This window comes from Niveibacterium umoris (genome assembly GCF_014197015.1).
Lineage (GTDB): Bacteria > Pseudomonadota > Gammaproteobacteria > Burkholderiales > Rhodocyclaceae > Niveibacterium > Niveibacterium umoris.
Genome location: NZ_JACIET010000001.1, coordinates 1,890,274 through 2,351,646 on the forward strand (window position 1 = coordinate 1,890,274; position 461,373 = coordinate 2,351,646).

The 461,373-nt window shown below is 64.6% G+C and carries 424 protein-coding genes, 3 tRNA genes, 1 other RNA gene and 1 pseudogene (2 of these 429 cut by a window edge); 164 read left to right on the plus strand and 265 right to left on the minus strand.

The window, feature by feature from the left end; genetic code table 11:
- From GGR36_RS08510 to GGR36_RS08520, 3 genes are all read right to left on the minus strand, one after another.
- A protein-coding gene (locus GGR36_RS08510; protein WP_183634178.1) for an ATP-binding cassette domain-containing protein crosses the window boundary here: on the minus strand, positions 1-858 show its 5' portion. 1,044 nt of this gene lie to the left of the window's left edge; 858 of the gene's 1,902 nt are visible here — the first part of the coding sequence; it begins with the start codon at positions 856-858; its stop codon lies beyond the left edge, outside the window.
- 190 nt (positions 859-1,048) lie between these two features.
- Positions 1,049-1,846, minus strand: coding sequence for an SEL1-like repeat protein (locus GGR36_RS08515; RefSeq protein ID WP_207064267.1), 798 nt, complete (start codon positions 1,844-1,846; stop codon positions 1,049-1,051).
- Entirely contained in the window at positions 1,843-3,882 is a 2,040-nt protein-coding gene (locus GGR36_RS08520; RefSeq protein WP_183634179.1) for a bifunctional 2',3'-cyclic-nucleotide 2'-phosphodiesterase/3'-nucleotidase, read from the minus strand. The genes GGR36_RS08515 and GGR36_RS08520 overlap by 4 nt, the downstream gene beginning before the upstream one ends.
- A gap of 169 nt (positions 3,883-4,051) precedes the next feature.
- On the opposite strand from GGR36_RS08520, the gene GGR36_RS08525 reads away from it, so the two are divergent.
- On the plus strand, positions 4,052-4,690 hold the full coding sequence (locus GGR36_RS08525; protein ID WP_183634180.1) for a hypothetical protein: 639 nt from the start codon (positions 4,052-4,054) through the stop codon (positions 4,688-4,690).
- Between the two features lie 42 nt (positions 4,691-4,732).
- Here the strand turns inward: GGR36_RS08525 and GGR36_RS08530 are convergent, their stop codons facing one another.
- Entirely contained in the window at positions 4,733-5,860 is a 1,128-nt protein-coding gene (locus tag GGR36_RS08530; protein WP_183634181.1) for a methyltransferase, read from the minus strand.
- 126 nt (positions 5,861-5,986) lie between these two features.
- Positions 5,987-6,427: a VOC family protein gene (locus tag GGR36_RS08535; protein WP_183634182.1), complete on the minus strand. Its 441-nt coding sequence runs from the start codon at positions 6,425-6,427 to the stop codon at positions 5,987-5,989.
- Between the two features lie 273 nt (positions 6,428-6,700).
- Here GGR36_RS08535 and GGR36_RS08540 point away from each other — a divergent pair, with 273 nt between their 5' ends.
- Both GGR36_RS08540 and GGR36_RS08545 read left to right on the plus strand, forming a co-directional pair.
- Entirely contained in the window at positions 6,701-8,362 is a 1,662-nt protein-coding gene (locus GGR36_RS08540; RefSeq protein WP_207064266.1) for a methyl-accepting chemotaxis protein, read from the plus strand.
- Positions 8,363-8,568: 206 nt separating this feature from the next.
- Positions 8,569-10,539 carry a DUF4253 domain-containing protein gene (locus tag GGR36_RS08545; RefSeq protein ID WP_183634184.1) on the plus strand — a complete coding sequence of 657 codons (1,971 nt, stop codon included), beginning with the start codon at positions 8,569-8,571 and terminating at the stop codon, positions 10,537-10,539.
- A gap of 227 nt (positions 10,540-10,766) precedes the next feature.
- Here the strand turns inward: GGR36_RS08545 and GGR36_RS21885 are convergent.
- The 6 genes and pseudogenes from GGR36_RS21885 to GGR36_RS08580 all read right to left on the minus strand — a co-directional run.
- Positions 10,767-11,183 (minus strand): annotated as a pseudogene (locus tag GGR36_RS21885) (IS66 family transposase); the annotation flags it as partial.
- A gap of 316 nt (positions 11,184-11,499) precedes the next feature.
- Positions 11,500-12,699: a maltose/maltodextrin ABC transporter substrate-binding protein MalE gene (malE, locus tag GGR36_RS08560; RefSeq protein ID WP_183634186.1), complete on the minus strand. Its 1,200-nt coding sequence runs from the start codon at positions 12,697-12,699 to the stop codon at positions 11,500-11,502.
- Between the two features lie 91 nt (positions 12,700-12,790).
- Positions 12,791-13,990, minus strand: coding sequence for a formate-dependent phosphoribosylglycinamide formyltransferase (gene purT, locus GGR36_RS08565; RefSeq protein ID WP_183634187.1), 1,200 nt, complete (start codon positions 13,988-13,990; stop codon positions 12,791-12,793).
- Between the two features lie 150 nt (positions 13,991-14,140).
- The gene (malE, locus tag GGR36_RS08570; protein ID WP_183634188.1) at positions 14,141-15,346 is read right to left on the minus strand and encodes a maltose/maltodextrin ABC transporter substrate-binding protein MalE; all 1,206 of its coding nucleotides are present in this window, start codon (positions 15,344-15,346) and stop codon (positions 14,141-14,143) included.
- A gap of 178 nt (positions 15,347-15,524) precedes the next feature.
- The gene (locus tag GGR36_RS08575) at positions 15,525-17,489 is read right to left on the minus strand and encodes an acetoacetate--CoA ligase (protein WP_183634189.1); all 1,965 of its coding nucleotides are present in this window, start codon (positions 17,487-17,489) and stop codon (positions 15,525-15,527) included.
- A 166-nt stretch (positions 17,490-17,655) separates the two neighbouring features.
- Positions 17,656-21,816, minus strand: coding sequence for an alpha-1,6-glucosidase domain-containing protein (locus GGR36_RS08580; protein WP_183634190.1), 4,161 nt, complete (start codon positions 21,814-21,816; stop codon positions 17,656-17,658).
- 294 nt (positions 21,817-22,110) lie between these two features.
- Between GGR36_RS08580 and GGR36_RS08585 the strand changes: the two genes are divergently transcribed.
- Both GGR36_RS08585 and GGR36_RS08590 read left to right on the plus strand, forming a co-directional pair.
- Positions 22,111-22,998, plus strand: a complete 888-nt coding sequence (locus tag GGR36_RS08585) for an AraC family transcriptional regulator (RefSeq protein WP_183634191.1) — start codon at positions 22,111-22,113, stop codon at positions 22,996-22,998.
- 661 nt (positions 22,999-23,659) lie between these two features.
- Positions 23,660-24,232 (plus strand): type II secretion system protein N, encoded by a 573-nt coding sequence (locus GGR36_RS08590; RefSeq protein ID WP_242533160.1) that lies wholly within the window; start codon positions 23,660-23,662, stop codon positions 24,230-24,232.
- Positions 24,233-24,237: 5 nt separating this feature from the next.
- Here GGR36_RS08590 and GGR36_RS22260 read toward each other — a convergent pair whose 3' ends face one another.
- Positions 24,238-24,450: a hypothetical protein gene (locus tag GGR36_RS22260; protein WP_338086680.1), complete on the minus strand. Its 213-nt coding sequence runs from the start codon at positions 24,448-24,450 to the stop codon at positions 24,238-24,240.
- On the opposite strand from GGR36_RS22260, the gene gspD reads away from it, so the two are divergent.
- Genes gspD through gspN form a run of 11 tightly spaced genes read left to right on the plus strand, consistent with a single transcriptional unit; the run spans position 24,358 to position 34,257 of the window.
- The gene (gene gspD / locus GGR36_RS08595; RefSeq protein WP_338086673.1) at positions 24,358-26,289 is read left to right on the plus strand and encodes a type II secretion system secretin GspD; all 1,932 of its coding nucleotides are present in this window, start codon (positions 24,358-24,360) and stop codon (positions 26,287-26,289) included. The genes GGR36_RS22260 and gspD overlap by 93 nt on opposite strands.
- Complete coding sequence (gene gspE, locus GGR36_RS08600; protein ID WP_183634193.1) at positions 26,286-27,758, plus strand: type II secretion system ATPase GspE; 1,473 nt, start codon at positions 26,286-26,288, stop codon at positions 27,756-27,758. Before gspD ends, gspE begins: the two co-directional genes overlap by 4 nt.
- Before the next feature lie 10 nt (positions 27,759-27,768).
- Positions 27,769-28,971 carry a type II secretion system inner membrane protein GspF gene (gene gspF / locus GGR36_RS08605; protein WP_183634194.1) on the plus strand — a complete coding sequence of 401 codons (1,203 nt, stop codon included), beginning with the start codon at positions 27,769-27,771 and terminating at the stop codon, positions 28,969-28,971.
- A 50-nt stretch (positions 28,972-29,021) separates the two neighbouring features.
- A complete protein-coding gene (gene gspG, locus GGR36_RS08610) occupies positions 29,022-29,456 on the plus strand; it encodes a type II secretion system major pseudopilin GspG (protein WP_183634195.1) in 435 nt (144 codons plus the stop codon).
- 8 nt (positions 29,457-29,464) lie between these two features.
- Positions 29,465-29,968, plus strand: coding sequence for a prepilin-type N-terminal cleavage/methylation domain-containing protein (locus GGR36_RS08615; protein WP_183634196.1), 504 nt, complete (start codon positions 29,465-29,467; stop codon positions 29,966-29,968).
- A complete protein-coding gene (gspI, locus tag GGR36_RS08620; RefSeq protein ID WP_183634197.1) occupies positions 29,965-30,336 on the plus strand; it encodes a type II secretion system minor pseudopilin GspI in 372 nt (123 codons plus the stop codon). Before GGR36_RS08615 ends, gspI begins: the two co-directional genes overlap by 4 nt.
- On the plus strand, positions 30,333-30,908 hold the full coding sequence (gene gspJ, locus GGR36_RS08625) for a type II secretion system minor pseudopilin GspJ (protein ID WP_183634198.1): 576 nt from the start codon (positions 30,333-30,335) through the stop codon (positions 30,906-30,908). Before gspI ends, gspJ begins: the two co-directional genes overlap by 4 nt.
- The gene (gspK, locus tag GGR36_RS08630; RefSeq protein WP_183634199.1) at positions 30,871-31,833 is read left to right on the plus strand and encodes a type II secretion system minor pseudopilin GspK; all 963 of its coding nucleotides are present in this window, start codon (positions 30,871-30,873) and stop codon (positions 31,831-31,833) included. Before gspJ ends, gspK begins: the two co-directional genes overlap by 38 nt.
- Positions 31,830-33,023, plus strand: coding sequence for a type II secretion system protein GspL (gspL, locus tag GGR36_RS08635; protein ID WP_183634200.1), 1,194 nt, complete (start codon positions 31,830-31,832; stop codon positions 33,021-33,023). The genes gspK and gspL overlap by 4 nt, the downstream gene beginning before the upstream one ends.
- Positions 33,020-33,514: a type II secretion system protein GspM gene (gene gspM / locus GGR36_RS08640; RefSeq protein ID WP_183634201.1), complete on the plus strand. Its 495-nt coding sequence runs from the start codon at positions 33,020-33,022 to the stop codon at positions 33,512-33,514. The genes gspL and gspM (GGR36_RS08640) overlap by 4 nt, the downstream gene beginning before the upstream one ends.
- Positions 33,511-34,257, plus strand: coding sequence for a type II secretion system protein N (gspN, locus tag GGR36_RS08645; RefSeq protein WP_183634202.1), 747 nt, complete (start codon positions 33,511-33,513; stop codon positions 34,255-34,257). The genes gspM (GGR36_RS08640) and gspN overlap by 4 nt, the downstream gene beginning before the upstream one ends.
- Before the next feature lie 39 nt (positions 34,258-34,296).
- On the opposite strand, the gene GGR36_RS08650 is transcribed toward gspN, so the two are convergent.
- The 3 genes from GGR36_RS08650 to GGR36_RS08660 all read right to left on the minus strand — a co-directional run bounded on the left by GGR36_RS08650 (position 34,297) and on the right by GGR36_RS08660 (position 35,661).
- A complete protein-coding gene (locus tag GGR36_RS08650) occupies positions 34,297-34,683 on the minus strand; it encodes a DUF192 domain-containing protein (protein WP_183634203.1) in 387 nt (128 codons plus the stop codon).
- A 123-nt stretch (positions 34,684-34,806) separates the two neighbouring features.
- Positions 34,807-35,385 carry a pseudouridine synthase gene (locus GGR36_RS08655; RefSeq protein WP_183634949.1) on the minus strand — a complete coding sequence of 193 codons (579 nt, stop codon included), beginning with the start codon at positions 35,383-35,385 and terminating at the stop codon, positions 34,807-34,809.
- Between the two features lie 72 nt (positions 35,386-35,457).
- Complete coding sequence (locus GGR36_RS08660; RefSeq protein WP_183634204.1) at positions 35,458-35,661, minus strand: cold-shock protein; 204 nt, start codon at positions 35,659-35,661, stop codon at positions 35,458-35,460.
- Positions 35,662-36,043: 382 nt separating this feature from the next.
- Here GGR36_RS08660 and clpS point away from each other — a divergent pair, with 382 nt between their 5' ends.
- The 4 genes from clpS to aceA all read left to right on the plus strand — a co-directional run bounded on the left by clpS (position 36,044) and on the right by aceA (position 40,853).
- On the plus strand, positions 36,044-36,352 hold the full coding sequence (gene clpS, locus GGR36_RS08665) for an ATP-dependent Clp protease adapter ClpS (protein WP_183634205.1): 309 nt from the start codon (positions 36,044-36,046) through the stop codon (positions 36,350-36,352).
- A gap of 1 nt (position 36,353) precedes the next feature.
- Positions 36,354-38,633, plus strand: coding sequence for an ATP-dependent Clp protease ATP-binding subunit ClpA (gene clpA, locus GGR36_RS08670; protein WP_183634206.1), 2,280 nt, complete (start codon positions 36,354-36,356; stop codon positions 38,631-38,633).
- A 108-nt stretch (positions 38,634-38,741) separates the two neighbouring features.
- Positions 38,742-39,236: a ribonuclease E activity regulator RraA gene (gene rraA, locus GGR36_RS08675; protein ID WP_183634207.1), complete on the plus strand. Its 495-nt coding sequence runs from the start codon at positions 38,742-38,744 to the stop codon at positions 39,234-39,236.
- Between the two features lie 312 nt (positions 39,237-39,548).
- Positions 39,549-40,853 carry an isocitrate lyase gene (gene aceA, locus GGR36_RS08680; RefSeq protein WP_183634208.1) on the plus strand — a complete coding sequence of 435 codons (1,305 nt, stop codon included), beginning with the start codon at positions 39,549-39,551 and terminating at the stop codon, positions 40,851-40,853.
- Between the two features lie 196 nt (positions 40,854-41,049).
- Here aceA and erpA read toward each other — a convergent pair whose 3' ends face one another.
- From erpA to rpsP, 6 genes are all read right to left on the minus strand, one after another.
- Positions 41,050-41,400: an iron-sulfur cluster insertion protein ErpA gene (gene erpA, locus GGR36_RS08685; RefSeq protein WP_183634209.1), complete on the minus strand. Its 351-nt coding sequence runs from the start codon at positions 41,398-41,400 to the stop codon at positions 41,050-41,052.
- A gap of 119 nt (positions 41,401-41,519) precedes the next feature.
- Positions 41,520-42,548 carry an N-acetyl-gamma-glutamyl-phosphate reductase gene (gene argC / locus GGR36_RS08690; RefSeq protein ID WP_183634210.1) on the minus strand — a complete coding sequence of 343 codons (1,029 nt, stop codon included), beginning with the start codon at positions 42,546-42,548 and terminating at the stop codon, positions 41,520-41,522.
- Between the two features lie 104 nt (positions 42,549-42,652).
- Positions 42,653-43,030 (minus strand): 50S ribosomal protein L19, encoded by a 378-nt coding sequence (rplS, locus tag GGR36_RS08695; protein ID WP_183634211.1) that lies wholly within the window; start codon positions 43,028-43,030, stop codon positions 42,653-42,655.
- Positions 43,031-43,119: 89 nt separating this feature from the next.
- Positions 43,120-43,914, minus strand: coding sequence for a tRNA (guanosine(37)-N1)-methyltransferase TrmD (gene trmD, locus GGR36_RS08700; protein ID WP_183634950.1), 795 nt, complete (start codon positions 43,912-43,914; stop codon positions 43,120-43,122).
- Positions 43,914-44,420 carry a ribosome maturation factor RimM gene (gene rimM, locus GGR36_RS08705; RefSeq protein ID WP_183634212.1) on the minus strand — a complete coding sequence of 169 codons (507 nt, stop codon included), beginning with the start codon at positions 44,418-44,420 and terminating at the stop codon, positions 43,914-43,916. The genes trmD and rimM overlap by 1 nt, the downstream gene beginning before the upstream one ends.
- Before the next feature lie 25 nt (positions 44,421-44,445).
- Complete coding sequence (rpsP, locus tag GGR36_RS08710; protein ID WP_183634213.1) at positions 44,446-44,694, minus strand: 30S ribosomal protein S16; 249 nt, start codon at positions 44,692-44,694, stop codon at positions 44,446-44,448.
- A gap of 185 nt (positions 44,695-44,879) precedes the next feature.
- On the opposite strand from rpsP, the gene GGR36_RS08715 reads away from it, so the two are divergent.
- Positions 44,880-46,361 (plus strand): hypothetical protein, encoded by a 1,482-nt coding sequence (locus GGR36_RS08715; RefSeq protein ID WP_183634214.1) that lies wholly within the window; start codon positions 44,880-44,882, stop codon positions 46,359-46,361.
- Here the strand turns inward: GGR36_RS08715 and GGR36_RS08720 are convergent.
- On the minus strand, positions 46,349-47,542 hold the full coding sequence (locus GGR36_RS08720) for a YihY family inner membrane protein (RefSeq protein ID WP_183634215.1): 1,194 nt from the start codon (positions 47,540-47,542) through the stop codon (positions 46,349-46,351). The two genes, GGR36_RS08715 and GGR36_RS08720, sit on opposite strands and share 13 nt — an antisense overlap.
- Positions 47,543-47,601: 59 nt before the next feature.
- Between GGR36_RS08720 and wrbA the strand changes: the two genes are divergently transcribed.
- Positions 47,602-48,204 carry an NAD(P)H:quinone oxidoreductase gene (gene wrbA, locus GGR36_RS08725; RefSeq protein WP_183634216.1) on the plus strand — a complete coding sequence of 201 codons (603 nt, stop codon included), beginning with the start codon at positions 47,602-47,604 and terminating at the stop codon, positions 48,202-48,204.
- Complete coding sequence (locus tag GGR36_RS08730; protein ID WP_183634217.1) at positions 48,201-48,557, plus strand: DUF2069 domain-containing protein; 357 nt, start codon at positions 48,201-48,203, stop codon at positions 48,555-48,557. The genes wrbA and GGR36_RS08730 overlap by 4 nt, the downstream gene beginning before the upstream one ends.
- Positions 48,558-48,590: 33 nt before the next feature.
- Here GGR36_RS08730 and GGR36_RS08735 read toward each other — a convergent pair whose 3' ends face one another.
- The 5 genes from GGR36_RS08735 to GGR36_RS08755 form a co-directional block, all read right to left on the minus strand.
- Positions 48,591-50,135 (minus strand): 2-isopropylmalate synthase, encoded by a 1,545-nt coding sequence (locus tag GGR36_RS08735; RefSeq protein ID WP_183634218.1) that lies wholly within the window; start codon positions 50,133-50,135, stop codon positions 48,591-48,593.
- Positions 50,136-50,157: 22 nt separating this feature from the next.
- Positions 50,158-50,910, minus strand: coding sequence for a CDP-diacylglycerol--serine O-phosphatidyltransferase (gene pssA, locus GGR36_RS08740; RefSeq protein WP_183634219.1), 753 nt, complete (start codon positions 50,908-50,910; stop codon positions 50,158-50,160).
- Between the two features lie 289 nt (positions 50,911-51,199).
- On the minus strand, positions 51,200-52,216 hold the full coding sequence (gene ilvC / locus GGR36_RS08745; RefSeq protein ID WP_183634220.1) for a ketol-acid reductoisomerase: 1,017 nt from the start codon (positions 52,214-52,216) through the stop codon (positions 51,200-51,202).
- 34 nt (positions 52,217-52,250) lie between these two features.
- Positions 52,251-52,742 (minus strand): acetolactate synthase small subunit, encoded by a 492-nt coding sequence (ilvN, locus tag GGR36_RS08750; RefSeq protein WP_183634221.1) that lies wholly within the window; start codon positions 52,740-52,742, stop codon positions 52,251-52,253.
- Between the two features lie 141 nt (positions 52,743-52,883).
- Complete coding sequence (locus GGR36_RS08755; protein ID WP_183634222.1) at positions 52,884-54,593, minus strand: acetolactate synthase 3 catalytic subunit; 1,710 nt, start codon at positions 54,591-54,593, stop codon at positions 52,884-52,886.
- Positions 54,594-54,737: 144 nt separating this feature from the next.
- Here GGR36_RS08755 and GGR36_RS08760 point away from each other — a divergent pair, with 144 nt between their 5' ends.
- Genes GGR36_RS08760 through GGR36_RS08775 form a run of 4 tightly spaced genes read left to right on the plus strand, consistent with a single transcriptional unit; the run spans position 54,738 to position 56,721 of the window.
- Positions 54,738-55,292 carry an RNA polymerase sigma factor gene (locus tag GGR36_RS08760; RefSeq protein WP_338086675.1) on the plus strand — a complete coding sequence of 185 codons (555 nt, stop codon included), beginning with the start codon at positions 54,738-54,740 and terminating at the stop codon, positions 55,290-55,292.
- A complete protein-coding gene (locus tag GGR36_RS08765) occupies positions 55,289-55,669 on the plus strand; it encodes a DUF3619 family protein (RefSeq protein WP_183634223.1) in 381 nt (126 codons plus the stop codon). Before GGR36_RS08760 ends, GGR36_RS08765 begins: the two co-directional genes overlap by 4 nt.
- On the plus strand, positions 55,639-56,220 hold the full coding sequence (locus tag GGR36_RS08770; RefSeq protein ID WP_183634224.1) for a DUF3106 domain-containing protein: 582 nt from the start codon (positions 55,639-55,641) through the stop codon (positions 56,218-56,220). The genes GGR36_RS08765 and GGR36_RS08770 overlap by 31 nt, the downstream gene beginning before the upstream one ends.
- A 45-nt stretch (positions 56,221-56,265) precedes the next feature.
- The gene (locus tag GGR36_RS08775) at positions 56,266-56,721 is read left to right on the plus strand and encodes an RDD family protein (RefSeq protein ID WP_338086646.1); all 456 of its coding nucleotides are present in this window, start codon (positions 56,266-56,268) and stop codon (positions 56,719-56,721) included.
- Position 56,722: 1 nt separating this feature from the next.
- Here GGR36_RS08775 and lptG read toward each other — a convergent pair whose 3' ends face one another.
- On the minus strand, positions 56,723-57,796 hold the full coding sequence (gene lptG, locus GGR36_RS08780) for an LPS export ABC transporter permease LptG (protein ID WP_183634952.1): 1,074 nt from the start codon (positions 57,794-57,796) through the stop codon (positions 56,723-56,725).
- Complete coding sequence (lptF, locus tag GGR36_RS08785; RefSeq protein ID WP_183634226.1) at positions 57,793-58,869, minus strand: LPS export ABC transporter permease LptF; 1,077 nt, start codon at positions 58,867-58,869, stop codon at positions 57,793-57,795. Before lptF ends, lptG begins: the two co-directional genes overlap by 4 nt.
- Positions 58,870-58,961: 92 nt before the next feature.
- Between lptF and GGR36_RS08790 the strand changes: the two genes are divergently transcribed.
- The 4 genes from GGR36_RS08790 to GGR36_RS08805 all read left to right on the plus strand — a co-directional run bounded on the left by GGR36_RS08790 (position 58,962) and on the right by GGR36_RS08805 (position 64,450).
- Complete coding sequence (locus GGR36_RS08790; RefSeq protein WP_183634227.1) at positions 58,962-60,455, plus strand: leucyl aminopeptidase; 1,494 nt, start codon at positions 58,962-58,964, stop codon at positions 60,453-60,455.
- A gap of 16 nt (positions 60,456-60,471) precedes the next feature.
- Complete coding sequence (locus tag GGR36_RS08795) at positions 60,472-60,906, plus strand: DNA polymerase III subunit chi (protein ID WP_183634228.1); 435 nt, start codon at positions 60,472-60,474, stop codon at positions 60,904-60,906.
- Positions 60,903-61,496: a hypothetical protein gene (locus GGR36_RS08800; RefSeq protein WP_183634229.1), complete on the plus strand. Its 594-nt coding sequence runs from the start codon at positions 60,903-60,905 to the stop codon at positions 61,494-61,496. Before GGR36_RS08795 ends, GGR36_RS08800 begins: the two co-directional genes overlap by 4 nt.
- 98 nt (positions 61,497-61,594) lie before the next feature.
- Positions 61,595-64,450, plus strand: a complete 2,856-nt coding sequence (locus GGR36_RS08805; protein WP_183634230.1) for a valine--tRNA ligase — start codon at positions 61,595-61,597, stop codon at positions 64,448-64,450.
- Positions 64,451-64,514: 64 nt separating this feature from the next.
- Here the strand turns inward: GGR36_RS08805 and GGR36_RS08810 are convergent, their stop codons facing one another.
- The 4 genes from GGR36_RS08810 to GGR36_RS08825 form a co-directional block, all read right to left on the minus strand.
- Positions 64,515-64,838 (minus strand): hypothetical protein, encoded by a 324-nt coding sequence (locus GGR36_RS08810; RefSeq protein ID WP_183634231.1) that lies wholly within the window; start codon positions 64,836-64,838, stop codon positions 64,515-64,517.
- A gap of 80 nt (positions 64,839-64,918) precedes the next feature.
- Positions 64,919-67,717: a M16 family metallopeptidase gene (locus GGR36_RS08815; RefSeq protein WP_242533064.1), complete on the minus strand. Its 2,799-nt coding sequence runs from the start codon at positions 67,715-67,717 to the stop codon at positions 64,919-64,921.
- A gap of 82 nt (positions 67,718-67,799) precedes the next feature.
- Entirely contained in the window at positions 67,800-68,030 is a 231-nt protein-coding gene (locus GGR36_RS08820) for a sulfurtransferase TusA family protein (protein WP_183634232.1), read from the minus strand.
- A gap of 61 nt (positions 68,031-68,091) precedes the next feature.
- Positions 68,092-69,525: a M48 family metalloprotease gene (locus GGR36_RS08825; protein WP_183634233.1), complete on the minus strand. Its 1,434-nt coding sequence runs from the start codon at positions 69,523-69,525 to the stop codon at positions 68,092-68,094.
- A 97-nt stretch (positions 69,526-69,622) separates the two neighbouring features.
- Here GGR36_RS08825 and moaC point away from each other — a divergent pair, with 97 nt between their 5' ends.
- Genes moaC through GGR36_RS08840 form a run of 3 tightly spaced genes read left to right on the plus strand, consistent with a single transcriptional unit; the run spans position 69,623 to position 72,148 of the window.
- Positions 69,623-70,114 carry a cyclic pyranopterin monophosphate synthase MoaC gene (gene moaC, locus GGR36_RS08830; protein WP_183634234.1) on the plus strand — a complete coding sequence of 164 codons (492 nt, stop codon included), beginning with the start codon at positions 69,623-69,625 and terminating at the stop codon, positions 70,112-70,114.
- A 55-nt stretch (positions 70,115-70,169) separates the two neighbouring features.
- Positions 70,170-71,681 carry a CYTH and CHAD domain-containing protein gene (locus GGR36_RS08835; protein WP_183634235.1) on the plus strand — a complete coding sequence of 504 codons (1,512 nt, stop codon included), beginning with the start codon at positions 70,170-70,172 and terminating at the stop codon, positions 71,679-71,681.
- 14 nt (positions 71,682-71,695) lie between these two features.
- The gene (locus tag GGR36_RS08840; RefSeq protein ID WP_183634954.1) at positions 71,696-72,148 is read left to right on the plus strand and encodes a SixA phosphatase family protein; all 453 of its coding nucleotides are present in this window, start codon (positions 71,696-71,698) and stop codon (positions 72,146-72,148) included.
- 67 nt (positions 72,149-72,215) lie between these two features.
- On the opposite strand, the gene aroG is transcribed toward GGR36_RS08840, so the two are convergent.
- Positions 72,216-73,298, minus strand: coding sequence for a 3-deoxy-7-phosphoheptulonate synthase AroG (gene aroG, locus GGR36_RS08845; protein WP_183634955.1), 1,083 nt, complete (start codon positions 73,296-73,298; stop codon positions 72,216-72,218).
- 111 nt (positions 73,299-73,409) lie between these two features.
- Here aroG and GGR36_RS08850 point away from each other — a divergent pair, with 111 nt between their 5' ends.
- Positions 73,410-74,507 carry a PA0069 family radical SAM protein gene (locus GGR36_RS08850; protein ID WP_183634236.1) on the plus strand — a complete coding sequence of 366 codons (1,098 nt, stop codon included), beginning with the start codon at positions 73,410-73,412 and terminating at the stop codon, positions 74,505-74,507.
- On the opposite strand, the gene GGR36_RS08855 is transcribed toward GGR36_RS08850, so the two are convergent.
- The 9 genes from GGR36_RS08855 to GGR36_RS08895 all read right to left on the minus strand — a co-directional run bounded on the left by GGR36_RS08855 (position 74,486) and on the right by GGR36_RS08895 (position 86,965).
- Positions 74,486-75,529, minus strand: a complete 1,044-nt coding sequence (locus GGR36_RS08855) for an SGNH/GDSL hydrolase family protein (protein ID WP_183634237.1) — start codon at positions 75,527-75,529, stop codon at positions 74,486-74,488. The two genes, GGR36_RS08850 and GGR36_RS08855, sit on opposite strands and share 22 nt — an antisense overlap.
- 434 nt (positions 75,530-75,963) lie before the next feature.
- Entirely contained in the window at positions 75,964-77,025 is a 1,062-nt protein-coding gene (locus GGR36_RS08860; RefSeq protein WP_183634238.1) for a sulfate/molybdate ABC transporter ATP-binding protein, read from the minus strand.
- Between the two features lie 31 nt (positions 77,026-77,056).
- Positions 77,057-77,929 carry a sulfate ABC transporter permease subunit CysW gene (gene cysW / locus GGR36_RS08865; RefSeq protein ID WP_183634239.1) on the minus strand — a complete coding sequence of 291 codons (873 nt, stop codon included), beginning with the start codon at positions 77,927-77,929 and terminating at the stop codon, positions 77,057-77,059.
- Positions 77,926-78,810, minus strand: a complete 885-nt coding sequence (cysT, locus tag GGR36_RS08870) for a sulfate ABC transporter permease subunit CysT (RefSeq protein WP_183634240.1) — start codon at positions 78,808-78,810, stop codon at positions 77,926-77,928. The genes cysW and cysT overlap by 4 nt, the downstream gene beginning before the upstream one ends.
- A 43-nt stretch (positions 78,811-78,853) precedes the next feature.
- Positions 78,854-79,843 (minus strand): sulfate ABC transporter substrate-binding protein, encoded by a 990-nt coding sequence (locus GGR36_RS08875; protein WP_183634241.1) that lies wholly within the window; start codon positions 79,841-79,843, stop codon positions 78,854-78,856.
- A 197-nt stretch (positions 79,844-80,040) separates the two neighbouring features.
- Positions 80,041-80,808: a hypothetical protein gene (locus tag GGR36_RS08880; protein WP_183634242.1), complete on the minus strand. Its 768-nt coding sequence runs from the start codon at positions 80,806-80,808 to the stop codon at positions 80,041-80,043.
- A gap of 1 nt (position 80,809) precedes the next feature.
- Positions 80,810-82,261 (minus strand): metalloprotease TldD, encoded by a 1,452-nt coding sequence (gene tldD, locus GGR36_RS08885; RefSeq protein WP_183634243.1) that lies wholly within the window; start codon positions 82,259-82,261, stop codon positions 80,810-80,812.
- A 10-nt stretch (positions 82,262-82,271) separates the two neighbouring features.
- Complete coding sequence (locus GGR36_RS08890) at positions 82,272-83,078, minus strand: carbon-nitrogen hydrolase family protein (RefSeq protein WP_338086647.1); 807 nt, start codon at positions 83,076-83,078, stop codon at positions 82,272-82,274.
- Positions 83,075-86,965: a YhdP family protein gene (locus GGR36_RS08895; protein WP_183634244.1), complete on the minus strand. Its 3,891-nt coding sequence runs from the start codon at positions 86,963-86,965 to the stop codon at positions 83,075-83,077. The genes GGR36_RS08890 and GGR36_RS08895 overlap by 4 nt, the downstream gene beginning before the upstream one ends.
- 55 nt (positions 86,966-87,020) lie before the next feature.
- On the opposite strand from GGR36_RS08895, the gene glnE reads away from it, so the two are divergent.
- Positions 87,021-89,705, plus strand: coding sequence for a bifunctional [glutamate--ammonia ligase]-adenylyl-L-tyrosine phosphorylase/[glutamate--ammonia-ligase] adenylyltransferase (gene glnE / locus GGR36_RS08900; RefSeq protein WP_183634245.1), 2,685 nt, complete (start codon positions 87,021-87,023; stop codon positions 89,703-89,705).
- 57 nt (positions 89,706-89,762) lie between these two features.
- Here glnE and GGR36_RS08905 read toward each other — a convergent pair.
- Together GGR36_RS08905 and GGR36_RS08910 are read right to left on the minus strand one after the other, a co-directional pair.
- Positions 89,763-89,839: transfer RNA gene (locus tag GGR36_RS08905), tRNA-Pro, on the minus strand.
- Between the two features lie 19 nt (positions 89,840-89,858).
- Positions 89,859-90,827 carry a polyprenyl synthetase family protein gene (locus tag GGR36_RS08910; protein ID WP_183634246.1) on the minus strand — a complete coding sequence of 323 codons (969 nt, stop codon included), beginning with the start codon at positions 90,825-90,827 and terminating at the stop codon, positions 89,859-89,861.
- A gap of 171 nt (positions 90,828-90,998) precedes the next feature.
- Here GGR36_RS08910 and rplU point away from each other — a divergent pair, with 171 nt between their 5' ends.
- From rplU to GGR36_RS08935, 5 genes are all read left to right on the plus strand, one after another.
- The gene (gene rplU / locus GGR36_RS08915) at positions 90,999-91,310 is read left to right on the plus strand and encodes a 50S ribosomal protein L21 (protein WP_183634247.1); all 312 of its coding nucleotides are present in this window, start codon (positions 90,999-91,001) and stop codon (positions 91,308-91,310) included.
- Positions 91,311-91,328: 18 nt separating this feature from the next.
- Positions 91,329-91,592, plus strand: a complete 264-nt coding sequence (gene rpmA / locus GGR36_RS08920; RefSeq protein WP_172197560.1) for a 50S ribosomal protein L27 — start codon at positions 91,329-91,331, stop codon at positions 91,590-91,592.
- A gap of 134 nt (positions 91,593-91,726) precedes the next feature.
- Positions 91,727-92,884, plus strand: a complete 1,158-nt coding sequence (gene cgtA, locus GGR36_RS08925; protein WP_183634248.1) for an Obg family GTPase CgtA — start codon at positions 91,727-91,729, stop codon at positions 92,882-92,884.
- A gap of 3 nt (positions 92,885-92,887) precedes the next feature.
- The gene (gene proB / locus GGR36_RS08930; protein WP_183634249.1) at positions 92,888-94,003 is read left to right on the plus strand and encodes a glutamate 5-kinase; all 1,116 of its coding nucleotides are present in this window, start codon (positions 92,888-92,890) and stop codon (positions 94,001-94,003) included.
- 129 nt (positions 94,004-94,132) lie between these two features.
- Positions 94,133-95,464: an FAD-dependent oxidoreductase gene (locus tag GGR36_RS08935; RefSeq protein ID WP_183634250.1), complete on the plus strand. Its 1,332-nt coding sequence runs from the start codon at positions 94,133-94,135 to the stop codon at positions 95,462-95,464.
- 88 nt (positions 95,465-95,552) lie between these two features.
- Here GGR36_RS08935 and rplI read toward each other — a convergent pair whose 3' ends face one another.
- From rplI to rpsF, 4 genes are read right to left on the minus strand one after another with little or no spacing between them, the layout of a single operon-like run.
- A complete protein-coding gene (gene rplI, locus GGR36_RS08940; RefSeq protein ID WP_183634251.1) occupies positions 95,553-96,002 on the minus strand; it encodes a 50S ribosomal protein L9 in 450 nt (149 codons plus the stop codon).
- Positions 96,003-96,023: 21 nt separating this feature from the next.
- The gene (gene rpsR / locus GGR36_RS08945; RefSeq protein ID WP_183634252.1) at positions 96,024-96,299 is read right to left on the minus strand and encodes a 30S ribosomal protein S18; all 276 of its coding nucleotides are present in this window, start codon (positions 96,297-96,299) and stop codon (positions 96,024-96,026) included.
- A gap of 2 nt (positions 96,300-96,301) precedes the next feature.
- A complete protein-coding gene (gene priB, locus GGR36_RS08950) occupies positions 96,302-96,604 on the minus strand; it encodes a primosomal replication protein N (RefSeq protein ID WP_183634253.1) in 303 nt (100 codons plus the stop codon).
- 28 nt (positions 96,605-96,632) lie between these two features.
- On the minus strand, positions 96,633-97,010 hold the full coding sequence (gene rpsF / locus GGR36_RS08955; protein ID WP_183634254.1) for a 30S ribosomal protein S6: 378 nt from the start codon (positions 97,008-97,010) through the stop codon (positions 96,633-96,635).
- A 222-nt stretch (positions 97,011-97,232) separates the two neighbouring features.
- Here rpsF and GGR36_RS08960 point away from each other — a divergent pair, with 222 nt between their 5' ends.
- The gene (locus tag GGR36_RS08960) at positions 97,233-98,504 is read left to right on the plus strand and encodes an O-acetylhomoserine aminocarboxypropyltransferase/cysteine synthase family protein (RefSeq protein WP_183634255.1); all 1,272 of its coding nucleotides are present in this window, start codon (positions 97,233-97,235) and stop codon (positions 98,502-98,504) included.
- 65 nt (positions 98,505-98,569) lie between these two features.
- Here the strand turns inward: GGR36_RS08960 and GGR36_RS08965 are convergent, their stop codons facing one another.
- From GGR36_RS08965 to dnaX, 8 genes are all read right to left on the minus strand, one after another.
- The gene (locus tag GGR36_RS08965; RefSeq protein ID WP_183634256.1) at positions 98,570-98,857 is read right to left on the minus strand and encodes a 4a-hydroxytetrahydrobiopterin dehydratase; all 288 of its coding nucleotides are present in this window, start codon (positions 98,855-98,857) and stop codon (positions 98,570-98,572) included.
- A 9-nt stretch (positions 98,858-98,866) separates the two neighbouring features.
- The gene (locus GGR36_RS08970) at positions 98,867-99,457 is read right to left on the minus strand and encodes a malonic semialdehyde reductase (protein ID WP_183634257.1); all 591 of its coding nucleotides are present in this window, start codon (positions 99,455-99,457) and stop codon (positions 98,867-98,869) included.
- Between the two features lie 47 nt (positions 99,458-99,504).
- Positions 99,505-103,185 carry a DUF748 domain-containing protein gene (locus tag GGR36_RS08975; RefSeq protein ID WP_183634258.1) on the minus strand — a complete coding sequence of 1,227 codons (3,681 nt, stop codon included), beginning with the start codon at positions 103,183-103,185 and terminating at the stop codon, positions 99,505-99,507.
- Between the two features lie 71 nt (positions 103,186-103,256).
- A complete protein-coding gene (locus GGR36_RS08980) occupies positions 103,257-104,222 on the minus strand; it encodes a Gfo/Idh/MocA family protein (protein WP_183634259.1) in 966 nt (321 codons plus the stop codon).
- Positions 104,223-104,244: 22 nt separating this feature from the next.
- Complete coding sequence (locus tag GGR36_RS08985; RefSeq protein ID WP_183634260.1) at positions 104,245-105,360, minus strand: rhomboid family intramembrane serine protease; 1,116 nt, start codon at positions 105,358-105,360, stop codon at positions 104,245-104,247.
- Between the two features lie 9 nt (positions 105,361-105,369).
- Complete coding sequence (gene recR, locus GGR36_RS08990) at positions 105,370-105,960, minus strand: recombination mediator RecR (RefSeq protein WP_183634261.1); 591 nt, start codon at positions 105,958-105,960, stop codon at positions 105,370-105,372.
- A 96-nt stretch (positions 105,961-106,056) separates the two neighbouring features.
- Positions 106,057-106,392: a YbaB/EbfC family nucleoid-associated protein gene (locus tag GGR36_RS08995; RefSeq protein WP_183634957.1), complete on the minus strand. Its 336-nt coding sequence runs from the start codon at positions 106,390-106,392 to the stop codon at positions 106,057-106,059.
- Between the two features lie 91 nt (positions 106,393-106,483).
- Positions 106,484-108,346: a DNA polymerase III subunit gamma/tau gene (gene dnaX / locus GGR36_RS09000; protein WP_183634262.1), complete on the minus strand. Its 1,863-nt coding sequence runs from the start codon at positions 108,344-108,346 to the stop codon at positions 106,484-106,486.
- 157 nt (positions 108,347-108,503) lie between these two features.
- Between dnaX and GGR36_RS09005 the strand changes: the two genes are divergently transcribed.
- A complete protein-coding gene (locus GGR36_RS09005; protein ID WP_183634263.1) occupies positions 108,504-108,704 on the plus strand; it encodes a hypothetical protein in 201 nt (66 codons plus the stop codon).
- 84 nt (positions 108,705-108,788) lie between these two features.
- Here the strand turns inward: GGR36_RS09005 and ffs are convergent.
- The 4 genes from ffs to rnr form a co-directional block, all read right to left on the minus strand.
- An RNA gene (gene ffs / locus GGR36_RS09010) (signal recognition particle sRNA small type) lies at positions 108,789-108,886 on the minus strand.
- A 40-nt stretch (positions 108,887-108,926) separates the two neighbouring features.
- The gene (locus GGR36_RS09015; protein WP_242533156.1) at positions 108,927-109,307 is read right to left on the minus strand and encodes a GNAT family N-acetyltransferase; all 381 of its coding nucleotides are present in this window, start codon (positions 109,305-109,307) and stop codon (positions 108,927-108,929) included.
- Positions 109,308-109,413: 106 nt separating this feature from the next.
- Positions 109,414-110,157 carry a 23S rRNA (guanosine(2251)-2'-O)-methyltransferase RlmB gene (gene rlmB, locus GGR36_RS09020; RefSeq protein WP_183634265.1) on the minus strand — a complete coding sequence of 248 codons (744 nt, stop codon included), beginning with the start codon at positions 110,155-110,157 and terminating at the stop codon, positions 109,414-109,416.
- Positions 110,150-112,882, minus strand: coding sequence for a ribonuclease R (gene rnr / locus GGR36_RS09025; protein WP_221229512.1), 2,733 nt, complete (start codon positions 112,880-112,882; stop codon positions 110,150-110,152). Before rnr ends, rlmB begins: the two co-directional genes overlap by 8 nt.
- Positions 112,883-112,929: 47 nt before the next feature.
- Here rnr and GGR36_RS09030 point away from each other — a divergent pair.
- Positions 112,930-113,014: transfer RNA gene (locus tag GGR36_RS09030), tRNA-Leu, on the plus strand.
- Between the two features lie 158 nt (positions 113,015-113,172).
- Here GGR36_RS09030 and GGR36_RS09035 read toward each other — a convergent pair.
- From GGR36_RS09035 to GGR36_RS09125, 19 genes are all read right to left on the minus strand, one after another.
- The gene (locus GGR36_RS09035) at positions 113,173-114,480 is read right to left on the minus strand and encodes an adenylosuccinate synthase (protein WP_183634266.1); all 1,308 of its coding nucleotides are present in this window, start codon (positions 114,478-114,480) and stop codon (positions 113,173-113,175) included.
- A 2-nt stretch (positions 114,481-114,482) separates the two neighbouring features.
- The gene (locus GGR36_RS09040; protein WP_183634267.1) at positions 114,483-115,646 is read right to left on the minus strand and encodes an ATP phosphoribosyltransferase regulatory subunit; all 1,164 of its coding nucleotides are present in this window, start codon (positions 115,644-115,646) and stop codon (positions 114,483-114,485) included.
- 6 nt (positions 115,647-115,652) lie between these two features.
- Positions 115,653-115,838 (minus strand): DUF2065 domain-containing protein, encoded by a 186-nt coding sequence (locus tag GGR36_RS09045; protein WP_183634268.1) that lies wholly within the window; start codon positions 115,836-115,838, stop codon positions 115,653-115,655.
- A gap of 3 nt (positions 115,839-115,841) precedes the next feature.
- Positions 115,842-116,732 (minus strand): protease modulator HflC, encoded by an 891-nt coding sequence (gene hflC, locus GGR36_RS09050; protein WP_183634269.1) that lies wholly within the window; start codon positions 116,730-116,732, stop codon positions 115,842-115,844.
- A complete protein-coding gene (hflK, locus tag GGR36_RS09055; RefSeq protein ID WP_183634270.1) occupies positions 116,732-117,985 on the minus strand; it encodes an FtsH protease activity modulator HflK in 1,254 nt (417 codons plus the stop codon). The genes hflC and hflK overlap by 1 nt, the downstream gene beginning before the upstream one ends.
- Positions 117,986-118,025: 40 nt before the next feature.
- Positions 118,026-119,135 (minus strand): GTPase HflX, encoded by a 1,110-nt coding sequence (gene hflX, locus GGR36_RS09060; RefSeq protein ID WP_183634271.1) that lies wholly within the window; start codon positions 119,133-119,135, stop codon positions 118,026-118,028.
- Positions 119,136-119,179: 44 nt separating this feature from the next.
- A complete protein-coding gene (gene hfq / locus GGR36_RS09065) occupies positions 119,180-119,422 on the minus strand; it encodes an RNA chaperone Hfq (RefSeq protein ID WP_183634959.1) in 243 nt (80 codons plus the stop codon).
- A 95-nt stretch (positions 119,423-119,517) separates the two neighbouring features.
- Positions 119,518-120,846, minus strand: coding sequence for a ribosome biogenesis GTPase Der (gene der / locus GGR36_RS09070; protein ID WP_183634272.1), 1,329 nt, complete (start codon positions 120,844-120,846; stop codon positions 119,518-119,520).
- A 10-nt stretch (positions 120,847-120,856) separates the two neighbouring features.
- Positions 120,857-121,999, minus strand: coding sequence for an outer membrane protein assembly factor BamB (gene bamB, locus GGR36_RS09075; RefSeq protein WP_183634273.1), 1,143 nt, complete (start codon positions 121,997-121,999; stop codon positions 120,857-120,859).
- On the minus strand, positions 121,996-122,643 hold the full coding sequence (locus GGR36_RS09080) for a YfgM family protein (protein WP_183634274.1): 648 nt from the start codon (positions 122,641-122,643) through the stop codon (positions 121,996-121,998). The genes bamB and GGR36_RS09080 overlap by 4 nt, the downstream gene beginning before the upstream one ends.
- Positions 122,630-123,934, minus strand: a complete 1,305-nt coding sequence (hisS, locus tag GGR36_RS09085) for a histidine--tRNA ligase (RefSeq protein WP_183634275.1) — start codon at positions 123,932-123,934, stop codon at positions 122,630-122,632. Before hisS ends, GGR36_RS09080 begins: the two co-directional genes overlap by 14 nt.
- A 34-nt stretch (positions 123,935-123,968) precedes the next feature.
- Positions 123,969-125,192, minus strand: coding sequence for a flavodoxin-dependent (E)-4-hydroxy-3-methylbut-2-enyl-diphosphate synthase (gene ispG / locus GGR36_RS09090; RefSeq protein WP_420847490.1), 1,224 nt, complete (start codon positions 125,190-125,192; stop codon positions 123,969-123,971).
- 32 nt (positions 125,193-125,224) lie between these two features.
- Positions 125,225-126,205, minus strand: coding sequence for a helix-turn-helix domain-containing protein (locus GGR36_RS09095; protein ID WP_183634277.1), 981 nt, complete (start codon positions 126,203-126,205; stop codon positions 125,225-125,227).
- A gap of 11 nt (positions 126,206-126,216) precedes the next feature.
- Positions 126,217-127,011, minus strand: a complete 795-nt coding sequence (pilW, locus tag GGR36_RS09100; RefSeq protein WP_338086678.1) for a type IV pilus biogenesis/stability protein PilW — start codon at positions 127,009-127,011, stop codon at positions 126,217-126,219.
- A 2-nt stretch (positions 127,012-127,013) separates the two neighbouring features.
- Complete coding sequence (gene rlmN / locus GGR36_RS09105; RefSeq protein ID WP_183634278.1) at positions 127,014-128,126, minus strand: dual-specificity RNA methyltransferase RlmN; 1,113 nt, start codon at positions 128,124-128,126, stop codon at positions 127,014-127,016.
- An 86-nt stretch (positions 128,127-128,212) separates the two neighbouring features.
- The gene (ndk, locus tag GGR36_RS09110; protein WP_172197459.1) at positions 128,213-128,638 is read right to left on the minus strand and encodes a nucleoside-diphosphate kinase; all 426 of its coding nucleotides are present in this window, start codon (positions 128,636-128,638) and stop codon (positions 128,213-128,215) included.
- Positions 128,639-128,844: 206 nt separating this feature from the next.
- Complete coding sequence (locus GGR36_RS09115; protein WP_183634279.1) at positions 128,845-130,131, minus strand: TRAP transporter large permease; 1,287 nt, start codon at positions 130,129-130,131, stop codon at positions 128,845-128,847.
- Positions 130,128-130,826 carry a TRAP transporter small permease gene (locus GGR36_RS09120; protein ID WP_183634280.1) on the minus strand — a complete coding sequence of 233 codons (699 nt, stop codon included), beginning with the start codon at positions 130,824-130,826 and terminating at the stop codon, positions 130,128-130,130. Before GGR36_RS09120 ends, GGR36_RS09115 begins: the two co-directional genes overlap by 4 nt.
- A gap of 103 nt (positions 130,827-130,929) precedes the next feature.
- On the minus strand, positions 130,930-131,946 hold the full coding sequence (locus GGR36_RS09125; protein ID WP_183634281.1) for a TRAP transporter substrate-binding protein: 1,017 nt from the start codon (positions 131,944-131,946) through the stop codon (positions 130,930-130,932).
- A gap of 147 nt (positions 131,947-132,093) precedes the next feature.
- Here GGR36_RS09125 and GGR36_RS09130 point away from each other — a divergent pair, with 147 nt between their 5' ends.
- The 3 genes from GGR36_RS09130 (at position 132,094) to GGR36_RS09140 (ending at position 135,335) form a co-directional block, all read left to right on the plus strand.
- Positions 132,094-134,043 (plus strand): sensor histidine kinase, encoded by a 1,950-nt coding sequence (locus GGR36_RS09130; protein WP_183634282.1) that lies wholly within the window; start codon positions 132,094-132,096, stop codon positions 134,041-134,043.
- Positions 134,044-134,106: 63 nt separating this feature from the next.
- Positions 134,107-134,715 (plus strand): response regulator transcription factor, encoded by a 609-nt coding sequence (locus GGR36_RS09135; RefSeq protein WP_183634283.1) that lies wholly within the window; start codon positions 134,107-134,109, stop codon positions 134,713-134,715.
- A 35-nt stretch (positions 134,716-134,750) separates the two neighbouring features.
- A complete protein-coding gene (locus tag GGR36_RS09140; RefSeq protein ID WP_183634284.1) occupies positions 134,751-135,335 on the plus strand; it encodes a hypothetical protein in 585 nt (194 codons plus the stop codon).
- A 45-nt stretch (positions 135,336-135,380) separates the two neighbouring features.
- On the opposite strand, the gene GGR36_RS09145 is transcribed toward GGR36_RS09140, so the two are convergent.
- The 16 genes from GGR36_RS09145 to GGR36_RS09220 form a co-directional block, all read right to left on the minus strand.
- Positions 135,381-136,022 carry a glutathione S-transferase family protein gene (locus GGR36_RS09145; protein ID WP_183634285.1) on the minus strand — a complete coding sequence of 214 codons (642 nt, stop codon included), beginning with the start codon at positions 136,020-136,022 and terminating at the stop codon, positions 135,381-135,383.
- A 73-nt stretch (positions 136,023-136,095) separates the two neighbouring features.
- Positions 136,096-137,817: a pilus (MSHA type) biogenesis protein MshL gene (gene mshL, locus GGR36_RS09150; protein ID WP_183634286.1), complete on the minus strand. Its 1,722-nt coding sequence runs from the start codon at positions 137,815-137,817 to the stop codon at positions 136,096-136,098.
- A 10-nt stretch (positions 137,818-137,827) separates the two neighbouring features.
- Positions 137,828-138,199 carry an MSHA biogenesis protein MshK gene (locus GGR36_RS09155; RefSeq protein ID WP_183634287.1) on the minus strand — a complete coding sequence of 124 codons (372 nt, stop codon included), beginning with the start codon at positions 138,197-138,199 and terminating at the stop codon, positions 137,828-137,830.
- Complete coding sequence (gene gspM / locus GGR36_RS09160; RefSeq protein ID WP_183634288.1) at positions 138,184-138,873, minus strand: type II secretion system protein GspM; 690 nt, start codon at positions 138,871-138,873, stop codon at positions 138,184-138,186. The genes GGR36_RS09155 and gspM (GGR36_RS09160) overlap by 16 nt, the downstream gene beginning before the upstream one ends.
- Positions 138,870-139,505, minus strand: a complete 636-nt coding sequence (locus tag GGR36_RS09165; protein WP_183634289.1) for a PilN domain-containing protein — start codon at positions 139,503-139,505, stop codon at positions 138,870-138,872. The genes gspM (GGR36_RS09160) and GGR36_RS09165 overlap by 4 nt, the downstream gene beginning before the upstream one ends.
- Positions 139,502-140,440 (minus strand): agglutinin biogenesis protein MshI, encoded by a 939-nt coding sequence (locus GGR36_RS09170; protein ID WP_183634290.1) that lies wholly within the window; start codon positions 140,438-140,440, stop codon positions 139,502-139,504. The genes GGR36_RS09165 and GGR36_RS09170 overlap by 4 nt, the downstream gene beginning before the upstream one ends.
- 22 nt (positions 140,441-140,462) lie before the next feature.
- Entirely contained in the window at positions 140,463-144,035 is a 3,573-nt protein-coding gene (locus GGR36_RS09175) for a DUF6701 domain-containing protein (RefSeq protein ID WP_183634291.1), read from the minus strand.
- A gap of 17 nt (positions 144,036-144,052) precedes the next feature.
- A complete protein-coding gene (locus GGR36_RS09180) occupies positions 144,053-144,445 on the minus strand; it encodes a hypothetical protein (RefSeq protein ID WP_183634292.1) in 393 nt (130 codons plus the stop codon).
- The gene (locus GGR36_RS09185) at positions 144,435-145,313 is read right to left on the minus strand and encodes a type II secretion system protein (RefSeq protein WP_183634293.1); all 879 of its coding nucleotides are present in this window, start codon (positions 145,311-145,313) and stop codon (positions 144,435-144,437) included. The genes GGR36_RS09180 and GGR36_RS09185 overlap by 11 nt, the downstream gene beginning before the upstream one ends.
- Positions 145,300-145,875, minus strand: a complete 576-nt coding sequence (locus tag GGR36_RS09190; RefSeq protein WP_183634294.1) for a type IV pilus modification PilV family protein — start codon at positions 145,873-145,875, stop codon at positions 145,300-145,302. Before GGR36_RS09190 ends, GGR36_RS09185 begins: the two co-directional genes overlap by 14 nt.
- The gene (locus tag GGR36_RS09195) at positions 145,865-146,317 is read right to left on the minus strand and encodes a pilus assembly FimT family protein (protein ID WP_183634295.1); all 453 of its coding nucleotides are present in this window, start codon (positions 146,315-146,317) and stop codon (positions 145,865-145,867) included. Before GGR36_RS09195 ends, GGR36_RS09190 begins: the two co-directional genes overlap by 11 nt.
- Positions 146,318-146,352: 35 nt before the next feature.
- Entirely contained in the window at positions 146,353-146,805 is a 453-nt protein-coding gene (locus tag GGR36_RS09200; RefSeq protein WP_183634296.1) for a type II secretion system protein, read from the minus strand.
- 59 nt (positions 146,806-146,864) lie between these two features.
- Positions 146,865-147,287, minus strand: a complete 423-nt coding sequence (locus tag GGR36_RS09205) for a hypothetical protein (RefSeq protein WP_183634297.1) — start codon at positions 147,285-147,287, stop codon at positions 146,865-146,867.
- A gap of 32 nt (positions 147,288-147,319) precedes the next feature.
- On the minus strand, positions 147,320-148,543 hold the full coding sequence (locus GGR36_RS09210) for a type II secretion system F family protein (protein WP_183634298.1): 1,224 nt from the start codon (positions 148,541-148,543) through the stop codon (positions 147,320-147,322).
- Between the two features lie 2 nt (positions 148,544-148,545).
- On the minus strand, positions 148,546-150,249 hold the full coding sequence (locus GGR36_RS09215) for a GspE/PulE family protein (RefSeq protein WP_183634299.1): 1,704 nt from the start codon (positions 150,247-150,249) through the stop codon (positions 148,546-148,548).
- 262 nt (positions 150,250-150,511) lie between these two features.
- Entirely contained in the window at positions 150,512-151,540 is a 1,029-nt protein-coding gene (locus tag GGR36_RS09220) for an ethylbenzene dehydrogenase-related protein (protein ID WP_183634300.1), read from the minus strand.
- A gap of 326 nt (positions 151,541-151,866) precedes the next feature.
- On the opposite strand from GGR36_RS09220, the gene dcd reads away from it, so the two are divergent.
- The 4 genes from dcd (at position 151,867) to GGR36_RS09240 (ending at position 156,274) form a co-directional block, all read left to right on the plus strand.
- Entirely contained in the window at positions 151,867-152,433 is a 567-nt protein-coding gene (dcd, locus tag GGR36_RS09225) for a dCTP deaminase (RefSeq protein WP_183634301.1), read from the plus strand.
- A gap of 9 nt (positions 152,434-152,442) precedes the next feature.
- A complete protein-coding gene (locus GGR36_RS09230; RefSeq protein WP_183634302.1) occupies positions 152,443-152,988 on the plus strand; it encodes a DUF2799 domain-containing protein in 546 nt (181 codons plus the stop codon).
- 239 nt (positions 152,989-153,227) lie between these two features.
- Positions 153,228-155,471, plus strand: a complete 2,244-nt coding sequence (locus GGR36_RS09235; protein WP_183634303.1) for an arginine/lysine/ornithine decarboxylase — start codon at positions 153,228-153,230, stop codon at positions 155,469-155,471.
- Between the two features lie 125 nt (positions 155,472-155,596).
- Entirely contained in the window at positions 155,597-156,274 is a 678-nt protein-coding gene (locus GGR36_RS09240; RefSeq protein WP_183634304.1) for a MarC family protein, read from the plus strand.
- A 61-nt stretch (positions 156,275-156,335) separates the two neighbouring features.
- Here GGR36_RS09240 and GGR36_RS09245 read toward each other — a convergent pair whose 3' ends face one another.
- Genes GGR36_RS09245 through GGR36_RS09255 form a run of 3 tightly spaced genes read right to left on the minus strand, consistent with a single transcriptional unit; the run spans position 156,336 to position 158,218 of the window.
- On the minus strand, positions 156,336-156,908 hold the full coding sequence (locus GGR36_RS09245; RefSeq protein ID WP_183634305.1) for a DUF4337 domain-containing protein: 573 nt from the start codon (positions 156,906-156,908) through the stop codon (positions 156,336-156,338).
- Between the two features lie 27 nt (positions 156,909-156,935).
- Entirely contained in the window at positions 156,936-157,424 is a 489-nt protein-coding gene (locus GGR36_RS09250) for a dihydrofolate reductase (protein WP_183634306.1), read from the minus strand.
- On the minus strand, positions 157,424-158,218 hold the full coding sequence (locus GGR36_RS09255) for a thymidylate synthase (RefSeq protein ID WP_183634307.1): 795 nt from the start codon (positions 158,216-158,218) through the stop codon (positions 157,424-157,426). Before GGR36_RS09255 ends, GGR36_RS09250 begins: the two co-directional genes overlap by 1 nt.
- Before the next feature lie 126 nt (positions 158,219-158,344).
- Here GGR36_RS09255 and GGR36_RS09260 point away from each other — a divergent pair, with 126 nt between their 5' ends.
- From GGR36_RS09260 to GGR36_RS09275, 4 genes are all read left to right on the plus strand, one after another.
- Complete coding sequence (locus GGR36_RS09260; RefSeq protein ID WP_183634308.1) at positions 158,345-159,817, plus strand: hypothetical protein; 1,473 nt, start codon at positions 158,345-158,347, stop codon at positions 159,815-159,817.
- A gap of 100 nt (positions 159,818-159,917) precedes the next feature.
- Positions 159,918-160,886: an acetyl-CoA carboxylase carboxyltransferase subunit alpha gene (locus GGR36_RS09265; protein ID WP_183634309.1), complete on the plus strand. Its 969-nt coding sequence runs from the start codon at positions 159,918-159,920 to the stop codon at positions 160,884-160,886.
- Positions 160,879-162,213, plus strand: coding sequence for a tRNA lysidine(34) synthetase TilS (gene tilS, locus GGR36_RS09270; protein ID WP_183634310.1), 1,335 nt, complete (start codon positions 160,879-160,881; stop codon positions 162,211-162,213). Before GGR36_RS09265 ends, tilS begins: the two co-directional genes overlap by 8 nt.
- 107 nt (positions 162,214-162,320) lie before the next feature.
- Positions 162,321-163,391, plus strand: a complete 1,071-nt coding sequence (locus GGR36_RS09275; RefSeq protein ID WP_183634311.1) for a SurA N-terminal domain-containing protein — start codon at positions 162,321-162,323, stop codon at positions 163,389-163,391.
- A 49-nt stretch (positions 163,392-163,440) separates the two neighbouring features.
- Here GGR36_RS09275 and apbC read toward each other — a convergent pair whose 3' ends face one another.
- From apbC to GGR36_RS09295, 4 genes are all read right to left on the minus strand, one after another.
- Complete coding sequence (gene apbC, locus GGR36_RS09280) at positions 163,441-164,532, minus strand: iron-sulfur cluster carrier protein ApbC (RefSeq protein WP_183634312.1); 1,092 nt, start codon at positions 164,530-164,532, stop codon at positions 163,441-163,443.
- A gap of 69 nt (positions 164,533-164,601) precedes the next feature.
- Complete coding sequence (locus GGR36_RS09285; protein WP_183634313.1) at positions 164,602-166,968, minus strand: putative bifunctional diguanylate cyclase/phosphodiesterase; 2,367 nt, start codon at positions 166,966-166,968, stop codon at positions 164,602-164,604.
- A 25-nt stretch (positions 166,969-166,993) separates the two neighbouring features.
- A complete protein-coding gene (locus GGR36_RS09290) occupies positions 166,994-167,620 on the minus strand; it encodes a methylamine utilization protein (protein ID WP_183634314.1) in 627 nt (208 codons plus the stop codon).
- An 8-nt stretch (positions 167,621-167,628) separates the two neighbouring features.
- Positions 167,629-168,027, minus strand: coding sequence for a group I truncated hemoglobin (locus GGR36_RS09295; RefSeq protein ID WP_183634315.1), 399 nt, complete (start codon positions 168,025-168,027; stop codon positions 167,629-167,631).
- 71 nt (positions 168,028-168,098) lie between these two features.
- Between GGR36_RS09295 and GGR36_RS09300 the strand changes: the two genes are divergently transcribed.
- The 9 genes from GGR36_RS09300 (at position 168,099) to GGR36_RS09340 (ending at position 178,549) form a co-directional block, all read left to right on the plus strand.
- Positions 168,099-169,031: a DUF3034 family protein gene (locus GGR36_RS09300; RefSeq protein WP_183634316.1), complete on the plus strand. Its 933-nt coding sequence runs from the start codon at positions 168,099-168,101 to the stop codon at positions 169,029-169,031.
- Positions 169,032-169,098: 67 nt separating this feature from the next.
- Entirely contained in the window at positions 169,099-171,189 is a 2,091-nt protein-coding gene (gene metG, locus GGR36_RS09305) for a methionine--tRNA ligase (RefSeq protein WP_183634317.1), read from the plus strand.
- A 14-nt stretch (positions 171,190-171,203) separates the two neighbouring features.
- Positions 171,204-171,467 carry a hypothetical protein gene (locus GGR36_RS09310; RefSeq protein ID WP_183634318.1) on the plus strand — a complete coding sequence of 88 codons (264 nt, stop codon included), beginning with the start codon at positions 171,204-171,206 and terminating at the stop codon, positions 171,465-171,467.
- Positions 171,468-171,475: 8 nt separating this feature from the next.
- Positions 171,476-171,829 (plus strand): CidA/LrgA family protein, encoded by a 354-nt coding sequence (locus tag GGR36_RS09315; RefSeq protein ID WP_183634319.1) that lies wholly within the window; start codon positions 171,476-171,478, stop codon positions 171,827-171,829.
- Positions 171,826-172,557 carry an LrgB family protein gene (locus GGR36_RS09320; protein WP_183634320.1) on the plus strand — a complete coding sequence of 244 codons (732 nt, stop codon included), beginning with the start codon at positions 171,826-171,828 and terminating at the stop codon, positions 172,555-172,557. Before GGR36_RS09315 ends, GGR36_RS09320 begins: the two co-directional genes overlap by 4 nt.
- Before the next feature lie 71 nt (positions 172,558-172,628).
- Positions 172,629-174,317: a SulP family inorganic anion transporter gene (locus GGR36_RS09325; RefSeq protein WP_183634321.1), complete on the plus strand. Its 1,689-nt coding sequence runs from the start codon at positions 172,629-172,631 to the stop codon at positions 174,315-174,317.
- Positions 174,314-174,604: an acylphosphatase gene (locus GGR36_RS09330; protein ID WP_183634322.1), complete on the plus strand. Its 291-nt coding sequence runs from the start codon at positions 174,314-174,316 to the stop codon at positions 174,602-174,604. Before GGR36_RS09325 ends, GGR36_RS09330 begins: the two co-directional genes overlap by 4 nt.
- A 98-nt stretch (positions 174,605-174,702) precedes the next feature.
- Entirely contained in the window at positions 174,703-175,305 is a 603-nt protein-coding gene (locus GGR36_RS09335) for a peroxiredoxin (protein WP_183634323.1), read from the plus strand.
- Between the two features lie 145 nt (positions 175,306-175,450).
- Positions 175,451-178,549 (plus strand): EAL domain-containing protein, encoded by a 3,099-nt coding sequence (locus GGR36_RS09340; RefSeq protein WP_183634324.1) that lies wholly within the window; start codon positions 175,451-175,453, stop codon positions 178,547-178,549.
- A gap of 7 nt (positions 178,550-178,556) precedes the next feature.
- On the opposite strand, the gene GGR36_RS09345 is transcribed toward GGR36_RS09340, so the two are convergent.
- A complete protein-coding gene (locus GGR36_RS09345) occupies positions 178,557-179,279 on the minus strand; it encodes a ComF family protein (protein WP_338086649.1) in 723 nt (240 codons plus the stop codon).
- A gap of 58 nt (positions 179,280-179,337) precedes the next feature.
- Here GGR36_RS09345 and bioB point away from each other — a divergent pair, with 58 nt between their 5' ends.
- Positions 179,338-180,336 (plus strand): biotin synthase BioB, encoded by a 999-nt coding sequence (gene bioB, locus GGR36_RS09350; protein ID WP_183634325.1) that lies wholly within the window; start codon positions 179,338-179,340, stop codon positions 180,334-180,336.
- A gap of 15 nt (positions 180,337-180,351) precedes the next feature.
- Here the strand turns inward: bioB and GGR36_RS09355 are convergent, their stop codons facing one another.
- Together GGR36_RS09355 and GGR36_RS09360 are read right to left on the minus strand one after the other, a co-directional pair.
- Complete coding sequence (locus tag GGR36_RS09355) at positions 180,352-180,906, minus strand: BRO-N domain-containing protein (protein WP_183634326.1); 555 nt, start codon at positions 180,904-180,906, stop codon at positions 180,352-180,354.
- A 26-nt stretch (positions 180,907-180,932) separates the two neighbouring features.
- Complete coding sequence (locus GGR36_RS09360) at positions 180,933-183,146, minus strand: GGDEF domain-containing protein (RefSeq protein WP_183634327.1); 2,214 nt, start codon at positions 183,144-183,146, stop codon at positions 180,933-180,935.
- Between the two features lie 145 nt (positions 183,147-183,291).
- On the opposite strand from GGR36_RS09360, the gene GGR36_RS09365 reads away from it, so the two are divergent.
- The 7 genes from GGR36_RS09365 to GGR36_RS09395 all read left to right on the plus strand — a co-directional run bounded on the left by GGR36_RS09365 (position 183,292) and on the right by GGR36_RS09395 (position 190,836).
- Positions 183,292-184,521 carry a hypothetical protein gene (locus GGR36_RS09365; RefSeq protein WP_183634328.1) on the plus strand — a complete coding sequence of 410 codons (1,230 nt, stop codon included), beginning with the start codon at positions 183,292-183,294 and terminating at the stop codon, positions 184,519-184,521.
- Between the two features lie 10 nt (positions 184,522-184,531).
- Positions 184,532-185,440: a hypothetical protein gene (locus tag GGR36_RS09370; RefSeq protein ID WP_183634329.1), complete on the plus strand. Its 909-nt coding sequence runs from the start codon at positions 184,532-184,534 to the stop codon at positions 185,438-185,440.
- The gene (locus GGR36_RS09375; RefSeq protein WP_183634330.1) at positions 185,437-187,059 is read left to right on the plus strand and encodes a sensor histidine kinase; all 1,623 of its coding nucleotides are present in this window, start codon (positions 185,437-185,439) and stop codon (positions 187,057-187,059) included. Before GGR36_RS09370 ends, GGR36_RS09375 begins: the two co-directional genes overlap by 4 nt.
- Before the next feature lie 69 nt (positions 187,060-187,128).
- Complete coding sequence (locus GGR36_RS09380; RefSeq protein ID WP_183634331.1) at positions 187,129-188,025, plus strand: methyltransferase domain-containing protein; 897 nt, start codon at positions 187,129-187,131, stop codon at positions 188,023-188,025.
- A 2-nt stretch (positions 188,026-188,027) separates the two neighbouring features.
- Entirely contained in the window at positions 188,028-188,693 is a 666-nt protein-coding gene (locus GGR36_RS09385) for a pyrimidine 5'-nucleotidase (RefSeq protein ID WP_183634962.1), read from the plus strand.
- Between the two features lie 83 nt (positions 188,694-188,776).
- Positions 188,777-189,886, plus strand: coding sequence for a DUF2235 domain-containing protein (locus tag GGR36_RS09390; protein WP_183634332.1), 1,110 nt, complete (start codon positions 188,777-188,779; stop codon positions 189,884-189,886).
- Entirely contained in the window at positions 189,883-190,836 is a 954-nt protein-coding gene (locus GGR36_RS09395) for a hypothetical protein (protein ID WP_183634333.1), read from the plus strand. Before GGR36_RS09390 ends, GGR36_RS09395 begins: the two co-directional genes overlap by 4 nt.
- Positions 190,837-190,841: 5 nt before the next feature.
- Here GGR36_RS09395 and GGR36_RS09400 read toward each other — a convergent pair whose 3' ends face one another.
- From GGR36_RS09400 to yihA, 3 genes are all read right to left on the minus strand, one after another.
- On the minus strand, positions 190,842-191,327 hold the full coding sequence (locus GGR36_RS09400) for a GNAT family N-acetyltransferase (protein WP_183634334.1): 486 nt from the start codon (positions 191,325-191,327) through the stop codon (positions 190,842-190,844).
- A gap of 31 nt (positions 191,328-191,358) precedes the next feature.
- Positions 191,359-192,384 (minus strand): porphobilinogen synthase, encoded by a 1,026-nt coding sequence (gene hemB, locus GGR36_RS09405; protein ID WP_207064260.1) that lies wholly within the window; start codon positions 192,382-192,384, stop codon positions 191,359-191,361.
- Positions 192,385-192,515: 131 nt separating this feature from the next.
- Positions 192,516-193,166, minus strand: a complete 651-nt coding sequence (gene yihA / locus GGR36_RS09410; RefSeq protein WP_183634335.1) for a ribosome biogenesis GTP-binding protein YihA/YsxC — start codon at positions 193,164-193,166, stop codon at positions 192,516-192,518.
- A 136-nt stretch (positions 193,167-193,302) separates the two neighbouring features.
- Here yihA and GGR36_RS09415 point away from each other — a divergent pair, with 136 nt between their 5' ends.
- Positions 193,303-193,944, plus strand: coding sequence for a c-type cytochrome (locus tag GGR36_RS09415; RefSeq protein WP_183634336.1), 642 nt, complete (start codon positions 193,303-193,305; stop codon positions 193,942-193,944).
- A 250-nt stretch (positions 193,945-194,194) separates the two neighbouring features.
- Positions 194,195-194,728 (plus strand): DUF4124 domain-containing protein, encoded by a 534-nt coding sequence (locus tag GGR36_RS09420; protein WP_183634337.1) that lies wholly within the window; start codon positions 194,195-194,197, stop codon positions 194,726-194,728.
- Position 194,729: 1 nt separating this feature from the next.
- On the opposite strand, the gene GGR36_RS09425 is transcribed toward GGR36_RS09420, so the two are convergent.
- The 6 genes from GGR36_RS09425 to GGR36_RS09450 are packed head-to-tail and all read right to left on the minus strand — an operon-like array spanning position 194,730 to position 202,754.
- On the minus strand, positions 194,730-195,524 hold the full coding sequence (locus GGR36_RS09425) for an OmpA family protein (RefSeq protein ID WP_338086650.1): 795 nt from the start codon (positions 195,522-195,524) through the stop codon (positions 194,730-194,732).
- Entirely contained in the window at positions 195,502-196,476 is a 975-nt protein-coding gene (tagF, locus tag GGR36_RS09430) for a type VI secretion system-associated protein TagF (protein WP_183634338.1), read from the minus strand. Before tagF ends, GGR36_RS09425 begins: the two co-directional genes overlap by 23 nt.
- Positions 196,477-196,497: 21 nt before the next feature.
- Positions 196,498-200,238: a type VI secretion system membrane subunit TssM gene (tssM, locus tag GGR36_RS09435; RefSeq protein ID WP_183634339.1), complete on the minus strand. Its 3,741-nt coding sequence runs from the start codon at positions 200,236-200,238 to the stop codon at positions 196,498-196,500.
- A gap of 28 nt (positions 200,239-200,266) precedes the next feature.
- Positions 200,267-201,637, minus strand: coding sequence for a hypothetical protein (locus GGR36_RS09440; RefSeq protein WP_183634340.1), 1,371 nt, complete (start codon positions 201,635-201,637; stop codon positions 200,267-200,269).
- A gap of 6 nt (positions 201,638-201,643) precedes the next feature.
- On the minus strand, positions 201,644-201,910 hold the full coding sequence (locus GGR36_RS09445) for a PAAR domain-containing protein (RefSeq protein ID WP_183634341.1): 267 nt from the start codon (positions 201,908-201,910) through the stop codon (positions 201,644-201,646).
- A gap of 13 nt (positions 201,911-201,923) precedes the next feature.
- A complete protein-coding gene (locus GGR36_RS09450) occupies positions 201,924-202,754 on the minus strand; it encodes a M15 family metallopeptidase (RefSeq protein WP_242533062.1) in 831 nt (276 codons plus the stop codon).
- 130 nt (positions 202,755-202,884) lie between these two features.
- Here GGR36_RS09450 and GGR36_RS09455 point away from each other — a divergent pair, with 130 nt between their 5' ends.
- Positions 202,885-203,730, plus strand: a complete 846-nt coding sequence (locus tag GGR36_RS09455; RefSeq protein WP_183634342.1) for a hypothetical protein — start codon at positions 202,885-202,887, stop codon at positions 203,728-203,730.
- A gap of 133 nt (positions 203,731-203,863) precedes the next feature.
- Complete coding sequence (locus tag GGR36_RS09460) at positions 203,864-205,033, plus strand: GGDEF domain-containing protein (protein WP_183634343.1); 1,170 nt, start codon at positions 203,864-203,866, stop codon at positions 205,031-205,033.
- Between the two features lie 3 nt (positions 205,034-205,036).
- On the opposite strand, the gene dinB is transcribed toward GGR36_RS09460, so the two are convergent.
- Complete coding sequence (gene dinB / locus GGR36_RS09465; protein WP_183634344.1) at positions 205,037-206,152, minus strand: DNA polymerase IV; 1,116 nt, start codon at positions 206,150-206,152, stop codon at positions 205,037-205,039.
- A 307-nt stretch (positions 206,153-206,459) separates the two neighbouring features.
- Between dinB and htpX the strand changes: the two genes are divergently transcribed.
- Both htpX and GGR36_RS09475 read left to right on the plus strand, forming a co-directional pair.
- The gene (gene htpX, locus GGR36_RS09470; RefSeq protein WP_183634345.1) at positions 206,460-207,335 is read left to right on the plus strand and encodes a protease HtpX; all 876 of its coding nucleotides are present in this window, start codon (positions 206,460-206,462) and stop codon (positions 207,333-207,335) included.
- A gap of 10 nt (positions 207,336-207,345) precedes the next feature.
- Positions 207,346-207,777, plus strand: coding sequence for a tellurite resistance TerB family protein (locus GGR36_RS09475; protein WP_183634346.1), 432 nt, complete (start codon positions 207,346-207,348; stop codon positions 207,775-207,777).
- A 21-nt stretch (positions 207,778-207,798) separates the two neighbouring features.
- Here the strand turns inward: GGR36_RS09475 and GGR36_RS09480 are convergent, their stop codons facing one another.
- Entirely contained in the window at positions 207,799-208,437 is a 639-nt protein-coding gene (locus tag GGR36_RS09480; RefSeq protein WP_183634347.1) for a LysE family translocator, read from the minus strand.
- Between the two features lie 62 nt (positions 208,438-208,499).
- Here GGR36_RS09480 and GGR36_RS09485 point away from each other — a divergent pair, with 62 nt between their 5' ends.
- Positions 208,500-209,276 carry a substrate-binding periplasmic protein gene (locus GGR36_RS09485; protein ID WP_183634348.1) on the plus strand — a complete coding sequence of 259 codons (777 nt, stop codon included), beginning with the start codon at positions 208,500-208,502 and terminating at the stop codon, positions 209,274-209,276.
- On the opposite strand, the gene GGR36_RS09490 is transcribed toward GGR36_RS09485, so the two are convergent.
- Positions 209,273-209,620, minus strand: coding sequence for a cupin domain-containing protein (locus tag GGR36_RS09490; protein ID WP_183634349.1), 348 nt, complete (start codon positions 209,618-209,620; stop codon positions 209,273-209,275). The genes GGR36_RS09485 and GGR36_RS09490 overlap by 4 nt on opposite strands.
- On the minus strand, positions 209,617-210,447 hold the full coding sequence (locus GGR36_RS09495) for a carbon-nitrogen hydrolase family protein (protein ID WP_183634350.1): 831 nt from the start codon (positions 210,445-210,447) through the stop codon (positions 209,617-209,619). The genes GGR36_RS09490 and GGR36_RS09495 overlap by 4 nt, the downstream gene beginning before the upstream one ends.
- A gap of 143 nt (positions 210,448-210,590) precedes the next feature.
- Between GGR36_RS09495 and ycaO the strand changes: the two genes are divergently transcribed.
- Positions 210,591-212,324, plus strand: coding sequence for a 30S ribosomal protein S12 methylthiotransferase accessory factor YcaO (gene ycaO, locus GGR36_RS09500; RefSeq protein ID WP_183634351.1), 1,734 nt, complete (start codon positions 210,591-210,593; stop codon positions 212,322-212,324).
- A 157-nt stretch (positions 212,325-212,481) separates the two neighbouring features.
- On the opposite strand, the gene GGR36_RS09505 is transcribed toward ycaO, so the two are convergent.
- On the minus strand, positions 212,482-212,706 hold the full coding sequence (locus tag GGR36_RS09505; protein WP_183634352.1) for a DUF1161 domain-containing protein: 225 nt from the start codon (positions 212,704-212,706) through the stop codon (positions 212,482-212,484).
- Between the two features lie 329 nt (positions 212,707-213,035).
- Between GGR36_RS09505 and GGR36_RS09510 the strand changes: the two genes are divergently transcribed.
- Entirely contained in the window at positions 213,036-213,278 is a 243-nt protein-coding gene (locus GGR36_RS09510; RefSeq protein ID WP_183634353.1) for a hypothetical protein, read from the plus strand.
- A gap of 14 nt (positions 213,279-213,292) precedes the next feature.
- Here GGR36_RS09510 and GGR36_RS09515 read toward each other — a convergent pair whose 3' ends face one another.
- Positions 213,293-214,663 carry a TrpB-like pyridoxal phosphate-dependent enzyme gene (locus GGR36_RS09515; RefSeq protein WP_183634354.1) on the minus strand — a complete coding sequence of 457 codons (1,371 nt, stop codon included), beginning with the start codon at positions 214,661-214,663 and terminating at the stop codon, positions 213,293-213,295.
- Positions 214,664-214,880: 217 nt separating this feature from the next.
- Between GGR36_RS09515 and GGR36_RS09520 the strand changes: the two genes are divergently transcribed.
- From GGR36_RS09520 to GGR36_RS09530, 3 genes are read left to right on the plus strand one after another with little or no spacing between them, the layout of a single operon-like run.
- Entirely contained in the window at positions 214,881-215,060 is a 180-nt protein-coding gene (locus GGR36_RS09520) for a hypothetical protein (RefSeq protein ID WP_183634355.1), read from the plus strand.
- A gap of 31 nt (positions 215,061-215,091) precedes the next feature.
- Positions 215,092-215,505 carry a YccF domain-containing protein gene (locus tag GGR36_RS09525; RefSeq protein ID WP_183634356.1) on the plus strand — a complete coding sequence of 138 codons (414 nt, stop codon included), beginning with the start codon at positions 215,092-215,094 and terminating at the stop codon, positions 215,503-215,505.
- Positions 215,506-215,521: 16 nt separating this feature from the next.
- Positions 215,522-216,736 (plus strand): lanthionine synthetase C family protein, encoded by a 1,215-nt coding sequence (locus GGR36_RS09530; protein ID WP_183634357.1) that lies wholly within the window; start codon positions 215,522-215,524, stop codon positions 216,734-216,736.
- A gap of 51 nt (positions 216,737-216,787) precedes the next feature.
- Here GGR36_RS09530 and GGR36_RS09535 read toward each other — a convergent pair whose 3' ends face one another.
- The 5 genes from GGR36_RS09535 to GGR36_RS09555 form a co-directional block, all read right to left on the minus strand.
- On the minus strand, positions 216,788-218,122 hold the full coding sequence (locus GGR36_RS09535) for an MFS transporter (protein WP_183634358.1): 1,335 nt from the start codon (positions 218,120-218,122) through the stop codon (positions 216,788-216,790).
- Positions 218,119-218,895, minus strand: coding sequence for a MerR family transcriptional regulator (locus tag GGR36_RS09540; RefSeq protein WP_183634359.1), 777 nt, complete (start codon positions 218,893-218,895; stop codon positions 218,119-218,121). The genes GGR36_RS09535 and GGR36_RS09540 overlap by 4 nt, the downstream gene beginning before the upstream one ends.
- Positions 218,896-218,964: 69 nt before the next feature.
- Complete coding sequence (locus GGR36_RS09545) at positions 218,965-220,134, minus strand: GGDEF domain-containing protein (RefSeq protein ID WP_183634360.1); 1,170 nt, start codon at positions 220,132-220,134, stop codon at positions 218,965-218,967.
- A 301-nt stretch (positions 220,135-220,435) separates the two neighbouring features.
- Positions 220,436-220,981 carry a DUF1993 domain-containing protein gene (locus GGR36_RS09550; protein WP_183634361.1) on the minus strand — a complete coding sequence of 182 codons (546 nt, stop codon included), beginning with the start codon at positions 220,979-220,981 and terminating at the stop codon, positions 220,436-220,438.
- Between the two features lie 11 nt (positions 220,982-220,992).
- Positions 220,993-223,398, minus strand: a complete 2,406-nt coding sequence (locus GGR36_RS09555; RefSeq protein WP_183634362.1) for a heavy metal translocating P-type ATPase — start codon at positions 223,396-223,398, stop codon at positions 220,993-220,995.
- Positions 223,399-223,571: 173 nt separating this feature from the next.
- Between GGR36_RS09555 and rffA the strand changes: the two genes are divergently transcribed.
- On the plus strand, positions 223,572-224,702 hold the full coding sequence (gene rffA, locus GGR36_RS09560) for a dTDP-4-amino-4,6-dideoxygalactose transaminase (RefSeq protein ID WP_183634363.1): 1,131 nt from the start codon (positions 223,572-223,574) through the stop codon (positions 224,700-224,702).
- A 46-nt stretch (positions 224,703-224,748) separates the two neighbouring features.
- Entirely contained in the window at positions 224,749-226,299 is a 1,551-nt protein-coding gene (locus GGR36_RS09565) for a glycosyltransferase (RefSeq protein WP_183634364.1), read from the plus strand.
- Positions 226,300-226,314: 15 nt separating this feature from the next.
- Here the strand turns inward: GGR36_RS09565 and GGR36_RS09570 are convergent, their stop codons facing one another.
- Positions 226,315-226,983: an acetyltransferase gene (locus GGR36_RS09570; RefSeq protein WP_183634365.1), complete on the minus strand. Its 669-nt coding sequence runs from the start codon at positions 226,981-226,983 to the stop codon at positions 226,315-226,317.
- Complete coding sequence (locus GGR36_RS09575; RefSeq protein ID WP_183634366.1) at positions 226,983-227,822, minus strand: beta-keto acid cleavage family enzyme; 840 nt, start codon at positions 227,820-227,822, stop codon at positions 226,983-226,985. Before GGR36_RS09575 ends, GGR36_RS09570 begins: the two co-directional genes overlap by 1 nt.
- A gap of 148 nt (positions 227,823-227,970) precedes the next feature.
- Between GGR36_RS09575 and GGR36_RS09580 the strand changes: the two genes are divergently transcribed.
- Positions 227,971-228,435 carry a DUF4442 domain-containing protein gene (locus GGR36_RS09580; RefSeq protein WP_183634367.1) on the plus strand — a complete coding sequence of 155 codons (465 nt, stop codon included), beginning with the start codon at positions 227,971-227,973 and terminating at the stop codon, positions 228,433-228,435.
- Between the two features lie 82 nt (positions 228,436-228,517).
- A complete protein-coding gene (locus tag GGR36_RS09585) occupies positions 228,518-230,182 on the plus strand; it encodes a SulP family inorganic anion transporter (RefSeq protein WP_183634368.1) in 1,665 nt (554 codons plus the stop codon).
- Positions 230,183-230,238: 56 nt separating this feature from the next.
- Here the strand turns inward: GGR36_RS09585 and ppk2 are convergent, their stop codons facing one another.
- The 9 genes from ppk2 to GGR36_RS09630 form a co-directional block, all read right to left on the minus strand.
- Positions 230,239-231,072 (minus strand): polyphosphate kinase 2, encoded by an 834-nt coding sequence (gene ppk2, locus GGR36_RS09590; protein WP_183634369.1) that lies wholly within the window; start codon positions 231,070-231,072, stop codon positions 230,239-230,241.
- 116 nt (positions 231,073-231,188) lie between these two features.
- On the minus strand, positions 231,189-232,601 hold the full coding sequence (locus tag GGR36_RS09595; protein WP_183634370.1) for a TolC family protein: 1,413 nt from the start codon (positions 232,599-232,601) through the stop codon (positions 231,189-231,191).
- A 10-nt stretch (positions 232,602-232,611) separates the two neighbouring features.
- A complete protein-coding gene (locus tag GGR36_RS09600; protein WP_183634371.1) occupies positions 232,612-233,748 on the minus strand; it encodes an HlyD family secretion protein in 1,137 nt (378 codons plus the stop codon).
- The gene (locus GGR36_RS09605; protein WP_207064259.1) at positions 233,748-234,284 is read right to left on the minus strand and encodes a DUF3302 domain-containing protein; all 537 of its coding nucleotides are present in this window, start codon (positions 234,282-234,284) and stop codon (positions 233,748-233,750) included. Before GGR36_RS09605 ends, GGR36_RS09600 begins: the two co-directional genes overlap by 1 nt.
- A 214-nt stretch (positions 234,285-234,498) precedes the next feature.
- Positions 234,499-235,476, minus strand: coding sequence for a CapA family protein (locus GGR36_RS09610; RefSeq protein ID WP_183634372.1), 978 nt, complete (start codon positions 235,474-235,476; stop codon positions 234,499-234,501).
- Positions 235,473-235,931 (minus strand): hypothetical protein, encoded by a 459-nt coding sequence (locus tag GGR36_RS09615; protein WP_244971040.1) that lies wholly within the window; start codon positions 235,929-235,931, stop codon positions 235,473-235,475. Before GGR36_RS09615 ends, GGR36_RS09610 begins: the two co-directional genes overlap by 4 nt.
- Complete coding sequence (locus GGR36_RS09620; protein WP_183634374.1) at positions 235,928-236,794, minus strand: SPFH domain-containing protein; 867 nt, start codon at positions 236,792-236,794, stop codon at positions 235,928-235,930. The genes GGR36_RS09615 and GGR36_RS09620 overlap by 4 nt, the downstream gene beginning before the upstream one ends.
- Before the next feature lie 102 nt (positions 236,795-236,896).
- On the minus strand, positions 236,897-237,400 hold the full coding sequence (locus tag GGR36_RS09625; protein WP_183634375.1) for a DUF4442 domain-containing protein: 504 nt from the start codon (positions 237,398-237,400) through the stop codon (positions 236,897-236,899).
- 11 nt (positions 237,401-237,411) lie between these two features.
- The gene (locus tag GGR36_RS09630; RefSeq protein ID WP_183634376.1) at positions 237,412-239,442 is read right to left on the minus strand and encodes an NADPH-dependent 2,4-dienoyl-CoA reductase; all 2,031 of its coding nucleotides are present in this window, start codon (positions 239,440-239,442) and stop codon (positions 237,412-237,414) included.
- 452 nt (positions 239,443-239,894) lie between these two features.
- On the opposite strand from GGR36_RS09630, the gene glgC reads away from it, so the two are divergent.
- The 3 genes from glgC to GGR36_RS09645 all read left to right on the plus strand — a co-directional run bounded on the left by glgC (position 239,895) and on the right by GGR36_RS09645 (position 243,153).
- Positions 239,895-241,199, plus strand: a complete 1,305-nt coding sequence (gene glgC, locus GGR36_RS09635; RefSeq protein WP_183634377.1) for a glucose-1-phosphate adenylyltransferase — start codon at positions 239,895-239,897, stop codon at positions 241,197-241,199.
- Positions 241,196-242,671 (plus strand): glycogen synthase GlgA, encoded by a 1,476-nt coding sequence (gene glgA / locus GGR36_RS09640; protein ID WP_183634378.1) that lies wholly within the window; start codon positions 241,196-241,198, stop codon positions 242,669-242,671. Before glgC ends, glgA begins: the two co-directional genes overlap by 4 nt.
- Before the next feature lie 95 nt (positions 242,672-242,766).
- A complete protein-coding gene (locus tag GGR36_RS09645) occupies positions 242,767-243,153 on the plus strand; it encodes a DUF4124 domain-containing protein (protein WP_183634379.1) in 387 nt (128 codons plus the stop codon).
- Positions 243,154-243,228: 75 nt separating this feature from the next.
- On the opposite strand, the gene GGR36_RS09650 is transcribed toward GGR36_RS09645, so the two are convergent.
- A complete protein-coding gene (locus GGR36_RS09650; protein ID WP_183634380.1) occupies positions 243,229-244,188 on the minus strand; it encodes an NmrA family NAD(P)-binding protein in 960 nt (319 codons plus the stop codon).
- 95 nt (positions 244,189-244,283) lie between these two features.
- Here GGR36_RS09650 and GGR36_RS09655 point away from each other — a divergent pair, with 95 nt between their 5' ends.
- Positions 244,284-245,177 carry a LysR family transcriptional regulator gene (locus GGR36_RS09655; protein ID WP_183634381.1) on the plus strand — a complete coding sequence of 298 codons (894 nt, stop codon included), beginning with the start codon at positions 244,284-244,286 and terminating at the stop codon, positions 245,175-245,177.
- Between the two features lie 115 nt (positions 245,178-245,292).
- Positions 245,293-245,565, plus strand: a complete 273-nt coding sequence (locus tag GGR36_RS09660) for a Nif11-like leader peptide family natural product precursor (protein ID WP_183634382.1) — start codon at positions 245,293-245,295, stop codon at positions 245,563-245,565.
- A gap of 27 nt (positions 245,566-245,592) precedes the next feature.
- Here GGR36_RS09660 and GGR36_RS09665 read toward each other — a convergent pair whose 3' ends face one another.
- The 3 genes from GGR36_RS09665 to hrpA all read right to left on the minus strand — a co-directional run bounded on the left by GGR36_RS09665 (position 245,593) and on the right by hrpA (position 251,197).
- A complete protein-coding gene (locus tag GGR36_RS09665) occupies positions 245,593-246,546 on the minus strand; it encodes an alpha/beta hydrolase family protein (RefSeq protein ID WP_183634383.1) in 954 nt (317 codons plus the stop codon).
- Positions 246,547-246,567: 21 nt separating this feature from the next.
- Entirely contained in the window at positions 246,568-246,963 is a 396-nt protein-coding gene (gene gloA2 / locus GGR36_RS09670) for an SMU1112c/YaeR family gloxylase I-like metalloprotein (RefSeq protein WP_183634384.1), read from the minus strand.
- Positions 246,964-247,078: 115 nt separating this feature from the next.
- Positions 247,079-251,197 carry an ATP-dependent RNA helicase HrpA gene (hrpA, locus tag GGR36_RS09675; protein WP_183634967.1) on the minus strand — a complete coding sequence of 1,373 codons (4,119 nt, stop codon included), beginning with the start codon at positions 251,195-251,197 and terminating at the stop codon, positions 247,079-247,081.
- 271 nt (positions 251,198-251,468) lie between these two features.
- On the opposite strand from hrpA, the gene GGR36_RS09680 reads away from it, so the two are divergent.
- The 10 genes from GGR36_RS09680 (at position 251,469) to GGR36_RS09720 (ending at position 262,293) form a co-directional block, all read left to right on the plus strand.
- A complete protein-coding gene (locus GGR36_RS09680; RefSeq protein ID WP_183634385.1) occupies positions 251,469-252,668 on the plus strand; it encodes a hypothetical protein in 1,200 nt (399 codons plus the stop codon).
- A 534-nt stretch (positions 252,669-253,202) separates the two neighbouring features.
- Positions 253,203-254,027, plus strand: coding sequence for a hypothetical protein (locus tag GGR36_RS09685; RefSeq protein WP_183634386.1), 825 nt, complete (start codon positions 253,203-253,205; stop codon positions 254,025-254,027).
- A 151-nt stretch (positions 254,028-254,178) separates the two neighbouring features.
- Complete coding sequence (locus GGR36_RS09690) at positions 254,179-254,610, plus strand: hypothetical protein (protein WP_183634387.1); 432 nt, start codon at positions 254,179-254,181, stop codon at positions 254,608-254,610.
- A 61-nt stretch (positions 254,611-254,671) separates the two neighbouring features.
- Positions 254,672-255,061: a GFA family protein gene (locus GGR36_RS09695; RefSeq protein ID WP_183634388.1), complete on the plus strand. Its 390-nt coding sequence runs from the start codon at positions 254,672-254,674 to the stop codon at positions 255,059-255,061.
- Positions 255,062-255,444: 383 nt separating this feature from the next.
- Positions 255,445-255,690, plus strand: coding sequence for a hypothetical protein (locus GGR36_RS09700; RefSeq protein WP_183634389.1), 246 nt, complete (start codon positions 255,445-255,447; stop codon positions 255,688-255,690).
- Between the two features lie 13 nt (positions 255,691-255,703).
- Positions 255,704-255,835 carry a hypothetical protein gene (locus tag GGR36_RS22100; RefSeq protein ID WP_276509969.1) on the plus strand — a complete coding sequence of 44 codons (132 nt, stop codon included), beginning with the start codon at positions 255,704-255,706 and terminating at the stop codon, positions 255,833-255,835.
- Positions 255,836-256,566: 731 nt separating this feature from the next.
- The gene (locus tag GGR36_RS09705; RefSeq protein ID WP_183634390.1) at positions 256,567-258,528 is read left to right on the plus strand and encodes an Lcl C-terminal domain-containing protein; all 1,962 of its coding nucleotides are present in this window, start codon (positions 256,567-256,569) and stop codon (positions 258,526-258,528) included.
- 171 nt (positions 258,529-258,699) lie between these two features.
- On the plus strand, positions 258,700-258,936 hold the full coding sequence (locus GGR36_RS09710; protein ID WP_183634391.1) for a hypothetical protein: 237 nt from the start codon (positions 258,700-258,702) through the stop codon (positions 258,934-258,936).
- A gap of 755 nt (positions 258,937-259,691) precedes the next feature.
- Positions 259,692-261,896, plus strand: coding sequence for an SLC26A/SulP transporter family protein (locus GGR36_RS09715; protein ID WP_183634392.1), 2,205 nt, complete (start codon positions 259,692-259,694; stop codon positions 261,894-261,896).
- Between the two features lie 196 nt (positions 261,897-262,092).
- Entirely contained in the window at positions 262,093-262,293 is a 201-nt protein-coding gene (locus tag GGR36_RS09720) for a hypothetical protein (RefSeq protein ID WP_207064257.1), read from the plus strand.
- A 36-nt stretch (positions 262,294-262,329) separates the two neighbouring features.
- Here GGR36_RS09720 and GGR36_RS09725 read toward each other — a convergent pair whose 3' ends face one another.
- Complete coding sequence (locus GGR36_RS09725) at positions 262,330-262,935, minus strand: phosphoribosyltransferase family protein (protein ID WP_183634394.1); 606 nt, start codon at positions 262,933-262,935, stop codon at positions 262,330-262,332.
- Between the two features lie 219 nt (positions 262,936-263,154).
- Here GGR36_RS09725 and GGR36_RS09730 point away from each other — a divergent pair, with 219 nt between their 5' ends.
- The 10 genes from GGR36_RS09730 to GGR36_RS09775 all read left to right on the plus strand — a co-directional run bounded on the left by GGR36_RS09730 (position 263,155) and on the right by GGR36_RS09775 (position 277,112).
- Positions 263,155-264,312: a hypothetical protein gene (locus tag GGR36_RS09730; protein WP_207064256.1), complete on the plus strand. Its 1,158-nt coding sequence runs from the start codon at positions 263,155-263,157 to the stop codon at positions 264,310-264,312.
- 101 nt (positions 264,313-264,413) lie between these two features.
- Positions 264,414-265,190: a phytochelatin synthase family protein gene (locus GGR36_RS09735; protein WP_183634395.1), complete on the plus strand. Its 777-nt coding sequence runs from the start codon at positions 264,414-264,416 to the stop codon at positions 265,188-265,190.
- An 85-nt stretch (positions 265,191-265,275) separates the two neighbouring features.
- Positions 265,276-267,891, plus strand: a complete 2,616-nt coding sequence (locus GGR36_RS09740; protein ID WP_207064255.1) for a pentapeptide repeat-containing protein — start codon at positions 265,276-265,278, stop codon at positions 267,889-267,891.
- Positions 267,892-268,045: 154 nt separating this feature from the next.
- Positions 268,046-269,236 (plus strand): sugar ABC transporter substrate-binding protein, encoded by a 1,191-nt coding sequence (locus tag GGR36_RS09745; protein ID WP_183634397.1) that lies wholly within the window; start codon positions 268,046-268,048, stop codon positions 269,234-269,236.
- Between the two features lie 5 nt (positions 269,237-269,241).
- On the plus strand, positions 269,242-272,628 hold the full coding sequence (locus tag GGR36_RS09750; protein WP_183634398.1) for a diguanylate cyclase: 3,387 nt from the start codon (positions 269,242-269,244) through the stop codon (positions 272,626-272,628).
- A 195-nt stretch (positions 272,629-272,823) separates the two neighbouring features.
- Positions 272,824-273,192: a VOC family protein gene (locus tag GGR36_RS09755; RefSeq protein WP_183634399.1), complete on the plus strand. Its 369-nt coding sequence runs from the start codon at positions 272,824-272,826 to the stop codon at positions 273,190-273,192.
- Between the two features lie 16 nt (positions 273,193-273,208).
- Positions 273,209-273,685 (plus strand): SRPBCC family protein, encoded by a 477-nt coding sequence (locus GGR36_RS09760; RefSeq protein ID WP_183634400.1) that lies wholly within the window; start codon positions 273,209-273,211, stop codon positions 273,683-273,685.
- Between the two features lie 86 nt (positions 273,686-273,771).
- Positions 273,772-274,584 (plus strand): hypothetical protein, encoded by an 813-nt coding sequence (locus GGR36_RS09765; protein ID WP_183634401.1) that lies wholly within the window; start codon positions 273,772-273,774, stop codon positions 274,582-274,584.
- A gap of 55 nt (positions 274,585-274,639) precedes the next feature.
- Positions 274,640-276,283: an NAD(P)/FAD-dependent oxidoreductase gene (locus tag GGR36_RS09770; RefSeq protein WP_183634402.1), complete on the plus strand. Its 1,644-nt coding sequence runs from the start codon at positions 274,640-274,642 to the stop codon at positions 276,281-276,283.
- A 49-nt stretch (positions 276,284-276,332) separates the two neighbouring features.
- Positions 276,333-277,112 carry a hypothetical protein gene (locus GGR36_RS09775; protein ID WP_183634403.1) on the plus strand — a complete coding sequence of 260 codons (780 nt, stop codon included), beginning with the start codon at positions 276,333-276,335 and terminating at the stop codon, positions 277,110-277,112.
- Positions 277,113-277,347: 235 nt separating this feature from the next.
- Here GGR36_RS09775 and GGR36_RS09780 read toward each other — a convergent pair whose 3' ends face one another.
- The 3 genes from GGR36_RS09780 to GGR36_RS09790 form a co-directional block, all read right to left on the minus strand.
- Positions 277,348-278,580: a phosphoglycerate kinase gene (locus tag GGR36_RS09780; protein ID WP_183634404.1), complete on the minus strand. Its 1,233-nt coding sequence runs from the start codon at positions 278,578-278,580 to the stop codon at positions 277,348-277,350.
- Between the two features lie 1,157 nt (positions 278,581-279,737).
- Entirely contained in the window at positions 279,738-280,250 is a 513-nt protein-coding gene (locus GGR36_RS09785) for a GNAT family N-acetyltransferase (protein ID WP_183634405.1), read from the minus strand.
- 28 nt (positions 280,251-280,278) lie between these two features.
- The gene (locus tag GGR36_RS09790; protein ID WP_338086652.1) at positions 280,279-282,069 is read right to left on the minus strand and encodes a glutamine--tRNA ligase/YqeY domain fusion protein; all 1,791 of its coding nucleotides are present in this window, start codon (positions 282,067-282,069) and stop codon (positions 280,279-280,281) included.
- Positions 282,070-282,316: 247 nt separating this feature from the next.
- Here GGR36_RS09790 and GGR36_RS09795 point away from each other — a divergent pair, with 247 nt between their 5' ends.
- Positions 282,317-284,443, plus strand: a complete 2,127-nt coding sequence (locus tag GGR36_RS09795) for a putative bifunctional diguanylate cyclase/phosphodiesterase (protein ID WP_183634407.1) — start codon at positions 282,317-282,319, stop codon at positions 284,441-284,443.
- Positions 284,444-284,496: 53 nt separating this feature from the next.
- On the opposite strand, the gene GGR36_RS09800 is transcribed toward GGR36_RS09795, so the two are convergent.
- Positions 284,497-285,201 carry a DUF3379 family protein gene (locus GGR36_RS09800; RefSeq protein WP_183634408.1) on the minus strand — a complete coding sequence of 235 codons (705 nt, stop codon included), beginning with the start codon at positions 285,199-285,201 and terminating at the stop codon, positions 284,497-284,499.
- On the minus strand, positions 285,198-285,710 hold the full coding sequence (locus GGR36_RS09805) for a sigma-70 family RNA polymerase sigma factor (protein ID WP_183634409.1): 513 nt from the start codon (positions 285,708-285,710) through the stop codon (positions 285,198-285,200). Before GGR36_RS09805 ends, GGR36_RS09800 begins: the two co-directional genes overlap by 4 nt.
- 109 nt (positions 285,711-285,819) lie before the next feature.
- Between GGR36_RS09805 and GGR36_RS09810 the strand changes: the two genes are divergently transcribed.
- A complete protein-coding gene (locus GGR36_RS09810) occupies positions 285,820-286,113 on the plus strand; it encodes a TfoX/Sxy family protein (protein ID WP_183634410.1) in 294 nt (97 codons plus the stop codon).
- A gap of 3 nt (positions 286,114-286,116) precedes the next feature.
- On the opposite strand, the gene GGR36_RS22265 is transcribed toward GGR36_RS09810, so the two are convergent.
- Positions 286,117-286,668, minus strand: coding sequence for a DUF2087 domain-containing protein (locus tag GGR36_RS22265; RefSeq protein ID WP_183634411.1), 552 nt, complete (start codon positions 286,666-286,668; stop codon positions 286,117-286,119).
- A gap of 223 nt (positions 286,669-286,891) precedes the next feature.
- On the opposite strand from GGR36_RS22265, the gene crcB reads away from it, so the two are divergent.
- The gene (gene crcB, locus GGR36_RS09820; RefSeq protein WP_183634412.1) at positions 286,892-287,272 is read left to right on the plus strand and encodes a fluoride efflux transporter CrcB; all 381 of its coding nucleotides are present in this window, start codon (positions 286,892-286,894) and stop codon (positions 287,270-287,272) included.
- A 30-nt stretch (positions 287,273-287,302) separates the two neighbouring features.
- On the opposite strand, the gene GGR36_RS09825 is transcribed toward crcB, so the two are convergent.
- The gene (locus GGR36_RS09825) at positions 287,303-287,905 is read right to left on the minus strand and encodes a LysE/ArgO family amino acid transporter (RefSeq protein WP_183634413.1); all 603 of its coding nucleotides are present in this window, start codon (positions 287,903-287,905) and stop codon (positions 287,303-287,305) included.
- Between the two features lie 233 nt (positions 287,906-288,138).
- On the opposite strand from GGR36_RS09825, the gene GGR36_RS09830 reads away from it, so the two are divergent.
- Positions 288,139-289,083 (plus strand): LysR family transcriptional regulator ArgP, encoded by a 945-nt coding sequence (locus tag GGR36_RS09830; protein WP_183634414.1) that lies wholly within the window; start codon positions 288,139-288,141, stop codon positions 289,081-289,083.
- A 110-nt stretch (positions 289,084-289,193) separates the two neighbouring features.
- The gene (locus GGR36_RS09835; protein WP_207064254.1) at positions 289,194-289,964 is read left to right on the plus strand and encodes a class I SAM-dependent methyltransferase; all 771 of its coding nucleotides are present in this window, start codon (positions 289,194-289,196) and stop codon (positions 289,962-289,964) included.
- Positions 289,965-290,019: 55 nt separating this feature from the next.
- Here the strand turns inward: GGR36_RS09835 and GGR36_RS09840 are convergent, their stop codons facing one another.
- The 3 genes from GGR36_RS09840 to GGR36_RS09850 form a co-directional block, all read right to left on the minus strand.
- Positions 290,020-290,412, minus strand: a complete 393-nt coding sequence (locus tag GGR36_RS09840) for a DUF4124 domain-containing protein (protein ID WP_183634416.1) — start codon at positions 290,410-290,412, stop codon at positions 290,020-290,022.
- 86 nt (positions 290,413-290,498) lie between these two features.
- Complete coding sequence (locus GGR36_RS09845) at positions 290,499-292,565, minus strand: M13 family metallopeptidase (RefSeq protein WP_183634417.1); 2,067 nt, start codon at positions 292,563-292,565, stop codon at positions 290,499-290,501.
- 146 nt (positions 292,566-292,711) lie between these two features.
- The gene (locus tag GGR36_RS09850; protein ID WP_183634418.1) at positions 292,712-293,713 is read right to left on the minus strand and encodes a DUF2268 domain-containing putative Zn-dependent protease; all 1,002 of its coding nucleotides are present in this window, start codon (positions 293,711-293,713) and stop codon (positions 292,712-292,714) included.
- Between the two features lie 166 nt (positions 293,714-293,879).
- Here GGR36_RS09850 and GGR36_RS09855 point away from each other — a divergent pair, with 166 nt between their 5' ends.
- Complete coding sequence (locus GGR36_RS09855) at positions 293,880-296,624, plus strand: PAS domain-containing sensor histidine kinase (protein WP_183634419.1); 2,745 nt, start codon at positions 293,880-293,882, stop codon at positions 296,622-296,624.
- Here the strand turns inward: GGR36_RS09855 and GGR36_RS09860 are convergent.
- From GGR36_RS09860 to GGR36_RS09870, 3 genes are read right to left on the minus strand one after another with little or no spacing between them, the layout of a single operon-like run.
- Positions 296,614-297,288 carry a GntR family transcriptional regulator gene (locus GGR36_RS09860; protein ID WP_183634420.1) on the minus strand — a complete coding sequence of 225 codons (675 nt, stop codon included), beginning with the start codon at positions 297,286-297,288 and terminating at the stop codon, positions 296,614-296,616. The genes GGR36_RS09855 and GGR36_RS09860 overlap by 11 nt on opposite strands.
- 23 nt (positions 297,289-297,311) lie before the next feature.
- Positions 297,312-298,670, minus strand: coding sequence for an aspartate aminotransferase family protein (locus tag GGR36_RS09865; protein WP_183634421.1), 1,359 nt, complete (start codon positions 298,668-298,670; stop codon positions 297,312-297,314).
- Positions 298,671-298,681: 11 nt separating this feature from the next.
- Complete coding sequence (locus GGR36_RS09870) at positions 298,682-300,019, minus strand: glutamine synthetase family protein (RefSeq protein WP_183634422.1); 1,338 nt, start codon at positions 300,017-300,019, stop codon at positions 298,682-298,684.
- A 318-nt stretch (positions 300,020-300,337) separates the two neighbouring features.
- Between GGR36_RS09870 and GGR36_RS09875 the strand changes: the two genes are divergently transcribed.
- Positions 300,338-301,573 (plus strand): cation:proton antiporter, encoded by a 1,236-nt coding sequence (locus GGR36_RS09875; protein WP_338086653.1) that lies wholly within the window; start codon positions 300,338-300,340, stop codon positions 301,571-301,573.
- A 16-nt stretch (positions 301,574-301,589) separates the two neighbouring features.
- Positions 301,590-301,958: a hypothetical protein gene (locus GGR36_RS09880; RefSeq protein WP_183634424.1), complete on the plus strand. Its 369-nt coding sequence runs from the start codon at positions 301,590-301,592 to the stop codon at positions 301,956-301,958.
- 38 nt (positions 301,959-301,996) lie between these two features.
- On the opposite strand, the gene GGR36_RS09885 is transcribed toward GGR36_RS09880, so the two are convergent.
- Positions 301,997-304,033 (minus strand): GumC family protein, encoded by a 2,037-nt coding sequence (locus GGR36_RS09885; protein ID WP_183634425.1) that lies wholly within the window; start codon positions 304,031-304,033, stop codon positions 301,997-301,999.
- A gap of 220 nt (positions 304,034-304,253) precedes the next feature.
- Between GGR36_RS09885 and GGR36_RS09890 the strand changes: the two genes are divergently transcribed.
- Positions 304,254-304,811, plus strand: a complete 558-nt coding sequence (locus GGR36_RS09890) for a hypothetical protein (protein WP_183634426.1) — start codon at positions 304,254-304,256, stop codon at positions 304,809-304,811.
- 52 nt (positions 304,812-304,863) lie between these two features.
- Here GGR36_RS09890 and GGR36_RS09895 read toward each other — a convergent pair whose 3' ends face one another.
- Together GGR36_RS09895 and GGR36_RS09900 are read right to left on the minus strand one after the other, a co-directional pair.
- Complete coding sequence (locus tag GGR36_RS09895; protein ID WP_183634427.1) at positions 304,864-305,403, minus strand: peroxiredoxin; 540 nt, start codon at positions 305,401-305,403, stop codon at positions 304,864-304,866.
- A complete protein-coding gene (locus GGR36_RS09900) occupies positions 305,403-306,557 on the minus strand; it encodes an MFS transporter (protein ID WP_183634428.1) in 1,155 nt (384 codons plus the stop codon). The genes GGR36_RS09895 and GGR36_RS09900 overlap by 1 nt, the downstream gene beginning before the upstream one ends.
- A gap of 224 nt (positions 306,558-306,781) precedes the next feature.
- Between GGR36_RS09900 and GGR36_RS09905 the strand changes: the two genes are divergently transcribed.
- Complete coding sequence (locus GGR36_RS09905) at positions 306,782-308,443, plus strand: methyl-accepting chemotaxis protein (protein WP_183634429.1); 1,662 nt, start codon at positions 306,782-306,784, stop codon at positions 308,441-308,443.
- Positions 308,444-308,486: 43 nt separating this feature from the next.
- On the opposite strand, the gene GGR36_RS09910 is transcribed toward GGR36_RS09905, so the two are convergent.
- The gene (locus GGR36_RS09910; RefSeq protein WP_183634430.1) at positions 308,487-309,698 is read right to left on the minus strand and encodes an RtcB family protein; all 1,212 of its coding nucleotides are present in this window, start codon (positions 309,696-309,698) and stop codon (positions 308,487-308,489) included.
- 93 nt (positions 309,699-309,791) lie between these two features.
- Between GGR36_RS09910 and GGR36_RS09915 the strand changes: the two genes are divergently transcribed.
- The 3 genes from GGR36_RS09915 to GGR36_RS09925 all read left to right on the plus strand — a co-directional run bounded on the left by GGR36_RS09915 (position 309,792) and on the right by GGR36_RS09925 (position 312,622).
- A tRNA-Arg gene (locus GGR36_RS09915) sits at positions 309,792-309,866 on the plus strand.
- A 158-nt stretch (positions 309,867-310,024) separates the two neighbouring features.
- Positions 310,025-310,810: a substrate-binding periplasmic protein gene (locus GGR36_RS09920; RefSeq protein ID WP_183634431.1), complete on the plus strand. Its 786-nt coding sequence runs from the start codon at positions 310,025-310,027 to the stop codon at positions 310,808-310,810.
- A 174-nt stretch (positions 310,811-310,984) separates the two neighbouring features.
- Positions 310,985-312,622 (plus strand): methyl-accepting chemotaxis protein, encoded by a 1,638-nt coding sequence (locus GGR36_RS09925; RefSeq protein ID WP_183634432.1) that lies wholly within the window; start codon positions 310,985-310,987, stop codon positions 312,620-312,622.
- Positions 312,623-312,657: 35 nt separating this feature from the next.
- Here the strand turns inward: GGR36_RS09925 and GGR36_RS09930 are convergent, their stop codons facing one another.
- The 6 genes from GGR36_RS09930 to GGR36_RS09955 form a co-directional block, all read right to left on the minus strand.
- Positions 312,658-313,104, minus strand: coding sequence for a ClpXP protease specificity-enhancing factor (locus GGR36_RS09930; RefSeq protein WP_183634433.1), 447 nt, complete (start codon positions 313,102-313,104; stop codon positions 312,658-312,660).
- A 133-nt stretch (positions 313,105-313,237) separates the two neighbouring features.
- Positions 313,238-313,834, minus strand: a complete 597-nt coding sequence (locus GGR36_RS09935) for a glutathione S-transferase N-terminal domain-containing protein (protein WP_183634434.1) — start codon at positions 313,832-313,834, stop codon at positions 313,238-313,240.
- Between the two features lie 112 nt (positions 313,835-313,946).
- Positions 313,947-314,702, minus strand: coding sequence for a cytochrome c1 (locus GGR36_RS09940; RefSeq protein WP_183634435.1), 756 nt, complete (start codon positions 314,700-314,702; stop codon positions 313,947-313,949).
- Between the two features lie 8 nt (positions 314,703-314,710).
- Positions 314,711-316,093, minus strand: a complete 1,383-nt coding sequence (locus tag GGR36_RS09945) for a cytochrome b (protein ID WP_183634436.1) — start codon at positions 316,091-316,093, stop codon at positions 314,711-314,713.
- 3 nt (positions 316,094-316,096) lie between these two features.
- On the minus strand, positions 316,097-316,693 hold the full coding sequence (petA, locus tag GGR36_RS09950) for a ubiquinol-cytochrome c reductase iron-sulfur subunit (RefSeq protein ID WP_183634437.1): 597 nt from the start codon (positions 316,691-316,693) through the stop codon (positions 316,097-316,099).
- A gap of 132 nt (positions 316,694-316,825) precedes the next feature.
- Positions 316,826-318,022: a CaiB/BaiF CoA transferase family protein gene (locus GGR36_RS09955; protein ID WP_183634438.1), complete on the minus strand. Its 1,197-nt coding sequence runs from the start codon at positions 318,020-318,022 to the stop codon at positions 316,826-316,828.
- A gap of 286 nt (positions 318,023-318,308) precedes the next feature.
- Between GGR36_RS09955 and GGR36_RS09960 the strand changes: the two genes are divergently transcribed.
- The gene (locus GGR36_RS09960; protein WP_183634439.1) at positions 318,309-319,220 is read left to right on the plus strand and encodes a LysR substrate-binding domain-containing protein; all 912 of its coding nucleotides are present in this window, start codon (positions 318,309-318,311) and stop codon (positions 319,218-319,220) included.
- Here the strand turns inward: GGR36_RS09960 and GGR36_RS09965 are convergent, their stop codons facing one another.
- Genes GGR36_RS09965 through GGR36_RS09975 form a run of 3 tightly spaced genes read right to left on the minus strand, consistent with a single transcriptional unit; the run spans position 319,221 to position 322,927 of the window.
- Positions 319,221-319,592 carry a hypothetical protein gene (locus GGR36_RS09965; RefSeq protein WP_183634440.1) on the minus strand — a complete coding sequence of 124 codons (372 nt, stop codon included), beginning with the start codon at positions 319,590-319,592 and terminating at the stop codon, positions 319,221-319,223.
- A gap of 12 nt (positions 319,593-319,604) precedes the next feature.
- Positions 319,605-320,579, minus strand: a complete 975-nt coding sequence (locus GGR36_RS09970) for a quinone oxidoreductase family protein (RefSeq protein ID WP_183634441.1) — start codon at positions 320,577-320,579, stop codon at positions 319,605-319,607.
- A gap of 53 nt (positions 320,580-320,632) precedes the next feature.
- Complete coding sequence (locus tag GGR36_RS09975; RefSeq protein WP_183634442.1) at positions 320,633-322,927, minus strand: NADP-dependent malic enzyme; 2,295 nt, start codon at positions 322,925-322,927, stop codon at positions 320,633-320,635.
- Positions 322,928-323,234: 307 nt separating this feature from the next.
- Between GGR36_RS09975 and GGR36_RS09980 the strand changes: the two genes are divergently transcribed.
- Complete coding sequence (locus GGR36_RS09980) at positions 323,235-323,684, plus strand: cache domain-containing protein (protein WP_183634443.1); 450 nt, start codon at positions 323,235-323,237, stop codon at positions 323,682-323,684.
- A 74-nt stretch (positions 323,685-323,758) separates the two neighbouring features.
- Here the strand turns inward: GGR36_RS09980 and GGR36_RS09985 are convergent, their stop codons facing one another.
- The gene (locus tag GGR36_RS09985; RefSeq protein WP_183634444.1) at positions 323,759-324,877 is read right to left on the minus strand and encodes an ABC transporter substrate-binding protein; all 1,119 of its coding nucleotides are present in this window, start codon (positions 324,875-324,877) and stop codon (positions 323,759-323,761) included.
- Positions 324,878-325,110: 233 nt separating this feature from the next.
- Between GGR36_RS09985 and GGR36_RS09990 the strand changes: the two genes are divergently transcribed.
- Complete coding sequence (locus tag GGR36_RS09990; RefSeq protein ID WP_183634445.1) at positions 325,111-325,893, plus strand: AAA family ATPase; 783 nt, start codon at positions 325,111-325,113, stop codon at positions 325,891-325,893.
- A gap of 31 nt (positions 325,894-325,924) precedes the next feature.
- Here GGR36_RS09990 and pcaD read toward each other — a convergent pair whose 3' ends face one another.
- Positions 325,925-326,641 (minus strand): 3-oxoadipate enol-lactonase, encoded by a 717-nt coding sequence (gene pcaD / locus GGR36_RS09995; RefSeq protein ID WP_183634446.1) that lies wholly within the window; start codon positions 326,639-326,641, stop codon positions 325,925-325,927.
- Positions 326,642-326,952: 311 nt separating this feature from the next.
- Between pcaD and adhE the strand changes: the two genes are divergently transcribed.
- The 4 genes from adhE (at position 326,953) to fdhD (ending at position 333,671) form a co-directional block, all read left to right on the plus strand.
- Entirely contained in the window at positions 326,953-329,619 is a 2,667-nt protein-coding gene (gene adhE, locus GGR36_RS10000; protein WP_183634447.1) for a bifunctional acetaldehyde-CoA/alcohol dehydrogenase, read from the plus strand.
- Positions 329,620-330,038: 419 nt separating this feature from the next.
- Positions 330,039-330,584 (plus strand): 4Fe-4S dicluster domain-containing protein, encoded by a 546-nt coding sequence (locus GGR36_RS10005; RefSeq protein WP_183634448.1) that lies wholly within the window; start codon positions 330,039-330,041, stop codon positions 330,582-330,584.
- Between the two features lie 34 nt (positions 330,585-330,618).
- Complete coding sequence (gene fdhF / locus GGR36_RS10010; RefSeq protein ID WP_183634449.1) at positions 330,619-332,763, plus strand: formate dehydrogenase subunit alpha; 2,145 nt, start codon at positions 330,619-330,621, stop codon at positions 332,761-332,763.
- Between the two features lie 65 nt (positions 332,764-332,828).
- Positions 332,829-333,671 carry a formate dehydrogenase accessory sulfurtransferase FdhD gene (gene fdhD / locus GGR36_RS10015; protein WP_183634450.1) on the plus strand — a complete coding sequence of 281 codons (843 nt, stop codon included), beginning with the start codon at positions 332,829-332,831 and terminating at the stop codon, positions 333,669-333,671.
- Here fdhD and hycI read toward each other — a convergent pair.
- The 11 genes from hycI to GGR36_RS10070 are packed head-to-tail and all read right to left on the minus strand — an operon-like array spanning position 333,668 to position 344,935.
- Positions 333,668-334,132: a hydrogenase maturation peptidase HycI gene (hycI, locus tag GGR36_RS10020; RefSeq protein ID WP_183634451.1), complete on the minus strand. Its 465-nt coding sequence runs from the start codon at positions 334,130-334,132 to the stop codon at positions 333,668-333,670. The two genes, fdhD and hycI, sit on opposite strands and share 4 nt — an antisense overlap.
- Entirely contained in the window at positions 334,129-334,548 is a 420-nt protein-coding gene (locus GGR36_RS10025) for a formate hydrogenlyase maturation HycH family protein (RefSeq protein ID WP_183634452.1), read from the minus strand. The genes hycI and GGR36_RS10025 overlap by 4 nt, the downstream gene beginning before the upstream one ends.
- On the minus strand, positions 334,545-335,345 hold the full coding sequence (locus GGR36_RS10030) for an NADH-quinone oxidoreductase subunit B family protein (protein WP_183634453.1): 801 nt from the start codon (positions 335,343-335,345) through the stop codon (positions 334,545-334,547). The genes GGR36_RS10025 and GGR36_RS10030 overlap by 4 nt, the downstream gene beginning before the upstream one ends.
- Position 335,346: 1 nt before the next feature.
- A complete protein-coding gene (locus tag GGR36_RS10035) occupies positions 335,347-335,889 on the minus strand; it encodes a formate hydrogenlyase complex iron-sulfur subunit (protein WP_183634454.1) in 543 nt (180 codons plus the stop codon).
- Positions 335,890-335,899: 10 nt separating this feature from the next.
- Positions 335,900-337,615: a hydrogenase large subunit gene (locus GGR36_RS10040; protein ID WP_183634455.1), complete on the minus strand. Its 1,716-nt coding sequence runs from the start codon at positions 337,613-337,615 to the stop codon at positions 335,900-335,902.
- Between the two features lie 3 nt (positions 337,616-337,618).
- Positions 337,619-339,217 carry a hydrogenase 4 subunit F gene (locus GGR36_RS10045; protein ID WP_183634456.1) on the minus strand — a complete coding sequence of 533 codons (1,599 nt, stop codon included), beginning with the start codon at positions 339,215-339,217 and terminating at the stop codon, positions 337,619-337,621.
- Positions 339,218-339,221: 4 nt separating this feature from the next.
- Positions 339,222-339,872 (minus strand): hydrogenase 4 membrane subunit, encoded by a 651-nt coding sequence (gene hyfE / locus GGR36_RS10050; protein WP_183634457.1) that lies wholly within the window; start codon positions 339,870-339,872, stop codon positions 339,222-339,224.
- Between the two features lie 11 nt (positions 339,873-339,883).
- Entirely contained in the window at positions 339,884-341,323 is a 1,440-nt protein-coding gene (locus GGR36_RS10055) for a hydrogenase 4 subunit D (RefSeq protein ID WP_183634458.1), read from the minus strand.
- 16 nt (positions 341,324-341,339) lie between these two features.
- Positions 341,340-342,278 (minus strand): respiratory chain complex I subunit 1 family protein, encoded by a 939-nt coding sequence (locus GGR36_RS10060; RefSeq protein ID WP_276509971.1) that lies wholly within the window; start codon positions 342,276-342,278, stop codon positions 341,340-341,342.
- A 9-nt stretch (positions 342,279-342,287) separates the two neighbouring features.
- On the minus strand, positions 342,288-344,306 hold the full coding sequence (hyfB, locus tag GGR36_RS10065; protein WP_242533061.1) for a hydrogenase 4 subunit B: 2,019 nt from the start codon (positions 344,304-344,306) through the stop codon (positions 342,288-342,290).
- The gene (locus GGR36_RS10070) at positions 344,303-344,935 is read right to left on the minus strand and encodes a 4Fe-4S dicluster domain-containing protein (RefSeq protein ID WP_183634459.1); all 633 of its coding nucleotides are present in this window, start codon (positions 344,933-344,935) and stop codon (positions 344,303-344,305) included. The genes hyfB and GGR36_RS10070 overlap by 4 nt, the downstream gene beginning before the upstream one ends.
- 339 nt (positions 344,936-345,274) lie before the next feature.
- Here GGR36_RS10070 and GGR36_RS10075 point away from each other — a divergent pair, with 339 nt between their 5' ends.
- Positions 345,275-346,051 carry a formate/nitrite transporter family protein gene (locus tag GGR36_RS10075; protein WP_183634460.1) on the plus strand — a complete coding sequence of 259 codons (777 nt, stop codon included), beginning with the start codon at positions 345,275-345,277 and terminating at the stop codon, positions 346,049-346,051.
- A gap of 64 nt (positions 346,052-346,115) precedes the next feature.
- On the opposite strand, the gene hypE is transcribed toward GGR36_RS10075, so the two are convergent.
- The 13 genes from hypE to GGR36_RS10140 form a co-directional block, all read right to left on the minus strand.
- A complete protein-coding gene (gene hypE / locus GGR36_RS10080) occupies positions 346,116-347,159 on the minus strand; it encodes a hydrogenase expression/formation protein HypE (protein WP_183634461.1) in 1,044 nt (347 codons plus the stop codon).
- On the minus strand, positions 347,156-348,295 hold the full coding sequence (gene hypD, locus GGR36_RS10085) for a hydrogenase formation protein HypD (RefSeq protein WP_183634462.1): 1,140 nt from the start codon (positions 348,293-348,295) through the stop codon (positions 347,156-347,158). Before hypD ends, hypE begins: the two co-directional genes overlap by 4 nt.
- An 11-nt stretch (positions 348,296-348,306) precedes the next feature.
- On the minus strand, positions 348,307-348,561 hold the full coding sequence (locus GGR36_RS10090) for a HypC/HybG/HupF family hydrogenase formation chaperone (protein WP_183634463.1): 255 nt from the start codon (positions 348,559-348,561) through the stop codon (positions 348,307-348,309).
- A 150-nt stretch (positions 348,562-348,711) separates the two neighbouring features.
- The gene (locus GGR36_RS10095; RefSeq protein ID WP_183634464.1) at positions 348,712-349,155 is read right to left on the minus strand and encodes a nuclear transport factor 2 family protein; all 444 of its coding nucleotides are present in this window, start codon (positions 349,153-349,155) and stop codon (positions 348,712-348,714) included.
- Positions 349,152-349,937, minus strand: coding sequence for an SDR family NAD(P)-dependent oxidoreductase (locus GGR36_RS10100; RefSeq protein WP_244971041.1), 786 nt, complete (start codon positions 349,935-349,937; stop codon positions 349,152-349,154). The genes GGR36_RS10095 and GGR36_RS10100 overlap by 4 nt, the downstream gene beginning before the upstream one ends.
- Entirely contained in the window at positions 349,934-350,458 is a 525-nt protein-coding gene (locus GGR36_RS10105) for a DUF3833 domain-containing protein (protein WP_183634465.1), read from the minus strand. The genes GGR36_RS10100 and GGR36_RS10105 overlap by 4 nt, the downstream gene beginning before the upstream one ends.
- Positions 350,458-351,726, minus strand: coding sequence for an MFS transporter (locus GGR36_RS10110; RefSeq protein ID WP_183634466.1), 1,269 nt, complete (start codon positions 351,724-351,726; stop codon positions 350,458-350,460). Before GGR36_RS10110 ends, GGR36_RS10105 begins: the two co-directional genes overlap by 1 nt.
- Before the next feature lie 25 nt (positions 351,727-351,751).
- Positions 351,752-352,291, minus strand: a complete 540-nt coding sequence (locus GGR36_RS10115) for a chalcone isomerase family protein (RefSeq protein WP_183634467.1) — start codon at positions 352,289-352,291, stop codon at positions 351,752-351,754.
- Between the two features lie 3 nt (positions 352,292-352,294).
- On the minus strand, positions 352,295-353,509 hold the full coding sequence (locus GGR36_RS10120) for an SAM-dependent methyltransferase (RefSeq protein ID WP_183634468.1): 1,215 nt from the start codon (positions 353,507-353,509) through the stop codon (positions 352,295-352,297).
- Positions 353,506-354,279: a DUF1365 domain-containing protein gene (locus GGR36_RS10125; RefSeq protein WP_242533060.1), complete on the minus strand. Its 774-nt coding sequence runs from the start codon at positions 354,277-354,279 to the stop codon at positions 353,506-353,508. The genes GGR36_RS10120 and GGR36_RS10125 overlap by 4 nt, the downstream gene beginning before the upstream one ends.
- Positions 354,276-355,613 carry an NAD(P)/FAD-dependent oxidoreductase gene (locus GGR36_RS10130; protein WP_183634469.1) on the minus strand — a complete coding sequence of 446 codons (1,338 nt, stop codon included), beginning with the start codon at positions 355,611-355,613 and terminating at the stop codon, positions 354,276-354,278. Before GGR36_RS10130 ends, GGR36_RS10125 begins: the two co-directional genes overlap by 4 nt.
- Positions 355,614-355,642: 29 nt before the next feature.
- A complete protein-coding gene (locus GGR36_RS10135; protein WP_244971042.1) occupies positions 355,643-356,224 on the minus strand; it encodes a glutathione peroxidase in 582 nt (193 codons plus the stop codon).
- 10 nt (positions 356,225-356,234) lie between these two features.
- Positions 356,235-356,450: a hypothetical protein gene (locus GGR36_RS10140; RefSeq protein WP_183634471.1), complete on the minus strand. Its 216-nt coding sequence runs from the start codon at positions 356,448-356,450 to the stop codon at positions 356,235-356,237.
- A gap of 95 nt (positions 356,451-356,545) precedes the next feature.
- Between GGR36_RS10140 and GGR36_RS10145 the strand changes: the two genes are divergently transcribed.
- The 4 genes from GGR36_RS10145 to rfaE2 all read left to right on the plus strand — a co-directional run bounded on the left by GGR36_RS10145 (position 356,546) and on the right by rfaE2 (position 361,426).
- The gene (locus GGR36_RS10145) at positions 356,546-357,457 is read left to right on the plus strand and encodes a MerR family transcriptional regulator (RefSeq protein ID WP_183634472.1); all 912 of its coding nucleotides are present in this window, start codon (positions 356,546-356,548) and stop codon (positions 357,455-357,457) included.
- Between the two features lie 116 nt (positions 357,458-357,573).
- Positions 357,574-358,407 carry a ferritin family protein gene (locus GGR36_RS10150; protein WP_183634473.1) on the plus strand — a complete coding sequence of 278 codons (834 nt, stop codon included), beginning with the start codon at positions 357,574-357,576 and terminating at the stop codon, positions 358,405-358,407.
- Positions 358,408-358,494: 87 nt separating this feature from the next.
- Positions 358,495-360,864 (plus strand): ABC transporter substrate binding protein, encoded by a 2,370-nt coding sequence (locus GGR36_RS10155; RefSeq protein ID WP_183634474.1) that lies wholly within the window; start codon positions 358,495-358,497, stop codon positions 360,862-360,864.
- Between the two features lie 64 nt (positions 360,865-360,928).
- Entirely contained in the window at positions 360,929-361,426 is a 498-nt protein-coding gene (gene rfaE2 / locus GGR36_RS10160; RefSeq protein WP_183634475.1) for a D-glycero-beta-D-manno-heptose 1-phosphate adenylyltransferase, read from the plus strand.
- A gap of 70 nt (positions 361,427-361,496) precedes the next feature.
- On the opposite strand, the gene GGR36_RS10165 is transcribed toward rfaE2, so the two are convergent.
- The 31 genes from GGR36_RS10165 to pflB all read right to left on the minus strand — a co-directional run bounded on the left by GGR36_RS10165 (position 361,497) and on the right by pflB (position 398,916).
- On the minus strand, positions 361,497-362,120 hold the full coding sequence (locus GGR36_RS10165; RefSeq protein ID WP_183634476.1) for an excisionase family DNA-binding protein: 624 nt from the start codon (positions 362,118-362,120) through the stop codon (positions 361,497-361,499).
- A 73-nt stretch (positions 362,121-362,193) separates the two neighbouring features.
- Positions 362,194-363,126 carry a DMT family transporter gene (locus GGR36_RS10170; protein ID WP_183634477.1) on the minus strand — a complete coding sequence of 311 codons (933 nt, stop codon included), beginning with the start codon at positions 363,124-363,126 and terminating at the stop codon, positions 362,194-362,196.
- A gap of 277 nt (positions 363,127-363,403) precedes the next feature.
- Entirely contained in the window at positions 363,404-363,772 is a 369-nt protein-coding gene (locus tag GGR36_RS10175; protein WP_183634478.1) for a DUF2237 family protein, read from the minus strand.
- 40 nt (positions 363,773-363,812) lie between these two features.
- Positions 363,813-364,133 (minus strand): DUF2322 family protein, encoded by a 321-nt coding sequence (locus GGR36_RS10180; RefSeq protein ID WP_183634973.1) that lies wholly within the window; start codon positions 364,131-364,133, stop codon positions 363,813-363,815.
- 76 nt (positions 364,134-364,209) lie between these two features.
- Positions 364,210-365,577, minus strand: coding sequence for an adenylosuccinate lyase (gene purB, locus GGR36_RS10185; RefSeq protein WP_183634479.1), 1,368 nt, complete (start codon positions 365,575-365,577; stop codon positions 364,210-364,212).
- 79 nt (positions 365,578-365,656) lie between these two features.
- On the minus strand, positions 365,657-366,817 hold the full coding sequence (locus GGR36_RS10190; protein WP_183634480.1) for a glycosyltransferase: 1,161 nt from the start codon (positions 366,815-366,817) through the stop codon (positions 365,657-365,659).
- Positions 366,798-367,865, minus strand: a complete 1,068-nt coding sequence (locus tag GGR36_RS10195; RefSeq protein WP_183634481.1) for an MraY family glycosyltransferase — start codon at positions 367,863-367,865, stop codon at positions 366,798-366,800. Before GGR36_RS10195 ends, GGR36_RS10190 begins: the two co-directional genes overlap by 20 nt.
- The gene (locus GGR36_RS10200) at positions 367,862-368,998 is read right to left on the minus strand and encodes a glycosyltransferase family 4 protein (protein ID WP_183634482.1); all 1,137 of its coding nucleotides are present in this window, start codon (positions 368,996-368,998) and stop codon (positions 367,862-367,864) included. Before GGR36_RS10200 ends, GGR36_RS10195 begins: the two co-directional genes overlap by 4 nt.
- A gap of 4 nt (positions 368,999-369,002) precedes the next feature.
- Positions 369,003-370,967: an asparagine synthase (glutamine-hydrolyzing) gene (asnB, locus tag GGR36_RS10205; protein WP_183634483.1), complete on the minus strand. Its 1,965-nt coding sequence runs from the start codon at positions 370,965-370,967 to the stop codon at positions 369,003-369,005.
- Between the two features lie 55 nt (positions 370,968-371,022).
- Positions 371,023-372,033, minus strand: a complete 1,011-nt coding sequence (locus GGR36_RS10210; RefSeq protein ID WP_183634484.1) for a glycosyltransferase — start codon at positions 372,031-372,033, stop codon at positions 371,023-371,025.
- Complete coding sequence (locus GGR36_RS10215; protein WP_183634485.1) at positions 372,030-373,451, minus strand: lipopolysaccharide biosynthesis protein; 1,422 nt, start codon at positions 373,449-373,451, stop codon at positions 372,030-372,032. The genes GGR36_RS10210 and GGR36_RS10215 overlap by 4 nt, the downstream gene beginning before the upstream one ends.
- Before the next feature lie 7 nt (positions 373,452-373,458).
- On the minus strand, positions 373,459-374,064 hold the full coding sequence (locus GGR36_RS10220; RefSeq protein WP_183634486.1) for a methyltransferase domain-containing protein: 606 nt from the start codon (positions 374,062-374,064) through the stop codon (positions 373,459-373,461).
- Positions 374,065-374,132: 68 nt separating this feature from the next.
- A complete protein-coding gene (locus GGR36_RS10225) occupies positions 374,133-375,773 on the minus strand; it encodes a PglL family O-oligosaccharyltransferase (protein ID WP_183634487.1) in 1,641 nt (546 codons plus the stop codon).
- Positions 375,774-375,911: 138 nt separating this feature from the next.
- On the minus strand, positions 375,912-377,501 hold the full coding sequence (locus GGR36_RS10230; RefSeq protein ID WP_183634488.1) for a hypothetical protein: 1,590 nt from the start codon (positions 377,499-377,501) through the stop codon (positions 375,912-375,914).
- 56 nt (positions 377,502-377,557) lie between these two features.
- A complete protein-coding gene (locus tag GGR36_RS10235) occupies positions 377,558-379,462 on the minus strand; it encodes a tetratricopeptide repeat protein (protein WP_183634489.1) in 1,905 nt (634 codons plus the stop codon).
- A 180-nt stretch (positions 379,463-379,642) separates the two neighbouring features.
- Entirely contained in the window at positions 379,643-381,499 is a 1,857-nt protein-coding gene (locus GGR36_RS10240; protein WP_221229519.1) for a tetratricopeptide repeat protein, read from the minus strand.
- A gap of 273 nt (positions 381,500-381,772) precedes the next feature.
- Positions 381,773-382,546 carry a TfpX/TfpZ family type IV pilin accessory protein gene (tfpZ, locus tag GGR36_RS10245; RefSeq protein ID WP_338086656.1) on the minus strand — a complete coding sequence of 258 codons (774 nt, stop codon included), beginning with the start codon at positions 382,544-382,546 and terminating at the stop codon, positions 381,773-381,775.
- A gap of 62 nt (positions 382,547-382,608) precedes the next feature.
- Positions 382,609-383,109: a pilin gene (locus GGR36_RS10250; RefSeq protein ID WP_183634492.1), complete on the minus strand. Its 501-nt coding sequence runs from the start codon at positions 383,107-383,109 to the stop codon at positions 382,609-382,611.
- Between the two features lie 363 nt (positions 383,110-383,472).
- Positions 383,473-383,973, minus strand: a complete 501-nt coding sequence (locus GGR36_RS10255) for a pilin (RefSeq protein ID WP_183634493.1) — start codon at positions 383,971-383,973, stop codon at positions 383,473-383,475.
- A 209-nt stretch (positions 383,974-384,182) separates the two neighbouring features.
- Positions 384,183-386,534 (minus strand): GspE/PulE family protein, encoded by a 2,352-nt coding sequence (locus tag GGR36_RS10260; RefSeq protein WP_183634494.1) that lies wholly within the window; start codon positions 386,532-386,534, stop codon positions 384,183-384,185.
- A 70-nt stretch (positions 386,535-386,604) separates the two neighbouring features.
- Positions 386,605-387,375 carry an MBL fold metallo-hydrolase gene (locus GGR36_RS10265; protein ID WP_183634495.1) on the minus strand — a complete coding sequence of 257 codons (771 nt, stop codon included), beginning with the start codon at positions 387,373-387,375 and terminating at the stop codon, positions 386,605-386,607.
- Between the two features lie 20 nt (positions 387,376-387,395).
- Positions 387,396-388,154, minus strand: a complete 759-nt coding sequence (locus GGR36_RS10270; protein WP_183634496.1) for an FHA domain-containing protein — start codon at positions 388,152-388,154, stop codon at positions 387,396-387,398.
- Positions 388,155-388,254: 100 nt separating this feature from the next.
- A complete protein-coding gene (locus tag GGR36_RS10275) occupies positions 388,255-389,214 on the minus strand; it encodes an ornithine cyclodeaminase family protein (protein WP_183634497.1) in 960 nt (319 codons plus the stop codon).
- A 1-nt stretch (position 389,215) separates the two neighbouring features.
- Positions 389,216-389,917, minus strand: a complete 702-nt coding sequence (locus tag GGR36_RS10280; protein ID WP_183634498.1) for a TerC family protein — start codon at positions 389,915-389,917, stop codon at positions 389,216-389,218.
- Positions 389,918-390,045: 128 nt separating this feature from the next.
- Positions 390,046-390,939, minus strand: a complete 894-nt coding sequence (sucD, locus tag GGR36_RS10285) for a succinate--CoA ligase subunit alpha (protein ID WP_183634499.1) — start codon at positions 390,937-390,939, stop codon at positions 390,046-390,048.
- 18 nt (positions 390,940-390,957) lie between these two features.
- Positions 390,958-392,118, minus strand: coding sequence for an ADP-forming succinate--CoA ligase subunit beta (gene sucC, locus GGR36_RS10290; RefSeq protein ID WP_183634500.1), 1,161 nt, complete (start codon positions 392,116-392,118; stop codon positions 390,958-390,960).
- Positions 392,119-392,347: 229 nt separating this feature from the next.
- Positions 392,348-392,914, minus strand: coding sequence for a DUF2889 domain-containing protein (locus GGR36_RS10295; protein ID WP_183634501.1), 567 nt, complete (start codon positions 392,912-392,914; stop codon positions 392,348-392,350).
- A gap of 184 nt (positions 392,915-393,098) precedes the next feature.
- Positions 393,099-394,283, minus strand: coding sequence for an acetate/propionate family kinase (locus GGR36_RS10300; protein WP_183634502.1), 1,185 nt, complete (start codon positions 394,281-394,283; stop codon positions 393,099-393,101).
- Positions 394,284-394,302: 19 nt separating this feature from the next.
- Positions 394,303-395,697, minus strand: coding sequence for a bifunctional enoyl-CoA hydratase/phosphate acetyltransferase (locus GGR36_RS10305; protein ID WP_183634503.1), 1,395 nt, complete (start codon positions 395,695-395,697; stop codon positions 394,303-394,305).
- 89 nt (positions 395,698-395,786) lie between these two features.
- Entirely contained in the window at positions 395,787-396,644 is an 858-nt protein-coding gene (gene pflA / locus GGR36_RS10310) for a pyruvate formate-lyase-activating protein (protein WP_183634504.1), read from the minus strand.
- 16 nt (positions 396,645-396,660) lie between these two features.
- On the minus strand, positions 396,661-398,916 hold the full coding sequence (pflB, locus tag GGR36_RS10315) for a formate C-acetyltransferase (protein WP_183634505.1): 2,256 nt from the start codon (positions 398,914-398,916) through the stop codon (positions 396,661-396,663).
- Positions 398,917-399,413: 497 nt separating this feature from the next.
- On the opposite strand from pflB, the gene GGR36_RS10320 reads away from it, so the two are divergent.
- A complete protein-coding gene (locus GGR36_RS10320) occupies positions 399,414-401,564 on the plus strand; it encodes a type IV pilus assembly protein FimV (RefSeq protein WP_183634506.1) in 2,151 nt (716 codons plus the stop codon).
- Between the two features lie 35 nt (positions 401,565-401,599).
- On the opposite strand, the gene GGR36_RS10325 is transcribed toward GGR36_RS10320, so the two are convergent.
- Entirely contained in the window at positions 401,600-402,346 is a 747-nt protein-coding gene (locus GGR36_RS10325; RefSeq protein ID WP_183634974.1) for a Nif3-like dinuclear metal center hexameric protein, read from the minus strand.
- A gap of 91 nt (positions 402,347-402,437) precedes the next feature.
- On the opposite strand from GGR36_RS10325, the gene GGR36_RS10330 reads away from it, so the two are divergent.
- A complete protein-coding gene (locus tag GGR36_RS10330; RefSeq protein WP_183634507.1) occupies positions 402,438-403,613 on the plus strand; it encodes a trypsin-like peptidase domain-containing protein in 1,176 nt (391 codons plus the stop codon).
- A gap of 3 nt (positions 403,614-403,616) precedes the next feature.
- Here GGR36_RS10330 and tatC read toward each other — a convergent pair whose 3' ends face one another.
- From tatC to hisB, 10 genes are all read right to left on the minus strand, one after another.
- Positions 403,617-404,366 carry a twin-arginine translocase subunit TatC gene (gene tatC, locus GGR36_RS10335; RefSeq protein WP_183634508.1) on the minus strand — a complete coding sequence of 250 codons (750 nt, stop codon included), beginning with the start codon at positions 404,364-404,366 and terminating at the stop codon, positions 403,617-403,619.
- A 5-nt stretch (positions 404,367-404,371) separates the two neighbouring features.
- Positions 404,372-404,851: a Sec-independent protein translocase protein TatB gene (gene tatB / locus GGR36_RS10340; protein ID WP_183634509.1), complete on the minus strand. Its 480-nt coding sequence runs from the start codon at positions 404,849-404,851 to the stop codon at positions 404,372-404,374.
- Between the two features lie 69 nt (positions 404,852-404,920).
- A complete protein-coding gene (tatA, locus tag GGR36_RS10345; RefSeq protein ID WP_183634510.1) occupies positions 404,921-405,145 on the minus strand; it encodes a Sec-independent protein translocase subunit TatA in 225 nt (74 codons plus the stop codon).
- 10 nt (positions 405,146-405,155) lie between these two features.
- Entirely contained in the window at positions 405,156-405,503 is a 348-nt protein-coding gene (locus GGR36_RS10350) for a histidine triad nucleotide-binding protein (RefSeq protein ID WP_183634511.1), read from the minus strand.
- Positions 405,500-405,826, minus strand: coding sequence for a phosphoribosyl-ATP diphosphatase (locus tag GGR36_RS10355; protein ID WP_183634512.1), 327 nt, complete (start codon positions 405,824-405,826; stop codon positions 405,500-405,502). The genes GGR36_RS10350 and GGR36_RS10355 overlap by 4 nt, the downstream gene beginning before the upstream one ends.
- Positions 405,823-406,215, minus strand: a complete 393-nt coding sequence (gene hisI / locus GGR36_RS10360; RefSeq protein WP_183634513.1) for a phosphoribosyl-AMP cyclohydrolase — start codon at positions 406,213-406,215, stop codon at positions 405,823-405,825. The genes GGR36_RS10355 and hisI overlap by 4 nt, the downstream gene beginning before the upstream one ends.
- 8 nt (positions 406,216-406,223) lie before the next feature.
- The gene (hisF, locus tag GGR36_RS10365) at positions 406,224-406,982 is read right to left on the minus strand and encodes an imidazole glycerol phosphate synthase subunit HisF (RefSeq protein ID WP_183634514.1); all 759 of its coding nucleotides are present in this window, start codon (positions 406,980-406,982) and stop codon (positions 406,224-406,226) included.
- Positions 406,983-406,987: 5 nt separating this feature from the next.
- The gene (hisA, locus tag GGR36_RS10370) at positions 406,988-407,740 is read right to left on the minus strand and encodes a 1-(5-phosphoribosyl)-5-[(5-phosphoribosylamino)methylideneamino]imidazole-4-carboxamide isomerase (RefSeq protein WP_183634515.1); all 753 of its coding nucleotides are present in this window, start codon (positions 407,738-407,740) and stop codon (positions 406,988-406,990) included.
- A gap of 87 nt (positions 407,741-407,827) precedes the next feature.
- The gene (gene hisH, locus GGR36_RS10375) at positions 407,828-408,460 is read right to left on the minus strand and encodes an imidazole glycerol phosphate synthase subunit HisH (RefSeq protein ID WP_183634516.1); all 633 of its coding nucleotides are present in this window, start codon (positions 408,458-408,460) and stop codon (positions 407,828-407,830) included.
- Positions 408,461-408,470: 10 nt separating this feature from the next.
- Complete coding sequence (gene hisB / locus GGR36_RS10380; protein ID WP_183634517.1) at positions 408,471-409,058, minus strand: imidazoleglycerol-phosphate dehydratase HisB; 588 nt, start codon at positions 409,056-409,058, stop codon at positions 408,471-408,473.
- A 129-nt stretch (positions 409,059-409,187) separates the two neighbouring features.
- Here hisB and hisC point away from each other — a divergent pair, with 129 nt between their 5' ends.
- A complete protein-coding gene (hisC, locus tag GGR36_RS10385) occupies positions 409,188-410,252 on the plus strand; it encodes a histidinol-phosphate transaminase (RefSeq protein WP_183634518.1) in 1,065 nt (354 codons plus the stop codon).
- 112 nt (positions 410,253-410,364) lie between these two features.
- Here the strand turns inward: hisC and hisD are convergent, their stop codons facing one another.
- From hisD to GGR36_RS10445, 12 genes are read right to left on the minus strand one after another with little or no spacing between them, the layout of a single operon-like run.
- Entirely contained in the window at positions 410,365-411,669 is a 1,305-nt protein-coding gene (gene hisD / locus GGR36_RS10390; RefSeq protein ID WP_183634519.1) for a histidinol dehydrogenase, read from the minus strand.
- Positions 411,666-412,313, minus strand: coding sequence for an ATP phosphoribosyltransferase (gene hisG / locus GGR36_RS10395; protein ID WP_183634520.1), 648 nt, complete (start codon positions 412,311-412,313; stop codon positions 411,666-411,668). The genes hisD and hisG overlap by 4 nt, the downstream gene beginning before the upstream one ends.
- 1 nt (position 412,314) lies before the next feature.
- The gene (murA, locus tag GGR36_RS10400) at positions 412,315-413,565 is read right to left on the minus strand and encodes a UDP-N-acetylglucosamine 1-carboxyvinyltransferase (protein WP_183634521.1); all 1,251 of its coding nucleotides are present in this window, start codon (positions 413,563-413,565) and stop codon (positions 412,315-412,317) included.
- Between the two features lies 1 nt (position 413,566).
- Positions 413,567-413,824 carry a BolA family protein gene (locus GGR36_RS10405; RefSeq protein WP_183634522.1) on the minus strand — a complete coding sequence of 86 codons (258 nt, stop codon included), beginning with the start codon at positions 413,822-413,824 and terminating at the stop codon, positions 413,567-413,569.
- Positions 413,825-413,865: 41 nt separating this feature from the next.
- Positions 413,866-414,636 carry an ABC transporter permease gene (locus GGR36_RS10410; protein WP_183634523.1) on the minus strand — a complete coding sequence of 257 codons (771 nt, stop codon included), beginning with the start codon at positions 414,634-414,636 and terminating at the stop codon, positions 413,866-413,868.
- Positions 414,633-415,532, minus strand: coding sequence for an ABC transporter ATP-binding protein (locus tag GGR36_RS10415; protein ID WP_183634524.1), 900 nt, complete (start codon positions 415,530-415,532; stop codon positions 414,633-414,635). The genes GGR36_RS10410 and GGR36_RS10415 overlap by 4 nt, the downstream gene beginning before the upstream one ends.
- Complete coding sequence (locus GGR36_RS10420; protein ID WP_183634525.1) at positions 415,529-415,834, minus strand: STAS domain-containing protein; 306 nt, start codon at positions 415,832-415,834, stop codon at positions 415,529-415,531. The genes GGR36_RS10415 and GGR36_RS10420 overlap by 4 nt, the downstream gene beginning before the upstream one ends.
- Complete coding sequence (locus GGR36_RS10425) at positions 415,831-416,484, minus strand: MlaC/ttg2D family ABC transporter substrate-binding protein (RefSeq protein ID WP_242533059.1); 654 nt, start codon at positions 416,482-416,484, stop codon at positions 415,831-415,833. Before GGR36_RS10425 ends, GGR36_RS10420 begins: the two co-directional genes overlap by 4 nt.
- A complete protein-coding gene (locus GGR36_RS10430; protein ID WP_183634526.1) occupies positions 416,481-417,233 on the minus strand; it encodes an MlaA family lipoprotein in 753 nt (250 codons plus the stop codon). The genes GGR36_RS10425 and GGR36_RS10430 overlap by 4 nt, the downstream gene beginning before the upstream one ends.
- A complete protein-coding gene (gene mlaD / locus GGR36_RS10435; RefSeq protein WP_183634527.1) occupies positions 417,233-417,706 on the minus strand; it encodes an outer membrane lipid asymmetry maintenance protein MlaD in 474 nt (157 codons plus the stop codon). The genes GGR36_RS10430 and mlaD overlap by 1 nt, the downstream gene beginning before the upstream one ends.
- A complete protein-coding gene (mlaE, locus tag GGR36_RS10440; protein WP_183634528.1) occupies positions 417,703-418,500 on the minus strand; it encodes a lipid asymmetry maintenance ABC transporter permease subunit MlaE in 798 nt (265 codons plus the stop codon). Before mlaE ends, mlaD begins: the two co-directional genes overlap by 4 nt.
- Positions 418,497-419,312 carry an ABC transporter ATP-binding protein gene (locus tag GGR36_RS10445; protein WP_183634529.1) on the minus strand — a complete coding sequence of 272 codons (816 nt, stop codon included), beginning with the start codon at positions 419,310-419,312 and terminating at the stop codon, positions 418,497-418,499. Before GGR36_RS10445 ends, mlaE begins: the two co-directional genes overlap by 4 nt.
- 153 nt (positions 419,313-419,465) lie before the next feature.
- Here GGR36_RS10445 and GGR36_RS10450 point away from each other — a divergent pair, with 153 nt between their 5' ends.
- The 12 genes from GGR36_RS10450 to GGR36_RS10505 all read left to right on the plus strand — a co-directional run bounded on the left by GGR36_RS10450 (position 419,466) and on the right by GGR36_RS10505 (position 434,270).
- Positions 419,466-420,881, plus strand: coding sequence for a sigma-54-dependent transcriptional regulator (locus GGR36_RS10450; RefSeq protein WP_183634530.1), 1,416 nt, complete (start codon positions 419,466-419,468; stop codon positions 420,879-420,881).
- Positions 420,882-420,884: 3 nt separating this feature from the next.
- Positions 420,885-422,357 carry an ExeA family protein gene (locus tag GGR36_RS10455; RefSeq protein WP_183634531.1) on the plus strand — a complete coding sequence of 491 codons (1,473 nt, stop codon included), beginning with the start codon at positions 420,885-420,887 and terminating at the stop codon, positions 422,355-422,357.
- Complete coding sequence (locus GGR36_RS10460) at positions 422,354-424,258, plus strand: pilus (MSHA type) biogenesis protein MshL (RefSeq protein WP_183634532.1); 1,905 nt, start codon at positions 422,354-422,356, stop codon at positions 424,256-424,258. The genes GGR36_RS10455 and GGR36_RS10460 overlap by 4 nt, the downstream gene beginning before the upstream one ends.
- Positions 424,255-425,439, plus strand: coding sequence for a tetratricopeptide repeat protein (locus GGR36_RS10465; protein WP_183634533.1), 1,185 nt, complete (start codon positions 424,255-424,257; stop codon positions 425,437-425,439). Before GGR36_RS10460 ends, GGR36_RS10465 begins: the two co-directional genes overlap by 4 nt.
- 4 nt (positions 425,440-425,443) lie before the next feature.
- Entirely contained in the window at positions 425,444-427,156 is a 1,713-nt protein-coding gene (locus GGR36_RS10470; RefSeq protein WP_183634534.1) for a GspE/PulE family protein, read from the plus strand.
- Between the two features lie 10 nt (positions 427,157-427,166).
- Positions 427,167-428,369 carry a type II secretion system F family protein gene (locus tag GGR36_RS10475; protein WP_183634535.1) on the plus strand — a complete coding sequence of 401 codons (1,203 nt, stop codon included), beginning with the start codon at positions 427,167-427,169 and terminating at the stop codon, positions 428,367-428,369.
- Between the two features lie 83 nt (positions 428,370-428,452).
- The gene (locus GGR36_RS10480) at positions 428,453-430,018 is read left to right on the plus strand and encodes a hypothetical protein (protein ID WP_183634536.1); all 1,566 of its coding nucleotides are present in this window, start codon (positions 428,453-428,455) and stop codon (positions 430,016-430,018) included.
- On the plus strand, positions 430,015-430,605 hold the full coding sequence (locus tag GGR36_RS10485; protein ID WP_183634537.1) for a hypothetical protein: 591 nt from the start codon (positions 430,015-430,017) through the stop codon (positions 430,603-430,605). The genes GGR36_RS10480 and GGR36_RS10485 overlap by 4 nt, the downstream gene beginning before the upstream one ends.
- Positions 430,602-430,973, plus strand: a complete 372-nt coding sequence (locus tag GGR36_RS10490) for a hypothetical protein (protein ID WP_183634538.1) — start codon at positions 430,602-430,604, stop codon at positions 430,971-430,973. Before GGR36_RS10485 ends, GGR36_RS10490 begins: the two co-directional genes overlap by 4 nt.
- Entirely contained in the window at positions 430,970-432,136 is a 1,167-nt protein-coding gene (locus tag GGR36_RS10495) for a hypothetical protein (RefSeq protein WP_183634539.1), read from the plus strand. Before GGR36_RS10490 ends, GGR36_RS10495 begins: the two co-directional genes overlap by 4 nt.
- Positions 432,133-432,882, plus strand: coding sequence for a type II secretion system protein (locus tag GGR36_RS10500; RefSeq protein WP_183634540.1), 750 nt, complete (start codon positions 432,133-432,135; stop codon positions 432,880-432,882). The genes GGR36_RS10495 and GGR36_RS10500 overlap by 4 nt, the downstream gene beginning before the upstream one ends.
- Positions 432,883-432,953: 71 nt before the next feature.
- On the plus strand, positions 432,954-434,270 hold the full coding sequence (locus GGR36_RS10505; protein WP_183634541.1) for an adenylate/guanylate cyclase domain-containing protein: 1,317 nt from the start codon (positions 432,954-432,956) through the stop codon (positions 434,268-434,270).
- Here the strand turns inward: GGR36_RS10505 and GGR36_RS10510 are convergent.
- Entirely contained in the window at positions 434,240-435,949 is a 1,710-nt protein-coding gene (locus GGR36_RS10510; RefSeq protein WP_183634542.1) for an ATP-binding protein, read from the minus strand. The two genes, GGR36_RS10505 and GGR36_RS10510, sit on opposite strands and share 31 nt — an antisense overlap.
- 162 nt (positions 435,950-436,111) lie before the next feature.
- Between GGR36_RS10510 and GGR36_RS10515 the strand changes: the two genes are divergently transcribed.
- Positions 436,112-436,726: a prepilin-type N-terminal cleavage/methylation domain-containing protein gene (locus GGR36_RS10515; protein ID WP_242533058.1), complete on the plus strand. Its 615-nt coding sequence runs from the start codon at positions 436,112-436,114 to the stop codon at positions 436,724-436,726.
- A gap of 51 nt (positions 436,727-436,777) precedes the next feature.
- Here the strand turns inward: GGR36_RS10515 and GGR36_RS10520 are convergent, their stop codons facing one another.
- A complete protein-coding gene (locus GGR36_RS10520) occupies positions 436,778-438,748 on the minus strand; it encodes a monovalent cation:proton antiporter family protein (RefSeq protein WP_207064363.1) in 1,971 nt (656 codons plus the stop codon).
- A 97-nt stretch (positions 438,749-438,845) separates the two neighbouring features.
- Between GGR36_RS10520 and GGR36_RS10525 the strand changes: the two genes are divergently transcribed.
- The 6 genes from GGR36_RS10525 (at position 438,846) to GGR36_RS10550 (ending at position 443,186) form a co-directional block, all read left to right on the plus strand.
- On the plus strand, positions 438,846-439,850 hold the full coding sequence (locus tag GGR36_RS10525) for a KpsF/GutQ family sugar-phosphate isomerase (protein ID WP_183634544.1): 1,005 nt from the start codon (positions 438,846-438,848) through the stop codon (positions 439,848-439,850).
- Complete coding sequence (locus GGR36_RS10530; protein WP_183634545.1) at positions 439,850-440,377, plus strand: KdsC family phosphatase; 528 nt, start codon at positions 439,850-439,852, stop codon at positions 440,375-440,377. Before GGR36_RS10525 ends, GGR36_RS10530 begins: the two co-directional genes overlap by 1 nt.
- Entirely contained in the window at positions 440,377-440,958 is a 582-nt protein-coding gene (gene lptC / locus GGR36_RS10535) for an LPS export ABC transporter periplasmic protein LptC (RefSeq protein ID WP_183634546.1), read from the plus strand. The genes GGR36_RS10530 and lptC overlap by 1 nt, the downstream gene beginning before the upstream one ends.
- Positions 440,955-441,530: a lipopolysaccharide transport periplasmic protein LptA gene (lptA, locus tag GGR36_RS10540; RefSeq protein ID WP_183634547.1), complete on the plus strand. Its 576-nt coding sequence runs from the start codon at positions 440,955-440,957 to the stop codon at positions 441,528-441,530. Before lptC ends, lptA begins: the two co-directional genes overlap by 4 nt.
- Before the next feature lie 56 nt (positions 441,531-441,586).
- The gene (locus tag GGR36_RS10545; RefSeq protein WP_183634548.1) at positions 441,587-442,363 is read left to right on the plus strand and encodes an enoyl-CoA hydratase; all 777 of its coding nucleotides are present in this window, start codon (positions 441,587-441,589) and stop codon (positions 442,361-442,363) included.
- Positions 442,364-442,622: 259 nt separating this feature from the next.
- Entirely contained in the window at positions 442,623-443,186 is a 564-nt protein-coding gene (locus tag GGR36_RS10550) for a phasin family protein (protein ID WP_183634549.1), read from the plus strand.
- A 135-nt stretch (positions 443,187-443,321) separates the two neighbouring features.
- Here GGR36_RS10550 and GGR36_RS10555 read toward each other — a convergent pair whose 3' ends face one another.
- From GGR36_RS10555 to GGR36_RS10600, 10 genes are all read right to left on the minus strand, one after another.
- Positions 443,322-444,071 carry a competence/damage-inducible protein A gene (locus tag GGR36_RS10555; protein ID WP_183634977.1) on the minus strand — a complete coding sequence of 250 codons (750 nt, stop codon included), beginning with the start codon at positions 444,069-444,071 and terminating at the stop codon, positions 443,322-443,324.
- A gap of 62 nt (positions 444,072-444,133) precedes the next feature.
- Positions 444,134-444,676 (minus strand): hypothetical protein, encoded by a 543-nt coding sequence (locus GGR36_RS10560; protein ID WP_183634550.1) that lies wholly within the window; start codon positions 444,674-444,676, stop codon positions 444,134-444,136.
- 9 nt (positions 444,677-444,685) lie between these two features.
- Complete coding sequence (tssH, locus tag GGR36_RS10565) at positions 444,686-447,331, minus strand: type VI secretion system ATPase TssH (protein ID WP_183634551.1); 2,646 nt, start codon at positions 447,329-447,331, stop codon at positions 444,686-444,688.
- A complete protein-coding gene (gene tssG / locus GGR36_RS10570; RefSeq protein ID WP_221229521.1) occupies positions 447,328-448,362 on the minus strand; it encodes a type VI secretion system baseplate subunit TssG in 1,035 nt (344 codons plus the stop codon). The genes tssH and tssG overlap by 4 nt, the downstream gene beginning before the upstream one ends.
- A 32-nt stretch (positions 448,363-448,394) precedes the next feature.
- On the minus strand, positions 448,395-450,236 hold the full coding sequence (gene tssF / locus GGR36_RS10575) for a type VI secretion system baseplate subunit TssF (RefSeq protein ID WP_183634553.1): 1,842 nt from the start codon (positions 450,234-450,236) through the stop codon (positions 448,395-448,397).
- A complete protein-coding gene (gene tssE, locus GGR36_RS10580) occupies positions 450,233-450,727 on the minus strand; it encodes a type VI secretion system baseplate subunit TssE (RefSeq protein ID WP_183634554.1) in 495 nt (164 codons plus the stop codon). The genes tssF and tssE overlap by 4 nt, the downstream gene beginning before the upstream one ends.
- Positions 450,728-450,793: 66 nt before the next feature.
- Entirely contained in the window at positions 450,794-451,297 is a 504-nt protein-coding gene (locus GGR36_RS10585) for a type VI secretion system tube protein TssD (protein ID WP_183634555.1), read from the minus strand.
- Between the two features lie 32 nt (positions 451,298-451,329).
- A complete protein-coding gene (gene tssC / locus GGR36_RS10590) occupies positions 451,330-452,814 on the minus strand; it encodes a type VI secretion system contractile sheath large subunit (RefSeq protein WP_183634556.1) in 1,485 nt (494 codons plus the stop codon).
- Between the two features lie 3 nt (positions 452,815-452,817).
- Positions 452,818-453,324, minus strand: coding sequence for a type VI secretion system contractile sheath small subunit (gene tssB, locus GGR36_RS10595; RefSeq protein WP_183634557.1), 507 nt, complete (start codon positions 453,322-453,324; stop codon positions 452,818-452,820).
- Positions 453,325-453,361: 37 nt separating this feature from the next.
- On the minus strand, positions 453,362-454,081 hold the full coding sequence (locus GGR36_RS10600) for a tetratricopeptide repeat protein (RefSeq protein ID WP_183634558.1): 720 nt from the start codon (positions 454,079-454,081) through the stop codon (positions 453,362-453,364).
- Between the two features lie 133 nt (positions 454,082-454,214).
- Between GGR36_RS10600 and tssJ the strand changes: the two genes are divergently transcribed.
- From tssJ to icmH, 3 genes are read left to right on the plus strand one after another with little or no spacing between them, the layout of a single operon-like run.
- Positions 454,215-454,874, plus strand: coding sequence for a type VI secretion system lipoprotein TssJ (gene tssJ / locus GGR36_RS10605; RefSeq protein WP_183634559.1), 660 nt, complete (start codon positions 454,215-454,217; stop codon positions 454,872-454,874).
- Between the two features lie 19 nt (positions 454,875-454,893).
- Complete coding sequence (tssK, locus tag GGR36_RS10610; RefSeq protein ID WP_183634561.1) at positions 454,894-456,240, plus strand: type VI secretion system baseplate subunit TssK; 1,347 nt, start codon at positions 454,894-454,896, stop codon at positions 456,238-456,240.
- Entirely contained in the window at positions 456,240-457,019 is a 780-nt protein-coding gene (gene icmH / locus GGR36_RS10615) for a type IVB secretion system protein IcmH/DotU (RefSeq protein ID WP_183634562.1), read from the plus strand. Before tssK ends, icmH begins: the two co-directional genes overlap by 1 nt.
- A gap of 172 nt (positions 457,020-457,191) precedes the next feature.
- Here the strand turns inward: icmH and GGR36_RS10620 are convergent, their stop codons facing one another.
- Positions 457,192-457,485, minus strand: coding sequence for a hypothetical protein (locus tag GGR36_RS10620; RefSeq protein ID WP_183634563.1), 294 nt, complete (start codon positions 457,483-457,485; stop codon positions 457,192-457,194).
- Between the two features lie 156 nt (positions 457,486-457,641).
- Here GGR36_RS10620 and GGR36_RS10625 point away from each other — a divergent pair, with 156 nt between their 5' ends.
- Positions 457,642-457,926 carry a sll1863 family stress response protein gene (locus tag GGR36_RS10625; protein ID WP_183634564.1) on the plus strand — a complete coding sequence of 95 codons (285 nt, stop codon included), beginning with the start codon at positions 457,642-457,644 and terminating at the stop codon, positions 457,924-457,926.
- A 104-nt stretch (positions 457,927-458,030) separates the two neighbouring features.
- Here the strand turns inward: GGR36_RS10625 and GGR36_RS10630 are convergent, their stop codons facing one another.
- The 4 genes from GGR36_RS10630 to ahpC all read right to left on the minus strand — a co-directional run.
- Positions 458,031-458,669, minus strand: coding sequence for an alternative oxidase (locus tag GGR36_RS10630; protein ID WP_183634565.1), 639 nt, complete (start codon positions 458,667-458,669; stop codon positions 458,031-458,033).
- Between the two features lie 236 nt (positions 458,670-458,905).
- Complete coding sequence (locus GGR36_RS10635; protein ID WP_183634566.1) at positions 458,906-459,397, minus strand: RNA methyltransferase; 492 nt, start codon at positions 459,395-459,397, stop codon at positions 458,906-458,908.
- Between the two features lie 100 nt (positions 459,398-459,497).
- Positions 459,498-461,063, minus strand: coding sequence for an alkyl hydroperoxide reductase subunit F (gene ahpF, locus GGR36_RS10640; RefSeq protein WP_172196988.1), 1,566 nt, complete (start codon positions 461,061-461,063; stop codon positions 459,498-459,500).
- Between the two features lie 247 nt (positions 461,064-461,310).
- Positions 461,311-461,373 carry the end of an alkyl hydroperoxide reductase subunit C gene (ahpC, locus tag GGR36_RS10645; RefSeq protein WP_183634567.1) on the minus strand. Its footprint extends 507 nt past the window's final position, so 63 of the gene's 570 nt are visible here — the last part of the coding sequence; the start codon falls outside the window, past its right edge; it ends in the stop codon at positions 461,311-461,313.

The window sequence follows — 461,373 nt, forward strand, 5'->3', positions numbered from 1 at the left end:
CCGCTTCACGCGGCCTTCGTTGCGGGTACGCCGCGCTTCAACGCCCTTGCGGATCCACACCTCTTCCTGCGCGAGGAACTTGTCGAAATCCGCCGCCGCCTTGGCTTCGATCACCAGCAGGTCGGCCTTGCGCTGCTGGTATTGCGAGAAGGAGCCGGGGAAGCTGCCGAGGCGACCGCGATCCAGTTCCACGATGCGGGTCGAAACCGCGTCCATGAAGGCGCGGTCGTGCGTGATCACCACCACGCCGCCGCGGAAAGAGCGGATCAGCTCTTCGAGCCAGCCGATCGCGTCGATGTCGAGATGGTTGGTCGGTTCGTCGAGCAGCAGCAGATCCGGCTCACCGGCCAGCGCACGCGCCAGGGCGACACGCTTGATGCCGCCGCCGGACAGGTCGCTGACCTTGAGCGTGCCGTCGAGTTTGAGGCGATCGATCACCTGCTCGACCTTGTGGTGCAGCGTCCAGCCGTTGCTGGCTTCGAGCTGGTGCTGCAGGTCTTCGAGCTGCGCCAATGCCGCGGTATCGCCCTGACCGACCAGCGCGGCGCAGGCATGGTATTCGGCAATCAGCCGTGCGGCGTCGCCCACGCCATCCGCAACGGTGGCGAAGACGTCTCGATCGAGATCGAAATCCGGCTCCTGCGATACGTAGGCGGTCTTCAGGCCAGGCTGGCGCCAGACCGTGCCATCGTCCAGTTTCGCAAGGCCGGCGAGCGCACGCATCAGGCTCGACTTGCCGGCACCGTTGCGCCCGATCAGCGCGACCCGCTCGCCCGGTTCCAGCACCAGCTCGGCATGGTCCAGCAGAGCCACGTCGCCAAAGGCGAGACAGGCGGAATCAAGGGTCAGCAGCGGCATGGCAAGACTCGGGCGATACAGGAAGGGCGTGATTCTACCGGCTCACTGGCCGAACCCGCCGGCCGGGTCGATCAAGCCTGGCCGCGCTTCATTGGAAGCCACCACCGGCTGCTGCCCTGATGGCGAGCACCTGCACGAACGATGTGCAACCCCGCCGCGCGGCACACGCCCCGGCGCTTGCCGCGGCGGCCTATGGCACCACGGCGGGGTGCTTGAGCGCGTGGGCAGTTTCCAGCGTGAAATGGCGTGCCTGCATTTCGTCTTGCGGCAGGCCAAGTTCGCCGTTGCGATAGGCCATGGCGAGGGTCTGGATCGCCTCGGGCAGTTCCAGTTCGGCCGCCGCTTCGTAGAGTGCCCTTGCGCGCGCTTCGTCTTGCGGCACGCCATCGCCTTCACGGTAGGCGTTGGCGAGCATGAACATCGCGGCGGGGGAATTCTTCTCTGCGGCGAGCGCGAACCAGCGTGCGGCAGCGGCGCGGTTCTCGCGCACGCCATAACCGCTGCGCAGCATCAGCCCAAGGTAGTAGGCGGCGCCGGCATGGCCCTGCGCGCCAGCGGCGGCGAAGTGCCGGTAGGCGCTCGGGTAGTCTTGCGCGAGAAACGGCGTGCCGAGAAAACGCAGCTTGCCGAGCGCCATGCTGGCGTCGGCGTCGTCTTGCGCTGCCGCCTTTTCGAGCCATTCGATGCCGTCGGCGACATCGCGTGGCGTGTTGCGCGCAAGCAGCGCTTCGCCCAGTTCGCGTTGCACCGCTGCGCGTTTCGACGACTCGGCCAACTGGCGCAAGCGTTGTTCGGCTTCGGCATCGCGCCCTGCCCCCGCCTGCTGGGCAAGCACGGCGATGGCGGCGGCGTCCGGCATGCGGGCGGCATGGTTGATCCATGCCGCACCGCCCACCCCGGCAAGCGCGGCAAAAAGCGCCACGCCTGCAAGGGCCTTGCGGGTGCCGGGCCGCGTGCGGGGATTCCGCGTCACGGCCAGCGCGATCACTTCGACAGATCCAGTGCGTAGACCGACAGGTTCTTGCCGCTGCCTTCGTCGGCACGCAGCAGCGAGACGTTGTTCAGCCCCGCGGCGCTGGCGAGCGACAGCTTGCCAGCCGAAGAGTTGAAGGTCACCGGGCCTGCCGTTGTCACCTTGGTGAACTTCCAGCTGCGGTCCGAACCGTTGGCGGCGCGGGTCACCGTCTTGATAGCCTTGATGTAGGCAATCAGCACGTCGCGGTTGGCGTCCGGCGCGGCGAGGATGGTCTTGCTGCCGTCCAGGCCGGGGAAGCTGCCGCCGCCGCTGGCGCGGTAGTTGTTCGTCGCGACGATGAATTCCTGCGTGCCGACGATGGCTGCGCCCTTGTACATCAGGTTCTTGATGCGGCTGCCGACCGGCTGGGTGACGTCGATTTCGTAGGTGATATCCGGCGTCGTAAACATGTCGAAGTTGTAGCCAGGGAAGCTGCTGATCAGCGCCTGTTCGGTGGTCTTGGTGGGGTCGATCTGGTTGAAGCGCTTGGCCGCGGTTTCAAGCCAGGCCTTGATGTTGTCGCCGCTCACCTTCACCGCGTAGATCGTGTTCGGGTAGAGGTAGAGGTCGGCCGCGTTGTTGATCGCGACGTTGCCTTGCGCCACATCGGTGTAGTCGTTGCCACCACCGAAACCGCTCTTGAACGGCGCGCTGACCGACAGCACCGGCAGCGTTGCATAGGCTGGCAGGTTGGCCTTCACATACTTCGCCACGTAGTCCGCCTGAGCCTGGTTCACCAGTTCGATCGCGCCGACTTCGCCGACATCGGCAAAGTAGCTGGTCATCTCGAAATCGGTCGCGCCGATCGGCGTCTTCACGTAGCTGATCGTTGCCTGATGTTCGGCCGCGACTGCGGTTGCAACGCTCGGCTCCACTGCGACATAGGTCTTGTCCGCGTTCTGGATCGAGCGCGCTTCGACCTTGGTCTTGGTCTTGTCGATCACCCAGGCCTTGCCGTCGTAAGCCAGCTCGAACTTGATCACGCCCAGGTGCTTGCCCCAGAAGTTCGCCATCACGGTCGGCACACCATTGACCGTGCCGTTGACCTTGTCGACGCCCGGCAGGTTGAACTGCGGCACCGTGCTGGTTGCGTTCGGGAAGATCTGGTGCGAGTGGCCGATCAGCATCGCGTCGACGCCGGCGACCTGCGACACGTAGTAGTTGGCGTTCTCCATCGTCGGCGAGTAGGCGGAGTTATCCAGCCCGCCGTGCGAGATCACGACCACCAGATCGGCACCCTTGGCGCGCATCTCCGGGATGTACTTCTCGGCCTGTTCCTTGATGCCGGCGGTGTAGACCTTGCCGTCCAGCCAGCGCTTGTCCCACGACAGGATGGTGGGCGGCGTGAAGCCGATGATGCCGACCTTGATCGGCGCTGTGACTTCCTTGCCGTCAGCGGTCTTGGCCTTCAGCTCGCGGGTCAGGATCGTGTAGGGCTGGAACAGCGGCGCCTTGCTCTTCACGCTCAGCACGTTGGCGAGCACCTGCGGGAAGGCGGGGCCGGCGCAGGCGGTTTGCTTGGCCGGGTCGGGCAGCCCGTCGATGTTGAACTTGTTGCCGGTGACCTGGTTCAGGTAGGGCAGGCCGTAATTGAATTCATGGTTGCCGATACCGCCACCGTCGTAGCCGATGGCGTTCATCACCTTGTACATCGCCAGCGTGGTGCCGCAGGCGATCGGCGCCACCTGCGCCTGGTAGTCGGCCAGCGCGGTGCCCTGGATGGTGTCGCCGTTGTCCAGCAACAGCGTGTTCGGGAACTCGGCCCGCGCGTTCTTGATCAGTGTCGCGACGCGTTCAAAACCGAAGGACTTGTCCTCGGCAAGCTTGAAGTAGTCGTAGCTGAGCACATTGGTGTGGAGGTCGGTCGTCTCCAGCAGCGCCAGCGTCGCAGCGGTGCCCTTTTCGATCTTGGGCGCCTCCGGCGGCGGTGTGTAGTGGTCTGTGCCGCAGGCAGCCAGCAGCAGCGAGGAGATGAGGCCTGCGGTCAGCAGGCTGGAACGGTTTTGCATCGGCGTCACCTTGTGAGTGAAAAAGCGCCGAATGGTGCTCAGACAGCATTTCAGGGGAATTAAGGCTTTGTGGCACTCAGATAACCGCGACACGGAACAGAGACTTGCGCGGCTCGGCGGAAGCGTTCCGCTGCGCTAAGCTGAGGTCTCATCACCGGAGGGATTCGCCATGCTCGCGTTTGCTGCAGGTCTTTCGCGTCGCGCCACGGTATTGGCCGGCCTCGCGAGCGCACTCGCGGGCTGCGCCAGCACCCAGATCAGTTCGCAATGGTCGGACCCGGCCCTTGCCGGCGCACCCCTGCGCGGCAATACGGTGATGGTGGTGTGCCAGGCGGCGGAGCTGTCGACCCAGCGCATCTGCCAGGACCAACTGGCGGCGCAACTGCGGGCGATGGGTGCCACCCCTGTTGCCGGGCAGCCCGCCGCCGACAACGGTGACCGCAACGCCGCGGCGAAGGCGCAGTTGCCCGCCGCACGAGCCGCCGGTGCCAAGGCGCTGTGGTTCGCCACCGTCGCGCCGGACGCGGCCTATGTTTCGCCTGGTCCGCAGATCAGTTTCGGCATCGGCGGTTTCAGCATGGGCGGGGGCGGCAGCCACTCCGGTGGCGGCGTGGGGGTCTCGATGCCGGTGGGCGGCGGCCGGGTGGATACCGCTTACGGGGCCGAGAACACGGTCTTCGACGCGGCGGACGGCCGCGTGCTGTGGTCGGCCAAGGCGGTCGCACCGCCTTCCGACCGTGTCGACGCGCAACTGGCCGATCTCGCCAAGGTCGCCGCGGAGGCCGCGCGCAAGGCCGGCCTGTTCTGAGCCGCGCGGCGGGCTGGCACCGCCGCGGGCACACTCACGACATCAAACCGGCGCCAGACGCCACAGGCAGGTCACTTCCTGCGCGCGGGCGGCGTGCAGCGGGTCGTCGGCGTCGCTCGCCTTGCCGTGACGCGGACGGATGATCTCGCGGCCGATCACTTTCAAACCGGCTTTCTCGATCCACTCGGTCAATTGCTCGCGCGTGCGCAGGCCCAGGTGCTCGGCGAGGTCTGACAGGATCAGCCAGCCTTCGCCCTTGGGTTCAAGGTGCGCGGTGAGCCCGGCGAGAAAGCCCTTCAGCATGCGGCTGTCGGGGTCGTACACCGCATGTTCGATCGGCGAACTGGGTTTGGCCGGCACCCAGGGCGGGTTGCAGACGATCAGCGGCGCGCGGCCTTGCGGGAACAGATCGGCCTTCACCACCTCGACACGGTTGGCGAAACCCAGGCGCTGCATGTTCTCGTTGGCGCAGGCGATGGCGCGTGGATCAGTCTCGGTCGCGACAATGCGCTTGACGCCGCGCTTGGCCAGCATCGCGGCGATCACGCCGGTGCCGGTGCCGATATCGAAGGCCAGCGCCTCTGCGCCGGTCGGCAAATCGATGCGCGCCACCAGATCGACGTACTCGCCTCGCACCGGCGAAAACACGCCGTAATACGGGTGGATGCGCGAGCCGAGCGCGGGGATCTCGACGCCCTTCTTGCGCCACTCATGCGCGCCGATCAGCCCCAGCAGTTCGCGCAGCGAAGTGACATAGCCTTCGTCCGCCGCACCGTAGGCTTCGAGGCAGGCATCGTGCACTTCGGGTGCGCGGCGCAGCGGAATCAGGTGCCCGGCGTCGAAGGGGATCAGCAGCATGCCCAGCGTGCGGGCGCGCTGGGCCTGGGCCATGCGGTGCAGGTTGAAGGCCTCGGTCGGCGATTGGGCCTGCTTGGCTTTCTTGCGGTCGGCGCGCCGCGCCATCGCCTGCAGCAGCATGCGGGCGTTCTGGAAATCGCCGCGATAGAGCAGCGCGGTGCCTTCACAGGCCAGCTTGTAGGCGTTATCCGCGGTGGTGGTGTCGTCAGCAATCACCACCCGCTTGGGCGGCGCGACACCGGCTTCCGAACGCCAGCGCGCGCTGTGCGCGGTGTCAGCTTCGGACCATTGAATCAGGGGAAAGTCGCTCACGTGGCGTCCTTTTCGTTATTGGGCAAAGTCCGCGCGGCGCGGACGAAGGGCAGAAGGATAGACCCTTGCGGCGCGCTGCGGGTCGCTCGCCAGAGCAAATACGGCGCGGTGTGATCCGCCGCGGGCTCAGGCGTCGGGCCAGTGGTCGTGGCGCGCGCGGCGTTCGGTGCGGTAGTTGGTGATCTCCAGCCGGATGCCGTCGGGGTCGCTAAAGTAGGTGGCCCAGTAGTCCGGCGCATAGCCCGGATGCAGGGCAGCCTCGCTGGCATCAATGCCTGCTGCGCGTAATTGGCGGCTGGCGGTGATCACGTCGTCCACCGTTTCCACCCGCAGGCACACATGGTGCAGCCCCGGCGCATAGGCGTCGTGCGCCGAGGCGCTGCGTGCCGGACGGATCACCACCCCGAAGTGGCGGTTGTAGTACTGCACATGCGACTCGCCATGCAGCGTAAAGGTGTTCTTGCGAAAGCCGAGCACGCCGATCATTGCCCGGTCGTAAAACGCCTCGGCGCGCGGCAAGTCCGACACGCTGAGGTAGAGGTGGTCGAATCCGATGACTTCAGGCACGGGCTGCGCTCCACTTGCGAGACTGCGGCAGTCTGATCTGAGCTCGCCTGGAGGGCAATGCCGCGCACATCAGCGTTTGCACCGTCCCTGGCGAGCTCGAACAACGGCCGCGCTTCTTTGCATCGAGCCAACGCGCCACGACTCACGCGCGCCATCGCGCGCGCATGGGTCATATTCCCGTGCGAAGTTGGCTTCAGATCGCGCGTGAAATCTCGTTAAATGCTTGTGTGACGTTCAGACCCTGCAGCAGTACCTCAGACGAGAGATACACGTATGACGAACATGCTTTCGAACACGTGGCGGAAGGTCGGCCTTGAGCTGAAGCTGCAAATCCTGATCCAGGGCTTCCTGTTCGTCGTACTGATCGGAGCGCAGCTCTGGATTACGGCGCGCTTCGAGCAGCAGACACTGAACGCCGCGGCGGTCAGGGCAGCAACGCTTGCCGACGGTGCCATCGATGGTCTGAACACCATGATGGTTGCCAAAGGCAAGGACGATGACGTGATACGCGACGAGAAGATCCGCAGCCTCTACATCCAGGAAATCGGTGCGGGGCCCAACATCCGCGAGGTGCGCATCGTTCGCGCCCCCAGCATCGACAAGGAGTTCGGCGACGGGCTTGCGCAGGAGCGCCCGCGCGACGACATGGATCGCGGCGTGCTGGCCACCGGCAAGACGGCCACCCGCGTCAGTCTGGGCGCGGATGGCGCGGCCGAATTGCGGGCTGTCGTGCCCTTCATCGCGGAAAAGACCACGCGCTCCACCAACTGCGTGAAATGCCACGACGCCCAGGTCGGTTCGGCCATCGGGGCCGCAAGCGTCACCCTCGACATCAAGGACGATCTGGCCCGAATCAGCAGCCTGAATACCTGGATCTGGATCGGCCAGGCAGTACTCCAAGTCGTGCTGTTCTTCGTCATCGGGTGGATCGTTCGCCGCTTGCTCAGCCAACTGGGTGGGGAGCCGGCCTACGTCATCGACATCGCGACGCGGATTTCCCGCGGTGACCTGTCGGGTGAGGTGCGCACCCGCCCCGGCGACAACAACAGCTTGCTGGCTGCGATGAGCCGGATGCAGACCGCGCTGCAGGGCATGATCAGCGGCGCACTGCAGACCGCCATGCAGCTGAACGACGCCGCGCGCGGCCTGGTGGTGTCGTCGCACCAGGTCTTGAGCGCCGCCGAACGCGAGAGCGATGCCTCGGCCTCGGTGGCGGCAGCGGTGGAAGAGATGACGGTGTGTATCGGACAGATCTCCGAAAACGCGGGCAGCGCGCAGCACCATGCGGCCGCAACCGGGGCACTGGCCAAGGACGGCTCCACCGCCATGCAGGACGTGATCGTCGAGATGGACAAGATCTCCGAATCCGTGGCGACCTCGTCCGGCGTGATCTCCACGCTGGGCGAACGTTCGCGCCAGATTTCGGCCATCGTCAATGTCATCAAGGAAATCGCCGACCAGACCAACCTGCTCGCGCTGAATGCCGCAATCGAGGCGGCGCGCGCCGGCGAACAGGGGCGTGGCTTTGCCGTCGTGGCCGATGAAGTCCGCAAACTGGCTGAGCGCACAAGCCATTCGACGACGGAAATCGCCGCCATGGTCCAGGCCATCCAGGACGGCACCGCGGATGCGGTTGCAGGCATGGCCAACGGCAGCGCGTGTGTCACCAACGGCGTGCAGCGGGTGGAAACTGCAGATGGCGCAATGACCAGGATTCAGGAAGGCGTTCAGCAGGTGCTGGCCTCGGTCGACGACATCTCGGCATCGCTGCGCGAGCAGAGCGCGACCAGCAACCTGATCGCGAGAAACGTCGAAGAGTTCGCGCGCATGAGCGACGAAACCACCCGCGTCATGCGAGAAGTCAATAACTCGGCCGACAGGCTCGAACAACTCGCCGCTGCGCTGAAGGCCTCGGTTGGGCAGTTCAAGGTGTAGCCCGCCCTGATCGCTGCAGCAGTATCCGACCTGCGCGCCGCCGCCCGTTGGCGTATCGGGCTCCGTTCGTCGGGATGGGCGCTGCCCCGGCGCTCGCCGCCCTGCTCTGCGCTACATCCGCAAGCGGCGTACAGCGAAAACATGCAATGCGGGCACTGCTACCATGCGCCGGCGCTTCAACGGATCCGGCACAGGAGGCCACACTGATGGGCACTTGGAGTACCGACGCGTTTGGCAACGACGAGGCGTGCGACTGGGTCTATGACCTGGTCGTTACCGAAGACCTGTCGGCCATCGAGGCCGCCATCGACGCGGTGGAACGGGGCCCGGATGCATCCGCCGCGGTCGAAGCGCTGGCGGCTATCGAAACGATCGCCCGCTTGCGGGGCCACCCCGGCGCGCGCAGCGCCTACACCGAACGGCTCGACGACTGGGTACTCCGCACTCGCCTCATGCCGCCAGAGGCCCTGATGCAGCGCGCCCTGGCAGCGATCGCGCACATCCTCGGCGAGGATTCCGAACTCAAGGAGCTGTGGGACGAAACGCCTGACGCGCAGGCCTGGATCGAATCGGTACGGGCATTGCAGTCCCGCCTGCTCGCACCGCCGGCGCCGCTCGAAGCAGCCCCGGAGGCACACGGCGATCACATCGCCGCGCTGATCCGGCGTGCGGGCACGATCCGCTTCGCGGTGCCCGACGTCGCCCCCGAGTCCCCAGTAGGTGCGTTGTACAACGCCGTGATGGCTGCCGACGCGCTGAGCGACGCGGCCCGCGTTCGCGAAATCATTGGCTGGATCTGGCAGCCGGTGGCACAGCTGGGCAAGCCGGGCATCGCGTGGGATCTGGCCGTGCGCGAAGCCAAGACCTGGGCGAACGAGGGGCTGCTGGACGAAGCGCTGGCTGGCCTCGAAGCATGGCGCGGCGCAGCGGTCGTGGCCGGGCCGGGGCAGTTCGAGATCCGCGCAGCCGGGCTCTGCGTGAACGGGCGCGACCTCGACCGCGCCCGCGCGCTGCGTGCAGTGGCCTGCGCCGCAGCGCCCGACCCCAGCCTGTGGCATCTCGACGCAGCCCTGCTCGAAGCGCGACTCGGTTCGGTCGCCCTGGCGCGCGAGATCCTGGCGACGCATGCCGACGCCTTCGACAACGAAAAGCTCAAGCCGGTGGTCGACTTCATCCAGGGCATCCTCGCCTGCCGCGACCACGACCCGCTTGCGCTCGACCTGCTGACCCGCGCGAGCGAGGAATACCTCGAAAAGAGCGAGACCGGCAGCCCCGCATCGTGGTCGCTGTTCTCAATCTGCGCCGGCTGGTGGGCGCTTGCGCTCCACCAGGCAGGCCGCAGCGACGACGCCCGTGCGCTGGTCAGTGCATTGCGGACGATCCTGCTGCAGCCCTACAACCTGGAGTTGCTGGCCGAACTGAAACAGGCCGGGCTCTTGCCCCCCGGCGCCGAGGCGCCGCCCTGGCCGCTCCCTGCGCAAGCGCATTCCGTGTTTCAGGCAGGCAGTCGCGACACGACCGACCACGGCGTGTTCAAGACCGTGCAGACGCGCGGGGTGAATGCCCTGACGCAGGTCGAAGCCTATCGCCGCGACTTCGCCGGCGGCAGCAAACGCTACCCCTTCCTGATCGGCGATGCGGACGACCTTGCGCGTCTGCTCGACGCGATCGAGCCGGCGGCCGACGGCGGCCGCGCGACCCTGGAACAAGCCCGCGCGCTCGACGCCACCGCCTGGCTTGAACAACACAGCCGCAAGGCCAAACCGCGCTGGCCGAAAGACGGCCCCGAGCCGGTCAAGATGGTGCTCAGCCAGTTCAAGGGCCTGCCCCAGATCCTCAAACCGGTGATGTTCATCGGTCTCATTGAACTGGACGACCCCTGCGAGTTGTTCGCGCGCATGGGCTACGGCGACTGGAATGCCTGCCCGCCGCCGCATGTGCATGCCGCGCTGCATCGCCACTGGCGCGCACAATTCGGCGCCGAGCCGATCGCGATCAGCAACGACGTCGTCGAATACATCGTCGCCAGCCCACCACAATCACGCAGCGAAGCGCTCGACCTCGCACGCGCCCACGAAGCCTATTGCCCCGACGTGGTCGAGCAAGGCGTGGGCAGCACCGGCAAGCTCGCCTCGTCGCTGCTCGGTGCGCCCTACTGGTACTTCTGGTGGGATTGACGCTGCGCGCCCGCGCAAAGCCATTACTAACATAACGCCCCGAGAACGAGGCAAGTCTTCGAGAAACCGGTCTTGACGCGGTCGGAATGGGCCCGATCAGCACTCAGACTGTCGGCGATGTTCCAGCTTTCGTTGATGCGGCTGACTGGTTTCGTCCGCAGTCAGCACATCCTTGAGGTAGGAGCAAGGATCGTAGCCGTTGAGGCGGGCCGATTGCACCGGGCTCATCACGGCAGTAGCGCGTAGTCCGCAGAACAGGCTACCCGGAAAAGCCAGCTCTTGCACCCGAGCGCAATCGACTGGATCGCTTTCTCGACCCCGTTGCTGTCGATCGGCAGCGCCCCATCCGCGAGATAGCGCGTGAGCGCGCCCCGGCGTTTGAGGCTGTACTCGAAGGCCTTGGCCGTCGCCGAACCCTCACCGACTTTATGTCGATGGACGACCGGCCTGCGGTGCTGCGCGTCGGAGGCGGGCCGCGCACGCTACTGGCGCACGCGCGTCCATCCCCGCGTGTCGAGTACGGTGAACTCGACCTCGATCACACAGAGTACGCCGAAGTGGCGCAGCGCCTCTTCGGCAATCAGACTCTTGCGGGCGGCGAACAACTCATGGAACTTGCGCCTTGCATGCGCCATGCAGCCGCCCTCGGCGCAAAGCGCCTCCGCCGTACTCGTCGGTCACCAAGGCGCCACGCCAGTGGCCGAGGAAGTCCCGCGCTGCCGCCCAGCATGGCTCTCGGTGAAGCCGTAGATCACCGCTGGTAGCGGCGCGAAGGCGGTACTGGTGCAGCCTCACTGACAAGCCCGGTGCGTCTTGCCGGCACCGGGTTTAAGTATCGCCTCCGCCGTCTCAGCCGCGTGTGGCACCGGATACCTGACGAGTTCGGCCTTGAGCGCAGCAATCAAGGGCATCAACTGCACTCCATACACGCATTCGCGGGGCACCTTCCAACCAGCAAATTTACTGGCCAGCAACGATCGCCTTCGCAGCGGCGTCAAGCGCTTCCTTCGGCTTCTTGCTGCCGGTGGTGATGTCCTTCAGCGCAGTGCTGAGGTTCTTCCAGAAGTACTGCATCTCGGGGTTGTTGGGCATCGGCCGCCCCGCGAACACGCCTTCCATCGCCTGCCGGATCTGTGTGTCCTGGAAGAAGTCCCAGAACACCGCCTTGCTCGCAGGCACGCCGATCGGCTTGTCGTCGTTGACCAGCTTGATCCCCTCGGGCGTCAGCAGAAAATTCTCGATCAGGTTGACCGCCGCCGCACGGTTAGGGGACCCCTTGGGCAGCATCGCACCAAGCACGCCGACGAAGGGCCGTGCAGCCTGGCCCGCCACCGTCGGCAATGGGGCGATGCCGAACTTGATGCCGGCCTTGTTGAGGCCTTCCCACGCCCAGGGGCCGTTGATCCACATGGCCTGCTTGCCGCTCTTCATCGCCGCTTCGGCATCGGCATACGACAGCGCCGGCTGCACCGCGCCCTGCTTGATCAGCTTGACCAGGACCTCGGCCCCTTTGACGGCGCCAGCGTGATTGATGCCGGTGTCCTTGCCCAGGTAGTTGCCCAGTAGATCGCGCTGGAACGGGTATCCCCCGTTGGCCGCCAGCATCGGCCAGGTGAAATACGGGCTCTGGGTTTCCCAACCGACCGCCCGGATACCCTTGGACTTGAGATCCGCCTCGATCTCGGCGAATTCTTCGTACGAGCGCGGTGGCTTGTCGATGAGCGCCTTGTTGTAGATCAGCGAGATCGCCTCGACCGCGATCGGGTAGCCCCACTGCTTGCCCTGCGCGGTGAAACCGTCCCACGCGATCTGCACGATGCCGGTCTTCATCGCGGGCGTCGGCTCGACCGGCGTCAGCCAGCCATTCTTGACCCAGTCGCCGATGCGGTCGTGCGGCCAGATCCAGATGTCCGGGCCGTTGCCCTTGGCCATCGCAGCCGCGAATGCCTCCGTCGGGTTCTCGGGCGTCTCGACCTTGACCTTGATGCCGGTCTTTTTGGTGAACTCGTCACCGACCTTCTGCAGGCCCTTGGAACCCTTGTCGTTGTTGATCCAGATGAGGAGCTTGCCGTTTTCCCAGGCAAAGGCGGGTTGTGCGGCAAGGGCACTGGCGAGGAAGACCCCGGCCAGCAAACTTCTCGTGAGTCGAAAGTGCTTCATGGCCAGGCGTCTCCTTTGTTGTGAATCGAACTTCGGCGGGTGGCGTGCGTAGCGCCACCGGCTTGTTCTCAGAGTGCGGGTACAGCGATGCTCAGGCGGTGTGCGGCTTGACGCGGCGGGCGGCTTCCTTGGCACGTACCCGCGCCGTGTCGGTGTCATCGGCGGTGGCGACTGCAACGCCCATGCGCCGTTTGACGAAGGATTCGGGTTTGCCAAACAGCCGCAGGTCACTTTCCGGAACGCGCAGCGCGTCGGCTACGCCGTCGAAGACGATGCCTTTGGCATCCACCCCGCCGTAGATTACCGCACTGGCGCCCGGCCGGCGCAGGGATACATCGACCGGCAAGCCGAGAATCGCACGCGCATGGAGCTCGAATTCGGAGAAACGCTGCGAGGCCAGCGTGACGAGCCCGGTGTCATGCGGTCGCGGGCTGACTTCCGAGAACCACACCACGTCGCCCTTGACGAAGAGCTCGACACCGAAGAGGCCGCGGCCACCCAGCGCCGCCGTCACTTTGCCGGCGATCTCGCGGGATCGTTCCAGCGCCACCGTCGACATCGCCATCGGTTGCCAGCTCTCGACATAGTCGCCCGACACCTGAACATGGCCGATCGGGTCGCAGAAAAAGGTTTGCACTTCGCCGTCGGCGCCGTTCGCACGCACGGTGAGTTGGGTGATCTCGTAGTCAAAGTCGATGAAACCCTCGACGATCACCCGCCCCTGGTTCACCCGGCCGCCCTTGGCCGCATAGTCCCAGGCTGCAGCCAGATCTTCCGCCCGCTTGACCAGCGACTGCCCCTTGCCTGACGATGACATCACTGGCTTGATCACGCACGGATAGCCGATGCCGCCATCGATCGCCGCGCGCAGCTCGTCCAGCGAATCGGCAAAGGCGTAGGGCGAAGTCGGCAGCCCGAGCTCTTCGGCCGCGAGGCGACGAATCCCCTCGCGGTGCATCGTGAGTTGTGCCGCGCGCGCGGTCGGGATCACTTCGGCAAGGCCATCGGATTCAATTCGCGCGAGTTCGTCGGTCGCAATGGCTTCGATCTCCGGCACGATCAGCGCCGGGCGTTCCTGTTCAACCATGGCGCGCACCACGGCCGCATCGGTCATGTCGATAGCGTGCCAGCGATGGGCCACCTGGTGACCGGGGGCGTGCGGGTAACGATCAACAGCGATGACTTCACAGCCGAGCCGCTGCAACGCAATGATGACTTCCTTGCCGAGTTCGCCGGCGCCAAGCAGCATCACGCGGGTAGCCGATGCGGTCAGCGGGGTTCCGAGGGTCATGGATCTCTCCGGAGGATGAAAGCTGCGGATCATGCCCCCGCGCTGGAAACTCGGCCACCCCGGCGGTCAAACCATGTCGCTGAAGCATCGCGGTCGACGAAAAACGCCCGCCGTGCGGCGGGCGTTTCATGGCCAGTCAGGCCTTTGCGATCACACGCCGTTTGCGATGTTCTTCGCAGCAGTGTCGAGCGCGTCTTTCGGCTTCTTGCCGTTGGAATTGATCTCCTGCAACGCGGCGCCAAGGTGCTTCCAGAAGTACTGCATCTCGGGGTTGTTCGGCATCGGTTTGCCGGCAAACACGCTTTCCATTGCCTGGCGGATCTGCGGGTCGGAGTAGAAATCCCAGAAGATTTCCTTCGATGCGGGGATGCCGAGCGGGCGCTCCTTGTTGAAGGAAAGCAGCCCCTCGGCCGGCAGCAGGTGTTGCTCGAGCAGTTGCACTGCCGCCGCGTTGTTCGGCGACTTGGCAGGAATCATCGCACCCAGCACGCCGACGAAGGGGCTGGCCGGTTGACCGTTCAGCGATGGGATCGGCGCAATGCCGAACTTGATGCCAGCCTTGGTCAATCCATCCCACGCCCACGGCCCGGTAATCATCATCGCCAGCTTGCCGTTCTTCATGGCGGCTTCAACATCACCCGTCGGCATGCCAGCGTTCAGCACGCCCGACTTCACCAGCTTCTGCAGCACTTCGGCGCCCTGCACCGCGCCGGGGTGGTTCACGCCAGTGTTCTTCGGCTCATAGTTGCCGAGCAGATCGCGGCGGAACACATAGCCACCGTTGGCGGCGAGCATCGGCCACGAGAAATAGGGGTTGTTCACTTCCCAGCCGATCGCCCCCACGCCCTTCGCTTTGAGCGTTGCATGAACGGCAGGAATATCTTCAAAGGCCTTGGGCGGCACCGGCACCAGGCTCTTGTTGTACACCAGGCTGAGCGCCTCGACCGCCACCGGATACGCCCAGATCTTGCCCTTCGAGGTTACGCCATCCCAGGCGACCTGAACGATGTTGTTCTTGAGCGTCTGGGAGACCGCCATCGATGACAGCCAGCCCTTGGCCGCCCAGTCACCGATGCGATCGTGCGGCCACATGAAGATGTCCGGGCCACTGCTGCCCGACATCGCCGATTCGAATGCGCCAGTCGGATTCTCGGGCACCTCGACGACCACCTTGATACCGGTCTTCTGCGTGTAGGCGGCGGCGATCTTGCGCATGCCCTTGGCGGCGCGGTCGTCGCCCACCCAGATCAACAGCTTGCCCTTCTCCCACGCAAATGCCGGGGCAGCAAGCCCCAGCGCAAGGCCGATTGCACATACTCGGGCGCAACGGATGATCAGACGGCGGGTGACGTTCATGCGGAATCCTTGTAGGTTGTCCAACGGCCACCGCACCTGAGGGTATCTCGGCGCCCGGCCTGCAGAAAAAGACAAAGCGCTGCACGAAGGCAGCGCTTTGATATGGGCAAGATATTGATTCAGAAGGCAAACAGCGTCTTGATGCAGTTTGCTGCACACGCCCCGCGGGGCGCCGCCCTCAGTCCGTCAGTTCGGTACGTCCGCGAAACTGTTCGAGCGCTTCGGGATTCGCCAACGCCTCGATGTTCTTCACTGCTTCACCGTGCACGACATTGCGTACCGCCAGTTCCACCAGCTTGCCGCTCTTCGTGCGCGGGATGTCCGCAACCTGCAGCACCTTCGCAGGCACATGTCGCGGGCTGGCGTTGTCGCGGATAGTACGTTTGATCCGCTCAATCAGAGACTCATCGAGGATCATGCCGTCTCGCAACTTGACGAACAACACTACACGCACGTCACCGTAACTGCCCGGCGGCCAGTTCTGGCCGATCACCAGTGATTCGACGATCTCCGGCAATCGCTCGACCTGACGATAGATTTCCGCAGTGCCGATCCGCACACCGCCGGGGTTGAGCGTCGCATCAGATCGCCCGTAGATCACTATGCCGCCGTGCTCGGTCTCTTCGCAGAAATCGCCGTGGCACCACACGCCCGGGAAGCGTTCGAAATAGGCGGCACGGTACTTCGCGCCGTCGGGATCGTTCCAGAAACGGATCGGCATGCTCGGAAAAGCGCGGGTGCACACCAGCTCACCCTTCTCGCCAACGACCGGTTTGCCGTTCTCGTCACACACCTCGACCGCCATGCCCAGGCCCTTGCACTGAATCTCGCCACGCCATACCGGCAGCGTCGGATTGCCCAGCACGAAGCAGGACACGATGTCGGTTCCGCCAGAGATCGACGCAAGGCAGATATCCGGCTTGATTGCGTCGTAGACGTAGTCAAAGCCTTCATCGACGAGCGGACTGCCGGTCGACATCAGCACACGCAGCGACGAGAGGTCGTGCGTATCCCTGGGCCGCAGACCGAACTTGGCCGCTGCCTCCAGGTACTTCGCCGAGGTACCAAAATGCGTGCAGCGCTCGGCCTGCGCGAAATCCCACAGCACATTGTTGCGACACGCGAACGGCGATCCGTCGTAGAGCAGCAGGGTCGCACCGGACGCCAGCCCCGAGACGAGCCAGTTCCACATCATCCAGCCCAGCGTTGTGAAGTAGAACAGGCGATCGCCAGGTCGTACGTCGGTATGCAGCTGGTGTTCCTTGAGGTGCTGGAGCAACGTACCGCCGGCCGAATGCACGATGCACTTCGGTACGCCGGTCGTACCGGAGGAGAACAGGATGTATAGCGGATGCGCGAAGGGCAGTTCCGCAAACGCAATCTCGGTTTCCGCCACATGGGGTGCAACAAATGCAGCCCAGGACTGAGCCCGCGGCACGTCCGCCAGCCCGGCGTCGACGCCGAGGTAGGGGACCACGATCACCGTCTGCACTGACGGCAGCTTGCCAGCGATCTCGGCCAGCTTGCCCAGCCCGTCCAGGCGTTTGCCGTTGTAGTGATAACCATCGGCGGCAACCAGGATCTTCGGCTCGATTTGCCCGAAGCGATCGAGTACGCCCTGCACACCGAAATCCGGCGACGCAGACGACCAAACCGCCCCGATACTGGCCGCGGCAAGCATCGCGACCACCGCCTCCGGCATGTTGGGCAGATAGCCCGCCACCCGATCGCCCGCCACCACACCGGCACCTCGCAAGGCCGCCGCAAACTGCGCGACCGCCTGGTACAACTCGGCGCGCGACAGTCGGCGCCGCACGACGTCCTCCCCCCAGAACACGATCGCATCCGAGTCATCGCGTCGGCGGAGCAGGTTACGGGCGAAGTTGAGCCGGGCGTCGGGAAACCAGGTGACTCCAGGCATGCCAGATCCAGTCGCAGCTAAGTCACCGGGCCTGCCCATGACGTCCGCAAACTGCCAGATTGCTGACCAGAAGGCTTCCGGGGAAGTGATCGACCAGCGATGTAGCGATGTGTAGTTGCCCTCCGCGACGCCAAACTGCATGCGCACAAACCGCGCGAACTCGGTCAGGTTCGCGCTCTCGATACATCCGTCCTCCGGACGCCACAATGGGTTCAAGTCCATTCCAGTGATCACCTTGCTAACTGGTTTTTGCAGTCTGTTGCCACATCGTGCCCAAGAAGGACTTTACGCGCGACTCACCGAACGACAATCACCGACTCCAGGGGCAACAAACAAAAAAAACCGCCACCCGAAGGTGGCGGTCTCGAACAGCGCGGTTGACGTCTGCTTACGGCTTGGTAGCCGTAACCGTGCAGGCAACAACCCAAGCTTGCTGACCTTTCGTCGCGATGTCTGCTGCAAATGTAATCGCCTGATCAGTGCCACACGCCTTGGTGCCAGCACCATCAATGACGAGAAAGTCCATCTTGCCCTTCGTCGCATCGACAGGGATATCGACGTAACCGCCAAAGCTATCCGTGTTCACAAACTTCATGCGGCCACCCGGCCAAGCGGTATCAACGGTAACCGGGCCGCTCCAGGAGTAGACACCCCAATCAGCGTAGGTTGCACCCGTTTGCTGGAAATGCACGCGAAGTGAGCCCGCAGCAATCGGGGGGCCATCGGTCACAGAACAACCGACAACCCAAGCCTCCTGCCCCTTGGTCGCAACGTCGGCGGCAAAGGTGATTGCCTGATCGGTACCGCAGGCTTTCGTGCCGGTGCCGTCGATTACAAGGAAGTCCATCTTGCCCTTGGATGCATCGACCGGAATGTCGACGTAACCCCCGAAGCTATCGGTGTTGACGAACTTCTTGCGGCCACCCGGCCACGCTGTATCAACAGTGACCGGACCACTCCACGAATACACCCCCCAGTCAGCATAGGTTGCCCCGGTCTGCTGGAAGTGCACTCGAACGGAACCTGCCGCCACCGGCACCGGGCCAACGGGTTTCGGTGCGCTAGCGCTCACGAACACAACTGCAGTACGGGCCGGGATCGAGAACTTCCCGCTCGCGTTGTCGTAGGTGGCGGTCGCAGCACGCTTGTCTGCCGCGCTTGCAGCCTTGTGGACCGGATGCAGCTCATAAGACGCGCCAGATTCCGCCGCGATCGTGATGTCGTGAGCAACCTTGTCGACGTTGATGAAGTACATCACCTGCTTGAAGTTGGCGTTCTCGGTGCAAACCGAGCCATCGAGGTGACCCACGAGGACGGTCGGCTCCTGAGCGGCGCCAGTGTTGTAGAACTTCAAGCACTTCTTGACGTCGTCAGCTGTGCGCAGGCGGAAGAGCTGCGAGCTCTTACGGATCGCCAGCAAGTCCTTGAACATGTCGCGCGACGCGGTGATCTGCGTCGTCGTCGGCGTGTAGTTGGCCAGAGTGGCGGCAGCCAGGAAAGCCTTCGCCAGGTTCTGATCGCCACTCACCGGCAGGCCGACACCGAAATTGTTCGTGGAGTAATCCCAGAACAAGCGGTTGAACCAGTCACCGGAGTTGTAGCTGTTGTTGTCCATCGACTTCGAACGGAGGATGTCCGAACCCGCATGGAAGTACGCAATACCCTGGCTGAAACTGTTGATGGCTGCGGCCAGCGTCTGAACGCGCACACGGTCATCCAGACTGGTGCCCTTCGGCAGCTTGGCGACCGTGGCGTCCCAGAACGTGCGGTTGTCGTGGTTCTCGTAGTAGTTGACCACTTCTTGCGGGTCGGTCACATAGCCCGCCGGGTCATTGCCGTACTTGATGTCAGCGCCGGTCTTGGTCGAACCGTCACGGGCTTCAAACGAGAACGAGCGCAGCGAACCCGACAAACCAACGCGGATCACGTCAGCATGATCCATCAGCGACTCTTTCTGGCTCGCAGTCTGCGCACCGGTGTAGTCGCTGTTGTCGTACCACAAACCGGTCACATAACCTTGAGCACGGAACGAGTCGCCGTCATCACAGCAACCACCACCACGGATACGGTCACGAGCGCGATCGCTAAAGGTTGCAATGCCGGAGCCATTCAGCGAAAGCTGCGACGCTTGCTCGAATCGCGCACCGCTGGCGACTTCGCCAAAGTTCCAACCCTCACCGATCAGGAACACGTCACGGCCCGCCGCCGCATTCACGGTAGTCTTGAGCTGCTCCATCGTCGCGCGCGGCTGATGACCCATCAGGTCAAAGCGGAACGAGTCGATCTTGTATTGGGTCGCCCAAGTCTTGACCGAGTCAATCATGAGCTTGCCCATCATCAGGTTTTCGGTCGCCGTGTTCGAACAGCAGGTCGAATTCTCGACACCACCGGTCGCATTCAAGCGCTGGTAATACCCGGGAACGATGCGATCGAGAACAGCCTTCCCGTCGCGACCGGCAGCGCTAGTGTGGTTGTACACCACATCCATACCCACACGGAGGCCCGCGGCATGCAACGCAGCAACCATCTGACGGAATTCGACGATACGTTTGGCTCCGTCATTCGCATCCGACGAATAGCTGCCTTCGGCCGACGTGTAATGGAACGGATCGTAACCCCAGTTGAAGCAGTCTTTGTCCTTGACGGCATTGATCGCATCGCGCGCCGCCGTGGAATCGGCGGTCGAGCTACCGATATTGGGCGCCACACAACCGACTTCGGGGATGGTTGCAAGATCAAAAACCGGCAACAGATGCACGTCCGTCAGACCCGCCTGCTGAAGCGCCTTCAGGTGCTTCATGCCATTGGAGTCTTCCGTGAATGCCAGGTACTTACCGCGGTTCGCAGCGGAGACCGAGCTGTCGTTCGCCGAGAAGTCACGAACCGACAGTTCATAGATCGACATGTCTTCCTGCGCCGTCAAAGCAGGGGCGCTCGCGCTATCCCAGCCGGTCGGCTTCAGGTTTGCTGCCGAGAGGTCGGCAATGTAGCTGCGCTTTGAATCAGCATTAAGGCTGATCGAATACGGGTCCGTTACGCGATTGCGAATGACACCAGCGCCACGCACAAAGACATCAGCAACATAGACGTAGTACTTGCCGCTCAAGTCACCCGACTTGGTCAGGCTCCAGATGCCGGTGCTTGCATCGAAAGTCATCGCTTCGAGCGATGCGCCCTTGCTGGTTGCCGTGTCGTACAGGCCAAGCTTTACTTGCTGTGCCGTCGGCGCCCACACCTTGAAGGTCGTGTTGCCACCGGCAATTGTCACGCCGAGATCCTTGGCGTCTTTGGCTGCGGCGTACAGGTCATCCAGCGCGCCTGCAATTTGCGCGGTCGTAGCGTTCTGCACCTTGCCGGATGCGTCTTCCTGAACAACCACCAATTGATTGGTCAGCAACCCGGGAAGCTTGTCTGCATCGGAAGTCTTTACCGACAGGACCACGCCCGCCGCAACATACTTGAAGCGCGTCGCCACATCGGCCGGGACGGTGCCACCAACGTCAAGCGTCAGGGCGCCATCAGCACCTTTGACCGCAGCATCTTTCGCAGCAACGATCTGGCCGTTCTTCGAGTAGTAAAGCTTGAACACGCCCGTACCGTCGACTCGCGGCCACTTGATCAGGGACTTGGTGAGCCAGTACGCCTTGGCATCTTTCGTCGAAGCGGAACGAGTATCAGGAACCGTGGTATAGACCGTCGCGTCGTCCTGCACCAGCCAGATCTCTGCGACCTTGGCCTTCGGTGTGAGGTTCGCGTAATTCACAACGATATTGTCGTTGCGACCGTCCTTGTTGTCGGCGCCACCATTAGGATTGGCAGCAGTTCCGTGAATGATGAATTCAAGTGACTTCTTGGTGTTGTCGGTCGTCGGGTTGATCACCGGAATGTCAAAGACAACCTCGGCTGGCGATACGACGGCATAGCCCGGCATCTTGTCGAGCGTAATGGCAGTACCCCAAGTTGGCGCCGCATAGCCCGCCGGCATCTTGGTCACATCCATCCCGTTCGAATCCCAGAGATGCAGGCCCCAAACGTCAAATTTCGAATCAAAGCGCTTGTAGTGGACGCGAATGGTGCTGACATCAACCGGACCGGCGGTGTCAGGGTTCTTCGTGTAGGTCACGCCATCGCCTTCGATGCGCCAGATTTCATTGGCGCCCGCCTGCAGGGAGTACTTCTGGTCGGCGCCGCCGTGATCCTTTGTGTCGCCGTTATGAAATAGATAGCCCACGTCGCCTGACGACGACGCCAACGTCGGCGTGTAGATCGCGCCGAACGCGTCGGTACCAGTAGCGTTATACCCCTTGTTCCAGCCCGGATCGGCAGCCGCGCCCCAAGTGTGCAACTGCCACCCGGTATAGACGCCATCCTTGCGCTTGTAGTGCACGGTCAGCGTGGTTGTGCTGGCCGGCATGGCCACCGACGCGGCCTCAGCCGGCACCGCCGAAAGCACCTTTTCGAAGTTTGTCGAATCGAGGAACGAGAGTTCCGTCTCTGGCGCGGGGGGGGTGTCGTCCCCACCACCGCCGCATGCGGCCAAAAGAGCCAAGCAAGAAAGAGCTACCAGTGAGCGCGCACGCTTCCAGATCGCCCCAGCGCTTTGCCTTGTCATTTGTCACCTCCAAGGAAAGTGTGGTTATGCCATCGCCCCGTGTTGTAGTTTTGTTACGTATATGTGCGCGAAGCCGGGGGGCGATCGAGCCGCAAATGTGCTCGTCCGGGGCACATATGTCAAGAATTCTTATGGCCTCATAATGTAGTTTGACTACGGTCAAATATCGTTTGGCTCATATTTCTCGCCAGCGGATATCGGCAAAAACCACCTGTGCGGTAAAGTTTCGACATGGAACGACTCCCAGCAAGCATCGTCCGCATCCAAGCGACGATCGACTACATCGACGACCACCTGGACGATGCGCTCGACATCCAGGAACTCGCGGCTCAGACAGAAATGTCGTTCTGGCACTTTCTGCGAGTTTTCCGGGCGACCGTTGGCGAAACCGTCAAGGACTACATCCGCCGTCGTCGCTTGACCCGCGCGGCTTACGAACTGCTTGAAACGCAGCAGAACATCATCGATATCGCCCTCGGCGCCGGTTTCGAGACGCATGAAGCGTTTACCCGCGCTTTCCGTTCGCAGTTCGGCGCGAGCCCCCGTGAGTTCAGGGCTGCGGGAAAACAACCCCAGTTGCCCCGCGGCATCCCGCACATAACAACGGAGTACTTGGCGCACATGCACTCCGGGCTTACGACGACACCGGAGTTCGTTGACAGCCCGGCACGCCGTCTGGTCGGGGTCAAGACGGAGTTTTCCGTTGCCCCCGAAGCCTTTGACTTGATAGAACTAGGCACCGAGGCGTGGAGAACCTTCGAGCCCCTGATCACGCGCATTCCTGTAAGGGCGAATTCGCTGGCGGGGCTGTGCAGTGACATCGTCGCTGCGGACGAGCGCAGCATCCAAGGCTACGTAATGGCCTGCGTCGAGGTGACCGAGTTTTCCGGCCTGCCGGAGGGTGTAGTCGCGCTGATGCGCCCGCCATGCAGGGAAGCACGCTTCCGTCACCGTGGCGCGGGGCAGACGTGGGAATACACGCTCCAGTACATCTTTGGCGCATGGCTGCCGGACAGCCACTTTGCCGTCGACGATCAGCCAGCGTACTTCACCTTCGACGCGACACACTCGCCGTTTTCCGAAGCGCCCGAAATCGACTACTGGCTCGCCTTGCGCTAACAATAGCCACGACAGCGTCCGTCGATACGAGTCCCCCAAGATGGGCACGATGGGCTGACCGCAATTTCTGCACGGGTCGGTTTCTGAAACATATCCAGGACGGTCTGATCGCAACTGCGCGACAGGCGCACCATTGTTGGCGTTACGGCCGGACTGATGCTGCAGCGCAAGAACAAATAACAGCAATCGCGATCAAGACTTGCTGCGCCGACACGCCGAACATCTGCCCCGAACGCGCAACTTGATGCACGGTCACGAAGGATCCAACAGATGTTTCGAGCTTGCTCCCCCGGGCGACCGAAACATGCGACGACAAACAGGCGTCCCCCCGCCGCTGACGTTGCAAGCCTCTGTCTCCTCCCCTTCGGATCCGGGTGCACCGACATCAAGGCTGTTGCGGCGTATCGGTAACGGTACGCAACCTTTTCATTACGCGCAGCCGTTGGACCGGACGACCCTTGGGTCGATCCGGTCAATTTTTTTGTAGCAAGCGGTAAGCGAATGACTACGGAACACGATGTCACTTCAAACTAGGCCCTCGCTCGCGTAGGATTCGACAGTTTTCGTGCCAGAGCAGACATAGGGACCCAGTCAATTGCCCGCGATTCCCATTCGTCGCCTTCAATCATTCGCACCCGCTGCCGGTACCGGGCTGCTCTGGTTGGCCGCAATCGCGCTCTGGGCGTGGTTCGCTGCCGGATGGTATTGGCGGCTGTCAGCGCCATCACTTGCATCTGCCCCCAACAACATCGCAACAGATCCGTCGGTAGCGGCTCGCGAAACAGCGACACGTCACCTCTTCGGTGAACTGGTAGCGCCAACGCAAGCTGTGGTCGTCAGCCGTTTCACCCTGCTCGGCGTCGCGGCGCACTCGAAGAAGAGTCCCGGCTGGGCCGTGATTGCAGAAGAGGGCAAGCCCGGGCAGGGCTTCGTCGTGGGCGAGGAGATCGCGCCTGGCGTCAAGCTCGTCAGCGTTATGGCAGATGGCGCAGAACTCGATCGTGGCGGCGTCAGGGAACACCTGAATGTCGCCGAGACGCCGCGTCAGCCGGCGGCTGGCTCACCGCAGCCGCAACAGCCCCCGCAAGCTGGCACCCCACCCCAATTGCAGTACCAGGTCAATCAACCCGGCGTGCAAGCGCCGGGCTTCCAACCGCAACGCGGCGGGCCAGCGATGGCAGGCGACATGCCGCCCGCTCCTTCGGGCGCCCCAGAGAACCAACCGACACAATGATCCGATCAAACCTTGTCCGGCGCGGCATGGCCGGGCTGATGATTGCTGCGCTTGTCGCAACCCAGCCAGCCTTTTCGGCACCCAATGATGGTGAAACCGTCACGCTGAATTTCGTGAACGCTGAGATCGATGCGGTCATTCGCGCGATCAGCAAGATCACCGGAAAGAATTTCCTGGTCGATCCAAGAGTGCGCGGCACGCTGAACATCACGACCCAACAACCGGTACCAAAGGAACTGACGTACCAGATCCTGCTGTCCGCCCTGCGGATGCAGGGATACACGGCAGTTGAATCCAACGGTGTCGTCAAGATCCTGCCGGAAGTCGATGCGAAACTGCACGCAGTGCCGTCCGGACGCAAGACCGCGGCAACCGGTGACCGGATCGTCACGCAAGTCTTCCAGGTGCGCCACGAGTCCGCAGCGCAGCTGGTCCCCGTGATTCGTCCGCTCGTCTCCCCCAACAACACCGTCACCGCGTATCCCGGTAACAACACACTGGTGGTAACGGACTATGCGGAAAACGTCGTGCGCATCGGACAGGTTCTGGCCTCGATCGATGTACCACAGGGGGACATCCGGGTAATCCCGGTACAAAACGCCTCGGCGATCGATCTCGCAACGACTATCAACAGACTCGTCGGAGATTCAGCAGGCGCTGGCGCAGGGCAGGATGCAAGCCAGCGAATCAGCGTGCAGGCAGACAGCCGGACCAACAGTTTGCTTGTACGCAGCGATAACCCATCCAAACTCGCCACCGTCCGGCAGTTGGTGAATACGCTTGACCAGCCCGGAGCCGCCGGCAACATCCGCGTCGTATTCCTGAAAAACGCCGAAGCGACGAAGGTTGCGCAAACCTTGCGGGCCATCGTCTCCGGCGATACCTCGTCGTCGAACGCCGGCGCATCGCCCAATGCCGGTGGCGGCGCCAACAACGCGCCAGCAGGGAACACCGGAGGTTCGGTCACCGCAAGCGGCGGCGGCATGATCCAAGCCGATGCGACAACAAACACGCTGATCATCACTGCGCCGGAACCCGTCTACAACAACTTGCGCAAGGTCATCGACCAGCTCGACCGGCGCCGTGCTCAGGTGTATGTCGAAGCGTTGATCGCCGAGATGAGTTCGGAAAACGCCGCGGAGTTCGGCGTGCAATGGTTCGCCGGGGAGAAGCCGAACGGCAGCAGCACCTATGTCGGCGGTGGCACCAACTTCACCGGCGCCACGCCGTCTTTGATCGGCGCTGCGTCCGGCAAAGAAACGCTGCTGGGCGCGGGGCTTAACGTGCTCGTCGGTTCCGGGTCCGTCAATATTCCTGGCATTGGCGACATCCTCAACCTTCAGGTGCTGGCACGATTCCTCGAATCGCAGAGCAAGGCCAACATCCTGTCGACGCCGACGCTGCTCACGCTCGACAACGAAGAAGCCAAGATCGTCGTCGCCGAGAACCTGCCCTTCCTGACGGGCCAATACACCAACACCGGTGGTGGCACGACACCAAGCAACCCGTTCCAGACGATCGAACGAAAGGACGTCGGCCTGACCCTCAAGATCAAGCCGCAGATCTCCGAAGGCGGCGCGATCCGCCTTCTGATCTCGGAAGAGAACTCCACCGTCAAGTCCAACACGGCTGCCGGTCCGACGACCAAGAAGCGTTCGATCGATACCAACGTCATTGTCGATGACGGATCCATCATCGCGCTGGGCGGCTTGATCCAGGATGAATCGCAGGACGGTGCCGACAAGGTCCCGTTCCTGGGCAACATTCCGTTTGTGGGCAGCCTGTTCCGCTACGACACGCGTTCGCGCAAAAAGACCAATCTGGTCGTGTTTCTGCGGCCAAAAATCGTGCGGGGCGACGCCGACACGAAAGGCTTCACCAACGAGCGCTACGACGACATCCTCGGCCTGCAACGCCAGCCGGGTACCACGCGCAACTACCTGATGCCTGACAACGGCGCCGAGCCTCAACTGCCTAATCGCGACACACCGGCAGCAACGCCGGCGCCCCCGAAGGCAGCGCAGCCAGCGGCTACCGAATCCGCCGCTAAGCCATGAGCACCCTCCCCGGCCGCCTTCCCTACGCGTTCGCGCGGGCGCACGGCGTTCTGCTCGGCGAGGTCGCGGATGCGTTCGCCGAAGTCGTCGCCCGCGAAGACGCCAACCCGGCTGCCCTCGCGGAAGTGCGTCGCTTGGCGGGCCGCCCGCTGCGCATCAGCTCGATCGGCCGTGGCGCGTTCGAAGCACGGCTATCCGAAACTTACAGCCAGGGCGAGAGCAATGCAGCGGAAGTTGCCGCCGACGTCGGACAGGACATCGACGTCTCGCAGCTGATGCAGGAATTGCCTCCGGTCGAGGATCTGCTCGAAGCGGAAGACGACGCGCCGATCATCCGCATGATCAACGCGCTGCTGACTCAAGCGGTGCGCGAGCGCGCTTCGGACATCCACATCGAGCCTTACGAAACCTACTCGGTGGTGCGCTTGCGGCGCGACGGCGTGCTGGTCGAGATCGCACGCCCGCATCGCGCGCTGCATGCAGCCATGTCGTCCCGCATCAAGATCATGGCCAACCTCGACATCGCCGAAAAACGGCTGCCGCAGGATGGCCGCATCGGCGTGCGGCTGGCCGGCCGTCAGATTGACGTGCGTGTCTCGACGCTGCCAACCTCGCACGGCGAGCGCATCGTGCTGCGACTGCTCGACAAGGATGCGACGCAGTTCGGCCTCAACGCGCTGGGCATGTCGGATGGCACCCGCAAGACCTTCGACGGCATCCTGACCCAACCGCACGGCATCCTGCTCGTTACAGGCCCTACCGGCTCGGGCAAGACCACCACACTGTATGCCGCGTTGCGTACACTCGATGGTCGCACACTCAATATCGTCACCGTCGAGGACCCGGTCGAATACGACCTCGCGGGCGTTGGCCAGATCCAGGTCAATGCGCGCATCGACCTGACCTTCGCGCGCGCGCTCCGGTCGATCCTGCGACAGGATCCGGATGTCATCATGATTGGTGAGATCCGCGACCTCGAAACCGCGCAGATCGCGGTGCAGGCCTCGCTCACCGGCCATATGGTGCTGGCGACCTTGCACACCAACGACGCGCCCTCCGCCGTCACGCGATTGATCGACATGGGCGTCGAGCCCTTTTTGCTCGCCTCCACGCTGCGCGGCGTGCTGGCGCAACGCCTTGTGCGGCGCCTGTGCCCGCAATGTCGCGACGCCCGCCCGGCGGACGAGAATGATCGTCTTGCGGTAGGCGAAGGCTGCCCGGCCACGCTGTGGCATGCGAAGGGTTGCACTGCCTGCGGACATACCGGCTACGCCGGCCGCACCGGCGTCTACGAGATGCTGACCTTGGACGACGCTGTGCAGCGCCTGGTGCATGATCGTGCCTCCGAAAACGAATTGCGTGACGCTGCCCGCGGCAACGGCCTCCGCACGCTGCGAGAGGACGGCATGCGCCTGCTCGCGGAAGGTGTGACGTCGGCGGAAGAACTGCTCCGCGTGACACGCGACTGAGGCTGACGCGATGGCAGCTTTCCAGTACCGCGCGGTCGATCCGGATGGCCGTACCCTGAACGGCGTTATTGAGGCGGACAGCGCACGTTCTGCGCGATCGCAGCTGCGCGAGCGGGGATTTTTTCCCCTTGAGGTCGCGGCGAGCGGCAGCAAGAAGTCAGGCCTTGGTTCGACACGCAAGCTGCGCGAATCCGAACTGGTGCTGCTGACACGCCAGTGGGCCGCGCTGCTGACCTCCGGCCTGACGGTCGAACAGGCCCTCTCTGCGCTCGGCGACCAGGCGGAGCGCGAAGCGGTGCGGCAAGTGCTGGCCGGCGTGCGCAGCGAGATTCTCGCCGGCTATTCGCTGCGCGCGGCGCTCGATCGCCATGCCCTCTCATTCCCGACGATTTACCGCGCCTCGATCGCCGCGGGGGAAAAGTCCGGAGAGTTGGCCAAGGTGATGAACCAGCTCGCCGACTACCTGGAACGGCGCGACGAGTTGCGGCGCAAAACCTTGCAGGCACTGATCTATCCGGCCATCGTCGCGGCAGTGGCGCTGATGGTGGTGATCGGCTTGCTGACCTATGTGGTGCCGCAAGTCGTCGGCGTGTTCCAGAGCAGCAAACAGACGCTGCCATGGCTGACCCGTGCCCTCATCGTGGTATCGGACTTCCTGCGCGGCTGGGGCTGGCTGTTGGCCTTGGCGATCGCGGGCGGCATTTTCGGCTTGCGACAGGCGCTGCGTGAAGACGCCGTGCGGCGTCGCTGGGACGTCTGGTTGCTCGGGCTGCCGCTGATCGGCCGACACCTGCGCGCACTCGACACCACCCGCTTCGCCAGCACGCTCGCGATCCTGGTCGGCAGCGGCGTGCCCTTGCTCGCGGCGCTCGATGCCGGTCGTCAGGTGGTCGTGCGGCTGCCCTTGCGCGACGCCATCGGGCAAGCAGCGGACAGGGTGCGCGAAGGCATGAGCCTGTCCCGCGCGCTGGGTGCGACGCGACGCTTCCCGCCCCTGCTGACGCACATGATCGCCAGCGGCGAAGCGACCGGCCAGCTTGATGCGATGCTAGACCGCGCCGCGCGCCTGCAACAGGGCGAACTCGAGACCCGCACGGCCGTCATGACCAGCCTGCTCGAACCCCTGCTGCTGCTGCTCATGGGTGGCATGGTGCTGATCATCGTGCTCGCCGTGATGCAGCCGATCATTGAAATCAACACGCTGCTCAAATAATCGACGCAGCGTCGAACAATCTCCGAACCAACCCGCCACAGAGGTCACGCATGACAAACCGGCGCACACCGAAATCCACCCGCGGCTTCACCCTGATCGAGGTGATGGTCGTCATCGTCATTCTCGGCGTCCTTGCCGCGCTGATCGTCCCCAAGGTCATGGGCCGCCCGGACGAAGCCCGCGTCGTCGCCGCCCGGCAGGATATCGCCGCGATCAGCCAGGCACTCAAGCTCTACAAGCTCGACAACCGCCGCTACCCGACGACCGAGCAGGGCCTTCAGGCCCTCGTGCAGAAACCGAGTGTGGCGCCGGTTCCGGACAACTGGAAGAGCTACCTCGACAAGCTTCCGAAAGATCCGTGGAACAACCCCTACCAGTACCTGGCGCCCGGCGTGCATGGTGAGTTCGACGTCTTCAGTTTCGGTGCCGACGGCCAGTCCGGCGGCGAAGGCAACGACGCCGACATCGGCAACTGGCAGAACTGAACACAGCAATGGCGCGTCGCGGCGGCACCTCAGGCCAATACGGCTTCACCTTGATCGAGGTGATGGTGGTGCTCGTCGTGCTCGCCATTACCGCATCGGCGGTAACCTTCAGCCTTGAGGGCATGTCACGTCGCGACGATGAACGCGAGGCTGACCGCCTGCGACTCGTGCTGGAAGCGGCCGGCGAGCGCGCAGCCGTGCGCGGTACACCCATCGCCGCGGAATTCCTGCCCGGCCGGTATCGCTTCAGCACCCTCGACACCGAAGGTAACTGGCGCCCGGTCACCGAGGGCGACTCACTCGCCGAACGGATGCTGCCTGAAGGTTTTTCCTGGCTGGGCGTGAAGCTGCGAGGACGTCCCACGACCGTCGAGCCGCCCTTGGTGTTCGGCGCGGAAATGCCCGACTTTGAAGTGCGCTTGCAGACGCCGGAAGGCGAGCTCGCCTATCGCTCCCGCCCCGGCGGCGAAGTGGTCCTCGAACGCATCGTAGCCGTCGAGGCCCCGAAATGAAGCGGCACCGCGGTTTCACGCTCCTCGAAGTGCTCGTCGCACTGGCGATTCTCGCCGTGGTGCTTGCTGCCGGCTTTCGCGCCGTCGGCCTGGCAACCGGCAGCGCCAACGATCTGCGGGAACGCCTGATTGCAGACTGGATCGCGCAGGACCGGCTCGCCGAACATCGCGCGCTCGGGCACTTTCTTGAGCCCGGCCGCTACGAAGGCACCGTGACGCAGGCGGGTCGGGAGTTCCGCTGGCGCGAAGAAGTCAAACCGACACCGAATGCGTTGTTCCGCCGCGTGGACGTGAGCGTGTCGCTGGTCGGTGATGGCGATCATGCGCTATCGCGTCTCACCGGCTTCATGGTCAAGCCACTGACATGACGCGCACGCTGCGACGCCCCCACGGCCTGACCCTGATCGAAGTGATGGTCGCGATTGCCATTTTCGCGGTGCTTGGCGTGCTGTCCTATCGCGCCGTCAGCAGCATGATCGCGACGCGCGACCGCATGGAAGCAGAGTACGCGCGCTGGCGGCAGATCGCGCGGGTCATGCAGTTGATCGAGAACGATCTCACCCAGCTCGCGCCGCGCCCGCAGAGCGGCACCACCCAGGGCGCCGCGACGCTCTCGCTGATGCGTGGCGGCCAGCTCGAACAGTTGACCCTCTTGCGCCACGACGGCAGCAACGGTGGAGTCGAACAACACATCTGGCATATCGAGGACCAGACACTGCTGCTGACACGCCAGCGCATCAGCAGCGACACACCCGGCAGTGACGACGCGATGCTGCAACAGGTCAAGTCACTGAACTGGCGCTTCGTCACCCGCAACGGTCAGGAAGTCGATGCCTGGCCTCAGAACGCCAACATGGCGAACGAATTGCCCGCCGCAATCCGCATGCAACTGGAGCTCGCCGATGTCGGCAAGATCTCGCGCGTATTCGCTGTGCACTGAACGCCAGCGCGGTGTCGCGGTGATCATGGCGATGCTCACGGTCGCCCTGGTCGCCGCCATCGCCGCGTCGGTCGTTGCAGCCTTCGGCTTCGCGGTCGAAAGCCTTTCCGGGCGGCACGACCTGGCGCAAGCGCGCTGGCTGGCACGCGGCGCGGTGGACTGGGCGCGCAACGTACTCGCCGACGACGCCCGCACCAATGGCAACGTCGATCACTTCGGCGAGGCATGGGCGGTGAAGGTGCCGCCGACGCCGGTCGATGAAGGCGAAGTGAGCGGCGAGATCGAAGACCTTTCCGGCCGCTTCAACCTCAACAACCTCGCGCCCAATGGGGTGACCGACAAGGATGCCGTCAAGGAATTCGCGTTGCTGCTGGAAAATGTCGGCCTCAACGCAACCCAGGCCGCCCTGCTCTCGGTCGTCCTCGCGCAATGGATCGACAACGCCGTCGAAGACCCGAGCGCATACCCGCCGGGCCCGGACGGTTCAAGCACGGTGAAGCCGCTCAACGCGCCGTTGGTCAGCGTTGACGAGTTGAGCAACGTGCCGGGCTTTGACGCCACGACGATCGAGCGGCTGCGCCCTTTCGTCACAGCATTGCCGGCGAGCCCCTCGCGCACCATGATCAATGTGAACACCGCCAGTGCCGAGGTGCTTTCCGCAACGATCGCCAGACTCAGCCTGAGTGCGGCGCGTGCTCTCGTCACCGGCCGGAACACAGCCTGGTTCAAGGACATCGCGGACTTCGAATCGCGCAGCTACCTGACGGTCGACCATCAGCGCTTCGGCTGCAAGAGCTACTACTTCCTGGCGTCGGGCCGCGCCCACTTCGGCGGCGCCACCACACGCATGCAAGTTCTCCTCGCCCGTGGCGTGAACGCCGCCACCGGCAACTGGCCTGAAATCATCTGGCAGAAGATTCTATGACCCTGCTTCGCCTCTACATCACCGAATCCTGGCCCCAGGAACCCGTTTGCGAATGGGAACTGGTCGGCCCCGACGGACGCACGGCTTCCGCCGGCGAGTCGGAACCACGTCACTGGCCAGCCGCCGAACAAACCGAGTTCGTGCTCGCCGGCACCCAGACCGTCTGGCTGACGACCCGCCTGCCGCGTGCGCCCAAACGCGAGCAGGACCGCCTGATCCGGTTCGCACTCGAAGACCAACTGGTGCAGGAGCCTGACAGCCAGCACTACACGATCACCGACCGCGACGGCGAATCCGCACGGGTACTGGTGTGCGCGCGCGACCGCCTGCGCCAGATCGTCTCGCAGCTCGAAGCGCTGGGCCGCCCACCGCGCCGCGCCGTGGCCGAAGTACAAACCACCGCCCTCGGCGTCGAGGGCGACTGGACCCTGCATTGTGGTCTCACGCAGGCAGTTGTCGTGGGCGTCGCGCCAACGCCCTTCGCCTTCGATCTGGACGGCGTTTCACCCCCGCCCTTGTTGCTCACCGCCGCACAACAGGCGCGCGATGCAAACCGCCTGCCTGCCCGCTGCGTGCTCCACTGCGCACCCGGCGCTCCGCAGTTCGATATCGCCGCCTGGCAGGAGACGCTCTCGATTCCGGTCGAGGAAGGCGCGCCCTACCAGTGGTCTGCCGCGACGGGCGGCACCAACCTGCTTCACGGCGAGTTCATGTCGGACAAGGAGCGCATGGCCTGGTTGCGCCGCGCGCGCCCGGTGCTGTGGGTTATGGCGGCCGCGATCGCGGCGGAGCTGGTGCTATCGGCGGGGCAGGTGCTGTGGCAGCGCGGCCAGCTCAAGGAAGCGCGAGATCGCATGCAAACGGTATTCCGCACTGCATTCCCGAATCAGCCGATCGTCGATCCGGCGGCGCAGATGCGAAGCCAGCTCAATCAGCTCAAGCGCGCCCACGGCCAACTCGGCGATGACGACGCGATCGCGCTGCTGGCGCTGGTCGGCGAGGTGCTCGGCGGTGACGCCCGCGATGCGCTCGACGGCATGAAGTACGAGAACGGCCGCCTGGAACTCACCTTGTCGCCGCGTGTCGGGGCACAGATCAGTTCGATCACGCAGCGCCTCAACGCCCGCGGCCTCACTGTCGCACAACAAGGCGATAACCGGCTCGCGATTCGCAAGGAGGTCTCGCAATGAGCGCGATTCAGGAACGTCTGCAAACCGCACGTGCATGGTGGGCCGGGCTAGCGCCGCGCGAGCGCACCATGTTCGCCGCGATGGTGGCGGTGGTTGGCATCGCCGCGCTATGGTCCCTCGCCGACTGGAGCATCGCCGAACGCAAACGCCTCGCCAAAGCCCTGCCGATCGCGCAGGCGCGCCTGGCAGCGATGCGCGACGATGCCGCCGAGGTGCAGCGCTTGCAGCGCCAGCAGGCGCGGCCCGCCGAGACCGCCGCCGGCCTCGCCGAGCCCATGCAGGCAAGCGCGCGGGGCCGGGGGTTGACGATGGATGTTCGGGTTGATGGCGGGGGCCTGCACGCCACCGGGTCGGGCAGTTTCGATGTGTTGATCGACTGGCTCGCCGAAGCGCAGCGCGACCATGGCTTTCGTGCAACGCGGCTGAGTGCGACACGTGGACCAAGCGGCGTCGCGTTTGAAGCCGACCTGACGCCACCGGGCGCCCAGTGATCCGCCGCGCCCTGCTATTCCTCGTATTGCTGGCGCTGTCGATCGCGCTGCGCGCGCCGTCATGGCTGATGGATACGGCTGTCAAAAGCGCGACCTCGGGCGAGGTGCGACTCGCACTGATTGAAGGCACGCTATGGAACGGCAAAGGCACACTCACGGTAGTCGACCCGGTGAGCTTGCGCGCGCAGCCCTGGGTTTCGCTCCAATGGCGCTGGCTGCCTGCGCAACTGCTGCGCGGGGACGCCGCGTGGCAACTCACGGCGGATGAAAAACCTGCGGGCGAAATCGCTGCGGGGATTCGCGGCTGGCGCGCCGATGGGCTCTCGCTGGCGGCGCCGGCACGTTTCGCCATGGAACGCATTCCGCACGCATTCGGACGCCTTGGCTGGCGCGGCGACGTGCAGGCCGAGACGACGCAGTGGCGCTGCACCTGGGCACGACGCTGCGACGGACGCCTGTCACTACGCTGGTCAGGCGCCGCGGTCGATGTGCTGCGGGGTCGCCCGCTCGGCGATTATCAACTCGACACACGCGGTGAGGGCGAACGCCTTACCGTGGCGTGGACCACCTTGCGAGGTGAGACGCGCATCGAAGCACAGGGCTTTGTCGATGCCGGGCACTGGCAATTTGGCGGCACCGTGAAGGGCGACCCGAGCTTCCTTCAACGTCTGCCGGCAGTCGCGGGCAAGTTCGTCCAACCCACCGGAAGCGCCGGCGAGTATCGCTTCAACCTCGGGAATTAGGGCTGTTCCCGCGCCAGGAGACAGACTGGCTCTCTCTTGTCAGTGCGGACGCGGCAAGCCCGAGAGTCGAGCCCCCTTCTTCAGCCCGCGCGCCTGAAACCAACCACGGTTCATTTCAAGGGCAAAGCGCACTGGTGCTGCTGCGCAATGGCTTTCCTCGGTCTCGGCGGCCATCTCTTCGATGTTGACGATCCGCCCGCCATCGTCGATGAAGGCCACCGACAGCGGAATCAGCGTGTTCTTCATCCACATGCAGTGGCTTGCCGGCACGTCAAACACGAACAGCATGCCGCGCGTTTCGGGCATGGATTTCCGGTACATCAGGCCAACCATGCGCGACTCTTCGGTGGCTGCGACTTCGGCGTCGATACGGTGCATACCCACACTCAGTTCGGCATGCGGCAGCACATCGGCGCACGCTTGCATCGCAGGCCCTGCCAGGGCACATGCAAGCAGAAGCTTTCTCAACACTTGAAACCTCTTGGGTGATTGGATCGGTTGCGTTGGCTACGCGGGCAAAATGTTATCAGGCGTCGCCATGACGACCGTTCAGCCACGACGTGAGCGCGTGGCGGATGGCGACTTGTCGAGGCCGACCTCTCGCCACTCGCCGGGCGCGAGGCCCTCGACGCGCCATTCGCCAATCGCGACGCGAATCAGCCGCAGCGTGGGGAAGCCCACCTTGGCGGTCATCCGCCTTACCTGACGGTTCTTTCCCTCGGTCAGCCGGATTTCGATCCACGACGTCGGTACGGACTTGCGGAACCGCACCGGGGGATCGCGCGGCCACAGCCAGTCGGGCTCGTCGATGCGCAGTGCTTCGCAGGGGCGCGTGACGAAATCCCCCAGATCCAGACCACGCCGCAGCTGCGCCAGCGCAGCCTCATCCGGTTCCCGTTCCACCTGAACGCAGTAGGTCTTCGCTTGCTTGTGGCGCGGGTTCGCCAATTGCTGCTGCAACTGACCGTCGTCGGTAAGCAGCAGCAAGCCCTCGCTGTCCGCATCCAGCCGCCCTGCAGCATAAACGTCGGCCGGCAGCCCGCATTCGGCCAGGGTGCGTTGTGTGGCATCGCCGGTGAACTGGCTGAGCACGCCAAACGGCTTGTTGAGCAGGACGATTCGCGTCATGGCTTCCAAAAAACGACAAAGCCCGCCGGGAGCGGCGGGCTTGTTGGTCACGCCGACGTGCGGCGGACGCGGTCAGGCGCGCTGGATGTTCGAAGCCTGCTTGCCTTTTGGGCCTTGCACGGCTTCAAACGAAACCTTCTCACCTTCTTTGAGCGACTTGAAGCCGTTCATGTTGATGGCGGAGAAGTGCGCGAACAGGTCTTCGCTGCCGTCGTCCGGCGTGATGAATCCGAATCCCTTGGCGTCGTTGAACCACTTGACGGTGCCAGTTGCCATATTGCTTCCTCTAGTCCTTCGGTGTGTTGCTGTCGATGCTCCCGTTTCCGGGCGGTCCGACACGCGCATCCCGAAGCCACTCTTCGGTCGGTCATCGCTGCAATTCGGCCGGGGCCGTGGATCGCAGCGCGCCAGCACTCCGGAAACGCGTGTTCCCGCGGCTTTTACGCCTTGCAGGAAGTCGGCGTCAACACTTTTTTGCAACACCAACAATCATGACAAATAGTTAATCGGAAAAATCAACTGCAATTTGCCGAAGGCCGATAGTTTACGACGCAATGCAGCACGCCGCCACAAAGCGCTCAAGAGTGTTGAAAATCCGCCGAAAACCCCGATATCCCGTGTTGTTGAAGTATCGGGCGGAGTGTTTAGAATGGGCCGCATGGCGACGAAAAAGCAGTCTGAATTCGTACTCGAAGCGGAAAAATCGAAGACTCGGCCGCCCCGGCTCTTCAAGGTCGTTCTCCTGAACGACGATTTCACGCCGATGGATTTTGTGGTGATCGTGCTGCAGAAGTTTTTTTCGCTTGATCGCGAACAAGCAACGCGCGTCATGCTCCAAGTGCACAGGGAGGGTCGTGGAGTTTGCGGTGTCTTTCCCAAGGACATCGCCGCGACCAAAGTCGAACAGGTGAGCGCATTCGCGCGGCAGCACCAGCATCCGCTGGCCTGCGTGATGGAGGAGAACTGAAATGATCGCCCAGGAACTTGAAGTCAGCCTGCATATGGCGTTCGTGGAAGCGCGGCAAAAGCGCCACGAGTTCATCACCGTCGAACATCTTTTGCTAGCGCTGCTGGACAACCCCTCGGCCGCAGAAGTGCTGCGCGCGTGTGCAGCCAACACGGACGAGTTACGGCGCGAACTCACGCAATTCATCACCGAACACACACCCACCGTGGGCGGCGAGGAAGACATCGATACGCAGCCTACGCTGGGATTCCAGCGCGTGATCCAGCGCGCGATCCTGCATGTGCAATCCTCGGGCAAGAAGGAAGTGACAGGTGCAAACGTTCTGGTCGCCATCTTCGGCGAGAAGGAATCGCACGCCGTCTACTTCCTCAATCGCCAGGGCATTACGCGACTGGATGTGGTGAATTTCATTTCGCACGGCATTACCAAATCGCCGCAGCCGACGCCGAAACCCAGCGCGGAAAAATCTGAGAGCGAACAGGGCGAAGCCGAACAGGAAACGGCGAGCACCAATGGCGCACTTGAGAACTTCACGCAGAACCTGAACCAGGCCGCGCTGGTCGGAAAGATCGACCCCTTGATCGGGCGCGACAAGGAAGTCGAGCGCGTCATCCAGACGCTGTGCCGGCGGCGCAAGAACAACCCCTTGCTGGTAGGCGAGGCTGGCGTTGGCAAGACGGCGATTGCCGAGGGCCTCGCACGCCGCATCATCGAAGGTCGTGTTCCGGAGATTCTCGAGAATGCGCAGGTTTTCGCGCTGGATATGGGATCGCTGCTGGCCGGCACGAAATATCGTGGCGATTTTGAACAGCGCCTCAAGGCCGTCCTCAAGGCTTTGGTCGAAACTGACAATGCAATCCTGTTCATCGACGAGATCCATACGCTGATCGGCGCCGGTGCGGCGTCGGGCGGCACGCTGGACGCTTCGAACCTGCTCAAGCCCGCGCTTTCGAGCGGGCAGCTCAAGTGCATCGGCGCGACCACCTACAACGAATTCCGCCAGATCTTCGAGAAGGATCACGCGCTATCCCGCCGCTTCCAGAAGGTGGATGTGAACGAGCCGTCGATCCCCGAAACGATCGAGATCCTCAAAGGCCTCAAGTCTCGGTTTGAGCAGCACCATGGGGTCAAGTACTCGCAGGCCGCACTGACCAGTGCGGCAGAACTGTCGGCGCGTTACATCAATGACCGTCACCTGCCGGACAAGGCGATCGATGTCATCGACGAAGCGGGTGCAGCACAACGCATCCTGCCCAAGTCGCGGCAGAAGAAGACCATCGGGAAAGGCGAGATCGAGGAAATCGTCGCCAAGATCGCTCGCATCCCGCCCCGTAGCGTCTCGTCGGACGACAAGACCGCACTGCGCAATCTGGACCGCGATCTGAAGAACGTCGTCTTTGGCCAGAACGCGGCGATCGATGCGCTCGCCAAGGCCATCAAGATGTCGCGCTCGGGCCTTGGCAATCCGCAGAAGCCGATTGGCGGTTTCCTGTTCAGCGGCCCCACTGGCGTCGGAAAGACCGAGGTCGCACGGCAACTCGCGTACACCATGGGTATTGAGCTTGTCCGCTTTGACATGTCGGAATACATGGAACGCCACGCCGTCAGCCGCCTCATCGGCGCGCCACCGGGATACGTCGGCTTCGACCAAGGCGGCCTGCTGACCGAAGCGATCACCAAGAAGCCGCATTGCGTGCTGCTGCTCGACGAAATCGAGAAAGCGCATCCGGATATCTACAACATCCTGTTGCAGGTGCTTGACCACGGCACGCTCACCGACAACAACGGGCGCCAGGCCGATTTCCGCAACGTCATCATCATCATGACCACCAATGCGGGCCAGGAAACGATTCAACGCAATACGATGGGCTTTACGCAGACGCGCGAGCTCGGCGACGAGATGGTGGAGATCAAGCGTCTGTTCACGCCGGAATTCCGCAATCGTCTCGACGCAATCATTTCCTTCCGGCCGCTCGACCGCGAAATCATCCTGCAGGTCGTCGACAAGTTCCTCATGCAGTTGGAGGGACAACTGGCCGAGAAGAAGGTCGAAGCCAGCTTTACGGATGCACTGCGCGAGTGGCTGGCGAACAAGGGCTTCGACCCCTTGATGGGTGCGCGGCCGATGGCTCGCCTCATCCAGGACACGATCCGCGCCGCGCTCGCCGACGAGTTGCTGTTTGGGCGTCTTGTCGACGGAGGGAAGGTCACGATTGGCATTGGCGACGAAGGCAAGGTCGTGCTGTCGTTCGAAGAAGAGATTGAGCCCGCACACGCCTGACACCGCGGATCCAGGCGAAGACAAAGGCCACCTTCGGGTGGCCTTTCCTCTTTCGGGCTTCGGCCGCTATGCTGAGGGCTCCTGACCGACCCGACACCGGAGACTGCCATGACTTTCCAGACGACAGATCTGTGCGACGCAAACGAAGGGTTGCTGGCGGAGGGCCGTCTGCGCGTGCTGGAACCACATTTCCGTCACTTCGGCGGGCGTCAGCGCTTCTCAGGCCCGATCAGCACCTTGAAGCTCTTTGAAGACAACAGCTTTGTACGCAAGCAGCTTGAGCAGCCCGGCTACGGTCGTGTTCTGGTCGTAGACGGCGGTGGATCTTTGCGCTGCGCCTTGCTGGGCGACCAGCTTGCCGAGATGGCCGTGCGCAACGCGTGGGGTGGCGTTCTCGTATACGGATGTGTTCGCGATACGGCCGCGATCGGCACGCTGGATCTTGGCGTCATGGCACTGGCGCCGCATCCTCAGAAGTCGCTAAAGCGAAATGTCGGCGAGATCGACGTCACGATCGCCTTCGGAGGCGTACGCCTGCACCCCGGCGAATGGCTCTACGCCGACGAGGATGGCGTCTTGGTGAGCGAGACCCCGCTCACCTGAACGCAGCCCGTTCCGGGCGCAACGCGCCAGATGGCGTTGGCGGTGGTTCGGCCCTCACACGGACCGCCACTTCCAGCCTGCGACCATGCATCGCATTCAAACGTACGTTTCAAATCACGTTCCTCCATCTCGTATTGTGATACGCCATTTGTATCCCATTGTTTTTACGTGGTTAACTTTTTTCTTCTATCTTATATAAGACATATTGCTACAGACCAATTCCCCGCCTATACTGCATTCCAACGGGAGCAGCCTTTCGCTGGCATTCGGTGGGGCTGAAATTGGACGACGTTTGTTTGCTGGGGGAACACCATGAATCGCGACATGCAAATCGAGATGCTGAAGAAGGACTGGGCGGAGAACCCGCGCTGGAAGGGAATCAAGCGCGGCTACACGGCAGAGGACGTCGTCCGGCTGCGTGGCTCGATTCAGGTGGAACACACGCTCGCCCGCCGCGGGGCTGAAAAGCTCTGGACGCTGATCAACAACGAGCCTTTCGTGAATGCGCTGGGCGCCCTGACCGGCAACCAGGCCATGCAGCAGGTCAAGGCCGGCCTCAAGGCGATCTACCTCTCTGGCTGGCAGGTCGCGGGTGACGCAAACCTCGCGGGCGAGATGTATCCCGACCAGTCGCTCTACCCCGCCAACTCTGTGCCGATGGTGGTCAAACGCATCAACAACACCTTTACCCGCGCAGACCAGATCCAGTGGTCGGAAGGCAAGAACGTGGGTGACGAAGGCTATGTCGATTTCTTCGCTCCGATCGTGGCCGATGCGGAAGCCGGTTTCGGCGGCGTGCTGAACGCCTTCGAACTGATGAAGTCGATGATCGAGGCGGGCGCCGCCGGTGTGCACTTCGAAGACCAACTCGCCTCCGTGAAGAAGTGCGGCCACATGGGTGGCAAGGTCCTCGTCCCGACGCGTGAAGCGGTCGCAAAGCTCGTCGCAGCCCGCCTCGCCGCCGACGTAATGGGCGTGCCGACGGTGCTGGTCGCGCGTACCGATGCCGAAGCCGCCGACCTGATCACCAGCGATGTCGATGACACCGACAAGCCCTTCTGCACCGGCGAGCGCACCATCGAAGGCTTCTACCGTACCAAGCCGGGTCTGGAGCAGGCGATCTCGCGCGGACTCGCCTACGCACCTTACGCCGACCTGATCTGGTGTGAAACCGGCAAGCCCGATCTGGCCTACGCCAAGGCTTTCGCCGAAGCGATCCACGCGAAATTCCCGGGCAAGATGCTGTCCTACAACTGCTCGCCGTCCTTCAACTGGAAGAAGAACCTCGACGACGCAACGATTGCAAAGTTCCAGAAGGAACTCGGCGCGATGGGCTACAAGTTCCAGTTCATCACGCTGGCCGGCTTCCACAGCCTGAACTACTCGATGTTCAACCTCGCCTACGGCTATGCCCGCGAGCAGATGAAGGCCTTCGTCGAACTGCAGGAAAACGAGTTCGCCGCAGCCGAGCGCGGCTTCACCGCGGTCAAGCATCAGCGCGAAGTCGGCACCGGCTACTTCGACGCCGTTACGACGACGATCGAACGTGATGCCTCGACCGCAGCGCTGAAGGGCTCGACCGAGGATGAGCAGTTCTTTGATAAGAAGGACCACTGAACCCCTGGGAGCCACCCGGTCACAGAAGCCAACTGTGTAGAAGGTCCAAGAAGCCACTTCCCGGGTCTCTGACCCGGGGGCTAGCGCCGCATCGCGTGGGGGGACGCAGCGGCGCTCTTTTTTTGCCCGGCCGCAGCCCACGCCCCCAAAGAAAAACCCCGCCGAAGCGGGGTTTCATCTGCTGTGTGGCTGTAAATCAGACCGAAAACGACGATCCGCAGCCGCAGGTGCTGGTCGCGTTCGGATTCTTGATCACGAACTGCGCACCTTCGAGCCCTTCGGTGTAGTCGATCTCGGCGCCCGTCAGGTACTGGTAGCTCATCGGATCGATCAGCAACGTCACGCCTTCCTTGGTCACGACGGTATCGTCATCGTTCGTGATTTCATCGAAGGTGAATCCGTACTGGAACCCCGAGCAGCCGCCACCGCTTACAAAAACACGCAGCTTGAGGTCCGGATTGCCTTCTTCGAGGATGAGTTCCTTAACCTTGCTGGCCGCACTGTCTGTAAAGACCAGGAAGTCGGGGGTGTCAGTCACAGCGTTCATTGCAAACTCCTGATTCATAAGACATTGATTATGAGTTTCGGTGCGGCACCGGTCAAATCGATTCGACACTTGGCAGTCCGACCGGTTCCCGATAAGCGAGCTGGTGCTGTGCCGCTTTTTCAGGGCAATACTGGGATATGGGTCAATCCGGTGGTTTCTTCAAGTCCGAATATCAGATTCATGTTCTGTACCGCCTGCCCTGCCGCGCCCTTCACCAGATTATCTTCGGCAACCAACACCACGACCGTGTCACCGCCCTGGGGTCGATGCACCGCAATTCGGACAGTGTTCGAAGCGCGCACCGAGCGGGTGTCGGGCGTGCTTCCCGGGGGCATGACATCGACAAAGGGCTCGCCGGCAAAACGCTCCTCGAAAAGCGCCTGAACATCGACGTCCACAGGTACACGCGCGTACAGCGTGGCAAGAATGCCGCGGATCTGCGGCAGCAGGTGCGGCACAAATGTCAGCGAGACCTTGCGCCCGGCAGCCTGTTCAAGGCCTTGGCATATTTCGGGCAGGTGACGATGACCCGGGACGCCGTAGGCCTTGAAATTGTCGCTGGCTTCCGCGAACAAAGACCCCACCTCTGCCTTGCGGCCGGCCCCCGAAACGCCCGATGCCGCATTCGCAATCAGGCAGTCCAGATCCGCCACGCCAGCCTCGACAAGCGGCAAGAACCCGAGCTGGACAGCTGTCGCGTAGCAGCCCGGGTTCGCGATCACGCGCGCCGATTTGATCGCAGCCCGGTTCATTTCAGGCAGCCCGTATACCGCCTCTTCCAGCAAATCAGGCGCTGTATGCGGAATCTTGTACCACTTGCTGAATTCGTCCAGGCTCTTGAGGCGGAAGTCGGCCGCCAGATCGATGACCTTTGTTCCGCCCGCCACCAACTCAGGCGACTGGGCCATCGCCACACCATGCGGCGTCGCAAAAAACACTGCGTCGCAATCACGGAGACCGGCCGACTGAGGATCCTCGAACTTCAGTGCGACGCGCCCCCGCAGGCTCGGGAACATGTCCGCAACCGGCATTCCTGCTTCAGAGCGCGACGTGATCGTCGCCAGTTCGACACCTGGGTGCTGCGCGAGCAGCCGCAGGAGTTCGACGCCGGTGTAACCGGTACCGCCAACAATCCCAACCTTGATCATGATTTCGACTCCCTGAAACGAGCGGGCATTCTAGAACCCCGGATGTGACAACGCCCCGACGAGCGGGGCGTTGTCCGGCACGAAACCTTGGTAAGGCTACCGGTTTATTCGGCGGCCTTGGCCGCGCGCGTCGGCAGCTTTTCCTTGATACGTGCGGACTTGCCCGAACGATCGCGGAGGTAGTACAGCTTGGCACGGCGCACATCACCGCGACGCTTGACTTCAATCGCAGCCACCAGCGGCGAGTACGTCTGGAACGTACGCTCGACACCCTCACCCGACGAGATCTTGCGAACGATGAAGCTGGAGTTCAGCCCGCGGTTACGCTTGGCGATCACGACGCCTTCGTAAGCCTGCAGACGCTCACGGTTACCTTCCTTGACCTTGACCTGGACCACAACCGTGTCACCGGGCGCAAAGTCGGGGATCGTCTTACCGAGGCGAGCGATTTCTTCTTGCTCAAGTTGTTGAATCAGATTCATGCGTATCTCCTAACTTCGATCAATGGCACTTGGCCTTCCATGCAGAGCAGGTCGCCACCTGGTACATGACTTTCTTCGTTCCGGAAGTGCTAGCACTTCCCCGCTTGCGGCTCTGCCGCGTTATCCCGCCGGATTTCGTCCAGCAGGATCAATTCTTCCTTGCTCAGGCGCCGCGCCGCAATCAGATCCGGCCGCCTCGCCAACGTGCGCGCCAACGCCTGCTTCAAACGCCAGCGCCGTATCCGGGCATGATCGCCCGACAGCAGCACGTCGGGAACCGCCTTGCCACACCACACTTCAGGCCGGGTGTAGTGCGGACAGTCAAGCAGCCCATCAACAAACGAATCTTCGATTGCCGATGCGGAATCGTTAAGCGCGCCAGGCAAATGCCTGATCAGCGCATCCAGCAACAACATCGCCGGCAACTCACCGCCGGACACCACAAAGTCGCCGATCGAGAGCTCCAGATCAATCTCGCGATCGATCAGACGCTGATCCACCCCTTCATAACGCCCACACAGCAAGACCAATGCGTCTTCCTGCACCAACTCACTCACCAGGGCCTGATCCAGCCTGCGTCCCTGCGGCGAGAGATACACGACCTTACCGGCCCTGCCAGTCACAGCAGCCTGCGCCGATCGCGCGGCAGCCAGTGCAGCCGCCAACGGATCTCCCAGCATGACCATTCCTGGACCACCACCGTAAGGACGATCGTCGACCGTACGATGATTGTCGGTGGCAAAGTCACGCGGATTCCAGCAACTCAGTTGCCAGAGCCGGCGTTCGATCGCACGCCGCGTAATCCCACTGTCAGTGAGCGCCGAAAACATCTCTGGAAACAGCGTCACGACATCATATCGACGCGTGGCAGCGCCGTCGGCAATCACCAGTCGACTTCCCAATCCACGCGAATCCGCTTCTCAGCGAGGTCGACGTCCAACACATAGGCCCCCACGAACGGGATCAGTCGCTCGTGGTCACCTTCTACAACCTGAAGCACGTCGTGAGCACCGGTGCTCAGCAAGCCGCTCACTGTGCCTAGCGGCGTACCCGCGACGTTTTCAACTTTCAAACCAACGAGGTCGGCCCAGTAATACTCGTCAAGCCCGGTCTCTGGCAGGGCCTCTCGTGGCGCCCCGATATAGAGCCCCACCAGACCTTCCGACGCCGTCCGGTCCGCGACGCCGACAAAGGCAGCGACTATCCCTTTGCCGTGCGCCTTGCAACCACGCAACTTGTATGGCTGCCAAGCACTATCGGGTGCATCGGGATCGGCGCAGAGCCACCATTGCGGCATGCTGCGCCAAGAGATCGGATCATCGCCGAAGGCGTGAACCTTTACCCATCCCTGAATGCTGTACGGATCCGCGATGCGGCCGAGGACAATCATCGACGACCGCCCCCGAAATCAGGAATCAAGCCGAAACCTTGCCGCCCTTGACCAGACGCTCAACGGTCTCGGACAACTGCGCACCGTTCGACTGCCAGTAAGCAAGACGCTCGGCATTGATCACGAGCCCCTTTTCGGACTCGCTGGCCATCGGGTTGTAGAAACCGACGCGCTCGATGAAACGGCCGTCGCGGCGGCTACGAGAATCGGTGGCAACAATATTGAAGAACGGGCGCTTCTTGGCGCCGCCCCGTGCAAGGCGAATCACGACCATGGTGAAATCCTGTCTATGCGGTCTGCAGAAAAGCTCGCCAAAATACCAGATACAGCGAACAACCGCAACATCCCCGTAACTAAACGCGAGCGCCGAACTGCGGCAAGCTTAGATACACGCAATCGGTCGACGAACGAGCACCAATCGCTAATAGAATACGGCCCATTCAACGTTCACGCCGCGCGATGACCACAACCACAGCCGACCCCGGTAGCACTGCAGCGATCCTGGACTGGCTTGCTGCGCCGCCATCGTCGGATCTGGCGGATGAAACGATCCAGATTCGCCGGCAACTCGATTCGCTCGCCACGCCTGGCGTAGCTCCGACGCAATTCCATCGATGTATTGAACTGTTTTACTCGCGCGCTTTGCGCGCCGGCTCCGAGCTCAAACCGCGCCTGATGGAAGCCGGCCTGCCGTTAGACCGGAACCTGCACACCACGGCGCGTCAGGTCGTTGAAGCGATGTGTTCCATCGCGAGCGGCTTCCTCCAGGTTACCGGTCATGTGCGCAGTGGCGCCATCAGACCCCAGGCCCGCCTGATTGAGACCCTCGCCTCGCGCGGTTTGAGGATGCTCAGCGAAGCCTGGGAGCTTGCAGGCCTCTCCGGAGGCATGCATGTCTCGGAACTGTGGCCGCTGTCGGTATCCCTGATTTCGGCAGCCGGCGACGAAGCGGCAAACCCCGAAGCGGGCGGCGAAAGCGCTCAATTCGCCTTCAAAAGGCTCGTGGCGCTGGGCACACTGCAGCTTGAGCGCTTTTCGCAGCCAGAAATCAACTGGATCTGCGAATACCTCAACCGGATCGCATCTCTGCTACAGCTTGACTTGAAGGCGCCGAGCGCACCAGACCACGGCTGGTACTGGATTGCCGCAGTCAGCGAAGACGGCCCGCAGTCAGCGTCACGCCGCGTACCGCCGAGTGGGCAACAACTGGTGTTTGCATCTCCGGCAGCCCTTGCCAAGCGGGTCGGCGAACATCTCGCCCGCCTCGAAGCCGGTCAACAGCCGTTCGAGTTGAACCTTCCCCGCGTGGCGGTCGGCGTGCAGCCGCTGTCGCTATTGCAGCGCCTTCGCAACGAATGGACGCTGCCAGTAAAGCGGGAGCAGCCACGACGCAAAACGCAATACACGGTTCAGGCCTGCTCCGGCATCAATGCCATCTGGACGATCATGCGCGGCAGCGCGCCACAGGCGGGCGACGTTCAGGAATGGCAGGTGATCAATGAAAGCCCCGGCGGGTTTGCCATCATGCATGTGGCCGGCGTTGCCGCGGGACTGGCCGCCGGAACCGCGGTTGCGCTGCGCAGGGACGATGAGCAGCCATGGAACGTCTGCGTCGTGCGCTGGATTCGCAGCGAGAACCCGTCGCAAATCGAGCTCGGCCTGCAGATCGTATCCACCGGCGCGACGCCGGTAACCGTTGGTTTCCGCGGTGCGCGCGAGCGCCCGAGCAAGATGGTGAAAGCCTTGGTGCTGCCGGCCATGCCCGCGCTGCGGCACCACCCGGCGATTCTGGCCCCGACCGGCACCTACACGTCGCGCCGCTTCGCACTGGTATCGGATCTGGATCGTATCTACATCGCCCAAGGGCGCTTGCTCAGCCTGGACATGCAGACCGCCAACATCGAACTCTTCCAGTTCGAGATCGACCCCTACCCGATCTGATCTTTGCCTTGGCCCAGCACGCCAGCAATCGCCGCCGCCAGTTCGCTGGCTGACATTTGCGAGGCTTCGTCGTCCGCGGCCCCCAACTTCGCGATGTCTTCCGACGACAACACAAATCGCGAAAACAGCTCTTTCGCGCCTACTGCGCCTGCAGACCCGATCAGCAACCACCCTCCCGCATCGGTCTCGCACACCCACCCAGCCTCGCGCATGGATTCGAGCATTGCTTCTGTCTCTTCGATCCGCTGCCGTGATGCGGTAGCGAGCCAGGCAAGACTGGTCAGCCGCCCCGCCTTCTGCGACGTTTCGAGCGCAGAGAGCAAACGGACGCTTGCGTAGAAACGCCCCGCGACCGACTGCGGCAAGAGCCGGCGTCGCGCCAGAAAATCAGGAATGACTGCGGTCACCATCGCGCCGACCAGAATCACCAGCCAGGTCGAATAGAGCCAGACGAGAAAGATCGGCACGGCTGAAAAGGTGCCGTACAACAGCGTGTAGGTCGGGAACCGCGCAAAGTAGACGCCCAGCAGGCGTTGCAGCACAACTATCCCGATCCCGGCAAAGATGCCGCCGGCCGCTGCGTGCCAAGGCTCAATTCGGCGATTGGGTACCGCGAAGAAGATGTACGTGAAGAGCGCCGAGAACAAGACGACGGGCAGCATCCGGAGTACTGCAGTACGCAGCCAGGCAGGATCCGCGACCACGTCGAGCGATGCTGTAATCGCATAGGTGCTTGCCGCGACACTTGCCGCCAATACGATCGGACCGATTGTCAGCGCGAGCCAGTAAAGCGCGAAGCGGTTCCAGATCGGCCTAGGGCGCTTGACCTGCCAGATCGCGTTGAACGAACGATCCACGGTCATCAACAGCAACACCGCTGTCGCGATCAAAGCGATGCCGCCAAACAAGGTGAGGTTTTCCGCCTTCTGGGAAAACTGCACGGCGTAGGTCGCGATGACCTTGCCCGCCTTGTCCGGCAACAGATTGGTCAACAGGAAGATCTTCAGCGTCGTTCCGAGTTCGGAGAACATCGGCAACTGCCCCATCACTGTGAAGCTGACGGCGATCAGCGGCACCAGCGACAGCAGCGTCGTAAATGTGAGACTGCTCGCAACGAGCGATCCGCGTACTTCGACAAAACGCTCGATCAGCAGATCGACAAATCGACGTATTTCATACATCCGGCGCCCGGCTCCCTGCCCTGCGTATAATCCGCCCCCATTCTATCGGTCCGCCGAACATGCAAGAAATCCTTGTCCTCTATTACAGCCACCGCGGTTCGGTTCGCGCACTGGCCGATCAGATTGCACTCGGCATCGAATCGAGCGGTTGCGTTTCAGCCCGCCTGCGCACCGTACCGAAAGTTAGCAGCGTGGTTGAGACCGCGCAGCCGTCAATTCCGTCCGATGGCCCGCCGTTTGCAGAGCTAAGCGACCTCGAAGAGTGCATCGGACTCGCATTGGGTAGTCCGACCCGGTTTGGCAACATGGCGGCACCGATGAAGTACTTTCTGGATGGCACTTCGCCCCAGTGGCTCAGCGGTGCGCTGGCGGGCAAACCCGCTTGCGTCTTCACGTCCACCGCCACGCTGCACGGCGGGCAGGAGACCACCCTGCTCTCGATGATGTTGCCGCTGCTGCACCACGGCGCACTGATCGTCGGCGTACCGTACACAGAATCGGAATTGCACGCGACGCAGACTGGCGGCACACCCTACGGCGTGACACACATCGCCGGCGGACAAGGCGACTCACGCCTCTCGGAATCGGAACGCAAGCTCGCGTTTGCCCAAGGCCGGCGATTGGCCGACATCGCAGCGAGACTTGCGGGAGCACGGCAATGAACGAATCCACCTTGCGCCGCGCAAGCCTTGCTTTCTTGCTGGCGCTGATCGCGCTTTGTGTTTGCTGGGAGCTATGGCTCGCGCCGGTCCGGCCGGGAGGGTCATGGCTCGTGCTGAAGGTCTTGCCTCTGCTTGCTCCGTTGAGAGGCATGCTGCACGCGCGGCGATATACCTTTCAATGGACCACGCTGATGATCTGGCTGTACTTCACTGAAGGTGTGGTCCGCGCAAGCAGCGACACGGGCCTGTCGGCCCAGCTTGCCGCAGTAGAGACCTTGTTTGCGCTTGCGTTGTTTGCCTCTTGCGCAGCGTATTCGAGGGTCACCGCGCCTTCGCGCCAGGCAACGAAGTAAATACGGGCGCCCAAGGCGCCCGTTTCTTCCCGGTCAAACCGTTTCGGCTTGGGGGTTCAGCTTCTCCGCGCCGGCCTGCAGCTTGTTCAAAGCATTCAAGTAGGCCTTGGCCGAGGCGACGATAATGTCAGTGTCCGCCCCCTGCCCATTGACGACCCTGGCCCCGTGCGACAGGCGAACCGTAACCTCGCCCTGAGCATCGGTCCCCGTTGTGATTGCGTTGACCGAATAGAGCAGCAGCGCAGCGCCGCTCTTGGCGACCGACTCGATGGCGCGGAACGCCGCATCCACCGGACCGCTGCCATCCGACTCGGTTTTGACTTCGTGACCATCCACCGACAGCGTCAGCGCAGCGGTAGGCGTCTCGCCCGTCTCGGAATGGAATCGTGCCGAAACCAGCTTGAAGCGCTCGGATTCCGCTTCCTGCGCTTCGTCCGACATCAGCGCCTGAAGATCCTCGTCAAAGATCTCGCTCTTCTTGTCGGCCAGTTCCTTGAAGCGCCCAAACGCGTGGTTCAGTTGCTCTTCCGATTCGACAACGATGCCCAGCTCTTCGAGCCGCTTGCGGAAGGCATTCCGCCCCGAAAGCTTGCCCAAGGTAAGGCGATTGGTGCTCCAGCCCACATCTTCCGGGCGCATGATTTCGTAGGTTTCGCGGTGCTTGAGCACACCATCCTGATGGATGCCGGATTCGTGGGAAAAAGCATTCGCCCCGACGATGGCCTTGTTCGGCTGAACCGGATAACCGGTGATCGTCGATACCAGCTTCGAGCTTGCCACGATCTGCGATGCGTCGATGCCGGTTTCAACTGCGAACACGTCCGGGCGAGTGCGCACTGCCATCACAACTTCTTCAAGAGAAGCGTTGCCCGCACGCTCCCCCAGACCATTGATCGTGCATTCCACCTGGCGCGCCCCCGCCTGAACCGCAGCAAGCGAATTTGCGACCGCCATGCCCAGGTCGTTGTGACAGTGCGTCGACCAGATCACCTTGTCGGCACCCGGCACGCGCTCGATCAGCGTGCGGAATCGCTCGCCCCACAGCGCCGGGACCGCATAGCCAACGGTATCCGGAACATTGATGGTCTTGGCGCCCGCCTGGATAACCGCGTCGAAAATCCGGACGAGGAAATCCATCTCGGATCGAACTGCATCTTCGGCCGAGAACTCAACGTCGTCGGTGTATTGCAGCGCGAGCTTTACCGCGGCAACCGCGGCTTCCACCACCTGGTCAGGCTGCATGCGCAGCTTCTTCTCCATGTGGATCGGGCTGGTCGCGATGAACGTGTGGATGCGCCCCCGCGCGGCAGGACGGATCGCTTCACCCGCCGCCCGCACATCGCGTTCGTTGGCTCGCGCCAATGAACATACGGTCGAATCCTTGATCACTTCGGCGATTGCGCGAATCGCCTCGGCATCGCCCGGACTCGCGGCGGCGAAACCTGCCTCGATCACGTCGACCTTGAGCCGTTCTAGCTGGCGCGCGATGCGCAGCTTTTCGTCCCGGGTCATCGCAGCGCCGGGACTTTGCTCACCATCTCGCAGCGTGGTATCGAAAATAACCAAACGGTCCTTCATTGCGATCTCTCCAGTGCGGCCATCAGGGCTGGCGGCGAATTGCGCGCCACACCCACATCACGTATCCCGAAAGCGCGTAACTGACAAACAGCCCGAATAACACGCCTTCGGGGTAACTCGAAACGGCGAGAAATGCCCCTACCATCGCCAACACGACAGCAAATGGCACCGAGCGGCGCAGGTTGATGTCCTTGCCGCTCCAGAACTTCACGTTGGTCACCATCGTCACGCCGGCAAAAACCGTCGTCACCCATGCGAGCCAGCGAACCTGAGAAGGATCCACCGATTGTCCGATCATGATCCACACGAATCCTGCGACGAGCGCGGCGGCCGCCGGCGATGGCAGCCCCTGAAAGTAACGTTTGTCGACGACGTCGATGTTGGTATTGAAGCGTGCAAGACGCAGGGCGGCGCTAGCGCAGTAGGTGAAGGCGGCAACCCAACCGAATTTTCCGAGATCCTTCAGGGCCCATTCGTACATCACCAGCGACGGCGCCACGCCAAACGACACCATGTCGGAGAGCGAATCATATTCGGCACCGAACTCGCTCTGGGTGTGCGTGAGTCGCGCCACACGGCCATCAAGACCGTCCAGCACCATCGCGACGAATATCGCAACCGCCGCGGTTTCGAAGCGACCATTCATTGACTGCACGATGGCGTAGAAGCCCGCGAACAGCGCACCTGTAGTGAACAGGTTGGGGAGAATGTAGATGCCCCTGCGGCGGATCGAAATGCTACGGGGCGGGAGTTTGCTGGGTCGCAGCTCTGTCATGAGGACCTGCCAAAGGGGTCGGACGATTCCGGCCAGCGCAGCGCCGTTAGCGCTACAGCTGCCTGAGGATGCTTGCACACGGAGCGGTCACCCACCCGCAAACAGCGGCTCACAAAACGTACGCAGGCAACAGATGAGACGGCAATTTTAGCAGAACCGATTCCGCGCAATCTGCAGGTTGGCGCGACCAGGCCTAGTGCGCCTGACGACTCAGTGCGCCATGAAAAACGGCCACCTAAGTGGCCGTCTTCCGTTTTGCTTGGGCGTACGCAGACGCGGCAAGAGATGCTCAGTTCTTGGACTGATCGACCAGCTTGTTGGCCTTGATCCACGGCATCATGTCGCGCAGCTGACCACCAACCGTCTCGATCGGATGTGCGGCGTTGAGACGGCGACGCGCAGTCATCGACGGGTAGTTGGTCTTGCCTTCGAGGATGAACATCTTCGCGTACTCGCCGGTCTGGATGCGCTTGAGCGCATTGCGCATGGCTTCACGCGACTGGGCGTTGATGACTTCGGGCCCGGTCACGTACTCGCCGTACTCGGCGTTGTTCGAGATCGAGTAGTTCATGTTGGCGATGCCGCCTTCGTACATCAGGTCGACGATCAGCTTGAGTTCGTGCAGGCACTCAAAGTAGGCCATTTCCGGGGCATAGCCGGCTTCGGTCAGGGTCTCGAAACCCATCTTGACCAGTTCGACAGCGCCGCCGCACAGCACGGCCTGTTCGCCGAAGAGGTCGGTTTCGGTCTCTTCGCGGAAGTTGGTCTCGATCACGCCGCCCTTGGTGCCGCCGTTGGCTGCCGCGTAAGACAGCGCGATGTCACGTGCCTTGCCGGATTTGTCCTGATGCACCGCGATCAGCGACGGCACGCCGCCACCCTTGAGGTACTCGGAGCGCACTGTGTGGCCTGGGCCCTTCGGGGCGACCATGATCACATCGAGGTCAGCGCGCGGCACAACCTGGTTGTAGTGCACGTTGAAGCCATGGGCAAAAGCCAGCGTGGCGCCCTGCTTGATGTTCGGCTCGACGTCGTTGTAATACACGGCCGGGATGTTCTCGTCCGGCAGCAGGATCATGACCAGATCCGCAACCTTTACGGCTTCCGCCACTTCTGCGACCTTCAGGCCTGCGCCCTCGGCCTTCGACCACGACGCACCACCCTTGCGCAAGCCGACGGTCACATTCACGCCCGAATCGCGCAAGTTCTGTGCATGGGCATGACCTTGCGAGCCATAACCAACGATGGTGACCTGCTTGCCCTTGATCAGCGAGAGGTCGGCGTCCTTGTCGTAGTAAACCTTCATGGTATTTCCTCAAATATTCTGTGGGTGGGGCAAATCAGATCTTCAGCACGCGATCGCCGCGGCCTACACCGCAGACGCCGGAGCGAACTGTTTCCAGGATCAGATCCTTGTCAATCGCGCCAACGAAGGAATTGAGCTTGTCCTGTGTGCCGGTAAGCTCGATCACGTAGCTTGATTCGGTGACGTCGACGATGCGACCGCGGAAGATATCGGCCATACGCTTCATCTCCTCGCGGTCCTTGCCAGTGGCGCGAACCTTGACGAGCATGAGTTCGCGCTCGATGTGCGCGGCTTCCGAAATATCGACCACCTTGACCACGTCGATCAGCTTGTTCAGCTGCTTGGTGATCTGCTCGATGATGTCGTCGGAGCCGGAGGTCACGATCGTCATGCGCGACAACGACGAATCTTCCGTCGGCGCTACGGTCAGCGACTCGATGTTGTAGCCGCGCGCCGAAAACAGGCCGGATACACGCGACAGCGCGCCTGACTCGTTTTCGAGCAGCAAAGAAATGACATGTCTCATAGGCTTGCCTGCTTGTGAGCACACAGCAGAACGGCCACGCCAGGCCCACGGGTGACCTGCCGCCGCCACACCGGGCTGGTAAGCCCGCTGGGCGGATGCCGCCGCGGTTCGGCGGCATCCCGTTCTTGCAGTACGCGAGTGTTACAGATCCTCGGACGACAGGATCATCTCGGTGAGACCCTTGCCGCCCTGGACCATCGGGAACACGTTTTCGGTCGGGTCCACCTGGAAATCCAGGAAGACCAGATCGTTTTTCCGACTGAAAGCTTCGCGGATCGCGCCTTCGACATCGCCTGGCTTCTCGACGCGCAGGCCAACATGGCCATAGGCTTCGGCGAGCTTCGCAAAGTCAGGCAGCGAATCCATGTACGACTCGGAATAGCGGTTGCCGTGGAAGAACTGCTGCCACTGGCGCACCATGCCAAGATACCGGTTGTTGAGACTCAGGACCTTGATCGGCAAGCGATATTGCTTGCAGGTCGACAACTCCTGAATGCACATCTGGATCGAGCCCTCACCGGTAATCACCGCAACCGGCGAACCCGGGTGAGCCAGCTGGACGCCCATCGCCGCCGGCAGACCAAAGCCCATCGTGCCCAGACCGCCAGAATTGACCCAGCGCCGCGGCTTGTCGAACTTGTAGTACTGCGCGGCCCACATCTGGTGCTGACCGACGTCAGACGTCACGAAGGCATCGCCCTTGGTGATTTTCCAGAGCGTCTCCACGACGAACTGCGGCTTGATCACCTCTGTGCTGTTCTTGTAGTTCAGGCACTCGCGACGACGCCATTCCTCGATCTGCTTCCACCAAGGTTCGATCTGCACGGGGTTCGGCTTGTCGCCTGCCGACTCCAGCATCTTGATCATGTCATCGAGCACGTCGGACAGGTTTCCGACGATGGGCACGTCCACCTTGACCCGTTTGGAGATCGAGGACGGATCGATGTCGATGTGGATGATCTTGCGCGGTTCGGATTGGAAGTGCGCGGGGTTGCCGATCACACGGTCATCGAAACGCGCACCGATCGCCAGCAGGACATCGCAATAATGCATTGCCATGTTGGCTTCGATGGTGCCGTGCATGCCCAGCATGCCAAGGTTCTGACGATCCGTCGCCGGATAGCCACCCAGACCCATCAAGGTATTGGTGACCGGGAACCCCAACAGACGCGTCAGCTTGGTAAGCTTTTCGGCCGCATCTGCGAGGACGACCCCGCCACCCGCATAGATCATCGGACGCTTGGCTTCGAGCAACAGCCCCAACGCCTTACGGATCTGACCCTGATGTCCCTTTACGATCGGGTTGTAGGAACGCAACGCAACCGTCTTCGGATATTCGTACTCGCATTTGTGGGCCGAGACATCCTTGGGAATGTCGACCAGCACCGGGCCGGGACGCCCCGTCTTGGCGAGGAAGAACGCCTTCTTGATGGTTGTGGCAATGTCGCGCACATCCTTGACCAGGAAGTTATGTTTCACACACGGACGCGTGATGCCGACCGTGTCCACTTCCTGAAATGCATCCTGCCCGATGGCAGCAGTCGGCACCTGGCCGCTGATGATCACCATCGGAATCGAATCACAATAAGCGGTCGCGATACCGGTCACGGCGTTGGTGACGCCCGGACCCGAAGTAACGAGCGCCACGCCCACCTTGTCGGTGGAACGTGCGTAGCCATCCGCAGCGTGTACGGCGGCCTGCTCATGGCGAACCAGCACGTGACGAACCGTGTCCTGTTTGGACAATTCGTCATAGAGGAAAAGCACGGCGCCGCCGGGATAGCCGAATACATATTCGACCTTTTCCTCTTGCAGACACCTGATTACAATCTCCGCACCAGTCAAAACCATTGCAGCACCCAATAAAGACACAAGCCCCTCCGGAGGGAGGGGGAGGTACATTGTCAACGGTGTGCGATGGATTGGTCAAGGCATCCTCGCTGCGCCACACCATAGGGCGGCGACGGCCACACGAGGTTTCTCCTGGCTTCCCGGATCGAACTTTCAGACTTTCTCGCCAGCATCGAGCGACGCGCCTTCAAGCAGGCGTTTTTTGCGCTGCGGGACGAAGACGCCGCCCTCGACGTGGTTCAGGACGCCATGATGAAACTGGCGGAACGCTATGGCGATCGCCCGGCGGAAGAGTTCGGCGCGCTCTTCCAGCGCATCCTGCAGAACAGCATCAACGACCATTTTCGCCGCAGCAAGGTGCGAAACTTATGGACGACCTTGCTGTCCGCATTCTCGCCAGACAGCGACGACGAAGGCGGCGACCCGCTCGAGACGCTTGAGGCAGAGTCCGATGCGGCGGTATTCAAGGCGCCGCACCTCCAGGAAGAGCAGCGCCAGACCTTGGGGATCATTGAGCAGGAGATTGCGAAACTGCCACCACGTCAACGAGAAGCCTTTCTCATGCGTTATTGGGAGGAAATGGATATTGCTGAAACGGCTGCCGCGATGGGCTGCTCCGAGGGAAGTGTCAAGACACACTGCTCGCGAGCCACTCACACGCTTGCGGCCGCGTTGCGTGCCCGGGGGATTGAGCCATGAATGAAGAACTTGCGATTGCACGCAAAATCGTTGCGAATCTGGATCGCGGACTGAACAACCTGACACCGGATGTCGAGACCAGGCTGCACGCTGCACGGCGAGCCGCGCTGGCGCACCAGCGCGTCGCAGCGCGCGGTCTCACTTTGGCCGGGATCGGCCGCACTGTCAGCGATTTGTGGGGCCAGTACAACCGCCTGACCTTGGTGACGCTGACTGCGGCTTTCGTGCTTGTCGCCGCCGACGCGGTGCGAGAGAACGTCCTCAGCTCGGAACTTGAAGAGGTCGATAGCGCCTTGCTGTCAGATGACCTTCCAATCGATGCATACCTCGACCACGGATTTGACCGATGGCTCAAGCCGGACGACTCGGCAAGCTGAAGTGCTGGCTGTTCATTCTGACGCTTGTCATTGCGCCGCTCGCTGGCGCGGCGACGCAAGCGCCGGAATGGAGCAGCCTCACGGTCGAACAGCGAGCGATTCTGGCGCCGCTCGAATCTGAATGGGCCGACATGGGCCCCGCCCGTCGCAACAAGTGGATCGGCATCGCAAGCCGATTCCCGCAGATGACACCAAGCGAGCAGGAGCGGATCACCCGTCGCATGGAATCCTGGGCTCAGCTGACGCCGGAAGAGCGCAAGAAGGCGCGGGAACAGTACAAAAGGCTGCAGAAACTGCCGAGCGACCAGCGGCCCGCCTTGCGGCAACAGTGGGACGTCTACAAAGAGCTTCCCAACGACGAGAAAGACAAGCTGCGCTCTCGCGCCAAGTCTGCCGACCGTGGCGGGCATCGGGAGATCCCGGCGGAATGGCTGGTGCCGCCGTATTTGCGCCCGTACCGCAGCGTGTTGCGCCCACCACCGCCACCGCCTCCGGAGCCAGATCCGCCTCCCAAACCGGTTCTCCCTGAAGCGCTATATCCCCGCTATTGAACGGCCGGACTCTGAACAAACCCTCCGCCGAGAAAACGGATTCACGTGACCGATTTGCGACCGACGGCTGAACTGGCCGGCCTGCGCCGCCGTCTTGCCTGCATGCTTTACGAAGCCTTGCTCCTGCTTGGCGTGTGTGCGCTCGGGTGGCTACTGCCGCAAGTCATTCTCGGAATGGCTGCAGGTATGCAGCTACCCGGTTGGCTGAGCTGGTTGCAGCTCATGGTGGTGCTCGGCATCTACTTCTTGGTGCTATGGCGTCGCAACGGGCAAACCCTGGCAATGCAGACTTGGCAGTTGCAGATCGTCGACGCCCGTACCGGACGGCTGCCCAACACCGCACAGTGCTTGGCCCGGTACCTGCTGGGCTGGCCGTCGATCCTGTTCTGTGGCGCAGGGATAATCTGGAGCCTGTTCGATCGCGACCATCAGTTCCTGCACGACCGCTTTGCCGGAACCTGCGTGGTGCTGTTGCCCGGACGCCCAGGCCAGTCCCGGTAACTCAGCGGCGCTCCACCCACCAGAGCATCGCAGCCGTGGCGACCATGAAGAGCGCGCTCGGCGCGACCGCGCTCACGGCGGCCGGCCAAGCGTTGATGATGCCCAGATTGGTGAACAAGCCGTTGAGGAGATGGAAGGTCATGCCTATAGCGACGCCAAGCAAGACCTTGGCTCCTACCGCGCCACTGCGGTGATGGATGAACGCAAACGGCAACGCCAGACACATCATCACAATCGACGCAAAGGGAAAGACCAGCTTCTTCCACAGCGCCACCTCGTGGCGCCCAGTTTTCTGATTATTGTCTTTCAGGTGCTGTACATAAGGCACCAGCGTCCTCAGCGCCATGCGCTCTGGCGTCACCATCACCACACTCACCAATTCGGGCGTCAGTTCAGACTTCCATTGCAGTTGAGGCAGTCGCTCCAGCTGCGTGCGATCTGGCAGGAAGCTGGTTCGCGTTACATCGCTGAGCAACCAGCCCTGCCCGGCTTTGTATTCACCGCGCACGGCATCCGAGAGCGACACCAATTTTGAGTGTTCGTCGAACTCGTAGATGCGAACGCCCTCAAGACCTTTGTCCGGCTGCACCCGTTCCGCATTGACGAAGAGACGACCATCCCTGACCCAGAAGCCTGATCGCAGCTCCTGTGGCAGTGTCGAATTCGTACTGCGCAAGCGCCACTTCTGAGCCACGCGTTCAAGCGGGGGCGCAATGAACTCTCCGAGCACAAACGTCGTCGCGGCGAACATCAGCCCGATCTGGGCGATCAGGATGACCGCCTTGCGTGTCGACAGCCCGGCGGTGCGCATGGCGGTGATTTCTGAGTTACGCGCCAGGCTGGTCAGAGCGAACAAGGTGCCGATCAAGGTGGTGATCGGAAAAATCTCATAGGCACGGCTCGGCAGCGAGAGCACCACGAAGATCAGCGCATGCTTGAGGCGGTACCCGGCCTTGCCAACCTTGTCGAGTTCTTCCACCAGATCGAAAAAGCCAAAGAGCGCGAGGAACGCCAGCATCACCAGCCCGGTCGCCGCGATGATTTCGTAACTGAGATAGCGTCGGATCGTCTTCATCGGCGGAACAGGCGAGACAGCAGCTGCATGCGGTGAACGTACATGCCGATCATCAACGCGAACATTGGCAGATGCAGCGCGGCAAGCCCAGCGAGAAAGCCGATCTTGCCCTGCCCGATCCATGCCTGCATGACTTGCAGAAGGCTGATGTAGGTAGAGAACACGAACACCGCGAACAGCAGATTGAGCGCGCGGCCGGCACGTGGATTGACGAAGGAAAGGGGCACCGCAACCAATGAGAGAACCAGCGAAGCAAGCGGCAGACCGATCCGCCATGACAATTCGCCGAGATTAGGCGGCGTGGGCAACGCGATCAGTTTCGGGGTAGGCGTGATGCGCGGCGTCAGTTCCAGCACGCCAACCTCTTTCGCCTCGATACGTATTGCGTAGCTGTCGAAACGCGTAACGCTGAACTCGGGCGATCCCGGATGCCCCTCATAACGCCGTCCATTTCGCAGGACGGCAAATCGATCGCCGTTTGGCTTCTGCTCCACCGTGCCGTGGGCGGCAACGATGATGCGCAAACGATCGGCGAGCGGCATCGACACGAAGACGTTCTTCACCTCGGCCTCGTTTTCCGTGACCGACTCGACGAAGAACACGCGACGACCGCCCGAGTCCTCGCGGAAGATACCCGGCGACACGTTCGATACTTCGTCACGCGCCTCCAGCTGTTTGCGGTACTCCTGCGCCTTTCCCTGCGCCCAAGGCGAGAGGAATCCTGACAGCAAGCCGATCACCGTGGCAATCGGCAGCGCGAACTTGAGCACCGGCGCGACCCATGCGGAAAGCGGCAGGCCGCTAGCGAACCACACCACCATCTCGGAGTCGCGATACACCCGTGTCAACGCCATCAGCACCGACATCGCCAGCGTCAGCGCAAGCAGGGTGCCAAGGTGGTTAAGCGCCGTGAATCCAATCAGCGACAGCACCGCATCGGGCGGCAAGCCGCCACCTGCAGCCTGACTCAGAAGCCGAATCAGGATGATGGTGATCAGAATGAAGAAGAGTGCGACGAAGATCGCCATCGCATTGGCGGCGAACTCGCGCATGGCTGCGCGCTGAAAGACCATTCGGGTAAGCGCCGGTGCGGTTTTGACGGCGCTGGAGGGACACGGGATAATCGTCCGTTCAGCGCGCAAGCGTCCATTGCCAGGAGCAATTGATGGAATTTAGCACGAAATCCGTAACCCCGGAAAAGCAGAAAAGCGCGTGCCTGGTGGTAGGTGTATTCGCCGGAAAATCTCTCGGCAGCATCGCCACCCGTCTCGACGAAGCCAGCGCAGGTGCGCTCGGCAAACTGATCGCCCGTGGCGACCTCGACGAAAAGGCCGGCGCAACCGTGATGCTTCACCACCTGCCGGGTGTCGCTGCCGACCGCGTGTTGCTGGTGAGCTACGGCAAGCCTGATGAGTTCAACGAGAAGGCATACCGTAGTGCCATCACATCCGCTGCAAAGGTGCTCGCCAGCCTCAAGGCGTCCGATGCGGTGGTCACCCTCGCCGACGTCGAACTGCCGGGCCGCGACGCCCGCTGGCTCAGCGCACAAGCCGCACAGATCCTGCGTGATACCGCCTACAAGTACGACGTACCGCGCGCCAAGAAGGACGACGAAAAGCGCGGCGCCGACAAGATCACGCTGGCCTTCGCCGCAAAACCGAGCACCGAGGCCTCCCGCGGAGCGAAGCAGGGCAGCGCGATAGCTGCCGGCATGGCGCTGGCGCGCGACCTTGGCAACCTGCCCGGCAACGTGTGCACACCCGCGCATCTCGCCGACACTGCGAAGAAGCTGGCCAAGGAGTTCAAGTCCATCAAGGTCGAAACCTTCGACAATGCCGGCATCGAGAAGCTGGGCATGGGATCGTTCCTGTCCGTCACCAAGGGCTCGCACGAACCCGCGCGCTTCATCGTGATGCAGTACAACGGCGCCAAATCGAAGAAAGCCAAGCCGATCGTGCTGGTCGGCAAGGGCCTCACCTTTGACTCCGGCGGCATTTCCCTCAAGCCGGGCGAAGGCATGGACGAGATGAAGTACGACATGTGCGGCGGCGCATCGGTGCTGGGCACTTTCCGCGCGCTGGCCGAACTCGAACTTCCGCTCAACGTGGTCGGGCTGATCCCGAGCACCGAGAACATGCCGGGCGGTTCAGCAGTGAAGCCGGGCGATGTGGTCACCTCGATGTCAGGCCAGACCATCGAGATTCTCAATACCGACGCCGAAGGTCGCCTGATCCTGTGCGACGCACTGACCTACGCCGAGCGTTTCGAACCGGAATGCGTGATCGACATTGCGACGCTGACGGGCGCCTGCGTCATCGCCCTCGGCAACCACACCAGCGGCCTGCTCGCCAACAACGACGAACTCGCGCGCGAATTGCTGGATGTTGGCGTCGAGGTGGGTGATCGCGCGTGGCAGTTGCCGCTGTTCGACGAGTATCAGGAGCAGCTCAAGAGCAACTTCGCCGACATGGCCAACATCGGCGGCCGGGCCGGCGGCACCATCACGGCGGCGTGCTTCCTGTCGCGCTTCACCAAGGCGTACAAGTGGGCCCACCTTGATATCGCGGGCACCGCCTGGAAGTCTGGCGCCGACAAAGGCTCCACCGGCCGGCCAGTCCCGCTGCTGACGCAGTTCCTGATCAAGCGCGCAGGCGCCTGATGACATCGCCCGCACAGTGACCGAAGTCCGCTTCTTCCACAACGCGCCGGACAAACTCTCGGCGGCCTGTCGTCTGACGGCCGCCGCCTACCGGCACGGACGCAAGGTCACCGTGTTTGCACCTGAAGCGGGCCAGGCGGCCCGCTTCGACGCGCTGCTCTGGACCTTCCAGCCACTTGCATTCGTGCCGCACGTTGCGGCGACCTCGCCGCTGGCAGAGCAAACGCCCGTCGTGATCGATCAGCATCTGGACGCCCCAAGGCACCTTGATGTTCTGATCAACCTCGGCGCCGAGGCGCCCCCCGCGTTCGAGCGCTTTGCGCAGGTTGTGGAGATCGTCACCGCCGACGCCGCTGATCGCGCGCCAGCGCGCGCGCGCTGGGCCTACTACCGCGGGCACGGCCTTGAACCCCAAGCCAACGACCTCACGTCGTCACGCGAGCAAGCATGACCCCACTCGACCCAAGCAACGATCTGGAGGTCTCCGACACCTTGATGGTGAAGGCCGACGCCCTGATCCACCGACATCGCTCAAGCATCGCGCCGTCGGCTGACGACCTGCCGGTTCTTACTGACGTGCTGGGCGAAGACCTCCCGGTACTCGAGGACATCGCCGAAGAAATCGTCCTCGACGACGAAATCGCATTGCCGGAAACGCCATGTCCGGAAGAGGTGACGGAACAGGAAGCCTTCGCGCCGGCTTCCCCCGCGCCGATCGCCGTAGAACCAGACCCCGCAATCATCGCAGCTGCGGTCGAAGCAGCCACCCAGGCCGCGCGCCAGGACGCTGCCGTACAGGCGCAAGCCGCCCGGATGCGCATGGCGGAGCAGCTGATCGAATTCGATGCGCATATCGCGCAGACACTCGAAGCCTGGATCAGCAACGAGTTGCCACAGATCGTCGCCGCGGAAGTGGATGGCATGGTCGAACGCCTGCGCGTGAAGACGCTTGCGCACATGCGCGCAACGCTCGTTCCCGACCTCTCGCACAAGCTTTCCGAACTGCTCGACGCCACGCTCAACGAATCCGGCGGCGACTGAGCTGCCCTCCCCCTCAGCCTTCCCCTTCAGGCAAAACGCCAAGGGGGTCAGTGGGCGTTTCGCTATAATCCAAGGTTTTGATTTTCCAGACGAAAATAATGGAACTCGCAAAGAGCTTCGAGCCCGCCGAGATCGAACGGCGCTGGTACGCAAACTGGGAACAGTCGGGCTACTTCAAGGCCGGTCTGGACAAGTCCAACCCCGACGCCTTCTGCATCCTGCTGCCGCCGCCCAATGTCACAGGCACGCTGCACATGGGCCACGGCTTCAACCAGACGGTGATGGATGCGCTTACCCGCTACCACCGCATGCTGGGCCACAACACGCTGTGGCAGCCGGGCACCGACCACGCCGGCATCGCCACGCAGATCGTCGTCGAGCGCCAGCTCGATGCACAGGGCGTGTCGCGCCACGATCTGGGCCGCGAGAAGTTCCTCGATAAGGTGTGGGAGTGGAAGGAATACTCCGGCAACACCATCACCCAGCAGATGCGCCGCCTCGGCACCTCGCCGGACTGGGGCCGCGAGCGCTTCACGATGGACGCCGGGCTCTCGAAGATCGTCACCGAGACCTTCGTGCGCCTCTACCGCGAGGGCCTGATCTACCGCGGCAAGCGCCTCGTGAACTGGGACCCGAAGCTGCACACCGCGGTGTCGGATCTGGAAGTGGTGTCCGAAGAGGAAGACGGCTTCCTGTGGCACCTGCAGTACCCGCTCACCGACGGCAGCGGTTCGCTCACCGTGGCCACCACGCGCCCGGAAACCATGCTCGGCGACACCGCCGTGATGGTGCACCCGGAAGATGAGCGCTACGCCCACCTGATCGGCAAGACGGTCACGCTGCCGCTGGTTGGCCGCGAAGTGCCGATCATTGCCGACGAGTATGTGGACCGCGAATTCGGCACTGGCGTCGTCAAGGTCACGCCCGCGCACGACCAGAACGACTACCAGGTTGGCCTGCGCCACAAGCTGCCGATGATCATCGTGCTGACCCTCGAAGGGAAGATTCCCTCCGACGGCACCGTGGTCATCAACGGCCAGATCAGCGCTGCCACGCAGCTGCCCGGCGAACTCGCCGGCCTCGACCGCTTCGAGGCACGCAAGCAGGTCGTCGCCGGCTTCGAAGCGCTGGGCCTGCTGGGCGAAGTGAAGCCGCACAAGCTGATGGTGCCGCGCGGCGACCGGACCGGCGTCGTCATCGAGCCGATGCTCACCGACCAGTGGTTCGTCGCAATGAGCAAGGCAGGCCCGGACGGCAAGAGCATCGCTGGCAAGGCGCTCGAATGCGTGGCCTCGGGAGAAATCAAGTTCGCGCCCGAGAACTGGGTGAACACCTACAACCAGTGGCTCAACAACATCCAGGACTGGTGCATCTCTCGCCAACTGTGGTGGGGCCACCAGATCCCGGCGTGGTACGGCGACGACGGCCAGCTCTACGTCGCCCATGACGAAGCGGAAGCGAGAGCGCTCGCCGCGGCCGACGGTTACAAAGGCCTGCTGCGTCGTGACGACGACGTGCTCGACACCTGGTACTCGTCCGCCCTGTGGCCCTTCAGCACCCTGGACTGGACGCCCGAGTGGCCGGCCCAGTCCAACGACGCGCTCGACCTCTACCTGCCCTCGTCGGTGCTGGTCACCGGCTTCGACATCATCTTCTTCTGGGTGGCGCGCATGGTCATGATGACCAAGCACATCACCGGCAAGATCCCGTTCAAGACCGTGTACGTGCACGGTCTGGTACGCGACGCCGAAGGCCAGAAGATGAGCAAGTCCAAAGGCAACGTGCTCGATCCGATCGACCTGATCGACGGCATCAAGCTCGACGACCTCGTCGCCAAGCGCACCACCGGGCTGATGAACCCGAAGCAGGCCGCGCAGATCGAGAAGAAGACGCGCAAGGAATACCCGGACGGCATTCCCGCCTTCGGTACCGACGCGCTGCGCTTCACCTTCGCCAGCCTCGCCACGCTGGGCCGCGACATCAAGTTCGACATGCAGCGCTGCGAGGGCTACCGCAACTTCTGCAACAAGCTGTGGAACGCCACGCGCTTCGTGCTGATGAACACCGAGGGCAAGGACTGCGGCCTGAACGAGCACGCGCCGAGCGAGTGCGACGGCAGCTACCTCGCATTTTCGGATGCCGACCGCTGGATCGTCTCGCGCCTGCAGCGTGCCGAAGCCGCCGTCGCGCAGCACTTTGCCGACTTCCGCCTCGACCTGCTCTCGAGCGAGATCTACACGCTGGTGTGGGACGAGTACTGCGACTGGTACCTCGAACTCGCCAAGGTACAGATCAACACCGGCAACGAAGCGCAGCAGCGCGCCACGCGCCGCACCCTGCTGCGGGTGCTGGAGACCATCCTGCGTCTGGCGCACCCGGTGATCCCCTTCATCACCGAGGAGCTGTGGCAGACCGTGGCCCCGCTCGCCAGCAAGAAGGACGCCGAGAGCCTGTGCCTGGTCGCCTACCCGTGCGCCAATCTCGAGCGCATCGACGCCAAGGCCGAGGCCCGCATCGAGCAGCTCAAGGCGCTGGTCAGCGCAGTGCGCAGCCTGCGTGGCGAGATGAGCCTGTCGCCCGCGCAGAAGGTGCCGCTGATCGTCGCCGGCCCGGTGGCCGACGTCGAAGCCTTCGCACCCTACCTGACCGCGCTCGGCAAACTGGAGAGTGTGGCGGCTGCGGGCGATGCCCTGCCACCCTCGCCCGCCCCGGTGCAGATCGTCGGCGACTTCCGCCTGATGCTGAAGATCGAGATCGACATCGCCGCCGAACGCGAGCGCATTACGAAGGAAATCACGCGCATCGAGGGCGAAGTGGTAAAGGCGAACGCCAAGCTGTCGAACGAGAGTTTCGTCGCCCGCGCGCCCGCTGCAGTCGTTGAGCAGGAGCGCAAGCGCCTGAGCGACTTCGATGCGACGCTGGTCAAGCTCCGCGAACAGCTCGGGCGCCTCTGACCACCATCTGCGAGAACGAAAAACGGCGCCTCACCGCGCCGTTTTTTTTGCGAGCCTCAGGCGCTTACTTGGCCCAGCGCCCGGTATCCGAACAGGAATACTCGTCACCGGTCCAGCGCTTGAAGCGATAGACCCGACGGTTGTCGTTTGCGTCGTAGTAGGTGAGTGAATCCGGTCGCGCAGCCTTCTTGGAGTCGAGAATCCAGCGCCCGTCAGCGCGGGTGAGCGACTGCTTGCCGGCGTCCAGCGAGATTGTCGCCGGGAGCTTCGCACAGTCATCCGTCGCTTTCTTCTTCTGCTCCTCAGCCGCAGCAGCCGGGGCCGCAACAACGCCGACCAGGATCAATCCCGCCAAGCTTACGCGCAGCTTCGTCGAGGTATCACGCATTTCCTTGCTCCTCCAATCTGGTTGCTGAACGAGCGGCAGTCCCGGCGCTCCTTGCAGAACGCGGACCTGCGCGCCACACCTCACTTCGCCGTAGTCGAAGGCGGCGCAAAGTCCCCCGCGACTACCTTCACGAGACGACCCGCATCGAAGTAATGACGAATCACCCGGTTGATCTGCTCGAGCGTCACCGATTCGAGCTGCGCCTCGCGCAAGCGTTCGAAATCCATTGTGCGTCCGAGATCCAGCTGCAGCGCGAGCAGCCCGGCAAGCCCCGCATCCCGCGTACGCGCGAGGCGTCGCTCCTGCATCAATCCGGCACGGGCCTCCTGCAATTCCGCTTCGCTCACCCCTTCGCGGACGAATAGCGCGAACTCTTCGTCCATCGCCGAACGCACACGGTCCAGATATTGTGGCGCGTAGATTGCGTACATCACAAGGCCTGCATTGGCCTCATGGGGGCTGGACTGCAGCATCGCACCGACGCCGTAGCTGAGCCCCTCCTTCTGGCGCAAGCGATCCGCCAGCCGGCTCTTCAATCCGCTTCCACCGCCAAGAATCTGTGTGGCCAGCACCGCCGCGGGGAAGTCTTCCGCGTCATCCCGCAGCGGTATCGACGCGCCCGACATCAGGAAGGCGTTGGCCTTTTCCGGCGCATTGAGCCTGATTTCGGTGGGCGTGCGCTCGCGATAGGGATGCGGCACGCGGGCGAAGGCCTGTGCGCTGCTCCAGTGTCCAAAGAGGCGCGACAATTGCTCGGCAGCGGCAGGCGCATCGAAGTCGCCAACCAGCGCGATGCGGGCATGGTTGGCGCCGTAGAAGCGCGCATGAAATTGCTTCAGCGCAGCGGGCGTAACCGCGCGCGTATCCGCAATCTCCTCGTCCAGCGTGCCGATATAGCGCACATCGCCCTTCGGCCAGGGATTCTCGTAGCGCCCCATTGCGCGCGTCGCCATGGCTTGTGGCTCACGCCGCCCCGCTTCGAGGGCTGCGATTGTCTCGGTCTGCAATTGGCGCAGCTCGTTCGCGGAAAACACGGGCCGCCGCAGGATGCCCTCGAGCAGACCAAGGAAACTCGCGAGCTTGTCGCGTCGCGTCTCGAAGTCGATCACCACCGCGTTACCGTCCTGCGCCGAGATGGCCAGCTGCGCCTTGAGGCCCTCGAGCGCGTCGGCGATCTGCTGGCGCGAGCGGCCGACAGACCCACGGCTGAGCATTTCGGCAGTGAAGTCCGCCACGGTTTCGAGTCCCTTCAAGGACTCCGCGGTGCCCATGCCCAGCACGATCCGGCCATTCACGGTCTGGCCGCGATTACGCTTGGGCAGCAGCGCGAGCTTTGCGCCGTTGGGCAACACGCTGCGTGAAACGCGGGCCTCGATCGCGTCGGGTGCAGGGTCAAAAGCCTCGCCGCTTTGCTGCGCAGCCTTGCCGACGTAGCCTGTGAGCGTGACACCCAGATCCGGCGTGGCCGGCACTTCAACGCGCACGGGCTTGTCGGTCGGCACAAACAACCCGAAGGTGCGGTTGGAGGCCTTGAAATAGGTCTGTGCCACACGCTGCACATCGGCCAGGCTGACTTGCTCGATCCGGTCCCGCCCCAGAAAGAACAGGCGCCAGTCACCCAGCGCGATGGCTTCCGACAAGGCGACACCGAAGTGCTCCGGATCGTTCATCGTCTTCTCGAATCCGTTCAGCAGCGCGGTACGCGCCCGCTCGACTTCGGCCGCTGTCACCGGTTTGCGCGCGAGCCCTTCGACGACATCCAGCAAAACCTTGCGCGCCTCGTCGCGCGACTGCTGTTTTGTCAGCTGCGCAAAGAAGGTCATGTAACCGGGCTCGGCAAGTTCGAAGTTCCAGGCGCTGACGCTCGCCGCCTTGTGGCCTTCCACCAGCGCCTTGTGCAGGCGGCCGCTTGGCGCGTCGCCAAGAATGAAGGACAGCACGGACAGCGCCGCCGTGTCGGGGTGCGCGCCGGCCGGCACGTGATACAGCGCGCCGATCATCTGGATATCGCCCACCCGGCTCAGCGTGACTTCACGCGCGCCGTCCTGCGCGGGCTCCCGCGTCCATGTCGGCACGAGCGCGCGCTGCGGGCGCGCAATGCGGCCGAAGGTATCCACCACCGTCTGCAAGGTCCGGGCGGCGTCGAACTTGCCGGCAATGGTCAGCACCGCGTTATCCGGCTGGTAATAGCGGCGGTAGAAGGCTTGCAGGTTTTCGATGCGCACGCCCTCGACGTCGCTGCGCGCGCCAATGGTCGATTTGCCGTAGCTGTGCCACTGGTAGGCCGCCGCAGCCATCTTCTCCCACAGGATCTGGCTCGGGTCGTTTTCGCCGGATTCCATTTCATTGCGCACGACCGTCATCTCTGAATCGAGGTCCTCCTTCGCAATGAAGGAATTGACCATGCGATCGGCTTCCATGCGGAGCGCCCAATCGAGGTTGTCGTCGGAAGCCGAGAAGGTTTCGTAGTAGTTGGTGCGGTCGAACCAGGTCGTTCCGTTCATCTGCATGCCACGGCGCTTGAACTCGGCATCGATGGTGTTGCCGGGAAAGCCCTTGGAGCCCTTGAACATCAGGTGTTCGAGCAGGTGCGCCATGCCGGTTTCGCCATAGTGCTCGTAGCGAGAGCCGACCAGATAGGTGATGTTGACGGTTGTCGTCGGCTTGCTCTCGTCCGGCGCCAGCAGAACGCGCAAGCCGTTCGCAAGGCGGTACTCGGTGATGCCTTCGACTGCGGCAACCCGTGCAAGGGATTCGCTTGCCGCGACCGTGATCGCTTGCGTCGATGCCGTATCGGCAGGCGCAGCCGCCCACAGCGAACCGACCATCAACCCGGCGCATAGCGCGAATGCAAGGCTGCGCATGAGATTCAAAGGCATGAGATGTCCAGGAAACGATCGGAAACGCGCAGTCAGCAGTGGCAAGCCATGCTGTTCCTGCGCGAGATGGCGCTGAAATCAGCTACTTGCTGCGAATGATGAACTCGAATTCCCTGGCGGCGTTTTCACCGCTGGATACCAGCTCGTGCCCCGTCTGCCTGCAGAAGGCCTGGAAATCGCGCACTGACCCCGGATCGGTTGCCACCACCCGCAGCACCTCACCACTGTGCATCTCGGCCAAAGCCTTCTTGGCGCGCAGAATCGGCAACGGACAGTTAAGACCCCGTACATCCAGATCGCGATTGAAATTCATCCACGACTCCACAGAGTTGCCATTCAGGCGCCCATTCTAGCGCCCAACATCATCGCCGGTTTCAGCGCCGCCTGTCCCGCTCCAGCTCGCGCCGGCGATCCTGGAACTCCGCCAGGCGGGCTTCTGCCGCTGCCTTTTCGTACTGGTCACCGTCACGTGCGCGTAGCCCGAGCGACAGTTGCTCGATCGCCGAATCGATCGCGCCATGCAGGTAATAAACCTCTGCCTGCGCGCGGTGCTGCGCAAGCCGTTTGCCCAGCGCAGCGTTGGCCTTTGCCAATCGGCTGTATATGCGGTCGTCCGCAAGATCAAAGCGCAACTGATCCATGGCGGATGCAGCCGCCTCCTTGGGGTGCCCGCCAGCAAGCAGTGCATCGATTTCGCCATAGACGAGCGCCCGGCTTTGCGGGAAGCGCACCCGCGCGGCGCGCAAGGTCTTGACGGCGGCGTCATTGGCACTGGCCGCCCGTGCCACATCGGCATCGAGGAGTTCAATCATCGGACTCTCGAGCCCGATCCGGCGAAGGGCCGCAAGGTCTGCCTGCGCATCCGCTACCTGGTTCAGTTTCAGGTGCGCACGGGCGCGCGAGTACCAATGGATCGCGGCCGCGTTGGTGCGTTGCGGCGGCTCGCCGGAATAGCGCAACAGCGTGTCTTGCGGGACTTGCTCAAGGCTTTCGATCTTTGCCTTGACGAGCGAAAAATCGATCGAGTCGACAACCTGCCGGTAAGGCGTTTGTTGCACCCGGTTCGCGATGTCGCTGATACGTTCGGTGGTCAGCGGGTGCGAACGCAGGTATGCAAAGGCACCGCTGTCGAACAGCCGGGTCGCGCGATCAAGACGTTCGAAAAAGCTCACCATCTCGCGCGTGTCAAAACCAGCCGCGTCGAGTGCTTGCAGCCCGATACGGTCAGCCTCGCGTTCAAAATCGCGCGAGTAGGCCAACTGCGCGCTGGCCATCGCCGCCTGCCCGGCCATTACGGTGGCGCCGGCCGCGTTGCCGCTCGAACGCGACGCAAGAATTGCCAGCACCAGCGAGGCCATCATCATGTAGCCCAGATTCTGTTGCTGCGACAGCATGCGCGCCATGTGCCGCTGCTGCACGTGGGAAATTTCATGCGCCATCACCGAGGCCAGTTCCGATTCGCTCTGCGCCGCGACGAACAGCCCGGTGTGGAAGTACAGTACGCCACCCAGGGTTGCGGCGGCGTTGATCGATTTGTCCTGCAGCACGTAGTAGTGGTACGGCTGGCTCGGCGTCGCACTTACTGCCACCAACCGCGAGCCGATCCGGTCGAGGTAATCCTCGATCTCGGGGTCATCGACATAGCGCGCATCACTGCGGATCTCACGAATGATCGCGGCGCCGATCTGGCGCTCCATCTGCGGCGAGAGGTCCGCCTGCGCCGAGTCACCCAGGTCCGGCAGCCCTTCGGCGAAGGCGCGCAGCGTGAAGAGAAAGGCCACAAGGCCCGCCAGCAGTCGTCTTTTCATGGGGGTATGATAGCGGGCCGGCAAAAGCGCCTTCGTTCGAACCTACAGAAGATAACAAATCTTCCCGTTTCGGTTGTCCTTCCCATACGGCCCGACCATGCATGACGCGAGCGATTCGCCACTGACCCACTTCAACGCGCAGGGCGAAGCGCATATGGTCGATATCGGCGCCAAGGCCGAAACGACCCGCGTTGCGCGAGTCCGCGGGCGCATCACGATGCAAGCAGCGACACTCGCACTGATCCTGCGCGGCGACGCGGCCAAGGGCGACGTGCTGGGCATCGCCCGCATCGCCGGCATTCAGGCGTCCAAGCGCACCTCCGACCTGATTCCGCTGTGTCACCCGATCGCGCTGACGCGGGTCGCCGTCGAATTTCATCCGGACGAATCAGCCTCGGCAGTCGACGTCGAAGTCCGAGCGGAAACCGTTGGCCGTACCGGCGTCGAGATGGAAGCGCTGACGGCCGCGTCGGTCGCGCTGCTCACCATCTACGACATGTGCAAAGCGGTGGATCGGGGCATGCAGATCGAGAACATCCGTTTGGTCGAAAAACTTGGCGGCAAGTCGGGCCATTGGCAGCAGGACTGAATTTCCACATCCCGACGTCGCATTCCGGTTCGAACCCAAGTACTCCACGCAGAGCATGAGCCAGGAAATCGAACTCAAACTCGCGCTACCCCGCGAAGCACTACCCGAACTGCTTGCCCACCCGCTGATCGCAAATGCGCCCGGCGTTGGCGGCGACCATGTGCTGCTGAACACCTATTTCGACACGCCCGGCCTCGAATTGCGCTCACGCAGGATTGCCGTACGCCTGCGCAAGGAAGGCGAGCGCTGGTTGCAGACGGTGAAGTGCGCGGCCGCCTCGCTCGGCGGCCTGGCGAGTCGGCCGGAATGGGAGCAGCCCTATCCGGGCGACCGCTTCGACTTCTCCCAGATAGACGTGCCGCAGGTTCGGGACGAGCTCGAGGGTTTCCGTAGTCGGCTTGCGCCCGTCTTTACCACCACCTTCCAGCGTGTCACGCGCCGTCTCGAACCGGCGCCCGGCATCGTGATCCTTGCGATGATCGATGACGGCACGATCGAAGCTGGCGGCCGTACGATGCCGCTGTGCGAACTCGAGCTGGAACTGGTTTCCGGAGATCCGGGCGAACTCTATGCGCTGGCTACGCAACTCGCTGCCGATGTGCCTCTGTGCCCGGAAGATGCCAGCAAGGCCCAGCGCGGCTACGAGCTCTACCAGAACCTGAAACCCGCGCCGCGCCGCGCGCGCGCGCTGGTGCTCGACGCCGAGCTGGACGCAGTCGACGCGTTCCGCCAGATTGCCTATGAAACCCTGGCAATGTGGCAAGCCAACGAGGCGCTCGCCGCACGCCTCGACGACCCGGAATTCATCCACCAGGCACGCGTCGCCTTGCGACGCATGCGCACCCTGTTCGCCCTGTTCCGGCGCGCATTGCCGAAGTCCATGGTCAAGGAATGGCGGCCTCGGCTCGCCGAACTGGCATCCGGACTCGGAGGTGCGCGCAACGCGGACGTCGTGCTGCAGGATCTGCTCTTGCCGATCACCCGCGACGGGCGCGCCGGCGAAGACATCCACCGCCTGATTGCCGCAGTCGAGGCGCGGCGGAATGCCGAACGTGAAAGCCTGCGCAGTGGCAAGGCCTGGGCGGGGCGAGGCCGCGCACAGCTCGATCTCGCCGCCGCCCTGCATGCGCTCGACACAACGAGCGGAGTGCCGCTGCACACGCTTGCGCATGACGCGATGCAACGTGTGCGGCGCGACGCACGGGATTGCCTGAGCGCGGCGGAGGCTGGCGATGTCGCCCAGTTGCACCGCCTGCGCATCGTGCTCAAGCGCCTGCGCTATGGCCTCGATTTCTTCTCGTCACTGTGGCTGCAGGATCGGGTGTATGCCTACAGTCGCGCACTTGCCGACCTGCAGGAATGCCTTGGCGCCATCAACGATGCCGCGATGGCAAACGTGCTGCTGGCAGACGTCGCTGCCGGCGACCCGGGGCTTGCAGCGGCACGCGCCTTTGCCGCTGGCTGGCACGCACCGCGCATCGCCCTGCTCCGCGCGCGCGCGCTGGTCGATGCGGAGGCCCTGCTGAGCAGTCGTGCCCCATGGAAGCAGAAAGGAAAGCGCGAATGAGCGAAGAACGCGGACTGGATCTTCTGCTGTGGCGCCATGCCGAAGCGGTGGATGGATTTCCCGACGCAGCGCGAACACTCAGCCCGCGTGGCGAACGCCAGGCCGAGCGCATGGCGGCCTGGCTTGATCAGCACGCACCGAAGGACCTGCGGGTGGTGGTCAGCCCGGCCACGCGGACGCGCCAGACCGTCGCCCCCCTCCAGCGCGAGCATGAGATCAGCGCACAGGTCGGCACCGACGCCTCGGCCGAAGACGTCCTCAGTGCGGCGGGTTGGCCGGACGCCAATGGCGCCGTGCTGATTGTCGGACACCAGCCAACCCTTGGGCAGGTCGCGGCAACCCTGCTCGGCCAACCCGGGGCGGATATCTCCTTCAAGAAGGGCGCACTGTGGTGGTTCCGCGTGCGCGAGCGATTCGGCGTGCGTGAGACAGTACTGCGTGCGGTGATCCCCGCCGAACTGGTTTGAATCGGCCGATCGCAAACAAAAATGGCGCACCTTGGTGCGCCATTCGTTTTACTGCGTGCTGCGTGACTCAGTCGGAAGTCGCCCGCGCCACACGGCGCTGGCGCACCGCAGAGGCCAGCGTCTCCAGCACGCCAAGGCTGTCTTCCCAGCCGATGCAGGCGTCGGTGATGCTCTTGCCGTACTCGAGCGCCTTGCCCGGCACCAGATCCTGACGGCCATCCTTGAGGTGCGACTCGACCATCACGCCGATGATGCGCTCCTCGCCTGCGGCCATCTGCGCGCCGACGTCCTGCGCCACAACGATCTGGCGCTCGTACTTCTTGCTGCTGTTGGCGTGCGAGAAGTCGACCATCACCTTGGCCGCAACGCTGGAAGCAGCCAGTTCCTTGCATGCGGCATCCACGCTCGCAGCGTCGTAGTTGGTGGTCTTCCCGCCACGCAGGATCACGTGGCAATCCTCGTTGCCGCCGGTCGACACGATCGCCGAGTGGCCGGCCTTGGTGACCGACAGGAAATGGTGCGGGCTCGCCGCCGCCTTGATCGCGTCCACCGCGATCTTGACGTTGCCATCGGTGCCGTTCTTGAAACCCACCGGGCACGACAAACCCGAAGCCAGTTCGCGATGCACCTGCGATTCCGTGGTGCGTGCGCCGATCGCGCCCCAGGAGATCAGGTCCGCGATGTACTGCGGGGTGATCATGTCGAGGAACTCGGTCGCGCAGGGCAGACCCATCTCGTTGATCTCCCACAGCAGCTCGCGGGCGATGCGGATACCTTCGTTGATCTTGAAGCTGCCGTCGAGCATCGGGTCGTTGATCAGCCCCTTCCAGCCCACGGTGGTGCGCGGCTTCTCGAAATACACGCGCATCACGATCAGCAGATCGTCGCGCAGGCGGTCGGCTTCGGCCTTAAGCTTGCGGGCGTAGTCTTTGGCGGCCTCGACGTCGTGGATCGAACACGGCCCGATCACAACCAGCAGTCGATCGTCCTGACCGTGCAGAATGCGGTGGATGCCGCTGCGAGCATCATAGGCAGTCTGGGCGGCCTGCGGCGTGGCCGGAAACTCACGCAGCACATGGGCGGGCGGCACCAGTTCCTTGATTTCACGGATGCGGACGTCGTCGATGTGCAGGCGGGTTGAAGCGTTCATGATTTCCGGTTCCAGGTGGGGCATCAGTAAAGCGTGCGCAATTTTTTGCGCCACATCTCAAGACAAGCGCACGATTATAGCTGAACTCATCGCGACACTCCGCGGTGCACCATGACAGATCGCAAGCTCGACCCGTTCGTCCAGCCCCTTTCCGGTTTTCGCGGCCGCGGCGCCGCCACGCGCCCGGACGGCCGTTTCGAGTCGATGACGCGCGAAGCCTTCGACGATGGCTGGACGCAGCCGGAGCGCGATGCCGCACCACCCACCGAGCTGATTGTCGATACGGCCAAGAGCGTGATCGTCGAGTCAAAGTCCCCCGACATCCCGTTCGAACGCTCGATCAACCCTTATCGCGGCTGCGAGCACGGCTGCAGCTACTGCTTCGCTCGCCCCACGCACAGTTACCTGGGCTTCTCGCCGGGCATCGATTTCGAAACGCGCATCCTCTGGAAGCCCGACGCGCCGGCGGTGCTCAAACGCGAACTCGCGCGACACAGCTATCGCTGCAGACCGATCGCGCTCGGCATCAACACGGACGGTTGGCAGCCGGTCGAACGCAAGCTCGGCCTCACCCGCAAGCTGCTCGAAGTCCTGTGTGAATGCCGCCACCCGGTCAGCATCGTCACCAAGAGCGCGCTGATCGAAAGGGATCTGGATCTGCTTGCCGACATGGCGCGTGACGATCTGGTGCAGGTGATGTTCTCGGTCACGACGCTCGACCGCACGCTCGCCCGCGCGATGGAGCCGCGCGCAGCAGCGCCGGAGCGTCGCCTCGCCGCGATGCGCGCCCTGCATCAAGCTGGCGTGCCGGTCGGCGTTCTGTTCGCGCCGCTCATTCCGGCCCTCAACGACCACGAACTCGAAGCGGTGCTGCACGCTTCACAAGAATCCGGCGCCGACACCGCAGGCTATGTTCTGCTACGGCTGCCGCATGAGCTCAAGGATCTGTTTCCCGACTGGCTCGAACGGCATGTGCCGGGTCGTGCAAAACATGTGCTGAGTGTGTTGCGGCAGATGCACGACGGCGCGCTCTACGACTCGCGCTTCGGGCAGCGCATGCGCGGCAATGGCGTATTCGCCGATCTGTATGCCGCCCGCTTCCTGCGTGCAAGCGAGCGGCTGGGGCTCAACCGTCAGCGCAAACCTCTGAACACGCTGGCGTTCAAACCCCCTCGAGACAATCCGGCTCAGCAGGACCTGTTCGACTGACCAGCCGACCACACACGCCGGCGTTGCAGCCATAGCGCGACGAAGCCCAGCGCGGCAAGGCCAATCACGCCAGGCTCGGGCACTGCGGCGGTATACAGCCCGTCGGCGAGCATCTCGTGCACCCGGGTGGTCGGGTGCTCCCAATCCCAGAAGAGGTACTTCGACCAGTCGGACGGCGTGACCGCACAGGCAGTCGCAAGGCAACCCTCGCTGATGTTCGCGAGGCCGAGCGAATCGGCGTCGGCAATCACACCTTCAAGGAACCCGAAAGTGTCAAAGCGGTCGACTCGCCCCGGCGCCAGAGCGTCGATACTGTCGAGTGCGCCGCTGAGCGCAGCATTGAAACCAAGGCTCAAACCAGTGGCCGCACCAACGGCGGCCGGGCCGGCAGCCACCGCGCCAGGGGTGCGCCCAAGGTTGGGCATGTTGGCCACCAGCACGTGTTGTGCGCCAGACATCACCAGCGTCTGCGTGATCACCGCGATGTTGGTGACCGCCTCGATCACCGCCGCGGTGTAAGCGGCCGGCGGGCTCGACGGGTCGCGCATCAGCGCCGCAAAGTCGTTCGGCCCTCCCCACACCACATAGAGCGCGCTGGCGTCGACCAGGTTTGTCGCCATGTAACGATCGAGCTGGGTGCGCATCCCCGGCAGGTCGGCACCTGCGATCGGCGGAAGATCCTTGTACAGCGGATCATGGAAAACGGCGTTGTCGGTTCCTGTGTATGCGCCGGACACCGCGTAGTTATGCACCTGGCTGCCACTGAGCCCGAGGCGTGCAGCGAGGTAGTCCGCAGATACCGGACCATTGCTGTAGCGACCGTCGTAGTAATACGGCGCACTCGGCATGAATCCGCCGGTGGCGGCATACATGTTGCCCGTATCGGAAAGCGAATCGCCGATGAGGACGAGCTGACTGAAGACCGGCGATGCGAAGACCGGCGCGGACGCACCGACGACCGACACAACAAGCGCGAGCAACGCGCGCGCCACGCGCAATGACAAACGACTATCCTGAATCATGACGAGCCTCCCATGAACGATGGCTGATGCGACCCGGCCGAGCCCCGGATCAGGCATGCCGTTCAGGTAACTCTAGCTTCGGTACCGGATGCGTCCAGATGGGCTCGCCCGATTTCTGGGCGCAGCCGTGATGTGCTTATCGGTAGGGGACAAATGGGTGTCATGGCAGGAAGCGCACGACGCGGAGCCTGCCTGAAAGGGAAAATTACCCACACCGTTCGCGCCGGCTGCAAGCAGTGCCGTCAGACATTCGTGCGACCGATGGGATGCCGTTTGGACGCTGTATCGCGCGTCGAAAAAGGGGGCTCCGGAAAAGGCTCTCAACGCTGATCGCCATCGGTCGGCCGGCGCAACGCCCTTGTGTCCCATCGAACGCGATGCGCGGCTCGTGCATCGCTACCCTGCCCTTGCCATCCGGGTAGCGATGCGGTCCGTCAGATGACCCAGTCGGGCACCCACATCCGCGGTTCCGCGTTGGCCCCCTCGAACACCGCGACCTGCTTCGGCAACAGCCATACGCGATCGCCCGCGGCGAGCATGAGTTGCTGCTGCCGCTCGCGCGAGAGTTCCACTTCGATCACTTCACTCTCGTGCATCAGTTCGACGCGCACGACCGGCCCGATCGCCTGCACATGCGTCACCGATGCCACCAGCGCGTTGGGCGCGACTTCGCGCAGGATCTCGATGTCGTGCGGCCGTACGAAGGCGGTCGCCTTTTCGGCCGACGCGCGCGCCACCTCCGCCCAAGGCCCGTGCAGCCGGCTATGGAAGACGTTGACGTTGCCAAGGAACTGGTAGACGAAGGGCGTGGCCGGGCTGGAGTACACCTCGTCGGGCGAGCCCACCTGTTCGATGCGCCCCTGGTTCATGACGACGACGCGGTCGGCCACTTCGAGCGCCTCTTCCTGGTCGTGCGTGACGAACACGCTCGAGATGTGCATCTCGTCGTGCAAGCGTCGCAACCAACGACGCAGCTCCTTGCGCACCTGGGTGTCGAGGGCACCGAAGGGTTCGTCGAGCAGCAGCACGCGCGGCTCCACCGCCAGCGCGCGCGCGAGTGCGATGCGCTGGCGCTGCCCGCCGGAGAGCTGACTCGGATAGCGCTCGGCGAGCCAGTCGAGTTGCACCAGCTTGAGCAGGTCCGTCACCTTCTCGCGAATCTTTGCTTCCGAGGGGCGCTCGCTGCGCGGCTTCACGCGCAGCCCGAAGGCAACGTTCTCGAACACCGTCATGTGGCGGAACAGCGCGTAGTGCTGGAACACGAAGCCAACCTGGCGGTCGCGCGTGTGCAGGTGGGTCGCCTCTTCACCCGAGAAGGTGATCTGCCCCGAATCGGCGACTTCCATGCCGGCGATGATGCGCAAGAGCGTCGTCTTGCCGCAGCCCGAGGGCCCCAGCAGCGCCACCAGTTCGCCGGTGGGGATCTCGAGCGAAATGTTGTCGAGCGCGACAAAGCTGCCGAAGCGTTTGCCGATATTGCGAATGCCGATACTCATTGCTTGTTCTCGCTGTTTCGTTCCCGGTCGATCAAAGCGTACCCGTCCGCTCCGGCGGCAGCGCCGCCGACAACACCTCTGTTTCACGTCGCATACGCCACTCGACAAAAGTCTTGGCCACAAGGGTGACGAGCGCCAGCAAGGCAAGGATGCTCGCGGCGGCGAACGCCCCGATCGCGTTGTACTCGTTGTAGAGAATCTCGACATGCAATGGCAGCGTGTTGGTCTCGCCGCGGATGTGGCCGGACACCACGCTCACCGCACCGAACTCGCCCATCGCCCGCGCGTTGGCGAGGATCACGCCGTACAGCAGACCCCACTTGATGTTGGGCAGCGTCACGCGCCAGAACATCTGCCAGCCGGAGGCGCCAAGCGACACGGCTGCCTCTTCCTCGTCACGCCCCTGCGCCTGCATCAGCGGGATCAGCTCGCGGGCGATGTAAGGCACGGTGATGAACAGGGTCGCGATGACCATGCCCGGCACAGCAAAGATGATCTTGATGTCATGCGCGGCGAGCCACGGCCCGAACCAGCCCTGCGCACCGAAGATCAGGATGAACAGCAGGCCGGCCACCACTGGACTGACCGCGAATGGCAGATCGATCAAGGTCGTCAGCAGGCTCTTGCCGCGGAAGTCGAACTTGGCGATGGCCCAGGCGGCAGCGACGCCAAAAGCCACGTTGAGCGGCAAGACCAGCAGCGCGATCGCGAGCGTGAGCGATGCGGCCTTCAGGGTGTCTGGCTCCTTCAAGGCTTCGACGTACAACGCCCACCCTTTGGCGAGCGCCTCGCTGAACACCGCCGCAAGCGGCAACGCAAGAAACAGGAACAGGAAGGCGAACGCAAGGCCACACAGCAGCCAGCGCACCCGGCGTGATTCGGTGGTGGCGATGCGGCGACTCATGCCGAGGCCCCTTCAAGTCGTGCGCCCGGCGCGGCCGCCTCGACCGGCGTGCGACCGGTGTGCCGGTTTGCCGCCCACCACTGCAACACGTTGATCGACAGCAAGAGCACGAAGGAGATCACCAGCATCACAACCGCCAGCACCGTGGCCCCGACCAGATCGTACTGCTCCAGTTTCGAGATGATCAGCAGCGGCGTGATCTCGGACACCATCGGCATGTTCCCCGCGATGAAGATCACCGACCCGTACTCGCCGATCGCGCGCGAGAACGCCAGCGCGAAGCCGGTCAGCCAGGCGGGAAAGAGTTGCGGCAGGATCACCCGCCACAGCGTCTGCGCGCGACTTGCGCCGAGCGTGGCCGCCGCCTCTTCCACTTCCGGCTCGATGTCTTCGATCACCGGCTGCAGCGTGCGCACCACAAAGGGCAGCGTCACAAACGTCAGTGCGACCATGATGCCAAGCGGGGTAAAGGCAATCTTCACACCGAGGGGCTCGATCAGGCGACCGAGCCAGCCGTTGCTCGCGTAGAGCGTGGTGAGCGTGATGCCGGCAACCGCGGTCGGCAGCGCGAATGGCAGATCCACCAGCGCATCGACGACACGCTTGCCGGGGAAGGGATAACGCACCAACACCCAGGCCACGATGAGGCCGAACACCGCATTGACCAGTGCCGCCACCAGCGAGGTGCCGAAGGTCACCCGGTACGCGGCCAGCGCGCGGTCTGCGGTCGCCACCGCCCAGAAGTCGGGCAGGGACAGCGCGCTGCTCTTGGCGACCAGCGCGCCGAGCGGGATCAGCACCAGCAGCGAGAGATAGGTGATCGCATAGCCGAGCGACAGGCGAAAGCCCGGCAGTACGTTGTGAGCGGGTGTGCGCGTCATGAGAAGCTCAAGGGTCACGCGTTCGCCACGCGACCCGATGCGGTTACTTGTTCACGTACAGCTGATCGAAGCTGCCGCCGTCCTTGAAATGGGTGGCCGAGGCCTTGCTCCACCCGCCGAAGACCTCATCCACGGTAAAGGTCTTGATGGCCGGAAACTGTGCGGCGTATTTCTTCAGCACGGCGGCATCGCGCGGGCGCAGGTAGTTCTGGGCGGCGTTCTCCTGCCCGGCGGGTGACCACAGGTATTCGAGATAGGCCTGCGCCTGCTTGCGCGTGTTGCGCTTGTCCACCGTTTTCTCGATCACAGCGACCGGGAATTCGGCGAGGATCGACTCGCTCGGGTACACCACTTCGAATTCGCCACGTCCGAATTCACGCGCGATGAGTTCGGCTTCCGATTCAAAGGTGATCAGCACGTCGCCCATCTTGCGCTGCATGAATGTCGTCGTCGCATCACGACCGCCAGATGCGAATAGCGGTGCGTTGCGTAGCATCGCTGCCACAAAGCCCTTGGCGCTCGCTTCGGTCGCCCCCGGCTGGCGCTGCGCCCAGCCCCATGCGGCGAGGTAGCTGTAGCGACCGTTTCCGGTGTTCTTCGGGTGCGGCAGGATCACGCTGATGCCGCTCTTTGCCAGATCCGGCCAGTTGCGGATCTGTTTCGGATTGCCCTTGCGGACGATGAACACCATCGTCGAGGTATAGGGCGACGCATTGTTCGGAAACTTCTTGGCCCAATCCGCAGAGACCAGCCCCTTGTCGGCCAGGAACTGGATGTCGGTCGCCTGGTTCATCGTCACCACATCGGCTTCGAGGCCGTCGGCCACCGCTCGCACCTGCTTGGTCGATCCGGCGTGCGACTGTTTCAGGTCCAGCGTCTCGCCCGTTTTCGTCTTCCACGCGGCGGCAAACAGCGGGTTGTAGTCCTTGTAGAAATCACGCGCCACGTCGTACGAAACGTTCAGCAGCGAGACTTGCGCCTGCGCGGCGAGCGATACGAGTGCAAGGGCGGTGGCGAACAGAATCCGTTTCATGAGTCTGGATCTCGTGCAAAGCAAAGCCGAGATTCTCGCCGAGACGCTTAGAACCGAAAATCAATAAATTCGTATTTCAAAAGAGGTTTTTTGCATAAGACAGACGGGTCGAGCGCGTTGCGCGCCCACGCCACCTCTCGCGCCGACCGCGCTCACGCGCGTTCTGGCGACGCCGGATCGCGCAGCCGGGCGCCGGCCTAGACAAGATGCAGGCAAAGGCTGTCGAGCAGTTCGCGCTCGCGCTCGGCGAGGTTTGCCGCCTGCGTCGCCGCCTTCAGGTCTTCCTTGGTCGCCAGCGCCTGGTCCACAAATACCCACTGCTGCCGCGCCAACTGCAGATCCGCGCGGGCGTTCTCGGGCAGGCCTGCGTCCGAATTGAGCGCTTCAAGCCGCGCAGCAAATGCCTTGCGCTGTTGCTCGATGACCAGTGACACGTCGGGCGCGGCCATGCCCCACTGCCGCGTCAGCGCCAGCCGCGCCATGCGCTGCGTCAGCATGCGGGCCTCGTTGGCGTCCGACAGGCGCCGCGTGCCCTCGACCGGTTGCGACTGCGCCAGCTGCGCGAACAACTTCATCCCCAGATCTGCCAGATCCTGCCCCAGCGAGCTGATGCGGCGCACGCCCTCGGGCGCGGGTTTCACCGCCCAGGCCATGCGAAACACGCGCGCCCGCTGCTCGATCAGCAGCATCTGTTCGCCGCGCACACTGCGCACGAGCAGCGCGACAAGCCGCTCGAAGGCCTGGATCGAATCCTGCATGTGGAGACGGGCGCGATCGACGTCGATCCCGACCCCGATCTGGATCCAGTACTTGCCGATGCGTTCGGTGTGCATCGCGAACTGACCGGCCTGATTCAGCACCGACAAGGACGGCGCAGGGGGCTTCTTGTTTGCGGCCCACAGCGGCGCGCAGCAAAGCGCCGAGGCGCCAAGCAGCATGAAGTCACGTCGCAGGATCGGCTTCATCTCAAGCGGTTCCGCCGACAGTGAGCCCGTCAAGCCGCAAGGTCGGCTGGCCGACGCCAACCGGCACGCTCTGCCCTTCCTTGCCGCAGGTGCCGACACCGGGGTCGAGCGTGAGGTCATTGCCAATCATCGACACGCGCGTCAGCGCATCTGGACCGTTGCCGATCAGGGTCGCGCCCTTGACCGGATACGCGAGTTTGCCGTTCTCGATCATCCAGGCCTCGGCGGCCGAAAAGACGAACTTGCCGGACGTGATGTCGACCTGGCCGCCGCCGAAATTCACCGCGTACAGGCCGCGATCGACCGAGGCGATGATCTCCTGCGGGTCGCGCTCGCCGGCCAGCATGATGGTGTTGGTCATGCGCGGCAGCGGCAGGTGCGAGAAAGATTCGCGACGGCCGTTTCCGGTCGGCGCCACCCCCATCAGGCGTGCATTGGTCATATCCTGCATGTAGCCGGTGAGGATGCCGTCTTCGATCAGCACGGTGCGCTGGGTCGGGTTGCCTTCATCATCGATGGTCAGCGAACCGCGGCGCCCCGGCAGGGTGCCGTCATCCACCACGGTGACGCCCTTCGCTGCGACACGCTCGCCGATGCGGCCGGCAAAAGCCGAACTGCCCTTGCGATTGAAATCGCCCTCGAGCCCGTGGCCGATCGCCTCGTGCAGCAGGATGCCCGGCCAGCCATTGCCGAGCACCACTGTCATCATGCCGGCCGGTGCAGGCCGCGCACCCAGATTGGTACTGGCCTGATGCACCGCCTTCTGCGCGAAATCACGCAGCACGTCGTCGGTGAACGCGCCATAGTCGTGGCGCCCGCCGCCGCCCGCAGATCCCTGCTCGCGGCGTCCGCTCTCTTCCATGATCACGACGATCGACAAGCGCGTCAGCGGCCGCACGTCCGCCGCCATGTGGCCATCGGATCGCGCCACCAGCACCACTTCCCAGGTGGCGGCGAGCGAGGCCATCACCTGCGACACGCGGGTATCGAGGCCGCGCGCGATCTGTTCGATGCGTTCAAGCAAGCGCACCTTGTCGGCGTCCGGCAGCGAACCGATCGGATCGGCCGCCGGGTACAGCGCCTGCATCGCCTTGCCCGTACGCAAGGGCACCACGGCGCTGGCGCCCGCTGCCGCGATCGCGCGGGTGGTGGTCGCAGCCGCGTCGAGGGCCGCAACGCTGATGTCGTCCGAATACGCAAAGGCGGTCTTCTCGCCGCTCACCGCGCGCACGCCGACGCCCTGCTCGATGCTGAAACTGCCCGATTTGACGATGCCCTCTTCCAGACTCCAGCCTTCCGAACGCTGGTACTGGAAGTAAAGGTCGGCGTAGTCGAGGCGATGCGCCCGCAGTGTCCCGAAGCAGCGTTCGAGCGAAGCGAGGTTCAGGCGCCCCGGCGCCAGCAGCAGGCGTTCGGCGGTATCGATCGGGCGTTCGTGTGTGCTCGTTGTCATGTCTATCCAGTCAAAGTCGGCGGTGCTGCAGCGCGGGCAGGCTCTCGCGCAATTGGCGCTGGTGCGCGGTATCGATGTCACCCGCGACGACCCCTGCGCCGCGCGGCAATCGGTCGATCACCTCGCCCCACGGGTCGATCAACATGCTGTCGCCCCAGGTACGACGACCACCAGGGTGCTCACCGCCCTGCGCACTGGCCAGTACATAGCACAGGTTCTCGACCGCGCGGGCGCGCAGCAGCACTTCCCAGTGCGCGCGGCCGGTGGTTTCGGTAAACGCCGCCGGCAAGACGATCAGCGCGAGATCGCCCATCGCGCGGAAGAGCTCCGGGAAGCGCAGGTCGTAGCACACCGCGAGGCCGACACGGCCAAACGGGGCGTCGAAGGTGACGATCTCCGCGCCAGCTTCGATCGTGCGCGACTCCTCGTAGACCTCGTCGCCCTTGCGAAAGCCGAAGAGGTGCAGCTTGTCGTAGCGCGCAATGCGATGACCGCCATCGTCATACACCAGCACCGCATTGCGCACCTTGTCGTCGGCATCGCCCGTCAGCGGAATCGTGCCGCCGACCAGCCATACTTTGTGGCGCCTCGCCGCATCGGCGAGAAAGTCCTGCAAGGGCCCCTTGCCCTCGGCTTCGCGCAACGCGAGCTTGGCCTGCTCATCCGGCGAGATCAGCGCGAAGTACTCGGGCAGCACGACCAGACCGGCGCCCCCCGCGGCGGCCTCGCCGATCAGACGATCGGCCTCGCGCAGGTTCGCGGCGACGTCCGGCCCCGAAATCATCTGCACGGCTGCGACACGGAATCGTTCGCTCACGGTTCACTCCGATTCGGTTGAGCGCGCGCGGGCGCGCCAGAGAGCTTGCGGACACGCGGTTCGGCCCAACTGCCGTCGACCGCGTACTCGTAGGAAAACATGTGCTCGATCGGATCGCTGAGCACCTTCTGCGCAAGAAACGCGACCAAGCCCACCGCCGGGTTGAGCGTACCGATCGCCGGGCCCAGCGCAGCCCCCAACGCCACGGTTTCCGACAGTGTAGGCTGCACCTGCACCGTAAGTTGCTGCGTTTCCGCGGCAAGATCGACGCTCCCCTGCATGCGCACCCGTGCCGCCGGGCCCCGGATCGCCAGATCATCGGTCCGAAGCACGCCGGCGCTGATTTTCATGCTACCGGAAACGGTGTCGAAGGCGAATCCTTCGGAAAAGATGTCGCGGAAATCGAGGGTCGCACGGCGTGGCAGCGACTGCAGGCTGAACACGCCGAGCAGCCGACCCATGCCGGGTTCGAACTTGCTGAACTGGCCGGCTTCGACTTTCAGCTCGAATTGCCCTGACAGCGACGCAAGATCCGGCGCTTCGGGTGGGCCTTTCCAGTCAAGCGATCCTTTCGCATTGACTTCTCCGCGGCGCAGCAGGCCGGCATGCCCGAGCCGGCCGAGCAGCGCGCCTGCGTCGCGGGCGTCGAGTTCAAAGCGCAATCGAGTGCGCCCGAACAGGTAGGCACCGCTCATCGAAATCTTGCCGTCGTCGTTGCTGAGCGTCAGTTGATCGAGCAGCCAGTCATCGCCATCGGGCGCCCCGTGCAGGGAAAGCGCCCCCAGTTCGCGCGCGGAATGGGCGAACGAAGCGACCCTGACGTCGATCTGCGGCATGCGCACGACCCCCTGCGCATTGCGTTCGGCCAACACGCGCTCGCGAACCCGTGTCACCGGCAGCAGCGCCAGACGCGACAGGCGCGCGTTGATGCGGCCGGCGCCGCGCGTGTCGATTGAAAGCTCGCCGGCCGCGGCCGGCCCTTTCAGCTGACCATTCCAGAGCGACCCGTCGCGTTGCGCCACCAGGCCCTGATCATGGAAGCGCAGCCCCTTGAGAACGAGATCGCCCGCCTGCACGTCGAGACTGTCGAAGGGCGGCGCCCCCTCATCTGTCCCCGCATGCCCCAAGGCCGACGCCCAGGCATCCAGATCCAGGCGACCCAGGCGCGCGCGCAGCGCAAGCCCGCGCGCCGGCAATGCGGTGTCGGCATCCCCCAATGCGAGCACACCTTGCGTCACATGAGCACCGTCGGCCGCCTCGTTCAAGTCCAGGCGCACCCGGGCGCGGCCGGGCAGACTGCCTTCCACGCTCTGCCGCGTGAGCGGGCCACCGTTGAACCAGCGCCAGTCAAGCTTCATCGGCTGCGCTTGCCCCGCCGATTTATTGAAGGGATCGGGCAGACTCGACGCCACGCCCAGCAGGCTCGATTCAAGCCCGAGCGAGACGTCGTGCTCGCGCGCCACGACATGCGCGGTGACCGGCGTTTCGCCAGCGAGGTGGTCCCACAGCGGCGAGGGAAACTGCAGCGCCAGTTGCCGCATCGCCACGCTGCCGCGCGCTTCGATGTCGACCGCGCCGTCGCGACGCGTATCGCCGCGCACCCGCACCGGCGTCCCCATGAAGATTCCGCTGGCGTCCGGAATCGCAAAGCGCGACTCGGTGAAGGCGAAGCGCCCGTTCGCCGATTCGAGCAGCGGGAAACGCGGCAGGAGTCTCAAGCGGTTATTGGTGAACTGGAACTCGCCGCTTGTCGTGGTCTTCGCCGCATCGGCCAGCGGCACCGCGAGGTGCAGCTTGAGTGCGCCATCGCCCACCGCCTCGACGCCACGGGTGAAGTAGCCGAACTTGTTGCCGATCGGGCTGGCATTGACGAAGCGCAGGAACTCCCGCGTCGGCCCGGCCGCCCGACCCTCCAGCGCGAGCATGCCGTGGTCGAGGTCGGGGATCACTGCGTGCACCTGCGAAACCTTGGCATCGAACACGGCGCCGCGGTCGGCGTGGATCTCCATGCGCGCACGATCGAACTTCAGCGTGCCTTCGATAGCATCGATCGCTGGCCAGTCCGGTGCGTACATCAGTCGCACACCCTTGACCCGAGCATCCACCGTAAAGGCGCCCGAGGGGTCGCCGACGAAGGGGAAGCGCGCGAGGTCGCCCTTGAGTACGAGTTTGGCGTCGTCGGCGACACCTTCGGAGATGGCATCGCGCAACCAGTGCCGCACGTCCGCCGCCACCACCAAAGGCATGTAACGCCACACTGCACGCCCCTGCGCGTGACCCAGGCGCGCCTCCAGATCGATAACGCCGGGTCCGTCGCCGCGCGAATGCCACACGCCGCTTGCGCTGCCCGCAGCGTCCGCGTTGCTGAAGCGCCCCTGTTTCAGACGCACGCTGGCTTCGCCGCCGCGCAACTCCCAGTCCCCCGCGAACTCGGCCTGGTCGATCGGAATCTCGCCGTCCTCGAATACCGCGGGCAAGGCAATCGACCCCTTGTTCACCCGCAGATCGAAACGGCCGCCACGCTCATCAAGATCGACCGTGCCCGCCCAACCCTGCCCACCCGGCAGTAAACCCTGTGGCGCGGCACCCAGCCCGCTGAAACGGGCGGCAGCGTGGTAGGTCGCAGGCACGCCATCCTCGCCGCGCCAGGAGAGGTCCATTTGTTCGAACACCCCTTGCGGCGCAAACGCCGCAAGGCGCTGCGCCCAGCCTTGCGGCAGCGGAAGATGCCGCGCCAGGGCGGCAAGCGCGGGCACGTCGAGCTGGCGCCCGGTGAACTTGCCCTGGGCCTCGCGCTTGTCGCGACCCGCGATGTGCTCGATGCTGAAGCTCACCGGCCTGACGGCGCGCCCTTCGCCGGTCTGCACCGCCAGTTGCCGGGCGAGGAGTTTCAGCGTGCCGCCCCGCTGCGAACCTTCTACATGCCCGGCAAGGCGTTTGAGTTCGAGCGGCAATACATCGCGCGCGAGCGTCACCGACACATCGCGGAAGGCAAGGTCGGCGGCGGCCGCGACGGGCTGCCCGTCCGCCACACTGACCCACAGGCGCAGGCCACCCACCGCAGCCGCGACATGCACCGGCCAGTCCACCCACTGCGCGCTGCGGGCAAGGTCAGCGCGATCCACACTCGCAAAAATTTCGCCGGACCAGCGCGTCGGCGTGAGCGACGCATCCCCATCGAGGCGTCCGCGCAAGTCGATGGGCGAGGCGAGCGTGCGCGGCGGCACGGCAGTGATGCCGAAGCGATGGCTGTTGTCGCTGTTTTCAAGGCGCAGGTTGAGCTGTTCGAGCACCAGCGGATCGGCGCCTCGTTGCGAATCGATCCAGGTGAGCCGCGCATTGCGGATGACGATCGCGGGCTGCTCGAAGACCCACTTCAAGTCGGCAGCATCGCCACTTCCGGCCGGAAAGCCTGAGAGTTCCACGCGACCATCCGGCCTGCGAAGCAGCGTCAGTTCCGGTCGATCAATGGTGAGGCGCCGCAGGCGAATCGCACCCGCAACGATGCTGCGCCACGACAGCGACGCATCGACCGCCGCCAGTCGCAGCGCCGGGTGACCACTGGCATCGTGGAGCGTCACGCCGCGCAGGCGCAAGCGCGGTCGCAGGCCATCCCAATCCGCATCGAGATGCGCGATCGCGACCGGCAGGCCGATGACACGCGACACCTGCCGCTCCACCTCGGGGCGCCACTCTCCCGCGTGCGGCAACACCAGGTAGCGCGCGGCCAGCAGCCCCAGCCCGGCAACAAAGTAGGCCGCCACCGCGAGGCGAAAGACGAGGCGCACCCACTGGGTACGCGGGCCGGCGGGTGCCAGGCGGGAAAGCTGGAAGCGGAAATACGAGGGCAGCATCGGAACCGGCGAATACAATCGGTGCACACGCACCGTATCGTGTTTCGATGCGAATCCGAATTCTATTGGAAAGCTGATCCGAGGCCCCATGGAAACCGTCGGCGAACTGACTGAACGGCTTGCCCCTGCCCTGGCAGCAAGTCGATATCTGGCGCGCGAACTGGCCGCGCGTGACTGGCTGGCGCCATTGCTGTGCACATCGCTCGACGCGCCGTTGAGCGCAGACGCCATGCGCCGCTTCCTGGAACGCGAGGCGCCCGACGAAGCCACGCTCAAACCGGCCTTGCGGCGCCTGCGGACCTGGGTGATGTGCCACACCGCCGCGCGCGACCTGCTCGGGCTCGCGCCCTTGTCCGAAGTCACGGAAACGATGACGCGACTGGCGGAAGTCGCCATCAACCACGCCCACGAGATCCTGCATGAAGCGCTGTGGGCCCGGCACGGTGAGCCGCGCGACGCCGACGGAAACGCGATGCGCCTGACCGTGGTCGGCATGGGCAAGCTCGGTGGGCGCGAACTCAACGTCTCGTCCGACATCGACCTGATCTTCGTGTATCCGGAAGACGGCGACACGGTCAGCCCGCGCCCGCTCTCCCACTACGAATTCTTCACCCGCCTCGGGCGCCAGATCATCGCTGCGATCGGCGAAGTGACCGAAGACGGCTTCGTGTTCCGGGTGGACATGCGCCTGCGGCCCAATGGCGATTCCGGCCCGCTGGTATCAAGCTTTGAAGCACTGGAGCACTACTTCATCACGCAGGGCCGGGAATGGGAGCGTTTTGCGTGGATCAAGGCGCGGCCCCTGTGCGGCTCGGGCCATGACGCGCTGGCCGCGATCGCGCGCCCCTTCGTGTTCCGCAAATACCTCGACTTCGGCGCGATCAACGCCTTGCGGGCGCTGCACGCGCAGATACGCGCGCAGGTCGCGCGGCGCGAGATGGCGACCAACATCAAGCTTGGCCCCGGCGGCATCCGCGAGATCGAGTTCACCGCGCAGGTCTTCCAGATCATCCGCGGGGGTCGCGATATCGGCCTGCAGATCAAGCCAACCTTGCCGGTACTCGAAGCGCTCGCCGATCGCGGGGTGCTTGATTTCGACGCGGTGGCGCTGCTGGAAGAAGCCTACGTCTTCCTGCGCCGGATGGAGCACCGCCTGCAGTACCTCGACGATGCGCAGACGCACGATCTGCCGGCGACGCCGGACGACCGCGCACGCATCGCGACGGCGATGGGCTATGCCAGCGAGGCCGAGATGCTGGCGCAACTGGAGATCCACCGCCGGTTCGTCAGCCATTGTTTCCAGGCCGCCTGCGGCGACCCGAATCAGGACGATCACGCACTCGACGAACTGTGGGATGCGACGATCACGCCGGAACATGCAGTTGCGCGGTTCGAGAGCCTGCAGTTCCGCAATGCCACCGCCGCCGCGGACCGCCTGCTGCAATTGCGCGAAGGCACGCGCTACCGGCAATTGCCGGAAACCATCCGCGCGCGCTTCGATGGGCTGATCCCGCGCATCATCGAAGCCTGCGCCGCGCGCCCCAATCCGGACGAGACCCTCTCCCGCCTGTTCACGCTGCTCGAAACGATCAGCCGGCGCGGCGCCTACCTCGCATTGCTGCTGCAATATCCGCAGACCCTGCTGCGCCTGGCGGAGCTCGCCTCGGCCTCGCAGTGGGCCGCGGAGTACCTGACGACGCACCCGATCCTGCTCGACGAACTGCTGGACGCCCGCGAACTCGACGCGGCGCCCGACTGGCCAGCATTCGCACAACATTTGCGCAGCGAACTCGACGCCGTCGAACCCGACATCGAGCGGCAGATGGACCTGATGCGCGAGCAGCACCATGCCCAGGTCTTCCGCATCCTGCATCAGGATCTGGCGGGCAAGTGGGAAGTGGAAGCGATCGGCGACCACCTCTCGGCGCTGGCCGATGTGGTGCTCGAAGAAACGCTGCGCCAGTGCTGGCGCAAGCTGCGCCAGCGCCACATCGAAACGCCCCGCTTCGCGGTGATCGGCTACGGCAAACTCGGCGGCAAGGAACTGGGCTACGCGTCGGACCTGGACATCATCTTCCTCTACGATGACGAAGATCAGTCTGCTTCTGAAAACTACGCCCGACTCGCGCAGCGCATGCTGACCTGGCTGTCGAGCCGCACATCTGCCGGCATCCTGTTCGAAACGGATACCCGCCTGCGCCCGAACGGCGAATCCGGCCTCCTGGTCACCTCGCTCGAAGCCTTCCGCCAGTACCAGGAGGGCGCGGCCTGGCTATGGGAACACCAGGCCCTGACGCGCGCCCGCTTCGTCGCCGGCGACGCCGCGGTCGGGCGCGCATTCGAGGCCGAGCGCGAGGAGATCCTGCGGCGCCCGCGCGATCTGGACAAGCTTGCCGAAGACGTCATCGCGATGCGTCGCAAGATGCTCGACAACCATGCCAGCCGCGACGGCTACTTCAACATCAAGGACGACCCCGGTGGCCTGATCGACTTCGAGTTCATCATCCAGTATCTGGTGCTGGGCCATGCGCACGCGCACCCGCGCCTTGTCGCAAACCTGGGGAACATAGCGCTGGCCCGCATTGCGGGCGAACTGGGACTGCTGGACGAGGCACGCGCGAAGGCGGCGGCCGATGCCTACCGAAGCCTGCGACGCCAGCAGCATCGCTTCCGCCTCAACGGTCACACGGCACGCGTGCCGGAAGGCAGCGCACAAGCCGAACGTGATGCGATCACGACACTCTGGATCGAAGTTTTCAAGCGGAACGCGTGAAAGACAGTGCGCAGAACGCAAAAACGCCGGCGATTAAGCCGGCGTTTTTTTGAAACCTGGTCGGGGTGAGAGGATTCGAACCTCCGGCCTCTACGTCCCGAACGTAGCGCTCTACCAGGCTAAGCTACACCCCGAGTTGCTGAGTCGCGCAGATCAGTGATCTCTTGCAACTGCAAAGTCCGACAATTGTAGCAGTGCTTGCTTGAAAAGTGAAGGGGGGAGTACCGAAAGGGCGGACTTTGCGGCGTCCGCCTCCGCGCGCGCTGCAGCGCGCGTGCGCTCAAGGGCATCGGTTGCGCGGATCGCGGCAATGACCTGCGGAAACGAATCGCGCCCGCCATGTTCGATGGCGGCACGAACCGCGGCCGCGTGCTCGGGTGCACCGTGCTGGATCACATGGATCAGCGGCAACGTCGGCTTGCCCTCGGCGAGGTCATCACCCAGATGCTTGCCGGTGCTGGCCTCGTCGCCCGAATAGTCGAGCACGTCATCGACCAACTGGAATGCCGTTCCAAGGTGACGACCGAACGCAGCCAACTGCTCCTGCCCCGCCTCGTCAAGCCCGCCCAGGATGCCGCCAAGACGCGCTGCAGCCTCGAACAGCATGGCCGTTTTGTAGCGGATGACGCGCAGATAGTCTTCGACGCTCGCGTCCGCGTTGCGAACGTTGAGCAGTTGCAGCACTTCGCCTTCGGCGATGACATTGGTCGCATCGGCCAGGACACGCATCACGCGCATGTCGTTGACGCCGACCATCATCTGGAAGGAGCGCGAATACAGGAAGTCTCCGACCAGCACTGCCGCCGCATTGCCGAACATCGCGTTGGCGGTGCTGTTGCCGCGTCTCAACGAAGATTCGTCGACCACATCGTCGTGCAGCAATGTCGCGGTATGAATGAACTCCACGACGGCCGCAAGTTCATGGTGATGCGTGCCGCGGTAGCCGAGCGCATTTGCCACGAAAAGCAGCAATGCAGGACGAAGTCGCTTGCCGCCGGCAGCGATGATGTACTCGGCAACCTGCCGGATGAGCACGACTTCGGAGTGGAGACGCTCGCGGATCACGCCATCGACAGCGGCCATGTCGGCAGCGATCGGCGCGTAGAGTTCTTGGGTCGACAAGGTGCGGCCGTGCGTGGCAAAAGACGCAATGCTAGAAAGCGAAAGCGGGCGAGTCAAGGAGCACGGGCTTCGGCCAAGGCAAAAACCCGATAGAAAACCTTGACTTACGTTCGCCGCCGAGTTAGAGTCGCGGGCTTTTCCACGTAGTTGTTCGTAAAGAACGGAGTCAACATGTACGCGGTCGTAAAAACCGGGGGCAAGCAGTATCGCGTGTCCGCCGGCCAAAAGATCAAGGTAGAACAGATACCTGCGGACGTTGGCGCTGAGATCACCCTGGACCAGGTTCTGGCCGTGGGTGAAGGCGAGTCGGTGAAGATCGGCACGCCTGTGGTTGCTGGTGCTGCCGTCAAGGCCACCGTGATCGCTCAAGGTCGTCACGACAAGGTCACGATTTTCAAGATGCGCCGTCGCAAGCACTATCAGAAGCATCAGGGGCATCGCCAGAACTACACCGAGCTTCGCATCGAAGCGATCTCGGCCTGATAACGGGGAGTCACGCACATGGCACACAAAAAAGCCGGCGGTAGTTCGCGTAACGGCCGCGACTCGGAATCGAAACGCCTTGGCGTCAAGCGCTACGGCGGTCAGTTCGTGCTGGCAGGCAACATCCTTGTTCGTCAGCGCGGCACCGAATACCACCCGGGTGACAATGTCGGTATCGGCAAGGATCACACCCTGTTCGCGAAGATCGACGGTGTCGTTCAGTTCGTGATCAAGGGCGCGAGCCGCCGCCGCACCATCACCGTGGTGCCCGCCCAGCAGTAATCATTGCTGTCGGACGCAAAAGCCCTATCCGCGTGATAGGGCTTTTTTGTTTCTGATGGCGGCAGATCACACTGCAGAGAGGCGATCGTATCCACGCGGGTACGATTACCTGTCTGCGGTGCAAGGAGAAACGCATGAAATTTTTCGACGAAGCCCGCATTGATGTCCTCGCCGGTGATGGCGGCAACGGCATGGCCTCGTTCAGGCGCGAGAAGTACATCCCGAAAGGCGGACCTGACGGCGGCGACGGCGGCCACGGCGGCCATGTCATTGCTGTTGCCGACCGCAACATCAACACCCTGATCGACTTCCGCTTTACCCGCACGTTCCGCGCCGAGCGTGGCGAGAACGGTGGCAGCAAGGACTGCTTCGGCAAAGGCGGCAAGGACATCATCCTGCGCATGCCGGTCGGCACCATCATCTGCGATGCGGAAACCGGCGAGCGCGTAGCCGACATGAACCGCGACGGCAAGCGTGTGGTCATCGCGCGCGGCGGCCGCGGCGGCCTGGGCAACCTGCACTTCAAGACGGCCACCAACCGTGCGCCGCGCAAGAAGACGATGGGCATACCCGGCGAACGCCGCAGCCTGCATCTTGAGTTGAAGGTGCTCGCGGACGTTGGCCTGCTCGGGATGCCGAATGCCGGGAAGTCGACCTTTATCCGGGCCGTATCCGCGGCAAAACCAAAGGTCGCCGACTATCCGTTCACGACGCTGCACCCCAACCTCGGCGTCGTACGCACCGACGAAGGCCGCAGTTTCGTGATCGCCGACGTCCCGGGCCTGATCGAAGGTGCGGCCGACGGCGCGGGCCTGGGGCACCGCTTCCTGCGCCACCTGGCGCGCACCAACGTGTTGCTGCATCTGGTGGACATCGCCCCTTTCGATCCGGATACCGACCCGGTGCGCGAAGCCAAAGCGATCGTGGGCGAACTCGAAAAGTATGACCCGGAACTCGCCGCCAAGCCGCGCTGGCTGATCATCAACAAGATCGATCTGCTGGAAGAGGACGAGCGTGATGCGCGCATCAAGGCCTTTCTCGACGCGTACGGCGAAGTCGAGCGCACTTTTTCGATTGCCGCGATCAACGGCGAGAACTGCCGGTCGCTGATCCTGGCGATCCAGGACTTCCTCGACGCCCAGCCCAAGCCCGATTACGCGGACGAGGATGAAGAAGGCCTGCCGGCCGAACCCGTCGGCCCGACCGCGGAAGAAATCCTGGCTGCCGCGGCGGGCGAGGACGACGGCGATGAGACGCTGGACGACGACACGGACGAAGACGAGGACAAGTAAGCGATGCGCGAGCAGATCCGCGAAGCCCGCCGGCTGGTAGTCAAGGTCGGCAGCGCACTGGTGACAGACAACGGGCGCGGACTCGCGCTGGCAGCCCTCGAAGACTGGGCGCGGCAGATCGCGGCGCTGCGCCGCGAAGGGCGCCAGATCGTGCTGGTATCGTCCGGCGCGATCGCCGCCGGCATGCAACGGCTCGGCTGGACGACCCGCCCGCACGAAACTCACGCCCTTCAGGCTGCTGCCGCGGTCGGCCAGATGGGCCTCGCACAGGCCTACGAGGGCGTCTTCTCGGCGCACGGCCTGAAAACCGCACAAGTCCTGCTGACCCATGAAGACCTGTCGGATCGCACACGCTATCTCAACGCGCGCTCGACGATCGCCACCTTGCTCGATCTGGGCGTCGTGCCGATCATCAACGAGAACGACACGGTGGTCACTGACGAGATCAAGTTCGGCGACAACGACACCCTCGGCGCACTCGTCGCAAACCTGATCGAAGCCGACACGCTGATCATACTGACCGACCAGCAAGGCCTCTACACCGCCGACCCGCGGAAAGATCCGGACGCGACCCTGGTGTCCGAGGCGCGCGCCGAAGACACCACGCTGGAAGCAATGGCCGGCGGCGCCGGCACCGGCATCTCGCGCGGCGGCATGATCACCAAGGTGCGCGCGGCGCAGCGCGGCGCCCGCAGCGGCACCCACACCTGCATCGCCAGCGGTCGTGAGCCCGATGCGCTGCTGCGACTGGCCAAAGGCGAAGCCCTCGGCACCCTGCTCTTCGCATCCAGCTCACCGCTGGCGGCACGCAAACAGTGGCTTGCAGACCACCTGCAGCTTGCCGGCACGCTCACGCTCGATGCCGGCGCAGTGCGCGCGCTTGAGGCCGGCCGCAGCCTGCTTCCGGTCGGCGTCGTGTCGGTCGAGGGTGAATTCGGCCGCGGCTCGGCCGTCGCTTGTGTCGGCCCGGATGGGCGCGCCATTGCGCGCGGCCTGTGCAACTACGCGAGCCGTGAAGTGGCCCGCATCGCGCGCCATGCCAGCCACGAGATCGAAAGCATCCTCGGTTACGTGGACGAGCCGGAACTGATCCACCGCGACAACCTCGTTCTGCTCTGAGCGCCAATCCCGGCGCAGCTTGCGGCGGGATTCAGGGGAGCGATGCGTCGATCATCAAATTCGATTGTCGTCGCGCGTACATTGCCGATAGAGTCTCCGGCCCCGCCCAGCTGAACCGGAGACCCGATCGTGACACAGGCACAGACGCAGAGCCGCCATCGCATCATCATCGTTGGCGGAGGCGCCGGCGGGCTGGAACTCGCAGTCAAACTCGGCGACAAGCTCGGCAAGCCCGGACAGGCCGAGATCACCTTGGTCGACAGGGGCCGCACCCACGTCTGGAAACCGCTGTTGCACCAGGTCGCAGCGGGCACGCTGGACAGCCACGCCGACGAGATCGAATACCTTGCGCTCGGGCGTCGCCATCACTTTCGCTTCCGCCAGGGCGAGTTCACCGGACTTGACCGTGCCGCCAAGGAAATCCGCCTCGCGCCGGTTCGTTCGCTCGAAGGCGAGGTCCTGCTCCCCGAATCGACCCTTCCGTACGACACGCTGGTGTTCGCGTTAGGCAGCCAGACAAACGACTTCGGTACCCCTGGCGCGCGCGAGCACAGCATCATGCTGGACTCACCGACCGCCGCCCTGCACTTCCACCGCAAGCTGATCGATGCATCGATCCGGGCACAGGCGGGCGCACAGGGCTTCGGTCAAGGGCGCTTCACCGTCGCGATCATCGGCGGCGGCGCAACCGGGGTTGAGCTGGCGGCAGAGCTCCACATGACTGCCCGAATCATGGCCAGCTTCGGCCTGGAGAACGTGCACCCGGAACGCGATCTGAAGATCACGATCGTCGACGCCGCACCCAGAATCCTGCCCCTGTTGCCCGAGCGTGTTTCATCGGCGGTATCGCTCGAACTGCGCAAGCTCGACATTGATCTGCATACCAACGAGAAGGTGGTCGAGGTCAGCGCCGAGGGCGTCAAAATGGGCAGCGGCAAGTTCATACCCAGCGGGCTGACGGTGTGGGCGGCCGGTATCAAGGCGCCAGATTTCTTGCGTGAAATCGATGGGCTGGAAACCAATCGCATCAACCAGTTGGTCGTCGACCGAACCCTGCGCAGCACGCGCGACCCTGCGATCTACGCGATGGGCGACTGCGCGGCCTGCCCGATGGACGACAGCGGCAAGACGATGGTGCCGCCGCGCGCACAAGCCGCGCATCAACAAGCCCTGTTGCTCGCCAAAACGATTCCGCGTGCGCTGGCGGGCAAGCCTGGACTCCCCTTCCGCTATCACGACCACGGCTCGCTGGTGTCGCTGGGCGAATACAGCACCGTCGGCAGCCTGATGGGTCGCATCGCCAGTGGCGGCGTCTTCATCGAGGGGTTGTTCGCGAAGTGGATGTACTGGTCGCTCTACAAGAAGCACCAGGTCGCGATCAACGGCATGTTCCGCACCTGGCTCGCGACCTGGGTAGAGGCGATCGATCGCATGCGCAATCCGCGCATCAAACTGCATTGATTGCAGGCGGCCTGCTACACGGCCGGGTCCCCGCAAAAGAAAACGGCCCGCAAAAGCGGGCCGTTTCACATGCAGCAACGGGTTCGGCTTAGTTCTCGCCGAGCACCGACACCGTCACGTTGACCAGCACGTCGGTGTGCAGCGCGACTTGCAGTGCGTTGTCACCGATGGCCTTGATCGGGCCCAGCGGCATGCGAACCGCGGCCTTTTCGACCGAGAAGCCTTGCGCGTTGAGCGCTTCGGCGACATCGGCGTTGGTCACAGAGCCGAACAGACGACCATCGACACCGGCCTTGCGGACGATCTGCACCGTGGTGCCATCCAGCTTGCCAGCCAGCTCCTGGGCGGCGGCCAGCTTCTCAGCGGCAACGCGCTCGAGCTCGACGCGGCGCGCTTCGAAGGCAGCGAGGTTCTCGGCGGTGGCGCGCTTGGCCTTGCCGTTCGGGATCAGGAAGTTACGGGCATAACCGTCCTTGACCTTGACGACATCGCCGAGGTTGCCGAGGTTGATGACCTTTTCGAGCAGAATGATTTGCATGGTGATTCCTCTCCGACCCGATTAATCGTGCAGGTCGCAGAACGGCAGCAGGGCCAGGAAGCGGGCGCGCTTGATCGCAGCCTGCAGCTGACGCTGGTAGCCAGACTTGGTACCGGTGATGCGAGCCGGCATGATTTTGCCGGTTTCGGTCACGAATTCTTTCAGGACATCGACGTCCTTGTAGTCGATCATCTCGACCTTTTCTGCCGTGAAGCGGCAGAACTTACGACGCTTGAAGAGCCCGCCGCGGCGGTTGCCGCCCTTCTTGTCATCTTTCTTTTTCGGTCTGAAAGCCATTTTCAGTTCCCTTCCAATTTTTCGATCGTATTCACATGCATCACCAGCCCCTTGTGCCGCGCACTGCGCGCTGCGAGAAAGCCGGTGAGCGTCACACTGTCACCCGGTCGGTACGCCTGCCCTGCAAGGGCTGCATCACCGAGCGCCAGAGCTGAAACTTCGCATCGCACTTCCCGTTCGATTCCGGCTTCGACCTGTCGCGAGACATGTTCAAGACTGAATTCGAGCGCCGGCATTCCTGCCGGGGTCCTGCGGAGCACGCCACATTCGGCGATCACTCCATCGAGAACCAGTACGTTGCGCATCACCTCCAGGCGTTGGGGTTCAGGTGACTCAGGCTTCGGCCGGCTTGGCCTCTTCGGCCACAGGCGCCGAGGTCAAGGACTTGGACTTTTCGTCCTTCATCATCGGCGACGGTGCAGTCACGGCCTTCTTCATCTTGATGGTGAGGTGGCGCAGGACGGCGTCGTTGAACTTGAACGCGTGCTCGAGTTCATTGAGCGCTTCCTGATCCGTCTCGATGTTCATCAGGACGTAGTGAGCCTTGTGAACCTTCTGGATCGGGTAAGCCAGCTGACGACGGCCCCAGTCTTCAAGACGATGGATCTGGCCGCCACGCTGGGTGACGAGCGCCTTGTAGCGCTCGATCATCGCCGGGACCTGTTCGGACTGGTCCGGGTGGACGATGAACACAACTTCATAATGTCGCATGGATACTCCTTGCGGTTGCGTGAATCACAGCCCCCCGGCATGCGAAACCGGTGGAGCAAGGGAACCCACGATTTTATACAACCCCCTGATTTTTTTCAAGTTCACAGCAACGCGGCTGAAATTGCGGCATGCGTGCAAATGCTTTGCGAGAAATCGCAATAGCCGCACAGTCCGCGCCACCTATACTCCGCCGCTTGTTCCTGCCACCTGGAGACGATTCGGATGAAGCTCGAAACCCTTGCAGTGCACGCCGGCTATTCCCCGGACCCGACGACCCGTGCGGTCGCCGTGCCGATCTATCAGACCGTTGCGTATGCCTTCGATGACACCCAGCACGGCGCCGACCTGTTCGACCTGAAGGTGGCGGGCAACATCTACACCCGCATCATGAACCCGACGCAGGACGTGCTGGAGAAGCGCATCGCAGCGCTCGAAGGCGGTATCGCCGCGCTGGCACTGGCGTCCGGTCAGGCGGCGATTACCTATGCGATCCAGACGATCGCCGAAGCGGGTGACAACATCGTCTCCGCCGCCACGCTGTATGGTGGGACGTACAACCTCTTCGCCCACACGCTGCCGCAGTACGGCATCAACGTGCGCTTTGCCGACTACCGCGACCCTGCCTCGTTTGAAGCGCTGATCGACGAGAAGACCAAGGCGGTCTACGTCGAATCGATCGGCAACCCGCTCGGCAACATCACCGACATCGAAGCGATCGCGGAAATCGCGCACCGCCACGGCGTCCCGCTGATCGTCGACAACACCGTGCCCTCGCCCTACCTGCTGCGTCCGATCGAATTCGGCGCCGACATCGTGGTGCATTCGCTGACAAAGTACCTCGGCGGCCACGGCAACTCGATTGGCGGGGCGATTGTCGACTCCGGCAAATTCCCATGGGCCGATCACAAGGCGCGCTTCCGCCGCCTCAATGAACCCGATGTCTCGTACCACGGCGTGGTCTACACCGAGGCGCTCGGCCCGGCCGCCTATATCGGTCGTGCACGCGTGGTGCCGCTGCGCAACATGGGCGCTGCGATCTCGCCCTTCAACGCCTTCATGATCCTGCAGGGCATCGAGACCCTCGCGCTGCGGATGGACCGCATCACCGCGAACACCCGCAAGATTGCCGAATACCTGAAGGGCCACGCCAAGGTGAAGTGGGTGAATTACGCGGGCCTCGCCGATCACAGTGACCATGCGCTGGCACAGAAGTACATGGGTGGCCGCCCGTCGGGCATCCTCACCTTTGGCGTCGAAGGGGGCCGCGACGGCGGCGCACGCTTCCAGGACGCGCTGCAACTCTTCACGCGGCTGGTGAATATCGGCGACGCCAAGTCGCTCGCCTGTCACCCGGCCTCGACCACGCACCGCCAACTGTCTCCTGCCGAACTGGCCAAAGCCGGTGTCACCGAAGACACGGTGCGCCTGTCGGTCGGCATCGAGCACATCGACGACCTGATCGCCGATCTGGACCAGGCGCTCGCAGCGGCCTGATCGGAATCCGCCTCAAAACGAACGGGCACCCGAAGGTGCCCGTTTTCATTTCAGTCTGAGGCCGCCTAAAGCGCGTCAATAGCGCGCGCCATCGCGATATCGCGGGCCGAGAGACCTCCGGCATCATGCGTGGTCAGCAAAATCTCTACCCGGTTGTATACGTTGTGCCATTCCGGGTGGTGGTCGTGCTTTTCGGCAAGCAGGGCAACGCGATTCATGAAACCCCAGGCTTCGCTGAAATCGCGGAACTTGAAATGCTTGACCAGCGCATCACGCGCCGGCTCATGCGTCCAGCCGGCCAAAGACGGCAGCGCTGCTGCGCGTTCGGTATCGGTCAGTCGTGGAATGGCCATGCTCGTCCCTCACACGATCTTGCAGGCCTGGTCGAACGCCAGGCGCGGGCTGCGCGGGTGAAGCTTGCTCACGTCGCCATAGCCCAGATTCACCAGGAAATTGCTCTTGCAGGCGGTGCCAGCGAAGAACAGCTCATCCACCATATCGTTGTTGAAGCCGGACATCGGACCGCAGTCGAGCCCCAGTGCCCGCGCCGCCGCGATCAAATAGGCGCCTTGCAGGGTACCGTTGCGGAAGGCAGTGGTGCCGATCTTCTCTTCGTTTCCCTCGAACCATGCCTTTGCGTCGGCATGCGGGTAAAGGTAACCGAGCTGGTCGTAGAAGCGCAGATCGTGCGCCACGATCGCGGTCACCGGCGCCGCCATCGTCTTGGCACGGTTGCCTTCGTCCAGAGCCGGTTTCAGGCGTTCTTTCGCCTCGCGCGACTGCACGAACACGATGCGCGCCGGTGAGCAGTTCGCCGAGGTCGGTGCCATCTTCAACAGGTCATAGAGCGTGTGCAGTAACTGCGGCGCGACCGGTTTGTCGAGCCAGGCGCTATGGGTGCGCGCGTGGTTGAACAACTGGTCCAGCGCAAGCGTATCGAGCGGTTCGGTCATGCGGATGCTTCCTCTCTCCTCGTGGGCTGCCGCGCAGAACGCGTTGTTCAACGCAGCGTGAAATCGACACGACTGGTGCTTGTGGCGCCCTTCGTGTCTGCTTTGTCCTTGTCTTCTCCGAACTTCGGCGCGAGCAGGAACACGCGGTCGGCAGGCACCTTGCCGACTTCGACCAGCCAGTTCTGCACCTGGTTCGATCGCGTGATCGCCAGGGTGCGCACGTCCTCCTCGCCGACCTTCGCGTTGGCCGCGAGCATGCGTTCCATGTCGGCCACCGGCAGTTCCTTCTGCATGCCGACGAGGTTGCGCGGCTTGTTAGGCATCTTTTCGTCCTCATAGACCTTGCGCAGCAGGCGCGGATACTCCGCCGGGTCGATGCGCACCTCGTCCATGCTGCCGCCGGATTCGCCGGCCTTGACCATCTCCTGCAGCTTCAGGGCCCGCACCTTGCGCTGGAAGCTCTCGCGCTTGAGCCCCTCGGCATCCACCAGCGGGTCGGCGCGGCCGGTCAGGTCCAGATCCAGCGCGGGGCGTTCCTTGAGCGCCTTGGCCACGCCTTCGAGCCGCTTGATCGCCTCGGCGTCGAGTTTCGCCGAGCCCGGCGTGAATGCGAGGTAAGACAGATCGCCGGCGGCGCCGCCCCCTCCGGCGAGGAACGAAAACGGCGAAGAAATCACCTTGCCGAAGAAGTTGAGGATCATGTTCCAGATGATGCCGCCGACCGAGAACTGCGGGTCGTCCAGCGTGCCGCCCACCGGCAGGTTGATGTCGATCTCGCCGCGACTGTTCTTCAGCAGATTCACTGCGAAACGCACCGGCAAGCTGGTCGCGTCCGGGCTCTCCACCTTGTCGCCAAAGGTCAGCTGGTCGAGGAACACATGATTCTCGGCGCTCAAGGTGCGGTTCTCGATCTTGTAGCGCAGATCCATCGACAGCTTGCCGCGCTCGATTCCGTAACCGACATACTTGGCCGCGTAGGACGACAGCGCCGACAACTCATAGCCCTTGACGGCCACTTTCATGTCGAGAAATCGATCATTGCGCAGCGGCGCGAGTTGCCCGCTGATTTCCAGCGGCGCGAGCCCATCCACCGCTCCCTTGAGTTCGATCGTCGCCACCTTGCTCGGGTCGGTCGCAAGGTTCTCCATGCGCCCGGTCACGCCCGACAGGCGCGCATCGAAATTGGGCCTGACGAACCGGTCGCTGTAGGCAATCGCCGCCCCGCTCAAGACGATCCGGTCGATGCGGATCGGCGGCAGCGGCGCAGCGGGCTCGGCCGTTGCCGGTTTGGCTTGCGCTTGCTTGGTCGCGGCGGGTGCGACCGGCGCAGCGGGCGGCTCGTTGCCGCCATCGAGATGGCGCTTCTGCGTGACCTCCCGCAGGTTCAGGGCGCCGTCCTTGTTCAGGATCAGGCGCGTCTGCAAGTCACGCAGCGCGATCTCGCCAATGGATACCGACAGCGGAGACAGCCGCAGGTCAGCCCGATTGACCGCGAACATGCCCCAGCGCACAAAGTCTTCGTCGTTGATCAGGTCGATCGAGGTGAAATCCGCCACCGAGACATTGCCCTTGAAACCGCCGGCAGGGGCGTCCGGTTTGCTCAGGTCCAACGACAACTGACCCTTCGCAGAGACTTTGGCGCGCGTCACCGACATCTCATAATCACGCGTGACACGGGCGACGAGTGGCACCACGTCGAGCGCGGTAGCGTCAATCTTCAGATCCGCGCGCAGCGGCTGCGGCGAGAATTTGCCCGACACCGCGAGGCGGCCCTTGTCGTTCCAGCCGGCGCCGAGATCGATCTGGGCGAAGCGGCCGGGCTGGCTATCGACCCCCGTCACCTTGAGCGACAGTGGCTTCAACGCAAGCTTGAGCGGGTTCGCCTGTGAGGCATCTTCAAAGCGCAGCGCGCCGTCATCGATTGCCAGCTCGCCAACCGCGTAGTTCCACTCCGAAGGTGCGCTGGCCTCCGGCGCCGCCCGCCCCGCGTCGGCCTTCCCAGTCTTTTTGACGCCGCCAAGACGTGCAATGTCCAACTCGCCGTTCTTGCCGCGACGAAGGTAAACATCGGGCTGCGCCAAGCGGGCGGATGCCAGCTTTGCACTTCGATTCGGCAGGTCAAGCGTCAGTTGGTCCAGCGATATCTCTGCTGCCTTAAAGAAAGGCGTCTTGTCGCCCTGCACACGCAGCGAAACGTCCTTGGCCGAGAGTTGGGCCTCTTCGAGTGTTACGCCGACACCCTGCTCCCCCACCTTGACCGTCAGGGGCACGCGCCCCTGCAACGCCGCCGAGTCGACAACCAGGCCTGGAATTGTCGCGAACACGTACGGCGCGCCCCGCGCAACCTGGATGCCAGAGAAATCCGCGAGTCCCTTGAACAGGGTCGGCTTGGGCGTCAGTGCGCCTTCGATGGCGAGCTTCTCCCCCGCATCGCCGAGCATCGACAACTTGAGCGCCGTTGCTTTGTCGAGCGCGGAAGAGAGCCCCTTGAGCTCGAAATCGATTGTCTCGGCGGCCATGTGAACCGGCGGCGTCATCGTTACGTTGGTCAAGTCAGCCCGCCCCGCGCTGATCGCGATGCGATCCACCTGCCACTGCCAGGCGCCCGACGGCGCCTTCGCCGCGCTTGCGGGCGCCACCGGTTTGGCAGGGTCTTCGGCCGGTGCGTACGACGCAATTTCCCGCTGGATCGCCTTGATCGCGCGGATCCGGTTGGCACTGTCAAACTCGATCGAGAATCTGGGTTTCACCCATTCGACCTGCTTCACGTGCGCCTTGTGCGCGAGGGGTTCCACGTCAGCGAGGTCCACGTTCAAAGCGTCGAAGTGCAACAACTCCGCACCGTCGCTGTCATGGACATTCCAGCCGGTCGCGCTGATCCGGCCCGACAAGGCCACGCGCGGGAGTTTGCCGGCCGGTTGCGCGAACTTCAGGTTGATGTCGGCGCCGAACCGGGCGGCTTCGAGTTTCACGCCCGGTGCCTTGGGCAGATAGGCGATGAACTGCGTGATGTCGATCGGGTCGAGCTTGAGTGCCACGTCGGCGTCCCGATTCCCGCGCAGGAAGGGGCGCGCCTTGCCCCCAACTTCGAGCGGCGTGCCGTCCAGCATGGCCGACAGGTGCGGCTGCGCGAACACCTCAACGTCCGCCGGAATGCTGGAGAGGAAAGGCAGGGACAGTGCGAGTCGTTCGATACGGTGCTCGCGCGCAACCGGTTTGTCGTTGAAGCGCAGGCTGCCTTCCGTCAGTTCGAGGTTGTACAGCGCGAATCGCGCCGTCCCTTCGTCGTCCTTGGTTTTCGGCTGCGCGGCAAGACGGTCAAGGATGTCGCTGATCGAATAGCGATTGGCGGCCTCGCGCGCGATGTACAGCCTTGGCCGTTCGATGCGCAGCGACTGGATCACCGCTGCGCGATGGAAGAGCGCGCTCGGGCCGGCAAGATTGGCTTCGACCCTGGCAACTTCGAGCAGCGGCGGCTCGCCCTTGCGCCCGTCGATCTTGAGATCGTCGATCGATGCCGAAAGGCGCAACAGGTTGATGTGCACCGCGCCGACCGTCACCGGGCGCTGCAGGAAGTCACCCGCCGCTTTCTGCAATCCGTTCTTTACAAGCGGCGGCGCAATCAGCGCCACGGCGCCGGCGAACAGCAGGTAAGCCGCGACGACGATGCCGAGCCGGCGCGCCCAGACACGCACCTTCGGCCGCTCAAGCCATGTCCGCAGGTCCATCGTGTACTCCCGTTGATTGCTTTAGGGTCAGGAATCTGATCGGGCGCGCAGTGCCCGCGTGGCCAGCTTGCCTAGATCCCGCCCGACGGTTGTGGCTCCAGCGCAAGAAATACGCGATCAATGGCCTCGGCTTGCGCGCGTGAATCGTCGAGCGGATAGCGCTGCGGCTCTTCGAGCCTGATAACCCGCTGAAAGTGCGCCACCATCAGCAGGTACGCGTCGGTCGGAGGGAAACGCTCGACGTCATTGCCCACCGTCAGGGCGGTCTCGACATGCGTGTTGAGGAAGGGGTGATCGATACGCAGCGCGCCATGGCTGCCGATCACCTCGAACGACTGATGAAACGGGAGCGTAAAGCCGCAGTCCATGTGGGCGTGCACATCGCCGAAGTTCATCAAAGCGCTGACCGCATGGTCGACGCCACGATCGGTATAGCTCGCCTGCGCAGCCAGCACGTCGGGCAACTCGCCGGTGAGATGACGCATCAGATCGATCGGGTAGCAGCCCACGTCGTACAACGCACCACCGCCCAGTGCCGGATCCCAGCGCGGGTCGTCGGGCTTGTCGAGGATGAACGCGAACGCCCCGCGCATCAACCGCACCGGGCCGATTGCACCGTCGCGCACCAGCGTATGCAGCCGCTCGATAACCGGATGGAAGCGATACATGAAGGCCTCCATCGCAACGCGACCGTGAATCCGTTGCGCGGCCTGCAGTTGCGCCACTTGGTTCGCGTTGAGCGTCAGCGGCTTCTCGCACAACACATGCTTGCCCGCGGCGAGCGCCGCCAGCGCCCAGGGCAAGTGAGCCGAGTTGGGCAGGCCGATATAGACCGCGTCGATCTCCGGGTCCTGCACCAGTTCCAGATAGGTTTGCACGCGCGCGATGTCGTGATGCTGTGCGAAAGCCTTGCCGCGCGCTTCGTCGCGGCACCCCAGCGCAACAATGCGCCCGCCAGCGGCCCGGATGGCCGGAATCAGCGCACGTTCGGCAATCCGCGCCGCACCCAGAAGCCCCCACTTCACAGTCGCGCCCATACGTTTTCCCCCGAAACCGCGATTACTGCCTGCCGCGTGTGCCCTGTTGTGTCTGCGCGAGGCGAATCCGCAACATCACGTTGTCGGCCAGTAACGACTGGTTGGCGGCCACCTCGATCCAATGTGATTCACCGGTGGCGCAGGCCTTCCCCAAGGCCATCACCGCATTGCGCCGCGCCTGCTGATAGGCGACCAGCATCTCGCGCTGCGGCACCGTCTTCGGCAGCGCGGTCACCATCTGCAGCTGCAGTTCGCGCCCCGGCAAAAGTTCGTTCTCGATCTGTTCCAATGCCGCCTCGCGGGTGATCTTACCCTGCTGAAGACCCGCGACCAGCGCCGCCACCCGTTGCGACAATTCCAGATCGGTCTCGGCGAACAACGCGGCCTGACGCTGCTCGAGCGCCATGCGCCGAAAGCCTTCGCCCGCCGGTTGCGCGCCCTGCCAGAGCATCAGCGCAAGGCAGAGCACTGCCGAGATGCCCGACAGGCTGCGTAGCCAGACTCCAAGGCCCGGCCTTTGGTCGAGCGGGTGCGCGAAACCGGCGCCGAGTACGAAACCAGCGACGAGTCCGCCGACGTGCGCAGCGTTGTCGATACCGGGCAACGCGACGCCGGCAAACAGCGAGAAACCGATGAAGGCCACCGTACTGGTACGCAATTCCCGCAGGATTGCATGCGGCACTGCGCGCCGTTCGAAGATCAGGTAAGCGAGCAGCGCGCCGTAAAGGCCGAAAATCGCGCCGGAGGCACCAACGCTGAGCACCCCCGGCTTCCACCACAGGCTCAGGAATGAGCCAAGCAGTCCCGCACCCGCGTAGGTCAGCAGGAAGTTGCGGTGGCCGAACAGGCGTTCACCAACGGCGCCGACCTGCCACAGGGCAAACATGTTGAGGGCGATATGCATCAGCCCGCCGTGCAGGAAGATCGCGGTGATCACTCGCCAGCCCTGCCCGGTCAACGCAGCCGGGCCATACAGCGCCCCGTAGTTGATCAGCACCTGACTGTTGATCTGCATGATCGAACCGCTGCGCAGCACGAGCCAGGCAAATACGAGCAGGTTGGCAGCCACCAGCAGGTAGGTGACCCAGGGCCGCGAAATGCGGCCGAACAGCAAATCCAGGAAGCGTTCCTCGTTCAAGGCGCCCCCTCAGACCACGCGACGCTCGACCAGCGCCTGCGTGATCGTGCCGATATCGGTGTGCTCGAGTTCGCCGCCCACCGGCAGGCCGCGCGCGATGCGGCTGACCTTGAGCCCGCGCGCGCGCAGCATCTCGCCGACGTAGTGTGCGGTGGCTTCACCCTCGTTGGTGAAATTGGTCGCGAGGATTACTTCCTGCACCGAGCCATCGGTGGCGCGGGCGAGCAGGCGATCGAGCTTGAGTTCGCGCGGCCCGATGCCATCGAGCGGCGAGACACGCCCCATCAGCACGTAGTACATGCCGCGGTAGGCGTGGGTCTGCTCCATCATCGCCAGATCCGCCGGCATTTCGACCACGCATAAAAGATGCGGATCGCGCGCCGGGCTGGCGCAGCGCTCGCAGATCTCCGCCTCGGTGAAGGTGTTGCAGCGGCTGCAGTGCCGGATGTGCGCCAGCGCCGCATCGAGCGCCTTGCCCAGCCGCCCGGCACCGTTGCGGTCGCGCTGCAGCAGGTGGTAAGCCATGCGCTGCGCAGACTTGGGCCCCACGCCGGGAAGGACGCGGAGCGCTTCGATCAGTTCTTCAAGTGCTGCAGGCATCGGCGGACCAGTCTCTGGCGGGCAAACAGGTCAACACGCAACGCTGCGGCCGCAGGAACCCGCGACCGCACATCTCGCCCCGATGCCCGCAATGGTTCAGAACGGCAGTTTCATGCCCGGCGGCAAATTCAGGCCCGCGGTGAAACCGGCCATCTTCTCCTGCGTGGTCGCCTCGACCTTGCGCACGGCGTCGTTCAGGGCCGCGGCGACGAGGTCCTCAAGCATTTCCTTGTCGTCCATCACCGAGGGGTCGATCGTCACGCGACGCACGTCGTACTTGCAGGTCATCTGCACCTTGACCATGCCGGCGCCGGACGCACCTTCGACCTCGATCAGCGCGAGGGCATCCTGCGCCTTCTTCATGTTTTCCTGCATCTGCTGGGCTTGCTTCATCAGCCCGGCGAGATTGCCCATGCCACCACCCTTGAACATCGTCATTACTCCTGGTCAAAACACGACAGCGGCGCCAGATCTGGCTTTCCGCGGTTCTTTGCTGCGCCTGATTGCGGGCCGAGCCCTTCGCTCAGGCGAGCGGTTTCACTGATGAGGCAACGAGTGTCGCATCAAATCTTTCAATCACTTCACGCACAAAGGGGTCGGCTTCAAGCGCGGCGACCGCCTCGGCGTGGCGTCTCTGTTTCTCGACCTGATTGCGCTGGGCAGGTGTTTCTGAGGCCACAGCGCCGATCTCGATACCCGCCTTGACGTTACGGCCCAACAAGGCCGACAGCGCTTCCTGCAGCTTGTCGCGCGTGCTCTGCATGCTCGCCAGGTGCTTGTGCGTCTCAGGCAAGCGCAGCCGAACCAGTGCGGGATCGATGCCGATCAACTCGCATTGCTGCGCGAGTTCGCGCACCAGACCACCGAGCCGCATCGCATCGACCATTGCATGCCAGTCTGCGCGGGCCTCATCGATCGCCACGGCACTGCGATCAGGCACAGAAGCGGGCGGGTGGGGCGACGCCTGCGGCGCACTGCTATACGGTGGCGCGAAAGGCGGCGGGGCCGGCGGCGCAAAATCGGGCTCGAATACCTGCTCGTAACCCTGATCGAAAGCAGGCTCAAAGGCGCCCTGCTCACTCTCATCCGTGACCGCAGGCTCGGGCTCCGGATCGGACGCGGGTTCGCGCGGTGTCGCCGCCGGCGCCGACGTCGCCGCACGCGGCGCCGCAGGGTCGGCGGGATGCGCACGAGGCGCTGCAGCAGCCTGCGTTGGTCGAACCTGCGGTGTCGTCGGCAAGGGGCGGGCCCGCGGGGCACCACCGGCGGGAGCAGCAGCGCCGCCCGCACGTGCCTCGCCCGGCATCTCTGGCCGGAAGGCATGCAGGCGCAGCAGCGTCATCGTGAAACCGGCATACGGGTCCGGCGCAAGCGGCAGGTCGTCGCGACCGTGGATCGCAATCTGGTAGGCCAGTTGCAGGAATTCGGGCTCGAAACGCGCGGCCAGCGCTTCCAACTGCGCTCGCTCAAGTGTGTCGGTGATGGCTTGCGGAGCGAACTGCGTCAGCGCCAAACGGTGCAGCAAGCTTGCAAAGGCCTGCAGTGCGGCCTCGAAACTCAGGCTGCGCGCCTGCATCTCATCGGCCACAGCCAGCATCGCGGGCAAATCCTGATCCGCCAGACCTTCCACCAGGGCGTAGAGCTGATCCTCGCCGACCGACCCAAGCATGTCGCGCACGCCCTGCTCTTCGACCCGCCCCGCGCCATGCGCGATCGCCTGATCGAGCAGCGACAGCGCATCGCGCATCGACCCGTTGGCGCCGCGCGCGAGGTGGCGCAAGGCGCCCGCCTCGAAGGGCACGCCCTCTTGCTCAAGAATGCGCGAGAGGTGATCGACGATATGCCCCGGCGGCATCTGCTTGAGGTTGAACTGCAAGCAGCGCGACAACACCGTCACCGGAATCTTTTGCGGATCGGTGGTGGCGAGGATGAATTTCATGTGCGCCGGAGGTTCTTCCAGCGTCTTCAACATCGCGTTGAAGGCGTGCCCGGTGAGCTGGTGCACTTCGTCGATCATGTAGACCTTGTAGCGGCCACGAGTCGGGGCGTAGGCCGCCTTGTCGAGCAGCGACGCCATATCGTCCACGCCGCGGTTGCTCGCCGCATCCATCTCGACGTAATCGACGAAACGCCCGGCATCGATCTCCTGACACGACGAGCAGACCCCGCATGGGGTGGCGGTCACGCCAGTTTCGCAATTCAGGGCCTTGGCAAGGATGCGCGAGATCGTGGTCTTGCCGACGCCGCGCGTGCCGGTGAACAGCCATGCGTGGTGCAGCCGGCCAGTGGCCAGCGCATGCGACAGCGCGCGCACCACATGCTCCTGCCCGACCAGGGTGTCGAAGCTTTTCGGGCGCCATTTGCGCGCCAGCACCAAGTAGCTCATGCCGAGGATTCTAGCAGAGGGCCTTGCGCCCCCCGGGTGGGCGAGGCTCGCCTGCGTCGATAGCTTCAAACAATCCGACCGGTTGCTGCAATCAATTGGATGTGTCGGGCCGCTGCGACCAGACTTCGCTTAACGGCATGCAGAACAGGAGCACGAAATGAGCACAATCACGAGTCACCAAGGCCAGCTGGGGCCCCGGCGCATCCTCGGTATCGGGGTGGTGATCGCCGGTGCGGCAGTACTGCTCGCCGAGGCCCTCGCGTCGCCAGGCCTCTACGCCACCGAAACGGATCCGAAGACGCGCGTTCATGCGACACCCGCACCCGTGATCGGCAAACACCGGGGCACGTTCACATGAGGCGATTCGCGCGAGCTGTGCGCGAGGATGTCCGGGAAATGCAAAGGGCGTCGAAGTCACCTTCGACGCCCTTCTTGTATTCAGGGTGGCGAGCCTGACCCCCGGCACTTGCAGGGAGCGGTTATGGCTGCTTCCTTCCGGACCTGACCAGGTTCCCACGCTGCAATGCGGGGAGACCCGCCACGGTGAATCATACCACGGACCTTTGTGGCGACCGCCACCTCAGACCGCGCTTTCGTAACGCGCCACATGCCACGCACCGCACACGCGTTCGTCGCGCAGCAGGAACCCTTCGCGTTCGTAGGCGCGGCGCAAACCCGTGCGGTCGCTGGCACAGTCCAGTCGCAGCCAGCCGCGGCGCGCAGCGCGGGCTTCGCGTTTCGCCTGCGCAACGATCGCCGCCAGAATGCCCTTGCCGGCATGGGCACGCGCGATCGCGATCCGGTGCAGAAACAGCGCATCTGCGTCGGCCGGATCAGGCCAGAAGACTTCGTCTTCAGGCTGCAGCCGGTAGGTCGCTACCGGCTCGCCGGCAAGGCAAACCAGGTGCACCGAACCGCGCTTCACCCAAGGCAGGACCTGCGCGGCGCCGACCTCATCCATGCGCCACATCGGCCGCCCGCTGGCATCAAGCCAACGGACGGCCTCGGCGAGAAGCGCGCAGACCGCCGGCAGCGTTTGCTCGCCGGCCACCGCAAAGCTTAGCGCCTCATGCTCCCGCCGCGCGCTGACGGCGCACCTCGAACAGGCAGATGCCGCTCGCCACAGAGACGTTGAGACTCTCGACCGAACCGTACATCGGGATCCGCGCCAGCTCGTCGCAGGTCTCACGGGTCAAGCGACGCAGGCCGTCGCCTTCGGCGCCAAGCACCCATGCGACCGGCCCACGCTGATCGATGGCGTAAAGGTCCTTCTCGGCCTCGCCGGCGGCACCAACGCACCAGATACCCGCCTCCTGCAACTCGCGCAAGGTGCGCGCGAGATTGGTAACGGTGATGTACGGCACGGTATCCGCGGCGCCGCTGGCAACCTTCATCGCGGTAGCGTTCAGGCCTACCGAGCGGTCTTTCGGTGCGATCACCGCATGCGCGCCGGCGCCGTCGGCCACGCGTAAGGCAGCGCCGAGGTTGTGCGGATCGGTCACGCCGTCGAGCACCAGCAGCAGCGCCGGCTCAGTCAGCCCTTCGAGTACGTCATCCACCTTCAGCGCACGCTGCTGGGCGTTCACCTTGGCGACCACGCCCTGGTGCCGGTGCGTGCCGGCCATGCCGTCGAGCCGCTGAGCATCGACCGGATGCAGCCGCACACCAGCAAGCTCCGCCCGAGCGATGAGGTCCTTGGCGCGTGCGTCGGCGCGCTTGGCATCGAGGTAGATTTCCAGCACGGCCTCGGGGTCGTGCCGCAGTTTTGCGCTGATCGCATGAAAGCCGTGGATATAGCGGGACTCAGCCACGACGGCCTCCCTTCTTGCGCGGGCCGCCCTTTGGCGCGGCCTTCTTCGCGCCAGGTGCAGCCTTCTTGCGCGCAGGTGCGCCTTGCGATGTCGCGGCCTTGCGCGGCGCACGGCCGCCGCCCTTCGCAGGCGCGCCATCCGCCCTGCGGCCACCCGAAGCGGCAGGGGCATTCCCTGATTTCGGTACGCCGCCAGCGCGACGGCGACGCGATCCGTCGTCCGCCGCAAGCGGGTCGTGAACGCCAGCCTTCACGCCCTGCAATTCTCGCCAGCTAAGCAACTCGACGTCATCGTCTTCCGGCGGCACTACGGCCTGCGCCTTGCGCTGATCGCGCGAAGCATCACGCGCAGTCTTGCCGCGGCGCGCGGTGGGCGCGGGCGTGGCTTCAACCAAGCGGAAGTCAATCTTGCGGCTTTCCAGATCGACACGCATCAGTTGTACCCGCACGCGGTCGGCCAGACGGAAACGCTGACCCGTACGTTCGCCCACCAGTTCGTGGCGCGCATCGTCGAAGTGGAAGTAATCGGCACCCAGGTCCGAGATGTGGACCAAGCCTTCGATGAACACATCGTCGAGCGCAACAAAGATGCCGAAGGGCACGGCAGCCGACACACTGCCCTCGAACTCTTCGCCGATCCGATCCTGCATGAAGAAACACTTGAGCCAGGCTTCGACGTCGCGTGTCGCTTCGTCCGCACGGCGCTCGGTCGCCGAACAGTGCGCGCCGATTTCATCAAGATCGAGCTCGGCGAGCGCTTCTGCGGCCTTGTTCTTTTTGCGCGACTGCTGACGGGCGAGCACCGCCTTGATCGCACGATGCACGAGCAGGTCCGGATAGCGCCGGATCGGCGAGGTGAAGTGGGTATAGGCGTCGTAGGCAAGACCGAAGTGGCCAACGTTGTCCGGGCTGTACATCGCTTGGCGCAGCGAGCGCAGCATCACCGTCTGCAGCAACTGGCGGTCCGGCCGCGTGCGTATCCGGTCGATCAGCCGCGCGAAGTCGGAGGTTGCCGGGTCGTCGCCGCCGCCCAGATCCAGCCCGAATTCGGACAGGAAGGTGCGCAGCTTTTCCAGCTTTTCAGCGCTGGGCCCGGCGTGGATGCGGTACAGCGCCGGCTGCTCATTGAATTCGAGGAATTCGGACGCGCAGACGTTGGCCGCGAGCATGCACTCCTCAATCAACCGGTGCGCGTCATTACGGCTTTCCGGCACGATCTTCTCGATCTTGCCCTGGTCGTTGAAGACCATCTTCGTTTCGTTGGTCTCGAAGTCGATCGCGCCGCGTCGCGCACGCGCCTTGAGCAGGATCTGGAAAACCGCGTCGAGCGCTTCGAGCTGAGGCAGCAGTGGCGCGAGTTCGGCGCGCATCGCCTCGTCCTTCTCGTACAGCGCGGCAGCCACCTTGGTGTAGGTGAGGCGCGCCTTCGAGTGCATCACCGCAGGGTAGAAACGGTAGCGCTGGATCTTGCCGGTGAGCGAGATCGCCATGTCGCAGACCATGCACAGGCGGTCGACATGCGGGTTCAGTGAACAAAGGCCGTTCGACAGCTTTTCCGGCAGCATCGGGATCACGCGCCGCGGGAAGTAGACCGAGTTGCCGCGTTCGTAGGCATCCTTATCGAGCGGACTACCGTCGGTGACATAGTGGCTGACATCGGCAATCGCGACGATCAGGCGCCAGCCCTTGCCCTGCGGTTCGGCAAAGACGGCGTCGTCGAAGTCGCGCGCGGTCTCGCCATCGATCGTGACCAGGGGCAACGCACGGATGTCTTCGCGGGTACCGCCGAGGTCGCTCTCGCGAACCTCGTCCGGAATGCGCGCGGCCTGCGCAATGGCAGCCTTGGAAAACTCGAACGGCAGGTCGTGCTTGCGCAGCGCGATCTCGATCTCCATGCCGGGGTCGGCATAGGCACCGAGCACTTCGACCACCTTGCCGATCGGCTGGCTGTTCTTGGTCGGCTGCTGCACCAGCGCGACCGTGACGATCTGCCCGGCGACCGGCAGCTTGATGCGGCCTTCGCGGGCCAGCAGGATTTCCTGGTTGATGCGACGGTTCTCGGCCACCACGTAATGCACGCCGTGCTCGACCACCACACGGCCGACGACACGTTCGTTCGCACGTTCGAGCACTTCCACGATCTTGGCCTCACGGCGGCCCTTCCAATCGGCGCCGGTCACGCGAACCAGCGCACGATCGCCGTGCAGCACTTCTTTCATTTCACGCGGACCGAGGAAGAGGTCGTCGCCGCCGTCTTCGGGCCTCAGGAAGCCGTAGCCGTCCGGATGACCCTCGACTCGGCCACGAATCAGATCCGCCTTGTCCGGCAGGATGTAGGCGCCGCGCCGGTTACGCATCAACTGCCCGTCGCGCTCCATCGCGCCGAGGCGACGCGCGAACACATCTTCCTCTTCGAGCTTGATGTCGAGCGCCGTTGCAAGTTCTTCGCCGGTAGTCGGTACGCCCTGCTCGGTGAGCGTCTGAAGGATGTACTCGCGGCTCGGGAGCGGCGTTTCGTAGTTTTGCAGTTCGCGATCGAGAAAAGGATCGGCACGGCGGATTTTGCTTAAGCCCGCCCCCGTCCCGACGGCCTTTTCCTTGGCGCGACGCGCCGGTTTCGTTGATGCAGGCGGGGTTTCCGGCTGCGTTGTCTCATTGACGCTCGGCGCGACCGGTTCGGCGATCGGCTCGCGCGTCCGAGTTCTCTTTCTTGGAGTTGTTGACAAGTGAATTCCTTAAGCTATACTTATTAACTCGCTGCAGCGCAGCGAATGCCCAGGTGGCGAAATTGGTAGACGCGCTAGTTTCAGGTACTAGTGCCGCAAGGTGTGGAGGTTCGAGTCCTCTCCTGGGCACCAAGAATTTCGCAGAGAATGCCAGCTCCTAGAGCTGGCATTCTTCTTTTCTGCGCCCGATTGGCGCACCACCGCATTCGTCGGCAATCTGGATTCGGTAATGTTCGGTGGGTTCAGCGCCAGGCGCCGCAACCCACCGGTTCTTGTTTTCGTGACGGCGCTCAGCCCTTGAAGGGGTGGCGCAGCACGATGGTTTCCTCGCGATCTGGACCGGTCGAAATCATATCGACCGGCACGCCGCAAAGCGCTTCGATCCGGCGCAGGTACGCACGGGCGTTGGCCGGCAGTGCATCGTACGACTTCAAACCAACGGTCGGCTCGGACCAGCCGGGCATCGTCTCATAGATCGGTTCGCAACGCGCCACCCGGTCCGCGCCGATCGGTAGCAGATCGACGATCTTGCCGTCCAGCCGGTATCCGGCACAGAGCTGCAGTTCATCGATGCCATCGAGCACATCGAGTTTGGTGATGCAGAGGCCCGACACACCGTTGATCTGGATCGAACGCTTCAGCAGCGCCGCGTCGAACCAGCCACAACGGCGCACACGGCCGGTGACCGTGCCGCGCTCATGCCCCACCGTTGAAAGATGGTGACCCACGCAGCCCTCTTCCTCGATCGGCAACTCGCTCGGGAACGGGCCTGCGCCGACGCGCGTGGTATAGGCCTTGGTGATGCCCAGAATGTAATGCAGCATGTTCGGACCCACGCCGGCGCCCGGCGATGCCGCGCCGGCCACGCAGTTGCTCGAGGTCACGTACGGATAGGTGCCGTGGTCCACATCCAGCAAGGTGCCTTGCGCGCCTTCGAACAGCAGGTTCTCGCCGCGGCGGTTCACCGCATGCAGCGCAGCCGACACGTCGCCCACCAACGGCAACACCTTGTCGGCGAGCGCCATCGACGCGTCGTAGGTCTGCTGAAAGTCGACCGCTTCGCCTCCAAAATACTTGGTCAGAACGAAGTTGTGGTAGTCGAGGTTCTCGCGCAGTTTGTCGGCGAAGAGTTGCGGGTAAAACAGGTCGAGCACGCGCAGCGCGCGTCGCGCCACCTTGTCTTCGTAGGTCGGTCCGATGCCCTTGCCGGTCGTGCCGATCTTCGCATCCCCGCGTCGAGCTTCGCGCGCGAGATCGAGCTTCTGGTGGTACGGCAGAATGAGCGGGCAGCCTTCGCTGACCATCAGGCGCGAACGCACCTCGACCCCGCCAGCTTCCAGCTTGTCGATTTCGTACAGCAGGTGCTCCGCATTCAACACGACACCGTTGCCGATGTAGCAACGCACGCCTTCACGCATGACCCCGGACGGGATCAGGTTGAGCGCGTACTTCTGGCCCTTGATGACGAGCGTGTGACCAGCGTTGTGGCCGCCCTGAAAACGCACAACACCTTGCGCGTGGTCTGTGAGCCAGTCGACGACCTTGCCCTTGCCTTCGTCACCCCACTGGGTGCCGACGACGACAACATTTCTTGCCATGCTCAATCTCCCTGAAGCGGAACGACCACCCAACGGCCGTCCTGCAGAATCAATTCTCGGTCGCACCCGGCTTCACGCCAGGTGCCAGCATGTCCCGGCAATTCACGCGTAACGACTTCCCCTGATGCACGCAGGGTTTGGACCTCGGCTTCGAGGGCCGCATCCCGCACTGCCGGCGCGAGAATCGCACCCGGCAACTCGGTTGGCCCACCGAAAGCGATCAAGTCGCGCAAATCATTGACGCTGAAACCGGTTGCCGGGCGCGCGCGTCCGAAGGCCAACCCGACCTCGTCATAGCGTCCGCCCAGCGCAACTGCCGCCGGAGACCCATCCACAAAGGCCGCAAAAACCAGACCGCTGTGGTAATCGTAGCCTCGCAGGTCAGCAAGATCGAATGAAAGCGGCAACTCGGGGACCGCCGCTGCAATCGCCGCGAGCTCTGCGAGCGCCGTCCGAACCCCCGGTTCGTCCGGCAAGACCTCGGCCGCGCGCGCGAGGATCGACTGATCGCCATACAGCGTTGGCAAATGCCGCAAGGCCTCCGCCGATGCGCCAATCCGCGCGACCATGTCATCCAGCGCTGGCACATCCTTCGCCTGAAGGATCGAGAACAACTCGCGCTCCTGCACGTCAGAGAGCCCGGCGCGGCGAGCCAGTGCGCGGAACAATCCGACGTGGCCCAGATCGATTCTCGACGCGGAGACGCCCGCCACTTCGAGCGTCCGCGCCAACAGGCGAATCACTTCGATATCGGCGTCGATCCCCGCGTGGCCATAGATTTCAACGCCAAGCTGCATCGGCTGACGGCTCGCAAGCAGGGATCGCGGCGTCGTGCGCACCACGCTCGCGGCGTAACAGAGCCGCGTCACGCCTTGGCGATTCAACAGGTGGGCATCAATGCGCGTGACCTGCGGCGTGATATCGGCACGCAAACCCAGCATCCGCCCATTGAAGGGGTCGGCCATGCGAAAGGTGTGCTCGCCCATTTCCTTGCCGGTGCCCGACAAGAGCGACTCGACGTATTCGATCAGTGGCGGCATCACCAACTGGTAGCCGTGGCGTCGGAATTCGTCCAGCAGCCGCCGACGCATCGCCTCAAGCCGGGCGGCTTCGAACGGCAATGCGTCTTCGATGTGGTCGGGCAACGCCCAGCGGGGAGATGGCATGGCAGCTCAGTGCGAAAGAATCAGGAAGATCAGGCCAACCAGCATCGAGGTCAGCCCGATGAAGCGAATCTGCCCGTCGGCGAGGCGAGCGACCTGGAGAAAGACCTTGCGCCAGACGCCGGGCGCGATAAAGGGCAGCAGGCCTTCAAGCACGAGCATCAGTGCGAAGGCCATCAGCAGGGTGTCGAACATGGCTTACTTGCCGCCAGCGCCCTTGGTGCTGCCCGCGGCCCGGTAGTACTTGAAGAACTCGGAAGCCGGATCGACCACCAGCACGTCCGAGCGGCTCTTGAAGCTCTGGCGGTAGGCTTCGAGACTGCGGTAGAAGGCGTAGAACTCGGGGTTGCGGTTGAACGCCTCGGCATAGATTGCCGCAGCCCTTGCATCGCCTTCGCCCTTGACCTTCTGCGCATCACGGTAGGCCTCCGCGATGATCACTTCGCGCTGACGATCCGCATCGGCACGGATCTTTTCCGCTTCGGCGGACCCTTGCGAGCGCAGTTCATTGGCGACACGCTTGCGTTCTGCTTCCATGCGGCGATACACCGCCTCACTGACTTCGGCGGGGAGTTCGACGCGCTTGAGACGAACGTCAACCACCTGTACGCCGATCTTGCGCGCATCCTGGTCAGCCTTGGTGCGCATCTCGTCCATGATGCGTTCGCGCTCGCCAGACACCACTTCGTGCACGGTGCGCTTGCCGAATTCTTCGCGCAGACCCGCATTGACCGTCTGTTCGAGTCGGGTGCGAGCGCGTGCTTCGTCGCCCCCAACCGCGGTGTAGTACACCTTCGGATCGACGATACGCCACTTGACGAACAGATCGACCAGCACGTTCTTCTTCTCGCTGGTGATGAATCGCTCGGGCTCATTCGTCTCGAAGGTCAGAATCCGCTTCTCGAAGTAGCGTACGTTCTGCACCAGCGGAACCTTGAAGAACAGACCGGGCTCACTCGTGACGCGACGGATTTCGCCAAGCTGGAAGACGATCGCGTACTGGCGCTGATCGACAGTGAAGATCGCCAAGGAAAAGAATGCGATCAGCGCGAGCAGCAGGCCCGCGAGCAAAGGCAAGCGTTCGCGCATCAGCGCTCTCCCCTTTCGCGCGAACGCATGGCTTCGCGACTACGATAATCGATGGGTGTCGGCACATCCGCCTTGGGCGGCGCGACCGGGTCGACCGTCGGCGAGGTCGGGCGCACCGGGCTTGGCGCCTCGGCGGCCGGCTGCGCCTGCTGTCCAGCCTGTGTGGACTGGATCAGCTTGTCGAGCGGCAGGTAAAGCAGGTTGCCATTACCCTTTGCATCGACCATGACTTTGGTGGTGTTGGCGAAGATCTGCTGCATGGTGTCCAGATACATCCGCTGCCGCGTGACCTCTGGCGCCTTCGCATACTCGGTGACAATGCTCTTGAAGCGGGCAGCATCCCCCTCTGCGTTCGCAACCACACGAGACTGATAGCCGGACGCTTCTTCGAACAGCCGCGACGCCGTGCCCTTGGCCTTCGGCACCACGTCGTTGAAGTAGGCTTGGCCTTCGTTCTTCTGGCGTTCGCGGTCCTGTCCGGCCTTCACGGCGTCGTCGAACGCCGCCTGCACCTGTTCGGGCGGCTGCGCGTTCTGCATCGTCACCTTCGAGATCAGGATGCCGGCCTGATAGCGGTCGAGGATTTCCTGCATCAGTTTTGCCGCGGCGGTCGCAATTTGTTCGCGCCCCTCGTACAGCACGTAATCCATCTTGCTCTTGCCGACGATTTCGCGGATCGCCGACTCGGCCGCGCCGACGACGTTGACCTCGGGATCCTTGTTGTTGAACAGGTACTCCTGCGGATCCTTGAGCACGTACTGCACCGCAAACTGGATATTCACGATGTTCTCGTCATCGGTCAGCATCAGCGACTCGTTGAGCACCTTGTTGCGCTCGCTACCGCGGTAGCCAATCTCGACCGTGCGGACGCCGGTCAGATTGACGAGTTCGTGCGTCTCGATCGGGTAAGGCATCCGCCAACGCAAACCGGGTTCGGTGCTCTGGATGAATTTGCCGAAGCGCAGAACAATGCCGCGTTGGCTTGCATCAACAATGTAGAAACCGCTCGCCAGCCACAGCACGGCAACAACGCCAGCGATCAGTCCGATGCCGCCGCCAAGCTGCCGTCCGCCTTGCGGGCCGCCTGCGTCACCACCGCCGCCATCACCACCCGACCCCTTGCGGCCGAACAGCCCAGACAAGCGACGATTCACGTCACGCCACACCTCTTCGAGGTCCGGCGGACCCTGGTTGCCACCGCGGTCGCCGCCACCCTGATTGTTGTTGCCCCAGCGCGGATCATTAAGAGACATGAGAATTCCGGTGATGACCATCTGATATGGCCCTTTGAGATCAGCCCGACTCCGCGGGCGAGACCTCGCCGAGGAGCATCTCGGCGAGCGCTTCGCGCAGACCGTCAAGGCCGGCGCCAGTTTGCGCGCTGACAAAAACGCGGGCGATGTTACCACAGGCATCCCGTTCGACCTTCGGCTCGGCCTGGGTCGCATCGATCTTGTTGAACACCACCACCTGCCTCACATCACCCGCGCCAATTTCCTGCAGCACTTTGTTGACCACTTCGATCTGCGCTTCTCGATCATCGCTCGCGCTATCGACCACATGCAGGAGCAGATCAGCGCTGGCCGTTTCCTCCAGCGTTGCATGAAACGCGGCAACAAGCGCATGCGGCAGATCGCGGATGAACCCCACCGTATCCGACAGAACCACCGTTCCCGTGCCGAGAAAGACCCGTCGCGAAGTGGTGTCGAGCGTTGCGAAGAGCTGGTCGGCAGCATACGCGCCGGCCTTCGTCATCGCATTGAACAAGGTGGACTTGCCCGCATTCGTGTAGCCCACGAGTGAGACCGTCGGGACATCACTGCGTTCCCTGGCACGTCGACGCGTCTTGCGCTGTTTTTCCACCTGCGCAAGACGTTCCTTCAGCGTCTTCACCCGCACGCCGAGCAACCGTCGGTCGGTCTCGAGTTGCTTCTCGCCGGGACCACGCAGCCCGATGCCACCCTTCTGGCGCTCAAGGTGCGTCCATCCGCGGACAAGGCGCGTCGCCAGGTGTTCAAGCTGGGCAAGTTCAACTTGCAGCTTGCCTTCATGGCTCTTGGCGCGCAGCGCGAAGATGTCGAGGATCAGCGCATTGCGATCAACCACGCGACATTGCAATTCGCGCTCGAGGTTGCGCTGTTGCACCGGAGATAGCTGGTGGTTGAACAGGACGAGGTCGGCTTCGTGCTCACGGCATACGGCGCCAATCTCTTCGACCTTGCCGCGCCCCGCGAAGAGCGCCGGATCAGGGGCTCGCCGCTTGCCCCGAACGACCGCCAGCACTTCGGCGCCCGCACTCTTTGCCAGCAGCGTGATTTCGTTCAAGAGCTCAGCCTGCCCGAGCGCACCCAAGTCAAGCTGAACGATCACGGCCCGATTACCGCTCGCGGGCCGTTCAAACATTCACAGAACGGCCGCGTGGGCGGCCGCCATCTGAGGTTGGGGGCTCAATCCTGCTTGTCCCCTTGATCCTGCTGGATCGACACCGGACGCGCCGGCACCACGGTCGAAATGGCGTGCTTGTAAACCATCTGGGTCACGGTGTTCTTAAGCAGCACGACGTACTGGTCAAACGACTCGATCTGGCCCTGCAGCTTGATGCCATTGACCAGATAAATCGAGACCGGAACATGTTCCCGGCGCAGCGTATTCAGAAACGGGTCTTGTAGCAATTGCCCTTTGTTGCTCATTTCGGGTGTCCTCTTCTTTGCTTTTGCTTGTGATTCTGGGCGCATGCCCTGGGGTAGATCGGTTGCGCAGTCGGCTGCAGAACCCGCGGCGTCCATTACTTCGAATCCTGAAACGGGTTGTGAGCCGTCTTGAATTGTATCCGCAACGGTGTGCCCTGGAGTTTGAAGACTTCCATGAAGTTGTGCTCCAGAAAACGTCGGTACGAATCCGGAATGTGCTCAAGCGCGTTGCCGTGAACCACCACCACCGGCGGATTGGAACCACCCTGGTGCGCATAACGCATCTTCGGCCGGAAGATCCCGTGACGCGGAGGCGCCAGCTTCGTGATCGCCGCCTGCAAGGCCCGTGTGAGTTTTGGCGTTGCCAGCTTGATCATCGCGGCCGCATACGCGCCGTCGACCGATCGCATCAGCGCGCCAATGCCATCACCCTCAAGCGCCGAGATGTAATGGAACTTCGCCCAAGACAGAAAATTGAGCTTGCGCGCAAGATCGTTCTTGAGCAGTTCGCGCCGGTAGCTGTCCACGGCGTCCCACTTGTTCACAGCAACCACCATCGCGCGCCCGGACTCCAGCGCGAACCCCGCAATATGCGCGTCCTGCTCGGAGATGTCCTGACTCGCATCAAGCACCAGCACTACGACGTTGGCTTGCTCGATCGCCTGAAGCGTCTTGATCACCGAAAACTTCTCGATGGCCTCGAAGACCTTGCCCTTGCGGCGCAGCCCGGCGGTGTCGATCAGCGTGTACGACTTGCCGTTGCGTTCGAAGGGAATCGAGATCGCATCGCGGGTCGTGCCCGGCATGTCGAACGCGATGACGCGCTCTTCGCCGAGCAGGGTGTTGATCAGGGTGGACTTTCCGACGTTCGGGCGCCCGATGATCGCCACCTTGGGACCACCGGAACCATCGTCGGCGTCTTCCGCCTCTTCCGGGAAGGCCGACAGCACCTCGTCGATCAGGCCTCGAACGCCGTCTCCATGCGAGGCGGAAACGACCCAGGGCTCACCAAAACCGAGTTCATGGAACTCGGCCGCAACGACTGCGCGGTTGGCCCCTTCGGCCTTGTTCACGACCAAGTGCACCGGACGCCCGGTGCGCCGGAGTTCCACCGCAATCTGTTTGTCCTGCGGCGTCAGGCCGGCGCGGCCGTCGACCAGAAACAGCAAGGCATCAGCCTCCGCGATCGCCTGATCGGCCTGGCGCGCCATTTCGGCGAGGATGCCATCCTTCGCGGCCGGCTCCAGTCCCCCGGTATCGACAACAAAGTAGGGTCGGGAGCCGAGCCGACCAATGCCGTAATGCCGGTCGCGCGTGAGCCCCGGCATGTCGGCGACTAACGCATCGCGCGAGCGCGTGAGCCGGTTGAACAACGTCGATTTGCCGACATTTGGACGCCCGACGAGAACCAGGGTTGGTTTCAATTCAATTCCCTCAGCGCACCTTCATGAACGTCACGACGCCGTCGCGCGACAGCGCCACGATGCCGCCGTCGTGTTCGATCATCGGCGCATCGATCGGCGAGTTGTCCGCACGCAACCGTGCCGCGAAATGCCCATCCGACTTGTTGAGCAGATGGACCCAGCCTTCGACATCGCTGACCGCAACATATCCGTCAATGTCCAGCGGCCGCCCGACCTTGCGCAACTTCAGATCGTCCTGCTTCCACACGGTCGCACCCGTTCCGCGATCCAGCGCATGCACCGCGCCACGTTCATCGGTCACGAACACCTTGTCGGAGTCCATCGCGATCCCGACCGAAGTCGAGATGTCGCGCCCCCATACCGCAACGCCACGCGTCATGTCGAAGCACGTGACTCGCCCCTGGTAGGAGCCGGCACACAAGGAGCCCGCGCCCAGCAGCGGCGCACCGACCACGTCCGAGAGCCGTTCGAGTTCGGTGGTGCCGCGCGGCTGGGTCACAGCCCCTTCCCAAGCGAGTTGCCCACTCACGCTATTGATCGCCGAAATGCGCCCGCCAGAGAACCCTGCGAACACATAGGCGTCGGCGCGGCGCAGTTCGGAATAGGCGCGCAAGGACAAGGGCGGCGTCGTGCGGTTATATGACCAGCGCCGGCGGCCGTTCGTAACATCCAGCGCAACGACATTGGAGTCGCCGATCCGGACCACGACGAGATCACCATCCACCAGCGGTATTGCAGCGAGGTCACCGCTCAGCTCGGAGGTCCATTTGGTCGCTCCGGTGTCCGCGTCGAAAGCCACTACAGCGCCACGACGGGTGCCGACCACCACGATCCCGTTCCCTGCGCCTACGCCCGCAACGATGTCTTCCTTGGTCTTCGCGCGCCAGACCTGGCGGCCCGCCGCGATGCGATAGACCTCACCGCCCGCGTTCGCGGCAAAAACCGCGTCGCCCAGCGATGCCGGTTCGATCAGGGCATTCTCTACCCCCCCGACGCGGTACTTCCAGACCTGCTCAAGGCGCGCCGTCGCGGTGATTGGTTTGAGTTCCGCCATCGGCTCGACCTTGGTCTTGCTGAACATCGAGCCAATAGTGGAACAGCCGCCGATCAACATGGCAGCAAGAATGACCGACAGCGGCGCGCGGATCCTCACTTGCCGCCTCCGAGCGCGTCGATCTTCAGTTCGAGCACCGAACGCATCGCCTGAGAACCCTGCTCGCTACCCATGCCGTCGAGGGCCTCTTTGTAAGCAGTCAGCGCGTCAGCCGGTTTGCCTTGGGCGGTCAGCACGTCGCCACGCAGATCGGCGTAACGCACGGCAAACGCCTTGTTCGGCTTCACGCTGAGTTGCTTGAGCGCGGCATCGTAGGCCTTTTCATCCAGCAGGAGCCCAGCAAGGCGCAGGCGCGCCAGATCGCGCGTCAACGCATCATTGCCCTTCTCGGCCGCCCACTCGAGTTTGGACTTGGCGCTCTGGCGATCGCCGGAAGCGGCCTGGGCTTCGGCGGCCAGCAGGGCAGAAAGATCGGCGTATGCCGTCGAGCCGAAGCGTTCGGCGATCACGCCCGAAGCCTCGCGGATCTTTTGTGCATCCTTGGCTTCGACCGCCTGCATCAGGCTCGCGTAAACGACGCTGGCATCTGCAGCCTGCGTGGACTGGCGCCATTCCCAACCGCGCCAACCCAACACCGCCACCGCCAGAACCACGGCGCTGATCGTGAGGATGCCGCCCCACTTGTCCCACCACGCCTTCAGGGTTGCAATCTGTTCCTGTTCTTCGAGGTCAAACGCTGCCATCTTCTTCTTCCACGTTGTAGAGCAGAGCGGCGAGTGTTTCGCCGAGTTGTGCCGCAGGCAGCCGGCGTTGCTCGCCGCCTTCCCGCAAAAGTTTGAAACTTGCTTCTTCGGCGGCCGCTTCGTCGTCGCCGATGATCACCGCGACCGCGGCGCCAGACGCATCGGCCTTCTTCATCTGGTTCTTGAAGTTGCCACCACCACAATGCAGCACGACGGCAAAACCGTCTTCGCGCAACTGCTCGGCCAGCCGGAACGCGAAACGCGCCGCGGGTTCGCCCTGATGCACCAGATACACATCCGGCACACTGCGCGCCATATCCGGGTCAAGCTCGGACCACAGCATCATCAGGCGTTCGACACCCAAGCCGAAACCACACGCCGGTGTCGGCTTTCCGCCCAGCTGCTCGACCAGTCCGTCATAGCGCCCGCCACCGCACACCGTCGCCTGGGCGCCGAGTTTGTCGGTCACCCATTCGAACACGGTGCGGTTGTAGTAGTCCAGCCCGCGAACCAGACGCGGATTGATGCGGAACGGGATTGCCGCCTCACGCAGCAAGGCCTGCACCCCTTCGAAGTGCGCCAGCGAATCGACGCCGAGGAACTCGACCAGCTTCGGCGCCGCCTCGACCAGGGCCTGCATGGCCGGGTTCTTGGTATCGAGGATGCGCAGCGGATTCGAGTGCAGGCGGCGCTGCGCGTCGGCGTCGAGTTGCTCGGCGTGGGCTTCGAAATAGGCGATCAGCGCAACACGGTGCGCCGCGCGCTCGTCACTCGAGCCAAGCGTATTGAGTTCGAGCGTGATGTCCTCTTCGAGACCGAGATCACGCCACAAACGCGCCAGCATCACAATGTGCTCTGCATCGATGTCCGGCCCGGAATAGCCAAAAGCCTCGACGCCGAACTGATGGAACTGGCGTTGACGGCCTTTCTGCGGACGCTCGTGACGGAACATCGGGCCGTTGTAGTACAGCCGTTGCGGCCCCGATGCGTTGATCAGATTGTGCTCAAGCACAGCACGGACGCACGGCGCGGTGCCCTCCGGACGCAGCACCAGCGAATCACCGTTGAGGCGGTCTTCGAAGGCGTACATCTCCCTTTCTACGATGTCGGTGTGCTCACCGACACTGCGCACGAAAAGCGGTGTGAACTCGAGAATGGGCGTGCGGATTGGTCGATAGCCGTAGCTGCGCAGCCAGTTCCGGATGATTTCCTCGAGCAGCTCCCAGCGTTCGGCCTCGTCCGGCAGGATGTCGTGCATGCCACGCACACCCTGAATCAGTTTTTGTGCCATCAATTACCTGTCAATTGCGTTCGAACGCGCCGGCTCAAACGATCTTCTTCGAATATGTACGTGCCACGTAGGCGTCAATCAGGCCGATGAACTCTGCGGCAATGTTGTCGCCACGCAGCGTCACGGTCTTCTGCCCGTCCTCGAACACCGGAGCGGCCGGCGTTTCCCCCGTGCCGGGAAGCGATATACCGATGTTCGCGTGCTTGCTCTCGCCGGGGCCGTTAACCACGCAGCCCATCACCGCGAGCGTCAGGTTCTCGACACCGTCGTACTGCGTCTTCCAGGTCGGCATCTGATCGCGCACGTAGGTCTGCACCGACTGCGCCAATTCCTGGAAGAAGGTGCTGGTCGTGCGTCCGCAACCCGGGCACGCCGTGACCATGGGCGTAAAGGCGCGCAGCCCCATGCTTTGCAGGATCTCTTGCGCAACGATCACCTCCTGCGTGCGTGCGCCGCCGGGCTCGGGTGTCAGCGAGACGCGAATCGTGTCTCCGATGCCCTCCTGCAGCAGCACACCCAGCGCGGCGGTGGAGGCAACGATGCCCTTGCTGCCCATGCCTGCCTCGGTCAGCCCGAGGTGCAGCGGATAGTCACAGCGTGCAGCCAGCATGCGATAGACGGCGATCAAATCCTGCACGCTCGACACTTTCGCCGAGAGGATGATGCGGTCGCCCGCCATGCCGAATTCCTCGGCCTTCGCGGCGGATTCGAGCGCCGAGGTCACCAGCGCTTCGCGCATCACCGCCTGCGCATCCATCGGCTCGGGGCGGCTGGCGTTCTCGTCCATGATGCGCGCCAGCACCGACTGATCAAGGCTGCCCCAGTTCACGCCGATGCGCACCGGCTTGTCGTACTTGCAGGCCAGTTCGATGATCGCCGCGAACTGCGGGTCGCGCTTCTGCCCTGCCCCGACGTTGCCGGGATTGATGCGGTACTTGTCCAGCACCTCGGCACACTCGGGGTAGGCCGTCAGCAAGCGGTGCCCGTTGTAGTGGAAGTCGCCGACCAGCGGCACATCCACGTTCATCTTCAAGAGTTGCTCGCGGATTTTCGGCACGGCCGCCGCAGACTCTTCGTTGTTCACCGTGATGCGCACGATTTCCGACCCGGCGCGCGCCAACTGAGCGATCTGGATCGCGGTCGCGATGTGATCCGCCGTATCGGTGTTGGTCATGGATTGCACGACGATGGGTGCATCCGAGCCGATACGCACGCGGCCGATCCTCACTTGTCGGGTGCGGTGCCGCGCGGAGGGCATACCGCCAAACCGATCGAATTCGCTCATTGATTTCATTTCAGCGACAGCCTGGCCACACTGGTCTTCGTGTAGGGCACGAGATCGACCGGGCGGCCGTTGTATTCAAGCTTTACGTTCGGCGCATTACCAATTACCAGCGCGAAAGGCGGCGTGCCTTGCACCGACTGCGTCGAACCGGCCTTGCTCAGACGCGAAAAGACAACGCTGCCAGAACCGTCCCGCACCTCGACCCACGCATCTTGCGCAAAGGCCAACGCGATACCACGCTGCGCGGACGGCGCCACGGGCGCGGGCGCCGAGACAGCAGCAGCGGGCGCGGCCTTGGCGACCTCCGCGACCGGAGCTGACGAAGCCGGAGCCAGCGAAGGCTGGGCAGATGGCGCCGGGGCCGACACTGCGGCAAGCACTTGCGGCGCGGGCTTGGTCGCAGGTGAGGACTGCACCGCTACCGGTTCTGACGCGACCGCGACAGGTTCAACCTGGGCGGTCACCACCGCTGTTTCCTCGGTGTGCGGGGGAAACGCCGGCTCGGACGCATTGGCGATCACCGGGGACTGTGCAACGGCTTGCTCCGATGCCGGCATCCGGATCCGGTCGAACCAGCCGAAGGCAAAGCCCACGATGCCCAGCGCCACAATCAAACCCACAAAGGCAACGGCCGGCAGCGGCGAGGGCGGGCGATATCCGGACGGTGTCGTCGGCACCGACCCCTCGGCGTTCGACTCGGGCGAAAGCCGCACATCCTCGACTTTCGCCGGTTGTTCCATGCGTTCCAGCAAAGGGGCCGGATCAAGCCCCAGGTAGCGCGCATAGTTGCGGACAAAACCACGCGCAAAGGCGCTGCCCGGCAGCACTTCGAATTGCTCGCTCTCGATTGCTTCGATCTGGCGGGCGGTCAGCTTCAGTGTGCTGGCGACCTCGGCAACACCCAGCCCACGCGCCTCACGCGCGTGCCGCAGCGCCACCCCCGAGGCAGCCACCCCCGGCGCGCTGGCATAACTATGAGATTCCATCGGGCTCGCGCTCAATCAAAGCGCTCCTGCAAATAGTCCTGATATTCCTGGCTCGCCGAAAACCGGCGCTTCAGCTGCGACACGTAGGCGGCCTCGGCGTCACGATTGCCGAGCTTGCGTTCGACACGCAAACCCAGCCAGACCGATGCGGCGGTCGGGTCACCGATGCGGTTGAGCTGCGTCACCAGTTCGCGCGCCTTTGTGAACTCGCCCTTGCGATACGCAATCTCGGCGAGGTTGAAGAGCGCAACGGCATTGTTTCCGTCGAGGGCAAGCGCACGGTTGAACTGGCCGCGCGCCGCGTCGTCGTCCTTGAGCTTCAGATAGCACAGCCCGGAGTTCGTGTAGGGCCGCGTGGGGTTCTCGTAATAGGGGTTCTGAGCCGCCTTGGCGAGCAGTTCGAGGCCCCGCTTTTCCTGACCATTGGTGCACAGGAACCAGCCGAAACTGTTGGCAATTTCAGGATCTCCCGGCGCCAACGAGAGCGCACGTTCAAACTCGGACTGTGCCGCTTTCTGCTCTTCCAGGTAGGCATGAACCTGCGCCTGCAGGTGGTGCGCCGCCGCGTAGGACGGATCCTCACGCACGGCGATACGAGCCTCCTCCATCGCCACGCCGAGGCGCCCTGCCTTGACGTACTCGTTGCCAAGTTCCACATGCGCGCGCGCACGTTTGCGGGCCTCGGTGGTGACCGGTTGCTCTGACGACGGGCGATCGGAAACGCCCGATCCGCCCTGCGACGAACCGCCCGTTCCGCACGCAGACAGCGCAGCTGCCGCGACCACCACGAGAAGCACCCGAGTCACGATCAAGATCTCACCTCCGTAAGCGAAATGGTGCGGCGCGTAGTGCGGCGCGTTTTATCAATGACCTGTCCGGCGAGCTGACCGCAGGCGGCATCCACATCATCGCCGCGGGTCTTGCGGGTGGTCGTCACGATGCCGGCATCGATCAGGATCTGCGCGAAACGCTTGATCCGGGGTGCTGGCGAGCGCTCGTAGCCCGAGTTCGGGAACGGGTTGAACGGAATCAGGTTGAATTTGCACGGCACATCGCGCGTGAGTGCGATGAGCTGCCGGGCATGCTCGTCCTGGTCATTGACCCCGTCGAGCATGACGTATTCGAAGGTGATGAAGTCACGCGGCGCGCGCTCGAGATAGCGCCGGCAGGCCGCCATGAGTTCCACCAGGGGGTACTTCTTGTTGATCGGCACGAGCACGTCGCGCAGCGCGTCGTTGGGCGCGTGCAGCGACACGGCCAGGGCCACCGGGCAGGCGTCGCGGAGGCGATCCATCGCCGGCACGATGCCCGAAGTCGACACCGTCACGCGACGGCGCGAGAGGCCGTAGGCGTGATCGTCAAGCATCAGGTTCAGTGCCGACACGACGTTGTCGAAGTTCGCCAGCGGCTCGCCCATGCCCATCATCACAACGTTGCTGATGATGCGTTCGCCGTCCGGGTCTGCACCCAGCAAGCGGTTGGCCATCCACAACTGGCCGATGATCTCGGCAGCCGTCAGGTTGCGATTGAAGCCCTGCTTGCCGGTCGAGCAGAAGGAGCAGTCCAGCGCGCAGCCGGCCTGCGAGGAAATGCACAGCGTACCCCGCGTGGTTTCGGGAATGAACACGCTCTCGACCGCATTGGCATTGCCCACATCGAACAGCCACTTGCGCGTGCCGTCAGTGGAAATGCTGTCGCGGATCGGGTTGGGCGGCACGATGCAGGCCGAGCCCTGCAGCTTGGCGCGCAGGCTCTTGGCGACATCGGTCATCGCCTCGAAATCGGTCTCCCCGAAGCGGTGAATCCAGCGCAGCACCTGGCGCGCGCGAAACGGCTTCTCGCCCTGCGCGGCGAACCAGTCTGTCATCGCCTGCGCATCGAAATCGAGCAGGTTGACGCGGTTATCTTGTGCTGTCGTCATGGTTGTCTCCGGGGGCAGAGACCGTTCAGACCGCCAGCGGGGGTTCAAATTCCCGCCGGCGTATCCGTTGGATCGCTACGCCTCGCTTAGCGGGAGTAGACGTTCATGCCCGGGAAGAAGAACGCCACTTCAACGGCGGCGGTTTCCGGGGCATCCGAGCCGTGAACGGCGTTGGCATCGATCGACTCGGCGAAGTCGGCGCGGATCGTGCCCGGCGCAGCCTTCTTCGGGTCGGTGGCACCCATCAGCTCGCGGTTCTTCGCGATCGCGTTCTCGCCTTCCAGCGCCTGGATCATCACCGGGCCGGAAGTCATGAACTTGACCAGATCCTTGAAGAAGGGGCGCTCTTTGTGCACCGCGTAGAACTGACCGGCTTCCTGCTCGGACAGATGCACCAGCTTGGCGGCAACGATCTTCAGGCCAGCGTCTTCAAAACGCTGATAGATTTTGCCGATCACGTTCTTCGCGACAGCGTCGGGCTTGATGATCGATAGGGTGCGTTCGATAGCCATGTTCAAACTCCACGATTGTTGGGTACAAAAAAGCTAACTTTTGATTGTATCAGGGAAATCTGTCACACCGACAGGCCACCGGCAGGCACCAATCCAGCCCGAGCAGGCGGCAAATCAGCCAAATGCCGCAGACCGAAGGGGGCTTGCTGCGCTCGAAACACGCGGGGCGCCCGAAGGCGCCCCAGCGGCTTGATCCCTGCAGCCCCTCAACTCACCACACCCAGCAAGCGCGGCAGCCAAAGCGACAGGGTCGGTACGTAGGTGACGAGCCCGAGGAACACCAGCATCGTCAGCAACCACGGCCAGACCGCAACCGTGAGCTCGGTAATGCCCATCTTGGTGATGCCGGACGCGACATACATGTTCAAGCCCACCGGCGGGTGGCACATGCCGACTTCCATATTCACCGTGATCAGGATGCCGAAGTGCACCGGGTGGATACCCAGCTTCGTCGCCACCGGGAACAGGATCGGCGCCATGATCAGCACAATCGACGAAGGCTCCATTACGTTGCCGGCAAGCAGCATCAGCAGGTTGACCGCCAGCAGGAAGGCGACCGGCCCCAGCCCCTGCGCCAGCAGCCAGTCTGCGAGCGTTTGCGGAATGTTCTCGTTGGTCATGATGAACGAGAACAGGACCGCGTTCGTGATGATGTAGAGCAGCATCGCACTCATATTGGCGGAGTCCAGCAAGACCTTGCCCACCCCCTTGAGCGGCATGTCCCGATAGACGAACACCGCAACGATGAAGGCGTACACCGCGCTCATGGCGGCGGCCTCGGTCGGCGTGAAGATGCCGGTGTAGATCCCGCCCATCACGACCACGATCAGGAACAGCCCCCACATCGATTCCCGGAAGGCGCGCAAGCGCTCGCCCCAGCTTGCCGCCTTCTGCCGCGGGTAGCCAAATTTGCGCGCACGGAACCAGGTGGTGAAGCCGAGCAGGCTGGCAAGCAGCAAGCCGGGCACCACGCCGGCCATGAACAGGGCGCCGACCGAGGTATTGGTCGCCACCGAGTACATCACCATGACGATGGAAGGCGGGATCAGGATGCCCAGCGCGCCGGAAGTGGTGATGACGCCGGCACCAAAACGCTTCGGGAACCCCGCCTTGACCATCGCCGGCAGCAGGATCGAGCCGATCGCGACCACCGTCGCGGGCGACGAACCCGACACCGCGGCGAATAGCGCACAGGCCATCACGCCGGCAAGACCCAGGCCACCGTGCCAGTGACCAACCATCGAGGTCGCAAAGTTGATCATCCGCCGCGCCACCCCGCCATGCGTCAGGAAATTGCCAGCGAGGATGAAGAACGGGATCGCCATGATCTCGAACTTCTCGATGCCGGTGAACAGCTTCAGCGCCACCGACTCGATCGGCACCTGAGTCATCGTGAACAGGAAGGTCAGCACCGTCAGGCCGAGCGAGATCGAGATCGGCATGCCAGTAAGCATCAGGGCGATCAGCAGCCCGAAGATGATCAGCGCGCTCATGGCTCGCCCTCCCCACTCCGGCCATGCGAGGGCTTGGCACGATCGCGCCTGACATCGCCTTGCGCGGGCTGCGTGCCGGGCTCGATCGCCACCGTCAGTGGTTGCGTTGCCCCCTCGTCCAGTCCGTCCACATGGCCATGGTCGTGGTGCGGCAGCGCCCCGGTACGAGCAAACTGCCATGCCACCTGCAGGAAGCGGAAGCACATCAGCCCGGAACCCAGCGGAATCGCGGAATACACCGCCCAGGTCGGCCACTCGAGATCAGGCGTCGTCGGCCCCTCATAGGTGTCGCCCGCAATCCTCAGGGCGCTGAACAATGCATGGTGAAACCCGTTCTCCCACACGAAGCGCGCCCCCAGCGCGGACACGATGCCGGTAAAGAGCGCACCGGCGCATAGCCCGAAGAGGACGAAAGCCGCTCGCTTGCGTGCGTCGAGCTGGTTGATCAACACATCCACGCCGACATGGATGCCGGTGCGCACGCCATAGGCCGCGCCGAACTTCGCCATCCACACGAACATGATGATGCAGAGTTCCTGCGCCCAGCTCAGGTTGATCGAGAGCAGCCAGTCTTGCAGGCCGGGAATGGCAAAGCCGGAGAGATACCGGTGCAGCACGGCGACGAAAATGATCACCGTGGCCGCGCCCATCAGGGTCGCGATCAGCCATTCCTCGAGGTGATCGAGGATCTTCATGCGCATCTCCGGAAAATGGGCCGGGGCGCGAGGGCCCCGCCCGGTGGTCGGGCGACGGCGCAATTCCCCCCGGACTGCACCGCCACCGCCCCAAAACGGCCGATCAGGGTTTCGCCGGGTTGAACCCGGTTTCCTTGTAGATCGCCTTGATCAGCTCGGCGCCAACGCGCGACTCCTGCTCCTTGTGCACCTTGAGCAGCACTGCCTTCAGCTCGCCGCGCTCCTGCGGGGTCAGGGCAAGCACTTGCGTCTTGCCGGACTTCTTCACCGCATCCAGCGCGTCCAGGTTTTCCTTCTGCGCGATCGCGTTGGCGTAGCGAGTGGCTTCGATCATCGCCGCATCGAGCTGGGTGCGGATGTCGGCCGGTAACCCTTCCCAGAACTTCCTGTTCACGATGACCGCATAGCCGAGGTAACCGTGATCTGACTGCACGAGATACTTCTGCACTTCGTGCATCTTCTGTGTGTAGAAGTTGGAAGGCGGATTCTCGGTGCCATCCACCACCCCAGTCTGCAGCGCCTGATACACCTCGGAGAAGGCCATCACCTGCGGATTCGCCCCCAGCACCCGCATCTGCGAATCGAGTACCTTCGAAGACTGGATGCGCATCTTGAGCCCCTTGAAGTCTGCCGGCACCTTGGTCGGCTTGTTCGCAGAGAACGCCTTGAATCCGTTGTCCCAGTAGGCCAGCCCTATGATGCCCTTGGGCTCGAGATGCTTGAGCAGCTCCTTGCCGATCGGCCCGTTGGTCACACGGTGCAGCGCGTCGTAGCCGTCAAAGATGTAGGGCAGGTCGAAGACTTCGAACTCCTTGACGCCGAGTGGCCCGAACTTGGCCAATGATGGCGCGAGCATCTGCACCGCCCCCAGTTGCAGCGCTTCCATCTCCTCCTTGTCCTTGTACAGCTGGCTGTTCGGATACACCTCGACTTTCACACGGCCGTTCGTCTTCACCGAAGCAAGCCGCGCGAACTCGTCTGCAGCCTTGCCCTTGGGCGTGTCTTTCGCGACCACGTGGCTGAACTTGATCACGATCGGCGCGTCCGCGCGCGCCCCCCCCGACCAGCACTGCAGCGCCAGCACCCAAAAGACCGACATCACAACAAAACGTCTTTGCATGACTGCGTCCCCCCCGGACCCGCCCGGCATGTCGTTCGATGGGCACATCGCCCTGTTTCGAGTTTTAGATCCACGACGGCAGCAGGGCCATTGTGGACATCCACAATCGGCGCGCCGCCGGCGGGCTGCGCAGTTAAGATCCGGCGCATGGACAGCGGACCCCGCGCACCCTCCCTGCACGCAAGCGAGTGGTACTGGCGACTGCCGGCACTGGCGCTGCTCGCGCTCGCCGCCGGCATCGTCGGGTTCGTTGTGCTGACGCTGCAGCAGGATCGTGAAGACCAGCGCGCCACGCTGGTGTCAGATGTTCTGTGGCTGGAACAGAACCTGCGATTTCAGTTCGAACGCAACGAGGGGCTGCTCAACCAACTGGCGCCGGATCTCTTTGCCTCGGCCGAACCCGACGCGGCCACGGTCGCACGGCTGCGCCAGCTCACCCAGGGCGATGCCGGCTTTCAGCGCGTGGTGTGGGTCGACGCGCGCCTGTCGGTAAAAGGCGCCTGGCCGCCGGAGCTTCGCCCCGAAGACCCGGAAATGATCGCGCAGGCCGCCGACATGGCGCGCGCCTTCGGACGCCCCGGCTACGGCTACGCCGAAACGCCGCCCAATGAAGGCAGCTTCGCGGTCGCGACCGCCTGGCATGACGGCCACAGTCTGGTCGGCTATGTCATCGCTGTTTACGCGCTGCGCCACGTACTCTCCGCGCAGGTGCCATGGTGGTTCTCGGAACGCTACCGCCTCTCGGTACTCAATCAGCGTGGCGTGGAAGTGGCCGCCAAATCGCAGGTTGCGGCGCTGCTGCCGGAACTGAGCTACGAGTTGCCCTTCGACCCGCCTGGTCACGGCCTCACGCTGAAGGTAGAGGCCTATCGCAACGGCGTGCGCCTCGTGCCGCTAGCCTTCGCCGGCGCGGTGATCGTGTTCGCCGCAGCGACGGTGTGGAGCCTGCTGATGCTGCGCCGGCACATGCGCCGGCGCCAGCACGCCGAGCAAGCGCTGCGTCACGAGATGGCCGTACGCAAGGCAATGGAGGACTCGCTTCTGACCGGGCTGCGCGCGCGCGACCTGCAAGGCCGCATCACCTACGTCAACCCGGCCTTTTGCCGCATGTTCGGCTGGAGCGCCGAAGAAATGGTCGGCATGTCGCCGCCGATGCCGTACTGGCTGCCGGACGATCTCGAACACACCCGCGCAGTGCACGACCGCATCCTCGCCGGCAACGCGCCCTCGCAGGGCATCGAGCTGCGCTTCCGCCGCAAGAATGGCGAGAAATTCGATGCCCTGCTCTACGAGGCACCCTTGATCGATGCCGATGGTCGGCAGACCGGCTGGATGGGGTCGGTGCTCGACATTACCGAGCGCCGCCGTGCCGAGGAACTCGCGCGCCAGCAGCAGGAAAAACTGCAGACCAATGCGCGGCTGGTCACCATGGGCGAGATGGCGTCCTCACTCGCGCACGAACTGAACCAGCCGCTCGCCGCGATCACCAGTTACGCTACCGGCGCGCTCAATGCACTGCGCACCGGCAGCCTGCCTCCGAGCGAAATCGAAACAGCGATCGAGAAACTGGCGCAGCAGGCGACGCGCGCCGGGCAGATCATCCGGCGGGTGCACGACTTTGTGCGCAAGCGCGAATCGAACTTCCGGCCGACCGTCATCAACGCGGCGGTCAAAGAGTCGTTCGAGTTGGTGCAATCCGAAGCGCGCCGCCGTGGCATACGCCTTGAGGCCGAACTGTCGCCGGACCTGCCTCCGGTGCATGCCGACTCCGTCATGCTCGAGCAGGTGCTGGTGAATCTGATCCGCAACGGGTTCGACGCGATGCGTGATACGCCCGCAGCGAGACGGGTGCTGTCCGTCCGCACTGCGTTGGTGGAAGGCTGGGTGCGCGTCTCGGTCACCGACCACGGCGCCGGCATCGCCGCCGAAGTGGGCGAACGCCTGTTCGACGCGCTGTTCACCACCAAGGCCGAAGGCATGGGCATGGGCCTCAACATCTGCCGCTCGATCGTCGAACTGCACCACGGCCGCCTCTGGTTTGAGCCCAACCCCGGCGGCGGTACGGTGTTCCAACTGACCCTGCCGATCAAGGTTTAGGATGCGACGCATGCCGCACCGGCGACCTTCACGCTCGCACCGGACGGCCCGCCGGAGACTCACATGGAACCGCTGATCCACATCGTCGACGATGACGAAGCAATTCGCGATGCGCTGGCCTGGCTGTTGAAAAGCCGCCAGCTCGCCGGCCGCACCTGGGCCAGCGGCGAGGCCTTCCTTGCCGAACTCGACCCGGCCATGCGCGGCTGCGTGGTACTCGACGTGCGGCTCGGCGGCATGAGCGGGCCGGAATGCTTCGAACAGATGCTTGCGCGCGGCGCCACGCTGCCTGTGCTTTTTCTCACCGGCCACGCCGATGTGCCAATGGCCGTGCAACTGCTGCGCCGCGGCGCTTGGCACTTCATGGAAAAACCCTGCAACGACAACGAGCTGGTGGATCTCGTGCAGGAGGCATTGGCCTTTGATGCGCGCAACCGCGCTGACCAGGGCACCCGCGCCAACCTTGAAGCGCGCCTCGCGGCATTGACGCCGCGCGAGCAGGAGGTAATGGCGCGCATTCTCGAAGGCAAGCTCAACAAGCAGATCGCCGACACGCTCGACATCTCGATGCGCACGGTGGAAGTGCACCGCGCGCGCATCTTCGACAAGATGGGGGTACGCTCCGCGGTCGAACTCTCGCAATTACTCAGCGCTGTGCGCAAACCCGCATGACCCGGACCGCCCTCTGCCCCAACTGTACCTGCGGCATGACGCAACTCACCCTTGCCGCGCATTACGGCATGACCGTCGAAATCGACCATTGCGCGCAGTGCCGCCTGCTGTGGTTCGACCAGATGGAAACCGCCAACCTGGCGCGCGATGGCCTGCTCGCCCTGTTCCGGCTGATTGCGGCCGCCGAGCCGACTGCCGAAAAACCGCTCAACGACGTGCTGCGCTGCCCGCGCTGCACCGGCCTGCTCGACCGCATCCACAACATGAGCCGCTACGGCCGCATGATCCACCACCGCTGCCGCAGCGCCCATGGCCACGCGGTGACGCACGCGCAGTTCCTGGCCGAAAAAGGCTTGTTGCGCAACGTCACCGAAGCCGACCTGGCGCAGCCGGCCCAGCGCCTGCTGGCGCTGTCGTGCCGGCAATGCGGCGCGCCGCTGAACGCGTTGAAGGACTGCAACTGCCCGTATTGCAGCGCGCCGGTGGTGATGCTCGATCTGGAGCGTGCGGTTGCCGTCCTGGCCGATCACGACCGTCGGCGGCACGACCTCGAAGCGCGCGAAGCCGCCGACCGTGATGCGGCTTTCGAGCACCTGATGGCGGCGCTCAACGGGCAGTGAGCTCGGCCCGAAGCACGCCGCAATCACGCGGAGCCAGACGATCAGCTACGCCCAGGGTTGCGGCAGCGCTTCCTGTTCAAAGGCGCGCACGACAGCCGGCCGCGCGAGCATTCGTGCGAGGTAGGGGCCAAGATGCGGCAGGCTGCGCGCCGGCCGCGCAAAGCCACGCGTCCAGCGGCACAGCATCAGCGCAAAGAAGTCGACGGCCGAAAGGCGATCGCCAAGCAGCCAATCGCCACCATGCCGCGCGAACTCCGCATCGAGCAAGTCGAGCATGGCGCCGATGCGCTGCTCGGCATGTGCCTTTACTTGCGCCACGGCATCGTCTGATTCAGCCCAGCGTTGCGGGTAGAAATAGGCGATCAGCGCCGGTTGCAGGGTGTTGGTGAGCCAGCACAGCCACTTGTAGAAATGCGCCCGCTCGGCACTCCCGACCGGCGGCACCAGAGCGGATGCTGGATGCGTGTCGGCCAGATGCAGACAGATCGCCGCGGACTCGAACAGCACCAGGTCACCGTCGACCAGCACCGGGATCAGGCCGTTCGGGTTGAGTTTCAGGTACTCGGGCGACTTGTGCGCATCGTGCGCCCGGTCGACAAGTCGCAGTGCGTATTCCGCGCCGATTTCCTCGAGCAGCATGTGCGGCGCAAGGCTCGCATTGCTCGGGTAGTAGTGCAGCTCGATCATCGAGAGTGAATGCCCAATCAGGGAAGGGGCCACGCGGCAGCGTGGCTGCGGCGCCGCGCAGCACGACCGCCAATCAGCGGCCGAAACTGAGGTTGTCGAGTTCCAGCAGACGGTTCATGCGCCCATCGGCGCCACGCACATCCTCGCTGGAGGTCGCGGCATCCACGATGGTCGGGCGGATCAGGATCACCAGTTCGCGCTTGACCACCGTCTTGTTGGTGCTGCGGAACAGCGGGCCGATCAGCGGGACGCTGCCGAGCACCGGCACCTGATCGACGTCGTCGCTGAGCGCCTCGCGGATCAGGCCACCCAGCGCAATGATCTGCCCATCCTGCCCGCGCACCACGCTGTCGGTCTCGCTGACGTTGCTCGATGCCAGTGGCAGCGTCAGCGTCCCCATCGTCCCGAGATTGATCTGGCGCTGGATCTCCTTGACCTGGCTGACCGACGGATGCACATGCAGCGTAACGTTGCGGTTCTCGTCGATCGACGGCGTCACATCGAGTGATATGCCGGAGAAGAAGGGCTGCAAGGTCACCGAAGGCGTGGTCGAAGACACCGTGCTGGTCGTCGTCGTCGAACTGATGTTGGTGACGAAGAAATCATCGGTGCCCACCTTGAGCACAGCCGCCTGGTTGTTCATCGCTGCGATGCGCGGGCTGGACAGCACGTGCACCTTGCCCTGTGTTTCGAGCAGGCTGATCACGGCGGCGAAGTTGTTGCTCTGGAAGACGAGACCGAACAAGGTGTTTGCCGAAGTCGCAGCGTTCGCCAGCGTCTGCCCGGCGATCCCGCTGATCGTATTTGCGACGGCCGCGCTGTCGGTCGACAGCGTGGTGCCGGGCGAGACGGGGCCGACCGAATAGCGGCCGCTGCCATCGCTACGCATGTGCCCGAATGCCGCCCAGTTCACGCCCGCCTGGAACTGGTTGTTGAGCTGCACTTCCATGATCTTCGCTTCGAGGATCACCTGGCGTTCGAGCGCGATCTTTGCCGCGCGCAGGTAGGTTTCGACCTGCGCGATTTCCTGTGGCATCGCACGCACCACAATCACGCCGGTCTGCGGGCTGACCACCACCTTGCGGCCCTCGCCCTCGCCGATGATCATCGCGAGCACCGTGGACACTTCGTTCCAGAAGTCGCTCTTGGTCTGGCTGGTAATGCGGTTGGCAACAAAGCTCGAGCTGCTGCCGCCGGAGCTCTGCGTCGTGGACGTCCCGCTATTGGTGCTATTGCCGGAAGAATTGCTGGGGTTTCCGTCGCTCACCGACCCGGAAATCACGCGCACGTCGCTCACCGACTTGCGCTGCAGATCGAGGTGGCTAGCCTGAAACACCCGCGTCTGCAGGGTCTGCGGCTGCACCACGATGCGCTGCCCCTCGACGCGGAAGTCGTAGCCATAGACCTGGCGGATGGCGGCAAGCGCTTCGGCCACCGTCACGTCGCGCAGGTTCATCGTGATCTTGCCGTTGAAATCAGGCGGCAAGATCATCGAGTAAGGCGTGCCGCTGACGATGCTGAGCAGCACCTGGGCGGCGGGCGCGTTGTTCACGACCAGATCGAATCGCGGTTGCGGCTCGACCTGGCGGCGCGCAGCCGGAAGTTCGTCGATACGCATCGACGGCATCAGTTTCGGTTCGACCGGCGCAGATGCCGCGGCCGCCGGCGCGGTACTGGCCGCCTGAGCCAGCTCGGCCTTGATCGATTCACGCGGCGCCTCGTACGCAGGCGGTCGCGTCGCGCAGGCGGACAGCAGCGCGAGCACCAGCGCAGCGCAGCAGTATCGGCGGATCATGCTCCCCCTCTCATCGCTTCTTCTCCGGCCGGATCTTTGCGCCGGCTTCGTGTGTGATACCCGGCAGCAGCGTCAGCACGCGCTTCTCACCGTTTTCCTGCAGTACCGCCGTATTGGCATCGAGCGCCACCAGCTTCGCGTTGCCGACGTAACCGCCGACTCGCACCGGCTGTCCGCTGATTACCGCGACCCTGCGGTCAGGCGCCAGGAGCACCGATTGCAGCACCAGCGGCTCACCCGCCTGCGCGCTCACCGAAGCAGGCTGCAACAGCCCCTCTGGCGGGCGCGTCGGATCGCCGGCCCGCAACGCGTCCGCCGCGTGGCACAGCAGCGGCAGCGTCAGCAGCAGGCAGGGCGTCCAGCGTCTCACAGGCGTAACCATGCCGGGTCCAGGCTCAGGGTGTAGATCGTGACGGTCGCGACCGACACCGGGTACTTTTCAACCTGCAGATCCATCTGCCCCCAGAACACCTGCCAGCCGAACTGCTCGACCGCCGTCAGCCAACGCGCGATCGCAGCATACTCCCCGCGCACCGCGATCTCTAAACCGTGGCGATAGATCGCCGTGCCGGGCGGGGACGCCTGACCTGAGGCCGGCGTCGGCGCCGCGTTGGCCTTGTCGTCGCGCGCGGTGAGGTTCTCGACCGGCAAGGTCCGCAGACTGACGAGTTCCAGACCCGGCTGCCGGGCGAGCAGGTCGCGCAGGCGCGTCGGCATCTGTTTCGGATCGGCGAGCAGCGCCCGCTTGCCCGACAGCGCCGCCTTCAACGCCAGGTTCTGTTGGGTAAGCGACTCGATCTGGGCACGTTTCTGCACCACCGGATCATTGCGGCGCGCCTCTTCGAGCAGGCGCGCCTGCTCGGCCAGGCCATCAAGCTGGCCGTGCAGACTGCGCATCTGCGCCAGGTCAGCAGCCTGCCGGTTCATCGCGGGCGCAATCAGGATCAGCCAGAACAGCGCCAGCAGCACCCCCACGCTCATCGCAGACAGCAGCATGCGCTCGCGGTCTGCGAGCGCATTGAATCGGTCGCTCAGGTGGATCCAGCGAGCCTTCATCGTTTGCCTGCTTCCTCTTGTCCAATCCGGAACGTCAGCGGCGCGTACTTCGCAACCGGCGCGCTGGCACTGCTATCTACGGCAGCAGGCTGGGTTTCCTTGATCTCCACGGCAGCGAAACTGCGATCGTGCAAGGCATCGATGCGCGCCAGCGCGCCGATGAACTGCGGCAGGCGCTCCGCGCTCAGCGTCTTGCCGGAAAATTCGGCGCGCTCGGGCGTCAGGTGCAGGCTGGTCAGCCAGACCCCTTCGACCCGGTTGCCGGCAAGCCCCCCCAGCGTCGCGGAGAACCCGCTTGTCGACCCGACGCCCCCGCCCTCGAGCATCTTCATCACCCGCCGCAGTTCCTCGCCTTCCTGGCTGAGCGCTGCGAGACGTTCGGCGAACTGCGCTTCATCGCCCTTCGGCGCAAGTTGCGCGGTCAGCGCAGCGATCTCGCGCTGCATGCGGTCGAGCTGCACCTGCATGGCCGCACGTTCTGCCGCGCGCTGGCCGGCGACATGCATCGACCAGGCTGCGACCAGCACCAAGGCCACCGCGACCAGACCGAGTGCCGCGACGAGGCTGGCCAGCGTGAAATGCGGCTCGCGCGGCAGCAATGCGTGGTCGGCAAGATTGATGTTCGGTTTCATCGCGCGCCCCGATCCCGCAGGCAGAGCCCGAGCGGCAGGAACAAGGCCGCGGCGTGCAGTTCATCGACCGGCTTGCCAACCGGGGTGAAGTCGAACAGCACGTCAAGCTCGATGGCCTTGACCGGCAAGTACAGCGCGTCGATCAGCAGGCTCAACAACTCATCGCGATGCGGGAACGGCGCCAGCCACAGCGCCGACACCGAGAGGTGCGAGAACTGGTGTTCGAGCACATCGGCCGAGCGTTGCAGTTCCAGCACCAGGCGATCGAACACGCTGCGCCGCGCCTCGTCGCTGCGGCGTATCGCATCGAGCGAGGCTTCGAAGCTGCGGGTGAAATAGACGTAGCCGCCGCGACTGGCAGTGAGCATCGCCCCGCCCTCGCTGATCGACATGATCGCGGTGGCGCGGCCCGGCTCCTCCAGCAGATCGGCGATATTGCGTTGCGCCAGTTCCGGCACGTCGATCACCGAGACCGACGAGTTGCTGGCGCGGAAGCGCTGCATGCAGTCGACCAGCAATTCGTTGGATGCGGCCACCACATAGCCCTGCGGACGTCGCACGCCGCCGGCATCTTCGAGCGCCGGCACAAGGTCGATCGTGGTCGCATCGATAGCACCGCGCAGTTGATCCTTCACCTGCCAGCGCACCGCCGTCTTCAACTCCTCGGCCGGCACCTGCGGCATCTCAAACTGGAAGAACTGGTATTCCCCCGCGCTCAGCAAGAGGCGGATCGTGTCGCGCCGCAGCCCGAGTGCCGCTTCGAGCGCCTCGCAACGCGCACGGGGGGCGCCCGGACCGAAGTCAACTTTCGCCAGTTGCACGAGCGGGCGATCAGCGTCGGCCGCGGCAATGCGCGTTGCGACAATGCTGTCGGCGCCACAGGCGATGTTCAGCGGCGCACCGCCACCGGCCGCCCGGCGTTTGATCCCGCCCAATGCAAAGGTCCTGCCCGCGAAGCTAATAGCTCTCTCCCATGAAGATGATCGACGGGTTGCGATACGCCCCGAAGCGGATCCGCGCCCGCGGGTTGTCGTCATTCAGGTCGGCGCCCGCAACGGTACAGCCCGCCGCGTTCTTCACGCCGTCCCAATTGAACTTAAGCCAGTTTGGCACGGAAAAAGCAAGATCAACGTAACCCGACGCCCCCGGTTTGCTCAGTTTCACCGTTGCGCTGCCCGCAACAACCGGTGAGCCGACGCTCAGCGTGGTACTCCCCACCGAGAGTTGGTTACGCGGCGGCACAACCGGGTAGAAGCCCAGTCCGCCGGCGCAGTACAGCGTCGTGCTGGTCGGCGTGCCGGCACTACCGACCAGTACGCTCGCCGGCGCCGCGAGGGTGGTGCAGTTGTCGGCGGTGTTCTTCACGAAGGTGCTGCCGTTGTAGTACTCCATGCTCGCCGGCACGCTCAGGCCCAGCAGGCCGGTGCCATAGGCATTGGTGAGCCGCATGCGGCCGTAGCGCAGCTCGGTGGTGCCAAGCTGGCCACCGTCACTGCTCCCGCCAGGCACCGAACTGAAGTTCAGCGGCAACATGCGCACGCCATCGCTATCGACCGGGCTCAGGCCGAACAATGCGCTGGCGTAAGGGCCGTCGACCGTGATGTTGCGTGCCACCGTGAGGTCCGCATTGATGGCGGCACCGTTCAGCGTCCAGGTTCCGCAGCTACCGCCACTGCCGCTGCAAGCGGCGGACAAGCGGCTGTTGAACGACGTCGTCCCCTGTTGCGCGGCGAAGGCCAGGGGCGCCGGGCTGGCCAGGCTCAGCAGCGCGAAACTGCCGAAGTAGTTGAAGACAGCCGGATTGCCCGTCGCCGCGGACACCGCGCGTAGCGCGAACGACGCATTCAGCGGCTCGCCAAGGTAGGTGAAGCTCGACGCCGGCGCACAGCTCAGGTCGCTGCGGTTGTTCAGCACAATAGAAGAAGCCGCGAAACCGGCCGGGTAGAAGCGCCCGGTGGTGCCGCTACCGCCCGGCACGGTAACGCCGAAGTACGCACCGGCACCCGGCGTGGCCGTGATGCGGAAGACGCCCACATCCGATTCGGTCTGGTTACTGATCGTGCGCGAACCCGCATCGCCTGCAGCGAGGTCCACACTCGTGACGCCCAGCGCACCGGAAACGCCGCCCGCCGGCGCAAGTACCGTGGATGTCAGCGGGATCCCCAGCTGCTGATAGTTCGGCGTGACCGGGTTGCTGCAAAGGTCAGTACTTCCCGACACCCAGCGCCGCCCGCTGACCCGCAGGTTGAAGGTCTGCCCGGCCTGCTTGAACTTGGTGCAGGCCGGACTGAGCGCCGCGCAATTCCAGTTCGCGTCCGGGCTGTCGACGCACAGCCCCGCCGGCGACACGACAAAGGTCGAGTTGCCGGTGAGCGCGAGGCCGGCATCGCTGGTCGCAGCACTGCCGGTGTACTTCGCGTTGAGCGTCATCTGGCCGGCATCCGGGTAGCTGACGTTGATGCTGGCCTGCCCGCTGGCGTTGAAGCTCAAAGGCAAGGTGGTGGCCGACGCCGCCGCGGTGCCGACGTTGGTGCCGCTCACCGCCAGGTTCATCGTGCCGGTCGCCGGGCTGGTGTAGGTGGACCAGAAGCCGACGTTACGGGTGACGTTGGCAAACGCCGGTACGCACGCAGTCCCCGGACTCGTTTTCTGCATCGCCGAGACGGTCACCGTCGGCGTCGTCTGACCCGACGTGAAGTTGGGCACCGAAAAGACCAGCCCCGCGTCGTTGAAGACAATGCTGCAGTCGGTTTGTACGCCGCCCTGCCAGCACTGCGGAGCACTGTATGGCTTGAGCGGTACGGAAGTCCCGGCCACGTCCAGTGTGTAGGTACCCGCAGTAGGCTTGAACAGCTGCAGCACGGAGCCCGCACCGTTGATTGTCTGGGCATCGCCACCGACCCAGCCGGTAGGGCTCAGCGTCACGTCGAGGTTGCCGCTGTAGGTCGCCGTGCAAGCGGCATCCATGCACGCCTTGACGGTGATCGTCGAGGGCTGGCAGGTCAGCGCCTGCTGGGTGTACAGGAAGCGGATATGGTCGATCTGCGTCGTGATCGGGTTGATCGCGTTAGCGCACACCTTCAGGGCGCCTATCTCATGGAAGGCCATTTTGCCGCCTGTGGAGCCGGCAAAAGAGAGCATCAGGTTCGCCGGCGCTGCGACCTGGCCGGCTGAGGTCATGATGTCCACCGGCCCGAGCAAGGTCGAATAGCTGCTTCCGGTCGAGGTGGTATCACGTTCGATCGTGACCAGGCTCTTCCCGCTCGTCCGCGAGTCGACGGTCACCCGGTACAGATAGCCCGGCGAAGGGGTCGTGCTGGTCGTGTTCGTAGACAAGGTCGGCGAAAGCGAGCCCGTGCCAGCGATCCAGCGATAGGCAGTCGTCGCCGCTCCTGGGCCCGAGCCGGAACCACGAATCGAAACCGACTGGGGGGTCCGACCCGGGCCGCCAAGGTGACCGCCCGCAGTACTGGAAAAGTTTCCGTACTCATCAAGCCCCGCGCCGAGCCAGCCTCCCGCGAATCCCACATACCCGAGCGACCCCCCGAATCCGCCCGCCTGCGGGGTGACTGCCGCGTCGGACAGAATGACGGCGACACCATCGGCAGGATTGGTCTGGCCGTAGGCATAGAACTTCAGCGTGACCTCCACCACACCATTGGCCGCGGGGATCAAGCGTTGCAAAGTCATCGCGGTGGACTCGTTGCCAAGGTTGTCGGTCAGCCGCACCCGTGCAGGCGAGGGGGATGTCACCGTGCCGGGCGTGAAAGCGCCGCTCACGGTGGTCGTCACCCAGTCGGGTCCGAGCGACGCGCGATTGAAACTGTCGGAGAAACAGACCGGCGCCCCGGGCTGCAACACGATGCTGACGCCGCCCCAGGCACCTGCCTGGGGATTGCTCGCGCTCGCCGCGTTACTGTCACCGGTGTTCGCGAGCGTCCTCCAGGAGGCGGCCATCGCCGTGCCATTGGGCCCGCCGCCGGTGTTGTACTGAAGCCCGGCAGTGCCGGAGGCCGGCGTCAGCGCGCTGTTGCCGTTAACCGCGCCGAAGAGGTTGAGTTGCAGGCTTCCGGCGGGGCAGCTGTAGCCAACCGCCGGCGCGGTGATGGTCGTGCCACTCGCTCCGGTCAGCTGCTTGTTGGCACACAGCGGCGCCGAGGTGCTGGCCCCGCGGGCATAGACAATGCCGCCGGTGGTCTTGATATTGTTGCCGCCGTAGTTCAACGAGAACGCGTAGCTCGCCGCCGGAGTAGTGGTCAGCACCAGATAGTAGGTCGCCATGTCCAGCCCGTTGGCCGACACATACTCGACCCCCGTCCAGCCGGGCGGCGGCGCGATGACCATGCCGGTCTGGGTGACCACCGTCGCGACCAGCACGTCGCCCGTAGTCGCACCTGCTGGCGGAACGAGCACCAGCGCCCCCGTGCCGCTGATCGTTGCCGGCGTGCCGGCAACGCCGGTCACCGACGCGGTATAGGCCAGTGCCCCGGTCGAGCCAGTCGTCATCACCAGCAACAAGATCCAACGCACGAAGCGAAAAAGGCTCCTCATCGCTCGGTACTCGCCACGATCTGACGCTCAACGAAGTCGCTGCTGCCGGCGCTGCCATAGCTGGCGGTAGCGCTCAGCTGGTAGAGCGTGCGGCCGCTGCCGGCCTCCTGGAAACTCGTACCGCTGCATTGCAGGTTCACGCTGAAACCATTGAAGCCGGCGGGCAGCGTCACGCTCGTCGAAGCCGCGCAGACTCCGCTGCGCTGTACCTGATACAGGCCGTACTCGATGCCGGCCCGCGCCGCCTGGTAGGCGCGTACCCCCTGCAGATCCAGCGCGACGGTCTGCTGCGTCGACGCGCTGACCCGCAGCAGGAAGGCCGCCATACCGGCCAGCACGACCAGCAGGAAGACGGCGGCGGGGAGCAGGAATCCGCGCTCACGGCACATTGTTGACCAGCACCTCATGCGTCAGGGTCACCGATTCGCCATTCTGGCGCAGCGTCAGCGACAGGCTCACCAGACCGTTCTGGTCGATCGCCGCCTGTCCATAGTCGATCGAGCAGGCCGCCACCCGTCCGGCGAGCGGCGCAGCGCTCGCCCCCGGGAAGGTGGTCGGTTGGGTTGCCGACAGCGCGTAACCCCAGTAGCGCGTCAGCGTCCCGCTGCCGGAGTTGCCGCTGCTCTGGGGCGCGCACTCGTAGGTCACCGGCGCGGCCACCAGGTGAAAGCGGTTGCCCGGCGAAGCAAACGGAAACTGCTTGGGCGCCGCCAGCGTGATGGTCTTGGCCGTACCACCGCTGATCGCAGAGAAGCTCGCCAGCGTATCCCCGGCCCAGGCGTCGGCGCCGGGAATGCCGAGGTTGTAGACCGACACATACTGGATCGTGCCGGATACGGGCTGCAGGATCGGGCCGATCACCTCGAAGCTGCTGTCCACGGCGTCGAACGACAGCGGGTTTGCGCTGCTGCCGGCAGCGCTGGAACACACGCCCCCGGAATCCGGCGCGGCGCAGTAGCGCCCGCCGCCCACCGTCGGCAGGAATTCGATGTAGTAACGGGTCGCCGCACCGCTGCCACTTGTCGTCACGCGGACGCTGTTCGGCAGGGCTGAGCGCAGGTCGCGCGCGATACGGCGCACCGCGGTATCCGCAACGTCGGCAAGGCTGGCCCGGTTGGCGGCATCGATCATCGCCTCCATCGGTCGCTGGATGAAGGCGGACGCCACCGCGGCAAGGATCCCGACGATGGTGATGACCACCACCATCTCGACCAGCGTGAAGCCGCGCCCGGCGCGGCGCAGTTCAGGGTGTCGCATTGGGTGCATAGCGGAAGCGATAGCCGGTCAGCGTGATCGGCGCGATCTGCGCCGAGTTCGGCCCGGTCACCGTGACGTCGATGCGCAGCACGTCGCTCGCCGGCATGCCGAAACTGGAGCCGACCTGGGCGATCGTCACGGCAGCCTTGTAGCCGCCCAGACCAGCGATGGCGGTGCCATCCGACGGGTTCAGGATGCCCGCGTTCATCGCATAGCCGGCGTAGTTGCCGACGTTGTTGTACGGATTGGTACTGCTGAAACGGCTCTGCCCGGGCAAGGGCCCGAGCCCCTCGGCGAGCCCCGGCGAGCAGCCGGCCGTACTCGTCGCAGTGGCGGCGTTAGGGTCCGAGGGATCGCAAAAGGTGAAGGCCTTGGACGAGACCTCCTCCAGCAAGGACTCCGCGATCGCCGTCATCTGCTTGAGGATCATCGGGTCCGCACTGGCACCCACCGCTGCGCGGACAGCCAGCATGACCCCCGCCAGCCCTACGCCGACGATGACAATGAAGGCCAGCAACTCTACCAGCGTGACGCCGGCTTCAGGGCGGCGCTCAATGGACATAGCCGGTCTCCGCCTCGACCACCACCGTCACCGTGATGTCACCCGTCACCGCAATGCTCTGCGCCGCGGACGGCCGGCCAGAGGGCGCGAAGCTGAAGCTCGCCACCGCCACACCCAGGCCGCTCGGCACGCTCTCGCTAAACGCGGCGCCGGTTGCCGGATCGAGCAGCGGAGTATCGCAGCTGCCGGACCCCGCCGCCGAGGCGAAGCTCAGGGTCAGCGTTGTGGCAGTCTGGCTCACGCAGGTCGTTCGACGCTTGGCGATGGCCGCCTTCTGCGCAAGCCGCAGCCCGCGCCGCAGCGTCTCACCGTAACCAAAGGCGTCGAAGCCGCTGCGCGCGGCAAAACGCGGCATCGCCACCGCCGCGAGAATGCCGACGATGACCAAGACGGCGATCAGCTCGGCGAGCGTGAAGCCCGCCGAGCGAGACGGATGGCGCATGCGAGCAGGACGTCCCGCCGTTGCCGGCGGAACGGTCAGCAGTTGGTCGTCGTCAGGCTGCTTGTCGTCACCACCGGTGCCGACCCGGCTGCGGTCGGTTCCGCATAGGTGAAGCTGCAAGTCGCCTTGGTCGGATCAGCCACAGTTGCGGTGGTCGTTCCCGTTACAGTGAAGTCAGTCGATGCAAGGCCCGCCACGCCCGCAATCTTGGTCCCCTTCGGATAGCCGAAAGTCATGTCAGTGACAGCATCGAGGGAGCCGCCCTCGTAATCAATCGCCTTGGTAGTCGTAGGCGACCCGGCCGCCAGCCACTTCGCATGGATCAGCGCCGCTGCGGAATTGACCGCACCGACGGCACCCTGCATCTTGGCAACACGCGCCTCGGACGTCAGATTGACGAACTTCGGCAGCGCGATTGCCGACAGGATGCCCAGAATCACGATCACCGCGATCAGTTCGATCAGCGTAAAACCAGCTTGTTTCTTCATGCCCTGCTCCTCCGTTTTCTACTGCTCACAATGCCGCCGGCGGCAAGGCCGCCCGCGACTCACTTCCAGCGATAAGGCGTGGTGGTGACCAGCACCACATCGCCCTCTGCCACACGCCGCAGCGCGAAACAGATCGCCTGTCCTTTCATCTCGACCTGCGCGATCGCGCGTGGTCGGTAACACAACTGCCGGATGCCGCGATCGAAGTACCAGTTGCCCGGCGCTACCGCGGCGATATCCGCCCCCGCCACCATTCCGCTGTAATTAGGCGGGGCGGACTCAATCAATTCAACTGGATTTGTCAAAAACACATCGTAACGCTGACCCGAAAGCTGCCGATTCACCTCGCGCCAGCGCAAGCCGGTGCGAAGGTTGGTGACGGTCATCTCCATTGCCATCCGTTCGGTTTCGATCGCCATGCGCTCCAGCCGCGAGGAAATCGCCCACATCACCACCGCGCCGACCACCACCAGCAGCGCCATTTCCAGCAGAGGCCAGCCACGCGCCCCGCGTCTCATCCCTGCCGGCGCATCATCGCGCTGCCCAGATCCCACATCGGCAGGAACACGCCCAACGCCAGCAGCAGCACCAGCCCCGCCAGACACACGATCAGGATCGGCTCGATGCGCGCGCTCAGGTTGTCGACCTCGTAGGCGACCTCGCGTTCGTACATCTCGGCCACTTCCATCAGCAGGCCATCGACATCGCCGGACTCTTCGCCGACCTGGATCATCTGCAGCACCATCGGGGTGAACACCCGCGACGCCGCTGCGGTGCGCAGGATGCTGTCGCCACGTTCGACACCCTGCCGCATCGTGTCGAGTTTCATCGCGATCCAGGCGTTATCGACCACCTGCGCCACCACCGCGAAGGCCTGCGTCACCGGCAGGCCGCTCGTGAGCGACAGCGAAAAGGCACGCGCGAACCGGGCCAGCGTGGCTTTGCTGACGGTGTCGCCGACGATCGGCATGCGCAGTTTTGCGCGGTCCCACTTCAGGCGCCCGGCCGGCGTCTTCAGCCAGAAACGGACGCCAACGGCCGCGCCAATACAGACCAGCAGCACCAGCCACCAGTACTCGACGGTGAAGCTCGAGAAGCCGATCAGCCCGCGCGTGATGAGCGGGAGTTCGGCATTGAACTGCTTGAACACCTTGGCGAAGGACGGGATCACGAACAGGTTGATCACCGCGATCGCGGCGGCCATCGCAATGATGACGAAACTCGGATAGCGGATCGCGGCGCTGATCTTCTGCCGCATCTCCTTCTCGAACTCGAGATGCTCGAAGAGGCGCAGGAAGATCAGATCGAGGCGGCCGGTCATCTCGCCGACCTTGACCATCGCGATGTAGAAGGGGCTGAAGACGCCGGTGTCGGTGAGTGCGATCGACAGTTCACGCCCGGAATCCAGCCCCTCGCGCAGCTTGCCCAGCACGGCCGCAAACGCCGGCACCTGCGAGGATTCGCGCAGGCCTCCGAGCGCCTGCAGGATCGGCACGCCAGCCTTCATCAAGGTGTACATCTGGCGACTGAAGAACATGATGTCTTCGTCGCTGACCTTGCGCTCGCCCAGTTTGAGCCGGCCGAGCGAAAAACCGCGCCCGCGCGCCACGCGAATGTCGAGCGGCGTGATGCCACGCGACATCAGGTTGTCGGCCACTGCGGCTTCGTTCAGAGCGTCGAGCAAGCCTTCGACCAGCACGCCGCGCGCATCGCGCCCCCGATACGAATAGCCGGCCATGCTCAGTCGTCCGTCACCGAGACCATGCGCATCGCTTCATGCACAGTGGTCTCGCCCGCCAGCACGCGACGCGCCGCGTGGTTGCGCAGGGTGTGAATGCCAAGCTGTTGGCGTGCAATCGCGGGGAAGTCCGAGACGTCGTTGCGGTTGAGCGCATCAACCATCTCGCGGTTCATCTCCAGCAATTCATAGACCGGCTTGCGGCCGAGGAAGCCGGTGCCGTTGCACTGAGGGCATCCGCGGCCGTGCATCCATTTGCCGGTGTGCACCGCCTCGCCGAGTTCGCGCTCCAGCCACGCAAGTTCGTTCGGACGCGGCGCGTAGGGCTCCTTGCAACTGTCGCAGACCACCCGCAACAGCCGCTGTGCGACCACGCCCAGCAGCGAGGTGGTCACCAGGTACTTCAGCACGCCCATGTCGATCAGGCGGGTCGGCGTACTGGCCGCGTCGTTGGTGTGCAGCGTGGAAAGGACAAGGTGCCCGGTCATCGCCGCGCGGATGCCGATCTGCGCGGTTTCCTGATCGCGCATCTCGCCCACCAGCAGGATGTCCGGGTCTTGCCGCAGCGTTGCTCGCAACACCCGGGCGAATGAGAGCTCGATCTTCTCGTTCACCTGCACCTGGTTGATGCCCGGCAGGCGGTACTCGACCGGATCCTCGACGGTGATGATCTTGGTCTCGATGTTGTTCAGCGCGGCCAGGCTGGCGTAAAGCGTGGTGGTCTTGCCGCTGCCGGTGGGGCCGGTAACCAGCACCATGCCGTTCGATGCCGAAATCAGGCGTTTGTAACGCTCCAGCATGGCCGGCGGCATGCCGATGCGATCCAGATCGAGCAAGCCCGCGTTCTGCGCGAGCAGGCGCATCACCACCGATTCGCCGTACTGCGTCGGCATCGTCGAGATCCGGATATCCACCGACTGCTGCTTGACTCGGATGTTGAAGCGGCCATCCTGCGGCAGGCGCTTTTCGCTGATGTCGAGCCCGGACATCAGCTTCAGCCGCAGCACCAGCGCGGGCGCGATGCGGTTGTCGCTTTCGGTCTGCAGGTGCAGCACGCCGTCGATGCGAAAGCGGATCTGCAGCCGCGTTTCCTGCGGTTCGATGTGGATGTCGGAAGCCTTGATCTGCGCCGCGTCCTCGAAGATCGACTGCAGCAGCTTGACGACCGGTGCGTCCTCGGCGCCCGTCGCCTGACCGAAGGCGCCGAAATCGACGTAGGTGTCGCCGAGATCCTTTTCGAGCTCCTTGGCGAGGCCGCTGATTTCCTCGGTGCGGCGATAGAGCCGGTCGATATTCTGCGCGAGCTGAGATTCGCTCAGCACCGCGAGGTTTACGTCGCGCTTGAGCGCGCGCGAGATTTCGTCGTAGCCGAAGATGTCGGACGGGTCAGACATGCCAACCAGCAGCCCGCCATCCTTTTCCGCCAGCACCAGCGCGCGGAAGCGGCGCGCCATGGTCTCGGGCAGCAGCGCGGCCACCTTGCGGTCGACATCGAAGTCGCGCAGATCGACATAAGGCATGCCGAGCTGTCGCGCGATCGCACCGGCAATCTGCTCCTCGGTGACCTGCCCGATCTCGACCAGCACCCGCCCGAGCTTGCGGCCGGTGGTCTTCTGCTGCACCAGCGCCTCTTCCAGCTGCACCTGCGTGATCAGCTGCTGCTGGACGAGCAATTCACCGAGGCGGAATTTCTGCGGCTTGACCATGATCCTGACCGGATGTACTGGAACTTCGGATATTAACGGCCGCGCAAGGAAACCCTTGAGGACTGTGGCTCCCAGACCCGGTGCGTGCCGCAGGCCGGCAAGGATCTGCATCGGCAACGTGAGACTTTTGAAGCAGACCCTGCCGGCGCCCAAACACGAAGCCGCATCGCACTCGCTGCGCAGGGCTCCCCGCCAATCGCGCCGGGCTGGCGTGCACAACAAAAAAGGCGCCTTGCGGCGCCTTTGCCATGCCCAATGGAGGCTACTTCGCGAACCTAAGGACCACCGTACCCTTGTGCAGCGTGTGCTGGACTTCCGCGTTGTCGAAGGCGGCGAAGCCGAAGTAGTACGGCACGTCGAGATCCTTGAACTGGATGTCGTAAGGCGAGGCCGTTGTCAGCTTGCGCGAGACGACGTAGGTCCATTTGCCATTGGCCCAGGCACCCGCGCCGGAGAGTACGCCGCGGTCACCGGTGAACTTGCTGACCATCACCGACGCGACTTCATCACCCGCGACGAATCTGGAATCGTCAAAGGGCGCCTTGTCTTCTGCCTTGAGCCAGTAAGTGCCGCCCTTGTTCGCCGGCTTGCCATCCTTGTTCATGAATTCAGGCTTGCCGTTGATCAGCTTGATGGTCTCGTAGCCGCCGCCCGTGCTCGCATCGGCCTTGCGTCCGGCATCCGGCGCCTTGTCCTTGTCGAATCGGGTGTCGTCCAGATACCCATTATCCGGCTGCCCCAGCGATATGCCGCCGCGCACGCTGCGCATCACCCACAGGTCACCAATGTCGCCGGGGTTCTTGGTGTACTTGTTGCCATAGGACTTGGCGGTGGGCTCTTCATGGCACCCGGCAAAGCAGCCGCGCCGCTTGAAATCCCGCATCGAATTGCCGACGTTCCAGAACATCGCCCACTTGTCTTCGTGGTAACGATTGTCGTCGCCGCCTCGATCTTGCGGATCGACGAGCTTCTTCCATGAGCCATCCACCTGCTTCTGGTAGGGGTTCAGGCGCAGCGACTGGGTCGGATCGTCATAGGAAACCAGCATGTACAGGCTGTCGGCGGTGTAGACGGCTTTGATCGTCGCCAGCGTGCGGCCGTTGGTGAAACCCTGACCGCTATGCAGCTTGACCGTGGCCGGCTTGGCCAACGCCCAAGCCGGGTCTGCCGCCAGGCTTTCCAGCACCGGCGCCTTGTCCACCTTTATTGCATTGAGGAAGCGTTCGGCAGAGGCCTCGAACGAGAGCAGCAGTGTCGCCGCCAGCAGGGAATGCTTGAGGATCGTTTTCATGATGCACCTTCACGAGGGCTGAGAAGACTGATCGTTCAAGGCTAGGCGCATGCCCCATCCAAACGTTGAGCGGCATCAATTGTCACCTCAAAGACAATTGATAGACGCCGGCGCGTTGTCCTCAAGCCGCCTTTCGATTCGGTTTCGCGGGATTCCGGGTGCGAGGCGGATCACGGCGGCGCATGCCGGCGGGCGCAAACCGACGGTTCGATCAAGTCGCCCCACCTGGCTGCAAAAGCGCCCCACGCCGCAGCACACCCCAAAACCCCACGCCGCAAGCGGGAAAGGTAGAATGCGCGGTCTATTTTTCGCTGGAAGCTCGACCCGTGAGCATCAAATCTGACAAGTGGATCCGCCGCATGGCGGCCCAACACAACATGATCGAGCCCTTCGCGCCGGAACTGGTGCGCTCGGCCAACGGCGAGCGCATCGTCTCCTACGGCACGTCGAGCTATGGCTACGACGTGCGTGTGGCCAACGAATTCAAGGTGTTCACCAATATCAACTCGACGATCGTCGACCCCAAGGCCTTCGACGACAAGACCTTCGTGGATTTCACCGGCGACTTCTGCATCATCCCGCCGAACTCCTTCGCACTGGCCCGCACGGTGGAGTACTTCCGCATCCCGCGCTCGGTGCTGACGGTGTGCCTGGGCAAGAGCACCTACGCACGCTGCGGCATCATCGTGAACGTCACGCCGCTGGAACCCGAATGGGAAGGCCATGTGACGCTGGAGTTCTCGAACACCACGCCGCTGCCGGCAAAGATCTACGCCAACGAGGGCGTCGCGCAGATGCTGTTCTTCGAAAGCGACGAGATCTGCGAAACCTCGTACAAGGACCGTGGCGGCAAGTATCTCGGCCAGACCGGAGTCACCCTGCCCAAGATCTGAGGCCTCGCGATGAACGTCCGCCTGCTTGCACTGAGCATCCTCACCCTCTCGCTTGGCGCTTGCGCCAGCCTGTCCGAGAAGGAATGCCGCACCGCCGACTGGGAGCACATCGGCTATCGGGACGGCAGCAAGGGGGCGGACCGCACACGCGTGGCGGACCACGATGAGGCTTGCGGCAAGGTGGGCATCCGCGTGGATGAGCGCGCCTGGTCGCGTGGCTACGAAACCGGGTTGCAGCAGTACTGCACGCCGCAGAACGCCATCAACGTCGGGCTCGCGGGGGACTCCTACGGTGGCGTGTGCCCGCCGGCCCTGGATGCACGCTTCAACGACGCCTACCGCGTCGCGCGTTCGGTCTACGACCAGCGCCAGCGGGTCAGCAGCCTCGACTATCGTCGCCGCACGCTGGAAGGCAAGCTCGACAAGGCGGGCAGCGACGAGGAGCGCCACAACATCCGCAACGATCTGTCGCGCCTTGACCGCGAACTGCGCGAGGAACGCGACCGCCTCTACTACGAGGAAAGCCGGCTGGAGCGCTACACCCGCCCACTCTGAGCGCCGCCACCAAGGGCGCCACTCCATCGCGCCCGCACCGTCGCCTCAAACCCGCGCGAGCCCGCCCGCGCCTGCCCACACGAGGCGCCCACCAGACCTTGTGACGGCAGGGCTCCACTCCTCTCGCTAACGGGCATACCACTTTCACGCAGGGCTGCTATCATCCGCCGCTTTCCGATGGGGAGGCGCCACAAGCACCTGCCCCTTTTTTCCTTTTGTGGTTGCAGGGAGCTGGCCTGATGCGCTTCGATTTTCCGATCATCATCATCGACGAGGATTTCCGCTCGGAAAACACCTCGGGTCTGGGTATCCGCGCACTGGCAGAGGCGATCGAGAAGGAAGGCATGGAAGTGCTGGGCGTCACCAGCTACGGCGACCTCACGTCCTTCGCGCAACAGCAAAGCCGCGGCTCAGGCTTCATCTTGTCGGTGGATGACGAGGAGCTGACCTCGGACGAAGCGGAAGAGACGATCGGAGAACTGCGTGCCTTCGTGCAGGAAATCCGCTTCCGCAACCCGGATATCCCGATCTTCCTGCACGGCGAGACGCGCACCAGCCGCCACATCCCGAACGACGTGCTGCGCGAACTGCATGGCTTCATCCACATGTTCGAGGACACGCCGGAGTTCATCGCGCGCTATGTCGTGCGCGAAGCCCGCGCCTACCTCGAAAGCCTGCCGCCGCCTTTCTTCCGCGCGCTGGTGCACTACGCCGCGGACGGTTCGTATTCCTGGCACTGCCCGGGGCACTCGGGCGGTGTTGCCTTCCTGAAGAGCCCGGTGGGCCGCATGTTCCACCAGTTCTTCGGCGAGAACATGCTGCGCGCCGACGTATGCAATGCCGTGGATGAACTCGGGCAACTGCTGGATCACACCGGCCCGGTCGCGGCATCGGAACGCAACGCCGCGCGCATCTTCAATTCCGACCACCTGTTCTTCGTCACCAACGGCACGTCCACCTCGAACAAGATCGTGTGGAACTCGACCGTGGCGCCGGGCGACATCGTGGTGGTGGACCGCAACTGCCACAAGTCGATCCTGCACTCGATCATCATGACCGGCGCGATTCCGGTCTTCCTGATGCCGACGCGCAACCACTTCGGCATCATCGGCCCGATCCCGAAGAGCGAATTCAGCTGGGAGAACATCCAGAAGAAGATCGCCCGCAACCCGTTCATCTCCGACAAGAACGCCAAGCCGCGGGTGCTGACGATCACGCAGAGCACCTACGACGGCGTGCTCTACAACGTCGAGGAGATCAAGCAGGAGCTCGACGGCAAGATCGACACCCTGCACTTCGACGAAGCCTGGCTGCCGCACGCTGCCTTCCACGACTTCTACGGCGACTACCACGCGATCGGCGCCGATCGCCCGCGCTGCAAGGAGTCGATGATGTTCTCGACGCAATCGACGCACAAACTGCTGGCCGGCCTGTCGCAGGCCTCGCAGATCCTCGTGCAGAACTCGGAAGGCCGTCAGCTCGACCTCGCCAGCTTCAACGAGGCCTACCTGATGCACACCTCCACCTCGCCGCAGTACGCGATCATCGCCTCGTGCGACGTCGCCGCTGCGATGATGGAGCCGCCCGGCGGCACCGCGCTGGTCGAGGAGTCGATCTCCGAAGCGCTGGATTTCCGCCGCGCAATGCGCAAGGTCGACGAGGAATGGGGTGCGGACTGGTGGTTCAAGGTCTGGGGCCCGGACTACCTCGCCGACGACGGCATGGCCCTGCGCGAAGACTGGATGCTGCGTGCCGGGGACCACTGGCACGGCTTCGGCAAGCTGGCAGAAGGCTTCAACATGCTCGACCCGATCAAGGCGACGATCATCACGCCGGGGCTGGATGTCGAGGGCCACTTCGCCGACTGGGGCATCCCGGCGAACATCCTGACGAAGTACCTGTCAGAGCATGGCATCATCGTCGAAAAGACCGGCCTGTACTCGTTCTTCATCATGTTCACGATCGGCATCACCAAGGGCCGCTGGAATACGATGGTGACCGAGCTGCAGCAGTTCAAGGACGCCTACGACAGCAACCAGCCGCTGTGGCGCCAGATGCCGGAATTCATCGCCAAGCAGCCGCGCTACGAGAAGATCGGCCTCAAGGACCTGTGCCAGCAGATCCACGACTTCTACGCCGCCCACGACGTCGCGCGCCTCACGACCGAGATGTACCTGTCGGACATGGAGCCGGCGATGCGCCCGACCGACGCCTGGTCGAAGATGGCGCACCGCGAGATCGAGCGCGTGTCGATCGACGAACTCGAAGGCCGCATCACCGCGATGCTGGTGACGCCCTACCCGCCGGGCATCCCGCTGCTGATCCCGGGCGAGCGCTTCAACGCCACGATCTGCAACTACCTGAAGTTCGTGCGGGACTTCAACGAACGCTTCCCCGGCTTCGAGACCGATGTGCATGGCCTGGTCAGCGAGGTGGTGGATGGCAAGAAGAAGTACTACGTTGACTGCGTGAAGCAGGGCTGAGCCCGACGGAGTGGACCGCCACAAGGGGCCGCTTGCGGCCCCTTTTCCTTTGAGCCCCGCCCCGGCCCGCGCCGCCGGGCCATTGCTTGCGGCACAATCGGGATTTCCCGCTGCCGCCCCCGACCATGCTCGACATCCTGCAGGCTGCCTTCAAGAACACGGTGCTGATCCTCGCGGCGCTGCTGCCGATCATCAACCCGCCAGGCGGCGCACCGGTGTTCCTGCTGCTGACCCACGGCGCCTCGCCCGACACCCGCCGTTACCTGGCGCGGCAGGTTGCCTGGAACGCATCGCTGCTGCTGGTGGCGGCGATGTTCATCGGCTCGTATGTGCTGGACTATTTCGGCATCTCCACCGCCACCGTCAAGGTCGCCGGTGGGCTGCTGGTCGGTTCGATCGGCTGGAAGATGCTGCAAACCGACGACGCGCATCAGGACGACGCCGGTGCCCGGATTGAGTGGACACGTCCGGTCGCCGCCAGCCGCGCGTTCTACCCGCACACCTTCCCGCTCACCGTCGGGCCCGGCTCGATCGCGGTGGCGCTGACGCTAGGCGCCAGCGTCTATCAGGGCGGCAAGCGCCCGATCGCGGCGCCGCTCGGCGCGCTGATCGCAGTCGTGGTGGTCGCGATCACGATCTACCTCTGCTACGGCTTCGCCGACCGCATCGTCGGCCTGCTGGGCAAGACCGGGACCACCGTGATGTTGCGGCTGACCGCCTTCGTGCTGCTGTGCATCGGCATCGAGATCTTCTGGGGCGGCGCCTCCGATCTGCTCGAACCGCTCTTCCAGCACCGCCACTGACACGCCAGAAACGACAAGGGCCCCGCGGGGCCCTTGTGCATTCAGGCAGATGCCGCGCGCGTCAGATGTGCGCAATCGCCAGCGCGGCGAGCGCCGCACCGAACGCTGCCGTACCCCAGGCGCCGTACTTGAGCCATTTCTTGCGCGTCAGCAAGGTGATCGCGGCGAGCGAGATGGCGATCTGGATCGCGGTCATCGCCTGTGCCCAGCGATGATGCACATGCATTGACGCTTCGCTCAGCTCATCCTCTGCCTTGACCTTTTCTTCCAGAGCTTCGGCCTTCTTCTTGATTTCTTCCTTTTCGGCCTTGTAGCGCGCGACGTCATCCTCGAACTTATTGCGGTGTTCGTCGCTGGTCAGCACGGCGCCCAGCTCCGCCATGTTCTGCTTGTTGCCCTTCGACTGGTAGTAGGCCCACTGGTTGGCCGCCTCGGTCTTCAGGATCGCCGCCTGGTTCTTGTGCAGCATCGCGTCGTTCTGGGTGGCGCCACCCTGGTAACTGAACAACGCACCGACGGTGGCGAGGATGGCCGTCATGACTGCGATCTGCGACGCGAAATCGTCGCCGCCGTGGCCCGCGTGCTCAACGGCATGATCGTGCGGCCCATGGACGTGAAAATGATCTCCGGACATGCTTACTCCGTGTGAATGGCTGCGCCCTCAGGCGCGGATGTAATCGACAAAACTGAAGGGGTGCTCGTTACCCTCGCCGGCCGCGTGGGATTCGCGCGCGACCTCGCGGAAACCTGCATCGCCGATGGGCGGGAAGTGCGCGTCGCCCTCGACATCAGCACCCACTTCGGTCAGGTACAGCGCATCGGCACGGCCAAGCGCCTCACGGTAAAGCTGGGCGCCGCCGATCACGAACACGGTGTCAGCGTCATTGCAGCCCGCCAGCGCTTCGTCCAGCGAATGCACGACCTCGGCACCTTCAAGCACGAGACCGGGCTGCCGGGTGACCACGATGTTGCGCCGTCCCGGCAGGGGCCGGCCAAGCGACTCCCAGGTCTTGCGGCCCATCACGACCGGATGGCCGAGGGTCAGCGCCTTGAAACGCTTCAGGTCGTCGCGCAACCGCCAGGGCAAGGCGTTGTCGCGTCCGATAGTGCCGTTCTGCGCCACGGCGGCGATCAGTGCGAGCCTGGGCATCACACCGCCACCGGCGCGGGAATATGCGGATGCGGGTCGTAGCCTTCGAGCACGAAATCCTCGAAGCGGAAGGCAAACAGATCCTTCACCTCCGGGTTGATCCGCATGGTCGGTAACGGGCGCAGTTCGCGCGAAAGCTGCAGGCGGGTCTGATCCAGATGGTTGGAGTACAGGTGCGCGTCGCCCAGCGTGTGCACGAAATCACCCGGCTGATACCCGCAGACCTGCGCGATCATCAGCGTCAGCAGCGCATAGCTGGCAATGTTGAAGGGCACACCGAGGAAAATGTCTGCGCTGCGCTGGTAAAGCTGGCACGAGAGCTTGCCGTCGGCGACGTAAAACTGGAACAGCGCGTGGCACGGCGGCAGGGCCATCTTGTCGACTTCGCCCGGATTCCAGGCACACACCAGGTGCCGCCGTGAATCCGGGTTGTTCTTGAGGCCTTCGACCAACTGGGCGATCTGGTCGACCGTGCGTCCATCCGCGGTTTCCCAGCGTCGCCACTGCTTGCCATAGACCGGACCGAGTTCGCCGTTTTCATCGGCCCATTCATCCCAGATCGAGACGCCGTTGTCTTTCAGGTAACGGATGTTGGTGTCGCCCTGCAGGAACCACAGCAGTTCGTGGATGATCGAGCGCAGATGCAGCTTCTTGGTGGTGACGAGCGGAAACCCTTCGGCGAGATCGAAACGCATCTGCCAGCCGAAGACCGAGAGCGTGCCGGTGCCGGTGCGGTCGGACTTGCGATGACCGCGGTCAAGCACGTGACGCATGAGTTCGTGATACTGCCGCATGGGTAAAGCCTGGCCGAAAAAAGCCGTCATTGTACCGGTGTGCAGCGGCGCGCAGCGGCCTGGCGAAATGCTAGTTGCCGCTCCGGCCGCGGCGTAGAATCGTCCAGGAATCCATAGAGAGTCGGCATGCTCAAACTCTTCCCTTCTCGTCCGGACCACCCGCTTGCCGACCTGCGCGAGTTGCAGCGCGCGGTAACCGAGATCGGCAGCAAATCTCCGGACGACGCGCTGAAGGAGGCGACGGGCTGGCTCGAGACGATCGGCCCGATCGAAGAAGACAGCGACCCGACCGCCCTGCTGCGCTTGCTGCTCAGTTTCGACGAGGCGATGCAGGCGCACACCCGCCAGCTCGCCGAGCGCTACGTCGACAGCCGGCTCAAGTGGTCGGCCGCCGCGAGCACGCGGTGGCGCGACACCCGCTACTTCCTCACGCTGCTCGGCGATCGCTATGCGGCCTTGTTGCGAACGCTCGAAAGCGGCCGCAAACCCTATGTCCAGTTCACCGCCGATGTAGCGGTGCGATTGCTGCGTGCGGCGCACGCCACACAACGCTGGGACGCCCTGCGCTACGGCCCGCACGACCCGCAACACTGGCGCCGCTGCGGCCACGCCTACCTGAGCGCCTTGCGGCAGGGCTTTGCCGACCAACCGGTGCGGCTACGCAGCAATCGCCAGACCGAGACAAGTGCCACCCGGGAATACCTGCGTACGGTGGCCCTCGCCACGGCCGCGCTCGACGAACTCGACGAGCGGCAGATCCTGCTCGCCGGCCAGGTCGTCAACTATGTGCTCGCGTCGCTTCGCTTCACCGAAAAGGCGGAAAGCGACAGCGTGTTCTGGGTCGACCCGGCGCTGCCTCAAGCGCCGATGCGCATGGCTCGCCCGCCCACGCCCACCGCGACCGTGCGCTACTTCAGCGGCGGCGCCGCGCTCGACACCCTGATCGAGATGGAACAACTGGTGCGTGGCGGCACGCTGCCCCCGGCGCTTGGCGTGGAACACGCAGACGCGCCGCACCTCGCGCCGCTATTGCGCCACCTCGCACGCCATTGGTCCGAAGAGCCCCCGGTCAGGCGCCACCGTCGCCACCCGCTGCCCGGCGCCGTGCAGGTCATCGAGGGCCTCGAACCCTTCGTCGAACTGCTGTCCGGCCAATCCAGCGCGCAATTGAGCCTCTGGGAGCAGCGCGACGCCAGCCTGCACGGCATCGGCCTCACACTTCCGGTGGATGAACGCAGTCGCCTGCGCATCGGCGCGCTGCTCGGCCTGCATTCAAACGACGGCACGCGCTGGCTGGCTGGCGTGGTGCGACGCATGCAGCGCGTTTCCGACGAGGCGATACATGTCGGCGTCGAAGTGCTTTCATGGCATCCGATGTCCGCGCACGCCGATGACGGCGCGCAACATGTGCGGGTGCTGCTGCTCGACCCGCTGCAGCGCGACGCCACGATCCGCCTGGCGGTGCCTGTGAATGGCGTGCGGCCGGGTGCGCCGCTGTTCCTGCTGGGCCAGAACAAGGCGCTCAAACTCCTGCCGCGAGAGCTGATCGAGCTCGGTGCGGACCATGAGGTGCGCAGCTACCAGGTCGCGGCATCCTGATTGACGGGCCCGGCACGCCAGATCAACTGCCCTGACAGTCGCGGCGCCCGGCGCCGACACCATCGGTTACAATCGCGCACCTTTTTTTGAGCGGTACGGCATGAAAATCACGGCCCTGGACTTCGAGCAACCGATCGCGGAACTGGAAACCAAGATCGAGGAACTGCGCTTCGTGCAGGACGATTCGGCGGTGGACATCTCCGAAGAAATCGCCCGGCTCGAGGTCAAGCGTCAGGCGCTGACCAAGGACATCTACGCCAAGCTCACGCCGTGGCAGATCGCGATGGTGGCGCGCCATCCGCAGCGCCCGTACACGCTCGATTACGTGCAGCACCTGTTCACCGACTTCAAGGAACTGCACGGCGACCGCAGCTTTGCCGACGACAAGGCCATCGTGGGCGGCATGGCGCGCTTCAACGGCACGCCGTGCATGGTGATCGGCCACCAGAAGGGGCGCGACACCAAGGAAAAGATCCTGCGCAACTTCGGCATGCCGCGCCCCGAGGGCTACCGCAAGGCGGAGCGCCTGATGCGCCTTGCCGAAAAATTCGGCCTGCCGATCTTCACCTTCGTCGACACCCCCGGCGCCTATCCCGGCATCGACGCCGAAGAGCGCGGCCAGTCCGAAGCGATTGGCCGCAATCTCTATGTGATGGCTGAACTCAAGGTGCCGCTGATCAGCACCATCATCGGCGAAGGCGGCTCGGGCGGCGCACTGGCGATTGCCGTCGGCGACCAGTTGCTGATGCTGCAGTACTCGACCTACTCGGTGATCTCGCCTGAAGGCTGCGCCTCGATCCTGTGGAAGAGTGCCGACCGCGCGGCCGATGCGGCCGAAACCATGGGGATCACCGCATCGCGCCTGAAGTCGCTCGGTCTGATCGACAAGATCGTCAACGAACCGATTGGCGGCGCGCACCGCGACCACCGCGCGATGGCGCAAAGCCTCAAGCGTGCGCTCGTCGACGCGCTGCGGCAGGCCTCAGACCTGTCGACCGATGCCCTGATCGAGCAACGTCTCACCAAGATCATGGGCTATGGCCGCTTCAAGGAACAGGCGATTGCCTGAACCTTCGGCGCCCGATGCCACGGGCGCCGAGCTGCTTGAACAGCGCCTCCGCGATACCCTCGCCGGGGCCACCCGCCCCGGCCAGATCCTCACCGTCGCATTCAGCGGCGGACTCGATTCCACCGTCCTGCTGCACCTGCTCACCCGCGCCGCGCCCGCACTCGGGCTGCGCTTGCGGGCGGCGCACGTTCACCACGGACTGCAGGCGCAGGCCGATGCCTGGGCCGCGCATTGCGCGAAGGCCTGCGGAACGCTCGGTGTGCCGTGCGAAATCCTCCACGTTTCGGTAGACCGCAGCAGCGGCCTCGGTCTCGAAGCGGCCGCGCGCAGCGCCCGCCATGCAGCGCTGCGCGCGCTCGGCGGCGACTGGCTGGTGCTCGCGCACCACCGTGGCGACCAGGCGGAAACCTTGCTGCATCGCTTGACTCGCGGCGCCGGCGTTCACGGCGCCGCAGCGATGCGCGGGGTCGACGCCCGTCGCGGACCGCCCGCGCTGCTGCGCCCCTTGCTCGACGAGCCCCGCGCCGCGCTGCTGGCGTGGGCACAGCAAAACCGTTTGCAGTGGATCGAGGACCCGAGCAACCAGGACACCCACTTCCGCCGCAATTTCCTGCGTCATGAGGTACTCGCCCCGCTGACCGCTCGCTTGCCGCAAGCCGAGGCAGGGCTGGCACGCGCCGCCAGCCATTTCCACGAAGCTGCCGGACTGCTCGATGCGCTTGCCGCTATCGACCATGCGGCAGTCGAGTGCAGCCGCGGCGCCAGCCTTGCGGCCTTGCTCGCGCTCAACGACGCCCGGCTGAAGAACCTGCTGCGCGCCCGCATCGCCGTGCTCGGGCACGCAGCGCCGGACGCCCGCCAACTGGCCGAGGCGCTGCGCCAGTTGCGCACCGTCCAGCAGCCCTGGCGCGCCATTTTCGGCCAATGGGCGCTGTGCGCCGATGCAGGCCTGGTGTGGTTCGAGGCAGCCGAGGTACCACTTCCTGGCGTGGCGACGATCTGGCAAGGCGAACCTGCCTTGCACTGGGGCGACGTCATGGTGTGCTTCGAGCCCGCGTCGGCGCCCGACGCCCTCGCCTTTCGACCGGGCGAACTCGAACTGGTCGCGCGCAGCGGTGGCGAGCGCATCCGCCCGGATGCAGCACGACCCGCGCGAGACATCAAGACACTCGCGCGCGACTCGGCTATTCCGCCGTGGTGGCGCGCCGCGATGCCGGTGTTCAAACAGGCAGGGCGGGTGATCGGCTGGGGCGAAATCGGGGACGTCAGTGCACACGGCAGTGACGGATGGCGCATCCGGATTGCGCCGCCGAACGCAAAATTCTGAATCCGGCGCGCAAGAATAGCTGCCAGGTCACTATTGTCCGACTATCATTCGCGCTTTGCCGGAATCGCCCGGAAACAGCAATCTCAACCGAAAGGTCAGGAAATCCGATGGAAACACGCTACCGGATCATCTTCCGGGGTGAAGTCGTCGAAGGGCATGTTCGCGAGCAGGTCATGCAGACCGCGGCAGAGCGGCTTGGCGCCAACCCGGCGCAAGTCAGCCAGATGTTCTCCGGCCGGCCGGCGATCCTGAAGAAGAACCTCGACCAGACGGGAGCCCAGCGTTATGTGGCGCTGCTCGCCCGCATCGGCATGCAGGCCTCGGCCGAAGAAATGCCGGAAAGCCCCGCCCTTGCGCAGCCTGCCGCCCCGGTGGCAGCACCGGTAGCGCCTGTGCCCGTCGCAGCGCCGCCCGCAGCAGCGCCAGAGGCGGCCACGCCGGCACCGGTGCCCGCTCCGTCCCCCGCGCCGACGCCTGCCGGCGATGTGCTCGCCCCGGCGAACTTGCCGGATACGCCCTCGCCACAGTTCCTCGCTCCGCCACCGGCCGAACGCACCGCCGGCGTCGACGAACCCTTTGACCCCGAGCGCACCCACATTGCGGGCCACGCCCTGATGTCGGCGCATGACAGGGGCACGCAAGACCACGACGACAGTGCGCCTGAACCCGAAAGCGCGCAGCGCGCGGCGCATTCGATCATGCCGACGCAGATCGTCGTGCCCGACCGGCGCCAGCAAAGCGGCTTGACCGCGCTGCAGGACGCCGACCACGCGCTGGTCGCCACCTACCTCGACTCGATCCAGCAACTCGCGGCGGAAGTGGCGGAGGCGCCGCTGCCCGCGCCGGCCGAAGCGCCGCAGCTGACCGAGATCCGCCCGACGCCGAAGCACGCGGCGGTGCGCACGGAGGCCGAACCCGCGGCTCCGATGACGGCTCCGGAAGCAAGCCCGCCGCCCGCGAAACCCGCAACGACCGCGGCGCCGCTGCGTCGCCTGCCGGACGTGCCGACCGTGCTGCCGTCGTCGATCTACGCCGACACCACGATCATGGTCGATGGCCCGGAGAGCGACGAACCGGTCAAGACCAAGGCCAGCGGCTATTCGCAGACCCGGATCATCGCCAGCGTGCTGGGAGGCCTCGCCGCAGCCGCCGTGCTGCTGTGGATCGCGCTGCACTGAACGCCAAGGCACCATGAAAAACGCCGGCTTGATGCCGGCGTTTTCGTTTTCAGGTGTTCTGCACCACGATGTTCGGGAACTTGAAACGCATGTCGCGCTGTCGTTCCGCGATCGAGATGGCCACCTTGCGCGCAATGCTGCGGTAGGCATCGGCCAGCGGCCCTTGCGGATCGGCCACCACCGTTGGCACGCCGGAATCGGTCTGCTCGCGGATGCGGATGTCCAGCGGCAGGCCACCGAGGAAAGGCACGCCGTAGTCGGCGCACATTTTCTCGCCGCCACCGGCACCGAAGATGTGTTCCTGATGCCCGCAGTTCGAGCAGATGTGGATGCTCATGTTCTCGACGATGCCAAGGATCGGGATGCCGACCTTCTCGAACATCTTCAGGCCCTTGCGGGCATCGAGCAGCGCGATGTCCTGCGGCGTCGTGACGATCACCGCGCCGGTCACCGGTACGATCTGCGCCAGCGTCAGCTGGATGTCGCCGGTGCCCGGTGGCATGTCGATCACCAGGTAGTCGAGATCGTCCCAGTTGGTATCCATCAGCAACTGGCGCAGCGCCTGCGTGGCCATCGGCCCGCGCCACACCATCGGCTGTTCGACGTCGACGAGAAAGCCGATCGAATTCGCCTGCAGGCCATGCGCCTGCAGCGGAATCATCGTCTTGCCGTCTTCGCTCTCCGGGCGCGCATCATGCAGACCCAGCATCTGCGGCTGGCTCGGGCCGTAGATGTCGGCATCGAGAATGCCCACGCGCGCGCCTTCGCTCGCCAGCGCCAGCGCCAGATTCACGGCGGTCGTGCTCTTGCCGACGCCGCCCTTGCCGGACGACACCGCGACGATGTTCTTCACGCCCGGCAACAGCTTGACGTTGCCCTGCACGGTGTGCGGCACCACGCGGCTGCTCACCGAAACCTGTGCTGCGGTCACTTCGGGCAGCTCACGCAAGGCCGTCTCGACCCCCGCCGCAATCGCTGCATGCTGGCTGCGCGCCGGGTAACCCAGCTCGATCGCGACCTCGATCCGGCCACCCTCGGCCCGCACCGACTTGACCGCCTTGGCGGCCGCAAACGGCTTGCCGCTGACCGGATCGGTCAGCCCGCCGACGAATTCCTGAACCTGCTTCTCGCTCAGACCCATTGCTCGAATCGCCTCATGATGAACCCGACTAATTTAGTCGAGTTTATCACGTTGCATGGCGGCGCCGGCTCAGGCGCCGGAACCTGCCGCCTCGACCAGGAAGGGCGTGCGCGCCGCACGCCAGGCAATGAAGTCCTCGACCGCGAGCGGCTTGCTGGCGAAGTAGCCCTGCACATAGTCGCTGCCAAGACGCACCAGCGTCTGCCACTCCTCAATCGTCTCGACGCCCTCGGCGACCACGCTGAGCCCGAGGTTGTGGCTCAGTTCGATGGTTGATTTCACGAGGCTCTCGCCATCCGCGTCGCGGTGGATCCCCTGCACGAAGGAGCGATCGATCTTCAGTTCCGATACCGGCATCCGGCGTAGATACGCGAGCGAGGAGTAGCCGGTGCCGAAATCATCGAGCGACAGCGTGAATCCACGTGCGCGCAAAGCGTGCAACACGGTCAGCGCACGGTCGGCGTTTTCCATGACGCCGCTTTCCGTGATTTCGAGCCGGATCCGCTCCGGCGCCCCGCCTGACTGGGCAAGGAGAGCGTCCAGCACCTCTGGAAAGCCCGCGTCCTGCACATCGCGGGCAGAGACGTTGACCGACACGGTCAGCGGCGTGCCCTTCGCAGCCAGATCGCGTGTGAGTTCCATCGCCCTCAGGAGCATCCAGCGCGTGAGTTGTCCGATGCGGCCGGTCTGCTCGGCAAACGGGATGAATTCGAAGGGGGGCACGAAACCACGGCGCGGGTGCTGCCAGCGAATCAGTGCCTCGGCGCTGTCCACCCGGCCGGTCTTGAGGCAGACCTTGGGCTGCAGGAACATGCGCAACTCGTTCTGTTCGACCGCCTGGCGCAACTCGGACAACAGCGACAAATGCGAGGTGCGGCTCAGGTCCAGTTCCGGCGTGTAGATCGCGAACCCCGCCTGATGCCGGCGCGCGTCGTTCATCGCGATTTCGGCATTGCGCAGCAGTTGGGACATGGTGCCACCATGCGCCGGGTAGCTCGCGATACCGGCAGACAAGGCGATGTCGAGCGGTGCGCCGTCAAGCTCGAGGGCGCGCGCAAAGGCAGCTTCGAGCCGCGACCACACCACTTCCGGCGGCACACACACGTCGGCGCCGAACAGCATCGCGAATTCATCCGCCGCCAGTCGCGCGACCTCGGCGCCGGGAAAGGCGCTGCGCAAGCGCACACCGCATTCGCGGATCACCACGTCACCGATCACGTCGCCCAATGCGTTGTTGATTGCGCTGAAGCGATCGATGTCGAGCACCACCACCATCGCCAGCGCATCGCGCTTGAGTACCGCCTCGCCCAGCACGCCAAGTTTGGCCCGGTTATGCAGATCGGTGAGCGGGTCGGAGTACGCGAGCCGGACGATCTCGGCCTCGCGCAGTTCGACAGCCCGTGCCATGTCGTTGAACGCGGTCGACAGACGGCCGATCTCGTCGTGGTGCTCGACCGGCAAGGTCAGTGCGTAGTTGCCGGCGCTGATCTCGCCAGCGGCCGAGGCAAGCCGGCGGATCGGGCGCGATACCGTTCGCGCCAGCGAGCGGGTCGCCGCCACTGCGACGAGGAAGGCGATGCCCAGCAACACCAGCATGCCGTTGCGCAGATCGTCGTACGATTCCAGCGCCTCTTTCAGCGAGCGCAAGTCGAGCAACATCGCGTCGCCACCGTCGATGAGCGGCGTGGCGACGTACAGGTAGGTTGTATCGGCCAGAGTGATTTGCGTCGCCCCCGGCAGGAGTGGCACCTCGCCGGCCCCGAGCGCGCGAACCAGCGCCGCGCGCGCATCCGGTGGCAGGTTTGACGCGGTCAGGCTCGGGTGCGCCGGGTCCTTTGCCACCACGGCGACCTGCCCCCGGATCAGTTGCCCCAGTTGCGCCGCATAGCTGTCGTTGAGATCGAACCCCAGCGCGATCCACCCGATCAGGTTGGGTGCTCGCACCGGAATCACGACGACGACCATCGGCCGTCCGCCAAAGGTGGCGATGCCGTCGGCGCCATCCTGTGCCTGGGCCGCCTGCATCAGCTTGCCGAGCGCACCGGCGGCGACGGCTTGATTGGCGGGGGTACTGGCTACCAGCTGCCCGTCCGGGTCGAACAAGAGGGCCGCATTGGCATTGATGCGGCGTGCGTGATTGGCAAGCGCGGACACGATCGTTTCCGCATCGCGCGTCGCGACCGCTTCGCGGAATCCGAAGTCGGCGGCGAGCACGCGCGCAGCCAGGCGATAGCGCTCGCGATCCTGGGTAATCTTGTCGTGCAGCACGCGGGCACCTGTTTCGACCTCGGCGCGAACGCGCTTGTCGACGAAGCTGTCGCTCTCGACCCGAATCGCCACAATCGCGGCGACGAAGAAGAGCCCGAGCAGGCCGGCGAGCAGCAGGCCGATGCGCGTACCAAAGGACCATTCGCGCGCACGCAGCCAGCCGCGCATGGGCGGCGCCGCTGTGGCCCGGGAATCACTTGGGCGAGTAAGGATGCTGTTCTCCCTTCGGGCGCTGAGGCTTGAGCGAGATCTGTACCGGCAGCGTCTGCGCCGAACCGTCAATACGTACCTGACGGATCAGTTCGGCGCCGGTGCTGTCGGGATGCCACACATGCAATTCATAGTCTCCGGGCGGCACGCCCTTGAGGGCGATCTCGCCTTCGTCCTCCGAGCTGCCGAAGTAAGGCGCCTCGGTCACATAGACATACGCAATCATCCAGTCGTGGATGTTGCAACCCAGGACCACCACGCCCGGCTTGTCGAACAGCACCGGGTCGGCCTTGGTACCGGCGTAGAGCTTGAGTTCAAACTTCTTCGCCGGCGAGAACGAATAGACGCTGTGGCGGATATTGTCCTGATTCGGAAAGGTCGCGAGCGTGCCGGCCGGCACCACCGAGACGTAGGGCACGAACTCTTTCTTCACCTGGTCGATGATCGCCTTGCCCGGCTTGGCCTTGAGCTCCTTGCCCAGCGGGGCAAGGGTTGCGACCGCGTACTCGATCGGTGCGCCGGCCGGTGTCATGACATTCACCTTGACGTCGGTCGCGCCCACCCCGGGCGGCATCACGCACAACAGCAGCCACAAACCAATTCGTCGCATGCGCCCCCCTACTTGCCAACGATGTCGCGCTTCATCGGCGCGAGCTTTGCCAGCAGCGCGTTCTTGGCGGATTGAGGCACTGCGCGGGCATCAAGCACCTCACGCAGGTGCTCGACCATGCCGTAGAACTCGGCCTCGGTGATCTTCATGCCGCCATGCACCGGTGTCATCGGATCGCCTTCGTAGTGGCATCCCCCGCCGCTCAGCGCGCAGATCTGTTGCGCCAGCAGTTTCTCCAGTCGTGGGCGATTGATCTTGTCGAAGGTTCGCCGGGTGGCCGGGTCGCTGATGGTGCGATCAAGCAGTTCATGGACGATGCCCGCCACACCATCTTCGCCGCCCAGCGCTTGGTAATGCGCGGCGTCGGCGACGCTGCCCGCATCGGCCTGTGCCGCGGAAACCGTCAAGCCTGGCCCCGTAGCTGCCGTTAGCAGCAACACGCCCACGAACCTCCTCTTCCGACGAACGCTGTGTAACCATGCCCACATACCGCCCCCATGCTTCCGCCGCCGCGCACGGCACACAGAAGCCCGCGCGTGCCGTGCAGCGGTTAACGGCCCTGATTGCGCTGAGCTTGAGCTTCTCTGCCCATGCGGACCTGACGCTCGGTGCAGCCCCCGGCGCCCGCCTGACGGCTACGGGCGGCGTCAGCCAGATCGAAGGCAGTGGCGGCGGCGGCCTGGTGCCCTGGGCGCTGATCAGCGGGTATGCAAGCGCCGACCAGATCGGCGGGAGCGCCTTCGTCACCCGCGTCGACACCGGGGATTTCCGACTCGACAGCGGCGGCGGCGCACTCGGCATCGGCGACCGGGTGGAGCTCTCCTACGCTCTGCAGCGCTTTGATCTCGGCACGACGGTACCGGGCGCGTCGATCCGCATGGACATCGTTGGCGCCAAGATCCGCCTTGCCGGGGATGCGGTGTATGACCAGGACCGGTGGTTGCCGCAACTTGCGCTCGGCGTGCAGTACAAACACAACCGCGACTTCGATTTCGTGCCCAAGGCGCTTGGCGCAAACCGCGGCGACGACTGGGACGCCTACCTCGCTGCGAGCAAGGTGTGGATCGACGGCCCCTTTGGCCGCAGCCTGCTTGCCAACCTCACGCTGCGGGCCACCCGCGCCAACCAGCTCGGACTGCTCGGTTTCGGCGGCGACAAATCGGACGCCCATCGCATCGAGCCGGAGGCATCGCTCGGCCTCTTCCTGCGGGACGATCTGGTGCTGGGGGCCGAATACCGCGCCAAGCCCGACAACCTGTCGGCCTTCCGCGAAGACGCTTTTGCCGATGTCTTCGTGGCGTGGTTTCCGTCCAAGCGCCTGTCGATCACTGCAGCGTGGACCGACCTTGGCAACATCGCCGACAAGCCACACCAGCAGGGCGCTTACCTGTCGCTGCAGATCGCGCACTGAGCAATGCCCGGCCGGAGCGCCGTGCGCTTGCTAGAATCAAGGTTTTCCCCGCTGCACCGGAACGCTCATGACCGCGCCACAACGCAAGCTCTTCGTCACCACCGCCCTGCCCTACGCCAACGCCGCCTTCCATATCGGCCACATCATGGAATACACCCAGGCCGACATCTGGGTGCGGTATCAGCGCATGCGCGGTCACGAAGTGCACTTCGTCTGCGCGGACGACGCGCATGGCGCGCCGATCATGCTCAAGGCCGAGGCCGAGGGCATCACGCCGCAGGCGCTGGTGGCCGGCATCGCTGCCGGGCGGCCGCAGTACCTCAACGGCTTTCATATCGCCTTCGATAACTGGCACTCGACCGATTCACCGGAGAACGTCGAACTCTCGCAGGACATCTATGTCCGCCTGCGCGACGCCGGCTTCATCGACCGCAAGGTCATCGAACAGTTCTACGACCCGGTCAAGAACATGTTCCTGCCGGATCGCTACATCAAGGGCGAGTGCCCGCGCTGCGGCGCCAAGGACCAATACGGCGACAACTGCGAGAGCTGTGGTGCGGTGTACGCACCGACCGAGTTGAAGAACCCGTACTCCGCGCTCTCCGGCGCGACGCCGGTGATCCGCCAGTCGGAACATTTCTTCTTCCGCCTGTCCGATCCGCGCTGCGTCGAATTCCTGCGCGGCTGGACGCAGGACGGCCGGCTGCAGCCGCAGATCGCCAACAAGGCGAAGGAGTGGCTCGAATCCGGCGACGGCCTCGCCGATTGGGACATTTCGCGCGACGAACCGTACTTCGGCATCCCGATTCCGGACGCGCCGGGCAAGTACTTCTACGTCTGGCTGGATGCGCCGATCGGCTATCTGGCGAGCCTGAAGAACCATTGCAGCAAGAGCGGCACCGATATGGCGGCCTTGCTCGCCGATCCGCAGACCGAGCAGATCCACTTCATCGGCAAGGACATCGTCTACTTCCACTGCCTGTTCTGGCCCGCGATGCTGCATTTTGCCGGCACGCCCTACAAGGTGCCGAACAACGTCTTCGTGCACGGTTTCATGACCGTGTCGGGCGAGAAGATGAGCAAGTCGCGCGGCACCGGCATCTCGCCGCTGCGCTACCTGGAACTCGGCATGAACGCCGAGTGGATGCGCTACTACATCGCCGCCAAGCTCAACGCCAACGTCGAGGATCTCGACTTCACCTCCGAGGACTTCCTTGCCCGCGTCAACTCCGACCTCATCGGCAAGTACGTCAACATCGCCAGCCGCTGCGCCGGCTTCGTCACCAAACGCTTTGGCGGCCAGGTGTCGACCGAGTTCGGCGGTGACGGCGAAGCGCTGCTGGCGTCCATCGCGGCGGCGGCCGGCCCGGTCGGTGATTTCCTCGAAGGGCGCGAGTATTCCAAGGCGATCCGCGAAATCATGGCGCTGGCCGATCGCACCAACGAGTACGTGAATGCCAACGCGCCGTGGGAACTGGCCAAGAAGGAAGGGCGCGAGGCCGATCTGCACCGCGTCTGCTCGGTCGCGCTGAACGCCTTTGCGCGCCTGACACGCATGCTCGCGCCGGTGATGCCCGCCGTGGCGGAAAAGGTTGGTCGTCTGCTCAACTGCAGCTTCGCACGCTGGGATGACGCCAGCCTGCTTGCCACGATCAACCCCTACGAGCACCTGATGACCCGCGTCGATCCGAAGCAACTCGAAGCACTGTTCCCGCCGCCGGAGAACATCCCGCCGGCCGCGCCGGAGCAGCCGCAACGCCATAGCCAGCATCAGACGCACGAAGCGGTGGAAGAAGCGAAGAAGGCCGACGAATTCGAGCCCTTCATCAGCATCGACGACTTCGGCAAGGTGGATCTGCGCATCGCGAAGATCGTCTCGGCCGAGCATGTCGAAGGCGCTGCCAAGCTGCTGAAGCTGCAGCTCGATATCGGCGAAGAGAAGCCGCGCCAGGTCTTCGCCGGCATCAAGTCGGCCTACGACCCGGCCACGCTGGTCGGCCGCCTCACGGTGATGGTGGCCAACCTCGCGCCGCGCAAGATGAAGTTCGGCATGAGCGAAGGCATGGTGCTGGCCGCGTCGGACGACACCGGCAACACCCCGGGTCTGTTCATCCTGTCGCCGGATTCGGGCGCGATGCCCGGCATGCGGGTCCGCTGAGCCCGCCCGCACCGATGCTCAGCCGCCCCAAGCGCCGCGTCCGCCCGACGCCCACCATCATGATGTGGGCGCTGGTGGATGTGGCTGGCGTGCTCGCGCTGGCACTGGGTGCCGGCTATCTGGCGCACGGACGCGGCTTCTTCTTCGACAGCGTGCCGGCCTCGACGACCGAAGCGCTGTTGCTGACCTTCGGCGGCCTGGCAACGATTGTCGTTGCGGCAATCAAGATGCTCGCCGAAGTCCTCAAACAGATGCCGCAGGAGCCCCCCGCGGCCTGACCGGAACAATGCTCGAAGGCCTGCTCACCCTGCTCGTGTTTCAGTTGATCGGCGAAGTGGGGGCGCGGCTGCTCAAGCTGCCGGTGCCCGGGCCGGTGATCGGTCTGCTGCTGCTGTTCTGCACCCTGCGTCTGCGACCCGGCCTGATCGAACCGCTGCGCCCGGTCGCCGAAACCCTGCATCGTCACCTCGCCCTGCTCTTCGTGCCCGCCGGCGTCGGCGTCGTGATGTTCCTGCCGCGCCTTCGCACCGAATGGCTGCCCATCGTGGTGGCACTGCTCGTCAGCACCGCCGTGGGCCTGGTCGTTACCGCATGGGTTGCGCACCGCATGGCGCCCGAAGACCGGGAGTCGGGCGAATGATCCGCGACGACATCTTCCGCCTGTGGGTCTATCTCTCGGCGTCACCGCTGTTTGCGCTCAGCGCGACGCTGGCGGCCTATGTGCTGGCACAGCGAATCGCGGCCCGACTGCGCCACCACCCGCTCGCCAATCCGGTGCTGCTGACGGTGGTGCTGCTGTCGCTCGGCATCCTTGCCGTCGGTGAGGATTACCAGCGCTATTTCGAGGGCGCGCAGTTCGTGCACTTCCTCCTCGGCCCGGCCACGGTGGCCTTCGCCATTCCGATGGCAGCCATGTGGTCGCGCATGAAACGCATCCGGCTGGCGCTCGCGCTGGGCCTGATGGGCGGCGGCGTGGCGGGTGCGCTCAGCGCGGTGCTGACGGCCTGGGCGCTGGGCGCCAGCCACGACACCGTGCTCGCGCTGATCCCCAAGTCGATCACGACCCCGATCGCGATGGGCATTACCGAGCAGATCGGCGGCTCGCCGTCGCTGACAGCGGTGTTCTGCATCCTCACCGGCATTATCGGTGCCGCCGCAGGCCCCGCGCTGCTCAGCCGCTTCGGCGTCACCCGGCCCGCCGTGCGCGGCTTCGCGCTCGGCACGGCGGCCCACGGCATCGGCACCGCCCGCGCCTTCCAGGAACACCCCGAAGCCGGGGCCTTCGCCGGTCTGGCGCTGGGCATCCATGGCTTCGTTGCAGCCGTTTTCATTCCGGTCATCGTGGGGATAGTGCTCAAGTTCGTCTGACACGATGCCGCTGACACGTACAAAACGCTGGATCACGCAACACCGGGTCGGGCCCGGCCACCGTGACATGCATGAGCCCGCCACCCCTCATTGCATCGGAGCGTTTCACCGTGATCAGTTTCAAACCCAAGCTTCTCGACACCCTGCCCGGCTATAACCGGGAACAGTTATCGCGCGACATCTCGTCCGGCCTCACCGTCGGCGTGCTGGCGCTGCCCTTGGCGATGGCCTTCGCAATCGCGAGCGGCATGTCGCCCACGGCCGGCATCTGGACCGCCATCGTCGCCGGCCTGCTGATCGCCGCCCTCGGCGGCTCGCGGGTACAGATCGGCGGTCCGACCGGCGCCTTCATTCCGATCATCTATGGCATCGTCGCCCACTACGGCGTGCAGAATCTTCTGATCGCCACCATGCTCGCCGGCATGATGCTGGTCGGGCTTGCGGTGGCGCGCCTCGGCAGCCTGATCCGCTTCATCCCGCGCACGGTGGTGATCGGCTTCACCAACGGTATCGCTGTGGTGATCTTTCTCGCCCAGATCAAGGACTTTCTGGGCCTGCCGATCGACAAGCTGCCGGCGGAGTTCTTCGCAAAAGTCCGCGCACTCGCCGAGGCAATCCCGCATGCCGACCTGCCGACCGTCGGGCTTGCCTTCGCCTCGCTCGCAGTGCTGCTGGGCTGGAACACGCTGGCGAAGCGGGTACGGTGGATGGCCCGCATTCCCGGCCCGCTCGGTGTGCTGGTCATCGCCACCGCCGCCAATGCGCTGCTGCACTTGCCGGTGGAAACCATCGGCAGCCGCTTTGGCGGCATCCCGCGCAGCATCCCGCCCTTGTCGCTGCCTGACCTGACCCTGTCCGACCTCGGCAAGCTGATCTCGCCGGCGATCACGATTGCGCTGCTGGGGGCGATCGAGTCGCTGCTCTCGGCCCGCGTCGCCGACGCGCAGATCGAAGATCGTCACGATCCCAACCAGGAGCTCTTCGCGCAGGGCATCGCCAACATCATCGCGCCGATCTTCGGCGGATTTGCCGCCACCGGCGCGATCGCGCGTACCGCCACCAACATCCGCAGCGGCGGGCGCACACCGGTGGCCGGCATCGCCCATGCCTTCACCTTGTTCCTGGTGGTCGTGATCGCCGCCCCGCTCGCCGCACACGTACCGTTGGCGACACTGTCGGCGATTGTCGTGCTGGTCGCGGTGAACATGGGCGAGTGGCATGAATTCCGCGAGTTGCGGCGCTATTCGATGAACTACAGCGCGGTGCTGGTCTCGACCTTCCTGATCACCGTCATCTTCGATCTGACCCTGGCCGTTGAGATCGGCATGGTGCTGGCGAGCCTGTTCTTCATCTATCGGGTGCAGACGCTCAGCGGCGTGGAGCGCCTGACCTTGCCACCACGGTCGGCCGACGGCATCAGCAACACGGGGATCATTGCATTCCAGGTGTTCGGGTCGATGTTCTTCGGCTCGGTCGGCAAGATCGAGGATGAGCTCGACCCCGAACGTCTGGATGTAACGATTCTGGTGCTCGACATGCACAAGGTCATCAACCTCGACACCACCGCGCTGGAGATGCTGGACAATCTGCTGCGAGACCTGCGCAAACGCGATGCCGACCTGGTGCTGTGTGGCCTGAACAAGCAGCCCGATTCGATCATCCGTCGCTCGGGTTTCGCAGATCGACTGGGCGCCAACCACTTCTGCAACACGCTGCAGGAGGGCGTGGAAGAGGCGCGACTGCTGAGGAAGCTTGCATGAACAAACAGAGCGTCGAATTTTTCAGGATTACCGGCGTCGTGCAGGGGGTTGGTTACCGCTGGTGGATGGTCCAGGCCGCCGAGCGCCTGCAACTCGCCGGCTGGGTGCGTAACCGCACCGACGGCAGCGTAGAAGCCTTCGTGCGCGGGCCCAAACCGGCGGTCGACGCGCTCGCCGAATGGGCGCATCGCGGGCCGCCCGCAGCGCGGGTCAGCGGCTTTACCCGCACCCCGGCCGAAGATGACGATTCGGTGACATGGGAATTTTCGGAGCGCCCGACGGTCTAGAATGAATCGTTGATCGTCGCTGCACGGTTTGACGCCCTTCTTGGCGTCGTGAATACTCCGACGCCCAACCCATCCAGACATCCAACAAGGAGAATCACATGGCTGTTCTCGTCGGCAAGCAAGCCCCGGATTTCGTCGCCACCGCGGTCCTCGGCAACAACGAAATCGTCGAAAACTACAAATTGTCGGACGCCCTCAAGGGCAAGTACGGCGTGATCTTCTTCTATCCGCTGGACTTCACCTTCGTGTGTCCGTCCGAGCTGATCGCCTTCGATCATCGCCTGGAAGAATTCAAGAAGCGCAATGTCGAAGTGATCGGCGTCTCGATCGACTCCCAGTTCACCCACCTGGCCTGGAAGAACACGCCGGTCAACAACGGCGGCATCGGCCAGGTCGGCTACACCCTGGTTGCCGACATCAAGCACGACATCTGCCGCGCCTATGACGTTGAAGCCGCCGGTGGCGTGGCCTTCCGCGGCTCTTTCCTGATCGACAAGGCTGGCGTCGTGCGTCACCAGGTCGTGAATGACCTGCCGCTGGGCCGCAACATCGACGAAATGATCCGCATGATCGATGCGCTGCAGTTCACCGAAGAGCACGGCGAAGTCTGCCCGGCCGGCTGGAACAAGGGCAAAGCCGGCATGAAGGCTTCCACCTCTGGCGTTGCCGAGTACCTGGCCAGCCACGCCGGCGAACTCTGATCCGCCGAGCTGCGCCAGTTCACGGCAAAAAGGGCCCTGCGGGGCCCTTTCCTTTTGTGCGCTGCAATCGCTTTTGCCTTCAAGTTCTGCGCCCCCTGACCGTAAACACAGGATAGGTCATGGTTCGGGAACAGCTCGTCGCTGCATGTCAATCGCTCGTGTCGCCACTCTTCTGACCCTGTCGGGCATCAGCCTCCTCGCCGAAGCCGGTGAAGCGGGCGGTGCCGCGACGTCCGGCTGGTTCTGGCTGGCCCTCTTCAGCACCCTTGCAACGGTGGCCGCGGCGGGGCTCGCGCTTGCCATGCGCCGCCGCGCCACTGACATGTCGCAACTGCGCGACGAGGCACGTGTTGAGGCCGAGCGCATCCGCAAGACCATCGAAGGTACCAACGCCGTCTCGTGGGAATTCGATCCGGCCAGCGGCCTGTGCACCCATGTATCGCGGCAAGCCGAATTGCTGCTGGGCTTTCCGCTCAGCGCCTGGAGCCAGCCAGGCTTCTGGCGCGAGAATCTGCACCCGGAGGATCGCAGCTTCGTCGTCGAGTTCTTCCGCGCCCAGACCGAACTCGGTTTCGACCACGAACTCGAGTACCGGATGCTGCACGCCGACGGACAGACCGTTTTCGTGCGCGACATGCGCACCGTACACCGCAAGCGCGACGGCACGATCGACCGCATCAGCAGCCTGCTGATCAACCTGTCGGTTCACAAGGCGACCGAGGCCGCGCTGGAAGACAGCGAAGCGCGCTTCCGCTCCACCTTCGAACAGGCCGCCGTGGGCATGGCGATGTGTTCGCTGGCCGGCCGCTTTACCCGTGTCAATCGACGCTTCAGCGAAATCACCGGTTACTCCGAGGCGGATCTGCTGCAGTCTGAAGTCCGCGAGGTGGCCGACGCGGACGAAGTCGGCCGCTTCGATGCGCAACTCGCCCTGCTCGCCGACGGCGAACGCGAGGTGGTCACGCATGAGATGCGCATCCGTCGCCGCGACGGGCTCAGCGTCTGGGTGGCGGTCTCGGTGAGCGTCGTGCGCGCCCTGTCGCGCGAACCCAGCCAGTACATGGTGGTGATCGAGGACATCAGCGGGCGCAAACAGGCAGAAGCCGTGCTGCGTGAAAGCGAAGCCCGCCTGCGCACGATCGTCGCCACGCTCGACGAGGGCATCGTGATGCGCAGTGCCGCTGGCGACGTGGTATTCGCCAACGACGCGGTGGCGGCCATCTACGGCATGACGCCGGCGCAGTTCGCGTCTTTCCGGCTCGAATCCGGGCAAGTGACTTACGTTTACGCCGACGGATCGACGCGCTCGCCGGAATCCTTGCCGCCGATGCAGGCGCTGAAGCTTCGCGAATCGGTCACGGACATGATCGCGTTCCGCTTGGCGGACGGCTCGGTGCGCTCGCTATCGGTCAATTCGACCCCGTTGCTGCGTGAGGAAGACGGCAGTGCCTATGCGGTGGTCAGCACCGTCACCGACATGACGGACCGGCAGCGCGCCGAGGCGGAATTGCGGCTCGCCGCGTCGGTGTTCGACAACAGCGTCGAGGCGATCGTCGTCGCCGACGCCGAACGCCACATCCTGCGTGCCAACCGCGCCTTCGCCCTGGTAACCGGGTTTGACACCCAGGAAGTGGTCGGTCGCGACCTGCCCGACGTCACAGGCAGTCGGCATGAGACCGGTTTCTTCGAAGGTGTCTGGCGCACCATCGAACGCGAGGGCTTCTGGCAAGGCGAGGTCTGGAACACCCGCAAGAACGGCAAGGCGTTCCCCGAATGGCTGTCGGTCAGCGCGGTGCGGGACGCGGAAAAGCGCATTTCCCATTACGTCGCTGTGTTCGCCGACATCACCGAGCGCAAGGCGAACGAGGCCCGCATCGCCTATCTCGCGCACCACGACCCGCTCACGGGTTTGCCGAACCGGGCGCTGATGCAGGATCGACTGCAGCAATCGCTCGCGCGCGCACATCGCGAACGGCGCATGGTCGGCCTGCTCTTCCTCGACCTCGACCGCTTCAAGATGGTGAACGACTCGCTCGGCCACCAGGCCGGCGACCGCTTGCTGCAACAAGTGGCAGAGCGGGTCCGCACCTGCGTGCGCGACTCCGACACGATCTGCCGCCAGGGCGGCGACGAGTTCATCATCGTGCTCAACGACATCCAGAGCACCCGGGCGCCGGCGCGGGTTGCCGAGAAGATCCTCAATGCGCTGACCGAACCCTTCGATGTCGATACGCACCGTATCGGCACCTCGTTCTCGATCGGCATCGCGGTGTATCCGAACGACGGACGCGACGCCGAAAGCCTGATGAAGAACGCGGATACCGCGATGTATCACGCCAAGGAAAGTGGCCGGAACACCTTCCGCTTCTTCACCGAGGCGATGAACGCCAATGCGCTCGAGCGGCTTCAGCTTGAAAACGCCTTGCGCCAGGCGGTGGAACGCAACGAATTGACGCTCTACTACCAGCCGCAGGTGTCACTGCGCGACGGCACCGTGGTGGGCGCCGAAGCCCTGTTGCGCTGGCAGCATCCGCAACGTGGGTTTGTGTCGCCGGCGCGGTTCATTCCGATCGCCGAAGAATCCGGCTTGATCGTACCGCTTGGCCGCTGGGTGCTGCGCGAAGCCTGCCGCCAGGCGCGCGCGTGGGAACGCCAGGGCCTGCCGCCGATCATGATGGCGGTGAACATCTCGCCGCTGCAGTTCCGCCGCGACAACATCGTCGAGATGGTGCGCCAGGTGCTCACCGAAACCGGGCACGAACCGGATCGCGTCGAACTGGAACTGACCGAGTCCTTGCTGATGGAAAACGCCGGCGAGGTGCTCACAACGATCCAGCAGCTCAAGAGCATCGGCGTGCGGCTGTCGATCGACGATTTCGGTACTGGCTATTCGAGCCTCTCGTACCTGAAGCGCTTCGCCGTCGACCGCCTCAAGATCGACCAGAGTTTCGTGCGCGACGTGCCGCACGACTCCGACGACGCGGCCATCGTGCGCGCCATCATCCAGCTGGGTGAGGCCCTGAAGCTGGACGTCATCGCAGAGGGCGCCGAGACCATCGCGCAGGTCGAGTTCCTGCGCCGCGAAGGATGCGCCGAGGCACAGGGCTACTACTGGTGCCCGCCGGTCCCGCCGGGCGTGTTCGAGAGCATGCTGCACCGGGGAACGATCACACCGGAAGCCGACCAGCCCCTGCTCGCGGCCGGCTCCGGGCTGTTCGCCGCGGCGGTCGCAGAACGCAGCTAGGCCCGCGTCACCCCGGCGATGCGTGGCGCGGCGTCCGCGCGACAACCACCGCCTCGACCCGCGCCGCACCGGCTGCTTTGAGGGCGCCGGCCAGTTCGTCGAGCGTCGTACCGCTGGTCATCACGTCATCCACTACCAGCACGCGCTCGCCGTCGAAGCGACGCCGCGTGACGAACACGCCACGCAGGTTCCTGCGGCGCTCTTCAAGGGCCAGGCCGGCCTGCGGCGGCACCAGGCGCGCCTTGCTCACCGCGTCGCGCAGCAAAGGCACGCGCAAGGCCTTGGCGACTGGCCTCGCCAGCAGTATCGATTGGTTGAAGCCACGGCTGGCAAGCCGTTGCGGATGCAGTGGCGCCGCCACGACGCAGTCCGCTTGAATCCCGCTGGCAAGGCCGACCAGGCGTGACGCAAGAAAGCGGCCAGTACCGAAGCGCGCCTGGAATTTGAAGGCGTGTACCAGTTCGCGCACCGGAAACGCATAGGGGAAGGCGGCATGCGTTGCGTCGAAGCGCGGCGGGCGAGTAAGGCAGCGGCCGCAGACCGCAGCGCCGGGGCTATCGATCGCGCAGACCGGACAAGCCTCTTGCGGAGGCATGGGCAGGAGCCGGATGCATTCCGGGCACAGCACGACCGCGCCCGCATTTGCCGCACAGACGAAACACGCCTGCGGCAGCAAACGGGCGCCGATGCGGGTCCAGCCTTGCTGCAACGCGACAATCAGGTTTGACACGGCTTGCGCCTTTCACCGACCATTGATCGATTGTCACACCGCAGGCGAAAGACCCACTATGAGCTTGTCCGCAACCGCCGAGAAATCTGCCACGGCAACCGATACATCGCGTGACGCCGCACCCGCGCGCCGCTGGAGCACCGCTGAAGTCCAGGCGCTGTTCGACCTTCCCTTCATGGAACTGGTGTTTCGCGCCGCCCAGGTGCACCGCGAGCATTTCGACCCGAACGCCGTGCAACGCTCGACGCTGCTGTCGATCAAGACCGGTGGCTGCTCGGAAGACTGCGGCTACTGCTCGCAGGCCAAGCGCTACCAGACCGGCGTCGAGAGCGAAGAATTGATGAAGGTCGCCGAAGTGGTGGAGAAAGCCAAACTGGCGAAAGCCAATGGTGCCAGCCGCTTCTGCATGGGCGCCGCCTGGCGCGGCCCGAAGGACCGCGACCTCGAACCGGTGATCGAGATGGTCAAACAGGTCAAGGCGCTGGGGCTGGAAACCTGCGTCACGCTGGGCATGCTGCGCGAAGGTCAGGCCGAGAAGCTAAAGGATGCCGGTCTCGACTACTACAACCACAACATCGACACCGCGCCGGAGTTCTACGGCAAGGTCATCGGCACGCATTCGCAGGCTGACCGCTTCGACACCATCGACAAGGTGCGCGATGCGGGCATCAACGTGTGTTCCGGCGGCATCGTCGGCATGGGCGAATCGCGCCGCGGGCGTGCCGCAATGATCGCGCAGCTTGCGAACATGGAGCCGCCGCCCGAATCGGTGCCGATCAACAGCCTTGTCGCAGTAGAAGGCACGCCGCTTGCCGACCAGCCGAAGATCGACCCGTTCGAGTTCATCCGTACGATCGCCGCCGCGCGCATCACGATGCCGAAGAGCTATGTGCGCCTGTCGGCGGGCCGCCGCGAGATGACCGACGAGGGCCAGGCACTGGCTTTCATGGCCGGGGCCAACTCGATCTTCTACGGCGACAAGCTGCTCACCACCGGCAACCCGGACGTCGAGGGCGACCGCATGCTGCTGGAACGGCTGGGCATGAAGTCGGTGTAAGCCTCCGGCTTCGATTCAGCGGAACGGCGCCTCACGGCGCCGTTTTTCATGGGCGAACAGCACGTCGCGCTCAATCCAGCGCGAGAAGCGCAGGCTGTGTTCGTCGCGGCGCGTTGCGAGGTAGCGCCTGAGTGCAGCCTCGGAAAAACAGACGAGATCTTCGCCGGCCGGCTCGCGGTAGCCCAGCGCGCCGAAACGGTTGCGGAATCGCTCATGCACGACCTTGTCGACCGGCTCGCCGAGCGCGCGAAACACGTCGTCGGCGCAAAACCAGGTGTGATCAGGGTGTTCGAAGATCCGCACCTGAATCCGTTCGAACTCATACCAGCGGCCGTTCCAGGGCCGTACGGGCGACTTGCGCAGCCAGCGCAACAGATCGAATCCCGAGTGCGTCAGCGGCACGGTTGTCAGCAAGGCAGCGGGCGCCAGGGCAACGACCAGACCGATCAAACCCATGGCACGGAAGAAGATCCAGGCGATCACCGCCGCCATCGCGGCGCGGATCAGCAGCTGCGCCCACGCGCGCTCATCCACCCAGTGCGCCGCAGCACGCCACAGCTCGTCGATCAAGTGCGGCCCCGCCTCATGACGGCCGCTCAGGACGCGGCCGGGCCTGGAATCGACGGCGGCAATGCCGCATTGTCACCGCCTTCCAGCGCCTCGGCAGCCGCACGGCCGTAGACGCCGACAGCCTGATTGCGGCCGCGGCGCTTGGCGAGGAATAGTGCCTGATCGGCGCGGTGCAGCGTACGGTCCCAGTCTGGGGGGAGCGGGTCATCGGAGAATTCAAGCGGCGCAAAGCCGAGGCTGGCGGTGATGCGGCGCGGCCCGGAATGCGTCTCGACCGGCGTACCCGCCACGGTCTGCAGTAGCCGCATTGCCAGCTCGTCAAGGTGCGCGCGGCGGATTGCGGGCGCAAGCACCAGGAATTCTTCTCCGCCCCAGCGCACCAGAATCTCGCTGTCGCGCAAGGTTTCACGCAAGCGCCTGGCGACTTCCACCAACACCCGGTCACCGTCGCGGTGCCCGAAACTGTCGTTGATCTGCTTGAAATGGTCGATGTCGAGCAGGAACACCGCCCGCACCAGGTCTTCGGCGTCGTCTTCGCGACGGTGCGGCAGGTCCGGCGGCATGGTTTCGAGCACGCCAGTGAAATGACGGCGATTGAATAGCCCGGTCAGCGGATCGTGCGCGCTGAGGTATTCCAGGTCGGCGTTCTTCGCCGCCAGTTGCTGGTTGGCACGCCTGACCCGGCCGTAAAGCAGGATCGCGAGCGCGGTCGCGAGCGCCATGACCAGCGCGAGCAGCCAGTAGGAGCGGCGTGCCATTTCCTGTCGCCCGAGCTCCGCCGTCTTGAGCGCGTTGTCGCGATTGAGCAGCTCGATTTCCTTGCTGCGCTTGTCGGCCTCATAGCGTTGCTGCATTTCCACCACCGCGCGCTGGCGGTCGGCCCCCAGCAGCTTGTCTTCCAGGGCCTGGGCCTTGCGCACCAGGGCCAGCGCGTGTGTCGCATCGCCCGCGCGTTCGAGTGACTCGGCGTACTGGTTGTACATCGACAGCAGGTCGCCGGTCGCGTCTTGATGGCGGTAGTAGTCGCTACCGCTGTCCGCCAGGCGACGGCCCTCGGCGATCTTGCCCAGGCCAATCAAGGCGAGCCCGAGGTTGAATTCGGCGGTGGCGATACTCGGTTCGTCTTTTTGATGCCGCGCCAGAGCCAGTGCACGCTCGGACTGGGTGCGGGCCGCCGCGAAGTTGCCGATGCGCAGGTTCAGATCGGCAAGATTGATCATCACGCCGAGCTCGACGGTCTCGCCCCCCGCCAGCCGCGACAGCTGCCCCGCTGCCGCGGTTGCCCGGCGCTGGCGTTCGTGGTCGCCAAGCACTTCGGCCGCCAGCGCCTCGTAAGTCTTGGCGACCGCCATCAGGGTTTTCTGCTCACCCGCCTCGGCCAGCCGGTAGGACGCCTCGGCATGTTTCATCGCACCGCTGGCATCCTTCAAGGTCAGCAGCAGCGAAACCATGCTCAGGTGAGACTGTGCCTGGCGTCGCAGATCGCGGGTCTGCTCGGCCGACGACAGCGCCAGCTGGAACAGTTCGAGGGAGCGCTCGATTGCGCCGGTCTCATAGGCCACGATGCCGGCCGAGGATGCAACCCAGTAGCGCAAACTCGGGTCGCCGGATTGCCGCGCGAGCGGCTCGGCGAGGTCCATCCACGCCAATGCGGCGCGTGGCCGGCCCGAGGCGTCGAGCACATTGGCGCGCAGCGTGTAGGCCGACGCCAGGGTTGCCGTGTCCTTGGAGCGATCGCCCATGCCTTCGAGTTCGCCTGCCACCGCTTCGGCGACGGCCCGCCCCCCGGTCATCGCGTGGGCGTAGCCCCAGGCTGCCAGCCACACCCGCAGGTCGCGCCCGCCAGCCCGGCGGGCCGCCGCCTCGAGACCGGCGATTTTTTCGATCACGATGTCGGAGTCCGCACCATGGGCGCGTTCGATGGCCTCCACTTCGTCAGCCACGCCCGCGACGGCAGCGCGGGAAAGCAGCATCAACGCGAGCAGGACCAGGCGTACGCCACGGCCCTGGAACGCGCGAACAACACCGGTGCAGGAAAAGGTCATCTCAGAGCGATCAACGGTACCAGACTTGTTATCGGCGTCGCCCGCCATCGGCTTGAGGGGCTCGGGCGACAGCCGTCGGCCGCGCCGACGAACGGCGCCAGCGCGCCAGCGGGTATCGCAGCCAGCGCCTATAAAGTCAGTACGCCGCTTGCCGATAAGTATGAGGTGGCCTTCCTGCGGCGATATGGAAGGCATGTTCGCTCCGTCCGGACAGCGAGAACCGCCGATGCCCTTCAGCCCTGCTGCGATGAACGCCTCGCATGACGAAGTCGCCAGCGCCACTTCTGTGAGTACAGGATCGCACCAGCGCCGCAGGCTGCCAAATACAGCACTTGCGCTCATGCTGCTGGGCGCCGCGGGAACCTCTGCCCCCCGTGCCGAGATCGCGCCGGGGCCCGAAGCCTTTGCATTGCGTGGCTTTGGTTCGCTGATCGCGACGAAGACCAGCGACGAACGTGTCGGCTGGCGGGTTCAGAATCAGCCCATCGAGCAGGCAAGGCATCAGGCGGGCGAATGGTCGCTGGGGCCGGAATCCGTGCTTGGCGTTCAGGCGGATCTCTATCCGCAGTCGCAGCTCGCGGCGACGCTGCAGGTGCTTGCGATGAATCGCGATCACGGGCATGGCGAGGCGGCAGTCGAGCTCGCCTTCCTGCGTTACCGCTTTGCGCCGGAATGGCAGTTGCGCCTGGGGCGGATCTGGACGCCTTCCTTCCTCAACTCAGAAACCCGTTACGTCGGCTACGCCAACACCACGATCCGTAACACCAACTACACGCTGTACCAGATCACCAACCTTGATGGCGGCGATCTGCGCTGGCAGCGGCGCCTTGCCAGCGGCAACCTCACGCTGAGCGCGTATCTGGGCAAGAACCGCTACTCCTTGCCCAACAGTGCCTCCGGTGCGGAAGACTTCTACCAGCTGCCGTTCATCGGGGGCGGCTTCGTGGCCTGGGAAGACCGCAACTGGCTGCTGCGCAGCAGCTACACGAAGATCGAACTGCAGCGGCGCGGCGCCGCCAACGCATCGCTGCTTGCTGTCACGGTGCCCGCCCTGCGCGCCGCCGCGGCCAGCGGGAAGTGCGCGATCTGCGCCGACGAAGCCGACAAGTGGGCGCGCACCTGGACTGGCGTGGACTACCGCGTTGCCACCGTGGCGGCACGCTACAGCGCTGGTGCCTGGGTCATCTCCGGCGAATACATCAATCGCTCGACCGACGGCACCTTTCCGGACGTCGACGCCTTCGACCTCGAGATCAACTACCGCTGGCGCGACTGGACCCCTTATTTCGACTACCTGGGTGCGTGGTCGAGCAGCAACAACAAGCCTGTTTTCACGCAGCCGCAGTTCGCCGCCCTCAATCGCAGCTACGCGGCGGGCCACATCGACCGGACGATCCTCACCGCGGGGTTGAAATACGATCTGAGCGAAAACTTTTCCGTGCGCGCTGAGGTCGCGCGCATCCGCTTCGCCGACCCGCTGGCAGGGGTCGGGTTCGCACCGGTGCAGGTCGGTGCGACGCTGCCCGAGAACTACACCGTGACCTCCATCGCGGTGGATGTGCTGTTCTGAAGGAGGCCCGGTGCGCGCCCGCTGCCAACCCACCCGCTCCTCTCGCACACTGCTGATGGTGCTCGCACTGGCGTCGAACCTGGCCAGCGCGGCGGAGCAAACCGACCTCATCTGGGGGGTCGCCGACTGGCCACCCATCTACATCCTGAAGAACGGCAGTCCGCCCGCCAGTGCCAGCGAACTGGGTGAAGGCCTGGCAGACCGTTTCATCGCGGCGCTGATCGCCCACATGCCCGCTCACTATCGGCATCGCTTTGCGCTCGTCTATCCGAAATCCCTGGTCAAGCAGTGGGCCGCCGGCAACAACTTTTGCTATGCGTCGAGCCTGCCCAGTGCCGAACGCGACAAGGTCACCTACCGGGTGCGGGCAACGCCCGCTCCGGGCATCGCCATCGTGTTGCGGCGAAGCGATCTGGCGCGCATTGGCGACGACAAGGGGCGCGTGTCGCTCGCCGCACTGAGCAAACGCAGCGATTTGCGCGGGCTGGCCGAGAACGGCCGTCTCTACGGTGCGCTCGACCCGCTGATCAACGCACCCGGCTCGAACATCCAGCGCGGCGCCTATTCCCGCAACGGCCAGCACCTCAACACACTGACCGAGAACAAGGCCGACTACGTGTTCGAGTTCCCGATGGTGCTCGACTACCTGCAAGGGAGGGGCAAAGTCTCCGGCGATCTGGTTACCGCACAGATCGTCGAATCCCCGGCGATCATCACCGGCTATGTTGCGTGCACCCGCAACGCGTGGGGCCACAGGGTCATACGCGACATCGACGCTGCGGTCCGCGCGGCCAGTGCAGACAAGGCTCTGCGTACGGCCCAGATGCGCTGGTTACCCGCGGAATACCTCGAACACCACCGGCGCGAGATCGAAGCGATGTACGACGAACGCGCCAAACGCAGCGAAGTCGCCGAATGAAATCGCTGCCCTCTCCCGCCAGCCTGGTGCGCTCGCTGGTCGGCCAGCTGGCGATCGCGGTGCTGGTGCCCTTGCTGCTGATCGTCGCCGGCGACATCTATGGCGGCGCGCGAACGCTGAAGACGGCGGTGCGCGAAAACATCCAGTCGAGCGTGATCAAGACCTCTCAGTTGTTGAACCTGACCGCCTCGACCTATCTCTCGAACGATGATCTGAGCACACTCGACATCTTCTTCAGCGAGATGCTCAGTGAATCGGACAACCGCGGCCTTGCCTACGTGATCATCGGCCGTTCGGACGGCGACCCCTTGATCAACACCCTGGGCATCGGGCGCGCAGTACCGCCGCCAGACCTCCCGGCCACCTACGAAGAGGCGGCGCTCCGCGGCATCATCCATGTGCGCAATCCGCTCTTCCTGCCGGGTCGGGCCGTTGGATACCTGCAATACGGACTCGCCACCGGCGACATGATCGCCGCGATCGATCACGAACAACGCCGCGCGCTGTGGCTGAGCGGCAGTATCGCGCTCGTCGCCGCGGTGGTCGCCGTGATTCTCGCGGCCAAAATCTCGCGCCAGCTGCGCGCTTTCATCGCAGCCAGCAAGGAAGTCGCCTTCGGCCGCTACGACCGCAAGGTGCAGGTGAGCGGCGCCGACGAACTGGCCAAGCTGGCCGAGCACTTCAACCGCATGTCCGAGGCGGTGCAATCGAAGATCCAGGAAGTCACCGAGCTGAACCAGACGCTGGAGGCCCGCGTTCGCGAACGTACCCGCGAGCTTGAGCACGCCAACACGCTGCTGCAGTCAAACCTGCTGCAGTTGAACGAGGCCAAGGATCAGATCGTGCGATCGGAAAAGCTTGCGGGCCTCGGCGCGCTGGTCGCCGGCGTCGCGCACGAGCTCAACACGCCGATCGGCAACGCGGTCACCTTGGCGTCGATGCTCGAGAACGATGCCAACGGGGTGATTGCGAAGTACCAGGATGGCAGCCTGCGCAGATCCGAGCTGGAAAAGCACGTCACCGCAGCACGCGACGCGAGCCAGATGCTGATGCGGAATCTGCAGCGCGCCTCCGAGCTGATCGTATCCTTCAAGACGGTGGCGGTGGACCAGACCAGCGAGCAGCGACGCCGCTTCAACCTTCAGCAAACGCTCAACGAACTGGTCATCAGCGTGGGGCCCACGTTGCGACGCACACCGTTCAGGATCGAGCTGTCGGTGCCGCCTGACCTGGAGTGCAACAGCTACCCCGGCCCGCTCAATCAGGTCATCACCAATCTGGTCACCAACGGCATCGCTCATGCCTTCGAGGGTCGCAGCGAGGGCTGCATGACGCTGAGCGCTGAGCGCGATCCAAACCACAGCGAGTGGATCGTGATCCGCTTCGCCGATGACGGCATCGGCATCGCGCCCGAGCACCTGCGCCGCATCTTCGACCCCTTCTTCACCACCAAGCTGGGACACGGCGGATCGGGCCTCGGTTTGCACATCTCGCACAACATCGTCGAAGGCTTGCTCGGTGGCCGCATCGAGGTCAGCTCTACGCCCGGACAGGGCACCACCTTCTCGATCCGCATCCCGACCAACGCCCCGGAAAGCACGGCGGGCAACGACAGCTGAGCGCCCCGCCGCGCCGGCCCCTTCAATGCGCGAAGCGCCGGCCCGAAGCGGGCGGGTAGAATCCGCCTCATGACGATTCCGCAGGATTTTTCTCTCGACCGCCGCGCCATTCGGGCGCGTTTCGGCCGCAGTGCGGCGCACGCCGACGCGGCCGGATTCCTCGCCCGCGAGGTGGCGCAGCGCATGGCCGAGCGACTGGCCTACATTCGCCACGAGCCGGGCCGGATCCTCGATGCGGGTTGCGGTAACGGGGCGGACTTCACCCTGCTTGGCAGTCGCTACCCGGCGGCCGAGCGCATCGGCGTGGACTTCGCGCATCCGCTGCTGCGGCTTGCGCGCGGCGAGCGCAGCTTCTTCAAGCGACTGCTCGGTAGCGCCCGCAACACCGACCCGCGGCTTCTCTGCGCCGATGTCGAGGCCCTGCCGCTGCCGCGCGCGGCGGTGCAGATGGTGTGGTCGAACCTGATGCTGAACTGGCTCGCCGACCCGATGCCGGCGATCCGCGAAATGCACCGCGTACTCGAAGTGGGCGGCATGCTGATGTTCTCGACGCTCGGGCCCGACACGCTGAAGGAATTGCGTGCTGCGATGCCGGCCGGCATCGGCGAGCGGGTGCACCGCTTCATCGACATGCACGATCTGGGCGACTGCCTGGTGCGCGCCGGATTCGCCGAACCGGTGATGGACATGGAGACGATCACGCTGACATACACCGATCTCGACGGCCTGCTCAAAGATCTGCGCCACGCGGGCGCCACCAATGCCTCGGCTGCCCGCCCGCGCGCGCTTGCCGGCAAGGCAGGCTGGGCGCGTGCCCGCGCGGCCTACGATCAGATGCGCGTGGAAGGGCGCCTGCCAGCGACGGTCGAAGTGATCTACGGGCATGCCTGGAAAGCCGCACCCAAGACCACCGAGGACGGCCGCGCGGTGATCCAGTTCAAACCACGCCCAACCGGCGAGGCCTGATGATGCGGGACACTTCAGGCAGCAGCGACGCAACCCGGGTCTGGCTGTTCGACCTCGACAACACCCTGCACGACGCCAGCCCGCACATCTTTCCGCACATCAACCGGTCCATGACCGAATACCTGATGCGCCACCTCGCGCTCGACGAAGCCGGGGCAAACGCCCTGCGCATCGAATACTGGCATCGCTACGGCGCCACGCTGCTGGGACTGATGCGCAATCACGGCACCGACGCCGCGCACTTCCTGCATGAGACGCACCAGTTCCCGCAGCTGGAGCGAATGCTGGTTTTCAACCGCGCGCTGGCCGCTCGCCTGCGCCATCTGCCGGGCCGCAAGGTGCTCTTTTCGAATGCGCCGGAAGCTTACGCGCGCGCGGTGCTGCGCGGGATCGGGCTGGAGCGTTGCTTTGAGCGGGTGTTCGGCATCGAGCAGCTGGGCCTGCAGCCGAAACCGCAATCCGAATCCTTCCGTCGCGTGCTGCACGCCCTGCGCCTGCCCGCGCATCGTTGCATCATGGTCGAAGACACGCTGCCCAACCTGCGCGCAGCCAAGGCGCTGGGCATGCGCACCGTCTGGGTGAACCGCGGCAGCGTTCGCCCGGCCTGCGTCGACGTCAAGCTGCGCAACATCCTCGACCTTCGCAGCGCAGCCCACCTCGTGCGATAAAACGCGCGGAATCAGGGCTGGCGCTTGCAAAAGCGCGCCGCACGTGCCATCAAGAGACTGGGCACCCCATTCGATGGACGGTCATGACCGAAACTGAACCCCGCACCCTCGTCGTATGCCTCGACGGCACCTGGAACGATGTCGGCTCGCGTACCAACGTGGTCCGCTTCTTCGAACAGCTGATGCGCGATTCGCAGCAGCTGACCTACTACGACGAAGGCGTCGGCATTCCCGAGCGCGGCAACTTGCGGCAACGACTGATGCAACGCCTCAGCGGCGGGCTCTTCGGCACCGGCTTGCTGGTCAACGTCATGCAGGCCTATCGCTGGCTCACAACGCATTACCGCGATGGCGACCGCCTGGTGATCATCGGCTTTTCGCGCGGCGCCTATTCGGCGCGTGTATTGGCGTCGATGCTCGGCACGCCGGGCTTGTTGCAGGGCGGGGACGCGGGCAGCTTCGACGCAGCGCTGCAGGCGGTGCAGCTGGCGCGCGAAACCCGCACGCCGGTGATCCTCCCGGGCCTCTGGCGTTGCCGCACGGTGCCGGTCGACTTCCTCGGTGTGTGGGATACCGTCGGTGCCCTTGGCGTGCCCAGCCTGAACATGAGATGGCGCCCCGCCGGGCTGCAGCCGCTGCGCTTCGGCAACACCCAGTTGCCGGATCATGTGAAAGTCGCGCGGCAGGCGCTGGCCATCGACGAACATCGCGCCGATTACGCGCCGGTGCTCTGGACGAGTGCGCGCGCAGGGGCCGACGTGCTGCAGATGTGGTTCCCCGGCTGTCACGCTCAGGTCGGCGGTGGTTACCCCGACGACGTGCTGTGCGAGATCAGCTTGCTGTGGATGGCGGCGCAGGCGGCGCCCTTCGTGCGCTTCCGCCAGCACAGCGACGAACTCGAAGGCGGACACTTCGCACCGCGTCGGCTGCGTCTGGATGGCAGTGAGTACCTTGCGCCGACCATCGATGCCTGGCGCGAGTTCCTCGGTGGCCTGTATCGGGTTTTCTCGCCGCGGCACCTGCGCCGCATTTGCGTGGAGGGCCTCAACGAGGCGGTGCACCCGTCGGCCTGGGACAAGTGGAGCAACGACCCGGACTACCGCCCGCTCAATCTTGCCCACGCCGGGCGCGAACACCTGCACGCAGCCAGCGATGAAGATCGCAGCGAGGCAGGATCGGAGGTGCGCTCATGATGCTCACGCTGCTCGATGTCGTCCTCGGTCTGGCCTTGCTGTTCGCGGCGCTGTCGGTGTTCTGCTCCTCGATCGTGGAGATGATTTCTGCGCGCTCGGGACTGCGCGGGCGCTACCTGCGCCACAGCCTGTTCCACCTGCTCGGCGAGGAAACCCTCTACCGCCGGCTGATCCACCATCCAGCCGTCGCCCACACGGTGCGGCGCAGCGGCGCCCGCGAGAGTGCACCGTCGTATCTCGCGACCGAACGATTCGTCGCCGCCGTGCTGGACATCATCCCGAATCGCGCCACGGCGATGGGTATCGCGGGGTTCGCCGAGAAACCCTTGCCCGCCGACATGGATCCGCAGGCAGCGGAGTTCGCGCGCGCGGCAGCCTTCATTGGCGAGTGTGGCATCGCCGTCGGCATCCCGCTGTCGCAGCTTGCGATGCGCAACGGCAAGTCGCTGGATCAGCTACGCAAGGCGCTTTCGGAGTGGTTCGACAGCCAGATGGACCGCGCCGGCGGCTGGTACAAGCGCCTCGCGCAACGCCTGCTGTTCGCTGTCGGGCTGGTGGTGGCGCTGGTACTGAATGTCGATACCGTCCAGGTCGCGCGCGCACTTGCGCATGACCCGGCGCTGCGTTTGCTGGTCGCCGCACCGGCGGCACGCGTCGCCAGCGAACGGGAAATCGAACTCGCCGCGCTGCTCGACGCAAACCGCGAACGTGGCCTGCCGGTCGGCTACCTGTGTCTGTCGGAGGCGGATCGCGGCGTCGAAGAATCGATCGCGTATTGCAGGAAGCAACTGGGCCAGTCGAGCTGGCTGGAGCTCCTGCTCAAGGGCGTAGGCTTCCTGCTGACCGCGCTGAGCGTGAGCTTCGGTGCACCGTTCTGGTTCGACCTGCTGCTCAAGGTGTCCAACCTGCGAGCGACCGGCGCCAGGGTTGGCACGGCAAAAAAAGGCTGATCTGCTCACCCGCCAACGGCGCGCGTCTTGAGCCGCGCGCCAACGCCGTAGCTGCGGTCGAGCGTAACGCCGCCCAAGGGTTTCCAGCCACGTCGCTGCCAGAAACTCACCGCATCAACCAGCGCCACCAGGCGAATCTCTCCGAACCCCGCGCGGCGACAGTGTTTCTCGAGCGCGCTGATCAGCGCGGCCGCCGCCCCGGCCCCCCTGGCTTCCGGCAACACGGCGAGGTCATGCAGGAAGAGATGATCCGGCATGACCAGCTTGGGCAAGGCGTGATGCAGGATCGGCGGCGGCCCTGCCCACGGATGCGCGAGCAGATACGCCACTGCACGGTGGCCCAGTTCGGCCACGAAGCAGCTCTGGCGGCCGCGCTCGAAGCGGCTCGCCAGCGCGGCGCGGGATTCGTGGTAGTCCGGGGTGTGCGCCCGGCATTGAAGATCAAACACCGGGTCGAGGTCGCCCGGTGTCATCAGCCTTATGTGCAGCATCAGCCTTGCATGGACTCGCGTGCCCGCGGCGTCAGCCGGCGGCGTCTTCCTTCAGCCAGCGCGCGGCATCGAGCGCGAAGTAGGTCAGGATGCCATCCGCACCCGCGCGCTTGAAGGCCAGCAGCGCTTCGAGCGCGCACGCGCGCTCATCGAGCCAGCCGTTCTGGGCTGCGGCCTTGAGCATCGCGTACTCGCCGCTGACCTGATATGCGTAGGTCGGCACCTGCAGCTCGGATTTCACGCGCCGTACGATGTCGAGGTAGGGCATGCCGGGCTTGACCATGAACATATCGGCACCTTCTGCGATGTCGAGCGCAACTTCGCGGATCGCCTCGTCGGAATTGGCCGGGTCCATCTGGTACGTGTATTTGTTGCCCTTGCCAAGGTTGCCGGCCGACCCGACGGCGTCGCGGAAGGGGCCGTAGAAGCTCGACGCGTACTTCGCCGAGTAGGCGAGGATACGGGTGTGGATGTGACCGTTGGCTTCCAGCGCTGTACGGATCCGCCCGATACGCCCATCCATCATATCGGACGGCGCGACCACATCGGCGCCCGCCGCGGCATGGCAAAGCGCCTGCTTTTCCAGCGCCGCCAGGGTTTCGTCGTTCATGACATAGCCGCGCGGATCTGCCGGGTCGATCAGGCCGTCCTGCCCATGGCTGGTGTAGGGGTCGAGCGCGACGTCGGTAATCACCCCCAGTTCCGGGAAGCGCGACTTGAGCGCCTGCACCACCCGCGGCACAAGGCCGTCCGGGTTCCAGGCCTCGGCGGCGTCGGCAGACTTTCTCTCGGCACCGACGACCGGAAACAGCGCGAGTGCCGGGATACCGAGCGAGACAGACTCCTCGGCAACGCGCAGCAGATTGTCCAGTGACACCCGCGACACACCCGGCATCGACGCCACCTGCTCGGTCTTGCCGGCACCTTCAAGCACGAAAACCGGGTAGATCAGGTCGTCGGCCGACAAGCGATGCTCGCGCATCAGCCGGCGGGAAAATGCGTCGCGGCGCATGCGGCGCATACGGGTATTCGGGAACGGACCGGGCGTGAAAGTCATGTCGGAAATCATCCGGAAAGGTTGAGTGAAATCGTCGGGAACTTTTCGGTGACGGTCCTGATCTCAAGCGCTAGATGGTGCCCAACCGTCTCCCGCTTCACCTCCCTGAGCGGGGCCTCTTACCAGGCGTTCTACCCCCGGCCCTCTTCCCCTTCCGCCGGGGGTTTTTCTTTGTCGGGGTCGGGAATCAACGACTCGAGCCAGTTGGTGACGACGCGCTCGGCATCGTCCATCCCTGTTTTCTTGAGGCTGGAGAAGAGCTGGGCGGTGACACTTGGCCCCCATTGCGCCAGTTCGCGGCGCACATCCATCAGGGTCTGCGCCGCGGGGCCACGGGTCAGCTTGTCGGACTTTGTCAGCAGGATATGCACCGGCCGCCCTGAAGGCGTGAACCAGTCCAGCAGCTGGCGATCGAGGTGCGTCAGCGGATGGCGCGAATCCATGATGTGTATCAGGCCGATCACGTTGGGGCGCCGCGTCAGGTACTTCTCGAGCAGATCCTGCCATTGGCGGCGGATCGGCTCGGGTACCTGGGCGTAGCCGAACCCGGGCAAATCGACCAGCGCGACACCGGAAGGAAGGCGGAAGAAGTTGATCAGCTGGGTGCGGCCCGGCGTCTTCGAAACAAAGGCGAGCCGATTGTGGCCGACAAGCGTATTGATCGCGCTCGACTTGCCTGCGTTGGAACGACCAACAAAGGCGATTTCGGGCGCAGACGAGTCCGGCAAGGCGTTCGGCTTTGCATAGGACGTTTCGAAGCGGGCGTGGCGAAAGATGGACATGATGATGGCGGGCTTTGGCAAATTCCGCCGACAGGCGCGGGACCGCGCCGATCTTGCATTCAGCGGTGCATGGCGGTGCAGCGTGGGGCTGTATTAGAATATCAGGTTTGAAGACCGACACGGGTTTGAGGGGACCATGTTGAAGCCGATTCTCGGGCACGCACTGATTCTGAGCCTGCTTGCTGCAACGCAAGCTTTTGCCGCTGACGCGGCCGCCAAACCGGACCTCGCCAAGGCGAAGCAGACCGTGGAAACCGTTTGCGTAGCCTGTCACGGCGCCGATGGCAACAGCACGATCCCGCAAAACCCCAAGCTTGCCGGCCAACACAAGGAATATCTCTACAAGCAGTTGCGCAACTTCAAGTCCTGGGATGGCAAGCCCGCCGAGCGCGCCAACCCGGTCATGGGCGGTATGGCCGCACCGCTTGAAGATGCGGACATGCAGGCGCTGGCGCAGTACTTCTCCAGCCAGAAACTCACGCTGGGCGAAGCCAAGGACCGCAAGAGCGTTGAAGCCGGCCAGAAGATCTGGCGTGGCGGTATCGCGGCGAAAGGTGTGCCGGCCTGTGCCGGTTGCCACGGCCCGACCGGCGCCGGCCTGCCCGCACAGTACCCGGCGCTGCACGGCCAGCATGCCGAGTACACCGAGGCGCAGCTGAAAGCCTTCCGCGCAGGTGAGCGCGCGAATGATCCGAACAAGATGATGCGCACGATCGCGCTGAAACTGACGGATCCGGAAATCAAGGCCGTTTCGGACTACATATCCGGACTGCGTTGAGCGCGTATTTGCATTGAATACAAGGGGCGGAGCGATCCGCCCCTTTTTATTTCGGTCAGCACGCCGGCGGGGCGATCGCGCAAGCGAAGTCCCTGAAGCACGGATGAAGCCGGAAAAAACATGTGCATCGGAGATCGTTCCGATCCACCGACGGACCGGGGAAATTCGTCAGCACGACGCTCCGGAACCCGGCTGCACCCGCACACATGACCGGCGCTACACTGGAAGTGCACGATTCCGGAGCCTAGCCATGCGCACTGCGCCCCTGCTCTTCATGCTGGTGACAATGTTCGCTACGCCCACGCTGGCCGAGGTCTGGAAATGGACCGACAGCGAAGGCCACACCCACTACGGCGATACGCCGCCGGCCGGAGTAAAGGCCAGCAAGGTGGGCGATGCAGGCGTCTCGGTAGTCCCGGCGATTACCGGCGATGACAGTCGCCCCCCGACGCCCCAAGTGCCCGCCGCGCCGGCCAGGCCGCCTGCGCCCGAAGTGAAAGGCAGCGGGACAAATACGGCCGCCGATGCGGAAGCCAGACGCCAGCGCATGATCGAGCGCTGCGAGAAGGATCGTGGCGTCGACTGCGAAGAAAACGTCGACCGAATGCTCGATGGGTCGCCCGGTGTCTCGCCGGGTGCGGCCGACTATCCGGTCTGGATCGCGCCGCCACCCCATCCGGCCCACAAGCCGAATCCTCATCCCAAACCGAAGCCGAAGCCAAAACCCGAGCCGGAGCCCTATCTGGAGATGGGTCCGATGCCCAAACCGGCCAAGACCAAGTAACTCACTGGGCAAGCACGCGAAACTCGATGCGCCGATTCCGCGCGCGCCCCTCGGCGGAAGCGTTCGATGCGACCGGGCGATCGGGCCCCATGCCGCTGGTGCTCAACATGCCCGCATTCGTGCCTTTAGACACCAGATAGCGTTGCACTTCATTTGCACGCGCTTGTGACAATGCAAGGTTGCCGGCCCGCGAGCCATCGCTGTCCGTGTGGCCGACAATTTCCACCCGACGCCCACTCAGACTCGCCAGCGCCTTCGCCATTTCATCGAGAATCGCCTGGCCAGACGGCGTAAGCGTCGCTTTACCGCTCTCGAACTCGACAATGCGGTTGCCGAGCGTGGTGTCGAGCAACTGCTGCTCGCCGGCAGCGACTGCGAGACCGTTCTTCACAACGAACTGATTGCTCAACCCGTTCGCCACGTCACCGGCCACAGATTTACGCAGCGTCTCACTGGGTACGGTGCCGGCCAACGCAACCTGGGTACCGTCGACCGTCAGGCTGCCCGAAGTTACCGACTTTAGCTGCGGTCCGATCGAGCGCTGAACTTGCGCAGTCCATTGAGGTGGGGCCACCACGCCGCCTACGCTGAGTTGGTCGACAACTCTCGCGGGGCCGAACACCTCGCGCAGCCGGGCAAGGATTGCAGCCTTCGATGCCTCGTCCGGCACAGTACCCGTCGCGACGATCGGTGCCTCTTGGGTCGCAGAGGCGCCGGCATATGCAAAAACCGAGGCGCACGTGAGTAACGCGGCAAGGATGCATTTCATCATGCTAGCGCCCCAGGAACGCTTCACCGAACGTAGCCGCTGCCTGACGCAGGGACAGGCGCGGGATATCGAGATAGCTTGCGAGCTTGCTGATTGCATAGTCGTTGTCCAGATAGTCTTCGACCCATTCGGCGTCGCAGATGTCGATCAGGTATTCCTGTGCCGCGCTGGGCGAGAGCAACGCCTGAAGGGTGCGCGCATCGGCGCCGGCGAAGCTGAGCATCAGCTCGGGTCGGCCGCCGCGCGTGACGGTCAGTGCACCAAGCTCGAAGTCGGCACGAGCAAGAAAGGGCGCCACGGCTGCCGTCCACCAGCTCGCAACGGCCGTACGCGCATCGCCCGTGGCCGGCAGCGGAAGTGCCAATCCGCGTTGCATCCGCGATGAGGTCTGGGTCAGCAGGGGTTCGAGCAGCAAGCCGATTGCCAGCACGCTGCGCCGGAGCACGACGGGATGGCCGGCTGCGCGCAGGCTGCGCTCAAGATCCGCCAGCGTCAGCGCGTCGTATTCCGGCTGCAGAGCTTCGGCAGCGAGCGGCGCGACGGGCGCGAATTCCAGCGCGGACAGCGCCTCTAGCGCAAGGCGCGGATCTTCCGCGACACGCACCGCGTCCATCGCGGTCGCCAACTGCTGCCAGACTGGCTCGAAGCAAGCCGGGAAATTCGCAACCAGTCCAAGCGGCGAATCGGCAGGAAGCGCAACAGCCGAGATGAACGGAAAGCGTCGCTGCGAGGCGTCCTGGCTTGGCACAAGCCGCCCCACCAATGCAACCGGGCTGCGCGCGCCGAGGAAAACGAAGTTCGCTGGTGCGCAGCGATCGTATGCCGACTTCCAGCCAGGATCGATGGCCGCAAGTTCCAGTCCGTGCGCCACCCAGGCGTCGAGTGAGTCCAGAATCGGCGCGCCGCTGGCGCTCCGTACAAAATCCGCACGGGTCGGCAGTTTTCCGAAGTAGCAAACGCGTCCGGCAAGGTCAGTCATGCGCATTGCGGTCACTACCCCTCAGGTCCCGCTGCCGGCCACGACGGCCGGCAACTTGATCCCCAGCAGGTTCGACGCCTTTTGCGGCGCGCTCGCGCCCGCCGAGGTGTCGGCTTGTGCGCTGCTGACGATGCGCAGATTGACGCTGACCGCAATCCCGTTGTTGGACCAGGTCATCTCGAATACCCCGTCACTGCGTTTCTTCTTCTGGGCTGTATTGATCAGCCGCTCCAGCCCGGCCGTACCAGGTTGGCTCGCAACCTCCACCGTCCGGCCGTCGTACGCAACCGCGGTGATACGCGCGCCCGGCGCCCCCTTGCCCGAGGGCCAGACGAAATTCACCCAATCCTGCACGCCCATCCGGTAACGCAAGACCTGTCCGTCGATTTCCAGCGTGTACTCGGTGACGCCGGACACCGGCAGCGGCTGTATCTGGAAGACCGTCTGCGGCGCGCCCGATGCATTGGCGTCCCCGGCACCAGCGGCCGTCGGCGCACCAGCAACCGGTGCAACGAAGCGTGCGAAATTGTCCGAGAACTCCGGCGCGAGCTTCATCCCCATGTCCGCCCAAGTTCGCGAGGCCAGCGTGTCACCGCGCCGCACAACGAGGGGCCCCAAGGACGTTTGCACGAACTTCGACACCGCCCCTTCGGGGCCGAAGACCTGCGCGATTTCGGCAGCTCCCGCTTCCACGCGTGCGTTTTGCGTGAACGGATACTTTTCCGAGAGGCTGCGCATGAAGGGGTCATACACCTGCGCCGCCCAGGTACGGTTGAGCTCCTGCTCCGCCGGTTTGACAATGACCGCAAACGCCATCATCAAGGGACGTACCAGCAGCGGGCGGATGGTGCCGCGCGCAGCATCCGGGATGGTCGAGAGCACCTGCTCATCCACCTGGCGCAGTGCGTCGGAGAGTTCAGAGCCCGAGCCCTCCAGCGTCTGCATCATCAACTGGCGCGACGCTGGCCCGGGGTCACCCGCCGTCTTCATCTGATTGAATCGCGAACGCAGCTTGGCGAGCGACTGCAGATACGCCTTGAGCAGCGAGCCGTCCTTGGCCTCAGGGCGTTCGATCACCAGGTTGGCGATCGCAGAAAACTCCCGCCCGACCGGCCCCATCGGGATTTCGGCCCTGGCGGTCGAGACATTGACGGAGACCTGGGCAGGAGACTGACGCAGGATGGTTTCGCGGAACCAGTCCATGATGCCGCTCTGCGCCTTGGCGAGTCCATCGTTGAGGAGCGACGGGTTGTCCCAAGACGTCTGGCGATAGACCGTATCGATGATCTTGCCGATTGGTGAATTGGCCGGATCGCCAAGACGATTGAGTTGTTTGACGGCATCGTCGAAGCCGGCAAAGTCCGCGACGGTCACGCCCTGCAGGAACTTCTTCCACTCTGCGGCGTATTCCGTCTTGTACATCAGCGTCAGAGCCTTCTGGATCTGCTCCGGGCTCCCTTCGAGCGACAGATCATCGCGGGCAGCCGTCTTGAGCACCCAATCGGTGCTCTGCAGTTCCTTGCTGGCGGCCTCCTTGATTGCCGCTTCAACGTAACCTTCCCACGCCTCACGTGTGAACGTGCCAGGAATCGCATGACTGCCTGCAATCAGGTCGCGCCCCTCGTCCCCGACGATGCGCAAGGCCGTCATGGACGGATACCGGGTTGCCGCGCGCGCCTTGATTTGCGCATAGACACGCTCTCGCGCAGGCTGCCCCTTGACCACCTTGCGCAAGGTGTCGCGCGTCTGGTCGACGAGCGCCAAGCGTGTATCGACCAACGGAAAATCGGGCTGCACCGATTGCGCGACCACAAAGCCAAGCATCCGCTCGGCAGCCCGGATCATCTTCTCGCGTGGCATCTCGCCGCGATTGTTTTCCAGCCAGACACGCCAGAAGCGCGTCAGCTGGTCGTTCAGGTGTCCGGGTTCAACATGATCCCGGCTTCCGAGCATCAGATAGGTCTTGAGCGCGTTGTAGGCATCCTGCACATCGGTCGGCGAGGCATCCCGATAGGTCTGGGCGGCAGCATCCTGTTTCGCGGCCGCCCTCTCGGCGCCGCCCGCCTGCTGCGGCGTCAGCTCACCGCTGCGACGATTGACTTCGGCGAGATAGCTTTCGAGCGACTCGGCGACCGGCTTGAGCAGCAGCTGCTGCACGCCGTGGAAGTACTCGGCACGGAGCTTTGCCTCGAGCGGCTCGCCTTGGTAAAGCCCGAAACCCAGACCGATCGGCCGCGCTTCGCGATAGCGCTGCAATTGTTCGATGCGATCCTGCATCAGTTCCAGCGCCTCGAAGCGCGAAGCCATGTCCTGGCGCCCTTCCTGAAGCCGGACCGCTTTCGCGAAGTCGGCCTCGACGTGGGTCACCAGACGCTGGTTGGCAACGAAGGACCACGACAGCGCAGCGAGCACCAGTCCGAACGCAAGCACCGACGCAGCAAATCCCGCCGTCCGCAAGCGCAGTCGGGTACGACTGGCGTACTGGCGCACCAGGGCGCGGTCGGCAAATATGACTTTTGAAAACAGGTCGCGCAGGAAGAAACCTCCGCGCGACGACACCGGCGTCTCTATCGCAGGCACCAGCTTGAGACCGAAGCGGTCGGCGACCCGCTCGCTTGAGGATCCGGCGGCCCGCCCTTCCTGGAGCGCACTGGTGAAGTAGTAGCCGCGGAAGACGGGCTTGAACTGGAAGGGGTTGTCCTCGAACAGGGTTGCGACGAACGCGCGCAGCGCCGGCCGCACCGCCGCGAATTCAAGCGGAAAGGTGAGCACACCGGCGCCAAGTTTCTCACCGCGGTACAGGGACATGCGCGCCACCGACAACTCACGCAAGCCCTCGTACAAGCGGTCAAAGTGCTCGTCAAAGCGCTGCACCGGATCGGCCGCACCATCTGCGTCGTAAGGCAGCGTCGCACCCCACACGCGCGCTCGTTCGGCCGCATCGCTGTCGTCGAAGAACTCCGCGAAACCCGAAATCAGATCGACCTTTGTGAAGACGATGTAAACCGGCGCGAATACTTCAAGCTCAGCGGTCAGTTCCTGCACCCGCGCCCGGATCTGCTTGGCCAGCTTGATGCCGTACTCGGGGCGGTTCTGCGTCAGCTCCTGGACGCTGGCAGCCACAACGATGCCATTGATCGGCGCTTTCGGACGGTGCCGCTTGAGCAGGTGCAGGAACCCGAGCCATTCGGCGCGATCCTCGTCTTCTACCGCGTAACGGCCTGCGGTATCGAGCAGGATGCCTTCGGTGGTGAAGAACCAGTCGCAGTTTCGCGTCCCGCCTATCCCCTGGATGATATTGCCGCCCTGGTCGGCAAACGGAAACTGCAAACCCGAATTGACGATGGCCGAGCTCTTCCCCGCTGCCGGGTTGCCGATGACCATGTACCACGGCAGTTCATAGAGGGCGGCCCGCCCGGAACGCTCGCCGAGCCGGGACCCCTTGATCTTCGCGATCGCCTCGGCCATGCGGCGACGCAGCGCGTCGACTTCAGCGCGCTTTGAAGGCTGAGCGCGACTGACCGCGCGCTCGGATTCCTGCGTCAGCATCTGGGTCAGCGCCGCCGACTCCTGCGCTGCACGGCGACGGCGCCACCACCCCGCCCCCAGCATGACCGCGCCCAGCAGCGCAATCAGCGCCAGCGCCCACCAGAGCGCAAATTTGAGCGTGTGGGCAGACAGCAGCAACACCGCGCTGGCCAACAAGAAAGCGAGCACAGTCAGGGTTCGACTGTCGGCAAGGAAGTTCCAGATTCCACGCATGGTTTGGGTCGTCGTTTTGTGGCCAGCGTCAGGTGGTGGCTGGCTCGGGTTCGTATGGCAACAGCAGGGCGACTCCGCGTGCGAGCGGGTCGGACAGCGATGCAAAGAGGGTCGGCTTCTGTGTTTCTTGTGTTTTGTGCGCGGCGAGGGCAAGACCGAGTGCGGCGCCAGCAACGCCAAGGTCGCCAAACGCCGCGCCCAACGCCAGGCGGTTGGCCACCGGATCGAGATGCGGCAACGCTTTGTTCATTGCGACAGCGACTTCGACCGCACGTGTAGGGCGCACGTCACCGTCGCAGACGACCGCGGCTATATCGTCGGCATTGCAGGCGCCTGCGCTCATGGATAGGGCGAAGAGCCCCTCCAGCGCCGATGCATCAACGGGAAGCACGCGCCTCGGTTCCGCATTTCTCGCGCTGCAAAGCGACGCATTCAGACGCGCAACGGGCGCCATACCCACGCTCATGTCAGGCCGTGCGAGCAGCAGGGTCGTGACTGCCTCGCCGGGCACCATCCCCTCGGGGTGGTCGTGGCGGTAAAGCCGCCCGTCGCCGGATGCAGTCTCGATCTGCGCAAGATCGATCAGACTGTCGAGCGCAACCAGCAGCAGGCCGCGTGGCTGTCGGGTATCCGCGAGCCAGGCATCGATCTCGCGCAGGGCCGTTATGCCTTCACTGGCGCGGGTCATCGCCATGGGAGGCAGCGCTTCGCTCCAGAAATCGGCAATCAGCCGCTCGATGCGTTGCTGTACCCGCGAGATCTCGGCGTCGCTCCAAAGCGCCGGGAGCACAACCCTGATCATTACCGGCAGCGATCGCGGCTGCGCATGCGCGGATACAGGCGGCGGCATGGCAGCAACAAGATCCGCAAGAACCGGTACCAGCGCGCCAGGAAGCAGCGCAAGTGCGCGCGCCACAGACTCCGGGATGTCGAACGGCTGATCAAGCACTGAATCGCGCCCGTCAATACGCGTCTCACTTGGCAGTTCAGCGACCCTCGCGAGACGCACCGGCAAGCCAGCGAAATCGACAATCTCGTCGCAGGGGGCGGGTTGGGAGGCGCCGGTTTCAATCGCCTCGCAGACGGACTCGGTCGACGTACCAGCCGCGGTATGGATGCCAACACCGAGGATCCATGCCTCGCCCACAGGCGGCGTCACAGTTGTCGTTTCGCCAAGCTGCGCCTGCGCCGCAGCCTGCGGCGCTGGCGCCTTGCGCAATCCGAACCATAGCAAGGCAGCAATGGCGCAAACGGCAACAGGCGCCGCAACCAACCCGAGCAGCACATCAGCCGGCTGCAGCACCAGTGGTTGGCGCTGCCACCAGAGCACGACACAGAGCCAGGTCAGTGCAACCAGTGCGACGGCAACAAGAGCGAATCGAAGCGCGCGGCCAGACATTAGGTGTCAGTCAAAGGTATTGCTCTGCCCCGCGACCAGCACTGCGCCACAAGCCGTCTTGTCACCGTGACGCGCCGCAGGGCGGCCATCAATCATGCAGGTCGGGTCGCCACTGACGATCACCGTCGTGCCGCCGTGACCCCGCTCAGGGCAAGTCACCTTGTCGCCGACCCGCGCAATGGCCTTGCCACCGGCCACGCTTTGCACGCTTCCTTCGACGACCACGCCACCGTGGCTGGTCTTGTCTCCAACGAGAATGAACGGACGATTCACACCTGACTCCCGACTACTTGCGACCAAGCACGCCACCGCGGCGCAGCTCGACATGACCGAAATCCATCAATTTCCAGCGACCGCCCCAGGTCAGCCCGAGAGCTTCTGCGCGCTCGCCAAGAATTCGGTAACCCTCCATCGCCCATGGGTCGCGCTCGCTGATCACGAGGCGCCCGTCGCGCAAGAACGCCAGGTCCGCCGCCAGACCGAACTGGTGATAACTCTGGAAGGCGCCGGCGCGGGTGACGTTTGGCCCCAAAGCAGCCAGCTCCGACTGTCGCTCCGGGCTGCGGTAACCCTCGAGCAAGGCCATCTCGTAGCCGCGCTCATGCATTTGCTGGAACAGGACAAGCAAGCGCTGACGGAACTCGCCATCGACCAGCGCCCAGTCCCTGCTCGCCGTCGCGATGTCCGGTCGATCGCGCTTGATGTCTTCGGTGACAAAGATCTCGGGCGGGAGCGCCGGCGGCGGCACCAGGTGCTCGCCTTCCAGCAACGCTGCGAGCACCGGGTCTGCCACCCTAGCTCGGTCTTCGAACCCCTCCAGCGGACGGGATGCCGACACCGTAATTGCAAGACCAACCGGCAACCCGACAGCGACGACACCCAACGCGAGCCACGTACGGTTTCGGGTCAGCCGACGCCCCATGCCGACACCGATCGCGCGACCATTGCTCCCGAATTCACCGAGCGCCGCAACGCACCCCGAGCCGATGCGACGCTGCCACTCGCCGAGGCCAGACGCATAGCGCGCTGCGCCGCGCATCGCCGTTTCGCGCAACGACGGAAAACAGGCCAACGCACCGAGCATTGCAGCGAGCAAGACCAGAGCAACAACGGGCAACAACAGTAGATTCACAAGCCAGCCGAATGACGAGTTAGAATGACGAAGGCATTATATGAGCGCATACATTTGGCATATGCGGTAATTCTTCTCGCATAATCGGATTTGCCGGCCACTAGAATTCTCACGCATGAAACCCACTGATCTGAGCGCGTCGCCCGGCAACGCAGCGCGCCGCCCGTCGCTGTTCGAAGTGCCAAGCACCCCACCGCGTACACCGCACCGGGAGATTGCAATCTTCGCGCCGTTCGAAGATCCGAAACCTCAGCCACACTCCCCGTATTGGGCAAAGGCGGGTGTCCTGGCGATCTTCTCGGCGGCGTTACTTCTCGCTGCTGCGACGCTGTGGGCCACGTTCAATCACCCCTCGAATGCGCCCCCATTGGCGCAGCCCGTGCTCGCACGGCCGGCGGGAGACAAGCCGGATCGCGCAGCACCAGTGACCGCTGCGCAGCCGCCCCTCGCCGGCACCGATGCCGACGCAAGTGCACCCGTCAGTGGTGTTGCCCGCATCGAGACAAGCGTGGCGCCGCAAACTGCAACGATCGACCCCGGAACTACGGCCCCTTTCGCTCAACTTGAAGCAGACAGCGCCCAGCCCGCCGCCGCCGCCCCTAGCGCATCAGACACGCGCGCGGCCGCGGGCAGTTCGGACAGCGTCGCGCAGGGCGGTGACCTGGCGAAACCCGCGCAAGCAGCCAAGAAACCCGCGCAGGCCAAGCCCCGCAATGGCTCAGGCAAGCCACGGGTCGAACCGGACACCTTGCTGCTTGCTGCGCTGGTCTCCCACGTTCAGCATACTGAGGCCCAGGCACGCGCCAGCCAGAGGCCAGACGTCGTGTTGGCGGATCACTCCGCCACGGCGGCGGAATTGGTCGCGCGCTGCGAACGCCTCGGCGGACTCGAGGGCAACCTGTGTCGGAAGCGCATCTGCAAGGAACTGCCTGGCAACAATGCGACGTGCGCTGCGCGCTGAAGAAAGGCGCAACCCAGTGTCGATCAGTCCGGGATGCTCGGGCACCGCGTATCGCTCCACGACTTCCGGCAGGGAGAAGGGCTAGACTGGAGGCCGGCGGTGCATCCCGCCTGATTCAAGCAGTGCCACTCCCATGACCCTGGCCCCGCTCGACCTCACCACGCTGGCTTTCACCCGCGGTCTCGTCCAGATCATTCTGGCCGCCCTGATGTTTGCAACGCTGCGTGTCGACCAGTCATTCCGCGGCTCGACCTGGTGGCCTGTGGGCTTCCTGGCGAGCGGCATCGCCCTGGTCTCTTTGCCCATTTCGAGCCCCGAACACGAGCTCGCGTTGAACGCGGTCAATCACCTGCTCTCAGGGTTTGCGTGGGCCGCGCTCCTGCTCGGTTTCTGGCGCTTCAACCAGCAAGGCCCGCGACTACCTTTGCTCGCACTTATCTGCATCCTGCCCGCGACCTCGCTGGCCTTGTGGCAGATCGTGACCCCCAACCCCCCGCTACGGATCGTTACCACCGCGCTGGCGCAACTTGTCGGCATGCTGGCCCTCTTTGCGACTCTGTCGAAGCCCTACCGGGACGAGATGCGCCTGCCGTTCCGAGGGATCCAGTTGCTGATCCTTGCCTATCTGCCCGTCTTCGTCTTCCAGTACGCCGGCATCGCAGAAAGGACCTTCGCCGCGCCGGCCTGGATGGGCGCAAGCAGTTACAGCGCTGTGTTCTCGCTCGTCACCTTGCTGTTCACGCTGTCGCTCGCGGTCAGTTGTATCGGTCTGCAGTTTCTCCGCATATCGGTCGAACATGCTGATCGCGCGACGACCGACTGGTTGACGGGTTTGATCAATCGCCGCGGGCTGAACCTCTTCGCCGCGCAGGATGACGCCAGGCGGCGCCGTGATGGCGGCACCAGTGCGGTGATCTGCCTCGACATCGACCATTTCAAGGCGGTCAATGACCGCTATGGACACGCCAGCGGCGACCTTGTGCTGCAGTGTCTCGCCGAAGTGCTGCGCAACGACATCCGCAAGCGCGACATCGCGATCCGGCAAGGCGGCGAGGAATTCGCGGTGCTGCTCGTCGGCAGCGGCGAAGTCGACGCCATGGATGTCGCAGAGCGGATTCGCCGGGACTTCTCGACGCAGCGCATCGATACGGCGTCGGGAACCATCGCCGAGCTCTCGCTGAGTGCCGGGGTGGCGGTTGCTGCCGCCAACCGGACCATACTGCAGGCGATGGACCTCGCAGATACCGCACTCTACGAAGCGAAACGAAGCGGCCGCAACCGCGTATGCGCGGCAGCCGTTTAGACTTCAGTCGAACAATCGCAGGCTCTGCCCGGAAGACTGCGCCGCCGTTCCGGAAACCTGTTCCAGATCGGCCACCTTCACCCCAAGCAAACGCAGCTTGCGTTCGATCGGCACACGACGCAGACAATCGACCGCCACATCCCGGATCGTCATGAAATCCGCCGTCGCGTAGCCCAGTTTGTGGTCGCGGGTGGCCTGCTCGAAATTGTCGAACTTCACTTTCACGCCAATGCTGCGTCCGGCATAGCCCCGCCCGGTCAGATCGGCGGCCACCTGACGCGAAAGCTTCACGATCACGGAGAGCAGCGTCAGCGGATCTCGCGTGTCATGCGGGAAGGTGATCTCGCGCGAGCGTGACTTGGGTTCCTGGTGCGTTTCCACCGGGCGATCGTCGCGCCCGGCACCGGCATCGACCAGCCAGCGCCCGTAGCTCTGGCCGAAGTGGCGCACCAGCATGTGCGGGGATGCGGCGGCAAGCTCGCCTATCGTGCGGATCCCCAATTGCTCCAGCTTTGCAAAGGCCTTGGGGCCAACGCCGTTGATCTTGCTCGCCGCCAGCGGCCAGATCCGCTCGGGAATCGCCGCCTCTTCGATGATCGTAAGCCCGTTGGGCTTATCCAGATCCGACGCAATCTTCGCGATCAGCTTGTTCGGCGCGATGCCGATCGAGCAGGTCAGCCCGGTCGCCGCCGTGACCCGCGCCTTGATCGCGCGCGCCAGCGTTTCCGTATCGCCTGGCACATCGGTCAGATCGATGTAGATCTCGTCGATGCCGCGATCTTCGATGCAGTCGGCGACTTCCGCCACGGCCGCCTTGAACAAGCGCGAGTAATGCCGATAGGCAGCGAAATTCACCGGCAGCACGATCAGATCAGGGCATAGGCGCAGCGCGGTGCGGATCGGCTGGCCCGAACGGCAGCCAAAGGCGCGCGCCTCATAGGTCGCGGTGGTGAGCACGCCGCGGCTCGCCAGCAACTGCGCACGCCCTTCCGGCGTGCGCGAGTCGCCGATGCCGCCAATTGCCACCGGTAGCCCGCGCAGTTCGGGCTGGCGCAGCAGTTCGACCGACGCGAAGAAGGCGTCCATGTCGAGGTGGGCGATGCGGCGATGCGGAAACATCGCGAAAGTTTACCGGAGGGGTTGAACTTTCCGCTGCCGTCGCCATCTACATCAGCGTACCGGTTCAGGAGAGCCGGTGCGGTTGATGGGGAGTAGCTCACTTCTGCTGCGTCGTCACCACGATCGCTGACGCGATCCGGCGCACAGGCGGGCCCGCGAGGGGCCGCGAGCGAGACCGTTACCGGCATGTCCGGCGCGGTCGCTCGTCCATCCAACGGAGAGGGGCCTTGTCCGGCAACGGCGCAAGGCCCTTTTCGTTTCACGGGCTGTGCGCCGGATCGATCAACGCGCATTGAAAGGAAAACCTGTGAAACGCGTTCTGCTGCTTGTCGCGACCAACGTCGCGATCGTCATCCTGCTGTCGATCACCGCCCGTCTGTTGGGGCTGGATCGCTACCTCGAAGCCAACGGCAGCCTGAACCTGCAGAGCCTGCTGGTGTTCTGCGCGATCTTCGGCTTCGGTGGCGCCTTTGTGTCGCTCGCCATTTCGAAGTGGATGGCCAAGTTCTCGACCGGCGCCCAGGTCATCACGCAACCGCGCAATCAGGCCGAGGCCTGGCTGCTCGACACGGTGGCGCGTCAAGCACAGGCCGCTGGCATCAAGATGCCGGAAGTGGCGGTGTATGACTCGCCGGAGCTCAACGCATTCGCCACCGGACCGAGCCGCAACAACGCCCTGGTGGCCGTGTCGACCGGGCTTCTGCACAACATGCGGCCCGATGAAGTGGAAGCGGTGCTGGCGCACGAAGTCAGCCACGTAGCAAACGGTGACATGGTGACGCTGACGCTGATCCAGGGCGTCGTGAACACCTTCGTCATGTTCATCGCGCGCATTGTCGGCAACGTGGTCGACAAGCTGGTGTTCAAGAACGAGGAAGGGCACGGCCCGGCGTTCTTTGTCACCACCATCGTCGCCGAGCTGGTGCTGGGCGTGCTGGCTTCGATCATCGTCATGTGGTTCTCGCGTCAGCGCGAATTCCGCGCAGATGCAGGTGCCGCAAAGCTGGTTGGCGCCACTCCGATGATCAACGCGCTCGAACGCCTGAAGCTCAACGCCGAAGGTGGCGCCCTGCCGGACGGTGTGAAGGCGCTCGGTATCTCGGGCGGGCCGGCGTTCATGAAACTCTTCATGTCACACCCGCCGCTCGATGAACGTATTTCTGCACTCCGCACTTACCGCTAAGGAGACAAAGATGACCCCGATCCGTACCTACGCCGAGAACAGCCCGCAAGCCGTGGGCCGCATCGTCGCGATGATGATGGTCGCCGACGGCCAGCTCGCCGAAGCCGAACTCGCTTACCTCTCAGACCCGGAGCAACTCGCGAGCATCGGGATCGACGCGCAGGGACTGCGCACTGTGCTGGCCGACCATCTCGTCGACATTGCGCTGGCGAGCCCCTCACCGCACGAAGCCAAGGTGAATGCGCCGCCGATTCTCGACCAGGTGCTCGCACCGGTCACCGACCCCGATCTGCGCCTGAAGGCCTGCGTGCTGGCCGTGCATGCCAGCGGCGCGGACGAGAAGATCGATTCGGCCGAGCATGCGGTCATGCACTACATGCTGCAGAAGTGGGGGCTGACGCTGGAAGATGTGCACGACTATCTCGCCGCGCACATCAGCTGATCCTGAAGCGGCCGGGCGCGCTCAGCTGCCCGGCCGACTCACCGACAGCAAGCGGATGCCGACACCCAGGAAGGCGATGCCGGTCAGCCGGTTCACCCAGCGTTGCCAGGTACCTGACCCGCTCAGCCGTGCTGCGATACGGCCGGACACCCAGGCCATGCTGCTGTTGTAGACCGTGCTGAGCGCGATGAAGATCGCCCCGAGCGTCAGCAGCCCCGCGGTCGTACCGGGCGCACCCGGCCGGATGAATTGCGGAAAGAACGAGACCATGAAGAGCACGACCTTTGGGTTGAGCAGGTTCGTGAGGTAGGCGCGCAGCAAGAGCCCGCGGCGTGTCAGGCGCGGCGCTTCGGCGATTTGTGCCGGCTGCGCCCCTTTGTCGCGCAGCATCGTGACGCCAAGCCAGACAAGATAGACAGCGCCGGCAAGTTTCAGGGCGTTGAAGGCCGCCTCCGATGCCAGCAACAGCGCTGACAGCCCTAGCACCGCCAGCAACACATGCGTCGCACAACCCAGCGAGATTCCGGCCGCCGCCAGCAAACCGGCGCGGTGCCCGCGTGTCACGCTTTGCCCCACGATCAGCATGGTGTCCGGCCCCGGCGTGATGTTGAGCACCATCACCGCAAGGATGAACAAGCCCGGATTCGAAACTGCCTCCATCTCTGCCCCTTCCCTGCCTTGGCTGCACAGGCAGCACGGGCCTGCGGTGCCTAGAATAGGCTATGGATCGACGCTATTGGCAGACACTCGGCATTTTCCTCGCGCTCGTGATCGGCGCGTCGCCCCTGCGCGCCAGCGTGGCGGCCCCGCCCCTGCGGATGGCGCACATCGAGTCCCTGCGCTATCCGCTGCTTGAGGTTGATGCGCAAGGCAAGGTCAGCGGCGGCATCCTCAAAGAACTGGGCGACCGCATCGCGGTGCAGCTCGGCACCCAAGCGCAGCACATCAGCTGGTCGCGTCGCCGCGCCGAGCCGGCGGTGCTGTCGGGCGACGCCGACATTGCCTGCTACCTCAGCCCGCAATGGTCGGACCAGGCTCGCGACGGGCTGTGGACGGTAGCAGTACTGCCGCAAATCGAGCGCGTCGTCACCGCGACCGGCAAACGCCTGCCGGAGACCGCGCCTCAGGATTTCAAGGATTTGCGCATCGCGATCATGCTCGGCTACCACTACCCGAGCATCCAGGGCCTCTTCGATTCACGCGAAGCACGCGCCGTCGAGGACACCCGGGTCGAAAACCTGTTCAGGCTCGTCATGACCGATCGGGCCGACGCGCTGATCACGTCGGAAGCTGAGATCGAGGGCCAGTTCCGGCAGTTCCCCGACCAACGCGCCCGCTTCAAGGTGGGCACCCAGCCCTTCACCGTCGTCGACACGCAGTGTCTTGTATCCCCAAAGTCGCACTGGTCGCTCGATCAGTTCAATACGGCGCTCAGGACGCTCGCCGCGCGGGGTGAAATCGAACGGCTGGCGCATCGCTACGGCATGAGCATGCGCTAGTCCGCCAGATCTTCGCGGTCGCCTCGCGTGGTCGGGCTCGAAATCACCAGGAACACCACGTCCTCACCGAAAGGGTTGCGGAACTGGTGCGCAACGCCGGGCGGTACTTCAAGGCCCTCGCCAGTGGACAGCACGAAGGTCTCGCCCGCGCGCCACATCTCCGCCCGCCCTTCGAGGATGTAGAAGAACTGCCGTGCCTGCGCATGGCGATGTGTGCGCTCCGTCTTGCCGGGCGGCACGCGCTCCTGGATCACGCTGAGCGAGGTGTCCTTGAGCAGGTGCCAGCCATCGCAAGCCTCGCCCCACCGATAGTGTTCGGCGTTGGCGGTGCTGACGACACTCATGCTGCGTCCCCGGCGTCACGGTAGCGCGTCGGCGCATAGCGACGCGCGAGGCCGCCGGTGGCTGCGGCCAGATCGATCGTGGTGACCAGCAGGCCCGGTCCGTCGTGCCCGAGATGCGCAACGCACAGCCCGTCCGGCGCGATTACTGCGCTGCCGGACACCGAGTGCCGCAGCCCAACGTTCACGCTGGCAAACCACACCGTGTTCTCGGCAGCGCGGCACTGCATGGCCTTCTCGTAAATCGGCCCGTCGGCCGCGCCCCACTCGCGCAGCGCCTCCCCGCTGAAGTCGCTGCCACCGAAATGCGGATGCAGCACCAACTGCGCACCGCGCATGGCAGCCCAGCGAACTGTCTCGGGATAGCGCCAGCCTTCGTGGCAGATCACGATCCCGATACGCACGCCATCGAGGTCAAAGACGTTGCGCGTGTCGCCCGGCGTGTAGGTCGCGTCCTCTCCCGGGTCGAGCTGGTTCTTGGTCTGCGAGCCGAGCACCGTACCGTCCGGCCCGATCACCCAGGCGAGATTGAGCAAGCCGCCCGACGCGTCCGGCCACTCCATCGGCAGCACCAGCGCAACCCGGTGCGCCGACGCGAGCGCGCGCGCCTGCGCCAAAGCCTCAGAAAGGCCGCCAGGGTCGTGCGCCTCGACCTCGAAATCCAGCCCGCGCATACCCGGCACATAGGCCTCCGGAAAACACACCAAGGCCGCGCCGGCCGCCGCGGCACGCGCAACGTAGTCGGCGACGTGGTGCATCCCTTCGGCGATGGAGCGGGCAAGCGGCGGCGCAGCAAGGGCGACAGTAAAAGGCTCGGTAGCAGCGCTCATCGCGAGTGGTTCGGCAGACGAAGTGCGCGAGGATACGCGATCGGCAGCCCAGCCCGGCAAGTGCCGCGCGCTTGTTCCCGGTCAGGGACGTGGATCGCCCCGCGCCCCAGAATGCCGCCCTTCCCTCCCCCCGGAAATCCCCCATGAGCGCCCCCGAACACTTCATCCCCGGCAAGGATGCCTCGCTCGAAGCGAGCATCGCGCGCCTGCAGGGCCTGCTCGCCGAGCGCGGCTTCCGCCTCGAAGAGCATGCCTGGCTCAACCCGGTCGCCGATTGCTGGTCGTTGCATCTGCGCGATGCCGACTGCCCGCTGCTGTACACCAACGGCAAGGGCGGCTCGCAGCTCGCGGCGCGTGCCAGCGCGCTGGGCGAATTCATCGAACGCGCGAGCTGCAACCACTTCTGGTCGCACTACCACCTCGGCGAAACCCTTGCGAATCACGCCTTCACCCACGCGCCGCAGGAGCGCTGGTTTCCGCTCGGCGACGACGAATACTGGCCCTATGGCCTGCTCGACCCGGCGCTGATCGCGCACTACAACCCGGACGGAGAAGTCCCCGCCTCGCACCTGGTCGAGCACAACAGCGGCAACGCGGCACGCGGCATCTGCGCGCTGCCCCATGTGCGCCAGCGCGACGGCGAGACGATCTGGTTCCCGGTGAACCTGATCGGCAACCTTTACGTGAGCAACGGTCTGGCCGCCGGCAACACGGCCAACGAAGCCCGCGTGCAGGCGATCGCCGAAATCCTCGAACGCCATGTGAAGTTCAGCGTGTTGCGTGAAGACCTGTGCCTGCCGGAAGTGCCAGACGCGGTTGTCGCGCGCTACCCGCGCATCGCCGCCGGCATCTCTGCGCTGCGCGACGCAGGCTTCGGCGTTCGCGTACAGGATGCCTCTCTCGGCGGGCGCTTTCCGGTCATGGCGGTGACGCTGCTGAACCCGCACGACCACGGCTGCTACGCGAGCTTCGGCGCGCATCCGCGCTTCGAAGTCGCGCTCGAACGCGCGCTCACCGAACTGCTGCAAGGCCGCGCGCTCGAGGCGCTGGGCGGTTTTCCGACGCCCGGCTTCGACCCGGAAGAAGTGGCCGACCCGCAGAACATCGAAATCCACTTCGTGGACTCGTCCGGGGTTGTCGGCTGGCGCCTGCTTGCCGGCATGCCGGATTTCGACTTTGTGGACTGGGACTTCGCCGGCACCACCGCCGACGAATTCCGCCAGCTCTCCGAGACGATCCACGCGGCCGGCCACGACCTCTACATCGCCGATTTCGAGCACCTCGGCGCATACGCCTGCCGTGTGCTGGTGCCGGGCATGTCGGAGATCTACCCGGTCGAGGACCTGGCTTGGGAGAACAACAGTGTCGGCAACCTGCTGCGCCCTGCGCTACGGCGCTTGCCCGATCTGGATGAATCCGACTGCGAGGAACTGCTCGAAACGCTGGACGGCCTCGAACTCGCCGACGAGCGCCCGGTCGCCGCCCTGATCGGCCTCGCGCCAGACGCCGATTCGCCCTGGCGCACGCTGCGTGTGGGCGAACTGCGGATGCTGCTGGCACTGGCCGTCGGCGACCACGCAAGTGCGGCCGAGGCGTGTGGCTGGGTCAATGCCTTCGGCCAACTCGACCCTGGCCGTGCGCGCGTCTATCGGGCACTGGAAGCGCTGCTACGACTGGACGCCGGAGAGAACTATGCAGCGGCGCTATCCGACCTCTTCGGCGACGACGCCGTCGCAACTGCGAGCGCATTGATCAAGGGGCACGACAGATTTTTCGGCTTGGCCCGCCTGGGGTCCAATTTCGAAGGCAGCCGCGCGCACCAAAGCCTGCTCGACGCTTACCGCAAAGTCTGGCGTATCGGACCGCCTGCACGCTGAACATTGCATGCCGGACCCCGCCGCGCGTCTTCGGTCCGCGTTTGCGGGCACACCCGCCGATGCGAATCACGCATCTTCGCGCTCGACGGGATCTGAACGTAATCCCATGAACTCCCGGCCGCGCGGCGCGGCCGGGGCGCCTGGAACGCGCTACGACCTACTTGCCCTTGCTGTAGACGATTTCCTTGGCACCGCCGTCGCAGGATCCGACGACCTTGCCTTCCTTGCCTTCGCCCTTGGCGACGATCTCGAGCGTGTAGCCCTTCACACCCTTGCTTTCGATCTTGCCGGCGATCTCGGTCTTCAATGCTTCACAGTCCATCTTGGCAAATGCGGGCGCAACAGCCAGCGCGCATGCCAGGCCAAGCACGAGCTTCTTCATTGCAATCCTCCATGGATGGGCCCGATCGGGCGAGAGTCCGGCGGGCGGCGGCCCGCACGTCTGGACTCCGCACAGACTAACCGCGGGGCAAGCCAGCGTCTGCATCGGAATGCACAAGCCCACGCCGAACCATCGCGCCCTTCGTGGCGAACGCAACGCCGGCGTCGTCGGTGATTTGTCCGCGCAGCCCTGTACGTTGTCCGCGCGTGCCGAACGCCGGGTCTGGCACGACGGGACAAGGACTTGCCTGCAACCAGGTGCCAGCATGACGCCCCAGCTGGACACCGCGCGTTTTCCGCCCGGTGTCGCGAGTCGACGGGAGAACTGCCATGCAGGACAACACACGCGCCAACACGTCGCACCATGCCAAAAGCATCGCGCTCGGCGTTTCCGGGCGCCCCCCTCGGACGGCGAGCGCCAATACCGACATGGCGCACTGCCCGGATCTTCTGACCCCGCCCAGAATCAGCCTGGTCGAGATCGCGCGTGTCGAGATCGAATTCAGCGGAATTGAACCCGACGCATTGCCTCGCTGGCTCGCACGCCATCGCGACGCCGACGCGCCGCGATAGCGCCTCGGCATCCGTCAGCCGACGTTCGGCAGGCCTGACAAGGCCATCGCCAGCTCGCCCTCGTCGTAATCCTGGTCCACCAGGCCGCCCGAGAGGTAGTTCTGGTAGGCGGCCATGTCGAAGTGGCCGTGACCCGACAGGTTGAACAGGATCGTCTTGGCACGGTCCTCGGCCTTGCAGCGCAGCGCTTCGTCAATTGCGCAGCGCACCGCATGGTTGGCCTCCGGCGCCGGCACGATGCCTTCGGCGCGCGCGAACATCACGCCGGCTTCAAAGCAGGCGGTCTGGTGGTAGGCGCGCGCCTCGATCAGGCCAAGCTCCTTCACATGGCTGACCAGCGGCGCCATGCCGTGGTAGCGCAAGCCGCCAGCGTGGAAGCCGGCGGGCGTGAAGGTGGAGCCAAGCGTGTGCATCTTCACCAGCGGCGTCAGATGCGCGGTGTCGCCAAAGTCGTAGGCGTACTTGCCGCGCGTAAGGCTCGGGCAGGCGGCCGGCTCCACTGCGATGATGCGGCGCTGCTTCACGCTTGCACCGCCGCGCAGCTGCATGCCGATGAAGGGGAAGGCGATACCGGCGAAGTTGCTGCCGCCGCCGGTGCAGCCGATCACCACATCCGGGTCGTCGCCGGCCATCTCCAGCTGCAGCATCGCTTCTTCGCCGATGATGGTCTGGTGCAGCAGCACATGGTTGAGCACCGAGCCGAGCGCGTACTTGGTGTCTTCGTTCAGCGCCGCCACCTCCACCGCTTCGGAGATCGCGATACCGAGCGAGCCCAGGTGGTTCGGGTTTTGCGCCAGCACCGCGCGGCCCGACTGCGTTTCGTTGCTGGGCGAGGCGACGCAGCGTGCGCCGTAGGTTTCCATCAGCGCGCGGCGGTAGGGCTTCTGATCGTAGGACACGCGCACCTGGTAGATCGTGATGTCGAGGCCGAACAGGCTGCCGGCAAAGGCCAGCGAGCTGCCCCACTGGCCGGCGCCGGTTTCGGTGGCGAGCTTCTTCACGCCGGCCTGGCCGTTGTACCAGGCCTGCGGCACCGCGGAGTTCGGCTTGTGGCTGCCAGCCGGCGACACGCCCTCGTACTTGAAGTAGATCTTGGCCGGCGTGCCCAGCGCTTTTTCGAGGCGGCGGGCACGGATCAGCGGGCTCGGGCGCCACAGGCGCAGCACCTCGCGCACCGGCTCCGGGATCTCGATGCGGCGTTCGGTCGACACTTCCTGCTCGATCAGCGCCATCGGGAACAGCGGCGCGAGATCCGCCGGGCCGATCGGCTGCTGCGTGGCCGGGTGCAAGGGTGCGGGCGGCGGCACCGGCAGATCTGCCGCGATGTTGTACCAGTCCTTCGGCATCTGGTCTTCGCTCAGCAGGAACTTCGTTGTTTCGCTCATCCGTCTGACTCCTCCGCTTGGGATTTCATTGGCAAAGCGTCGATTGTGAAGCGAGCGTTTCGGCGGCCTCTGACCTGCCTCAGAGACTTCCGTTCGTCCGCCTCAAATGCACCCCATGCCGCGATTCCGGCGCTTCGTCGCACACCGCTCGGCGCACCGCCCCTGCCGGCGGCATCCTGCAGTCACCGCGCAACGAAACCGCGACGAAAGGACTGCCATGAAAACCCTGCGCCCCCGCTTCACCGCTCACCTGTTCGCCGCCATGCTGGCAACGGCTGGCGTAAGCTTCAGTATTGGCGGCACGCTGTTCCTGTTGAGCATGCCGGCCAGCGAATACACCGCGGCCAAGCACTTTGCCGCACACGGTCTGCCCTTGCTGGTCGCACATCAGGAATGACCGCCCCTTTCAACCACGTTGCGGAGCCCCCATGCGATTGATCGGCAACCTGCTCTGGCTCGTTTTCGGCGGCCTCTGGATGGCGCTCGGCTGGATTCTCGCCGGCGCCATCTGTTTCGTTTCGATCATCGGCATCCCCTGGGGGCGCGCGTGTTTCGTGATCGGCCAGCTCGCCTTCCTGCCCTTCGGGAACGAGGCGGTGGATCGTCGCGTCGTCACGCAGCGCGAGGACATCGGCACCGGCATCCCCGGCGTGATCGGCAACGTGCTGTGGTTCCTGATCGCAGGCTGGTGGCTGGCGCTCGGCCACCTGTTCCATGCGCTGCTGTGCTGCATCACGATCATCGGCATCCCCTTCGGGCTGCAGCATCTGAAGCTCGCTGGGCTTGCGCTGGCGCCCATCGGCAAGACGGTGGTGCCGCTGGACCGCGCCCTCGCCCGCTGAAACACCGGCCACCGGCATGCTCCACGACCCGGCCCGCCACGAAGCGCTTCGCGCCATCGCTTGGGACGAGGCGCGGGTGCGCGACACGATCCGCTTCATCGTGAGCGAGACCGAGTCGCACTACCGGCCCCGGCGCTACTGGCCGATTCATCCGCGCGACGTCAATCCGGACGAGGACCCTGCGATCGCGTCGACCACGCTGTACTTCGGTGCCTGCGGCGTGATCTGGGCCCTGCACTATCTGCAGGCCTGTGGCGCAGCGCCACTGACGCGCAGCTACCTTGACGATCTCGAAACGCTGCGTCTGGACAACCGCGCCTGGCTCGCCTCGATCGGCAGCCGCGACTTCGCCGCCTACCTGATGGGCGACACGCCGATCCGGCTACTCGCTTACGGCCTCGACGCCGACGAAGCGCAGGCCGCGGCGCTCGCCGACCTGATCGACGGCAACCTCGATCACCCGACGCGCGAATTGATGTGGGGCGCGCCGGGCACCCTGCTGGCAGCCCTGTTCCTGCACGAGCGTAGCGGCGAGCAACGCTGGGCGGCCTTGTTCCGCAAGTCGGCCACACACCTGTGGTCGCAACTCGAATGGTCAGACGTGCATCAGTGCGCCTTCTGGACACAAGACCTGTACGGCGAAAGGAGCACCTACCTCGATGCCGTGCATGGCTTCGTCGCGACCGCCGTGCCGCTGATCCACGGGCGCCATCTGTTCGACGCCGCTCAGCGCGACGCCTGGCTCGACTGCATCGCCAACACCGTCAAGCGCACAGCAACATGGGAGAACGGTCAGGCCAGCTGGCGTGCCCAGCTAAACGAGGCCGGCGACCGGCCACCCAAGAAACTGATGCAGTTCTGCCATGGTGCGCCAGGCTTCGTGATCTGCCTCGCCGATCACCCCGACGCCACGCTCGATCCGCTGCTGATCGCCGCGGGCGAAGCCACGTGGAGCGCCGGTCCGTTGAGCAAGGGCTCGAACCTGTGTCACGGCACCGGCGGCAACGGCTACGCCTTCCTCAAACTCTATCGCCGCACCGCCGACCCGCTGTGGCTCGCGCGCGCCCGCGCCTTCGCCATGCACGGCATCGCGCAGCTGGAAGCCGAACACGCGACCACCGGGCACCTGCGCCACTCGCTGTGGACCGGCGACCCCGGCTTCGCGATTTACCTGTGGGACTGCCTGCGCGGCGAAGCGGCATTCCCGACGCTGGATGTGTTCTTCGCCTGAACCCATCCGCGCCGCGCGCCGCTCGCACTACAGGTGGGCCGGCCGGGCCGGTCAGGCAGGCTGCGTCGCCGGCGCCTGATCCGCGGGCTGGTCGGTGATGCGGCGGATCGGTGTCAGGCTCACGCCCAGCAGCACGATCATCAGCAAGGACAAACCACTCGCCGTGAACAGCGCGGCCGGGTTCAGCACCCGCAAGGCGGCCCCGGCGGCGGCAGCGGCCAGCGGCGAGAGCCCCATGAAAATGAACATGAACACGCTCATCGCGCGGCCCAGCATGGCCGGCGGTACACGCCGCTGCATCCAGGTGAACACGGCGACCTGAACGTAACCCGCCAGCGCGCCGAGCGGCGCGAGCAGCGCCACGCCTTGCCAGGTCGCCGTGATGTGCCCGAAGGGCAGAAAGGTCAGCGCCGCGGTCGCGTCGATCGCCAGCACCGTCAGTCCGAGTGTCTTCAGGCGCCATTTCGGCAAGGCGCCGGCCAGCACCATGCCGAGCAGCGAGCCGATGCCGTGCCCCGCGAGCAGGAAACCCAGCGCGGCCGCACCGCCTTGCAGTTGCGTGTTGGCCAGCACGGGGAGTGCGACCTGCAGCGGGCCGCCGACGAAGAAGGCGATCGCCGCGAAGTAAAGGCACAGCGCGCGCAGTTCGACGTCGCGCCACATTGCGCCCATCGCCTCGCCAACCGCATGCAGCACCGACCGCGCGCCCCCATTGCCCGCCAGCACGATGGTCTGCACCTGCTGCAAGGTCCAGGCCGAGATCGCAAAGGTCAGCGCGTCGAACGCGAAAGCCATGCCAAGGCCGGCGGCATTTTCGATCTTGCCCGCCGCATGCGGTGCGGCGGCGTCGCCAAAGGTGGCGATCAAGAGGCCGGCCAGCAGCGGCCCGATGAGGACGGTGAGTTGGCGCAAGCCCATCAGGAATCCGTTGGCAGCCTGCAGCGACTGCGGCGGCAGGGCCTGCGGCAGGATCGAACTGCCCGCCGGGAAGCTGAAGGCGGTGACCAGCCCGATCGCCAGCGCCAGCCCGTACACCATCCACAGCTGGATCGTGCCCGACCACACCAGCGCCGCCAGCAGGCCGATGAGCGCCGCATTCAGGTACTTCGTGAGCAGCAACACCCTATGCGGGGAGTAGCGATCGACCAGGGCGCCGCCGATCAGGATGAAGATGGCGCGCGGCAGACTGACCACCGCCAGCACGGTGCCGAGCACCAGCGGATCGCCGGTCATCTTGAGCACCAGCCACGGCAAGGCGATCTGCGTGAACTGGTCGCCCAGCATCGACAGCGCGCCGCCGCCGAGCAGCCAGCGGAAATTGCGGTTGGCGAAGAGCGCACGTTTGGGGTCGCTGTGGCCCGCGAGCGGGTCTGTTTGGGGGTTCATCGGGATCGTCCTCGTTGTTGTTGGGTCGGTGCCGCTGGCGCCGGGGCTGCGCTTGGCGTGTCACGGCCCACCGCGCGGCGCAGGTAGGCCAGCAGCTCGGGCGTAACGCCCGTCTCGCGCTGCAGATTGGTCTCGTTGGCGTACATCGTCGCGAACTTGCTGCGGATGTTTTCGTCCGGCCCGGTGAAGCGGTTCACAAGCTCCATCCAGCGTTGCGCGTAGCCCTTGACCTGTGGCGAGAGCGGGTCGACGCCCTGCGCCATCGCGCTTCGTACCGACTGGATCAGCGCCGGCCATTCGGCTTCGGTTTCGCGCACCAGCTCACGATCGATCGCGTTGCGCCAGTGGTCAAAGGTCTTCAGCTCCTCCTCATCGAAGTAGCGTTCGAGCGCACGCATCATGCCCATCGTCACCAGCAGTTGCTCGGTAAGGCCCTCTTCCTGGCGCTCCGCACGTTCCGCGATGCGGCGCAAGGCGTGCAGCAGGCGCTGCTGACGCAATACCTGGGCCTCCACCTGGGCGATGTGTCGTGTCAGCACATCGAGCAAGGGGGGATTCTCGGCATCCAGCAGGGGGCCGATTTCCTTGAGCGAAAGCCCGGAGTGTCGCAGCGCCAGCAGGCGGTGCAGGCGCAGCACGTCGGCCTCGGCGTAAAGGCGGTAGCCGGCCTCGCTGCGCCCGGAGGGCTGCAGCAGTTTGAGCTTCTCGTAGTGGTGCAGCGCGCGGACGGTCAGACCGCAGCGCTTGGCCAGTTCCCCCACCGTGTATTCCATGACTGCCTCGCAGGATGTGTCGTTTGCCGACCTCTGGCGAGCATCATGAACCCTGACCTTGGGTGAGGGTCAAGCCGCCGCGGCGCCGGGCTCGCTTGTCCGCGAGCCGATCTCTTCGGCAAGTGCATAGCTGCCCTTGCCCGACGTCTTCACCGTGTACATCGCCACATCCGCGCGATGGATCATGTCGGCTACCGTCATGCCGTCATACGGGAACAGGCACAGGCCGATGCTCGCCCCGGTGTGGAGGCCGGGCGCAATCGACTGCAGCGGCGCGCTGATCTGGTCGAGCAGTTTCACCGCGAGCACCTTGGCGGCCGCTTCGTTGTCGATGTCGCGTGCAATCACGAAGAACTCGTCGCCACCGATGCGCGCCACCGTATCAACGCCACGCACCGCCGCCAGCAAGCGGCTCCCGACTTCTCGCAGCACCTGGTCGCCGACCTTGTGGCCAAGGGTGTCGTTGATCTCCTTGAAGCGGTCGAGATCGAGGAAGTAGCCGCAGTTCATCTGGCCAGTGCGCTGCGCGGCCGAGACCGCCTGCGCGATCCGGTCGTAGAGCAGATCGCGGTTGGGCAGCCCGGTCAGGCCATCGTGCATCGAACGGTTCAGATGGTGCCGACGTTCCTCGTCGAGCAAGCGCTCACGCAGGAACAACATGCGGCGCTGGCGCTCGGCAAGGTAGCCTGCGGAGCCCCCGATCAGGTTGGCGCACACGATGAAGAAGTCGTGGCCCAACAGCACATGTGTCGGGTAGCCCATCAGTGATCCGAAGAGCAGGTTATAGGCGAGCAGCATCAGCAGATCGACGCCGAGCGCATAGATGAAGCGGGTGCCGACGAAGTTGTAGGTGTAGAAGGTCACCACCACCATCATCGGGTAGTAGTACGGGGCGCTTTCCAGCGGCAGGTGCATCTGCATCGCGATCAGACCGGTGCCTGCGGCGAGCCCGACGAGCGCCAGCACCAGATGCGAGGAATGCGCGAACCAGCGCGTCAGCGAGAACGCCAGTACCACCACCGGCACGCACAAGGCGGTCGCGCGCGCGACCCACAAGTGTTCGACGATGTCCGGGCTGACGAACCAGCGGTCGAGCACGCCGTGCAGGATGTACACGAACATCCCGACCAGGATCGCCGCCTGCCCCTGCTGGCGCGTCCGAGCCCGCGTCGCCTCGAAGAAGTCTTCTTCGAGCAGGGGGTCACGAAACCTCAGCGTAAGGGGGTGCATCGCGGCCATCTGTTTGTCCCATCCTCAAACGATTACGCAAGACCCCAAGGCCGCAAAGGGTGCGTGCCGGGCGCGATGGGTCGAGTCTAATTCGCCCGCAAAGGGCCGCGCCACTTTTGAAGCCGCTCACTGGCCAGCCGTTGGCGCGGGGCGCCAAGCGGCACGACGACATGCGGCGCATCCGGGCCACACGCGTCGCAACGCCAGCATGCAATACCACCGCGCGATTCAATGGCAAGCCGCGCGATCGACTCGTCTTGGCGGATCCTCTTCGCCGAATGGCTAGACACGTTTGCAGCATCAGCCATCTTCATGACGACACCAGCGGGAAGCTGAAACCGGGCGCGTAGGCGTGAAAGCCATCGAAGTCCGGCTTGCCGAGCGGCACGCCCTGCGCACGCAGGATCGCGTAGGCCATGCCGAGGTGGAAGAAGAAATTCGGCAGCGCGTAGTGCAGCAGATAGTCGGCACCGTTTAAGGTGTGCGTCGCCTGCCCGGCCATCGTCGTGATCGTGCGGGTTGCGCCGCCATCGATCTGATCCGGCGGCAAGTCCGCGAGCCAGGCAAGGGCAAAGGCGATGCGGGCCCGCAGGGCAGCGAAGTCGGCGTCGCCGGGTGGCATCACCGGCACCGCTCGCGCCGCCACCGGTGCGCAGGCGCGCAGCGAAAACCCGATCGCGGTGCTGATCTGTTGACGCAACGGGAACATGTCGGGTGCCAAGCGCGCGGCAAGCAGCGTCGCATCACCACCACGCTGCTCGCTGACGTGACGCGCGGCCTTGTCGAGCATCGTGTCGAGTTGGCGCAGATAGCGGCTGAACACTGGAACGCTGGCGGTGTAGAGCGAGCATGTCATCGGAGTCGGTCTCAGGCGTGCGGTTTTCGGATCGCGGGGCGCCAGCGCGTAAGCAGCAGGGCATTGGTGATGACGCTGACACTGGAAAAGGCCATCGCCGCGCCCGCGATCACCGGCGACAACAAGCCCGCCGCCGCCAGCGGGATGCCGACGATGTTGTAGATGAAGGCCCAGAACAGGTTCTGCCGGATCTTGCGCCAGGTGCGGCGCGAGATATCCAGCGCATCGGCGATCAGCGCCGGGTCGCCGCGCATCAGCGTGATGCCGGCCGCGTGCATCGCGACCTCGGTGCCGGTGGCCATTGCGATGCCGACATCCGCCGCGGCGAGCGCCGGGGCGTCGTTGATGCCGTCGCCGACCATCGCCACGCGCACTCCGCCCACTTTCAGTGCCGCCACCCGCGCAGCCTTGTCGCCCGGCAGCACGTTGGCGAGCACCTCGTCGATGCCCAGTTGATCGGCCACCGCCTGCGCCGCACCGGCGTTGTCACCGGTGATCATCACGCTCTTCACGCCCAAGGCCCGCAGCTCGCGTACAGCAACGAGGGCCTGTGGTTTGACGCAATCGCCAAAGGCGAGCAGGCCGCGCAATTCGGGCGTGCCACCGGCGGGCGTAGCAATCAGCCAGGATACGGTGCGCCCCGCTGCCGCCAGTTCATCGGCACGCGCGGCAAACGGGCCGGCATCGAGCCCGAGCTCGTCGCGCAGACGGGTGTTACCGAGCTGCAGGGCAATACCGTCCAGCACGCCGGCCACGCCCCGGCCGGGCAGCGCGTGCAGCGCGCTTGCCGCTGGCACCGCAATGCGGCGGGACTTGGCGGCATCCAGCACTGCCTGCGCCAACGGGTGGGCGCTACCGGCCTGCAAGGCAGCGGCTTCGGCCAGCAACACCGCCTCGTCGCCGTGGGCTGCGAGGTCAGTAAGCGTCGGCTGGCCTTCGGTCAGCGTGCCGGTCTTGTCGAAGGCGACCACGCCCACGCTGTGCGCGATTTCGAGCGCTTCGGCGTCCTTGATCAGGATGCCGTGCCTGGCGGCGACGCCGGTGCCGGCCATGATCGCGGCCGGCGTGGCGAGCCCCAACGCGCACGGGCAGGCGATCACCATCACCGCCACCGCGTTGATCACTGCGTTGCTGAAGTCGCCGGTCGCCAACCACCAGCCGACGAAGGTGAGCAGCGCTATCGCGAGCACCACCGGCACGAACACCGCGCTGACCTTGTCCACCTGCCGCTGGATCGGCGCCTTCGCCGCCTGCGCGCTTTCAACCAGGCGGATGATGCGGGCAAGCGTGCTCTCGGCCCCGAGTGCGGTGGTGCGCACCGCCACCCTGCCCTCGCCGTTGATCGCGCCGCCGATCACCGGCTCGCCGGGCTCGCGCGCCACCGGCAGGCTTTCGCCGGTGATCAGCGATTCATCGAACTGGCTGATGCCCTCAAGGATTTCGCCATCCACCGCGACGCGCTCGCCCGGCAGCACGACAACGCGGTCACCGAGTCGCAGTTGCGCCAGCGGCAGCATCTGTTCGCGGCCATCGCGCAGCACCCGCGCCGTGTCGGGACGCAAAGCCTGCAAGGCACGGATTGCCGCGGCCGTCTGCCGCTTGGCGCGCCCCTCCAACCACTTGCCGAGCAGTACCAGCGTGATCACCACCGCCGAGGCTTCGAAGTAAAGATGCACGCCGCCAGCGAGCCACTGCCACACTGACAAGCCGAAGGCCGCGGAGGTGCCCAGCGCAACCAGCAAATCCATGTTGCCGGCCCTTGCCCGCAGCGCATGCCAACCGGCGCGGTAGAAGCGTGCGCCGAGCCACAACTGCACCGGCGTTGCGAACACCAGTTGCAACCAGCCGGGCAGCATCCAGTGCAGGCCGAACAGCGTGGCGGCCATCGGCAGCATCAGCGGCAATGACAGCGCGGCCGCCAGCAACACCCGCCTGCCTTCGGCCCGTGCCGCCTCAAGCTGCCGGTCAATGGCGTCGGATGGGGCAGCTTCTGGCGGGGTCAGCACGGGCGTGAAGCCCGCCGCGCTTACCGCGGCCGCCAGCGCATCGGCCGTGATGCCGGGCAAGGTCTGGACACGCGCCGACTCGGTCGCAAGGTTCACCGCCGCATCCAGCACGCCCGGCACCCGCTTGAGCCCTTTCTCCACCCGCGCCACGCAAGAGGCGCAGGTCATGCCCTGGATGCCGATGTCGAGTTCCGCCAGCGGCATGTCGAAGCCGGTTTTCTGTATCGCCTCGCGCAGGGCAGCCACATCCAGCGGCGCATCGCCGCTGATCCGGGCGCGCTCGGTGGCAAGGTTCACACTCACTGCGCGCACACCGGGCAGCGCCTGCAGCGCACGCTCGACCCGGGCTACGCAGGATGCGCAGGTCATGCCGTGGATCGGAACATCCAGTTCGATATTGTCTTTACTCATAAGCATCAGGTGAGCGGAGCGGTTTGTTTCGATAGACTACAGCCTCAGCCTTCCCTGCGTGGGAAGGTCAAGCCTGTTCGCCGAAGCGCGTCCGGCGCAGGCGATCCCCGATCGGGCTGCCCCGGGCCGCGCGCCAGCGGATCGGATCCCGGCCCACTCCGTCCTTCACCGCTATGCAGATCCCTTTTCTGGTTCCCACTGTCACCGGCGACGAGCGCGCCGCGCTGGAGGCCTTGTTGTCGAGACAGCCGGGCGGGCGCGATCGCGCATTTTCTGACGCCTGCGAAACGAAGCTGGCAGAGCTGAGCGGCACAGCCAGGGTGTTCGGCGCGCCGTCCTGTTCCGCCGCGCTGGAACTGGCTGCGCTGGCGCTCGGAATAGCTCCCGGCGACGAAGTGATCGTTCCGAGCTTCACGTTCTCGAGTACCGCCAACGCGTTTGCCCTGCGTGGCGCGCGGATCGTCTTTGCGGACGTTCGGCCGGACACGATGAATCTCGATGAGACCCGCCTCGAAGCGCTCATTACTCCGCGTACCCGCGTGATCGTTCCGGTTCATTACGCCGGCGTGGGCTGTGACATGGATGCCATCATGGCGATCGCAAATCGCCACCGGCTCTTCGTCGTCGAAGATGCCGCCCAGGCGATCGGTGCGCGTTACAAGGGACGCGTGCTGGGCACAATCGGACACATGGGGGCGGTCTCGTTCCACTACACCAAGAACCTCCAGTGCGGGGAGGGTGGCGCGCTGTTCGTCCGGGATGACGAGATGGTGCGCAAGGTCGAGATCCTGCGCGAGAACGGAACCGATCGGGCCAGCTTTCTGCGCGGCGAGGTCGATGCTTATCGATGGCATGCCGTAGGCACGAACTGCAGGCTGTCGGATGTCGCAGCAGCGCATCTGTTGCCGCAACTCGAGCGCATCGACGAGATCCATTCGCTACGCCTGGAGCGCTGGCACGACTACCAGCAACGGCTGAGCCCAGAGGGCGTCGAGGTCATGCGACCGCCGGCCGAATGCGAACACAACGCTCACATCTTCTTCCTGAAAGTGCAGGGAGATGCGGCAGAGCGTAACCGGTGGCTGCGGTTGCTGCGCGAGCATGGCGTGTCGGCCACCTTCCACTACGTGCCTCTCCATTCGGCACCGGCCGGGCTCTCGGTCGGCGCGATGGGGGGCGAAGACCTGCACACGACGCGCGAAAGCGGTCGCCTGATCCGCTTGCCGCTGTTTCACGGCCTCTCGGCCGGGCAGGTTGATCGCGTCTGCGACCTCGTCCTCGCGCTGCACCGTGGCGCGCTCTGAGCGCACACCTGCACCGCGACCGGCATCACAACCCAAAGGTGTCATCTTGAGTGAACCCGTCTTGCCCCAGGCTTTCGCCGAGGCTGTTTCTGCCGTTCTACTCTCGCCGGCCGTGCCGCAGCCCTGGCATCGACTCTGCGACCTGTGTCAGGCCTCAACGGACCCGGGCGTCGTGGCCGCCGTGTGTGCCGATGTCGAGCGCCGCGCCCCCCGCGAACAGGTGGCGGGGGTGATGCGGGCCACCTTCCTCCATGCCTTCAGACGCGACGCCGTGTATCTGGAGCAGGCAGGGGACGCCGTGCTTGGGGGCCCTCCCGAAGCTGAATGGGGGGCGAGCTTCATCCAGTTCGTGACCTTGATGGCGCTGACGCAGGACAAGGGGCGGTCAAAGCTGGTTGAGCTCTACCAGCGCGCGCGCATGCCGGAAATCATGCGCCGGATCGGCTGCGGGCTGCGGTTGGGCAAGTCCGACGCGCCAGCCACCGGCAGCGGGTTGCCGCGTGTCGCGATCGTGTCGCCACAGCTCAGCCGTGCGAAGCAGCCGCTGACTTTTCTCGCGCTGGTGCATGCCCATCTTCTGGCCAGAGCGGGCTGCCAGGTCGGCATCTTCTCGGCGCAGGAGCAGTCCATCGCGGAAGTCGAGATGCGGTCGGGCTGCGCGGCCCGCTTCGATGACCCGGACCCCGATTTCGCGCAGTGGTCGCAGCTGCTCTATGGCCAGACACCGGTGCATCTTGGGCTCAGGAAGGTGCCGCTCGACCTGCGGCTGAACGAGGCCCTCGAAGGAATTGCCGCGTTCAGGCCCGATGTGGTGCTTTTCGTGGGCTTCATGTCGCCTTTGATGCTTCCTCTGTTCGATGCGTATCCGGTCGTGAACCTTCCGACGCACTCGCTGCCGGCGATCGCACCTTGCGATGTCTGGCTTGCGGCTGCGCCGGACGCGTCCACGCAGATCTGTCCCTGGCCCGAGGACTTCTCCTTTGGCGAGGCGATGCGGTATCCCTACCGGATGATCGAATTTGCAGTCGGGCAGCCCATGTCGCGCGCGGAACTGGGCATCGATGGCCAGGCCTGCCTGCTGGTCAGCGTGGGGTTCCGGCTCCACCAGGAGATTCATGGCGAGTGGGCCGAGCGGATGCTGGGCATGCTGCGCATGTTCCCCAAAGTCGAGTGGTTACTGGTTGGTTCCGACATGCCTCCGGCGCTGAAGGGCAAACATCCCGGCATCAAGTGTGTGCCCGCGACGAACCGACTGCGCGCGCTCTATGAGTTGAGCGACATCGTCGTCAATCCCCCGCGGCCCGGAGGCGGTCTGAGCATTGTCGAGGCGATGTCGGCCGCGCGGCCGGTCGTCTCGCACGCCGATGGCGATGGTGGGGCCAAGCTCGGGCCGGCCGCGGTGCCGGATGATGACGCGTTCTTCGGCAAGCTCGGCGCGCTGATTGGCGACTCCGCCATGCGACGGCGCGAGGGGGCGGAGATGCGGAGGCTGTTCGACGCTGAACTCAACCTCGCGCATGCGACGCCCGCGCTGCTGGCGGCGCTGGAACGCGCACGCCAGCGTTTCGCCCAGCGGCGGGCGGGTCGGTCGGTGTGAGCCGACGGACTGCGCTCAAAGGTTTTTCTTGAACTTTGCCGGTGCGCCCACAACCAGCGTGTTCGGGGCGACGTCGTCGATGACGACTGCCCCAGCGCCGACGAAGGCGCCGTCGCCGATCACCAGCCGTTCCAGAACCGACGCACCTAGACCGATCGTGGCGCCTGCACCGATCGTCGTGAGGCCGCCGACGTTAGAGCCGGGCTGGACCCGGGCGTAGGTCCGCACCCGGGTGTCGTGGCCTATCGTCACGCCACGGTTGATGAAGGCGAAGTCCTCCAGCGTTGCGCCGGGGCCGATCACGCTGCCGGCCCCGACGAAGACCCCCTCGCCGATTGTCGAGAGCGGTGAAACATACGCCGTCGGGTGGACGAGTTGCCCAAAGCGGATGCCGGCGAACCGGTTGCGGACTTCCTGCACCAGCACAGCGCGGGCTGGGGTTGTGGGCCCGATGACGAACAGATCGTCAGGCATCGGTACGAAGGCCTCGATCTGAACGATCTCGGGCGCAGGCGCGACGCGACTGAACGCAGCCAGGCGCTCGGACAGCGGCAGGTCCCGTTCGCCCAGTTGTTCGGTCTGATTCACGACGATCGCTCTCGGGGCGATGCCTTGCGCCAGTGCGCAGTCGAGCAGGTCGGACAGGATGTTGCTGTGGCCGAAGATGACGAGCGTGGTCTTCATCAGGGCATCGCCAGGCCAAGCCGCCGCCGGACCTCGAGCGGCGTCGCAATCGGGCGCTCCATGGCTTCTGCCTGCCGCACGACCCGCTGAACGAGGTCCAGGTTGGTCGCCAGGCGGGTTCGGCCGGCATCCAGATGAAGGTTGTCCTCGAGTCCGGTGCGTACGCCATGCCCGTGGACGACGCCCATTGCGTTCGCATGCGCCTGGAAGCGGCCCAGCCCGGCGAGGCTCCAGACCGAATCTGGCGGCAAGCTTGTCACCAACGCGGTGAGGTGTGACAGGCTGGCCTGAGCGGTGCCGATGTTGCCCAGCAGGATGTTGAAGTAGTAGGGCGGTTCGATCAGTCCCTTGTCGATCAGCACATGGGCGTAATGGACCATCCCGAGGTCGAAGACCTCCAGCTCCGGCTTGATGCCCTGCGCCTTCATCTCCTGCGCGAGACGGTTGATCATCGTCGGATCGTTGACGCTGGCACCGGAAACGAAGTTCAGCGAACCGAGGGTCAGGCTTGCCATGTCGGGCTTTGCGGCGCCCTTTAGCCAAAGCACCTCAGCGCGCTTTTCGAAGCTTGTGACCTTGCGGCCGCTGGTCGTCGCCGTGACCACCACCGACGGGTGCAGTTCGCGGATACGGGTGATGATCTCGGCAAAGACGTGAGCGTCAGAGGTCGGGGCTCCGCCCTCGTCACGTGCGTGGATGTGCAGCATCGAAGCGCCGGCTGCCACGCACTGCGACACATCGGCGAGGATCTCGTCGCAGTGGAGCGGTGCGTGTGGCGTAAGCTCGCGCGTCGGAATCATGCCCGTTGGCGCGAGATTGATGATCAGTGGTTCGGTCATGGATGGCTTCTGTTGGTGCATCGATCAGCAGCCCCTTGGCTCAAGGCTTCAGGCGGCAGTCGAGCATTGTGTCTCAGGCAGCCCGAGATCTTTCCACAAAGTGCGAAGCCTTGCGACAATCGGATCTCCTGCTCGAGCAATTATCGTGATGAAAGCATCGACCTTCCGCCGGCTGATGAACCTCTGGCCACCGTTCTTCTTCGCGGGGATCCGCGTCAAGCACATCAGCGACGACTACCGCGAGGTCGACGTCGCGCTGAAGCTGCACTGGTACAACCGCAACTACGTCGGCAGCCACTTCGGCGGCAACCTGTTCTCGATGACCGACCCGTTCTTCATGCTGATGCTGATGCACATCCTCGGCCCGAAGTACCTGGTCTGGGATCGCGCGGCAACGATCGAGTTCGTGGCGCCGGGCCGCGGCACGGTGATGGCGCGGTTCCGGCTCGATGCGGCGCAGATCGAGGATGTGAAGCAGCAGACCGCAGGCGGTGACAAGTACCTGCCAACCTTCCATGTGGATGTGGTCGACGCGCAGGGGCAACTGGTGTCGAAGGTCACCAAGACGGTCTACATCCGGCTCAAACCGGCGCATCGCCCCACGCAAGACTGACGGACATCAGTTCCCGCGCAGTCATCGGCGCGCACCATGGCTGTTGCGCGAACTCGCCGCGCATACGGGACGGGGGGGCTGCATGTCGCACGTAACGGGATCTCCATTGCCGGCGCAGGGGCCTGCCCTGCGATTCGACGTCATCGCCGGCCTCACCGCAGCGGCGGTCGTGCTGCCGAAGGCGATGGCCTACGCCACGGTGGCGGGCCTGCCGGTGGCCGTCGGCCTCTACACCGCGCTGGTGCCGATGCTGATCTACGCCTTCCTTGGCACCTCGCGGGTTCTGAGTGTCAGCTCGACCACGACGCTGGCGATCCTCGCCGGCACAGAGCTCGGACTGGTTGTGCCCGACGGTGACCCGGCGAAGCTGATCGCCGCTGCGGCGACCCTCAGCGCGCTGGTGGGTGTGATGCTGATGCTGGCGGCGGTACTGCGCCTGGGCTTCGTGGCGAACTTCATCTCGGCGCCGGTGCTCACCGGTTTCAAGGCCGGCATCGGCATGGTGATCCTGCTCGACCAGACGCCGAAGCTGCTCGGTCTGCATATCACCAAGCAGGGTTTCTTCCACGACCTCTTGTCCGTCGCACAGCACATTCCGGAAGCGCACCTGCTGACCGCGCTGGTCGCGTTGGCCACGATGGCCCTGCTGATCGGCATGGACAAGCTGATCCCACATTCGCCGGCCCCGCTGGTGGCGGTCGGCGGTGGCATCGCGGCCTCCTGGCTGTTCGGGCTCAAGGCGCTCGGCGTCTCGATTGTCGGCACGATTCCGCAAGGTTTCCCGAGCCTGACCATGCCCGACCTGTCCCTGATCACCCAGTTACTGCCGGGCGCGCTGGGCATCGCACTGATGAGCTTCACCGAGAGCATTGCAGCGGGCCGTGCCTTCGCCGGCAATGACGACCCGCGGGTGGACGCCAACCGCGAGCTGCTTGCCACCGGTGCCGCGAACCTGGGTGGCGCCTTTCTCGGTGCAATGCCGGCGGGTGGCGGTACCTCGCAGACCGCTGTGGTGCGCGCTGCCGGTGGCCGTTCGCAAAAGGCCTCGATGGTCACCGCCGCGGCGGCGCTGGCGACGATGCTGGTGCTGGCCCCGATGCTCGGCTTGCTGCCGAACTCGGCACTGGCGGCGGTGGTGATCGTCTATTCGGTTGGCCTGATCCAGCCCAAGGAATTCCTCGCGATCCGCCGGATCCGCAACATGGAATTCCGCTGGGCCTGCTTTGCTGCGATCGGGGTCCTGCTCTTCGGCACGCTCAACGGCATCCTGATCGCGATCATCATCTCGCTGGTCGCGCTGGCGGCGCAGACGGCGCGACCGCACGTCTACGCCCTGGGCCGCAAGCCGGGCACCGATGTGCTGCGGCCGCTCTCGCCCGAGCATCCGGAGGACGAGCGTTTCGAGGGCCTGCTGGTGGCACGTCCGGAGGGGCGCATCTTCTTCCTGAACGCGAACGTGATCGCGGACCGCCTGAACGAACTGGCGGCAGAGCACAAGCCGCGCGTGATCGTGCTCGACATGAGCCGGGTGCCGGACATCGAGTATTCCGCGTTGCAGATGCTCGCCGATGGCGACAAGCGTATCGCCGAGCGGGGTGTCACGCTCTGGCTGGCAGGGCTCAACCCCGACGCGCTGGCGATGGTGCAGCATTGCGGCCTGGCCGACCGGCTCGGGCGCGATCGCATGATCTTCAACGCCCAGACCGCAATCGAGCGTTACATCGCACAGAACAAGAAACCCGCCTGAGCGGGTTTCTTGCAAGTCACAGCGGGCGGCCGGCACCGAAACACCGGCCGACCTGATCAGTACTTTTCAGGCACGTACTTGAACGGATAGTCTGCGGCCTTCACGCGCCCGATCTTGCGCTTGGGCAGCTTGACCTTCTCGGCCGGAATCTCCTCGTATGGCACATGCGCGAGCAGGTGGCTGATCACGTTCAGGCGCACCTTCTTCTTGTCCTCGGAGCGCGCCACGAACCACGGCGCCCAGGACGAATCGGTCTTCGCGAACATGTCGTCGCGCGCCACCGTGTAGTCGTCCCACTTGTCGAAGGACTTCACATCCATCGGCGAGAGCTTCCAGACCTTGCGTCCGTCGTCGATGCGGTCGCGCAGGCGGCGCTCCTGCTCTTCCGGGCTGACTTCCAGCCAGTACTTGAGCAGGATGATGCCGGACTCGATCATAGCCTTCTCGACCATCGGCACCACGTTGAGGAACTTCTCGACCTGCTCCGGCTTGGCAAAGCCCATCACCCGTTCGACCCCGGCACGGTTGTACCAACTGCGATCGAAGATCACGACTTCGCCGGCGGCGGGGAAGTGCGGGATGTAGCGCTGGATGTACATCTGCGTCTTTTCGCGCTCGGTCGGCGCAGGCAAGGCCACGACGCGGAAGATGCGCGGGCTGACGCGCTCGGTGATGGCCTTGATCGTGCCGCCCTTGCCAGCACCATCGCGCCCCTCAAACACGATGCACACCTTCAGCCCCTTGGCGACCACCCATTGCTGCAACTTCACCAGTTCGACGTGCAGGCGCTTGAGCTCCTTGTCGTAGGCTTTGTTGCTCATCGGTTCGGGCAGGGCGGGAACCTGCGCTGCGGCATCGGCGTCGCGATGCTTTTTGTTCTTGCCGGACATGACTTCCTCCTTCGGATGAAGCAGGCCGCCGTCGGCGTGAGAGATGCGGCCACGCTGGCCTGCAATCGGTGATGGCGGTACGCCGCCGGGTGCGTCCCGGCGGCGATCACACGCCCTTACTTCGTTTTAGCAGCGACTGGGGCCGCGGTGGCTGCAAAATCGCCGCCCAGCGCCAGGTGCAGATTCACTCGCTGGAGACGAGCGTCACTTTGCACCCGCAGCTGTTCGCCTTGCACTGCGATCAAGCCAAGTTCTTCGTTGACGACAGCGCGACGATCGACGGACCCGACGCGCAGGCGGTGTTTTGCCAGCTCGACTTGACGCTTGTTTTCGACAACCCTGGCGTCCAACAGTGTCGCGCGCGCCTGCAACGCAACGTTAGCCGCGAGAGCATTCTCGACGTCGGCAAACGCCTTCTGACCCGCCGAGACGTACGCCGCAACCGCCGCTTTCTGCTCGGCGGTTTTCGCTTCTGCTTGCCCTTCCAGCGCGCCACCGGTGAACAGCGGTGCAACGAAGCCGGCACCAGCGCTCCAGACCGGGTTGTTGCGGTCGGCCAGCAAGAACAGCGAACTGTCGATCGAATTCACGCCCGCGGTCAGCTTGATCGCGGGCAGGCGCGCCGCCTTGGCCTCTTCCGCGGCGTAGAAACTTGCCGCCACCTTGCGTTCGGCCGACACGATGTCCGGACGACGCTCCAGCAACTGCGAAGGCAAACCGGCCGGCACGGGATCGGGCAGCACTGGCAGCGCCGTTGCGACGGCGATTTCGGCCGCCGGGTATCGACCCACGAGCAGCTCGATTGCGCGTTGCGCCTGCGTTTCCGCGAGCTTGAGCTGTTCAAGCGAATCCTTACGTGCGGCCAAGGCCTCGCGCGCGGTGGAAACGGCGGTGCCATCGGTGTTGCCGATGCGCTGACGCGTCTCTTCCAGCGCAATCAGCCGCTGCGTCGCCTCGATCGACTGTTCGGCGAGCGTACGTTGCATCCGCGCCTCGATCGCGACGTACCACGCACGGGCCACGGCTGCCGCGAGCGACTGTCGTGCCCAGGCCAGATCCAGCACGGTGCTGTCGTACTGCGCGGTGGCCGCAGCACGCTGTGCGCGCACCCGCCCCCACAGATCGAGTTCCCAATTCACGCTGAGCCCGCCGCCGGTCAGCCCGCTGCCGTCGGACATCTTGCCGCCGGTACGGCCGTAGGCAAGAACCGAAGGCCACAGGCTGCCGCCCGCCGCCTTCACGATCGCGCTGGCCTGCTCGATACGGGCCGACGCGACCTTCAGATCCGGGTTGTTGGCCATGGCCTCGTCGACCAGCGCAATCAGCTGCGGGTCGTTGAAGCGGGCGAGCCAGCCTTCCGAGAACGTTCCGGAAGGCGAACCCGCCTTCCAGCTTTCAGGCAGCGGCGCCTTCGGCATGACCTGCGCACGCAGGTCCGCCCCTTTCGGCGGAGACTGCAGCGCGCATCCGCCCGCCACAAGCGCCAGCGCGACGGCAAGCGCCGCGCGGCTTAGGTTGAAGTCAGCCATGGTCCGTTCCTCAGTGAAGCTTCAGGACCAGGTAATTCAGGATCGAATTCACCCGTACGATCACGCGGCGAACCAGCTGCACCGGTTTGATGTGCTCGGTGTAGATCGCGCCGTGCCCCACCGCCCCGGCGGCAAGGAACAGATCCCGGTGCTTGTCTTCGAGTTCGAACTTCACCGCAAAACGGCCGGGCGGCAGCGGCGCCGGGCCGGTCTGCGGAATCTGGCCGCTCATCGGAATCTGCCCCTGGCCCTGCGCCCACACGATGGACTGCACCTTGGCCTTGATGATTTCGCCCGGGTAAGTAGGCAGTGCGATCTCGGCTTCATTGCCCGGCTCCACGTTGTACAGCTCGTTCTGCTGGTACAGCGCGATGATCTGCTGCTCGTCCTCGACGAACACCATCGCCGGCTGCAGCGGCATCGGCACCACCCACGAACCGACTCGCAACTGGTTGTTGATGACCGTGCCGTCTGACGGCGCGTACATCGTGGTCTGCGACAGCTCCCACTTGGCGTTTTCGAGCTGCGCCCGGACGTTGGCGACCTGGGCTTGTTCGCCATTGACCTGCGCGCCCATCTGCTCCTTGATCTGGCGTTCGCTCGCCAGCGCCGCAGCATGCTCGGCCTGCAGCTGTTTGACGTTGGCCTGCGCCTGCTCAAGGTCGAACTTGTTGCCAGCCTCGGTCTTCGCGAGTTCTGCGAATTCAGCCACGCGCCGGTTCGCCAGATCGATCTGCGCCTTGACGCCCTCGGTCTTGCTGCTTGCGGCCTTCAGTTGTTCGTTCAGGTTCTTCGCGTTGGCGATGGCAGAGGCAAGCTGCGACTCGAGCGAACGCACGGTCTGCTCATACGGCGTCGGGTCGATCTTGAACAACACGTCGCCTTTCTTCATGTGCACGTTGCCCTCGGCCGGCACGGCGATCACCCGGCCACGTACCTGCGGCACCACTTGCACCGTGTATTTGAGGACGCGAATGTCGGCCGACGAGGGTGCGATCACGTTCAGGGTGAGGATCAGCCAGGTCAGGCCCACCACCGGAATCGTGACGACAATGACCTTCGAGGTGGTGTTCCACGGCAGCAGCTTGAACTTGAAAAAGATCAGCCAGACGAAGAAGGCATAGATGCCTACGAGGATCGCTTCCATCAGGCGGCCCCTCCCTGGCTACGCGCCGACAGCTGGGCGCGAATCGCTTCGAGTTCCGGGCTCAGCTTGCGCGTCTTGGCCATCTGGTCGAGTTCTTCCTTGAGGTGGGCGATATCTTTGCGAACCACTTCGTCATCGGACACGGCGACGAGCTTCTCGCCGTGCTCCAGGTAATAGTCGTCGTGCTTGTCGGTGCCGTAGGCCATCTTGTAGCCGATCGGCTTGGTGTAGGCCCACAGCCAGGCGATCGGCCACAGCAAACCACCGAAGACCAGCGAGAGCAGGCACAGCGTCGTGATGCCTTCGGTTTGCGGATGGTGTTTCTTGTGCGCGACCTTTTCGGGAAGGATGTGCACCAGCCAGAACAGCGCGATGCCACCGGGCGGCAGCGCGATCAGGATGAACCACGCAAGAAAATTGGCGACCTTGTCTTCCATTTCCGGCGAGAGCATGGACGCTCGCGCACCGAAGGAAATCAACAGCAAGGCGCCCACGCTGGCAATGCGCAAGACAGCAGACTTGTGAGGCCGGAGCATCGGGGGTTCTCCACCGAGAGGTTGGGATCGTCTGAAACCAGACTGCCGCGTCAGCAATGCGCCGCGGACGCGCGTTTGAATTGTTTGCCTCGAATGGCTCGCAACGCAAGCCGATCCACCGTCTGCTATTGATGTGAGTCACGCGCCAGTCACGCCGCCTCCAGTAAACACTGCCCGCCGGAACGTCGCCGACGCGGATTGGCGCGGCACGCGCTCAGCGCACCACCGGTCCGCAATGCAGCGAGACCTTTCGTTCGCCACGCCGCCAGCACGGCGCCGCATCCTTCGCCAGATGAGCGGTACCGGCCTCGTCCTGATGTGCGACGACCACGTTGAATGCTGTGGCACCCTGGCGATCGAACTCCAGCCGTAACACCCAACCGGTTGTCGATGCGACGGTATCAAAGCCGTCGAAGACGAAATTGCCGAGGCTCCAGATGATCGGCTTGCCGCGGTAGAGGCTCGCCCCCTGCGTGACGTGTGGATGCCCACCGACCACTGCGTCGGCCCCGGCATCGATCATCGTGCGGGCAAGCGCAATCTGACGCGGCCCGGGCTCGGGCTCGTGCTCCCAGCCCCAGTGCATGAACGGGATCACGAAATCGGCCCCCGCCTTGCGCGCGGCGCGGATGTCGGCGACCACGTGGCTGTCTTCGCTCCAGGCAACACCGGCCCAGTTGGCGCCGGCCTCGAAACTGCGCGGTTTGAACTCGTTGTAGGCGAGCACTGCGATGCGCAAGCCCTTCTGCTCTATCCACAGCGGCGTGTGCGCTTCGGCAAGATTGGCGCCCCCGCCGAAGGCCACGATACCGGCAGCGCGCACGTGTTGCAGCGTCTCGACGAAGGCTTCGCGGCCGTAATCGCCTGAATGGTTATTGGCCACCGCGAGTGCATCGAAGCGCCCTTTCAGCACCCGAATCACCGACGGATCGGCGCGGAAGGTCCACGGCTTGTTGTCGAGTGCCTTACCGCTTGTCGCCACCGGGCATTCCAGGTTGCCGATGGTGAAGTCGGCGCCACGCAGCAGGGCATCGAACTCCGCCAGCGGATCACCGCCGGCAGCGATCGTCTTGCCAGGCCCGTCATCGAGCATCAGGTCACCGGCGAATAACAGAGTGACCGTTTGCGCCTGCGCCGACGCCGCAAATCCGTGCGCTGCCAGTAGCGCAATGAAGATCATGATCGCCCTCATCGCCTGGCTCCCGCCTCACGCATCTCGCACCAGTACTCGAGCTCGCCGTCTCGCACCGGCTCGTACACCCTTTGCATGCCGGTGAAGCCGTAGCGCCCGCCGGCAGGCAGCGGCAAGGGGAATTCGGCAACGTGGATCGGCACCGCGCCGTCATCCTTGTCGGCGTAGGTGTAGAGCTTGACGGCCGCAAGGCCGGCCGGTGCCCGCTCGAATACGATCCGGAACAGGAAATACGAGCCCACCGACACCGGCGCGACGGTGTACGGCGACGTCGTCGCGTGCGCGCGCAGGACCTGCGTTTGCCCCCCATAGGTGACATGACAAAGCACCGAGTTTGCCGCCTGTGCGGTGGCGAGGCTGCCCGCCGCCACAAGCGCAAGCCCGGTGCGCGCAAGTGGGCGGCACATCGCACCGAACCTGTGGCCGAACGCCCGAACGCCCTTCGTGCGCGTCATTTGCCGGAGTGCGGCGGGATGCTGATCAAGGGCGCAGACGTCATGTTCGCCGGCACCACCACCGTGTTGGCATTGCCCTTCTCGGCAAAGGTCTGCAGCGCCTGGTTCGCTTCGTGTTGCAGGTACTCCCGCGTCAGGCTGTCGGCGATGATCTTGTTGGCGCGTGCAATGCCCTCGGCTTCGGTGACGCGGATCTCGGCCTGCTTCTTGGCGATCTCGGTCTGGATCGTCATCGCTTCGAGTTTCTTCTGGTTCGCCACCGCGGCGCGGATCGACTCCTCGATCGACGGATCGGTCAGCACCGAGCGGATCACCACCCGCGTGATCGTGAAGACGTGCGGATCGTTGCGGTCGAGTTCCGCCTGCACGTTACTGCGGATCGATGCCGCCATCTCGTCGCGTTTGGTGTGCATCACCAGCGAATCGACGCGGGCCACTTCTTCATACACCGCGTTGCGGACGATGCGCATCACCACGCCCTGCGCCGGCAACCATATCCCGGAATGCTCGTCGCGCACCGACTGGCCGGCGTACTTCACCTGCAGGGCCGGGATCTGCGTATCCGCGACCTTGTAGTAAACGCTCACATCCATGTCGCGCAGGCTCAGGTTGTCCTTGGCCTTGGGGGTGAGGTCCTGCAGGTCGATCGCGACTTCCTTGGCGCTGAATTCACTGACCGTCGAAATGAATGGCCACTTCAGGTAGACACCCGGCGTCACCGCATCAGCGGCAATCACGCCCAGCGTCGTGCGCACACCGACGTTGCCCGATCCGATCGTGCCCGCAAGGCCAAAGACGACCGCCCCGAACAGAAGCACCGCCAATGCAATCAGGGGAATGCGACGTCGCGATTGAAACTCCATGAAGCACTCCATGCGTGACACGAGGTGCACGCATGGTAGCGGCTCTGGGCCGGCTAGGGCAGCGCCGGATCAGTTTCGGTACACGCGGGGGGGCGGCGACGCTCAGTGCTTCGGGCGCTGATTGGGAATCCAGGCCCAGATGAATTCACTCTCGACCGGATGCTCGCCGGCTTCGTCGGTGACGACGACCGCGACGCTGACCTCGCCCTTGTCGGTGTCCTGCATCAGCTGCCGCTGCTCGGGCGTCAGCGTGGCGACCGCACGCAGACTACCGGTGGCGCGCTTGCGAAAATGCACGGTGAGTGACTTCGCGAGCGGCAGGCAGTCGTCACGCACGTTCATGCCCACCACCATGCCGGTGGCGGTTTCCGCCAACAAGGTCGTTGCCGCCGCGTGCACACCCTTGATGTGGTTCTGCACCGGGCGGCGATTGGCGATGGCGATCTCGACGCGCATCGGCGACATCTCGACGTAGTCGAGCCGCGCCGTGCCGGTGAACGGCACCGCGCGGCGCAGCGCGAGGTTACGTGCTGCGGGGCGCAGGAAGGCGGGTAGCGCATCGAGCTTGGCCAGTGTGCGGGCGAGGCGGTTTGGTTTTGCGCTCATGCGACCTCCGCTCAAAGCGATGCGGCCAGTTCGGCACCCTGGCGGATCGCCCGCTTGGCATCCAGCTCGGCAGCCACATCAGCGCCGCCGATCACATGGGCGGTCTTGCCCATTGCGGCAAGCTCGTCGGCCAGCTTGCGCAGCGGCGTTTGCCCGGCACACACCACCACGTTGTCGACCGGAAGCACTTGCTCCTTGTCGCCAACGCGGATGTGCAGACCTGCGTCATCCACCTTCAGGTACTCGACACCGGTCATCATCTGCACGCGCTTGTTCTTCAGCGCCGCGCGATGAATCCAGCCGGTGGTCTTGCCGAGGCCGGCGCCCATCTTGCTCGTCTTGCGCTGGAGCATCACGACTTCGCGCGGGCTCGGTGCGGGTTGCGGCAAGGTCAACGCGCCGCCACGTTCGTAGCTGGCATCGACGCCCCACTCCTTGAGCCAGCCATCGAGATCCAGCGCCAGCGAGTGGCCTTCGTGCGTGAGGAACTCCGCCACGTCGAATCCGATACCACCCGCACCCACCACCGCCACGCGCTTGCCAACCGGCTTCTTGTCGCGCAGCACGTCGATGTACGAGAGCACCTTGGGATGATCGCCGCCCGGCACGGCGAGGCTGCGCGGCTGGATGCCGGTAGCGATGACCACCTCGTCGAAACCCTTCAGCTCTGCGGCGTCGACCCGCTTGCCGAGCTTCAGATCGACCTTCGCGTTTTCAAGCTGGCGCTTGAAGTAGCGGATCGTCTCGTAGAACTCTTCCTTGCCGGGCACCTGCTTGGCGATGTTGAGCTGGCCACCGAGTTCTTCCTGCGCGTCGAACAGCGTGACCGCATGGCCACGCTGGGCCGTGTACATCGCGGTGGCCATGCCAGCCGGGCCGGCACCGACGACGGCAACGGTCTTTTTCCTGGCAGTCGGAATGAACTTGAGCTCCGTCTCGCGGCCCGCGACCGGATTCACCAGACAGGAGGCAAGCTTCTGTTCGAACACATGGTCCAGGCAGGCCTGGTTGCACCCGATGCAGGTGTTGATCTCGTCGGCCTTGTTCGCCTTCGCCTTGTTCACGAAGGCCGGGTCGGCGAGGAAGGGGCGCGCCATCGACACCATGTCGGCGCAGCCATCGGCCAGCACCTGTTCGGCCACTTCCGGCGTGTTGATGCGGTTGGTGGTGATGAGCGGAATCTTCACCACGTTCGCGTCCTTCAGGCGCTTGGTCACCCAGGCGAAGGCGGCGCGCGGCACGCTGGTGGCAATCGTCGGCACGCGGGCCTCATGCCAGCCGATGCCGGTGTTGATGATCGTCGCGCCGGCGTCTTCGATCGCCTGCGCCAGCTCGACCACCTCCGGCCAGGTGCTGCCGCCCTCGACCAGATCGAGCATCGAGAGGCGATAGATGATGATGAAGTCGGGGCCGACTGCCTTGCGCACCGCCTTCACGACTTCGATCGGGAAGCGGATGCGGTTCTTGAATTCGCCGCCCCAGGCATCGGTACGGTGGTTGGTGCAGGAGGCGATGAACTGGTTGATCAGGTAACCCTCGCTGCCCATCACCTCGACGCCGTCGTAGCCGGCCTTGCGCGCGAGCGCCGCACAGTTGGCAAAGTCGCGGATCGTCTTGGCGATGCCGAAGCGGCCCAGCTCCCAGGGTTTGAACGGGCTGATCGGCGACTTGATGCGCGAGGCCGACACCGCCAGCGGGTGATAGGCATAGCGGCCGGTATGCAGGATCTGCATCGCGATCTTGCCGCCGGCTTCATGCACTGCATCGGTCACCGGTTTGTGATGGCCGACCTGCCAGGGCCAGGACAACTGCGCGGCCGAGGGGTAGGCACGGCCTTGCAGGTTCGGCGCGATGCCACCGGTCACGATCAAGCCGACGCCACCCTTGGCACGCTCCGCGTAGAACGCGGCCATGCGGTCGGCGCCATCCTTGGCCTCTTCCAACCCGGTATGCATCGAACCCATCAGCGTGCGGTTACGCAGCGTGGTGAAGCCCAGGTCAAGCGGTGCGAGCAGGTGCGGATAGGGATTGGCGACGGTCATGGCGCGATTCCTTACATACGTTGCGAGGCTGGATCTCAGCCCCCGATGCGGCGCATTACACCATACCGTACCGTATGGCGCCAATCATGCGGTGCAGCACACTTGCGGGGTGTCTCACCGATCGTAGCCCGGATGCGCAAGGCGAAACGGTTCTGCGCGTTCGATTGCGCAGATTCGGACCTGCGGCCCCGATTCGGTGCGTTGCGGTGCAAAATGCGCCCAGGTCGTGCCCATACCTGATCTGACGCAACAGCAGCGTGCGGGGCCGTTGCAGCCCCGGCAGCAGCGGTGATACTTAGGGCAGAAACGTGCAAGATCCAGTCTGAACAGCGGGCGGCATCGGGCTTGCTTTATCACACACTGGCAACAGCCACGTGCAAGACTATGGATGCCGTTGCAGTCGGGGGACCGCAACGGCGCAAGCAGAAAAGCCACAACCAACGGGGGACATCATGGCAGCCGAATCGACGTCGGGCGGACGGAGCGCTCGCGAACCACGTTTTGTCAGCCAGCTTACGCGCAACACCTTCGCCATCGTTTTGGCCGGAGGCCGCGGCAGCCGGCTCAAGCAACTCACCGACTGGCGGTCCAAACCCGCCGTTCCGTTTGGCGGGAAATTCCGCATCATCGATTTCACGCTGTCGAACTGCGTGAACTCCGGCATCCGCCGGGTTGGCGTCGCCACCCAGTACAAGGCGCAAAGCCTGATCCGGCATTTGCAGCTGGGCTGGAGCTTCCTCGACGGCCGCCTCGGCGAGTTCATCGAGATCATGCCGGCACAGCAGCAGGTGGATGAGTCGCAGTGGTACCAGGGCACCGCCGACGCGGTGTTCCAGAACCTGCACGAGATCCGCCATGCCAACCCGGAATACGTGCTGGTGCTCTCCGGCGACCACATCTACCGCATGGACTACGGCCGCATGCTGGCCCAGCACGTCGAGTCGCGCGCCGACCTCACGGTCGCCTGCATCGAGGTGCCGATCGAGGAAGCGAAGGGCTTCGGCGTGATGGCCGTCGATGACGAACACCGCATCGTCGATTTCGCCGAAAAGCCTGCCAACCCGCAGCCGATGCCGGGCAAGCCGGAGGTCGCGCTGGCCAGCATGGGCATCTACGTCTTCAACGCCCGCTTCCTGTTCGAGCAATTGCTGCGCGATGCGGACGACCCGAAATCGACCCACGACTTCGGCAAGGACGTTATCCCGCACTGCGTGAAGCGCTATCGCACCTTCGCGCACAGCTTTACCGACAGTTGCGTCGGCGACGCCGACAAACCCGCCTACTGGCGCGACGTCGGTACGCTGGATGCCTACTGGGAAGCCAACATGGATCTGGTGCAGGTGATCCCGCAACTGAACCTGTACGACAACGACTGGCCGATCTGGACCTGGCAGCCGCAAAGCCCGCCTGCGAAGTTCGTCTTCGACGACGAAGACCGGCGCGGCGCGGCGGTCGACTCGATGGTCTCGGGCGGCTGCATCATCAGCGGCTCGACCATCCGGCGCACGATGCTGTTCTCGGGCGTGCGGGTGAACAGCTACTCGCTGGTCGAGGACTGCGTGATCCTGCCGAACGTCGAGATCGGGCGCCACTGCGTGCTCAAGAAGTGCGTGCTGGACAAGCGCTGCATCATCCCCGAGGGCACGCAGATCGGCGTCGACCCGGTGCAGGACCGCAAGCGCTTCCATGTCACCGAGTCGGGCATCACGCTGGTCACACCCGCCATGCTCGGGCAACAGATGAACCTGATTAGATGAAGAAGAAGCAGCGCGCGATCCACATCCTCTTTGCCAGTGCGGAGATCGCACCCTGGGTCAAGACCGGGGGGCTGGGCGACGTCGCCGCCGCACTGCCCCCGGCGGTGGCGCGCGCCGGCTGCAAAGTCAAGGTCATCACTCCCTGCTACCCGGCGCTGGCGGCGGCCTTTCCGGCTGCCGTCGAACTGGTGAAGATCGACGGCCTCGCGGTGCGGCTGCCGCACTGCCGCGTGCTCGACGCCGGCGAGATCGCGCCCGGCGTCGGCCTCTGGCTGCTCGACTCGCCACGACACTTTGCGCGCGCCGGCAACCCTTACGTCGACGCCGACGGCCATGAGTGGCCCGACAACGTGTGGCGTTTCGGCCTGCTGTCACGCATTGCGAGCTGGCTTGCCGAAAACAGCGCGAGCACCGGATGGCCGGTCGATGTGCTCCACTGCAACGACTGGCATACCGCGCTGGCGCCCGCGTATCAGCACTACCTCGGTGGCGAGACGCCAACGGTGATGACGGTGCACAACCTCGCCTTCCATGGCCAGTTTCCGGAGACGGCGATCGGCGACCTGGGGCTGCCACGACGCGGCTTCCGCTTCGACGGCATCGAGTTCCACGGCAAGCTTTCCTTCCTCAAGGCGGGCCTGCAGTTGTGCGACCGCATCACCACGGTGAGCCCGAACTACGCTCACGAGATGCAGACCGAAGCTTACGGCTGCGGCCTCGACGGCCTGCTGCGCTACCGCCGCGCGCGCCTGATCGGCATCCTCAATGGCATCGATGAAGCCCAGTGGAACCCGGCGACCGACGCGGCGATTGCTGCGCGCTACGACGTCAAGACGCTCGACAAGAAAGCCGCCAACACCGCTGCGCTGCGCGAGGAACTCGGGCTGCACAACGACACCGCACCGCTCATCGGCGTCGTCAGCCGGATGGCGCATCAGAAGGGTTCGGATCTCTTGATCGAGGAAGGCGACAGTCTGGTCGCGATGGGCGCGCAACTGGCGATTGTCGGGTCGGGCGAGAAGCCCCTCGAAGCCGCTTTCCGCGAACTGGCCGCACGACACCCCGGCCGCGTCTCGGTCACCGTCGGCTACAACGAAGCGCTGGCGCACCGCATCGAAGCGGGCGCCGACATGTTCCTGATGCCCTCGCGCTTCGAGCCCTGCGGCCTCAACCAGATGTACAGCCTGCGCTACGGCACGCCCCCCATCGTTCGCCGCACCGGCGGCCTCGCCGACACGGTGGTCGACACCACGCCGGCGACGCTCAAGGACGGCACCGCAACCGGGTTCGTCTTCGACCACGCCAGCGGCGAAGCCCTGCTCGCCTGCGTACGCCGCGCCATGTGCGTGTACCGCGATCCCTTGCAATGGCGGCAGATCCAGCGCACTGCCATGCAGACCCACTTCGGGTGGGGCGAAGCAGCGCAACGTTACCGCGCACTCTACGAATCGCTGCTGCCGGCAGGCCGCTGAACGGCCCTGCACCATCCGTCGTGGACAAACGCGCATATTTCGGCGTTGACGAAGGGCCGGGCTACACTCATGTCATGACAAGGAGGAATCCGGCTATGACCGCGCGCCCGAAACTGATCGCCCTGCTTCTGCCCTGCGTGCTCGCGGCCGGCGTCTGCCATGCCGAGGACACCGTCTGGAAGTGGAAGGACGACAAGGGCCGCTGGCAATACGGCAATCAGCCACCGCAGGGGGTCAAGGCGGAGAAAGTGACCGCGACGATCTCGACCGTGCCGGCCATCAAGAGTCAGCCGCGCATGGCGCCGCAGCCGGACCCTGCGCCCGCTGCCGACGCTGCCAGCCAACCCAAGGCGGTGACCTCGGCCGGACGCCAGCAGATGATGGAAGCCTGCGAGAAGGCGGGCGGAACCGACTGCGACGCGGTCGTCAACGCGGCCCTCAACGCGATGGTGGAAGAGGCCGCAAAGCGCCCGGCGCCGTGACGCCTGCAGCCGCGACCCGCCGCAATTGAGCGGTCCCGCGTGCGGGCCCAAGCACACGGGCACGCCGGCGTGCCGTCAATGCGCGCCCGCCGCGGCTGTTTCAAGCTGGCTGCCGTGTCTGCCCAGCGACGCAGCCAATGCCGCCACAAGCGGCGTGTGCGGCACCGTACCGAGCAGGGCGCGCAAGCGCGAATCGTCGAGCTGGTGGGGGCGTAGCCACAGGTAACGCATCTGCAGCAGCGCCCGCAGCATCGGCACGAAGGGCGAGGCCAGCCGCAGCGGCCACCAGGACATCTGCCGGAGTTCGAGCGAACGCCCGCTTGCCTGCTCCAGCGCCTGCCGCATCTGCGCGCCGCTCAGGGTGTGGCCGGCGAAGTGCAGGCTTTCGAAGGGCGCCAACGCAGCACGACGCTCCGCCACCATCACGAATACGCGCGCCAGATCGGGCAGGTAGGCCCATGCGTGCGGCAAGTCTTCCGGCCCCGGCCAGGTCACGCGGCCTTTGGCGATGTCCTTGGCGATGACCATGTCGAACCACGAACCCGGCCCGCCGCCAAAGAAATCGCCGGCGCGGATCACGATGCTGCGCACCCCTTCGCGGCTCGCCGCGCGCATCTGCCCCTCCAGCGCGATGCGCTGGCGTGCCTTCGGCGTGTCGGGCTGTTCCGGCGTGGTTTCGGTGAGCACTGCGGGCAGCTTGGCGCCGAAGTTATAGACGTTGCCCGGCAGCATCAGCGTCGCACGACTCGCCCGTGCGGCAGCAAGCACACTGGCGGCCAGCGGCGGCAGTAGCACATCCCAGCGCGCATAGTCGGGATTCAGCGCATTCACGATGACCGCTGCCCCCTGTGCCGCAGCGACCAGGGCCGGGGTATCCAGCGCGTCACAACTCACCGCTTCGACGCCCGCCGGCAGCGGCGCGGTCGGCGCCTTGCGCATCTGTGCTTTCACCTGCCAGCCGGCAGCGTGGAAGGCTTCCACCAGCGCGCGGCCGACCCGGCCGTTCGCGCCCAGCACCAGAACTGTTTGCCGCATGATTGGCTCCGCTTCTGTCCATTTCTCGATGGGGTGATTGTGCGACGGCAAGAAATACAAAAGAATCCGCATTTCTGCATGCCATTCATTCAGCAATGCATAACAAGACCGCTGCACCGACCTCGCCGGACTGGGATCTGATCCGCGCCTTTCTTGCCGTGGTCGATGCCGGCTCGCTGACCGCCGCGGCTGGCGCGCTGGCGACCAGCCAGCCCACCTTGTCGCGCCAGATCGCCCAGCTCGAACAGCAGACCGGCGCTGCACTGTTCGAACGCACGACGCGCGGCCTGAGCCTCACCGAAGCGGGCGACGCGCTTGTCGAGCCTGCGCGCCGCATGCAGGCGGCCGCCCAAGCGCTGGCGCTGGCGGCCGCCGGACGCGCGCAGACGCTGGCCGGCACCGTGCGCCTGACCGCGAGCGAGATGATGTCGGCGCACGTGCTGCCGCCTATCCTCGTGCAGCTGCGTGCAGCGCATCCCGAAATCGAGATCGAACTGGTTGCCTCGAATCGCGTCGACAACCTGCTCGCCCGCGAGGCGGACATCGCGATCCGCATGGTGCGGCCCGATCAGGGCAGCCTTGTCACCCGCCATGTCGCCGACTATCCGATCGGCTTCTACGCGCACGCCGACTACCTGAAAGGCCGCGCGCCGGTGACGCCCGACAACTTCGCGGAGCACGACTGGGTCGGGCTGGATCAATCGCCGCAACTGATCGACGGTTTCCGCAGCGCCGGATTCAACATCGACCGCCACTTCTTCGCCTTCCGCTGTGACAACAACATCGTCGGCTGGGAAGCGGTGCGCGCCGGCATGGGCATCGGCATCACGATGCAGCGTGTGGCCGAGCGCGATCCGCAACTCGTCCGCCTGCTGCAGGAATTTCCGCTACCCAGCCTGCCGGTCTGGCTGACTGCGCACCGCGAGCTGCGCGGTTCGCCGCGCATGCGCATCGTTTTCGACGCGCTGGCCGAAGCGCTTGGCGACTGACGGCCGCAAACGACGCTGCAAGCAAGGGCCGGCGTCGTACCGATCACATCGCTGCGCAACATGGCTGCGGCTACACTTGGCGGGTGACTGACTCATGCATTGACGGAGGCGCCCCATGAGCACCGAAGCGCTCAGCACCTTCCTGCGGATCGCCCGCACCGATCCCGACCTGCTCGCCGAGTTGCGCGCCGCCGCCGACCCGGACGGCCTGCGCGTCGTCGCGCTGGCGACGATCGCCGCGCGCCACGGCCACACCATCGACCCGGCGTCGCTCGGTGCGCCGCAACGCCGCACCGACGCGGCAGCAAGCGCGCAACCGGGCGGCACTCGTTTCGGCGATGCCCGGCTCTATCGTGCCGAAGACGGCGAGTTGATGGTTCGTATCTGATGCGGCGGGTCTGACGACCGCTGCCGTTCAGCGCAGCGCTGCGGCCAGGGCCGGGTCGAGCGCGAGCAGGAAAGCCTCCACCGCATCGGTGTAGGCACCGGGCTGACCCAGCTGGGCATTGATCTCGCCGTGCGACAAGTCCTGGCGCAGCACGCTGGCACGCCCGCCCAGCGACACGGCGCGCGCCGCGAAGCGATCGGCCTGCGGGCAGGAATCGCTGCGCCGCGTCGAGCACACTGCCAGCAAGGGCCAGGGCTTCGTGTCAAGCACCCGGGTCGGTGATGCCGCCGCCCAGTCCGCCGGATTGCTGCCGAAGGCGCGGTCGTAGAAACCGAAATGCCGCGCCTGCATGATCTCGGTGACATCCATCGCCCCGCTGTCGAGCGAGACGGAACCAAGCGCCGGCACTGTTGCCACGGGAAACAGCGAGGGTTGCGCCGTGAGCAAAGACACCAGATGCGCGCCTGCCGAGTGGCCCATCAGCACCAGCTTGTGGCGATCGCCGCCCCACTCCGCCGCGCGCGCCTGCACCGCCGCCACCGCACGCGCCACGTCACGCGCCTGCTCGAGCGGGGCCGCGTCCGGCACCATGCGGTAGTTCACTGAAACCAATACGATGCCGCGCGGCACCCAGCGCGCCACCTTCGCCTCCACCACGCGACTCATCGCCTTGTCGCCAAAGGCCCAGGCGCCGCCGTGCACCATCACGATTACGGGCGCGTTGCTCGGGTGAGATGGCAGGTAGACATCGAAACGCTGGCGCGCATCGTCACCGTAGGCGATGTCGCGCAGCACGCGCACGTCCGGCGGCAGTTTGGCCTTCGCGTCGGCTGCGTCTTCTTCTTCAACTTGCCCTTGTGATGCCTCGCGGCCACGCAAGCGATCCAGCAAGGGGCCGGCAAACGCCACATGCGTCGCCAGCACGAATGCCAGCGCGCCACCGCAGCATCGTCTGGCGAATCGGGAGGGCTCGGGTTTCATTCCACGCTCCGCTTCGGTCGCTCAAGGCCGGACTGGCTCGACCAATTCCAGCGGCAGTCCGTCGGGGTCGAAAAAGAAAGTGAAGCGCGCGCCGGTCAGTTCGTCGATGCGCACCGGCTCGACCTTGACCCCTTTTTGCGCCAGCGCCTCGACGTTTGCGTCGATGTCGTCGACAGCAAACGCCAGATGCCGCAGCCCCTGCGCCTCCGGCCAAGAGAGTCGCGGCGGCGCAACCGCAAACGAGAACAGCTCGATCTGCGTGCCGTCCGCCAGCGCGAGGTCAAGCTTCCAGGAGTCGCGTTCAGCGCGATAAGTCTCGGCGACGATCCGCAGGCCGAGCACTTCGGAGTAGAAGCGCTTGGAGCGCGCGTAGTCGCTGCAGATGACGGCGGCGTGGTGGATGCGCAGAGGCGTCATGACGATTGATGGAGCCAACGGGATACATCGGAGTCTAGGCGCTGTTTGAGCGTTCATGCCCCGCTCTTAACAAGCGTTTTCACTTCTTTCCGGCCCCCACTGCGAGGCCCTCGCGTCACCGCGGCCTTGCGTCCCAGATCTTCTGCAGCCGCTTCACGCTGACCGGCATCGGCGTCTTGAGCTCCTGCGCAAAGAGCCCCACGCGGAGCTCTTCGAGCAACCAGCGGAATTCCTCGAGCTGCGGGTCGATGACGCCGGCCTTGGCCTTGGCGAGCCATTCGCGCTCGAAGGGCTGCGCGAGCGACTTCCATTCGGCGAGCAGTTGCAGGTCGCGCGCGGGATTGGTGCGCAGCTTGTCGATGCGCACGCCCATCGCCTTGAGGTAGCGGCTGAAGTGGGTGAGCTTTTCGAACGGGTACGCGAGCAGAAAGTTCTTCGGCATCAGCTTGGCGAGCTGTTGCTGCAGGTCGGCGAGCGTGTCGGGCTGGCCCTTGAGCGTGAGGAAGCGCTTGGTCAGTGAAGCGTGCTCGACGACCAGCGCGCCCGCGAGGCGCATCAGCTCCTGCGCAACCAGCGAGATGCGTGACTTGGCGTCCTGCGCGCGTTGTGCGAAGGCATCCGCGTTAGTCGGCAGCGGGTCCATCAGGCAGGTGCGCTCCAGCGTCGCGGCGACGAGCTGCGCCTTCAACTCCGCTTCGGTGCCGAAGGGGATGAAGTGCAGCGCCAGCTCGCGCAGGCCGGGCAACTTCTCGACCGCCTTGACCTGGTCCTTCAGCGCCAACGCGAAGAGCCGTGCGAGGCCCTTGCGGTGCACGCGCGCGGCCTCTTCCTCGGTGTCGACTGCAGTCAGACTCACCGACTCGCCGTCGTCCTGCAGCGCGGGGAAGCCGATGACCATGCGGCCGGCAACCTTCACTTCGAGCAGTTCGGGCAGTTCGCCGAAGCTCCAGCTGGTGAGGCCGGAGAGCTGCGCCGGCTGACTCTTCGCGGACGCCTCCGCCTGCGGCGATGGGGCGCCCGGCTTCGCGGCGGCCCCGCGCTGTGCAGGCTCGGGCGATGCTTCCGCCGGCTTGCCTGCCACCTTCAGCGCCGCCAGTTGTGCGCCCATCGATCCCGGCACCTGCGCCGCCTTGAAGGCCGCCTGCACCTGGTCCTTGAGCCGCGTGCGCAGCTCCGGCAGGTTGCGCGACATGCCCAGCACGCGGCCATGCTCGTCGATGACGCGGAAGTTCATGAAGCAGTGCGGGTTGAGGTTCTCGGGCCGGAAACTCTCCAGCGGCAGCTTCAGCGAGACGCGATCCTCGACGAACTTCTGCAGCGCGCGCATCAGCCCGTCTTCGCGATTCACCTCGCCCGCCTCCACCTGCTCGATGAAGGCCTTGCTGCTCTGCCCGATCGGCTGCAGGCGGTGGCGGTGCTTCTGCGGCACGGTCTTGAGCAGCGCCGTGACCTTCTCTTCCAGCAGGCCCGGCACCAGCCACTCGCAGCGCGCAAGCGGAATCTGGTTGAGCATCGCCAGCGGCACCGTGAGCGTGACGCCGTCCTCCGCGTCGTTCGGCTCGTGCAGATACGTGAGCTTGAGCTTCTGCCCCAGCACTTCGAAGCCGGCCGGGAAGCGGTCGCTGGTCGCGCCCTCGGCCTCGTGCCGCATCAACTGCTCGCGCACCAGGAACAGGCCCTTGGCGTTCGCCCGCTCGGCGGTTTTGCGCCAGGCCTCGAAGCTGCGCAGGTCGGTGACGTTGTCGGGGATCTGCGCATCGTAGAAGGCGTAGATCAGCTCGTCGTCCACCAGCACGTCGGGGCGGCGGGTTTTATGTTCGAGGCGCTCGATCTCGGCCATCAGGCGCTGGTTGTGCGTCAGGAAGCCCATCTGCCGCAGGGCAGCTTCGTCGACATCGCCCTGCACCAGGCCTTCGCGGATCAGCAGCTCGCGGCACAGCTTGGGGTCGTGCTCGGCATAGCCCACCGCACGCCGCGGGTAGAGCGTGATGCCATGCAGCACACCGCGCTCCCATGCGCGCACGGCGCCGAATTTCTTCTCCCAGTGCGGCTCGTAGACGCTGCGCTTGATCAGGTGGGCGCCGACCTCCTCGACCCACTCCGGCTCGATCTTCGCGACGCAGCGGGCGTAGAGCCGCGAGGTGTCGATCAGCTCGGCGGCCATCAGCCACTTGCCGACGGTCTTCTTCAGGTAGGAGCCCGGATGCGGCCAGAACTTTATCGCCCGCGCACCGAGGTAGGAACCGGCGGCCGGGCCCTTATTTGTGTCACCTCCGTCTTCGACACGGCAGCCGATGTGACCGAGCAGGCCCGTCAGCAGCGCCTTGTGGATCGCTTCATACGAAGCCGGCAGCTCGCTCTCCTTCCAGCCGTGCTCGGCGCACAGCGAATGCAGCTGGCCGTGGATGTCGCGCCACTCGCGCATCCGCATCCAGTTAAGGAAGTGCTGCTTGCACCAGGCCTTCTGCTTGCTCGACGACTCGTGCTTCCACACGTGATCGAAGGCCTTCCAGGCATTCACGAACCACAGGAATTCGCTCTTCGGCTCGTCCTTTGAATCCGGCGACGAGCGGAACTTCGCATGCGCCTGGTCGGCGGTGCCGCTCTGCTCCTGCGGTCGCTCGCGCGGGTCCTGCACCGACAGCGCGGCGGCGATGATCAGCACCTCGCGCAGCGCGCCGCGGTCGCGCGCGGCGAGGATCATGCGGCCGATCTTCGGGTCCAGCGGCAGCTTGGCAAGCTCGCGGCCGATGGCGGTGAGGTTGTTCGCATCGTCGGTCGCACCCAACTCGTTCAGCAGCTGGTAGCCGTCGGCGATCATCCGCGGCAGCGGCGCTTCGAGGAAGGGGAATTCCTCCACTGCGCCGAGCCGCAGCGACTTCATGCGCAAGATCACGCCCGCCAGCGAGGAACGCAGAATCTCCGGCTCGGTGTGCGCCAGCCGGCGATTGAAATCCTCCTCGTCGTAGAGGCGGATGCAGATGCCGTTCTGCACCCGGCCGCAGCGGCCCGCGCGCTGCTTGGCGGCGGACTGCGCGATCTTCTCGATCTGCAGCAGCTCGACCTTGTTGCGATGGCTGTAGCGGTTCATCCGCGCCAGCCCCGAATCGACCACGTAGCGGATGCCCGGCACCGTCAGCGAGGTCTCGGCCACGTTGGTCGAGAGCACGACGCGGCGCCCATTCGAACGCGAGAACACGCGCGCCTGCTCGGCGGCGGTCTGGCGTGCGAACAGCGGCAGGATCTCGGCGCCCGGCGGGTGGTTCTTGCGCAGCGCCTCGGCCGCCTCGCGGATCTCGCGCTCGCCGGGCAGGAAGACCAGCACGTCACCCGGCCCCTCGCGCTGCAGCTCGCTCACCGCGTCGCAGATCGCTTCGTACAGATCCTTGTTCGGATTGCGGTTCTTCGATTCCGCGACGCGCACGCCTGCGCGCACAGGCGGCTTCTCGACCGCATCCTCGTCCTCGATCGGGCGGTAACGCACCTCGATCGGGTACAGACGACCGGACACCTCGATCACCGGTGCGGGCTTGCCGTGCTGCGCGAAGTGGTTGGCGAAGCGCTCGGCGTCCAGCGTCGCCGAGGTCACGATCACCTTCAGGTCCGGCCGCTTGGGCAGCAATTGCTTGAGGAAGCCGAGCAGGAAGTCGATGTTCAGGCTGCGTTCGTGCGCCTCGTCGATGATCAGCGTGTCGTAGGCGGCCAGTAGCGGGTCACCCTGCGTTTCGGCGAGCAGGATGCCGTCGGTCATCAGCTTGATGTAGCTCTCGCGCTTCGTGTGGTCGGTGAAACGCACCTTGAAGCCGACCGTCGTACCGAGCTCGCTCTGCAATTCCTCGGCGATGCGCGTCGCCGTCGCCCGCGCCGCCAGCCGCCGCGGCTGCGTGTGGCCAATCAGCCCCGCCTCGCCCCGCCCCAGCTCCAGGCAAATCTTCGGCAGCTGTGTCGTCTTGCCCGAGCCCGTCTCGCCGCAAACGATCACCACCTGGTGCGTACGGATCGCCTCGGCGATCTCCGCCCGCCGGCCACTGACCGGCAGCTCCTCCGGGAAGCTGGGCTTAGGCAGATTGGCCCGGCGCGTCGCACGCTCGGCAATCGACGCCTCGAACTTCGTACGCAGCGCCTCCGGCAAGTCGGCAAGCGCATTTGCGCGCTGAGGCAGCTCACGCAGCGCGCGGCGCAGGCGCGGACGGTCGGCGGAAAGGACGAGGTCGATCAGGTGCTGCGGAGGCATTGCGGGAAACAAGTAGTCGCTGGTGAGACGGGAGGCCGGATTCTAGCCCCTCGTCGACCGCAGGATCGATCGGGCGGAGAAGACGTTCAACACTGAATCAATGACGCGCAGACATGCGATCCGTGAAGCACATCACACAATCCATTCGACGATTCACGCCTTTGAGCCGGTTTTCAGGGATTTTCGAGTCTGCGATACGTTGTCCTGCGCAAGACTCTTGAAGACTTCTGGCCCGCAGGCCCAGCCGCCCCCCCGTCGGAAGAAGCAGAGAATGGAACTGGTTGAATTGCGTGAGAGTTCGTCTCCAGACCTCGCTGGCCATGCCCGGATCAGTGCGACCCTGAAGCCGGCGAATGGCAGTGACTTTGAAGTCTGGTTCGAAGTGCCTGCGCATTTGGCGGACCAAATCAGCCGCGGCGGAAACCCTTGGGTACTCGTGATGCTTCCGTACGCGATGCAGACAGGAGAAGCAATTTCGCTAAGCCTGCCTGTTGACCCCGCGCTCCTTGAAAACATCAAGGGCCTCCAAATGCAGTGGCGTCAGTGGCACCCCGAATTGCAAACCGTTAACGTGCAGGCCCCGAAAGCAACCTTGCGCCCGGATTCTGCAAAACGAACTGCAGTCTTTTTCTCTGGCGGGGTCGACTCTTGGTTCACCACGATGCGCCATGCGCCGGATCAGTATCCGGATGCAATCGGAACGGTAGATGACCTGATCTTCGTGCACGGCTTCGACATCCCGCTCGCGCACGGTCATGAATTCCTGAAGATGAAGGCACTTCTTGAACGCGCGGCACGCAGCATCTCTCGCGACCTGATTGTGGTGCGAACCAACCTGCGCCGGCCGGGTTCCCCATGGGCGAAGGCTTGGGGAAGACTGTGTCACGGTGCGGCGCTGGCAAGCATCGGCATGTTGCTGGAGCACCGCTTTGGAAAGATCCTGATTGGATCATCGTATTCATACGGCGCCCTGTTCCCTTGGGGGTCTCACCCCCTCACCGATCCCTTGTTCTCGACCTCCAGTCTCGACGTGAAGCATGACGCCGCCATGTACGACCGGGTCGAGAAGACTGCGTTCATTGCAAACCACGACGTGGCGCTTGAACACCTTCATGTGTGCTACGCGAATGGGTCGGCCGACAACTGCGGCGTATGTGCGAAATGCATACGAACTATGGCCACCCTGCAATTGACAGGCGTTTCGCAAGAGAAGCTGCCGTTCGCCGAACCGTTCAGTCTGGATCGCACTCGCAAGACCTATCTGGCAGACGCAAGCGACGAGGCCTTCTTCTACGAAATCCGCGATGCCGCCCGGTCAAAGGGCAACGCCGCAATCGAATCCGCAGCGAATCGAGCGATTTCGAGCTCCAGAATCAAGCGACCAATACTGGCCCTGCTGAACAGACTCAGAACGATTCCGGGGCTCTGGCGAGCAGGAAGCTTGGCCAGCGCAAAAGTGATCGGCCTCTAGTTTCGGGCCCTCCGTCATGCCTGCCCGCGTGAAGAGCTCAGAGGCGACGACATGTCGCTGCGGCTGCGTATGGCCGATCAGCCCGCCCAAGTTCAAGGCAGATCTTCGACTGCTGCGTCATCCTGCCCGAGCCGGTCTCGCCGCCAACGATCACCAACTGATGCCTGCGGATCGTCTCGGCGATCTCCGCCCGGCGGCCGCCGACCGACTCTGATCGACCGACGCAGGCTTGACAGGCATCTCGCTCGGATTTTGATTGCGGGAACTCACTGGTAGATTGGGGGCGCTTTCAGGTTTTTTGCTTTGCATTAAGGCAGAACACCACCTAAAACGATCCGAGACCCCAGCGCAATGAACGTCGAGCCGGCGACAGAGGCGCCTCAATCGAAGACATGATCACAGACTGGACGAAAAGCACCCCGCCGCACACGTCGAACGTTATGCCTTTCAACAGCAGATAGCCGACACCACTTCCTATCTATGGCCCACGCCCCCGCTGACGAACCCCCGATTGACACTACGCTTGCTCATTACATGGAAGAGCGGGCTTTGGCGATTGCTCTAGAGAAGGCAAAAACGCCCGAACAGCGTGCGAAAGTCGAACGCTTGATTGCACTGCGCGACGTTCTCATGCAACGCCGTGATTCTTTCTCGAAGGACGCTGTTGCCAAGCGACACGCTCGCGGCGAGATCTATTCGAAGGCGAGGGTCGCAGCCATCAACGCTATGGGCCCAAGCAAGACCGACCTGGAGGACAACGTTAACAGCCTCTATCTGCGTCAAGCAGATTCCGAGGGCGTGTTAAAGGCACACGCTCGCTCGCACTTTGCATATGTCCTCGTGTCGGCGCGACTTCAGTTGGCGCACATGCCTCCGGACATCGCGGATGCTGCTCGCGATATTCAAGGGCACGAGGAATCCTTTGCCGCCGCCTGGATTGGCGCCATCGGTGACGCGGGCTTCAAGACCGAAATACGCCAATTACAGCGTGAAGCACTGCGTTTCCTCCGTACTTCGACCCGCCCCATGTATCTGGTCACGCATCCAGTGCCCGTCGCCTTCGATGATGGCGAAGCCCAAGACTTGGGGAAAGCATGGAACAAGCTCGATGACCTGGCGTTGGAAATCGGCGTGGAACCGTTATCAACCTTTATTGCACTCCCTGATGAAGAAGGCTGCGGTCTCGGTTCCACCAGTCGAATCCTGAGCACAGTCCACGCGCTGATCGGAGCGTTACAGACTCCCGGACGCAAGTTTCCGTCGAAACGTGCCATTGGCTCTGTGCTGACAAAGATTCACGCTGCCTTGCTGCAACTCGGTGAAACAGGAGGCAGCGCGTACTTCGAGGTCGACATATGACCCACCGCTGCGCCACACCGCTAAAGGCGCGGCCCAGTTTGTCACCCAACCGGCCCCCCAAACTGCTGCGCAGTTTGGGTCACCTCGGCTGGCGCTCGGGCGCCGGTTACCTTCCACTTTGCTTCTAAAGCCTCACACCAAAGGAGCGCAGATGCGCGGACTCAAAGGCCTGCTGAAACGCAAGATCGCAATCACCGCGATTTTCTGGTGCATTCCTCTTTTGCTGTTCCCCGGTTCGTGGTTCGTTGCGCTTGGCGTGCCGAGTCCGGAGCCCATTGCCATTGCACGCCTTCTCGGCGCTGCGTATCTGGCATTACTCGTGGGCTATTACGGCGGATTGCGAAGCATTGAAAGCGGACAGATTCCCTTTGACACAATGCACATGGGCATCGCGAGCAACGGTCTGGCGGCGATTCTTATTGCCTACTTCGGTGCCACCGGTGCGTGGAAGGACTGGGGCCTCGGCGCTACCGTGTTCATATGGGTCTCCGCTGCCGGTGCTTTTTCAATTGCGCTCAGCCTCATTCGCTATCGCTTGCGCTATGCCCCCGCAAAAGCAGGCGAACCAGGCCGACAAGCCTAGGCCGCGCTAGCCGCAGCGGGTAGATTGCAGACGTTTTGACTTCCCTCTGAAGGAGACGATCTTGCTCAAGGGTTCTTGTCACTGCGGGGCCGTTTCGTGGACCTTTGCCGGAATGCCCGAATCAGCGACCGCATGCAATTGCACCGTCTGTCGTCGCTATGGCAGCTTGTGGGCTTACGACTTCGAGAATGAAGGCATCACGGTCGCCGGGCCGAGCAAGTGCTACACACGGGGCAAGGCCATCGAGTTTCACTTCTGCCCGACCTGTGGTTGTGTCGCCTTCTGGCGGGCTCAGAGAGTCGACGATGAAGGCCGGCGGCGCATCGCTGTGAACCTGCGCCTCACTGAACCCGGTCCAATCGCGTCCTTGCCAATCGATCACTTCGACGGTCTGGATTCCTTCGACGACTTGCCCCGCGACGGTCGGCGCTTACGGGATCTCTGGTTCTGACGCTGCCGGGTCGCGGCACAGTGCGACCTCGCCCATTGCTTGAGGCGAGGTCAGGCAGCGTGCCTGCGTTCAAACGTTTGCTCCGGCGCGATGGCGAGACTGCAAACTCGATCCAACGCCGTTGATAGCCCTGAAGTGCCGCGCGGTCGCGGCCTGGCTTACCCGACCGCGGTCGCCGCGTGCGTCGTGGCCTTCGAATCCACCGGGCTATTGAGCCCGGGCAAATCCCGCCCGTAATGCATTCGCCACGCTGATACCGACAGCCCAAGGGCGGGCCTATGCTGACAACGAGTTGCAGACTTGTTCGCGCGCCTGCCAATGTGATGAAACGGATCGGGCGAACGGCTGCCGTGCACGACCGTCGATAACGCGGGACGCTGATCATGGATACGAACAACGCGCGGCAAGCGTGGGTGGGCGATGTGTGGGGCGGGTTGGCGGCGATGCTGGTGGCGCTACCGCCGGCAATCGCCTTCGGGGTGACGATCTTTGCGCCGCTGGGCGGCAGTTTCGGCCCGCACGGGGCGGTGGCGGGGATTCTAGGTGCGACGGCGCTGGGGCTGATCGCGTCGAGCTTCGGCGGCACCGACCGCCTAATTGCCGCCCCTTGCGCCCCGCGCACGGCTTGAGGCCGCCACTGGCGTGAGCGCGAAAAGTGCGGTGCTCTTACGTCTTTACGGCGTTGCCAGCACCGCCTTGCTCGTGGGTTACGCCTTCGGCATTCCCGCGGCCGAAAGCGGGCAGTTCCCATGGGGCGTCGTATCGATGGGGTGAGTGTCGAATGCGGGGGCGGCATTCCTGCTGCTGGGCAAAGCAAAGCCCCGCTCGGCCGGTTTCTGGATGGGCGTCTTTTTCGCACTCATCGCGATTGCGCTTGCGGTGAGTTTGGGTGCGCCCGGCCGCGCCCTCGCCAGGGCCAGGTAATGATGCGGTACCACTGACCGTCAAACAGAACAGGGAGGATGGTAGGTAATCGCTGCAATCAGAGTGGTTTCGCGCCCGGACACAAGCCTTCCTTTGCGTTCGGGCGCGAAACCACTCAATCGTCGTCACACAGACGAACGGCACACACAACACGCGCCTCGTCTCGAATCTCGCGTGCAGGTTTCAGAACCATTGACCGCCGCGGTCAGCATGCATGCCACCCACACCCAAAAGAGGGTGCATCTGGGCAACGCTCCCATGCAGCAAGTCATGACCCGGTCACTGCCAAACAGGGCAACTGGCCCCACGTCACTACTGGAACCGCATATCTCGTCGGCGGTTGACCTTGGTCATATCCGGCCCCTAAGCAAATCGGCGGCGCTAGCAGATTCAGCGGGATTTCTCGGAAATGCTGATTTGCTTCAAAACAAGAGGGCACCTAGAACAGAAGCAGACAGCGCCTTGCGCTGACAGCCCTTTGCGGCTCGCCCCGATCAAGGCACTGCACGTCCAGGAAATCGACAGCGGAGCCTCACATGCCCACACGCTCACTGCAATCCCGATCGCGCAAGCATCTCGCAATGCTCAACATCATTGTGGCTGTCCTTGGTGCGCTGGTCTCCGGCTCAACGTCGGCAATGCTCATCAATCGCGGCGCGGGTCTGGTCTACGACGATTACCTGAACATCACCTGGCTCCAATCGGATCCGTTTGGCACGGCGGCGGATTGGAACGCCGCGAACAAACTCGTAGCCGATTTCACCTACTACGACCCACTGCGGAACAAAACGTGGGGCGACTGGCGCCTCCCAAAGGTCACACCGGTCCGCGGCGTATTCAACTACTCGTTCAGCAACAACGGCAGTACCGACTACGGCACTGCAGATACCGGTGGATGGGGGCGCCACTCCGAATTGGGTGCGATGTATTACCGCGACCTAGGTAACCTGGGCCACTGCATGCCCTATCGGCCCGGCCAACCCTACTTCGACGCCATTGGCTCCGGCTCCATCTGCGGGGACTGGCCCATCTGGTGGTCACCCAAACCGGGGCTAAAGAACGCCGTCTACGACCCCGACGGCGCAGCAATTGAATTTGCCATCGAACCTGTCGTGTATTGGACCGCCACTGCATTTTCACCCTACCCGGATGACTTCGCGTGGGCGTTCGACATGGCGAACGGCGAACAGACATTCAAATCGCAAACCCTGTCAGGGCATATCTGGGCGGTGATGGATGGGGATGTGGGCGCCACTCCCTCCATTCCTGAGCCGGGCTCGCTCGTGCTCGTCCTCGCAGCCCTAGCAGCGGCCTCCTTCGCAACGCGTACCCGGATCCTTGTGGCGCAGCCCGACGAAGCCTCATGCAAGACCCCAATCCCCCCCGCTCCGGCCAGTGACCACAACAGTCTACAAGGCGCCATCATCCACGCAATAGAGACATTGTCTAGACGGATTCGCCAAGCTTTCATCATGCACTCCCCATCTTGCAAATTGATGGCAACGCCTACGATCTATATGCAGCACCCGCTCCCCTATCTCTGCAGCACGATTGCGATCGTACTAATTCCACAACTTACTGCAGCCCAAGTTGACTGCTCCTTGTTAGATCCGAGGCAGTCCGTATCAAAGGAGAAGGAGGCAAAGATTACCGGAAGCGTCGAAACTCTATTCAAAGTAGCAAAAGCCGGCGGAAATGTGGAGGGCCGCCTAACCGAGGAGATAAAGAACATAGAAGGAGCGGCCGCAGCAAGCGAGCAATCAATTGTTCGCCTCCGGGCCATCTACCTGTTTTGCGGAATGATTGCCAATTCTTTCGAAATACCTATAGACAAGAAAGTCTCCCTGTTTGCGCAAATGGTAAACGCCGCCGAACAGAAACCGAAGGCTTCGACAACCCGTGACACGCCGCAGAGCCACCCGGTGGCAACCGACAAGCAGCAGCTGCAGCAACAAGGCAACTCAACACCCCAAACGGTTGGTCGGCCACAGCGCACTGTGCTTTTCGAGGATACATTCGACAAACAACCAAGATGGAAATCCACGCAATTTCAGAATTCCGGGAGGACCCTTTATCGGGATGGATGGTACACGCTACAAAACACCACCGAGAATCTTGCCTTCTACATGCGCCTGAACGAGGCTGGGTATTTCCCAGCTGCAGTAAGAATAGAGGTCACAATACGACTAAACTCAGGACCCATTGACAGACCATTTGGACTGATAGTTGCCGCAACGGATGATGAATTCAAAAACGCATTTGGTGTTCTCATACGTGGTGATGGCGCATCGTTTATCTATAGATGGGAGAACGAAGTAGCGTCAACTGAAATGTACTTGCCACCTCATCCGGCAATTCGCACTGGATATGGCGCGACCAACCAACTTACAGTTGAAATCCAAGACAACGAATTGATTTACTTCATTAATGGCATACAGATTGGGAGATATAGAGCCGCAGTCCGGCTCAGAGGCTACATTGGCTTCCACACGGACTACCCTGGATTGGATGTTGGCTTCAACGATCTGCGCGTTACCCAATAAAGGATAGCGCCGAAACAAAAGGTTATTCCGTCCGGTTTTCCATTGATCCCTTTTCGACCCTTCCAAAGCCTTTGATTTGGGCTGCTTGGTGCATTTCTTCGATGAACTTCACCAAGTAGTTCCGAGCCCCGGAGTCCGGCCTTACTTTCGCTCATTGCCACCCTACGATGCATGACGCGCGCTATCCGACTTGAATTCTCCAGCGCGCTCTATTACGTCTTCTCGCATGGGGACTGCCGTGATGACATTGTTTTGTCGGACGAAGATCGTCGAATGCAGGTTCAGGAATTGGGCGATGTGTGCTTTCGGCGCAGCCGTGTGTGTCATGCGTGGTGCCTGATGCGCAATCCCTGCCACCAGTTGATCGAAACGCCGGAGGACAATCTGTCGGCAGGGTGCGGCCGTTGAATTGTGCTTACACGCAGCGTGTCAAGCGACCACCTCGCCGGGTGGGGCATGTATCCCACGAGCACTTCGCGGCGACTCTGGTGGCGCGCGATGCGTGCTTGCCGGAACTGGCGCGCTAAGTCGTGCTGCACCGAGTGCGCGCACGGATGGCTGGCAATACTGAGGGACGGTTCTGGCGTTCGTACTTCGCAACCGTGGGCGCCGACACGTCGCCGCCATGGTTGGCGATGGATGGCTTGCTGGCGGCGATTGACTGGAGGCCCGCAGCGGCAGCGCGTTTTGCGCGGACAAGCCTATGCGGGCAGCGACGGGTTTCTGGCGCAGATGCACCAAGAGGTGCGAGGAATCGAGAGCATTGAGGAGCCACGGACGTAACGCCGACCTCAAGCACAGCCCTTGGCAAGCTTCGTTGCCGCCAGTCAGGACCGCACCGCCCGCAACGCCGCCATTGCGCACACCCGTACCAGCGACACCTAATTGATTCAGCAGATCGCAGACGCGTTCGGCGTGCGCTATTCCGCCGTTACTCGCGCCGCGCGCGGGTCGCAAGTGGTGGACGCCGCGGCGTCCGAACAGCCGGCCTATTGAGCAGGAGCAAATTCCGCGCACGATCCATTTGCCAATCTGATGCCGACGTCCCGCTGCCGGGCCTATGCTGACAGCGGGCTGCAGACTTCCTCACACCATTGCCAATGCGGGGCAAGCGTGACCAATCCGCAAACGGACACGACCGTCGATAACACGGGACGCTGATCATGGATACGAACAACGCGCGGCAAGCGTGGGTGGGCGATGTGTGGGGCGGGTTGGCGGCGATGCTGGTGGCGCTGCCATCGGCGATCGCATTCGGCGTGACGATCTTTGCGCCGCTGGGCGGCAGTTTCGGCCCGCACGGGGCGGTGGCGGGGATTCTAGGTGCGACGGCGCTGGGGCTGATCGCGTCGAGCTTCGGCGGTACCGACCGCCTGATTACCGCCCCCTGCGCCCCCGCTGCCGCACTGCTGGCGGCGCTCACCGTCGAGTTCGCACGCCAGGGCACGCCACCGGAAACGGCGCTGCTGATGCTGATGCTGATCGGCCTCGCCGCCGGGCTGTTGCAGATCGGCTTCGGGCTGTCGCGGGTTGGCCAGTTGATCCGCTTCATTCCCTACCCGGTGGTAAGCGGCTATCTGTCTGCGGTGGGTATTACGATCATCGCGGGGCAACTGCCGCGCGTGCTCGGTGCTGACAGTAGCCTGAGCTTCTGGCAGGCGTTGTTGCATCCGGCCGGTTGGCGATGGCAAAGCCTGCTGGTGGGCGCTGTCGTCATCGCCGTGATGGCGGGCGCGCCGCGGGTGGTACGGGCGGTGCCGGCGGCGATTCTGGCGCTGTTGTGCGGCGTGCTGCTGTATCTGCTGCTCGGTTTCGCCGATCCATCGCTGTGGCAGGCGGCGAACAATCCGCTGCTCGTCGGGCCCCTGAACCTCACGACCGAGCAGATGTTCGACACGATGTTGCACCAGCTCGAGGCCCTGAACGCGTGGAGCCCCGCGCTGTTGGCGCAGATCTTCATGCCTGCACTGTCGCTGGCGGCCCTGCTATCGATCGACACCCTGAAAACCTGCGTGGTGCTGGATGCGATGACCGCGTCGCATCACAACCCGAACCGCGAAATGATCGGCCAGGGGCTGGGCAACATCGCCTCGGCCCTGCTCGGCGGCATCCCCGGCGCGGGCACCATGGGGGCGTCGCTGGTGAATGTGTCGAGCGGCGCGCAGACGCGGCGATCCGGCACGATCGAGGGCGTATTCGCGCTGCTCGCCTTCCTGCTGCTGTCGTCGCTGGTGGCCTGGGTGCCGATCGCGGCCCTGGGCGCGATCCTGCTGGTGGTGGGTTACCGCATGATCGACCGGCACAGCCTGGAATTCTTCCGCACCAAGTCCACCCGCTTCGACTTCATGGTGATCGTGACAGTGATTGCGGTCGCGTTGGTGTTCAACCTGATCGCCGCGTCCGGTGCCGGGATCGTGCTGGCGGTGATGCTGTTCCTGCGCGAGCAGACCCGCAGCACCGTGCTGCGGCGCAAGCTCGAAGGGGGCGAGATGTTCTCGCGGGTGGTGCGGCATGAAATCGAACTGCAGATTTTGCTGCGCAACGGCAGCAAGACGGTGATCGTCGAGCTGCAGGGCGCGTTGTTCTTCGGCACCGCGAACCAGCTCTACCAGGCGCTGGAACCGGAGATCGGCCAGCGCACCTACGTGATCCTGAACCTGCGACGGGTGCAGTCGCTCGACCTGACCGCCACGCACGCGCTGGAACAGATCAAGGAGCGGCTGGAGGCGGCCGGGGCCTACCTGATCTTCACCGAGATTCCGCGCGGCCTGCCCAGCGGGCTGAAGATGAAGCGCTACCTGAAGGAAGTGGGCCTGGTGCGCGAATCCGAGAAAGCACTGGCCTTCCGCGACCTCGACCAGGCGCTGGAATGGATCGAGCACCAAATGCTCAGCACCGAACCCGGGTTGATTCCGTCAGACGAGCCTCCGCTCTCGTTGCCGGAACTGGAGCACCTGCTCGGCTGGAAGGCCGGCACGCTGACGAGCATCGCGTCGATCATCGAGCCTCGCCAATATGCCGCGGGCACCAAGGTGCTCAATCTTGGCGGGCCGGAAGATGAACTGATCTTCATCCGCAACGGCTCCGTGCGCGTCGTGCTGCCGCTGCAGGGCAAGGACCACTGGCATATCGGCACTTTCGGACGCGGCGACTTCATCGGCGAGATGGGCTTCCTCGATCCGTCGCGCCGCGCCGCCGACGCCACCGCGCTCGACGACGTTGAGTGCTTCGTGCTGTCGCGCGCGCGTTTCAACGAACTGGCGGACACGCAGAGCGAGGCCGCCGCGCATATCTTCGAAGGCATCGCCTGCGTGCTGGCGATGCGGGTGCGCTTCATGAACAAGGAACTGCGCGCGCTGCGCACCTGACGGCCGCTTTCGTCGCAAAACAGCGTCGACGCACGGCGGGGGGCCACTCCGGCCACGCCAGCTGGCGCAGCGGCCGAACAACAGCACCGCGTTCCGCCTGCATCAACGGTCCGCCAGAAGGGCACGGTACAATCCGCGCTCGCCCGCCACCTATGGCCGCAAAACGCGCGTGCCCGCCCCTTCTTCGAGCCTCGCCATGCCCTTGTCACCTGCTATCGCCAAACACCTGCCGCAGAAACTGCGGACCTATTGCGAGGGCCTGCGGTATCCGCATGTGTTTCTCGCCATGATTCCGCTGTTCATCGTGACGTTGCTGGGCTTCGAGCACATTCCCTACGGCAAGGACGTGGTAACAGCGTTGGGGCTGGCCTTGTTCATCAGCTCGCGGCTGCGCTGACACCGCAGCCGAAGCGGCGGGTGAAGCGGGGCGCGTTCACGCGCCGCCCATCACCACCTTGCCGGCTTCGATGCCCACCACCTGCGCCAGCGTCGCCACCGGCACATCCATCGCTTCGATGACGGCGCGGCCGTTCTTGAAGTGCTTTTCCATGATGAATGCGGCGGCGAAGACCTCGGCGCCTGCTTCGCGCACCATCTCGATCAGCGCCTGACAGGTGCGACCGTTCGAGAGGATGTCGTCGACGATGACAACGCGCGCGCCTTCCCACAGGTAGCGCTTGCCGATCACCAGGCGCGTTTCGCCGCCCTTGGTCGGGGACGGCACGATGCGCGAATAGGCGGGCGGTTCGATCATCGGCGCGTATTTCTTCGCATACACCATCGGCACATCGAGCGCGATCGCCGCAACCAGGCCGGGCGCGATGCCGCTGGCCTCGGCGGTCAGCACGATGTCGGGCTGGTAGCCGGCGAGGCGGCTGGCGATCTCGCGCCCCATCGCCGTCATGAACGCGGGCTCGATGCGGTGGTTGAGGAAGTGGTCGATCTTGATGATCTGGTTGTCGAGCACCGTGGCTTCGGCGTGGATGCGCTCCACTAGCTGGGCAAACGGGGCGGACAAGGCGGCGGGGGATGTGATCATGATCTGGGGGCTGCAAATGTCGATGGCGGACTTTACCGTGACCCCGCCTACCCGTCTGTGCGCAAACGCAAAGCCCGCAGTGATGCAGCAGACACCGGAAACGTGCCACCCGGGCGCGCTGGCCGCGGGTCTGCGCCTGCAGTGCTCTCGTCACGCATGCTTGCGCCGCGCCAGGGCAGTTCGCGGGTTAAGCTATCTGCATATTCCCGGAGACCTCCCATGCGCGCATCGATCCTGATCCTGGCCTGTTTGCTGGCCGCCTGCGGCGGCGGTGGCGGTTCGACGAACACGCCAACGGCGCCGACACCCACGCCAACGCCCACCCCTACCCCGACGCCAACTCCGCCGGGCGGCGGTTCCGGCGGCGCGGTGGTATGGGATGACACGCTCCCGCCCGCCGGCAACCCGGACGGCCACTGCGCCGTTCCCGCCGAAGCGGCCGCGGAAGATGCATCGAAGCCGACCACCGTGGTCGGAGACGGCACCCCCGCCAGTTGCAGCGGTGACGCGGTCGTCGCGGCCGTCGCCAAGGGCGGCGTGATCGGTTTCAACTGCGGGGCAAAGCCGGTCACGATCACGCTCAACAGCCCGGCGCGCATCTTCAACAACACCGGCCCCAAGATCGTCATCGACGGCGGCAGCAAGGTCACCCTGAGCGGCGGTGGCAAGTCGCGCATCCTCTACATGAACACCTGCGACCCCGATCTGGTGTGGACCACCTCGCACTGCCAGGATCAGGACCATCCGCAGGTGTCGGTGCAGAACATCAGCTTCATCGACGGCAACGCCACCGGCGCCAACCCGGACGGCGGCGGCGCCATCTGGGCGCGCGGCGGGCGGCTGAAACTGGTGAATACCCGCTTCTTCCGCAACCAGTGCGACGCCACCGGGCCGGACGTGGGCGGCGCCGCGGTGCGCGCCTTCAGCCAGTCGCAGAACCAGCCGCTGTATGTGGTGAACAGCACCTTCGGCGGGGCCGCCGGAGTCGGCAACAGCTGTTCGAACGGCGGCGGGTTGTCGTCGATCGGCGTGTCTTACAGCGTCTTCAACAGCGTGTTCACGCACAACAGCGCGATCGGCAACGGCGCCAACCCGGCGCGCAGCGGCACGCCTGGCGGCGGCAGCGGCGGCGCGATCTACAACGACGGCAACACCTTCGATCTGAAAGTGTGCGGCAGCCGCATCGCCAACAACACCGCCAAGGAGGGCGGCGGCGCGATCTTCTTCGTCAGCAACGACCGCACCGGCACCCTGTCGATCACCGACTCGGTGCTCAGCCAGAACCCCAGCGCCGGCTTCGAAACGGCGGGCTATCCGGGGATCTTCTACCTCGGCTCGGGCGCGCCGAAGGTCAGCGGTTCGACGCTCACCCCCTGAGCAAGGGGCACGCCCCGGACCGGCGCCAAGCGGTCATGCACGCCTTGGCACCGACGTGCCGATCGTGCATCGTGAGCCCTCCACACACGGATAAGGATGCGATGACAGACTTCTTCAGAACCGGGCTCCTGGCGTTGGCTCTAGCCGCCAGCGCAGCGCTGGGCGCAGAACCGGCCGCATTGCTTGCGTTTGATTCGCCGGAAGGCCTCGGGCGACTTGCCCGTGCCGGCGCGAAGGCAGATTTCCCTGCCCTCGCCAACCAGTTCGAGCCGCAGTCGAACATCGCCTTCTGCGGCCCCACCAGTGCGGCAATCGTGCTCAACGCGCTGTACGCCCAGCGCGGTAATGCCCCGCGCGACCGCAGCCGCCTGCGCCCGGATGACCAGAAACACTTGCCCGAAGGTCTCGACCTCAGCCTGCCCCGTTACACGCAGGAAAGCGTGATCGAACGCGGACCGAAGTCGCGCGCGCAAGTGCTGGGCGAACCGCTGACGATCAACGGCAAGGTGATCCACGACGGCGGCTTCCAGCTGCGCCAGCTTGCCGCGACGCTGCGCGCAAACGGCGCCGCGACCCGAGTGGTCGTTGCGGACGCCACGGTGACCGACGCGCAGATTCGCGCCGACCTCATCGGCAATCTGGAACTGCCTGGCGACTACGTGATCGTCAACTATCGTCGCGACGCGGTGGGCCAGCCGGGCGGCGCACACATCTCGCCGCTTGGCGCCTACGACCGCGAATCCGATTCGGTGTTGCTGATGGATGTGAACCCGACCAATGCGGGCTGGGTGTGGATGCCGGTCGACACATTGATCCGCGGCATGCGCACCTTCGACACCGTGGAGAACCGCGGCTACCTGCTCGTCAGCGCGCCCTGAACGCACCTCCCCCGGCAGGGCGTCCGCACGGCGACTAAAGTAAGGACAGGGGACGAGAGCCCGTCCGAACGCCGGGGGAGCGAGCATGAATCGCAGCGTGAGTGACCGCCTGCAGGCGGGGCAGGCCGTGGTGCTGGATGCCACGCAGCCGGTGACAACCCGCATGGTCGACGCGCAGCACCTTGCCGGGGCGATTCTTGCGGGCGGCCGTGTCGAGCTTGAGAACGCGGTCATCGCCGGCGTGCTGGATCTCACCAACGCGGCGGTCGGCGGCGACATCCACCTCGCCAATTGCGTGTTTCAGGCGCCGGTGCGTGCCGCCGGCGCGGTCTTTACCCGCAGCCTGCGCCTTGAACGTTGCCGCTTCCATGGTGCCGACTTCGATTCCGCGCGCTTTCGCGCCCAGGTGGCACTGGCGGGCAGTCGCTTCGCCGTGCCGCCCGGCAGCGCGGCGGATGCGCCCGAGCGGCTGTGCCGCTTCAACGATGCTCAGTTCGACGACGTGCTGGACGCGCAGGATGTCCAGTTCCGGCGCGGCGTGCGCGCCTCGTTCTGCCGCGTACGTTTTGGCAACTCGACGGCATTCCAGGGCTGCCGCTTCTTCGGCACGCTGGACCTTTCCGAAGCGCAGGTCCAGGGCAGTCTGTGGCTCGGGCTGACGGTGCTGACCGGCGAGGCCGACCTCTCGCGCCTGCGCGTGGCGGGCGACATCAAGCTGCAGGAGGCACGCAGCGGGCGGCACAGCGCGCTGAGCCTGCGCTTCGCCGATGTGAGCGGCTTCATCGACCTCAGCCGCGCGGCGATGCGCGGCACGCTGCAATTGGGCGACGTCGTCGCGCGGCGCGGCGTATCGCTCGCGTTCAGCCATTTCGGCCAGGGTGTGTCCGCTGCCGGGCTTCAGGCTGCGTGGCTGGACGGCCAGGGTATGCGGGTGCGCGGCGATGCGGTTTTCAGCAGCCTGAAGACCGACGAGCTGTCGATGGTCGACATCCGCGTCTGGGGCCATGTGCTGATGTCCTATGCGGAGATCAGCGGTTGCGCCGACTTTTCTCAGGCGCGCATCCGCGCAGGCGTGGCGCTCGACATCGAAGGCACCCGCATCAGCAAGAAGGCTATCTTCGACCGGGTCCGCATCGGCGGACAGGTCGACGCCACCGGGCTGGTGGTCGGCCAGAAGCTTTCGTGGGTGCAGGCGATCACGACCCGCACGGCGAGGTTCGCGGAGATCGACGTGCAGCGCGGCGTTTTTTTCACGGGGTCGCGCTTCGGTGGTGATCTGATCCTGCGGCGCGCGGCGTTGAAAGGCGACGTCACCGCGTGCGCAGTGGTCTGCGAGGGGCTCTTCGATCTGTACGGTGCGACTGCGTCGCGCCTCTTCCTGCACGCGGGCAACGCCCCCAATGATCACGCTGCGCGATTGCGCGGTGGCATCAACGCAGCGCACGCGCGCCTTGAATATGTCGGCGCACCGGCCGTCGAATTCGGCACCGATCCGGCGAGCCATGCGCCCGGCAAGCGCGTGGGCAGCAATGCAGAGGTGGACTTCCAGCATTGCGAAGTGCGGGAGGTGGCGAACTTCAGCGATGCGGTGAGCTACCTGCCGATCAGCTTCTACGGTGCCAGTGTCGGCGGCCAGTTCATCTTCCAGCGGGTGAAGCTCGGGGCGCAGGCGCCGGCCAATTTCCTCGGCGCCACGTTCCTGGGCCTGAGCTTCTTCAACCGTGTCGACTTCGCCGCCGGCGCCGACTTCAGTTACAGCCGCTTCGAGCAGACGGCCTACTTTCGCGCCCGCTTCGGCAAGGCCGCCAGCTTCGATTTCAGCCGCTTCAATGCGATTGCCGACTTCAGCGACACCGAGGCCGGCGCGTGGGCGTCGGACGACGCGCTGTGGCGGGACAGCAGCCGCCACCCCGCCGCCTGCGATTTCGCTGACGCAAGCTTCCGCCAGTGTCGCATCCAGTCCGATGCGCACTTCGATTCGGTGGTGTTCCGCGGCGAACTCGATCTGCGGCAGGCGACATTCGCATCGCTTTGTTTGCCGTCCGACGATCGCGCCAGCAGCGGCGGAAGACTGCCTGCGACGATCCGGCTCACTGGCTGCCGTTACGACAAGCTCAACATGCAAGACCCGCTCGCGCTCTTGCTGAGCGCCGAGGGCACCCTGCGCCTGAAGAACGGCTTCGCGCGGCCACCCTTCGGGCAGCTTGAGGATTGCTTGCGTCGCAACGGCAACGACGCGGGCGCCAACGCCGTCTATCTGGCACGCCGGCGCTGCGAACGGCAAGGCAAACGCGGCCTCTTCTGGCTGTGGGACACCGCTTACCGGGGCTTGGCGAATTACGGCGTGCAGCCGGTACGCCTGGCCTGGATCTCGCTGGCCCTGGTGGTCGCCGGCAGCCTCTTTTTCGCACAGCCCGGCACGGTCGACCCGAAGGACAAGAGTTTGCGCGCAGGCGGCCCCTACACGGCGAGCGGGGAAGAGGCGGTGAGCATGGCGATCGCCGAATTCCTGCCGGTGTCGCTGCCGATCAAGGATCACCTCTCACCCGCAGCGGCGCCGGTGGCGGTGGCCTTGCCGGGTGGCCGCTCGCTCACGGTACGGCCCACGATCATCGCCAGCCTGCTCCAGCTGATGGGGTGGATCGTCGTGCCGATCGGCGTTGCCGCCGTGTCGGGCGTGTTGATGCGCAAGCCCAAATGAGCGATCCCCTGCCCGCCCTTGATTGACCTGTCGCAAAGGCCCACCCAGCGCGATTGAAGAAACCCGCGCCGAGGTCGTAGATAGAACCTGATGCCTGAACATGCGTGCGCTGGCGTGCATGCTGCAGCCACAGGATTTGCTTACGGAGACTTCGATGACGGTTTCATCCCTGGTTCGCCGCCTTGTCGCGCTGCTGGCTGTCGCCGCTGCGCTGCCGCTCTGCGCGGCGCCGACGATCGTGTTCTGGAATGCGCAGCAGAACGCCGACGCGCTCGCCGCCATCGCGTCGGACTTCGCAAAGACCGGCGCCGGCAAGGTGGAAACGAACTGGATCAACCAGAACGACCTGCGCGCTTCGCTGCTGCGACACGCCACCGATGGCGACCTGCCGGACGTGGCGCTGGTGCCGAGCGACTTTCTCGCGCTCGACAAGGAACTCAAATACTCCGAAGTCCCCGCGACCAAATCGGGGGAACTGGTGCCGAACGCAGCCGCATCGGGCCTGTTCGAAGGTCGCGCGCTGGGGGCGCCGATGTTCTGGGGCAACCACCTGATGCTGTACTACAACCGGTCCCTCGTCGCCAAGCCGGCGCGCAGCTTCGCGGAAATGGCGACCCAGGCGAAGGCGCTCGAAGCCAAGGGCGTGCGCGCGCTGGCCATGAACTGGGGCGAGATGTACTGGATGGTGCCCTTCTACGGCGCCTACGGCGGCTGGCCGGTGGACGCCAAGGGCAGCGTCACGCTCAACACGCCGGCAATGGTGCAAACGCTGAACACCTATTTCGGGCTGGTCAGCGGCGGACTTACGCAAAAGGAATGTCGCGGCGACTGCCCGCTCGATCGCTTCATTGCCGGCGAGTTCGCCTACTCGATCAACGGCGACTGGGCGATGCACGAACTGCGCGAGGCCCTCGGCGACAAGCTGGGCGTCACCACGCTGCCGCAGCTCGAAGGCGGCCGCAACCTGGTGCCGATGTATTCGGGCTACGTGCTCGTGTTTCCGGGCAACGCACTGAAGGGCCCGAAGCGCGACGCGCTGCTGAAGTTCCTGCGCTACATGCAGAGCCCTGAGATACAACGACGCTGGTTTGCCGAAACCGCGCTGCTGCCGGTCAATGCCGCGGTGTACCGCGAAGCGCTCGCCAAGGCGGACGACAATCTGAAGGCCTCGCTCAACCAGTTGCGACTCGCTCGCGCAATGCCCAACGACCGCGGCATGGCCTTCGCGTGGGAAGGCCTGGCGAAGGGCTTCTCGTCGATGTATCAGGGCCGCGTGAACGCCACCGAGGCAGCCCGGATGATGCAACAACATGCTGACCGGGCGCAGCGCCGCACCGACTACTGAAGCGGATGACGACAGCTCCCGAAACCGTTCAAGCGGGCGACCAGCGTCCGCGCCGGCCGTTTGCCCTGCGCATGATGCTGCGCAGCTTCCGCTCGACCATCATGGCCTTCATCCTCACCGCGGCGCTGCTGCCGGTGCTGGCGGTGTCGGTCCCCTACATCTGGCATGTGTATTCGAGCACCCGCGACAGTGCCGTCACCGAACTGCGCCTGACGGCCGAACGCATCGCCGCGGAGATCCGCCACCAATTGAGCTTCGCCGCATCACGCTTCGTCGCGGCCAGCCAGGAAAAGGATCTCGCGCTCTCGATCAGCAGCCCGTTCTTCGGCTCGCGCGCGACCACGATCGCCGACGAGCTGATCCGCCAGTCGCCGATCATTGCCGCCAACTTCCTCGTCGACAGCCATTTCGAGCTGATCGATGTGGTGCCCGAGCCGGCCGGCATTGCCGACCTGACACCGCTGCTCGCGCACATCAAGGCGGCGATGCCCGATCCGCACCGCTACCGCAATCACGGCTTGTGGCTCAAGTACACCGACCGCCAGCTGGCCGACCAGCTGCGGCGCGCCAACGGGCTTGACGGCAAGGTAAGCGACGACCGCATGCTGGTGCTGGTCACGCCGCTGTTCCTCAACCGTTATACCCGGCAGACGCCGATGGAAGGCCTGCTGATCGCGGTGATTCCGCTGCCGGCGCTGCGCGACGCGGCCGGCGTGCCACCGGGGCACGCGCAAAAGGTGGCCTTGAGCTTTGGCGACGCACCGCCGACGGCCGAGCCCGGCAACGTTCAACTCGCGCAGGCGCGCATCGAGGGCGAGACGGCGGCGGGCAAGCTGCCGCCGCTGGCAATCAGCGTGTCGGAACCGAACAGCGTGCGATTTGCCAACCTGCGCCGTACCCTGGTGGTGTTGTGTGTGCTGCTGCTGGCCGGCGTCACCGTGCTGACGCTGGCCGCCACTGCGCTGGGGCGGCGTCTGGGGCGCCCGCTGCGCGAACTCGAAGCCCTCGCCCGCGACTACGCCGACGGGCGCTACGACACACAATTCAAGCGCACGGGCTTCGTCGAGTTCAGCCGCGTGTCGGACACGCTGAGTGACATGGGGCGACGCATCTCGAGCCAGATCGAGGAGCTGCGCAGCGCCAACGAACAGTTGCAGCAGGCCGACAAACTCAAGGACGACTTCCTCGCCAGCACGTCGCACGAGTTGCGCACCCCGCTGCACGGCATCATCGGCATCGCCTCGTCGCTGCTCGATGGCGCGGCCGGCGATCTGACGCCCAAGGTATTTCGCAACGTGAGGCTGATCGAGCAGAGCGGCAAGCGACTCGAAACCCTGGTCAACGACATCCTCGACTTCTCGAAGATGAAGAACCGCGCGCTGTCGCTCGAACTGCGCCCGCTGGAACTTTCGAGCCTGGTCGACATCGTGGTGTCGCTGCACGAATCGGCCGCGCAGCGTGTCGGCCTGCAACTGATCAACGCGGTGCCGCCCGATCTGCCGCCGGCGTGGGCCGACGAGTACCGCTTGCAGCAGGTGCTGCATAACCTGGTCGGCAATGCGATCAAGTTCACCCCGGAAGGCAGTGTCACGGTCAGCGCCACCGCGCGGGGCGCCATGCTGTGCCTGTCGGTGGCCGATACCGGCATCGGCATTCCGGCCGACAAGCTGGAGGCGATCTTCAACCCCTTCGCGCAGCTGGAAGGCTCGCTGACCCGCGCCCACAATGGCACCGGACTGGGTTTGTCGATCTCACGCCAGCTGGTGGAACTGCATGGCGGCACGCTCGCCGTCGAATGCCCCGAAGGCGGCGGCGCCGTGTTCACGCTGACGCTGCGCGCCGCGCAGGGCGAACAGCCGGTGGATGTGGCGACGATTCGTCATCGCCCGCCGGCAATGGTGTCGCCCTTCTTCGATGACGCCACGGAAGACACGCCGACCGACACGCCACCACCGGCCGACTCGCTGCCAAGCCACCAGGCCAGCGTGCTGATCGTGGATGACGAGCTGATCAATCAGGAGATCCTCTCCAACTACTTCTACAACGAGCCCTACACCCTTCACCGCGCCAGCAGCGGCGCTGAAGCACTCGAATTCCTCGAGGCGAACGGCCCGGTCGATCTGCTGCTGCTCGATGTGATGATGCCCAAGATGTCGGGCTTCGAAGTCTGCCGCCGGGTGCGCGAGAATCCGCGCTTCGCCGGCACGTCGATCCTGTTCCTGACCGCACGGGAGCAGGCGCAGGACATCCACCAGGGCTTCGGACTGGGCGCCAACGACTACCTCGTCAAACCGATCTCGCGGGTCGAACTGCTCACCCGTTGCCGCTACCACATCCACTACGGCCGGGTGAAGAACGAACTGGCGGCCCTGAACCTGTCGCTGGAACAGAAGGTCGAGGCACGCACGCAGGAGCTGCAGCAGACGCTGGCGATCATCCAGCGCAACAGCGACGTGTTCCGTGCGCTGCTCGAAATCAGTATCGAGCTGCAGGCCAACGAAGAGCTCGAACCGAGCGTCGGCGGCTCGCTCGCGAAACTCGCCGCGCTCTATCCGGATCGCGGCTTCGCGGTGCTGCTGGCCGGGCAAACGGCGCGCGCGTCTTTCGTGCGGGGCATGCCGCCGGAACAAAGCGCCGAGATCGAGCACGCCTGGGCCAGCGAGGCCGGATTCCCGTCTGCAGCGTGGCTGGCAGCCCACGACGCCATCGCCCTTCCACTGACCGGGCCGCGCCGCATGAGCCTGGGCCGCCTGCTGGCCTGGCCGGCACAACTTGACCAGCATGAGCGCGAGGTGGTGGAGCTGTACGGGCGCCAGGTCTCGGCAGTGGCCGCGAACCGCCGCCTGCAGGACGAACTCGAGCGCATCGCGCTCACCGATTCGCTGACCGGCGCCTTCAACCGGCGCCATTTCGAACAGGTGCTGGAGCAGTTGCACCATGGCGCAGAGCCGAACCGCGGGCGGCATTTCGGCCTGATCTCGATCGACGTGAATGGGTTGAAATCCACGAACGATTCGTACGGCCATGAAGCTGGCGACGACCTGATCCGCGCGGTGGTGGAACTGGTCGGCGGTGCCTTGCGCCAAAGCGACGTGATGTGCCGCATCGGCGGCGACGAGTTTGTCGTGCTGGCGCAGGACGCCTCGCTCGACGCCTGCAAGCACCTCGTCGCGCGACTGAATGAGCGCCAGCGCAACGCGGCCATCGACGTCGACACACCGAACGGGCGCATCCGCCTGGCCGTCAGTTTTTCCATCGGCTATGCCTCGACCGAGGAGACCGCGCCGGAATCGCTGCAACGTGTTGCCGACCAGCGCATGTATGCAGACAAGCAGGCGCACTACGCCGAAAAGGGTGAAATACCCGCTGTGGCCCACGACGAAGCCGGGTGACCGGCAACCCGGCATATCTCGTCGCCATCGTGTCGGCGACGCGCTCACGACAATCGTGTCATCCACACGACCACCGGTTGGTGTAGCGTTACACGCTCCCCGGGGCGGCGTGCGCATCAATCCCCTCAGGGCACCCCGTCGCGCCATCAATGTGGCGTCGATCCATTCCCCTGTTGCGGACAAGCGGAGGCCAGCATGAGTAACCCCGTCGGTTGGTTCGAAATCTATGTGCAGGACACGGCACGGGCGCGCGCCTTCTACGAGGCGGTTTTCGGCGTCACGCTGACGAAGCTCGACGCCGGCGACCTGGAAATGTGGGCCTTCGAGATGAACCAGCAGGGCTACGGGGCATCCGGCGCGCTGGTGCGTATGGAAGGCTGCTGCTCCGGTGGCAACAGCACGCTGGTGTATTTCAGCTGCGCCGATTGCGGCGTCGAGGAAGCCCGTGCGGTGCCGGCTGGCGGCAAGGTGTTCCGGCCCAAAATGTCGATCGGCCAGTATGGTTTCATCTCGCTGGTGACCGACACCGAAGGCAACATGATCGGCCTGCACTCGATGCAGTGATGCCAGGGATCACGACATGAGCACCCCCGCAGACGACACCCACGCACTGACGCTCGAACGCATCATCGACGCGCCGCCCGCCTTGCTGTACCGCGCCTGGACCGAGCCCGAGCTGATCAAGCAGTGGTTCACGCCGCGTCCATGGTCCGTCGCCTCCGCAGAAACCGATGTCCGCCCGGGCGGCGCGACGCTGATCGTGATGCGCAGCCCGGAGGGCGAGGACTTTCCCAATCGCGGCGTGTACCTCGAGGTCGTGCCGAACCGGCGTCTCGTCTTTACCGACGCCTTCACCGAAGCCTGGCTGCCCTCGGGCAAGGCCTTCATGGTCGTCACGATCAGCTTTGAAGACCTGGGAGGACAGACGCGCTATACCGCCACGGTGCGGCACTGGACCGAGGCCGACCGGGCGCAGCATGAGGCGATGGGGTTTCATGCCGGTTGGGGCAAGGCCACCGATCAGCTGGCCGAACTGGTCGCCACCCTGCCCCGATGACCGCGACGCCCCAAAGCTTGCGACGCGCCCCCCGTCTGCTGCGACGGGTGGCTTTCAGCACCCTGATCTTCAGCGGGAGCCCCGCCATGGCACTGGATGTCTCCGCACTCTGGGACTTCGGCAAACCCGAGCTGAGCGAGCAGCGCTTCCGCGCCGCCCTGGCGAACGCTTCGGCCGACGAGGCGCTGATCCTGCAGACGCAGATTGCACGCAGCTACGGCATCCGCAAGGATTTCGTGCGGGCACGCGAGATCCTCGCGACGATCGCCGACGCCGCGAAGCGCGCCTCGCCCGAAGTGCGCGTGCGCTACGCGCTGGAGTTGGGCCGCACCTGGGCGTCGGCTACCCACCCGCCGGAATCGCAGACACCCGAGACCCGCGAGACGGCGCGCCGCCTCTACACCGAAGCCTTCGAAACGGCGCGCGACGCGCATCTCGACGACCTCGCGATCGACGCGCTGCACATGATGGCCTTTGTCGACACTGCGCCCGACGCGCAACTGACCTGGGATCTGAAAGCCGTCGCCTACATGGATGCGTCGCCGCAGGCCGAGGCGAAGCGCTGGGAAGGGTCGCTGCGCAACAACGTCGGCTATGCCCTGCACCTGCAGGGCCGTTACGACGAGGCAATGACACAGTTCCAGCTCGCCCTGGCCGCCCGTGAGCGTGACGGCAAGGCCGAGAACATCCGCATCGCCTGGTGGATGATCGCCTGGACGCTGCGCGCGCAGCAGCATATCGATCAGGCGCTGGCGATCCAGCTGCGACTCGAACGCGAATGCGCAGCGGCCGGCGAACCGGATCCCTACGTATTCGAGGAACTGGAACTGCTGTACCGCGCCAAGGGGGACGAAGCCCGCGCCGCGGCCTACGCCGCCAAGCGAAAGGCCGCCGGGTAAGCTGCGGCAGGCGGGGCTACAATACCGGCCGTTTCAACCTGGTCCGAATGCCCCCATGCTGCGCCTTACCGAAATCAAACTGCCGCTCGATCACGCCGCCGAGGAACTGCCGGCCGCGATCTGCCAGCGGCTGGGCATCAAGGCGAAAGACCTGCTTGAAGTCTCGATCTATCGCCGCGGCTACGACGCCCGCCGGCGCAGTCGCATCCTGCTCGTCTACACCGTCGACGTCTCGGTCGCCAACGAGGCGGCGGTCGCCAAGCGCCTCGCCGGCGATCGCCATGTCGGCCCCACGCCGGACATGGCCTACACGTTCGTCGCCCAAGCACCGGGCGGCCTGCAGGAACGCCCGGTGGTGATCGGCATGGGCCCGTGCGGGCTGTTCGCCGGCCTGATCCTGGCGCAGATGGGCTTCAAGCCGATCATCCTCGAACGCGGCAAGGCGGTGCGCGAGCGCACCAAGGACACCTGGGGCCTGTGGCGGCAGAGCAAGCTGAACCCGGAATCGAACGTGCAGTTCGGCGAAGGCGGTGCCGGCACTTTTTCCGACGGCAAGCTGCACACCCAGATCAAGGACCCGAAATTCCACGGCCGCAAGGTGCTGACCGAGTTCGTCAAGGCCGGTGCGCCGGAAGAGATCCTCTACGTCAGCAAGCCGCACATCGGCACTTTCCGCCTCGTCGGCATGGTCGAGGAAATGCGCGGCAACATCGAGGCGCTGGGCGGCGAGGTGCGCTTCCAGAGCCGTGTGGCGGACTTCGACATTGCCGACGGCCAGGTCCGCGGCGTGATCCTCGCCGACGGCAGCCGCATCGAGACGCGGCATGTGGTGCTGGCGGTGGGCCACAGCGCGCGCGACACCTTCAAGGCCATCTACGACCGCGGTGTCTACGTCGAGGCGAAGCCCTTCTCGGTCGGCGTGCGGATCGAGCATCCACAATCGCTGATCGACACCGCCCGCCTCGGCCCCAACGCCGGCCACCCGATCCTTGGCGCGGCCGACTACAAGCTGGTGCATCACGCCAGCAACGGCCGTGCTGCGTACAGCTTCTGCATGTGCCCGGGCGGCACCGTGGTCGCTGCAACGTCGGAAGAAAACCGCGTTGTCACCAACGGCATGAGCCAGTACTCGCGCAACGAACGCAACGCCAACAGCGGCATCGTCGTCAGCATTTCGCCGGAGAAGGACTACCCCGGCCATCCGCTCGCGGGCATCGACTTCCAGCGCTACTGGGAAAGCCGCGCCTTCGAGGCCGGTGGCGGCACCTACGCGGCCCCTGCGCAGCGCGTGGGCGACTTTCTCGCCGGCCGGCCATCAACCGCCTGCGGCAGTGTCGAACCCTCGTATAAGCCGGGCGTGCACTGGACCGACCTGTCGCAATGCCTGCCGGACTTCGTCGTCGAGGCACTGCGCGAGGCGCTGCCGGCCTTCGCCAAGCAGATCAAGGGCTTCGCGATGGATGACGCGGTGATGACCGCGATCGAGACGCGCACCTCATCGCCGATCCGCATCAAACGCGGCGACGACTTCCAGAGCATCAACACGCGCGGCCTGTACCCGGCCGGCGAAGGCGCCGGCTATGCGGGGGGCATCCTGTCTGCCGGCGTGGACGGCATCAAGGTCGCCGAAGCCGTGGCGCTGGACATGACCGGCGGTACTGCCAGCGGCGGTGCGCGCGGCGAATCGACCGAGTGGTAAGCGCCCCAATCCGAGCCCACTGAATGCCCCCTGCCGCCCAATCCGCCCCATGACACCAGCCCGCATCCTGCTTGCCGTCGTAATCGCCATCCTGCTGACTTGGGGTGTTTCGGTTTCGCGCGATCTGCACCGCGTCGCGCTGCCTTTCGGCACGGCAGACCTCAGTTCGATCAAGCCGAAACTGGACAAGCTGCCCAAGGAAGAGCGCGAGCTTGTGTATGGCTACGTGCGGCGCAGCAAGGGCGACTACCTGACGCCACAGTTCGCCGACCCGGACGAGCCCTTCACCGCGCGCACCGTCGGCGAGGCGATCAAGCTGCAGCGCAACTTCCTCAAGCTGATGGCCGAACGCGACGCCAAACAGCAGGCGCGACAAGCCGAACGCGACGCCGCGATGGCCCCGCTGCGCGAGGCGCTGGCGGTTGATCTGGTCAAACGCGAACTGGTCCCCGCCGGGCTTGTTTACAAGACGCAGATCACCGACGAGATGCGCGCCAAACGGCCGGTCGACGAACACGAGGTCCTGGTCACCACCTATCGCGTGCAAAACACTTCTGACACCAAGATCGCAGAACTTCGTGCAACGGTCGATGTGAAGCGCCTGCACAAGCGCGAATCCGACTTTCTGCCACTGGATCACTGCTACATCACCCGCGCTGAACCGCTCGAGCCGGGCCAGGAAGTCGAAGTGCGCTGCAGTGAAACACGCCGCGCCGCCTCGGACGCAGACCGCGACTACATCGCAATGCCTGGCAGCGAGCTGTTGCTGGTGTGGGAGCCCAAATACATCCGCTTTGCGAACGGGCGCGAGCTGGAGTTCCGCGACTGAGCTGACCCCGGGCGTACGCACTGCCAAAACCTGGAAGCGCGTCTCGGGCCGGATTCAGATCGAGGTCGGCCGGCGACATGCGGCGGCGCAAACAGCGCCACCAACGAAAACGAACACATCAAAAGAAAACCGCCTTCGACACAGGTGCCGAAGGCGGTTCTTGTTTGCTTGGCGCAAACGCGGCATCCGAAGATCGGCGGCCCCTGCGGGCCACCCGCGCTCGCCCTTGCGGTGATTACTTGTCGCTCAGTGCATCCACGCCCGGCAGTGCCTTGCCTTCGAGGAATTCGAGCGATGCGCCGCCGCCGGTGGAGACGTGCGAAACCTTGTCTTCCAGACCGGCCTTCTCGACTGCGGCAACCGAGTCGCCGCCGCCGACGATGGTGATCGCGCCACCCGCGGTGGCTTCGACCAGTGCGTGCGCCACGGCGTAGGTGCCCTTGGCCGACTCGTCGATTTCGAACACGCCCATCGGGCCGTTCCACAGCACGGTCTTCGCGCCACGGATGATTTCGGCGTAACGCGCGGCGGTCTTGCTGCCGATGTCCACGCCTTCCTGGTCGGCCGGGATCGCGGTCGAATCAACTTCAACCAGGCCATCCAGCGTGCGGGCGTCGAAGTCCAGCTTCTTGGTGATCATCGTGTCGATCGGCAGTTCCAGCTTGTCGCCGGCCTTCGCGATCAGCGCCTTCGCGAGTTCAACCTTGTCGTTCTCGCACAGCGACCTGCCCACTTCCAGGCCTTGCGCCTTGAAGAAGGTGAAGGCCATGCCGCCACCGATCAGCAGCTTGTCGACCTTCGGCAGCAGCGCTTCGATCACGTCGATCTTGCCCGAGATCTTCGAGCCACCAATGATCGCGACCAGCGGGCGCACCGGCTTGTTGACGGCCTCGCCGAGGAAATCCAGTTCCTTCTTCAGCAGGTAGCCCGACGCGCGCGGCAGGTTCACGCCGACCATCGACGAATGCGCGCGGTGCGCGGTGCCGAAAGCGTCGTTGATGAACACATCGCCCAAGCGGCTCAGCGCGGCACGGAACGCAGCCACGGCTTCCGGCGTCGCCTTCACGCTGTTGCCAGCGGCATCCTTCGCCTTGCCTTCTTCTTCCAGGTAGAAACGAACGTTCTCGACCAGGGTCACGTCGCCCGGCTTCATCGCGTTCACAACGGCTTCAACCTCCGGGCCGACGCAGTCATTGACGAACTTCACCGGCTTGCCCAGCAGCTCTTGCAGGCGGCCAGCCACCGGCTCGATCGAGTACTTCGCGACCTTGGCGCCGTTCGGGCGGCCCAGGTGCGACATCAGCACCACCGAAGCGCCCTTTTCCAGCGCATAGCGGATCGTCGGCAGCGCAGCGCGGATGCGCTTGTCGCTCTCAACCACGCCGTTCTTGATCGGCACATTGAAGTCCACACGGATCAGGGCGCGCTTGCCGGCGAGGTCGAGGTCTTCGATGAAAAGTTTGGTCATGGATGTTCTCGCATGAAAGGTAGAGGGGATGTTCTTGCTTATGCTGGCGCAGCCAGGTTTCAACACATCGCGAAGCACGGCCGCAGCGGCGCTTCACGACCCGACGCCACCGGCCCGGCGCGCATGCGCACCGCCGACGGCTCGAACCTGCCCAAGCCGGCTTCCGCTGGCGATACGGCAGGCCCGGCTGCGGACCGGGCAGCACTTTAACGCATCCGGGGGCGGGGGGATTTGGTTAGGGTCAGGAGATTGATTGGTTTGGTTCGTGTGAGGCGCGGTTTTCGAGTGCTTGCCGGAAATTTGCCGTTGCGGTTCATCGAACGTACGTCGGCCGGGGTCCCGCCCCCGGCGGGCGGGTGACTTCTTTTGCTTCGCCAAAAGAAGTCACCAAGAAAAGGCGACCCGAAATAGTGCAGTGTTTGCACACACTGCCCGCTCCAGCGACGCGGAGCAGTGCTCCGCGAAACCCCGCTTACGCCGTTCGCGGTCAGGTGCTGCGCACCTGACTTCCCTCGCGTGCTCGCAAAGTCGGGCGGCTGCGGAACTCGCATCGGGCTGCGCCCGCCGCTCAGACAGTCCTCGCCGTCGGCGCTGCGCGCCGATCCCCCGACCCCGCTGCGCCACTCGGCGCTCTCGACGGGACCCAAGATCAAAACCGTCGCAGTTTCACCGTGCGTTGCACATTCGTAGCCTGGATGGGGCGGAGCGGAATCCGGGGCCGCCTCAAATCGTTCATGCGCGCTCCCCGGATTCCGGCCTGCGGCCTGCATCCGGGCTACGAGGACGCGCCAGCGGTTGATCGTCGACGCTTTTCTTTCCCCCTCTGAAACGCCGAGCAGCGCAGCGTTGCCGGGTTCCGACGTGCGAAGCACGGCGGGGCCGAGGACTGTTTGAGCTCCGAGTGCAGCGAGGGCGAGTTCCGCAGGCCCCCGGCGACGCGAGCAGCGCAGGGCACCCCGCCGCAGGCGGGGCGTTGAAGCGGGGCGACTTTCTTTGGGTACTTTCTTTGTTCGCACAAAGAAAGTACCCCGGCCGCCGGGCCGGGACCCGGCTTGATCGGGAATGCCTTCGCAACGCGACACGGCGAATCGCAAGCCGAACGATGAAAACCTCAAGCCTCGCCCACGACAGCGGCTCGGCGCCCTCCCCACGAGGCGCTAGAGAAGATCCCGCCGCATCAACACACTGAGATAGTTCGTCTTCGGCCGCCAGTCGTGCGTGCCGACCTCGACGTAACCCCAACGCCGATACATATCGATCAGGTCGATCGCCGGCGCCGCGGTGTCGATCATCATCGTGGCGGCGCCATGCTCGCCAGCCAACGCCATAGCCGCTGCGTGCAGCGCGCGGCCGATACCCTGCCCCTTGAAGGCGGGCGCCACCGCGAATTGGCACAGCGTCCAGACCTTCGGATCGCGGTAGCGCTCGACGTCGGACGCAGGCTGCGGCGGCCGAGCGGTGATGGTGCCGACGATGCGGCCACCCTGTTCCGCCACTAAACCGTGACCGGATGCGAATCGCGCGGCGGTGTCTTCGGGCGATTGATGTGTCGCCCAGTAACGCAGTCCCCGCGCCGCCTGACTGGCATAGCCAGCGCGGATGACGTCGTGCGTCAGGGCGACGAGATCATCGGAATCACTTAGCGGGCGGACGATCAGCGAATTGCTCATTGTCCGCTCCACACCAGACAACGAGGGCTCACTTACCCCAGCTGTCCTTCAGCCCAACCGCCAGGTTGAACACCGGTTTGCCCGCCACCGAATCCTTGCGGTCGGCAACAAAGTAGCCGTGGCGTTCGAACTGGAAGGTGTCGCCCGGTTGCGCGGCGGCGAGACCCGGCTCCAGGTAGGCGGTGATCACGCGCTTGGAGTTCGGGTTCAGCGCATCGAGGAAGTCGCGGCCGCCGGCGTCCGGCTGGGCTTCGGTGAACAGGCGGTCGTAGAGGCGCACTTCGGTTGCCACGCCTTCGCTCGCAGAGACCCAGGTGATGACGCCCTTGACCTTGATGCTGTCCGCACCCGGCGTGCCGCTCTTGGTGTCCGGCACCAGCTTGGCCAGCACGGCCGTCACATTGCCCTCGGCATCCTTCTCGCAGCCGGTGCATTCGATGATGAAGCCGTACTTCAGGCGCGCCATGTTGCCGGGGAAAAGGCGGCGGAAGCCCTTGGGTGGCACTTCTTCGAAGTCCTCGCGCTCGATCCACAGCTCGGGCGTGAGGTTGAACTTGCGTTCGCCGAATTCCGGGTGGTGCGGGTGGGCCGGGGCCGAGCAGGGTTCGACCTTGCCGGCGCCGATCACGTCGTCCCAGTTCGTGAGCTTGAGCTTGAGCGGGTCGATCGCTGCCATCGCGCGCGGCGCCTTGGCTTCGAGGTCTTCACGCAGGCAGCCTTCGAGCACCGAATAGTCGATCCAAGTGTTGTGCTTGCTGGCGCCGGTGCGCTCCGCGAGCATCTGCAGGCTCTGCGGCGTGTAGCCGCGGCGGCGCAGGCCGACGATGGTGGGCATGCGCGGGTCGTCCCAGCCATCGACGATCTTCTCGTCGACCAGCTGCTTCAACTTGCGCTTGCTGGTGATGATGTAGGTGAGGTTCAGCCGCGCGAATTCGTACTGCTTCGGCAGCGGGTCGGCCAGCAGGCCTGCGTCGCGCAGGTGTTCGAGCAGCCAGTCGTAGAACGGGCGCTGGTCTTCGAACTCCAGCGTGCAGATCGAATGGGTGATGCGTTCCAGCGCGTCCTCGATCGGGTGCGCGAAGGTGTACATCGGGTAGATGCACCAGGCGTTGCCGGTGGCGTGGTGCTCGGCAAAGCGGATGCGGTAGATCGCCGGGTCGCGCAGGTTGATGTTGGGCGAGGCCATGTCGATCTTGGCGCGCAGGATCATGCTGCCTTCGGCGTGCTTGCCCGCGCGCATCTCGCGGAACAGTCGCAAGTTCTCTTCGACCGAGCGATCACGCCAGGGCGAATTCTTGCCCGGCTCGGTCAGCGTGCCACGGTTGGCGCGCATCTCGTCCGGCGTCTGCTGGTCAATGTAGGCATGGCCGCGCTCGATCAGTGCTTCCGCCGCGCGGTACATGAACTCGAAGTAGCTGCTGGCGTAGAACAGGTGGTTGGTGCCGTTCTGCTCCCAGCCGAAACCAAGCCACTTCACCGCATCGAGAATCGAGTCGACGTATTCCTGCTCTTCCTTCTCCGGGTTGGTGTCGTCGAAGCGCATGTGGCAGACACCGCCGAAATCACGCGCCAGGCCGAAGTTCAGGCAGATCGACTTGGCATGGCCGATGTGCAGGTAGCCATTGGGCTCCGGCGGGAAGCGGGTGCGGATCTTTGCCGGATCAGGCTGGCCGGCGCCGTGGTAGGCGGCATCGCCGGGCGAACCCGCCCAGTTGCGATGGGCGTAGGTGCCGGCTTCGAGGTCGCGCTCGATGATGTTGCGCAGGAAGTTCGCGGCCGGCGCTGCGGCCGGGGTGTTCTTGTCGTTGGGCGTGCTCACGGCGGGTACCGGACAATTCAAAATCGGAAACCGCGATTGTAACGGCTCGGCCGCCTTCATCGCCGCCGTGACAAACGCCTCAATTGTCAAACCAGGCAAGGTTTTTCGCGCAATGTCGCTGGCTATAGTGCAAAGGCTATGATCTGCGCGTAAAGTTCAGCCCGGAAACGTTCTGCCGTCCGCATTCTGTGATGCCCAGCCCAAACCAGTCGCGCCCTGAAGGTCAAATCCCCCCGAAAGGCGCCCAATGACGCCAGTGATCGCGAGCGCGCGTGTATTGGTGGTCGACGACGACCTGACGACACGTTCGATCGCCATGGCGGCGCTGAAGGACGCGGGCTTCGAACCTGTCGAGGCCAGCGACGGCGTGGAAGCGCTGGAGCGTTTCGCCGAATTGCAGCCTGAACTGATCCTGCTTGATCTGATGATGCCGCGGCTCGACGGTTTCGAAACCGCGCGCCGCCTGCGCCGGACGCCGGGTGGCGAACGCGTGCCGGTAATCGTCATGACCGGGCTGGAAGATTCCACCGCGATCGAACAGGCCTACCAGGCCGGCGCGACCGACTTCATTTCCAAACCGATCAACTGGATGCTGCTGCGGCATCGCATCCTGTACGTGCTGCGTTCGGCGCGTGCGATGGACGAACTGGCGCGCAGCGAATCGAACCTCGCCGATGCACAGCGCATCGCGCGCCTCGGCAGCTGGGAGTGGCACCTGCGCGAAAACTACGTTCGCCGCTCGGAGCAATTCTTCGCGCTGTTCGGTGACGACCCGGTGGCCTTTCCGCCGGGCATGGACGCCGTGCTCGAACGGGTGTTCCCGCAAGACCGCACCATCGTTCGCGAGGCCTACGCGCAGGGCAAACGCGGCCAGCCCTTCCGCATCGAATACCGCATCGTGCGGCACGACGGCGCGCTGCGCACGGTGCTCGAACAGGCGGAACCGATCGCATCGTCAGACGGTGCGGTGACGCGCCTGCAAGGCACGACGCAGGACATCACCGAACAGGTCGAAGCCGAGAAGCGCATCCGCTACCTCGCCTACTACGACAGTCTGACCGGCCTGCCCAACCGCCAGTATTGCCGCGAGCTGCTGAAGCAGACGCTGCGCCGCGCGACCCGCGCCCGCCATTGGGTCGCAGCGATGGTGGTGGACGTCGACCGCTTTGGCCGCATCAACGAAAGCCTTGGCCAGAGCGCCGGCGACCAGGTGCTGCAGATCGTCGCGCGCCGCCTGTCGGAAACCGTCGCCGCCCTGCCCGGCCGCGAGGAAACCCGCTCGACCGCCGCCGTCGTGGCCCGCATCGGCGGCGACCAGTTCGTGGTGTTCGTCGATGGCGCACCGGCGGGGGAACAGCCCGAATCCATCGGCACGCGCCTGCTCGAAGCGGTGCGCAAACCGATCCTGCTGGCGGCCACGGAAGTCGCGCTCACCGCCAGCGTCGGCATGGCGGTATTCCCCGAGCACGCTGACGATGCCGACGCGCTGCTCAAATGTGCCGACATGGCCGTCAGCCTTGCCAAGCGCGAAAACCGCGACGCTGTCCGCGCCTTCTCGCACGATTTGCGCACTGCCGCCGAGCTTCGCCTCGCGCTCGAGAACGAGATGCGCAAGGCGCTCGAACAAGGCGAATTCGAGTTGCACTTCCAGCCGGTCATTTCCTGGCCGGAAGGCACGGTCCTGGCCGCCGAGGCACTGATTCGCTGGCGCCACCCCAAACGCGGCCTTTTGGCGCCGGGTGAATTCATCCCGCTGGCGGAAGAAACCGGCCTCATCGTCGAAATCGGCGAGTGGGGCTTGCAAGCGGCCTGCAAGCAGATGGCGCAGTGGATCGCCGGCGGCGTGGCCCCGCACGCCGTCGCGGTCAACCTGTCGGGCATCAGCTTCCGCCATGTGCGGCTGTTGTCGGCCGTAAGCAGCGCGCTCGCAGCGGCCGGCCTGCCGGCCAATCGCCTCGAACTGGAAATGACCGAGAGCGTGCTGATGCAGGACGTGGAGCTCACCTACGAGATCCTCGCCGAACTCAAGCGCATGGGCGTGCGCCTGATGGTGGACGATTTCGGCACCGGCTACTCGTCGCTCGCGTACCTGAAGCGTTTCCCGATCGACGTGCTGAAGATCGACCGCTCGTTCGTGAAGGATCTGGAACACGACACCTCGGATGCCGCGATCACGTCTGCGGTGTTGGCGATGTCGCAGGAACTGGGGCTCGCAGTTGTCGCCGAGGGCGTCGAGACCGAGGCGCAGGCCGCCGCGCTGGCGCGCCGCGGCTGCAAGGCGATGCAGGGCTTCCTGTTTTCGCGCCCATTGCCGCCGGCCGAGTTCATCGCCTGGACAAGGCGCGGCTGGCCGCGGCAAGTCAAATCCGCCTGAAACTCGGATGGCCCGACCCGCGGCGATAGCAGCGGGCCCTCACGCGCCCTGCTTCAAATCTTCCACTTGATGTTGTCGCGCATCGCGGCGGCCATCGCGGCAACCGCAGCGTCGTTCTCTGCCACGATCGCGACATAACCCTTGCCGGCGGGCTCCGCCAGTGCGCGGTAGCCCTGCATGGTGCCGGTTTCGGGCTTGCGCACCTTGTCGCCCGGAATCAGGAACAGCGACACCATGCCCTTGTCGGTATCCAGCACCACATGCCAGCCAGCGCCCTCGGGGCCAGGGCAGAGCTTCATGTAGCGCACATGGCCGAGCGACTGGGTCAGCTCGCCGCCGAAGTGCGCCATTACCGTGCGGAACTGATCCGGATCGGCCAGACGTGCGGTGGTAAAGGATTCCGGCTCATGCATCACATGCTCGATCGCATAGCGCGGTGCATCGTAGCTGCCATGCCCCTGCCACACCGCAAGCCCCACGCCGAAGGTCAGCACGATCGAGGCAGCCATGGCCCAGGCGCGCCAGGGCATCGCCGGACGGCCCTGCACCGCAAGCAGGATGCGCTCGTCGAGGCCTTCGGGCACAGGCACTTCCAGCACCCGCAACACGCGCGCCTCCTGCGCGTCGATTCGCTGGCCAAAAGCATGGCAGGTGGCGCAAGTCGCTTCATGCGCGCGCGCAGCCTCCGCCAGTCGTTGCGGGTCAGCCAGCTTGGCGCGGCGAAACGCGAGGCAATTCATCTCGGTCTGCGCGTTCATGCTTTTCCTCTTTTCTGATCGGCCGGCGAACCCTCAAGCACACCGCGCAGCGCCTGCCGCGCGCGGGTCAGCCGGACATTGATGGCCCCTTCGGTGGTTTCGAGCATCGTCGCGATTTCCGCCGACGAGTAGCCCCCCAGCGTCTGCAAAAGAAAGGGCTCGCGCAGCGACAACGGCAAACTCCCTATCAACTGTTCCATCTCGTACAGCGCGATCGGCGAATGCTCGGCCGGCAGATCCAGGTCTTCCGGCGCCTCGTCGGCGTAGTCGAACTGCTTGCGCTCGTACAACCGGGCGTGCTCGTTGCGCAGGATCTGCAGCAGCCAGGGCTTGGGGTTGTCCTTGTCGCGAAGGTTTTCCCAGGCGTTCCAGGCACGGGTGCACGTCTCCTGCACCAGCTCTTCGGCGACGAAACGGTCGCGGCAGAGCCAGTACGCGAAACGGTACAGGTCGGCGCTGTAGGCGCGAACCACCCGTTCGAAATGGCGCTGGCGAAGGATGAGCAACATGCGGACTCCTGAGGTTCCTGACCGATGAGACCGGGCATGAAGATCGAACCTTACATCGCGGGCGGGCAACAGTCCGGGCAGCGAATCAGCGCGCCGCTACACTCGCGGCATGACCGACGACACACCGATCGACTCGCTCAGAAATCTGGGTCCACGCTCGCGACAGATGCTCGCAGCGGTCGGTGTGCATTCCCGGGCCGATCTGGCCAGCCGCGGCGCGGTGGAAGTGTGGGACGCGGTGCGTCGCGCGGGGTTGCCAGCCAGCCTCAATCTGCTCTGGGCGCTGGTCGGCGCACTTGAAGGCCGCGACTGGCGCGAGGTCGCGCGTACCGACCGACTCGATTTGCTGACTCGGATCGAGGCCCTCGCCGAGGCGCGCAAGCACCTGGGCGAGGGAGACTGAGGCTTAGCTCGTCGACGGCCGCGCGCGGCGACACACCTCTGACACCAGCGACGCATGCGCCTCGGGTACCGGAAGCTCGACGCGGCGATACACGCGCCCATCCGGCGTGCGCGCCAGCAAGCCGTGGTTCACCAGCTCGCGGCGGATCAGCACATGGTCCTCGAACGCCAGCGCCGAGATGATCCAGGCATTCACCTCGCGCTCGCTCATCGCGATGCGCGCCGGCATCTGCGCCCATACCCCCAGCACGCAGGGCAGACGGTGCGAAGCCTTGGTCGGCCAGCGCAGCAGGCGCCCACTGTCGTCGAAGAAGCGCAACAGTTGGGCGTGGTCCTTCGGCGCCGGAAGGCAGGGTGGAGCCGGCCGCGCGGTCGGCACGGTGCGTTTGTGCTCGGCACGATAGCTCTGGTAATTGCGGAATCCGGTCGCTCGGGCGAGGGCGTTGAGCACCTGCACATGACCGGGCGGGCCATCGAGTGCCGACAGTTGCTGGGCGAGCGAGCGGGCAAGCGCCGAAATATCGTCGGCGTAGTAAGGCAGGGTAGTACGGGACACGATTCATCCTTTCATCGTGCCGGCCCCGGATCGGGGTGTCGGTGGTCGCCGTTCCGACGCGGCACAGGACGCGCGTCAGTATGAAATTGCGTGGCAGGTTTAGCTTCCCTTGCGGGGGCGACGCCTCGGTGATCTGCCGACCGGGCGCGGAGTATGCCCCTTCCGCAATGCCCGGCGCAAGCCTCACGGCTAGAATGCCGCTTTTGCCCGAGTCCGGCCTGACATGTTCGCGAATCTGATTGCCGTTGGTGGCGGCGCCGCCCTCGGCGCCTGGGCCCGCTGGGGCCTTGGCATGCTGCTCAACCCGTTGTTTGCCGGGTTCCCGCTCGGCACCCTCGCCGCCAACCTGATCGGCGGCTTCCTGATGGGGCTCGCGCTCGCGCTGATCCAGTTCGTGCCGGAATTGCCGGTGGCGCTGCGCCTGCTCGCGACGACCGGCTTCCTCGGCGGGCTGACCACCTTTTCAAGTTTTTCCGGCGAAGTGTTCCAGCTCTTCGAGCGCCAGGCGGTCGGCATGGCGCTGGTCGCCATCGCCACCCATGTGGGCGGCTCGCTGCTGATGACCTGGGCCGGCTGGTCGCTGTTTCAGGCCCTGCGCGGCTGAGCCCGCCCCGCTCGCCGACGGGAGCGGGCGTCAGCGCACCAGCGAGATCGCGATGAGGCCCATGCCGACGCCGATCATCGCGTCGAGCACCCGCCATGAAATCGGGCGAGCGAACAGCGGCGCCAGCCAGCGCGCGCCGTAGCCCAGCAGCACGAACCACGACAGCGAGGCCGCCACGCAGCCAAGCCAGAAACCGATGCGATCGAGCCCGTGCTCGCGCCCGCCGATCGAACCGATCAGCACGATGGTGTCGAGATAGGCATGCGGATTCAGGTAGGTGAAGCCCAGCACCAGCAGCATGGCCTGCTTGAGCGGCATGGCTGGTGCATCGGCCGGCGTCAGCACGTGCGCGCCGAAAGCCGAGCGCAACGCACGTAGCCCGTACCACAGCAGGAAGGCCGCGCCACCCCAGGTTGCCGCCTCCACCGCGACCGGGAAGTGTTCGATCACCTTGCCCATGCCGGTTACGCCCAAGCCGATCAGGAAGGCATCGGACAGCGCGCAGACAAGGATGGTTGGCAGTACGTGCTGTCGGGTCAGTCCCATCTTCAGCACATGGGCGTTCTGGGCGCCGATCGCCATGATCAGGCCGGCGGTGACGAGGAAACCTTGGAGGACGATGTGGGCGTTCATGCTGCGACCTGCTTGCTCTACGTGTTGTTGTCGAGGCCCGTCGATACGCCCGCCCGGCCGCAGTAAGCGACAAGGAGAGGCCGTTGCCTGCGGCGCGCACCGGTTCGGTGTGCGGACGCATCGACTGTCCGGGCACTCGCGGAACCTTTGTGGGACCGCGAAACGAAGGATAGCGGCCGCGGCAGGATCGGATTAGCATCCTGAATATTCCAGCGATTGCATTAGCAATTCTTATGAAAATCGACTTCAGCCTGCTCGAATGTCTTGAGACGGTGGTGACCGAAGGCAGCTTCGAGAAAGCCGCACGAACGCTGTCGATCACGCAATCTGCGGTGTCGCAACGCATCCGCCAGTTCGAGCAGCAGGTCGGCGCCCCGCTCCTCTACCGCACCCGGCCGGTCACGCCCACGCCGGCCGCGCAGCCGCTGCTGCGCTTCGCGCGCCAGACCCAGCTGCTGGCGCTGGATGTGTGGCCCGAACTTCTGGAAACGGTCACCCGCGGGCGCCTGCGCATCGCCGTGAATGCCGACAGCCTCGGCTCGTGGGTGCTGCCGGCGCTGGCTCCGTGGGCCGAAAGGACAGCCGCGATGCTCGATTTCGTGGTAGACGATCAGGAGCACACCCAGCAATGGCTGCGCGACGGCGACGTGATCGGGTCGATCAGTTCCGATGCCGCCGCCGGGCGCGGCTTCAGTTCGGTGCCGCTGGGCAGCATGCCCTACGTTTGCGTGGCCTCGCCCGCCTTCGTCGCGCGCCACCTCCCGCGCGGGCTCGACCGCATGGCGATCCGCGCCGCGCCGGCACTGGTCTTCAACCGCCGCGACGCGCTGCTGGCCGAGCATTTGCGCCGGCATTTGCGCATCAAGGAACCGGCTTTCCCCAACCACTTCGTGCCTGCTTACGAGGCTTTCCTGAACGCGGCTCTGCTCGGCTACGGCTATGGCCTGCTACCGCGCGTGCAATGCCAGCAGGCACTCGCGGCCGGGCAGCTTGTGGACCTCACGCCGCAGACGCCGATGGTGGTCCCGCTTTACTGGAACACCTGGCAACTCGATTCTGAGATTGTCGGCTCGCTCACCGCCGCCCTGGTCGCAGGTGCTGCCGCTGCGCTCGATCCGATGCCCCGCAGCCCGGCCCGGGGTCGCGCAGCGCCGCCGGCAGGTCCACGCAGCACCTGACCACAAGACAAAGGTCGCCGCACGGATTGGCAGCCTTGACAGCGGTCAGCGCGGCGTCAGCCGCATGCGCGACAATGGCGCCAAATGCGCCCCCGTGAGTGAAAACCGCCATGACGAACTACCTGCTTGCCGACAGCCCGACCGACCACTTCTCGCCACTGGCACAGGGTTACGTGCTGTTCCGCCCGCGTTACCCGCGCTCGCTGTACGACTACCTGCTCGCCTGGGTGCCGCATCACGAACTCGCCTGGGACGCCGGCTGCGGCAGCGGACAGGCTACGCTGGATCTGGCCGAGCGCTTCGACCATGTGGTCGGCACCGACATCAGCGAGGCGCAGATTGCCGCCGCACCGGCCCATCCGAAAATCGAATGGCGGGTCGCCCCCGCCGAAGCGAGCGGGCTTGCCGATGAAAGCGTCGACCTGGTGACCTGCGCGCAGTCGCTGCACTGGTTCCCGCTCGAAGCCTTCTACGCCGAAGCGAACCGTGTGCTGGTGCCGGGCGGCGTCATCGCGGCGTGGACCTACGGCACGGTGGAAGTCGATCACGAAGCGATCAACACCCTGGTGCAGGCCTTCCGCACCGAGACCCTCGGCGCGCTGTGGAACCCGGAGCGCGCCCACGTCGACACCCGCTACGCACAGCTCGCCTTCCCCTTCGAGGAAGTGCAGACGCCGCCTTACACGCTGTCGGTGGAATGGACACTGGCCCAGCTGCTCGGCTACCTGCGCAGCTGGTCGGCCTGTGGCCGCTACGTTGCGATGTATGGCAACGACCCGACCGAGGCGCTCGCCCAGAAACTGCTCGCGGCATGGGGACATCCGCAGGAAACGATCTCGATCAGCTGGCCGCTGACCCTGCGCATCGGGCGCAAGGCCTGATTCCCGCCCAACACCAGGGCGCCCGACGGACGCCCTGCCAAGGCAACCGGCGCTGTCAGCAGCCGTAGTACTTCAGCGCGATCTGGTTCTGCTCGATCATCTTGGCGCGCAGGGCGCGCTCATCGCCGGTCTTGAGCGCATTACCGCTCGGCGAATTTTCCAGCTTCACCTGCTCGGCACGCAGGTCATCGCAGACCTTCTTGCGTTCGCGCTCGCGTGCCTCATCTTCCTTCGCCTTGGCCGCCTTGGTGTCGCCCTTGGGATTGACCGACGTTTCAGGGGCCGTTACGCCCGAGGGGCGGGTAATCGAGACAGAGCTGGCGTCCGCGCTGGGCGGCGGCTGATCGCTGTAATGCACCTTGCCGTTTGCGTCGACCCACTTGTAGACCCCGGCAAGCGCGGGCAGCGCGGCGGCACAGCACAGGATTGCGATCAACAGTCTGGACATGGCAAAGCCCTTGGATCCTCAGATGCCCTGATGTTAACCCCTGCGAGCGGGCCGCGCACCTGACGCGCAACCCGCCATCGCAGCGCTTACCAGACGCGGCAGCGCCTGGCCTTCACCATCGCCTGCCCCGCCTTGCAGGCAAATGCCTGCTGGAACTCGGGCATGTTCGCCGCTACCCCGTTGATGCGGTACTTGCCCGGCGAATGCGGGTCGGTCATCGCATGGATACGAAGCTCTTCCGGGCGCGTCGCTTCGCACGCCCATTGCGCGAAGCCGACAAAGAAGCGCTGATCAGGCGTCAGACCGTCGCGCGACTCCAGCGCCTTTCCGGCAACCTCCGCCTTCCAGGCGGACCACGCCAGGATCATGCCGCCGAGGTCGGCGATGTCTTCGCCCAGCGTCAGGCGGCTGTTGATCTTGATGTCGTCCACCACGACGTACTTCGCGTACTGATCGACGATGCACTGCGCGCGCTCTTCGAAGGCCTTGGCGTCACGTCGCGACCACCAGTCACGCAGACGCCCCTGGCCGTCGAAGTGTCGGCCCTCGTCGTCGAAGGCGTGCGTCAGTTCGTGCCCGATCGTGCCACCGGTATTGCCGTAGTTCGGCGCATCGTCCAGCTTCGGGTCGTACAAGGGCGGCTGCAGCACCGCGGCCGGGAAGTTGATGTCGTTCATCTGCGGGTTGTAGTAGGCGTTGACCGTTGACGGCGTCATGTCCCATTCGCCGCGATCGAGCGGCTTGCCGATCTTCGCGAACTGGCGCTGTGCCTCGAAGCGGCTGCCTCGCACCACATTGCCTGCGTAATCGCCGCGCGAGACGACGAAGGCATCGTAGTTGCGCCACTTGTCCGGGTAGCCGATCTTGTTGACGATCGCCCGCAGCTTTTCCTGCGCCCGCGCCTTGGTTTCCTTGCTCATCCAGGGCAGGCTGTCGATGTCCTTGGCCATCGCCTCTTCGATCTGCTGCGTCATGCGCTGTGTCTGCGCCTTGAGCTCTGCGCTGAAGGCGCGACTGACAAACTCCTGCCCGAGCGCCTCGCCCAACTGCTGATCGGCCAGCATCACACAGCGCTTCCAGCGCGGTTTCTGTTCGGGCGTCCCCAGCAGGGTCTTGCCGTAGAAGGCAAAGCTCTCGTCCACGAAGACTTTGGACAGGTGCGGCGCGAAAGCGCGCGCCGCATGCCAGCGCAGGTAGGTCTTCTGCGCTTCCAGGGGCTCCTGCGTGAGCAGTGCGTCGAGCCGGCGATAGAACTTCGGCTCGGTCACGTTGAACTGCTCCAGCTCGCGCAGCTGCACGCCAGCCAGGTAGCCCGACCAATCGAAATGCGGTGTCAGTGCCTGCAGTTGCCTGGCATCCATCGGGTGGTGCTGCTTGATCGGATCGCGCAGATCGACGCGCGACAGCGAAGCGCGCGCCAGCGCAGTCTCGATCCGCATCACGTCGGCGGCATTGCGCTCGGCTTGCGCCACGTCGTCGCCGAGCAGCACGAACATGCGCGCGATGTGTTCGATGTACTGCTTGCGCAAGGCGCGATTGCGTTCGTCGGTCTTCAGATAGTTGTCGCGATCGGGCAGGCCGAGTCCGCCAGCGGCCGCAAACGCGATCACGCGGTCGGCGTCTGCAAAATCCTGTGCCGCGAAGAAACCGAAGAACGGGCTAGCGCCGGGTAGATCCTGGTGAAGCTCCGCCAGCAGGGCGGGCAACTCGCGATGTGACTGCAGCGCATCGATGCGCTTGAGCACAGGCGCCATCGGCGTCGCGCCTGACGCCTCGACGTGCGCTTCGTCCATGCACGCGGCGAAGTAGTTGCCGAGCTTCTGCTGCAGGGGCGTGTTGCCGTTCTTCGCATCGGCAAGGCGTTGCAGGATGCCCCACTGGAAACGCTGCCCGTCCGCAGCCAGCTTGCTATAGACGCTCCAGTGCGATTGATCGGCCGGAATCGGGTTGTTCTTGATCCAGTTACCGCAGGCGTACTGGTAGAGGTCTTCGCAGGGATTCGCATCGCGATCCATCGCGCTGACGTCGAGACTGGGCGTGTACGGCATGGCGTCGAGCGGCGTTTGCGAGGCGGGATCGGCGGCATGTGCGGAAACGAACACGACCGTCAGCGCCATCAGCGCGGCGACGCTGCGTGCGGCAAGGGTTTGCATGCAAGAGACTCCAAAGGACGCGGCGCGCATCGCCCGGTCGATCCGGCGTTCGCTGCGCTGCGGGGCGCCACGCAAGGCGGCAACAGGCCCGGATTATTGCCGATCGGCCGCGCCCGCGTTTTTCAAGCTGCGACCGCTTGATACATTCAGAAGCGCAATTCGCTGGTGTCACGCGGCGGCAGCTTCGCCAGCAGGCGCCCGAGCGCGCCATCGACCTCCGCAGCCATGCGCGCGGGCGGAATCCGTGCGATCTGCGCAAGGCTGCGCCCTTCGGCGAGCCACAGCCCGACCACTTTCCAGCCCACGTAGTAGGCCTCGCGCTCAAGCCCGGTGCTGCCGTGCCCGACGGTAACGCGTGCCAGCGTGTCAGCGTCGTCGCGGGTCAGCAGCGGCCGGAAGGACTCGTAGATCTGCCGTTGCATGCCCTCGGCCGCGCGCAGCCAGCCGGGCGTGACCTCGACATAGCGCTCCACCCGCGCACCGGGAACGAGGGCCTGCGACGCGTGCATCGCCAGTCCCTCCGACAACGCGGTCGCCGCTACCGATTGAGCCCCCTCGCCTTCCAAGGCCCCCAGCGTGATGTGTACCGCATGCGTCAGTTCGTGGGCCGCGACGATCGCACGGTGTTCCGGGCTATCGTCGATCGGAATCGCGACCCGCACTTCGCCGCGGTTGCCAATCGTGAACGCGGTGCCGTCGAGAAAGCCGACGTAGGCGGTGATCCGCAAATGCATCGGCTGGTCGAGCTTGAGCAGTTCGGCCGCTGCGCGCGCCTGGCGTTCGGGCGCCGGCCGCATGCCGCCGTAGCCCGCGACGATGCGATCCATCGCCTCCGGATAGTGCGGCCAGGCCTCCGCCAGCAGCGCACGCGCCTGGGCCTCGCCGTCCGGCCCGCTCGGCAAGGCGCCGAATCCGTATTGCCGGGTCCACAGCGTCCAGCGTTGCGCCTCGCTGATGCCGGGCTTGTTGGCGTCGTTGTAAAACCCGATGAAGCGTTCGGACAGGTCGTTGATCGACACATGCACGTAGTCGGCGGGCGCGGCACGCCCAGGCGCCGCCTTGCCTTTCCTGGCGGCGGACGCATCCGCCGCCGCGAGGACACACACAAACGCGAAGAGCGCGCAGACAAATCGGTGAAGCAGTTTCATGAAGGCAGGCCGGAATTGGAGAAGCCTGCGCATCCTGCCCGCCGCACCCGCACTTGTCACCCGCCGGCCAAGGAGAATTGCAAGCGAATGCTGGCGCCGCGCCGCACTGGCCCCGATACGTCACGCCCCACTCAAGCCAGCCCCCCGCCTGGTCGATAATGGGCAGATGACACGCGCCGCCACCGACACCTCGCCCCCTGCCGATCCGGCGCTCGGCAGCCTCGCTTCCTATGCCGCCTTGCGACGCGCACTGGCCACGTTGCTGGCGCTTTACGGCATCACGGCCATGGTCGTCGCCTGGCTGCCGACGACCCAGTCCGGCTGGGCCAGCAGCCTCCTGCATCCGACCGCCGGCGGCATGGCGCTCACCGGCGCCATCGCGCTGTGGGGCGGCGCCCTCTTTCCGAATGCCGTGCGCGCGACGATTGCCGCCGGCGTCGTGACATGCCTGGCGCCGCTCGTGCTGCTCGCACCCGGCACTGCCGGCGCGGCATGGCCCGCCGACGCGTCGGGCTGGCCCGCGTGGCTGATGCTGGCGGGCTGGATGCTGGTGCTCGTCAGCAGCCCCCACACGCCGCGCTGGGCCGGGCGGCTTCAATCACTCGGCGCCGGCAGCATGATGGCAGGCGGTGCGCTCTTGATTGGCGGCGCCTACCTGCGCCTCGATCTGTTCTACGGCCTGCCGCAGCTTGCCGCACGCCCGCTGCCTGTGGGCTTCGCCTGCGCGGGGCTGGGCATGCTGCTGATGCGCCAGCGCTCCGGCGCACAAGCCATCGCACGGCGCGAGGAATTGCTGATCTCGCGCATCGGACTCGCCGTGCTCGCGGTGATCGCCTTCGCAAGCAGCCTGGTGAGTTTCGTCGCACTGCAGGACAAACTCGAGTCCGCGCTCAACCAGCAACTGCATGTCACGCTGCAGAACCGTCAGTTCATCTTCTACACCGCACTCGATGCCGCCCACCTGAACGCGGCGCCGGTGCTCGACGACACCGTGCTGGCAGGCGCCATCGAGCGTGCCCGTGCCGGCTCGCCTGCGAGCGAAGACCTGATTCGCCTCGTGGACAGCAAGCTGCCGCCGGTGAGCCCGACACAGACCGCCCGTTCCGACATCGCGCGCGCAATCGAAGTGCGCAACGCGACTGGCGTGCTTGCCCGCCAGGGCGACTTCCTCACCGGCACCGCCGTGTGGTCGAACACGCGCAAGCGCAGCGAAGTGACCCTGATGTGGCAGGCCGGCGTGCCCTACCTGCAACAGCGCCTGCGGATCGACAACATGCAACGCGCAGAGGTCGGCGAAATCGTCATCCAGCAAGGCATGCCAGCCTGGGAGGCACTGGTGGATTCGGCGGCCGACCTTGGCGACACCGCCACCATGTTCCTCTGCGGTATCCGCGACAGCCAGATCCGCTGTCTGCGTTCGCGCCACCCCGAAGCCCTGTGGTCACCCGGCAATGCGGAATTGCGCGAGCGCATCGAAAGTTCGGCGCTGTATGGCGAAATGAGCGCGGCCAGCACGCCGAGCTTCGTGCACGGGCCTGACGGCCGCCTGGTGATGCTGGCGCACCGCCCGCTCGGCCGCCTCGACCTCGCGAAAAAGGTCGCCAGCAATGGCCTTGCGATCCTGATTACCGAAGACCCGGCCGAGTTCTACGCGCCGATCCGCACCCAGCTCAACCGTGTGGTGCTGATCGCGCTGCCAGTGATCCTGCTCGGCGGGCTGCTGCTCGGCTCGCTGGTGCGGCCGCTGGTACGCGCCCTGCGCAGCAACGAAGCGCGCTTTCGCGAACTCACCGAACTGTCGTCCGACGGCTACTGGCAGATGGATGCCCGGCTGCGTTTCGTCGACATCGTCGGCCGCGGTTTCGACCGCTCGCGCATTCGGATCGAGGACTGGCGCGGACGCCGCATCGAGGACTTCCCGCTGCTGGCTGCAGACCGCGTCCGCGCTGCGGAGATCGCCCACGCGATGGCGCAGCGCCAGCCCTTCAGCAGCATCAGCCTGCGCTTACAGGAGGATGCGCAGGACCGGGTGAGCCACCTCGACTTTTCGGGCACCCCGCTGTTCGATGAGCACGGCACTTTCGTCGGCTACCGCGGCGTCTGCCTCGACATGACCAAACGCCGGCTCGCCGAGCAGCAGTTGCAACAGGTGCAGGAAGAACTGCTGCGCACCGAAAAACTCGCATCGCTCGGCCGTCTCGTTGCCGGCGTCGCGCATGAACTCAACACCCCGCTTGGCAACGGTGTCACCGTGACCAGTGCGCTGGCGTCGGAACTGCGTGACTTCAATCGCGTCGCCCAGGCCGGCGCACTCAAGCGCAGCACGCTCAGCGATTTCGTGCTGCATGCCGAGCGCAGCATCGACCTGATCGAGCGATCGCTCGAACGCGCCACGCACATCGTGCATCAGTTCCGCGAGATATCCGCCAGCCACAGCAGCGACGAACGCCAAGGCTACGACCTGCGCACCCTCGTCGGCGAATTGCACCTGCAGTTCGATGCGCGCTGCCGCGCCGTGCAGGCGAGCTTCATCACCGAAGTCCCGCCTGACCTGAACATGGAAGGCTTCCCGCGGGCACTCGAACGGGCGCTCGCCAACCTGACGCAGAATGCCATCACGCACGGATTCGCCGCACGCCCCGGTGGCAGCATCCGCATCAGCGCGAACGCGCTGGGCACGGACCGGGTGCGAATCACGGTTGCCGACGACGGAGAAGGCATGAGCGCCGCCACCCTCGCGCGTGCCTTCGAGCCCTTCTTCACCACCCGGCTTGGCACCGGTGGCAGCGGACTTGGCCTTTACATCGCCCACACCCTGGTCAACGACGTTCTCGGCGGCACCCTCAAGCTTGAAAGCACCCCCGGCGAAGGCTGCACCGCGACGATCGAACTCCCGCGCGTCAGTCCCTGAGCGGCCCCTGGCGCTCCCCGGTGCAAACCGCGCGCAACTGCTGCGCCGCGTAGAACAGATCGCGCTCGATCGCTCGGCGCACGCCGGCGCTGTCGCCGCGCTCGACCGCCTCCACTACGTCCTCATGGGCGTCGTTGAGCCGCAGGGCAAAGGCGCTGTCCTCGAAGAGCTGGTTCGACACTGGCCCGACCTGCATCCACACGGTTTCAATCAGCTCCAGCAACAAGGGCGAGCCGCTCGCGCGGTAGAGGATCAGGTGAAAGCGCTCGTTGGCGTCGAGGTAGGCCTTGGCGTCGCCCGCGTCCAGCGCGGCGCGCATCGCGTCGGACAGCGCCCGCAGTTCCGCGCGACCGGCGTCGTCGAGCCGGTGCGCCCCCTTTTCGGCCGCCTCGCCTTCGAGCATCAGCCGCACCTGCAGTACGTCGTCGAACTGCGCGCGCGACAGCTGTGGCACTGTCACCCCGCAGTTGGGCACGTTCACCAGCGCGCCCTCGGCGGCCAGCCGCTGCAGCGCGGCGCGTACCGGCATTTCACCCACCCCCAGCGCCTCGGCGACCTGGCGGATCTTGAGTCGCTCGCCCGGCACGAAACGCCCCACCGTCAGCCAGCCACGCAGGGTGGCGTAGGTGTCGTCCTGCAGGGTACTGCCGGCGGGCGTCTTCATGCGGTCGGGGGCTCCGGAAGATTTCAGGTGATTTCGCCCAGCACCGCGTCGAAACCGGCAACCAGACGATCGACATCGGCCTCGGTGGTGTCCGGGCACACCAGAATCATGTTGTGGAACGGCGTGATGAGCAAACCGCGGTTGAGCAGGTACAGGTGGATCACCTGCTCCAGTTCGCTGTCGAGAATGCGCTCGGCCTGACTGCCATTGCGTGGCGGTGTCGGTGCGAACTGGAACTCGGTGCGGGCGCCGACCTGCGTGACGCACCAGGGCGCGTCGCGGCGCTCGATCACACCGCGCAAGCCCGCGGCAAGCCGCTCGGCGAGCGCGAACATGTGGGTGTAGGCGGCATCAGTCATCACCTCGGCGAGCGTCGCACGCATCGCGGCCATCGCCAGCAGGTTCGCGGTCAGCGTGGTGCCGACGCCGCTGTGCCCGGGAGGCGCATTGCGCTTGGCGGCCTGCACCCGCGCGGCGAGTTCGGCCGAGAAGCCGTACACCGCGCAGGGCACGCCGCCGCCGACCGGCTTGCCGAGCACGAAGGCATCCGGCGCGAGGCCATGGGCGCGGGTATAGCCGCCGGGGCCGGTGCTGATGGTGTGCGTCTCGTCGATCACCAGCAGGCTACCGTGGCGGCGGATGATCGCCTGCGCCGCCTGCCAGTAGCCGGGCTCGGGCAGCACCATGCCGATGTTGGTCATCGCCGGCTCGGCCAGCACGCAGGCGACATCGCCGTCGGCCAGCGCGGCTTCGAGTGCGGCGAGGTCGTTGAACTCCACGACGCGGGTGTGCTGCGTGAGGTCATACACCTGGCCCAGCAGGCTGTCGCGCTGTCGCGGTCTTCCATCGACCAGATCCACGAACACATCGTCGACCGTGCCGTGGTAGCACCCGTTGAACACCAGCACCTTGCTGCGCCCGGTAGCCGCACGTGCCCAGCGCAGCACGAAGCGGTTGGCGTCGGTCGCGGTCATCGCGAACTGCCAGAACGGCAGCCCGAAGCGGCGTGCGAGTTCGCGCGACACCCACACCGCGTCCTCCGACGGCAGCATCGCCGTGAAGCCCTTGGCACCCTGATCTGCCAGTGCATGCGCGACCGGCTCCGGCGCATGGCCGAACATCGCGCCGGTGTCGCCAAGGCAAAAGTCTGTGTAGTCGAAACCATCCACGTCGCGGAAGCGCGCACCCTTGGCACGATCCACGTACAGCGAGAAGGGTGTGGACCAGTCGTTCATCCAGTGCAGTGGCACGCCGAATGCCATGTGTTCGGCGGCCTGTTGCGAGAGCGCGCGCGAACGCGGGCGGCGCGCGGCGAAAAGCTCGCGTTCGGCCGCGAACAGCGCCTGCGCCTTGTCCCAGTTGATACCGTGGCGGGTGGTCATGGCGCAGCTCCTCACACCGTCAGTTGCAGATGTTCGCGTTCCCACGCAGTGATGCCGCGCTGGAAGGTTTCCAGCTCGGTCTGCTTCACCGCGCAGAAGGCTTGCACGAATTCGACACCCAACACCTCGTGCAACGCCTCGCAGGTAGACAGCGCCTCGATCGCCTCTTCCAGGCTGCGCGGCAACTCGTAGTCGAGGTTGTAGGCACTGCCCGCGAGCGGTTCGGAGGGCTCCAGCCCCTCGACCATGCCGAGGTAGCCACAGGCCAGCGTGGCGGCCATCGCGAGGTAGGGATTCGTATCCACACCCGGTACCCGGTTTTCCAGCCGACGCGCGGCGGGCGACGAGTTCGGGATGCGGATGCCGCAGGTGCGGTTGTCGTAGCCCCAGCGCACATTGATTGGCGCAGCGGTATGGCGCGACAGGCGACGATACGAATTCACATAGGGCGCGAACAGCGGCATCGCCTGCGGCAGGTACTTCTGCATGCCGGCGATATGGCTGAAGAACAGCTTGCTCGCACTGCCATCGGCATTCGAGAAGACGTTCTGGCCGTCGTCGCTGCGCACGATGTTCTGATGGATATGCATCGCACTGCCGGGCTCATGTTCCATGGGTTTGGCCATGAAGGTGGCGAAGATCTTGTGGCGATAGGCCGTCTCGCGCACCGCACGCTTGAAGAGGAACACTCGGTCGGCCAGATCAAGCGGATCGCCATGGGTGAAGTTGATCTCCATCTGGCCGGCACCGACCTCATGGATCAGGGTCTCGACGCCCAGATTCATCGACTCCGAAAAGGCTGAGAGCTCCTGGAAGAACGGGTCGAAGTCGTTCACCGCATCGATCGAGAAGGACTGCCGGCCCACCTCGGTACGCCCGTTGCGCCCGGGCGGCGGCCGCAGGGGTTCGTGCGGGTTGGAGTTCTGCGCGATCAGGTAGAACTCCATCTCGGGCGCCACCACCGGCCGCCAGCCGCGGCTCTCGTAGAGCTTGAGCACCTTGCGCAGCACCGCACGCGGCGACAGGCCCACCGGGCGGCCGTCGAAATCCTGGCAATCGTGGATCACCACCGCCACCGGCTCGATCGCCCACGGCGCCCAGCGGATCGTGTTGGGGTCCGGCACGCAGACCATGTCCGGGTCGCTCGGGCCGACGAAGCGCTCGAAGTCGGCGAACTCGCCATTCACGGTGATCGTCAGCACCGCCTTGGACATCTTCATGCTGTCTTCGGCCATGAACAGCGCCTTGGGCAGGATCTTGCCGCGTGCCACGCCGGTCATGTCGGCGATCACGCATTCGACCTCGTGAATCTGGTTTTCACGCAGGAACTGATGCAGCGACTCGTTCATGTTTCACCTTTTGTGATCACACACAACCCGCCCTTCGCTCAGCAACCCAGCCCCTTAGAACCAAATTGCCAGCGCACTTGCTTATGACGGACTCAGATTTGATCAAATCTACACAAGAACTCTCGCTCTTGCAAATTTGATCAAATCCTTTGTGAGCGGTCGCCCCTGAGGCGCCCCGCGCCCTGCCGCGTCGTCCCATCCAGAACAGACGCCCCTCACCTGCAAATGCGATGTCACCTGTCTGCGTCGCCAATCCAAGCGCCGCCTATAATTCGCAGATACCCCGCAGCGCCCGCCGAATTCAACGAGAGGCATTCCGTGACACCCGCATCGGTCGAAATCGCCAAACATGTCCTGATGGAGTTCGGGATCATTCTTGCGGTAGGCAGCGCCTGCGCCGTCTTTGCCCAACGCCTGAAAACGCCGGACGTGGTTGTCTTCCTGATCGTCGGCACCCTGCTCGGCCCCGACGTGGCCGGCCTTATCCAGATCAAGTCGGATTCGACGCTCAACCAGCTGGTGCTGATCTTTGGCTCCTGCTACATCCTTTTCGATGGCGGCGCCTCGCTGCGTCTGAAGGTGCTCAAGGAGTGCTGGATCACGATCCTGATCCTTGCCACCGTCGGCGTGCTGATCACCGCCGCGATCACCAGCGTGGCGGCGTATTACCTGCTCGGCGTGCCCTTCATCGTCGCGCTGCTGCTGGCCTCGGCGATCGCGTCCACCGACCCGGCCACGCTGGTGCCGGTGTTCCGTCAGGTGAAGATCAAGGATCGCGTGGCACAGACGGTGATGTCGGAGTCGGCCTTCAACGACGCCACCGGCGCGATCCTCACCTTTGCGGTGCTGGCGATTGCGATGGGACAGGGCGAAGTCACCACAGCTTCCGTGCTGACCGATCTGCTCAAACAGGCCTCGATCGGTCTGATTGCCGGCCTTGTGCTGGGCTACCTCGCGGCGATGTTCATCTCCCACGAGAAGTTCGGCTTCCTGCAGGAATACGCGCCGGTGGTGTCGCTGATGGCCGTGATCGGCGCCTTCCTCACCGCCGACGACATGGGCGCAAGCGGTTTCATGGCGGTGTTCGTGTTCGGCATCATGATCGGCAACAAGGACGCGATCGGCTTCGAGATGGCGCCGGACGAGCAGGAAAAGCTCAACGACTTCGTCGGCACCACGGCGTTGCTGATGCGGATGTTCATCTTCATCCTGCTCGGCACCCAGGTCGATTTCGCGCTGATGGGGCAGCACCTGGTCGCGGGGCTGGGCGTGGTCGCAGTCTTCATGTTCATCGCGCGGCCGGTCACGGTCTTCCTCTGCGCCTTGCCCGACCGCCGCACGCGCTGGAGCTTCAAGGAAATGCTCTTTATGAGCTGGACGCGCGAAACCGGCGTGATCCCCGGCGCGCTCGCCGGCCTGCTGATGGGCATGGGCGCGCCGCAAGCGCGCCTGATCGCGTCGGTGACCTTCCTCGCGATCCTGACGACCATCCTGCTGCAGGCGACGACCACCCGCTGGCTGGCGCAGAAGCTCGACTTGCTGGCAGAAGACTGAGCGGCGTCGAGCACCAGTGCGGCATCTGTTCCTCGCGCTGGCCTTGCTGACGACGGCGGTATCGGCGGCCGACACGGCCCTGCTCCACAAGGGCCAGGCACTCGCGGCAGCCCGTGCGCATTTGCTCGCGCAGGGCTGGCAGCCGCGCGCCACACGCCTGTCGCTCGCTGACGGCCAAGCGGAAAACCGCAGCGGCTCGGCCAAGACGTTCTACCGCGCGGGCTACCGTGAAGTGGAAGTCTGCTCGGGCACCGGCGCGAATTTCTGCATCTTCAACTACCTTCGCGATGGCGCCTGCATGCGTGTGGTCACCGTCGGCGAACTGCCGCGCGATGCAAGCGTCGCGTCATGGGCGGATGAATGCCCGCCGGAAGATGCACGCTGACTGCGTGCGCGCTGACTCCGTGCGCGGCACACCGCCGCTCAAACGGCCGGTGCGCTTGCTGCGTTGCCCGCGCCCGCCGGATGCGTCCAGCGAACTTCGTCTTCATTGATGCGATGCCCGCCCGGTGCGAGGGCGGTGTAAGCCGGCACACTTTCGGGCGACAGGCTGCCGACTCGTGCGAACAGGTCTGCCAGCCGCACGCCCTGCCGCAACAGGAAGGCGAGGTAAGTGTGGCGCACCGCATCGGGGGTGATCGACGCGGCATCATCGAGCCCGGCGTCGTGCGCCGCGCACAACAGCTGCGTCTGCAACGCGGCGCCTCCCAGTGGCGCACCGTCTGCTGACTGCAACACCGGTGCGCTGCGATCACCATCCGGCGACGGTGTCGCCGCGGACAATTCCGCTGCAAGGCGCGGCGACAGCGGCACGGCGCGCGCCTCTTCACCCTGCGCGGTCAGCAGGCCTTCGGCGACGTCGACATCGCGCCAGCGCAGCGCCAGGAGTTCCTGTGGCTTGAGGCCGGCAAGCAGCGCCAGCACCGCAATGCGGACGCCGTTGCTGCTTGTCTCGATCAGCCGCGCCAGTTCGTCCGGGGCAAGCTCCCGCGGCAAGACCGGGCTGGCCGCGAGCAGGCGCTGATCCCCTTCCGCGGCGATTTGTGCCATCGGGGCCGGCATCGGCAGGCCGCCGACCGGCCAGGCCGGCGTCACGACGATCGCTTGCGGGCGCTCGCGCTTGAAGATGAAGCCCAGCAGCCACACCGCAAAGAGCGCTATCAACAGCGCCGCCAGCAGCACGAAACCGGCATCGCGCCAATAGCGCGGCCGCCACACTTCATGTGGAATCGCAGCCTCTTCGATCACCTTCACCGACGGCATGCGCGCCCGTTCGCTGGCTTCGAGCTTCACCGCGCGTTCAAGCGCCGCATGCTGCATGGCTTCAAGTTGCGTCAGCGACTGCTGCAGCGCCTTGAACTGCGCGAGCTTGAGCGAGAAGCCCTGCAGCGAGCCCCGTTCGGCGGCCGCCTGCCGCTGCAGCGCCTGCACCGTCGCACGGGCATCCGCCACCTCGGCCTGCGCTTCGGCGATCGATGAATTGGCGCTGGTGCTGCGCTCCGCGTTGAGCTGGCGTTCAAGTTCGGCGATGCGCGCCCGCAGCGCCTTGGCATTGGGATCGATCGCCAGATAGTCCTGGGTGTAATTGCGTTCCATGTCGCGCAGGTTTTCGCGCGCCTGCGACAGCCGCTGCTCCATGCCGGCGATCGTCGGGTTGTCGCGCGAGCGCGTCGTCGACTGCCCCGACGCGGCGCTGGCACGCAAGGCGTTGAGCCGCGCTTCGGCCGCGACCAGGCGCGTGTTCGCATCCACCATGGCCTTGGCCGAATCGCGCAGGTGGTTGAGTTGGGCGTTGTCGTCGCGCTCACCCGAGACGATGCCGTGGCTCAACTGGAATGCCTCGAGTTCACTGCGCTTGGCGGCAACGGCCGCCTGCAGGCGCTCGGCTTCGTCCCGTGCCCGCGCCAGGGTCTCCGCCGAGGCCGCGCCGAATTCGCTCGCGATGCGCTCGCGATACACCGTGACCAGGGCGTTGAGCAGCAAGGCGGCGGTCTCGGGATCGCGCCCCACCGACCACACCTGCGCCACCTTGCTCTCGGGCACTGCCTCGACGCCGAGGCCTTCCTGCAGCGATTCGACCGAGGCTTCACGCAGGCCTTCGAGCCGCATGCCGGTTGCAAGCAGACGGGTGCGCGCCGCTTCGATCAAGGGCCGGCTGGTCAGCCGCTGCACCTGGGCGACAAACGCCGAATGGGGCCCGCTCACGCCCTCGGCCACTGAACCGTTTGGCGTCGCCGCCAGCGCGACCTCGCTGCCGGGCTCGATCTCGAGCCGGGTTTCGGCGCGATACTGCGCCGGCCGTGTGAAATCGACGACCAGCCCGATCACCGCCACACTCAGAAAAGTGATGCAGAACAAGGCCAGCCGCCTTCTGTCGGCGCCACGATCGGCGCGCGTACTGGCCGGGTTGTCGTCGAGATAGCGGGGAGGAAAATGAAGCGAGGCTGCCGAGGACTTCATGCCGCAGGTCCTTTCGCGGTGCTTTCATGCGGAACGGCGACACAGAACCTGCGTCCCGGTGCCGCCTGATGATTCAAGGTAGCACATCGACCTTACAGCCGTTTGCATGACGCTCCCCGGGCAATCGGAGCGCACCGCCGCCGCTCTGCCCGTGCCGGAATGCCGCGGCAGTGCAAAATGCCGTACGGATAATGCCGCTTTCACCTGAACCGGAGCCCCCATGAAACGCCTGAACCTGACCCCGCTCGCCCTTACCCTTCTCCTTGCCACGGTTGCCTGCGGCAAGGTGCAGGAAAAGGCTTCCGAGAAAGTTGCCGAGGCGGCGATCGAATCGGCGATGAAGCAGCAGGGCGCGAAGGATGCCCATGTCGACCTCTCGACAGGCGGCGTCAAGACGACCGTCACCGACAAGGACGGCAAGCAGCAGACCCTGGAACTCAATACCGCACAGATCACCGAAGCGGACCTCGGCCTGCCCTTCTACCCAGGCACGAAACCGGCCGAAGGCGCAGCCAACCGGATGACGAACGATCAAGGCGTCGCGATGACCCTGAATCTGGTCACCAAGGATGCGCTCGACAAGGTGGTGGCCTTCTACGACCCGCAGATCAAGAAGGCGGCGGCGGGCAAACAGCTGGTCGAATCCTCAGGCCCGACCGAGCACATGTGGATGGTGGCGCCGGACAACGGCAAGGAATACGGCGGCTTCACCGTGCAGGCACAGCGCAGCGGCGACTCCACCGAGATCCAGATCATGGCAACGCACGCCAAGAAGTAGTCGCGCCCGTGGTCGGCCGCGTCTGCGCTGGCGCCGCCGACCGCCGCATCGCTCAGCGGGGATTCAGCGTGCGCAGCGCTGCCACCACCTCGGCGGCGTGTGTATCCGGATCGACCTTGAGCCAGCTTTGCCGCAGCACGCCCTGCGGGTCGATCAGAAACGTCTGACGCTTGGCGAACTTGATCAGCGCCAGATTGGTCAGTGCGCCATAGCGATCGGCCACCGCGCCGTCGGCATCCGCCAGCAAGGTGAACGGCAGCTTGTGCTTCTTCGAGAATGCAAGATGCGAGGCCGTGTCATCGACGCTGACGCCGACCACCTCCGCGCCCAGCGCGCGGATCTGCGCATAGCCATCACGGAAGCTGCATGCCTCGGTGGTGCAGCCCGGCGTGTCGTTCTTCGGATAGAAGTACAGCACCACCCAGCTTCCGCGGAAATCGGCGAGCGAGTGGAGCTTGCCGTCCTGATCCGGCAGCCTGAAGTCCGGCGCCGGCTTCCCGACCACTGGCGCCTCGGCCCACGCCGGCAGCATCGCCCCAGCGCAGGCGAACACACACGCCAACATCCGCAGCCATCCACGCAAGTTCCGCATCAATTCGTCTCCTTGAGCCAATATCGGGTCGCCAGGGTGCACATGCCGGCCAGCGCAGCCACCAGACAGAAAGCAGTCGCCGCACCGGCCGCCTGCCAGACCGCACCAAACGCAGCACCGGCCGGGATCGCCACCGCGCCCGACAACAGGTAGTACCACCCGAACGCCGAGCCGCGCAGCGCCGCCGGCACCAAGGCGCCGACCAGCGCGCGCTCGACGCCTTCAGACAGACCGGCAAGCACGCCGTACGCGAGTGCAGCCGCCCAGAGTTGCCCCGCAGTGGTTACCCCACCGAGCAGCAAGTAGCCCAGCGCCAGCGCCGCCCAGCCCACCCGCAGCATCGCCCGGGCGCCGATATGGTCCGCCAGACGCCCGCCGAGCATCGCAGCCCCGCTTTTGGCGAGGCTCATCAAAGCCCAGAGCACCAGCAGGGACGCCGCACTGCACCCCAGTTCATGACCCCGCCAGACGACAAAGGTTTCCGACGCGCGCGCCAGCCCGAACGCCGCCACCAGCACCAGGTAGCCGCGCAGCGCGCGCGGCAGCAACGCCCAACGCAAGGGTGGGCGCTTCGCCGCCTCGGCCGCGCGCGGTGCATCGCGCAGCACCCGCCACACCAGCAGCACACCGATCGCCCCCGGCACTGCCGACCACAGCATCACCTGCGGCAGCGCGAGGCCACCCCAGGCCACCGCCGCAGCCGCGACGAGGGCGCCGAGAAAGGCGCCGGCGTTGTCCATGGCACGGTGGAAGCCGTAGGCGGTGCCGCGCAGCGCTTGCGGCGTGGCGTCGGCGACCAGCGCATCGCGCGGCGCGCTGCGCAAACCCTTGCCAACGCGGTCCACCGCCCGCAGCGACGCCAGTTGCAGCCAGCTCCCCGCCACGCCGAACAGCGGCCGCACAAGGTTGGACAGCGCGTACCCCGCCAGCACCCACGGTTTGCGGGCGCCGCCATCCGACCGCGCCCCCGCCCATACTTTGAGCCAGGCGGAGACCGCCTCCGCCACGCCCTCGATCACGCCCAGCGCCACCGGGCCGGCGCCGAGTGCCCCGGCCAGCACCAATGGCACCAGCGGCGTCACCATCTCTGACGCGAGGTCGTTGAAGAAGCTGACAAAGCCAAGGGTGACGACGGTGGCAGGCAAACGACGCATGACAGGACAGCCCGGGTGAGGTCACAGGTTTCGGCGGTGCAAAGCGGCCTTGCGGCGCGATGTCGCCCCGCGTCGAAGCGCACACACTTCGCCGGCAGCGTAACCCAGCATGCTCAAGCTGTCGCCCGAAACCTTAGCCCCGTAAGCCGCGCCGCGGCAACGCCCCCCCCTAAAGTAACGTCCCCTGCCGCCGTTAACCGTGCGTGATCCAGGGGAGGAGCACCATGCGGGATATCACCATCAAGGCACAGGTCTGGCTGCTCGGCGCGGTCGCCGTGGTCGGCATCCTGGTCGCCGCCGTTTTCGGAATCGTGACGCTGTCGGGCGTCGAAGCGCGGCAGGAGGCTGCGCTGCTGGATGTCAGCCAGGGCATGCGCCAGCTGGTGGCGGTCGAAACCGCCGCGGTGGACTTCAAGACCCAGGTTCAGGAATGGAAGAACATCCTGATTCGCGGCAACAACGCCGAGGAATATGAGAAGCACCTGAAGGCCTTCAACGCCCGCCAAGCCGGTGTGCAGCAAGGGCTCGGCAAGACGCGCGATGAGATCAAGGCCGAGAACGACCCCAGCAATGCCGAGGTGCTCCAGATGCTCGATGCCGTCATCAAGGAGCATGCGGCCCTGGGCGAGCTCTACCAGAGTGCGCTTTCCGGCTTTGACAAGGGTGACCCCGGCGCCGGACTGAAGCTCGATGCCCAGCTCAAGGGCAAGGACCGCCCGGCCGCGAAAGCCATGTCAGACCTCGTCGCCCGGATGGAAAAGGGTGAGCGCGCGCATCTCGAATCCCAGATTGCCGAGGGCCACGCTAACTACCTGCAGTCGCGTAATTTCCTGGTGGTGGTTACCGTGATCGCGGCGGTGATCGCGTTTGCGCTGGCGCTGACCGCATCGCGCCGGATCGTGCACCAGATTGCCGTCGTGCAGCGCACCACCGAGCAGGCGCGCACCGACCTCGACCTGACCCGGCGCATCCCGTTGCACGGTCGCGACGAGATGGGCCAGGTTGCCAGCGCGGTGAATGCCTTGCTCGACGAGTTCCAGAAGGTCGTCGGGGGCATGAAGCAAAGCGCCGAGGAAGTGCTGCACACCGCCGGCACGCTGACCCACTCGGTCGACACGCTCGCAAGCTCAGTCGACAGCCAGAACGACGCCACCAACAGCATGGCCGCATCGGTCGAGGAACTTGCGGTCACCGCATCCCATGTGTCAGACGCGGCCACCGCCGCAGAGGACACCGCGCAGTCGTCGCTGAGCCACGCCGAGAACGGCGCCCGCGTCATCGGTGAGACCGCGCAGCGGATGGATGCGATGGCCAATACCGTGCGCGGCACCTCGCAGTCGATGACATCGCTGGGCCAGCGCACCGACGAAATCGGCAGCATCGCCAGCGTCATCAAGGAGATCGCAGACCAGACCAACCTGCTCGCGCTCAATGCCGCGATCGAGGCGGCGCGCGCCGGGGAACAGGGGCGCGGCTTCGCGGTGGTGGCCGACGAAGTGCGCAAACTTGCCGAGCGCACCACCGGCGCAACCGGCCAGATCAGCGGCCTGATCGCGGCAATCCAGTCAGACAGCCGCAAGGCCATCGACGACATGCACGCCCTGGTTCAACAGGTCAGCGAGACCGCCGAAGTGACGCTGGCGGCGGGCTCGGCGATGGAGAGCATCCAGGGTGGCTCGCGTCAGGTGCTGGGTGTCTCGCGCGATATCCGCAATGCGCTGAAGGAACAGAGTTCGGCGAGCGAACTCATCGCCAAGCAGGTCGAGGTCATCGCGGCGATGAGCGAGGAAAACACCGAGGCCATGCGCCAGACCCGCGAAGCCTCCCACGGCCTCAGCGCGCTCTCGCGGGCGATGCACGAATCGGCCGATCGCTTCCGCGCATAGGCTTTCCGCCAGCACCGGGATCCGGAGCAGCAGACTCCGGATCTCAGCCTTTCACGCACACCACCTGGCGCAGCGTGTGCACGACTTCCACCAGCTCGCGCTGGGCGTTCATCACTGCATCGATGTCCTTGTAGGCCATCGGGATCTCGTCGATCACCTCGGCGTCCTTGCGGCATTCCACACCCAGCGTGGCACGCACCTGGTCGGCCACGGTGAAACGCCGTTTCGCTTCGTTGCGGCTCATCGTGCGGCCGGCGCCGTGACTGCAGGAACAGAACGCCTCTGCGTTGCCGAGGCCTCGCACGATGAAGCTCCTGGCCCCCATCGAGCCGGGGATGATGCCCAGTTGCCCCCGCTGTGCCGATACCGCGCCCTTGCGTGTGATCCACACCTCGGCGCCGAAGTGCGTTTCCCGCTGCACATAGTTGTGGTGGCAATTCACCGCTTCGAGTTCGGCGCTGAAGGGTTTGCCAATCACGCTGCGCGCCGCGCCGATGACGGCCTGCATCATCAGCACCCGGTTGCGGCGTGCGAAGTCCTGTGCCCAGCCCACCGCCTCGACGTAGTCGTTGAAGTGCTTGCTGCCTTCCTCGAAGTATGCGAGATCGCGATCGGGCAGGTTGGCGATGTGCTGCCGCATGTCGGCCTGCGCGAGTTCGATGAAGAGGTTGCCGATGGCGTTGCCGACGCCGCGCGAGCCGGAGTGCAGCATGAACCAGACCTGATCGACTTCATCCAGACAGACCTCGATGAAGTGATTGCCCGTGCCCAGCGTGCCAAGGTGCTTGTGGTTGTTGGTACGTTCGAGCCGCGGGTACTTGGCCGTGATGCGCCGGAAGCCGGCATCAAGCTCGGCCCACATTGCGTCGACGACCTTCGGCGGCGACGCCCATGCGCCCGGATCGCGGCGGCCGGGTGCCCGCCCGTGCGGCACGGCACGCTCGATCGCGCTGCGCAGGCCGTGCAGGTTCGTCGGCAGATCGGCGGCGGTGAGAGAGGTGCGCACCGCCATCATGCCGCAGCCGATATCCACCCCGACCGCCGCCGGGATGATCGCGCCGCGGGTAGGAATGACGCTGCCTATCGTCGAACCCTTGCCAAGATGCACATCCGGCATCACCGCAAGGTGACGGAAGATGAAGGGCATCGTCGCGGTATTCATCAGCTGCCGGCGCGCATCGTCTTCCACCGGCACGCCTTCGGCCCATAACTTGATGGGCTTTCCGTTGGCGACTTCAAGGATCTGGTGCGCCATCTGATTCCGTTTCTGCCGGGTCGCTGCGCGCGAACGCACGCCTCACCGCATCCCGGACCCAAGTCTGGCAATGGTACAATCCGCGCCCTCGGTGCCACCGTAGTTCAATGGATAGAACGGCCGCCTCCTAAGCGGCAGATACAGGTTCGATTCCTGTCGGAGGCACCACCGGATTGCCCGCAAGCCCGCCCTAGGCGGGCTTTGTCGTTTCCTGACTGCGAAAACCGTGCCGCGGGTATAGCCATCGAGGACGCAATCGATCTATTGTTTGATCCTGCTGCGCGCTTGCGCGGGCCTTTTTTCCGATTCGGTGCGGGAGGATGAACATGTTCTTGTTGCTGCTGCGCCGCGCAATCGCTGCAGTCGCCTGCATCTGGTGTTCCATGGCGCTCGCGGCCGCCGATAGCCCGACGACCAAGGTTTATGGCGTCGAGATCCCGCCGCTGATCATGAACACGCCCTACGGCAGCACCGGCATCATCGTCGATGTGGTCAAGACGGCTTTCAAGCGCGCGAATCTGAATGTGGAGATCGAGGTCGTGCCCTGGGCGCGAGGCTTTGCCTTCGTGAAAGAGGGCGAAGGCGACGCCTTGATCCCGACGATTCGTTCGGCCGAACGCGAGGCGTTATTCGATTTCCCGGACGAACCGGTGTTCCGGTCAGAGATGAGCTTCTTCCGTTCGGCGCAGGCACCGATCGCGTGGACCGGAAAGCTCGCCGAGCTGCAGGGGCGCAGTTTCGTGAAATTGCGTGCTGCGCTCTTCGCGCCGGAGTTCGACCAGGCCGTGCGCGATGGCCGGATCAAGTGCGAAGAAACGAATTCGTTTTCGTCAGCCATCCGCATGGTCGACGCCAACCGCGTGGAGCTTGCGGCCGTGCCCAAGCTGACGGGTTTGCAGATCATTGCCTCCGAGGGCTTGCAAGGCAAGGTCGTGGCGCTGGAGCCGGCTGCCTTCACTCAGCCCTTCTTCCTCGCGTTCGCGCGCAGGCCCGCGCTGGGAGGCGTGCGCAAACTGATCGATGCAAAACTGGCAGAGATGTGGCGCGACGGAACGATTACCGCCATCGTGGACGACTACCGCCGGCGCAACTGGATACCGCCGGCGCGCTAAGTCGACGCTTGCGCAGTTTCGCGGCTGGAGGCCCCTCTTGGCCGAGGCAAGCGCCTGATCTACGCTTTTGGCGGCACAGAATCCTAAGGTTTGTTCGTCACCCTGCCGTTAACATTTTTTCCGTCGTCGCCCTTGTCCGGGGGCGATCTCGAAGTCGCTCAATGGGAGACCGCCATGTCGCTTCGAAACAAGCTCCTCCTGCTCGCGGCCATCGGCGCCGCCTGCCTTGTTTTGCTGGGTAGCTACAGCCTGTGGCAGATCCGGTCACTGGGCAGCCAGTTGCACGACAGCCTTGCCACAATGCAGAAGGCCACCCGTTTGCTGCAGGATGTGGATGGCGCCAATCTGGCGTTCAAGACGCAGGTTCAGGAATGGAAGAACATCCTGATCCGGGGCAACAAGCAGGAGCAGTACGACAAGTATTTCAAGCAATTCGGCGAAGAAGAGGAGAAGGTCGCCGCCAAGCTCAAGAGCGCCGCCAAAGCCCTGGGCGAGTTCGGCATGGACCCGGCACTGGCCCAGAAGGTGCTGACGGAACATGCAACGCTGGGCGGAAAGTATCGTGACGCCTTGAAGGGCTTTGATGCGGCGGACCCGGAAACCGGCAAGAAGGTGGACGCTGCGGTGAAGGGTATGGACCGCCCGGTTTCGGCCGCGATCAAGGATCTTTCCGCTGCGGTGGACAAGGCAATCGCCTCACATAGCGAGTCCGCCATGGCGGGGGCCGCGCAAGGCATCGCCGCGGCGACGCGCTGGATGGTGGCAGGTGCACTGGTTGCCTTGTTGGCCATGCTTGGCGGCAGCGTGCTCCTGTCAGGCGCGATCATTCGCCCTGTCTTGCGGCTCGACTCGGTAATGACGCAAGTCGCCGGCGAGTGGGACCTTCGCACCCGCGCCTCGCTGCACGGGCGGGATGAAATCGCCCACTGCGGGCAAGCGCTGGATTCGATGCTCACCCGCTTTCAGGAAACCATCTCCAGCCTGGCTGCGGAGGCGAACCGGGTACGGTCCGAGACACGCGCGGTATCGGATGCGCTCACCAATCTCGGGACGAGCGCAAACGTTCAGAGCGACGCCACGTCGGCGGTCGCCGCTGCGGTCGAGCAGCTGACGGTGGCCGTCGGCCAGGTAACGGATTCGTCGGACGAAGCACGGCGGCTCGCGCAACAGTCACTCGCCCTGTGCGCCACCGGGCGCGAGTCGATCGGTAGCACTGCACGCGAAATGGGCGCGATCGCCGATCGGGTGTCGGATACCGCAGGCCTGCTGCATGAACTGGGCGCCCAGTCGCTTGCGATCAACGGGATTGTGAACACGGTGAAGGAAATTGCGGATCAGACCAATCTGCTTGCGCTGAACGCAGCAATCGAGGCGGCGCGTGCAGGCGAACAAGGCCGTGGATTCGCAGTCGTCGCAGATGAAGTCCGCAAGCTCGCCGAAAAGACAGCGCACTCCACCGGCGAAATCGCCGACCTGGTCGCCAAGATTCAGGCGAGCAGCCAGCGCGCTGTCACAAACGTCGGAGAAATCGTCGAAGAGGTGAAGGCGCAGCAGGTGCGCACCAGCGATGCAGACAAGGCGATCGGGTCGATCACCGAAGCGGCACAGCAAGCAAACAGCGCCGCGTCGCGCATCGCAGAAGCCTTGGCCGAACAGGCCAGCGCGAGTCAGTCGATCGCGCAGCAAGTGGAGCGGATCGCAAACATGTGCGAAGACAACTCCGCGGGCGCTCGCCAGATCGGAGGCAGCGCGGGGGTGCTCGCCGAGTTGGCACAACGCCTGGACCAGCAGGCTTCACGCTTCAAGGTTTGAGTAAGAAAACGGCCCTGAACGGGCCGTTTGATTGCTTACTTGATGATCCGCAGGCGCGGCTTGCCACCATCGGTGGGCGGCGGCTCGGGGCTTTTCGCTTCGCCCTGCCCCGCTTCGTCGGGCGCAGCTTCGGCCACCGCGTCGGCGTCAGCCTCCGTCGCCGAACGTGCCTCGACCTCGAATGCCATCCCCTGCCCGTTCTCACGGGCATAGATCGCGGCGATGTTGGCGATTGGCACATACAGCATCTGCGCGACACCACCAAAGCGTGCCTGGCAGCTCAGCGCCTCATTGTCGAGGTTGAACTGGTTGGTAGCGTCTGGCGCGATGTTGAGCACGATCTGTCCGTCACGCACGAAGGCGCGCGGCACCCTGACAGTGTCATCCACCATCACGGCAACATGCGGCGTGAAGCCCGAATCCACACACCATTCATACAACGCACGAATCAGGTAGGGTTTTGTTGAAGGGATCTCGCTCATCTCAGCTGCTCGTCACACTCTGGGAAAGGTCACCATCGGCATCAGCGCGGGCGGCTCGCCGCCACGAAACGGCGCCCATCTGAAGGACAGGCGCTGCATCGGTCAGACGAGCCGAACCATGCCGGCGCGAGGCTTAGCGACGCATCGCCCGTTCAGAGGGCGTCAGCGCGTCGATGAAACCCTGACGCGAGAACACGCGTTCGGCATACTTGGCGAGCGGTGCGGCCGTCTTCGGCAGATCGATACCGTAGTGCTCCAGGCGCCACAGCAGCGGTGCAATCGCGACGTCGAGCATCGAGAACTCTTCGCCCAGCATGAACTTTTGCTTCACGAACATCGGCGCCAGTTGCACCAACTGGTCGCGAACATGGGCACGGTTCTTTTCGACGCCCTTGGCGTTCTTTTCCAGCGCCTCGATGTGCGAGAACAGCTCCTGCTCCAGCGAATGCAAAAGCTGGCGAGCCTTGGCACGCATGATCGGGTCGGCCGGCATCAGTTGCGGATGCGGAAAACGCTCGTCGATGTATTCGTTGATGATGTTCGGTTCATAGAGAACCAGATCCCGGTCGACCAGCACAGGCACGCGGTTGTACGGATTGATGACCGCAATGTCCTCGGGCTTGTTGAAGAGGTCGACGTCGATAACCTGGAAGTCCATGCCCTTTTCGTAGAGCACGATCCGGCAGCGGTGGCTGAAGGGGTCCGTCGTACCGGAGTACAGGTTCATCATCGTAGGCAATCCCCGCGAAGTAAGTTAAATCAGAAATGGACGACGCGCCGCACGGGCGGCGCGTCTTGCAAGCCTCGCCGCAGGTGACTCGCGTCACCCGCAGGTACACGGCTTAGTGAACGTCTTTCCAGTAGGCTTTCTTGAGCAGATAAGTCAGCGCCGCCAGCAACAGCAGCACGCCGATCACAACCAGCCCGATCTGCTTGCGCGTCTGCTGCGCAGGCTCACCCATCCAGACGATGAAGGACACCAGGTCCGCCACGTTCTGGTCGTACTGCTCCTTGTTCAGCGAACCCGGCTTGACGACCTCGAAGCCCTCGAAGTGCTTGGTCTTGTTGCCATGACCATCGTCCTGCTCGGCGAAGTGCGCGACCTGCTGGCCTTGCAACTCCCACAGCACGTGCGGCATGCCGACGTTTTCGAAGACGGTGTTGTTCCAGCCGGTCGGGCGCTTGTCGTCACGGTAGAAACTGCGCAGGTAGGTGTACAGCCAGTCTGCGCCGCTGCCGAACTCGGAGGCGCGGGCGCGCGCGATCACTGTCAGATCGGGCGGAGCGACGCCAAACCACTGCTTGGCTTCGTCACGCTGGATCGCGACCTTCATCGGCTCACCAACCTTTTCGGCGGTGAACATCAGGTTGTCGCGGATCTGGTCTTCGGTCAGGCCGATGTCACGCAAACGGTTGTAGCGCAGGTAGCTGGCGCCGTGGCAGCTGAGGCAGTAGTTGACGAACAGCTTGGCGCCGTTCTGCAGCGACTTGTTCTCGAAACTGACCGGCGCTTTGTCCAGATGCAGTTCCGGACCGCTGGCCAAGGCCACCAGCGGCGCGGCAAAGGCGGCAACCGCCAGCGTGCGCAGGAATTTCATCGTGCGGCTCATTTCCAGGTCACCCTTTCCGGTTCCGGTTTGGTCTTGTCCAGCTTCGAGTAGATCGGCATCAGCGCGAAGAACAGGAAGTAGAGCACCGTGCAGATCTGGGCCGTCAGGTTACGGCCCGGGGTCGGCGGCAACACGCCCAGGTAACCCAGGATCACGAAGGCCACGACAAAGATGGCGATCGCGACCTTGGTCAGCGCACCCTTGTAGCGGATCGACTTGACCGGGCTCTGGTCGAGCCAGGGCAGGAAGGCCAGCACCACGACACCGGCACCCATCATCACGACGCCCCAGAACTTGGCGTCGATGAAGAACATGCCCGGGATCACGATCACGGCGACGGCGGTCGCAATCGCCTTGCCGATCGCCGGTGCGCGTAGCAGCGCCCAGACCCAGATCGCAGCAACACCCGCTTGCAGCACGATCAGGAAGTCGGAGGTCACCGCACGCAGGATCGAGTAGAACGGCGTGAAGTACCAGACGGGCGCGATGTGCGGCGGCGTCTTCAGCGGATCGGCGGGAATGAAGTTGTTGAACTCCAGGAAGTAACCGCCGCCTTCCGGCGCGAAGAAGATGATCGCGGAGAACACGATCAGGAAGACCGCGACGCCGAAGATGTCCTTCACCGTGTAGTACGGGTGGAACGGGATGCCGTCGAGCGGAATGCCGTTGGCGTCCTTCTTCTTCTTGATCTCGACGCCGTCCGGGTTGTTCGAGCCGACTTCGTGCAGCGCAACGAGGTGGGCAGCCACCAGACCCAGCAGTACCAGCGGCACCGCGATGACGTGGAAGGAGAAGAAGCGGTTCAGCGTCGCGTCGCTCACCACGAAGTCACCACGGATCCAGATCGACAGATCCGGCCCGATCAGCGGAATCGCGGAAAACAGGTTCACGATCACCTGCGCACCCCAGAACGACATCTGGCCCCACGGCAGCAGGTAGCCCATGAAGGCTTCGGCCATCAGGCACAGGAAGATCAGCGCGCCGAAAATCCACACCAGTTCGCGCGGCTTGCGGTAGGAACCGTAGAGCAGCCCGCGGAACATGTGCATGTACACGACGATGAAGAACGCCGAGGCGCCGGTCGAGTGCATGTAGCGGATGATCCAGCCGCCCGGCACGTCGCGCATGATGTACTCGACGCTGGCGAAGGCCACCGGCACGCCGGCCGCATTCAGCGAGGCATCCGGCTTGTAGTGCATGACCAGGAAAATGCCGGTCACGATCTGGATCACCAGCACCAGCAGCGCCAGCGAGCCGAAGAAATACCAGAAGTTGAAGTTCTTCGGTGCGTAGTACTCGGCCAGATGGGCCTTGTAGGTCGACGTCAGCGGAAAGCGCTCGTCAATCCAGTTCAGCAATGCCTGTGACTTGCTCGTCATGGCTTAGGCCCCCTTGCTGTCGTCGCCGATCAGCAGCTTGGTGTCGGCGAGATACTTGTGCGGCGGAATCGGCAGGTTGTCCGGCGCCGGCTTGTTCTTGAACACGCGGCCTGCGAGGTCGAAGGTCGAGCCATGGCACGGGCACAGGAAGCCGCCCTTCCATTCCGGGCCCATGCCACTCTCGGCACCGGGCTGGAACTTGGAACTCGGCGAACACCCGAGGTGGGTGCAGATGCCGATGGTGACCAGATACTCTTCCTTGAGCGAGCGGTGCGTGTTCTTGCAGTACTCGGGCTGTTCGGAACGGACGGAATCCGGATCCGCCACCTCGGCCTTCACCGCAGCCAGCGATGCCAGCTGTTCCTTGGTGCGGCGCAGAATCCAGACCGGCTTGCCGCGCCATTCAACCGTCATCATTTCGCCTGGCTGAAGCTTGCTGATGTCAGCCTCGACCGGCGCCCCCGCCGCCTTCGCCCGCTCCGATGGCGTCAGGCTGGCCAGAAACGGCACCGCCGCCCCGACCGCCGCGCCGCCTCCGACAGCAGCGGTGGCAATGACCAGAGTTCTCCGGCCGTTGTCCGTGTTGTTCTCGTCGCTCATTAGACCCTCTATCCCCGGTGACACGTCCCGAATGCAGTAAAACCGCAGAAAAACCGCGGGATTATACCGGAGCGCCCCCCCCGAATGAAGCCCGCTGACGCGCTTGCAGGCGCCCGACGCCTTGCAGCCCCGTCAGATGGCGCCGGAATCCCGCAGCGCAGCAAGCTGAGCGGCGTCGTAACCGAGTCCGCCGAGCACGGCGTCGGTGTGCTGCCCGAGTGTCGGCCCGAGCCAGTCGGTGCCACCGGGGGTTCGATCGAGCCGCGGCACCACACCTGGTATGCGGATCGCGGTGCCGTCGGGCAGCGTCGCCTCTTCGAGCATGCCGCGCGCAGCGTACTGGGCATCCTGGAAGATGTCGGCGATCGAATAGACCTTGGTGGCCGGCACTTCGGCCTTCGACAGCACCGACAGGACTGTGGCGGCATCATGCGCGCCAACCCAAGCGTCGATTGCGCCGTACACCTCGTCGGCCCGCGCCGAACGGCCCGCATTGCCGGCCAGATCCGGGTCCTCCGCAAGATCCAGCCGCTCGATCGCACGCATCAGGCGCTTGAAGATCGCGTCGCCATTCCCGCCGATCACGATGTGCTCGCCATCCAGCGTGGTGTGCGTGTTAGACGGCGTGATACCGGGCATGATGTTGCCGGTGCGCTGGCGCACGAAGCCGCCGAGCGCGTATTCCGGCACCAGGCTCTCCATCATCGAGAACACCGCCTCGTAGAGCGCGACATCCACCACCTGCCCCGCGCCGCCGTTAACCTCCCGCTGGCGCAAGGCCATCAGGGCGCCGATCGCGCCCCACAGGCCGGCAATCGAGTCGCCGATCGAAATGCCGGACTTGACCGGAGGGCGATCCGGGAAACCGGTGACATAGCGCAGCCCACCCATCGACTCGCCGATCGCGCCGAATCCGGGCTGCTGCGCCATCGGGCCGGTCTGCCCGAAGCCGGAGAGCCGCACCATGACAAGACCGGGGTTGTCGGCCGACAGCACATCCCAGCCGAGGCCGAGCTTTTCCATCACGCCGGGTCGGAAGTTCTCGATCACGATGTCGGCGCCCGCGCACAGCTTGCGGGCGATCGCGACTGCCTCCGGGTGCTTCAGGTTGAGCGTCACCGACTGCTTGTTGCGTGCCTGGACATACCACCACAGCGAGGTGCCCTCATGCACCTTGCGCCACTGCCGCAGTGGGTCGCCACCATCCGGCGACTCGATCTTGATCACCTCGGCGCCAAATTCAGCCAGCACGCGGGCGCAGAACGGCCCGGCGATCAGCGTGCCGAATTCGATCACCCGCACGCCTTGAAGGGGTTTGTTGCTTGCCAACGGACACCTCTAGATTCGGGAAGTTTTGCGCCACCACTGTCGCGCAAGAATGATGCACGCCATCGGGGCAACATGCCGGCCCAGTTTCGGCACCCGCAAGTGCCGCCGCCCCCTTAGGCCGTATCGGAAACCCCGAGGCGGGCGAGTAAGCGCATCCAGGACCGTTCGGGTTCCGGGCGCCCATGATAGCGACCGGGCCCGGGGATGGGCACCCGAGCACGAGGGGCTCGCATAGAATCCGGGATGCCCGTGCGCGTTCGCGGGAGCCCCGTGCAAGACATGTCCAATGAAGATCTCTCTTGAAGCGCTGATGATGCTCGATGCGATCGAGACGCGTGGCAGCTTTGCCGCCGCAGCCGAGGCGCTGCACCGCGTGCCTTCAGCCTTGACCCATGCGGTGCGCAAACTCGAAGAGGACCTTGGCTTCCCGCTCTTCCACAAGGTGGGCCGACGCGCAGTGCTGACGCCGGCTGGGCGTACCTTGCTGGACGACGGCCGCGTACTGCTGCGTGCCGCTGGCGATCTGGAATGCCGCGCACGGCGCATTGCAACCGGCTGGGAATCCGAACTGCGCATCGCGATCGACGGCACGCTCGACGCAGCGGCGCTCAACCCGATCATCGCGGAGTTCTACGCCGACTACGGCGGCACCCGCCTCAAGCTGATGTATGAAGTGCTCGGCGGCACCTGGGATGCACTCGCCACCGGGCGGGCCGACTTGGTGATCGGTGCGGTGGGCGATCCGCCCGCGGGCGCGACCTATGCCACCCGCGAGTGGGGCAACCAGGAATTCCTCTTCTGCGTCGCGCCCCACCATCCGCTTGCCGTCGCACCCGAACCGATTCCGACCGACCTCGCCCGGCAATACCGCGCCGTTGTGGTGTCGGATACCTCGCGCCAGTTGGTGGCAAGGACGGCGGGTTTGCTCGATGGGCAGGACACGCTGACTGTCCCGGATATCGCAGCGAAGGCGGCCGCGCAGCGCGCCGGCCTGGGCATCGGCCACCTGCCGCGCCAACTCGCCGAACGCGAAGCGGCCGCAGGGCGGCTGGTCGTCAAGCGCCTGAATTCATCGACGCCGCGCGCACCGCTGTGGCTGGCGTGGCAATCGAATCAGCGCGGCCGTGCCTTGCAATGGTTCGTCGAGCGCCTGCTCGAGCCGGACTGCGCTGCAGCCCTGCAAGCACCAGCGGGCTGATCAACGTTTGCGGGCGGCGTCCCGCGCAGCGGCAACGGCCTTGCGGCGTTCGGCTTCGGCCGCATCGACGCGGGCCCGGATCTCTTCGGAAAACTCAGCGCCGCGCTGGTGCTCGAGCGTCGTCACGACCCGCACCGCCGGGTTGGCGATCCGCCCCTCCGGCGGCATCGCCTTGCGGATCGCAGCTTCCGTGCTGCCGGTGATGCGCGCCACGTCACTCACGAAGCGATCGTCCGCCTTGCGTGTCTCGGCCTTGAAGTACGCCGCCTGGGCGGGCGTGAACGGCGCTTCGGGCGGCACCTCAGCGGCCTGGGCCGCGACAGCGGCAAGCAGGGCGATCAGGGCGAGGCTGGCAAGGCGAAATTTCTGCATGGGCAAGCGGAGTCAGGGGATCAGGATCGTCGAACCGGTCGTCCGACGTGCCTCAAGATCGCGATGCGCCTGCGCGGCCTCCGACAAGGCGTAGCGCTGGTGAATCTCGATCTTGACCGTGCCATTCTGCACTACCTCGAAGAGCTCTGACGACATCGCCAGCAGGTCGGATCGTTTCGCAATGTAAGTCATCAGCGTCGGACGCGTCAGGAACAGAGAGCCCAGTTTCGCAAGCGTGGAGACATCGAACGGGGCTACCGGCCCGGTCGCATTGCCATAGCTGACCATGGTGCCGAGCGGTTGCAGGCAGGTCAGCGACTCGTTGAAGGTGTCTTTGCCGATCGAGTCGTAGACCACCGCGACCCCGCCGCCACCGGTCAGTTCGCGCACCCGGTCGGCAAAGCGTTCGCGGGTATAAACGATCGTGTGATCGCAGCCATGCGCCTGCGCCAGAGCCGCCTTGGCGTCAGAGCCAACCGTGCCGATCACCGTTGCGCCGAGCACCTTGGCCCACTGGCACAGGATCAAGCCGACGCCGCCTGCGGCCGCATGAACGAGGATGGTATCGCCGGGCTGAACACGGTATGTCCGGCGCAGCAGGTACTGCGCGGTAAGCCCTTGCAGCATCATCGCCGCGCCGATATCGAAACTGACTGCGTCCGGGAGCCGCACGACGCGATCTGCGGGCAGGTTGCGCACCTCGGCGTAGGCGCCGACCGGCCCGCCGGCGTATGCGACGCGGTCGCCAACGCGCACATCGCCGACGCCGGCACCCACCGCGATCACTTCCCCGGCACCTTCGAGGCCGATCCCCGCCGGCAGCGGCAGCGGATAAAGGCCAGTGCGGTGATACACGTCGATGAAGTTCAGGCCGACGGCCCGGTGCCGCACCTGCACTTCGCCAGCGGCGGGCGAAGGCACATCGACCGGTTCCCACACCATCACCTCTGGGTCGCCGTTGCTGTGGATCCGGATCGCCATCGACATGCTCGTCTCCTTGTTTGTGCGCCGCCCGGATGGGCGGCGATTTTGCGGTTCGCTCAGCGCTCGCGGATCGACGAAGCAGCGGCATCGACCACCGCCAGCGCCGTGATATTGACGAGCCTGCGCACCGTCGAGGATGGCGTGAGGATATGCACGGACTTCGCCGCGCCCAGCAGGATCGGCCCCACCGTCACGCCATCGCCGCTCGACACCTTGATCAGGTTGAATGCAATGTTCGCCGCGTCGAGGTTGGGCATCACCAGCAGATTGGCCTCGCCCTTGAGGCTCGACCCCGGATGCACCCGTTCGCGCACTTCGGGCGAGATCGCCGCGTCGCCGTGCATTTCGCCGTCCGCTTCGAGTTCCGGCGCCAGTTCGGCCAGCCGCTCGCGTGCCGCGCGCATCTTGCGCGCCGACGGCGAGCGGGAACTGCCGAAGCTCGAATGCGACAGCAGTGCCGCGCGCGGCTCGATTCCGAAACGGCGCAGTTCATCCGCGGCCATCATCGTGATCGCGGCGATCTCGTCGGCATCCGGGTTCTCGTTCACGTAGGTGTCGGTGATTGCCATCATGCGGCCGGGCAGCAGCAGCAGATTCATCGCCGCAAAAAGCTTGGCGCCGGGCCGCAGGCCGATGATGCCGGCCACATGGCGCAGATGGTTCTCGTAGGTACCGCTGGTGCCGCACACCATCGCATCGGCATCGCCCTTGTCGAGCAACATGCAGCCAATCAGCGTCGGGTCGCGGCGCATTTCGGTCTTCGCGATGTCAGGCGTGACGCCGTCGCGTGCCATGCGGCGGTAGTACGCCTGCCAGAGGTCGCGGTAGCGCGGGTCCGACTCGGGATTCACGACTTCGAAGTCGCGCCCCATCGTCAGGTTCAGTCCGAAACGCTCGATGCGCATCTCGATCACCGCCGGGCGCCCGATCAGGATCGGATGTGCCAAGCCTTCGTCAACCACCACCCGCACGGCGCGCAGCACCCGCTCCTCTTCGCCTTCGCAATACACGACACGCTTGCGGCTCGCGGCAATGCTCTTGGCGGTGTTGAAGACCGGCTTCATGAGCATGCCGGAGTGGTAAACGAACTCGGTGAGGTGCTGGACGTAGGCATCCAGATCAGCGAGCGGGCGCACGGCGACGCCGGAATCCATCGCCGCCTTGGCGACCGCCGGCGCGATGCGCACGATCAGGCGCGGATCGAAAGGCTTGGGGATCAGGTAGTCGGCACCGAAGCGCAACTCGGCACCACCGTAGGCCATCGCGACGACGTCGCTCTGTTCGGCACGCGCCAGTTCCGCGATGGCGTGCACGCAGGCCAGCTTCATCTCTTCGGTGACGCGTGTCGCGCCGACGTCGAGCGCGCCGCGGAAGATGAACGGGAAACACAGCACGTTGTTGACCTGGTTCGGATAGTCCGAACGCCCGGTCGCAATGATGCAGTCGGGGCGCACCGCCTTGGCCTCTTCCGGCATGATCTCCGGCGTGGGGTTGGCAAGTGCGAAGATCAGCGGGCGCGGCGCCATCTTCGCAACCATCTCGGGCTTGAGCACCCCGGCGGTCGAGAGGCCGAGGAAGACGTCGGCGTTTTCGATCACCTCGCCCAGGGTGCGGGCTTCGGTGCGCTGCGCATAGCGGGCCTTGTTGGGCTCCATGTTGGCATCGCGCCCCTGCCAGATCACGCCCTTGGAGTCGCAGACAAACACGTTCTCGCGCCGCACGCCGAGTCGGCACATCAGATCGAGGCAGGCGATCGCCGCCGCGCCCGCGCCGGAACACACCACCTTCACTTCGCCGATACCCTTGCCGACGACTTCCAGACCGTTGAGCAGTGCGGCGGTTGAGATGATCGCGGTGCCGTGCTGGTCGTCGTGGAAGACCGGAATGTTGAGTCGCTCGCGCAGCTTCTGCTCGACGTAGAAGCATTCCGGCGCCTTGATGTCTTCGAGATTGATGCCGCCCAGCGTGGGTTCGAGCGCGGCAATGATGTCGATCAGCTTGTCCGGATCGTTCTCGTTGAGTTCGATGTCGAACACGTCGATGCCAGCGAACTTCTTGAACAGGCAGCCCTTGCCTTCCATCACCGGTTTGCCGGCCAGCGGGCCGATATTGCCCAGACCCAGCACCGCGGTGCCGTTGGTGATGACGCCGACCAGATTGCCGCGCGACGTCAGCTCCGCCGCCTGCGCAGGGTCCGCAACGATCGCTTCGCAGGCTGCGGCCACGCCCGGCGAATAGGCGAGCGCAAGATCGCGCTGATTGGTGAGCCCCTTGGTCGGCGTGACCGAGATCTTTCCGGGCGTGGGATAGCGGTGGTAGTCCAGCGCCGCGGCGGTGAAGTCCTTGTCCATTCGTCTTGCCTCGATTGTTCGTCTGAATGCATGGCCCGACAGCGGCTTCGTGGGTACGGGCCAAAGTCGGGCTGGGCTGCACGTGACGCCAGTGCGGAGCAGGCTCCGGATACTCACCGGCAAGACGCAACCCTGATGGGGCCACGCGGGGGGAAGGACGTAGCAGTACGGCTGGCGGGATTCTATCGCACCACGACATAGCCAGCGCGCCACGAAGGCGCTATCCCCCTAAAGGTCCGGGCGCAGATGCCGTTGAATCATTGACACGTCGTAGAACGTGGCTAACCAGGGCTTCGGGAGAATCGCAATGAAAAGTACCATCATCGGCCTCGTCATCGTCGGCGCGGCACTTGCCGCCATTTCCTTCAAACCGCAGGCCACCAAGGAGGATGCCCAGGCAGCCATGGATCGCGCCACCCGCTTCGCGGCAACACACGGCAACGATGCCTTGGTACAGAGCCTGCAGAAGGCCAACAGCCCGCTGCACGCCGGCGCGACCCGCGTGCTGGTGCTCGACATGGCCGGCAATGTCGTTGCCGATCCGATCCAGCCGCAGCGCGTCGGGCGCAATGTGCTGGACCTCAAGGACACGCGCGGCAACTATTTGTTTGTCGATGCCATGCAGGTAGCCAATGCAAAGGGCGAAGGCTGGGTGTACTACAAGACGCGCAGCCCGATTTCCCGCGACGAGCGTCGGGAAGCCGCGCTGGTGAAGCGCCAGGGTAATGTCGTACTGCTCGCCGCGTTGAACGACTGAGCGAAGGATTTCGGCAAACAAGAACGGCGACCATGGTCGCCGTTTTTCTTTTGGGCACGGGGAGCGCGCTTCGCTCAGCGCGTCACGCGGCCTTCCTTGTCGATCACCGACATTTCCACATACTTCGAACCACTGCGTGATGCACCACCGTAGGTGAAGCTGACGCCGCCGACATCGAAGCCGGAAATGCTGCCGATGCCGCGCGCCAGCCCGGATTTGCCGCCCGCGCGCTTGAGGCCCTCGGTGATCACCTTGGCGGCGAGATAGCCTTCCATCATCGCCTGCGTCGGCTCTTCGGTGTAGGGGCCGTACTTGCGGTAGTTGGTCGTGAACTCCCGCACCACCGCGTAGGACTCGTTGCGCGGATTCGGCGCGACCTGCGCGAGCGCCACACCACGAGACGCCTTCGGGCCCGCCGTTTCGGCCAGTCGCACGCCTTCAACCGTAGACATGCCAACGATCTGGCCAGAGCCGCCCTGTTCGCGATAGCGCTTGACGAAGGCAGCGGCAGCGGGCGCCTCAACAGCGAGCAACACCGCCTGATGCTCCTTGGCCACGACGGCGTCGGCGAGCGGCGCGATCTTGGAAAGATCCTTCGGCTGCGCGATCACGGCTTCCACGGTCTGGTTCTGCTTGGCCGCGACAGCCTTGGCCAGATCACGGTATTCGAGACCAGCCTGATCCTCGGAATGGAACACGACGAACTTGCGGATGCCGATCGTGGCGAGTTGCTTCATCACCTTGTCGACTTCATCTGCATAGGTGGCGCGGGTCAGGAACACCATCGATGCGTTCTTGTCGGCCGCCACCACGGCTGCGCCGGTATGTGCGCCAACCAAGGGCACCTGCGCGGTGTCGAGCACCTTGTCGGCCACCAGCTTGACCACCGGTGCCGCACCAACGAAGCCGAACAGCGCCGCGGGCTGATGTTCCTTGATCAATGACTTGGTCTGGGCCGAGATGTCGTTGCCTTCATCCACTGCAACGAGCTTGATCTGCTTGCCGCCAACGCCACCACGGACATTGACCTCGTCAAACCAGCTCTTCGCGCCCATCTGCAATTGCCAGCCGACACTTCCTTCCTTGGTCGCGCCTGGTGCGACTTGCAACACCACCAGATCCTCCGCGGATGCCTGCAGGGCCACCCCGCCCAATGCAAGCGCCACGACCAGCGCCTTAAGACTGCGCCCCACTATCCACCTCCTGTTTTTATTGCGACGGACTCCCGGTCCGCATTCTGTTCTTTGACCAAAGGCCAAATCTACCAAAGCGTGAAAAGAGTAACTGAGTTTCACAAATTCCGGTTGATTCTCGTTTGTAAAACTACATCAACGAAGAATCCACCACCTGTCGGCGCCGGACGGCGGTTAGGACCCCCTGCTTTTGGCACAATGACGAAAATTGCCATCCATACAAGGACCCGATCGTGCGACGCGTCGTATTCAATCAAAAAGGGGGCGTGGGCAAATCCACGATCACATGCAACCTCGCTGCGATCGCCGCCAGCCGTGGCAAGCGCACGCTGGTCGTCGACCTCGATCCGCAAGGCAACAGCACGCATTACCTGCTCGGCAAGGCCGCCGACTCGCTGGAAAAAACGCTTGCCGACATGTTCGACCAGACCCTGCGTCTGCGGCTGCTCAACGACAAGGTTGACAGCTACATTCACGGCACGCCGTTCGAGCGGCTTGATATTTTGCCCTCGGCGCCCGCGCTCGAAGAACTGATGAGCAAGCTGGAATCGCGCTACAAGATCTACAAACTGCGCGATGCGCTCAATGAAGTCGCCGACGACTACGACATGGTCTTCATCGACACGCCGCCGGCGCTCAATTTCTATACTCGCTCGGCCCTGATTGCCGCCGAACGCTGCCTGATCCCCTTCGACTGCGACGATTTCTCGCGGCGCGCGCTGTACGCCTTGCTCGAAAACGTAGGCGAGCTGAAGAGCGATCACAACGACGCGCTGGAAGTGGAAGGTATCGTCGTCAATCAGTTCCAGCCCCGCGCGTCGCTGCCGCTGCGCATCGTCAAGGAACTGCAGGCGGAAGGGCTACCGGTGCTGACCAACTTCCTGTCGGCGAGCGTCAAGATCCGAGAATCGCATGAGCACGCGAAACCGATGATCCACCTCGACCCGAACCACAAGTTGGCCAAGGAATTCGTCGCGCTTTACGACTCGCTGCAAGGCCGCAAGGCGAAGGCCTGAGACCGCCCACAGGCGTCAAGCGCCCGCCGGATCAGTCGAGAAAGTCGAACAGAAGCCGGCTGAAGACCGCCGGCTGCTCAACGTTTGACAGATGAGCGGCATTTTCGATGACGCGAAGCTCGGCGCCGGGAATACCGTCGGCGAGAACGCGGGACATCGAGACGGGCGTCCCCACATCGTGCTCGCCGACCAGAACCAGCGTCGGCGCGGCGATTTCTCCAAGTCGCTCGGTTGTCGCGAGACCGGCGATTGCCTGACAGCAACCGGCGTAGCCGGCCGCCGACGTGGTTTCGATCACACGCCCGATCCGCATCACGCGCTCGCGATGGCGCATGCGGTAGTCGCCGGTGAACCAGCGCTCTAGCGTCGCCGGCACCAGCGGCGAGGTACCTTCTGCCTCTACTTTGGCGATACGTTCAGGCCACATCGCGGCGGCCTCCGGCGGGTAGCCGCTCGAAGTATCCGCCAGCACCAGACGATCGACGCGGGCCGGCCAATCGAGCGCAAGATGCTGAGCGATAAAGCCGCCGAGCGAAATTCCAACCACATGGCTGCGTTCGACGCGCAGCGCATCCCAGATCGCAACGATATCCGCAGCCAGCTGCGGTAGCGAGTAGGCGCCAGGCGTGACTCCGGAGCGCCCATGACCGCGCAGATCCGGCCGCAATACGGTGAATCGCTGCGCCAGTGCCTCCGCCTGCGCATCCCAGATCGATTGGTCTGCACCCAGCGCGTGCAACAGCGTCACGCAGGGGCCTCTGCCCTCTCTACGAACGTAAGTACGCAAACCGTTCAGCTGGATTTCCATATCCTTACCGGCAACCAGGGTTTGGTATTTCCGCAACGCACCACCGCCGTGCAACCCGCATACAGCAAAGATTGACGCGTATTGCTGCGGCGCCGTAGCGACTGACCTAGATCATATTCAGTTTTTACACTGTACTTATACTTGTCGAACAACATACGCAGGCCGTTCCAAGCCATTGGAACTGATGCTTGACCCCCGTTCTGCGGCTCCCGGTACTGCGCCCGATTCCCCCTTGATGCAGGAGCATTGTAATGACCGTTACGAATGTGGCCGAACTTGACGCTCTCTTGGCGCGAGTAAAGGCAGCCCAGCAGAAGTTCGCCAGTTTTTCTCAGGAACAAGTCGACCTGATCTTCCGCAACGCCGCACTTGCCGCCGCCGATGCGCGCATCCCGCTGGCAAAGATGGCCGTCGAAGAGACCCGCATGGGCATCCTCGAAGACAAGGTCATCAAGAACCACTTCGCCTCCGAGTACATCTACAACAAGTACAAGGACGAGAAGACCTGCGGCATCCTCGATGAGGAACCGGAATTCGGCATCATGACGATCGCCGAGCCGATCGGCATCATCTGCGGCATCGTGCCGACGACCAACCCGACGTCCACTGCGATCTTCAAGGCGCTGATCGCCCTCAAGACCCGCAATGGCATCGTCTTCTCGCCGCACCCGCGTGCCAAGAAAGCGACCTGCTACGCCGCCAAGCTGGTGCTGGACGCTGCGGTTGCCGCTGGCGCCCCGAAGGACATCATCGGCTGGATCGACGAACCGACGGTTGAGCTGTCGAACGCACTGATGCGTCACCCCGAAATCAACCTGATCCTCGCCACCGGTGGCCCCGGCATGGTCAAGGCCGCCTACTCGTCCGGCAAGCCGGCGATCGGCGTCGGTGCGGGCAACACCCCGGCCGTGATCGACGAAACTGCCGACATCAAGCGCGCGGTCGCATCGATCCTGATGTCGAAGACCTTCGACAACGGCGTCGTCTGCGCATCCGAGCAGTCCGTAATCGTCGTGGACAAGGTGTACGACGCAGTGCGCGAGCGCTTCTCGCACCACGGCGGTTACATGCTGAGCAAGAAGGAAACCGAGGCTGTCCGCAAGGTCATCCTGGTTGATGGTCACCTGAACGCTGCGATCGTCGGCCAGTCCGCGATCAAGATCGCCGAGATGGCCGGCGTCACCGTGCCGCCCTTCACAAAGGTGCTGATCGGCGAAGTCACCGACATCAACGACGCAGAAGCCTTCGCACACGAGAAGCTGTCGCCGTGTCTGGGCATGTACCGCGCCAAGGACTTCTACGACGCCTGCGACAAGGCTGTCGCACTGGTCACCATGGGCGGTATCGGCCACACCTCGGCCCTCTACACCGACCAGGATCTGCAGCAGGATCGCATCCGCCACTTCGGCGACAAGATGAAGACCGCTCGTATCCTGATCAACACCCCGTCGTCGCAAGGCGGTATCGGTGACCTCTACAACTTCCGGCTTGCACCTTCGCTGACGCTGGGTTGCGGTTCGTGGGGCGGCAACTCGATCTCCGAGAACGTCGGTCCCCAGCACTTGATCAACAAGAAAACCGTTGCGAAGCGAGCCGAGAACATGTTGTGGCACAAACTTCCGAAGTCGATCTACTTCCGCCGCGGCTGCCTGCCGTTCGCCCTTGACGACCTGCAGGGCAAGAAGCGCTGCATGATCGTGACCGACCGTTACCTGTTCGAAAACGGTTATGTCGATGAGCCGGTTCGCCTGCTCAAGAGCCTGGGCATGGAAGTCGAAGTGTTCTTCGAAGTGGCTGCCGACCCGACCCTGGCCGTCGTGCGCAAGGCCCTGTCGCTGGCCAACGCTTTCCAGCCGGACGTGATCCTGGCGCTGGGCGGAGGTTCGCCGATGGACGCTGCGAAGATCATGTGGGTGATGTACGAGCATCCGGAAGTCGCGTTCGAAGACCTGGCGCTGCGCTTCATGGACATCCGCAAGCGCATCTACAAGTTCCCGAAACTGGGCGTCAAGGCGATGATGGTCGCCGTGCCGACGACCTCGGGTACCGGCTCGGAAGTCACCCCGTTCGCCGTCGTGACCGACGAAGTGACCGGTGTGAAGTACCCGATCGCCGACTACGAACTGACCCCGAGCATGGCGATCGTCGACGCGAACCTGGTCATGAACATGCCCAAGTCGCTGACCGCCTTCGGTGGTATCGACGCCGTGACCCACGCGCTCGAAGCCTATGTGTCGATCATGGCCAACGAGTACTCTGATGCACAGGCCCTGCAGGCGCTCAAGCTGCTGAAGGACTACCTGCCCTCCGCTTACGAAAATGGCGCGAAGGATCCGAAGGCCCGCGAGCAAGTGCATAACGGCGCGACCATCGCCGGTATCGCGTTTGCCAACGCCTTCCTGGGTGTCTGCCACTCGATGGCGCACAAGCTGGGTGCCGAGTTCCACCTCGCCCACGGCCTGGCCAACGCCCTGCTGATCTCGAACGTCATCCGCTACAACGCGGTCGACATCCCGACCAAGCAGGCTGCGTTCTCGCAGTACGACCGTCCGAAGAGCGTCGCCCGTTACGCCCAGATCGCCCGTCACCTCGGCATCGAAGCGAATCGCGACCACGAACGTGTCGAGAAGCTGGTCGAGTGGGTGGATGGCCTCAAGAAGACCCTCAACATCCCGGCATCGATCCAGGCTGCTGGCGTGTCCGAAGCAGACTTCCTCGCCAAGGTCGACAAGCTGGCCGAAGATGCGTTCGACGATCAATGTACTGGCGCCAACCCGCGCTATCCGCTGATCAGCGAACTCAAGCAGATCCTGCTCGACAGCTTCTACGGCCGCGCCTACGTCGAAGCGTACGAACGCGAAGACGAGCCGGAAGCCGCTCCCGTGGTTGCCAAGAAGGGCAGCAAGAAGGTCGCCTAAGTCACGTCATCCTTCCGTCGCCGGAACAAAGGCGGCGGAGCTGAGTGCCTGCAACACCGCCGTCGGTCATTGATCGACGGCGGTGTTTTTCTTTGGTGCGGCCGCCGCCTCGCAAGCGTGCAGCAGATCTGAACGCTACATCACGCCGCCGCATCCGGCAGCGCTGGTCCCGGACAGCGCCTTTCCCTCGCATCAATTCGCGAGTTCTCGAACCCATGCGCCACCCATTCCAGGCCCTCGCGCAACGGGTGTCAATACGCTCTCGATCAGCATCGATGGAGAAAGTCGCGACGGCATGCGTAACCCTTGATCCTTATCTAGTGCGCCAAGGCGACTTGCGAGAAATATTGCGTGTTTGAAGTTGCGACTGGCTAACCCCCATCACACCAACCCGGCCCGTCCACGCAAGGAGGCAAGGAATGAACCGGTTTGTAATCGCCGAGGCCAGCAAGTGCATCGGTTGCCGCACCTGCGAAATCGCCTGTGCCCTGGCGCACCCTGTCGCCCCGGATTCGGGGGCACTCACGACAAAGAACTTTGCCCCCCGGCTGACGCTGGTGCGCAGCGGCTCGGTAACCACCCCGGTGATGTGCCGTCAGTGCGATGACGCGCCCTGCGTGCGCGCCTGCCCGAGTGGCGCCATCGTTTACAGCGAAGACAGCGTGCAGGTCGTGCAATCACGCTGCGTCGGCTGCAAGACCTGCGTCGTCGCCTGCCCCTACGGCGTGATGAGCGTGGTCTCGGTGCCGTCGGCACCACAGCCCGGCGCCACGCTCGGCACGCAAAAAATGAAATCCGAAGCCCAGAAATGCGACCTGTGCATCACGCGCACGGAAGGCCCGGCCTGCATCCCGGTCTGCCCGACCAAAGCGCTGCACCTGGTCGACAAGGAAATGATGGCTTCCGCCCTGCGCCGTCGCAAGGAACAAGCTGCGCGCGATCTCGCCAACAGCGCGCTGTTCTGACTGGCCCCGAATTCTCCGGAAAGGAATGTGTGACATGAAAAAGGTCATCACGGTTTGCCCCTACTGCGGTTCGGGCTGCAAGATCAATCTACTGGTCGAGAACAACAAGGTCGTCGGCGCCGAAGCCGCGAACGGCGTTACCAATCAGGGCGAGTTGTGCCTCAAGGGCTACTACGGCTGGGACTTCCTCAACGACACCAAGCTGCTCACGCCGCGCATCACCCGGCCGCTGGTGCGCCGCCAGCGCGGTGGCGAATTCGAGGCCGTGTCGTGGGACGAAGCCATCGCCTTCGCCAGTTCTCGCCTCAAGGGCATCAAGGACAAGTACGGCCCGGACTCGATCATGCTGACCGGCTCGTCGCGCGGCACCGGCAACGAATCCAACTACGTGGCGCAAAAATTTGCGCGCGCGGTGATCGGCACCAACAACATCGACTGCTGCGCCCGTGTCTGTCACGGCCCCTCGGTCGCTGGGCTGATGGTGACGCTCGGTAACGGCGCGATGAGCAACTCGATCGGCGAGATCGAGGACACCAAGTGCATCCTGATCTTCGGCTACAACGCCGCCGACTCGCACCCGATCGTCGCCCGGCGAATTCTCAAGGCCAAGGAGAAGGGCGCGAAGATCATCGTCTGCGATCCGCGCTACATCGAAACCGCACGCCTCGCCGACCTGTTCCTGCCCTTGAAGAACGGCTCGAACATGGCGCTGGTGAACGCCTTCGCCAACGTGCTGATCAACGAAAAGCTCTACAAGCCTGACTTCGTCGCCGACCATGCGGAAGGCTTCGAGCAGTACAAGGCCGACGTCGCCAAGTACACACCAGAGTATGTCGCCGAGATCACCGGGCTCGCGCCGCAACTGATCCGCGACGCGATCCGCATGTACGCCGCAGCCCCGTCCGCCACGATCCTGTGGGGCATGGGCGTCACGCAGTGGGGGCAGGCGGTGGACGTCGTCAAGGGCCTCTCCAGCCTTGCCACCATCACCGGCAACCTGGGCCGCCCGAACGTGGGCGTCGGGCCGGTGCGAGGCCAGAACAATGTGCAGGGCGCCTGCGACATGGGCGCGCTGCCGAACACCCTGCCCGGCTATTACTCGGTGACCGACGCCGAAGCCCGCGCGCGCTTCGCAAAGGCCTGGGGCGTGCCGAGCCTGCCATCCGAAATCGGTCTGGGCATCACCACAGCACCGCACAAGATTGCCGAGGGCAAGGTCAAGGCCTACTACATCTTTGGCGAAGATCCGCTCCAGACGGAGCCGGACCTGAGCATGATGCGCAAGGAGTTCGAGAAGCTCGAACTCATCATCGTGCAGGACATCTTCATGACGAAGACGGCCATGGTCGCCGACGTGATCCTGCCCGCCACCTCGTGGGGCGAGCACGAGAACGTGTTCTCCAGCGCCGATCGCGGATTCCAGCGCTGCTACAAGGCGGTCGACGCCAAGGGTGACGTGAAGGACGACTGGGAGATCCACAGCCTGATGGCTCAGGCAATGGGCTACCCGATGAAGTACAACAACGCGCAGGAGATCTGGGACGAGATCCGCAGCCTGTGCCACCTCTACGCTGGCGCCACCTACGAGAAGATGGCCGACCTCGGCTATGTGCAGTGGCCCTGCCCGACCGAAGATCACCCTGGCACGCCGTGGCTGTACGAGGGCAACAAGTTCGACACGCCGAGCGGCAAGGCACTGCTGTTCGCCGCCGAATGGCGCCCGCCGCTGGAGAAGGTCGATGACGAGTACCCGCTCGGCCTGTGCACCGTGCGCGAAGTCGGCCACTACTCCTGCCGCTCGATGACCGGCAACTGTTCCGCCCTGCAGACGCTAGCGGACGAACCCGGCTTCGTACAGATCCACCCGGACGACGCGAAGAAGTTCGGCGTCAAGGACCAGTCGCTGGTGTGGGTCTCGTCGCGCCGCGGCAAAGTGATCACGCGCGCCAACCTCAATGATCGTGTCAACGCCGGTGCGGTGTACATGACCTATCAATGGTGGATCGGCGCCTGCAACGAGCTGACGGTGGATCACCTCGACCCGATCTCCAAGACGCCGGAGTACAAGTACTGTGCGGTGAAGGTCGAGGCCATCGCCGACCAGTCCTGGGCCGAAAGCCATGTGCAGCAGGTGTACGGCAAGATGAAGGCGGACATGCGCAAGGCCGCGCTGGCCTGACGCGCAACGGCATCCCGACCGCTGTCGGGATGCCGCCTTCCACCACTCAACCTCCGGGCGCAAGCATGATCGCGACAGACGAAGCACCGCAGTGCGTGGCGAGTGCGACGCCCCCCGAAGCTACGTCCGAAGTTCGCGTCGTGCGCCATCGCGCGGACGGGCCGGAGCTTTGCACCGACACCGTCGCGGAAGAATGCCCGGTTGCGCTGGTGTTCAACGGCATCTCGCACGCCGTCATGATGGCGACCCCGCGCGATCTCGAAGCATTTGCTATCGGATTCGCGCTTTCGGAAGGCATTGTCGGCAATCGACGCGACATCTTCGACATCGAGACCGAGTTCCACGCCGAGGGTGCGGAAGTTCAGATCCGGATTGCCCAGTCCAGCTTTGCCCAACTCAAGGCGCACCGACGCACGCTGACCGGCCGCACCGGCTGCGGCGTGTGCGGCACCGAGAGTCTGGCGCTACTCGATCTCAAGCCAGAGTCGGTGGATACCACGCAGGTCGCACTGCCGAACGCCGCTGCGATCCAGCGCATCCTCAATGATTTGCCAACGCACCAACCGCTGACGCAAGCGACAGGTTGCGCACATGCCGCTGCCTGGTGCACGTCGCACGGCGAGATCGTGCGCGTCTTCGAAGACGTTGGCCGCCACAACGCCATGGACAAACTGCTGGGGTGGATGGCGAACAGTGCGGTCGATCCGCGCTCGGGGCTGATCTTCCTGACCAGCCGGGCGAGCTACGAGCTGGTGCGCAAGGCAGCTCGGATGGGCGTACCAGTGCTTGCCACGATTTCCGCGCCCACCGGCCTCGCCCTGCGCATAGCGCATGCGGCAGGCATCCATCTGCTGAGTTTTTGCCGCAGCAGCGGCCATGTGGAATACCCCGGCGCCACGCCGGACTAATCGCCCAGCTGAGGGTAGGCGCGCGGATCGAAGCCCTCGCACCAGCGCGCGTGCAGTGACGCCACCGCCGAGCGTACCGGGCTGCTCATCGGAAAACCGAAGGCCACCACATCCGGCTGAACGCCGAGGAACAGCACTTCCGGCACGAACTCGCGCAGCCGCTCGATGAGGAAACTCAGCGGCAGATTGTGGGTGGTCATGATGAACATGTCGGCGATGCTGGCATCGTCGATCAAGCGCAGTTCGCCTGGCGCCAAGCCCATATCGGCAGCGTCGAACACCACAACACGTTGCGGCGCAAGCGCTTGCACCTGATGGGTCACGTTCTCCGGTGCCGATCCACCGTCGATGGCAGTCCAGCCCGGCGCCGGGGTCGCAGTCAGCAGCTCGGCCAGCAGCGGGCCGGCACCGTCGTCGCCCATCATGCCGTTGCCGACGGTGAGGATCACGCCGCCGCTCATGCGGGCACCTTTGCCTCGCGCCGCTTGGCAATCAGGTAGATCGCCGGTTCGGCATCAATCGACCGCAAGGCCTGCATGAGCTGGCTCGCCCACCCGGCTTCAATCGGGGAAAAGCCCGGCCGCACAGCGTCGATCGCCTCCGCGAGCATGCGGGTGTGCGTGCTGTCGATCGTGATTTCGCCCCACTTCGCAATGCCCTCAAACTTGCTGCGCGCATCGCCCTCGGGCAGCTTGGCGATCCATTGATCAAACTCGGCAAGCGGGCATTCGAGTATCGGTTTGAGGCAGTCGATGACACCGATGTGGTGACCGATCGCAAGCGAGTAGTACACCACCTGCTTGGCCTCGGCTGGCATGTCTTCCTCGCGATCGAGGAACTTCTGGCCGAGGCTGTAGAAGATCACCTTCCCGTTCATGCAGGCTGCCTGATCAGGTTCGCTTCGCTGATCGCCTGCAAGTTTGCGACGATTTCAGTGAGCCGCGGGTCGTCCTTGCCGCGCAGATACTGGTTGAGCTGGACGTCGAACTCCGGCGCGCTGCCTGCGGATTCGAGCATGCCGAGGAACTCGTCGGCGATGATGCCGCCGTGGCGATAGCCGGCCATCCGCCGCGCCTCGCGTTCGATCAGCACCCGCACATCGAGCGGCACGCCGGGATGCGCCGGCCGGGCCTGCTCGCCCTCGGCCTCTTCGTGATGCGAGCCCTTGAGCTTCTGCCCCAGCAAACCGAGCGCGACGGCAAAGCCGTAGATGGTCGCGGCAGGTGTCGGCGGGCAGCCCGGGATGAAGACATCCACCGGCACGATCTTGTCGGTGCCGCCCCAGACGCAGTAAAGGTCGTGGAAGATGCCGCCGCTGCAGCCGCACGCCCCGTAAGACACCACGATCTTCGGATCGGGTGCGGCGCGGTAGGCACGGATCGCCGGCATCCGCATCGAACGCGTCACCGCGCCGGTGAACAGCAGGATGTCGGCGTGCCGCGGCGAAGCCACCACCTTGATGCCGAAGCGTTCGGCGTCGAACACCGGCGTGATCGCCGAGAAGATCTCGATCTCGCAGCCGTTGCAGCCGCCGCAATCAACGCGGTAAACGTAGGCGGAACGCTGGATGTCCTTCAGCAGTGTCTGCTTGAGCTGGGCGATGTGCTCGCTCTCGCTGATGGGCGTCGGCATGCCTTGCGCATCGCGCGGCGCGAACTGGATCGGTCCGTTCATGTCAGGCGTTTCCTTTCCGCAAATGCTGCGCGGGTTCGATGCTCGCCAGCGCTGCCTTACGCTTGCAGTCCGGGCAGGTAGCAAATTGTGTTCGCGTCGCCTCGACTTCCAGCTCGGGCAAGCCACTCGCCTGCATCAGCGCCACCGCGTACTCGATTTCCTTGGCCGGCGCGAAGGGCGTGCCGCAGCAGACGCAGGATGCAAGCGTGAAGGTCGCCTGCTGCAGCAGGTCGTTCTTGTTGCCGACCGCGAGTTCGAAGTCCGGCGACAGGGTGATTGCACGCGTCGGGCAAACTTCTTCGCAGCGTCCGCAAAAGATGCAGCGCCCGAGGTTGAGCGCCCAGGTGCGCCTGCCCTCGGCGGTATTCGTCTTGACCGTCAAGGCATTTGGCGGACACGCCACCGCGCACGCCGCGCAGGCGATGCACTGCTGCGCGGTGAACTCGGGCTTGCCACGGAATCCCGGGCTGACCGGCATCGGTGCGAACGGGTACTTCTCGGTCGCTTCACCCGCCTTGGCAATGATCTTCAGCAGCTTGAACATCTTCGGGCCCCTACTTGAGCGGCGAGTTCTTGCGTTCGCGGCCGTACCGTTCAATTTCCGTGTACGGGACCGTGGTGGATTTCTGCTTACGCACATCGACCAGCGTGACGCGGTCGGTGCAGGAATAGCAGGGGTCGATACTGGCAACGATCAACGGCGCATCCGACACCGTATTGCCGCGCAGCATGTAGCGCAGCGGCGGCCAGTTGGCGTAGGTCGGTGCGCGGCAACGCCAGCGGAACAGCTTCTGGTTGTCGCCGATCATGCTCCAGTGAATGTCTTCGCCGCGCGGGGCCTCGGCAAAGCCCAGCGCAAAAGCGTGCGGCTTGTAGCTGAAACCCTGCACGAGGATCGGCCCTTCCGGCATGTTGGCCAGCGCGTGTTCGATGATCGCCAGCGAATCGAAGAACTCCTTCACCCGGATCAACACCCGCGAGAGCACATCGCAGCCGTCCATCACATGCAGGCCGAAGGGCAGATCGGCGTAGCCCGCGTACGGGTGATCGATGCGGATGTCCCGCTTGAAGCCGCTCGCGCGCACCAGCGGGCCGACCGGGCTGAAATCGCGCGCGACCTTCGGATCGAGCCGGCCGATGCCTTGCGTGCGTTGCTGCAGGTTTGGCGTTTCGAGCAGCATCTCGACCAGCGGCGTGACTTCGGCGCGAAGTTCGGCGACCAGCTTGAGGGTCTTGGTGCGCTCCTCCTTGAGGATGTCCCGCCGCACGCCGCCAACCAGATTCATGCCGTAGGTCTTGCGCGCGCCGGTCAGCAATTCGGCCATCGTCATGGCCTTTTCCCGCACGCGGAAGAACTGCATGAAACCGGTATCGAAGCCGACGAAGTGGCAGGCCAGCCCGATATTCAGCAGGTGACTGTGGAGACGTTCGACTTCGAGAAAGATGCTGCGGATCGCGTTGGCGCGTGGTGGCACGGTGATGCCCAGCGCGTTCTCGACCGAGGTCGTGTAGGCCACGCTGTGGGTGAAGCCGCAGATGCCGCACACGCGGTCGGCAAGGAAGGCGACTTCGTCGTAGCCCATGCGCGTCTCGGCGAGTTTTTCCATGCCGCGGTGCACGTAGAACATGCGGTAGTCGGCATCGATGATGTCCTCGCCATCGACGAACAGGCGAAAGTGTCCCGGCTCGTCGGAGGTGATGTGCAGCGGGCCGAGCGGCACCACGCGGCTCTCGCCGGTCGCATCATTGACGAACTGGTAGGTCTCGGTGTCGGCGGTCGGCGCGGGGCGCTGGTTGTAGCCCATGGTGTCCTTGCGCAACGGATGCAGGCCCTCGGGCCAGTCGTCGGGCAGCACCAGGCGACGTTCGTCCGGCAGGCCTACCGCGCGCAGACCGAACATGTCGCGCACTTCGCGCTCGCCCCACACCGCGGCCGGCACGCGCGGCGTGACCGACGGGTATTCCTGGCTCACCGGGTCCACCAGCACGCGCACGACCACCCAGCTCTTCACCAGGCCTTCCATCGACAGCACGTAGTACACCGCGAAATTGCCGTTGAGCGTGCGTTCGTCGTTGCCGAAAAGCACCGACAGCCAGCCACCGTGCTCGTAGTAAAGCCAGGCAACGACCTCTGGCAGGGCGTCCGGCTTCACGGTAATGGTCACCTGGTCAACGGCCTGCCAGGCCTCTTCGATCACCGCGGCAGGGAACTTCTCGCGCACTGCGGCGACGTAGTTCGCGCCAATCCGGGTCTGATCCGTTACGGCCATGTCTTATTGCCTCCTTGCCAGTAGCGGCGGCCACCACGAATCCGCGGCAGGCCCGTTCTTGTTGTCTTCGGAACCGCCCTGAACAGGCGCATCGGTCTTGACCTGGTCGCTGCCGACCAGCACCACGCGGGTCGCGTTGTCGAGCATGCGCACCACCGCGTCCGGTGCGCGAATGCCCATCACCAGCATCAGTGCGAGCAAGACGATCATCGGCAGCACCGTCAGCACGCCCGCTTCGCCCTTCGGCACTGCATCGGGCGCCGGGCCGAACACGGTGCCAGCAATCATCCGCACCAACCCGGCCAACACCACCGTAAGCAGCAGCAGGCACACCACCATCAGCACGCCATGGCCGCTCTGGATGCCTGCGGTGACAACGAGGAATTCGCTGACGAAGATGTTGAAGGGCGGGAAACCGCCAAGCGCCAGTGCGCCCGCCGCGAGCATCACCCCGGTCAGCGGTGCCTTCTTCAGCAGCCCCTTGACGACATCCATGTCGGGCGAGCCGTACTTGAGCAGCACATTGCCCGAACCGCAGAACACCAGCGCCTTGGCAAGGCTGTGGTTGATCGTGTGCAGCAGCGCGGCCAGCACGCCGAGCGGGCCGCCGATGCCGAAGCCGAGCGCGATCAAGCCCATGTTCTCGACACTGGAATAGGCAAGCAGGCGCTTGATGTTGCGCTGGCTGATGATGAAGAAAGCCGCGACCGCGATCGACAACAGGCCGAACACCAGCAACAGGGTTTGCGGATAGGCCGGCCCGATTGTTTTCGACACCACCATGTAGAAGCGCACCACCACCAGCATCGCGCAGTTGAGCAGCACGGCAGAAAGCAGAGCACTGATCGGACTGGGCGCCTCCGAGTGTGCGTCGGGTAGCCAGGTGTGCATCGGGAAGAGGCCGGCCTTGGTGCCGAAGCCGATCAGCACGAAAACAAACGCCAACTTGACCAGCGTCGGGTCGAGCGCCTTGGCGTTCTCCAGCAGCACCGTCCAGTAGGCCGCCTCGCCGGCATGCGGCAGGATGCTCACCGCGTTCGAGTACACCAGCACCACACCGTAGAGGCCAAAGGCCACCCCCACCGTGCAGATCACGATGTACTTCCATGCCGCTTCGAGCGATGAGCGACGGCCGTAGAAGCCGACCAGGAAGACAGAGCCGAGCGTCGTGGCCTCGATCGCCACCCACATCATGATGATGTTGTTGGCGGTCGCCGCGAGCAGCATCGTGAAGACGAAGAGGTTGAAGATGCCGTAGTAGTCGCACAGCTTGCGGTTATCGATCTCGCCGGCGTGCAGTTCGTGGCCCATGTAGCCGATCGAATACAGCCCGGTCAGGAAGCCGACCACGCCGATCAGGCCGAGAAAGATCGCGCCGAGCGCATCGACGTACACCCAGTTGCCAAACGTGCCAAGCGCTCCGCCGGTCGTCACGCGGCACACCACCGTCAATGACAGTGCGAGCAGCAGCGCGATGCCGATGCCGTGAATGGCGGTCACCAGGGGCTTCGCGGCGGGCCCCAGCACGCGGCAGCCAAAGGCCAGCAACGCGGTGAGCAGCGGCGCAAGGAGCAGGGTCGAAAGCAGGTCCATCGGGATCATGTTGTCAGCCCTTCAGTGCCGTAAGTTGCCTCACGTCAAGCGTGTGCAGGGTGCGGTGAATCGTGCGCGCCAGCACCGCCATGATCACGACCGCGAAAACCGCGTCGGTAGCGATACCGACCTCGACCAGTTCGGGCGCCTTGTAGGCGAGCAAGGCCAGCGTCAGGTGGGCGCCGTTTTCCATCAGGCAGTAGCCGAAGATCTGCTTGAGCAGATTGCGCTGGCTGACGATGCAGACCAGTCCCAGCAGGAAGTGCCCGAGCGAGACACCTAGCGCCGGCTTGAGCTGCGCAACGACGGCCAGTTGCACCGACGAGACTGCGTAGCACGACAGCCCGACGATGACGGCCGCCACCAGCACCAGCCATGCGGGTGAAAGCACCCCCGGCAACTCCTCGTCCTGGGCCAGCGGACCGAGTGCACGCAGCATGATCAGGGGCACCAGCACGACCTTGGTGACGAAGGCCGAGGCCGACCACAGATAGAGCTCGTGCGCGCCGTGTGATGTCGCCAGCGCGAGGAAGATCAGCACCAGCACAAAGGACTGCAGCGCATAGAGCTTTGCCGCCTGCGCCGTGCTGCGAGCGCCGGTCACCAGCAGCGAGGTGACGATCAGCAATCCCGCAAGGCTGTTAACAATCAGTGTTCCGTTCATGAACGACTCCGTTATCCAAGCCACGCGGCAGCGATGAAGCTGGATGCCACGCACATCACGATCAACACGGCGAGTACCAGCTTGATCACGAGCGGCACCGGCTGTGCGTTCGCGACGGCTTCCGACGCCTCGCCGGGCGTCGTGTCACCGAACCAGCGCAGGAACCAGGCGAAACTCGCCACCGATTCGATCAGCGCCAGCACCACCAGCGGCAGCAGCAGAAGGTGCGCGGAAGAGAGCTGGAAGCCGGCCGAGAAGATCGCGAACTTGCTGAAGAACCCGTTGAAGGGCGGCACGCCGGTGATGCCCAGCGCCGCCACGCAGAAGCTCACACCCAGCAACGGCACATGACGCAGCAGCCCGCGCAGCGACGGCAGCATCCGCGTGCCGCAGCTGTAGCTGAGCGCGCCGGCCACCAGGAAGAACAGGCTCTTCGCGAAGGCGTGGTTGAAGATGTGTGCGATACCACCGTTGAAGGCCAGTTGCGAGCCGAAGATCGACAGCGAGAGCGCCATGAAGATCAAGGACAACTGCGAGATCGTCGAGTACGCGAGCAGACGCTTCATGTCCTTCTGCGGCAGATACATCAGGAAGCCGTAGAGCATCGTGATCACCGCAGCAATGGTGCCGACCCAGCCGATGATCTCGGGCACCGCACCGGCGGAGTAGATGGCACGGGCGTAGATGTAGACGCCCACCTTGACCATCGACGCGGCGTGCAGGTAGGCGCTGACCGGTGTCGGCGCCTCCATCGCGTCCGGCAGCCAGGCATGCAGCGGCAGTTGCGCCGACTTGCCCCAGGCCGCAATCAGGATGCCGAGGAACACGACGACCTTTGCGCCCTCGCCAAGGCCGCTCAGCGACGTGAGCTCGAAGGAGCCGGTCTGCACGAAGAGGTAGGCAGCCGCGACGTAAAGCCCGATCGACGCCACATGGGTGATCAGCAACGCCTTGATCGCCGACTGCAGCGCCTTCGGTTTCTCGTAATAGCCGATCAGCCCCCACGAACAGGCGCCAGTGATTTCGAAGAACACCAGCTGCCCGATCAGGGTCGAGGACAGCACCAGCCCCGCCATCGCACCGATGAACAGCAGCAGGAAGGCGTAATAGCGCGGTCGCCCTTCATGCGGGTGCTCACGGTTTCCAAGGCTCAGGTAGGCGGTCGAATACGCGATGACAAGGAAGCCGAGGGTCACTACCGCCACGGCCACCAGCACGCTGATGCGGTCTATCGTCAGCCCCATCAGCACCGTGCTGCCGAGCGACAGCAGCGCGGTGGTCGCTGCTGTCTTGCCGGCGGCGCTGAAGGCCAACGCGAGCTGGATCACGCTGAGCGACGCCAGCGCCGCAAACAGCAAGGCCACCCACTTCGCCATACGCTGCGGGCCGAGGACCGTCAGCGCAGCCCCCGCAAAGGGCAGCAGAATGGTCGCGAGCGCAAGGTTCTGCATGATTGGGCTGGGCTCCTCAGAGGCCGGTGAGATAGAAAACGAAAGCCAGCACCGCGCAACCGAATCCGATCCAGGTCACGCGCGAGGTCATCAGGAAGCGGCCGCGCGCCATGCTGTTCTCGATCAGGCCGGCCAGCACGAAGATCGCCAGCAGCTTCAGGGGCAATGCGATAGCCGCGACGGCGAGTGCGCCGATTTCAAGCGTCGGCGCATTTCCGAAAGGCAGGAAAACGCCGATCAGGAACTGCGCCATGACAATCTTCTTCAGCCCGAGTCCCAGTTTGAGTACCGCCAGCGAGGGGCCGGAATACTCGGTCAGCGGGCCTTCCTGCAGTTCCTGCTCGGCCTCGGCCATGTCGAAGGGCAGCTTGCCCATCTCGATGAAGACGGTGAAGGCGAACGCCAGCAGCGCCAGCAGGATCGCCATCGGTGCCTGCAGGTAACCACCGGCAATCGATGCGCTGATGCTGCCCAGATTGGTGCTGCCTTCGACCAGTGCCACGACGACCAGCGAGAGGATCATGGTCGGTTCGACCAGTACCCCCATCGTCAGCTCGCGGCCGGCGCCGATGCCGGCAAATGAACTGCCGGAGTCGATGCCCGACAGGGCAAAGAAGAAGCGCGCCAGGGCGAAGACGTAGGCGAAGGTGATGAGGTCGGCGACCGCGCTGACCGGCGAATGGCGGGTGAATACCGGCAGCGCCATCGCCAGCAGCAGCATGGTGCTGAGCACGATGTAAGGCGCCGCGCGGAAGACAAGGCCGGAGGATTCCGGTGCGAGGTCCTGACGTTTGATCAGCTTGATGATGTCGCGGTAATCCTGCAGCACGCCGGGGCCGCGCCGCGAGTGCATGCGCGCCCGGATCATGCGCGACACGCCGGTCATGAGCGGCGCGATCGCGAGCAGCGCAAGGGCCTGCAGGATGGCAAGAAATGACATGGTGAGAGTCGGCATCGCAGGCTCCTAGACCGTAACCAGCAGCAGGATCACCAGGGTGGCGACGACGTAGAGGCAGTACACGCGGAAGTCCCCGTGCTGCAACCACTGCACCTTGCGCCCCAGCCACTGCACCGCTTGCACCGTGCGTGTCGTGACCTGTGCATCCCACACCGGTTCGACGCGGGTCGCGGCCCCGATCGACCAGTCGAGCGCGCGATGCGCCGGACGCGACGGATTCAGCCAGTCGCGCAGTGCATACAGCGGCGCAAACATGTCGCCGATGGGCTGCGCGAGGCCACGCGACGACACGGTCATCGACGCTTCCTGACCGTAGCCGCAGGCCCAGGATTCGCCACCGTGGCGACGCCCCAGGCGCGAGCCGGTGAGCACGGTAATCAGCAGCAGCGGCGCTACCGGTATCGAGATCAACAGCACCGTGAGCACCGGTGTCGACAACACCGCCTGAACCGGGTCGCCAGGGAAGACCCAGGTACCCGCGCCCACCATCGGCGCAGCCGCGTGCGTCAGCGAGGCCGCCACGCCTGCCATCACCGGCGCAACCCACGACGCACCGACACCAAGCGCCACGATCAACCCGCCCAGCAAGGCCAGGCTGATCACCATGCTGAGCGGGGCTTCGCGCGCCGCTTCCGCGTGGGCGCTGCGCGGCTGGCCGGAGAAACAGATGCCGTATGCCTTGACGAAACACATCGCCGCGAGCGCGCCAGTCAGGGCCAGCATCACCATGCCGACCGGGCCGGCAAGGCGCGTCGCAAGATCGCCACCACGCGCCATCGCGAACAGCGCCTGGTAGGTGAACCACTCGCTGACGAAACCATTGAGCGGGGGCAAGGCCGAGATCGCCATCGCACCGACAAGGAAGGCTGCCGCGGTCCACGGCATGCGTTTGGCGAGTCCGCCCAAAAGCTCCATGTTCTTGGTGTGGGTGCGATACAGGATCGAGCCGGCACCGAGGAACAGCAGTCCCTTGAACACGGCGTGATTGAGCAGGTGGTAGAAGGCGGCCAGGAGTCCGACCGCCGCCAGCATGGCATTGTGTTCGGCAAGACCGATCATGCCGACGCCGACCCCCATCAGGATGATCCCGACGTTCTCGACCGACGAGTAGGCAAGCAAGCGCTTGAGGTCCTGCTCGGCGAGCGCGTAGAGCACGCCGAGCACCGCCGACACGGCGCCGAAACCGAGCACCAGCATGCCCCACCAGGTGGCACTCGCACCCAGCAGATCGATGCCCACCTTGATGATGCCGAAGACGCCGATCTTCACCATCACGCCCGACATCAAGGCCGAGGCATGCGACGGCGCCGCGGGGTGCGCGCGCGGCAGCCAGCCATGCAAGGGCACCATGCCGGCCTTGGCGCCAAAGCCGAAGAAGGCCAGCAGGAACACCAGCGAGGCGAGGCCCGGCGACAGGCGCAGCGCGCGGAAGCTGTCGAAATCAAGGCTTCCGCTGTGGCTGTAGCAGATGAAGAACGCCGCCATGATCAGGATCGATCCGGCGTGCGCGATCAGGAAGTAGAGGAACCCGGCGCTGACCGCCTCCTCGTCCTGATCGAAGATCACCAGGAAGTACGAGGCCAGCGACATCATCTCGAAGAAGATCAGGAAGTAGAACGCGTTGTCGACCGCCACCAGGGCGACCATCGACGCGACGAACACATTCATGAAGAAGCCCATCGCCCAGGCGCCACGCCCGGCGTACTCGCGCACATAAGCCAGCGAATAGAGCGAGCAGATCAGCACCAGCAGCGAGATCACGGCCACCATCAGGGCCGCCAGCGGATCGAGCCGGATCACGAACTGCGCGAACGGAAACGGCCCCGGCGTCGCATAGTGCAGCGTTGCACCGCCGAGCAAGGTGGGTAGCGAGGCAGCAAGGCCGGCCGCGCCGCCGAGCATGCCGGCCAGCCCGGACGCCTTGATCGCCAGTGATTCGGCACGCGCGAGCAGCAGCGACGCGAGTGCGCCCAGCGCATACAGAAGCACTGACGCGAGCAGCAGAGCAAGCGGAGACGTCATCATTTCTGCTCCTGCGCGGCGTTGAACGAGAAGGAAGAATCCAGTGCGCCAGCCGCCTGGCGACGTTTGTGCTCGCCGGTCTGCACCAGCGCCTGGTCATCCACCATGAACAGGGCGCGGGTGGGGCAGACGCGCACGCATTCGGGGCCCTCGGCGCGGAAATCGCACAGATCGCACTTCACCGCCACGCTACGCACGCCGGCCGCCCAGGCCAGCATCGGATGCAGCGTTGCGCTGCTGTCTGTGTCGGTATCGCCCGGGGCTGTCACCCTCTGCATGGCGGGCGATATGTAATTGCAGCCGGTACTCACCACACCGGTGACGGGGGTGCCGCTCGGCGTGATCGCGCCGAAGGGGCAGGCGATCGCGCACAGCTTGCAACCGATGCAGGTCGTCTCGTTCAGCACGACCGCACCGCCTTCGTGGGTGATCGCGTTGACCGGGCAGACCCGGGCGCAGGGTGCGTCCTCGCAGTTGCGACACAACATCGGCGCCGTGCGGTCGCCCTGACGGGTCACCGTCAGGCGCGGCAGACTCTGCAAGCCCGCCGCCCTGTGCACCACAGAACAGGCCGCCATGCATGTATTGCAGCCGATACACAGCGCTGGCTCCGCGATCACGAAGCGGTTCATAACCAAGCCCTCATTTGTTGACCACAGCACCCGGCGATGTCGCAGGCATGAGGTTCATGCCAGAGCCGCAAATGCTGTTCCGTTTCAACCGGACCGTCTAAAGTGGGCGATTACAACCGTTTAATCGAAGCGGTTTATTGGCGCGGATCAAGGCCTGGCCACCTGCCGGTGGAATATATCGTCGCTTTGCGCCAACGCGATTTTCCGCGCAATTGCAATGGCGCATCGACCAAAGCTTGATGCCGCTGAAATGTCAGTTCCGACAGGCAATCGCTGCACAGACCATGGCGCGGGTCATGCTTGAATACCCCCTTTTCGCAGAAGCACCGAGGTACCCCCATGATTGATCGCACCTATGTAGAAAAAGCCGCAGAGAGCGGCGTACGCAAACTTTCGCTGTTGCAGTCCGACCCGGGTCGCTACCTGACCCGTTCGGTGTTGGCCGGCATGTATCTCTCGATCGTGCTGTTCGTTTTCTGGAACCTGAGCCACAACCTTCATGACGTCAGCATCGGCAAGGTTGTCGCGTCGGCCTTCTTTGGTGTTGGCTTGACGATCATCGTGTTCACCAACGCCGAACTGTTCACCAGCAACAACATGTACCTGGCGGTTTCGTCGGTGGAGGGACGCACCAGCTGGGGCCAGACCGTGCTGCTGTGGGGCGCCTGCTACCTGGGCAACTTCGTCGGCGCGCTGATCGTCGCCGGTCTGCTGTACGGCGCCGGCGCCCTCGAGGCCTTGCCGCTCGATCACGCGCTCTACTCCGGCGCGCTACACAAGGTGCACCAGGGTGCGGCAGCGATCTTCTTCAAGGGGGTGCTTGCCAACTGGGTGGTCTGCCTCGCGGTGCGGCTGGCACTGCGCTGCAAGGAAGACATCGCGAAGATCGCGGTGCTGATCCTCGTCGTGTTCATCTTCCTGTACCTGGGCTTCGAGCACTCGATCGCCAACATGGGCACCTTCTCGATGTCGCTGCTCGGCAACGGCCAGATCACGATCAGCGAAGCGCTGTTCAACCTGGTTTTCAGCACGCTCGGCAACATCGTCGGCGGTGTGCTGTTCGTCGGCATCCCCTTCGCCTACATCAACCCGAGCGAAGAAAACCCGCCGCGCTGATCGAACCCGCGCAGCCAAAGAAAAAGGGAAGCCAACGGCTTCCCTTTTTTCACGCCATCACGCCTCAGCAGATGCGCGGTAACTGCTCCCCGGTCAGCCAGTCGACCATGCGCCGACCGCCGAACACGGTTTCCATCTGCACGAAGTGCTGCGGGTCGACGATCGCGGTACCGATGATCGCAGCCCCCGCGGCCAGCGGATGCGCCCGCATCACCGCGAGCAGCCGCTCGGCATCCTCTGGCGGGCAGACTGCGACCAGTTTGCCTTCATTGGCGACATGCAGCGGATCGAGCCCGAGCAGTTCGCAGGCCGCGGCCACTTCGCCGCGGATCGGGATGTCCTTCTCGCGGATCGCGATGCCGCAACCCGACTGCCCGGCGAACTCGTTGAGCACCGCTGAGAGCCCGCCGCGCGTCGGGTCGCGCAGCGCGCGAATGCTCGGCACCGCGTCGAGCATCGCCGCGGTGAGCGTATGCAATGCAGCAGTATCGGACTGAATCTCGGTCTCGAAGGAAAGGTTCTCGCGCTTCGACAGGATCGCCACACCATGGTCGCCGATGCAGCCCGAGAGCAGGATGCAATCGCCGGGGCGGATGCGGTCCGGCCCCAGCTCGATGCCGTCCGGCACGACGCCGACACCGGTGGTGGTGATGAATACGCCATCGACCTTGCCCTGCTCCACCACCTTGGTGTCGCCGGTGACGATGGGTACGCCGGCCTCGCGCGCCGCGTCGGCCATCGACACGACAATGCGCTTGAGGTCGGCGAGCGGGAACCCCTCTTCCAGGATGAAACCCGCCGAGAGATAGAGTGGCCGGCCGCCGGCCATCGCAACGTCATTCACCGTGCCGTGCACCGACAGGCACCCGATGTCTCCACCGGGGAAGAACAGCGGCGAGACGACATGGCCGTCGGTCGCCATCACCATCCGCCCGGCGCCGGCCGGCAGCGCGAAGCATGCGCCGTCGTTCATCGAATCGAGGATCGGGTTGTCGAAATGCCGCACGAAGAGCTCGTCGATTAGCTGCGCCATCGCGCGGCCGCCGCTGCCGTGGGTCAGATCGACCTTGCCGTGCTTGAAATCGACGGGTCTTGCGTAGCGGCTCATGCGACCCCCGCCTCTTTCACGACGACGTTGAAGCGACCATAGGTGTAATAGGCGGCGCAGGCGCCCTCCGACGACACCATGCAGGCGCCGATCGGGTGATCCGGCGTGCACACCGTGCCGAACACCTTGCAGTCGGCCGGATGTTTGTGGCCGCGCAGGATCGCCGCGCATTCGCAGGCCTTCGGGTCGGCCACCTGGCGATAGCCGATGCCATAGCGGCGCTCCGCGTCGAATCGCGCAAAGGCGGGGCGGATCTGCAGCGCGCTGCGCGGCACTTCGCCAAGGCCGCGCCAGTCGAAGGCCTCGCGCAGCTCGAAGATCTCTGCCACCAGCGCTTGCGCCTTGCGGTTGCCTTCGCGACTGACGGCCCGGGTGAACTGGTTCTCGACTTCCGCGCGGCCGGCATTGATCTGCCGAACCAGCATCAGGATCGACTGCATCACGTCGAGCGGTTCGAAGCCGGAGATCACCACCGGCCGGTGGTAGTGGGCAGCAAACGCCTCGTAGGGCTGGCTGCCGATTACCGTGCTGACATGCGCCGGGCCGACGAAGCCATCCAGCGCCACCGCATCCGGGTCGCCTTCCGATTCCATGATGTGCACCATCGCGGCAGGCGTCAGCACATGGTTGCAGAACACGCTGAAGTTCGGCACGTCGAGCGCCGCCGCCTGGCGAATGATCGCGGCGGTAGGCGGTGTGGTGGTCTCGAAACCGATCGCGAAGAACACCACCTCGCGTGCCGGGTTTTCCTGCGCGATGCGCAGGGCGTCGTCGCACGAGTACACCATGCGGATGTCCGCGCCCTGCGCCTTGGCGCGGGTCAGCGAGAGCCCGCCGGACGCCGGTACGCGCAGGGTGTCGGCATAGGTGCACAGGATCACGCCATGCTCACGCGCCAGTTCGATCGCGCTGTCGATGCGCCCGATCGGCAGCACGCAGACCGGGCAGCCGGGGCCGTGGATCATCCGCACCGCCGGCGGCAGCAGATCGAGCAGGCCGTAACGCGAGATCGCGTGGGTGTGGCCGCCGCAAAACTCCATCAGGCGGTAGCGACGTGCGGGCTGTACCTCGGCGGCTATCGTGGCGGCAATACCGCGCGCCAGTTCGCCGTCGCGGAATTCGTCGATGTATTTCATGTGCGCTCCGCTCAGGCCAGGGGCGGCGTCAGGGGCAGATCGCCGTCGTGGGTGGCGGCCATTTCGGCGAACAGCGAAAGCGTCGTCGCCGCTTCATCCTGATCGAGCTTCCCGATCGCATAGCCGACATGAACGATCACGTAATCGCCGACGACAACGTCGTCGACCAGCGCAACGGAGACTTCCTTGCGCACGCCGGAGAGCTCGATGATGGCGCGGTCAGCGCCGGGCAGTTCCACCACGCGGGCGGGGATCGCGAGACACATGTCGGGAATCCTTCGATCTTCTTGCCGGGGGTGCGGCCGCGCCGGGGCTGCGCGGCAACGCATGTCGTTTGGACAGCAAGAGCGGCGGATTGTACTGCGTGCGCATCGCAGCGATCTGCGGTAGCGCAAGGGCGCGAAGAGCTGCGGGCGTCAGCTGCCTTGCGGTGTGGCCAGGCGACGTCGCAACAGCCGCATCAGCGCCCCCAGCACGGGCAGATGGGCATACAACTCCTCCGCCGCGTCCCAGTAGTCCCGATGTTCGCTGACCCGACCCTGCGCATCGAAGCGCAGATGGCTCGCGCCGCGGATCACCCGCGCCAGCGATTCGCCACGAAAGCGCAGATGGAACTCCCAGGTCAGCATCGCCGAATCCACGGCCGCAAAGCGCGCCGTCACGACGAAGCGCGGCGCATCCACCTGCTCGAACATGTGGCGGAAGATACGTTCGATCGCCGCCCGCCCCTGCACCTCGTTGAAGGGGTCCTTGAAGCGGGCATCCGGCGCATACAGCGACGCCAGCGCGCCACAGGATTCAACCGTGAGCGCTTCGTAGGCCGCCACCAGCCCGTCGAGCGCCGCGCTTGTGTCCGTCATGCGCCGGTCGCGCGGCGCACCGCGCGCAGGTAAAGCGAACCGGGCAGCACGCGCATGAACTTGAGCATCAGCGTGAAGCGGCGCGGGAAGTGGATCTCGAACCGGCCCCGTGCGAGCCCCTTGAGGATCTCGCGTGCCGCTTCCGGCGCCGAAATCAGGGCCGGCATGTGGAACTTGTTGCCGGCGGTCAGTGGCGTGCGGACGAAGCCCGGATTCACCAGGAACACGCTGACCCCGCGCGGCGCCAGATCCATGTACAACGATTCGGCGAAGTTGATCACCGCCGCCTTCGATGCGCCGTAGGCCAGCGCCTTGGGCAGACCGCGATAACCGGCCACGCTGCCGACAATGACGATGGCGCCTTCGCCCTGCTGCAGCAACTGCGGCGCCACCGCCGCGACGCCGTTGATGACGCCCATCAGGTTGATCTCGAAGGTCGTGCGCGCGCCCTCGACGGTCAGATCCCAGGCCCGCATCGGCGTGTAGGTGCCAGCATTGAACACGACCACATCGATACCGCCCCACAGGTCGAGCAGTTGCAGCACCGCGGGCAGCAGCTTGTTGGGCTCGGCGACGTCGAGCGGAATTGAAATGCTGCCGGGAAAGCGCGCCGCAAAAGCATTGAGGCGTTCGGCGCGGCGTGCGGACAAGGCGAGATGCGCGCCCTTCGCGAACAGCGCTTCTGCGAGGGCTGCGCCGATCCCCGTCGAGGCACCGACGATCCACACGCGCTTGCCGCGCCAATCGCGAATCGGCTGATTCAACGCCATAAAGCTCGTCATCGCTTCCGGAAGCTCAGCGTGACCTGGCCGAGCTCGATGCCGAACTTCGTCATCCACGAACGGTTCAGCATCGTCTTGTCATCCATCAGGAACATCCAGTCGTCGAACGCGACGTTGTAGACCGTTCCGTCCACCGGCAGGGCCATCGTATAGCGCCAGCGCAACGCGTTGCCGCGCGCTTCGCCGATTGCCTCGCCCACCACGTCGTCCGCTCGGCCAGTGTATCGGCCGTCGGCGTGCTTTGTCACGGTCCACACGCGCCGTTGTGTGCTGCCATCGGAATACGCGAAGCGCTCGTCGAGCGTGCCGACGTCGCCCTGCCACTTCGCCTCGATCACCACATGAAAGCGTTTGAGCACCTTGCCGGAGCGATCCTGGAACATGCCCCAGGCATCGATGGTGCCGTCGAAGTACTGCGCGAGGTCGAGCGCGGGTTTCTCGTTACGGTAGTCGGCCACCTCGACAGTGGCACATCCGGCCAGCAGGCACGCCGTGGCAGCCCCGATCAGCACGCGTCTCATCACATACCTCCTTCAGCTTCGAGTCGCCGTCGCACGCGCCACAAGACGGCCGCCGCGACGAGTTTCAGGACGATAGGCAGCAGCGCATACACGATCGCGAGCGCCGCCAGCCCTTCCGCGCTGCGCACACCCGGCCGGTAGCCCAGCGCTTCGAGCAGCGGCAGGGCCAGCCCCGCGGCAAGCGCGAGGTTGAATTTGCTCAGCAGGTTCCACCAGCCGAAGTAGATGCCGCCATCGGGCGCCCGGCGCGGCTGCGCCAGTGCATCGGCAAGCATCGCCGCCGGAAAGGTGATGTCCGCACCGAGCGCAAACCCGGACAGCATGCAGACCACCATGAAGGCCGCCACATCACCTTCGCCCAGCGTCACCGCCCAGCCGAAACCGAGCATCGCCACCAGCATCGAGACCAGCCAGGCGTGCGCCTTGCCCAGCCGGCGGGCGAGGCGAAGCCAGCCCGGCAGCGCCAGCGCACCGCTGACGAAATGCACCGCGAGAAAGAGGCCGGAGAGCCCCGGACGCTGCAACACGTCCGCCACGAAGAACAGGAATATCGTGGCGGGAATCGCCGCCGCGATGCCATTGCAGGCGAACACCAGAAACAACGCGCGGACCGGGCGGTCGCGCAGCGGCGCCGTCACCCGATGCCAGCCGCTGGTCGCCGTGCCCTGCGCATGCACAACCCGCGGCGGCGGCGCATGGCGCACGCTGATCCAACCGCACAGGGCGAGCAAGGGCAGAAAGACCAGCACCAGCCGCTGCAGCCCGAGCGCCTGCTCCTGAGCAAGCAGGTCGGGCAGCGCCGAGGCGAGCACCACACCGAGCAACGCACAGCCTTCGCGCGCGGCCGTCAGGCGAGTCCGCGACACCGCGTCGGCGCCCGCCTCGGCGCCCCACGCGCCATAGTTGACGCTGGCGAGCGAATAGCCGGCATAGGCGATGATCAGCATCGTGGCGAGCCAGACGGCGCCGGCGCCGGCTGGCGGCAGCAGCAGCCCGGCGATGCCGCAGGCGAGCAAGGGTAGCGCCCACGCCACCAGTCGCCGGCGCTGCCGGCCCTGATCGCTGAAGAGACCGATCAGCGGGTCGGCGACCGCGTCGCCGAGGCGCGCGGCGAGCAACACCCCTCCGACCAGCGTAAGCGACAACCCGAGGGTGCCGGCATAGAGCTTCGGTACATGAACATAGAGCGGCAAGGCCGCAAAGGCCAACGGCACCGCCAGCGCACCGTAGGCGAGCACCTGCCCGGTGCGCAAGGGCGCCGGCGTCATCGTCGACGCCCTGCCACCGGCGCGCTCACGAGGCCCCGCCGATCAGGCGCGCGCGCAGCGCCGGTGCGCGGGTGCGCGGATCGAGCCAGATCGCGAAGAAGGCGCGCGCGAAAGCCGGGTCGCGCACCTCGCCGGTGAGCCGCCCCTGGTGGTAGAACAGCGCGCCACGCTCGGGCAGGCTCACGCCAACGATCACGTCGCCACGGCGCACTTCCGGGAACACGCGGGTCAGTTCCTCGCGCCAGCGAACCAGCGTGGCTTCGTCACGCGTGCCAAGGCGGCGCATCTCATCGACGCTGGTATCGACCAGCCTTTCAGCCGGGAAATCGCGCGCATAGGTGAGCGCCAGCGCGAAGGGCGTGTCAGGGGCGAACCCGTTCGCCGCGGACCACAGTTGCGCGTCGTAGAGCCGCAGGCCAAACCAGGTCATCTCGCCACCGCCGAGCGGGCGCCAGTCGCCAGCAAGGCGGCGCACCGCCTCGGGAAGCGGCGCAGCCGTCTCGGCCGCCGGCGCCGCCGCAGCGGTGAGCGAGATCAGCAGGCAGGCGACAAGGTGGCGCCACATGACTCACACGCCTTCATGGGCGAAGGTGTAGTGATAGACGTCGGTCGACCCGGCACGGAAGCCCGCTTCACAGTACGCCAGGTAGAACTGCCACAGGCGCAGGAAGCGCTCGTCGAAGCCGAGTGCCATGACGCGCTCGCGCACCTGGTCAAAGCGCTGATGCCAGATTGCGAGCGTGCGCGCGTAGTCGAGCCCGAAGGCAAGATCGTCGACCACCTTGAGGCCGGCCTTTCCCGACAGCTTGCGGATACGTTCGGGCGACGCCAGCATGCCGCCGGGGAAGATGTAGCGCTGGATGAAGTCCGGATTCTTGCGGTAGAAGCCGAACAGCGCATCCTCGATGGTGATCGCCTGGATCACCGCGCGCCCGCCCGGTGCCAGTCGCGCTTGCAGTTGCTGGAAGTAAGAGGGCCAGAAGCGCTCGCCCACCGCCTCGTACATCTCGATCGAAACAATGTGATCGTAGGTGCCGCGCACATCGCGGTAGTCGCACAGTTCGAAGGACGCATGTTTGGCGAATCCGCCCTGCTCGGCGCGCTGTCGCGCGTATTCGAGCTGCGCGGGCGAGAGCGTGAGCCCGAGGACTTCGCAGCCAAATTCGAGCGTCGCGACTTCGGCAAAACCGCCCCAGCCACAGCCGACTTCGAGAATGCGCTGCCCCGGCTGCGCGTCGAGTTGCGCGAGGATGCGGCGGTACTTGGCGCGCTGCGCGTCGGCCAGATCCTGGTCGGGCGCCGCGAAGAGCGCACTCGAGTAGGTCATGGTCTCGTCCAGCCACAGCCGGTAGAAATCATTGCCCAGGTCGTAATGGGCCTCGATGTTGCGCCGCGCGCCTTTGCGGGTGTTGGCCCGCAGGCTGTGCCAGAGCTTGTAGCCGATCAGGCGCAGCGCGTTGCCGTGGATCGCACGGCTCATCGCATCGCGGTTCTGTGCCGACAAGGTCAAGAGCCCCGCCAGGTTGTCGGTGCGCCACAGGCCATTGACGTAGTCTTCCGCGAAGCCGATCGATCCCTTCGCGATCAGCGTCTCGAACACTGACCATTCGGCGACGGCCAGCGAAGCCACATGGTGCCCCTGCCCGACGCGCACGCGCTCGCCATTGGGCAACGAGAGTTCAAGGCTGCCCCCGCGCAGCGCGCCCAGCATGCGCAGTACGGCATTCGCTGCGCCCGGCAGAAGATCGATACGACCCGCCAGCGTGTTTTCGATGGCACTCATGACGTGGTTTCCTCCAGAGGGGGCAGGGGTTTGCGGTGGAAGCGGACACCCTTGAGCAGCAGCTTCAGGGCTTGCCAGTGAATCCGCGCGACGACGCCGAGCGTCATCAGCGGGAAGCGGGCTGCGACGCGCGCCAGCCCGCCTGCGGCGAGTGGCTGCATGCGGCCGGAAATTCGCGTCGAGATCTGGTGATGACCCGCATCGAAGAGATCGATCGACACACTGCAGACGCCCGCACGCTCGACGAAGTTGAACTCGTACTCGCCGCGCACCGGGAAGAAGGGCGAGACGTGGAACACCTTGCTCGAACGAAAGCGGTCTTCACTGCGGATCGGGCGCTGGTCGGGATGTGCAACCAGATAGCTGTGCCGCTCGCCGAAGGTGTTGTTCACCTCGCACAGCACCGCGCGCAGCGCACCGCGCCGGTCATGGCAGAACCAGAAACTGACCGGGTTGAAGACAAATCCGAGCAAGCGCGGGAAGGTCTGCAGCACCACCTCGCCGTCGCAGGCCTCGGCCAGCCCGTGGCGCGCCAGCAGCGCGCGTATCCACGGCAGCAAGGCGCTGCCGTCGCGCGCGCCATGGTCGCGGTTGTGGAAGGAAAACAAGCGCATGCGTTCGACGCCGAACAGGGCGTTGCCGATCTGACCGAGGCGCGACAGCGGCAGGCGCACCCAGGCGAGCCGGTAGGCAAAGCGATGCGCGACCGGCCAGTGCCGGGCATGCATCACGCCGCCGACGCACAGCGAGGGTTCGAGTTCGAGACTCAAGCCGCCACCTCGAAGTCCACCGGCGCGGCGAGCCAGGGGGCCACGGCACCGAGCATGCCGCAGACGTCCACCGCCGACTTGAGCCCGTCTTCATGGAAGCCATAGGCGGTCCAGGCACCGCAGAACCAGGTGTGGTTGCGCCCCTGCAGACCCGGCAGATGTGCTTGCGCCGCCACCGCTGCGGCGTCGAAGACCGGATGCGCGTAGTCGATTTCGGCGATCAGCCGTTCCGGGGCCGGCTCATGGAAGGGGTTCAGCGACACCACCACCGGCGTCTTCCACGGCAGGGGCTGCAGGCGATTGATCAGGTAGGACACCGCCACCGACCGGTTCGCGGCGCTACCGGGGCTTGCCGCGTAGTTCCATGCGCTCCAGGTCGACTTGCGGCGCGGCAGCAGCGCCGCATCGGTGTGCAGCAGCGCGCGGTTGGGCTGGTAGCGGATCGCGCCGAGAATCGCGCGCTCGTGTTGCGTCGCCGCCGCGCCGAGAATCGCCAGCGCCTGATCGGAATGGCAGGCGAAGATCACCTGATCGAAACACTCGACGCCGCGGGCGGTCAGCAACTCCACCTGCCCGGCGTCGCGCCGCACGCCCGCAACCGGGCAGCCGGTGCGGATATCGGGCAGGACGGCGGCGATGCGCCGCACATATTCACGGGCGCCCCCCTGCACGGTCATCCACTGCGGCCGGTCGGCCACCTGCAACAGCCCGTGGTTGTGGCAGAAGCGCAGGAAAGTGGCGACTGGATAGTCGAGCATGGTGCGCGCCGGGCACGACCAGATCGCCGCCGCCATCGGCAGCAGATACCAGTCGCGAAACTCGCTTCCGTATCGGTTGCGCTCCAGATAGTCACCCAGCGAGATCGCCGGCAGCAGGTGCTCGCGCGCTTCACGGGTGGTTTCACGGTTAAAGCGCACGATGTCCTGCAGCATCCGCCAGAAGGCCGGACGTGCAAGATTGCGCTTCTGTGCGAAGACCGTGGCGAGTGAGCTGCCGGCCCATTCGATATCGGGCTCACTGAGGCTGACCGCGAAACTCATGTCGCTGCTTGCCACCGGCACCTCGAGGGTCGCGAACAACGCACATAGATTGGGGTAGGTGCGGCGGTTGAACACCAGGAAGCCGGTATCCACGCCATGGGTGACCCCGTCGATCGTCACATCGACGGTATTCGTATGCCCGCCCAGTCGCGACGCCGCCTCGAACACCACCACATCGTGCTGATCGCGCAACAGCCAGGCCGCGCCGAGACCGGCAATGCCGGAGCCGATGACCGCGATTCGCTGGCGCTTTCCTTGCGCCAGAGCGCGCGCGTTGAACTCACCCATCTTCATCCTGTCGTTCCCCCGTCTCAGCCGGCGCCTCAACGGGCGCGGAGCATGGCCTCGATGCGCGCGATGACCGCGGGGTCTTCCGGCGCGATGTTGTTCTCGAAACTCACTACCTGCGTTCCGCTGCGATCAATCAGGTACTTGTGGAAGTTCCACTTCGGCACCGCCCCGCTCGCCTTGGCCAATTGCTTGAAGAAGGGATGCGCGCCACTGCCCGACACCACCGTATTCGACACCATCGGGAACTTGACGCCGTAGGTCATCTTGCAGAACTCGGCGATTTCCTTTTCGCTGCCGGGCTCCTGCTGGCCGAAGTCGTTGGACGGGAAGCCCACCACCACCAGGCCGCGTGCCGCATACTTGCCGTAAAGCCGCTCAAGCCCCTCGTACTGCGGCGTATTGCCACAGAAACTGGCGGTGTTCACGGCGAGCACGACCTTGCCCGAGAACTCGCACAGCGACAGCGAATCACCACCGGCAAGCCGCTTGAAGCTGTGATCAAGCAGCGCGGGGCACGCCGACGCTGCGAACGCGGCCACCGGCCCGGCCGCCAGAAAGGCGATCAGGCCGGTGCGCAGCAAGGCAGCGCGAATCGAGACTTTGCACATTGGCATTGCAGGCAGCTCAACGCGCAGCGGGCGTCACGGCTGGCAGGCGAGGCGTCGGCGCCTCCGAGCCATTGTTGTGCAGGACAAGCAGGATCTGGTCGTGCGCCATCCCCACCGTCTCTTCACATTCAGCGGGCGCTGCATGCGCGAGGCTCCAGACCAGTCCCGCCAGCAGCGGCAGCAACAGCAGCCAGGCTTTGCGAGGCATCGTGATAGCTTGTGTGGGCTTCATCTGGAACTCCTTTTGTCCTGGACAAAACATCCATGTGTTCGTACGATAGACACATGAATTCCGTCCGTCAAGCGTTTGTCCAGGACAAAACAGCAATGTCGAAGCCACAGCAGAAACTCGCGATCGCCGCCGTCGAACGCGAGACAGGACTTCCCAAGGACACCCTGCGTATGTGGGAACGCCGATACGGCTTTCCGCAACCGGAAAGGGATGCGAACGACGAGCGTCTCTACCCCGCCGAGCAGGTCGACAAGCTCCGCCTGATGAAGCGCCTGCTCGATCAAGGCATGCGGCCGGGCAAGCTGATCGGCGCCAGCATCGAGGAACTCGGACAGCTTCTCGAAGCACGACCGGCGCCCGAGCCGGACTGTGCGCAGACGGCGTCGCGCTGCAACACCCTGATCGAGCAACTGCGTCTGCACCGCAGCGAAGAACTGCGCCGCGCCCTGCAACAGAGCCTGCTCAAGCAGGGCCTGCAGGGCTTCGTCACCGACACCGTAGCCCCCATGAATCAGCGGGTGGGCAGCGCCTGGCTGCGGGGCGAGATCGATGTGCCGGAAGAGCATCTGTACACCGAACTGATGCAGAACCTGCTGCGCAGCGCGATCAGCGCACACGGCGGTGGCAGCAGCCCGCGCATCTTGCTGACGACCTTTCCCGATGAGCTGCACGTGCTCGGCCTGCTGATGGCCGAGGCAATGCTGGTCAGCGAAGGTGCGACGTGCGTATCGCTGGGCACCCAGATGCCGATCGCCGACATCGACAGCGCCGCGCGTACAGGGGGCTTCGACGTGGTCGCGCTCTCGTTCTCGGCGGCTTATCCGGCACGCCAGGCGCAGGACGGGCTTGCGGAATTGCGCCACCGGCTGCCAGGCGAGACGAGCATATGGGCTGGCGGCCGCGCCCTCGCCGATCGCCCGTGCGCGATCGACGGCGTGCGCATCATCACCGACATCCGCGATACGCTTGCGGCGCTCGAAGCCTGGCGCATGCAGCACACGAACTGATCGTGCAGGCACCGCGGCATTGGCAACAGCGCTGCCCGCAAAGCTTCATCTGACTGCAAGCTGCCTGCCGCTAAAATGAAAAGATCCCTACCGGACAGAGAACATGCGAGGCCCCCATGCTTTATCCAGAACTCTACAAATCGCTTGAGTCCGCGCGCTGGAACATGGATTCGGACGTGCCGTGGTCCAGCTTCGATCCGTCGCTGCTCAGCGAGGAACAAGCCCTCACCGTCAAGATGAACGCGATCACCGAGTGGTCGGCGCTGCCGGCGACCGAGATGTTCCTGCGCGACAACCGCGAGGACTCCGACTTTTCGGCCTTCATGTCGATCTGGTTTTACGAGGAGCAGAAGCACGCGCTGGTGCTGATGGAATACCTGCGGCGCTTCCGGCCGGAACTCGCGCCCAGCGAAGCCGAGCTGCACGCGGTGCGGTTCGAATTCGACCCGGCGCCGCCGCTCGAAACCCTGATGCTGCACTTCTGTGGTGAGCTGAGGCTGACGCAGTGGTACCGCCGCGCATCGGAATGGCATACCGAGCCGGTGATCAAGAAGATCTACGACCTGCTGTCGCGCGATGAGGCACGGCACGGCGGCGCCTACCTGAAGTACATGAAGCAGGCGATTGACCGTGCCGGAGATGCTGCCCGCGCCGCTTTTGCCAAGATCGGCGTACTCATGGCCAGCTCGGCGCGCAGCGGTAAACCGCTGCATCCGACCAACCTGCATGTGAATCAGGGTCTCTTCCCGCGCGACACGATCCAGAGCCGCTTGCCGGACCCGGAATGGCTCGAGCGCTGGCTCTCCGAGCAGATCCAGTTCGGCCGCGAACAGGAAGCGCGCGTGATCGGCGGCATCCTGCGCAACCTTTCAAGCCTGTTCGGGCAGGCCTTCGAGACGGCACAGGACCTGAACCGCTTCCGCAAATCGCTCGGCGCCGCGGCGGCCTGAGCAGCGCGTCCCGACCTTCAGATTCTCCCGCACCATCCGATATTGAAGGATGGAGGTGCGCCAGCCGGCGCACTTGGGAGAGTCGTCATGCGATGCTTCGCGCTTCGCGTCACGTTGGTGCTCTGGTGCTGGCTCGCGCTGCCCGCGATGTGCCTGGCCCAGCCCGCGGCCGACCTGCACGGCCGCAGGGTCCTGCTGCTCTATTCCTACCACCCCGGCTTTCCCACCAGCCCGAAGATCCATGACGGGGTCTGCGGCGTGCTCGGCCCTGCCGGCATCCAGGTCGATGAAGAGTTCATGGATGCGCGCCACCTCAACGACGCCGAGAGCCTTGCACGCTATCGCGAATGGCTCGCCTACAAGCTCGCACGCAAGGCCCGCTACGACCTGGTGATCGCCGCCGATGACGCGGCCTTCGATCTGGCGACCGACCACGGGGCGGAGCTCTTCGGCGCCGCGCCGGTGGTTTTCCTCGGCGTGAACAACGTGCCGAGAGCCCTGGCGCAGCGCGGTTCGCCACGCGAAACCGGCATCGTCGAGCATGTCTCGATTCCCGAGACCTTCGCGCTCGCCCGCCGCCTGCTGCCAGGCCTGCGCAGGATGGTGGTGATCGTGGATGGCAGCGCCGGCGGGCAAGGCGATCTGGCCACGCTGCGTGCCAAACAACGATTCGGCTTCCCGGACGTCGAGGTCGAAGTGGCCGACCTCACCCGGCTTTCCTGGGACGCACTGGCGAGCCGGCTGCAACAACTCAAGCCGGACGAAGCGGCACTGCTGCTGGCCGCATACAAGGATGTGCAAGGCAGGCCACGCAGCTTCGAAGAAGGGGTCGACTGGATCGTCAAGCACGCCAGCGCCCCCGTTTTCCACCTGTGGGAACACGGCATCGGGCGGGGCCTGCTGGGCGGTTATGTGATGAGCCACCGCGAGCACGGGGTCGTTGCCGCCGATATGGCAATGCGCATCCTGCGCGGCGAGCCACCACAACAGATCCCGGTACGCGAGTTGAGTCCGAATCGCCCGATCTTCGATCAACTGGTGCTGGCACGCTGGGGCCTGAACGCCGGGGTCCTCCCGCCTGAAACCTTGATCATCAACCGGCCGGTGCCGATCTGGCGCGCCCACCCGGCGGCCAGCGCCGCCGCGGCGACACTGCTGGCGGGGCTCAGCCTGCTGGCGCTTTATCTGATGTGGCGCGCATCGGCCCGCCATCGCGCGCTGTCACGGACCCGTCAGGAACGGGCCCTGCTGCGCACACTGCTCGATTCCATCGCGGATCCGGTGTTCGCCAAGGATCATGAGGGCCGATTCCTGGTGTGCAATCCGGCTTTCGAGCGACTGAGCGGCGTACCGGAGATACAACTGATCGGACGCACCGACCATGACTTCTGGGCGCGCGCGCTGGCCGACGGCTATCGCGAGCACGACCGCATTGTCATGAACTCGGGCGAGCCACACCGCAACGAGGAATGGACCGTCTATCCCGACGGCCACCGGGTCCGCGTGGATACGCTCAAGAGCCCGATCCTCAACGGTGGCGGCCAATGCATCGGCATCGTCGGCATCTGCCACGACATCAGCGCCACTTACGAGGCCGCGCTGCGCCTGCAGCAAGCCGACGTCGTCTTCCGCAATACCGCCGAGGGCATCCTGGTGGCCAACGCTGAACCGCGCATCAAGGCCGTGAACCCGGCATTGACCGAAATCACCGGCTACAGCGAGGAAGAACTGCTTGGCCACCATCCTCGCGTGCTCGACGCGGAGCGGCCCAGCACCGAAGCGCGGCAGGCGATGAGCGAAGTGCTGCGCACCGACGGCCGCTGGGTCGGCGAATTGTGGCTGCGCCACAAGAGCGGCGAGCCGATTCCGGTATGGGCAACAATCATCGCGGTACGCTCTGAAAGCGGCGAGATTGCCGAATACATTGCCGTGCTGGCCGATATCACCCCGCTCAAACACCGGCAGCAGCAGCTTGAAATCCTGGCGCATCACGACCCCCTCACCGGACTGCCGAATCGCACCCTGCTGCAGGACCGCCTCAATGGCGCCCTCGCACGGTGTCGGCGCGACGGACGCGAGCTGGCGCTGCTGTTCGTCGACCTCGACCGCTTCAAGGACATCAACGACCGCTGGGGCCACCCGGTGGGCGACGAAGTGCTGTGCCAGGTGGCACGCCGGCTGGAGCAGAGCCTGCGCCTGGGCGACACAGTGGCACGCTTTGGCGGCGACGAGTTCGTCGTCATTCTGGAAAGCCTCGACGTCGGCAACACGACTGAGGAAGCGGTGGATCGATTGGAGGCCGCACTGCGCGACCCGGTGGAAGTTGCGCAGCAGCGATTCCGCCTGGGCGCGAGCATCGGCGTTGCGCGCTATCCGCGCGACGGCGACGACACCGAGAGCCTGCTCAGCCACGCGGATTCGGCCATGTATCGCGTGAAGAACGTGCGTCAGATCTGACCCAAGGCCGCGCATGCGCGACGTTACCGGCTAGACTCGCGACTCCAGCATCCAGCTCACCCCTATGTCAGGCAACTACCCGACTCCACGCTTCGAACAGCGCATCTGCCCGCCCGAACACCTTGCCGCACGCGTCGCCACACTGCCACGCCCGTTGGTGTTCACAAACGGTTGTTTCGACATCCTGCACCGCGGCCATGTGACCTACCTGGCGCAGGCGCGCGAGCTGGGCGCTGCGATGATTGTCGCGCTGAATACCGATGCCTCGGTACGGCGCCTCGGCAAGGGCGACGACCGCCCGATCAACTGCCTTGAGGACCGCGCGGCCGTGATGGCAGCGCTCGATTGCGTTGATCTTGTGACCTGGTTCGACGAAGACACGCCGATCAAAGCGATCCTCGCCTGCCAGCCGGACATCCTGGTCAAGGGCGGCGACTGGACGCCGGATCGCATCGTCGGCGCAAAGGAAGTGCTGGGCTGGGGTGGCGCCGTGCATTCGATTCCGTTCGAACACCTGCGCTCGACGACCGCCCTGCTCGGACGCATCCGCGGCCCCGCCTGAGCGCGAAACCTCCGCACAACAAAAAAGGCCCGCGTAAGCAGGCCTTTTTGCTGAATCGGTGGAACGGGCGTCAGTTCGCCACGCGGCCGCGGCGCTGGAACTGCGCCAGACGGGCCTGGATGTAGCCCTTGAGTTCCTTGAACGGCACCGGCTTGCCATACACGGTGACGTCGTCTGGCAGGCCACCGCGCTCGGCGATGTCTTCGGGCGACAAGCCGGTGACCACGACGATATCCATTTCGGCGAGCTTGGGATCGGAGCGCAGCTTCGAAATCATCGCAAAGCCGTCCAGCCCCGGCATCACCAGGTCCGAAATCAACAGATCCGGTTGCTGACGGCCGATTTCGAGCAGACCGTCGAAACCGGATTCGACCAGCCGGAACTCGAGCGGCAGCCCCCAGGTCTCGAAGGTGTGCATGTAAAGCCGCTGCATGATGCGATCGTCTTCCGCGACCACGACGCGCAACGCGACCGGATGAGCCGCCGACACGCCAGACGAGCGTTTGCGCAGGTAATCTTCGACCGACGCGATGCGGATCCGGCGATGCCCACCCGCGGTCTTCCACGCCTCCAGCAGGCCGTTTTCGACCATCTGCTGGACCGTGCCCAAAGATACGCCGAGCATCTGCGCAGCCTCACTGGTGCTGCAGTACTCGCGCTCCGGCTTCGAAGAAAGTGCGTGAATGTCGCTCATGACTTCGGAATGATACCGAAATCGCCCACAGCGCGCAGCGTCTGTGGCCTTCGGCCGTGATCCCTGTCGCGTTTCAGAGACTTCGATACCGCGAAGCCTGTTGTGTCCAGACCAGCCCACCGAGGATCGCCGCCAGCCCAACGTAGTGATAAAGCGCGAGACGCTCGCCCAGGAAGGCCACCGCCATCAGGGTGCCGAAGGCCGGAATCAGGTGCAGAAACGCCGCAGCCCGCGCCGCACCGATCTCTGCCACGGCGCGCATGTAAGCGATCAGCGCCAGCACCGACGGAAACACGCCGAGGTAGAGGACGCCAGCAAGCGCCCGACCATCGGGCCTCGGCAGGCCTCGCAGCGCAAGCTCGGCGAGCCAGGCCGGCGTCAGCATCAGCAATCCGATGACGATCGTCACCCAAAGCAGCGCAAGTTTGTCGACCTGCGGGGCCACATTTCGCAGCAGGATCGTGTAGCCCGCCCAGCACAGCATGCCCGCGATCACCCAGAGGTCGCCAAGACTCGCGTCCATCGTCGCAAATTGCGCCGGTTGCCCGTGCGTGACAATGAGCATCACGCCCACCACCGAAACGCCCATACCGGCCCAGACGCCCGCCTTCAATGGCTTGCGCCAGATGATCGCGGCCAGCAGGGCGACCATGATCGGCATCAGCGCGTTGAGCAGCACGCCATGTGTCGCAGCGGTGGTCTGCAAGCCGATGTAAACAAAGGTGTTGGACGTTGCGATGCCCAGCAAGGCCAGCCCCAGCAGCCGCCCACGCATCGCCAGCATCGGCGCAAGGGATTCCGCCATGCGCGGCAGAACCAGCGGCGCGAGCAGCACCGCGGCGACCGTCCAGCGGCCAACGGCCAGCGATACCGGAGGAATCTGGGCGCTGACGCCCCGTGCTAGCACGAAATTGCCGGCCCAGCAAAGTGCAGCGAAGATCAGCAGTAGTTGGGGGCGCAGCGACGCGACGCCGCGCGCGGACGATGAAACAGGTGTGGCGAGCATGCCGTAAACCTCGGGTAGAGGAGATCAACCGCCCGGCGGGGGTGATGCCGGACAACTCGATCGGAACGGATTTATTGCCCGCCGACCGCAACTTGTGAGCTAACTCTAGCTGCGATCAAGACGCTTACACTTGATTGTTGTTGTTAGCCTGAAATATTTGCAATAAATGGCGGATTGAGCGAGAGCAATTAGCAGCTTGTCCCGCAAGCCGATTCAACAGCGCAAAATCGTTGCTGCACCACAGCAATGCATTGCTGTCCAAGCAGGTGCATCGTACTCAGGCCGAGACAGCGTGCCGCGTCAGATCCTGCAAAGACACATAACGCAAGACCGATTCATGGGTCGCCTCCAGCACCACCGGCGGCGCCACGCCAGCGTCCAGCGCCTCTTTCCAGCGCAGCGCGCAAAGGCACCAGCGATCACCCGGCTTCAAGCCGCTGAAACGCATTTCCGGCCGTGGCTGCGACAAGTTATTGCCGCGTTCGGCGGAAAACGCGAGGAATTCCGCCGTCACCCGTGCGCAGACCACGTGACGCCCCAGATCATCAGGCCCCGTCTCGCAGCACCCCGTGCGAAAGAACCCGGTCAGCGGGTCGTAACTGCAGGCCTGCAGCGGCCCGCCCAACACGTTGCGTTCGATCGTCACCAATGCCTCCTGTTCAGCGGCCGCCGCCGTCGCGTTTCACTCAGATCGCGAATATGTGCTTGACCCGCAGCGTCGCAACACCGCTTTCGGCGATCGCGATCAGCCGATCGATATTCGGATGCTTGCCCGGATTCGCGCGCGCATCTTCCGTATGTTCAGCGTAGAGCTCGACGCCCTTCTTCGCTGCTTCGATATTGATCGAGCCGTGCAATTGCGCAAGGTGGTTGTACACCGCCAACGAACCGGCCTGGCCCGGCTTGTTTTCGATCGTCGCAACGACGGCGCCTTCCGCGTCGATCAGCTGAATGGCTTCGAGGTGGGAAACCTTGGGAAGTTGCTTGAGGGTGTCGGCAAAACTCATATCGAAATCCTGGTGCGGAAATGAAAAACCACGCCGCAGCGCGCGGCGCCGGGGCGTGGTCAGAATCAAAGAAACCTCAGATCTTCTTGGCCAGCGCAGCCGCTTCACCGATGTAGCTGCCCGGCGTCATGTCGAGCAGGCGCTGCTTGTCGGCCTCGGGAATCGCCAGTGTCTTGACGAAATCCTGCAGCGCCGCCTTGGTGATGCCGGTGCCGCGGGTCAGCGCCTTGAGTTGCTCGTACGGGTTCGGCACGGCGTAGCGGCGCATCACGGTCTGGATCGGCTCGGCCAGCACTTCCCAGGCGGCGTCCAGATCGGCGGCGAGCTTGGCCGGGTCGGCTTCGAGCTTGTTCAGCCCGCGCAGGCAGGATTCGAGGCCCAGTACGGTGTGGCCGATGCCGATGCCCATGTTGCGGAGCACGGTCGAGTCGGTCAGGTCGCGCTGCATGCGCGAGATCGGCAGCTTCTCGCTGAAGTGGCGCAGCACCGCGTTGGCGACGCCGAAGTTGCCCTCGGCGTTCTCGAAGTCGATCGGGTTGACCTTGTGCGGCATGGTCGAACTGCCCACTTCCCCGGCCTTGAGCTTCTGCTTGAAGTAGCCGAGCGAGATGTACATCCAGATGTCGCGGCAGGCGTCGATCAGCATGGTGTTGCCGCGGCCGATGGCGTCGAAGAGCTCGGCCATCGAGTCATGCGGCTCGATCTGGATGGTGTAGGGGTTGAACACCAGGCCCAGCGACTCGATGAAACGCTGGTTGAAGGCGGCCCAGTCGAAGTCCGGATAGGCGGAGAGGTGGGCGTTGTAGTTGCCGACCGCGCCGTTGAACTTGGCGGTCATCTCCACCGCTGCGAAGGCCTTGCGCGCGCGACGCAGGCGGTAGGCGATGTTGGCCATCTCCTTGCCCAGCGTGGTCGGGCTGGCGGTCTGGCCGTGCGTGCGCGAAAGCATCGGCAGCTCGGCGTGCTGGTGCGCCAGCGCGACGAAGCGGTCCACGACCTTGTCGAAGGCCGGCAGCAGCACCGCCTCGCGGGCTTCGGCCAGCATCAGCGCGTGCGAGACGTTGTTGATGTCTTCCGAGGTGCAGCCGAAGTGGATGAACTCGGTGACCTTCATGACCTCGGCGTTGTCGGCGAAGCGCTTCTTCAGCCAGTACTCCATCGCCTTGACGTCGTGGTTCGTCGTCGCCTCGATCTCCTTCACGGCTTCGGCATCGGCCACCGAGAAGTTGGCGATCACGGCGTCGAGCTCGGCGATGGTGGCCGGCGAGAAGGCGGCGGCTTCGGCGATGTGCGGCTCGGCGGCCAGCGCCTTGAGCCACTCGATCTCCACCCGCACGCGGTTACGGATCAGCCCGAATTCGGAGAAGTGCGGGCGCAGCCCGTCGACCTTGCCGGCGTAGCGGCCGTCGAGCGGAGAGAGCGCGGTGAGCGGAGTGGTGGTCATGGTGGTCGGCCCGGAGGAAGCAAAGCCTTGAATTATAACGAATCAGCGCACACGCCCAGAAGCGGAATCTGCGTCGCGCTCAACGTCCGGCACCCAGCAGTGTGCGGTAGCGATCCACCAGACGGGCGGCCAAACCCGTGATCTCGTAATGCTCGACGATCCGGGCGCGCGCAGCCTGGCCCAGCACGTCGCGTTGCTGCCCTGCCAGCAGCGCCACGATGGCTTCCGAGAAGGCGTCCGGCGTGGCGGTCACGATCCGCCCGGTATCGCCAACGATATCCCTCGCATCGCCAACGTCGGTGCTGACCACCGGTACACCGCAGGCCATCGCTTCGGCCAGCACGTTCGGGAAGCCCTCGCTGCGCGAGGTCAGCGCAAGCAGATCGAAGGCCGGATAGAGCTGCGCGACGTCATGGCGCGGGCCGAGCAGGTGCACCACAGCGCGTAACCCGAGTTCATCAAGCCATGCCGCGAGTTCGGCGTTGCCGTCGTCGAGATCCTTGCCGACCAGCACGAAACGGGCGTCCGGTCTGATGCGCCGCACCCGCGCCGCGGCATCCAAAAAGAGTCGGTGATTCTTGACCGGACTCCAGCGCGCGACCATGCCGATCAATGCGGCGCCCTCTTCCACCCCGAGGGCGCTGCGCAAAGCGTGTCGGGCCGAGGCGTCGGGCCGGAATTGCGATACATCCAAGCCATTCGGCAGCACCTCGGTGCGCGCTGCCGGCCAGCCAAGATGCGCGGCGCAGTAAGCCGCGCTGCGGGCCGAAACATTGAAGATGCGCGCCACACGGCCAACGTACCAGCGCGACAGTGCAATCGTCATGCGGGTGAAACGGCTGTGGCCATGCGCCGCGTCGGGTGTGTCACGCACGCTCCAGCACACCGGCACCCCGATGCGTGCGGCGAGGAAACTGGCGGCCAGATTGCCGTGGTACATCCAGCCCTGCAGCAAGTCAGGCCGTAGCGCGCGCACGGTCTCGATGAGTCGCCCCACCTCGGCAAACGGCCAGCGCCCGGCCTTCAGGCCGATGAACACCGGATCGATGCCGATGGCGCGGAACTGCGGTGCGAGCGTGTCCAGCCCCCCGAGCACCACCAGCGACACGTCAAGGGCCTTGCGATCGACGGCCGCCAGCAACTTGAGCAAAGCATGCTCAGCACCGCCGATGCCAAGCCCGGTAATCACCACACAGACACGGATCGGAGACGTCATCGCTTCAGGGTTGCGCGGTTTCATCCGGCGCAGGATCGCGCTCGGCGCCGGACTCGACCTCTTCCCACACCCGCATCCACAGCATCTTGCCGATCAGCACCCCCACCCAGACCAGCAGCAACATCCCCTGCGACGCGCCGAGCTTCCACAACAGCAGCCCGGAGAGCGCAATGGTCAGATTCAGTGCCCACAGCAGGGGCACCGACAACTCGACCGACATGCCCTTGAGGCACAGAATGTGGTGCAGGTGGGTGCGGTCGGGCCGCATCGGCGAGGCGCCCTGAAGGATGCGGCGCACGGTCACGGTCGCCATGTCCAGCAAGGGCAGCGCCACCGCGTACAACAGCAGCACCGGCGGCATCGCGGGTTGGGCACCACGCGACAGGTGGATCGCAAACCAGCACAGCAAGGTGCCAAGGGCCAGCGCACCGGCATCGCCCATGAAGACATGGGCACGGTCGAGCATCGGGTGGCGCGCGTTCACGATCAGGAAACCGGTCACTGAGGACATCAGGCCGACGACCAGCAAGACCTCGGTCTGCCGGCCCGCCGAATGCGCAGCAATCAGGTACACGAGCAAGGCAATCATCACATGCCCGCCCGCAAGGCCGTCAGCGCCGTCTGAAAGATTGAGCGCATTCACCACGCCGACGATCACGACCATCGTCACGGCAGTGTCCAGCGGTCCGAGCGGTAAACCGCCAGGCACACCCGGAATCGGCACGCTGTCGAGCGAGAACCCGGTGGTGCGCAACAGCAGCCAGGCGGCGATGCATTGCACCACCAGCTTGGTACGGGCAGATACCGGACGCGCGTCGTCAATCACGCCCACCACCAGCACCAGCCCTACCGGCAGCAGGGCTTCGTACAGGTTGCCGCCAATGCCGCGCAACTTCAGCGCGAGCACATACGCAGCGAGGATCGCGAGCCCACCGACGACCGGTACCGCGCGCCCGTGCTGCTTGCGCGCATCCGGCTTGTCCATCAACGCAAGCCAGGGCGCCAGCCGCGCCAGCACCAGACAGAAGATCAGCGACAGCGCGAAGGGGTAGAAGAGGTAATTGAAGCTCACGCGATTCCCGCCACCGCAGACGGCTCGTCCATTCCGTACACCTGCAGCGTTCTCGCCACGATGCGTTCGTCCGACAACTCGGCGAGCACGTCTGCACGCGCCTGCGCCCCCATCCGCGCGGCTCGCGCCGGGTCGTCAAGCAAGGCCAGGATCGCCGCGGCCAGCGCCGCCGGGTCACCCGGGGGGACCAGCAAACCATTCACGCCGTCGACCACCAACTCGCGCGAGCCGGGCACGTCGGTCGCCACCATCGGCTTGCCACAGGAGGCCGCCTCCAGCAGCGCACGCGGCATCCCTTCGCCTTGTGTGCTCGCCAGCACCGCGATATCCGCGTGTTGCTGCAAGGCCACCACATCACTGCGGTGGCCGAGGAATTCTACCGAAGCCTCGTCGCGCCACTGTTGCAAGGTGTGTTCATCAATGCTTTCCGGGTTACCCGGATCGGGCGCGCCCGCCAACAGCAGGCGGGCGTCCGGATGCCGCTGACGCACGATGCGCGCGGCGGCTACGTATTCGGCGACCCCTTTGGACGAGAGCAGGCGGCCCATCATCAGCACCGTCTTGCCCGATGACACCTCAGTGGGTGGCGCAAATACGCGGGTATCAACACCGTCACCGGGAATCACATGGACGCTGGCGCGCGAGAGTGCGCCGAGTGCGGCCAGCGTGTCGCGGTTGTCACGGTTCTGGAAGATGACCTGAGTGCCGACCAGCGCGCGGCGGTAGAAGCCCACCACCACCGGCCGGATCATGCGCGCCTTCCAGGTTGTCGCCAGCAGCGCGAACCCCAGCCCGGTGATCGAATTGACCACCCGCGGTACGTGGGCCTTTCGCGCCGCCCACGAACCGTAGAGTACGCATTTGATGGTGAAGTGATGGACCAGATCGGGCTTGAGCTTGCGGTACAGCGCGAGCAGCCGGTACATGCTCAGCCGCTCCTCGACCGGATGGATGCCTGAGCGCGACAATGGAAAAGCGCGCCAGTCGAAACCGGCCCCTCGCAACCGCTCACCAAACTCGCCCGCCGGGCTCAGCAGGATCACTTCATGCCCCGCGTCGCGCAAGGCGCGCGCGAGCGAGAGCTTGAAGTTCCACAGGAACCAGTCGGTGTTGGCGAACAGGACGATGCGCATGCGCTCAGCCGATATGGCTGCGGTAGCGCTGGTGCCATTGCTGGAACATCAGCACATCCCACAGGTAGTAATGCCATTGCGCCTGACCGGAGAGGTGTTCGTTCCACTTGCGCCGGATCGGCGCCGGATCGAACAGGCCGCTCTCGGCGAGCGCAGTCGGTGTCAGCAGCGATTCGGCCCACTCGCGCAGCGGGCCCCGCAACCACGGCCCGAGCGGCACGCCGAATCCCTGTTTGGGGCGCTCGAACAGGCTGCGCGGCACATGGCGGGCCAGCAGCTCGCGCATCAGCCACTTGCCGTTGCCTTCGCGCACCTTCAGCGATTCCGGCACCGTCCAGGCGAACTCGAGCACGCGTCGGTCAAGGAAGGGCGCGCGGGTTTCCAGGCTCACCGCCATCGCGGCGCGATCGACTTTCACCAGAATGTCGTTCGGCAAGTAGGCCAGCGTGTCGTGCGCCTGCATGAATTCGATGTCGCTGAGCCCGGCGCGCGCGGCCGATTCGGCCAGTTCGAGCGGCGCAAGGCGAGCGCCTGGCACCAGCGTCGCCGGGTCTTTCCAGTGTGAAATCAGCTCGTCGTAGAAACCCGCCGGCGAACGTTCGCGCAGCATGCGGGCGATGCGCGCGAACTTGTCGCCCGGCGAATTGCGCAGCAGCCTCGGGCACGCCGGCCCGAGCGCCGCGCCAAGGCTGTCCCATGCCCGGGAAGGCACCATGCCCACGCCTGCTGCAATCAAACGCCGCAGCGGATACGGCACTTTGCTGGCGCGGCGCCAGAACCCGTCGCCCACCAGATAGCGGGTATAGCCGGCAAAGAGTTCATCGCCCGCGTCGCCCGATAGGGCCACCGTCACATGCTGGCGCGCGTGGTGCGACACCAGCCAGGTCGGCACCTGCGACGAATCGGAAAAGGGTTCGTCGTAGAGATCTGCGATGCGTGGCACCACCGCCAGCGCATCGTCACCGGACAGGTAGAACTCGTGATGTTCGGTACCCAGATGCGCCGCGACCTCGCGGGCAAAGCGGGCCTCATCGAAGGCATCCTCGCGGAATCCGATGGTGAAGGTCTTCACCGGCTGCGAGGCGCGCTTCTGCATCATCGCGACGATCAGCGAGGAATCGATACCGCCGGACAGGAAGGCACCAAGCGGCACGTCCGAGAGCATTTCCTGCTCGACCACTTCGCCGAGCACCTGCTCGAAGCGATCGACCCAGCCCGCTTCCGCCCCTGCTGCTTGCTGTCGCGCGTCCGCGCCGCTTGCCATTGCATCGACCAGCGACCAGTAGGCCTTGGGCGCGCCGGGCTTGCGATCGCGCACCTCCAGCCAGTGCGCCGGCGGCAGTTTGGCGACGCCCTGCCAGACGCTGAACGGCGCCGGGATGCTGTTGTAGTGCATCAGCATGCCGACCGCGTCGCGATTGATCTGCCCGCGCCACGACGGATGAGCGTACAGGGCCCGCAGTTCGGATGCGAACAACAGCGTGCCATCGGGCATGCTGCCGTAGTACAGCGGCTTCTCACCGAGGCGGTCGCGCGCCAGGATCAGGCGACCGCCTTCCCTATCCCACGCGGCGAAGGCAAACATGCCGTCGCAGCGCGACAAGGTGCCCTCCACGCCCCAGAAATCGAGCGCCTCGATCAGCAACTCGGTATCGGAATGCCCGCGCCAGGCGATGCCGCCGCGCGCACGTTCCAGCTCGGCACGCACCACCAGGTAGTTGTAGATCTCGCCGTTGAAGACAATGGTCCAGCGGCCGGAAGCCGCGTGCATCGGCTGATGCCCGGCCTCGGTCAGATCGATGATGGCGAGGCGTCGGTGTGAAAGCGCAAGGCCGACGTCGGCGAGCGCAAACTCCCCGCGCCCGTCCGGGCCGCGATGCTGGATCGCCTCACCCATGGCGCGTGCGAGACCGCACAGCGCTTCACTCGAAGCAGCGGAGGCGCCCCAGAATCCGGCAATGCCACACATAGCGATGCGTCTCAGCTCACAAAGTCGTTGAGGGTAACGGGCGCGCATAGCAGCATCAAGTCGCCGCCTCGCGCAAGGCTTGAGCAAGCTGCGTGCCGATCAGCGCGGCCGAGTACTGGCGTTCGATCTGCTGGCGCCCGACGCGGCCCGCCTCGCGCGCAGCCCCATCGTTGCCGAGCAGCGCGAGCAGTTGCCCGATCCAGTCGTCATCCGATTCCGCGCCGAAGGCGCCGCCGCCCGCGATAACCTGGGCATTCATGCCATACGGCGAAGCCACCGCCGGCACGCCGCAGGCGAGGTAGGTCAGCATCTTGAAGCTGCACTTGCCGCGCGTCCATGGGGTATCGGGCATCGGCATCAGGCCGACCCAGGCGGATTGCACCGCCGCAACCTCGCTCGACGGCGACCAGGGCACGAATTCGACGCGGGCCGGGTCCAGCCGTGCCCACTTCGGTGCCGCGTTGCACACCACACGGAGCCGCGCATCCGGCACAGCCGCCAGCAGGCGCGCGAGCGGCGCTTCGATCGCATACAGATACGGCAGGCCGCCGGCGCTGCCTGACCACACCAGCGTCGGGCGCGCTGCCCGCTCACCGGGCACCCAACGGTCGGTGTCGACGCCCGTCGGCAACACCTTCACCGGGGCAAAGCGCGAAAAGTGCGCGGCGATGTAGTCGTTGCCGCACAGCACCGTGCGACAGCGGGCCGCCAGACGGTCGATCATGCCCCGTCGCTGCGTCAGCCAGATCGCGTCGTCCACATCAAGTACTGCCGGCGCGCGGCACAGATGCTCAGGCCAATCGAATGTCGACACCATCTCGCGCTGGAACAGCACCACGTCAGCCCGATTGCCCGCGGCCGCCGCGAGCGCACGTTCGGCAAGCGTCGCAATGAACCAGGGCAACCGCTGTGCCCCCGGGCCGGGTGGATAGCTGCCGAAGCGTGCCGGGCGCTCGCGCAGACTCACCCCCCCCGCCGCGAGTTGCGGCAGGTATTGCTGGACGCGAAAGCGCGCAGACGGGACATCGCGCCCTTGGGTGAAGGCGAGCGCCGAAATGGTCTTCACGATCGCGCCGCGCCCCCGCCCAGGCGCGCCAGCAGCATCCGGCGCAGGCCTGCCGCATCCAGCGCAAGGACCACCAGCGCATAGACTGTCGCACCGGCCAGCACCTTGACGACCAGACCAACGACCCCGGCAAGCGGCAGGCAGAGCACCACAAGCGCCATGGCCGCTGCGGCCCCGCCAACCGCGGCGAGATCCCGCATGGCCCAGCGCGGCGACAGGGTGCCGCGCCCGACCAGGTAGCTCGCGACACAGCCGCAGCCTTGTGCGACGACCGCCACCCCCGCCGCCGCCGCGATGCCGAAACGCGGCACCAGCCACAGGTTGAGCGCAAGACCAAGCAAGGCACTGCCCCCGGCGATCAGGCTCTGAATACCCATGCGCTGCGACAGGTGCAAGGGCAGATCGAAAAGATAGGTGCGCACGCCGCCGAGCAGCGCCGCCAGCGCGATCCATGGCATCACCAGCGCGGCATCGTCGCGGAAGCCGGCGCCCAGCAATACGCCCGCCAGATCCCGCGCCACCAGCGCAAAGCCCAGCGTGGCCGGCACCATCACAAGCAGCGACAACTGGGCGTAGCGGTCGAGTTGATTCTGCAGATCCGGCGCGCGCTTTTCCCAGGCCGCGATAAGGCGCGGGAACCAGGCGAGATGGAAGGCGCTGAAAAGCAGTCCGAAACCCTGCTGCGCAACGTCGCCCGCTGCACCATAGGCGCCCAACTGCGCCGGCGCGACGCTCGCTGCCAGCACCAGGCGATCGCCCCACTGCAGGAGCGCCCCGGTGAGCAGGGCAAACCCTACCGGCACCGCGTAGGTGCGAATCTCCGGAAGGCTTTCAGGCCTGAATCGACCCAGCAGCACCGCCGCCCAGGCAAGGCGCCCGAACACCGCCGTCGCGAGCAGATACGCAACACAGGTTGCCGCCACGGCGCCGGAGGCCCCCATGCCTGCCATCAGCGCCGAGCTTCCGACCGCCAAGGCGATGACCGATTTGAACAGGTACAGCCGGCCATAGCGACGGGCTTGCAGGGTGCTGGACGAGTGCTGCGCGGCAAAGTCGAACACGCCTTGCGACACGCCAAGCATCAAGGCCAGCCCGATCACGCCGACCGGAATCCATGAAGGTGCCAGCAGCGCGAAGACGCCCGCGAGAACCGAGACGCAGGCGGCCGCAGCGAGCAACAGGCGGCCGAATGTCGCAACCAGCTCCGCGCCGCCGGGTCGCGGCAGAAAGCGCGCCAGAGACGAATGAATAGGCTGGATCAGCACTCCCGCCACAAAGGTGCTCAGCACGACAGCGAGCGTCCAGGTCGAATAACCCGCGGGCCCCATCAAGCGCGCGAACACCGAAACGGTGACCACGGCCAGGGCGCCGGAAGCGCCCCGGAAGACGAAGTAGGCCAGGCTCGATCGCAGCGACATCAGCGCATCAAAGGCGACGAAGCCGGTATTCGATTTCGTAGCACGGGAACAGGTAGCACAGGTTCTCTTCGTAGAACTCCTGCACCCAGGTGGTGAGGTTGAAGATCGGTCCGATCGCCCGTTTCAGCAAACCACGCACCGGAAACGGAGAATCAAATCCAAAGCGAACGGCCGCCAATTCGAACGCAGGCGTGCGTCCGTAATTGGGCACCTTGCGGCGCAACAGCGCATCTCGCGCAAAGTACGACATGGTGTAGAGGCCGAAAAAGCGGCTGTGGGTCGGGTCTGAATAGAAATACGGGTTCGCGAAATGCGGCACCTTGATCGTCGCAATCGCGCCGGGCGCCAGTGTGCGGCCGAGTTCGTCGATCAAATGCGGCAAGTCATCGATGTGTTCGAAGAAATGCGCCGAATAGCAGGCGGAGACACTGTGCGCAGGCAGCTGGGCCAGCGATTCGAAAACATCGCCGACCAGATCCACACCGGGGAAATCCAGCGCATCAAATCCAACGGCTTCGGCATCGCGTTTGTGTGGCCCGCAGCCCAGCTCGATCGACAGGCGCTCGCCCGCCTGGAATCGGGCCAGTACGCCCCGTTTGTCGATGACGGCCATGTGGATATTCTTTGCGATGGTAGATAGCCGCCGAGTATACCGTCCGTCGCGCAGGGCTCAGCGGGCGTTCAGCGGCTATTCAGGCAGTTGAAGCTGCGCACCGATACAGGCGGTTGATATTCGTCCGCCGTGGCGGCCCACTCCCTGAGCATGCCGTGATGCCGCGGAAAGCCCTCGCACAGCACCAGCGACATCCGCTCGACCCCGGCTGCGTCGCCAGCCATGCCCTTGGCGAGCAGGCAGTGCGTACCCAGCCCCCAGGACGGGCGCGCCTTGAAGGCCGCGTCGCACTGCTGCGCGACGCGCGCCGCCGTGGCGCGCACCGGTTTCCAGGTCTGCAGTTCGAGCGAGCGCGCATGGTCGGCAACAATCGACCAGTCCGATATGCCGGCGAGCTCGGCGCGAATGCGCGCTCGTTCGACATCCGTGGTCTGACTGCGTCGGCTCGACCAATCCGCGTAGGCGCGTTCGACAATGATGTAATCGCGTGCCACCCATAGCAGCCCCACAACGAAGACCGCACCCAGCGTCTTCATCGCCCACGCCGGAACTTCAAAGGTCCGCGCACCAGGATCAGTCGCCGAAAGGATCCCGCAGAAGAGCCCCGCCGGAATGATGAAATAGGCGTACCAGAGCGGGTATTCCACCATGCTGTGCAAGCCGATCACCGACAACCCGCACAGCGCAAAGAGCCGCTCGGGTGTCATCGGCACCCGCAACTGCCGGATCAGCCACCAGCCCGCCAGGCCGACGAACAGCACGGCAAACGGCAGCCCCATCGTCGCCGCCAGATGCAGCGGCAGGTTGTGGGCATGCTCGGCGAACTTGGAAAACGGCACATGCGGCGTCAGCGGCATCTGCTCGACCGCCCAGCCATGAAAGCCCCCGACGCCAACGCCCAGCCACGGGTGCGCCTTGATCGCAGATACTGCCAGCGACCAATCGTAGAGGCGCTGGCCGTTGGAACCGGCGTCCGCGGCGCGGGCGATCGAGGAAGTCACCCCAAGACGATCGAGCAGGCCACTGTTGGCAAACAGAACCTGGACAGCCAGCGCGGTGCCACCAGTCGCAATCGCGAGCTTTCCTGCTGATCGCGCATCCCCGCCCGGCGCACGGAGCGCCCAGACACCCAAGAGCATGAAGGCGATCATGTAGAACCAGGGCGCACGCGACGCGGAGGCAGCGATGAAAACCGCAAATCCGAGCACAGAGCAGGCCAGCACGACTCGGGGAACATGGAAGCGCTTGGCCCCACCAATCACCGCAACGAGCCCAAGGCTCAACAGCGCCGCGTAGTGATTGGCCTGCCCGATATTCCCGTACGCCTGTTGGTAGATTTTTGCGAGCACCAGGCCGTGAAGATCGACGCCGGCCAGTTGCAGGGCCCCGATCGCAGACTGCAACAGCGCACAGCAGTAGAGGCCCGCCAGGACAGCGCGAACAGTGCGCACCTGGTCAACGGCCACCAGGCCATTCGCGAGCCAGAACAGCGCAAGGTACACGCACAACCCGACCATCGCCCCAGCAAGCGACACCTGCGTCGCCGCGATCACGCCGACCCCCACCGCAAGCAAGACTGCGAGCGGTCCCACTCTCACCCTGGCTTCGGTCGTCAGCCAGGCAGCCACAACGAGCGTCGCCGTGAAGCACTCCACCCAGAACATGACCTGCGGGGTCGAACGCAGGGCCAGCGCCGTCGGAATGGCCAAGGCGAAGCAGAGCGCCCAAGCGCGAATGGGGGAAGCCAATTTATCCATCATGGGGAAGCTCTGACGCCGTCTTCAGCGGCGTCTCCATCAGTGCCGAGATCATCGCGGGGAATCCTTGTGGCTAATGCCGAGCCCTTCCTAGCGAAACCGCGGAATGCGAAGTCCTGTCGCGAACGTCGATGGCCCGCCGTAGGGAATCCGAAGGCACGAGAACGCGGAGTCGGTCGGGTACACAACGTCTAGGCCAGGCATCACCAGACGGTTGCGATCGTAGCCCGGAACATCCTTGCCAGCGCGATACTGCAGAAGGCGGAATATTGCCCCGATACGTGAGGGATCCGTCAGGTCACCGGAGGCCACATGACGGACATCGCGCCATAGTTCGTTGAGTTGCGAGGAATTCAGCTGTGGCTGCCCTGCCACCAGCGACTCGAAGTAACCCGGCGGAAGCGCACGCTCGAAATGCCCGACACGAGGATTGTCACGCCCCGGCAAACGCGCCAGAAAAGGCTCCGTCAAAGCCATCACGTCAACGATGTGCACTTCAGGCCCGGCAAAAAATCCAAGCATGCCGACATAGCAACCGACGATCACCTGCGCGCCGTGCTGCGCCAACTCACGCCCCGAACTGGCGAGCGGGTGCTCAAGCACTCCCCCATTGCTGGCAATCACCCAAATGCCAGTCGCGTAACTATAGGCTGCCCGTTCATCCGCGATGCCCGAAGTCGGCAGAATCACCGGGGCCGCAACGGCGTTTATCCTTATGACAATTGATGCGCACGCGGCCACAGCGATTACAAGGCCCGGTAGTCGGAGGCGAAGGGGACTCGTCCCAGTGGCAAGCAGTACGAGCGCCCATACAAACGTTCCCGTCAGGAAGCGACCGGACATGAAATCGCCCCCCGCTACAACGATGTAGCCGAGGTGGAGCAAGAGCCCCACTGCCGCCGCCCGATGCAACACCGTCCCCTTCCAGAACGCCAGGGACGCGCCCACCGCAACGGTTGTCAGCGTTACCGGGTCATGCGAGAACGAGTCGTAGAGGTAGCGCAAACCCGACCATGCCAGTTCACCCGCTCCAAGCCCGGCACCGAGCTTTGCGAACGCGGTGTTCGGAACGAGTGCGCCGTAATACCAGAGCGAGAAGAGCTCCCACAGCACGAGAGGTGAGACACCCGCGAGGAACTGGCGCAGGAATACGCCACGTTCACGACTGGCGACGAAATGCCACAGCACGAGCGGCAGTACAAGGACTGGGGCATCTGGTCGGGTAAGGTAGAGCAAGGCAATGCTTAACCCTGCGAACAGCCCCGTCTTGCTCTTGGGCTCCAGCAAACGCGCTGCCAGACCAATCAGCACTATCGCCGTCAGCGGGTTCTCAAGCCCCGAGGTCGAGAAATCAAACACGGCGCGTGAAGCAAGCAAGGCCATGGCGACGATGGCAAGCGACAGTTCGCCTCGCCGCTGCGCCATGCGCAGAAGTGCAAAGGCTCCCAGCACCGACAAGCTCACGCCCAGCACGATGGCCGCGACGAACACGCTCTTCACGACAGCGGTAACCAGTATCAGAGCAAAGAGCCACAGCGGATGCGTGAATGCCTGCACACGCTCGCCGGGGTTCCAGGTCAGGCCGCGGCCGGACAGAAAATTATCTACGACCCGAAAGCTGATGTAGGCATCGTCGGACACCCAGGCCGACGCGACGATCAGCACCACAAGGATCGCCAACGCAAGCGGAACCACAAGCGCGCGAATTCCGGGCTGCGAAGCCCGCGCAAAACCGGTCACCGGCTCATCCCTTTGAACTGCTCGGGGAAGCGCGAAGCAAACGCCCTGCAGACCGTGTCGGGCCGCCCCGTCGACGCCGAGCAGAGTCGGACCACGGCCTGGACGCGGAATCGGTCGACGTCGGCCCGCTTTTCCACGAAGTAGAACTGTTCTGCCTGTTGATAGGCCCGATCACCGTCGTCAAGCCGATCGAGGCCATAAAGGGCCACCGACGCCAGGAGATAGCCCGGCGCATAGTCAGGCGCGTAGCGACGGACCCAGTCCAGATCGCTCAACGCCTGCGCATAGCGCCCCAGCTCAAGATGCGCTTCGGCCCGCGCCCCGTAGCCCTGCGTCACCCACCAAGCATATTGATCGCGCAGACCAAGCGGCATGGCTTGCGCTGAGCCCCCCCCGCTCCGCTGATCGGCTCCGCCCACAGGTAGGGGTTGAGATGCCATGACGTCGTCGAGAAGAGCGATTCCCCGTTCGAACTCGCCGGAGCGCACCGCGACGACGCCCGTAAGCAACCTGATCGAAAGATTCCGGGTTTCACCTACCCGGGCAATCACTTGCCGTGCCGTCTCAAGATCCCCAGCCATCACCGCCGCATTGAGCAAGTTCAGTTGGACGAAAGGGCGGTCGGCATGCGTCTTGTAGACCCAAGACCAGAGACTGTAGTCCGACTGCCACTTTGGCACGGTCGCCCACGCGGTAAGTAGCGCGGCGCCCCCCCAAATACCCGCAGCCATGTAGGCCGCGGTGCGCGCAATCGTCGTCGCAGGCGCAGCAAACAGGGGTCGTGCGAGGGTCGCCACCCACAGCGCCACGATGGTCATCGGCAGAGCAAGGAAGCGCTCGTGTCCGATGTTGCCGAAGATGGTCAGCGGAATGATGTTGGCGACTGGCAGCATCGCAGCCACCCACGCGACCAGGAACCACGCCCAGCGCGAGCGGCGACGCACCAGCCAGATCGCCAACGCAAGCAGCGCACCAAGCGCAGCCAACCCTTCCGCTACCGGCACAACCGGACGACCGGCCGCAGCCTCCAGCGGATGCAGCGGGCTGATCTGCAAAAAGGGGAAGACGATCAGCTTGACGTAAAAGAGCAGCGTCGCGCCCACAAAGCCGGCACGCGAGCCCAGCGAAGTCAGCGCACTCGTCAACTCGCTATCCACATGCATCACGCCCTCGATGAATCTCACGCGCAGAGCGAGGTAAAGAACACCAGCAAGCAAGAGCGACAACCACAGCAAGAGGCGCCGCTGGTCTTTCAGAACGGCCCACCAAGCTCTCAGCGAAAAGGGGTGGCGTTCCTGAAGTCCAATCAGCGCGAAGAGGATCAGTGGCGCCAGCGCAGCCATCTCCTTGCAGAAGCAAGCGCAAAGGTAGAGCAATCCGGCACTGAGATTGCGGCGCCAGCCGGAGAGGTTCAACCCGGCCCAGCACATCATCAGGGTGAAGCTGACAACCATCAGGTCGAAGCGCCCGGACACCCATGCGACCGGTTCGATCATCGCCGGATGCAGCCCGTAGACGAGCGCGGCCAGCGCCGCACATTTGTATCGCTGCTCGTCGCGCACCACGCTCGCGACCACCCAGGCCAACATGAAGGTATTGAACAGGTGCAGTGCAAGACTCACCGCATGGGAAATCCAGGGCTGTGCGCCAAAGGCCCTGAACTCGAGAATGAAGCTTGCAAGAACCAGCGGCCGAAAATAGCTCGTGCCCGGCAGCGCAGGCCTGAGTACCGCGGCGAAGAAGTCGCCTGCCTGCCGCACGAACGGGTTATCCGCATACGCGGGCCGGTCATCCCAGACATAGTCGCAAGAGAGGACACCCCAGTAGGCCATCGCGACCAGCACCAGCGGCAGCGCAAACAGAAGGGACTTCGGCAGGCGCGACAAAGCGCTTTTGAGCATGTGCAGTTCCAGCATCAAGCGGCGCCTACGCGGCGCCTGGGATCTCGAGAACATTGCACGACGTGTTGGCGTCGCACAGCCGCACCCACCAGAAGCTGCCATGCAACACATGGCACGCCTTCGTGAGAAGCGCGCAGATACCATTGTTTGACATTGATCGCGAGCGCGGCACCGAGGCGGTCAAGATCGAGCCTGCGCCGTTGGAGGAGGACCGAAGCGGCCCTGCCTGTGCGCCTCGCAGACGCGCGGATGGCCTGCTGCATCTTTGCTGCAGATCGTATCGACCGCTTTTTGGCGCACGTCCAAGATGTACGGAAGCATCGCTGGCAAGTAGGTGTCCCGTGCGAGTTTGAACTGCGCATCGCCTTGGTCGACGTCGTCAAGTCCGTACCAGGCGACGGCACGAAGCACGTATGCCGGCGGGTATTCGCGCGCATAGAACTGAACGATGTCCGCGTCGTGGATAGCTGCGGCATAGTTGCCTAGCTCCAGATTTGCCTCCGCTCGCCCACCATAGGCCAGCACCACCAGCCAGGTGTAAGCGTAGCCCTGTTGCGCCGAAAGGTAAGCATCCTTGAGCGGAATACCGCGCTGCTCCACTTCGGTATGCGGGAGCTGCGTGCCCGCGAGCTTGCCTTCGGCCAGCACCCGATCAATCGCGGCAAGGCCGATGGCCGCCTGGTGCTGCCGCACCTTGACCACCGCACCGAGCAATTGCAGGGTCACAACTTCTGTCTGTCCGATCCGTTCCACCACCTCGCTCGCTCGTGCAGTGTCACCCTGGCTCAAGGCCGCAGCGATCAAGCTTGTCTGGACGAAGACGACATCCGGGTGCTTGGCGTACGCCCACGACCAGAGCGTCAGGTCAGTGCGCCAAAGCGGCACGGTTACGCGAACATTGACGACGGCCACCACGCTCCACAGCAGCATCGCGAAGGCTAGAAGGTGGGGAGCCCGCGGAGAGGGCAGGCGAGCCAGCACAACACCCGCGAGGTGCGCCGCGAGCAGCGCAACGAAAACCAGCGGCAAAGTCAGGAAGCGCTCATGGCCAAGGTTGCCGCCAATCGTCAAGGGCACGATGTTCAAAACCGGCATCAGGGCCACGACAACCGCCCCGACGTACCACACGACAGGCTGTCGCCAGACAATCATCGCAACACCGTACGCAAGTGCGAGCACGACAACGATCACGCCGGTTACCAGGTACGGACCATGCGCCATTTGCTCGGCGAAGAACGGGTGCATCGGATTCAGATCGGTGAATGGCATCACGATCATACGGACGTAAAGCAGCAAGGTATGTCCAACCAGGCTGATGCGCGCAAGCTGCGACGGAAGCTCTGCCAGCAATTCTTCGTTGGCGTGCATCACATGCGGAAAGAACGCCAAACGCATGCCGAGATACGCGCAGCCGGTCAGTGCCAGTGCGACCCACAGGCCGATCCGTCGGTCGCCGAATATCAGGTCGCGAATCTCGCCTGATCGCCCGTCACTCTTCGCGCGAATACCCAGCAATAGCAGCAGCAAGAGCGGAACCGTAACCGCCATTTCTTTCGAGAAGCAGGCAAGCAAGAAGAAACACGCGGTCGCGAGGTTTCGACGCCATCCCGACAGAAACAACCCAGACCCGAGCGCCAGCAGCGCGCAGGATGTCACCAGCAGATCGAATCGCCCGGCCACCCAGGTTACCGGTTCGACCAGCGCCGGATGCAACCCGTAGATCAAGCCGGCAATCGCAGCGGCCGCGCGGGGGGCCAGACGTCGCGCCAGGCCGTGCGCGATCGCCATCACCAGGGCAGTGTTCAACAGATGAAGCCCGAGATTCACTGTGTGCGAAACCCACGGATGCGCGCCGAACAGCCGGAATTCAGCCATGAAACTTGCCAACACGAGCGGCCGGAAGTAGGTCGTTCCGGGCAAGATCGGGCGGACGATCGCGGCAAAAAAGTGCTCGACCTGGCGAATCGCCGGGTTGTTGACGATCAGGAAACGGTCATCCCACACATAGTCGTTCGCCACCACTCCCGCGAAACTCATCGCCACAACGCCGAGCGGGAACATCAGAAGCAGGAGCGGTAGGAACCGCACGACGTCAAGCCGGAGTGCACGCATCGAGAAAGCCTTGACCAGCGTTATCAGGTTGGGAGAACGTACCGATGGTAAACCGCGCTTCCCGATTCGGGGCGGCACGGAGTTCGCAATTCAACACCTGCGAGCGATCGGGCGGCAGTGAGCGCTGAGGCGACGCGCAAGACCCGTGTGGGTCTGCGGCCGCGTTACCCGCGTGCCCACAACCCGTGTGAGCCCGAATCACCAGCCATCCAACGGCAGATACGCCGCTGGTTGCGCATCCTGGCGGCGAACGACCACCACCCAATCCGCATACTTACCCGCATCCATCGGCAAATAGCCGAGTTCGCGCTCGTTGGCGCCAGATTGTCGGAGCATGTCGTCGATCATCTTCTGGCGCAGCGGGTATTTCTCGCGCAGTTTGGCGATCGGTTTGAGTTCGGCGACAACCTTGCTGCGTTGCAGGTCGTAACGCTCCCATCTTTCAGGGCGAAAAGCAGGGTGGTCGCCCCGTAGCGACATCTGGATACTCTGCGGAAAGTCGCGATCTGTGGAAGCCGCCAAGCGCACCGCAATCAGCGTCGGGCCATCACGACGGATGGTCCGAAACTCCTTTGGCGCACGCGCAAGCTGCTCGAAATCGACGTCCAGATGGCGGACGACACGAAAACGGTTGCCTTCGAAGGCCAGGAATACCGGCCGCGCCTGGTACATCGTGAAGACACCGTAGGCCAGCGCAGCAAGCTGGATTACGACAACAAGACCGATGTCCATGATCAGCAGATGGCGCTTCTTGGTCCTGTCAAACAGCACGGCGGTCAGAACCGGCCCGCAAACAACATCAACCGCTACCACCAGCAAGAACAACTCCTTACCACCGAGAATCCGGTTGTAAGGAAAGGGATACCACACCTGGAAGACCAGGGCCGCACAGATCAGTGCGATCACGACACTCGCAAGAAGATGCGTCAAGCCCGCCTTGATCGCGATACGGACACGTTGCCGATCTCTCACTCATTTCCTCCGCACAAAAGACAAAGAGCGCCGAAGCGCTCTTTGTTTTCAAGCAAGAAAGCTTACTTGCATTCAGCCGGTGCAAAGCGTGCCGGCAGCGTGCCAGCGGTGGCACCGGTGAAGCCAGAGGCGGAAGCGCCGCTGGCCATGCAGCGCCATGCCACGGACTGGGCCGGCGGCGTGAAGGTTGCGGTACCCGTCGGCAGCGCGGTACCCACCGGGGCGTTCGGGGTGATGGTCAGGGTGCCATTACCAGCAGCCGAAGTGGTGGTCACGGTGATCACGCCGGTCGCAGCAGCGATGGAGATGCTCGACACGTTGCGGGAAGCCGACGGAACGGTGTAGCCCATCGAGTAACCGAGAGCGTCGCCGGTCGGGTTGCCGTTGGCCAGCACGTCTTGCACGTTAACCTTGGCGGCCGAAGCGCCAACCAGGCCTTCCGAAACGCGGGCACGGACGGTGTAGTCCTGGTAAGCCGGCAGCGCGACTGCGGCCAGAATGCCGATGATCGCAACAACGATCATCAGTTCGATCAGCGTGAAGCCGAGTTGAATCTTTTTCATTTGGAATCTCCTGTTGCAGTTTGGTCGGGCGGGGTTCCGCTCGCTTGGTATATGGCACAAGTCGTGCCCGTCCTTAACAATAAATCTAAGCCGCTGTTTTTGCAGAGTTTTTCTACAGACAAGCTGACACGCCAGGTTCGCAAACGGCCAAAACATGACCAAAAACGTCACTCGATCTAGCGCATTGCGTCAGCCAATGAACACCAGACGGCAATCGCTGGCGCTTCGCAGACGCGAAACAGGGCGCGCAGGAAAGTACGCCAGCGTCCGTTTGAACGCAATACAGAGCGTTGGTCACTCTTTCGCACGCATTCTCCAAACAAAAAGAGCGCCGAAGCGCTCTCTTTCTTCAAACCAGAGTGCTTACTTGCACTCGGCTGGCGCAAAACGCGACGGGAGCGTACCAGCGGTGGCGCCAGCGAAACCAGACGCGGAGGCGCCGCTCGCCATGCAACGCCATGCGACCGCTTGAGCTGGCGGCGTGAAGGTCGCAGTACCGGTTGGCAGCGCAGTACCCACAGGGGCGTTCGGGGTGATCGTCAGCGTGCCATTCCCGGCTGCCGATGTGGTGGTAATCGTGATCACACCGGTAGCGGCCGTGATCGCGACACTGGAAAGATTGCGCGATGCAGACGGGACTGTATAACCCAACGCGTAGCCGGTTGCAGCACCAGACGGGTTACCGGATGACAGAACATCCTGAACATTTACCTTTGCTGCCGAAGCCGCCACCAACCCTTCGCTGACGCGAGCGCGCACTGTGTAATCCTGATACGCCGGCAGCGCAACAGCAGCAAGTATTCCGATAATCGCAACTACGATCATCAGTTCAATCAAGGTGAAACCGCTCTGAATCTGCTTCATGGGTGACAACTCCAGCGAGGTGAAGAAAGTGGTTAGCGCGACACGCCTACTGTATGCAAGGTTTGCGCCAAAATCACCATATTCACCACAAATGCGTCACACAACATCAAATTCGACATTTCGCCGGGTGTCGCCCTGCAACCCGTCCATCGAGGCCCAGCCAAAACCGACCAATTTCGTCACATCACAGCGCGAAATCGTCAGGGCGATCAACGGATACACACTTTCCGCACCTGCTTCATGTCGGTGATGCCCTGCAGCACCTTCTCGATGCCGTCTTGCCGCAGCGTGCGCATGCCGTCTTGCATGGCGCAGTTGAGGAGTTCGGAGACCGGCGCGCGGCTCTGTACCAGGCGCTTGATCTCATCGGTGCCGACCATCATTTCATGCAGACCGACGCGCCCCTTGTAGCCTTCGGTGCATTCCTGACAGCCCTTGGCGCGGTGCAAGACGAGCCGCCCTTCGTGACCGAAGCGATTCTTCCAGTCCGCGAGCAGTGCGGCCTCTGCGGCGACCGGATCGGCAAGGAATTCGGGCGTCATGCGCAGGTCTTCGCAGTACTCGTGGATCAGCGCCGTAATCTCGTCGTCGTCGGGGAAATAAGCTTCCTTGCAGTGCTTGCAGAGGCGCTTGGCGAGACGCTGGGCGAGCACGCCGAGCAGCGCATCGGCGAAATTGAAGGGATCCATGCCCATGTCGAGCAGGCGCACGACGGATTCCGGCGCGCTGTTGGTGTGCAAGGTGGACAGCACCAGGTGGCCGGTGAGCGAGGCCTCGATGCCGATGGTCACGGTTTCCTTGTCGCGCATTTCGCCAACCATGATCACGTCGGGGTCGGCACGCAGGAAGGCGCGCATGATCGCGACAAAGTCGAGCCCGGCCTTGCGGTTGATCTGCACCTGTCGCAACCCGCGCTGGGTGATTTCGACCGGGTCTTCGGCCGTCCAGATCTTGGTGTCCTGCGTGTTCAGTTCCTTGAGGATCGAGTGCAGCGTTGTCGTCTTGCCCGAGCCGGTGGGGCCGCAACAGAAGAAGATGCCGTAGGGCTTGTTGATCGTGTTGTGCAGGCGTTCGAGGTTGCGCGGCGACATGCCCAGATCGGACAGCGGCAGCGGTTCGCCGTTGGCAAGCAGGCGCATCACCACGTCTTCCATACCACCCGCGGTCGGGATGGTGGCGACGCGCAACTCGATGTCGAGCGGCCCGTACTTGCGGAAGCGGATCTTGCCGTCCTGTGGCTTGCGGCGCTCCGAGATATCAAGATCGCACATGATCTTGATGCGAGTCACAAGCGGGTTGCGGAAGCTGGCGGGCACCTCGATGTACGGCACCAGTGATCCGTCCTTGCGGAAACGGATCAACGTCTTTTCCTTGCCGGGGCGCGGTTCGATGTGGATGTCGGACGCGCCCTGCCGGTGCGCCTCGATGATGACCTTGTTGACCAGCTTGACGAGTTCGTTGTCCGCCGCAGCGGAAATATCCTCCTGCGAAGGGCCGTCGCGCTCGTCGTCGCTAAGCCCCGAAAGCAGGTCACTCACCGACGATTCGTCGTAGGACTGTTCGAAGAGCTGCTGCGCGGTCTTTTCGAATTCGCGCCGCGTAGTGACGCGGAACGAAAGCTTGGCGCCGGGGAAGACGTTGTCCGCCACACGCGCGCCGCGCACCTGCTCGGGGTCGACGGTCAGGATGATCACGCCCTCCTGCGTTTCCTCGAGGGGCAACCAGCCGCTCTGCAGCACGTAATCCTTCTTGATGTTGCGCAGCAGGTGCATCGACTTGACCCGCTCCTGACGAAAGGGCTCATACGGCACGCCATAGAAGCGCGACATCGAATCGCCGACCGCCGCGGGGGCGACGCGCACGTCGTCGAGCAGCAAGTTCTCCACGCTCGCGTTGCGCTCACGCGCCTGCTTCGCCAGCTCATCCAGTTGCTCAAGCGAGACGATGCCAATACGCGCCAGATAATCGTACTTGTTGCGCAAGGGCTTGTCTTCGGACAGGCGCTGCGCAAATGCCACCCCGAGCGTCTGCGCGAGGCCCTGAAGACCCTCTTCGTCGATAGCGGTAAAGCGCGATCCGTCCCGCGCGTTGATCAACTGCACGACACCGAGCAGTTCGCTCTCGGCCGCGCCAAGAATCGGCGCCACCAGCATCTGTTTGCTGTGATAGCCACTGCGCTCATCGACTTCGCGGCGGAATTCGAGCGTTGGCGAAATGTTCTCCAGCTCCACTGCATCGTAGACGTCGGAAATGTTCAGCAGCGTCTTGTGCAGCGCCACGTAGCCGGCAATGCTGCGATCGGAAATCGGCAGCCTGATCGCTTTGATCGAGTGCAGCCCGGTCTTGATCTTGGAAACGATCGCCGCGCCGGTTTCGTCCACCGTATAGAGCGTGATGCGCTCGGCGCCGAACAAGCTGCAGATATCGGCCGAGAGTTCGAAGATGATCTCGTCGATGTTGTTGGTCGCATGAATGCGCGCGGTCAGCGCCTGCAGACCCTTGAAAAACGCGAGCCGACGGCTCAGGTCACCCGCATTGGTGCGGCCCGGAATGACACTCATCGATCGCCCCCCAGATTGGCGAAGATTCCCGTGCAGATGATAAACCCCCGCATGCGCGCGCGGGCGACGATCAGAGGCGGAAAACCTTGTCGTTCTTGAGGATCTGGGGCCTGAGACGTCCCGCGTAGGTCGCGATCTCTTCGGTGATCTCGGCCGCCTGAGCCGGCTTCAAATGCGTGATGAACACATCGGGCGAAACAATCAGCCGATCGAGCAACGAGAACAGCATCTGCGGGCAAAGGTGCCGCGCTGCGAGCGCCAGATCATGCTGCATGTTCGGGAAGGCGGTTTCGACGATCAGCACCCGCAGTTCGTCAATCGCGTTGATCGCTGCGATTTGCGGTTCGCAGAGCGTGGTGTCGCCAGAGAAGACCAGGCTCGCGCCGCGTTCCGAGCGGATCTGGTATCCGACTGCGGGTACCGCATGCAGCGCCGGCAACGCAGTAATTCGCCGACCACCGATATCAATCGATTCGCCGACACGCAGCTCATTGAAGCGCATCAGCGGATGCGCCCGATCGGGAATGGCGGAAAAGTCCGGCCAGATCAGCCAGTTGAAGATGTGCGATCGGATGATGCGCAGCGTTTCCGGCGCCGCGTGCACCGTCAGCGGGCGATCGCGGTAATCACCGACGGTGTCGATGATGAATGGCAGATAGGCGATGTGGTCAAGATGCGCATGCGTCAGGAAGACATGGTCGATCGCCACCAGCGCCGGCACGTCGAGCACCCCTGCGCCAGTGCCGCAATCGATCAGGATGTCATCGTCGATCGCTAGCGAAGTCGTGCGGACGTCCAGACCGCCGATGCCGCCACTGCAACCGAGTACGCGTACCTCCACGGCCCGCCCCGCCCGCGCGCTCAACCGGCGCGCAGGTAGAACTCCATCTTGACGCCCGCCAGCTCGATCACATCGTGATCGGTCAGCGGATGCGCCTGCGCACTGATTTCGCGCCCGTTGATGACCGGGAAGGCGGTGCCTTCCACATGAGTGATGAAGTAGCCGTGCGCACGACGCGTGATGACTGCGACCTGCAGGCCCGGCTTGCCCAGCGTCGTCAGCGACTTGCTCAGTTCGAGTTCACGCCCGGCGTTGCGACCGGAAAGGATCTGCACCACGCCGATCTGCGCGGCCTGGTCACTATCGGGCTGCGACCAGTTCGTGCCGGTCAGGCCGCCCGATGCGGTGACGCCCTGGGTGGCGGTCTGCCCCTCGGCGAAACCCGTCACCATCGTCTCGGCCGCGGCCCGCATGGTGGTGTTCTGCGTCTTGGTGAAGTCCTGCGGCACTTCGAATGCTTTTTCGAAGGTATTGGCGGCGGCCGGCGGCGGCGTGTCTTTCAAGAACTTGAGCCGGTACTTGCCGAGTTCGACGATGTCGCCGTCCTTCAAGGCATGCTTCTTGATCGGCTGCCCGTTCACATACGTGCCGTTGGTGCTGTTCAGATCCTCGAGGAAAGCGTCCTGAAGGATCGTCGCAATCGACGCGTGCTCACCGCTGATCGCCAGATTGTCGATCTGGATGTCGTTGTGAGGCTTGCGGCCAATCGTGATGCGCTGCTTGTCCAGCGCGATTTCCTTCAGCACGAGGCCATCCATGCTCAGGACGATTTTCGGCATGCAGAACTCCGGGTAGAGGGTGCGCGATCGTGTTCGCCCGCAGCACCGAGACTGGAATCATGCCGCGCCCCGCTCTGCGGGGCAACGGGTTCCGGCCAAATCAGTAAGGCAAGGGTGTGCCGAGCTTGGCATCCCGCGCCCGAGAAAGCACCTCGACCCCCAGTGCCAGGTCCTGGATCGCCAAGCCCTGGGACTCGAACAAGGTCACCATGCGCGCATCGGTTCGCGCCGGTCGGAAGCCGGCGATGATATCGCCCAACTCGACGAGACGCCCTTCTGCAAGACGACCTTTTTCCAGCAGCGGCAACAAGTCGCCGGCTTCGCGCAGCGCCGTCGCACGCGTATCCACGGCAATCAGATCGGCGCGGGCGACTGCCGCCTCGTCCAGTTCCCGGCGAATCAGCGCGTTCGACCCCGCCGCATTCACATGGCAGCCAGCAGGCAACCAGTTGCCATCAAAGAGCGGCTTCGGCGAGGAGGTAATCGTGACGACGATATCGGCCGCACGCACGGCGTCTTCCACCGCGTCAGCAGCCTTCACCTCCCTGCCTGTCAGCCCCGCCATTTCCGCGCAGAAGGCCTCGAGTCTGGCGCGATCGCGCGCGACCACCGAAAACCTTTCGATGGGCAAGGACAAGGCCAGCGCCTCGACCTGCCCGCGTGCCTGCCAGCCCGCCCCGAACACCACCGCACGCTTCGATTCGGACCGCGCGAGCCAACGCGCCGCCACACCACCAGCAGCGCCCGTGCGCATCATGCCCAACCGGTCGGCCTCGATCACCGCGAGCGCATCGCCCGAGTCGGCATCGAACAGGTGCAACCAGAAACGGGTGCCGTTGCGCGACGAGGTGTAGGTCTTGTAGCCGGTGACCCGGCGCGCATCGAGCAACCCGCCCTGCAACAAGTGGTGAATGATCTTGCCGCTGCGGACCCGCTGGCGCGGATAGTCGACGGCTTCACCGCGCGCCAGCGCCGCGTGTGCCGACTCGACCGCAGTGAGCGCCAGCGGCATGTCTATCACCGCGGCGACCTCGGCCTCGGTCAGGTAGAGCGCAGCCATTTCAGCCTTCCTCAAGAACGCGGTAGCCCCGGGCGCGGCGACGCGTCATCACGACGCCGATCACCACCACCAGCGTCGCACCGGCGGATGCAGCAAAATAGCCCGACCAGGTCGGCAGGCCCGCCAACAAGGGCTTGATCGCGGGGTCAGACGCAATCATCCCCCCCGCCACCCAACCCAGGAGCCCGGCGCCTATCGTCACGACGAGCGGCACGCGCTCCATCAGGTGCATGATGACCTGGCTGGCGAAAATGATGATCGGAATGCTCACGATCAAGCCGAACACCAGCAGCGGAATGCTGCCGTGCGACGCCCCGGCGACAGCCACCACGTTATCGAGACTCATCACGAAGTCAGCCACGATGATCGTCTTGACTGCCCCCCAGACGCTGCCCGAGCCATGGATCTCGTGCTCGCCTTCCTGCTCGGGCACCATCAGTTTGACGCCGATCCACAGCAGCAACAGGCCCCCGATCAGCTTCAACCACGGCCAGCCCATCAGCAAGGCGGCAAACGCGGTCAGCACGATCCGCAAGACCACGGCACCCAGCACGCCCCATGCGATGCCGGCACGCCGGCGATCAGGCGTCAGGTTCCGGCACGCGAGCGCGATCACCACTGCGTTGTCTCCCGACAGCACGAGGTCGATCACGATGATCTGCGCAACGGCAGACCAGAAATGGATGTCCGAAAGGTCAGGCATGAGCGGGCGAGCACCGAAACCGCAAGTCTAGCGGAGCGTCCCGGCGGAGAGACCTCCACAAGCGACGTCCGCGCAAAAACAAAACGCCCGGCACGGGCCGGGCGTCTCGTTTCGCAAGCTTGCGTCGGTCAGAGCAGGCTCTTGAGCAGCTTGCCCATTTCAGACGGGTTGCGGGTCACCTTGAAGCCACACTCTTCCATGATGGCGAGCTTGGCGTCAGCCGTGTCGGCACCGCCGGAGATCAGCGCACCGGCGTGGCCCATGCGCTTGCCGGCCGGCGCCGTGACACCCGCGATGAAGCCAACGATCGGCTTCTTCATGTTGTCCTTGCACCACAGCGCGGCTTCGGCTTCGTCAGGTCCACCGATCTCGCCGATCATGATCACCGCGTCGGTGTCCGGATCGTCGTTGAAGGCCTTCATCACATCGATGTGCTTCAGACCGTTGATCGGGTCGCCACCGATACCGACGGCCGAGGACTGGCCCAGCCCGATTTCGGTCAGTTGTGCCACGGCTTCGTAGGTCAGCGTACCGGAGCGCGACACCACGCCGATGCGGCCCTTGCGGTGGATGTGGCCCGGCATGATGCCGATCTTGATTTCGTCGGGCGTGATCAGCCCCGGGCAGTTCGGCCCCAGCAGCAGGGTCTTCTTGCCGCCGGCCGCTTCCTTGGCCTTCATCTTGTTGCGCACTTCGAGCATGTCGCGAACCGGAATGCCCTCGGTGATGCAGATCGCCAGATCCAGATCGGCCTCGACGGCCTCCCAGATCGCAGCGGCAGCACCCGCCGGCGGCACGTAGATCACCGACACGGTCGCGCCGGTTTCAGCCGCCGCTTCCTTCACCGACCCGAAAATCGGGATGTTGAAGATGGACTCGCCCGCCTTCTTCGGGTTCACACCCGCGACGAAGCAGTTCTTGCCGTTGGCGTATTCCTGGCACTTTTCGGTGTGGAACTGGCCGGTCTTGCCCGTGATGCCCTGGGTGATGACCTTGGTGTCTTTGTTGATCAGAATCGACATTTCAGAGTTCTCCGGGCATTACTTGACGGCAGCGACGATCTTTTCGGCCGCTTCGGCCATGGTGTCCGCCGAGATGATCGGCAGACCCGATTCGGCAAGGATCTTCTTGCCGAGGTCTTCGTTGGTGCCCTTCATGCGGACGACCAGCGGCACCGACAAGTGGGTTTCCTTGGCCGCCGTGACCACGCCGGTGGCGATGGTGTCGCACTTCATGATGCCGCCGAAGATGTTGACCAGGATGCCCTTCACCTTGGGGTTCTTGAGCATGATCTTGAAGGCTTCGGTGACCTTCTCGGTCGTCGCGCCGCCGCCCACGTCGAGGAAGTTCGCCGGTTCGGCGCCGAAGAGCTTGATCGTGTCCATGGTCGCCATCGCCAGACCGGCACCGTTCACCAGGCAGCCGATATTGCCGTCGAGCGAGATGTAAGCGAGGTCAAACTTCGAGGCCTCGATTTCGTCGGCGTCCTCTTCATCCAGGTCGCGATAGGCGACGATTTCCGGGTGGCGGAACAGCGCGTTCGCGTCGAAGTTGAACTTGGCGTCCAGCGCCTTGATGTTGCCGTTGCCTTCGAGGATCAACGGGTTGATTTCCGCCAGCGAAGCGTCGGTTTCCATGTAGCAGGTGTACAGGCGCTTGAGCGTATCGACGGCTTGCGGGATCGAGGCTTCCGGTACGCCGATGCCGCTTGCGAGTTCCTTCGCCTGCGCGTCGGTCAGGCCAGCCGCCGGATCTACGAAGACCTTGATGATCTTCTCCGGCGTGTTGTGCGCGACTTCCTCGATGTCCATGCCGCCTTCGGAGGACGCCATCATGGCAACCTTCTGCGTGGCACGGTCGGTCAGCGCGGCAACGTAGTATTCCTTCTTGATGTCGGCACCTTCCTCGATCAGCAGGCGGCGGACCTTCTGGCCCTCCGGCCCGGTCTGGTGCGTGACCAGTTGCATGCCGAGGATCTCGTTGGCGAGCGTGCGCACTTCGTCGAGCGAACGGGCCAGCTTCACGCCGCCGCCCTTGCCACGGCCACCGGCGTGAATCTGGGCCTTCACCACCCAGATCTTGCCGCCCAGCTCCTCGGCGGCCTTGACGGCCTCATCGACGGAAAAACACGGAATGCCGCGCGGCGTAACGACGCCATATTTGCGCAGGACTTCTTTCGCCTGGTACTCGTGAATCTTCATGGTTGCCCTTCGATCTCTGCCCCCGCCCGGGGTCGCCGGGCTCAGTAGGCTCAAAGTTGGTATCGGGTCGGAACACGGGCAGACGAGACGGACTGCGCCCCCTTTGACGCAGCGGATGCCGACTCTCCCCCTCCCTCGGCAAAAGCCAGACCGGGCGCTTGGCAGCCCCGTTGCCGCAGTGCAACACCCGGATCGGCCGGATTGTAACCGAATCGCCCTTGCGGGTTACTTACGTGTTTCCGGAGTCTTCGAAGCTGCGAGGGCGGTGCCAGCGCGGGTAGTAGCGCTGGGCCGCGGCGCCGGAAGAGTCGAGCGCATGGCAGCGGTCGAGCTGGTAGGGCTTGCGGTCGCCCGAATCGTCTTCGCGGATCAGGGTCGCAAAGGTCTGCAGCGCGACGGTCGGCAGCGTCAAGAGGAGTTCGGTCAGGTGGGTGCAGCCCTTCACTTCTGCAAAACGTTCCTGCATCGCCTTGCGGAATCCCTGGAACAGGTTCAATCCAACGAGCTGCCGGTAGGCCGGAGCAATGACCTCGCAATACCCGGTGTAAGGCGCCCAGGTGGTGTCGGCGACGGCGTCGGTAATGTTGAAGTGGCGGTCGATCGTCAGGCGCACCCGCATCTCGTGCACCGGCGTGCCGGCCGGGCGCACGCCGGAGAGGATCTCGTAGTCGGCGTCCTTCAGGTCGGTCAGCGTCGCGTCAAGGTCGAACAAACCGTCTTCGCGCAGAAAGCCTTCCGCCACGATGCGGCGCGTATGAAGTCGCCGACGCGCGGCGACCGGTTCCGGCAATGCCATGATTCCCCCTGCTCCGGCCCGACGCCCCCGCGCTCGCGGCCGCTTCTGCGCCGACGATGATAGCAATGACTGCGTCGGCAGCGAGGGGCAATCGATCCGGCGCCGACAATCCTCATGAAAAACGGCCGGCGCCTCGCAGCGGCCGGCCGTACCCGGGGGGAGAGGTGGGTTCGTGTGGGCGGGGTCAGCCGTGGACAACGCGCCAGGCGTGGCGCGCGATCATCAGTTCTTCGTTGGTCGGAATCACCCAGGCATTGACAGCGCTCGACGCGGTGCTGATCTTGGCGAAGCCACGGCAGTTGTTCGCATCGCGGTCCAGTTCGATGCCCAGCCATGCCGCCTGTTCGAGGATCTTCGCTCGCACGGTGGGCGAGTTCTCGCCAATACCTGCGGTGAAGACCACCGCATCCAGACCGCCCATCGCACCGGCCAGCGACGCGAGTTCGCGTGCGGCGCGATAGCAGAAGTGGTCGAGCGCGAGCTTCGCATTGCGCTCGTCGGACTCTTCCAGCACGCGGCAATCGCTCGAAATGCCAGACATGCCGAGCAGGCCGGAGCGGTGATAGATCAACTTCTCGATCGCACGGGCATCCATGCCACGCTGGTCCATCAGGTACAGCAGCACACCCGGGTCGACCGACCCGCAGCGGGTGCCCATCGGCAGCCCGTCGACTGCGGTAAAGCCCATCGTCGTCGCGACGCTGCGGCCGTTCTGCACCGCGCACATGCTTGCGCCGTTGCCAAGGTGGAAAACCACCGTGCGGCCCTTGGCGGCGCGCTCATCGTGCTGCGCCATGACAGACGCGATGAACTCGTACGAGAGACCATGGAAACCGTAACGCCTCACGCCGGCAGCCGTCATCTCGTGCGGCAGCGCATACATCTGCGCGATCAGCGGCTGGTCGCGGTGGAAAGCCGTATCGAAGCAGGCCACCTGCGCGGCCTTTGTGCCGCCTTCAAGCAACAGGCGGATCGGCAACAGGTTGTTGGGCTGGTGCAGCGGCGCGAGCGGCACAAAGGCTTCGAGACGCTTGAGCGTGGCCGGGTCGACGCGCACCGGCTCGGCGAACTCGACGCCACCGTGCACCACGCGGTGACCGAACGCCTTGATCTTCAGGCCTTCGGTGTGCGCGTCGAGGAACGCCGTCAGGTGCGCCATCGCCCCCTCGTGACCGAGCTGGAAGCCGTCGGGCCAGGCATGTTCGCCCAGTACCTTGCCGTCGGCCGCCTTGCCGACGAACTTCGGCGAGGTGAACAGCCCTTCGAGCTGGCCACGCAGGCGCAGCTGCAAGTCGCCATCGATGGCGGCGAATACGGAGAATTTGAGGCTCGACGAGCCTGCATTCAGAACAACGATTGCATCGGTCATGGGGGAACCTTGTGAGTTTTCAGGGGTTATTCATCGGGATCTCTCCCGTGCGACGGTAATGCGCGATCAGCGCCATTACCGCGGTGGAAGCCATCCGGGTGGCGACAGAGTCGGCCCGGCTGGTGAGTACGATCGGCACCTTGGCACCGAGCACGATGCCAGCACTGTCGGCGCCGGCGAGGTATTGCAACTGTTTCGCGACCATGTTGCCGGCTTCGAGGTCAGGCACGATCAGGATGTCTGCGCGCCCGGCCACCGGCGAGACGATCTTCTTGGTCTTCGCGGCCGCTTCGCTGACCGCGTTGTCGAAGGCAAGCGGACCGTCGATCACACAGCCGGTGATCTGCTTGCGGTCGGCCATCTTGCACAGCATCGCGGCGTCGATCGTCGACTGGATCTTGGGGTTGACCGTCTCCACCGCCGAGAGCACCGCCACCTTGGGCATGGTGACGCCGAGGATGTGCGCCAGTTCAACCGCGTTCTGCACGATGTCGACCTTCTCCTCCACCGTCGGGAAGATGTTGATCGCGGCGTCGGTGACCATCAGCATGCGCGGATAGGCCGGCACGTCCATCACGAACACATGGCTGACACGGCGCGAGGTGCGCAGGCCGTTGGCGCTCTTCACCACCGCACCCATCAGCTCATCGGTATGCAGGCTACCCTTCATCAGCGCCTGCACCTTGCCGTGGCGCGCCATGCCTGCCGCGTGATCGGCCGCCGCATGGCTATGCTCGCAGTCGATCAACTGATAAGGCGTCAGGTCGATGCCTTCGGCGTCGGCGACCGCGCGGATCTTTGCGGCGGGGCCAATCAGCACCGGCACGATCAAACCCTTGCGCGCCGCCTCGACCGGGCCCAGCAGCGAATCGCGATCGCAGGGATGGACCACCGCGGTCAGGACCGGGGGGATCCCCTCGCACGCGGCATACATCTTTTCGAAGGCATCGTTGCGTGGCATGTAAAACGCCGCCTGACTGGTGTCGGCAAAGCTGCCCTTGGTGCCCGGCGGCAGTACCGTCAGCGCGCCCCACAGGATGTCATCACCGTGCTGATTCACCACCCGGACGTCGAGACGGACGGTGCGGTCGGCGGCGTGCTTGTCGCGCACCCGTACCGACGCAGTCAGTGCATCGCCGTCGGTGATGAAACCATCCGCGTGCAGGTCCTGACCGATGATCCGCGTGCCCGGGCCGGGCAGTCGGCGCGTCACGACATTGGACATCAAGGCTACCGCGCAGACGCCCTGGACCGAGAGCTTCTCGTCCGTCTTGTCAGTCTCGGGGTGGAAGATCTCGGCGTCGCCGGAAAGCTGCGAGAGCATCGCGACGTTGGTCGGCGTGACCGTATGCGTGACTTCCATCGACGCGCCGACGTGCAGATCGTCGTAGGTGAGGTTTTTCAACTCATCCATGGCGTCGATTCCAGGGCAAGGGATGGCGTGAAGTCTGTCACGGTTATTGCGATGCAATATTGACAGCGATCAGCGGCACCCCCGGCGCTTCAATACACCTTGAGACCTCGGGAGCGGAACTGCTCCTTGACCCGCTCGGTCAGTTCGTTGCTGGGCGGCTGCGTGTCGGCCAGCGGGTACTTGATGTTGAGGGCCTCCCACTTCGAGCGCCCCATCTGGTGGAAGCGCAGCACATCGACGCGCTCGACGCTGCGGATGCTCGCAGTGATGTCGGCCACGCGTTCGACGTTGTCGTAATCGTCGGTCAGGCCGGGCACCAGCACGAAGCGCACCCAGGTCGGCCGGTTCAGGTCCGACAAGCGCTTGGCGTAATCGAGCGTGGGCTGCAGTGGCTGGTGGGTCGCCCGGAAGTAGGTATCCGGGTCGCCAGACTTGATGTCGAGCAGGTTCAGATCGACATCCATCAACTCTTCATCCGACAGCTTTTCGCCCAGTCGGCCGCAGGTATCGAGCGCGGTGTGCAGGCCCAGTTCCTTGCAGCGGCGCAGGATGCGTTTGGCAAAGCGGTGCTGCACCAGCGGCTCGCCGCCACTGATCGTCACGCCGCCCTTGGACAAGGTGAGCGGGCGCACGTACTTCTTGAGCTCCGCCATCAGGTCGCCGGCCGTCGTCGGCGTGCCGTGCAGCTTGTGCCAGGTATCGGGGTTGTGACAGTACTGACAACGCATCAGGCAGCCCGACAGGAAGACCACGGCGCGAATGCCGGGGCCATCTACCGCGCTGCCCATTTCGTACGAGTGGATGTAGCCGACGAGTTGCTGGTCTTCGTTTTCCGCGATGTCCTCGAGATCGGCCTCGTGGATCGCAAAATGATCCGGGCCACCCGACTGGGTGGCCCCGGACTGGACCTTCAACTCGTAGCGACTGCCGGAGAGGCGTGTCGCCACGGGAGAGCCTCCTGAATTACATGTTGCCGTGGAAGGTACGGTTGATCACGTCCATCTGCTGCTCGCGCGTCAGCTTGACGAAATTCACCGCGTAGCCGGAAACCCGGATGGTCAGTTGCGGATACTTTTCCGGGTGCTCCATCGCGTCGATCAGCATATCGCGGTTGAGCACATTCACGTTGACGTGGAAGCCTTCGCTGCCGAAGTAACCGTCAAGGCTGCCCTTGAGCTTCTCGGTGCGCTCTTCAGCGGTACCGAGTGCGCTCGGCGAGTACGACAGCGTCAGCGAGATGCCGTCGGCGGCGTCTTCGTACGGAATCTTGGCGACCGACATCATCGCGGCCAGCGCGCCGTGGGTGTCCTTCTGGTTCGACGGGTTGGCACCCGGCGCGAAGGCTTCGCCCTTCTTGCGACCGTCCGGCGTCGAGCCGGTCTTCTTGCCGTACACCACGTTGGAGGTGATCGTCAGCACCGACTGGGTGTGCATCGCGTTGCGATACGTCGGGTACTTGCGGATCTTTTCCATCATGGTCGTCACGAGGCCGGTGGCGATGTCATCCACGCGGTCGTCGTTGTTGCCGTAGCACGGGAAGTCGCCTTCGGTGACGTAGTCGACGATCAGGCCGCGCTCGTCACGCACCACCTTGACCTTGGCGAACTTGACAGCCGAGAGGCTGTCCGCCGCATGCGACAGGCCGGCGATACCACAGGCCATCGTGCGCAGGATGTCGCGGTCGTGCAGCGCCATTTCGATGGCCTCGTACGCGTACTTGTCATGCATGTAATGGATGACATTGAGCGCGTTGACGTATGTCTTCGCCAGCCAGTCCATCATGACGTCCAGCCGCGCCATCAGCGTGTCGTAGTCGAGGTAGTCGCCTTCCAGCGGCGGCAGTTCCGGGCCGATCTGCTCGCCGGAGATCTCGTCGCGGCCACCGTTGATCGCGTAAAGCATGGTCTTGGCGAGGTTCACGCGGGCACCGAAGAACTGCATCTGCTTGCCGACGCGCATGGCGGACACGCAGCAGGCGATCGCGCAGTCGTCACCCCAGCGCGGGCGCATCAGCTCGTCCGACTCGTACTGAATCGACGACGTGTCGATCGACACCTTCGCGCAGAAGCGCTTGAAGCCTTCCGGCAGTGCCGGCGTCCAGAACACGGTGAGGTTCGGCTCCGGCGCCGGCCCCAGCGTGTAGAGGGTGTTCAGCATGCGGAAGCTGGTCTTGGTGACCAGGGTGCGGCCATCTTCGGCCATGCCGCCGATCGATTCGGTCGCCCACACCGGGTCGCCCGAGAACAGCTCGTTGTATTCCGGCGTGCGCAGGAAACGGACCAGGCGCAGCTTCATCACGAAGTCGTCCATGATTTCCTGGGCGAACTGCTCGGTGATGCGACCTTCCTTCAGGTCACGCTCGAAATACACGTCGAGGAAGGTCGAAACGCGGCCCACCGACATCGCAGCACCGTTCTGCTGCTTGATCGCTGCGAGGTAGCCGAAGTAGGTCCACTGCACCGCTTGCTGCGCGGTCGCGGCCGGCCTGGAGATGTCGCAGCCGTAGTTGGCGGCCATTTCCTTGAGTTCGGCCAGCGAGCGGATCTGCTCCGAGAGTTCCTCACGGGCACGGATCACGTCTTCGGTCGAATGCACGTCGTTGAGTTCAGCCTTCTCGCGCTTCTTCGCGGCGATCAGGAAGTCCACGCCGTACAGCGCAACACGGCGGTAGTCGCCGATGATGCGGCCGCGGCCGTAGGCATCGGGCAAGCCGGTAACGATGCCGGACTTGCGGCAAGCCAGGATGCTCGGGGTGTAGGCATCGAACACGCCTGCGTTGTGGGTCTTGCGATACTTCGTGAAGATCTCCGCGATGCGCGGGTCGGCCTTGTAGCCGTAGGCCTCAAGCGAGGTCTCGACCATCCGCCAGCCGCCGTAAGGCATGATCGCGCGCTTGAGCGGCGCTTCGGTCTGCAGGCCGACAACCAGCTCCAGATCCTTGTCGATGTAGCCCGGCGCGTGGGCGGTGATACCGGACGGAATCTGAGAGACATCCAGAATGCCCTTCTCGCGCTCTTCCGCGAGCAGCGGCTGGAGCTTTGCCCACAGGGTCTTGATGCGATCAGTCGCGCCGCAGACGAAGCTGTCATCACCTTCGTACGGCGTGTAGTTACGCTGGATGAAGTCGCGCACATCGACTTCCTTCTGCCAGCGCCCTTCAACGAAGCCGCGCCAGGGTTCGCCTACAACCTGAGTGTCATTCTTGACCGCTACATCCATGATTGCCCTCCTGTGGCATTTTCAATTCGCCCCGCGCGCCATGCAGGCACGCATGCATTGCCGGGCGCCAGACCTTGCCGGATCTCGACGCTAAACCCTCGGCGTCTGACACCCGAGAGCCGGCGCCAACAGGAAGCACGCGGGCATCTGGGATCTTGCGGCGGGGGAGCCTGGAACCCTCAAATCACCCAGTAAGCCTATGCCTCTAACGGGTCCACAACAAGAAAGCCAAGTCAAAGACTTTGCTGTTTGTGTTTGCTATAATGCGAAACACCATTGCGCATTGCAAAATCAATAAAAACAATCCATGGCGCTATTAGCGCCAACGCTCCAGCGCCGTGTTCGCAGAAGTGTCCTTGGTCGCCCTGCAAACCGGAAAGAATTCACGGACGCCGCTCGCAGACTCGCTTTCGTGCGAGTAACGCCTTAAAGTTCACCCATATCCGGCCGAAACAAGGGTGATGGTGCGATCGCGCGCTTCCAGGACGCAGTCTCTCGTGACTGAACGCAACGAATCCAATCTCGGACGGCATGCTCTGTTTTTGTGCCTCGTCGCGATTGCCAGTGTTTCGGCACAGGCAGCCGGACTGGGCGAAGCCGCGTTGCGCAGCGGCTTGTCACAACCCCTTCGTGTAGAGATTCCGCTCGTCGGAGAAAGCCTCGACACGCTGGGCGCCGAATGCTTCCGCCTTCACAGCCAGTCCGGCACGACCGACGACCTGCCCTGGGTTCGCGACGCACAAACCCGGCTGGAGCAAGTCGGCAGCGCCTACCGCCTGGTCGTTACCACCCGCTACTCGATTCACGACCCGGCGATCATGCTGGGTGTCGTGGTCGGATGCGGCTCCCAAGTCCGGCGTGAATATGCGTTGCTGCTCGGCCCAGCGGTTTTGGTGGAGGCCCCCCGGGCTGCGCCCGCCGCCGAGCAGGCATCCAGCGCCGCAAGTCCGCGCGGCACGCCACGGAACGTACAAACATGGACAGCCGCACCGGGAGAATCCGCTGCGTCCATTTCGAGCGCTCTCGCGCCGCGGGATCGTGCCGCACAGCGCCGTATCACCCGCGAGATCGTGCGGGCCAACCCCGAGCTATACGCTGGCGCTACTGACCCCGCGAACGCGCGACTGGAAGCGGGCACCGAACTCAAGGTTCCGAGCACCGCAGCAGCAACGCGTGCGCAACCCGCTGCATCAGTACCGACCGCGGGGTCGCCGCCGAGCGCGCCCCGCACTGAAACACCGAAGCCCCCCGCAAAGCGCAAACCCGTCGAGCGGACCCCAGCTGCGCCGGCGCAAGACCGCCTCACGGTGACCAGCGAGGATGTAGAGGCGCCGCTGCGGGAATCGCTTGAACTCGAGGATGCACGTCGGCAGGTGGTGCAGGATGATTCGACGCGCGCACGGCTGCGGCGCGAGCAGCAACTGATCCTCGCGATCGACGACAGGATCGCGACCACGCTGGAACTCAACGAGCGGATCCGCCAGCTCGAAGCCGCGCAGCAAAAGCTGCAAGCTGAAAACGAGCGCCTTGCCGGCCTGATCGCGCGCCAGCCTTCGACACGGAGCGCGGCACTCGACGGCGCGGCCACGCCCAACATCCCCTGGAAAGCCATCGCCCTGGCGACGCTGGCAATGCTGCTCGCCATTGGCGCGTGGGTCGCGTGGCGTCGCAGACGCATTCAGGTCCTGCCGGTCGTGCCGCTCGCCAGCACCGATGAAGGGCGCTTCGCGGAAGGTGACGACGAACTCGACGTTGAGGCGGATGCGCTCACCGCTGCCGACATCTGGCCTGAGCGCGACACCCCGCCACCGCTGGGCGGCAGCGCCAAGGAAAGCCTGGACTGGAGCCCGCCAACGATTTCGCCGGGCGGTCTGGGGCCGAGTAGCCTGCTGCACATCGACGACGAAGTCGAGGAGCACGACTCTGCGGTCGAACTTGCCGAGATCATGATGTCTTTCGGCCGCGTTCAGGGTGCCGCAGAGACGCTGGCTGAATTCATCCGGGCCAACCCGAAACAGGCCGTGCGCCCCTGGATCAAACTGCTTGAGGTCTACAAGGCGGCAGCGATGCGGGTCGAATTCGACGCGCTCGCAGGGCAGCTCAACAAGACCTTCAACGTCAAGGCCGTGACATGGGATGAGTTCGACGAGGTCAAGGAGGCCAACGAATCGGTCGAACAGATGCCGCACATCATCGATCGCATCGTCGACACATGGCGCACCAGGGACTGCCAGCGCTATCTGCACACGCTGCTTCGCGACAACCGCAAGGGCACGCGTCAGGGATTCCCGCTCGGTATCGTCGACGACATTCTCTGCCTCAACGGCGTACTCGAAATCGAACTCGGTGCCTTCAAGCCGACGAGCGACGAGATCCGCGAGATGGAATCGCCAAGTTCGCGCACCGAAGAGTCCCCCCCCGTGGGCATGGCTGCACCTTCGCCCGCCACGGCGGCACCCATCACCCAAGCGCCGAATGTGGCAACCAAGGACGATGCCGCCGCCGCAGACTTCCACCTTGACGCGCCCCTGCTCCCCGAGAACTCAGCGCGCCAAGCCGCCCCCGAATTCATCCCTGAACGCACGGAATCGATGATCGAGTTCAACCTCGATGAAGACCTGCCACCCCTCAAGCCACGCGACCAGTAGATCCCGGGCTTGCGGCTAGACCACGCCGGGACGGATCACACCGGGTTGTCGATATCGATGAACTCGCAGTGCAGCCCGAACTGCGACGCCAGATGCGCGCCAAGAGCGTGCACGCCATAGCGCTCGGTTGCGTGGTGTCCGGCAGCGATGTAGGGCACGCCGCTCTCCCGCGCGAGATGGACGGTAGGCTCGGACACTTCCCCTGAAACGAACAATTCGGCTCCCGCTGCAATGGCCGCCTCGAACATGCTCTGCGCCGCTCCTGTACACCAGGCAATGCGCTGGATAGGCTCGGCACTTTCACCGACGACAAGCGGTTCGCGGCCCAGCCTCGCCGCGATCGACCGGGCAACATGCGTCAGCGTCGCCGGCGCCTCGATACGACCGATCATGCCGACATCCTGTTCGCCAAAGCGGCCTTCCGGAAGCCATCCCATGACCCGCGCCAGTTGCGCGTTGTTGCCCAGATCCGGATGCACGTCGAGGGGAAGGTGGTAGGCAAACAGGTTGAGATCGTGGGAAATCAAAGCGGCCAGCCGCTTGCGGCGCGTCGCGACAACCCGTGGGTCTTCACCGCGCCAGAAGTAACCGTGATGGACGAGCAGACCATCTGCACCTAGCCGGATTGCCGCTTCGATCAGCGACAGGCTCGCGGTGACACCGCAAACAAGCCTGCGTATCTCGGCACGTCCTTCCACCTGCAAACCGTTTGGGCAATAATCCTTGATCCGCGGGGCTCCCAGCAGGTCGTCCAGATAGCGTTGCAGTTCATCGCGATGCATGAGTTGCCCTCCTCCTCTCCGCAAACTGGCACAGACCAGATAGCGCCGCAGCACCCGGGAGGCCGCGCTAACCGTTTCGAGACCACCGATTATGCGCCGCTTGTGGCTGATCTTCTGTCAGGCAGTCACGGCTTCCCTCGCCGTGCTGTTTGTCGTCACCACACTGAAACCGGGCTGGTTCTCGCCGCGTGCACCACTTGCGCAATTCGTCCCGGTATTCGAGGCCGCCCCGCAGAGCGCCGAAAGCGTTGCACCAACGACGAACGTCCGCACTTCGTACGCACCAGCGGCGGCAAAGGCGCTGCCCTCTGTCGTGCACATCTTCACCAGCAAGGAAATCCGGCAGCCTCGCAACCCGTTTGCCGACGACCCCTTGTTCCGCCATTTCTTCGGCGACCGTAGTGGCGATTCAACCCAGCGTCGGGCCTCCGGCCTGGGATCAGGCGTCATCGCCAGCCCGTCCGGTTACATCCTGACCAATAACCATGTGGTGGAACAGGCAGACGAAATTGAAGTCGCCCTTTACGATGGCCGCAAACTCGCAGCAACCGTCGTGGGGCGCGACCCGGACACCGATCTGGCGGTACTCCGCATCAAGGCCGACAAGCTCCAGGCTGTGACGTTCAGCGTTCAGGAGTCCTTGCGTGTCGGGGACGTTGTGCTGGCCATTGGCAACCCATTCGGCGTGGGGCAGACCGTTACGATGGGCATCGTTAGCGCGCTGGGCCGCTCGCAGCTTGGTATCAGCACTTTTGAGAATTTCATCCAGACCGATGCAGCGATCAACCCGGGCAATTCGGGGGGCGCGTTGGTGGATGCGGCCGGCAATCTCGTCGGCATCAATTCCGCCATCTATTCACGCTCGGGCGGGTCGCTGGGGATAGGCTTCGCCATACCGGCCTCGCTCGCGCGCAATGTGATGGAGCAGATCATCAAGACCGGATCGGTGACGCGCGGATGGATCGGCGTAGAAGTACGCGAAATCACGGCAGAGCAAGCCTCCGCGCTCGGTCTGCCGGCCACCGAGGGCACCCTGATCACCGGCATCGTCAATGGCGGACCCGCCGATCAGGCGCAGGTTCAACCGGGCGATCTGCTGGTGGCGATCAACGGCCGCCGCATCAGTGGGGCGCAGAACATGCTGGAAACCATAGCCGGACTCGACCCCGGGGCGGAGGCGACGCTGTCACTCAAACGGGGCAGCAAGTCTCTCGAGCCCCGTGTGAAGATCGGCAAGCGCCCTCCGCCGGAGGCGGTGAGCCAGTGAGCTTCAGTCGCGCGCCTGAATGGCGTGGGTGTCGGTGGGGCGCGTGATCATGCGAGCGACCAGGATGCCGGCCTCGTAAAGCAGGCACATGGGCACCGCGAGCATGATCTGTGAAGTCACGTCAGGCGGTGTCAGAACAGCCGCGACGACGAATGCGCCGACGATCACATAGGGACGGATCTCGCGCAACTTTTCGATACTCACCAAGCCCATCTTCACGAGCACGATGACGACGATGGGCACCTCAAAGGTCAAGCCGAACGCGAGGAACATCGACATCACGAAAGCCAGGTATTGCTCGATGTCTGGCGCAACGGTCACGCTCTCAGGCTTCACCTCGGCGATGAACTTGAAGACCACGCCGAACACGAAGTAGTAGCAGAAGGCCATTCCAACCAGAAACAGCAGAGAGCTCGCGACGACCAGCGGGGCTGCGAGGCGCTTCTCATGCGCGTACAAGCCCGGGGCGATGAAGGCCCACGCCTGCCACAGCAGGTAGGGCAGCGCAATGATCAGCGCGACCATCATCGTGACCTTGATCGGCACGAAGAACGGCGTCACCACGCCGGTGGCAATCATGTGGGTGCCTGCCGGCAGCGTGCGCATCAAGGGCGCCGCGAGGATGTCGTAGATGCGCGACGAAAAAGGCATCAGACACGCAAACACGGCGACGAACGCCACCGCGGAGCGGATCAAGCGCGTACGCAACTCAATGAGGTGCGAGATGAAACTGTCTTCCGGCAAATCGGCCATGGTGCTCAGGTCTTGTGGGTCGAAGCGGGCGCGGGCGTCCCGAACAGATCTAGTTGCGTATCGTCGACCGCCGCGACCGGGGCTGCGTCGGTCGCGACCGGTGCGACCTCGCCGACCGATTCCAGCGAGGGCGGGAGTTCCGCCACGCTCGCGACCGCCGGTGACTCGACCGGAAGCACCTCGTGCGAAGACAAGGACTTGAGCTCATCCACTGCCGGCTGCATGGCTGCTTCGAACTCGCGCGCCTGCTCGCGGATGCTGCTTTGAAGTTCGCGCGCCGAGTCGGTGACCTGCGCCTGCAAGCGGCGCATTTCATCGAGTTGGATCTCGCGACTGATGTCGGCCTTGACTTCGGCCACATGCCGCTGCAGTCGCCCGAGCAGGTGCCCGGCGGTCCGCGCCACGCGGGGCAGGCGCTCGGGCCCGATCACCACCAGCGCCACCACACCGATCACCGCCAGTTCGCCGAAATTGATGTCAAACATGCGTGTGCCTTGTCAGAAATGCAAAGGGCGTCGCACCGGACGCCCCCGATCGGCCTTGCGCCCAACCGATCAGCTCTTTTCCTTCTCGCGAACTTCGGCGTCAATCGTCTGTTTCGCGATCTGCGCCTGTTCGGCATTGGCAGGCGCCTGATCAGCGCTGTCCTTCATGCCTTGCTTGAAGCCGCGAACCGCACCGCCCAGGTCTTCCCCGATGTTGCGCAGCTTCTTCGTACCGAACACCAGCAGAACGATGACCAGCACGATCAACCAGTGGGTGATGCTCATTGAACCCATGTTGCACTCCTTAATACTTGATCATGGCCGGCAGCGGCGCGCCGCCGCCAATGATGTGGGCGTGAAGATGATACACCTCCTGCCCGCCCACCCTTCCGGAGTTGATGATCGTCCTGAAGCCGTCCGTCGCACCTTGTTCGGCGGCAATTTTCCCGATCGACGCGAAAAGATGCCCCAGCAAAGCGGCATCCTCTTCTCCCACGGTCGCAAGCGATTCGATATGGCGCTTCGGAATCACCAGCACATGCACCGGGGCGATCGGCCGGATGTCCTTGAACGCCAGCATTTGCTCGTCTTCGTAGACCTTCGCTGCCGGAATCTCGCCCTTGACGATACGGCAGAAGATGCAGTCGCTCATTGCGCACCTCGCGATGCTTTCTCGTCGATACCCGAGATGCCCTCACGCCGGCGGAATTCAACCAGCACATCGTCGACCGACAAGCCGAACTGCGAGAGCAGCACCATGCTGTGGAACCACAGGTCGGTCACTTCATGAACGATGTGGCGCAAGTCACCGTCCTTCGCCGCCATGATGGTCTCGGCAGCCTCTTCCGCGACCTTCTTGCAGATAGCGTCGGTGCCCTTGGCGTAGAGGCTCGCCACATAGGAACTATCGGCTGAAGCGCCCTTGCGCTCGGCCAGCGTGCGCCCCAGGCGCTGCAGGACTTCCGGGTCGATCATGAGTAGATATCCTTGGGGTCTTTCAGAACCGGATCCACTTCCTGCCACTGGTTGCCATCGTGCAGGCGGGTAAAGAAACAGGAACGACGCCCGGTATGGCAGGCGATGCCGCCGGCCTGTTCGATGCGCAGGAGCACCACGTCGCCGTCGCAATCGAGCCGGACTTCGCGGACCTTCTGCACATGGCCCGACTCCTCACCCTTGTGCCACAGCTTGCGACGCGAGCGGCTCCAGTACACCGCCTCGCCGGATTCGACGGTGCGGGAGAGCGCCTCGCGGTTCATCCAGGCAAACATCAGAACGTCACCGGTCTCGGCATCCTGCGCGATCACGGGTACCAGCCCCTGATCGTCCCAGGTCACTTCGTTGAGCCAGCGCGTTTCAGTCACCGCAGCCTTCACAGTCGTACCTCGATGCCCCGGTCCCGCATGTACTCTTTGGCTTCACGCACCGTGTGCTGGCCGAAATGGAAGATGCTCGCCGCCAGCACCGCGTCGGCGCGGCCCTCGCTTACACCATCCGCCAGGTGCTGCAGGTTGCCGACGCCGCCGCTCGCGATGACCGGGATCGTTACCGCATCGGAGACCGCGCGGGTCAGGCCAAGATCGAACCCGTTCTTCGTGCCGTCGCGATCCATGCTGGTCAGCAGGATTTCCCCGGCGCCAAGCGATGCGACACGCTGCGCCCATTCGACGGCATCGAGCCCCGTCGGCTTGCGGCCACCGTGGGTGAAGACTTCCCACTTGCCCGGCGCGACCTGTTTGGCATCGATCGCCACCACAATGCACTGCGAACCGACCTTGCCCGACGCGTCCGCAACCAGCTGCGGGTTGCTCACCGCCGCCGTGTTCATCGACACCTTGTCAGCGCCCGCGTTGAGCAAGCGCCGCACGTCGGCCACCTCGCGCACACCGCCGCCAACGGTGAGCGGGATGAACACCTGTTCAGCCACCTGCTCGACGACATGCAGGATGATGTCGCGATCGTCCGAACTGGCAGTGATGTCGAGAAAGGTGATCTCGTCGGCGCCCTGATCGTCATAGCGGCGCGCGATCTCGACCGGGTCGCCCGCATCACGCAGCTCGACGAAGTTCACGCCCTTGACCACGCGGCCCGCGTTGACGTCGAGACAAGGAATGATGCGTTTGGCCAGCATCCGGATCAGCCTTCCGAGCGGCCGTTCAATTCGTCGGCGCGCGCTTGCGCGGCCTTGAAATCAAACTTGCCTTCATAGATCGCGCGGCCGGTTATCGCACCGATCACACCCTCATCTTCGACGGCGCACAGCGCGTCGATATCGGCAATACTGCCGATGCCGCCGCTGGCGATCACCGGAATGCGCAGCGCCTGCGCCAGCTTCACCGTGGCTTCGATATTCACGCCGCCGAGCATCCCGTCGCGACCGATATCGGTGTAGATGATCGACTCGACGCCGTAGTCCTCGAACTTCTTCGCCAGATCGATGACGTCGTGCCCGGTCAACTTCGACCATCCATCGACAGCAACCTTGCCATCCTTGGCATCGATGCCAACGATGATGTGGCCCGGAAATGCACCACAGGCATCGTGCAGGAAACCCGGGTTCTTTACGGCAGCCGTGCCGATGATGACGTAGCTGACACCGTCATCGAGGTAGCGCTCGATGGTGTCCAGATCGCGAATGCCACCACCCAGTTGAACCGGGATGTCGTCGCCGACGGCAGCGACGATCTCCTGGATCACCGCCTCGTTCTTCGGCTTGCCGGCCACCGCGCCATTGAGATCCACGAGGTGCAGGCGTCGCGCGCCTTGTGCCAGCCAATGACGAGCCATTTCCGCCGGGTCTTCGGAAAACACGGTCACATCTTCCATGTCGCCCTGCTTGAGGCGCACGCAGTGTCCGTCCTTGAGGTCGATCGCGGGAATCAGCAGCATAGTGAGGTCAACGCAGCAGTATGGGTTATCGGCGCGGAGCGAAGGCGCATCAATCGCCGCACGTCCGCAGGGAGAATCGATCTCGTCTCAGGGCATCCAGCTCACGAAATTGGCAAGCAACTGCAGCCCCGCGGCAGCGCTCTTTTCCGGGTGGAACTGGGTCGCAAAAATATTATCCCGCGCCACCGCACTGGTAAAGGCGATGCCGTAGCGGGTTTGCGCCACCGCGTCAGCCACGTCACGGGGGGCGCAGTAGTAACTGTGAACGAAGTAGAAGCGCGCATTCGGCGCAATCCCCGCAAACATCGGGTGGGGATACAAGGCTTCGACCTCGTTCCAGCCCATGTGTGGCACTTTCAGGTGGGCCCCATCCTCGGACTGCATGGTCGCCGAGAATTTCGGCACCTCACCGGCAACCAGTCCGAGTCCGGCGGTATCGCCTTCGTCGCCATGATCGAACAGCATCTGCATGCCGACGCAAATGCCGAGGAAAGGCTTGGTACGCGAAGCGCGTTCGACCGAATCGCGCAGGCCGCGCGCCAGAAATTCGCGCATACAGTCGTGCAATGCGCCCTGCCCAGGCACGACCACGCGGTCTGCGGCGTCGAGTTCAGACGCCTCGGAGGTGACCACGACGGTCGCCTCTGGCGCGACGTGTTCGAGCGCCTTCGCGACCGAACGTAGATTCCCCATACCGTAATCGACGACTGCGATCTTCATGACGCCAACCTCAGAGCGAACCCTTGGTGGAGGGCATCATGCCCACTGCGCGCGGATCCGGCGTTGTCGCCATGCGCAGGGCTCGCGCGAACGCCTTGAATATCGTCTCGCACTGGTGATGCGCATTGCGGCCACGCAGGTTGTCGATGTGCAGCGTCACCCCAGCGTGGTTCACGAAACCTTGAAAGAACTCGTGCACCAGTTGTGTATCCAGCCCGCCAATCATCGCCGCGGTGAAATCGCAGTGCAGTTCCAGCCCTGGACGACCGGAGAGATCGACCACCACGCGCGACAGCGCTTCGTCGAGCGGCACGTAGGCGTGCCCGTAGCGCGTAAGCCCTTTCTTGTCGCCCACGGCCGCCGCAAACGCCTGGCCGATCGTGATGCCCACGTCTTCCACCGTGTGGTGTCCGTCGATGTGCAGGTCGCCTTCGCACTTGACGTCCAGATCGATCAAGCCGTGGCGAGCGATCTGGTCGAGCATGTGATCAAGGAAACCAATTCCGGTAGCAAGTGAGGATTGGCCAGAGCCATCCAGATCGAGCCGCACGGTGATACGGGTCTCAAGCGTGTTGCGGGTGACTTCGACTTGCCGCATGGCGAACTGTCGGGCCGGTTGGCCCATCGGGGATTGGGATCGGAAGGGCATGATAGCATTGCCTCGTTGCGCCGCAGCAGTGTTGCGGCCCCGCCACTATCCCCGAATCCTCGACCGATCAAGATCCCGATGAGCCGCTACTGGAGCGATGTTGTCCAGGGCCTGACGCCCTATGTGCCGGGCGAGCAGCCCAAGCTTGCCAATCTGGTCAAGCTCAACACCAACGAGAACCCTTACGGCCCAAGCCCTCGCGTACTCGCGGCGATCGCCGCCGAAACCAGCGACAACCTGCGCCTCTATCCGGACCCGAACGCGGACCGGCTCAAAGCAGCCATCGCGGCCTACCACCAGATCGACGCATCGCAGGTGTTCGTCGGCAACGGTTCGGACGAAGTGCTGGCGCATGCTTTCATGGCGCTGCTCCGGCACCCGGCGCCGCTGCTCTTCCCCGATATTTCCTACAGTTTCTATCCGGTGTATTGCGGCCTGTATGGCATCGAAGCGGTGACCGTGCCGCTCGACGCCCAGTTCGGCATCTGCGTAGACGATTACATCGGGCGTGCCAACGGCGGCATCATCTTCCCCAACCCCAACGCACCGACGGGACGTTTGTTGCCCTTGGGGGACATCGAGCGTCTGCTCCAGGCCAACAGCGGCTCAGTGGTGGTGGTGGATGAGGCGTATGTCGATTTCGGCGGCGAGAGCGCGATCGGGCTGATCAATCGCTACCCGAACCTGCTGGTGGTGCAGACGCTCTCGAAGTCGCGCTCGCTGGCGGGTCTGCGGGTCGGTTTCGCGGCCGGCCACCGGGACCTGATCGAAGCGCTGGAGCGGGTCAAGAACAGCTTCAACTCCTATCCGCTGGATCGCCTGGCCATCGCCGGTGCCGTGGCGGCGTTCGAAGACGAAGCCTACTTCCGCGATTGCCGCGCGCGTGTCATTGCCTCGCGCGAAACGCTGCTGCAAGGGCTGCAGCAACTCGGGTTCGACGTACTGCCGTCGGCCGCGAACTTCGTGTTCGCCCGCCATCCGCAGCGAGATGCGGCCGAACTCGCGCGGCGACTGCGCGAACGCAGCATCATCGTGCGGCACTTCAGCCTGCCACGCATCGACCAGTTCTTGCGGATCACGGTCGGCACGGACGAGCAGTGCGCCGCGCTGACCTCCGCCCTCACGGAAATTCTGGCCGCTTAAAGAAGTCCAAGGCAGCCGAAACCTCCGCCCCCCTCGGCACGCAGCCCCGCGTGCCGCAAAACAAAAAGGCCGCCCACTCTGGACGGCCTTTCTTGCATCGGCACAAGCCTGCTCAATCCGCTTCGACGCGCAACTCTGCCGATCGGGCATGCGCTTGCAATCCCTCGCCGTGGGCCAGCACCGACGCGACCTTGCCGAGCCGCTGCGCACCCGCTTTCGACATGCGGATCACCGAACTGCGCTTCTGAAAATCGTACACGCCCAGTGGTGACGAGAAGCGCGCACTGCGCGAAGTGGGCAGCACATGGTTGGGGCCTGCACAGTAATCGCCCAGCGCCTCCACCGACCAATGGCCGACAAAGATTGCGCCAGCGTGGCGGATCTGCGGCAGCAGCGCGTCGCCGTCGTGCACCGCCAACTCAAGATGCTCGGGCGCGATGTGGTTGGCGATCCGGCACGCCTCGTCGAGGTCGCGCACCCGGATCAGGGCGCCGCGTTTCGCAAGGGAAACGCCGATGGTCGCTGCACGGGGCATCGTCGGCAGCAGCTTGTCGATGGAGGCCGCGACCGCGTCGAGGAAAGCTGCGTCCGGGCACAGCAGGATCGACTGCGCCAGCTCGTCATGTTCCGCCTGCGCGAACAGGTCCATAGCGACCCAGTCCGGCTTGCCACTGCCGTCAGAAATGATCAGCACCTCGGAGGGGCCGGCCACCATGTCGATGCCCACCGTGCCGAAAACCCGTCGCTTCGCGGCTGCGACATAGGCATTGCCCGGCCCGACGATCTTGTCGACCTGCGGAATGGTCTGTGTGCCATAGGCCAGCGCCGCCACTGCCTGCGCGCCACCGATCGTGAATACGCGATCGACGCCGGCGACGGCCGCCGCGGCCAGCACCAGCGGGTTCTTTTCTCCGCGCGGTGTTGGCACCACCATGATCAGCTCGCGCACGCCCGCCACCTTGGCAGGAATCGCATTCATCAGCACCGAACTCGGGTAGGCGGCCTTGCCTCCGGGCACGTAGAGCCCTGCGCGGTCCAGCGGGGTGACTTGCTGGCCCAGCCGCGTACCGTCGGCTTCTTCGTAGTCCCAACTCGTCAGTGGCTGGCGCTCGTGATAGCTGCGAACGCGCGCCGCGGCCTCTTCGAGTGCGGTGCGCTGTGCCACCGGCAGGCTGGCCAGGGCGGCGGCAAGCTGCGCCTTCGACAGCTCGAGTTCGGCCAAGGACTGCGCATCGACACCATCGAAACGCCGCGTGTAGGCCAGCACCGCGGCGTCGCCTTCGAGGCGCACGGCGGCGAGGATTTCACTGACAGAGCGCTCGATCACGTCGTCGGTCGCCGCTTCGAAGGCGAGCAGGCGGTTCAGGCGCGCATCGAAATCGGCGTCTGACGAAGAAAGGCGAAGGATCTCGGTCATTTCACCGCTCCCGCAAAGGCGTCGATCACCGGTTGCAGCAAGGCGTGCTTCATCTTGAGCGAGGCCTGGTTGACCACCAGCCGCGAGCTGATCGCCATGATCTCTTCGACCTCGACCAGGTTGTTGGCACGCAACGTGCCGCCGCTCGATACCAGGTCGACGATCGCATCGGCCAGCCCGACCAGCGGCGCCAGCTCCATCGAGCCGTACAGCTTGATCAGGTCGACATGCACACCCTTCTGGGCGAAGTGATCGCGCGCAGTCTGGATGTACTTGGTGGCCACCCGGATGCGCGCACCGCGCTGCACCGCCGCGTCATAATCAAACCCCCGCGGCACTGCAACGCACATGCGGCAGCGCGCGATCTTCAGGTCGAGCGGCTGATACAGCCCTGCGCCGCCGTGTTCGATCAGCACATCCTTGCCGGCAATGCCCAGATCAGCCGCACCGTACTGCACATAGGTCGGCGTATCGCTCGCCCGCACGATCACCAGCCGTACGTCCGGCCGGTTGGTGTCGATGATCAGCTTGCGCGATTTCTCCGGATCGTCGATCGGCGTGATCCCTGCCGCCGCAAGCAGGGGCAGCGTGTCTTCAAAGATGCGCCCCTTCGAGAGCGCCAGCGTGATGCCTTCGAAGGCCATGTCAGCTCACCCGCTTGACGGTTGCGCCGAGCGCACCGAGTTTGTCTTCAAGACGCTCGTAGCCGCGGTCGAGGTGATAGATCCGGTCGACCAGCGTCTCGCCCTCGGCCACCAGACCGGCGATGATCAGGCTGGCGGATGCGCGCAGGTCGGTCGCCATCACGGTGGCGCCCTGCAGGGCCTGGACGCCGGTGACAACTGCAGTATTGCCGTCGATGCGGATGTTGGCGCCGAGGCGGATCAATTCGACCGCATGCATGAAGCGGTTCTCGAAGATCGTCTCGCGAATGATCGCGGTGCCCTCGGCCACCACGTTGAGCGCCATGAACTGCGCCTGCATGTCGGTCGGGAAGGCCGGGTACGGCGCGGTGCGCAGGCTCACCGCCTTGAGGCGCGCGGGCGCCTTGAGCGTGATGGCATCGCGCTCCGAGCCGATTTCGCAACCGGCGTCCATCAGCTTGTCGACCACCGCGTCGATGTAATTCGTGCTGGTGCCGGTCAAGCGGATGTTGCCGCCGGTCACTGCTGCCGCGCACAGGTAGGTCCCGGTCTCGATCCGGTCCGGCATGATGCGGTGGGTGGCGCCGTGCAGCCTGGCGACGCCTCGGATGCGGATCACATCGGTACCGGCGCCGGAAATCTGCGCACCCATCGAGACGAGGCAGTTCGCGAGATCGACCACTTCCGGCTCGCGCGCGGCGTTTTCGATCACGGTTTCGCCGTCGGCCAGACACGCGGCCATCATCAGGTTCTCGGTGCCGGTCACGGTCACCATGTCGGTGAACAAACGCGCACCGCGCAGCTTGCCCACCTTGGCGTCGATGTAACCATGCTCGACATGCACCTCGGCGCCCATCGCCTGAAGGCCCTTGATGTGCTGGTCGACCGGCCGCGCACCAATCGCGCAACCACCCGGCAGCGACACTTTTGCGTGGCCGACACGCGCCATCAACGGGCCAAGGACGAGCACGGCGGCACGCATGGTCTTGACCAGCTCATACGGCGCAAGCGGGTTGTCGAGACCCTTGGCATCAAGCGTAACCGTGTTGCCGTCGCGCTCGACCTTCACGCCCATCTGGGTGAGCAGCTTGAGCATCGTGCCGATGTCGTTGAGGCGCGGCACGTTCGTCAGCACCAGCGGTTCGTCCGTCAGCAGCGCCGCACACAGAATCGGCAGCGCAGCGTTCTTGGCGCCGGAAATGGCGACCTCGCCCGAGAGCGGGCGACCACCGGAGATCAGCAGTTTGTCCATGTTATTCGCCGAGCTCCTTGCGGAACGCGGCCCATTGTTCGGGGGTGTAGGTGGTCAGCTGCAGGGCGTGGATCTCGTTGCCCATCAGGCTGCCAAGGGTGGCATACACGGCCTGATGCTGGCGCACCCGCGGCTTGCCGGCAAACTCGGCACTGACGACGATGCCGGTGAAGTGCACACCGTCGTCGCCCTGGATCTGGATGAAATCACAGGGCAAGCCCTGGGCGACCAGACGTTCAATCTCTTCAGCTTGAAACATGACTCTCTTTGCCTGGAACAGGGCGGCGCCGACTGCGAGGCTCAGCCACGCAGCTTGTACCCAGACGCCAGCAAGCGCAGCGTCAGGGCGGAAAGCACCGCCAGAAATACCGAAACAATTGACAGGCTGACCCAGGGCGAGACATCCGACACCCCGAAGAAGCCATAGCGGAATCCGTCGATCATGTAGAAAAACGGATTGAAATGCGAGACCCCGTACCAGAACGAGGGCAAGGAGTGCACCGAGTAGAACACGCCGGCCAGCATCGTCAGCGGCATGATCAGGAAGTTCTGGAAGGCAGCGAGCTGGTCGAACTTCTCGGCCCAGATCCCCGCAATGACACCAAGCGAGCCGAGGATGCCGCCGCCGGCGACGGTAAAGGCCAGCATCCACAGCGGCGCCTTGGGCGCCACAAATACGAAGGCCAGCGACGCCAGCCACACCCCGAAGCCCACTGCGACGCCGCGCAAGATCGACGCCAGCACGTAGGCGGCATAGAACTCGCGGTACGAGATCGGCGGCAGCAGCACGAAAACGATGTTGCCGGTGATCTTGCTCTGGATCAGCGATGAGCTGCTGTTGGCGAACGCGTTCTGCAGCACAGCCATCATCACCAGGCCCGGCACCAGAAAGGCGGTGTATTCGATGGCGCCGTAAACGGTGACATGCGGATCCAGCACATGCGCGAAGATCATCAGGTACAGCACCGTCGACAGAACGGGCGCACCGATGGTCTGGAAGCTGACCTTCCAGAAACGCAGCAATTCCTTGTACAACAGTGCGCGGAAGCCCGAGAGATTCGCAGGATTCATCCGGCCCTCCGCATCACGTCGACAAACACCTTCTCAAGATCCGGCTGACCGACTTCGAACTCGGCGATCACCGCGTTCGCGTCGCGCAAGGCGCGCAGGCGATCGACCAGCGTGACGTAATCGTCCGATGAATACACCCACCAGTCGCCGTCGCGTTCCGGCGCCGCGCCAGGCAACCCGGCCGGCAATTCGCCGGCGAGCTTGACGCGCAGGGTGTGGCCCTCGACCGCTCGCAGCAGATTCGCGGTGTCGTCCAGCGCGACGATACGGCCGGACTTGAGCATCGCGATGCGGTTGCAAAGCGTCTGCGCTTCTTCAAGGTAGTGCGTGGTCAGCACGATCGTATGGCCGGCCTGATTGAGCTTGCGCACGAAGGCCCACAGACCTTGCCGCAACTCCACATCCACGCCCGCTGTCGGCTCGTCGAGCACGATGACCGGCGGCCGATGCACCAGGGCCTGCGCCACCAGCACGCGACGTTTCATGCCGCCCGACAACTGGCGCATGTTGGCGTCGGCCTTCTTGGTGAGGTCGAGGTTTTCCAGCAACTCGTCGATCCAGTCGTCGTTGCGGCGCAGACCGAAATAACCGGACTGCAAACGCAGCACTTCGCGCACCGAGAAAAACGGGTCGAAGACGAGTTCCTGCGGCACCACGCCCACCATGCGGCGCGCCGCGCGGTAGTCGCTGACAACATCGTGCCCCAACACCGAAATCGTCCCTGCTGTGAGCCGGACCAAACCGGCAAGCGCAGAAATCAGCGTCGTCTTGCCGGCACCGTTCGGGCCAAGCAATGCGAAGAAGGCACCCTGCTCGATGTCGAGGTCGACGCCGCCAAGTGCGCACAGATCTCCGTAACGCTTGACGGCGCCGCGAACAGAGATTGCCGCACTCATTGGCGCGGCGCCCCGAGCGGCAGCAGGTCACTCAGGTCATACAGGGCAGCGAGCGACTGCAACTGCGCCGGAACAGCCTCGATCTGCAGGCTGCGTCCTCCGGCCTTCGCCGCGCGCATCCAGGCGAGCACTACCGCGAGCGCCGCCGAATCGACCGATGTCACGCCGGAAAGATCGATCACCCGTCCAGCGCTGCATTCGACTTCGCCGCACAAGCGACGGCCTGCATCCAGCAGTGCAGCGGCCGTCTCCATCGTGATCGGCCCTTCAACCAGCAAGCGCTCGCCCTGCTCGCGGATCATTTCTTCGCTGCCGTCTCGCCCGTCGACGAGTTCTGGGCGTTCTTGCCGCGCAGCGACTTCACCAGGCCATCGATGCCGTTGGCCTTGATCTCTTCGCCGAAGGAGTCGCGGTAGTTGGTGATCAGGCTCACGCCGGCGACGGCGACGTCGAACACCTTCCAGTCCTCGCCCTTCTTGTACAGCGTGTAATCCACCGAATCCGGCTGCGCGCCGGGTTTCTTGACGTCGGAGCGGACGATCACCTCTGTGTCATCCGCCTTCAGCTTCACCGGCTTGACGGTGATCTGCGCATCCTTGAAACGAACGATCGCGTTCGCATAACTGCGCACCAGCAGCGTACGGAACTCGGCGGCGAGGTCACTGCGCTGCGCCGGAGTGGCGTTCCGCCACTCGCGCCCAACGGCGAGTGCGGTCATGCGCGTGAAGTCGAAGTGCGGCAGCACCTTGGCGTCGATGAGTTCAAGCACCTTGCGCATGTCGCCGGACTGGATCGCTTTGTCCTGACGCACGATGTTCTGCACGTCGGTCGCCACTTCGCGGATCAGTTCGTCGGGCGCCTGTGCCGCGCGCGCCACCAGCGGAGCGCCAACCAGCACGAACGCCATCACGCCCGCCATCAATTGGCCGAAAGTCCTGCGGTTGATCGTCATTTCTTGCCCTTCTCGGCCGCGCCCGGCGCGGCATCGTTGGTCTCGTCCCAGACGTCGTCTTCGTCTTTCGGTCGCGGCGGATTGCCGTCGTACACCAGACTCTGCCGCCGTTGCAGGAAGAAGTTGCGGATGAACACATACTTGTCGAGCGCGGCCTCGTCGAGCGCTTTCTCGGCATCGAGCAGGTTGGCCCGATCATTGACGAATTCAAGTCCGGTCAGCGAATTGCGCACCGCAACGCTTTCAATCACCAGATGGCGCCCGGCCGTCGCGTAATCGACTGGCAGCGCGAACGTATCCCGCACGGTGCTCGGGCCAAACAGCGGCAGCACCAGATAGGGGCCGGACGGCACGCCCCACCAGCCAAGCGTCTGGCCGAAGTCTTCGTTATGGCGTTCGAGGCCCATCTCGCTGGCTACGTCGATTACGCCGAGTATGCCGAACGTCGAGTTGATGGCGATACGCCCGACATCGGACGCCGCCTGCCCGACCTTGCCCTGAAACAGGTTGTTCAAGGCGTTCGGAATGTCGCGGAAGTTGTTGATGAAATTGCCGAACCCGACTCTCGCCGGCATCGGAACGATCGCCACATAACCCTTCGCAAGGGGCTTGAGCACGATCTTGTCGAGACCGTCGTTGAAGGAATACATCGCGCGGTTGAACGGCTCGGCCGGATCCGCCGTCTGCGCCGCAGCGGGCAGCGCCGCAGCGCCGAGGAGCAAGGACAGCCAGAGCAGGCACGCACGCATCAGTTGCTTCCTTTCGATCCCTCCGACGCCTTGTCGAAAAGGAAACGGCCGATCATGTCCTCCAGCACCATGGCGGACTGCGTCTTGGTGATGGTGTCGCCGGACTTCAGATTCTGCTCGTCGCCGCCGGGCTTGAGCGCCACGTATTGCTCGCCGAGCAAGCCCGCGGTGTTGATGGTGGCAAAGGTGTCGCGCGAAAACGCGTAGCGGCTGTCCACGTTGAAGGTCACCGTCGCCTGAAAGTGCTCGGTGTCATAGCGGATATCCGTCACGCGACCGACCAGCACGCCGGAGGCCTTCACCGGCGCCCGCACCTTGAGCCCGCCAATGTTGTCGAATCGAGCATGCACCTGATACGGGCGCTCGATCTTCTCGCCGCCGAGGTTGCCGACCTTGAGCGACAGGAATAGCAGCGAGACGATGCCGATCACCACAAACACGCCGACCCCGAGGTCGAGCTTGGAACGATTCATGAGAGCTCCCGAAACATGAACGAGGTCAGCACGAAGTCCAGCGCAAGAATCGCAAGCGCAGAACTGACCACGGTGCGGGTGATTGCGCGCGAGATGCCCTCGGCAGTAGGCACACAATCCCAACCCTCGAACACCGCGATCAGGGACACGGCCACCCCGAAAACAAAACTCTTGATGACACCATTGACGATGTCGTAGCGAAAATCCACCGCCGCCTGCATTTGCGACCAGAACGAGCCGCCGTCGACGCCGATCAGCACTACGCCGATCAACCAGCCGCCGAACACGCCCATCGCGGAAAACAGCGCTGCCAGCAGCGGCATGGCGAAAACCCCACCCCAGAAACGCGGCGCCACGACGCGGGCCACCGGGTTCACCGCCATCATGTCCATCGCCTTGAGCTGCTCGGTAGTCTTCATCAGGCCGATTTCCGCGGTGACCGCTGTGCCGGCACGACTTGCAAACAATAGACCCGCAACCACTGGCCCGAGTTCGCGCACCAGAGACAGCGCGACGAGCGTCCCCAGCGCGTCACTCGACCCGAAGCGCTGCAAGGTCTCGAAGCCCTGGAGCCCTAGCACCAAACCCACAAACAGGCCCGACACCGTGATGATCAGCAGCGACAGCACGCCGCTCATGTAGATCTCGCGCATCGTGAGGCTGCGGAAACGGCGGAAACTCTGGCCGGAGTAAATCAGCACGCCGAAGAAGAAACGCGCGGCAAAGCCCAGCCGCCAGACCGAATTGATGGCCCAGGCGCCGAGGCGCGCCACCGAGTCGCGCACGACTTTCATGCCGACACCCCGCGCAGCAGGGCACCCGCATAGTCGCCCGCCGGGTAGTGGAAGCGCACCGGCCCATCGGCTTCGGAATAGACGAACTGATGCACGTACGGATCCTTGGATGCGCGGATCTCGTCGGGCGTGCCCTGCGCCACCACCCTGCCCTCGCCAATGAAATACACGTAATCGACGATGGCCAGCGACTCGACGACATCGTGCGTCACCAGAATCGACGCCGCGCCCAGCGCATCGTTGAGGCGCCGGATCAACTGCCCGATCACGCCAAGCGAGATCGGATCGAGCCCGGCGAAGGGCTCGTCGTACATCATCAGCATCGGATCGAGCGCGGTCGCCCGCGCCAGCGCCACGCGGCGCGCCATGCCCCCGGAAAGCTCGCTCGGCCGCAGGCGCGCGGCCCCGCGCAGCCCCACCGCGTGCAGCTTCATCAGCACCAGGTCGCGGATCAGCTCTTCCGGCAGTTCGGTGTGCTCGCGCATCGGGAAAGCGACGTTGTCGAACACCGACAGGTCGGTGAACAGCGCGCCGAACTGGAACAGCATGCCCATCCGGCGGCGCAGTGCGTAAAGCCCTTCGCGCGGCAATTCGGCGACGTTCTGCCCGGCAACCAAGACTTGACCGGCCTGGGCGCGAAGTTGGCCGCCAATCAGCGACAGCAAGGTGGTCTTGCCGGAACCGGAGCCCCCCATGATCGCGACGACCTTGCCGCGCGGCACCACCAGGTCGACACCCCGCAAGACCTGACGGCCTTCATAGGAAAAGGAAACGTTGCGGACTTCGACCAGTGCGTCGGACACGGCGACCAAGGAATAGGCGAAAGGTCGGGGATTTTAGCAGAGCGACGGGGCAAAGCCCGGCCGCGGTGCCGCGGCGCAACATCTGCTTTCACTCCCAGTTCGCCCCCTGGCAAGGCGGCGAGCGGATACACTGCCGCCTGTCCGAAATCCGACACCGCAAACATGCCCCCAGCCGAGTCCCAACGTCCGTTGCTGCTGCTGGTCGATGACGACCCTTCGATCGTCGAAACGCTGGCATGGGCGCTCGCGCCGGACTTCGAAACGCTGGCCGCCGGTTCGAGACCGGAAGCGCTGGCGCTGGTGCGTCACTGCCACCGGCCGATCGACGCGGCATTGGTCGACCTCGGCTTGCCGCCGGTGCCGCATCGTCCGGACGAGGGGCTGGCGCTGGTCGGCGAACTGCTCGCGGCCTGGCCCAACCTGAACATCGTTGTACTTTCCGGGCAGGACGCACTGGCCAGCGCACGCCATGCCCGCGCAATCGGCGCCTTCGAGTTCTACCCGAAACCCTCGCCGCCGCCGATCCTGCGCGATGCCCTGCTGCGTGCAGCCGCGCAGACCCGTCGAACGCGCGACCAGGGCGCGAGGGACTTGCGGCTGGCCGGCGAATCCGCACCGATACGCGATGTGCGCGAGCAACTGGCGCGCCTTGCGGACGCCCCGTTTCCATTGCTGCTCGAAGGCGAATCCGGCACCGGCAAGGAACTGGCCGCCAAGGCGCTGCACGACAGCGGCTGCCGCGCCGCGAAACCCTTCGTTGCCGTCAACTGCGCCGCGATCGCGCCCGGCCTGATCGAAGCTGCGCTCTTTGGCCATGCGCGCGGCGCCTTCACCGGCGCGACTGGCGCCCGCGCCGGCTTCTTCGAAGAAGCGGGCGAAGGCAGTCTGTTCCTGGACGAAATTGGCGAATTGCCGCTCGAACTCCAGCCCAAGCTGCTGCGGGCGCTGGAAAACGGCGAGTTCGTCCGCGTCGGCGAGACCTCGACGCGCAAGTCCGCCGCGCGGGTCATCGCCGCCACCAATCGCAATCTGCGTGACGAGGTCAAGGCCGGCCGCTTCCGGGCCGACCTGTATCACCGCCTCAGCGTGCTGACGATCAGACTGCCGCCGCTGCGCGCGCTGGGCGAGGATCGATTTGTCCTGCTCGGGCATTACCTGCCCCTGCTGGCCGCCGAATCGGGGCTGCCAGCCTTCACGCTCGACGCCGAAGCGCGTGCCCTGTGGGAGCAATACAGCTTTCCTGGCAACGTACGGGAACTACGGAACGTGCTGTTGCGCCTGCTTGCGCGCCATGCCGGGCAGACCGTCACGCGAGCGCAGCTGGCCGCCGAACTCGACCTCGACCCGGCGACTCAGACTGACACGCTGACGAGCACCATCGAGCCGATCGGCGAAGGCTTCTCGCTCGACGAAGCCCTGCGCCGCACGGAACGACGTTACATCGAATCGGCGCTATCGCTCGCCCAGGGCAGCATCTCTCAGGCCGCGCGTCTGCTTGGCATCAACCGCACCACCTTGTATGGCCGCATCGGCGTGCTGGGCATGCGCCTGCCGACGGGCAGTGCCCGTGAGGACTGATCGATGAGCGCCGCGATGTACCTCGAACACTTCGGGCTCAATGCCCCGCCCTTCCGCATCACGGCCGATCCCGATTACTTCTACGACGGCGCCGAACGCGGTGCAACGCTCGACGCCCTGCTGTTCGCGCTGCGCTTTGAAGAGGGCGTCATCAAGGTCACCGGCGAAGTGGGCGCTGGCAAGACCATGCTGCTGCGCATGCTGCTCGAACGGCTGCCACCCGACACCATTGCAGTGTGGCTCGCCAATCCCTCGCTGACGCCCGCCGAACTGCTGCATACGATTGCCGAACAAATCGGCGCAAACACTGGCGACGCCGCGCAAAAGCCCGCACAGCTCGATCGCATCCAGCAAGGCCTGATCGATCTGTATGCCACCGGGCGGCGCGTGATCGTCCTCGTCGACGAGGCCCACGCGATGCCGCCGGCGTCGCTGGAACAGATCCGCCTGCTCTCCAACCTTGAGACGCCGCGCCACAAGCTGCTGCAGATCGTGCTGTTCGGTCAGCCGGAACTCGATGCGCTGCTCGCTCAACCGGCGCAGCGGCCGCTACGTGACCGCATCACCCACCACTTTGCGCTGGCGCCGCTGACCCGCGACGAAACCCGCGCCTACCTTTATCACCGCCTGCAGGCGGCCGGCCACCGCGGTCGGCCGCCCTTCTCCGCCGCGGCGATGAACGCCATTGCCCGCAGCGCCCGCGGGCTGACACGGCGTATCAATATCCTCGCGGACAAGGCATTGCTCGCCGCCTTTGCCGCCAGCCGCCACGATGTCGGCGTGCAAGAGGTGAGGCGCGCCGCGCGCGACGCAGCCCTGCCCGACCCGCTTCCGCTGCGCATGATCGGAGCGCTGGCCATCCTGGTGGGGCTCGTCGCGAGTGGCGGAGTTGCATATCAGGTCAGCCGGCCGGCGATCGAACACGTCGCACCCCAGCCCCACGCCGCTGCGTCACCCGCCAAGGCGCCGCCCGCCGCGAGCGTCCAGCCCGGCAAAACGCAGCAGGCGGCCCCGCCGGCAATCGCGCCAGCCTATGCAGACATCCTCGGTACGGCGGTTGCGACACGCCTTGCGGCCTCGCGCGAGTGGGTCGCAAGCCAGGATGGGGCGCGCTGGACGATCCAGGTCGGCGCCGCGGCGCCTCAGCAGGCCACCGAACTGGAACCGCTGATCCAGCGGATCGAGCAAGTCGGCGCAACGCAGCCGGTGCACCTCTACGCAGCCCCGGGAAAACCCGTCGGGCGCATCGGCGTGGTATGGGGGGATTTCGCCTCTGCGGCAGATGCGCGCCGCGCGCTGGCACAAATGCCAGAGTGGCTGCGCGATTCACGGCCCTATGTGCGCCCGATCGCGAGCATCCGGCCGCGTTCATCGGTCGCAAAACCTGCCGCGGCTGCCCCGCTTTCAGCTGCCGGGAATTCGGTTAAGATGGGATTCGATCCCACCGCCCAAGAGAAAGCCGGACCACGTCCATGATGAGACGCGCAGTCTCCGCCCTCTCCGCACTCGCCTTCCTCGTGTCAGCCGGCTGTGCCCAGAACCCGGTGAAGCCGGACACCGGCAAGCACATCGCCCCAGAAGCGGCGGCCTCGGCACCTGTCAACGGGCCCGCGCCGATTCCGGACCCGGTGCAACAGAGCTTCGCGCTGCCGCGGCCCAAATCGGCGGCACGCACCGAAACGCATTCGGTCGTCGTACATAACGTGAAGGCGCAGGATCTGCTGTTCGCCCTGGCGCGCGACGCCCGCATCAACGTCGACGTCCACCCTGGCGTCGAAGGCACGGTGACGCTCAACGCACTGGACCAGACGCTGCCGCAGTTGCTTGACCGCATTGCGCAACAGGTCGACATGCGCTGGGAAATGCGCGGCGAAACGCTGGTGGTGAAACCGGACTCGCCCTTCCTGCGCCTCTACAAGATCGACTACCTCAACATGGGGCGCGATTCGAATGCAGTCGTGTCGGTGTCGAGCGAACTGGGCAACGCCGGGGTCAATGGCATCACCAGCGCCGCCACGCAGTCACTCAATGGCGGCAGCAATTCCAGCACGCACATCGAGAACACCTCGCGCAACCGTTTCTGGGAGACATTGATCCGCAACCTGCAGGAAATCCTGCGCGAGACGGACAAGCTTGTCGCCGCCGACGCCAGCGCCACACGCAGTACCGCCGCGGCGCCAGCCTCCGCTACGCCGACGGCGCCGGCGATCGCGCTCGACAAGTACCTGATCGAGCGTTGCCGCAAGCTCAATCCGAAAGACGTCGATGCGATGCAGAGCTGCTACGCGCAGACAAGCCAGGAGATGCTTGCCGCAGAGCGTGTCGGCCGCGGCGCGCCTGAAGAAGTAACCAGCGCCACGACGAGCGGCCCGACATACCGCGAAGCGGCCTCGGTCATCGCCAGCCCCGAGACCGGAGTCGTCTCGGTGCGCGCCACCGCCCGCCAGCATGAGAAGGTGCAGGAATTCCTCGATCGCGTCATCGACAGCGCGCGCCGGCAGGTGCTGATTGAAGCCACCATCGCAGAAGTCGACCTGTCGCAAAACTACCAGCAGGGGGTCGACTGGTCGAAGATCGACCTGTCCGGCACCGGCTTCAGGATCTCCCAAGGCGCGCTTGGCAACATCGCAGCACCGGCTTCCAGCCTGATCGAGATCGGCTTCACGTCGAAGGGCGGCAGCTTTGCCGGCAGCGTCAAGCTGCTCGAGTCCTTCGGCGACGTAAAGGTGCTATCGAGCCCCAAGGTCTCGGTGTTGAACAACCAGACTGCCGTACTGAAAGTCGTCGACAACTCGGTCTACTTCACGATCCAGACCAATGTGCAGCGCGGCAACGGCACCAGCCAGGGCGACCTGACGACCTACAACACGACGGTGCATACGGTGCCGATCGGGCTGATCCTCAACGTCACGCCGCAGATCGGCGACAACGGCACGGTGATCCTGAACGTGCGCCCCAGCCTGTCGCGCATCGTCGGCAAGGCCGTGGACCCGAATCCGCAATTGAAGCTTCTGAACATCACCAACGAGATTCCGGTGGTGCGCGCGCGCGAGATTGAATCGGTGATCCGCGTCGAAAACGGCAACATCGCGGTCATGGGCGGCCTGATGGAGGACGCGATCGAGTTCAACAAGGACACGGTGCCCGGTGCTGCCGGCCTGCCCCTGATCGGCGGCCTGTTCCAGAACCGCAACGACACGCGCCGCAAGAGCGAACTGGTGATCCTGCTGCGGCCAACCATCGTGCGTCAGTCCAGCCTCGAAGGCGACTATCGCGAGCAACGCGGCAGCCTGCCGGGTAACGAATTCTTCAAGAGCGAATCAGGCCCCAGCCTGCTCAACCTGGATCGCATCCCGACGGCGACCGGCACGAAATGAGCCTGCTGATCGATGCCCTTCGCAAGGCCGAGGCCAACCGGCAGCAAGCGGTGGGCGGCGCCAATGCGGCAGCATCCGAAGTCGCCGAAGCGCTATCGCTCGAACCGATCGATCTCGACACCGCCGACCTGCCGCCGGCCGCAGCCCCGGCGGGCGCCTATGCGTCTGCCACCAAGGCGGGGCAACCACGCTTGCCGTCCGTCAGCGCCACAGCAGCGGCAGACGAGGCTGCGCGCCGGAATGCTCGCCAACTGTTCAACTCGAAGCCGGTGCAACGCACCTCGCCGGTGTGGTGGGCCGCGACAGGCGCGCTGATCATTGCCGCGGGCGGCGTGGGCTACGTGTGGTTGCAGACCCAGCCGCGCACACTGGGTGTGGTGCAGCCACCCGCGCGCGCGGTGACGTCGGTCGAGGCCGATCACGCGGTCAGCGCGCCTATCGCACAGTCCGCTCAGGCCGAAGCGGCACCGCCTGCACCGCCGGTCAAGATCGATCCCGCTGCCGATCCCGTCCGCCCGGGCCGCAATCGCCCCCGCGCCAGCGGCGTCGCCGCTGCTGACGGGGCCGCGGACCCGGTCGTTCTACGCGCCGGCGGCCCAGCCACCCGCTCAGCCGCCAGCACCGCGATCGAGATGGCCTATGGCGCGTACGAGCGGGGTGAACTGGCCCTCGCACGCTCGCTTTACCAGGAAGCGCTTCGCACCGATCCGCGCGCGGCCGACGCACTCAACGGCCTCGCCGCTACGGCCTTGCGACAGGGCCAACCCCGCGAAGCGGAGCAACTCTTCTCGCGTGCGCTGCAGAACAATCCACAGGACGCGGTTGCGCGCGCGGGCATGCTTTCGCTCGGTCGTGAGACCGACCCGATGGCTGCGGAGAGTCGCCTCAAAGGCGCCATCGCGGAAACGCCGGGCACCGCCAGCAACCACTTCGCATTGGGCAACCTGCAGGCGGCGAGCGGACGCTGGAACGACGCACAGCAGTCCTACTTCAGCGCCTGCACGCTGGAGCCCGACAACCCGGATTACCTCTTCAACCTGGCCGTCGCGCTGGACCGTATCAACCAGCCACGACTCGCTCGGCAATACTACGAACGCGCGCTGAGCGCCGCCGAAAAGCGCCCGGCGGCCTTCGACAAACAGGCCGCGTTGCGCCGCGCCCAGTCGCTGGCCGCACTCTGACCGGATGACCGACCCGCTCTCGCTCAATCGCCAACCGCTAGGCCAGTTGCTGATCACGCAAGGCTTGATCGGCGAAGACCAGTTGCGTATCGCGCTGATGGAGCAGGCGCGCACCAACCAGGCGCTGGGCAAGCTGCTGATCGAGCTTGGCTTCGTATCGGAGAGCACGCTGCGCGACGCGCTGTCCGAGACTCTCGGCAAGCAGGCGGTCGATCTGTCACGTGCGATCGTCGATCCGGTCGCTTTGAGCCTGGTGCCGCAGGAACTCGCCAAACGCCACCGCCTGCTGCCGCTGAGCTTCGACCCGCTGGGTCGCGCGCTGACGGTGGCGATTTCCGATCTCGATGACATCGTCGCGCTCGACAAGCTGCGCAGCACGCTGCCCGAAGACATCTCGATTGACACGATGCTGGCGGGCGACTCGGAGATTGTCCGTGCGATCGACCAGCATTACGGCTACGAACTGTCGATCGACGGCATCCTCAACGAGATCGAGACCGGCGAAGTCGACTTCCGCAGCCTGGCCTATTCGGGGGACGAATACAGCCAGCCGGTGGTGCGCCTGGTGGATGCGTTGCTGGCTGACGCGGTGAAGCGGGAGTCCTCGGACATCCACTTCGAGCCGGAAGCGAACTTCCTGCGCATCCGCTACCGCATCGACGGCATGCTGCGACAGATCCGCGCGCTGCACCGCTCGTACTGGTCGGCGATGGCGGTGCGGCTGAAGGTGATGGCGAACCTGAACATCGCCGAGACCCGCGCGCCGCAGGATGGCCGCATCTCGATCAACATCAGCGGCCGCCCGGTGGATTTCCGCGTCTCGGCGCAACCGACGATCCACGGCGAGAACATCGTGCTGCGGGTGCTCGATCGCCAGAAAGGCATCGTCCCGCTGAACGACCTGGGCCTCGGCGAGGCCCAGCTCGACATGCTCAAGCTGATGATCGCGCGCCCCGAAGGCATCATCCTCGTCACAGGCCCCACCGGCAGCGGCAAGACCACCACGCTGTACTCGATCCTGCGTCACATCAACGACGAAGGCATCAACATCATGACGCTGGAGGATCCGGTCGAATACCCGATGGCCATGATCCGCCAGACCTCGATCTCCGAAGCGACCAAGCTCGACTTCGCCAACGGCGTGCGGGCAATGATGCGGCAGGATCCGGATGTGATCCTGGTGGGCGAAATCCGCGACGCGGACACCGCCGAGATGGCCTTCCGCGCGGCCATGACGGGCCATCAGGTGTACTCGACGCTGCATACCAATTCCGCGCTGGGCGTGATCCCGCGCCTGCTCGACATCGGCATCCAGCCCGACATCATGGCCGGCCACATCATCGGGGTCGTCGGGCAGCGCCTGGTGCGCAAGCTGTGCCCGCACTGCAAGCGCGCCCGGCCTCCCGAATCCTTCGAGCTGCGGCTGATGGCGATTGCGCCGGAGCGCGCGCCGGCCAGCATTTTCGAACCCGGCGGCTGTACCCGCTGCGAATTCCAGGGCTTCCGTGGCCGCAGCGCGATCATGGAAGTGGTGCGGATGGACGGCGACCTCGACGAGTTGGTGGCCCGCCGCGCAACCCTGCGCGAAATCCGCAATGCTGCGCGCGCCAAGGGCTTCCGCACACTCGCCGAAGACGGCGTACGGCGTGTGCTCGACGGCACCACCTCGCTGGCTGAACTTGCGCGCGTGGTCGACCTGACCGACCGCATGTCCTGAGGCCGGCGACATGGCTGTCTTTGCCTACCGCGCCATGAACCGCACCGGCCGCGTGATCCGCGGCGAGATGGAGGCGGTGAATCTGGTCGATCTGGAACTGCGCCTGCGCCGGATGGACCTCGACTTCATCAACGGCGAAGCCGCGCGTACCGGGGTCGCCTGGCGGCGCGGCCGCATCCCACGGCGCGAGCTGATGCACTTCTGCTTTCACCTCGAACAGCTCACACGCGCGGGCGTGCCGATTCTCGAATCGCTCTGCGACCTGCGCGACTCCACCGTGCACGCGCGCTTCCGCGAGATCGTGGCCGGTCTGGTCGAAAGCATCGAGGGGGGGCGCAGTCTCTCGCAGGCAATGCAGGAACAGCCCACCGCCTTCGATTCGGTGTTTTGCGCGTTGATCCGCGCCGGCGAGGCGACCGGCAACCTGCCGGAAGTGCTCGACGCGCTCAACGAATCGCTCAAGCGCGACGACGAACTGGCCAGCTATACCCAGCGTCTGGTGATCTACCCGAGCATCGTGGTCAGCGTGATTCTCGGCGCGATCACCGTGTCGATGGTCTACGTAGTCCCGGAGCTGTCGAAGCTCTTCGTTTCCACTGGCCAGGCGCTGCCTTTCCACACTCGCGCGCTGATTGCGGTGTCGCATGTCGTCAGCCAGCATGGCTGGTGGCTGGCGCTGTTGCTGGTCGGGTCTGTCATCGGGCTGCGGATTGCCGCCATCAACAACACCAATCTGCAGATGCGGATCGACAGGGCGAAGCTCTCCGCCCCGTTGTTCGGCGAGGTATACCGCAAGATCATCCTCGCCCGCTTCGCTTCGCTGTTCTCAATGATGTACGGCTCAGGCATCGCGATCATAGATTCGGTGCGGATCGCACAGGACGTGGCCGGCAACAAGCTGGTGCAGCGGGCGCTGATCCAGGTCGAACAGCACATTGCCGAGGGTCAGAATGTCACCTCGGCATTCGGACGGGTCGGGCTCTTCCCGCCGCTGGTGACGCGCATGCTGCGCATCGGCGAGAACACCGGCGCGCTCGACAAGGCGCTGCAGAATGTCAGCTACTTTTACGAACGCGATGTGCGCGAGTCGATAGCACGGGTGCAGACCATGATGGAGCCCATCCTGACGCTTCTGCTCGGCTCGCTGCTGCTTTGGGTGATGCTGTCGGTGCTCGGCCCGATCTACGACATCATCACCCGGATGAAGGTCTGACATGAGACAAGCCGCACGCTCACCGCGTTCGCTGCCCCCAGTGCGGGAGCGTCAGTGTCTTCGGGCCACCGGGCGTCACTGACATGGCGCTCCGCTACCTCCTCTACCTCGAATCGGGCGGCATCTCCAGTTGGTACTGGCAGAGCGGCCAGATGGCGCCGGGGCCGTCGTTCGACAACGACGAGGGCGGCCATGCGGCGTTCGCGGCCTGGCTCGAAGAGTGCCGCGGCGGGCATTTCACGGTGCTGGCCGACTGCGTCGAGGAAGGCTTCCAGGTCGATACGACACCGCATGTCGTGGGGCCGGACCGCCACGCGCTGATCGCGCGCAAGCAGAACCAGTATTTCTACGGCTCGCCCTATGCGACCGCGATTTCGCTCGGGCGCGAACGTACCGGCCGGCGTGACGAGCGCATCCTGTTCGCGGCGATCACCCGTGCCGCCCTGCTCGAACCCTGGATCGAGCGGATGCGCACGGCCGACATCGTGCTCACCGGCATCACATCGCCAGCGCTGGTGCTGCCGCATCTGGTGCGCCCGCAGATCCGCGCCAACGCCCGGCTGCTGGTCGTCACGCTGACACCCGCGGGTTTGCGCCAGACGCTCTTCGAAGACGGCAACCTGCGGTTCTCGCGGCTGTCGACCAGTGCCGAATCGCACACCACCGCGTGGAGTGCGACGATTCCGTACGAGGTTCAGAAGACCTACCAGTACCTGGTCACCCAGCGGGTCATCGCGCGCGGCTCGCCAGTCGTCACAGCGGTGGTCGTGCATGAGCAGGATCTGGCCGCAGCGCGCAGTGCCTGCCCGGATTCCGATGCCGTGCGCTACCTCATGCTCGATATCGGTGAGCGCGCACAGGCATCCGGCCTCAAGGGGCCACCCACCGATTCCGACGCCACACTGTTGCTGCTCAACGCGGCGGCACGCCAGACCGGCGGCCCGCAATTCGCGCCCGCGCGCGACCGGCTTGCGTGGCGCTGGTGGGTCGCGCGGCGCTTCGTGCTCGCCGCCGGCATGGTCGGTCTGTGCGCAGCCCTGCTGTTTGCCAGCAAAACGGTGTTCGATACCCGCACGCTGCGTCAGTCAATTGACGACATCGCCCTCGACACCCAGACCCGGCATCTGCGTTACGAGCGCCTGCTGGCCACGCTGCCCAAACTGCCGGTGTCGCTCGACGCGCTTCAGGCGGGCGTGGGCGGGCTCGAACGCATCGACGCGCTCGCCGCGGGACCGGCGGATGCGTTGGTACGGCTGAGTCATGCGATCGACCGCCACCCCGGGGTTCAGGTACGACGCATCGAATGGTCGCTCGCCCCGGATGCCTTTGACCCGCGCGGCCCGGCCGCCGCCACTGGGGCGCCGGACACTCCGGCGCTGTCCAACGTGAATCGCGGCACCCTGCGCGATCTGCTCACGATCGAGGCGACGCTGCCGTCCACCTCGCCGATGAGCCAGCGCGAGGCGGTGCTCGCGATCAATGCACTGCTGGACGACATCCGCCGCGAAGGCGCAGCGGAGGCGAGCGTGGTGCGTCTGCCCTTCGAGTACACCTCGGACCGCACCTTGCGAAGCAATGCCAGCGCACGTGAGCCCGACGCCCGCTTCGTGCTCAAGGCAGCCTTTCCGAGCCGGAGTCCCAAGCCATGAATACGCCTGCCCTGCGTCGCTTCGTGCTGGCGCTGCTGGCCGCCCTGGCGATGATCGGCATCGGCTTCGCTGCACTTTCTGCTGCGCTCAAAGGCAAGGAGAGCGCCGAAGCCGACTTCCGCACCGCGGAGCGCGAGCGCAACGCCATTGCCAGCCGACTCAGCGCGGCGCAACGTGACGAGCCGGAAATCCGCCGCGCGCTCGCGCAGTTCGATGCCCTGCGCAAACAGGGTCTGGTGGGCGCCGAACGACGCCTCGAATGGGCCGAAGCTGTCACCCAGACGCGCGCCCGTCGCAAATTGCCTTCGCTGGAATTCGAGCTGGCACCGCAGCGCACGTTGCCGGGCGCGCATCCGGAACTGCCCCTGTTATCAAGCGCGATGACGCTGCGTGCCCGCGTCTGGCACGAGGGCGACTTACTGCGCATCCTCGGCGATCTGCATGGGCAGCGCAGTGCGACCGTGCTGCCGCGTCACTGCGTCATCGAGCGCGACTCAGGCGACACCGGCGACGAGGCGGCTCCCCTCGGCGTTGTTTGTGAGCTAGACTGGATTACGCTTGGCACCCCCGGCCCGGTTCGCCCATGAAATCATCACTGCTGCCCCTCCTTCTCGTCGCAAGTGCCGCGCTCGCCGAACCGCCCGCAGCGGATCCGGCTGCGCCGCTCGGCCGTCTGTTCAACACTGCCGAACGCCGCGCGAAACTCGACGGCATGCGTGAGCGCAACATCGAACCCGGCACCACACGCACTGAATCCGAAGTTCGTCTCGACGGCATCGTGCGCACCAGCGACGGCCGCAGCACGGTGTGGGTCAATGGGGTCGCGCGCACCGACCGCGCCGCGGTCACCCACCTCGGCGAACACAGTGCGCGGATCGCCACCGGAAGCGGCCAATCGGTCGAGCTGCCGGTTGGCGGTTCGATCAGGATGGTCGCCGACGATCAGAACCGGTGAAGCTGCGCCGCCCCGGCGGCTTTGCGCTGCCAATCGTCCTGATCCTGCTCAGCGCGGTGGCGGTATTCGTTGCAGTCAAAACCCTGCGTACCTTCAATGGCTTTGACCTGCGGGCAAGCATGCGGACCGATCGCGCGCTTGGCTTGGCGCGCGAGGCGTTGATCCAGCACGCGGTATGGGAAGACTCCTCCCCGGGCGCACTGCCCTGCCCGGATTTGGACAACAACGGCACGGCCGCTTCGAGCTGCGCGGCCGGGGCCATCGGTCGCCTGCCGTGGCGTACGCTGGGCATGGAGCCCCCGACCGACGCCAGCGGCGAGTGCCTGTGGTACGCGCTGTCCCCCGGCGCCCGGAGCCAGTTAGCGCCGTCGACACGCGGCCCCGGCGGGACGCAGCCTGCGCTGAACCCGGATTACACAGGCGAACTGGATCTGACGGATAGCGCGACGGCCACGGTGAGCAAGGTCGTCGCAGTCATCATCGCCCCCGGCCGAGCGCTGCCAGGCCAGGTCCGCACCGGATCGGCAAGCGCTTGCAACGACGGCGTCCCGTCCGCCTTCCTCGACAGCCGCACCGGCATCGACAACGCCGGTAGCGGCATGACGTTCGTCAGCGGCCCTCCGGATGACGCGTTCAACGACCGGATCCTTGCGATCACCTCAGCGGATCTCTTCACCGCGGTCGCCCCCCGCGTGCTGGTTGAGCTTTCGATGCCCAACCGCTCGTCGCTCAGTGGACTCCGGATGTTGTTCGGGATTGGCGGAAGCTTCTCGCCGGCGAGTCTCGCCGACGGCAGCAAACTCAAGCTGGACTTCCTGAATCCGACGGTGATCAGTGCCTTTCCCGCTCCGCCCCTCCCGGCGTCCGCCCCCGACAACCCCAAGATCGAAGTGCAGGATGACGGCGGCTGCCCACACTACGTGGTCACCCGCGATGACGGCGTCGACGCGCTGGGCAATCCGCTCCGCAAATCCTCAGGTGCGCCGGGCAATTTTGCCATTGAGTGGCTCTGTTTCAACCGCTGGCTCGATTACATCGGTTACGCGCCGGCCGACACCTCAGCGCGATTGGACCTCTCATCACGATGGGTCGGCAAGCGGGGCTGGGAAGCCGTTGCCGACTCTGCCGCCCCGGTTACACTTACTCGCACGCCGTCCCCATGAATCACCGTATTGAAGTGCCAAAGAATCTGGGCTTCACCCTGATCGAGATGGCAGTCGCGATCGCCATCATCGCGGTATTGAGCACAAGCGTCCTGATGGCGGTCCGAGTCCAGGCTGTGCAGCGCCAGACAAGCGAAACCCGAGCTGCCTTGGACGAGGCGCGTGAGGCCTTGCTCGCTTTTGCATCGGCCAACGGCTACCTGCCCTGCCCGGCGAGCGGCGCCGCAGCGGGCTACGGCAAGGAAGGCAGTCGGAGTAACGACGGGGTCTGTGTCAACCGTCGCGGCTTGCTACCTTGGGAGACGTTGGGCATTCAATCGCTCGACGGCTGGAATCACCGCCTGGCCTATCTGGTTTCGCCGGCACTCACCGTGCCCCCCGCCACACCTTCGCCGCCATCTGTCCACTTCACGCTCGACACTGCGGGCACAGTGAGGATCGCCCCCAGCGCCGCCAGCGGGGGATCCGACTCAACCCTGCTCGCAAGCGCCGGCTCTGTTGCCTGCGCGGTCTGGTCTTACGGTTCGAACGGATACTTTGCAAACAACCCCGACGGGTCGGCAATCAACGGCGCGTCGGCGGGGCCGGACGAAACCCAGAACGGTTCCGGGTCCGACTTGGTCGTCGTCGCGCGCGACATATCGGAGAATCCGGCCGCCGCGGGCGGCGCCTTCGATGATCAGGTCATCTGGATTTCGCGCTTCGTCCTTTTCGGCCGCATGATGGCTGCCGGAAAACTCCCCTGAGGCCGCGCCGTCCCGCACGTTGACCCCGATCGCATCGGCACGACAAACTGTCGGGCATCATGTTGTGCACCATGAATTTTCTCGAACGCCTGCGAAACGCGGGCATCAACCCCGGCGACAGTGAAGAACTGCGGCTGCAGAAGGCGCTGCTGGTGCTTGCCAGCGGCTTGGTGTCGATCGCCGCGATAGGCTGGCTGCTGATTTACTGGGCCCTCGGGCCAAAACTGTCCACGACGCTGCCCTTCGTGCTGCAGGTGCTCGTCGCGACCAACCTGCTGATCTACGCCGCGAGCGGAAATTTCGCGGTGTTCCGTTTCAGCCAGCTTGCCATCTTCCTGTTCTTTCCCTTCATCGCACAGTGGGCGATGGGGAACTTCGTTACTGCGTCGGGCGTGATCCTTTGGGGGCTGCTCGCGCCGGTCGGAGCGCTGCTCTGCGCCGGTCCGCGAGAATCGGTGCCCTGGTTCGTTGCCTACCTTTTCCTGACTTTGCTGACCGGAGGTTTCGACTTCCTGCTGGCCGACTACCTGATCGGCATGCCTGCGCCGGTGCCGCTGAAGGCATCCATGGCCTTCTTCGCGCTCAACTTCGCCACCATTTCGTCCATCGTATGGCTGCTGATGCGCTTTGCGATTCTCGAACGCCAGAAGGCGCTCGCTGCGCTGGAAGACGCCCACCGCCTGCTTGGGATCGAGCAGGATCGGTCCGAACGCCTGCTGCTCAACATCCTCCCTCAACCGGTGGCGCAGCGCCTGAAAGACGACGACTGCACGATCGCCGACGGCTTCGCCGATGTCACGGTGATGTTCGCTGACATCGTCAGCTTTACCGAGCTCGCGTCGGACATGACCCCGCAACAGGTGTTCGGGATGCTGAACCGGGTCTTCTCGAAGTTCGACGAGATGGCCGAGCGCCTCGGCCTGGAGAAGATCAAGACGATCGGCGACGCCTACATGGTGGCCGGCGGACTCAACACCGAATCAAACGACCCCTGCGCAGCCATCGCACAACTGGCGCTGGAGATGCGGGACTGGTTGGCCGGCGCAGGCGCACGCGGCGCCAACCCGCTGCGGGTACGGATCGGCATCGGCACCGGGCCAGTGGTGGCCGGGGTGGTTGGCAAAAAGAAATTTATCTACGACCTGTGGGGCGACACGGTGAACCTCGCCAGCCGCATTACCGGCGAGGGCGCGCCAGGGTCGATCCAATGCGACGCGGCCACCTACGCGCGCCTGCGCGACCGCTTCGTCTTCGAGCCCCCGCACATCGTGCCGATCAAGGGGAAAGGCACGGTGGTCGTGCACCGCCTCGCGGGGCGTCTGGGTCAGCAGGTCGGGCAAGCGTTGCCGACGCACCCTCAACGGGCCAAGGTACCCGGCGGCGCCTGATCGAGCCTGAAGCGCACCGCGCCGTCACGGTTTTCAACCAAGCGCACCTGCCAGCCAAGCAAGGCCGCCTCGCGCGCCAATTGCAGCATGCCCACCCCGAGCCCGGCTTCCGAGGTCAGCGGTTCGCGCATAAGGCGCGCGGCGCGGTCACGGGGCACTGCGGCACCATCATCCGAGACTTCCAGCACCACATGCCCCTGCTGCACCGCCAGATTCACTGTAATCACCGGCAAGCCGGCCGCGCCGGACTTGTCGCGAGCATTCTGGACGCAGTTGTCGACAAAGCGGTCGAAGAGGCCGGCAGGCACGTTCAGTTGCGCAGGCGCTTCACCCACGCACGTCACGCCGTGCAGTCTGCTGCACAGCCGCGCCCACCAGGCATCCAGAAGCTCGATGTCGGCCGCACCGGACTCCGGCTGGCGCAACTTGTCGAGCGTCAGCCGTAATCGCGCAGCGAGCACCGGTAACTGGCGCTGGATCAGGATACGGGTGCCATCGGGGTCGCGCTCGAATCCGCTTTCCGCCACGTAGAGGATGGTCTCGAACGACTGCAGCAGATTCTTTACGTCGTGCGTGAGTCGCGCGCCGGTTTCGTGAATCGCCCGCAGGTATCCGATTTCGGCCAGATCCGCGGCTTGCCGGCGTGCGAGCAGGAATTCTGCGAGGATCTTCACCATCAGATCCCAGCGCCACAGTGTCACCGCGTCGGCGGCGCCGCGCGTGCCAAAGGTCACTGTCAGCTCGCCATGGGCGATGCGGGACGTATGGCGCCCCAATCGCCCAACGGCGCCCTCGGCACCGCCGCCGGCCTTCCAGTGCACACCAGTGACACCCGGCAAATCGAGGATCCGGCGCACCGCGGCAGTCAGGAACGCATCGGCCGAACTCGCGCTGCGCGCCTCCTCCGACACTTCGCCCAGCCACTCTTCGAGCGGCAAGCCCCCGGCCAACGCGCGGCGAGACAGCAGCAGGGCAACACCAGAGTAACCGCCACGCGGATTCCACAACCACCCCAGCATCAGCAGCACCAGGGCGACCGAGACCACGGCGGCGATCAGCGCCCGCTCGTACGGCTCGCCGCCAAGAAACATGAAGGCCAGCGCGGTCAGCACAATGGTACCGACGGCCAGCATTGCCGTCGCCGCCGCTGCAAAGTCCGGCAGGGCCCCACTCGTCCGGTTTCGCCGCCTGAAAGCGAGCAGCGCGACCCCACCCACCAGCACATAGCCGGTATTGCAGGCCACTTTGGCGAGCAAGGCCCGTATATCCGGGTCTATCGGCACGCCAAACGGCACCAGCCAGGCAAACAGCGCCAGCGCCAGGTAGGCAAAGCCCAGTTCCTCAGGCAGTCGATCACGCCGTGAGCTGCGGGTTGCCGCCTGCGCGACGACCAGCCCCGCCAGCATCCCCACCCACACAGACAAGCTGACCCAGCCCAGCATCTGCTGGAAGCCGACAAGGCCGATCACCAGCAGCACGAAGGGCAGCACGTCGATGCGCCGGTCCGCCGACACCATCGGCTGCCAAAGCAAAAAGGCGCCGAGATGCGCCGTCAGCAGCATGCGTCCAACCCAGGTCTCGAAGCCGGCGACCAGCGCGAGTTGCAGGCACAGCAGCATCCCGGTCAGGACGTAACCCGGGTTGCGAACCCGTTTGCGCCAATCCCCAAGCTGGCTCATGTCGCCACCGCCAAAACGTCTGTTTTTAGTCGCCACAGTGTCGATTTTTCGACAGATTCCTCGCGACGGGGGCGCCGCCGGCGGCAAGAAGCCCACACGCCAGCTGTCACGACGGCGTCACACACCCGGGCACGCCTCGTGCTTGAAGATTCGCAACGCAACTTGTTCATCTGGGAATCCATCATGAGACGGCAAGCCGGTTTCACCCTCGTCGAAATGGCGATTGTATTGGTCATCATCGGCCTGCTGCTGGGCGGCGTGCTCAAGGGGCAGGAGTTGATCGAGAGCGCGAAGGTCAAGAATATTGCGCAAGACATGCGCGCGATCTCGGTCGCAGTACTCACCTATCAGGACAAGTATCGGGCACTGCCGGGGGATGACAAGAGCGCGTCTGCACGTTGGTCGGGAGCCTGCGCCAAGGGTGATGGAAATGGCCTGATCGACAACACGGATGAAATCGAATGTGCATGGGATCATTTGCGACGCGCCAACCTGCTGACCGGCGACCCAAGCGCGGGCGCGCCGGTTCATGCCGACGCTGGCACCTTCACCGTCACGAGCACCAAGGCCAGTGCGCTGGTCACGGACACGCCGGGCACCCTGATCGTTTGTGCGAACAACATCCGCGGCCGGCATGTGTTGCCGCTCGATGCAATGCTTGACAACGGCGTAATCAACACTGGCTCCATGCGGAGCCTCAAAGGTTCCACCCCCGGGGCCTCCGCCAGCGCGGCGGTAGACGAAGGCGACTCATACGTGGTTTGTATGGGTTTCTAAGGGCGCCGACGATCGCGATAGAACGGGCCGCAGCATGCGGCCCGATTGCTTTCACCCCCCCTGCAACAGTCGCGTTTCGGCCGACGCCAGCGCTTCCGGCGTTCCAAGCAAGACCACCACATCGCCGGACTCGAACACCAACTCCGGTTCGGGATTGAGCGCACGGATGCCGCGCCGGCGCACGGCCGACACTTTCGCGCCCGCATCGGGCAAGGCCAGGTCGGCGATCGAACGACCGATACAGCGCGCGCCGTCGGTGAGCGCCACCGAATGCAATCGCTCCAGCGTCGCCTCCGGATCGTCTGCGGCGTCCGAACGGCCATGGAAGTAGCCCCGCAGTAAGGCGTAGCGCTGCGAGCGGATGTCGCGCACGCGGCGGATGACCCGCGACAAGGGCACGCCGGTCAGCGCCATGGTGTGACTCGCCAGCGTGATGCTGGTTTCGAAAATGTCGGTCACGACTTCGGCGGCGCCCTCGCGCGTCAGCTTCTCAAGCTGTGCCTCCTCGATGGCCCGGACCACGACCGGAATGTCCGGACGCAACTCGCGCACCAGATCCATCACGCGGCAGGCGGATCCGACGTCGGCATAGGAGACGACCACCGCGGCGGCGCGCGCAACGCCGGCGGCGATCAAGGTCTCGCGCCGAGCAGCATCGCCGTAAACAACGGTCTCGCCGGCAGAGGCCGCCTCACGCACGCGATCCGGATCGAGATCCAGCGCGACATAGGCCACGCCTTCCTGTTCCACAAAACGCGCCAGCAACTGCCCGGTGCGACCATAGCCGCAGATGATGACGTGCCGCTCGGTACTCAGTGATTGCGCCGCGACGCGGGTCAGTTCCATCGAGCGCAGCATCCATTCCGACGCCACGAATCGCATGACCAGGCGGTTGCTCCACTGCACGAGGAACGGCGCGACCAGCAACGACAGCACCACCGCCGCCACCGCAGACTGAATCAGAACCGCGCTGCCGAGCCCGTTGGCCGACATCTGCGACAAGAGCACAAAGCCGAATTCGCCCCCGGCGCACAACCACAGGCCGGTGCGCACAGCGTTGCCGGGCGTTGCGCCGAACACCCGTGCGGCCGCCAGCACCACCGCGAACTTGGCGAGCAGCATGACGACCAGCAGTCCAAGGACCAGCAGAACGTGATCGATGATCACCCTGCCGTCGAGGAAGGTGCCAACGGTGACGAGGAACAAACCGAGGAGCACATCGCGGAAGGGCTTGATGTCCTCTTCGACGCGGTAGCGATACTCGGTCTCGGAAATCAGCATGCCCGCGACAAAAGCACCGAGCGCGAGCGACAGGCCGAAGTGATCGGTCAGCCAGGCGAGGCCCAAGGTCACCAGCAGCACGTTGAGCATGAACAGTTGTGAAGATCGCCGCCGCGCAACGATGAGGAACCAGCGACCGAGCAAACGTTGCCCGAAATACAGCACCGTCGCGAGCAGGACGGTGGCCTTGAGCCCAGCGAGCATCAGCAGGCGCAGCTGGGCATCGGGCGGCTGCGACAGCGCCGGAATGAGTACCAGCAAGGGCACCACCGCCAAATCCTGGAACAGCAACACACCCATGACCATGCGGCCATGCGGAGCGTCGAGTTCGAGCCTATCAATCAAGAGCTTCGACAGCAGCGCGGTGGACGACATCGCGAGCGCGCCGCCAAGCACCAGCGCAGCCCCCAGCGGCACGCCGAGCAAACCGCCCAGCGCCAGCGACAACAAGGTCGTGGCACCCACCTGCGCAGCGCCAAGCCCGAACACCAGGCGCTTCATGCTCAGGAGGTGGGGCAGCGAAAATTCGAGGCCGATGGTGAACATCAGGAACACCACGCCGAACTCGGCCAGCGCACGTGCGGACGCCTCATCCGGAATCAAGCCGAACCCGGCCCGGCCGATGAGCGCGCCGATCGCGAGGTAGGCCAACTCACCCGGCAAGCGCAGACGATTGAACAGCATGACGCCGGCCACCGAGGCGCCCAGCAACAGCAGCACGAAGTCGAGCGTATGGGTCAGGTGCATTCTCTCGGCGCGGATCCGTAGTGCGGGAGATCGCGGAGGCCGCGAGAACCCGTCTGATATACTCAAAACCAAGTGTAACCGCAGCGTGACCATGCAAGAAACCAAGCCACAAGCCGTTTCCCGAGCGACCGACGAAGAATTGCTGGCGCTCGGCCGCGATGTCCTGACGATTGAAGCCGAGGCTGTCGTCGCGCTGGCCGGCAGGCTGGACGGCAGCTTTGTCGCCGCGACCCGGATGATCCTCGGCGCCACCGGCCGGGTGATCGTGACAGGGGTCGGCAAGTCCGGCCACATCGGGCGCAAGCTAGCGGCAACCTTTGCCTCGACCGGCACGCCGGCGTATTTCGTTCACGCCGCCGAAGCTGCCCACGGCGACCTTGGCATGATCACCGCCGCAGACGTGGTGATCGCGCTGTCGAACTCCGGCACGACCGCCGAAGTGCTGACGATCGCGCCGCTGATCAAGCGGCACGGCGCCCGTCTCATCGCGATTACCGGCAACCCGTCGTCCGCCCTGGCCAAACTGGCCGACGTACACCTCGACGCCACGATCGAGCGCGAAGCCTGCCCGCTGAATCTCGCGCCCACCGCGAGTACTACGGCGGCGCTGGCGCTCGGCGACGCACTCGCAGTCGCGCTCCTTGATGCGCGTGGCTTCGGCCCGGACGATTTCGCCCGCTCTCATCCGGGCGGCGCGCTCGGCCGCAGGCTCCTGACGCGGGTATCGGACGTGATGCGCACCGGGGAACGCATCCCGCGTGTGGCCGAATCCGCCAGCTTCGCCGAAGCTTTGCTGGAGGTGACGCGTGGCGGCATGGGCATGACCGCGATCGTGACCCCCGACAACCATGCGATCGGCATCTTCACCGACGGCGACCTGCGCCGCCTGCTCGGCGCCCAGACCGATTTCCGAGGGCTGGCGGTCGCCGAAGTCATGCACCGCAATCCGCGCAGCATCGCCCCGGATGCGCTCGCTGCAGAAGCGGCCGCGACCATGGAGCGCGCACGCATCAATCAGATCCTGGTCGTCGACGAGAGCGGGTTGCTGGTTGGCGCGCTCAACACGCACGACTTGATGGACGCCAAGGTGATCTGATGGAACGCGCGATCGAACGAGCTGCACGGCTGAAATTGATGGCCTTCGATGTGGACGGCGTGCTGACCGACGGCACGATCTGGTTCACCGCGGAGGGCGATGTCATGAAGGGGTTCTCAACCCTGGACGGACATGGCTTGAAGATGCTGCAGCAGTCGGGCATCGAACTGGCGATCATTACCGGCCGCCGCTCGCGTGCGCTCGAGCAACGCTGCGAAAATCTGCAGATCAAGCGCCTGTACCAGGGCGTCGAGGACAAACGCGCGGTGCTGCACGAGCTGCTGCGCGAGCTTGGGCTCGATGCGGATGAGGCCGGCTACATGGGGGACGACGTCGTCGACCTGCCCATCCTGCGTGCCTGCGGCTTCTCCGCGACAACCGCGGATGGACACACGCTGGTTCGCGCCCACGTCGACATGGTTGCCAGCCGCCCCGGTGGGCGAGGCGCTGCGCGCGAAGTGTGCGACTTCATTCTCGCCGCGCAGAACAAACTCGACGCGCTGCACGCACGCTATCTCGCGGACTGATGAAACGCACCTGGTCCGCACTGTTTCCGGTGTTGCTCGCGGCGATGCTCGCCGGCATGGCATTCTGGCTGGAGCAGTACGTCCGCTCCCAGGCAAGCCATCCGGACGGACGTTTTCGCCACGACCCCGACATGATCGCCACGCATTCGGTGCAGGAGCGCTTCGACGCAACCGGCAAGCGGTTGTACGTGCTCGAAGCCGCGGTCGCCAAACACTATCCGGATGACGATTCAACGCATGTCGACGACGCGCGCCTTCAACACTTCGGCAAGCCGCAGACGCTTCACGTCACCGCACGCAATGCCGTGGTCAGCGGCCCCGGCGACGAGGTTCGCCTGATTGGCGATGTGAGAGGCGTACGTGATGCGGCGGAAGACATCCCGGAAACCACGTTCGAAACCAGCGAAATCCTGATCCGCCCGAATGAAGAGAAGGCAACGACAGACAAGCCGGTGCACATGACACGCGGCCGCTCTGTGATCGACGGCGTCGGCCTCGATATCGACCAGATCAACGGCGTCGCTGTCATCGGTCAGGTGCGCGCGACGCTGTACCGCAACACACAAGGGATCGGGAAATGAGACTCGCAAGCAAGGCACGGCAGCTCTTCGCGCTCGGCGCCGTGGCACTCACTGCCTTCACGGCCCCCGCCTTCGCGGAGCGCTCGGACCGCGACAAGCCAGTGAACGTCGAAGCAGACCGCGTCACCGTTGACGACAAGAACAAGGTTCAAATCTTCGAAGGCCGGGTCAAACTCACACAGGGCACGCTGACCATCGTCGCCGACAAACTTGTCGTAACCCAGGACATCGAGGGCTTCCAGAAGGGCGTCGCGACCGGCGGGCAGGACGGTCTCGCCCGTTTCAAGCAGAAGCGGGAGCTCAAGGACGAGTGGGTGAATGGCGAGGCGGAACGGATCGAGTACGACGCGAAGACCGATCTGGTACAGCTGTTCAATCGCGCCAAGGTCGTCAGCGGCAAGGACGAGGTCGTCGGCCAATACATCAACTACGACGGCTACAACGAAACCTACCTCGTCACCAACGGGCCGAACGCGACCGTCGTACCGAACACCGATGCACGTGTGAAGGTCACGATCCAGCCGAAAAAGCAGGAAGCGAAAGCCGCGCCGGCCGGTGGCGCGGCGCGCTGATCAGCCATACATGACGCCCTTGCTTGTGGAGGCCCGGGCGTAGGAGGGGGACGCGCATGGAATACCAGACCATTCTGGTCGAACAGCGGGAACGCGTCGGCCTGATTACGCTCAACCGCCCCAAGGCGCTCAACGCCTTGAACGACGCCCTGATTGATGAACTCGGCGCAGCGCTCGACAGCTTCGAAGCGGACGATGGCATCGGCGCCATCGTGATCACTGGCTCTGAGAAGGCCTTCGCCGCCGGCGCTGACATCAGCGCGATGGCAGGCTGGGACTACGTCGACGTCTACAAGTCCGACTTCATCACCCGCAACTGGGAACGCGTGCGCCGCGCGCGCAAACCGATCATTGCCGCCGTCGCCGGTTTCGCCCTGGGCGGTGGCTGTGAGTTGGCGATGATGTGCGACATCATCATCGCGGCCGACACGGCGAAATTCGGTCAGCCGGAAGTCAAGCTCGGCATTCTGCCCGGCGCCGGCGGTACACAGCGGCTGCCGCGCGCAGTGGGCAAGGCCAAGGCGATGGACCTGTGCCTCACCGCCCGCTTCATGGACGCCACCGAGGCCGAGAAGGCCGGACTCGTGTCGCGGGTGGTTCCGGCCGAACGCGTGCTTGAGGAAGCACTGGGCGCCGCGCAAGCGATCGCCAGCTATTCGCTGCCGATCGTCATGATGATCAAGGAATCCATCAACCGCGCCTACGAAAGCCCCCTCTCTGAGGGCTTGCTATTTGAGCGGCGCGTCTTCCACGCCGCGTTCTCGCTTGCCGACAAGCGCGAAGGCATGGCCGCCTTCCTCGAAAAGCGCGCAGCAAAGTTCAGCCACCGCTGAGCTACCGACGCACGCCCGGCGTCATCCCCACGTCATGATGCAAAGCGCAAACTTGTGGCCAGCAGGCCGCAGGCTGAGGCGCATTTGAAGTCAGGAAATCCGTTTTCCATAAAGACTTGGCGACTCCCTGCGGCGTGCCTGTCACAGCAGATATTGCAGCGCAACAAAAAGAGCTTGACGACGTGAAAGTCGTCTCTATAATCGAAATTGTTGCGGTGCAAAATCTTTTTGCCCTGAGTTCATCTAAAGGAGATTCACCATGTTCGCTACCCCGGAACAGTTCGCTGCAGTCAACAAAACCCAAGTCGAGTCGCTGCTGAGCATCGCCAACACCGCGTTTGCCAGCGCAGAACGCCTTGCCAACCTCAATCTGTCGGCCGCCCGCGCGCTGCTCGAAGACGGCCTGGCCAATGCCAAGACCGTGCTCTCCGCCAAGGACGTGCAAGAGCTGCTGACCCTGCAGACTTCGCTGGCCCAGCCGCTGGTCGAAAAGAGCGTTGCCTACTCGCGCAGCGTGTATGAAATCGGCGCGCAAGCTCAGGAAGAAATCTCGAAGCTGGTCGAAGCGCAGCTTTCCGAGCTGAACAAGAACGTGTCCGCCTCGCTGGACAAGGCCGCCAAGTCGGCCCCGGCTGGTTCCGACGTCGCGATTGCTGCCGTGAAGTCGGCCATCGCCGCCGCAAACTCGGCCTACGACAGCCTGACCAAGGCCACCAAGCAAGTTGCTGAAATCGCTGAAGCCAACGTGACCGCCGCCACCGACGCGACCGTCAAGGCAGTCAGCGGCGCCGCCCCGGCGAAGGCATCGAAGAAGGCCGCCTAAGGCTTTCTTGGGGGCTCGCTCTCGCCGAGCCCCCGCATCTGCCCTCCATCGGGCGTCGCGTTCAGGCGCGATACGTGACGTTCGACTTAAGGCCGCGGCGCAACCCTGCGGCTTTTTTCTTTGGGGCGCGTGAAGTCACCCGGTGATCGCAGCCGTCTCGAAGCCCATTGACGCCAGCGATTCACGCAGCGTCACCATGGCCGCCGCAACCGCGCCCGGTGTCCCCTTCGCACCCAGTTCGATCTGTCGCCGCGCGCCAGGAACATGCGTGTTCGGCAGGCTGAATACCGTCACCCCAAACCGCGTCTGAACATCGCGCATCAAGGGCGTGATCTGGCTCTCCTGCGCATCGAAGACCCACATCGAATCCTCAAGATAGGGCTCAGCGTGGTGGAGTGCGCGCAGTTCGCCGTCCAGCACCCACTCCATCATCGGCCATGCCATCACAGGGAAACCCGGCATGAAGTAACCGCGGCCAAGGACAAAGCCGGGAATCCGGTTGTAGGGGTTGGGAATGATGCGGGCGCCGGCCCCATAAGTGCCCATTTCGAGACGGTTGGGCGTGGTCTCTTCGCCGAACCGGGCGCGGATCTCGGCTTCAGCCTCCGGATGCAGGGCGAGCGGCACGCCAAGGGCCTCAGCCGCTGCCTGCCGGGTCAAATCGTCAGGAGTAGCCCCGATACCGCCGAAGGAAAAGAAGATGTCGTTGCTCGCAAAGCAGTCGCGCAAGGTGGCTACTAGACGCGGCAATTCATCGCCACAGTATCGCGCCCATGACAGGCGCAAGCCGCGAGCATTCAGGAGCTCGATCGACTTCGCGAGATGCTTGTCCTGGCGGCGTCCGGACAGAATCTCATCGCCAATGATCAGCACGCCAACGGCCATCTCGCGCATCCTTCCGAGTAAGAGGGCGCGATCATACCCCCACGCGGCGGACCAGCGAGGCCTCAGGCAGTCACAGTGAAATCGAATACGCGCCGAACTGCCCCACTTGCAAGATAGACACGCACGGGATCGGCAGCGGCGAACTGGCAACCAAACCCGCCTTCACCGCCCTGCTCCACTCGCATGAAGGGATCGACCCTGAGGACGAGATCGTGGTCTGTCACCAGCGTCGCCTCAAATACCAAGCCGAGCGGATCAGTCCGCGCGTGGAGGGCATTCCGAAACGTCTGCTCGCAGTAAACGCGGTGGCGCTCCGCACGAGGGGTGGCAAAGCGCATCAATTCCGCAGATCCGGCATCCCGGACACTCCCGATGCTGCTACGCACGCCCTGAAGCATGACCGACAGAAACGCAGATAGCGCATCGCCCACGGTCTCGGTGGGCGACGGCGTGGTCAGCCGCGCCAGCGCGGTCGACGTCAGCACGCCAAGGTAGCTGCGCCCGCGCCCGAGCACGGCGCGCCCATCGCGGAACGTCACCCCCGGCAGCGCGGTCGGTCCGGCGTCCAGAAACTGGGCAAACGGCAGGTCGAACAAGACGCTCATGGATGTCCCTCAGCTCACCTTGTACGTAAAGGCGCCCTTCTTGCTGACGCCCACCTTGATCTTGTTGATTGCCTCGCCTTCGGCCATGCGCGCCAAAACGCTCTCGGAGACTTCCGGCAACAGGCTGCCGCTCAGGATGTTGTCAACGTTCCTCGCGCCCGAATCCGCCTCGACGCAGCGCGCCAGCACCGCTTCGACCAAGGCCTCATCATGGCTGAACACCGCCTTGTGGTTCTCCGCGACGCGGCGCGCAATGCGGTCGAGCTTGAGCCGGATGATGCGCGCAAGGACATCATCGGAAATCGGATAGAACGGCACCACGGTGAGCCGACCGAGGAAGGCCGGCTTGAACGCCTTGTACAGTTGGGGACGAATTGCATCGAGCAGCGCGTCGGGCGAGGGCATCTCTTCTGCAGCCTTGTTGATGCAGGCGGACATCAGCGTGGCCGACGCGACGTTGGAAGTCAGGATGATGATGGTGTTGCGGAAATCGACTTCGCGCCCTTCCGCATCATCCATCACGCCCTTGTCAAAGACCTGGAAGAAGAGCTCCAGAACATCCGGATGCGCTTTTTCCACTTCATCGAGAAGCACCACGCTGTAGGGTTGTCGCCGCACCGCCTCGGTCAGCACGCCGCCCTCGCCGTAGCCGACGTAGCCCGGTGGCGAGCCCTTGAGGCCCGATACCGAGTGCGCCTCCTGGTATTCGCTCATGTTGATCGTGACCAGGCTGCGCGCACCGCCATAGAGGATTTCGGCCAGCGCGTGCGCACTCTCCGTCTTGCCGACGCCCGACGGACCCACGAAAAGGAACACACCCTTCGGCTTGTTCGGGTCTTCCAGGTTGGCGCGGGCCGTGCGGACGCGCTGCGCAATCGCTTCCAGCGCATGATCCTGACCGATCACGCGCTCTGCCATCGCATCGCGCAAGCCCAGCACGGCGCGGATCTCGTCCTTCACCATGCGGCCGAGCGGAATGCCGGTCCATGCGGCAATCACTTCAGCCGCGACGCGTCCATCGACCTGCAAGGGAACCAGGGGTGATTCGCCCTGCGCGCGTGCCAGTTCATCCGTCAGCGACGCGAGTTCGGCGTGCCGCGGATCATTGCTGGATGCAGCGTCAGCCAGATCGGCGCGCAAGGCGTGGATGCGCGCAACCAGTTCGACTTCGTGTCGCCACTGCGCTTCGAGCGCCGACAACTCGGCAACGCGCGAATCGCGGGTTTTCGCCAATTCGTCGCGCCGCGAAGCGTGCAACAAACCGAGCGCGCCCTCCCTTACGAGGCCGTGGATCTCCGCGTCAAGACGTTCGATCTCTTTGCGCAAATCATCAATCGGCCCCGGGGTCGCGTTCTGCGCCAACGCGACGCGTGCGCACGCGGTGTCGAGCACGCCGATCGCCTTGTCCGGCAACTGTCTGCCAGAGATGTAACGCGCCGACAGCATCACCGCCTCGGTGATCGCCTCATCCAACACGCGCACACCAAAATGCCGCTCCATCAAGGGCGCCATGCCGCGCAACATGGCACACGCGAGTTCTGGGGTGGGCTCTTCGACCTTGACCACCTGGAAGCGCCGCGCCAGCGCTGCATCCTTTTCAAAGTACTTCTTGTACTCGCTCCAGGTCGTCGCTGCGATGGTGCGCAACTCGCCACGCGCGAGTGCCGGCTTGAGCAGGTTCGCCGCGTCGTTCTGCCCGGCGGTGCCGCCGGCGCCGATCATCGTGTGCGCTTCGTCGATGAACAGGATGATCGGCCGCGGACTTTTCTTGACCTCGTCGATCACGCATTTGAGCCGGTTCTCGAACTCACCCTTGACACTCGCGCCTGCCTGCAGCAGCCCCAGGTCCAGCGCGTGCAGCGCGACATCTACCAGTGGCGGCGGCACGTCGCCCTGCGCAATGCGCAGCGCAAGCCCTTCGACCACTGCAGTCTTGCCCACGCCCGCTTCGCCGGTGAGGATCGGGTTGTTCTGCCGGCGGCGCAGCAAGATGTCCATCGCCTGGCGGATCTCGGCATCGCGACCGATCACCGGGTCAATCTTGCCTTCAGCCGCGCGTGCAGTGAGGTTGGTGGTGTACTGGTCGAGCGCCGGGGTCCGGGACGGGTTCGCAGGCGCGGGCGCCATGCCCTCGCCTTCATCAGGAATCGTGACTTCACGTGTCGCCGCCGCCTGGGGTGCCTCGACGGAGCCCGCGGTCAGGCGAGCGAGTTCATGCTTCAGACCATCGACCTGGAAACGCGCAAACAGCTTGGACGCACGGTAGGCCATCTGCGCAAGCTTGTGGTCCGCCAGCAGGGCGTGCAGAAGATGCGCGCTGCGAATGCGGGCCTGCGCATCGTCGATCGATGCGATCAGCCAGGCCGCCTCCAGCAGCTGCGGAATGCGCTCCGAGAAGACCGGCGTGCGGGTATTGCCCGACGGCAATCGCGCCAGCTCGGCCTCAAGATCCTGCAGCAGCGCCTGCAGACTCAGCCCGGCGCGATGCGCAATCACGGCAAAGTCGCTGTCAACCTGCTCCCCAAGCGCGACGAACAGGTGTTCGATATCGACTTCGTAATGGCCGCGGCTCATGCAAAGCGCCGCAGCGCGTTCGGCCGCCTGGCGGCAGGTGACGTTAAGCTTGCCGATCAGGACTTTCAGATGCGTACTCATGTTGAACTCATGGAAGGTTGCGTGTGCCCGCGCATGAAGCCGGGCATGAAACGGTAGGTTGCGTCGCCGGGGTCGGTTGCCTGCACGTCGGTGGCTAGCCAGCTATCCCAGCCCAGTCGACCACTGCCGCTGAGACCAACCTTGACCGGATGGACCTCGCGACGATCGAGCAGCACCCGCACCTCGACCTCGAAGGTCGGACCGAGCACCATGCCGAGCAGCCGGTCGAGCGCCCGCGCAGAAGTGCCGCCGGGCATGAACGCGAGGAAATCCGCGCGCGGCAGTGGACCAACCTCGATGCGGATGCGCGAGTCACGTTGGTAGATCCGCTCGCCACAGATCGCGTCCCCGCCCAGACAGACATTGGACATGCCGAGCCGGGCATGGCTCTCGTCCGGCAGTCGGAACCATTGCCCGACAAACGGCACCAGCCGAATCGCCGCACCGAAGTAGTCAGACAGTACGCCGGCGGTTGCCTGTGCCGAGCGCGGCGCGGTGCGCAGCAAGCCCGCGTAGTAGGCAAGCGTTTCGTCGTGGAGCGACGCCGTGGTCTGGTCAGCCAGACGTTCGCGCAAGGCGGGGGCGCCGGTACCCGCCAGCGCCAGCACCAGCGGCAGGTAACGCGAACGCCCCTCAGCCTCGAACTGGAAGTGCGGACGATATTTCTCCCACGCGCCGAAGAACTGGACTGAGCTGCGGTTCGCAAAGATGTCGAGAAAGGCACGCGCGCCGCGATCACGATGCAGCACCTCGCGATCGAGCAGGCGCTCGGTGTAGTGCTGCGGCAGTACGCCCTGATTGCCGGTCAAGCCGATGAATGCCGGCGTCAGCTTGACCTTGGACAGATCACCTGCCGCAGTGGTCTCGACCTCGATCCGCTCGATTTCGCTGGCGGGAAACGACAGTTCCAGCGAGTTGCCGAAACGCACGTCATCACCCAGCGCGCCCGCACCCTTCCCGCGTCGTGTCCCAAGATGACGCCGCAGCATGCGCACCGCCTGAAAGAACTCGAAACGCTGTGGCGCGGCCAAGAGCCTGGCGATTGCGCTAGCGGGTTTGCGCTTCACACCAGCACCACATCGCCGCTGCGTGGTTTGCAACTCACAAGGACTTCGCCGCTGCGGGTCGAACGCACCCGCAAACGGGTGAAACTGTTCAGGTGAACGTAGAGCGAGAAGAAATGCTCCAGCACCGCGACGAAGAGCGACAGGCCTACGCCGACGAAGGCCTGCTCATCAACGCCGATTTCAATGTCGATGCCGCGCACGAACGCGGGAAACGGATCCCCCGGAAGCATCGCGCTCGACGGACGATGATCGACCGATTTCAGACCGTCTATCACTCGCTGATTGCTGGCTGCACGATTCGCGTTGTAAAGACCGAACGTCTCCTTCAGGGCATCGACCCCACTCTCGGCAAGTGAGAGTCGGTTGAGCGCAAGGTGGGATATGAGGCGCCACAGGCCTTCTTCTTCGGTACGGAACCGATGGGTCGGCGTCGGGCGACGAAGAAATGAAATGCGCCGCGCGATCGACCCGCCTTCGATGAACAGATCGCCCTCGGGCAGACCATAGGGCAACTGCGAGGGCAGATCACGATTGGTCGCCGTGACCTGGATACTGAGCGTCTCGGTCCGCACGTCGGCCAGATCCTCACCGGCGTCGACCAGTGCAATCTCGTATTCATGGCCCGGCGACAAGCTGGCCACTCGCGGGTCCCGCCGCAGGTGCCAGTAACGCCCTTCCTTCTCGGGCGACTCAGCATGGCGCAAACCATAGAACGGGCGGAACTCCGAGACGCGCTCGCCGAGACTGCTCTTTTCGACACGCGCGACGCGATTGACCGAGTAGAGTTCGAAGGCCTGCGCACGACGGGCATCGACGACGAGCGGATAGTGGCTGCGCGAATGATCAATGCGGATCGGCTCGGCATTGCGCTCGAACAGGTTCACGACTGGCGCGCATCCTGTTGCAAAGTTCGCTGCCGACACGCGCTCGAGCAAGGCGGGATCGAGCTCTGTTGCTCCGGCACCCAGGAAGAACTTGATCTGCACACTGCGTACGTCGGACGGCATCGCCGCGCGCAGCGTCGCAAGATCCAGATCGAAGAAGTCAAACTTTGCCGGGAACAGGAAGAACTCGGTCAGCAGACGATAGGCCAACTGGGATCTTGCGTCGTAGTCGAGCAGCCCCTCGTCGACGCCGAATCCGACGGGTTGCACGACCTTGCCCTCGAAAAGCTGCCAGGAGCCGCCGTCCGGCGAACCGACCGCTACCCCACGCAATGATGAGAACAAGGCCTCGCGCAGTTGGCAGACCAGCGAGGGTTCGCCGTCAAGAAAGAGCCGCAGGCGGTCAAGTGCGAGACTGCGCAGCGCCGATGACTCGGAGCTCGTTTCGATCGTCAGCGTCAGCGCACACCGCGTCTCTGCAGGGACACGCAGGTTGCGCCCGGACACCACCGGCTGCTCGAAGCGTGCATCCGCAATTCGAATCGGTGCCAGCGAGACGTCATATGCGGTGCGAAAACGGCACGCGATGCCACCGACCGGGCGTGTCGAGAGCTCCGTACCACGCGGCAAGGTCACGGGTGACGAGAGCTGAGCCTCGGCCCCGCCCATATCGAAACGGGCGATTGAACACGAGGGAAGCGGCTTCAGGTAATGCGGTGCAACGACGCCCAACAGGCTCTCGGTGAGCTCAGGAAAATCATCGTCGAGCTTCTTGTGCACCCGCGCGGACAGCAAGGCAAACGACTCGAGCATGCGTTCGACGTGCGGATCCTCGCAAGACTCGCCGGAAAGCAGCAGGCGCGAAGCAATCTTCGGAAAGCGTTCCGCAAATTCGCGCGAGTGCCGACGCAGAAAAGTCAGCTCGCGTTCGTAGTAAGGCAGAAGATCGTTCATGCAACGGCCTGTAGCGTGCGACGACTGCTCGCCACGGAATACTGCTGCGTGCATGGCTGAAGCACGGCATCGAAACCGACCGGCTCGGCCGTCGGCGGTACATGCAGCACTGCCTGAATGGTGAAGTTCAGGCGCCCGACGCTTCGCTCATCGCCACGCAGCCCGACGAGCACCCGTTTGAGTCTGGGTTCGTGCTGCAGGATCGTACGTTCCAGCGTTGCGCAGATGCGGGCGCGGTCCGCCGGATTGGCAAGACTGAGTCCGACGAAATCGGTCATGCCAAAGCTCGCGATCGACTTCGCAGCTTCCGGGTAGGCGGACAACAGGGATTCCCGCACGCCGCATCGACTGTTGAGCAGCGACTCGAGATCACGCGCAACACTGTCCTTGAGTTCTTCGATCGACCAGCGGCGCAGAGGCGCTGGGTCGTCGGCGCGGTGCGGCGCTTCGTCGAACATGCGTTCGAACAGGGTGGGGGAAAAGCCCTTCATGAGATGCTCTTGTGCTGCGCGACGCAGCGCCGGCGCGTCGCCGGACGCCGCGTCGCATTGGGCGACTTAGATGTCGTAGCTCGCGGTGTTCTTCGCAAGGCTCCACTTGGCAACCTTGTTGCCCTTGGTACCGCCCTTGATGTCCTGCGCGGTGTAGGTCCACTGCACCGCCGCGTAGGCCAGCGTGAAGGTCTCAGTCGGGATGCCTTCGCCGGCGACGGACGGCGTCACCGACGCCAGCAGCACATGCTTGAGCTTGATCTCGAGATACTTGACGCGCTTGTCGCCGTCGGCACGCATGAAGTCGATCGTGACTTCGTCGAAGGTGTGACCGGCCGAACACGCTTCCCAGATGCGGGGCGAGGTCAGGTCCAGGTCCTTCACGAAGATCATTTCGCCATGCTCGCAACGCTCGGCGGTGTGACCACCGGACGTCGACGCAGTCGCCGATTTCGGCTGACGAATCAGATGGCTCCACGAGCTGACTTCGAGCCATTCCTTGTGCTCGGAGTCGCGCGATTCACCCTTGATGTCGTACTTGCCTTTGAATTGAACGTAAATGTCCTTCACGTCTTGGCTCCTAATTTACTTGGGGTAGAGAGTTATGCGCCTGCGGATTGAGGCAGCTCGGCCACCAGGCGCAGTGAAACCGTGAGCTCGTCCAGCTGGAAGTGCGGGCGCAGGAACGCGACTGCACGATAGACACCCGGTTTGCCCGGGACCTCGGACACCTGGACCGATGCTTCACGCAGCGGGAACTCGGCCTTTGCTTCTTGCGACGCGCCGTCGTCCAGCAACACGTAGCGAGACACCCAGCCATTCAGGTAGGACTCGACGTTGCCGGCCGACGCGAAGCTGCCGATCTTGTCGCGCATCATCGCCTTGAGGTAATGAGAGATCCGGCAGACCGCGAAGATGTACTGAAGCTGGGCGGACAGCACAGCGTTCGCATTCGCCGCATCGGTGTTGTACTTCTTCGATTTCTGCACCGACTGCGCACCGAAGAACGCGGCGTAGTCGGTTCCCTTGCAATGCACGAGCGGGATGAATCCGAGGTCCGAGAGTTCCTTCTCGCGGCGATCGGTAATCGCAACCTCGGTCGGGCATTTCAGCGCGACTTCTCCCTCGTCGGTCTTGAACGTGTGCGTCGGCAGGTCTTCGACCAGGCCGCCGCCCTCGACTCCGCGAATCGCGGCGCACCAGCCGTACTTGTCGAATGCATCGGTGATGCGCGACGTGAATGCGTAGGCGGCATTCACCCACAGGTACTTGCTGTGATCGGTACCATCGACCTCTTCGACGAAACTGAAGCCCTCGACCGTCGTGCCGTCCTTCGGGTTGTATGGCAGGCGGCCAAGGAAGTGCGGCAGCGTCAGCCCGACATAGCGCGAGTCCTCCGACTCTCGGAAGGATTTCCACTTGGCGTATTCGACGGTGTCGAACACCTTCGACAGATCGCGCGGCTTGCCCAGATCGGTGAAGCCTTCGAGCCCGAACAGTTCAGGCGATGCCGCCGAGATGAACGGGGCGTGCGCAGCCGCAGCGACATGCGACATCTGCTCGATGAAGTACATGTCCTCAGGCTGACGCGTGATGTCGAAGTCACCGAGCAGCGAACCGAACGGCGCGCCACCGAAGGTGCCGAACTCTTCTTCGTAGACTTTCTTGAACAGCGTGCTCTGATCGAATTCGATCGCGCCGCGGAAATCCTTGATCAGTTCGCGCTTGGTGGCATTGAGCACCTTGATCTTGAGCATCTGGCCGGTCGCGCTCTGCTTGCACAGATACTCCAGGCCGCGCCAGGAGGATTCGAGTTTCTGGAACTCCGGCGCATGCATCACCGCCGACAACTGGTCGGAGAGCATCTCGTCGAGTTCGGCAATGCGTGCATCAAGGGTTGCCGCAAGGTTCTCGGAGACAACGACAGTGCCTTCCATCACCTGCTGCACGAGTTCAGCGATCAGGTCGCGCGCGCGGTTGTGTTCGACGGTAGAACGTGCGACACGGCTTTCCGACACGATCTGATCGAGCAGACTGTATTCGGTCTCAGGGGCCTGGGTGGCAAGGGCGGCGTACGGTGCATTCATGACTTACTCCTCGACCTTGGCCTCGGCGCCCAGCGCCGCCAGCTTTTCGGTATTGCTCAGAACGTCCTGCAGCAAGTCTTCGAGCTTGTCGTTACCTGCCAGCTTGTTGCGCAGATCGGCCAGCTTGCTGCGCGCCTCAAGCAGCTTGCGCAGCGGATCCACCTGCTGCACGACGGACTCGGGACGGAAGTCATCGATGGAACGGAAATTCAGGTCGACCGCGAATTCGCCACCTTCTGCAGAAAGACGGTTCTCGACGCGGTAGGCCGCGCGCGGCGAGAGACCTTCCATGACGTCATCGAAGTTGTCTCCGTCGATGTTCACGAAACGACGGTCACGCAAGCGCGGCTGCTCGACTTCCGATTGCCCTGCGAAATCGCCGATGACGCCGACAACAAAGGGCAATTCCTTTTGCTCGACTGCGTCGCCGCGCTCAACCTCGTAGGTCAGCTGTACGCGGGGCGCGCGGACACGAGACAGCTTCTGCTGCACACTTTCTTTCTTGGCCATGATGGATTCCTGTTTGGTTCGTGTGGTTCGGGGGCGGTTACTTGAGTGCACCGAAAGGGTCTGCGGACGCCTTTGAAGCGGGAGCGGCTGGCTTGCTGGCAGGAGCAGTCGCGGACTTTGCTGGCGCGGGCATCGGCGCGGCAGGAGCAGCCGGCGCCGCTGCAACAGCCGCCACAGGTGCCGCAGCAGAGCCGGCCGGCGCCGCGGGGGCAGCTTTGGCGGTGACGCGTTGCTGTGACTTCGCTTTCTTGGGTTCTTGCGCAGGCCCAACCGGAACCAGCACGTCTTCCTTGATCGTCTCGCGCAGCGTGCGCGCCAGACGCTCAGCCTCGCCACGTGCGTCACCACCCAGGGCAACACCACCGCGCAACTCCTGAATATTCCGCACTGCGATGCGCAGACTCGCAACCAGTGCAATGCCCTTGGCCTGGACGTTCGCGGGGTCGCGCTGGACCGCCTCGTCGGCAGCCGAAATGGCGCCCGAATAGTTGCCGCGATCAAACTGCAACTGGGCCATGCGCACCCACGGCGCCGGATCGGTCGGGTGCGCCTTGGCCGTGCCCTCCAGCATCGCCTGGGCCTTCTGCACATCGCCGGCGGCGACCAGGTCGTCGACACGCTGCTGCACTGTTGCAACGTCCTTGAATTGGTCCAGCTCGGCCATCGGCGGCGTGCTGGCGCATGCCGCCAGCAACAATGCCGACAGCATCGGAATCAGGTTCACGTCGCAAAACCGGCGACGTTTTTGATGTGTCATTTCGTGGCTCCTGTTCGTGATTTTCGGTAGCGACTGCGACTCCATGCCGCACTTCACACCACAAATGCATATTCCATTGGCGTATGCAACATGGGTGGTAATCTACGAACAAGCAAGTACGGTTTCAATGACAATGCCATACGCACTGTGCAGTTCTACCGCATCCGCCAACGGCGCAAGACAAAGCGCGGCAGCGCTCGCGCTCCTGTGTTGCCTGCTGCCCGCGTGCAGCTCCATGGACGGCAATGCAGTGATCGGATCGGCCGCAGACAGCGCACTGGGTGTCGTGGGTCTCAAGCGCGCAAACGCCGACACAACGACCGGCTTCGACGAGATTCCGTTACGGATTCACGCCGCACGAAACCTGAATGCCGGAGCAGATGACAAGGGCACCGCGCTGGTGGTGCGCATCTACAAGCTGCGCGGGATCGATGCGTTCCTGTCGATGCCACCGGAAGCGGCGATGCTGCCGGTGAAAGAAAAGGAAGCATTGGGCGCGGATCTGATCGAGGTCCGCGAAATAGTCCTGACGCCCAACCAGCAGCTAGAGGTGAAGGAGAAGGTCTCGCGCGAGGCTGGCTTCATCGCGATGGCAGGGCAGTTCCGTAATCCGGCGGCGTCGCGTTGGCGTGTCGCGTTTGACCGGGGTGCCGCGGCAAAGAGCGGTGTCTTGGTTGCGGCACATGCGTGTGCGTTCAGCGTTGGCGCCGGTGCGCCGATCGGCTGGAAGGAAGCACAAGCAACAAGACTTGCGGCGGCGCGGTGCGGCGCACCGGACGACGACACGAAATAGCAGAATCAGGAGAAGCAGCTTGAAGGCAGCAGCAAAGGTGTTATGGGGTGAAGGGCTGTTCTTGCGGCCGCAACACTTTCAGCGACAGGATCTCTACCACGAGTCTCGTGTTACTGAACTCGGCAGGACGCTGCACCCGTATGCGTGGGGATTCCGCCAGATCGAACTGGACCGCGACGCGCTGGCGTCCGGCGTGCTCCGCATCGACCAGGTCCGCGCCAGCTTCCCCGACGGCGAGTTCTATGCGGCGCCGGACGCCGACGAGCTACCTGATCCGATCAACTTGTCGCAGCTCGACTTTGCGCGCGACACGATCACCTTCCACCTGGCGCTCGCTCATCTGCGAAGCTCGGGGGGCAATCACGCCCAGCCCGGCGACGCCCGCACCAACGCCCGCTATCGCCCCGCCACCGAACCCGCCGCGGATCTCTACACGCGTGCCGCAGAGGCCGATGTCATGCTGCTCCGCAAGCAGCCGCGACTGCTTTCGGAATTCGACGCCATCGAACAATTCGTGACCCTGCCGGCCGTGCGCATCCGCAAGACCTCGACCGGCGGATTCGAGATTGATCCGACGTTCATGGCGCCCGCGGCATCTATCGACGCCCTGCCACCGCTGGTCCTGATGCTGCGCCGCATGCTCGACGTGTTGCAGGCCAAATGCGCCGCGCTTTACGGCTTCCACCGCGAACCAAGCAAGAACATCGTCGAGGTACGATCAGGCGATATCGCGTCGTTCTGGCTGCTGCATACGGCAAGCAGTGCTTTCGCCCGCCTCAGCCACCTCTACCGCCATCCGCGTCTTCACCCTGAGCGCCTGTTCGAAGGTCTGCTGGAGGTCGCGGGCGCGCTGATGACCTTCTCGAAGAGCTACACGCTCGACGACCTGCCGACGTATGACCACGCGGATCCGTCACCCGGATTCTTCCGCCTGGATCGGATCGTGCGCGAGTTGCTGGAAACCGTGATCTCGACGCGCTGCGCCACGATCGCGCTGAATGAAGCAAAGCCCTCATTTTTCGTCGGGCGGCTGGACTCCGAAAAACTCGGCAACGGCAGCGCGTTCTACCTCTCGGTTGCGGCCGACATGCCGCCGCCCGAGCTTGTCGACGCGGTGCCGCTGCGCTTCAAACTGGGTGCCCCCGACGACGTCGACAAACTCGTCCTCTCCGCCATGCCGGGGGTAAAACTTACCGCCGCGCCCCAGGTTCCCGCCGCCGTGCCGGTACGGCCAGGCAACTACTATTTTTCGATCGAACCCCACGGCCCACTTTTCGAACGGATGCTGCAGGCGCAATCGGTGGCGCTTTACGTGCCGTCAGGCTTCCGTGAACTGCGGGTCGAACTCTTCGCACTGGTGCAATGATGAGCCAAGTCCAAGCCCCATCCCTCTTTGGCGATATCGAACCGCGACGCCGCCCGCCTGCCGAGGCACCGCGGCAGGCCAAGACGCTGGCGGACATGATGTACGACGGTTTCTACCTGATGTTCCTGATCCGCAATCGCAACGCGCCAGTCGATGCAGAGAGCTTCCGCAATCGCCTGCGCGAATTTCTCGACGACTTCGAGCGCAACGCCAAGCGGGCCAACATCCCCGCCGATGACATCTTCGCGGCGAAATACGCATTCTGTGCCGCGATGGACGAGCACATCCTCTCATCGCGCTTCAGCATCCGCGACGCCTGGGAACGCCAACCGCTGCAGCTCGCATTCTTTGGCGATCAACTGGCGGGCGAACGCTTCTTCGAGCGCCTCGAAGGACTTCGTGCCGAGGGCGCAGCGCGCCTGCAATCGCTGGAGGTCTATCACCTCTGCCTGCTGCTCGGCTTCCGCGGGAAATACCTTCTCGAATCGCCGGAGAAACTCGGTTACCTCGTCGGCCGCCTGGGCGACGAGATCGCCCACTACAAAGGCAACCGGGCCGCATTTGCACCGGACTGGGCCGCACCGGATGCAGTCAAGCACGCCCTGCGCAGCAACGTCCCCCTGTGGGGCGTGCTCAGCGCATACGCGTTGGTCGCACTCGGGTTGTTTGTCGGGCTTCAAACCTGGCTTGGCAAAGACACCGACAAGGTCTTGGCCGCCTTCCACGACATCGTGAAGGTCGCGCCGCGTCAGGCACATGTGACGATCAGCCTGCCTTGAACGCCCGACCCTCTTATCGCGATTGAGACGCCGGACTGTCTTTGCCTTGCCTTTTGTGTGGCCGATCCGATAACGTCAGCTGAAGGGTGATCGGCCCCTGAATGAAAGCATTGCGGATTGAAGTGGCGCCGATGACCCTATCGACGCCATTCGACCCCAGCTTCAGCGTCCTTTAGCACGCGCGCCGGAAATGGCCCGCCTTCAAAGAAGGCCTTGACGGATTCTGTGCATGCCAGCACAGCACCCGCCACAACGCTTCGAGTCCGCCGAAGAAGACTTCCTTGCGCTTGTCCGGATGCAGCGGGGCGCCGCGCGGCAAGCGCCCCGCCTTCGCCTCGCACAGCGCGATCACCAATTGGCGCCGAAGCCGCAGGGGACCGCGTCGCCGCTCAACAACGTCTCGCGTCACGAGCTGATCTTCGCGCGGTGACCGGAAAAGCCCGTTCGACAACGACGCCTGGGTCACGCGCTGAGTTGTTCCGCCGTGTATGTACGACAGCGAACAGACCGGTAGCCCCGCCGTGCCCAAGATGCCCTTGTTAGAACCATATGGCGACGGCTGCCCTGCGTGACACCGGCGCCCCGGCCGAGGGGCTCTTCCTCACTGCAAGGAGCATGTGTCATGTCCAAACGCGACGAATACATCGATACGATGAAGCACCAGCTCGACGAAATGAATGCCAACATGGATGTGCTCGAAGCAAAGGCACAAGCGGCCCGCGACGATGCCCGCGACAAGTACAAGGCGGAATTGGCCAAACTGCGCCAACAGTCAAAGCTGGCGCTCGCCAAGCTCGATGAACTGAAGACGGCGGGCGAGGAATCGTGGGACAAGATCACCGACGAGATGGAGAAGGTCCGCGACGCCTTCATTCACTCCTTCCGCTATTTCAGGTCCCAGCTCTGAAAGGTTGCGCCCCCGCGAACGGTTGCGGGGGCGTCATTGCGAACACGGCCGGCGGGAACTCAGGTTCTCGTCCGGCCGCATTTCTTTGTCGCTGCGCTGCCGCCTCAGCCCGCGACTTGCGTTTGCGGCGTCCGCAGTGCGTCGGCGAAATCGTGGTTCACGTCGCGGTGGCCCGCTTCGTCTTGCCGCACCACCAGGATCACGTCGCGCAAGCGCGCGGTCGCCGGCAGCTTCCAGTAATCGATCGCGATCTGCGGCGCCGGCACGTTCTCGTAACGGCCACTCTCCACTCCCGCCAGGTACTCGGTGTAGCTGAACACGGCCTCTTCTTCGAAATAGCCCACCATGCGGTGCGCCGTCTTCGGTGACAACAGGTAGAGCACGAAGAAGAAGTTGTAGAACACGCCCTGCGCCAGCAGGATCAGGAAGCGTTCGAAGCCCGAGGGCTGTGCGATCTGGATGAAGGTCATCAAATGCATGCGCTCGTTCTCGGCTTCGTCGAGCAGGGTACGGATCCAGCCGTGGTCGTCCGACATATGTCGCAGCGCACGCAGGTGCTGCAGCGTGCCACCCACCATGCCCGGCACGGCAGCCACGGTTTCGAGCACCACCGCGCGGTGGCCGTAGCGATTGGCGAAAAACAGGTCGGCGAAGAATCGCAGGAACTTGCAGATGCCGTAGGCAATGCGGTCTTGCAGGCCCGCGGGGGTGCGGTGGGTGACAGTGGGTTCTGACGCTTGCATGGTGATGCTCCTGATGGGGAAATCACGGAGCCGGCCTTGTGCGCCCGCCCCCAGCCAACGCCCTTGCCGCGGTTGACGGCGACGGCGTGCCACACGACGCGAGGATCGAGGCTCGGCCCGCTGGCGTGTTTGGCTACTGTCAGATAGACGGGCGCGAGGCGTTTAGGTTCCGCGCCGGGCCAAGGTTTGCACGATCTTCTGAAAGCCGCCCGCAAGCCAGAGCGGTGCCGGCGCGTTCAGCCCGCTGCCGCGCGTTTCAAGAGTCGGTCGTAAAGCACCACGTTGACCGTCGCGCCGAGATTCATGCAGCCGTGGGTTGGCACGTAAACGATGTCGCGACACCACGCGGTGACGTTGCCCTTGAGGCTCCCGTCCTCCGGCCCGAAGATGTAGAACGCCCGCTCGGGGTGCTGGTATTGCGTCAGCGGCTGCGCGTCGGGGTGGAGTTCGACCGCAACCGGCACGCAGCCCAGCGGCACCACGCCGCACAGATCCTCCACGCCGATCAGCGGAATCTGCAGATACGCCTGCTTGGTGTCGGTACTGAATTCGCGCGCGGTCTCGTAGCGCTTGCCGGTGTAGAACACCGAATGGGCGCCGTAACAACCTGCCGCACGCATCACTTCGCCGACGTTCTTCGGGCTTTTCGGATTGACCAGGCCGATACAGGCGTAACCGTCGTAGTCACGTACAGCTTGCTTGCGGGTGAGGGTTTCGATCTTGGACATGGGCGGTGACCCGGAGGCGGACGTCCATTCTAGCGTCACCCCCACCGCACAACGCCCGCCGGGCGCTTGCCGGGCGGGCGTTGCACATAGCCTGCGTTGATCAGGCCGGCGCGCTGGTGCGGATCAGGTGGTCAAACGCACCCAAACTCGCCTTGGCCCCCTCACCCATCGCGATGATGATCTGCTTGTACGGCACCGTCGTCGCATCGCCGGCTGCGAACACGCCTGGCACCGAGGTCTCGCCGCGGGCGTCGACTTCGATCTCGCCGCGCGGCGAGAGCTTGACGACGTCCTTGAGGAAGTCGGTGTTCGGCAGCAGGCCGATCTGCACGAAGATGCCTTCGAGTTCGATGTGGTGCGCCGCGCCGCTGACGCGGTCCTTGTACGAGAGGCCGTTGACCTTGCTGCCGTCGCCGGTCACTTCGGTGGTCTGCGCCGAGGTGATGACCTTGACGTTGGGCAGGCTGTGCAGCTTCTTCTGCAGCACCGCGTCGGCACGCAGGGTGTCGGCGAATTCAAGCAGGGTGACATGGGCGACGATGCCGGCGAGGTCAATCGCCGCCTCGACGCCGGAGTTGCCGCCACCGATCACCGCGACGCGCTTGCCCTTGAAGAGCGGGCCGTCGCAGTGCGGGCAGAAGGCCACACCCTTGGTCTTGTACTGCTGCTCACCCGGCACACCCATCTCGCGCCAGCGCGCCCCGGTCGAGAGGATCACGCTGCGGCTCTGCAAGGTGGCGCCGGAGGCGAGCTTCACCGTGTGCAGGCCACCCGGCGTGGCGGCAGGCTCCAGCCCGACAGCCCGCTGCAGGTTCATCACATCGACGTCGTAGTCGCGCACATGCTGCTCCAGGCCGGCCGCGAGCTTGGGGCCGTCGGTGGCTTTGACCGAGATGAAGTTCTCGATCGCCATCGTGTCCATCACCTGGCCGCCGAAACGTTCGGCCACCACGCCGGTGCGGATGCCCTTGCGGGCTGCGTAGATCGCCGCCGATGCGCCGGCCGGGCCACCGCCCACCACCAGCACATCGAACACGCCCTTCTGGTTGAGCTTCTCGGCTTCGCGCGCCGCGGCGCCGGTATCGACCTTGGCAAGGATCTCCTCGACGCCCATGCGGCCCTGGCCGAACAGCTCGCCGTTGAGGTAGATCGAGGGCACACCCATGATCTGGCGCGCATCGACCTCGGCCTGGAACAGCGCGCCGTCGATCATCACCGCTTCAAAGTTGGGGTTCAGCACTGCCATCGTGTTGAGCGCCTGCACCACGTCCGGGCAGTTGTGGCACGACAGCGAGATGAAGGTCTCGAAGCTGAACTTGCCTTCGATCGCCTTGATCTGCGCAATCACGCCCTCTTCCAGCTTCGGCGCATAGCCGCTCACTTGCAGCAATGCGAGCACCAGCGAAGTGAACTCGTGGCCCATCGGGATGCCGGCGAAATGCACGCGCGGCGTTTCGCCCTTGAGGCTGATGCCAAACGAGGGGCGGCGCGCGTTGCTGCCATCCACCCGCAGGGTGACTTTGTCCGACAAGGTGGCGACTTCTTCGAGCAGGCCGTGCAGCTCGCGCGACTTGGCGCCGTCGTCGAGCGAGGCGACCAGCTCTATCGGCTGCACGAGTCGTTCGAGATAAGCCTTCAACTGGGCCTTGATGTTCGCTTCAAGCATGGAGGCACTCCTTCTTTCGGGCCCTTGCGTCGGGCAAGGGCCGGGGGTTCTGTGGATCGCAGTGCAAAGCGCGCATTCCAACCCGCTTTGCACTGCGAGCCGCCGAGGCGGCTCTTGCGGCGCGACCAAAGTCGCGAGTGCGCCGTCGCGAGCGGGCCAAGGTCGGGGCGAGAAGCGCAGCCGTACGTGAGGTACGGCGAGCATCACAGCCCCGAGATTGGCCCGCGCAGCAGACGCAATCGCGGCTTTAGATCTTGCCGACGAGGTCGAGCGACGGCGCCAGCGTGGCTTCGCCTTCCTTCCACTTCGC

Coding starts and splice junctions, on each gene's coding strand:
- GGR36_RS09805 (WP_183634409.1), bottom strand. CDS start 285,710: ATGTTGCTCATCCTTCGCCAGCGCCATTTCGAACGGGTGGTTCGCGCC.
- gspL (WP_183634200.1), top strand. CDS start 31,830: ATGACCCTGCTTCGCCTCTACATCACCGAATCCTGGCCCCAGGAACCC.
- GGR36_RS10110 (WP_183634466.1), bottom strand. CDS start 351,726: ATGACGCCGGCGCCCTTGCGCACCGGGCAGGTGCTCGCCTACGGTGCG.
- GGR36_RS08980 (WP_183634259.1), bottom strand. CDS start 104,222: ATGGGCGCGACTGTGAAGTGGGGGCTTCTGGGTGCGGCGCGGATTGCC.
- GGR36_RS10135 (WP_244971042.1), bottom strand. CDS start 356,224: ATGCCAATGTGCAAAGTCTCGATTCGCGCTGCCTTGCTGCGCACCGGC.
- GGR36_RS09215 (WP_183634299.1), bottom strand. CDS start 150,249: ATGGTCAAGCCGCAGAAATTCCGCCTCGGTGAATTGCTCGTCCAGCAG.
- GGR36_RS10415 (WP_183634524.1), bottom strand. CDS start 415,532: ATGAGTGCGGCAATCTCTGTTCGCGGCGCCGTCAAGCGTTACGGAGAT.
- GGR36_RS09315 (WP_183634319.1), top strand. CDS start 171,476: ATGCTCGAAGGCCTGCTCACCCTGCTCGTGTTTCAGTTGATCGGCGAA.
- hisA (WP_183634515.1), bottom strand. CDS start 407,740: ATGCTGCTGATTCCCGCGATCGACCTCAAGGACGGACACTGCGTGCGC.
- rplI (WP_183634251.1), bottom strand. CDS start 96,002: ATGCAAATCATTCTGCTCGAAAAGGTCATCAACCTCGGCAACCTCGGC.
- clpA (WP_183634206.1), top strand. CDS start 36,354: ATGATCGCCCAGGAACTTGAAGTCAGCCTGCATATGGCGTTCGTGGAA.
- hflX (WP_183634271.1), bottom strand. CDS start 119,135: ATGTTTGAACGGCCCGCGAGCGGTAATCGGGCCGTGATCGTTCAGCTT.
- GGR36_RS09945 (WP_183634436.1), bottom strand. CDS start 316,093: ATGACGAGCAAGTCACAGGCATTGCTGAACTGGATTGACGAGCGCTTT.
- malE (WP_183634186.1), bottom strand. CDS start 12,699: ATGAAGCACTTTCGACTCACGAGAAGTTTGCTGGCCGGGGTCTTCCTC.
- GGR36_RS09610 (WP_183634372.1), bottom strand. CDS start 235,476: ATGAGGGCGATCATGATCTTCATTGCGCTACTGGCAGCGCACGGATTT.
- GGR36_RS10095 (WP_183634464.1), bottom strand. CDS start 349,155: ATGACGGACACAAGCGCGGCGCTCGACGGGCTGGTGGCGGCCTACGAA.
- GGR36_RS09440 (WP_183634340.1), bottom strand. CDS start 201,637: ATGTCTGGCCGCGCGCTTCGATTCGCTCTTGTTGCCGTCGCACTGGTT.
- GGR36_RS09490 (WP_183634349.1), bottom strand. CDS start 209,620: ATGAGTGTCGTCAGCACCGCCAACGCCGAACACTATCGGTGGGGCGAG.
- GGR36_RS10470 (WP_183634534.1), top strand. CDS start 425,444: ATGACCGACCCGCTCTCGCTCAATCGCCAACCGCTAGGCCAGTTGCTG.
- gspM (WP_183634201.1), top strand. CDS start 33,020: ATGAGCGCGATTCAGGAACGTCTGCAAACCGCACGTGCATGGTGGGCC.
- GGR36_RS10635 (WP_183634566.1), bottom strand. CDS start 459,397: ATGTCCAAGATCGAAACCCTCACCCGCAAGCAAGCTGTACGTGACTAC.
- GGR36_RS10145 (WP_183634472.1), top strand. CDS start 356,546: ATGTCGAAGCCACAGCAGAAACTCGCGATCGCCGCCGTCGAACGCGAG.
- GGR36_RS10045 (WP_183634456.1), bottom strand. CDS start 339,217: ATGATCCCGATGGACCTGCTTTCGACCCTGCTCCTTGCGCCGCTGCTC.
- GGR36_RS10165 (WP_183634476.1), bottom strand. CDS start 362,120: ATGAGCGACATTCACGCACTTTCTTCGAAGCCGGAGCGCGAGTACTGC.
- GGR36_RS09550 (WP_183634361.1), bottom strand. CDS start 220,981: ATGACATGCTCGCTCTACACCGCCAGCGTTCCAGTGTTCAGCCGCTAT.
- GGR36_RS10525 (WP_183634544.1), top strand. CDS start 438,846: ATGCAAGAAACCAAGCCACAAGCCGTTTCCCGAGCGACCGACGAAGAA.
- tssJ (WP_183634559.1), top strand. CDS start 454,215: ATGCCATACGCACTGTGCAGTTCTACCGCATCCGCCAACGGCGCAAGA.
- GGR36_RS09885 (WP_183634425.1), bottom strand. CDS start 304,033: ATGAAGTCCTCGGCAGCCTCGCTTCATTTTCCTCCCCGCTATCTCGAC.
- gspF (WP_183634194.1), top strand. CDS start 27,769: ATGGCAGCTTTCCAGTACCGCGCGGTCGATCCGGATGGCCGTACCCTG.
- GGR36_RS08585 (WP_183634191.1), top strand. CDS start 22,111: ATGGAACGACTCCCAGCAAGCATCGTCCGCATCCAAGCGACGATCGAC.
- GGR36_RS09145 (WP_183634285.1), bottom strand. CDS start 136,022: ATGATCGAGCTGCACTACTACCCGAGCAATGCGAGCCTTGCGCCGCAC.
- hisD (WP_183634519.1), bottom strand. CDS start 411,669: ATGACCGAGATCCTTCGCCTTTCTTCGTCAGACGCCGATTTCGATGCG.
- tssC (WP_183634556.1), bottom strand. CDS start 452,814: ATGAATGCACCGTACGCCGCCCTTGCCACCCAGGCCCCTGAGACCGAA.
- purT (WP_183634187.1), bottom strand. CDS start 13,990: ATGACCCTCGGAACCCCGCTGACCGCATCGGCTACCCGCGTGATGCTG.
- tagF (WP_183634338.1), bottom strand. CDS start 196,476: ATGACTGACCTTGCCGGACGCGTTTGCTACTTCGGAAAACTGCCGACC.
- GGR36_RS09475 (WP_183634346.1), top strand. CDS start 207,346: ATGACCCCGATCCGTACCTACGCCGAGAACAGCCCGCAAGCCGTGGGC.
- GGR36_RS09230 (WP_183634302.1), top strand. CDS start 152,443: ATGAACGTCCGCCTGCTTGCACTGAGCATCCTCACCCTCTCGCTTGGC.
- GGR36_RS10075 (WP_183634460.1), top strand. CDS start 345,275: ATGATTGATCGCACCTATGTAGAAAAAGCCGCAGAGAGCGGCGTACGC.
- GGR36_RS10545 (WP_183634548.1), top strand. CDS start 441,587: ATGGAATACCAGACCATTCTGGTCGAACAGCGGGAACGCGTCGGCCTG.
- GGR36_RS10280 (WP_183634498.1), bottom strand. CDS start 389,917: ATGCCTGACCTTTCGGACATCCATTTCTGGTCTGCCGTTGCGCAGATC.
- rlmN (WP_183634278.1), bottom strand. CDS start 128,126: ATGACGACAGCACAAGATAACCGCGTCAACCTGCTCGATTTCGATGCG.
- GGR36_RS09785 (WP_183634405.1), bottom strand. CDS start 280,250: ATGAGCAATTCGCTGATCGTCCGCCCGCTAAGTGATTCCGATGATCTC.
- GGR36_RS09865 (WP_183634421.1), bottom strand. CDS start 298,670: ATGACCACCCGCCACGGTATCAACTGGGACAAGGCGCAGGCGCTGTTC.
- hisC (WP_183634518.1), top strand. CDS start 409,188: ATGAGCCGCTACTGGAGCGATGTTGTCCAGGGCCTGACGCCCTATGTG.
- crcB (WP_183634412.1), top strand. CDS start 286,892: ATGTTCGCGAATCTGATTGCCGTTGGTGGCGGCGCCGCCCTCGGCGCC.
- GGR36_RS09325 (WP_183634321.1), top strand. CDS start 172,629: ATGAGCCCGCCACCCCTCATTGCATCGGAGCGTTTCACCGTGATCAGT.
- GGR36_RS09200 (WP_183634296.1), bottom strand. CDS start 146,805: ATGAAGAAACAAGCTGGTTTTACGCTGATCGAACTGATCGCGGTGATC.
- GGR36_RS09255 (WP_183634307.1), bottom strand. CDS start 158,218: ATGCGGCAGTATCACGAACTCATGCGTCACGTGCTTGACCGCGGTCAT.
- GGR36_RS09725 (WP_183634394.1), bottom strand. CDS start 262,935: ATGATCACATCCCCCGCCGCCTTGTCCGCCCCGTTTGCCCAGCTAGTG.
- GGR36_RS08790 (WP_183634227.1), top strand. CDS start 58,962: ATGGAATTTAGCACGAAATCCGTAACCCCGGAAAAGCAGAAAAGCGCG.
- GGR36_RS08545 (WP_183634184.1), top strand. CDS start 8,569: ATGGGCACTTGGAGTACCGACGCGTTTGGCAACGACGAGGCGTGCGAC.
- GGR36_RS09400 (WP_183634334.1), bottom strand. CDS start 191,327: ATGCTGCACATAAGGCTGATGACACCGGGCGACCTCGACCCGGTGTTT.
- cgtA (WP_183634248.1), top strand. CDS start 91,727: ATGAAATTTTTCGACGAAGCCCGCATTGATGTCCTCGCCGGTGATGGC.
- GGR36_RS09495 (WP_183634350.1), bottom strand. CDS start 210,447: ATGAGCGCTGCTACCGAGCCTTTTACTGTCGCCCTTGCTGCGCCGCCG.
- ycaO (WP_183634351.1), top strand. CDS start 210,591: ATGAGCGCCCCCGAACACTTCATCCCCGGCAAGGATGCCTCGCTCGAA.
- tssB (WP_183634557.1), bottom strand. CDS start 453,324: ATGGCCAAGAAAGAAAGTGTGCAGCAGAAGCTGTCTCGTGTCCGCGCG.
- tldD (WP_183634243.1), bottom strand. CDS start 82,261: ATGACAACGAGCACACACGAACGCCCGATCGATACCGCCGAACGCCTG.
- GGR36_RS09260 (WP_183634308.1), top strand. CDS start 158,345: ATGCTCAAACTCTTCCCTTCTCGTCCGGACCACCCGCTTGCCGACCTG.
- glgC (WP_183634377.1), top strand. CDS start 239,895: ATGGCAGCCGAATCGACGTCGGGCGGACGGAGCGCTCGCGAACCACGT.
- GGR36_RS09720 (WP_207064257.1), top strand. CDS start 262,093: ATGCCCTTGTCACCTGCTATCGCCAAACACCTGCCGCAGAAACTGCGG.
- yihA (WP_183634335.1), bottom strand. CDS start 193,166: ATGTCCATCTTTCGCCACGCCCGCTTCGAAACGTCCTATGCAAAGCCG.
- rpsP (WP_183634213.1), bottom strand. CDS start 44,694: ATGGTCGTGATTCGCCTTGCACGGGGCGGCGCCAAGAAGCGCCCGTTC.
- GGR36_RS09780 (WP_183634404.1), bottom strand. CDS start 278,580: ATGACCAAACTTTTCATCGAAGACCTCGACCTCGCCGGCAAGCGCGCC.
- ndk (WP_172197459.1), bottom strand. CDS start 128,638: ATGGCTATCGAACGCACCCTATCGATCATCAAGCCCGACGCTGTCGCG.
- GGR36_RS10355 (WP_183634512.1), bottom strand. CDS start 405,826: ATGATCGACCCGGAAGTCCTGCAGCGCCTGGGGCGCACGCTGGCCGAG.
- GGR36_RS09895 (WP_183634427.1), bottom strand. CDS start 305,403: ATGCGGAACTTGCGTGGATGGCTGCGGATGTTGGCGTGTGTGTTCGCC.
- rpsR (WP_183634252.1), bottom strand. CDS start 96,299: ATGGCTTTCAGACCGAAAAAGAAAGATGACAAGAAGGGCGGCAACCGC.
- GGR36_RS09045 (WP_183634268.1), bottom strand. CDS start 115,838: ATGTTCGACACCCTGCTGATGGCCTTCGCACTGATGCTCGTGCTTGAA.
- GGR36_RS09285 (WP_183634313.1), bottom strand. CDS start 166,968: ATGCGCGGCTGGCTGCGTGCGCGCGAATGGTCCTTTGGTACGCGCATC.
- hfq (WP_183634959.1), bottom strand. CDS start 119,422: ATGAGCAACAAAGGGCAATTGCTACAAGACCCGTTTCTGAATACGCTG.
- adhE (WP_183634447.1), top strand. CDS start 326,953: ATGACCGTTACGAATGTGGCCGAACTTGACGCTCTCTTGGCGCGAGTA.
- GGR36_RS08965 (WP_183634256.1), bottom strand. CDS start 98,857: ATGGCCATTCCACGACTGACCGATACCGAACGCGCAGCAGCGCTGCCG.
- GGR36_RS10040 (WP_183634455.1), bottom strand. CDS start 337,615: ATGGCCGTAACGGATCAGACCCGGATTGGCGCGAACTACGTCGCCGCA.
- GGR36_RS09195 (WP_183634295.1), bottom strand. CDS start 146,317: ATGCGCCATCCGTCTCGCTCGGCGGGCTTCACGCTCGCCGAGCTGATC.
- tatA (WP_183634510.1), bottom strand. CDS start 405,145: ATGGGTTCAATGAGCATCACCCACTGGTTGATCGTGCTGGTCATCGTT.
- apbC (WP_183634312.1), bottom strand. CDS start 164,532: ATGGGTCTGAGCGAGAAGCAGGTTCAGGAATTCGTCGGCGGGCTGACC.
- GGR36_RS09965 (WP_183634440.1), bottom strand. CDS start 319,592: ATGCAGAAATTTCGCCTTGCCAGCCTCGCCCTGATCGCCCTGCTTGCC.
- GGR36_RS09645 (WP_183634379.1), top strand. CDS start 242,767: ATGACCGCGCGCCCGAAACTGATCGCCCTGCTTCTGCCCTGCGTGCTC.
- GGR36_RS10460 (WP_183634532.1), top strand. CDS start 422,354: ATGATGAGACGCGCAGTCTCCGCCCTCTCCGCACTCGCCTTCCTCGTG.
- GGR36_RS10455 (WP_183634531.1), top strand. CDS start 420,885: ATGAGCGCCGCGATGTACCTCGAACACTTCGGGCTCAATGCCCCGCCC.
- GGR36_RS09525 (WP_183634356.1), top strand. CDS start 215,092: ATGCGATTGATCGGCAACCTGCTCTGGCTCGTTTTCGGCGGCCTCTGG.
- GGR36_RS10170 (WP_183634477.1), bottom strand. CDS start 363,126: ATGCTCGCCACACCTGTTTCATCGTCCGCGCGCGGCGTCGCGTCGCTG.
- hyfE (WP_183634457.1), bottom strand. CDS start 339,872: ATGAACGGAACACTGATTGTTAACAGCCTTGCGGGATTGCTGATCGTC.
- rplU (WP_183634247.1), top strand. CDS start 90,999: ATGTACGCGGTCGTAAAAACCGGGGGCAAGCAGTATCGCGTGTCCGCC.
- sucD (WP_183634499.1), bottom strand. CDS start 390,939: ATGTCGATTCTGATCAACAAAGACACCAAGGTCATCACCCAGGGCATC.
- GGR36_RS10220 (WP_183634486.1), bottom strand. CDS start 374,064: ATGGCCGTCATCGACAAACGGGGCGTACTGGCCCGATTCCAGGCGGGC.
- GGR36_RS09605 (WP_207064259.1), bottom strand. CDS start 234,284: ATGCTCCGGCCTCACAAGTCTGCTGTCTTGCGCATTGCCAGCGTGGGC.
- GGR36_RS09860 (WP_183634420.1), bottom strand. CDS start 297,288: ATGAAGACGCCCGCCGGCAGTACCCTGCAGGACGACACCTACGCCACC.
- GGR36_RS09205 (WP_183634297.1), bottom strand. CDS start 147,287: ATGGCGCTGCTGGTGGTGGTCGGCGCGGTGGTGATGTGGGCGATTTCC.
- GGR36_RS10030 (WP_183634453.1), bottom strand. CDS start 335,345: ATGAACGGACCGATCCAGTTCGCGCCGCGCGATGCGCAAGGCATGCCG.
- GGR36_RS08655 (WP_183634949.1), bottom strand. CDS start 35,385: ATGACGCGAATCGTCCTGCTCAACAAGCCGTTTGGCGTGCTCAGCCAG.
- lptG (WP_183634952.1), bottom strand. CDS start 57,796: ATGAAGACGATCCGACGCTATCTCAGTTACGAAATCATCGCGGCGACC.
- GGR36_RS09515 (WP_183634354.1), bottom strand. CDS start 214,663: ATGAGCGAAACAACGAAGTTCCTGCTGAGCGAAGACCAGATGCCGAAG.
- GGR36_RS08820 (WP_183634232.1), bottom strand. CDS start 68,030: ATGAATTTCAATCGCGATCTGGATGTACGGGGTCTTAACTGTCCGTTG.
- GGR36_RS09460 (WP_183634343.1), top strand. CDS start 203,864: ATGACCCTGGCCCCGCTCGACCTCACCACGCTGGCTTTCACCCGCGGT.
- GGR36_RS08995 (WP_183634957.1), bottom strand. CDS start 106,392: ATGTTCAAGGGTGGTGGCATGGGCAATCTCGCCGGGCTGATGAAGCAA.
- GGR36_RS09970 (WP_183634441.1), bottom strand. CDS start 320,579: ATGTCGATGGCGATCCGGATCCACAGCAACGGCGACCCAGAGGTGATG.
- cysT (WP_183634240.1), bottom strand. CDS start 78,810: ATGACGCGCACACCCGCTCACAACGTACTGCCGGGCTTTCGCCTGTCG.
- GGR36_RS10350 (WP_183634511.1), bottom strand. CDS start 405,503: ATGAGCGACTGCATCTTCTGCCGTATCGTCAAGGGCGAGATTCCGGCA.
- GGR36_RS10330 (WP_183634507.1), top strand. CDS start 402,438: ATGCGCCGCTTGTGGCTGATCTTCTGTCAGGCAGTCACGGCTTCCCTC.
- GGR36_RS10060 (WP_276509971.1), bottom strand. CDS start 342,278: ATGCCGACTCTCACCATGTCATTTCTTGCCATCCTGCAGGCCCTTGCG.
- GGR36_RS08520 (WP_183634179.1), bottom strand. CDS start 3,882: ATGCAAAACCGTTCCAGCCTGCTGACCGCAGGCCTCATCTCCTCGCTG.
- GGR36_RS09380 (WP_183634331.1), top strand. CDS start 187,129: ATGACGATTCCGCAGGATTTTTCTCTCGACCGCCGCGCCATTCGGGCG.
- GGR36_RS10155 (WP_183634474.1), top strand. CDS start 358,495: ATGCGATGCTTCGCGCTTCGCGTCACGTTGGTGCTCTGGTGCTGGCTC.
- GGR36_RS08850 (WP_183634236.1), top strand. CDS start 73,410: ATGACAGATCGCAAGCTCGACCCGTTCGTCCAGCCCCTTTCCGGTTTT.
- GGR36_RS08970 (WP_183634257.1), bottom strand. CDS start 99,457: ATGACCGAACCGCTCGATACGCTTGCGCTGGACCAGTTGTTCAACCAC.
- petA (WP_183634437.1), bottom strand. CDS start 316,693: ATGAGCGACGAGAACAACACGGACAACGGCCGGAGAACTCTGGTCATT.
- GGR36_RS09095 (WP_183634277.1), bottom strand. CDS start 126,205: ATGGAATCTCATAGTTATGCCAGCGCGCCGGGGGTGGCTGCCTCGGGG.
- GGR36_RS09125 (WP_183634281.1), bottom strand. CDS start 131,946: ATGCAAAGACGTTTTGTTGTGATGTCGGTCTTTTGGGTGCTGGCGCTG.
- lptA (WP_183634547.1), top strand. CDS start 440,955: ATGAGACTCGCAAGCAAGGCACGGCAGCTCTTCGCGCTCGGCGCCGTG.
- GGR36_RS09750 (WP_183634398.1), top strand. CDS start 269,242: ATGACGACAGCTCCCGAAACCGTTCAAGCGGGCGACCAGCGTCCGCGC.
- GGR36_RS09890 (WP_183634426.1), top strand. CDS start 304,254: ATGAAACGCCTGAACCTGACCCCGCTCGCCCTTACCCTTCTCCTTGCC.
- GGR36_RS09870 (WP_183634422.1), bottom strand. CDS start 300,019: ATGAACGAGTCGCTGCATCAGTTCCTGCGTGAAAACCAGATTCACGAG.
- GGR36_RS09900 (WP_183634428.1), bottom strand. CDS start 306,557: ATGCGTCGTTTGCCTGCCACCGTCGTCACCCTTGGCTTTGTCAGCTTC.
- mlaE (WP_183634528.1), bottom strand. CDS start 418,500: ATGAAAGTCGTGCGCGACTCGGTGGCGCGCCTCGGCGCCTGGGCCATC.
- GGR36_RS09115 (WP_183634279.1), bottom strand. CDS start 130,131: ATGAGCGCGCTGATCATCTTCGGGCTGCTGATCGCCCTGATGCTTACT.
- GGR36_RS09705 (WP_183634390.1), top strand. CDS start 256,567: ATGCTCAACATCATTGTGGCTGTCCTTGGTGCGCTGGTCTCCGGCTCA.
- GGR36_RS10630 (WP_183634565.1), bottom strand. CDS start 458,669: ATGCAAGCGTCAGAACCCACTGTCACCCACCGCACCCCCGCGGGCCTG.
- GGR36_RS08770 (WP_183634224.1), top strand. CDS start 55,639: ATGGCTCAAGCCGGACGACTCGGCAAGCTGAAGTGCTGGCTGTTCATT.
- hisH (WP_183634516.1), bottom strand. CDS start 408,460: ATGAAGATCGCAGTCGTCGATTACGGTATGGGGAATCTACGTTCGGTC.
- GGR36_RS09120 (WP_183634280.1), bottom strand. CDS start 130,826: ATGAAGATCCTCGATCACCTCGAGGAATGGCTGATCGCGACCCTGATG.
- fdhF (WP_183634449.1), top strand. CDS start 330,619: ATGAAAAAGGTCATCACGGTTTGCCCCTACTGCGGTTCGGGCTGCAAG.
- pflB (WP_183634505.1), bottom strand. CDS start 398,916: ATGGATGTAGCGGTCAAGAATGACACTCAGGTTGTAGGCGAACCCTGG.
- rfaE2 (WP_183634475.1), top strand. CDS start 360,929: ATGTCAGGCAACTACCCGACTCCACGCTTCGAACAGCGCATCTGCCCG.
- ispG (WP_420847490.1), bottom strand. CDS start 125,192: ATGCCCTCCGCGCGGCACCGCACCCGACAAGTGAGGATCGGCCGCGTG.
- GGR36_RS08825 (WP_183634233.1), bottom strand. CDS start 69,525: ATGAAAAGACGACTGCTGGCGGGCCTTGTGGCCTTTCTCTTCACGCTG.
- GGR36_RS09250 (WP_183634306.1), bottom strand. CDS start 157,424: ATGCCCAGGCTCGCACTGATCGCCGCCGTGGCGCAGAACGGCACTATC.
- tatB (WP_183634509.1), bottom strand. CDS start 404,851: ATGTTTGACATCAATTTCGGCGAACTGGCGGTGATCGGTGTGGTGGCG.
- GGR36_RS09825 (WP_183634413.1), bottom strand. CDS start 287,905: ATGAACGCCCACATCGTCCTCCAAGGTTTCCTCGTCACCGCCGGCCTG.
- gloA2 (WP_183634384.1), bottom strand. CDS start 246,963: ATGACGCCTCTGCGCATCCACCACGCCGCCGTCATCTGCAGCGACTAC.
- GGR36_RS08730 (WP_183634217.1), top strand. CDS start 48,201: ATGAACGAATCCACCTTGCGCCGCGCAAGCCTTGCTTTCTTGCTGGCG.
- GGR36_RS09620 (WP_183634374.1), bottom strand. CDS start 236,794: ATGGAGTTTCAATCGCGACGTCGCATTCCCCTGATTGCATTGGCGGTG.
- mlaD (WP_183634527.1), bottom strand. CDS start 417,706: ATGAATCGTTCCAAGCTCGACCTCGGGGTCGGCGTGTTTGTGGTGATC.
- GGR36_RS10120 (WP_183634468.1), bottom strand. CDS start 353,509: ATGAGTGCCATCGAAAACACGCTGGCGGGTCGTATCGATCTTCTGCCG.
- recR (WP_183634261.1), bottom strand. CDS start 105,960: ATGCCTGCAGCACTTGAAGAACTGATCGAAGCGCTCCGCGTCCTTCCC.
- GGR36_RS10530 (WP_183634545.1), top strand. CDS start 439,850: ATGGAACGCGCGATCGAACGAGCTGCACGGCTGAAATTGATGGCCTTC.
- hycI (WP_183634451.1), bottom strand. CDS start 334,132: ATGAGCGGCGGCGTGATCCTCACCGTCGGCAACGGCATGATGGGCGAC.
- hflK (WP_183634270.1), bottom strand. CDS start 117,985: ATGTCTCTTAATGATCCGCGCTGGGGCAACAACAATCAGGGTGGCGGC.
- GGR36_RS09795 (WP_183634407.1), top strand. CDS start 282,317: ATGACGCCAGTGATCGCGAGCGCGCGTGTATTGGTGGTCGACGACGAC.
- GGR36_RS10325 (WP_183634974.1), bottom strand. CDS start 402,346: ATGCATCGCGATGAACTGCAACGCTATCTGGACGACCTGCTGGGAGCC.
- GGR36_RS09185 (WP_183634293.1), bottom strand. CDS start 145,313: ATGCGACACCCTGAACTGCGCCGCGCCGGGCGCGGCTTCACGCTGGTC.
- hflC (WP_183634269.1), bottom strand. CDS start 116,732: ATGCGCGAACGCTTGCCTTTGCTCGCGGGCCTGCTGCTCGCGCTGATC.
- GGR36_RS09395 (WP_183634333.1), top strand. CDS start 189,883: ATGATGCTCACGCTGCTCGATGTCGTCCTCGGTCTGGCCTTGCTGTTC.
- GGR36_RS09925 (WP_183634432.1), top strand. CDS start 310,985: ATGTCGCTTCGAAACAAGCTCCTCCTGCTCGCGGCCATCGGCGCCGCC.
- mshL (WP_183634286.1), bottom strand. CDS start 137,817: ATGATCCGCCGATACTGCTGCGCTGCGCTGGTGCTCGCGCTGCTGTCC.
- GGR36_RS09555 (WP_183634362.1), bottom strand. CDS start 223,398: ATGAGTAAAGACAATATCGAACTGGATGTTCCGATCCACGGCATGACC.
- argC (WP_183634210.1), bottom strand. CDS start 42,548: ATGATCAAGGTTGGGATTGTTGGCGGTACCGGTTACACCGGCGTCGAA.
- GGR36_RS09360 (WP_183634327.1), bottom strand. CDS start 183,146: ATGCCTTCCATATCGCCGCAGGAAGGCCACCTCATACTTATCGGCAAG.
- GGR36_RS08525 (WP_183634180.1), top strand. CDS start 4,052: ATGCTCGCGTTTGCTGCAGGTCTTTCGCGTCGCGCCACGGTATTGGCC.
- GGR36_RS10215 (WP_183634485.1), bottom strand. CDS start 373,451: ATGTCGCTGCGATCGAGCCTGGCCTACTTCGTCTTCCGGGGCGCTTCC.
- GGR36_RS09535 (WP_183634358.1), bottom strand. CDS start 218,122: ATGAACCCCCAAACAGACCCGCTCGCGGGCCACAGCGACCCCAAACGT.
- GGR36_RS09625 (WP_183634375.1), bottom strand. CDS start 237,400: ATGAGCGCAAAACCAAACCGCCTCGCCCGCACACTGGCCAAGCTCGAT.
- aceA (WP_183634208.1), top strand. CDS start 39,549: ATGAATCGCGACATGCAAATCGAGATGCTGAAGAAGGACTGGGCGGAG.
- GGR36_RS09300 (WP_183634316.1), top strand. CDS start 168,099: ATGCCCACATACCGCCCCCATGCTTCCGCCGCCGCGCACGGCACACAG.
- moaC (WP_183634234.1), top strand. CDS start 69,623: ATGCATGACGCGAGCGATTCGCCACTGACCCACTTCAACGCGCAGGGC.
- hisB (WP_183634517.1), bottom strand. CDS start 409,058: ATGCGGCAAGTCGAAGTCACCCGCAACACGCTTGAGACCCGTATCACC.
- GGR36_RS08815 (WP_242533064.1), bottom strand. CDS start 67,717: ATGCCTTTGAATCTCATGCGCAGCCTTGCATTCGCGCTATGCGCCGGG.
- GGR36_RS08650 (WP_183634203.1), bottom strand. CDS start 34,683: ATGCAAGCGTGCGCCGATGTGCTGCCGCATGCCGAACTGAGTGTGGGT.
- GGR36_RS09680 (WP_183634385.1), top strand. CDS start 251,469: ATGGAACTGGTTGAATTGCGTGAGAGTTCGTCTCCAGACCTCGCTGGC.
- GGR36_RS08720 (WP_183634215.1), bottom strand. CDS start 47,542: ATGTATGAAATACGTCGATTTGTCGATCTGCTGATCGAGCGTTTTGTC.
- GGR36_RS09715 (WP_183634392.1), top strand. CDS start 259,692: ATGGATACGAACAACGCGCGGCAAGCGTGGGTGGGCGATGTGTGGGGC.
- dnaX (WP_183634262.1), bottom strand. CDS start 108,346: ATGAGCTACTTGGTGCTGGCGCGCAAATGGCGCCCGAAAAGCTTCGAC.
- lptF (WP_183634226.1), bottom strand. CDS start 58,869: ATGGTCTTTCAGCGCGCAGCCATGCGCGAGTTCGCCGCCAATGCGATG.
- GGR36_RS10005 (WP_183634448.1), top strand. CDS start 330,039: ATGAACCGGTTTGTAATCGCCGAGGCCAGCAAGTGCATCGGTTGCCGC.
- GGR36_RS09005 (WP_183634263.1), top strand. CDS start 108,504: ATGAGCACAATCACGAGTCACCAAGGCCAGCTGGGGCCCCGGCGCATC.
- GGR36_RS09630 (WP_183634376.1), bottom strand. CDS start 239,442: ATGACCGTCGCCAATCCCTATCCGCACCTGCTCGCACCGCTTGACCTG.
- GGR36_RS09975 (WP_183634442.1), bottom strand. CDS start 322,927: ATGGACAAGGACTTCACCGCCGCGGCGCTGGACTACCACCGCTATCCC.
- GGR36_RS10480 (WP_183634536.1), top strand. CDS start 428,453: ATGGCGCTCCGCTACCTCCTCTACCTCGAATCGGGCGGCATCTCCAGT.
- gspJ (WP_183634198.1), top strand. CDS start 30,333: ATGACGCGCACGCTGCGACGCCCCCACGGCCTGACCCTGATCGAAGTG.
- GGR36_RS09830 (WP_183634414.1), top strand. CDS start 288,139: ATGAAAATCGACTTCAGCCTGCTCGAATGTCTTGAGACGGTGGTGACC.
- rimM (WP_183634212.1), bottom strand. CDS start 44,420: ATGATTGTCCTCGGCCGCATCGCGGATCCGTACAGCATTCAGGGATGG.
- GGR36_RS09595 (WP_183634370.1), bottom strand. CDS start 232,601: ATGGCTGACTTCAACCTAAGCCGCGCGGCGCTTGCCGTCGCGCTGGCG.
- tssM (WP_183634339.1), bottom strand. CDS start 200,238: ATGCGTGGAATCTGGAACTTCCTTGCCGACAGTCGAACCCTGACTGTG.
- GGR36_RS09980 (WP_183634443.1), top strand. CDS start 323,235: ATGAAAAGTACCATCATCGGCCTCGTCATCGTCGGCGCGGCACTTGCC.
- GGR36_RS08800 (WP_183634229.1), top strand. CDS start 60,903: ATGACCCCACTCGACCCAAGCAACGATCTGGAGGTCTCCGACACCTTG.
- GGR36_RS10270 (WP_183634496.1), bottom strand. CDS start 388,154: ATGCCGAAAATCGTCCTGAGCATGGATGGCCTCGTGCTGAAGGAAATC.
- GGR36_RS09375 (WP_183634330.1), top strand. CDS start 185,437: ATGAAATCGCTGCCCTCTCCCGCCAGCCTGGTGCGCTCGCTGGTCGGC.
- GGR36_RS10560 (WP_183634550.1), bottom strand. CDS start 444,676: ATGAGCGTCTTGTTCGACCTGCCGTTTGCCCAGTTTCTGGACGCCGGA.
- GGR36_RS09775 (WP_183634403.1), top strand. CDS start 276,333: ATGACACCAGCCCGCATCCTGCTTGCCGTCGTAATCGCCATCCTGCTG.
- ppk2 (WP_183634369.1), bottom strand. CDS start 231,072: ATGTCCGGCAAGAACAAAAAGCATCGCGACGCCGATGCCGCAGCGCAG.
- GGR36_RS10190 (WP_183634480.1), bottom strand. CDS start 366,817: ATGAAACCGCGCAACCCTGAAGCGATGACGTCTCCGATCCGTGTCTGT.
- GGR36_RS09740 (WP_207064255.1), top strand. CDS start 265,276: ATGAATCGCAGCGTGAGTGACCGCCTGCAGGCGGGGCAGGCCGTGGTG.
- GGR36_RS10475 (WP_183634535.1), top strand. CDS start 427,167: ATGGCTGTCTTTGCCTACCGCGCCATGAACCGCACCGGCCGCGTGATC.
- GGR36_RS09935 (WP_183634434.1), bottom strand. CDS start 313,834: ATGATGAACCTGTACTCCGGTACGACGGACCCCTTCAGCCACCGCTGC.
- GGR36_RS09015 (WP_242533156.1), bottom strand. CDS start 109,307: ATGGATGAGGTCGGCGCCGCGCAGGTCCTGCCTTGGGTGAAGCGCGGT.
- icmH (WP_183634562.1), top strand. CDS start 456,240: ATGAGCCAAGTCCAAGCCCCATCCCTCTTTGGCGATATCGAACCGCGA.
- GGR36_RS10510 (WP_183634542.1), bottom strand. CDS start 435,949: ATGAGCCAGCTTGGGGATTGGCGCAAACGGGTTCGCAACCCGGGTTAC.
- GGR36_RS09730 (WP_207064256.1), top strand. CDS start 263,155: ATGCGCGCATCGATCCTGATCCTGGCCTGTTTGCTGGCCGCCTGCGGC.
- gspI (WP_183634197.1), top strand. CDS start 29,965: ATGAAGCGGCACCGCGGTTTCACGCTCCTCGAAGTGCTCGTCGCACTG.
- hypD (WP_183634462.1), bottom strand. CDS start 348,295: ATGAAATACATCGACGAATTCCGCGACGGCGAACTGGCGCGCGGTATT.
- GGR36_RS10035 (WP_183634454.1), bottom strand. CDS start 335,889: ATGTTCAAGCTGCTGAAGATCATTGCCAAGGCGGGTGAAGCGACCGAG.
- GGR36_RS09335 (WP_183634323.1), top strand. CDS start 174,703: ATGGCTGTTCTCGTCGGCAAGCAAGCCCCGGATTTCGTCGCCACCGCG.
- hisG (WP_183634520.1), bottom strand. CDS start 412,313: ATGGCCTTCGAAGGCATCACGCTGGCGCTCTCGAAGGGGCGCATCTTT.
- GGR36_RS09835 (WP_207064254.1), top strand. CDS start 289,194: ATGACGAACTACCTGCTTGCCGACAGCCCGACCGACCACTTCTCGCCA.
- proB (WP_183634249.1), top strand. CDS start 92,888: ATGCGCGAGCAGATCCGCGAAGCCCGCCGGCTGGTAGTCAAGGTCGGC.
- GGR36_RS10150 (WP_183634473.1), top strand. CDS start 357,574: ATGCTTTATCCAGAACTCTACAAATCGCTTGAGTCCGCGCGCTGGAAC.
- GGR36_RS08975 (WP_183634258.1), bottom strand. CDS start 103,185: ATGGACCTGCGGACATGGCTTGAGCGGCCGAAGGTGCGTGTCTGGGCG.
- lptC (WP_183634546.1), top strand. CDS start 440,377: ATGAAACGCACCTGGTCCGCACTGTTTCCGGTGTTGCTCGCGGCGATG.
- GGR36_RS08615 (WP_183634196.1), top strand. CDS start 29,465: ATGGCGCGTCGCGGCGGCACCTCAGGCCAATACGGCTTCACCTTGATC.
- GGR36_RS09765 (WP_183634401.1), top strand. CDS start 273,772: ATGGCACTGGATGTCTCCGCACTCTGGGACTTCGGCAAACCCGAGCTG.
- GGR36_RS09745 (WP_183634397.1), top strand. CDS start 268,046: ATGACGGTTTCATCCCTGGTTCGCCGCCTTGTCGCGCTGCTGGCTGTC.
- tssH (WP_183634551.1), bottom strand. CDS start 447,331: ATGAGTACGCATCTGAAAGTCCTGATCGGCAAGCTTAACGTCACCTGC.
- GGR36_RS09340 (WP_183634324.1), top strand. CDS start 175,451: ATGTCAATCGCTCGTGTCGCCACTCTTCTGACCCTGTCGGGCATCAGC.
- GGR36_RS09540 (WP_183634359.1), bottom strand. CDS start 218,895: ATGGAATACACGGTGGGGGAACTGGCCAAGCGCTGCGGTCTGACCGTC.
- hemB (WP_207064260.1), bottom strand. CDS start 192,384: ATGACTTTCACGCCCGGTCCGTTCCCGAATACCCGTATGCGCCGCATG.
- GGR36_RS08715 (WP_183634214.1), top strand. CDS start 44,880: ATGACCACAACCACAGCCGACCCCGGTAGCACTGCAGCGATCCTGGAC.
- fdhD (WP_183634450.1), top strand. CDS start 332,829: ATGATCGCGACAGACGAAGCACCGCAGTGCGTGGCGAGTGCGACGCCC.
- GGR36_RS08835 (WP_183634235.1), top strand. CDS start 70,170: ATGAGCCAGGAAATCGAACTCAAACTCGCGCTACCCCGCGAAGCACTA.
- GGR36_RS09690 (WP_183634387.1), top strand. CDS start 254,179: ATGCGCGGACTCAAAGGCCTGCTGAAACGCAAGATCGCAATCACCGCG.
- rpsF (WP_183634254.1), bottom strand. CDS start 97,010: ATGCGACATTATGAAGTTGTGTTCATCGTCCACCCGGACCAGTCCGAA.
- GGR36_RS09180 (WP_183634292.1), bottom strand. CDS start 144,445: ATGTGCCGTGAGCGCGGATTCCTGCTCCCCGCCGCCGTCTTCCTGCTG.
- GGR36_RS10465 (WP_183634533.1), top strand. CDS start 424,255: ATGAGCCTGCTGATCGATGCCCTTCGCAAGGCCGAGGCCAACCGGCAG.
- GGR36_RS09580 (WP_183634367.1), top strand. CDS start 227,971: ATGAAAGCATCGACCTTCCGCCGGCTGATGAACCTCTGGCCACCGTTC.
- GGR36_RS09665 (WP_183634383.1), bottom strand. CDS start 246,546: ATGAAACCCGAGCCCTCCCGATTCGCCAGACGATGCTGCGGTGGCGCG.
- purB (WP_183634479.1), bottom strand. CDS start 365,577: ATGACCACCACTCCGCTCACCGCGCTCTCTCCGCTCGACGGCCGCTAC.
- GGR36_RS09390 (WP_183634332.1), top strand. CDS start 188,777: ATGACCGAAACTGAACCCCGCACCCTCGTCGTATGCCTCGACGGCACC.
- GGR36_RS10505 (WP_183634541.1), top strand. CDS start 432,954: ATGAATTTTCTCGAACGCCTGCGAAACGCGGGCATCAACCCCGGCGAC.
- GGR36_RS10090 (WP_183634463.1), bottom strand. CDS start 348,561: ATGTGTCTCGCGATCCCCGCCCGCGTGGTGGAACTGCCCGGCGCTGAC.
- tssE (WP_183634554.1), bottom strand. CDS start 450,727: ATGAAGGGCTTTTCCCCCACCCTGTTCGAACGCATGTTCGACGAAGCG.
- GGR36_RS09960 (WP_183634439.1), top strand. CDS start 318,309: ATGAAGATCTCTCTTGAAGCGCTGATGATGCTCGATGCGATCGAGACG.
- GGR36_RS09040 (WP_183634267.1), bottom strand. CDS start 115,646: ATGCCATCTCCCCGCTGGGCGTTGCCCGACCACATCGAAGACGCATTG.
- rplS (WP_183634211.1), bottom strand. CDS start 43,030: ATGAATCTGATTCAACAACTTGAGCAAGAAGAAATCGCTCGCCTCGGT.
- GGR36_RS09910 (WP_183634430.1), bottom strand. CDS start 309,698: ATGGCGCACCAGATCCTTGAAGTCGCCAACGGAAAGCCCATCAAGTTA.
- rpmA (WP_172197560.1), top strand. CDS start 91,329: ATGGCACACAAAAAAGCCGGCGGTAGTTCGCGTAACGGCCGCGACTCG.
- hisF (WP_183634514.1), bottom strand. CDS start 406,982: ATGCTGGCCAAACGCATCATTCCTTGTCTCGACGTCAACGCGGGCCGC.
- GGR36_RS09420 (WP_183634337.1), top strand. CDS start 194,195: ATGCGCACTGCGCCCCTGCTCTTCATGCTGGTGACAATGTTCGCTACG.
- GGR36_RS09530 (WP_183634357.1), top strand. CDS start 215,522: ATGCTCCACGACCCGGCCCGCCACGAAGCGCTTCGCGCCATCGCTTGG.
- GGR36_RS09485 (WP_183634348.1), top strand. CDS start 208,500: ATGGATCGACGCTATTGGCAGACACTCGGCATTTTCCTCGCGCTCGTG.
- murA (WP_183634521.1), bottom strand. CDS start 413,565: ATGGACAAACTGCTGATCTCCGGTGGTCGCCCGCTCTCGGGCGAGGTC.
- ilvC (WP_183634220.1), bottom strand. CDS start 52,216: ATGAAGGTTTACTACGACAAGGACGCCGACCTCTCGCTGATCAAGGGC.
- GGR36_RS10490 (WP_183634538.1), top strand. CDS start 430,602: ATGAAATCATCACTGCTGCCCCTCCTTCTCGTCGCAAGTGCCGCGCTC.
- sucC (WP_183634500.1), bottom strand. CDS start 392,118: ATGAAGATTCACGAGTACCAGGCGAAAGAAGTCCTGCGCAAATATGGC.
- GGR36_RS09840 (WP_183634416.1), bottom strand. CDS start 290,412: ATGTCCAGACTGTTGATCGCAATCCTGTGCTGTGCCGCCGCGCTGCCC.
- GGR36_RS09190 (WP_183634294.1), bottom strand. CDS start 145,875: ATGTCCATTGAGCGCCGCCCTGAAGCCGGCGTCACGCTGGTAGAGTTG.
- GGR36_RS10055 (WP_183634458.1), bottom strand. CDS start 341,323: ATGCAGAACCTTGCGCTCGCGACCATTCTGCTGCCCTTTGCGGGGGCT.
- ahpF (WP_172196988.1), bottom strand. CDS start 461,063: ATGCTTGAAGCGAACATCAAGGCCCAGTTGAAGGCTTATCTCGAACGA.
- GGR36_RS09135 (WP_183634283.1), top strand. CDS start 134,107: ATGGAACCGCTGATCCACATCGTCGACGATGACGAAGCAATTCGCGAT.
- GGR36_RS09520 (WP_183634355.1), top strand. CDS start 214,881: ATGAAAACCCTGCGCCCCCGCTTCACCGCTCACCTGTTCGCCGCCATG.
- GGR36_RS10115 (WP_183634467.1), bottom strand. CDS start 352,291: ATGTGGCGCCACCTTGTCGCCTGCCTGCTGATCTCGCTCACCGCTGCG.
- GGR36_RS09905 (WP_183634429.1), top strand. CDS start 306,782: ATGCGGGATATCACCATCAAGGCACAGGTCTGGCTGCTCGGCGCGGTC.
- GGR36_RS09855 (WP_183634419.1), top strand. CDS start 293,880: ATGACACGCGCCGCCACCGACACCTCGCCCCCTGCCGATCCGGCGCTC.
- GGR36_RS09140 (WP_183634284.1), top strand. CDS start 134,751: ATGACGCAACTCACCCTTGCCGCGCATTACGGCATGACCGTCGAAATC.
- GGR36_RS10200 (WP_183634482.1), bottom strand. CDS start 368,998: ATGCGCATCGTCCTGTTCGCCAACACCGACTGGTTCCTGTGGAACTTC.
- metG (WP_183634317.1), top strand. CDS start 169,099: ATGACCGCGCCACAACGCAAGCTCTTCGTCACCACCGCCCTGCCCTAC.
- GGR36_RS09365 (WP_183634328.1), top strand. CDS start 183,292: ATGCTGCTGGGCGCCGCGGGAACCTCTGCCCCCCGTGCCGAGATCGCG.
- GGR36_RS10295 (WP_183634501.1), bottom strand. CDS start 392,914: ATGGCATTGCCGGAACCGGTCGCCGCGCGTCGGCGACTTCATACGCGC.
- GGR36_RS10255 (WP_183634493.1), bottom strand. CDS start 383,973: ATGAAGCAGATTCAGAGCGGTTTCACCTTGATTGAACTGATGATCGTA.
- GGR36_RS09210 (WP_183634298.1), bottom strand. CDS start 148,543: ATGGCCGGCTATTCGTATCGGGGGCGCGATGCGCGCGGCGTGCTGGTC.
- GGR36_RS09415 (WP_183634336.1), top strand. CDS start 193,303: ATGTTGAAGCCGATTCTCGGGCACGCACTGATTCTGAGCCTGCTTGCT.
- ilvN (WP_183634221.1), bottom strand. CDS start 52,742: ATGAGACATGTCATTTCTTTGCTGCTCGAAAACGAGTCAGGCGCGCTG.
- hrpA (WP_183634967.1), bottom strand. CDS start 251,197: ATGCCTCCGCAGCACCTGATCGACCTCGTCCTTTCCGCCGACCGTCCG.
- GGR36_RS09330 (WP_183634322.1), top strand. CDS start 174,314: ATGAACAAACAGAGCGTCGAATTTTTCAGGATTACCGGCGTCGTGCAG.
- GGR36_RS09600 (WP_183634371.1), bottom strand. CDS start 233,748: ATGGAAGCGATCCTCGTAGGCATCTATGCCTTCTTCGTCTGGCTGATC.
- GGR36_RS08855 (WP_183634237.1), bottom strand. CDS start 75,529: ATGATTCAGGATAGTCGTTTGTCATTGCGCGTGGCGCGCGCGTTGCTC.
- GGR36_RS10235 (WP_183634489.1), bottom strand. CDS start 379,462: ATGCTCAAAAGCGCTTTGTCGCGCCTGCCGAAGTCCCTTCTGTTTGCG.
- GGR36_RS09660 (WP_183634382.1), top strand. CDS start 245,293: ATGAGCACCGAAGCGCTCAGCACCTTCCTGCGGATCGCCCGCACCGAT.
- GGR36_RS10405 (WP_183634522.1), bottom strand. CDS start 413,824: ATGTTTCAAGCTGAAGAGATTGAACGTCTGGTCGCCCAGGGCTTGCCC.
- dinB (WP_183634344.1), bottom strand. CDS start 206,152: ATGTTTCCGCATCGCCGCATCGCCCACCTCGACATGGACGCCTTCTTC.
- GGR36_RS10240 (WP_221229519.1), bottom strand. CDS start 381,499: ATGAGTTTCGCGGGAGTGGTGGCGAACGACTATGTGTGGGATGACCGT.
- glgA (WP_183634378.1), top strand. CDS start 241,196: ATGAAGAAGAAGCAGCGCGCGATCCACATCCTCTTTGCCAGTGCGGAG.
- tssF (WP_183634553.1), bottom strand. CDS start 450,236: ATGAACGATCTTCTGCCTTACTACGAACGCGAGCTGACTTTTCTGCGT.
- GGR36_RS09165 (WP_183634289.1), bottom strand. CDS start 139,505: ATGAAACCGAACATCAATCTTGCCGACCACGCATTGCTGCCGCGCGAG.
- GGR36_RS08875 (WP_183634241.1), bottom strand. CDS start 79,843: ATGAAACGGATTCTGTTCGCCACCGCCCTTGCACTCGTATCGCTCGCC.
- GGR36_RS10300 (WP_183634502.1), bottom strand. CDS start 394,283: ATGACCGATGCAATCGTTGTTCTGAATGCAGGCTCGTCGAGCCTCAAA.
- GGR36_RS09615 (WP_244971040.1), bottom strand. CDS start 235,931: ATGACGCGCACGAAGGGCGTTCGGGCGTTCGGCCACAGGTTCGGTGCG.
- GGR36_RS09035 (WP_183634266.1), bottom strand. CDS start 114,480: ATGGCAAGAAATGTTGTCGTCGTCGGCACCCAGTGGGGTGACGAAGGC.
- priB (WP_183634253.1), bottom strand. CDS start 96,604: ATGCGCAACGTACTGGTTCTCGATGGAGTGATCGCCGAATGTGGCGTG.
- GGR36_RS09265 (WP_183634309.1), top strand. CDS start 159,918: ATGAAAATCACGGCCCTGGACTTCGAGCAACCGATCGCGGAACTGGAA.
- GGR36_RS09845 (WP_183634417.1), bottom strand. CDS start 292,565: ATGCAAACCCTTGCCGCACGCAGCGTCGCCGCGCTGATGGCGCTGACG.
- GGR36_RS09240 (WP_183634304.1), top strand. CDS start 155,597: ATGCTCGACATCCTGCAGGCTGCCTTCAAGAACACGGTGCTGATCCTC.
- GGR36_RS10625 (WP_183634564.1), top strand. CDS start 457,642: ATGTCCAAACGCGACGAATACATCGATACGATGAAGCACCAGCTCGAC.
- GGR36_RS09155 (WP_183634287.1), bottom strand. CDS start 138,199: ATGGTTACGCCTGTGAGACGCTGGACGCCCTGCCTGCTGCTGACGCTG.
- hisS (WP_183634275.1), bottom strand. CDS start 123,934: ATGGCACAAAAACTGATTCAGGGTGTGCGTGGCATGCACGACATCCTG.
- GGR36_RS09920 (WP_183634431.1), top strand. CDS start 310,025: ATGTTCTTGTTGCTGCTGCGCCGCGCAATCGCTGCAGTCGCCTGCATC.
- GGR36_RS08540 (WP_207064266.1), top strand. CDS start 6,701: ATGACGAACATGCTTTCGAACACGTGGCGGAAGGTCGGCCTTGAGCTG.
- gspG (WP_183634195.1), top strand. CDS start 29,022: ATGACAAACCGGCGCACACCGAAATCCACCCGCGGCTTCACCCTGATC.
- bioB (WP_183634325.1), top strand. CDS start 179,338: ATGAGCTTGTCCGCAACCGCCGAGAAATCTGCCACGGCAACCGATACA.
- GGR36_RS10550 (WP_183634549.1), top strand. CDS start 442,623: ATGTTCGCTACCCCGGAACAGTTCGCTGCAGTCAACAAAACCCAAGTC.
- GGR36_RS09480 (WP_183634347.1), bottom strand. CDS start 208,437: ATGGAGGCAGTTTCGAATCCGGGCTTGTTCATCCTTGCGGTGATGGTG.
- GGR36_RS09930 (WP_183634433.1), bottom strand. CDS start 313,104: ATGAGCGAGATCCCTTCAACAAAACCCTACCTGATTCGTGCGTTGTAT.
- GGR36_RS09710 (WP_183634391.1), top strand. CDS start 258,700: ATGACGCGCGCTATCCGACTTGAATTCTCCAGCGCGCTCTATTACGTC.
- GGR36_RS09245 (WP_183634305.1), bottom strand. CDS start 156,908: ATGTCCGGAGATCATTTTCACGTCCATGGGCCGCACGATCATGCCGTT.
- erpA (WP_183634209.1), bottom strand. CDS start 41,400: ATGAACGCTGTGACTGACACCCCCGACTTCCTGGTCTTTACAGACAGT.
- rraA (WP_183634207.1), top strand. CDS start 38,742: ATGACTTTCCAGACGACAGATCTGTGCGACGCAAACGAAGGGTTGCTG.
- GGR36_RS08735 (WP_183634218.1), bottom strand. CDS start 50,135: ATGAAGGACCGTTTGGTTATTTTCGATACCACGCTGCGAGATGGTGAG.
- GGR36_RS09310 (WP_183634318.1), top strand. CDS start 171,204: ATGCTCAGCCGCCCCAAGCGCCGCGTCCGCCCGACGCCCACCATCATG.
- GGR36_RS10100 (WP_244971041.1), bottom strand. CDS start 349,937: ATGACGAGCTTTATGGCGTTGAATCAGCCGATTCGCGATTGGCGCGGC.
- GGR36_RS08575 (WP_183634189.1), bottom strand. CDS start 17,489: ATGGACTTGAACCCATTGTGGCGTCCGGAGGACGGATGTATCGAGAGC.
- gspK (WP_183634199.1), top strand. CDS start 30,871: ATGTCGGCAAGATCTCGCGCGTATTCGCTGTGCACTGAACGCCAGCGC.
- GGR36_RS10450 (WP_183634530.1), top strand. CDS start 419,466: ATGCCCCCAGCCGAGTCCCAACGTCCGTTGCTGCTGCTGGTCGATGAC.
- GGR36_RS09735 (WP_183634395.1), top strand. CDS start 264,414: ATGACAGACTTCTTCAGAACCGGGCTCCTGGCGTTGGCTCTAGCCGCC.
- GGR36_RS09275 (WP_183634311.1), top strand. CDS start 162,321: ATGGAAACACGCTACCGGATCATCTTCCGGGGTGAAGTCGTCGAAGGG.
- GGR36_RS10105 (WP_183634465.1), bottom strand. CDS start 350,458: ATGAGACGCGTGCTGATCGGGGCTGCCACGGCGTGCCTGCTGGCCGGA.
- GGR36_RS09385 (WP_183634962.1), top strand. CDS start 188,028: ATGCGGGACACTTCAGGCAGCAGCGACGCAACCCGGGTCTGGCTGTTC.
- GGR36_RS09800 (WP_183634408.1), bottom strand. CDS start 285,201: ATGAACGCGCAGACCGAGATGAATTGCCTCGCGTTTCGCCGCGCCAAG.
- GGR36_RS09655 (WP_183634381.1), top strand. CDS start 244,284: ATGCATAACAAGACCGCTGCACCGACCTCGCCGGACTGGGATCTGATC.
- GGR36_RS09290 (WP_183634314.1), bottom strand. CDS start 167,620: ATGCGACGAATTGGTTTGTGGCTGCTGTTGTGCGTGATGCCGCCCGGG.
- GGR36_RS08755 (WP_183634222.1), bottom strand. CDS start 54,593: ATGGTTTTGACTGGTGCGGAGATTGTAATCAGGTGTCTGCAAGAGGAA.
- GGR36_RS10600 (WP_183634558.1), bottom strand. CDS start 454,081: ATGACACATCAAAAACGTCGCCGGTTTTGCGACGTGAACCTGATTCCG.
- gspE (WP_183634193.1), top strand. CDS start 26,286: ATGAGCACCCTCCCCGGCCGCCTTCCCTACGCGTTCGCGCGGGCGCAC.
- GGR36_RS08765 (WP_183634223.1), top strand. CDS start 55,289: ATGAATGAAGAACTTGCGATTGCACGCAAAATCGTTGCGAATCTGGAT.
- GGR36_RS10070 (WP_183634459.1), bottom strand. CDS start 344,935: ATGAACCGCTTCGTGATCGCGGAGCCAGCGCTGTGTATCGGCTGCAAT.
- GGR36_RS10305 (WP_183634503.1), bottom strand. CDS start 395,697: ATGGATGAGTTGAAAAACCTCACCTACGACGATCTGCACGTCGGCGCG.
- hypE (WP_183634461.1), bottom strand. CDS start 347,159: ATGAGCCGCTACGCAAGACCCGTCGATTTCAAGCACGGCAAGGTCGAT.
- GGR36_RS09760 (WP_183634400.1), top strand. CDS start 273,209: ATGAGCACCCCCGCAGACGACACCCACGCACTGACGCTCGAACGCATC.
- GGR36_RS09130 (WP_183634282.1), top strand. CDS start 132,094: ATGGACAGCGGACCCCGCGCACCCTCCCTGCACGCAAGCGAGTGGTAC.
- pssA (WP_183634219.1), bottom strand. CDS start 50,910: ATGACAGAGCTGCGACCCAGCAAACTCCCGCCCCGTAGCATTTCGATC.
- GGR36_RS09650 (WP_183634380.1), bottom strand. CDS start 244,188: ATGCGGCAAACAGTTCTGGTGCTGGGCGCGAACGGCCGGGTCGGCCGC.
- GGR36_RS10485 (WP_183634537.1), top strand. CDS start 430,015: ATGAATACGCCTGCCCTGCGTCGCTTCGTGCTGGCGCTGCTGGCCGCC.
- GGR36_RS10260 (WP_183634494.1), bottom strand. CDS start 386,534: ATGAGTGTCATTCCGGGCCGCACCAATGCGGGTGACCTGAGCCGTCGG.
- GGR36_RS10420 (WP_183634525.1), bottom strand. CDS start 415,834: ATGATCCGCGAGCAGGGCGAGCGCTTGCTGGTTGAAGGGCCGATCACG.
- GGR36_RS08960 (WP_183634255.1), top strand. CDS start 97,233: ATGAAGCTCGAAACCCTTGCAGTGCACGCCGGCTATTCCCCGGACCCG.
- GGR36_RS09235 (WP_183634303.1), top strand. CDS start 153,228: ATGCGCTTCGATTTTCCGATCATCATCATCGACGAGGATTTCCGCTCG.
- GGR36_RS10180 (WP_183634973.1), bottom strand. CDS start 364,133: ATGAGTTTTGCCGACACCCTCAAGCAACTTCCCAAGGTTTCCCACCTC.
- GGR36_RS09685 (WP_183634386.1), top strand. CDS start 253,203: ATGGAAGAGCGGGCTTTGGCGATTGCTCTAGAGAAGGCAAAAACGCCC.
- clpS (WP_183634205.1), top strand. CDS start 36,044: ATGGCGACGAAAAAGCAGTCTGAATTCGTACTCGAAGCGGAAAAATCG.
- GGR36_RS09220 (WP_183634300.1), bottom strand. CDS start 151,540: ATGAAAACGATCCTCAAGCATTCCCTGCTGGCGGCGACACTGCTGCTC.
- GGR36_RS10130 (WP_183634469.1), bottom strand. CDS start 355,613: ATGAAGATGGGTGAGTTCAACGCGCGCGCTCTGGCGCAAGGAAAGCGC.
- GGR36_RS08805 (WP_183634230.1), top strand. CDS start 61,595: ATGGAACTCGCAAAGAGCTTCGAGCCCGCCGAGATCGAACGGCGCTGG.
- gspM (WP_183634288.1), bottom strand. CDS start 138,873: ATGAAGGCTCGCTGGATCCACCTGAGCGACCGATTCAATGCGCTCGCA.
- GGR36_RS09770 (WP_183634402.1), top strand. CDS start 274,640: ATGCTGCGCCTTACCGAAATCAAACTGCCGCTCGATCACGCCGCCGAG.
- GGR36_RS09545 (WP_183634360.1), bottom strand. CDS start 220,134: ATGGCCGCGATGCACCCCCTTACGCTGAGGTTTCGTGACCCCCTGCTC.
- hyfB (WP_242533061.1), bottom strand. CDS start 344,306: ATGATGACGTCTCCGCTTGCTCTGCTGCTCGCGTCAGTGCTTCTGTAT.
- GGR36_RS08880 (WP_183634242.1), bottom strand. CDS start 80,808: ATGAAGCCGATCCTGCGACGTGACTTCATGCTGCTTGGCGCCTCGGCG.
- GGR36_RS09080 (WP_183634274.1), bottom strand. CDS start 122,643: ATGGCAGCGTTTGACCTCGAAGAACAGGAACAGATTGCAACCCTGAAG.
- wrbA (WP_183634216.1), top strand. CDS start 47,602: ATGCAAGAAATCCTTGTCCTCTATTACAGCCACCGCGGTTCGGTTCGC.
- GGR36_RS09585 (WP_183634368.1), top strand. CDS start 228,518: ATGTCGCACGTAACGGGATCTCCATTGCCGGCGCAGGGGCCTGCCCTG.
- GGR36_RS08660 (WP_183634204.1), bottom strand. CDS start 35,661: ATGGCAACTGGCACCGTCAAGTGGTTCAACGACGCCAAGGGATTCGGA.
- GGR36_RS09510 (WP_183634353.1), top strand. CDS start 213,036: ATGCAGGACAACACACGCGCCAACACGTCGCACCATGCCAAAAGCATC.
- GGR36_RS09940 (WP_183634435.1), bottom strand. CDS start 314,702: ATGAAATTCCTGCGCACGCTGGCGGTTGCCGCCTTTGCCGCGCCGCTG.
- GGR36_RS08810 (WP_183634231.1), bottom strand. CDS start 64,838: ATGCGTGATACCTCGACGAAGCTGCGCGTAAGCTTGGCGGGATTGATC.
- rffA (WP_183634363.1), top strand. CDS start 223,572: ATGCAGATCCCTTTTCTGGTTCCCACTGTCACCGGCGACGAGCGCGCC.
- GGR36_RS09575 (WP_183634366.1), bottom strand. CDS start 227,822: ATGACCGAACCACTGATCATCAATCTCGCGCCAACGGGCATGATTCCG.
- GGR36_RS09850 (WP_183634418.1), bottom strand. CDS start 293,713: ATGAAACTGCTTCACCGATTTGTCTGCGCGCTCTTCGCGTTTGTGTGT.
- GGR36_RS09810 (WP_183634410.1), top strand. CDS start 285,820: ATGACCGACGACACACCGATCGACTCGCTCAGAAATCTGGGTCCACGC.
- GGR36_RS10275 (WP_183634497.1), bottom strand. CDS start 389,214: ATGGCTGCGCTCTACCTGACCGAGGCCGAGGTCGCCGCGGTGATAGAC.
- GGR36_RS10250 (WP_183634492.1), bottom strand. CDS start 383,109: ATGAAAAAGATTCAACTCGGCTTCACGCTGATCGAACTGATGATCGTT.
- GGR36_RS09320 (WP_183634320.1), top strand. CDS start 171,826: ATGATCCGCGACGACATCTTCCGCCTGTGGGTCTATCTCTCGGCGTCA.
- GGR36_RS09455 (WP_183634342.1), top strand. CDS start 202,885: ATGAAACCCACTGATCTGAGCGCGTCGCCCGGCAACGCAGCGCGCCGC.
- GGR36_RS09755 (WP_183634399.1), top strand. CDS start 272,824: ATGAGTAACCCCGTCGGTTGGTTCGAAATCTATGTGCAGGACACGGCA.
- GGR36_RS08860 (WP_183634238.1), bottom strand. CDS start 77,025: ATGAGTATCGGCATTCGCAATATCGGCAAACGCTTCGGCAGCTTTGTC.
- GGR36_RS10410 (WP_183634523.1), bottom strand. CDS start 414,636: ATGAATCCTGCGAATCTCTCGGGCTTCCGCGCACTGTTGTACAAGGAA.
- GGR36_RS10555 (WP_183634977.1), bottom strand. CDS start 444,071: ATGGCCGTTGGCGTGCTGATCATTGGCGATGAGATTCTGTCCGGACGC.
- GGR36_RS10025 (WP_183634452.1), bottom strand. CDS start 334,548: ATGAACGGGAAGGTGATCTTCTACAGCCTCGGCCAGAAGTTCCTCGAT.
- asnB (WP_183634483.1), bottom strand. CDS start 370,967: ATGTGTGGCATTGCCGGATTCTGGGGCGCCTCCGCTGCTTCGAGTGAA.
- GGR36_RS09570 (WP_183634365.1), bottom strand. CDS start 226,983: ATGAAGACCACGCTCGTCATCTTCGGCCACAGCAACATCCTGTCCGAC.
- GGR36_RS09700 (WP_183634389.1), top strand. CDS start 255,445: ATGGATACGAACAACGCGCGGCAAGCGTGGGTGGGCGATGTGTGGGGC.
- malE (WP_183634188.1), bottom strand. CDS start 15,346: ATGAACGTCACCCGCCGTCTGATCATCCGTTGCGCCCGAGTATGTGCA.
- GGR36_RS10430 (WP_183634526.1), bottom strand. CDS start 417,233: ATGCGTGCGTGCCTGCTCTGGCTGTCCTTGCTCCTCGGCGCTGCGGCG.
- cysW (WP_183634239.1), bottom strand. CDS start 77,929: ATGAGTCGCCGCATCGCCACCACCGAATCACGCCGGGTGCGCTGGCTG.
- glnE (WP_183634245.1), top strand. CDS start 87,021: ATGGAAACCGTCGGCGAACTGACTGAACGGCTTGCCCCTGCCCTGGCA.
- GGR36_RS10425 (WP_242533059.1), bottom strand. CDS start 416,484: ATGACGATCAACCGCAGGACTTTCGGCCAATTGATGGCGGGCGTGATG.
- aroG (WP_183634955.1), bottom strand. CDS start 73,298: ATGAACGCTTCAACCCGCCTGCACATCGACGACGTCCGCATCCGTGAA.
- GGR36_RS10500 (WP_183634540.1), top strand. CDS start 432,133: ATGAATCACCGTATTGAAGTGCCAAAGAATCTGGGCTTCACCCTGATC.
- GGR36_RS09505 (WP_183634352.1), bottom strand. CDS start 212,706: ATGAAGAAGCTCGTGCTTGGCCTGGCATGCGCGCTGGCTGTTGCGCCC.
- GGR36_RS10140 (WP_183634471.1), bottom strand. CDS start 356,450: ATGAAGCCCACACAAGCTATCACGATGCCTCGCAAAGCCTGGCTGCTG.
- tatC (WP_183634508.1), bottom strand. CDS start 404,366: ATGGCCGATTTGCCGGAAGACAGTTTCATCTCGCACCTCATTGAGTTG.